Here is a 461,373-nt window from a genome sequence, read left to right as displayed (position 1 = left end):
AACAATTCCGCTTTGCTTTCTTCATCTATACACTCATCGCTTAAATCGCGGGTGTAAACAGCATATTGATTAATAACCCGGACCAGGATATCCAACGCACCCAGCATGGACGTCACCATTGCCCGTTTTCCATCATCTGCTTCCGCTAAATCAACCGATTGTAACTCCTCGCGAAGTCCGGGAATTCCTTTTTGTAATAACTTTGAATAATCCGGATTGATGCCGTTTATGCGGTAGTATGGCTCAATAACACCGTGATTCCGGAAACGCCTGATTTTATCAGGAGTATACTTTACTTCAGCCTGCCGTTGTGCCGATTTAATTTTAGCAACCGAATTTTCGCCCTGCCAGAAAGCCTCCAGTGTTCTGAGGCGTAATTCAAGCTTAAAAGTTAGTTGCGGATGTTCCAGCAAGGTATTCATCCTCGCTTCATCATAAAAATATCCCAAAGAACCTTCATAAATGGAAATACCTATTGGCAATGGTTCAATCCGTCCTACAAACCGATCGGTTTTACCAACAGGCTGCAATATGGCCGGAAACAATGCCTCCAGACAACGCAACTCCCTAACCGAAGGGCCAGCTGTCCGAAATTCCTGATACACCCGGGTAAACTTTTCCATTATGCAAATCTTCCGGCGGAGACTTTTCATATCAAATCAGTTTCGTTTACCGGAAATAAGAATGTAGCTTTCCGTTTCCAATGATATTCGTTATTCTATCTGTTCAACAAAACAAGTACCTGCCAATTTACTCAAAAATCTATGCGATGCTTCACATTTTTCGAAAGCACCTGCCAAACAGCACGTTAAAATATGTTAATTAATCTTTATCGGAAGAATTGAATTCAACCTTTCTTTATCATTCCTATCTTAGGCATGTAATTAATTACTTAATTTCGTTCAGATGAAAACATGACTGTCTTGTTCTGAAACAGTTTGACAAAAAAAAGAGGGCATCCGTTTTCGGGCACCCTCTTTTTAATGTTGTTTTTGAAGATAACTAACCTTCAACCAAATCTTTGTATTCATCTTCCGATAACAGGTCATCCAATTCAGATGGGGCACTCATGGCAATCTTAATCATCCATCCTTTTCCGTACGGATCTTTGTTCACCAGTTCAGGTGCATCCTCCAGTTCAGTATTGAACGCCTCAACCGTTCCGGAAACAGGCATAAACAAATCGGAAACAGTTTTAACGGCTTCAACCGTTCCAAATACTTCTTCTTTTGCTAGTTCTTCTCCTTCGGTCTCAATTTCAAGGAAAACAATATCACCTAACTCACCCTGAGCAAAATCGGTGATACCAACAACTACTTTGTCACCTTCCACACGGACCCATTCATGGTCTTTCGTGTATTTTAAATCAGCAGGAATATTCATAAGATAAAACGTTTTAAAAAGTTTCAGATCCTTCCCCAAAAGTACAACAAATTTTCATTTAAACCCTGTGATAAAATCAGCCCCAAAGCAGAACCCTAATGCCAAAACGACTCGCTGAAATTTTTAACCCACTGTTTTTATTAAATCCATAAATTGATTAAAATTGAGAAACAAAAACTGACGCTGAAAATGTTTAAGGCTGAGATACATTCTCTGGAGGAAATCAACCATATTGCACAGCGATTTATCGCCGCGCACCCTGCTGACAGAGTGTTTGCATTTTACGGGAAGATGGGAGCTGGTAAAACAACGTTTATCAAGGCGTTATGCGAAGAGATGCAAGTGACTGACTACGTCACGTCCCCAACCTTTGCCCTGATTAATGAGTACCAAACGTCGACCGATGATAAAATTTTCCACTTCGATTTTTACCGGATAAAAACGCTGGAGGAAGCATTCGATTTTGGTTACGAAGACTATTTCTTCAGCGGAAAACACTGCTTTATCGAGTGGCCAGAAAAAATAGAGAGCCTCCTGCCAGAAAATACGGTGAAAGTTTATATCACAGAAATGAATGATGGGTTGAGGACCATCGAGTCGAAAAACTAACCTGACACACCATGATTCAACGGAAATCCGAAAGAATGAGTTCGCTTGCCAATCCACAGTTGCTACCAAAGGAACAGCTGCTGGTCCCGCAGAAAAAGAGCATGAAACTGAGCATTGGCATCCCGAATGTTGTTCCGGAGATAGAATTCCGTATCCCGTTGACACCACAAGCCGTCGAACTTTTGGTATCGAATGGCCATGACATCTTTATCGAGAAAGGTGCGGGCGAAGGTTCGAGTTATTCCGACCATGCTTACGCTGAATCCGGTGCTGTTATCTGCGAAACCAAAGCTGAAATTTTTCAATCGGACGTGATTGTTAAAATGTCGGCTTTCACCCACGAGGAAGTAAAATTACTGAAGGGAAACCAGCTCCTGATGTCACCATTGTACATCACCTATCAAAGCCAGGAAACGGTCCGTAAAATGATGCAAAAAAGGGTGACCGCCATCGGGTTTGAATACATGAAAGATGAACATGACATTTTCCCGGTTACCCGGATTTTAAGTGAGATAATGGGGAACGCGGCTATTTTTGTGGCCAGTGAATACCTTAGCACTTACCGACACGGTAAAGGAGTCATCCTTGGCGGTATTACCGGAATATCCCCTACAGAAGTGGTCATCATTGGTTCAGGAACTGCCGCCGAATTTGCAGCCCGTAATGCATTGGGGTTGGGAGCTGTAGTAAAGGTCTTTGACGACAGTATTCACAAACTGATGCGATTCCAAGAACGCCTGGGGCAGCGGGTGTTCACCTCGGTTTTCCATCCAAAAGCACTCAAGAAAGCACTGAAATCGGCTGATGTGGCTATCGGGGCACTATCGATGAATGAAGTACCGAAAATTATTGTGCCGGAAATGATGGTGGAAAACATGAAGAACGGATCCGTCATCATCGATTTGAATATTATCCAGGGAGGCTGCTTCGAGACATCCCGGCTTACCAACCTGAAAAACCCGGTATTCACCACACATGGCGTTATTCATTACTGTGTACCGAATATATCTTCCAGGATGGCGCGAACAACGTCCATTTCTGTCAGCAATATTATTGCTCCCATCCTGCTCAACATGGGACGTTCCGGAAGTCTGAAACAATACATCAGGGTCAACCAGGGATTCTGCGAAGGAATTTACATCTTCAACGGTATTTTAACGAACCACGATCTGGGCAACATTCTCGATATTCCTGTAAAGGATATTAATCTGTTGCTGGCTGCATTTTAATCTTCGGCAACCAAAATCATCATCGAAGTTGGATGAATACGTACTTTCCCGGTAGTCATCCGCCCCATTCCGTCAGGATTAATCTCGCTATCTTCAGCAATGACCAGCCAATTGGCTTCGGGAACGTCCAGTTCAACCGAATAGTTATTACCATTGAACAGCATCTGTATGCTTTTCCAAGAATCGCCATTGGCATGCTCACCCAGTTCGTATCGAATAATACCTGGAATATATTTCCCGGCAAACCGCAATTTCTCGTTAATCATTTTTGCGGAACTCATCCTGAATGCAGGGTGTTGTCGGCGTAGTTCAATACATTTTTGGGTAAAGACAAATAAGTCATGAAATTCACTCTTCCGATTCCAGTCGATCTGGTTCAGCACATCAGGCAAACGGTACGAATCGTGATGACCGCCTTTTGTCCGCATCATTTCGGAACCGGCATGAAGAAAGGGAACCCCCTGCGAAGTAATGACAATACCCAACGCCAGTCGGACCATTCGTTCAATTTGAGCTTTGGAAGCCTCGGGACAGGAATATTGCAACTTATCGAACAGCGTATAATTGTCGTGGCACGACACATAGTTGATGCACTGCGCAGCTTCGTTTGCCCAGGGTTCTTTAGAAGATTCAACAAATTCATACGCTATCTGTCCGTGCTTCACTGCACCAACCATTGAAAACTTTAGCCGCTCTTCCTGGAGTGTATGGCCACTGATAAAACCGGTGCTAAACTGGTCAAAGGCGCTTCCTTTCAACCCGTCACGCATATCGTCGCTAAAGCTGGCTATCCGGTCCAGTTTCAACGTATGTCTTTTTAGGGCACGTTTCTTTTTCTCCAAAGGGCTTTTACCGGCAGCCCAGCCTTCGCCATAAAGAAAAATATTCGGGTTGACGGAATCCATACTCTTCCGAATGGCATTCATCGTATCGATATCCAACACGCCCATTAGATCGAACCGGAAACCGTCGATATGATATTCGGAAGCCCAATACATCAGCGAATCGATGATGTACTTCCGCACCATTGCCCGCTCCGAAGCAAGCTCATTTCCACAGCCACTGGCATCGGAGAAACTTCCGTCGTCGTTTTGCCGGTAGAAATACCCCGGAACCGTCTGGTTAAAGTACGACTCATTAATCAGGCCGGTATGGTTATAAACAACATCCAGAATTACGCCAATTCCCTGGTCATGGAGAGCTTTCACCAATTGCTTCAGTTCCCTGATTCGAACTCGGCCATCGTTCGGATTTGTGGAGTACCAACCTTCCGGAGTATTGTAATTCAACGGATCGTACCCCCAGTTGTACTGAGGTGTCTCCTTATTTTCGTCAACGGTATAAAAATCGGCAACCGGCAACAAATGAACGTGAGTAACTCCCAGTTCATCAAGATGATCCAATCCAGTTTTTTCTCCGTTGGGTGATTTTGTCCCGCCCTCGGTAAATCCCAGGTATTTCCCTTTATGTTGTATACCCGAATCAGGCGACATGGAAAAATCGCGGATATGCGTTTCGTAAATGATCATGTCGGTAGGAGAAGCCGGCACAACGTGCCCGTCAGCTGTCCATCCTTCAGGATTAGTCCCCGCCGGATTGAAAATCATTCCACGCCGGCCGTTGATACCGGTGCTTCGTGCATAGATATCGGGACCTTCGAGAAGCCAGCCCAGGTTATCACGCACCTGAAGAGTATAATACCAACCATTCCAGTCACCGGCCAATTCCAGCAGCCAAAGGCCGTTTTCACTTTTTTGCAAATCGTGTTCAGATTCAGCATCTCCACCAACCCCTTCCCGGTACAACCGGAAAAAAATGCGAGTAGCCGAAGGGGCCCAAACCTTCACCAAGGCCTTTTCCGCAAACCAGAAAACCCCTAAATCACTACCTTCGTAAACAGGGTATTTATCAAATTCAACAGGATTAAATTTCCAGCTTCTCACAGTTTATATCCATTTTAAACGTACAAACCGGCTTCTCAGCCGCTCACTCCCCCGCACCTCCTCTACTTCCATCCTCACTCTTGTTGCAGTCCTCAAAATGGGCTCCTGCCTGTAAAAAGGTTCGAGCTGAATGGTAAGTTCATGCGATTGATTGTGATCAAGCAGCAGCGGATAAATTTCCGATTCATTTACCTTTCGTATTCGGAATTTCCGTGAACTCCGCCATCGCTTAAACACAATTACCGGCGCCTTGATATCCATTATCCGGCCTGAATGGTTTGTCATTTTGAGATACAAAACAATGGGCCTGGATTCCGGTTCACCATTCAGCGAAATTGATAATTCTGAATTCCCAAATCGTTGCTCTCCCGTTGTATTAACCCGGAATAACTTACTCCAAAGAATCTTCTTCCACAAAAGGTACACGATTAGTGGCGCAAGTAAAGCAGCCAACGCCCGGAGGATTTTATATCCTTCGGGCGCAACATCATGTAATTCCGATAAATTATCCACCGTAAGTGTAACACATGCAATCATCCTCTGGTGCAGGATTTAATCACACAAAAAAAGGGAATTCCGTGGATATTCCATCATAAAAATGAGCTGATTGCAAAAATATTTTCGAGAACAAATTAAAGGAAAGCGAATAATCGTTGAAATCATGTTTATATCTTGTTGACAAACCCAGGCGGATAGTTCAGACGAAAGTTGAAAACAAGTTAATCTCTCTTGAAATCCAGTGGAAAAAATATGAATAAAATGAAATCCAACGTGAATAACCGGTTAGACTCCGGTTAAAGAATAGTTGATAAGGACGGGTGTTATTCACATTTTATCAACAGAAGATATCAAAAACTCAGGCGCTCCCTTAGATTGCGGTAACCCGACTTACTGACCTTTAGTTTTTCGCCTCCATTCAACCTCAATATCCACGACTATTTTTCGTATTGTTGAATTTCGTTGATTTGAGATGCATTCACCAGGTAAGAACGATGAATACGGATAAATTGATCAAATGCAGGGTAAAAAATAATTTCCGGAGGGGCCTGTCAGGTGTCCTGAAGCATCGTGTCAATACCCTGTGAAACCTTTATATGCACATGGAATGTATTCAGCCGCTTCTCCACATCCAGTAATCCACTGCGCCCGTACATTACCCTAAGCCAATTGTGCAACTCCTGGTTTAATTAGCCACCAGCGTAGTTTCGCGGCCTCCAAGAATCGCTACTCCATCAAAATCACCTTTAGGGAAACGCTGATTACGATCTGACATCATGATATTAATTTTTATTCCTTCCTGATTGCTCAATCATCCTGCCCACTGTGTGATTAAAGCTATCGGAATGCAATAGATCCTCCATTTTCAGATGCATCCTGTATCGCCAGTAGTAATAGGTTATTCCCGGAATGTTAATTCGTTCATTCCATATTTTCCCCCACCGCAATTCACCATCCATGGCCAGCAAATCCTGTAAAGGGAATATGGCCCACATAGCCGGCGACCACAAATGCTGACTGATAATGTCGCGTGCAATCCATGGCTCCATGAAGTGAGGGACCTCACCTGCATGACCTAACATGGTATGGTAAAATCGCTTACTGCGCTCATAGTCTTCTTCCCACCAGCCGCGGAGGGTTGTCATATCGTGGGTGGAAGTAGTGCAAACGGATAAGTAAGGCGCATCGGACGGGTGACCAAACTCCACCTCTGTATGGTGGGGCCGGCGCTGTACCTCAAGGGTCAAAATACCCAGCTCTTTGAGTATCCGCTGAACACAACCGGGATTCATCCCAAAATCATCGCCAAAGGCCATCATGTCCGAAGCACGTAATAATGCGGGAAGTTTTATCATGGCATTGTCGCACCACAAATCTTCGTGCCGCTTATAAAAGTATTCGATATAAAGCTGTTCAAAATTGTGGCGTGTCGCCTCATCAAGGTTGATAAACGAGTAGGTATCCTGAAGGCGAATCCTCGGATGGAATTTATAATTATCATACGGATCGCGTAAAAATAAAACCTCACTCACAAGAGAATTCAGGCCCTCCATAATTCGGTTTTCTTTATCCGGAAGGCTGCCATCTTTCTTGAACTGTTCAAAATGAACCGTAATCTTTCGTTGCGTATCCACTTCCGGTTTCAGATTATATTTTCCGGAACCATACTCTTCCAGATACTTATTCTTCACCTCATCGGTATAATCGCCAAACAAATCCCACAGAAAATATTCACGGATAAACGGCCGTGTCATCCGCTCTTCCACAAAATGAATTCCGGCATCGATGATCTCATCACGCGTAAGCGGAAGCGAAGGAACAAAACAGCCCATTTCCGCATTAGTCTGTGACGACGGAATCGCCCAGGTGCGGAAGAAGCCAACAACGTGAGCCAAACGGTAGGCATCAAACCACGATCCCAGTTTCAGCAAACGCTTACGCCACCAATCGTAACCGTCGTATGCCATTCGTTCCCAGTTATAAGTCGGATATCCCCAGTTTTGGCCCATATCATCGTCTTCATCTGGTGGTGAGCCTATTTGTTCTTCCAGGTTAAACAACTCGGGATGTGTCCAGGTCTCTACGCTATCGGGGCTAACACCTATCGGGATATCGATTTTCAACACAACTCCGTTTTCCCGGGCATAGTTCGAAGCGTCGCGCAGTTGCCGGTCGAGATGGTACTGAATAAAATAATGAACAGCAATATCGGGATAGTGTTTCTGCGACGGATCGCAAAGTTTCTGTATCTCTTCCGGATGATAGATGGCATGGTTCTTCCACATTCGGTGAGCAGCCGTTTTGTTCTGATCGCGCAAATAACAGAATGCGGCATACGGCACCAACCATTCTTTATTTTCTTCGAAGAAAAGAAGAAAATCCCGGTCGTTTAGAAATGCTTCCATCTCCTGGTCAAAAAGCAGCTTAAAGTAACGCGACTTTACACGGTGAACTTCTTCGTAAGGAACCGATTCCATCTGGTTCAGTTCGTAAAGCTGATCGCGAAAATCCTGCATGGCCTGTTCATCCTTCAACGTACCCATCAGTTCGATGCTGGCATAAACCGGATGCAGGGCCATGGCCGAAACCACCTTATATGGATACGAATCGAGCCAACTTTGCGTAGCAACCGTTTCGTTTACCGGAAGAAGCTGGATCAACTTCAAACCAGTTTTCTTCGCCCAATCGACTACCATTCTCAAATCAGGAAACTCTCCTATCCCACCACTTTTTTCCGTCCGGATAGAAAAAACGGGTAAGGCAATGCCTGCTCCCCTCCAAACCCCAATCGGGAAACGAAACTTCTCATCAGTATGTACTTTCAGGCTATTATCCTCCTGGCAGACGAAATCACGAATTATCCGGTTATTACCATCTTCCCACAAAATTACTTTTCGTTCCCGCTCGTCATAAACTACATACTTAAATTCCAGAGGAAACTTCAATTGAGAAGCGTCAATGTCAACCGACCAAAGCGGGAAACGGGAGTCATCCATCACCAGCGCATCCCGCTCTTTCCATGCCCCCAACCCGGGACGGTTACCCAGTAAGGCTATCGAATATCGATGATTTACGCGGGGAACATGTACCTGCACCCGTAAAACACGACCAGTATGTAGCTGCTTTTGATGTTTACCGGATGGTTTCCGAAGCATCAGCACACGGGTAAATGCAGAATGAAAGAGAGCATTTTCCACATCTTGCGATGTTCTCCAAAAGTCGCGAATGCGAATTTCATCGAACTGACCGTTTGAAAGATCGACGTGCCGGTTACCGCCCCATTCCCATAGAACGCCACCTTCGCCATCTTTCACAAGATATTTGTAATCCCACGATTTAACATGTTCTATATCGATAACCAATTCCCATTCGCCCGGATAGATATTCTCCATCTCAAGGGCCCGGCCCGGATTCCACTCCCCTAATTCAGGCCGGGAGCCCAGGACACACAGCCGTTGTCCCCAAACCGTTTGATAATCTATCTTAAACGAAACTTTCATAAGTTATCCTCCGAAAATGTAGGTGAACAAAGCTTTGGGGGCGTTATTTACAATTTACAACTTAAAAACGTGCCATAAAATGATACACTACAAAAAATAAATTGTTGGAGTGTCTGTATTCGCAAGTACTTTGTCAATCTTTGCATCAGGAAATTGTAAAACAGTAGAATAACCTTACATGAACAGCCAATCTAATTTTACCACTGCACCACTACCGGGATTGATAAAAAAATTGGCGGTACCGGCCAGTGTCGGTTTTATTTTCAACACGCTGTTTAATGTAGCCGATACCTGGTATGGCGGGTTAATATCGACCAAAGTACTGGCAGCTCTGTCGCTTTCGCTTCCGGTTTTCTTTATCATTCTGTCCCTTGGTACCGGCCTGGGAACCGGAACAACCGCTCTCATATCTCAGGCCCTGGGAGCAGGTAAATTAAAGGAGGCCCGGTTATATGGCATTCAAGCCATCTCTTTTGCTATCGCAAACTCGATACTACTTACCATTATCGGTTTTTTTATCGCTCCGGTTCTTTTCCGCATCATGGGTGCCGAAGGAGAATACCTCGATACCGCTCTTGTTTATATGCGCTTGATATTGTTAGGAACCGTTTTCTTCCTGATGAATAATATCTTCAACGCTTTTCTTACATCGAGAGGAGATACCCGAACCTATCGTAATTTCCTGATAGCCGGATTTTTTTTGAATCTCGGATTCGATCCATGGTTTATGTTTGGAGGATTGGGAATGCCCGCTTTGGGCATAGGCGGTATTGCCTTATCCACAGTTATGATTCAAGCTATTGGCATGTTTTATCTCCTGTATGTCGTTCGGCGCCAAGGTATCCTGCTACATTTGAATTACCGCGAACTGTTCCCCCGGAAGTCATTTTTTGCCAATCTGTTTAAGCAAGGATTTCCGGCCAGCTTAAATATGACGATGATCGCTTTGGGGATTTTCATCATTACCGCTTTCGCTGGAAGATTCGGATCGAAAACCGTCGCAGCATTTGGAATCGCCGTCCGGATAGAACAGATGGCCCTTCTTCCGGCCATTGGACTAAATATTGCCACGCTGGCGCTGACAGGTCAGAATATGGGTGCTTTTCTGTTACACCGCGTTTATCAAACCTGGAAATTGAGCCAGGCTTACGGCATTGCGATCATTTTGGTCGGTTCAGCCCTTGTTTACTTTTTTGCTGCGCAGTTGGTTGGTTTTTTCACTGTAGATACCGAGGTTATACAGACTGGTGTTGAGTACCTGCACGTGGGAGCATTTTATTTTCTCTCGTACATTCTATTAAATATATCGGTGTCCACTTTACAAGGAATGAAAAAACCCATGTATGCCATATGGATAGGCCTCTACCGGCGATTAATTGTCCCACTGCCGCTATTCTATTTTCTTGCCGTAACATTAAATTGGGGCACAAAAGGAATCTGGTGGGGCCTTTTTATCGTAAACTGGAGTGCTGCCATTTATACTTTTTTCTATACCCGGAAAAAAATTCGTAAGGTTGCACAATCTTATACGTCTAAAACTTAGTTGAACCCTAAAATTGAATACATATGAGCTCACTCATTTGCCCCGTTTCGACTGAAAAAGTCGATGAGAAAGCCGTACGAGGTGCCGCTTTGCTCAGTTTTATTATAGCCATTCTGTTCACCCTGAAGCCGAACCTGTATGCGGCCGGGTTTCTGGCTATTGATTTTTATTCGCGCGCTTTTGGAATGAAGAATACCAGCATCCTGGCCTGTTCCGGCGCCGGACTCACACAGTTCGTCCCGTTCAAATCGAAACAAATTGACAAAGCGCCCAAAATATTTGCTGCCCGGGTTGGTTTCCTCTTTTCGGTCACCGCGTTCCTGCTGATGCTCCCTCATTACATTCTGGCTGCACAGATTGTCATGGGCGTTTTAACATTGTTTGCCTTTCTGGAATGGAGCGTTGGATTTTGCATGGGATGCTATGTGTACTCCTATGTTGTATTACCTTTCTTCGGAAAAAATGAAAATGGTTCCCCGAAATTCCCCATCACCCCAATGAAGTAGGCCACCGCCAGCCGGCGGGACCAAAAACGTACGCGGTTTTTCATGCCGCCAGCCAGCGGGACTAAAAAACGTACGCAATTTTTCATGCCGCCAGTCAGCGGGACCAAAAACGTATGCGGTTTTTCACGCCGCCAGTCAGCGGTACCAAAAACGTACGCGGTTTTTCATGCCGCCAGTCAGCGGGACCAAAAACGTACGCGGTTTTTCATGCCGCCAGCCGGCGGGACCAAAAACGTACGCGATTTTTCACGCCGCCAGTCAGCGGGACCAAAAACGTACGCGATTTTTCACGCCGCCAGTCAGCGGGACCAAAAACGTACGCAATTTTTCATGCCGCCAGTCAGCGGGACCAAAAACGTATGCGGTTTTTTTCGGACCCTGGAAGTGTGGCAAGCCAGGCATACAATAAAAAAGCTGTCTCCCGGCGAACCGGGATACAGCTTTCATATATATCTCTTCTGCCTTTAAGGCTACTGCGTTTTCTTCCAGGTTTCCCGGAGTGGAACGGTGCGATTAAAACGCATATGCTCCGGGGTTGAATCCGGATCGAGGTTGAAATAACCAACACGCTCAAACTGGAAATGATCAAGCGGCTGAGCGTCCTTCACGAACGGTTCAACATAACATTCCGAAAGGATAGTCAAGGAATCGGGATTCAGGAATTCTTTGAAATCAACATCCTTGTGTCCAGCTGGATCGGGATCGTTGAACAACCTATCGTATAGCCGCACCTCGGCTTTCACTGCATGTTTTGCTGAAACCCAGTGGAGCGTTGCTTTCACTTTCCGTCCATCGGGGGCATTCCCGCCCTTAGTCTCCGGATCGTAAGTACATCTCAACTCAACAACTTCGCCATTTTCATCTTTCATTACCTCGTTACAGGTAATAAAATAAGCATAGCGCAAACGGACTTCGCGGCCGGGCGCCAGACGGAAAAACTTACGAGGCGGATCTTCCATAAAGTCATCCCGCTCAATATACAGCACTCGCGAGAAAGGCACATTGCGTTTGCCCATGCCCTCATTCTCGGGATTATTTACCGCCTGGGTCATCTCCTCTTTGCCTTCGGGGTAATTGGTGATAACCACCTTCAGCGGGTTCAGAACGCCCATTACCCGCTGAGCACGCCTGTTTAAATCTTCACGGACAGCGTATTCCAAAAGTGCTACGTCAGTTACTCCATCCACCTTGGTAACACCAACCCGTTCGGAGAAATTCCGAATCGATTCAGGCGTATACCCTCTTCGGCGAAGGCCGGAAATCGTAGGCATTCGTGGATCGTCCCATCCACTTACATACTTCTTCTGGACCAGTTCGAGCAGGCGACGCTTGCTCATAACGGTATAACTCAGATTCAAGCGAGAGAATTCAATCTGGCGCGGACGGTAATCATCCGTTTTCAGCTCATCAACAAACCAGTCATACAACGGGCGATGAACCTCGAATTCCAGCGTACAAACCGAATGGGTAATTCCTTCCCAGTAATCACTCTGTCCATGGGCAAAATCGTACATCGGATAGATGCACCACTTGTCACCTGTCCGGTGATGTGTTTTTTTCAGAACGCGGTACATCAGCGGATCGCGCATGTGCATATTAGGCGATGCCATATCAACTTTGGCACGCAATACACAATGGCCTTCATCGTATTCTCCGTTCCGCATTTTTTCGAAATGCATCAGGTTTTCTTCCGGCGAAGTATTCCGGTAAGGGCTTTCGGTTCCCGGACGTTGCGGGGTCCCCCGTTGCTGGCTAATAATTTCCTGCGACTGGAAATCGACATAAGCAAGTCCGCGATTGATTAACATCACGGCGAACTCGTACAGTTTGTCGAAATAATCAGAGGTATAATATTCCCGATCACCCCAGTCAAAACCGAGCCAGCGAACATCGGCCTTAATGGAATCGACATATTCCGTCTCTTCTTTGATCGGATTGGTGTCGTCGAAACGTAAATTGGTCAATCCATTATACTTTTCAGCGATACCGAAATTCAAACAGATTGATTTGGCATGACCAATATGCAGATAACCATTAGGCTCCGGGGGAAAACGGGTATGCACACGTCCACCATTCTTCCCTTCGGCTAAATCAGCGTCAATCTGTTGATGTATAAAATTCTTGGGGGCTTTCTTTTCAGCTCCTTCTGTTACGTTTTTCTTTTCCGTCATATGCAATGAGTTACTTCGCGGAATTGTTGTCAAAATGTTCCCACAAAAGTAAGAAGAGTTTCCCCATTCGAGGTAATAATCAATCGTAAAAATAGGTTTTCATAAAATACTCGTAATTTTGAGGGAACAAACACCGGAAGGAAAGATTCATTTCAACCGAAAAGGAAATCGTCAAACACCGAAACGACATGGGACTGATTGAAATTGAGGACATGGAATTTTATGCCTATCACGGGCATTTTAAAGAAGAACAGGTAGTGGGTAACCGTTTTTTAGTGAATGTTGCAATACGCACCAACTGCCAGTCGGCATCGAAAAGCGATAAACTCGAAGATGCGTTAAATTATCAGCGGGCCTACCAGGCCATCAAGGAGGAGATGGAAGAAAAATCTCATCTACTGGAGCATATTGGCGGACGGATACTGGATCGGTTGTATGCCACTTTTCCCGAAATACACTGGGCCAAAGTGAAAATCTCGAAAATGAATCCTCCGATGGGGGGACAGATCGAACGCGTGAGTGTGACGCTCGAACGGTAGCATCCGGGATTTTTAAAAAGAGAGTTGCAAGGGATAAATAAATTTGCATATATTTGCATCCGCATCGAAAAATAAGGCTATTGGCGACTAAAACGCCCGGTCTGGCACATGATTTTCGATGGCGATAATGGTCGGTTGGCCGAGTGGCTAGGCAGCGGTCTGCAAAACCGCGTACGGCGGTTCGAATCCGCCACCGACCTCCACCTATTGTAGGCCTCTTGAAATTCAAGGGGCCTTTTTTTTATGTTCTCCGGGTATTGGGTCTCCAGGACGACTTCCTCAAGCTGGCAGCCGATGATGAGTTGGCCGGAAATTACAGGATCTAAAGCTAATCAAGAAGAAATGGACACCATCCTTGACGAGATAAAATCATTCTGTATCCAACTGGCAAAAATAGCAAACCACATAGAAATACCACGAAGTGAGCAAACACTGATAATATCGGCATTTAAAGTATAGAAAATTTAATAGTCCCTGTTGTATTTATTGGAAAAAATATTCGCCTTATCTTTGAGAAAAATCATAAAATGAATATTCACCAAATCGTTATTACACAGAAAAAAAAACTGGCAGATCAACTCAACAGGCAGGAGTTAGCCCTTGGGGAGATAATTTTTAACAACGGTCAGTGTCAAATATTGTCTCAGTCAGCTTCTCGCTACGAACTAATTATCACCGATGAATACAGAAATGATGTGGCTGAAGTTACTTTGGAAATCGAGGAAACGGGAACGATCATCCCCAAAATCAAAAACGATGAAGATGCCGGGTGGAACAAAACCTCGTTTGCCTGCCTTTTACAAGTTGAAAGTGAAATGCACTTGCTGGATCCAAAGGAGCAGACGGAGCATAAAAAATATACAAGGGAAGGTATGGTTAAACGGGTGTTGAAAGAACGTCAACAGAAAGCGGAAAAGGCCGGTTACCATATCCGGTGGGCGGACAATATTTACGGAGACCACATCCTGACCAACGAGCGGGGGATCAAATACAAAGTTTTCCTGCGCGATTTTGAAACCGAAACAGGCTACAGCAACAGCATGGACTCGCGCCTAAACAAGCTGGGAACCACCAAGCACATTATGTTTGCCTTTAATGCGTTGAAAGAAAACAAGGCATTTTTCAACAAGCTGGATAAGACCTTTCCGTTTGTAGAAATCTATTGCGACCCGTTAAACGATTATAAAATAAGCTGGTATTACCCCAACAAAATACCGGTTGAGGAACAATTGCTAATCTCACGCTATTTTAAAAACTCAAATTTTATTGAGGACAACAAAATTACGGGATTGCTGAATTTTTTGGATGAGGCTAGTCAGAAGCCGCACATTTGTGTCCGTCCGGAAGTAGCAGAAAAGATAGAGGCTGCTTTTGAAAAAAAAGTGCTGGAAGACCTTCAGGAAACATATACTCCTGATTTCAGTAAGATAAAAGCCGACCTGTACGATTACCAAAAGGAAGGGATACAATTTGCCCTTTTCCGGAAAACATCAATTATTGCTGATGAAATGGGGCTTGGTAAAACCATACAGGCCATCGGGACCGCCATGCAAAAAAAGGAGTTATTCGGGTTTAGCAAAACATTGGTAGTTTGTCCCGCTTCGCTGAAAGAACAATGGAAAAAAGAAGTGGAAAGATTTTCCGACCAAAAAGCACTGGTTATACAGGGGACGCCTGACGAACGCGCACAACAGTACAAAGACCGCAGTTGCTTTTTCTTTATCGTCAATTACGAAACCGTTCTGCGCGACCAAATCGCGATTAATAAAGCCGGTATGGATTTTCTGATCCTCGACGAAGCCCAGCGGGCAAAGAACTACGAAACCAAAACAGCTGCCTCGCTAAAACAGATCAACTCCAAACACAAACTGGCCATTACCGGGACCCCCATCGAGAACAAACTGATCGACATCTTTTCAATTATGAGCATCCTCGATCCGGAATTCTTCGGTCCCTTGTGGGAATTCTCTTACCAGCACTGCCTGTTCGATCCTGAAAAACAAAACAAGATAAACGGCTATTACAACCTCCAGAAACTAAACAAACAATTGGAAAAGGTTTTGATCAGGCGTGAAAAGCGGAAAGTAATTGACCAGCTGCCGAACCTCCGTCAGATTGACATCCCGGTCGAACTTTCACCTTTGCAGGCAGATTACCATGCGTCCTATGCCAGGGGACTGGCACAGATCATCCACAAAAAATTCCTCACCCCTTATGACCTTCACCGCATGCAACTGCTCCTGGCCAATATGCGCATGGCGTGCGACTCAACTTACCTGATTGACGACGAAACCAACGAGTCGCCCAAGTTAAATGAACTAAAACATATTTTGCTCGACGAACTTGATGTTTCTAATAAAAACACGAAGATCATCATTTTTTCTGAATGGGTGAAGGTACACAAGCTGATCGGACAACTATTGCGGGAAAATAATATCGGTTTTGTAGAACTGAACGGAAAGATACCAGTCCGGTCACGCGGCGAACTGATCCGTAAATTTGAGTCGAACCCGCAGTACAAAGTGTTTTTATCTACCGAAGCAGGAGGCTCGGGCCTTAACTTGCAAGTGGCTGACACACTGATCAACTTCGAGCTTCCGTGGAACCCGGCCAAAAAGAACCAGCGCATCGGACGTATCGACCGGATTGGGCAAAAAAGCAACAAACTCACAATTTTCAACTTCATCACCCGCAATTCTATTGAGACTCAAATCGCCGCTGGCCTACTGGTCAAACAAAGCCTGTTCGACGGGGTGCTGGGCGACGATGCCCGGACCAATTTCGTGGATTTTACCACCAAAGGCCGTTCGCAGTTTATTCAGCAGTTGGAAGAATTTATCAGCGAAACCGAAAGAAAAGGACAGGAAGAAGAATTGGCCGTCGAACCGCTCGGGGAAGAGGCGATTACTGAAACTGAACCGGAAAAACGTCCGGCAGATGAAATCGACTTTTCTGGTGATGACACGGAACAACAGGAGGAATTGACTGAAACCCACGCCGGCAATGGGGCAAAACATCCGGCTCAGACAGCCGGGCTGGAGACCGTAATGAACAGCGGAATGCAGTTTCTGTCCGGCTTGTTTAAAATGACCACCGGAAAGGAAATGGACGTTGAAAATCAAACTATTGAAGTGAACAAGGAAACCGGGGAAGTGACGATGAAATTTAAACTGCCAATCGGAAAATAAAGCATAAACGATAGCACCATTCAACAAAGGAGCAAGTTTAGGCCATGGATTTTAAAACGTTGCATGAGAAATACCAGCAATTGCTTCTTGAAAACAACCGCCTGAAAGAAGAAATAAAAAGGCTGAAGACTCAGCTTGGCATCGGCGCAAGCCATGAAGAGCCAGAGGGTGCCGACAACAAAATTTCTGAATATTTTGCCGCACCAGAGCCAAAATTATTTGATCGGCAAATAGAAACCAAACCTTCAACAACTTCTGAAACCCTAAATAAACGATCTGATTCCGGCGAAAAGATTAGACTTTTCCAATCATTGTTCAGGGGAAGGGACGATGTGTATGCCAAAAGATGGGAAAACAAAGTAAAAGAAACTGCCGGCTATGCGCCTGCCTGTGGCAATGAATGGAAACCGGGTATTTGTCAAAAGCCAAAAATAAAATGCTCAGCTTGTAAAAATCAGGATTTTCTTCCTTTGAATGAGACGGCAATAGATGCGCATTTACGGGGCAGGCAAAATCTGGTTGCCGGACTCTATCCTTTGCTGTCAGATGAAACCTGCTGGTTTCTGGCAATTGACTTTGACGATGAAGGATGGCAAAACGATATATTGACACTCAGGAGGGTATGCTCCCGGTTTGCAGTTCCCATTGCAGTTGAAAGGTCACGGTCTGGAAATGGAGCTCATGCCTGGTTTTTCTTTGAACATCCTGTTCCTGCTTCTTTAGCAAGAAAGTTTGGAAGTGCTTTGCTAACCTATGCCATGGGCCAGCGGCACGAAATCACATTTAGATCTTATGACCGTTTCTTCCCCAATCAGGATATTATGCCGAAAGGCGGTTTTGGTAATTTAATCGCCCTGCCCCTGCAAAAGGCAGCAAGAAAAGATAATAACAGTACCTTCATTGATGAACATTTTCACCCGATAGAAGATCAGTGGGCTTTCCTGGCATCCCGTACAAGGATTTCCGAAAAGAATCTGGTTGAATTGACTTCAAAGTTATGCCCGGGGGATGAACTCGGTACACTGAAAGTAGACGATGAAGAAGCACCCAAACCTTGGGAAAGGGTAAAGAAAACGGCAATCAGCAAAAATGATTTTCCCAATAAAATCGAAGTTGTAAAAGCCAATATGTTATTCATCCCAAAAGCCGGATTTTCCCAAAAAGCATTAAACCGCCTGAAACGGCTGGCTGCTTTCAAAAATCCTGAATTTTACAAAGCCCAGGCCATGCGCTTACCAACCTTCGATAAACCAAGGATTATCTCTTGCTCGGATGAAACGGCTGAATACCTGTGCTTACCAAGAGGATGTGAAACAGATATAAAATTGCTGTTTGAGGAAATGAAAACGAAAGTGTTGTGGACCGACAAAACCAATCACGGCAAAACGATAGATGTTGTGTTTAACGGTAGTCTGAGGGATGATCAACCTCTCGCTGTTGAAAAACTACTGGAACATGATAATGGAATTTTGTGCGGAACAACGGCTTTCGGGAAAACAGTCGCAGCCATAAAACTGATCGCCGAAAGAAAGGTCAATACCCTGATTCTGGTTGACAGGATCAGCCTGGTATCGCAGTGGAAAGAAAAACTTTCAGCCTTTCTGACAATCAAAGAACCACTTCTGGTTACTGATAGTCCCGGAGCCAGAAAAAAAAAAAAAAATAAAAGCATTATCGGACAGATGGGAGCCGGGAAACAAGCATTGAACGGTGTCATTGATATTGCGGTTATGCAATCGCTGAACAGGATGGGAGAAGTTAAGGAATGTGTGAAAGATTATGGCATGGTGATCGTTGACGAGTGTCATCATGTTTCTGCTTTCAGTTTTGAAATGATATTGAAAAATGTGAACGCTAAATATGTTTACGGCTTAACAGCTACTCCGGCCAGAAAGGATGGACACCATCCCATTATTTTTATGCAATGTGGTCCAATCCGGTACAGGGACGATGCAAAAAAGCAAGCGGAGAAAAGGCCTTTCGACCATTTCATCATACCCCGGTTCACTTCTTTCAATACACCGTTGGATAAGGAAGAGAAAGATATCCCAATCCATGAACTGTACGCCGCGATCATCGAAAATGAAATGAGAAATCAGTTAATCGTCGATGATGTCATTCAATGTAACCAAAATGGCAGAAATTGCCTGATCCTGACAGAAAGGACAACTCACGTTGAGTCGCTTGCCAACGAACTCAGTCAGGGGATTCCGGATGTCATCTCACTAATGGGCGGTATGGGGATAAAGGAAACAAGGGAAACCAGGACCCGGATTTCAGAAACCCCCGGGGACAAGCCACTGACTTTAGTTGCAACGGGCCGCTATATTGGCGAAGGCTTTGATGAACCAAGGCTTGACACCCTGTTCCTGGCGATGCCTATATCGTGGAAAGGAACCTTACAGCAATATGCGGGGAGACTTCACCGATTATTTGAAGGGAAAAAGGAAGTGCTGATTTATGATTACGTGGATATCCGGGTACGAATGCTTGAAAAAATGTACAATAAACGGCTTGCCGGATATGCGTCTATCGGCTATAAAGCAAAAGGTGAAAATATTACGGCAGAAAATACAGACATCATTTTTAATAAAAGCAATTTTTTACCGGTATATTCCGGTGATATTGTCAATGCCTCCAGGGAAATAACGATTGTAAGCCCGTTTGTGACAAGGCGGCGCACCTTACAGATGATGCAAAATCTTAAGGCCGCACTGGTAAAGGGTGTAAAAGTGGTTGTTGTAGCCCGGCCTGCAGGGGATTTCAAAGACAAAGATTTGACTTCCTGGCAAACGACAATTGAACTGTTAAAAAGTTCCGGGGTAGTGGTTGTCTTTAAGTCAAATATCCATCAGAAATTTGCTGTTATGGATGAAAAGATTGTTTGGTACGGGAGCATCAACCTGCTAAGTTATGGCAGCGCCGAAGAAAGTATCATGCGGCTCGAAAGTTCGAATATCGCCAATGAACTGATTCGAAGCATAACGAAAGGGACTGAATGGTCTGCTGATTAATCGAACGCTTATGCAAATTTAAGCCCCGGGATGAAACCAGCCAAAAGCTTACGGCCTAAAGCCATCCATCTTCAGTAAAGAAAAAGGCCTGCAAGTAATTACTTTCAGGCCTTAGTAGCGAGAGCCGGGCTTGAACCGGCGACCTCATGATTATGAATCATGCGCTCTAACCAGCTGAGCTACCTCGCCATTTTTTCGCGATTGCGGGTGCAAATATAATATGTTTCCGTCACCTGTCAACTGCTTTGCTCAAATTTTTGACGTTTTTTTCAGCCAACAGATCCCGCTGGTGATTGCCAAACTGGAATAATTTACTACTTTGCAGTAAAATGTTATCCCACTTGATAACTTTACTTACGTTCAATAAAACCACAATGAAGAAACTTCAGCTCGAATATAATTTCAAATCATCTCCTTCCGTTTTATTTAGCCGATTAAGTACCGCTTCGGGATTATCAGAATGGTTTGCCGATAATGTGACTGTGCGAGGGAAAACATACACATTTGTTTGGGACAGTACCGAGCAGGAAGCCGAAATGATTGGCAGCCGGCAAAATGATATGGTCCGGTTCCGCTGGACAGACTGTGATGAAGATTGCTACTTTGAATTCAAAGTTGCCCGCGATGAACTAACGGGTGATGTTTCGTTGGTTATTACTGATTTTGTTGAAGAAGACGAAATCGACGATGCCAAAGATCTCTGGAACTCCCAAATTACTGAGCTGAAACATGCACTCGGCTCCTAATATCATTTGTTCAAAATCCCAAAAATACATTAGCTTTGTGAAGGTTTCAGATTATGACTTATAACGTTCATGAAGCAACTTTATAAATATATGATAAACCGGTTCATCGGACCGTTTTTCATGACTTTTTTTATCACGGTTTTCGTCCTCCTCATGCAATTTTTGTGGACGTACCTGGACGAATTTGTAGGTAAAGGATTGGATGGCGAGGTCATTGCCGAATTAATGCTTTATGCCATCTCCAGTCTGATTCCATTGGCCTTACCTCTTTCCATGCTCCTCGCTTCGATTATGACTTTTGGGAATTTAGGTGAGAATAACGAGTTGCTTGCGATGAAAGCAGCGGGTATTTCACTGACCCGCATTATGAGACCACTGATATTTTTGAGCGTTTTTGTCAGCCTCTTTGCGTTCTATTTTGCCAATGATATTATGCCGGTCACCAACCGCAAATTTGCTGCGTTGCTGCTCAGCATTCGTTACCAGAAACCCGAGTTGATTGTCAAAGACGGCGTATTCTCAAACGAAATAGATGGTTACTCCATTAAAGTCGGCCGAAAATCAAAAAAAACTGACAAGCTCTACAATATCATGATCTACGATCACACAAAAAATGAAGGAAATACCTCCGTCACCGTGGCAGATTCAGGTGTCATGAAGATGAGTGAAGACAAGAAATTTATGGTGCTGACGCTTTTCTCAGGCGAAGCATATACCGACCAGGAACCGAATTCGCGCCGCCGCAATAACGAATATCCATTTCGGCGGGACAAATTCAGCAAAGAAGTTCTGATAACTCCTATAAAAGGAATGGATTTCAAGCGAAAAGACGAAAGCTCGGTTGGCAATTTCTACAAGGCCCTTAGTTTGCGCCAACTGTCGTCAAGTGCCGATTCCATGGCAAAGGATCTGGACAAACGAAGGACTGATTTCTCTGTTAAGCTAAACTATTTACCGCCGCTTACCCGCGAAGTGGTTTCGTATGCGCGAACCGACAGTTCCGTCACGTCCAGGTTAAAGATGGACGAATATGTTGACGTCGACAGCATGCTGAACCACATGAACAGGAACGTAAAAATGGACATTGTTAGCCAGGCACTCCGAAATGCCCGTTCCAACAAACGTTCACTTCAGCAGGCCAAAGATGACCTGGATCTTCGTACCAAATGGTTGAATAAATATTGGGTCGAATGGCATCGGAAGTTCACGCTTTCGCTGGCATGTCTCATCTTCTTCTTTATTGGAGCTCCATTGGGAGCGATTATCCGGAAAGGCGGACTGGGAATGCCGCTCGTTATCTCCATCGTCCTCTTCATTTTCTATTACATCATCTCCATGACCGGTGAAAAGATGTCGCGCGAAGGTGTTGGACATATTTGGGAAGGCATGTGGTTCTCATCGCTGTTGTTTCTGCCTGCCGGCATTTTTCTTACTTATAAAGCTGCCAATGACTCTGTCATTCTCAATATAAATGCTTATGCTGAAATCTTCCGGAAACTGAATCCGTTCAAAAAAAAGAAAAAAAAGGATGACGGGGAAGAGCCTAAACAACATGAAAATCCTCTCGCTGGCCAATAAAGTACCATTCCCAAGAAAAGATGGTGGAGCCATCGGTATTTTGAATATCCTGGAAGGTTATGCGGATAACGGACACCAGGTTACCCTACTGGCCATGAATACCCCAAAACACCACATTCACGAAAGCGAACTGCCACCTGCTCTTACATCAAAAATTAAATTTAAATTAGTGGATGCCAACACCAATATTAGAATACCCCAACTGGCTATTAATTGGTTATTCTCGACAAAAGCATACATCCTTGAGCGCTTCGTTTCGTCAATTTTCAAAAAACAATTAATCACTATCTTACAGGAAGAATCCTTCGATTTCATCCAACTTGAGGGGCTTTATCTCTGTCCTTACATCCCGGTAATCCGGAAATATTCACGGGCCCAAATCATTCTCCGGGCCCACAATGTGGAGCATGAAATTTGGGAACGGACAGCTGAGGTTGAAAAAGGATTCAAGCGGTTCTACCTGAAAAATATGGCCCTCCGGTTGCGCAAAGCTGAAATCGGTTTCCTGAATCAGTATGACATCCTTTCCACGGTAACGGAACGAGACAAGGAAAAACTCAACGAATTGGGCAATCAAAAACCGGCAATTGTTATGCAGCCTGGTTTTACTATCGAAGAAAAACCAGCTGGTGAACTGACCCTCCCATTATCGATTGGCTTTCTTGGCGCTCTCGATTGGATCCCCAACCAAATTGGATTGAAGTGGTTTGTAGAAAATTGCTGGCCACAAATTCATTCCAACCATCCGAAGAGCCAATTTTGGGTAGGTGGGCGAAACGCGCCTGCCGGATTCAGCAAATACCTGAACCATCCGGGCATTCAATTCCCGGGTGAGATTGAAAATGCGCATGAATTTATTTCGAACCGAAGCATCCTCATCGTACCGCTACTTTCGGGAAGTGGCGTCCGCGTGAAAATCCTGGAAGGCCTGACAATGGGAAAAGCAATTGTAACCACCAGCATCGGAGCCGAGGGAATTCCGGTACAACCGGGGAATGAATTGCTCATAGCCGATACCCCGGAGAATTTTGCCAATTCGGTGATGCAATTACTCGACTCTTCCGGTCGCATCCAACAATTGGGGAATGAAGCGTTCAGATTTGCTTCCGAACACTACCGATACGACAAAACAGTTGTCCCATTTCTCCAATTTCTGGATAAACAAAAGGAGGTGCACCATGTCTGATGTCGCCGTTCTTGTATTCTGTTTCTGTGCATTCATTATTTTCTATTCATTTGGCGGATACGGCATTTTCCTTTGGATGATCCTGGAAATTCGACAATTATTTAACAAAAAAGAAAAGTTTTCATATTCAGAGAGCGATTCTCCGGATCCGGATGTCTGTCTTTTTGTCACCGCTTATAATGAGCGTACTCACGTAAGACAAAAAATAGAAAACTCGCTGGCGCTTGATTATCCCAATGAGAAGTTACGGTTGATTTGGGTAACGGATGGCTCGACCGACGACACACCTGACATCGCAGCCACCTATCCGCAAGTAGAAGTATTTCATGAACCGGAACGTAAGGGAAAAGCAGATGCTCTCAACCGGGGAATAGCATTTGTCAAAGCCCCGATTGTTGTGTTTACCGACTGCAATACCCTTTTATCCAAAGGAACGGTTCGGGCCATTGTCCGTGAATTCCGTCATCCAAAAGTTGGTTGTGTTGCCGGCGAAAAAAGAATTGCAAATGATAACTCCTCTACGCCGGTTGCAGCCGGAGAAGGCTTGTACTGGCGAATCGAATCGTGGCTAAAGAAACTCGACAGCCGGTTTTACAGCACGATTGGCGCTGCCGGCGAAATTTTTGCCCTCAGAACCGAGCTTTATTCCGAGCTCGAGAAAGATACTTTATTGGATGATTTCATCCTGTCCATGCGAACCGCGATGAAGGGTTACCGGATTGCTTACGCACAAGATGCCCAGGCTACCGAGTTTGCATCCTCCAATGCCCGGGAAGAGATGAAACGCAAAGTGAGAATTGCTGCCGGAGCTTACCAGTCCATTGCCCGGTTACCGGAACTTTTAAATCCATTCAGGTATGGCAGGCTCTCTTTCCAGTACTTTTCTCATAAAGTTCTTCGCTGGACCCTGGCTCCTGTTTCATTACCACTTCTCTTTTTTTCCGGTTTGTATCTGTCAATACAACCGTCGGTTGCCGGACTTTCCGTTTATCAGGCCGCAACTATTTTGCAAGTTATTTTTTACTTGTTCGCACTCTTTGGATACCTATTGCAAAGAAATAATATTCGGTCAGGCTGGTTCTTCGCTCCGTATTATTTCACGCTAATGAATTTCGCCTATTTTCCCGGTTTTATCAGGTATTTATTGGGTAAGCAGACGGTATTATGGGAAAAGGCCCAACGCTCAGGCTCATTCCACGAAGGATTTTCTTAATTTTGCGCTCGAAAGTATTTCTGGCTTTCGAAAAAATAAAAAAATGACAGACATTAAACTCAATTCCATCGACGAAGCAATACACGATATCCGTAACGGAAAATTTGTGATTGTGGTAGATGATGAAGATCGTGAAAATGAAGGTGACTTTATTGCTGCCGCAGAAAAAATAACGCCTGAAATGGTCAACTTCATGGCCACTGAGGGACGAGGACTCATTTGTGCTCCCATTACAGAAGAGCGATGCAATGAATTGGAACTGGGAATGATGGTTGGGAAAAATACTTCTCTGCACGAAACACCCTTTACGGTATCGGTTGATGCTGTTGTTCCAGGTGTAACGACCGGAATTTCAGCTCATGACCGGGCAGCAACCATTCGTTTGCTGGCCGATCCAAATACCCGCCCCGAAGATTTAGGGCGTCCCGGGCACATCTTTCCGCTGAAAGCGAAAAACCGTGGTGTATTACGCCGTTCCGGACATACTGAAGCAGCTGTTGATCTGGCCCGAATGGCAGGCTTGCAGTCAGCTGGGGTGTTGGTCGAAATCATGAACGAAGATGGCACCATGGCGCGTCTTCCTCAGTTAATGAAAATCGCGGCAAAATTCGATCTGAAGATCATCAGTATCGCCGACCTGATTGCCTACCGGCTTCAAACCGAGAGTCTCATCGAACGAGGTGAAGAAGTGCATCTGCCCACCGCATTTGGCGATTTCAGGCTTATTCCCTTCCGGCAGAAATCAAATGGAGTGGAACATATGGCCTTGCTAAAAGGAAAATGGAAACCCGGTGAACCCGTTATGGTGCGGGTACATTCTTCTTGTGCCACAGGTGATATTTTCGGTTCGCTTCGTTGCGAGTGCGGCGACCAGTTGCACAAGTCAATGGAGCTCATCGAAAAGGAAGGCCAGGGAGCCATTGTATATATCCAACAAGAAGGCCGCGGCATTGGCCTGATGAATAAAATCAAAGCCTACAAACTGCAGGAAGAAGGCCTCGATACCGTTGATGCCAATGTTCATTTAGGCTTCGATCCGGATGAACGTGATTACGGTGTCGGCGCACAAATCATCCGCAGCTTAGGCATTGAAAAAATGCGGCTAATAACAAACAATCCCGTAAAACGTGTCGGATTAGAAGGCTATGGATTGAAAGTTGTGGATACCGTTCCGATTGAAGTAAAACCGAATCAGTTTAACGAGTTTTATATGAAAACCAAACGGGATCGCATGGGGCATTCTCTGAAGCGTTTCAATTACGGTGATCATACCAAAGAATAACAATATGTAAAAGGAGGTTAAGCCTCCTTTTTTATCTCATCCGGGTCCTTTCTGCCGCTCGTTTCTGTTTTTATAAACATATTATTAAAAATCAACAAAACAGGGATGAATGGGATGCGCAACGTACCTTTTGACAATTGTTTGTTCTATATAATATTTGACAAGGGAAAATAATCGGGGTAACTTTATTAATGAGGATTTAGGTTGGTTTAGGTTTAGTTTAGACCTAATTTTTCTGTCTTTTTAAGGTTTCCCTGAAAATTTTCTCCCATCTTTCAGGGAAACTTTTTTGCATACTTTTGAAGCAACATGATGTGGGATGATATAGAATACAGCGATAATTTACAGGACGGTGAAGATTACTATCTAACCAAAGAAGGTTACCGGGTAATGACGGAAAAATACCTGAGAGAACGTGGTTACTGCTGCGGTAACGGATGCAGGCATTGTCCCTATTTTCCAAAAGCCCAAAAAGGAAATCGCAGTTTAAGGGAATAGACTCATTTTCTGTCCTGAAAAAGAGTCAAATAATAATAAACATACAAACAGAAGATTATGCAAGGTAAAGACATTCGTATTGTTTTTATGGGCACACCCGATTTTGCCGTTGAGAGTTTAAAGGCGCTTGTAGAAAACGGTTACAATGTTATTGGTGTTATTACCACTCAGGATAAGCCTTCGGGCCGGGGACGAAAAATGCATATGTCCGCGGTAAAACAGTACGCTATGTCTCAAAATTTACCGGTATTGCAACCCGGAAAACTAAAGGGCCCGGTTTTTATTGAAGAACTTAAATCATGGAAGGCCGATTTGCAGGTAGTCGTTGCTTTTCGGATGCTTCCCGAGATCGTATGGAGCATGCCTCCCATGGGAACCTTTAACCTACATGCATCGCTATTACCACAATATCGGGGAGCTGCTCCTTTAAACTGGGCGGTTATTAACGGCGAAACGGAGAGCGGAGTTTCCACCTTCCTGCTCAAACACGAAATTGATACCGGCAATATTCTTTTCCAGGAAAAAGTTCCCATTGGCCCCGACGAAACGGTGGGTGATTTACACGATAAACTAATGGGGGCCGGTGCCCGGTTAGTCCTAAAAACAGTTGATGCAATAGCAGAAGGTACAGCCAAAGGCATTGCCCAGGATGTCCTTATTGCACGCGGAACAGCAGTAAAACCTGCTCCCAAAATTTTTAAAGACGATTGCCATATCGACTGGTGTAAGCCCGGAGCACAAATTCACAATCTCATCCGGGGGCTCAGCCCGTACCCGGCTTCATGGACCGTTTTCCGGGAAAATGGCCGAAAGAAGGAAATCCAGATTAAAATTTATCGGGCACGTTTTGAGAAAGATGACAATGCCGGAGCTCCGGGTACGGTCATCGTACCCAATCGAACGGAATTAAAAATTGCCTGCCAGGATGGTTTTATCTGCATTACTGAATTACAAATGGCCGGGAAAAAACGCATGAAGGTGGAAGACTTTCTCCGCGGCTTCCAAAATGCAGAACATTTCCACGCTATCTAAAAGCAACCATTAACGCCTGCGGGGCTTTTTCTTCCTCAACCAGATTTGTTGTCCTGGCTTCGGTTCATCGCCTTGTTTCATCCGGTTTTTGCGGTACAACGATTTCAGACGGATGCCATATTGCTGCGAAATCTGCCACATGGTTTCACCAGCCAGTGCGATATGATAATTATTTCCTCTGGCTGCACGACCGGATTTCATTTCAAGATAGACAATCGATGACCCGGCAGGTTCGTGCCCTTTCCCGGTATCGTTGTAATGGAAGATTTCCCATTCTTTCAAACCATATTCCGCGGCCAGCTCTTCATACGTGTCACCTTTACGGGCTCGAATCGATTTAGCGCCGTTACGCTCAACAGCCGACTGACTATCTGACAAATCAATGGAGAAATGATCGATGCGGTTATTCCCCTTACCAGGTGTCCGATCGCTGTAACCAGGTTGCTCATTTCCGGATGTTGCGACAGCCTCATTTTTCCCATCATAGTTTTTATCCAAATCATAAAGCCGGTACTGTTCGATGATTCGGATCAACCGCTCGGGATAACGCGGATCTGTAGCGTATCCTGCCTTCCTCAATCCTCTCGCCCATCCTTTATAATCGGTAATATTCAGTTTGAACAATGACGCATAACGCACATTGTTCCGGAGGAAAAGCGAATGATCGCGATAAGATTCCCACGCCGATTTGTATTTTCTAAAGCACTCCCTCCGCGAATCATCATCGTGCCTCACTCTTTTCCCGATCCAACCGTTATTGCATTTTATGCCAAAGTGATTGTTTGCATCACGCGCTAACGAAGAATTTCCATCCCCCGATTCAAGGCACCCCTGCGCCATCGTTATACTGGCCGGAATATGAAACCGATTCATTTCTGCAATTGCCACCTTCGCATAACGATTAATATATTGTTGCCGCGTCATTCGGTGCGCTTCGTCGCCCCGGGCTGCAATGCCGGCCAATAACATGATAAAAGCAATGAAGAGGGAGCGTATCTGGGGTCTCATATTTTCGATTTTATCCCAAAAATAAAAAAAAAGAGGTTCCACCGCAGGAGAATGATAGCATTCGCGCAGAAATTGTAAATTTGAACCAAACATGGTATACCAATTACGGAGCTCCTGCTTTTAACTGCAAATACAGGTGGGGCCTTCCGGTTCACGTTACCAGCATAATTATTTTTTCGTGAAAGAGATCGTTTTCAGAATTGCACTGACCGAATATTCCGGTATTGAAGAATTGCCGGCTACCGAACAGGAGCTTTTACAAAAAGCTCGCGAAGCTTCCAAAAACGCTTATTCTCCGTATTCCGGTTTTAAAGTTGGTGCTGCTGTTTTGTTGGAAAATGGCCAAACCGTCACCGGAAACAACCAGGAGAATGCAGCCTATCCGTCCGGATTGTGTGCCGAACGAACCGCACTCTTTTATGCCAGTGCCCAGTTCCCGAATGTTCCCGTTAGCATGATAGCCATATCGGCACTGAAACAGGAACTTTTGGTTGACAACACCGTCAAACCATGCGGGAGTTGCCGCCAGGTAATGGCTGAGTTCGAGGACCGGTTTGAAAAACCGATCCGCATTATTCTCGACGGACACGACCGAATTGAAGTGCTTAACGGAATAGATAATCTGTTACCGCTGAGATTCCGGAAAGAAGCCCTGGATTAATCGCTACAATTTAGAAAAACAGGCCCAAACAGCGTCACGGGGAGGGGGCGCTGTTATTGATATTTTTTCCTGGCTTACCGGATGGGGCAATTCAATGCTCCGGGCATGCAAATGGATACCTGCGTCTTTATTCGAGCGCGGGAAACCGTATTTCAAATCACCTTTGATGTGCAGGCCCACCGCAGCCAGTTGCGCCCTGATTTGGTGGTGGCGCCCGGTGTGTAGCGCTATTTCCAGTAAATGGTACCGATCGGACGAGGCCAGATAGCGATAGCTTAGCGAGGCTGCTTTGCCGTTAACACGACGACTGCTATAGGCCACCGACTTGTTTTTTTCGGGATATCGCACTAACCAATGCTCCAATGTATCCTCGTCGTTGGCGGGCCGCTTGTCGACTACCGCCCAATATGTTTTCCGGATTTCTCCTTTATTGCTGAATAGTTTATTCAGCCGGGCCAGCGCTTTGGAGGTACGCGCAAACAGCACAATCCCACTGGTTGGACGATCGAGGCGATGTGTTACGCCCAGAAACACATCACCTGGTTTATTGTATTTCTTCTTCAGATAAGCCTTCACATCGTCACCCAGTGTCGGATCACCGGTTTTGTCGCCTTGTACAATATCTCCGCAGCGCTTGTTCACGGCAATAATGTGGTTGTCCTCGTATAAAACCTCCATATCTGAGTATTGTGAAAAGGCAAAAACGCAGATCAGCGAACGCTCACTGACCTGTGCTGAAATATATCAATATTGTTCTTTGTCGTTCGGGAAATCCCGCGATTTTACGTCCTGGATGTAATTCCCCACAGCGCCTTTTATCTCGGTGGCCAGGTTGTGGTAGCGACGCAAAAAGCGGGGAGAAAATTCCTGTGTAATGCCCAGCATGTCGTGGATAACCAAAACCTGCCCGTCAACACCGCCGCCGGCACCAATTCCGATAACCGGAATCTTAAGCTCTTTGGCAACACGTTCGCCCAGGGCAGCCGGAATTTTTTCGAGCACAATAGCAAAACAACCGGCTTCTTCCAACAAACGGGCATCTTCAATTAGTTTCTCAGCTTCGGCATCCTGCTTGGCGCGAACGGTGTAGGTACCATATTTATGAATCGATTGCGGCATCAACCCCAGATGTCCCATCACCGGGATACCTGCCGAAAGAATGCGCTCTACCGATTGAATCACCTCCTTGCCGCCTTCCATTTTCACCGCGTCGGCATGCGTTTCCTTCATGATACGGATAGAAGAAATCAACGCCCCTTTCGAGTCGCCCTGGTACGTACCGAAAGGCAAATCGACCACCACCAAAGCACGGTTCACCGCTTTCACCACTGATTTACCGTGATAAATCATCTGATCAAGCGTAATGGGCAGAGTGGTTTCGTTTCCGGCCATCACATTCGAGGCCGAGTCGCCTACCAAAATCACATCCAGACCAGCTTCATCCACCAGGCGGGCCATACTATAATCGTACGCAGTAAGCATCGAAATCTTCTCCCCCCGCAGCTTCATCTCCGACAGGACATGGGTTGTTACCCGTTTTACTTCTTTATGTACTGACATGATCACTCAAGATTGATTTGTAGCCTACAAAATTACCAAAAAGCTTTGGCTCCGTCACCTTATTGCCTCCATAAATCGGGAAATATCACCGCTAACCATTCCGGCGAATCCCGGGACATCGTAAGAAGTTATCCAAAAACCAGTTTTCGAATATCAGGCTTCCGGCCTATGGCAGCCAACCCATTGCCGGTTGACAACCGGAACCGCCGGTAGGGATTAAAAAAACGTTTCGGATGATAACTTAAATCTCCGGGGAATGACCTCGACCCTATGCTTGACAGGGATCAATTCATAATTGGGGTGGATTTTTTAGATTACGCATAAATCTTAGCCACTCTGAAAAGGAAAAATTCAATATCGACAACTCCTCTTTGAGTTGCACGGAAAGCTTTAAGTTTGGCATTAAATGATTCAGCAGAAGCATTAGTGCTTCGGTTGTCAAAGAAGTTTAATATTTCAGGATAATGCGCATAGAATGTAGCAGATATGGTATTGAAAGATTTAAAACCGGATTCAGTAACATCGTTGAACCACCTGGCCATTTTAGTATAAGCTACTTTCTTGTCCGTGTTTTTCAAAAATATCATTCTTAATGAATGTGTCAGGGAATATGCTTCTTTAATGTCGGGATAAAGCTCAAACAATACAGCAGCTCTTTTCTTTTGCTTGTCAGTCCATTTATCCCCTGATTTAAACAATAAATACCGGCTACGGGCCAGAAGTTGTTTTTTAGTGTCTCCATTGCTTAAAACTTCAGGGATATATTTTACGCCATCAGCTTTTGCATTTTCAATTGCATTGGTTTCTTCATTAATGGCATCCCAACGGTGTTTGATACGTATCTCCTGCAATGCATCATAGGCCAGTTTCTGGACATGAAAGCGGTCAATAACCCGGCTGGCTTTTGGAAAACAACTTTTTACTATTTTTCGCATGGAACTGGCCATATCCAGTGTTACCTCTTCAACTGCATTTCTTTCTTCTTCTGATATCTTATCTAAAACTTCAATAACTTTCCCTGCCTCTGTCCCTTCTATCATGGCCACTAAAGAGCCCTTTTTCCCTTTCCCTGCCTTATTGGTCACCACGGTGTAAAGTTCTCCATTGGTAAGTGCTGTTTCATCGATACTCAATCGTGTCCCTATATTCCCTGGAAAAAGGATCCAATCCTTTGAATGGGACTTCTGTTCCCATTCATGAAAATCGCTCAAATGATCCTTGTATTGTTGCCCAAAATAATCTCCGTTGATATAATAATGTTTCTCTAAGCTATTCGAACTTATCGGGTATTTGTCCAAGTAACCCTTTTAAAAAAGCAGCAAACTCTTTGGTGTAGCTGGTGCCTTTGGCTATTAAATCCCATCGGGAACTATAGATCTTTCCTGTGTGCTTGTCCTTCCATTTTCGTCGCCTGACGACAAAATAGACTGTCTTGTCCCTTAACGGAAAATCTTGGATACGGACAGGCTCGTCGAATCCATTTGAAACCAGCTCTTTATCAGCGTGCTCCAAGGGCTTAATTGACTTTTCATTTAAATGTAGCTCTAATTGTCCACCTTCTACTTCCTTGAAATCAATCAAATCAAAGTATTCAAATATTTCCTGGGGCAATAAGTAACGTAGTAAGCTTTCTATTTCCATGACATAAAAGTAGAATTTTTTGTTGCCCACCCTAATATTGAAGTGAGCCTGACAGGGATCAAACTTTATGTAAAGGCACGGCAAACCCGCAACGACAACGACCAGACGCCTCCGCCGGACGCCTCATCGGACGAATAATATTTTTTTACATGGGGGAATAATTTTTATTGGTCGAAAGAAAAAGGGGACGCTTTTTTATCAGAAGCCCCCTTTTTTCGCATTCGTATTACCAACCAACGAATTTAAACCCTCAGGAATATTTTCCGCTTGTACAGGAAATACAAAAACGCCCACTCGAAGGCAATGCCGCCAATGGTGAGGATGACCATGCCAAAATCGCCGGCCGGATTGGCCAACCAACCCAGGACGAATTTCGAAACATCGAGTATGCCGTTGCCAAAAATCCGGACAAACAGGTAAATGGTAATGGAGTTCAGGCCAATAACCTGAAAAAATAAAATCCATCCCCGCCATTTCTTCACATCAACGATGTAATAAAACAACGACAGCAAAAGAAAACTAACGCCGGCCGTCAGAAAATCGAACGGAACCGTCCACATGGCTTTGATTATCGGATAAAAGGTAGAAAGCAACAGTGCCACAACGACTAAAGCAGCGCCGGTGATAACCAGGAGACCGGCTTTACGGCTGTTGGCCGCTTTTCCATCACGCAGAATCGTTCCGGCCAGTGAGCCCATCAAGGTAACAGCAGAGGCAGAGACAATACACAATAATCCTTCGGGATCAAATGTTCCACCGTACAATTTTCCCGGTAGGAAATGCTGATCAATCCATGAGTTGATGCTACCAACTTTGGTCATCTCACCAGCACCAAATCCCGGAACCGGAACCACCAATTGCAGCAAAGCAATCACCAGTAAAATGCCACCCAGCCAAAACAGGCGGGTTTGCACGCGGTTCGTATTCATCACGATTAAAGCCGCAAAAAAGTAAGCCAGACCAATTTGTCCCAATACACTGGCATAGCGCAAATTACTGAAACCATTCTCAAAGGCGCCATTGTACAGCAAACCGAAAATAACCAGCGTGAGCATTCGCTTGGTCACCTTGTTAACTAATTCTCTTTTCGGGGTACCTTTTTCCAGTTTCCCGGTAATGGCATAGGGTATAGCCACACCAGAAATGAACATGAACAAAGGAAAGATGAGATCGTAAAAATGGAAGCCGGCCCAGGGAACATGTTCCATCTGCCCGGCAATGGCGTTCAGCCAGCCCCAGTCGGTGGCTTTCGCCAGAGAAATAACCAGCAGCCCACCGCCGGTAATCCATAACATATCAAATCCGCGTAAAGTATCCAACGACACCAAACGCTCGTTAATCCGGTTCGGATTGTGTTCAGCATTCATAAGACTTAAATTTAGTTTGCAGGCAGAAATTTAACCATAATCTTTTGACAAACAAATTAACCTACTGCATTTCAATGTTTACGAATTGCATTGCTGTACCACCACAATAAAAGTCTTTTATTGACACTGCCTTCATTGTAATGTCCGTCCGAAGCAGAAAAGCGTTAACCCTGTCGTTTTGTCACGAAAGATGACATTCGTCCCAGGGAAAACCAGTTACCGGTGTCAATATTTCACAAAAAACCGGTGAAAATGGATTGGCACAACGATTGAGTACAACACGACGAAATTGAAACGAAACAAACAGACGTATAAATTAAAATATTTATCAGTAATGGGAAAAATTATTGGAATTGACTTAGGAACAACAAACTCCTGCGTCTCGGTAATGGAAGGAAATGAGCCGGTCGTTATACCGAACAGCGAAGGGAAAAGGACCACGCCATCCATTGTAGCTTTTGTTGAAAATGGTGAACGTAAAATTGGTGACCCGGCCAAACGTCAGGCCATCACCAATCCTCATAAAACCGTATTCTCCATCAAACGCTTCATGGGAGAAACGTTTGATCAGGTTCAAAAAGAAGTGAAGCGTGTTTCTTATGAAGTTATTAAAGGAGATAACAATACCCCGCGCGTAAAAATCGACGACCGAATGTATTCTCCTCAGGAAATTTCAGCCATGGTTCTTCAGAAAATGAAGAAAACCGCTGAAGATTACCTGGGACAGGAAGTTACTGAAGCCGTTATTACGGTTCCGGCTTACTTCAACGACTCGCAGCGTCAGGCAACTAAAGAGGCTGGTGAAATCGCCGGATTGAAAGTTCGTCGTATCATCAATGAACCTACTGCTGCTTCGTTGGCATATGGCCTTGATAAGCGTGACCGCGATATGAAAATCGCCGTATTCGACCTCGGTGGTGGTACCTTCGATATTTCGATACTGGAACTGGGCGACGGCGTATTTGAAGTAAAATCAACCGATGGTGATACTCACCTGGGTGGTGATGACTTCGACCAGGTTGTTATCGACTGGCTGGCTGACAGCTTTAAAGAAGAAGAAGGTGTTGATTTACGTCAGGACCCGATGGCTCTTCAGCGTTTGAAAGAAGCTGCAGAGAAAGCAAAAATCGAGTTGTCGAGCTCAACTTCAACTGAAATCAACCTGCCGTATATTATGCCGGTGAATGGTATTCCGAAACACCTGGTGAAAACCCTGTCACGCGCACAGTTTGAAAGTCTGGCTGATTCGCTGATTACAGCAACAGTAGAGCCTTGCCGTCGTGCGATGAAAAATGCAGGCGTTTCGGCTGCTGACATTGATGAGGTAATTCTCGTAGGTGGTTCAACCCGTATCCCTGCCGTACAGGAAAAAGTGAAAGAGCTGTTTGGCAGGAATCCTTCGAAAGGGGTTAACCCCGACGAGGTTGTTGCCATTGGTGCAGCTATCCAGGGTGGTGTACTGACCGGTGAAGTAAAAGACGTGCTGTTGCTCGACGTAACTCCGCTGTCACTCGGTATCGAAACCATGGGTGGTGTGATGACCAAACTGATTGAGGCCAATACTACCATCCCGACGAAGAAAACGGAAACCTTTACCACGGCAGCCGACAATCAGCCGTCAGTTGAAATCCATGTACTGCAGGGTGAACGTCCAATGGCTACCGGAAACAAATCCATCGGGCGTTTCCACCTCGACGGACTGCCACCGGCACCGCGCGGCGTACCACAGATTGAAGTAACCTTCGATATCGACGCCAACGGTATTTTGCACGTAATGGCAAAAGATAAAGCGACCGGCAAAGAGCAATCGATTCGTATCGAAGCCTCGTCTGGTCTGAGCGATGACGAAATCAAACGGATGAAGCAGGAGGCTGAAGCCAATGCTGAAGCTGACAAACAAGCCCGTGAAAAAATCGACAAGCTGAACCAGGCGGATGGTCTGATTTTCCAGACGGAAAAACAGATGAAAGAGTTCGGCGACAAATTGCCGGCTGACAAAAAGGCTCCGATTGAAGAAGCATTGAAGAAACTGAAAGAAGCACACAAAAACCAGGATTTGGCAGCTATCGATACCGCGACTGCCGAATTGAACCAGGTTTTCCAGGCTGCTTCACAGGAGATGTACAATGCAACCAATGCTGAAGCCAATGCCCAGGCTAACCCACAGGACGGACAAGCCGGTGCCCAACAGGCCGGAGGCCAGCAAAAAGGCGGTGACGACGACGAAGTAACGGATGTAGATTTCGAGGAAGTCAAATAAGCACTCAATATATATTCCACATTTAAGCCCGTTCCCAGGTTTGGGGGCGGGTTTTTTGTATGCCAGATGTCTATATTTTTGCTATGTTTGCTTTCATCAGATAGTTTAAAAGATACTCTTCGGCTTAACAGCGAACCATGCAGCAAATCCGGGACATCAAACCAACAAAGCTTCTCATAATGGAAGGAATGCTGATGTCATTGGCACTTGTCCTGCCTTTCTCCGAAGCACTGGTCAGTATTATCACCGTTCTGATTTTTGTTTTTTCATGGCTGATTATTTCTCCTAACGAAAAATTTAACCTGTTTCGTAAAAATCCACTCCCTGTTTTCCCGTCCGGCATTTTCCTTCTATACCTAATCTGGGCGATAGGTACTCATCATCCGGCCAATGCCATCGACGAAATCAGGCGCAATGTTTTTTGGTTCCTGATCCCGGCAGCCGTTGCCTACCTTCCAATAAGCCGAGAACAACTAAACCGCATTCTTTACGCGCTCGTTCTAGGTGTCGTTATAAGTTCGCTGGTCGCTTTTGTACGATGGAATTTTCGCGAAAGCATCGGAATAACAGACATAAGAGACGCTACACTCAATCCGCACATTGCCCATTCGTTGCTGGTTAACTTTGCCCTGTTTTTCCTGTTTCAGCAAATTTTCCGTTACCGGGCAAACAATTGGTATGCACGTCAAATTTTACGACTTGCCGGAGTCCTGTTTTTATTGTTTTTCAACTTCTGGCTACACTCGTTACTCGGATTACTGACGCTCTTTGCGGCGTTAATTTTGCTTCCGTTCTCCACCTACCGGGAAATTCCGGTAAGGTTGCGAAAATACGTTTGGAGTGGAGCTGTCGTACTTATCATTATTCCTATGGCGCCAATTGGTCGCGAACTATACCGACAGTTTCACACTTCCATGCCCGCCCCTAATCAGGTTGCCCAATTCACCCTAAACGGGAACCGATATCAAAACGATTTCAGTAAAACCTTACGGGAAAACGGCCATTTCATTTACCTCAATATTTGTCTTCCGGAACTGCAGAAGGAATGGAACCACCGAAGTTCGCTGAAATTTTCCGGCTTGGATGCCAATGGCTTTCCGGTAAAAAGCACCTTGATCCGATATTTGACCTCTAAAGGACTTACCAAAGATTCAGCAGGAGTCAGCCATCTTACGAATAAGGATATTCAATCCGTCAACGAAGGTTTTGCCAACTACCGTTACGTCCCCGGACGCATGGACCTTTCGGCCCGCATCTATCAAACCATTTGGGAACTGGATGCCTTCCGGTCGAACGGCAATCCCAACAACAAATCGTTGGTGCAACGCTGGGCTTATACGCGCGCCGCCTTATCCATTATTGCAGAGCATCCGTTTGTGGGGGTTGGTACCGGCAACGAAAAAGCAGCATTCAACGAAACGCTTATGCGGCAAACCCCGAAGCTTCGACCAGCCAATTTCAGCCATGCGCACAATCAGTACCTGAACTATTTGGTTACATTCGGAATCCCGGGATTCGCTATCCTGTTGTTTCTGCTGATTTACCCACCGTTCCGCGTTGGCAAACTATCGGTTATTACCATCTTCTTCCTGCTAACCATCGGCATTGCCAACCTGGGAGATGACAATTTACAAACCCATACCATACGCACCTTTTTTGTTCTTTTTTATTCACTGCTTGTTTTCGGCCCACCGCTTAACACGAAAGAATCGACCGGCAGTTTTGTCTTAAATAATGAGCATCAATGAAACTGAAAATCCTTGTTATTCAGCAAAAGCGAATCGGTGATGTTCTCCTGGGAACAGTCATCTGCAACCAACTGCGGAGAATGTATCCCGAAGCCCAAATCGATTACATGGTTTATGCTTTTACCCGCGAGATGGCGGAGAACAACCCCAACATCGACAACATCATCGTTTTTAATGACTCCGACCGGAAAGTCGGCAATTTGCTAAAGTTTGCCTGGAAAATCCGAAAAGCCAAATACGACATTGTCATCGATGCCTACACCAAGATGGACAGTTGGGTGACCACCCGCTTGTCGGGGGCGAAAAAGCGGATTTCGTATAAAAAGTTGGGGCGCGGACTTTACTACAATATCCTGGTCGACAAGAATAGCCGCCCTGCCTCGATAGCAGGCCCCGTAATTGAACAACGTCTGGCTTTGCTGGAGCCTCTGAAAAAAGATAACATCGAGTACGATCCCCATCCCCGCCTCTATTTAACCGATGAAGAAAAAGAGGAAGGCAAGCAACTTCTCCAGAAAGCAGGAGTTGATTTGACGAAGAAAGTGATTGTCGCAGGCATTTATGGCAGTGTGGAAAATAAAACCTATCCGGAAGATTACATGCTGAAGGTCATGAAGTATTTAATGTCCGAATACCCGGTACAAATCATCCTCAATTATTTCCCCAATCAAAAAGACGCTGCAAATGCATTTGCGGAAAAGCTGGGGTACGCCGATCGTGTTTTCACCGGTTTAACCGGAAAGAGTCTTCGTGAACTGGCCCGGATTGTCACGCATGCCGATGCCTATATCGGGAACGACTGCGGACACACCAATCTGGCCAAAGCGCTTGAAATTTCAACGTTCACCATCTTCTCTCCTTTCATCTCCCGCGAAAGCTGGGGCATTTTCGACGACGGAAAAAAGAATCTTTCGGTCCATCTGAATGACTTCAAGCCGGAACTTATACAAGGAAAATCCTATAAGTTACTGAAACAAGAATCGTCAGCCCTCTATCGCTATTTCCTTCCGGAATACGTCATCAGTAAACTGAAACCTTACCTGAATGGTCTTAATATTTCTTAATTGATATCATTTGGAAACAGAAAAGTATGTTTCCAAAACAATTCTTTCACTACTTTTGTGGCGGAAAATTTCTATATGATGAAAAAATTAACTCTGCTTACACTGTTTGTGGGACTGCTGTTTATGGCAGGATGTGCCCCAAAAACACAGAAATATGTATACAACGAAGGCACCGTTTTCACCACCATTTATCATTTTATCTATTCGAGTCCTGACGGAATAAATCTGAAAGATTCTATCGAAAAGAAAATGAATGAGTTTGGAAACTCGCTTTCTACGTTTATTCCTACTTCAACCATTTCACGCATCAACAAGAATGACCCAACGGTGAAAGTGGATCCGTATTTCCGTAAATGTTTCCTGAAAGCTGAAGAGGTTTCGAAAAAAACCAACGGTGCTTTTGATATGACTGTTGCCCCCTTGGTCAATGCCTGGGGATTTGGTTTTACCAAGAAAGACAGCATTTCGAAGGAACTAATCGACAGTTTGATGCAAACAGTCGGCTACCAGAAAGTAAAACTGGTGGGCGATAAAATCATTAAAGAAAACGCCAACACCATGCTCGACGCCAGCGCCATTTCCAAAGGAGAAGCAGTTGACATGGCCTGCGATTATCTGGCTTCGCAAGGCTGCAATAATTATATGGTAGAAATCGGAGGAGAAGTCAGGGCGCATGGCGTAAATGCCAAAGGAGAAGTCTGGCGAATCGGGATAAATAAGCCCAACAATAAGGGATTGTACGATGATAATGATTTGCAGGATGTGATTCACCTAAACGACAAAGCGCTGGCCACTTCCGGTAACTATCGGAATTTCTATATAAAAAATGGTAAACGATACGCACATACTATCGATCCCCACACGGGTTATCCTGTTCAGCACAGCCTGCTTAGCTCCAGTGTGTTGACCAATAACTGTATGACGGCTGATGCTTATGCTACAGCTTTCATGGTTATGGGAGTGGAGAAAGCCAAAAAGATTGTGGAAAACGACCCGAACCTGGAAGCATACTTCATTTATGCGGGCGACAACAACATGAATATGGTTTGGTATTCCAAAGGTTTTAAAAACCTCATCATAAAATAACTATCGAATATCATTCGAAAAAGAAATCCCGTAACAATCTTAATGTTACGGGATTTTTTATGTCATCAGTTTTTCAGAACCTTCGCCACCTTTGGCGGCTGATTTTGCTGCCACACTTTCAGCAGGTAAATTCCCCTGGAAAGCTTCGGGAGAGATATACTGAGATGGCCTTGCCCATCACCTCCGGGCGTTCGTTCACCCAAGGACACCATTTGCCCCTGAGGGGACCACAGCTCAATCTGCATCGGACTCCTGCCAACTATTTCAACAGAAAGATGAATTTGATCGGTAAATGGATTTGGATAAACATGAATGCCGGAACCAGCCAATACTGGTTTATCGTCAATTCCGGCCTCAAGCAACCACTGAGTATCCATCCAGTTGAGCTGGTCCTGCAACCATCCCTTCAAATAATTGATTTCGGCAATATACGATGACCCGTCCAATCCAAAATGGGTATAAACCCATTGCTCGGTAGCCTGGAAGTCCGGAGCGTAATCCACATTGCCATAAGCCAGGTTACTGTTGGTTCAGACGCGCCAATAAAATAGTGCCAGGTATCGTGTGCATATACAACAGGTTCCTTTAGCGATCCACCACGGATGTATTTCAAATCTGTCAGGTGAACCTGCATAAAAGACACTTTTCCATAGCCCAGATAGTTTGGATTCGTTCATATCCTCATCCTTCCTGACAGACAGAAGACTGGCATTAAATACAACAGAAAATTGCTGCTGTTTTATACTGAACTTTCTTCATATAAATTGCATATCCCCCTTGACTTCTTAGAGGTTTCGCCTTATTTTTATCTACAATTAATCCCCCCTCCCGGAGTTCACAATTTACTGGTGAAACGTTGTACTTATGAAGTATTTTTACCTTGTTACTTTTCTGCTTTTTACCAATACACTAATAGCCAACTCTCTGCCACGACCGGTTGAATTATCCAATCCTGTACTTGTCAAAGACTGGCAGAACGGAAGAGCAGTGAATATTACATTGGAAGTTGATACCATCTCTCCTTCGCATTTTTACCTGGAAATTGCCAAAATCAACGGACAATTGCTACGCCAGGTACGATTTTCTGGCCCTGGTGAAAAGGTTTCCCTCAACAACCTCTCGCAAAAGTTGAATAAGAAGAAAGTATTGGAGGACGGTATTTTCAAACAATGGTACCAAAACGGGAACCTTTATTCAACAGAAACTTTTAAAATGGGTGTTCCGGCAGGAGAAAAAATTGTATACCATCCTAATGGACAAAAAGAGTTCTACTGCGTTTACGATCCACCTGGGTTCATTTCCGAACTCCACTCCTATACCAGAACCGGTAAGGAGGTAAACGTCAATAAATACCTCGCCAACAAAATCTACAACAAAGTAGACAGAATGCCCCATTTCCCAAAAGGTGAAACCGCCTTGCGCCTGTACATTAAGCAGAATATTAACTACCCCAAAGAAGCACTCCAGAAAGGAATTGTCGGCGAAGTCGTTGTAGGATTTGTTGTAGATGAAAATGGGAAAGTCATCGACCCTGAAATTGAAAAATCCCCCAGCCCGCTTCTTTCGCAGGAAGCAATACGGATGGTAAATCAAATGCCACTATGGCAGCCGGGATTTCTTGCCGGATATCCGGTCAAATCACGAACCTATGTTTCAATTATGTTCAGGGCTTTCTAACCTTTCCCCACTTATTTCACCATCGTTACCGTCTGTGTGATCTTAAGTTTAAACCAAACCGGTTTCATCATTATTTCTTGTTAAAATTCTAAAATAAACGAACATTCATTTATATTTGCGTTATGCGCCTCAAGGATGAAGACAAGATTATTCGTATTTACCAGGCGGCTGTTAAGTTAATTAACATCGAGGGTTTTCAGGGAACTTCTGTTTCCAAAATTGCCCGCGAAGCCAACCTGGCGCCAGCTACTCTCTACCTTTATTTCGAGAATAAGGAAGATATGCTGAACAAACTCTATCTTCATCTTGAGAGAAAGAAAAGTATGGCTTATATTCCAACCGAGGCACATCTTGAGCCAACCAAGGAAACATTCCAGACTATATGGAAACGGCATTGTCAGTTCATCAGAGATTATCCACTGGAATTCCGCTTCCTGGAAAACTTTTCGAATTGCCCTCTAATCGAGAAAATTAACCAGGAAGAGGGAGTGCGTGCCCATCAGCCACTATTCGACCTTTTTGAAGCCGCCCGGCAAAAAGACATTCTAAGAAACCTGTCCAATCAGCTAATTTACACGCTGTTTTTCGCGCCGGTAACTCATACCGTCAAGCAAGCGTTGAACCGAAAGGAAGAACCAGATGTTCATATCCTGAACGAAATATTCGAAGCGGCCTGGCGTTCCGTTGCCGTTTAAAATTTTTTATATACAGAATAAACGAACGTTCATTTATTATTATCAACCATTTCCCATTATTGGGATAAAATAAAAACCAACATATTGATGCAGAATAGACAGATTATACTGAAATCACGTCCGGCAGGTCGCCCAACTCAAGACAATTTTGAAATCAGACCAATAGAAGTCCCGGTTCCTGGAGACGGCGAATTATTATTGAAATCCTTATACATTTCGGTCGATCCGTATATGCGTGGACGGATGAGTGACGCCAAATCGTATGTCGAACCATTTCAGGTAGGCGAACCAATGAGTGGCGGCGCAGTAGCAGAAGTGACAGAGAGCCGTCATCCCGATTTTTCTGCCGGTGACGTGGTTGTTTCTCGTCCGTTAGCCTGGCAGGAATACCAAACGGTACCAGCAACATCGGTCCAAAAAGTCGATAAAAACCCGGTACCATTGAGTTATTACCTGGGAATACTTGGAATGACAGGACTTACCGCCTATTTCGGTTTCCTGGATATTGGCCAGCCGAAAAAGGGTGAAACCGTTGTGGTTTCCGGAGCAGCCGGAGCAGTAGGAACGGCAGTTGGACAAATTGCCAAAATCTATGGTTGTAGCGTTGTCGGAATTGCAGGAAGTGACGAGAAACTTCGCTACCTGAAAGATGAGCTTCACTTCGACGAGGTCATCAACTATCATACAGAAAAGGACATGGAACAAGCCATTGCCCGCGCATGCCCCGATGGTGTTGATATTTATTTTGATAACGTAGGTGGTGCCATTTCAGATGCGGTATTGGCAAACATCAATAAATTTGCACGCATCGCGGTGTGTGGACAGATCGCACTCTATAATGCCACAGAGGTACCGGCCGGTCCGCGCATACAACCACTCATTCTGAAGAAAAGCGCTTTGATGCAAGGGTTTATTATCGGCAACTATGCCAACCGTTTACCGGAAGGTTTGGCCAGGCTCACCGACTGGGTGAAAAAGGGTAAACTAAAACATCGGGAAACGGTTATCAAAGGATTTGAGAAGTTGCCGGAAGCTTTCATCGGATTATTTGATGGAGTGAATACAGGAAAACTAATTGTCGAAACGAAGTAAAATTGATAATCATGTTAAAAAGAAAAATAGGAAACAGTGATTTGGAAGTTTTTCCCATTGGACTTGGGGCCATGGGAATGTCAGAATTTTATGGAAACCCGGAGGACCAGGAATCAATAAAAACGTTACATGCCGCACTTGAGCATGGAATCAATTTCATTGATACCGCCGACATGTATGGAATTGGCCGCAACGAATTGTTGCTGAACAAAGCTTTGCATGATCGATGGGATAAAGTGGTTCTGGCCAGCAAATTCGGTATTGTACGCGACGAAAAAGAAGGTCGCGGGCTTAACGGTAAACCGGAGTACGTGAAACAGGCCTGTGAAGCCAGTCTCAAGCGGCTGGGCCGTGAGGCCATCGATTTGTATTATCTCCACCGTGTCGATCCTCAAACGCCCATCGAAGAAACGGTTGGCGCCATGGCTGAATTGGTAAAAGAAGGAAAAGTTCGTTACCTGGGACTCTCTGAAGTATCAGGCGATACGTTAAAACGGGCCAATGCGGTTCATCCCATCACTGCAGTCCAAAGCGAATATTCACTCTGGAGTCAGGATGTGGAAGGGACCACTCTCCCAACCTGTCGGGAATTGGGTGTTGGTTTTGTGGCTTACAGTCCGTTGGGAAGAGGATTTTTGACCGGTCGCTTCAAAAGCATCGATGATTTGGAGCCGAACGATCACCGGCGCTTTTCGCCCCGCTTCCAGGGTAACAACTTTGCCAAAAATCTGGAGTTAGTCAAACTCATCGGGAAGCTCGCTGAGAAAAAAGGCTGTCAACCATCACAGCTGGCATTAGCCTGGTTACTCCATCAGGGTGAGGATATCTTCCCCATTCCTGGAACCACCAAGCAGAAACACTTGCTTTCGAATATCCAGGCAGTCAACATCAAATTATCTGCTGAAGATGTAAAAGAAATCAACAGTATTATGACCAACATTCATGGTGACCGCTATGACGAAACGGGCATGAAACAGATCAATGCATAAATCATTTACTCATTCATGCCTTCCCGGAAGGTATGAATGAAAACAATAAAAATTCTTATATGAACCCCAAATATGCTTCACTCTGGGAACCATTCCGTTTGCCGGTTTCAGGGATTGAATTGAAAAACCGGATCATGATGGCCCCGATGACAACCTGGTCCGGTAACCTCGACGGTACCGTTTCAGATGCTGAACTGAATTATTATAAAAAACGCTCGGGCGGTGTGGGTGTAGTAGCTACCGCTTGTGCCTTCATCATGCCGGAAGGCAAAGGATTTTCCGGCCAAATCGGGGCCCACTCCGATGCAATGCTGCCAAGCCTGAAACGTTTGGCCGAGACGATTCAGCAAGAAGGCGCCAAAGCCATTCTGCAAATCTATCATGGCGGAAGAATGTGCCCTCCGAATGAGGTGCCTGGAGGTCAACCCCTCAGTGCAAGTGCCGTTGCAGCAGAACGCGAAGGAGCTGCCGTTCCGCGGGCTATGGCGGAAGAAGAGATTCTGTCCACCATTAAAGCTTATGGAAATGCCACACACCTCGCTATTCTTGCCGGTTTCGACGGGGTGGAAATCCATGGCGCCAACACGTACCTGGTTCAGCAATTCTTCTCACCACACTCCAACCGCCGAACCGACGTATGGGGTGGTACTTTGGAGAAGCGCATGAAATTCCCGCTGGCGGTAGTAGATGAAGTTCTGCAAAACGTTAAACAATATGCAAAATCGCCTTTTGCGGTTGGTTATCGGCTTTCGCCTGAAGAAATGGAAGAACCGGGAATTACAATGGAAGACACCCTACAACTGGTAGATGCTTTGGCCAAAAAGCCGCTGGATTATCTCCACATCTCCACCATGAATTTATGGGATGGTTCGATGCGCGATGCCTCGGATAAACGCTCCAGAACGTTATTGATCCAGGAACGGGTTGGAAATAAAATTCCGGTTATCGGGGTTGGTTCGCTACATACACCGGATGATGTACTGAAAGTTGTCGAAGAAGGGAATTTACCGCTTGTCGCCCTGGGACGAGAGTTACTGATGGAACCGGAATGGGTACAGAAAGCTCAAAACGGTTCAGTAGACAAAATACGGACCACACTTTCGGTCCACGATCAAAATGAATTGGTGATTCCGGATAACCTCTGGCACGGGCTTATTTCCCGCAAAGGCTGGTTACCGGTTATTGAGAATGAATGATATTGAATTGAGGGAGAACAAATGTTTTCCCTCTCTTTATTTTCGATTATTGACCGACCGGGGACTTAGCCATGTTCCCCGAAAGGGCACTAAAAAATAGTAAGCTAACAAACGGCGGTACAAATGTGTGTACTGGTTCAACCGTCGGATGAAAAAGAAAAGTAGCCCGAAAAGGGCAGGGAGCAACGTCCCCAACAAAACACTTATCATTACTACCACATGCAATCCTGCTGCCGATAGACCGCTATAGTGACGGGACAGATAAACGTGTCTCGAAATAACGACCTCCGATTTGGTCAGTGCTGTGACCCGCGGGTTGGTACGAGTGGTCCCACCATGGTTGTGAATAATCGAAATCCGGTTATGCAAAGCCACTGTCCCGCCCATGTCGGTTGCTCGTTTACACAAATCAACGTCTTCGTAATACAACCAGTAATCTTCATTCCATCCTCCCAATTCATCAAATTTATGCTTCGAAATCATTACCACCGATCCGGAAACCCAATCAGGATATATGATTTCCTTTCCAGGCGAAAAGCATCCTTCCAGTTCCTTCTTTTTCGCCTTCTGGCAGATGGCCCGTAACAGACCACTTAGCGTGAATAAGGCGGGGAAAAAACCATACGGACTTTCTTCATTGCCCCGACAGTTCTTCTGCGAGCACGAAAGAATAGTTATGTCCGGATTGCTCCGAATAACATTCAAAAGACCAGAAACAGACTCTTCTGAGGCAATCGTGTCCGGATTTAAAAAGAGAAAATACTCTCCCTCTGAAATTTTGGCTCCCAGGTTACAGCCATTGGAAAATCCATTGTTACCGCCATTCAGGTGAAAACGGAATTTTGGGAACCGCAGTTGAAAACCTTCCAACTTTCCGTCGTTCGAGCAGTTATCGACCACATTCACCTCGAAAGAGAATTGCTCCCCCCCAAAGTTTTTCAGGGCATCCAAACAATTCTCCAAATGTTTCCACCCCCGGTAATTGACAATAATTATGGATAAATCAACCAAAGCACAGCAATTTGTTTGCGTCACTAAAATATAAATTAAAGTCATTGAAGCAGATCAGAATCACTTTTAATGGTAATTTTCAGCTCAGGGGGCAAATATTCTTCCCTTTAGTAGCTATTGATTATCCACTACTACCACCCAAATCACATGTAATACTTTCGGGAATTAAAGCGACATATTGATTCTTTGATTAAATTACACCGAATTTAGACATTGCTGAGAAAGGTGTATCGCAGACTAAGTGCGCTATTGACCGTAAGCTTTTTACTCATTTTATTTGATGCAGGTACCGCCTGGGGTAAAATAAACAATACGGTTCACCCGGAAAAAGAACTTTATTCCGGAACGATTTCTTGCACCTATACCCCATCTATTGTTTTCGAAAACGGTGTTGCCGATTTTCCAGATAGCGAAAGTCAATCGCTACCGGTAATGGTGCGGCTTGCCGGAAACACAAAATCATCTTTTAACTTTCAAATTTTCTCCAATGCACTTCGCCAGCCTTTCACTAACAGGAAAAGGCCCATATACCTAATGGTGAGGTGCTTTCGAAATTAGCGCAATCACGTCGAGAATAATTGACAACTATTTCCGGAAGACAATCATCCGGAAACAAGGATTGATGTGTAGTTAATTTTAAACATAGAAAATGGAAAATAAAGAAATACAACAGGCACATAATGAGGAAAACGGCAAGAAACATTTTAACAAGGACATTATGCTGATGATTGCCGCTATTGCCGGATTGATTATTGTTTTACTCGTCATCAAGCACCTGATGGGACTCCAGTAAACCAACCCCGGTTTCCGAATAAAACAAAAGGCGCCAGCATTCGGGCTGGCGCCTTTCTCTTTATGATTATTTCATTTATCTCTTTTCGTAAGGTGCATGTGCTGGCTTCCCTTTGTAATCTTTCAACGCGCCATTCACCCATTCAATGGCCCGGTCAAGTTGAGGGTCGATTCCCTTCGCCTCTTCGGTCAGGTTCTCCTTCACTAAAATATCGGGATCAACACCGTGAGCTTCTTTGAACCACGAACCATCCGGATTGTACATACGAAAAGTAGGTACGGATACAAACCCGCCGTCAATCAGTTCGGGTGCACCGGTAATCCCGATCAAACCTCCCCATGTCCGGGTACCAATGAGCGGACCTAATCCAGCCTTACGGAAGAAATCGGGGAAAGCATCACCCCCGGAACCACTCCAGCCATTAATCAACATCGCCTTCGGACCGAAGTTTCCTTTGGGTGGCCACGACCAGTCTTTACCGTCACGAACAGCCCAGTAAGCCAGATTCTTCCTGTTAAGCAATTCGATGAAACGATCCGGAATCTGTCCGCCGCTGTTAAAGCGCTCGTCAATAATAAGTCCTTCCTTCTTCCACTGAGCCATATATTGACGTACCAAGTCATTCTGGCCATCGATTCCGGTACTTCGAACATAGATGTAACCAACCTTTCCATTGGTGGCTTTATCGACATGTTCGCGCATAGATTCTATCCATGCCAGATTCCTGAGCCGTCCCTCACTTTCAAGTGTTTTGACCACAATTTTACGGGCCGTTTGCATATCCGGTTTGCTGTTTACCATCAGCTCAACCGTTTTACCTGCCAGCCCCTGGAATGCTTCATAAGGTTCTTTATTGGTAGTAATGGGACGTCCATTCACACTAAAAACATAATCTCCGGCATGAACTTTTAAGTCAGTAGCTGAAAGTGGCGAACGAACTTCCGAATCCCACGGGCCTCCATTAATGATTTTCCTGATTCGATAATATTTGCCCTCAGCTTCCCAATTTATACCCAAATAACCCGTATTAGTCTTTTGGGCATTGGCTAAATCACCACCACCACGATAAGTATGCGATGAATTCAACTCACCAATTAATTCACCCAATACATAATTGACATCCCAACGGGTAACGGCATCGTCAAGCAACTTGCCATACTTCACCCGCTGCGCATTCCAGTCAACACCATGCATGTGCTTATCGTAGAAAAAATCACGCTCGAACCGCCAAACATCATTGAAAATCTGCTTCCATTCCGCACGAGGATCAACAGTCATCACCATTTGATCTGTCGGCAATGCCTTTTCCAATTTCTGTTCCGGCTCAGGTTTAATGATGTACAGGTTATCCTTTTGTAAGACCAGCATCTTCTTACCATTTGCTGAAAGACGATAACCATCGGCATCTTCAACTACGGTTTTTTCTTCCCGTTTCTTCAAATCGTAATACTTTACCGGATGCTCTGTTTCCTTGCCGGCATCCACTTCGGCCTGATAGAATATTTTTCCGTCATCTGCACTCAACCCGCTATAATCATTGGCAACCGGAGGTAGAATAGCCAACCGCTCTTCGAAATTGTCAAAATCAATATTCACCGGTTTTACCTCTTTCTTGGCATCCTCCTTCTTTTCCTTTTCTTCGTCGTCGCTATTTTCTTTTTTCGATGGATCGACAACATCATTCCGAGGAGCTACAGCCGATGGCACATCTTTCCGCAATGGAATAGCAGCCAGTTCGGTTGTTTTCGGATAGATGAACGAGTTATCCAAATCGCTGTACTGAGGCTTGAATGAGCGGCCAGTAAACAGGAACAAATATTTACCATCGGGACCAAAAACCGGGTTATGGTCGTCATAATAACCACTGGTTACCTGGCGCTTATCCTTATTCTGGGTATCATAGATAAAGATGGCATCATTGCGGTTGTCAAGTCCCCGGTCATATGTAAGCCAACGGCTGTCGGGCGACCAGCTGCAAGAAAAGTTGTCAAGTGCCCCCTGGTACATCCAGAGTCCTTTGTCAACCGAAACCACTTTGTTTGCAGGAATATCGAAATAGGAAATATTCATTGCCTGATCGATAAATGCAATCTTCTTGCCATCGGGTGACCAGTAAAGGTGATAGCGGTATCCGGATGTAAAATCTGTCACTTTTTTCGCCTGACCGGTTTCCACATTTTTCAACATCAGATTGTATTCGCCTGAAGCATCGCTCCAATAGGCAATGGTTTTGCCATCGGGCGACCAGGCTCCATACCGCTCGGCGGAGCCGGAAGACTGGGTTAAATCGGAAACTACACCATGTTCGGACGGAACGGAGAACAAATCACCGCGCGCCATGACCAAAGCCCGCTTTCCATCGGGTGAAATATCGGCTGATTGCATCAGCTCTTCCACATTCTCCTGCTTTTGCATCAATGCCGGTTCATCGGTAACAACTTCAACCTTTACTTCATGGTATTGGTCGTTATCAAGCCCCATCAGATAGAGTTTTCCGTCTGCTTCAAAAACAATATCATCAGGACCAACGGACGGGAAATGCACATCGTAATCCGTAAAATGAGTCAACTGGGTTGATTTATCGGTAGCAATGTCGTATACCCAAATGTTGTAACGTTCTGCTTCACCCCGGTCCGACAAGTAATAAACCTTATTGCCGTGCCACATGGGAAACTCGTCGCTGGCATCATCGCGGGTAATGTTCTTCGAGCTGAAGTCTTTCAAATCGAAAATATAAATATCGGGGGCCCAGCCTCCTCTGTATCTCTTCCAGTTGCGGAAAACCCGCGATTTATAATTCAACGCAATCTTACCTCCATCGGGGGAATACGAAGCAAAATCGCCGTAAGGCATTGGCAATTTGGCTGCTTCACCACCCGTGGCTGCAATCGTGTATAATTGGTTAAACCGCTGTCGTCCGCTTTCGCGGGAAGAGGCAAACAGGACACTTTTCCCGTCCGGCGTCCAGCTAACGGTCCGATCGTTGCCACTATCGAAAGTTAAACGTTTAGGAAGCCCTCCCATGGCAGGTATGACATAAACATCGTTGTTGCCATTATAGCTTGCTGAATAAGCTATTTCACTGCCATCGGGCGAAAATTTGGCAAACAATTCTTCTCCCTTAGGAGAACTCAGCCGATGGGCCACTCCGCCCTCTTTTGCTACAACCCATAAATCGCCTGCATAGGAGAAAACAATAGTTTTCGCAGAGACATCGGGGAACCGAAACATTCGCGCATTTACCTGCGCATTGGATTGAAACACTGTGCCACAAAGCAATAGCACCGTGCTAATGAACGTGAATAATCTCATATTTTAACTATTTGGGTTATTAGACATTGGCTGAAGCAAATCATTACAAGATTTTGTAATTGATGTATATGAAGTGGGGGGAAACATCGCATCACACTTCTCATCAAACAATAAAAAGGCGTTCCGGTTTGATGTCGGATGTCAAATATGTATGTAAAACATTTTTTAAGCGATAGGAGGATTTCATTCATCCTCCTGTTATTCCGTTGGTTTTTTCAATTCAGAATATATTCCGACAAATCAGATTTTAAGATTCGGGTAAGCTCATCCATCTGATCGCTCCGTGTTTGTGCAAATACAAACCCGAATAACGGATAGCTCCGGTAATCCACTTTTCTTAGCTCCAACGGCTTTTCGAAATTCCTCATCAACCGGTCATAGTCAAATTCCGGAATCTGTTTTCCTTCTCTTCCGGTACTGTTATCCAGAACGACGACACTAAAAACCTGACCATCCTTATTCGCCAAAAGTTGGTTCCAATCGGGTTCTTTTTGCGATAGAAAATATTCGTAGATATTAAAACCATGCGCGTACCATGCCAAATCAGGCGTAGTACACCATCCGCCAAAGCGCATCGGGTTCACTTCAATCGGAACAATATGGCCGTCGTCATTGATCCGAACTTCAACGTGCGCGGCAAAATTCTTTACACCGGCAGATACTCCCATCTCTTTGAGAAAATCGCCCATCGAATCCAGGTTCGATAAAATAATTTCCTTCGACGTGATATATACCCGGTCACTCATATCCTTATCCGAAGAGAAGAGGTGCTTCATAATGTTCAGAATAACCGGTTTCCCATCGGCATTGTAATAACAATCAATGGCATACTCCGTTCCATCAATGCACTCTTCCGCAATAAATTCGGTTGAATCAAAAACCTCTTTAGGATACAGATTCTGCACCTTAGCCACTTCTTCAGTTATTCTTGCCACAATATCGGGCCACTCTTCCGGCTTGTCAACTTTGTAAACTCCCATGCTGAAAAAACCGACTGCCGGTTTAATGATAAACGGGAAAGTAAAACCGGATACATCGGTCGTGGACAGCTCATGGAACGGAATTCCCTTAAAGAAATATTCGGGATATTTATCCCGCAACAACTTTCGAAACCGAACCTTATTCTTGAACATATTAATCTTTTCGGGAAAACCGGAGAATGGAAGATTTTGCTCAACCCAATGTATCGAATTTTCAGAATTGGTATAAATTAATTGCTCTGGATTTCGCTCAACCCGTTTAACAGCGTCTGCTGTGGAAATAAGTTGGTGTTCTTTCTCATCAAGGATTTTCGCCGAAAAGGAAGTATAAACCACCGGTATCCGGTAATTTTTAATTGTCTGTTTTAGAAAATCTGAAACGTAAGGGCCTTCGAGTAAGATCATATAAGATTATGATTTTGTAAGTTCACACACAAATTCGTTTTTACAATAAACGAATGTAGGTTTTTCGCGGGAAATGCAATGTGCCTAAAATTACAGCCGTGAAAAATCATTTCAAACTTTTTGGAGTCTCCGATATGTTATTTTCCTGAAAAATAAAAACAGATTATCCACACTTACTTATTTTAGATTGATTCCAATCTTTAAATATCCAATTCGGATACATAAGTCTTTATATTGCTGAAACATACACCCTCGTTGCGCCTGATTTATAAAGGAATACAAAAGCTTATCAAACCGAACAATATTTCGGTATATATAGCTTTGTCTATATATGCTTCTAAACATTTGGATGTTTTAGTATTTATACATCTTGATGTAAGTATAAGTTTGTATTTTTCAGCACTCTAAACATTAAATCATTAGGAAATGAAAAATCGTCTATCGACAAGTCTGGTTATAGGGCTTGTACTTATGTTAGGCAGTAGCATGGCGTTTGCCACGGATGGTTATTTTAGCCCTGGATACGGAACCATCAGTAGCGGCTTTGCCGGCGCCGGAACTGCATTTTACGAAACAGCATTAATTGGAGGTAACCCTGCCGGAAACGTATTTAACTCAAGTGAATTCAGTTTTGGTATTGGTTTGTTCAATCCAAACCGTCAATATACCATTACCGGAAACCCTTCTGGGGCCCCATATTTTGGATTAGCCCCCGGAACCGTAAAAAGTGATTCAAAACTTTTCGTGATGCCGAACATCGGTAAAAACTGGAAGTTGAATGACAACAATGCTCTGACACTGTCGATTTACGGAAACGGTGGTATGAACACCAATTATCCGACGCAAACATTCTACGATCAGTCTGCCGATCATACAGGCGTCAACCTGATGCAGATGTATGTGGATTTGGCTTATTCATTTAAACTGGCGGAAAAGCACAGTTTGGGTATTTCAGCCCTCTTGGGTGCACAGTCTTTCGAGGCAAAAGGATTAAAAACTTTTGGTGATTACGGATTTTCATCAGACCCCACCAAACTCACCGGAAACGGTACGGATTATTCAGCCGGCGTAGGTTTCAAAGTTGGTTACATGGGTGAACTGTTCAACGGTTTCTGGCTGGGTGCCAAATACCAGTCCAAAATTTATACGGGTGCATTCAAAGATTACGCCGGCTTGTACGCAGAGCAGGGAAAATTTGAAATTCCTTCGAACTGGAGCGTAGGTGTTGCTTACCATATTTCCAGCGATTTTACCGTATTGGCCGATGTGAAACAAATTAATTATTCAGGTACTAAATCGATTTCCAACCCGATGTTTACAGCGTCAGGAACAATGAACCCGCTGGGCTCCGATAATGGTGCCGGTTTTGGCTGGAAAGACATGACCATCTATAAAATCGGTTTCAATTATACCGGTATTGACACATGGACACTGCGTGCAGGTTATTCTTACGGAAAACAGCCGATTCCTGCCAGCGAAGTGATGTTCAACATTCTGGCCCCGGCCGTTAACGAAAGCCACATTGCCCTTGGATTTTCAAAGAAGATTAACGAGAAAGGCAATGCACTAAACTTTGCTTTCAATTATGCTTTGAACAATAAAGTTTCTGGACCGAACCCAATGGATCCAGCGCAAACAATTGAACTAGAAATGAATCAACTCTATTTCGAAATTGGTTTTACCTTTTAATGCCTACTTAACTACAGTAACAAAAGCGGATTAGACACCGCACCAAAAAACCCCGGATTACATCACCTACGTAATCCGGGGTTTGTTTTTTCCAATCAGAATATCCTATTCTCCACTGGGTTGGGAATGGTGTTTCCGGCCCCATAGTCCTTCCATTTCCTCCAATGTTCTTCCTTTGGTTTCAGGAACCACTTTCCACATAAACACTGCGGCCAAAATTCCCATGATTCCATAAATCCAATAGGCGAATCCGTGATGGAATATATTGGTTAGAGCCGTCGAATCATTCATCACAGGGAAAGTCCACGAAACAATCAGGTTTGCTACCCATTGTGCTGCTACCGCTATGGACATGGCACCCCGAATGGAGTTCGGGAAAATCTCCGAAAGCATTACCCATGCAACCGGTCCCCACGAAACTGCAAACGAGGCAGTATACAGCAACATGAAGAATAATGCGTATTGAGAATGGATTCTACAATTCCTCGCTTCTTAAGCTCAGCATACGCTTTGATAACCTATGTAAACAAACTGATTGACTCAATCGTTCCTAATACACATCTTACTGTTGGTTTAACCTTAATATCCTACTCAAAACCTTCAATCATGAAAAAGAAATTGATTATTCTCACGATTTTAATAAGCGCTCATTTGACCGGAGTAGCACAGGAAAATAAAGCCGATGGAAAACAGCCGGTATTTGTTACAGGCGTTGTTTTTGACAGGAAAGAGATGAAACCACTCCCGGAAACAGTCTTTCTGCTCAATCACCAGCACGAAGCAACCACCGATGCAGATGGGAAATTTTCATTCTGGGGTTCGCCAGGCGATACCATCACCGCAAGGTATGTTGGTTACAGGGAAGTAGATATGGTGGTTCCGGATACGCTTTCCGCTTCGGAATACCTGATGGGGGTTTTTATGTCGCCTGATACCGTACAGATAAAGGAAGTGGTTATTTTCCCACGGAATTACAACCTGATGAGCGAAATAAAGCAACTACCGGTAGATGAAAGAATGCTTCAGAATGCACAACAAAATGTGGATATGGGTACCGTTCAGGGCTTAACACAATCGCCCAAAACGTATGATGCCGAAATGAATGCCCGCAATGCCATGCGAAATTATCAGATGAAAGCGGAATACAAGGGAATGAAAGTGAATCCGGAAAACAGCGTAGGAATCTCAATCTCAACCGGGACCATTACTCCTTCGAACTTCCTGTACGGGAAACCGATTCTTCATAAAGGTAAACTAAAGAATCAGGTTATTTCGACCAATGAAAAAGATGTAGTTATTGGCAGATACCAGGCGTACCTCGCCAAAAAATGGATGAAGTATGATGAGAGAAAAAAAGAAAAACAGGAAGAGGTAGCCCCATAATTAATCGCTTCCAAATTTAGTTGCATAAAAAACCGCCTGGATATCGGGCGGTTTTCTGTTTTTGGAAAACTTATTTTATCAACCTCTGACAAAAAGAGCCTTTACAATCAACCAGGTCATATTCGGATTTTCCTTCAGACGACGAGTTGAATAGTTAAACCATTGTACTCCGTAAGGTACGTAAACACGCATACGATGGCCTGCACTAATAATGCGGCTTCGTAAATCGGGTGTTACACCATACAGCATCTGAAACTCATACTTATCTTTGGGCGTTTTATACTTTTCCAATAACTCCAATGACCTATCGACCAAGTATTTATCATGCGTTGCGACACCAACATAAATCCCATTTTGCAACATATATTCCAGGTCTTCCAGGTAGTGATCGCGAACTTCCTGGTACTTTTTAAATGCCACTTCAGCCGGCTCAACATAAATTCCCTTACACAGCCTGAAATTTAAAGGAGCTTCCTCTGAATGCATATCCATCAATTCACGCACATCACTTAATGTACGCCGCATATAAGATTGGACAACCAGTCCCACGCGTGTAGGGAATTCTGCTTTCAAACGACGGAAAATTTCAACCTCCGCATCGGTACAGGTGGAATCTTCCATGTCAACGCGGATAAAGGAATCGCACTCATCCGCGACAGCGACGATTTCGCGGATATTCTGGTAACAACTCTCCTTATCGAGCAATAACCCGAACATCGATGGTTTTACCGAGAAATTACCATCAATCTTCTCGTCGGTAAATCGCTTGATTAGCTCGATATACTGTTTCTTATTCTCGGTGGCTTCTGATAATTCTTTAATGTATTCTCCCAGAATATCGACGGTCACCATGGTCTGTTCAGCATTCAGTTTTCTCGATTCGCGAAGCGCATCTTCAATATTTTCCCCGGCAATGTAGCGTTTGGAGAAAATCCAGACCAGTTTTTTGGGCATATAAGGCAAAACCCATGATATCATTTTATTGAACATAGTCGTAATAGTACTAGTTAGATATTTTTACCCTTCTTCATCGAGAGGTAAAAGTAGTAAACACAAAAAGCCGGATTTATGACGTTTATCAAGAGTAGAGGCTAATTTACTTAATGAATGATAAAAAAGTAGTTTTCTCCGCCAACAAATTTTAAGCCGCATCCTTTGTGCATTCCGCAATTCGGTTATATTTGTCATTCCTAATTCCATTCAAACAATCATCATTCGATTCATATGAAAAATAACTCTACATTCATTCATGTTATTTTGGCACTGGCGGTTATTGGCCTCTATGTATTATACTTTACAGGGAATAAAAAAGATCAGTCAAACCAAACGGGCACTAAAGATCAAGACACAAATGCCCCGGTTAAAGTGGCATTTGTGAAGTTGGATTCCGTGCTGGCGAATTACGACTTAGCGAAGAAATTAAACGACGATTTCAATAGAAAACAAGATTCTTACACGAAAGAGTATGGTCAAAAACGCATCGATTTCGAGAAACAGGCCAACGCTTTCCAGGAAAAACTGAAGCGGGGCGGTTTCCTCACACAGGAAAGGGCCATGCAGGAACGCAATCGCCTTATCGGCATGCAGCAGGAAATTCAAAAACTGGACAACGACCTTTCCGGCAAATTGCAATCCATGCAACAAAAAATCAATCAGCAAATAATTGACAGTATTTCCAATTATGTGAAGGTTTATAATGTTGATAAGAAATATGACCTGATTTTCAGCAATGCTAATTTACTGGAAGGTTCCGATCAGCATAACATTACCCGCGAAGTGACTTCTGAGCTGAACAAGCGTTACCACAGTTCGAAAAAGTAAGGCCCAATTACGATATAACTTAAAAGCCCTGCGAAACCAGGGCTTTTTTCGGCACGATGCATAGCTTCGATTCCTATCTGAAAAAACATGCCGGTTTCCCACCATTCATGAACGAAAAGCCGGAAGACAACCTCTCGTGTTGTGTGGTAATTCCGTGCTACCGCGAACCGGAATTATTCAGAACCCTCGAATCGTTGTTGTCGGCCACACCTCCTTCTCTCCCAACCGAAGTCATTGCGGTGGTTAACTCTCCCGAAGAGGCTCCTTCTGAAGCCTTGGAAGTTAACCAACAAACCCTCAATCAATTTCATTCCTGGAGGATGAATCTTCCTTCCGGGAAAGTCTCTTTTCACCTGATACATGTTTCGGAACTGAAAAAAAAATGGGCAGGTGCGGGCTGGGCGCGTAAAATTGGCATGGATGAGGCCATTCACCGATTCAACCTTGCGGGAAATGAAAACGGAATCATTGTTTCGCTGGACGCAGACTGCCGCGTATCGCCCAACTTCTTTGTGGCTATTGAGGAGGCGTTTCAAGGCTGCCAAAAATGCCAGCTCCTCACCATCGGATTCGAACACGACCTGCAGGAGCCAGGTCTGGATTCCGGCCTCCGCGAAGGAATTACCCGGTACGAATTATACATGCGTTACTACCGGCATGCCATGCAAATAACCGGCTATCCCAATGCGATTTATACAGTGGGCTCTGCTTTTTCTGTCCGTGCCGGAGCTTACGTAAAACAGGGAGGAATGAACCGCAAAAAGGCAGGCGAAGATTTCTATTTTCTACATAAAGTCGTCCAACTGGGAACCTTTGGCGAAATTAATGAACCACTGGTCTTTCCGGGAATCCGAACATCCGACCGGGTGCCGTTTGGAACCGGCCCAAAGCTGGCCCAGTTCCTTTCGGGTGAAGATTCTTTGGAGACTACTTATTCATTTCAGGCTTTCAGTGACCTGCGGCCGTTTTTCCGAAAAGTAAACAAACTTTACACCCTGAACGAACAACAACTTGCCGAAACAATTGAAGATTTCACCTTGCCTCTTCGTCAGTTTTTGCATCAATCAAAATCCATTGACGCGATTCTTGAACTACAGGCCAATTGTTCCAGCGAGACAACTTTTGTCAAGCGCTTCGTCCATCGCTTCAACGCCTTCTGGATTCTTAAATATCTCAATTTTGTACATGAGAAGGATTACTCCACGGAATCATTGTTGAAAGCCGCGCAGCAACTATTGCAGGCGAAGGGCATCGAAACTACAGCATCCTCCGATTATTCTACACTTCTTCAAATTTTCAGAAATATAGATTACCCGAATCATATTTGAACTATCTTTGCGGCAGAGAAAAGAGAAGTTATGGGATTAATAAAGGTAATTTTACTGGCTATTGCTCTTGTTTCCCTGGCAATCTTCGGATTAGCCATTCAAATTGTTCTTAAAAAGAATGGGAAATTTCCCGATACACATGTAGGCCACAACCGCGAAATGAAAAAACGCGGTATTGTTTGTGCCCAAACATTCGATCGGGTAGAGCAGGTCAAAGTAAAAAAAGAACAGAAGCTTAAAAATCTGAAACTCGCAAAGTAAGAAGATGCCCGCTTCGGGATAATCACACCGAAAATATCGGGTGGTTATTTTACCTTAATTTAAGACCTTTTTATCTTATTTATTACTACTTTTACAGCACAAAACGTTAATGCTATGTTGAAATTATTTTTACTTGTTTTGGGCATGATGAGCTTCGTATTTTTTGCTTTGGGATTGCGTTTTCTCAAAACAAAAAAAGAAGTCACCGACCCGACGCTTCGTGACCTGAGAACAGGTACCGGTTGCGGTTGTGGTGGCGGAAGCTGCGGCATCGGCACCGGTTCATCGTGCCATACCGATTTATAATAATCAACGACTTTAATCAATAAAGCCGGACTACTTATCGTAGTGCCGGCTTTTTTACGACCATTAAATTCTTCTGATTAGAAACGCGATTCTACGACGCCCCAATCCAAAACTTTCCAAAATTCTTCGATGTACGCAGGACGAAGATTCTGCTTATCAAGATAGTAAGCATGCTCCCACACATCGCAAGTCAACAACGGTGTTTTGCCATCGCGTAGCGGGTTGCCGGCATTGGCCGTCTGGAGGATTTCCAGTTTTCCGTCCGCATTTTTCACCAACCATGCCCAACCCGATCCGAAAAGAGTAGCAGCAGCATTGCTGAATTTCTCCTTGAAGTTATCCAATGAACCAAAATCACCCTCAATAGCTGATTTTAGCGCTCCTTCCGGTGCTGTTTTAGGTGAGCCCGAGAGTTGAAAAAAGTAGAAAGTGTGGTTCCAAACCTGTGCCCCGTTATTAAAAATGCCTCCGTCGCTCTTTTTAATAATTTCTTCCAGATCTGCTTTCTCAAAAGGGCTTCCCGGAATTAATCCGTTCAGTTTGGTTACATACCCCTGGTGATGTTTTCCGTAATGAAATTCAAGTGTTTTCTTACTGATGTGAGGTTCAAGCGCATCAAGCGCATAAGGCAACTTGGGTAGTTCGAATGCCATGATAAATCTATTTTAAAGGTTAATGATGATTTTGCAGTTAGAACGAACAGCAAGCTAAATTTGTTCGATCTTTTCTTGGCAAACTACCCTTAGGCAATTGAGAGGTCAGGAAATAAAATACTTGTAGTATACGCCTGCATTCAAGTATTTATGGGTACTCCTCTTCGGTCGAAATCCAAAGCTGTGGTCCTAAAATTGCCGTTCGTAAATAGGCGATAATACCTGGTGGATGGCTTGCTGGATAAAGCCGCCTACTACCGTGGACTTGCACCACTTAGCTATTTACCATGCACAGCACACCAAAAAAGGTAAAGAGTATCAACTCTTTACCTTCCGTATATCGTACTCGAAAATAATGTTCATTATCTCTTGTGACGCGGCTCGTCTGAGACAGAAAGTTTTTTACGACCTTTCGCGCGACGAGCTTTAAGAACTTTGCGACCGTTTACAGTCGACATTCTTTCACGGAAACCATGTTTGTTTTTCCTTTTCCTGTTATGCGGCTGAAATGTTCTTTTCATCTCTGCAAAATATTTTTACTGTTTAATATCCTTTTGTACTTCTTTGCCAATTCGGATTGCAAAATTAACTGTTTTTTTCTTTGTGCCAAACGAATTCAGCTTTTTATAGCTTTTTTTCAGGCATTAACCGGACTTGTGGATTATGATCAGGAGCTCATCCAATCGAAACGAAAAGCTGCCGATTGCCTTTACGCTCATGGCAACAAGCTAATGCAAAACAGTGGTAAGAAATCCATCCGCCAAGCTTATGACGAATTCACGAAAGTGAAAGATGAAAGAGGATACCGGCGATTACACCGACATTAACCAAAAATTGCCGATGCCCTTGAGCGCGGAATGAGGCGTGTTTTGGTACAGGCTATCACCAAAATATTGAGAAGTAACACGAGTAATATTTATAAACCGGAAAAATTACAGCGAAAGACAAAGCACTTTTTTGGTTTCGAAGAAAGGTTCGCTGAAAAAATCAGCAATCGGATAAATTTCCACATCCCGGCGGAATGGTTTAATTTCACCGGCAAAGTCACCACCCTTAAGATAAATGATTCCGTTGGGACGTGCGTTTTTTTGCTCTTTGGCAACGTTTTTCCGGACCATCGCCACGAACTTGGGGAAAGCAGTCACAGCACGGCTTACAACAAAGTCGAATGGTTCCTTTACCTGCTGTACCCTCATATGAACACCTTTTACATTCGTCAAGCCCAGCGCACCAGCCACCTCATTTACCACTTTTATTTTCTTCCCTATGGAATCGACCAACAGAAATTCCGTTTCCGGGAAAAAAATGGCTAAGGGAATTCCAGGGAAACCGCCGCCGGTTCCCACATCCATGATACGTGTCCCCGGTACAAACCGAATCACTTTCGCAATGGCCAACGAATGCAATACATGATGAACGGGTAGTTGATCGATATCCTTCCGGGAAATCACGTTGATTTTTTCGTTCCATTCGCGGTAAAGCGGTTCAAGACGGGCAAAACGGCCGTATTGCTCCGGTGTCAGATCGGGAAAATATGGTTGAATCATATCCATTGCCATGCTCATTTGCCCTTTTCGTCGGAACCCATTTCTGTCTTCTTCAACAGGTTAAACAACATTTCACGGGCACGAAAAAGCTGCACTTTTACAGTTCCAAGGGGCAAATTTAATTCTTTTGCTATTTCATCGTACGAATACTCCTTGAAATATCGGAGCTCAACCAACATACGATAACGGGGCTTCAACCGGCCCACCATCCGGCGAAGAATGTTGGCCCGCTGCTGGCGAATATATTTTTCTTCCGGCGAAAGCGTTTCTGATTTAAAATTGGAATTGTATTCCGAATCGTTGCGGTCGGTATCCGGATTCTCCAGCGGAACGGTATTGGTCCTTCGCTTGCGCAGAAAATCAATACCGTTATTCGAGGCGATGCGGAACAACCAGGTACTAAAAGCAAATTTGGGCGAATATTGATGAAGGTTGGTAAAAGCCTTTCCAAAAGCTTCGATGGTCAAGTCCTCGGCATCGGCCCGGTTATTAACCATCTTTAGCAACATAAAATAAATAGCATCTTTATAGCGGTTCATCAGCCGCGCAAAAGCATGCCCGTCCCCTTCCCTTGCCAGCCTTACCAGCTCAAGGTCCCTCCGCGCATTCTCAGATAAATTGGGGTTTATTTCCATTTCTTCCTCTCCGCCGCAATGTGCTGTCTCCAACTCATCCAACCATTAATTAGCGGCAGGCAGGTCCTATACAAAAAGCTTCGAAAAACTAATCCTTTGTCACCCAACTGTTTCGAGGCAGCTATCATTAACAGGAATTCCACAAAAAACCGGAATGCCCAAATGCCCAGAATCCAAAACCGATAAGGCGATATAACCATAAGAACCAGCAAGGCAACATCTGTCAGAATCCTGCTTACCGTATCAAGCGATAAATATAAACGCTGAGATACAGAAAATTTTCTTCTTAATAACAAATGTTTCTTTTTTAAGTTCATCCAGTCGTAGTACATCAACGGACCGGAAATACCCACGGAAGTAGCCGAATCAAAGGCAATAACAGAATTGTTTTTCCGCGATAATTTGTTGACAAACATTTCGTTTTCACCGAAAGGGGTATCCAGTTGGGCAGCAAAACCCCTTTTTTCAAGGAAGTACTTCCGGCGATAAGCCAGGTTAATGTTCGAAATAGGCATTGGTAACCCGAAAAACCAGGCCGGACCATAACGAAGCATCAACGTAAAGTTTTCAATACGTGTCCACGATTTTCCATAACCGGAAGTATGCGAGTAATTAACGTATCCGAACACAATGTCTTTCCCCGGTTCCAAATAAGCTGAATAGGCATCGAGCCAACCCGGGCCGGGCACCACGACCTGTGGATCGAGGAAAATTAACCAATCGTTGGTGGCAGCCCGGATGCCAACGGTTAACGCAAGTGCATTGGCAAAATCCGTTTCCTGTTTGACAATGGTTGTTTTCAAATGTGGATACTTGTGTTTCATTACCCTCAGTACACTATCCGTGTGATCGGTTGAGCAATCATCGACCACTACAACCTCATAATCCGGGTAATTTTGCTCAAGCAACAACGCAAGGCCCTCTCTCAGTTCTTCGGCATAATTCCGCGAGGTAATAATTATTGAAACAGAAGGTTTCCCGGTTGAGACCCCTGGCTTCTTTCGGAAAATAAGCGAGGTGAGCGAAATCAGATAAACCAACTGAATAAGCGTTCCCATTGCAAAAACAGCCATTCCGATAAGTTCAACCAAACTAAATGTAAGAGTATCTGTCAGCATTATTCTATTGGATTTCTGAGTCTCTCAAAAATATATAATGACGGAGTATAATACCTACATATCGTTAATTTTTTTTCACATATCGCGATCATAAGCTCTCCGGGGATATTACACCATAATAACTATCTTTGTGCGTCAAAATTTTGGTAATGAAATTCGAACTACAATATACACTGCAGGGCACCAAGGCCCGTGCAGGAAAACTTCAGACTGCTCATGGTGAAATTGAAACACCAATTTTTATGCCTGTCGGGACGGTGGGCTCTGTAAAAGGTGTCCATTTTCGTGATTTAAAAGAGGATGTAAAAGCCCAGATTATCCTGGGAAACACCTACCATTTATACCTTCGTCCGGGTATGGACACCATTGAGCAGGCAGGAGGTTTGCATAAATTCAACGGCTGGGATGGCCCGATCCTCACCGACAGCGGCGGTTTCCAGGTTTTCTCGTTGGGCGATATCCGCAAATTGTCGGAAGAAGGAGCCAAATTTCAATCGCATATCGATGGTTCGCAACATATGTTTACTCCCGAAAAAGTCATCGATATTCAGCGAATCATTGGAGCCGATATCATCATGGCTTTCGATGAATGCCCTCCAGGCGATTCGAATTTCGATTACGCAAAAAAATCACTGGAACTGACCCAGCGCTGGCTGGAACGTTGCGTCAAACGCTTCGATGAAACGGGACCGAAGTATGGTTACGACCAAACGCTCTTCCCCATCGTTCAGGGCGGCGTTTATCCGGAACTGAGAAGGAAAGCAGCTGAGCACGTCACCTCTTTCGAACGCGACGGTTATGCCATTGGCGGTCTTTCGGTGGGAGAAAAAGAGGAAGATATGTATTCGACCATTGAGGTGGTGAACGAAATTCTTCCGGAAGATAAACCCCGTTACCTGATGGGTGTAGGAACTCCTATCAATATTTTGAAAGCCATCGACAGAGGTGTAGATATGTTTGACTGTGTGATGCCCACCCGAAACGGCCGTAACGGGATGCTGTTTACCAGCGAAGGCATTATCAATATCAAGAATAAAAAGTGGGAGAACGATTTTTCTCCTGTCGACCCGAATGGCACTTCGTTTGTTGATCATCATTATACCCGTGCTTACTTGCGCCATTTGTTCCGGTCGAAAGAAATGCTGGGAGCGCAAATCGGAAGTCTCCACAACCTGGCCTTTTATTTATGGCTGGTTAGTGAAGCCCGGGAGCAGATCAAGGCAGGAACTTTCAACCAATGGAAGAATGTTATGATTGAAAAACTGGGACGCCGTCTATAGTTTCAAATAAATTCGCCGAAAATTACGCTTATTCGCATGCTGCTGTCAAAACCATTTCTGAAAAAGATTGACATATACATCATCAAAAAGTTTCTGGGAACCTTTTTCCTGGCTATCGCCCTGATTATTGGTATCTCGATTGTTTTTGACATTTCCGAGCACATCGACGAATTTATCAGTCGCCATGCTCCGCTGCAGGCCATTATTTTTGATTTTTACCTGAACTTCATCCCTTATTTCGCCAATCTGTTTAGTAGTCTGTTCACCTTTATTGCGGTAATTTATTTTACCTCGAAGATGGCCTACAACTCCGAAATTATTGCCATCCTCGCCAGTGGCGTGACATACAAACGACTAATGCGCCCCTATATGATCGGTGCCGGAATTATTGCGACGATGTCGTGGGTGCTGGGAAATTTTGTCATCCCGCCGGCCAATACCATTCGTATCAACTTTACCAACACGTATCTCAAAGGTGAGTATAACAATAATGACCGGAACATCCACCGACAACTGGAACCCGGCCTGTATATCTACATGCGTAACTACAACAACAAAAACGACGTTGGGTACAAATTTTCTATCGAAAAATTCAAAGATCACAAACTTGAATCAAAGCTGATTTCGGACTACGTAAAATGGGACCGCGACAAAAAGAAATGGGTGATTCATAATTACTACATACGCGATCTAAGTGGTCCGGACGAAAAAATTACCTCCGGTGCTGTAATCGATACCACCCTTCGGATGAAGCCGGAAGATTTTGACCGCCAAAAGAACCTCGAAGAAACCATGAACTACTGGGAGCTGAACCATTACATCGAGGATTTGAAATTGCGCGGCGTAGACAATGTGGTGCAGTACGAGATCGAAAAACACAAACGAACTTCAGGTCCTTTTTCCACATTTATTCTTTCGATCATCGGTGCCGCACTGGCTTCGCGTAAAATCAGGGGAGGAATGGGCCTTCACCTGGGTATCGGGCTGTTACTCAGCTTCTCCTTTATCATGTTCCTACAAGTATCGACAGTTTTTGCCACAAAGGGAGGGATGGATCCCTTACTGGCAGTTTGGATACCCAACTTCCTGTATGCCATTATAGCTATCTTTTTATACCGGTGGGCCTCCAAATAATCGACCATTAAATACTGTTATTCAATTTTTTGATATCTAAATAGATAGAGATATCATTTAATGCCGGGGCATGCTCTTTCCCGGCATTTTTTTTATAATTTTGGCCCCTGAAGTAGACAAACTTTATAGGTGATCGGCCTGATTTTTCAGGAAGATCTTGAATTTAAATCGTAACCTATGTCATTAAAAAGAAACATCCTGGACCTCCGTAAACGTAAGCAGGAGGTACAGTTGGGGGGTGGTGAAAAAGCCATCGAAAAACAAGTGGCCATGGGTAAAAAGACGGCCCGTGAGAGAATCATGTCTATTCTTGACGAAGATTCTTTCCACGAGTACGATCTTTTTGTAGAGCACACAGCTCGTGATTTCGACATGGACAAAAAGGTGTTGCACGGCGACGGTGTTATCATCGGGACAGGTACCATTTACAATCAACCTGTTTGTATCTATGCACAGGACTTCACCGTAGCCGGTGGTTCGCTCGGTTTGATGCATGCCCGCAAAATCACCAAAATCATGGACCACGCCCTGAAAATGCGCGTTCCGCTTATCGGTATTAACGATTCCGGTGGGGCCCGCATCCAGGAAGGTGTTAATTCCCTAGCTGGTTATGGTGAAATTTTCTACCGGAACACCAAAGCTTCCGGTGTTATTCCGCAGATTTCAGTTATCCTCGGCCCCTGTGCCGGCGGGGCCGTTTATTCTCCCGCTTTAACCGATTTCGTTTTCGTAGTGGAAAATATCTCCAAGATGTTTATCACCGGACCAAATGTTATTAAAACCGTACTGGGCGAAGAAATTAGTATGGAAGAACTGGGTGGAGCCCGCGTACACAGCGAGATTACCGGTAATGCCCATTTCTACGCCGAAAGCGAGGACGAATGTTTTGATCAGATCAAGAGTCTTATTTCATTTATTCCATGGAATAATACCCAAAAAGCACGCAAATTTCCACCGCAGGAACCAACCTCTTCTCTCAATATTGAAGAGATTGTTCCTTCAGACCCGCGTCGTCCATACGACATCCGCGACATTATTCGCGCGGTGACCGACAGCAGCGAGTTCTTCGAAATTATGGAGTACTTTGCCAGGAACATCGTTATCGGCTTTGGACGCCTAAAGGGCGACACGGTCGGTTTTGTGGCAAACCAGCCTAAATACCTGGCCGGTGTGCTCGATTGCGACAGCTCGGATAAAGCAGCTCGTTTCATCCGTTATTGCGACGCGTTCAACATCCCGATTGTGACCCTCGAGGATATGCCGGGTTACCTGCCTGGCGTTGACCAGGAACATGCCGGTGTGATTCGCCACGGAGCCAAATTGCTGTATGCTTACAGCGAAGCAACCGTACCGAAAATCACCGTTATTCTGCGCAAAGCATACGGTGGAGGATATATTGCCATGAACTCGCGCCACCTGGGTGCTGACTTTGTATTTGCATGGCCTACCGCCGAAATCGCTGTGATGGGACCGGAAGGTGCTGCCAACATTGTCTTCCGTAAGGAGATTGCTGAAGCAGAAAATCCGGATGAAGTCCGGAAACAGAAAATTGAGGAATACAAAGAGAAATTTGCCAACCCGTATGTAGCCGCTGCGAAAGGATACATTGACGAGGTAATTGAACCGGCTGAAACCCGCTCCCTGTTGATTCACTCGCTGACGCTGTCGGACAACAAAGTGGATGCCCGCCCGGCGAAAAAACACGGTATCCCTCCGTTCTAAATCAAGACTTTCTGTTAACCAAATCCTTTCAAAATGGAAGAAAGTACACCAAAATACCAAACCTTTGTAGTGAACAGCGCCAAATACAAAACACTGTATACAAAGAAGTTTGAAATGCGAAAAAAATGGGAACGTCCTGATATGAATGAGGTTCGTTCCTATATTCCGGGTACCGTTCTGAAACTGATGGTCAAACCAGGCCAGAAAGTGAAAGAGGGCGAATGCCTGCTAATTCTTGAAGCCATGAAAATGGAGAACAAGATTGAAATGCCCTTCGATGGAAAAATCAAAGAGGTCCACGTCAAAGAAGGCATCAGAATTCCGAAAGATGTACTGATGATCACTATCGAATAAACAACAAAAGCTGCCTCATCCCGGGGCAGCTTTTGTTATCTTTTCCCTGTTTTTTCCGAGAGGGAAAGAGTAAATTCTTCCTGAAAAAGATTAAAAGATCTCCGACCAGATGAAACTGCCTTCCGGGAAATCGCTGTCGCGCCAAATCGGTTCGTTGCGGAAAAGACCGAAAACAGACGAGCCACTTCCCGACATGGAAACATAAACTGCTCCCCGCTCAATCAGTTTCTCTTTGATGGCTTTAATTTCGGGAAACCGTTGAAAAATTCCCGTCTCGAAATCATTGACGACATTCCCCTGCCAGTTATTTACCGACAACCGAATGGCTTCTTTTAATCCCACATTTGGCTTCCCTGGCAGAACACCGGCATATGCTTCTTTAGTACCCACCACAACCGGCGGTTTTACCAGCAACAGATGCCATCCGGCCAAACTTAGCGGAAGTGGTTCAAGCTTCTCCCCGGCTCCGGACGCAAATAAGGGTGTATTTTTGAGGAAAAATGCGCAATCGGCACCCAGCCTTGCAGCGGAAGATAAAAGCTTTTGTTCGGGGATGTTCAGGCCAAAAAAGTCATTTAGCCCCTTCAACATAAAAGCGGCATCAGAAGAACCACCGCCCAAACCAGCCCCAAATGGAATAACCTTATGCAAATGAATGTCTACTCCGGGCAGCGTATAATCAGCAGCCAGCATTCGGTATGCTTTTACCACCAGGTTATCTTCCGGTCTTCCACCTACCTCGATTCCACTATTGCTGAAACGCACTTCCCCCGTCCGGTTTTCAATGAATTCCAGACCGTCCCGTAACTTCAGCGGATAGAAAACAGTTTCCAGCTCATGGTAACCGTCATCCCGCTTTCGCAGAATATGCAGGCCAATGTTAATTTTGGCGTTAGGAAATACAATCATCGGTTGGTAAAATAAAGAGGGTGTCCGAAAAGTCCAAAGAGCATTTTCAGAACTATCAAATTGTAAGTACAGCTTAAGTTATTTACCCCTTAATTAAATACAGCCTGAAGGGGGACTTTTAGCCTCACCTTTAAGGAGTCCCGATGGACACCGGGAGGAGGGGTAAATCCAGGATTGCTTTCAATTTGAAAGTTAACACTGTTTCAATTCAACTTTTCGGACGCCCTCTTCATGAGGTTATTTGTCCATATAACTTTCCAGTGGTTCACAAGTACAAATCAGGTTCCGATCACCATAGGCATCATCAACGCGGCTGACGGGTACCCAGAATTTGTTATCACGGAGCCAACCGAGCGCATAGGCTGCTTTTTCGCGGGAGTAACTGTGCTTCCAGTCGTCAGTCATCAAAACTTCGGCTGTATGCGGTGCATTCTTCAGAACGTTATCATTCGCATCGGCTTTGCCTTCTTCAATCTCTTTAATCTCGCTGAAGATGCTGTTCATGGCTTCCACAAACCGGTCGAGCTCTTCTTTCGATTCACTTTCGGTTGGCTCCACCATCAGTGTTCCGTGTACCGGGAATGAAAGAGTCGGAGCATGAAAACCGTAATCCATCAATCGCTTGGCAATATCGGCTTCGGTTACACCAGCCGAAGCTTTCAGGTGACGGCATTCCAAAATCATCTCGTGTGCTACCCGTCCTTTCTCCCCGGTATAGAGAATACCGTAATTATCCTTCAACAACGAAGCAATATAGTTGGCGTTGAGAATAGCAATCCGGGATGCTTGCGTTAAACCATCGGCCCCCAGCATTTTGATGTATCCGTAGGTAATGGGCAATACCGAAGCACTTCCCCACGGAGCGGCTGATACAGCGTGTAAGCCCACGTGCCCGTTATTCATTACCGGATGCGAAGGAAGAAATTCCACCAGGTGTTTTGCCACGCCAATCGGGCCAACACCCGGGCCACCTCCGCCGTGCGGTATGGCAAATGTTTTATGCAGGTTCAGGTGACAAATATCGGCTCCAATTCGCTTCGGATTCGTCAGTCCCACCTGTGCATTCATATTGGCACCATCCATGTACACCTGGCCACCATTTTTGTGAATGACGCCGCACATTTCGACGATAGCCGATTCGAACACTCCGTGCGTTGACGGGTAAGTAACCATGAAGGCCGACAAGTTATCCTTGTGTTCTTCGGCTTTCGCCCGAAGCGCACCAACATCAATATTTCCGCGTTCGTCGCAAGGTACGACCACCACTTTCATGCCGGCCATAACAGCACTGGCCGGGTTAGTCCCGTGTGCCGATGAAGGAATCAAAACGACATTCCGGTTTCCTTCGCCACGGCTTTTGTGGTATTCCCGGATCACCATCAAACCGGTGTATTCGCCTGCAGCTCCTGAATTAGGCATAAGGGAAATATCGTCGAAGCCGGTAATTTCGGCCAAATCGCGACGCAGTTCTTCCATCATTTCGTGGTAACCCATGGCCTGATTTTTCGGCACAAAAGGATGAATTCCACTGAACTCAATCCAACTGAGCGGAATCATCTCGGTAGCAGCGTTCAGCTTCATGGTGCACGATCCCAACGAAATCATTGAATGCACCAACGAAATATCTTTTTTCTCCAACCGCTTGATGTAACGGGCCATTTCGGTCTCGGAGCGGTACTTATTGAAAACCTCCTGGGTCAGATACGCTGATTTGCGGCCGTATCTTTTGTCGATGATGGAGTTCTCCGGAATCTCAGAGATGACCGGAATACGTTTGTTGGCCGCTTTCGCAAATACTTCCAGAATCCAGTTGATGTCTTCCAGGTTCGTCGTCTCGTCGATGCTGAGCCCTACCTCACCCGTTTCGAAGTAGCGGAAGTTCATTTCCAAATCGAGTGACAGCCACTCAATATCCTCTTTCTTTACGTGGCGTGGTAACGAAATACGGATGGTATCGAAGAAATTGGCATTCTCTTGCCTGTAGCCGAGTTTTGTAATCTCGTCGCCCAATAAAACACCAATGCTATGTACCCTGTCAGCAATTCCCTGGATACCTTCCGGCCCGTGATAAACGGCATACATTCCGGACATGGTAGCCAGAAGCGCCTGAGCTGTACAAATATTGGAGGTTGCCCGTTCGCGTTTGATATGCTGCTCGCGGGTTTGTAATGCCATGCGCAGTGCCGGTTTCCCCGTGGCATCTTTTGTCACACCGATGATTCGACCGGGCATAAAGCGTTTGTCGTCTTCCCTGATAGCAAAGAATGCAGCAGAAGGGCCGCCATATCCCATCGGTACCCCGAAACGCTGAGCAGAACCGAAAACCACATCAGCGCCCCATTCTCCCGGAGGGATAATAAGCGCCAGTGCCAGCAAATCGGTCGCTACCGAAATCTTACAATCGTTATCGTGCAGACGACTGGTGAAGTTGCTATAATCTTCTACCTCACCTTTCAGGTTGGGATACTGGACTATTGCGCCAAACCAGTTTTCTTCAATCTTGTCGCGCGAAAAATCACCTGCCTTCAACTCAATTCCCAACGGTTCGGCACGGGTTTGCAACACGTCAAGCGTCTGCGGCCAAACGTTCTCATCCACGAAACAAACATTCGCCCCGGCTTTCTGTTTTCCGCGACTGCGGGTCGCATACATTAGCGACATCGCTTCGGCTGCAGCGGTGGCTTCATCGAGCAATGAAGCATTGGCCAGGTCCATAGCAGTCATTTCGCAAACCATGGTCTGGAAATTCAGCAATGCCTCCAAACGTCCCTGGGAAACTTCCGCCTGGTAAGGCGTGTAGGAAGTATACCACACCGGGTTTTCGAGAATATTACGCTGAATAACTGCGGGGGTGATGGTGTCATAATACCCCATACCAATGTAAGTATTGAAGACCTTATTTTTGGCAGCCAGTTTCCTGATTTGTTTGAAATAGGTCCGTTCGGTTAAACCATTGGGTAAATTCAGTGGTTTTTCCAAACGAATATTGGACGGAACCGTCTGATCAATCAGTTCGTCCATTGATTTTACGCCGATAACCCGCTGCATTTCTTCTAAGTCACGCTCCCGGGGGCCTATATGGCGGTTGACAAATTTATCGATTGCCATCGCTAGTCATTTTAGTTTATTATATGCCGACACAATTTTAAGGTCTTCTGCAATAGGAAAACATGATATTTTTCCTTTATCCAAACCGTTTTACTGAAGAAACGGATTATTCTTTATTTCGTCTCCGATTGTGGTCTCCGGGCCATGGCCGGAAAATACTTTGGTTGCCGGATCCAAGACGATTAATTTGGATTTTATCCCATTGATTAACGATTCGTGATCGCCTCCGGGTAAATCAGTTCGTCCGATGGAACCATAAAAAAGGATATCACCTGCGATCAACACTTTTTCTTTCGCATTGTGGAAAGCGACACCGCCAGGAGAATGTCCGGGAACATGAATTACTTTCAAAGTCGAATTTCCGAACGTGATTTCATCACCTTCGTTAAAGAATTTCCCCGGCTTCGGAGGTTGGTGCATCGCAATGCCAAACATTCCTCCTTGCTCTTTTGCATTCGAAACCAACGCATCATCACCCTGATGCATTTCCACTTCCAAATCCCACTTCCGTGCAGCGAAACCGTTACCAATCACATGATCGAAATGGCCATGAGTATTCAGCAGTTTGACCGGTTTTAATCCCTTTTCTTCAATAAAACCAGCCAGCGCTTCTTCTTCCGAAGGATTTGAGCACCCTGCATCGATTATGGCACACTCGCCTGTTTCATCCCATATCACGTAAGTATTTACTGCTACCGGATTAAATGTAAACTTTCGAATTTCCATCATAGCGTTCTTGTATTATTCTGATTTTCCGCCAACAAGCGGGACAAAAATAAAACCACCTCTATCTTCTGTTCGATATTCCGTTTCCGACTCCCTGATAACCAGCTTCATTTCCTGCCGGTGTTGCGGGCCTACCGGAATTACCAAACGTCCGCCTACCTTCAATTGTTCCAGAAGTGATCCGGGAATGTAAAGCGCTCCGGCCGTGACAATTATTTTATCAAAAGGTCCGTATGTAGGAAGACCTGCATAACCGTCTCCGTGAAAGAACATCGGTTCATAACCAATGGATGGCAATAATGCCCTTGCCTTATCGTATAGTTCACGATGACGTTCGATGGTAAAAACGGTGGCGCCCATTTCACAAAGTACCGCAGACTGATAACCTGAACCTGTTCCAACTTCCAGTACTTTGTCAAACTTTTTTACTTCGAGCAGTTGGGTCTGAAAAGCAACGGTGTAAGGTTGAGAGATCGTTTGTCCTTGCCCAATCGGGAAGGCTTTATCCCGGTAGGCAAACTGAACAAAGCTACTATCCATAAAAAGATGACGGGGCACCTTCCCAATGGCTTCCAGTACATTTTCATCCGTTATCCCTTTCGCCTGAATCTCGCTAACCAGCTTTCGCCGCAGGCCACGATGTCGGTAGTTATCTTCCAATCGCCGTTCATTTTTCTATTTCGCCAACAAAAATACCTTTCAATTGTGGGTTTTTCAACAAAAATGGTTGATAAATAAGCAAGTTAATAGATTCTTCTGTACACTTAGCCTATGTACATTTGTGTATATGCTTAAACCCGGAATCATTTTACCTCCCCGCCCAAAATATGACCTTATCGGGAAATTGCCTGGTAAAGGGAAATTGCACTGGTATGTTTTTAATAATCATAAAAAGTGGAATTTAACCGCACATGCACATTTTAGCATTTATGAAAGCGGTGTTATTCCATTGATTTCGGATATCCTGTTTGTTCTCGACCGGGATTTTTGCCGTTTTGAGTATTTAACGTTGGCTATCCGGAATTCGTGCCATCTATTTATCGACACGGTTAAGCTGCTCTCAATATCACAACAAGAGCAATTAATCGAACTGGCGCACGAAGCAGGTACGCAGATTGCCGTAAGGGCCGACCAACTATATGAACCCTTGACACGGCAATTACTTCAAGCAAACCAGTATCCGCGCATTGTGAAGGGTGAACATGCATCGACAAAATTCCAGGGAGATTTATTTGATCACATTACCGGATTCTTCCGGATTCTTCTAAAACTAAATCGAACAGAAATAACAGAAACGGCAGTGGCCGGCGGTAGTTTTTTATCTGATGCTACTGATTTCATCGATATCCATCTGGATTTTGCTGACGGAATGGTTGCCTCACTCTCTTTCAGCAGTCTAAACACTTCTGATTCATCCCGCTTATTCATATACCGGAATGGTGGCCTGCTGGATGTCAACTTTAGGGCAAACAGGCTGACGCTAATACCGGAAAATAGGACCATCCCATTTTCCGAAACAGCTGTTCATGAAACCCTGATTCGCCAGATGGATGACTTCCTGTTAAGCGTCAATAACCTGGAGTATTCTATTCATTCACTGGAAGATGAGAAAGAAGTTTTTCTTTTGGTGAACCGAATAAAAGAGCAACTTCGGGTAAAATCCATTTCCATCTAACCAAATTTTGTATTCATTTGTATAAGTTTTTTAAAAGCCCGGGCGTTTTGTAAATCATAAAGCGCCAATTTTAAACGGGATCAATAAAACCTAACCTCGTCGTTCAGATGAAAAGGAGAGCTTTCCTGATTAGTTACCTTGTTTCAGATTATTTAGCCGCTATGTGCGCCTGGATACTATTTTATCTGTACCGAAAACATTATGCTGAAGCTTTGATTTTTGGACACAACCATACCATCGAATTTACGCAGCAGTTTTATCTCGGTATAGTACTGATTCCGCTCTTTTGGCTTAGCTTGTACGCGATTTCCGGATTTTACAATGATGTTCTTCGAAAGTCACGCTTGCTGGAGTTGGGACAAACGATTTTCTCGGCCGTGCTGGGTTCGCTTTTTATCTTCTTCATGTTCCTTCTCGATGACTATATTCCTGACTACACATACTACGACAAACATGCATTGGCCCTACTGGTTTTTCAGTTCGTTTTAACCTACATACCCCGTCTGGCCATTTCATCCATCATGGTTCATCAGTTCAAAACGGGGCGAATTGGATTCCCCACTCTGATTATCGGGACGAATGAAATGGCTGTTCACATTACCCAGGAGTTGGAAACGCAGGCGGTGCCTACCGGGAATAAAGTGATTGGATATGTTGCATTAGATGAGTGTGAGAAAGAAACGGAAGTTCCCCACCAACAAGTGTTGGGGCAATTAAATGATATACCTGGGATCATCAACAAGTACAATGTTGAAGAGGTAATTATTGCCTCTGAATCATCGGATCATAAAAAGCTGAACGACATTATTAACCGACTGGCCGGGCGGAACATCATCATACGCGGTATCCCCGATATTTATGCCATCCTTTCGGGTGCTGTAAAAATGACCACCGTCTATTCAAGCCCGCTAATTCAGATTTCAAACGGCATCATGCCGGCATGGCAACAAAACATCAAGCGACTGCTTGACATATTTATTTCAATTATGGGCCTGATTATTTTGTCCCCTCTCTCCTTCGTTTGCATTATTGGCGTGCGGCTGTCTTCACCCGGCCCCATTCTTTATCGGCAAGTTCGTATCGGACGTTACGGAAAACCGTTTACCATGTACAAATTCAGAAGCATGTACAATGATGCTGAAAAAAATGGTCCCGATTTGTCCAGCCAAAACGACCAGCGTATTACCCCATTCGGACGGTTTCTCCGGAAATCGCATTCCGATGAAATACCACAATTCATCAATGTGCTGAAAGGTGAAATGTCAGTGGTCGGGCCCCGGCCTGAGCGGGCTTTTTATATTGAAAAAATTGAAAAAGCTGCACCCCATTACCGGCATTTGCTCCGAATTCGCCCGGGAATTACCAGTTGGGGACAAGTAAAATATGGTTATGCCGAAAATGTGACACAGATGATTGAAAGGCTTCAGTATGACCTCATCTATCTTCGAAATATGAGTTTGTATGTGGATTTTAAAATCATCATCTACACGGCGATCAACATCCTGCAGGGACGAGGAAAATAAAACAACAATTAGGCACCAAGGGAAAACTTCTGAATAGGACGGTAAAACGGACCTGCTGGTTTTAGGATACTTTCGTAGAAAACCGTCTCTTTTATCATCATACGTTGGAACGTTACCTCACGGTAATCTTCAAGTTTCTTTTTTAAATTATCAGCTTCTTTGAGCCATTTAACACGCCCCAATGTCAAATGCGGACGGAATATCCTGTCTTCACTTTCAAAACCTACACTCTGAACCAATGATTCAACTTCACGGGCAAGCCCGGATAACGCTTCGTTTTCTTCGAATCCAATCCAAAAGATTTTAGGATTTTGCACTGAACCAAACTTTCCGGATCCTTTCATCTCAATTTCAAAAGGTTTATACCGGTTGAATAAACCTGGCGCTTCATTCAAAATTTGTCCAATTTGTTCCTTCGTAGTGCTTCCTAAAAACCGCAATGTCAGGTGCATGGTAGCCGGATTTACCCAGTTAATGTGGCTACGCCCTAATTCTCGCTGCAATTCGTGAATAAATGCTAGCAGCTTCTCTTCCGGTTTGATATTTACGGCAATGAAAGTGCGTTTGCTCATATTGCCCCCTGATCGATTTGCTGTACAATATTTTCAATCATCCAGTCTTCACCGTAAGGGTTGTAACGGACCTTTAAATCGTTTCCAAACAGACGGGCAACCGTTTGCCAGAAGAACGCTGTAAACCCGCCCCGGAACTCCTTGATAATCGCATACGACGAATGCCCGGTTTCCCGGTCAATCAACTTCATTAGCACTCTTCCTTCAGAGATTTTCATGTGCTTTATCTCGTCGCCATATTCATTCATCAAGTCTTCCTGTATCTGTTTGATATACTTTTTACGCTGCCGTTCCGTCTTCAGCGTCAAATAAACTTTGTTGTATTCCTCCAGTTTTTTTGCAGCTAATTTGGCCATTGGGTACACCTTATTAACAATCGATACAAGCCGGGAATAACGGCGTTGCTTCCTCCGGTAATACCTTCGGCTATGGGGCTTTACCTGAATAGGCTGAAGTTCGACATGAGGAATGGAATCGCCCCTCCCGGCCAGTGAATCAGGTAATTCAGGAGGAATAAGAACCACCTGCCCACCTGCTGATACCGCAAGGAATAAAAAAAACAAAATGTATACCCACTTTTTCAACTCATCCTCCTTCTTTACCGTATAAAAATAACAATTGACAAAAGAAAATGATACAATAAAAGACATTGCTAAACATATCTCCCGCAAAATTCAGTCCACCCATATTTAACTATATTTGCCTCACATTAACACAAATGACACAACAACATTATTATAGCATCAATGAAAAAGTTTAATGTAAATGTCAGATCTGAAATCGGACAATTAGAGGGAGTTATTTTACATACTCCCGGGCAGGAAGTGGAGAATATGACGCCTCAAAATGCTGAGCGTGCCCTTTATAGTGACATACTTAATCTGTCAGTTGCCAGGCAGGAATATACCCAGTTAAAAGGTGTTTTGGAGAAAGTTGCCAATACCTTTGAAGTTAAAGATTTACTAACGCAAACCCTCCAGGATTCGCATGCAAAAGAGCGCATTATCAACCGCATCTGCGAACGTGAAGAAGCCTTTTGCGAAATAAGTGCCCTACACGATCTCCCTGAAGATGAATTAGCGCGACAATTGATCGAAGGCTCCATTTTAAAGCGTGATAACCTCACAAAATTCCTGAGTAAAGAGCGTTTTGCCCTCCGTCCTTTACACAACATCTTATTCACACGCGATGCCTCTATGACGGTGTATGATGAGGTGTTGATAGGGAAAATGGCCAGGCCGGTACGCGACCGGGAGGCACTGATTATGGCGGCTATTTTTAAAGACCATCCTATATTTGGGGTCAAAACCATTGATCCGATGATACCCATTAAAAACATACCGTCAAGCCAACATACAAGCATTGAAGGAGGCGATGTGGAAATCGCGCGCGATGATGTCATCCTGATTGGGACAGGCGTTCGCACGACTTCACAGGGAATTGATTACCTGATTGAATCTATCAAAGAGAAGAAAGCACCTACGAAACACATTATTGTACAGGAATTGCCGCATACACCTGAATCGTTCATCCACCTCGATATGACCTTTACCTTCCTGAACAAGGATGAAGTAATGATTTATGCTCCGTTGATTCTGGGAAACAATAAATACCAGACCATTCACATTACCATTGATAACGGCGAGGTAACCAGTATCAAACTCCGAGAAGATCTGCTACAAGCCCTGAAAGAAGTGGGTATGGATATGAGACCGATCCAGTGTGGAGGGACCAAAGACGACTGGACCATGGAACGCGAACAATGGCACAGTGGAGCGAACTTTTTCTCTATTGCTCCTGGAAAAGTAATTGGTTACGAAAGAAATAATTATACCATTGAGGAAATGAGTAAAAATGGTTACGACATTATTAAGGCTCAGGACATTATTGAAAACAAGGCCGATATTCGTGCGTCGAAGAAAGCCGTTATTACCATCGCCGGATCAGAACTTAGCCGGGGAGGTGGAGGCGCCCGCTGTATGACGATGCCAATAGGACGGAAAAAAGTAGATTGGTAGATGACAAGAAAACTGAAAACCAGCGAACTGGAAAGATTATCCATCAATGAATTTAAAGAGGCGGAAAAACTCCCGGTAACTGTTGTTTTAGACAATATCAGAAGCGGGAACAATGTTGGATCGGTATTCCGTACATCGGATGCCCTTCGCATCGAAAAAATCATCCTGTGTGGAATTACAGCTACTCCGCCCAACAAGGAAATTCATAAAACAGCTATCGGTGCAGAAAAATCAATTGATTGGGAGTACTGCAAAGGCACCGACGAAGTAGTCAAAAAACTAAGAAGCGAAGGATACAAAATTGTGGGAGTAGAGCAAGTAGCCAATAGCACCTTACTAACTGACTTCAATGCCACTAAAGAAGATAAAGTTGCCTTGATTTTCGGTAATGAAGTGAAAGGTGTGCAACAAAGAATTATCGATCTCTGTGATGAAAACATAGAAATCCCACAATACGGAACCAAACACTCATTCAATATTTCAGTGAGTGCGGGTATCGTATTATGGGATATCAGCAATAAAATGCGCCGGTAATTACTCCGGACATTACACATTCCAACAATCTTAAGGTGGATTCATTGTGTCCTTACACGATAATCCACCTTTTTTCTTTGAAAGAAATAAAGGTTTTACCAGGGTAGATGTAAAATACAGGTATAGAAATCTTATTCCGGAGTAGTAAACACTACTCCGGAATAGCTTCTGAACATATTTTCAATTGAGTATTACTCTACGATTGACTTGAACTGCTCGTCGTTGAAGTACTTCGCAAATTCCAGATCAACCTTTGCAATATCTTTATACTTGGCATCTTTGTTCACTGCAGCCTCCAGGCTATCGTACAAGAGGGTTGTCTTGGCAGTACGCGCACCGATGATGGCTTTCAGGTAATCACCCAGTGCAGATTCTTCTTCCAGGTTGTTCAATGTGCGGAGTGCACCGTTATTATCGCCGGTAAGCATCTGAGCAAGAGCTTTGTTGACAAAAGTTCCGTCACCAAAATATTTAACGGCTGCATCGTAGTCACCCTTCAAGATACTTACAGTACCCAGGTTGTAATTCACTTCCTGTCCGGCACCACTGGCTGCACTGAAAAGTTCCTGTGCTTTATCCAGATCCCCGTTCACCAAAGCTACACCTCCTAAGTTATTCTGAACGATTGCATTTTTCGGATCCAGTTTGTCAGCTTTCTCGAAGTTAGATTCAGCGTCGCCAGTATTACCCTGCATCATTTCAACAACACCCAGGTCGTTGTAGCCACGCCAATCTTCAGGGAACTGCCGAGTGAAACTGGTATAAATTGCTTTTTGCTTATTCAGGTCTTCAGTAAGTGAAGCAGCATAAATCAATTCTGCCTGGTTGAGCTTAGAAGGATCGGTGTCAGCCAAATTAGCTATTTCTTCATCGGTCTTACCAATCAAATCAACGCTGGCAATAATTTTTGAACGGCGCAGTTTCGGAAGAATTGTTTTTGCAATTTCCTGGAATGGGCCACTCAGATTTTTAATTTCACGCTCGCGAACTTCAGGATCCTGATACATCGAGAGTACACGCAGGATCATTTCTTTGTCCTGGATGTTGGATTTCTCCATCAGTTCTTTAAAACCTTCCCAGTCTTCAGGAGTGTACTTACCTTCAACTTCGGTTTCAACTTTATCTTTTTTCAGTTTTCGGTCAACAACCGTTGTTGCAGAACCTTCACGTTTCTCGGCCAACTTGGTGTTGAAACTTTCAGGACCGTCAGGAGAAGCATATGCTGAAACCATCACGCCTTTCAGATCTTTACGATCGGCTTCGAACGCATCTTTGATGTATTCATTCAGCTTATCCATATCTTCCTTCTTCAGCTGAGAGCCACGAACATATGCGCTATTGATGAGGTACATCAAATCAGCTTTATATTCATCAGGTACAACGCGCTGAAATTTATCAATTGCCGGATCATAAACACCAGTGGTATTTTTTCCTTTCTCAATACCTACAATTGATGCGGGTTTGTCTTCAACCAATGTTGAGGTCGCAATTACACCATCAGCAATCTTAACCGGATCGAAATCCAAAGATTGGTCTCCTTGTGAAGCGGTAATACGCACAACCAAGTCTGACTTACGCATTCCATCTACATAAGGTACACTCCCTTTATATGAGAAAGTTCCGCCATCGGTATAGCTAATCACCTTGTTGTTAGCTTCTACCTTCTCTCCCTGTAGTTTGTAAGGAGCATACGCTTTTTCTTCACCTTCGTAAGTCAGAACGGGAGTAGCCGTAATAGTAGCTTTCTTGTTAAAGAATTTTTCAGGAATGCGCCCCTGAATCTCAACGTCAACATTACCACCCTTTGTGACAAGCACTTCCGGGGTAACCGTGTAGTTGATTTTATCGGCATTCTTCTTCATTTTCTGCAGACTGGCACAGCTTGACAGCGTCATCGCGCCAACGAAGAATACGGCAACAGCCTTAAAATTGATTTTCTTCATGATGAACCTTTATTAATTTTCAAAACCAATTGTTCGACACTTTTCACAAAAGTAAAATCTTTTGTTAATTAAGAAAAGCTTTAGAACGTTTTTTTATTAATGAATCTAATTATAAAATTACTCTGTTTACCCCAAAATTATAGGACTTATGAAAAATAACGTCAATTAATTTTTCATAATCTGCCTGACTTTCCACGAAATCAATATTTCGGGTATCTATTATAACAATCGGGAAGCCATTTTGCTGACGAAAAAAGCGAAAATATCCTTCACTGATTTTTTTCAGGTATTTTTCATCAATTTCCTGTTCGTATTCCCGTCCTCTCTTCCTGATATTTTCAATCAGACGATTCTCAGGAAGATGAAGATAGACATACAAATCTGGCTTGGGGTGTTTATCATATATGATTTCAAAGAACTTACGATACAACTGATACTCATCTTCAGCGAGTGTATTCTGAGCAAAAATCAGCGATTTCATAAAAAAGTAATCAGCCACCGTCAACTGGTGAAAAAGATCGCGATCAGAAAGTTCCCGCTTCAACTGATTATATCGTTCGGCCAGGAAGGACAATTCAAGGGGGAAAGAATACCGCTCCGGATCTTGATAGAATTTCGGCAAAAACGGATTATCCGCAAATTTCTCAAGAATCAGTTTAGCCTGAAAATCCTGACTTATCCGACTTGACAATGAGGTTTTCCCTGACCCGATATTACCTTCTATAACCAAAAAATTTATATTCATACAAACCCGGGGTAAAAATTCCGGGAAAGATATCCAATAATTTGCGAAGGGTCAATTAAATTTTGGCCCGACCCCCATTTCATAAAGCACAAATGACCAGATATCGGTATACTCATCTATTATCTTTGACGTTGGTTTTCCACCTCCGTGTCCAGCCTTTGTTTCGATACGCACCAACGTCGGATTTTTGCCATCGTTATAATCCTGCATCCGGGCCATATACTTAAAGGTATGTGCGGGAACCACGCGATCGTCATGATCTGCCGTCAACGCAAGAATGGCCGGATAGTGACCGTCTTTTTTAATATTGTGATAAGGAGAATAGGCATAAAGGTACTTAAACATCTCCTCACTATCACCGCTGGTTCCATAATCACCAGCCCACGACCAACCAATGGTGAACTTATTATAACGAAGCATGTCCATCACTCCCACCTGCGGAATCGCTAAGCGGAATAAATCTGGTCGCTGATTGATGACAGCGCCTACCAGTAAGCCGCCGTTCGAGCCGCCCATCAATGCCAGATGATTGGTATCGGTATATTTCTTTTCGACCAGGTATTCCGCTGCCGCAATACAATCGTCGAAAACATTTTGCTTATGCATTTTGGTCCCTGCTTCATGCCAGGCTTCACCATATTCGCCACCTCCGCGTAGGTTAGCTACAGCGTAAACACCTCCCTGCTCGAGGAAAACCATTCGCGCTGGTGAAAAGTAGGGTGTCAGGCTAATATTGAAGCCGCCGTATCCATACAAAAGAGCCGGATTCATCCCGTCCAGTTTAGTCCCCTTCTTCATGAAAATGAACATCGGAACTTTGGTGCCGTCCTTGCTGACATAAAACACCTGCCTTGTTTCAAAATCATTTGGATTAAATTTCAACTCAGGTTGTCTGAATACTTTCGATTGTCCGGTTGCCACGTCATATTGATAAATGGTGTTCGGCATAGTCCAGGACTCAAAGGTGTAAAATGCTTCATTATCATTTTTATCTCCAATCAAAATGGAAGCGCTCCCCATTTCCGGGAGTTCAATATTTCCGATCAATTTGCCGTCGGCCTGGAACAGCTGTAATACGGTGTGTGCATCTTTCATATAGGAAGCACAGATTTTACCGCCAACAACCGATGCATCACTCAAGACGTCATCCGATTCAGGAATTGTTTCCAACCAGTTGGCTTCTTCCGGATGCCCTGGATCGATACTGACTAGCCGGTATCGCGGAGCCTTATAATTGGTCATTACCAGTAATCGTCCATCAACATCATCAATTACCTGAAACTCTTTGTCAAAAGCAGTATAAACAGGTTTCCATTCCGTCTTCTTATCGTTATTCGCCCTCACATAAAGCGAGTTGCCGATAGATGCCTCGTATTCGGTCAGATACTGAATTTTCTCATCCCTGGTTACGCTAATATCTGACATCCGCTTAGGATGATCTGGTGTATCATACACCATTTTATCGTCGGACTGCGAAGTTCCAACCCGGTGAAAATATACCCTGTGATATTCATTTGACTGACTCAACGCATTCCCGCCCTCTGGCTTTGGATACCTGGAATAATAAAAACCATCACCATCCCATCCAATACCGGAGAATTTAATCCACCGCAAATGGTCGGGTAATTTTTCTCCGGTTTTAATATCTAAAACATATCCTTCATTCCAATCGGATCCTGAACGGGCTATAAAATAAACCAGGTACTTTCCGTCGTTCGAAACCCGCGCCGCGCTTAATGCCACGGTTCCATCATCGGAAAGTTTATTGGGGTCAAGTAATGCTCTTGGTTCAGCATTTAGGTTATCCTGAACATACAGGACACTTTGGTTTTGCAATCCACTGTTCCTATAATAGAAGTACTTGCCTGCCCTTTTGAAAGGGGCTGAATATTTCGGATAATCCCAGAGGCCGGTCAGTTGTTTTCGAATATTATCCCGGTAGGGAATTTGGCCCAGAAAAGCATTGGTCACTTTGTTCTCTGCTTTCACCCATTTGGCCGTTTCTTCGGAGTTATCATCTTCCAGCCAGCGATATGGATCGTTTACTTTATGACCGAAGTAATCATCAACAACATTGTCTTTATGCGCCACAGGATATTTGATTTTCTGATTATTGGTACAGGAAATGGCGAAAAATGCCAGACCTGCAAGTAGTATGGGCCCTTTCACAAGTTCGGTATTAGATTATTTATTAAACAATTTAATTCTGTCTGGTATAAGCCAACAGCACATAATATACGCAAAGGTTTAATTCTTTGCAACTTAAACGAATAAAAAAGTTCAGTTATCTGTTAATTTCCGAAAATGAAGGCTTACAATAGCTTCTTCTTAGCTCTCATTTCATTGTCTTTACGACCGCCAAGCACATAACCAATCAGCATTCCAATCATCGTCCCACCAACAATGAAACCCCATTTCTGTCCGTGAAACAGCGCCAAATCGATTAACGCACCGACCAAAGCACCTGCAGGTAAACCAAGTGCCGACCACCGGTATGTATAATAATACGGCGGAAGGAAACCGTGTTCCTCCGTCATATGTGATGCAAGTGTTGACAATGCACGATCGAACTTTCGCCTCCTTTTTCCCGGATGTTTTACTGCGTCATTCATTCCGGCAATAGTTTCCCTTATTTCTGCATGCATTTCACGGCAAACCGGGCAACTAGCAGAGAATTCATCAAGCCGTTGAATATTGCGCCAAAACTCTTCAAGTCGGTAAAATCGTACATCTTTTCCCGATATACCTTTCAGGTTCTCACGAAAAAGATCCTCTGTCTCATTCAGCCATACTGATTCTTTCGCTTCCATATTGTATAAAAGATTGATTAAATATAGAAAAACTGGCAGAGATAAAAAAAGCCCGGTCATCCGGGCTCTTAAATATATTTTGAATTAAAGTTATCTGTCGTTGTCACGACGCGGGGGACGACGATCTCCACGGTTGCGGTCACGACCACCCCGATCTCCTCTGTCACCACGATCATTCTCGTTTCCGGTTCTCTCCGGACGAGGTAATAACGCTTTTCTCGACAGCTTCAATTTACCGGTACGCTGGTCGACCTCAAGTAGTTTGACTTCTACTTCTTCGCCTTCTTTCAGTACATCGGCAGGATTTTCAACACGTTTCCAATCAAATTCCGAAACGTGCAGCAAACCTTCCTTACCTGGCATAATCTCAACAAAGGCTCCAAATGAAACGATAGACTTCACTTTTCCCTTGTATACCTCACCGACTTCGGGTACGGCAACAATCGCACGTACACGCTCTAATGCAGCATCAATTGCTTCGCGGTTAGGAGCGCTGATTTCAACATATCCCAGATCATCCTTCTCTTCAATGGCAATCGTTGATTGCGTATCTTCCTGAATTTGCTGAATGATTTTTCCTCCAGGACCAATAACCGGACCAATCATTTCTTTTGGAATGGTGATGGTCACAATTCGCGGAACATTCGGTTTGTAATCTTCACGAGGCTCGTCAATCACTTCGAGAATTTTACCCAAAATGTGTTCACGTCCCTCTTTAGCCTGCTGTAAAGCCTGGGCCATTACATCGTAAGAAAGTCCGTCAACCTTGATATCCATTTGAGTAGCGGTAATTCCCTTCTCAGTTCCGGTCACTTTGAAGTCCATATCTCCCAGGTGATCTTCATCTCCCAGAATATCGGAAAGTATAGCAAATTTATCTGAATCCTTATCGGTAATCAGTCCCATTGCAATTCCGGAAACAGGACGTTTCATATGTATACCGGCATCCATCATGGCCATTGTTCCGGCACAAACCGTTGCCATTGATGACGAACCGTTAGATTCCAAAATATCAGATACAATACGCAGGATATACGGAAAATCATCCGGAATCATTCCTTTTAATGCACGGTGAGCCAAATTACCATGACCAATTTCACGGCGCGAAACGCCTCTTGGCGTACGGGGTTCACCAACTGAAAAGGGTGGGAAGTTATAATGCAACAAGAAACGCTCACGTCCCTGGACTGTTACATTATCAATAATCTTCTCATCCATCTTGGTACCGAGAGTCAAACTGGTCAGCGACTGAGTTTCACCACGAGTAAAAATTGCAGAACCGTGCGCTCCGGGCAGGTAGTTAACTTCACCCCAGATAGGCCGAATTTCGTTTGTTTTCCGACCGTCAAGGCGAATCTGCTCATCCAGAATCATCCGGCGTACAGCTTCTTTTTCCACATCGTGGAAATAACGGCCAATCAGGGTCAGCGGAATTTCTTCCTCCTTTTTCCCTTCACTGTATTGCTCAATGAATTCTTCCTTTACCTTGCCAAAGGCATCGTAGCGTTCCTGCTTATTTTGTATTGTTGCCCGGGCTACATCATATACTTTCTGGTAAGTCTCCTTTTTAACCAGTTCACGCAGCTCTTCATCATTTGTTTCGTGTGAATATTCACGTTTAACGACCCCAAGTTCAGCAGCTAACTCATCCTGAACTTTGCAATGCTGCTTAATGGCTTCGTGCGCAAATTTGATGGCTTCGAGCATTTCGTCTTCCGAGACCTCATCCATCTCGCCTTCCACCATCATAATGTTGTCATATGATGCCCCCACCATAATGTCGATATCGGCATTTTCCAACTGCTCTAATGAAGGATTAATGACAAGTTTTCCATCAACACGGCCGACACGAACCTCTGAGATAGCGCACTCAAACGGCACATCCGAAACAGCAATTGCTGCTGATGCTGCCAATCCGGCCAATGAGTCCGGCATTTCATCTTTCCCGGTTGAAATCAAGGAAATCATCATCGCTGTTTCAGCGTGATAGTCTTCCGGGAACAAAGGACGCAGAGCACGGTCAACCAGGCGGGCGACCAAAATTTCATCATCCGACGGACGGCCTTCCCTTTTCAGGAAACCACCGGGGAAACGGCCAGCAGCAGTGAATTTTTCACGATAGTCAACCGACAGGGGCATGAAATCAACGTCTTCTTTAGCTTCCTTTGCCGAAACAACAGTAGCCAACAACATTGTATCACCCATTTTAACCACAACCGATCCGTCTGCTTGTTTTGCTAATTTTCCGGTTTCTATGGTGATGGACCTTCCATCGCCAAGATCGATTGTCTTCTCAATAGCTTTATACATAAATCTCTTCTTCAAACAATTAATAAGTTTAAAACAAATGGGTGGGCCTTTTTAAAAATACCTTGAAAGGCAATTTGAAAATTGCCTTTCAAGGTCGTTCGTTTATCTACGAAGATTAAGTTCTTTCAGAATTGCACGATAACGCTCAATATCTTTTCTTTTCAGATAATCGAGTAATGAACGGCGTTTACCTACCAAACGAATCAGTGCACGCTGAGTACTGTAATCTTTGCGGTTCTTTTTCAGGTGCTCGGTCAAGTGGCTGATGCGATATGAGAATAACGCAATCTGACCTTCCGTTGAACCGGTGTTGGTAACACTTTTGCCGTGCTTTTCAAAAATCTCTTGTTTCTTTTCTGATGTTAAATACATTTTCTATAGATAAATAGTGTGATACAATCATTACACCGCAGTATTCGCGCCCGATAACAACCGTGTAACATTATTTGCAAAATCAGCCCCAAAAGTAAATAAAAATATTGAAAACTGGTAATCTTTGATTGTGAATATTATATTTAAACCATTTGACTGACAACCGCTAAAGCGACCCGGTTTTTTGTTCCAAAAACTCCTGCAATCCTGCTACCTGGCCGTGTGATCCGAGAACGAATAATTTGTCGCCCCGATTTAATATATGTCCAGGCCCCGGATTGAACACATATTTGCCTTCGAAGTTCTTCAATCCCACGATAGTAGCTCCGGTAATATTTCCCATTCGTAAATCACCAATGGTCCTTCCCTCATACTCTTCGGCCATCCGGCTACACGGAACTTCCGTCAGGCTTACGGATCGATTTCGCTGAAGCAGCACATATTCCACAAACTCCACGACATCAGGTTGGGTCACCAAACGGGCCATACGTTGTCCTCCCATTCGCTCAGGCATGATAATGTTCGTCGCTCCGGCCCGGCGAAGTTTCATATCTGATCCAATTTCCGAAGCACGACTAATAATGAGCAAATTCGGGTTCATACTTCGGGCGGTCAACACCACAAAAACATTGTCTGCATCGTTTGGCGTGGTGGCTATCAAAGCTCTTGCATGATCGATACGTGCCAATCGGAGATCATCCTCATGGGTGGCATCTCCCCTCACGTACAAAAGGTTGGGATCTTCCCGAATGCGCCCTATCACATTATCGCGCTTTTCAATTATAACAAAATGTTGATTATGGTCCATAAGTTCCAAAGCCGCCTGTTCGCCATTCCGCCCGAAGCCACAAATAATCACATGATCGGTCAGTTTCTCAATTTTCTTGTTCACACGATTCGTCTTTAAATAATTAATAAACTCACCATCCAGAAAAAAACGCACCAAACTGGACCCCACATAGGCAATATTACCCAGGGAAAAGATAATCAAAATCGAGACAAATATTTTACCGGCGGATGATAAAGGCTTCACCACTTCGAACCCCACTGTTGAAACGGAGATAATGGTCATATAAAACGCATCAACAAAGTTGAGATCTTCGATGGACATAAACCCAAGGATGCCGAAAATTATCAACCCCAACATGAGGACAATTCCTATGCGTAATGTTCTGTAAGTTTCTTCCTCAAAGAGGTTCATGCAAGATTATTTTATGCCCGATTCCGCAACTAAGACATTGCTTTAACGCGCAATACCGGCTTTTTAAATGCAATAATGCCTGTGATTCCAATGCATTGTCAGCTTCAATTCCGGCCAACTTCCATTTTCGTATCACCATATTGTCTTCTGCCGGCAAGTCTTCCAGCAGTTGCAGTGCCCTGTTTTTCAAATATAGTTTATTTTGGTGTTCTCCATATAGAAAATAAAAGGGAACCAATACATTTATCACCAACAACCGAAAAGATTGTTCTCCCAGCTTTTTCTCCCGAACAGGAGATTCCCGGTTAAAATGATAATGCATGTCCCAGTATGGCGAAGCAACTACCTGAAACCAGCCTCGTATTTCATCAATATTTCTTGCCTCCAGTAACTTCCCGAGCAATCCTTGTGAATTATAAATCAACCGGGCAAACTGAGCTAACCGGATCGTTGGAAAATTGACCGGCCTCATTCGCATGAATTTCCAAAGATGCCCTGCAATGGGTTTTAATGAATATTTCGTTGCCAGGAACCGGTATTCCTTTCTCAACGAAAGATAATAATCATCCGCAAACAGTTCTTCCCCTAACAGTCCGGACTGACCAAAGAGTAATGCTTCGGTTTGCTGTAACGAATCATGATGGTGAGCCAGGATCTTCTGCGGTAACGAACGGGCCAGCATTTCAAAGGGCTGAGCATTTTCCTTAAATCCGAAACCACGGGCCAGCATCCGGTAGAATGTTTCTCCCCAGTCGCCATTTGTATCCCGAAGTATCTCATTAACCATTTCTGATTTCTCTTTCAGACGTTCAATCATTACACCGTTTAGAAAAAACTTCACCCGAAAGGGATCGACCCGGAATAACCGGGAAGCACAAGCCACCCAATCCTTGCTTTCCGTAAGTTCATGATAATTCTCCTCAATGGCACCGGCCCATTTCAGAATAAGAGTAGGAAGTTCGACATCCAGCGTATTTATAACAGGCTCATCATACTCAGCAACTACGTGTAGTATGACATTGTTATAGGCTTGATCCTTGTCATGGCCATGACGTTTCCAATCGGAAGATTTACGGTGAAGTTCAACGCTGCCAACCCATAAAGTACCATCGATACGGATACGTGCATCAGAGAAATCAGGGCCCGCATGTAGATTATGGATTCCAGGTTGAAGGATTTCAATTGGTTCCCCGTTAATCGTTTTTAGCTGGCGTGACTGATAAAGACGGTGTTTCCAAATAAAATGAAGAAACTCTTCTTTCATATGGCTGGTGGATAATATTCCTCAAATTACAAAATTCCAGCCATATTAACCAAGCATAATAATTTTCAAAGCTTGTATTTGCGGATTTTATTGTAGAGCGTTTGGCGGGTAATTCCCAACTGGGCAGCAGCAGCGCTGTGATTATTTTTATGCCGTTCCAGCGCCTTTTTAATCATCGATTTTTCCATCTCCTCAATGGTATCCGGGATCTTAAACAATTGCGATTGTGCCACAGGCCTAAACCTGAAGTCTTCAGGGCGCAAAACTTCTTCTTCACACAGAATAACCCCTTTTTCGATGGTAAGCTTTAGTTCGGATATATTTCCCGGCCACTGATTAAGTTTCAATTCTTCAAGCGTACGAGCACTCATTCGGAGTGGCCCTTTATGGTATTTGGCACACGACTGTGAAATAAAAAAGTTGGCTATATCTTCAATATCTTCCACCCGATGCCGTAACGCCGGAATTTCGATTGCTTTGGATGAAAGACGACGATATAGCTCCTCATGAAAAACACCTTCTTCTACCAATGATTTTAAATCCTCAGCTGTTCCGAGCAATAATTTTACATTTACCGGAACGGATCTGGATGCTCCAACCGGCTCTACCACAGCTTTTTCCATGTAGCGTAAAAATTGATCCTGTACAGAGAGAGGTATTTTTGCAACTTCCGGAATATAAAGTGTACCGCCTTCTGCAAGTTGGAATTTCCCGGGAAGATCCGGGTCTGCGGTCGGATAGTTCCGTTTCTTCACACCAAAGAGATAACCACCCAGTTCGGTTTCTCTTTCGAGCAAATGGTTTGCTTCGAGAAATAATTCATTCCGACGGGATGATTGATTGTGAATATAACGCGCGACCGTTTTCTTTCCACTTCCAGTCTCTCCCTGCAGTAAGATAGCATCGGGAGTGTCGATTACACCTGTTATGGCGTACATCATCCGATTGTAGGGAACGGAACTTCCCTGGATGACCGGTTTGGATTGCAGTAGCTCTTTCCTTATCCCGTCAAAACGCGATTCAACCAGTTCGCAGCGCTCTTTCATCAGCTTAAGCTGCACGATAGAGCGAAGAGAAGCAACAAGTTCCCGTGTATTTACCCGCTTGAAAGCAAAGTTGGCCGCTCCCTCCTCAATAGCCCGCTCGCCCAACATTACATCCTCTTCTTCCAACAGAATAACCACCTCAATTCGCGGATTAATCCGTTTAATTTCACGCAACCAGTAAAGGCCACGTTCCTCCCCTTCTCTGACTCCCGAAAAATCAACGTCTAAGATCGCCACATCGGCTTTTTCGGTCTTTAAATAAAACGGAAGCAGGTTCGGATTTGAAAAGGATTTAACCGATTCAAAATCCATCCTGAGCGCCATCTCCAATGCACCGCCCGGACCTTTACCGTCATCAATGATTAATATTCGACCTACAGACATTTAATTATCTATTTCTAACAAAGATACATCCACTTAGGCCTGGGAGCAACCTATTCTGTAAATTTTTTTTACACCTTTATGGGTTTTGTTCCTAACTATACTACTTATCTTACAGTATGTTAATTTCGTCATTATGAAATAGATCAACTTAACCATCGAGCCAATAGTTGTTCTATTAGGAGTTTGTTTATTTTTCTCCTGTTCTTCATCCAAAATGGACAAGCTCAATACCAGTTCTATGCAGAAAAAGCCGGAAAGTGAATTAAATACAATTAAAAATTATAAGGACGGGAAAATATCTTAAAATATAACGGATTGCACGTAGTAGGTACCTGCTCCAGCTAAATATCCCAGTAACGCGATCCAGGAAATCTTACGGGCATACCAACCGAAATGAATCTGTTCCATACCCATCGCTGCGACACCGGCGGCCGAACCAATAATTAGCATGGAACCCCCTGTACCGGCACAATACGCAAGGAATGTCCAGAACTGACCATCCTGTACGAAATCTGCCAGATAACCTTCAGCACCGGTAGGAGCAATACCATACATTCCCATGGCTCCCGCAACCAGCGGCACGTTATCAACAATGGATGAAAGCGCTCCGATAAATAAATTAATGCCAAAGATATTTCCTACATGAACATCAAGGAACCTGGATACAATATCGAGATGACCTGCAGACGACAAGCTGGCTACTGCAGTCAGAATACCTGCAAAGAATAGAATGGTCGGAGCATCGAGGTTACGAACAATCCGGCTCACGCTCAGCATACGTTTATCCTCGTGAGAACGATTCTTCAACATTAAATCAGTAATCAACCAGATTACCCCTAAACCAAGCAACATCCCCAGGTATGGAGGCAGATGGGTGATGGTTTTAAACACCGGCACGAATAACAGCGCACCTACTCCCAGAAAGAAAATAAACTTCCGTTCTCCTGGCGAGGTAAATTCCCTCGTGTCTTCGTCTGTCAATTCCGGCCGTTCTGTCTCACCCTTCATAAAGATCGAAGCAATAATGAGTGGCACCAGCATACTGACCAAGCTGGGCAAGAATACTGATTTAACAATATGTCCTGTTGTAATCTGTTCACCAATCCACAACATTATTGTTGTTACGTCACCAATAGGCGACCAGGCGCCTCCGGCATTAGCCGCAATAACAATCATACTGGCAAAAATCCACCGGTTTTCGGGCTTTCGCAGAATTTTCCTGGTAAGGGTAATCATTACGATGGTGGTCGTCAGGTTATCCAACACGGCCGACATGAAGAAGGACAGAATAGTGATTAACCACATCAGCTTAACACGATCGCGGGTCGTAATCTGATCGGTAATTACACGGAATCCCTGAAAACGGTCTACCACCTCGACAATCCCCATGGCACCAAGCAGAAACAACACGATGGATGAGATTTCGGAGAGGTGATCGAACAGTTCGTGTTCGGTAACAAACTCTCTCACAACCTCCGGAGAGGTGGATTCGGGGTGTTGTGAAATAAACTCGTGCCAACTGTGACTGTAACCTAACGAAAGAATATCAGGCCCACCGATGGCATACACGGCCCACATAAGCGAGCCAATGATTAAGGCTGTGCCTGCTTTATTTATTCGTATCTCGTGCTCAAAAATAATTCCAGCATATCCCACGAGAAAAATAATTGCCATTAATTCAAACATTCTGCAAAAGTTTAGTTTAGTAACAACTTATTATACATGGTAAAAGTTTGAACATTACTCAGAAATAAAACGTTTCAAGGTGGTATACATTATTTCCGGCACTCTTTTTTCTTCCTTGCCAGCGACGGGAGATAACACTGCGACCCTCTATATTTAGTGTTTTATTTCACTAAAGTCCGAAATAAAAAAGTGCGGCTCCCGCCAAATAACCCAGAAATGCCAAGCCTGACATTCGTTTAAAATACCATCCAAAACTGATATTTTCCATACTCATGGCAGCTACCCCGGCAGCTGAACCAATAATCAACATCGACCCTCCGGTCCCCGCTGTGTAAGCCAGGAATGTCCAGAAATCACCATTTACTATAAACGTTGAAAGATAACCGGTTGCACCCGGCGAAGCAATGTCATACATTCCCATGGAAGCCGCAACAAGTGAAGCATTGTCGATTAACGAGGACAACATCCCGATTAACATATCAATACCATAAATGTTTCCTACGCCACTATCCATTTTCATGGCGACCAGGTCAAGTAAACCTGATGAAGACAAAGCTGCAACCGTAGTCAAAATACCTGCGTAGTAAAGAATTGTCGGTGCGTCGAGCTGACGAACAATTCGGCTTACACTCAGGATTCTTTTATCCTCGTGCGGATGGGCCCGCAACATGATATCCGTTGTAATCCACAATACTCCCAGCCCCAACATCATTCCCAAATAGGGTGGTAAGTGAGTAAAAGTTTTAAATACAGGAACAAATACCAATGCTGCCACGCCCAGCGCCAGGATAAACCTTCTTTCCCACGGAGCTGTAAATTCCTTTGATTCTACTCCTGTATCTTCGGGCCCTTCATCCGAACCTTTTACAAAAAATGAAACAATAATCAACGGAACCAGGATGTTTGCCAAACTGGGCAAAAAGATGGCTTTAATGATATAGGCTGCCGTGATCTGTCCGCCAATCCAGAGCAGGATGGTGGTCACATCACCAATCGGAGACCACGCTCCACCTGCGTTAGCTGCAATCACCACAATACTGGCAAATATCCACCGATCCTCGGCTTTGTTTATCAGCTTCCGGATGAGTGAAATCATGACAATGGTAGTGGTCAGGTTGTCGAGCACTGCTGACAGGAAGAATCCCAACAGGCCAAGTACCCAAAGCAGTTTTACCTTGTCCCTGGTTCTAATTTGCTCGGTCAAAACTCTGAACCCCTGGAAACGGTCGATGATCTCAACAATTCCCATGGCTCCGAGCAGGAAGAGCAAAATACTCGCCGTATCGGACAAATGGGGCAACAACTCATGATTGACAATAAAGTTATTGAGTACCTCTTGGGTTATCGGACCATTAAATTCGGAAAGATAATTATGCCACGAGTGACTGTACCCCACCGAAAGGATTTGGTCGCCTCCTGCCACATAAACAATCCAAATTATAACACTCATTATGAGTGCCGAAGCCGCCTTGTTCACTTTGATTTCATTCTCAAGGATAATTCCGGAATATCCAATGAGAAAAACCAATGTCATCACAATCACCATTACCATATCAAACGAGTCAGTTTGCAGCCCTATAAATCGCTCAGTTTAAGTTAACGTTTATATCAGCTTGTGTAGTTTTAGTATTTCTTTCATTTCAGCCGCTACTTTCAGTGCGTTTTCCCTTGCCTTTTCTGCAAAATCCTCGCCATCCGAAGCGTATATAATTGCCCTTGATAAATTCACCAGCAATCCACATCGCCCGTTCATTCCGTATTTTGAAACCTCTGCCAGGCTTCCACCCTGAGCCCCAACACCCGGTACCAGTAAAAAATGATTTGGGATAATTTGACGTATTCCGGCCAGTTCTTCTGCTTTGGTGGCACCTACCACATACATCATGTTTTCGTTGGTCCCCCATTGACTGGAAGTATTCAAAACCTTTTCGAATAATTTCTCCCCGGTCTCCTTATCTTCCATAAACTGGAAATCAAAGGCCCCTTTGTTGGAAGTAAGCGCCAGCAAAACGACCCAACGATCGAGGTAAGTCAAAAATGGTTTTACTGAATCTTCACCCATGTAAGGAGCTACCGTAACAGCGTCAAAATCGAGGTGGTCAAAAAAGGCCCGGGCATACATCGAGGCAGTATTGCCAATATCCCCCCGTTTGGCATCGGCAATGATAAAAATATCAGGATAATTATGCCGAATGTAGTTGGCCGTTTTTCCCAGACTGCTCCAGCCCTGCACTCCCAGCATTTCATAAAAAGCTAAATTCGGCTTGTAGGCGACTGCCACATCAGCTGTGGCATCAATAATTTCTTTGTTGAAAGCAAATACCGGATCAGTTGCGTCAAGTAAGTATCGTGGAATTTTTCGGATGTCAGTATCCAGTCCTACACACAAGTATGAACCTTTTCGTTTGATGTTTTCAAATAATTGTTCGGTATTCATTCCCTGAAATTTTAGCGCGAAGTTAATTTTATTTAGAATTAATCTACTTTCTAATTTTAAGTATCTACAAAAAGATTGCAACTGATATCTTACAGCTCGCTCTCCTTCAATCTTTGTGCATTTTCTTCAACGCGCAGCTTATCGATTACTTCCTCAATATCGCCATCCATAATGGCGGAGAGATTATAAAGTGTTAAACCAATTCGATGGTCGGTAACACGTCCCTGGGGGTAGTTGTAGGTACGTATTTTTGCTGAACGATCTCCAGTCGAAACCATGGTTTTTCTTCGTGATGCCACATCATCGAGATACTTCTGGTATTCCATGTTGTAAATCCGGGAACGCAATTCCGTCATGGCTTTGTCCAGGTTCTTCAACTGCGATTTTTCATCCTGACAAGTTACCACAATGCCGGTAGGAATATGGGTTAAACGAATGGCTGAATAGGTAGTGTTCACACTCTGCCCGCCCGGACCTGAAGAACAGTAAGTATCTTTCCGAATGTCGCTTTCCTTCACCTCCACATCAAACTCTTCTGCTTCGGGAAGAACGGCCACGGTCGCTGCAGATGTATGAACACGTCCCTGCGTTTCGGTTTGTGGAACGCGTTGAACGCGATGCACCCCGGACTCATATTTCAACACTCCATATACACCTTCACCGGAAACCCTGGCCACAATTTCCTTGTAACCGCCCGATGTACCTTCGGTGTAGTGCGTAATTTCAACTCTCCAACCCTTTGCATCGCAATATTTGGAGTACATGCGGAATAGGTCGCCGGCAAAAATGGCAGCTTCGTCTCCCCCGGTTCCACCACGAATTTCCAGGATGGCATTTTTACTGTCTTCCGGATCAGCCGGAACCAAAAGCAACTTGATGTTTTCTTCCATCTCATCCACTTTAGCCTCGTTGCTTTCCAATTCTTCACGGGCCATTTCCCGAACATCTTCGTCACTTTCTTCGGCCAACATTTCGCGGGCATCCTTAATGTTCTGAAGTACCTTTTTGTATTCTGAAAATGCGTTTACCAGCGAATCAAGCTGTTTGTATTCCTGATTCAGCTTGACGTACCGTTTCATATCCTTCATCACGTCCGGGTCGGTAATTTGCTTACCAACTTCTTCAAAACGTATTTGGATACTTTCAAATTTATCTAAAAGTTTGTTATATGACATAGTTTGTAGCGTTTTGGCATTTTTCCCCATTAAAATAATCTCATTGTAATAAATTAATCATGGGTAACTAATGGTATGCAAAAGTGCCAAATGCCGATTGAATGGTTAGTTTCTTGCCTTCATGTTTTCCAACACGCCCAACAATTTGCGCATCAATATTAAATTCTTTGGCTATCGCGATAATGCTTTCAGCAACATCAGGCCCTACATACAGCTCGAAACGATGCCCCATATTAAATACCTTGTACATCTCCTGCCACTCGGTTCCGCTTTGTTCTTTGATGAGCTTAAACAGCGGAGGGACCGGAAACATGTTGTCCTTTACCACATGCACATTATCGACAAAATGCAGTACCTTGGTTTGTGCCCCGCCCGAACAATGAATCATCCCGAAAACCCGGCTTCTGTATTTCTCCAGTACTTTGCGAATAACCGGTGCATAGGTACGCGTTGGTGAAAGCACAAGCTTGCCGGCATCCAGGCCTACATTTTCGATGGCATCCGTTAATCGGCATCCGCCAGAATAAACCAAATCGTCCGGAACAGAAGGATCGAAACTTTCGGGATATTTTTCGGCCAGGTAATGGGCAAAAACATCGTGGCGGGCTGATGTCAATCCGTTGCTGCCCATTCCTCCGTTGTATTCTTTCTCGTAAATGGCTTGCCCTGAAGAAGACAACCCGACAATTACATTACCCGGACGGATGTTATCGGCTGAAATCACATCTTCGCGTCTCATCCGGCAGGTAACCGTAGAGTCGACGATAATGGTACGGACCAAATCGCCCACATCGGCTGTTTCACCACCAGTCGGATAAATGGAAATTCCTTGTTCGCGCAGTTCTGCACATAATTCTTCCGTTCCTTTAATAATAGCCGAAATCACTTCGCCGGGAACATTGTTCCTGTTACGCCCGATGGTGGATGAGAGCAGGATATTGTCGGTAGCTCCCACACAGAGCAGATCATCCAGGTTCATGATAATGGCATCCTGTGCAATGCCTTTCCAAACCGACAAGTCACCGGTTTCTTTCCAATAAAGGTAGGCCAGTGATGATTTGGTCCCTGCCCCATCAGCATGCATAATGTTGCAATAATCGGGATCGCCGCTCAGGTAGTCCGGAACTATTTTGCAGAATGCTTTCGGGAAAAGTCCCTTATCGATGTGCTTGATGGCGTTGTGCACATCTTCTTTCGATGCCGAAACACCACGCCGGTTGTATCTGGTATCGCTGCCCATAGCTGAAAAATAGATTTTGCCAAAGGGCCAACGCCCTCCGGATGAAAAACAGCCGCAAAATTAATATCTTTTTAGACTTTCACCTTTAACAAATTGTTACTCCTTGGGTGACGGTGCAAATTTCTCACGATAATCCGTCGAAAGCACCCTGAATTCGGTGCGACGATTAATTTGATGGCAGCTTTCCTGCTCTTCTTCGGTTGGTAATTGGTTAATGAAATCGCAGGTTAGTTCATCTCCTCTTTTCAGGAAACTGTATTTCTCAGCCAATTTCCGGGTAACCGTTTTGGGTGCCGTTTCCCCATAACCTTTGGCAAGCAGCCTGACTGGAGAGATACCGTTTGCCACCAGGTAATTCACAACTGATTCTGCCCTCTTCTGCGAAAGCTCGAAATTGAATTGTGCCTCACCGCGGCAATCGGTATGCGCCATTAATTCGATAGTAACTGTCGGGTTTTGTACCAGGATTTGTACCAAACTGTCAAGCGCATTTTTCGATTCAGGCAACAGATCCCATTTTCCGAAATCGAAGTAGATATTGTCGACCCTAATCGGGGCACCGGTTGGAGTGAGTGCCAGGCTAACATCAAACGTTTTGCTGTCCTTCAAGCCAATGGTTGTTTCATTGGCTTTGGCATTGAGGTAGCCTTTCTTGAAAGCAGCCACCACATATTCTGTTTCCGGATTAAGTCTGAATTTGAACTTTCCGTTATCGGCATTTAACCGCAACATGGTCCCATCAGTACCGATCAAGCGAATGGTCGCGTTCCTCAGCCGATTGCCGGTTTCCTTGTCAACCACATCTCCATCGATTTCAAAAATCTTCGGCGGAAGCACAAACGAGAAAATATCATCACCACGGGTACCTTTCCTATTGGTCGAAAACAGCCCCCTGTCCTCTCCGGGAATAAAATAGATGGCAAAATCGTCGCCTGGTGAGTTGATGGGCGCTTTCATATTCTCAACTTTCCATTGCCCTTTGTCATCCTTCACGGCTTTAAAAATATCGAGCCCACCCATTCCCACACGGTAATCGGAAGAGAAATACAATTCCCCGTTATCGCGGATAAACGGAAACATTTCATTCCCGGGCGTATTGATGGCCGGTCCCATGTTTTCGGGTTTTCCCCAGGCTCCGGGAGTTCCTTTTGCTTTCCAAATATCTTTACCGCCCATACCTCCAGGCATATCCGAAACGAAATAAAGCGTCCTCCGATCAGCTGACAAGGACGGATGAGCAATCAACAAGGTATCGCCTACCAGTTCAACCCTAACCGGCTCCGACCATGTTCCTCCGGTCTCGGAACTGGTGTATATTTCCGCTCCCATCGACTTGGTTTTGTCGTAGCGACAGCGGGTAAAAAACATGGTTGTCCCACGCGAACCGAAAGATGCTGCTCCTTCGTCATCACCTGTATCAACAGTCAGATTCTCATCAACCAGCGCTGGCTTTTCCCAACGACCTTTTTGCTTGTCGTAATAGGAGTGAAAAATGTCACCGTAAAGGTGTCCGGTAATCGGGCTATCACGACGTCCGGTTGCGCCTTTGCGCGAAGAGGTGAACACAACCTGGTTTTCATGGCCTCCGGGATATACTCCGGCATAATCGCTGGACTTTGAATTCAATGATTTTAAATCTTCTATCTGAAAACGAGTTGGATTTTCCAGCCACCTGGGCGTCCTGTCACACGATGCAATCCCGTTCAATGCATGTTGATCGCCGGGCTGCGACTTAAGATACAACTGATAATTGGCAATTGCCTCATCATATTCCTCATTGGCCCTCAACACATCGGCATAATGAAGAATTGCAATGGGATCGGAATAACCACGGATAATTGCTGTTTTGTAAAAACCGGCGGCTCGTTTATACTCCCCAATGTATTTATAGGCTTCAGCAATATGAAACTGAATCTCGGCCTTTACTGCCCGGTTTTTGGTCTTTCGATAGGTTTTCCGGTACTGCTCAATGGATCGATAATACTCCCCTATTTCATAGGATTTATTTGATTTTGACAATTTCCGGGAGGCCTTGCATCCACCTAACACAATCGTCAACATCAATACCGATAAAAAAACAAACAAAGAGGAATTAAATTTCATCGATCAGGAATTATGAGCCGTAAATTTATACCTTTTCCGGTTAACGTAAAACCCTTACGGCTATTTGACAACATCTCAAGCAAAAGAAAGCCGTCTTCCAACAGGAAAACGGCTTTCAAATCTAATCTGGATGGAATTTGTCCTTGGAATTATCTTGCAAAAAGTAATTCACGATACTTAGGCAATGGCCATAATTCGTCATCAACAATCAGTTCCAATTTGTCGATGTGGTAGCGAATATCATCAAGGAACGGACGTACCGTTTTGTCATAAGCGTAAGCTTTTTCACGCTCATTCTCGATAGCATTGGCTACTTTACGTGTTTCAATCAATTCAGACACCTTCGCTTTAATGTTGGAAACATGTCCGGAAATGGTACGAATCATATCCAAACGGGCGCCAGCCAGCTTCTCAAACTCACTTTCAGGGAAGAGATTTTTCAGTCCCTGAACATTCTCAATCAAGTTCGTCTGATAATGGATGGCAGTCGGCACAATGTGATTAATAGCCAAATCACCTAACACACGAGCTTCAATCTGGATTTTCTTGGTGAATTTCTCAAATTCAACCTCGGTACGGCCCTCCAGCTCTTTGGGTGTATAAATGCCCATTTCACCGAAAAGGTTTACAACCTTATCTGTCAGGTAAGCATCCAGCGCTTCCGGTACGTTTCTTACGTTGGTCAAACCACGGCGGGCTGCTTCTTCTACCCAGTCTTCGCTATAACCATTACCGTCGAAACGGATATTTTTACATTCAACGATGTACTTTTTCAGTACCTGGAAGATAGCTTCGTCTTTCTTTACCCCGCTTTCAATAATCACATCCACATCCTTCCTGAACACAGTCAGCTGTTTTGCCAAAGCCGTGTTCAATGCAATCATCGCTGATGCGCAGTTTGCGGAAGAACCTACCGCGCGAAACTCGAAACGGTTTCCGGTGAAGGCGAATGGTGAAGTACGGTTACGGTCGGTGTTGTCCAAAAGAATTTCGGGAATGCGACCGATATCTAATTTCAATGCTGTTTTTTCATCCGGAGTCATCTTCCGGTCAACGACCGCTTCTTCCAGATAATCGAGCATCTTGTTTACTTCCGTTCCCAGAAAAGCAGAGATAATGGCGGGCGGAGCTTCGTTGGCACCCAAACGGTGGGCATTACCTGCAGTCAAAATCGATGCGCGGAGCAAATCCTGGTTATCATGCAACGTTTTCAACGTGTTGACCACGAAGGTCAGGAACTGCATATTCGTTTTTGGATTTTTCCCGGGAGAATAGAGGTTCACGCCGGTATCTGTTGAAAGCGACCAGTTATTATGTTTTCCGGAACCGTTAATTCCGGCAAATGGTTTTTCATGAAGAAGTACACGGAAACCGTGATGACGGGCAATCCGGCCCATGGTGTCCATGATTAGCTGGTTGTGATCGTTGGCCAGGTTAACCTCCTCAAAAATCGGAGCTATCTCGAACTGGTTCGGAGCCACCTCGTTGTGACGGGTTTTTACCGGAATACCCAGTTTATATGCTTCATTTTCCAGATCGCGCATAAAATAAGATACCCTTTCCGGAATAGAACCGAAATAGTGGTCATCCAGCTGCTGATCTTTCGACGATGAGTGTCCCATTAATGTACGGCCAGTCAAAATCAGGTCGGGACGCGCATTGAACAGCGCTTCATCAACAAGGAAATATTCCTGTTCCCATCCGAGGTTAACCTGTACTTTCGATACATTCTTATCGTAATACTGACAAACCGCAACGGCTGCTTTATCAACGGCATTGATGGCTTTCAACAAAGGAGCTTTATAGTCGAGGGCTTCTCCGGTGTACGAAATAAATACAGTAGGAACACAAAGGGTAGTCCCAACAATAAATGCAGGAGAAGAAACATCCCATGCCGTATAACCACGTGCTTCAAACGTATTTCTCAAACCACCACTTGGGAAGGACGACGCATCAGGTTCCTGCTGAGCCAGTAATTTTCCTGAGAAATTCTCAACAACGCCACCCAATTCCGAATACTCAATAAAGGCATCGTGTTTCTCTGCGGTACCATCAGTCAACGGATGGAACCAGTGCGTGTAGTGTGTTGCACCATTTTCAAGCGCCCATGCTTTCATGCCTACAGCTACCAAATCGGCCGATTTACGATCAATGGTTGTTCCTTTATCAATCGCGTCGGTTACGGCTTTGTAGCCTTCTTTCGACAAGTACTTTTTCATCTTCTCCCGATTGAAAACTAATTTTCCGTAATAATCGGAAGTGAGATTTGCTTCACGGGGGACACAAACGGGTTTTCTTTCCAGAAGTGTCCCGAGGGCTTTAAATCTAAATATTGCCATAGTTATTCAGGGATATTTGTGAATGATTTCCTTTAATTTTAAAATCAAAAGTAGTTTTTTTACCATATATACCTACTTTTTGCGATACTTTCGCACTTCATTTTCACAATTTCTTAATACTACCCATCGTTTTTTGACGCATATCTGCAATTTTTGCCGTTTTTTAATCGAAAAGCTTATTTTTTTATTCCCATACACTGAAATTCATTTTAAAATTATCACACTTCCAATGTTTTCTGTAAACATATGTCACCATTTAATCTTTTTTGCCGATAATTTTTGCGGCATTTCAAAAAGAAAGGGGAATACAAAGATTGCATCCCCCTTTTGGCTAACTATCTGAATAGAGTTATATCATCATTTTTTATTTTTCACCTTCGGCGAAATATTTATAGAAAAGCGGAATCGTCCTAATCCCATTATAGAAGTTTTCCAGCGGAAAGTTTTCGTTGGGAGAATGAATTGCGTCTGATTCCAATCCAAATCCCATCAGAATGGCCTTAATTCCCAAAATTTCCTCAAATGTGGAAATGATGGGTATACTTCCCCCACTGCGAACCGGAACAGGGGTCCGGCCAAACACATCTTCACAGGCTTTTTCTGCAGCACGGTATGCAGGCAGATCAATTGGACAAACGTACGCTTTACCTCCATGCAAAGGAGTTACCTCAACGGTTACTGTATCGGGAGCGATGGATTCGAAATATTCCTTGAACACCACAGCCATTTTCTCATGATCCTGGTCCGGGACCAGGCGACTGCTGATTTTTGCAAAAGCTTTGGACGGCAATACCGTTTTGGCTCCCTCGCCCATGTAACCGCCCCAAATTCCACATAAATCAAACGAAGGACGAATTCCTGTCCGTTCGTGGGTTGAAAATCCCTTCTCCCCATCAAGCACCTTCACGCCAATGGCTTGTTTGTATTCTTCTTCATCGAACGGAGCTTCAGCCAGCTTGGCACGTTCTTCCGCAGAAACCTCCAACACATCGTCATAAAAACCGGGGATAGTCACGCGATTATTTTCATCAACCATGCCGGCAATCATCTGACTCAATACATTAATTGGATTGGCTACGGCTCCGCCAAACAATCCGGAGTGCAAATCACGATTTGGGCCGGTGACTTCAACCTGCCAGTATGCCAAGCCGCGCAAACCAGTTGTAATCGAAGGAATATCACGGGCAATCATACTGGTATCCGAAACCAGAATGATATCCGCTTGCAGCATTTCTTTATGCTCTTCGCAGAATTTACCCAGATTGGGAGAACCAACTTCTTCTTCCCCCTCAATCATAAACTTCACATTACAAGGAAGTGTATTGTTCTTTACCATCAACTCGAAAGCTTTGGCATGCATGAACGATTGTCCTTTGTTGTCTTCAGCCCCACGGGCCCAGATTTTCCCTTCTTTAACCTCAGCCTTAAATGGTTCCGTGTTCCACTTCTCGATCGGATCGACCGGCATCACATCCATGTGACCATATACCAATACCGTCGGCTTAGCCGGATCGATAATTTTCTCACCGTAGGTTACCGGATTGCCATCCGTTTCGTAAACATCTGCTTTATCGGCACCGGCATCGAGCATCAGTTTCTTCCAGTACCCGGCTGCTTTGTACATGTCCGGCTTGTGCTGAGCAATGGAACTGATGGACGGAATACTTATCAGTTCAAACAACTCCTCGAGGAACCGCTCTTTGTTCTCTTCAATATATTTATTAATGTAATCCATGATGTAAATTTATTTTTAAATGCCTAAGGTACATTTTTTCCCTCTTACGGACAGAATCCGCTTCCCGGATAACCCCCTGCAATGCGACATTGAATCACTGGAAGCAAAAACAAACCCGCCTCCGAGATGACCAGACAGTCCATCGCATGCTTGATGGAAAGTCGTATTTTACTTGTAGTAAACATTGGGTTACCAGCAGCATATTTATCGCTTCCACCACGGATTGACGAAAAAGAAAATGAAGCCTACCATGTGTCATGGTTAAAAAAAGAAAGGGAGCCGGACGCTTCCACTCTCCCCCTCTAAACGTTTAAATGTCTAAAAGCCTAAATTAAGGCAAAAGCCAAATCAGGTAAAGATGATTTGGGTATTTTCGCCACCAGCCATTTCATAGACCTGGCCGATGGTAATGATGTCTTTCACCTCTTCGCTCAAATCTTCCTTCTTGAGTTTGAACATGTCAACAGCCAGTTTACAGGCAAATACTTCACCCCCGCCAGCAGTAATCATCTCCAAAAACTCATCCACCGGGGGCATATCCAGATCATCCATTCCTTTACGCATCATGGACGATACGCCACTCTCCACTCCGGGAATGATACCCAGCAGCGACGGAAACTGCATTCCTCCCGGCATCCGCATAGCTGGATTTCCCAATGTAGCGGTATGCAGTTTATTCATTCGCTTTTTGGTAATTCCATCAAGGCCGAAGAAAGTAAAGAACAATTTTGTTTCAATGCCTTCCATCACGGCTCCATTGGCCATTACCAATGCAGCATATACATCTTCCAATGCTCCTTTAGCACATATAATCAGTACCTTTTTCAGGGGTGTTTCTGTATGTTCACTCATCATTCAAGGAATTAATTGGTTAAACGCAACTGGTGGGTTTCGGTATACCGGCCAGTTTCGATGAAATTTTCAACGGACCTCCGGGAAAGAGCTGATAAAGCCCCTTAATGTCGACAATACCTGATTTACCAACCTTACGAATGGTCAGCGCTTCCCCGGTTTCAAATTGCTTACGCAGATAATTCAATACTTCAAAATGTTTATCTGTCAGTTCAATTCCAGCTTCTTTTGCCATCTCTTTTGCCATCTCTTCAGTCCAGTCAGCCGGATTTGTCAAATAGCCTTCGTCAGTCACTTCAACTGTCTTGCCTGCATAGTTCTTTTCTGCCATTGTTCTATCGTTTTAAAGTTGATTTATTAATTAGGATTGTTGGTTGAAAAATTATTCATCAGTGTTACGATAAACCCAAGTGCCTTTTTCATCTCAGGTTTATTTAGTTCGCGTATCATGCGGAATACAGAAACTTCGGGGACCTTCTGTCTACTGGTTTCGGCCAAAGCCTGAGTAGCATTCTTCATTCGCTGCATCACTTCGGGGCGTCCCAACGCTTTCAGCATATCCAGCATCGGATCGATATTCTCCGCCAACTGCTTCAAATCATCCGCCGAAACTTTGGTAATAATTTTATCCAATACGTTTCCGCTTTCGCGTAGAAATTCGAAATAACCTTTCTGGTCAAACTCATTCAGTTTATCCGTGAAATCCATGATGGTTTCATTCACGATGGGCGTGACATCCTTGACCAAATCAGCCATACTCTCGAACGTGATTAGTAAATCCCGGAAATTACCAATATTTCGCAATACCCTCAGGACTAACCCCTTCAATTGATCTGGATCTAATTCTACCTGCCGGTTTTCCAATTCCACCACGGCTGTATCGTACACGTCCTTGCCCACGATGGAAATATCGGATACCAAATCTTCCATCTGATTGGTTTTAAGCCGCTGCTCATTCACATGCTCCAGCAACAGATCAACCTTCGCATTCAGTTCCGAAATCTGAACTTGTAGCGCTTTATCACCCATGCCTCTCCTTATTTTATCATTTTCTTACCTGCCATCGTCATTAACGGATCGATGGGTAACTCTTTCCCCCGAAGGAGAATATGCCAGTACATCCAGCGGAACATCACTTTTCCGTAGTGATTGATTTTGGTATTTTTCAGCAAACCAAACGGACCGATTCCCGGCAAGGGGAACGTACCCGGAAGTGGTTCGGTATCGTAGTTGAAATCGATAAGGGCACCTTTTCCGAACCCTGTTTCGATGTAACAGTTGGCGTGTCCGTCGAATTTGGCCATCAGCGGACGACCTTCGATTGCGCTCATCAGGTTCTCGAAAAGAATGTCAGCCGCAAAGTGAGCGACACTACCGGCTTTGGATGTAGGTAGGTCGGCTGCATCACCCAATACAAATATGTTCTCGTATTTTTCCGAACGCAATGTATGCTTATCGGTAGGCACATAATTCATATCATCGCCCAGTCCGCTTCGCTCGATAACTGAATTTCCCATGTTCATGGGAACGATGGTTAACACATCGAACGGAATCTCCTGCTCGTCGTATGAAACAATGGCTTTCTTCTCGTTATCGACTTTCTCCAGATAAAAATCCGGAACAACCTTGATATTCTTTTCTGCCAATAATTCGCTCAGCATCTTAGTGGCAATCGGCTTCGTAAATGCTCCTGCCAGCGGAGTAACGAAGGTTATATCAACCTTATCGCGAATTCCCTTTTCCGTGAAGTATGCATCAGCCAAACAGACAAACTCGATTGGCGCAACCGGACATTTATAAGGCAGTTCTGTAATAGCCAATACCAATTTGCCGCCTTCCCACTGTTTGAAGAATTTTTGCAATTCAACAGCACCATCAACGGTATAGAAATCGAAAATTTCTTTACCCCACAATTTACCAGTCAAGCCAGGAGTTTCGTCAGGACGGGTTTCCGTACCGGTTGCAATAATCAGGTAGTCATACAATAAAACGCTTCCGTCTGCCAGGCAAACCTTGCTTTCTTCGGCCTCGATGCGGTCAACTTCCGAAAAAACCACTTTTACGCCCGTCGGAATAAAATCGGCTTTGGGTTTGATTACATCCTGCTTATTGTATATCCCGAAAGGAATAAACAAAAAACCTGGTTGGTAATAGTGAGTACGGTGCTTATCAACGATGGTAATCTCCCACTCATCCCTGTCAAGGACTTTTCTCAACTTATTGGCCATCATCGTGCCAGCAGTACCCGCTCCTAATATTAATATGCGTTTCATCGTTACTGGATTTAGAACATCATTAAAAATCTCAGAGATAAAAATACTTCCCCTCAACATGCGATCAGAAAAATGTCGTGTGACAATTATCATCAGCTAATATTTATCATATCTTTTTAATACCTTACACTCCTAAATAACCAGGGGATATAGATATGGACACCTTTGAATGCACCTGTGAACGATGCCACCTAAGAACCCTGTTCTTCAGGCATATCTCAAAAAATGAGATTCGTTCAATCTGCACTCAGAAAGTAGAGCACAACTATGAAAAAGGCGATGTGATTCTTCGAGAGGGAGATCCCATCAAAAACTTTCTTTATCTGAAAGAAGGCCTGGTTAAGCTTTCAAGAACAACCGGTGATGATAAAGAACAGATTATCAGCTTTGCCAAGCCGTTTGATTTTGTCAGCCTGCTGAGTGTTTTCTCTTCAGACAGCTTCCATTACACAGTTACAGCCATCGAAGATTCGACAACTTGCGAACTGGATCTGGGGCAGGTGAAGGAAATCGCCCGCGAAAATGGTGTTTTTACCCTCGATTTAATGACACGCGTCAGCGAAGCAACTGACCGAATTATCCTGGACAACCTGGAGATCAAACAAAAACATCTTCACGGGCGTGTCGCTTACGTATTACTATTCTTTGCAGACAAGGTTTACAATCGTGATGATTTCGAATTACCCATTTCCCGCAAGGAGATTGCTGAATACATTGGCATGACGACCGAGAATGTGATTCGCACCCTCTCAGAGTTTAAAAAGGACAAGATTATTCGGATTTTTGGGAAAGAAATCGATATCACCGACCGGGAGCGGCTGGTGAGTATCTCCCTTCACGGATAGGAAATTGCAACTCTTTTTTCGCAGGTAATTCAACGCCTCATACTGGATTTGTTGTACCTTCAGGTGATTTTAAATCCTGCAGAAATGAAAGAAGCGGAGCATGACAATCAAGTGTTTGACGGTATCGATTACAGCCGGCAGACCATCGGCGGGGAAGAGTATTACGATTGTACTTTCAGGAACTGTAATCTTTCCGAAGCCAATCTTTCAAATAGTGATTTCAATGACTGCATATTTGAAAACTGTAATCTGGGCCTGGTCAAATTAACCAATACCGGCCTGAAAAATGTTTCCTTTAAAAATTGCAAACTAATCGGCATTGATTTCAATACCTGCAATCCTTTTCTTCTTTACGTAAAATTTTTAAAATGCCGGCTCGATTATGCCGGCCTTTACCACATGAAACTCAAAGAGACGACGTTTGAAGAGTGTTCGCTCGTTGAAGCCAATTTTTCGGAAAGCGATTTAACAAACGCTTCCTTCCGGGAATGTAATTTAACCAACGCGATTTTTGATTTTACGGATCTGACCCATGCTGATTTCCGGAACGCTCACCATTATACCATCGATCCGGAACGAAATAAAATGAAACAGGCAAAATTCTCTCATTCCGGACTTGCCGGCTTACTTGGAAAATATAACCTGCGCATTGAATAGTGCATTACAACATGAAGCAGCTCAACGGTCTTCCGTCCCCTGCTGACAAGTGAATAAAAAAGATTGTATTTTTGTGGACAAAAATTAAAAGATTATGACAAAACGTGCTGAGATTCATACCGCGAAAGGGGTAATGAAAGTGAACTTTTACGAAGAGGATGCCCCGAATACCGTAGAAAACTTCATGAAGTTATCGAAAGAGGGATTTTACGACGGGTTGACTTTTCACCGTGTAATTCCGGATTTCGTCATTCAGGGTGGTTGCCCTAAAGGCGATGGGACCGGTGGCCCGGGTTACAAAATCAAATGCGAACTGGATGGCAACAATCAATATCATGATCGCGGTGTGCTATCGATGGCCCACGCTGGCCGCGACACCGGAGGTTCGCAGTTCTTCATTTGCCACAATCGGCAAAACACAGCTCACCTTGATCGTAAACGTACCTGTTTTGGTAAAGTTTACGAAGGCCTGGATGTTATTGACGAAATTCGCCCCGGCGATGAAATCGAAAAGATTGTCATCATCGAAGACTAAGTGGTTTGCATATTAAAAGGAAGCCCGGGTAAAAAAATAAGGCACCAGATACGCCGTCAGTGCTGCTGTTCCAGCCGGACGAATCAATATTAGACTAGTCCGTCTCTATTGCGTTTGATCCTTTTACTATTTTAACCATAAAACCGGATATCAGAGGTTTTCAACCAGAAACCGGGTTCTTTTCCTGTAGAGGGTCCAGGACCCGGTTTTTTCTATAAAGATATATGCTTTGTATACCTTTATTTTATGGCTTCCCGGATAATCTCTTCCATACTTAGTTCACCTTCCGAAATTGTTATGGCCGATTCAATCATGGCCATGTGGGAATAAGCCTGCGGAAAATTTCCCAACATCCGTTTTGTTTTAAAATCCAGATCTTCGCTAAAAAGTCCTAAATGATTGGAATACAACAACAGCTGATTAAACCTTTCGCGTGCTTCTTCTTTGTAGCCCGACTTGTAAAGACTGTTTACCAACCAGAATGAGCAGATAGTAAATGCCGACTGCGGTTCGCCAAAATCATCCGCATTTTTATAACGATACATCAATCCGTTGTACTCCAACTCTCGTTGTACGGCAAGTACCGTACTTTTAAACCGTGGATCGGAAGCCTGAACAAATCCGTATGATTCCATCAAAAGTACCGATGCATCCAAATCCTCACTTCCATATGACTGCGTAAACGACTGTTTCTCTTCCGACCATGCATTTTTTAAAATACTATCGCGAATGCGGTCTCTCAGCCGTTCCCAGTCCGTGAAAAGCTCTTCCTGCTTGAGCAAATTACCAATTTTCACTGCACGATCGATAGCCACCCAACAAAGCACTTTACTAAAGGTGAAATGTCTGCTCTCGTTGCGGAACTCCCATATTCCCTTGTCGGGTTTCTGCCAGTTGCGTTCTACCATTTTTACGACATTCCGAACCAGCGTCCACAACTCTTCGCTGTATTCCAAACTGGCCGGGAAAAGTTTGAATTGCTGGTAAACCACATCGACTAAAATACCGTAAATATCGTTCTGCTTCTGCTTGTACGCCGCATTTCCGATTCGCACCGGGCATGAACCTTCGTATCCTTTCAGGTGCTTCAAAACCTTCTCCGAGAGTTTCTTTTCACCGTTGATACCATACATGATTTGAATGCGCTCATCTTTTTCGGGCAGCAAACTGATAATGAAGTCAAGGTAATGCTTCGTCAGGCTCAGGTGGCCAAGTCCCGTCATAATACGAACCACCATGGATGCATCGCGAATCCAACAGAAACGGTAATCCCAGTTTCGCTCTTCCCCAATTGTTTCCGGTAACGAAGTGGTTAATGCGGCCAGCACGGCACCGGTTTTCTCGTAACTGAGCAGCTTCAGCGTAAGTGCGCTCCGGTTAATCTCATCATTGTATTCCTTGAACCGCGTGGTCCGCTCCGACCAGTTCAACCAGTAGACCTGCGTCCGCATCAACTTCAGGTAAGCCCTTTTCACATCCTGTTTCAACAGCTTCTGGTTGTAACTTACCAAGATGAACTGATCTTCCGGAAGGTGAAGCACTTCACCAGCTACCAGCTTCTGCTTGTCGAAACTGGTGTACATATAAAGCGAATCGTAAGGGCCTTTGTTGGTATTGGATTTTACATAATGCTCGTTGACGACTGTCTTCGTTTCAAATTCGGCATATTCGAGCCGCGGATCGTAAACAATACGGAAGGAGGGATTGCCGGTAATGTGCCTGAAGTAGCGAATGATATCGGGCGGAGAATAATATTTCTCCTTCTGATTCTCATATCGTGGCATAAAGTCATGCACCTCGAAAATACCGTCTTCACACTCAAACCGGGTACAAAGGATATTGGTCCTCGGGAGGTAAAATTGTTTCGATTCGCTTAATTTCTCAGGCAGGATGGCCATGTGTCCCCCCTTTTCATCATCCAACAAGCGTCCAAAGACTGACGATGAATCAAATTTGGGCAGACATAACCAATCGAGTGAGCCATCTTTGGATACCAATGCCGCGCTTTTGCAGTTCCCTACTATTCCATAATTCAAGTTATCCATTCTTCCGTTTTTATTTCTGCCAAATTTGTTTAATCGCCAAAAAAGGGCTATTATCAGTAAAAATCCAAAAAAAATACCCTAATTATATGAGCAAAATTCATATTGTTTCCAACCGGCTACCGTACAGCATCAAAGATACGGAAAACGGTTTTTCTCTGAAACCGAGCGTTGGAGGACTGGCCACCGGGATGAAATCAATTTACAAAGATTACCATGGCTCATGGATTGGTTGGCCCGGAGTGGCCAAAGAAGACCACTCAACAAAGGAACTTGAACAAATTGATGCCTTACTGAAAAAAGAAAATTGTGTCCCGGTACATTTAAGCCACGAAGAGATCAATCTTTATTACGAAGGCTTTAGCAACCGGACCATTTGGCCCCTCTTTCACTACTTCACACAGTTTGCCGACTTTAATGCTGAAACCTGGGAAGCTTATAAAGCTGTCAACCAAAAAATGGCTGATGCCACCATTTCGATTATAGAGGACGGCGATTCTGTTTGGGTACACGACTATCAATTGCTACTGGTACCCGAAATGATTAAATCGAAGAAGCCCAACGTGACGATTGGCTTTTTCCTCCACATTCCTTTCCCTTCATTCGAGGTTTTCAGGACGCTTCCATGGCGTAAAGAGCTCGTCAAGGGAATGCTGGGAGCCGATTTGGTCGGTTTTCATGTGTATGATTACGAACGACACTTTTTCAGTACGGTGCGCCGGCTGTTTGGGTACGAAATATCGTTCAACCAAATTCACGTCGAAGATCGGATTATCCTCGCCGATGCTTTTCCGATGGGAATCGATTACGACAAATTCCACGACGCGGCATTGGCCACGCACCAAAAGCCATTACAGGAGAAATCGAGATTGCATCAGGAACTTGAAAAGTATTTTCTCACCTCGCCTGACCGTCGTTTGATTCTTTCCATCGACCGCCTCGATTACACCAAAGGAATCCCCAACCGGTTGAAAGCGTTTGCCCGTTTTCTGGAAAAATATACGGAATTTCGTTACAAAGTAACGCTGGTCATGTTGGCCGTCCCTTCCCGCGGACAGGTTGATCATTACCAGCAGCTGAAGAAAGAGGTGGACGAATTGGTTGGTAGTATCAACGGACTTTACGGGAGTATCAACTATACACCTGTTTGGTATTTCTATCGCTCGCTGCCATTTGAGAACCTTATCGAACTTTACAGCTCCTGCGATGTGGCGCTGATTACTCCGGTTCGCGATGGCATGAACCTGGTGGCGAAGGAATATGTAGCCTCCCGGACCAACAAGAGCGGCGTTATCATTCTTAGTGAAATGGCCGGCGTTGCCAAAGAGATGGGCGAAGCCATCATTATTAACCCGAACGACGAGAACGATATGGCCGAAAGCATTTACCAGGCCCTCACCATGCCGCTGGACGAGCAGCGCGAGCGAATGAGCTACCTGCAGGATCGCATAAAACGATACGATATTTTCAAATGGGCCCATGAATTCGTAAAATCGCTGAACATTGCCAGGGACATTCAATCCGACTTTTTGGCAAAACGAATTAATCCAAAAATCCAGGAACAGCTGGTTGCCGATTATGCGAAAGCACAGAATCGGGCCATCTTCCTCGACTACGATGGCACCCTGACCAGTTTCCGGAAAAATCCGCAGGATGCTTCACCCGATGAAGAACTGCACAAATTGCTCAAGCAGTTGGAAAAAGATGAACACAACGACGTCACCCTAATCAGCGGCCGCGATCGTGCGACGCTGGAGAAATGGATGGATGGACACAAAGTCAATCTCATCTGTGAGCATGGCGTTTGGGTAAAAAATTTCGGCGGTACATGGGAAACGCTGACCAACATCAGTAACTCGTGGATGGATATGGTCCGCCCGATATTGGAAAACTTTGTTGACAGGACACCCGGCTCATTCATCGAAGAGAAAAATTATTCCCTCGTATGGCATTATCGCAAAGCTGAACAGGAACAAGGTGAGTTGCGTGCCAACGAACTAAAAGACGAGCTGACCAACCTGGTTTCGAATCACAATCTCGAAATCATGGAAGGGAACAAAGTGATCGAAGTGAAAAACGGTGGTATCAATAAGGGAGTGGCTGCACTCGATTTCCTTCACAATAAGAATTATGATTATGTATTGGCCATGGGAGACGACTGGACTGATGAATACATGTTCCGGGAACTTCCGCGCGATGCTATAACTATCAAAGTTGGATTAAAACACACCAGCGCTACCTACAATCTCGAATCGGTTAAAACGGTAAGAGCGTTTCTTGCGAGCCTGGCAAAAATATAGAAATTATTAGAAGATTTTAAAAGTGGGGAGAACAAAAGCTTCCCACTTTTTTCGTCGTACAAGTTTCTTTATCAGGAATAAAGAAAGCGCTTGATTTTTTGCGTTGGCGTACGCTCGAAGGGTGCCGGATGGACCAAGACCAGTTGAACCTGTGAAAATTTGCTTACACGGGAATTGACATATGCCTGCAGTTCCTTCAAGGTTTCATCCACCTTTTCGTCGACATACTTCTCGGCCTGATCGCGCATCATTTGGTACTTCTCTTCAATCTCCTCAATGTTCAGATGAACCAGGGCGACTAATTTTCCCTTTCGTTGAACAACCAGCGATTCAACCACATTCCGAAAGTTATTAATGACCGACTCAATCTCTTCCGGATAAATATTCTCGCCGGAAGCTCCCAAAATCATATTTTTAATTCGTCCCTTCATGTACAGGTTCCCATTCCGATCGAATATACCTAAATCACCGGTCCTAAACCAGCCATCTTCGCTCAGCACTTCGCGCGTCAGTTCCGGCTCTTTGAAATACCCTTTCATCACATTCGGGCCTTTGGCCAGGATTTCGCCTTCTCCGGTTTTGGGATCCGGATTTTCCAGTTTCAATTTTACTCCTTCGAGCACGGGTCCGATTCCCTGTAATCGCGTACCACTTGCGCCGGTTCCAGCCAGCAATGGGGACGTTTCAGTTAAGCCATAGCCGATTGCGTACGGAAACTTTGCTTCGCGCAGAAAAATTTCAACCTGCCTGTCGAGTTTAGCGCCCCCAATACCGAAAAATACCAATTCTCCACCAAATGTTTCCATCAGCTTCTTCCCGGCAATCGCGTTTAATTTTTTCCGGATGACCGGAATGCGATACAATGTCCGAATGAAACCATTCTTTCGAAACTTCGGTAATATTTGTTGTTTGTATATCTTCTCAATAATCAGCGGTACAGAGAGCATCAATGTTGGTTTTACTTCCTGAAGGGCTGGTAGCAATACTCTTGCTGTAGGCGGCTTTTTCAAATAATGCACCGAGGCTCCGTACATAATCGGCAACAACAACCCAAGTGTGTTCTCAAATGTATGCGATAAAGGCAATATGGACAGAAACCGATCGGTCGTCAATACCCGCTGAATGCTATAACTCTGACGGGCGTTCCAAACCAGATTGCGATGTGTCAGCATGACACCTTTTGATTTTCCAGTTGTTCCTGATGTGTAAATAATTGACGCCAATGCGTCTTCCTCAACAGCTGCAGAATCAGTCAAATAATATTCGTCAGATAAAGTCGATGGCAAACTAAAAATCTGCTCTCCGGATGTGCCTTTCGGGATGACAGCAAATGTTTCCATCAGGATGACCGAGGAGAGTTCAATAGCTTCAGACTCTTCTACCTTATTATATAAATTCCCGGAAACAAACATTGCACGTGTTTCCGAATGCTTGCAAATATTTCCAATTTCATCTGGCGAAAAATCGGGTAATACGGGTACAGCAACGGCACCAATCATCGAAACAGCAAAAAATGCGATTCCCCAATTAGGCATATTACTACTCAATATCCCAATTTTGTCGCCTTCTTTTAGCCCCAATTGCCGTAGCAGTCCGGCAACTTTCCTAACTTCAGTTTCAAGCTCGGCATATGTGCGGTGTTCTTCACCGGCAAACACCAGCGATTCCTTATCTTTAAATTCGGAAAAACTACTCCGAAGCATTTCCGGAATAGTTAGTTTATTAAGTTTTCTCATGCTTTCTTCCCCAACCCCAAAAATAGTATTTCTACATACGCAACAATTTCCGTTCCACGATTTTTCGTGCCACACATCCCCGATTTCGTTTTACTTTAGGTGTAAATTGTTCATTGAAAAGCAGTTCACGTTTATTTGAACGAATTATAAATTGCAACGGCACAAATATATGATATTTGTCTAAATATCAATAACTTCAGTATTTTTCAAACATTTAGGTCAAATGATCGGCAATAATATGTATTTTCCCAATGAATACAATCCGAATTTCTTATAATCGTTGATGTAATGAATTACCACGATAAAAAACAGATCATCAGGCAGACTGAAGATTTTATCCGGGCGCGCTTCACCGGCGACAGTTCGGGGCACGATTGGTGGCACATTCATCGCGTACGGAATTTGGCGCTGAAACTGGCCAAAAGAGAAAATGCCGAAGAATTTATCGTGGAAATGGCCGCTTTACTACATGATTTAGATGACTGGAAAATGGCCCCTGCCGGCAACCAGGTAAAAAATTGGTTGGATACGCTACGACTTTCGGAAGATGAAAACGTCCACATTTTAAAAATTACTTCTGCTAAAAGACAGAATGCAAACCAAAAGCGGTTCAGATATGGCAATACACCGCCACCGTATTATGGAAAACTTTCTTGATGAGTTTTTTAACGAATGGGATGGACGAAAATAACAACCTGTACCACTGCACGATACAAACCAACATTTTCCCATTTTTCATTTTCATTCTTTCGACTAACAGTGTCATTTAGTAGTCAACTTCGACACACGCAATAATTATGTTCTTAAATACCTACCGGATTTCTCCTGCTTTTCAATGTTTTTTTATTTCCTAATCCGTAAATTTATATTAATAGAAAACCAAAACTACCTAAGGACTAACCGGTCCTCCGCTTACTTCTGAAGAACATTTTTCGTTCTGTACCTGATTCTAGTTTGAAAATCTTTTAAATATCCGTGTCATGAAAAGTACATTGCGTTATTTCATTCTTTTCATCGGATTGATATTGGCTGGTTGCTCGAGCGATAAAGTAAAGGTTGGTTTGCTGATACACAGTCTGGACAAAGAACGTTGGGAGAATGACCAAAAATATTTTATTGAATCCGTAAACGAGCTGGGAGGGAAAGTATTGGTTGCCGTTGCCGATAACGATGAGCAAAAACAAATTCAACAGGCCCAGGACCTGTTGAAAAGAAAGATTCAAGCCCTTGTTGTTATTCCTGTTAACCAGTATAGTGCTGCCAGCATTGTCGATTTGGCCCATAACCGATCAGTCCCGGTTATTTCGTATGACCGTCTCATCAACAATAGCCGGGTTGACTATTATGTATCAACTGACAACATTAAAATTGGCGAAATGCAAGCCCGGTATATGATGAACCGGGTACCCGAGGGCAATTATGCTCTAATTGGAGGCTCAGAATATGACAATAATAGCCGAATGCTTTATCTCGGTCAGATAAATATTCTGCAGCCTTATATTGAGCGGGGTGATATTTTTCTGGTCTACCGAAAGTTCTCCAAGTTCTGGTCGGAGGATGAAGGTTACCAAATGGCTACGGAATGTCTGGATCAGAACAATAACCAGGTGGATGCTATAATTGCAGGGAACGACGCTATTGCATACGGGGTCTTACGTGTGCTGAAAGAACGAGGCCTTGAGAAAAAAATAGCAGTCGCCGGAATGGATGCTGACCTGCGAAATGTCCGCGAAATCGTAAAAGGCAATCAGTCCATGACCGTTTACAAACCAATTAAAACCATGGCTTCCACAGCTGCCCAAATTTCGGTTAAGTTAATCCGGGGAGAAAAAATCGAAGACTGCAACAGTCGTGTGAGCAATGGTTCCTGGCTGGTCCCATCAGTGTTGCTTGATGCTCTGCCAGTTTACAAAGACAATATTAGACAAACTGTTATTGCTGAAGGCTACCTTACGGAAAAGGAAATTTACCAATAAAACCCTGTCAAGAAAAGAGGCAATTCCCAGTGATTTGTTATTGACGGGAGTTGCCTCTTTTTATCTATTTACCTGTTGATAAATTAATCACGTGGAATATTTTCAGCTGCATATTGCAACTCTTCGTACCACTCTTTACCGTATTTCCTGATTAAGGGCTCTTTCAAAAACTTCCACAAAGGTAACTGCTCTTTTTTGCCACAGGCCTTTCCGGGTTTACAGATATCCAGTTCCTGGTAATTCACGGCATCAAACCGCTTGTATTCGGTTATCCGAATAGGGAAAAGATGACAAGACACCGGTTTCCGGAAATCGGTTTTCCCATTGAGATAAGCCCGTTCGATACCGCACTTGACGGTCCCGGCGTCATCCCGGTACGTATAAACACACTCCTTGTTGCCGATAATGGGCGTCACCAAATCGCCATCGGAATCAATCATGGAAAAGCCTTGTCTTTTTACTTCGGCCCGGTTCCGCGCTGACAGGTAGGGTTCAACTTCAGGGTAAACCGCTTCAATAATCTTCGCCTCTTCAACGGTTAATGGTGCACCGCTGTCTCCCTCCACGCAACAGGCTCCCTTGCATTTCGACAAGTCGCAAAGAAACTGTTGATCCAAAATGTCAAAACTGACCAATGCTTTCCCTATCTCAATCACTTGTTTACTATTTAGTTGTTAATCACCAACAGGCCCCAATTTGTCCCGAAGGTGAATGTCGGCAAAAATAAAAAAAGAACCGGGAAAGAATCAATCTCCCGGTTCGATAATTTATTGGGATAAGAATAATTTATGCATTCTCAATCAGAACTTTTCCCGTCATATCCTTCGGAACCTCAACCCCCATAATGGTTAACAGTGTGGGAGCAACATCGGCAAGAATACCATTTGTCAACTTCTTGTCCTTGTTTTCGGTTACCCAGATGCAGGGAACCGGATTGAGGGAGTGAGCTGTGTTTTCACTACCATCTTCATTCAGCGCATTATCTGCGTTACCGTGATCGGCAATGATAACGACGTCATAATCGTTAGCACGGGCTGCTTCAACCACTTCCTTCACACAGGAATCGACCGCTTTCACCGCAGCCTGAATGGCTGAATAAACACCGGTGTGCCCCACCATGTCGCCATTGGCAAAATTGAGGCAAACAAAGTCGGCCGACTTGTCATTCAATTCCTTCACAATAGCGTCTTTCACTTTCGGAGCCGACATTTCGGGTTGCATATCATACGTAGGAACTTTAGGCGACGGAATCAGGATACGCTTCTCTCCGTCGAACTCCTGTTCGCGTCCGCCGGAAAAGAAGAAAGTTACGTGTGCATATTTTTCGGTTTCGGCAATCCTGATTTGCTTTAATCCCGCATTCGCAACCACCTCTCCCATGGTATTGGCCACATTGTCTTTGTCGAACAATACGTTCACACCTTTGAAGCTGGCGTTGTAATTGGTCATGGTATACCATTCGACTGGCATGGTGTGCAAGCCCGCTTCCGGATGTTCTTCCTGGGTAAATGCCATGGTGAGTTGACGCAGGCGATCGGTACGGTAGTTGAAACAAATCGCTACATCGCCTTCCTGGACCGTAGCCAACGGAGCGCCATTCCCGTCTACCATCACTACCGGCTTGATAAACTCATCGGTTACCCCTTCGTCATAAGATTCCTGAATGGATTTGAGAATATTGTTGCTTTTTTTGCCTTCGCCTTTCACCAACAGATCGTAAGCCAACTTGATGCGATCCCAGTTTTTATCACGGTCCATACCGTAGTAACGACCAACCAGGGATGCAAACCTGGCATTGGTTTTTTCCAATCGCTTCAGGTCGCGTTCCACAAATCCGTAACCAGAACGCGGATCGGTATCACGGCCATCGGTCAACCCGTGAACAAACACCTTTTCCAGTCCCTTCTCAGTAGCTATCTCTGCCAGGGCAATCATGTGGTCACTCAAGGCATGCACTCCACCGGCGCCAATCAAACCAATCAAGTGTACCTTCTTGTTGTTAGCTTTTGCATAGTCATAAGCTTTAAGCAATTCAGGATTGCTCCATAAGGATTTGTTCTTAACTGCTTTGTTGATTTTCACCAAATCCTGATAAACAACACGGCCGGCGCCAATATTGAGGTGCCCGACCTCCGAGTTTCCCATTTGACCATCGGGTAAACCAACATTTTCGCCAGAGGTTAATAATTCGCTGTGAGGATAATTATTCCAAAGCTCATCGATAAATGGTGTGGGTGTACTATAAATTACATCGCTTTTCGATTTGTCACCAATCCCCCATCCGTCGAGGATCATGAGCATAGTCTTTTTAACATTTGCCATCTTAAATTCTACTTGTTTAATTAACGACTTTAACCGTCGTAAAAGTATGATTTTCAAGCGAAGAATAAAACCTGGAAGAAACGGTTTTGAGCAAATTAAAGATTTTTTTATGGAGTAGGGCCAAGCCTGGTTGGGGCAAAAATTGCTTCCTGCCGAAAGTCTTCGGTCACATGCCGAGCCTAGACCATAAACAGCAAAAGCAGGCGTGATTTTGAGAAAACTGTTGCCTGTTAATGAGAACTCATCCCATCAACATGGGTAAAAAAACAAAAGAGGGAAAGATCTTCATCTTCCCCTCTTTGTGGTGCCACCTGGAATTGAACCAGGGACACACGGATTTTCAGTCCGTTGCTCTACCAACTGAGCTATGGCACCTTAATTTTGTTAAGTGCGGAGCAAAAATAACGATTTTTTAGAAATCCCAAACTTTTGCCTCAACCGATTTCTTCAATAAACCCGTTAAAATAAAACCTTTCTAAATAACTATCCAACCCTAATAAAAATGACATTTTCAGAAAAATACCGGAGCATTTATGCTTCAGTATTTCATCTGGTGGTGCCACCTGGCCCCGAAGCATCGGAGGAACCGGGGACACACTATTCAAAAAGAGGGAAAGATCTTCATCTTCCCCTCTTTGTGGTGCCACCTGGAATTGAACCAGGGACACACGGATTTTCAGTCCGTTGCTCTACCAACTGAGCTATGGCACCTTAATTTTGTTAAGCGCGGAGCAAAAGTAACGATTAATTTCTATGTGCCAAATTTCAGCTTAAAAATTTTTAACCCCGCTGTGACCGCCACTTTCAGCTAATGATCAGAAATAAACCCGATACAAGATAGTTGGCACAAATCCCAATTGATACTGCTGCTCAATAGCCCCCGATTCCGGGTTGAAATATTTTCTCAGCAAAATCTTTTCCCCCGTAAGGTTACGAAGACTTAAAAACAAATCATGACTCATCCAACGCATTGACCATTTCAGGCTAACATGAGCATCGACCCTAAACCAATCAGGTTCCCGATTAACGTACTGTGACAACTCGTCATACACGGTATAACCTGCCAAAACAGAGGTACTGTAATCAATTCCCGGCATGGGCGGGCCTCCCGAGTAAATGGCATGCAAACCAATATCTAAGAGCCCGTTTTTGGAAAAAGGAAACTTGGTCCCCAGTACCAAATCAGATTTATAGTTGCCATTAAAAGCGGTATTCCTCGTGGCGCCGTCACTTGCCTTATATTTTGAGTCGTACAGCGAACCGGACAGACGGAAATAGTAACCATGCGACAAATATTTATGAAGCTGCAACTCCAAACCTTTATTTTGCCCCGTTCCCCGATTTACCAGCGGATAGATAGAATAATCCCTGAAACCAGCCCCATAATTTACCATTGAATAACTGCTCACATGTTGTTCTACCGGCACCTTCATCAATTGCTGAAAATAAACTTCGGCATGAAGCCGCAGGCCGCCACGAAAATTCTTATCAACAGCTCCCACCAACTGGTGCATCCGGGTTGGACCAAGATTCCGGTTGCCTTCTGTTATGACCGTACCGGTATTGTTGGCTTTGGTTTTCATGAAATAGAGAAACATGGGTTGAAACTGACTTTGAAGGCCGTAACCGATGGAAACAAAAGTATTATCGTTATACGCATGTTTTATGCTTAGCCGCGGTTCAACAGACGCCACCTGATTAAACGTAAAATAGTTAGCATTCACTCCCACATAAACCGCTGTCGTGTTACCGAATTTGTGCTGCCAGCCGGCATCTGCCTGAACCTGCACTAACCCTTTTCCATTTGCATCGAGCAGCATATAATAGGTTTTCGGATAGACCTGCGTGACATTTCCCGTGAGGGTACTGTCGGAAAAATTCACCTGGCGGATACGTGCTGAAACTCCGGCAACAATGTAATTGGAAGCCGATGGTTTATGCTGAAAGCGGGATGATAAGAACAGTTCCTGCTCTTTGTTATCACTCCCGGCGTCAATTAGACGAATCGTGGCGCTACGGTACTTTTCCATCCGGGAAGTTTGCTCATACCCCGAAATTCCAACTATTGTTTTGATGGAACTGATTCCCCGTTTCAAATAAATTTTGTGGGAAAATCCACCCGTATAAAGCGTCTCGTCCAGGTAATTGTCGGTATTCGGCAAGCTTCCGTAAACATAAAAGTTTTCGGGATGAGCGCTGATCCCCTGAAGCATCTCCACCTTGTTCTTCCCACCTGTAACGAATATGGAAAAGGTTCCGGCAAAACGGGTTGGGACATTTACATTGACCGCTGCCTGTTGCCTGTCGGGAAAAATTCCCGGCACAGCTTCAACTCCGCTTCCATCCAACACCGATGGAAGGGAATTGCGGTAGTAAACCAGATAGGAAGATGAAGGCTTGCGCCCAATAGGCCCTTCTGCTGATATCGCCGCTCCAAATGAGCCCATTTCCAGGGAATACCGACGATCGACCCGGTTTCCGTTGCGGAACCGGAGTTTGAACTTACCCGCCAAAGCATCGACGGGTCCGGCGGGATAAGGGCCATAATCGACTTCCGATTTTCCCATCACGGCATTGGGAAGCAAAGGGTAAGTTCCTCCCGGCAGCCCAATTTCGTGACTGAAATTAGGTGCCACAACCGGAATATCATCGATTTGCCAAACCAGGCCTGTTGGCGAATTTCCCCGGACACTCAGGTCGTTCCTCCCATCCATTATTTGCCTGAAAGCGGGAAGTTCAGCAGCCATTTGAGCCGGGCCTTCCTTTACATTATCCGAAACCTGAACATTTTCCCGGTTAAACGAAAAGGCACTGACCGTCGTCGTTGCATTCCTGGCAATTCCGGGTTTATATGGCCGGATATCGATGTCCTTCTTGTTATCCCTTATCTTTTGATCCAGTTCAATCAACCGAAATGCTTCTTTTCCGGTAACCACTTCCACGTTCCGGAGCAGCAGATTTTTGTAATCCTTTAACTCAACCACGATATCGTGAAGTCCGATCGGTACATTTTCAATTTCGAACCACCCGTTAAAATCGGACGAAGTCGTATAAAAGCGGCTTGTTCCCCGGATAGTAACAGTGGCTCCGGGCAACGGGGCTTTGGTTTGATGGTCGAGTACCACTCCTCTGAATGTTTCAACATGCTGTGCTGAGACAAGATCATTCAACAATAAAAGTATAAAAATGAGCAAGATGAGCCGAAGCAAGTTTTTTATACCATACATAATCTGCCGGGAAAATGATTAACAATTTCTCAATAAAAACGAATAAAAGCGCAATCTGTTATTTGATTCGCGGAAAATAGCTGAATAGCGCGATGAACTATTTCAGGATAAAACGGTACAAATAATTATTTTCCATACTTTTGCATCCTGATTAAGAGAGAATATGAACTACTTCACATATACATTGCCCAACGGTATCCGGCTGATTCATCAGTATGTCGATTCGCCGGTAGCCCATTGCGGCGTAATTTTTAATACCGGGTCACGGGACGAAAAACCGGAAGAGCAGGGAATGGCCCATTTTATTGAGCACACCATTTTTAAAGGGACCCGCAAACGGAAAGCTTATCATATACTTAGTCGCCTGGAAGATGTGGGCGGCGAGCTAAATGCCTACACCACAAAGGAAGAAACCGCGTTGTATGCTTCGTTCCTGAATGAATATTACAACCGGACCATTGAGCTGTTTAGCGACATTCTCATTGACAGCACCTTTCCCGAAAAGGAGTTAAAAAAAGAGAAAGAGGTCATCATCGAGGAGATCAACTCGTATAACGACAGCCCTTCGGAACTGATTTTCGATGAATTTGAAGATCTGGTATATGATGGCCACCCCATTGGGAGAAATATTCTGGGAACGCCCGAAAACATTAAGCGCTTTAACCGGAACGATGTGAAACGGTTCATCCGGGAGAATTACAATACCGACGAAATGGTGATTTGTTCGGTTGGGAAAACGACTCCGAAGAAGCTTCAGAAACTGGTGGAGCGGCATTTCTCCCATGTCCCGGAAAATCCAAGAAAACATAATCGGACGAAATTCATCGGATACAAACCGGAAACGCGACTAATACACAAGGACACATTTCAGGCGCATTGCATTGTCGGAAACGAAGCTTATGACAGCAAGCATCCACAACGCGTAGCCATGATTTTACTGAATAACATTTTGGGCGGTCAATCAATGAACTCGCGTCTCAACCTTTCGCTTCGCGAACGAAATGGCATGGCATACAATGTCGAGTCGAGTTATACCGCTTACACCGATACCGGCATCCTCAATATTTACTTCGGTACCGACAAGGAAAATCTCGACCGGGCCATTACGCTCGTTTACCGGGAAATCAAAAAACTGCAATCCCAGGAAATGGGAAGTTTGCAATTGATCAAAGCGAAAAAGCAATTGGTCGGTCAGTTGGCCATGGCTCAGGAAAATCGTGAAGACCTGATGTTGACCCTGGGAAAAAGCTTTCTGCTATATAACCGCGTTGACAGTCTTGAAAAAGTTAATGCCAAAATCGAAAAGGTCACCGCCAGCGAGTTAATGGCAATTGCCAATGAGGTTCTCGACAAGGAAAAACTTTCGGCGCTCATTTTTAAATAGCCAGTTATGCATCTTTCAATCGATCTCGAAAATTACATTCTGGAACACATTGAAGAAGAAAGCCCGGTTTTGGCTCAGCTAAACCGCGATACCCATGCCAAACAGCTTTATGCCCGTATGTGCTCCGGCCATTTGCAAGGCTCCATATTAACGCTGTTAAGTAAACTGGTCCAACCAAGGCGAATCCTGGAACTGGGAACTTTCACGGGATATTCGGCACTCTGTTTGGCCAAAGGATTGCAGGCTGACGGTGTTTTACACACCATCGAGATCAATGATGAGCTAGAAGATTTTGCTGCTCATTATTTCAAACTGGCCGGAATGCGGGAACGGATTGTGCAGCATATTGGTGATGCGTTGACAATTCTGCCCACATTCGAAGAACAGTTCGATCTGATTTTTATGGATGCAGACAAACGTTCTTACCCTGAATATTATAAAATAATCATCCCGCTGTTGCGGGAAGGCGGCATCCTAATCGCCGACAATACGCTTTGGGACGAAAAAGTGCTCAACGAAGAAATGACAGACGAACAAACAAACGGGATTCTGCAATTCAACGATCTGGTAAAAAACGATTCGCGGGTGGAAACCTACCTCTTTCCCGTAAGGGACGGCCTGACCATATTACGCAAAAAAGGCACCGGGAAACATTAAATCCGGTACCTTTTTCTATAGTTTTCAACCCTAATAATTATTCAATCCCACAAACTGTGGCATGAGCAACCACCCATATTGTTCCGCCATTTAATCCAGTTTTCGTTTCGGTCCATGTACTTCCTGTTAAGCCTTCAGCAACAAATTCGTACTCTCCGGGCGCAACGGTATACACCAATTCACCATTATTATTCTTATAATAATATGGGATTTGCGGATCGGGATCAGCTCCGGCCTCTCCTTCAGCAACCCACAAATGCGCTTCAGCGAGTTGATAGCCATCGTCAAGTTGGTAGGTCACCGTAGCTGTGCTCCCATAATAATTGACGGTTACAGTCCCCACGTTGGTTCCTTTTGAAAGATCACACTGAGCCGCCCCGGCATACAAATCGAAGGTGTAAGTACCATCAGCCGATAATGGTCCGTTGGTCCAACCCCATCGATTTGATGGGATACCCAAGTATCCAAATTTGGAAAAACAAGTACTGTAGGTATCATTATAATAGGCAAAAGCAGTTTCGCAATTATCTCCCGGATCATTCGGATCTTCCAGGCAATTCAAATATTCCAGATGAATAAATCGCTGATTTGTCACATTGGGATCGGGATCATTCGCCTCATCGACTTTGACTGTAATTCCCCGGGCTTCATCAATTAATATGGGATCACCTACATACGATGTCAAGCCAAGATATTCAAGAATGATGGCTTGAGGAATGGTTACGGTAAAAACGTCCGAATAAATAACCTGGCCATCCTCCAACTTTCCGAAAGCAGGACGAATCTCCAATGTAAGACCATCGGTCATTTCGAGCGCAGGAGCATACAATGGGAAACAAACAGGGAAAACTCCCTTAATCGAGTTATTTTCGACCGTATAGTTCGGGCCGATGTCCCAATAAGCTGTTCCTCCATCCACCTCTGTGGGCATCCAGGCCTTCAGATAAGACGGATATACCTGGTGGTAATATTCCGGATCATTTTCATCGATACAGTTTATGAACACACATACTTCATCTCCCTCCACAATGTTGTAATCGAACCATCCAAAACCAAATGCAGGCGCAACCTGCTGATTAAAACAGAGTAGCTCCAGCACAATACGGTTCTTCTCATATTGGCCGACCGAAAATTCCAATGGCAACGGTTGGCTAACATAATCCATAAAAGCAGAATCGTTCTCAGGGGTGCCCATCAGGATTTTGACATTGTCAGCCGTCCAATCGCCGTTGTGATCGTCTTTTTCCACCAAAGCAAAACGTACAATTGAGTATGTGGCATCCGCATTCAGCTGAATCAGTTCAGAAGCGACTCCCTCTCCTACAGCACTAAATGTCAAAAAATAAGTCTTGTCAAAAGCATTTGGCCCAGTTAAACGTACCATTAACCGGTAATCGCCATTCGCGACAAAATCCGGTACGTCACCGCAATCCAAACCAGCCAAAATTACATCAAAATCACTATTTGCGCTCTTGAGTACCGTTTTCGACTTTTCTGCAAAGAAGCTAACGTCTGCCTTTTGTTGATTACTGATCCCGTCATCATTCCGGGAACAACTCCACACCAAAGCCAGAAGCATAATCACTCCCGCAACAGCTGCTATCCATTTATTTTTCATAATTTATTCCATTTTTATTGGGTTTCTTATGATACCGGACAGGGAATCTCATCCAGGTAATAGCCTTCGCCCGTATTGACCGCATCGTTTTGCAGTTCCTCCAGGATTTGCTTCACTTCTGCGTCCGTAATAATAAAATCCTTCTCCAAGCCTTCATCATAAATAATATGAACCCCGACTCCATAAGTTGTCGCACCGCTCCATAACGGGAAACAGATCCATCCTTCGCTTGAACTGCCAGATGAGACATAAACCTCACCAAAGGTGTCCGCGTCTGTCATCGTATATAAAGTGACTGAATAATCGGCAGGGTCCCACGTCTCTGTCCCATTACCGCTTCATTCCCTCACGTACAGACACATTTCGTTCATCGATTTTGATTTCCCCGGATAACGGGGAACTTATTCCCTTTGAACCTGATGCCTGTTCGAAAGCAGGCAATTTCAATCAGCCGGAAAACCATACCATGTAAAAAACATGATACGATCCCCCGGCTCTCTAAAAATTATCAGTTGTTAGGTAAATCTAAAACGAATGGCGAAGCCAAATCGCCATAAACATAAGTAAAGCCACCCACCGGGGTAAAAGTTCCCAGCATTGACAAACTGGTATCCCACTCTTTCAATCCGACTCCTAGCTGACCGGTAATGATGTTGCCATTCTCATACACCATAGCTCCAAATACACCTGCCAGATCGGAAGTTGATGATGCCATTTGGGTTACTGTTTTACTCGTCAAATCGATTTGATAGACGATACCGCCACCGTTCGATTTGTTAAAGCTTAGCAAGTTGCCGTCGGTTGTGGCAATCAGGTCCCCACCGGAAAAATCGAAATCATCTCCGGATAAGGGAACCGTTTCGTAGTCCGTATAAACCATGCCGTCCGTATCTAATTGATAGAACAATAATTGATCGTTATCCATATCGGCTGCCAGCAGTTTATCACCCATATACACCAACTGGGTAATCTTGGCAGGAGCGTTTGATGCTGTATACGTTTGAAAACTCATGGTATAGAGATCGTATACCAGGACCATCGCACTTACATCCGAGTTCACGACATACAACTGGCGACGGTTCGGAGCAACAGCAATATGGGGATCTCTTCCAATTTCAGTATCGTTGGCATTATCGAGTATCTTTGTCATGGTAATGTCATTCCCGTTGAATAACAACGTATAAATGGCTGAGTTACCATTATCGTCATTATGCGACTCGAAGTAGGCTGGTTTATTGCAATCCGGTAGTGTGATGTGAATATACCTTGGGTTCTCGGCCCCGGATCCTTCCACTTTCTCAACTTTAACCGTGATACCAGTTGCAGGATCGGTTTCTTCCAGTCCCTGGTAGTCTTCGATGGGCATTAAATAATCCAAAATGATATCGCGGGATATGTGAACCCACACATCATCTCCATAAATAAAATCACCATCCGACGTTCTGCCAAATACCGGCTTCAACTGAAGAATCACACCATTCTCCATATCATCCAATAACGCATACAGCGGGAAACACATGGGATCCACTGAACCGACAACCTGGTCAACATTTTCAGCATCTGGAACAAGCGTGTAATTGGAGCCAATCTCCCAATAGGGCGCTTCGCCTGCCCGCACAACAGTTTCACCATCAAGTGTTGTCTTCCATGCATACATGTCGGCGGCAAATACCTGGTGGTAGTAATCGCGATCATTTTCGTTGATACAGTTAACAAACACACAGATTTCATCGCCTTCCACAATGTTGTAATCAAACCATTCGAAACCAAATGCCGGAGCCGCCTGTTGATTAAAACAAAGTACATCAAACACTTTCCGGTTCTTTTCATACTCCTGGATATTAATCTGTGCCGGCAGTGTTTCTGAAACATATTCCTGAAATGCGGAACCATCCATTGGTGTGGCCAACAATATTTTACTATTGGCTTCCGACCACGGTTGTTCTGAATTTATTTTCTCAACAATTTCAAAGCGGGTGACTTCATAGTCCCCGGGGGTCAATTGCACCAAATCTGTTGCAATACCGTCTTCAATATTTGTGCCTAACGCCGTATAGTTCAAGTAATAGTCGTTGCCACCTCCAGACAATTGACTACCTGTAATCCGTACGTGTACCGTTCAGTAATCGGCCCATTTGCAATCGAGGTCTGCCAACAATGCATCGTAATCAAGATTGCCCGATTTGAGCATGGGCTTTGTCAAGTTGGCTTGAAAAACCAAATCGACTTTCTTTTGGGTGTCACCTCCCAAATCATCCTTCTTGCTGCAAGAGGAAAAAAGCATCAAAAAAGGCACTGCCATAAGCAGCATTCGAAAAAGTAGATTTTTTCTCATTTCGATAGAATTTAAGTTAAACATTAATATATCACTAGTCGCATCCAATTTCGAGATGGACAAAGTCAATTTCGCCATTTACATACTTTTCTATTTCTACTTTTGTTATCGGAATAATCAAAACTGAATTCTCTTCACCAATGGGCTGTACCTGAAGAACAATTCCATTGGTGTAGTCAGCGGGTAAGGAAATGTACACGGGTTCAGGGTGTCCCTGTGAATTCAGGTTATTCCCGCTGGATATCTCCGTTACCGGATTTTGTTCTCCATCAGACGTGTAAGCCGTAAAATTATAGGAAAGGACTTCATGAAAGTTTTCCCGATTCCCGTCATTACAACGGTTAATAAAAAGGTAGAATCCGGAAACCTCCGCAGCTTGAGCAACCTCCCCGGAGCCGCTTTCAGCGTGCGTTCCCAAGTATGAAAGACTCAGACAACTCACACTTAAAAGTGTACGCCCTACTGCAGACGTATGGAAAGTGCAGTTCTTCGTGCTATTAATCGGGTAGGTGACCGCAAAGTGGGGCGCGGGAATCAATCGCACTTTTCCCATCCGGCGAACAGTAAACTTGGTCAACCGGTAATCTGCCGGAGGAATGGGGATCAACCGGGAAATGTAGCGTCCATCCTGAAAAGTCATGAAAATAGGATAGTTCAGAGCAGTGACGGCTCCGTCGGAACGCACCAGCGTAATCTCGGCATCAAAATCAGCTTTGGGAGGATAAACCTCAAGACTATTGAACGCATCTTTTAGGAACACCTGAATATATAGTCCGTTCTCCAGCTTCAGGAGGCCTTCTTCCTGGTTATTACAGGAAATCCCAGCTAAAACAAGTACCAGAACTATAATGAGGCCAGTTAGCTTATTTTTCATAATATTAAAATTACAGATGTACTGCCTAATTATCAGAGCGTAAAATACCTTCCCGACAAGAGCTACTATTTATAGGTATCGCATAACTATCCTTCTCAGGAAATTATCCTTTTAATCCAACAGAAGAAATAAACACTGAAGAGTTCAGTCTGGAAGTGAAATGGGGAGATTGTTAATCAATCTACAACAGCATTAATACCGCTGTTATACGACCCTTTAGTTACATGGTTGGACTGGTTTCAGCATTAACATAATAGGTTTTAGTTATTGTTCTACATAGGTGCAATTGTTATCAACTTACCGTGGTTAGGCCAGAAAACCGGAAGAACCCTACATCCCCGGTTTGACTGAAATTGATGCACTTTCAATAATTCTACTTTTAAAGGTGCAGCCAAAGGCAGTCGAACTGCCTTTACTTAAACAAGTTGCAGACTACACCTCTGAGTTTCGCACCATCAATCTTTCAGTGAATGACGGCGAAGGAGTTTTTCATTCAAGGATAATAAAAATCCCTGGCAAGAACAGGTCACTTAGTTTTCAATAGTAAAGATAAATTTACGGCATTCAGAAAGTAAACACAAGACATTGGTTTAAAAAAAAGAGACAAAATACTAAACACTTATACTACAATCTATTAATAAATTAAAATCAACTTTAACATATTCTCAAACACCTATAAAGAGGTGAAAAACAGCAATCATAATAATAACACTGTTAGCTTTATCTATTCGAAAAAAAGAGCTAACCCGGGACCGATAAGATTGAAGAAAAAAAGCCCCCGAAAATCGGAGGCTTTGAGCGGGAAACGAGACTCGAACTCGCGACCCTAACCTTGGCAAGGTTATGCTCTACCAACTGAGCTATTCCCGCAAAAAACGGGGCAATCAAAAAATAATTGCTCCGTTACCTAATGTACCCAGAGCGGGACTTGAACCCGCACGGCCGTAATGGCCATTGGATTTTAAGTCCAACGTGTCTACCATTCCACCACCTGGGCATCCTTTCGAGCGGGAAACGAGACTCGAACTCGCGACCCTAACCTTGGCAAGGTTATGCTCTACCAACTGAGCTATTCCCGCATTTTCAGGATGTTTTGACAAAAAATACCAAAAGAACCAGTCGTTCAATATTTCTGTCGTTCAATATGAAATGAACATTTTTGCAAAGCTGAGCGGGAAACGAGACTCGAACTCGCGACCCTAACCTTGGCAAGGTTATGCTCTGCCAACTGAGCTATTCCCGCATGTTGCTTCCGCCTATACCCTGCGATAGCGGACGCAAATATAAAAACATTTTTCCTTACGCTGAAAAATCAAATTGATTTTATGTCCGATTTTTCGTTAAACAGCGTTCCTTTCTGCAGAAAGTTATTGTCCGGCAATTTTTTTGATCTCGTTCAGCTTGTTCAATGCCTCCATCGGCGTCAGATTATTAATGTCCAGACTGGCAATTTCGTCACGAATCTGTTTGAGCACCGGATCATCTAACTGGAAGAAACTAAGCTGTAAACCTTCGCGGTTCCCCGCGATTTCGCCAACAGGTTTGGCCGGATACTCTTTCCGGTTGTTTTCCTCCAGCTGCTTCAGAATATCGTCGGCACGCTTCACCACACTTGGCGGCATACCAGCCATCCGGGCCACATGAATACCAAAACTGTGGTTGCTCCCGCCCCTTATCAGCTTGCGCAGAAAGATAACCTTATTCCCGACTTCCTTCACCGTAACGTTAAAATTTCGTACCCGGTTGAACGATTTTTCCATTTCGTTCAATTCATGGTAATGCGTAGCAAACAGGGTCTTGGCACGTGCCTTTGGATGTTCATGAATATATTCCACAATGGACCAGGCTATGGAAATTCCATCGTAAGTACTGGTACCCCGTCCCAACTCGTCAAGCAGAATAAGGCTCCGCTCCGAAAGGTTGTTCAGGATACTGGCCGCTTCATTCATTTCAACCATGAAGGTTGATTCGCCCAGCGAAAGATTGTCCGACGCTCCGACTCGTGTAAAAATTTTGTCCACAAACCCGATTTTGGCGGCTTCCGCCGGAACAAAACTTCCCATCTGGGACATCAGTACAATCAATGCAGTTTGCCTTAATAAAGCCGACTTACCGGCCATATTCGGCCCCGTGATGATGATGATCTGCTGTTCGTCGTTATCCAGATAAACGTCGTTGGTAATGTAGGCCTCCCCTACCGGAAGTTGCTGTTCAATCACCGGATGACGCCCGCCCTTGATATCGATGATGGTCGAATCATTTACTTCCGGCCGTTTATAGTTGTTTCCTTCCGCAATGGTGGCAAATGAGAGCAAACAATCGATTCGTGCCAGAATGACTGCGTCGAGCTGAATGGCTTGGATATAATCGGAAATGGAAAAGACCAGATCGGAAAAAAGTTTCGATTCCAGTTCCAGTATTCGTTCTTCTGCTCCCATAATTTTTGTTTCATACTCTTTCAGTTCCTCGGTAATGTACCGCTCTGCACTAACCAGCGTTTGTTTGCGAATCCACTCCGGCGGGACCTTGTCTTTATGTGTATTTCGAACTTCGATGTAATAGCCGAATACGTTATTGAAACCAATCTTCAACGACGTAATACCTGTACGCGCAATTTCTCTATCTACAATTTTCTTCAGGTAATCTTTCCCCGAAAAAGCGATTCCTCTCAGTTCATCCAGCTCTTCTGAAATACCGTCAGCAAGTACCCGCCCTTTCCCAATCTGCGTAGGAGGTTCCGGCACCAGTTCTTTGTCAATGCGTTCCTTAATTGACGTACATGGGTTCAACTGTTCGGCATACCTTTGCAAACTATCGTTGCCGGATTGATTACAGGCATTCCTGATGGGCTCAATTGCCGCCAGCGAACTCTTCAACTGAACTACCTCACGTGGATTGATTCGACCGGTGGCTACTTTGGAAATGATCCGTTCCAGATCACCAATTTGCCGCAGCGAATCTTCCAGCTCCTCCTTCAAGCCCGGATGAGAAACGAAATGCTCCACTACATCAAGCCGCTCATTAATGCGTTTGATTTCTTTCAGCGGAAGCGCCACCCAACGTTTTAGTAAACGGGCACCCATCGGCGAAATCGTCCGATCGATGACTTGTACCAGCGTTTTTGCACCTTCGTTAATGGTCGAAAAAAGCTCCAGGTTCCGAATGGTAAACCGGTCGAGCCAAACATACCGGTCCTCATCAATGCGCGATAAGCTGGTGATGTGCTTTAACTGGTTATGTTGCGTCAAGTCGAGGTACTGCAAAATAGCGCCCGAGGCAATGATTCCCAGTTGCAAGCCATGAACACCAAACCCTTTCAGCGTTTTGGTTTCAAAATGTCGCGTCAGCCTGTCAAAGGCTGTATCTTCAGTATAAACCCAATCGTCTAGCGTGTAGGTATAGAATTTATGTCCGAACGCTTCCGTGAACAGCTTTTCCTTTCCCTTTTGGAATAACACCTCTTTAGGTTGGAAACTATTCAGTAGCTTGTCTATATATTCAAAATTCCCTTCAGCGGTCATGAATTCACCGGTGGAAATATCGAGAAACGCCACGCCCGCCATCTGCTTGTCGATGTGCAGCGAGGCCAGAAAATTATTTTCGCGGTGCTCCAGAATGTTGTCATTGATGGAAACACCAGGTGTTACCAATTCGGTAATTCCCCGCTTAACAATTTTCTTCGTGGTTTTCGGGTCTTCAAGTTGCTCGCAAATGGCCACCCGTTGCCCGGCCCTGACAAGCTTAGGCAAGTATGTATCCAGCGCGTGATATGGAAATCCGGCCAGTTCTACATAACTCGCTGAGCCATTAGCCCGACGGGTTAAAGTAATACCCAAAATTCCGGCCGCTTTAATGGCGTCTTCACCGAATGTTTCGTAAAAGTCGCCCACACGAAACAGCAATACAGCGTCGGGATGTTTTGACTTGACGCTGTAATATTGCTTCATCAGCGGGGTTTCGACGTATTTTTTTATGCTTTTTGCCAAAGGAATTTAGGTTTTAACAATCTGCGAAAACAAATATAGGAACAATCCAACGGCCGGGAAAGCGTCCTGTTTTCCTGTAACCAGAAGTTTTCAACAAGCCGCACTATTCACTTGTTTGGCCTGCCCAAAAATAATTACCTGGCCTGTGCATTTTCCCGTAAACGGAGATCATCCAGCACATGTTTCCCCGAACGCAACAATAACATCAGCGAAAGCGGGATGACCAGCCAGTGAAACGTTTGCGGCAACAATGGCATACTTAGCAGGAAAAGTACCAGCAGGCCGGCTGTAAACCAGTGATATCCCTTTAATTTTTCACGCATTGGCTTTATCAGCAATACAAAGGCAAACAAGAAATGTGTTGGTAACGCCCAAACGAGGTTCAGGTTCCAACCCGTTGCCGGATGTGTGGAAACAAATGTCAGGAAGACCAAAACAAATCCGGCAACTCCAAAGAGAAGATAGATAATAAAGTCCAGCCATATCCCGGCTTTCCGTTTCCGGTATTGCCAAACGGTGAATATGAGTACGAGAATAAAAAAGGCCCAAATAACATTGACCGGCGACCAAAGTTCCGGTTTGAATTCTTGGGGAGGCGCATTATAAACAGTGGTACGCGGTAAACACAACTGAGCATCAACCGAATCTCTGGAGACTTTTGCTTCCGAAAAGTCCTTCGAGAGGTAGTCGGGCAGGAACATCTTCTGATAATACGTAATCTGTTTATCAGCCGGAATGCCTAGCGCCATTTTTATTCCCACCCCAGCCCATGTGTTTCCGGGTACGTAGCGGTCGAGCATGTCACGAAAAGTAACCGGTTTTTCGGTCTCCTGTGCCCAAATAATTTTATTATGCAACACCTCTTCCACCCTGTCGCGAATACGTGTTGCGCAATTATCGAAAAAGAAATTGTACCGGTAGACCCGATTTTCCGGCTTGGCATTTTCAACCAGCAAATCGAAAAGGCGCTGCCTTTCATCCGGCGTCAAATCAATTTCCTGTTCATGCACACTTCGTTTATAATAAATGTACTCCTGCATAAAGTCGGAAAAATATTGCACCGCCAACATGTAATCGGTCTCCCCTTTCGCAAAGCGATAAACGAAATTCGGTGCATCGAAACTGAAAACACCATAGTTGAACACCAGGTCAATTTTGTTTCCCGGATCGTGTAGCCGCAAGGCTGTATGGCCAAAATAGGAATAGATTTCGTTTCCGGGTTCGCAGGTCAAGAGCGAAATACGGGCAGTTGGAGATAACTGTAGGGCACGCGATGACTGAACAGACAGCGTAAACAACAACAGGAGAAGCAATAACTTTCGACTCATAATCCAGGGATGAAAATATTTTTGATAGCTAAAAATAAAAAACAGCCGGAGAATTGTCCGGTATTTCCTTTTTTAAAGTTTTAAATAATAGTCTTTTGTCAGCATACGATACGCCTCGCTGTAATTTCCATCCACATCACGAAGGCGCAATTCGCTTACCTGCCGGTCGTCAGGCTTTTTGCTGAATTCCAGCAAAACACGATTGGCTGGTTTACTTTCGCGGGGAACCACATTGACCACTTTTACCAAATAGAAGCCGTTCAAACGAGCGGTTTCACGAAATTCATCATATGCAGCGAATGGTATAATAACACAAAAGCGGCCTTCCGGCGAAAGCTTTTTAGTTGCGCCTTCAATCAATTCAGAATAGGATAAATACTGATCGTGACGGGCGACAGTGCGGTTCTTATCGGGTGATGCAAGCGAATTGGCAAAATAGGGCGGATTGCTCACAATCAAATCATACTGGTCGGGCATCCCTTCCGTGAATTCCTGGAATGAAGAGTGAAAGACCGTTACCCGGGCAGCCCAGGGTGAGGCAACCACATTCTGATTGGCTTCGCAAAATGCCACTGGTTCAATCTCCACCGCATCAACGATGGCTTCCGAACGCTGTGCCAACATGAGCGCCACCAACCCCGTTCCGGCTCCCACATCCAGGATGGCTTTAGCCCCGGTTACGTCGGCCCATGCACCGAGTAGAACGCCGTCGGTTCCGACCTTCATGGCGGCCTTTTCTTGTTTGATCTCAAACTGTTTAAAGGCAAATGACTCCGATTCCATTGGCTTAGAATTTCTCAAAAACACCCAGTCCGAACAGGGCGAAATCGTATTTAACCGGATCTTCTGAATCAAAATCCCGGAGACGGGAAGTTAATTCATCAACCGCTTTCCAATCATTCTGTTTTCGCTTCAGCAATCCCAACTTTCGCGCCACATTGCCTGAGTGGACATCCAAAGGCATCATCAGCGCCGAAGCCGGAATATCTTTCCACAATCCAAAATCGACACCCGTGCGATTATCCCGCACCATCCAACGCAAAAACATGTTGATACGCTTGGCTGACGAACCTTTCAACGGATTGGCTACGTGCTTTTGCGTGCGGATTTCGGGCGCGTAACTCAAAAACTTTTCCCGGAAATGGATAATTCCCGACATTATACTTCCACCATGCTGAAACCCTTCTACAAATAAAGCCTCCAAACCATCCTCCTCTCGATAAATTTCCCGTAAAGCGTGAAGAAAATAGCGGCAATCAATTCCATTAAAAGTCCGGTGCACAAAATCTCCAAAACGATCAAAATGTTCCACATTACTCTGTGTGATAAAGTCAAACGGGCGATGTTCCATCCAATCCATCAATTTATTTGCATTGCGAATAATGGTTGGCCGCTGCCCCCATGCAATGGTCGCAGCCAGAAATCCGGCTATTTCAATGTCCTCCTTGCGGGAAAAAAGTCGCGGAACGGAGATGGGATCGGTTTCAATGAACCGGAGCTGGTTATATAAAAGATATTTTTCGTCGAGAAAGCTTTTTAGTTCCTGGCCGGTCATGCGTTCTAATTCTCAATCACACCATCGCGAATGCGCAACATCCGGTCGGTGGTTTTGGCAAAATGTTCGTCGTGGGTAACAATAATGAAAGTCTGCTGAAATTTCTCCTTCAGCTTAAAAAACAGGGAGAACAGATATTCCTGGTTACGCGAGTCGAGGTTCCCGGAAGGTTCGTCGGCCAAAATCACCGATGGATCGTTGATCAATGCACGGGCAACCGCCACACGCTGCTTTTCGCCTCCCGATAATTCCGATGGCTTATGATGAAACCGATCTCTCAGATCGAGACTTTCGAGCAGTTCCTGCGCCTTTGCTTCCACCTCTTTCCTGTCGCGCTTTGAAATATACCCGGGAATACACACATTTTCGAAGGCGGTAAATTCCGGCAGCAAATGATGGAACTGAAAGACAAAACCAATTTCACTATTCCGGAAACGGGAAAGTTCCCGCTCTCCCATTTTAAATACTTCCTTTTTATTGATCTGAACCTTGCCGCTGTCAGGCTTTCCCAACGTTCCCAGGATTTGCAGCAAGGTTGTTTTTCCGGCACCACTGGCGCCAACTATCGATACAACTTCACCCTGGTAGACTTCCAGCGATACACTTTTCAATACCTGCAAATCGCCAAACGACTTAGTGATATTGCTTGCCTGTAATATGATATTCTTTTTACTCATTTTTGTTTACGGTCACGACCATTTCAGGTCACCTAAAAATACCGAAAAAATAAATGCCGCTCTAATTTCCTATCGGAAACTCAAATGATGGAAACGATATAAACAATGTAAAATACGAAGAGTAAAAACCCCTCGATACGTAACAACTCTCCTCCGTACGGATTCCGCAGCACAGAAAATTTATGCCAGCCCGACTCGCGCAGAGCTATCAAATTCTTCCGTAAAGGAATAATAAACAAGAATAAAGCAAGGGCAAATCCCAGCATCCAAATGGTATCAAACCGGAATGCCGTAAAATCTACCGGAATGGGATGAATGGCCGCAGTGAGCCCAATGACACCAAACAGATTGAAAATATTGGATCCGATGATGTTACCGATAGAAATATCGGCTTCTTTTTTTATCGCGGCCATAACCGATGCGGCAAGCTCCGGAAGACTGGTCCCAAATGCAACGATCGTTATGGAAATAATTCGTTCGGTAATTCCCAGGCTTCGGGCAATGGTTGAGGCACCGTCAATCAGAATACGTGAGCCAAATGCCAAAGCTCCAATCGAAAGGGCAATAATAAAGAAACCAACCGGAATCGAGTAACGCGGTGGAAGTATTTCATGAGCTTCTTTCTGTCGCCGTGAACGCTGGAAACTTTTCCAAATAAACCAAAGCAAAGCGATAAAGAAGACGATTCCTTCAACCCGTTCCACCTTTGCATCCATGATAAAAAGATAAAACAGGATACTGGCAGCAAACATGACCGGCCAGGCAAAACGTATCGTCTCCCGTTTAACCGGCATCGCCATCAACGTGGCAGTCAATCCAAGTACCAGAGCGATATTGGCAATATTGGATCCCACCACATTTCCGATAGAAATTTCGGGGTGTCCCGAAATCGCAGCGTCCAGACTCACAATGAACTCAGGGGCCGACGTTCCGAAGGCAACAACCGTGATTCCAATAACGAGGGTCGAAACTTTAAAATGCCGGGCAAGACCTACCCCTCCCCGCACCAGCAAATCGCCGCCGACAAGTAAAAGAATTAAGCCGCCTAGTAATTTCAGATATTCCACAAAGGGTAAGTTAACGGTAATCGTTCGTTCCAATTCCTTTCTACAAAAGAAAAACCTCCTTTCACCTCGTGGCGAAAAGAGATCCATATATTTTAAACACAACAAATGTCGACGGTTTACCCGTGTGCCGCATCATTGTTTTTTTCCTCAAGCTCTTCCTCAATCTTTCTGCTCAGTTTATTGGATTCGCTGTTTACTGAATCGGTAAAATTATTGACATCTTTTTTCAAGTCTGAGGTATGATTTTCAAATTCTTTCTGGATATCACTCGTCGCTTTTTTAAATTCGCGCATCCCTTTACCCAGCGTCCGGGCAATTTCAGGAATACTGTTCGCCCCGAAAAACAGCAGCGCCAGTAATAAGACCAGAACCAACTCTGAACCACTCACAAAGAGCAACACATTCCCCATGGTAATTGATTTTGAACAAATATAACATTCATCCGGCAATTGTCATCGTCCCACATCAGATTTTAGAGTGACACCATTAAAAATGCCCGATCGCTTAGCGCAACCGGGCATATCCATTCAGAAAATATCTTTGTTATTCAGATTATTTCTTCTTCCTGGTAATTCTCTCCTTCACTTTACTGACGGTATCGTAAACAATCGGTGTTGCGATGAATATCGAAGAATAGGTACCTACAACTACACCCATCATCAACGCGAAGGTGAATCCTTTAATAGATGTTCCACCGAACAGGAATATGGCCAGCAATACCACGAAAGTTGAAAGTGACGTACTGAATGTACGACGTAATGTGCTGTTGATGGCTGCATTCATCACGTCCTTCCGGTCTTGCTTTGGATGCAAATGGAGGTACTCGCGGATACGGTCGAATACAACCACCGTATCGTTTATGGAGTAACCAAGTACCGTTAGAATGGCCGCAATAAACGCCTGGTCGACCTCCAGCGAGAATGATAACCAACCATCTAATAAGGCAAACATTCCGACAACGATAAAGGTGTCGTGTGCAAGTGCCACAATAGCCCCAAGAGAGTATTGCCACTGCCGGAACCGAATCAAAATATAAAGGAAGATGATAACCAGTGCAAAGAGTATGGATATCAATGCATCTTTCCGGATATCATCCGAAATGGTCGGTCCCACTTTTTGCGAACTCATCCGGTAATTAGAAAGAAACTCCTCTTCAGATGTATTGGCCGGTAGGTACTGTTTTATCCCATCGTACAATTTGTCTTCGATATCGGAATCCACATTGTTTCCATCCTCATCAATACGATAATCGGTTGTAATACGTAACTGGTTATCGCCACCGAAGGTTTTCACTTCAGGCGCTGAACCAAACTCAGGTGTCAGTGAATTCATCACTTTCTGTACCGGGACCGGTTGCTCAAAACGAACAACATAAGTACGGCCTCCTTTGAAGTCGATACCATAATTCAGCCCTTTGAATATCAATGCAAACAGTGCAATGGCAATCATCGTTCCGGAAACACCGTAGAAAACCTTCCGCTTGTTGAGGAATTTAATTGTCGGATTCCTGAGCCATTCGGCGGTCCCCGATGCAACGAATTTGATTTTACGATCTTTTGCTAACCATCTTTCAAATACCAGACGGGTAATAAAAATGGCGGTAAACATGGAAGTCAGAATACCAATGATAAGCGTAGTAGCAAAACCTTTAATCGGACCAGAACCAAACATGAACAGAACTACACCGGTAAGCAACGTAGTTACCTGTCCATCAATGATGGCCGAATAAGCATTCCGGTAACCATCCTGGATGGCCAGCTTCATACCCTTGCCAGCTTTTAACTCTTCCTGAATACGCTCATAAATCAGCACGTTCGCATCCACCGACATACCGATCGTCAGAACGATACCCGCAATTCCCGGTAGGGTAAGCACTGCTCCCAATGACGCCAAAATACCAATAATATAGAAGAGGTTCGTTACCAGCGCCAGGTTGGCAACCAGACCAGCACTTCCACTGTAGAAGAACAACATATAAATAAGGATGAGCACGAAGGCAATAGCAAACGACCACATACCATTGCGAATCGATTCCTTACCCAGTGTCGGTCCTACAATTTCTTCCTGAACGATGTGAGCCGGAGCAGGCATTTTACCTGACTTCAGCATGTTTGCAAGGTCTTTTGCCTCATTTACCGTGAAGTTGCCGGTAATGGATGAACGGCCTCCGGTAATTTCACCCTGTACAGTCGGGAACGACTGGACCAGGCCATCAAGAACAATGGCAATGGATTTACCTACATTTTCACGGGTCAGACGAGCCCAGGTTTTGGCCCCTTCACTGTTCATGGTCATGGATACCTCGCTGGTTGCACGGTTTTGACCGAACTCCTGACGTGCATCTGTAATCACATCACCGGTGAGTGGCGCTTTACCATCACGGTTGGTTACCTTCAACGCAATCAACTGATAGTAATCGCCTTTCTTATCCATCGGCTTGGATGTCCAGCGGAATATCATGTTACGCGGAAAGATGGAACGAATCTGCGGCATCTTCAGATATTGGTCAACCCGGGCCGTATCTTTAAAATGCGCGTAGCCAACCACCGGCCCCCGGAACAATTGTCCGTCGCGGGAAGTATTGGGCGGCAATACCGAGAAGAGCGGGAAGTTTTTAGCAATATCGGCAGCCGAACCAGCCGAAAGCGAATCTTTGGTTTGTGCTTTATCCAACTCATCCAACAGACTGGTACCGGTGGTATCTTTCTTTGCTTCGGCTTTTTTGCCTTCCGGTTTTACCTCAGGTGTTTCTGTTGTTTTTTCAGCAATCTGATCAACCGTGTTCTCTCCGGTTTCGTTCATTTCACGCAAACGCTGGTTTGCTTTCAGCAGATAAGGATAAACATCACCGTTTTCCCATGTTTCCCAGAACTCTAACTTGGCAGTTCCTTCCAACAGCTTCCGGACACGGTCAGCGTCTTTTACGCCCGGCAACTCGATAAGGATACGACCTTTGGTTTGCAATTGCTGAATGTTGGGCTGAGCCACACCAAAACGGTCGATACGACTACGAAGAATATTAAAGGCATTATCGATGGCGCCATCTGTCTCTTTTCTGATAACCTGCAATACCTGTGCGTTGGTCGAATTGTAATTCACTTTATCGCGCAGGTCAACCGTATTAAATACGGCAGCCAGACGACCGTTTGGATCAATTTGCTCGAAAGCCTGTCCAAACAGGGTTACAAAATTCTCCTGGCTGCTCTTCTGACGTTCAGTCGCCAGATTCAGCGCAGCGTTAAATGTTGAATCCTTACTGTTATTAGCCAAAGAGCGAATCAGATCCGGCACCGAAATTTCCAGGGTTACGTTCATACCACCTTTCAGGTCAAGACCGAGGTTCATCTCGTACTCTTTCACTTCACGGTAAGTATATTTACGAATTCCCAGGAAATTAAATACGGGCTGTCCGGCAACTGAATCGAGATAATACGTTTCACGTTGAGGATTCCCGTTTGCGTACTCCAGAGCATCCTTTTCGACCTGTTTGGCCTTGAAAGTAAAGGTTAGCTGGTAAACACAAATTAAGGCTAGCAGGATTGCAAAAAGCCTTATCAATCCTTTATTCTGCATTGGGATATCAGTTTAATTTTCCTATGTAATTTGACAATTTTATACGTTTTCAGCTTAGCACGCAAAGATATTTATTTTTTTCTGAATACAATGGTTTTCAACGGAGCAATGCCCGTTATGTCAGATGGCCCACAATACATGGAAGCAAATGTTATGCAAACCCCTCCATGCCGGGTAATTTTAAAACCAGTTGCTGCTGACCATAATCAATGACTGCCTTGTACCGAATCAGAAAGTCCGAGCCCAATAATCCGACAATCTGCTTATCGGAGAAACGGGCATATTCCTGATTAATGTGCGCCAGATCAATTAATACAATCGTCAGCAAGCCAAAATTGAACTGTCCCAGCCATAATTCACCGATTTCACCCGAAGCGGTTTCCACTAAATCCTTGCCAAGGCCAGTTGCCTGTTTTACGGGGTTTTCATCGGGTTGATAATGCTCAGCCAGGCTTTTGTCGAAAACCGATTTCGATGCACCGGAATCGATCACCCACCAGCCGACATACTCGTTTCCGAACCGGGCTTTAACCAATGGATGGTAAGTTCCGGCTTCCAGTTCACACAGCTCAATCGGGATAATAATTTCCATATTAAAGGCAAAAAAAGGGGAACCTGTTTCAGTTCCCCTTCTATTTATGATGAAGTATTGTTTACTTGCTGTTCAATTTATCGAGCACGCTCATTACTTCGCGAACATGGCCTTCACTCTCTTTCAGCATCGCCATTTCATCTTCGTTCAATTCAAGTTCGATTACCTTTTCGATACCGTTTTTACCCAAAATAACCGGTACTCCCAGGTAGCAATTATCGATGCCGTACTCGCCTTCCAGGTTCACACAAACCGGGAATACACGACGCTGATCTTTCACAATGGCCTCAACCATTTGTGCTGCGGCAGCACCCGGGGCATACCATGCCGATGTGCCCATCAGTTTAACCAACTCTCCACCACCGGTTTTTGTACGCGATACAATGGCTTCCAGTTTTTCACTGTCAATCAATTCGGTAACCGGAATACCAGCAACCGTAGTATAACGTGGCAGCGGAACCATGGTATCGCCATGGCCGCCCATCAATACTGCCTGAATATCCTTTGGCGAAACATTCAATGCTTCAGCCAGGAACGCACGGTAACGGGCAGTATCCAGAATACCAGCCATTCCCATAACCCTCGAGCGTGGGAATTTTGAAGTCAGGTGTGCCTGATATGTCATTACATCCAGCGGGTTGGACACAATAATAACAACGGCTTCCGGTGAATACTTAACCACATTCTCGGTAACCGATTTCACGATACCTGCGTTAGTCTCAATCAGGTCATCGCGGCTCATTCCCGGTTTACGCGGAAGCCCGGATGTAATCACCACAACATCCGAACCGGCTGTTTTTGAATAATCGTTCGATACGCCTACGGTGCGGGTATCATATACATTGATGGGAGCTTTTTCCCAAATATCAAGGGCTTTGCCTTCTGCCAAACCCTCTTTAATGTCAACCAGAATTACTTCGTTTACCACTTCGCGGTAAGCTAATACATCGGCGCAAGTAGCGCCAACATTTCCTGCACCTACTACAGTAACTTTCATAAACCTTGCAATTAAGAATTCAATTATCAATCAGTTTCTATACTTTTTTCTAAAAAGCAAACAAATATAACCAGAATAGGATGTAATCAAAAGGATTTTTGCAAGGATTTCGAAACCCCGAAGGGTTGTAACATGGCTGCATAACAGGAAAATCCACATATTTCATTCATCCCTGAGATTGTCTTTATTCATTTGAAAAAAAGAAGGGCCCCCCTTTGGAACTTTTATAAAAAGAAGAAGACGGTGCCCCTGTTATGTGAAAACCACTTTGTCTATAGATGAGATAAAACTGAAGTGGTTAGTTGTTCACTATCGCTTTTATTTCACCGATAATTTTCGCTGCCAGCGCTTCGGCTTTTTCCATGCTTTTACCTTCGGAATAAATACGAATGATGGGTTCGGTATTCGATTTTCTCAAATGCACCCATTCGTCAGCAAAATCAATCTTCACACCATCCACATCGTTCACTTGCTCATGCTGATATTTTTCCTTCATGGCAACCAAAACGGCATCTACATCAATTTCCGGAGTCAGTTCAATTTTATTCTTCGAAATAAAATAATTGGGATATTGCGCCCGCAATTCCGAACATTTTTTGCCTGATTTAGCCAGATGGGTCAGGAACAAACCAATTCCCACCAACGAATCGCGCCCATAATGACTGGCCGGATAGATTACTCCACCGTTTCCTTCGCCGCCAATTACTGCGCCGGTCTCTTTCATCAGGGTCGTTACGTTCACTTCTCCCACTGCTGAAGGGGCATAGGTCCCACCATGTTTTTCGGTGATATCCCGCAGTGCCCGGGAAGAAGATAAGTTAGAAACGGTATTGCCAGGCGTCTGACTCAACACATAATCGGCAACAGCCACCAGGGTATATTCCTCATTGAACATGGTGCCATCTTCGTTGATGATGGCCAGCCGATCAACATCCGGATCAACGACAAAGCCAACATCCACACCTTTGTCACGAATAATCGCCGACGTTTCCTGCAGGTTTTCCGGAATGGGCTCCGGCGTGTGCGCGAAATGTCCGTGCGGTTCACAGTTGATTTCCACTACCTCTGATACGCCGAGCGCTTTTAACATGGCAGGAACAGCCACACCTCCCACTGAATTAACTGCATCAACAGCCACCTTAAACTTAGCAGCCCGGATGGCTTCCACATCTACCAGGTCAAGGTCAAGCACATGCTGAACATGGTAGTTGGTGTAATCTTTCTCCGTTTCCACTCCCAAATCATCCACTTCGGCAAAATAAAAATCTTCTTTTTCAGCAATTGCCAGCACCGTCTTTCCATCTGCACCGTTTAGAAATTCGCCTTTGTTATTCAACAATTTCAGCGCATTCCACTGCTTAGGGTTATGGCTGGCAGTTAAAATAATACCGCCGTCGGCATTCTCTGTTGTCACCGCGATTTCGGTGGTTGGCGTTGTTGCCAAACCGATATTAATTACATCGGCCCCCATTCCCATCAAGGTGCCGGATACCAAAGCGTTGACCATTTTTCCCGAAATCCGGGCATCGCGACCGACCACGATACGCAGTTTCCCTTCGCTGGTTTGATTATTCTTCGCCCAGGTGCAATAGGCTGCGGTAAATTTGACCACATCGAGCGGGCTTAACCCCTCGCCGGGCACTCCACCAATGGTGCCCCGTATTCCTGAAATGGATTTTATTAGTGTCATAAAGTGGATCGTTTTGTTTTGGATTGAATGAGCAAAATTGCCGAAAAAGGGTTTCATTTCAAAGAAAAAACCTGTGGACCCATTTCTCCTCATCCATCACCTCTAAAATACCGCCTGACGTTCCCAACGCTGTCAACTCCAACCATTCAAAACCTAACTAACTGAATGACTTTCTGTTTTAGCCCATTATTATTTTCATGTTAAATGCATCGAATCTCATAAAATCATAATACTATATTCATTTTTTTGCGAACTTTGCGGCGATTAAATTAGTTTACAGAATATATTGAAATGATGAAAAAAGGAAGAGGACAGGACCGCCCACAAAAGCGGACCGTCGGAGGAAGAAGCAGCAGCCGTGTGGGCACGAACAAAACCACTGAGCGGGTTGGAAAGCGCAAACGGATTGCAGGGGCAACAGGCTCAACAAACAGCAACAGGCCGGGACGATTCTCCGGCCCGCGAGATACGGAAAGAAGTGAAAGGCCCAGTCATTACTCAAGGCCGGGAAGCACAGAAAGAAGCGAAAGGACCAGCCGGCATTCTGGAACTGAAGGTTCGGAAAGAAGAGGAAATCCAAAACATTTTTCAAGAACTGAGCGCCCCGAGAGAGGCGATCGCCCCAATCGTTTCAACCGAAATGAAGGAACTGACAGGAGAGAATATTCCGATAGAAAAGATTCTCGCTCCGGCCGCGATAACCATCGCCCAGACAATCCGGCTTACCGTAAAAACAATCGTTTTTCAGGGAAAAATGAAGAGCGGGGCGACCGCCGCCAGGAACTAAATACACGAAGAAATGCGGACAAACCCGATTCGGACCGCTACATGAACAAGGATGGAAAAGTCATCCGTGGCCGGTTTGGTGAGAAAAATCTGCGCGATAAACGTGTCGGTAGCACTGAACGCATACAGCGTGTTAAGCGGGAAGATGACGGAACCATACGCCTCAATCGTTTCATTGCCAATGCAGGCATTTGCTCCCGTAGAGAAGCTGATACGTTCATTGCTTCGGGTGTGGTAACTGTCAACGGGGAACCGGTAACCGAAATGGGTATCCGGGTAAAACCCGGTGATGACGTACGTTTTAATGGTCAGCGTATTTCTGCTGAGCGCAAAGTATACGTATTGCTGAATAAACCGAAGGGGTTTGTCACTACCGTGGAAGATCCACACGCCGATCGCACGGTGATGGAGTTAATCAGCAATGCCTGTCCTGAACGGATTTATCCGGTAGGACGGCTCGATAGAACGACTACAGGACTGTTGCTTTTCACCAACGATGGTGAAATGACCAAACGTCTCACCCATCCGAAATACAACCGTAAGAAGATTTATCACGTTCATCTCGACAAAAATGTCAGCAAGAACGACCTGCAGCAGATCGTCAATGGAATTACGCTGGAGGATGGTTTAGTGGCAGCTGATTCGGTTAGCTATGTAGATCCGGAAGACAAAAAACAGGTGGGAATCGAAATCCATTCCGGTAAAAATCGCGTGGTACGCCGTATCTTCGCGCACCTTGGCTACAAGGTCCAGAAGCTCGACCGCGTATATTTTTGCGGGTTGACAAAGAAAAACCTGCCTCGCGGCAGATGGCGTTTCCTTTCCGAAGACGAAGTGAGTTTCCTAAAAATGGGTTCATTTTAGGGAAGATTTTCAATTTTCGTCTATCTTAGTGTAATTCAAACTTCACAGGTAAGACTTATACTTTAGCAAATTGGATCGGGAATTTCTACGAAAAATATCTGAAAACCAAGGGATCATTCATAAGGTCACAGGCATTTACTGTGATAATCCCGAGGATCGAAAAGATCTTTTTCAGGAAATTCTGATTCAGCTATGGAAGTCGTACGAATCCTTCCGAAACGAATCGAAATTTTCCACATGGATGTATCGCGTTGCTCTTAATACGGCCATTACCGCTTTTAAAAAGGCATCGCGACATCCGTTGAATAATCAGATTGATCTGGTCAGTTTTCAACTAACTGCGGAAGAGTACGACTACGAGTTTGAAGAAAATCTGAAGTTGCTCCATAAAGCGATTGAACAATTGACAGGGGTGGAAAAATCAATCATTTTGCTTTACATGGAGGATAAAAAATACGAAGAGATAGCTAAAATTACGGGGATTACTCAAAATTACGTCAGGGTGAAAATGAACCGTATCAAGAAAAAACTGAAAGCGATTTTAAACGTGGATGCCTGATGGAATTATCCGAACTGAAAACAGCATGGAAGAAAGTGGCCGATCGTTCGGCCGATGAAAACAGGCTCGAAGAAGACCAGCTCAGGGAGATTTTGACGAACCGTGGCGAGGGCATTATTTCCCGGCTCGACCGAAATGTGAAAATCGGGTTTGGCCTGTTGGCCCTGTTCATTCTGCTTACGTTCATCGATAAATTGTTGCCCAACTCGATACTGAATAACGGCCTGTTCGAAGAAGTGCCACAACCACCGGAGTGGCTGCTGTTCTCGGGATGGATCGTCAGTATTTTAATCGCATCTACTTTTATTTCATTTGCATGGAAATATTACCGGTTACGCGTACCGCATCTGGCTGCCGAACATTTACCCACAGCACTCAATAAATTACTAATGGTGCTGGCCACTTTCAAAAAGCAGTTCTACCTGGCGCTTTTCCTGTTTATTTTCGAGGCAGGCCTCTCCTTTTCTATCGGGATGTATCACGGATATACTTCAGTGAGTAATACTTTAGGCGATTCGTTCCTGCTTGTCGCCCTGGTTATCAGTATCATGCTTTTCTTCCTCGGTATTTTCGTCGCTATTCTTACCTTTATTTTTCACCTGGGATTCAAAAACCTTTACGGGAAATATCACCAACAACTGAAGGACACCCTTCATGAGCTCAACGAACTCGAAGATTAACAACATTATCAAATTATTCATCACCGGATGGGCATTGTTCTTTGCCTTGCCGGCACATGCCCAAAGTATTTCCGGGCGGGTGCTAGACGAAAGGACCGGTGATCCACTTCCGTTCGTCAACATTGTGTATAATGCCAACCAGGAAGGAACAGTCACCAACCTAGATGGTTACTTCACCATTCCTTCGGCGAAAGCGGAATACCTGCGGGTGAGTTATATGGGCTACCGGACACAATACCTCGACAAGCAACATCTCCTGCAAAAACCGTTGCTCATCCGGTTATTGCCAACCGAAATCCAACTGGAAGCCGTGAATGTCTTTCCGGGAAAAAATCCGGCTGAAACCATCATGGTAAAAGTTCTTCGTAACCGGAAGAAGAACGATCCGGACGAGCTGAATGGATATTGCTATACAGCTTATCACCGATTCTGGATTACGGCCGAAAGAACAAACAGACCGCTGCTGCCTTCCGATACAACGGCCACCAGGTTATTGAAACGCTCGCAAAAACAACATCTTTTCTTAATCGAAACCGTTAGCCGGAAAAATGCCGAAAAGCCCGACCGGGAACATGAAGAGATTTTACAATCGCGCGTATCCGGGATTCAAAATCCCTCGTTCATGGTGTTGGCCACGCAACTGCAATCCTTTTCCGTTTACCGGAATCAGTTCCAATTGTTGGACCAGGAATTTCTTTCGCCAATCAGCAGAAATGCTATTCGTAATTACCTTTTCCTGTTGCGCGACACTCTTTATACCCCGGAAGGCGATTCGCTATTTGTGATTTCCTTCCAGCCACGAAAAAACCGGAACTTCAACGGAATGACGGGAACATTGCACATCAACAGCAACGGTTATGCCGTAGAAACCTTCCTGTCGAAACCAGCGCAAGTTCAAAAGGGCAAACCGGAAATTAACATCCGGCAAAAATACAACCGCTTACCTGACGGACAATGGTTCCCGCTCGAATTGGACACCGAACTGAAGTTTCATCTGAATAAGCTGCCCGGTTCCAAATCGTCAGACAGCACCCTGGACAAACTACTACTGGTGGGAAAAAGCCGTACCTACCTGATGCAGCGGGAAGCGAATCCGGAGTTTACAAGAAAGGACTTCCCTAAAAATGCCGTTACTTATTCAGGGGTAAAACAATCGCTTCCTGCCAATGTAAAGCAATTCAGGGAAAGCCATGCCAGCCCGCTCGATGCTGAGACCTACCGGATTATTGATAGTTTGGGGCGAGCCAGTCATCTGGAAGAAAAGCTGCAAAACTTCAAGTCGCTAATTGACGGACAGGTTCCGTTGGGACCTATCAACTGGGACTGGAAACGATTGGTAAACTATAACGATTACGAAGGATTCAAACCCGGACTCGGGCTGGAAACCAATTCAAAACTGTCGCGCTACTTCAGCGTTGGGGGATATGCTACCTACGGTTTTCAGGATAAAAAAATCCGGCACGGCGAATGGCTTAATCTATTTCCATCAGGCTACCGCGATTTACGATTTCAATTAGGCTACCACGATGAAAACCGGGAAACAGGAGGCAATGATTTTCTCGAAAAAAGAGACCTGTTGCAACCGGAATTTTTCCGCGATCTGCTTATCCGGCACATGTATGCATCGAAACGTTATTCGGCCCGTTTCCTGTTCCGTCCGTTGCAAACACTGAAGATCCAGCTGGTTTCCGACGCCTCTGATAATCGCTTCAGTACCATTGCATCCGATTCCATTCAAAAATACAAACTCAGCCGTGTTGGCGTTCAGCTTCGATTTGCACCCGGCGAAAAAATATACAAAGCTCCCGACGGTCTCTATACCTTTAAACCGGCCTCCAGCGAGTGGTTCCTGAATGCTTACAGGGGAATTCCCTGGCTCGGCGGAAAATATACGTTTAACAAACTGGAACTGAAAGGCCGGATGAAATTCATGCTAACCCCTTCGGGGCCCACACGTGTAATAGTCAAAGCGGGAAATGTAACCGGTGATGTGCCGTATCCGGAATTGTTCAACGGCAACGGTAGTTATACGTCGTCGCTCACCCTGTTGGCGCCCTACTCCTTTGCCACTATGCGCATGAACGAATTCACAGCAAACCAGTATGCATCCATCTTCATTAGGCAAAGCCTGGGAAAACTGTTCATGCACGGCAGCACCAGCTTTCATCCGGAAATTATGGTCGTTCAACACGCAGGTGTTGGAAAACTGGACGACAAATACCCAAATGCGTATCAACTGTCAGCGGGTGATTTCCGGAAAGGTTATTTCGAGTCCGGCTTCGAACTGGACAATTTATTGCCAACTGGTTTGCTAAGTTATGGCCTGGGCGTTTATTACCGCTACGGACCGTATGCCCTGCCGGCCGAGCGGGATAACTGGGCTTTTAAAATCGGGATGTTTCTGAATTTCCAAAAACGGTAATCGTCGATATGATTAAAACAACATGAATATAACTCCGGCTTCGGATTACCGATGCCGGGATAAAGCGATATTATTATCTTTGTACCAAAATATTAAGAACAACAAACGTATGGGACATAAATCCGGATTTGTCAACATTATCGGAAATCCGAATGTGGGAAAATCAACCCTGATGAACGCGATGGTAGGGGAAAAACTATCTATCATCACATCCAAAATGCAGACAACCCGTCATCGCATTAAAGGGATTGTGAACGGCGAGGATTTTCAGATTATTTACTCCGACACGCCGGGTATCCTGAAACCGAACTACAAGTTGCAGGAATCGATGATGAAGTTTGTGTCGACGGCTCTCGTCGATGCCGATATCATTCTATATGTGACTGATGTGGTTGAAGATTTTGAAAAAAATATTGAATACATCGACAAAATTCGCCAAAACGATATTCCAATTCTGGTTTTATTAAATAAAATCGATCGTTCGAATCAGGAAGAGGTGGAAAAAAAGATGACCCGCTGGCGCGAATTACTGCCCATCGCTGAAGTCTTTCCAATTTCCGCGACTGAAAATTTCAACATCGATGTGGTGTTCAACCGAATCCTGGCATTACTGCCGGAAGGAGCTCCCTTCTTCCCGAAAGACGAGCTGACTGACCGAAACGAGCGTTTCTTCGCACAGGAGCTTATCCGTGAGAAAATTCTGCTGAACTACCAGAAAGAGGTGCCTTACTCGGTTGAGGTCGAAGTAGAGTCGTTCATTGACGAAGAAAGAATTCTCCGTATTGACGCCGTAATTTATGTGGCGCGTGACAGCCAAAAAGGAATCATCATCGGACACCAGGGAAAAGCCCTGAAAAAGGTGGGTACCGAAGCCCGCAAGGATATGGAAGAATTCTTCGGGAAAAAAGTATTTTTGCAGCTTTATGTGAAAGTCGCCAAAGAGTGGCGCGATAAAGAAAACATGCTGAGAAACTTCGGATACGAGTTTCAATAAATTTAGAAGACCGGTAAATGAGCAATATAGTAGCGATAGTTGGACGGCCCAACGTAGGTAAATCGACCCTTTTTAACCGATTGACCGAATCACGGAAGGCCATTGTGGACGATGAACCGGGCGTAACCCGCGATCGGCTCTACGGCAAAGTGCTGTGGAATGGTATGGAGTTTTCGCTTATCGATACCGGGGGCTACGTTTCCGGATCGGGCGATATTTTTGAGAAGGGCATTCGCCAGCAGGTGCATGTGGCCATCGAAGAGGCCGATGTAATTATGTTTGTGGTAGATGTGGAAAGTGGCATCACCGATTTGGACCAGTCAGTGGCCCAAATGCTCCGCCGCGTGAGCAAAAAAGTGGTTGTGGTAGCAAACAAGGTGGATAACCATCAGCGCGCACTGGACGCTGTTGAATTTTATTCACTGGGACTGGATGAAGTGTACACCGTTTCGTCTGTTAACGGTTCCGGTACCGGCGACCTGCTTGACGCTGTCGTAAACATTCTGCCAAAGGATACTGAAGAGGAAGAAGAGGAAAGCATCCCCAAGATTGCCATTGTGGGACGGCCCAACGTGGGAAAATCGTCGACCATCAATACCCTTGTCGGGGAAGATCGGCACATTGTAACCGATATTGCCGGCACCACCCGCGATTCGGTTTCACAACGTTACAACAAATTCGGATATGATTTTATCCTGATTGATACGGCCGGGTTGCGGAAGAAGAAAAACGTCAGGGAAGATCTGGAGTTCTATTCGGTTCTGCGCTCGGTTCGCACCATCGAAAATGCCGATGTATGTTTGCTGCTTATCGATGCGACCATTGGTGTAGAAGCCCAGGATGTGAATATCTTCAACCTGATTGCACGGAACCGAAAAGGCGTGGTCGTGGTGGTGAACAAGTGGGATTTGGTTGAAAAAGACAACCACACCATGGAACAGTTCCGCCGGAAAATTATGGAACGGTTTGAACCCTTTACCGATATTCCGGTTGTTTTCACATCGGCACTGACCAAACAACGTATCTTCAAAGCGCTGGAGGAGGCTCTGCATGTTTACGCCAACCGGACGCAACGTATCCCTACATCGAAAGTAAACGAGGTGATGCAGAAAGTCATAGAGGCTTATCCACCACCAGCATACAAAGGAAAATACATCCGTATCAAATATGTCACTCAGCTTCCGACACATACCCCGGCATTTGCTTTTTACTGTAACCTGCCGCAATATGTTCGCGAACCGTACAAACGTTACCTGGAAAACAAAATCAGGGAAAACTTCGATTTCACCGGGGTTCCCATTCAGATATTTATGCGGAAAAAATAGCATGTAATCACGATCAAAAACTTTTTATATCCATAACCTGTTATCATCATTTTCTATAATACATATTAATGCCCCCAATCTCTCTTAATTGTTATGATTTATCCTATTGCCTAACATGAATGGCAATTCATTCCTATTTAATGAAAAATCGTCGTACATTTGCCCGACTTTTCCCGATAGGTTGGAAAAGCGTTAATGATTTGTGGCAGACTTGGTTTAACGGTTCGATTAAAGCGGGAAGGCCCAATTAAAATTTTCACATGATACAATTTGAAGAAATGGGCCTGGATCCGAGGATTATCAAAGGGATCCACGAACTGGGATTTAAAGAACCCTCTCCGATTCAGGAGAAAATTATCCCACAATATTTGCAATCACCCGGCGACTTGGTCGGTCTGGCACAAACAGGAACCGGTAAAACGGCGGCTTTCGGGTTGCCGATACTGCAAAGCATTGATACCAATAAAAAAGTACCACAGGTACTGATTTTAAGCCCAACCCGTGAGTTGTGCGTACAAACTGCACACGAAATGGAACTTTACGCTAAGTTTCTCCCTAACGTAGATATCCTTTCGGTATATGGTGGCGCAGCCATTGAGCCGCAAATTCGGGCGCTGAAAAAAGGTCCGCAAATTATTACGGCTACCCCCGGACGTATGCACGACATGGTCCGCCGGAGAAAAGCCGACCTCTCCAACATCGAAATCCTGGTACTTGATGAGGCGGACGAAATGCTGAACATGGGCTTCCAGGAAGATTTGGACGCCATTTTGGCCGGAACACCGAAGACCAAACACACATTGCTCTTCTCGGCTACCATGCCAAAAGAGGTGGCCACCATCTCAAAAAAGTATATGACTTCGCCGGTGGAAATTACCGTAGGTAAGAAAAATGCCGGCGCTGATAATGTAAGTCACATCTACCACATGGTACATGCCCGCGACCGTTATGCAGCGCTCAAGCGGGTTATGGATTTTCATCCCGACATTTATGGTATTGTTTTTTGCCGTACCCGGATGGAAACAAAAGATGTGGCTGCTAGGTTAATTCAGGACGGTTATAATGCCGAGGCCCTGCATGGTGACTTGTCACAGTCACAACGCGACTTTGTAATGGATAAATTCCGTACCCGCGGGGTACAGATGCTGGTAGCTACCGATGTGGCTGCCCGTGGACTGGATGTGAACCACCTGACCCACATTATCAACTTTAACCTGCCCGACGATACCGAAAACTATACGCACCGAAGTGGCCGTACCGGCCGCGCCGGACGCTCCGGGACTTCCATCTCCATCATTCACATGAAGGAGCAGGGAAGAATCAGGATGATTGAAAAGAGCATCGGCAAAAAATTTGAAAAGATGCCTGTCCCGGCTGGTGAAGCCATTTGCGAACGGCAACTGCTTCATTATATCGATCGCCTCGGTGAAACGGAGGTTGATGATTCTCAGATTGAAACCTACATGCCGGCCATTTACGAAAAACTGGAAGGATTAACCCGCGAAGAGCTTATCAAGCATTTCGTATCGATGGAGTTTAACCAGTTGTTGAAATACTACCGTGAAACGGAAGATCTGAATACGGTAGAAGCTCCGACAGGAAGAGAAGGCAGAGACGGAAGACCGCGGAACAGCAAACGGGAGGGCCACAACGAGAAGGGTATCCCGATGACCCGCTTCCACATCAATATCGGCAGCAAAAAAGGATTAAGTCCCAAAGAACTAATTTCCATCGCCGTAAAAGCCACGGGAAAACGCAACCTGGAGGTAGGACGCATCGACCTTCTGCGCAATTTCTCATTTGTTGAAATCGATAGTTCACAGGCAGGTTCATTCGTTCAACAGGCGAAAAAGCTGATGTTCGACGGTATCCCAATTGTGGCGACCGAATCAAACGAACGTCCACCGCAACAAAAGCCGCGCTTCAATGGCAACAACAGCGGCAAGAGACATAGTGGTGGTGGTGATTTCCGCCGGAACAACGATAGGAAAAAACGACGCTAAGTCAGTTCTTTCATCATACAAAACCCGGAAATAACTTCCGGGTTTCTTTTTCTAAATAGCTTTCTTTTTATGGACTCCCTCCCTATCGGGAAATGCAGCAAGTTAGAATTTGCGAATCGCTCATTTAAGGTACAAAGCCTTGAAATATTTGATATGTCCATAAAATGGTATAAATAACCGACGCAAATCGTAACCTTTGTATCCTTTGGCTCTTAATCTAAAATAGTCGGTCAATCCACGATAAATGGTTGCATAGAATAACAATGCAATAACAAAAGTCAGGATATACGGACTAAAAACCAACCAAACCAAAGGAATAAAAGGAAGTAGGATCACCAAATAGTAGATAAAAATATTTTTCATCACCTATTAATTTTTCAATTTAAATTATTTCCAATACACGCTCCTGCAACAGCGACAGCCGTAACCGGTAAAAATGCAGTTTGCACCCAAGCCCAAACGGAAAGGTAACCATGATTTGTATAAACGTCAGTAATACAGTCCATTGCTGCCTGTCCTGATTTCAATCCGAAATATCGGGAAGTATTGTTCTCAAGATCAAACTGAATCATAAATAATGGATTAAAATCCATATCAAGATATGTTATTTCATACAACTTCTACGTAAGTTTTTCCGATTTCACAATCATTACATCCTTAATCTCATCTCCATCTGGAAAGAATCCAATCCCAAAATGTATTTTATTGTCTGGATCATACCCGATTTCATTTGCAAATACGGCAGATGAGGATGCTTCATTTGCTAATGAAACGAGTTTCAAATTGTTAAAATCAAAACTGACCATTGAACTTGATTTTAAAAAAGCATCACTATTACTATTTTGCCATTCAGTGACTGCATTTATAAGTTGCTCATTTTGTAATGGCACACTTTTTACAAGTTCATTCTTATCCTTTTTTGGTTGATCAGGATAATTTAAGTCCTGGGTACAGGAAAAAAGACTAAATAATAGAACTAAGGCGGTAATAATTCTCATCTTTTTCATAATGTAAGGTTTAAGTTAAAGAATAAACATTATTAGATAGTAACTATTTGTTAATACTTAAAAGGAGTTTCAGGTAACCCGATATTCTCATTTTTTTGATGAACGTATGGATCTGGTATGCGAACGATCAATTTTATGTTTACTTAGACACCAACAATACCGCCCAACCAGGTAACCTGGTGCGTAAAACGCTTCCGCTGAATAATCCGTTCGCGCATTTCTATTGCATTCGTAATTCTTTCAGCAAAAAATCGCATCTACCGGATCATCCAGTCCTTCAAAGAACGGACGATTGATTTCCAACGCTTCCGGCAAATCCCGGTTTTCCCGGAAAAAGTCCCGAAGCTCCTGCTCTTCCTCTAAGGTGCTTTGACCTTCAAAGAACTTTTCCAGTAATATTTCTACTCTTCGGGTTTCCATGGTCCATTCGTTTAATCATTTCATCACGCACTTTTTTTCGTGCCCTCGACAGATTTGTCCTAACTGCACTGTTTTGCATATCCAGTACCCGGGCAATTTCATTCAGTTCATAGTGTTCGATATCCCGCAGGTGAATCACGGCTCGCTGCTGTTCGGGCAACGCACCGATGATTTCTTTTGCCAACCGGGCGGTATCTTGTTGCTCAGCCAACTCGTCGGCCTGCTTCATATTCGATATCCATTCGTTCCGGTCCTTCAACTGTTCCATCGGAATCGTCCGATGCTTCTGTATCTCGTCGATGCACAGATTCCTTGTCATCCGCATCGCGTAAACCTCCAGGTTATCGACTCCTGCCAGGTCCCTCCGGCGGCTCCATAATTTCATGAATACCTCCTGAACCACATCTCTCGCCTGCTCATCGTCGCGGAGAAACCGGACGGCGAACCGGAGCAACTTACCGGACATCGGAACGACTTCAACTTTAAATGTTTTGGAATCCATTGCTTACGAACGATTCGATTCGTTTGGTTCTGTCAGTATCATGACTCCCCTGCCGGGAAATCGTTACATCGCTTAGTTCATTTTTTCACCTTCGTGCTGTCAAGCCGGCTCAATTCATTCATCCCGCCCATGTGGAGCGAGCGATCGAGATCGGCAATCTTCTTGATATCCATCCGCCCGATAATCGAAACCAGCGTATTTTCCTGGCCTCCCACAATGATGATTAACTCGCGGATGTAATTCATTTTATCCATTCGGGCAAAAATGTGAACGCGATCACCATGGTCATTCGTTTCCAAAAGCAAATCGTATTTTTCCTTTAACTGATCGAGAGCGCCACTGGCCCTTAGCTCGGTGTAAAAATCAGTGCGGTTATTCAGCTCTTTGTCTTCAATGTTCAGCACATGTACCGAATTGACCTGACTGAGAATTTCTTTGGCATCCTGGTCCTCATCGTCTACAAACCAACGGGCAAACCAGATGAGCAGATGTGGAACATTCACACTTTCCACCCCTTCGCGGCCCGCATATTTATCGAACAGGTAATCGGTGGGGTTGCTTTGCGCCATCGATGCAAATGGCAGCAAAAGGAACAAAAGGATAACAAGCTTTTTCATATGATTGATTCTTAATCTGGTTAAACTGAGCAAACTACTCTTTTATGAGCTCCTTTTTCACGGTAGTAATGTAACCGTTTTATCAAGAAAACCCTATCGAAGAAAATATGTTACACCTGCTGTGGCATTTTTTTCATAAAATAAATAAAAACAAAAAAAGCCCCTCCATTTCCGGAGAGGCCGTTGGTCTGACTGTAAATTGACCGACAATATAACAGTGCCGATTGGCCAGGTCTGAATAAAAAAAGGATTTTATTTCTTGTTTCGTATCAGGAACAACAGGAATGACTTTTACTCACCTGTTGAACCGGATGATGACAGGCTTTGGCACCGGCCATGTTCTTCAGATCGCAACCACTGCATCCGGCACATCCTCCCGACGCACCTTTCGAGCGCAAACTCTTGACAATGCTGTATACCATATAGGCAAACGCTGAAAAGACAATGATATACACCAATATAATTTGTACCATCGCGTGTGAATTTTTCGGGTTAAACAAACAAACTTCCAATCTGGTATGTGGCAAAGGCCACCACCCAGGCAATCGCCGTGGTATACACCATACTAAAAACGGCCCACTTCCAGTTCGATTCCTTCTTAATGGCTGCAATTACTGCCACACACGGAAAGTAAATCAATATGAACAACATAAAACCAAAGGCAACCAACGGTGTAAACACCCTCTCTCCTTTAAGTTTTCCTGAAGTATGTTTCTGTTGCTGCAGCTTCTTTACCAATGTCCCGAAATCATTAGTGCCCTGTGCGTGATAAAGAATTCCCATAGTACTCACCACAATTTCTTTGGCGGCCAGTCCGGTAAGGATACTCACCCCAATTTTCCAGTCAAAACCCAACGGCTTCAACACGGGAGCCAGGGCATGGCCCATCCGGCCGATGTACGATTGCTCCTGGCGCTCGGAAGCTTTGGCCATTTCCAGCTGCGATACCTGATGCTGCTTTTGCGCTTCGCCCAACGAAGTACTGTTTTCCACCTGGGCAATGCTCGCATCATAGTTCTCCGAGTAGTCGACGTCCCGGGGGAAATAACTCAGCGCCCAAATCAAAATAGAAGCAACCAGGATGACGCCGCCCATTTTTTTCAGGTACTGAACACCTTTGTGCCACATGTGAATGGACGTATTCCGCAAGGTTGGCATCCGGTAGGGCGGCAGCTCCATAACGAACGGAACGACTGCTTTGCGGAAGACCGTATTCTTCAGCACCAGCGCGACCACAATGGCCATGATAATACCAATCATGTAGATGGCAAAGAGCACCAGTCCCTGGTTTTTCGGGAAGAAGGCAGAAATAATCAATACATACACCGGCAGCCGTGCACTGCACGACATGAACGGCGTAATCATCATCGTCAGGATACGATCCTTCCGGTTTTCAAGGGTGCGGGTAGCCATCACCGCCGGTACATTACAGCCGAAACCCATGATGAGCGGAATGAATGATTTTCCGTGCAACCCGATTTTGTGCATCAGGCGGTCCATGATGAACGAAACGCGTGCCATGTAACCGGTATCTTCCATAAAGGAGATGAAGAAGAACAGAATCAGGATATTGGGAAGGAAGACAATTACACCGCCCACGCCGCCAATCACGCCGTCGACCAACAGGTCCTTCAACGGTCCGGCCACCATGTGGCTGCCCACAAAATCGCCGATATGGCCTACGCCCGCATTAATCCATTCCATCGGGTAATTGCCCAGGGTAAACGTGGCCTGAAACATCAGCCACATGACAAAGATGAAAATGGGAAAGCCGAGTAACCGATTCGTAATAAATGAGTCAATCTCTTTGCTGCGTTGCCGTTTCTTCTCGCGGCTTTCAATATAAGTCTCGCTCAATGCGCCTGCCACAAAACCATATTTCGCATCGGTAATGACCGTTTCGGATGATTCGCCGAAAGCCTTTTCCAGTTTGGCAATCTCGCGGTCAGTCAGCTCGTTGATGCGGGCAAAATTATCGTACTTCTTCAGCATCGAACGGGTCATCCGGTCGTTTTCCAGCAATTTCACCGCCAGGTAACGCGACGAATATTTATCAATCAGCCGTTCATCCTTGTCCATCTCCTTCCGGAGAATATCGATGGATTTTTCAATATCGTGTCCATAATTGATGTTCACATACCGCACAACCGGGTCACGGTCTTCGTACACATCAATCACTTTCCGCATCAGGTTTTTAATGCCCTGCCCCTTCACGGCAACGGTTGGAATAATCGGGATACCGAGCATGCCACCCAGTTCGCGATATTTCAGACGGGCATCTTTTTTCTCCAGTTCATCGTACATGTTCAGGGCAATCACCACCTTGATGTTCATGTCGATGAGCTGCGTGGTAAGAAAGAGGTTTCGTTCCAGGTTCGAGGCATCTACCACGTTGACGACCACATCGGGCATGCGCTCCATGATGTGCGACCGAACGTATAACTCTTCCGGCGTATATTCAGTAATCGAGTAGGTTCCCGGAAGGTCGGTAATGTTAATCAGGTAACCATCCTGCCGCATGCGGGCCATCTTCGCGTCGATGGTGACACCGCCATAGTTTCCAACCCGCTCATGCGAACCGGAAGCCTGGTTAAAGAACGAGGTCTTTCCACAGTTCGGGTTACCTACCAATGCTACATTGATGGTCTTGCTCTTTTCGCGGGCGGTTACTTTTAGTATGTTGTCGGAAATGATACCATTGAAGCCGCTCAGCTTCTGGCTGTCGGCTTCGGCGCCCGACAAAACATCAATCAAGTTGGCTTCGCTGCGGCGCAACGACACATTGTAACCCATGATTTCATACTCCACCGGATCCTGCAACGGAGCATTCTTAATGACACGGACCATCTTCCCTTTCACAAATCCCATTTCGGTAATCCGTTTACGGAAGGCGCCGTGCCCAAGTACTTTCGTGATAACGCCCGCTTCGCCGGTTCTCAGGTTCGCTAACCGGTCGACGTTTAATTCTGTTGTCTCCATATTCCGTCCCGCTCTTAAAAAGTAATTCCCAGCCTGAGTAACCCAACTTTCGCTGCCGGCAGCTCTGTACCGGTTCCGTCCGGATGTACGATATACTGAAAATCGGGTTGCAGGTATATATTATTGGTTACATTGCATTTATAAGTCAATTCAATGGCGGTTTCGTCCAGCATGATGACACCCATGTGCGCATGAGCGATAGCCAGTCCCAACACATCGTCGCCATCCTTATCGAAAACCCCGTAGTAGTTGATTCCGGCACCGATGTAAAACGACACCGGGTTGTCCTTCGTTGGGGCTATCCCCAGTTGCGTGAAGAATCCCAGCGAACGGTTATGCCCTTCCACCTGGTAAATCGTTTGGTCGCCCAGGAAGTAGTAGCCAATGCTTTTCGATTGCTGTGCCGGGCTATTTCCGTTTCCGGAAGAAGGGAAATAACGATAGAATCCCATCTTGCAGGTTCCGTCCAAATCTCCCGACAGGGTAACCGGTAACTGCACTTCCGAAATGGCAAGCAAGCCTTCCTTGTTGTCCAGGTTCCATTTCAGGTTATGGGGATTGGCATCGAAGCCGGTGGAACAACCTTCGTACAAAGCGGCCATTATTGTAAACTTATCATTGGCCGACCATTTGACCGATGCTCCAACTGCCGTCAGCGGAAAAATGGGAGCTGGCAGGTTACACGAAATGGTTGGTGGAATTCCAAACGAGCTGTTCAGGTATTCGCCGGCATATTGGGTATTGGCGTACTCTACGTTCAGGTCCTGTAATCCGGCAGTTATTTCAAATTGTCCTAACTTCTGCGAAAACCAGAATTCCTGGAAAAAAGTATGATTGCCCGCTTCAATGTTCGAGGCTACCTGAACATCGCCAATCAACTCAGCCGAAGGAGAATCGCCGTGCGTAGAAGTCGCATGCAGATAAAAAGTCCCGCCGTCCCACCATCCGTTTTTTTCAGTATCGAATTCCAGGCAAAACTGCGCCATGCCCAGGTAGGCATAGCCACTTTCGATGCCTCCGTTAAAATTATATGTGTTATCAGCGGTGTAATTCGCTTCCAATTTAAATACTTCCTCTCTTTTGCGTTCCACTTCTTTTGCTATTCCGGTAAACGGAAAACAAAAAATGCAATTCGATAACAGGAACGTACGCCACCGTAAACTCATCTTTATCCGGTATTTTAAATCAACAATACAAAAATACCAGGCACAAGCCGCCCGTGGAATACCTACTTATAAGGATATCCCGGCCTCAGGTCACCACATATAATGAGCCTATTCGGAAAGATAGTCGAGCGAAACGAGTTTTTTCACCACGGCGTAGATGGTGAGGCCCGATACCGATTTGATGCCGGTTTTCTGGGTGATGTTCTTCCGGTGGGTAATCACGGTGTTGATGCTGATATTGAGTTTTTCAGCAATTTCTTTGTTGGTTAGTCCGGTGGCCAGTAATTTCAATACATCAGTTTCGCGTTCACTGAGAACTTCTTCGTTAGCGGTTTCCCTGTTTCCGGTACTGGCATTTTGTTTTACCAACTGAATAACCGATTCGGGCGAATCGGATATGGAGATACTGCCATCAAAAAGCGAAATCAACCGTTGGTCGAAAAAGGCATATACCAGCGCCACCCAACTGGTAGCCGGATAGCTGGCACGAAGCGAGTGGAACCCTTTTTCGTTATTCTGCACATACAATGGGTTGACAATCGCCACATTGACCTTCTTGCTGAGAATGCATTGCTCGATGGCATCGAAATTTTCGGCACGGTACATCCGCAACCGAAGGCCTCCTCCCGATAAAATGCAGTTGAACCCTTCGTAGATAATTGATGAAGGTTCGACAATCAGAACATTGATATAGGAAGTTGAATTCACGTCGTCTTGCGGCTTAAATAGTTCTCCATCTGTTGTACTAACGGGATGAGTATCTGATCTTCAATTTTGGAATGAATGGTCAAATCGTAATCGAGTTCGAACAGCGTAAACAGTAATTTCCGTCGTACCTGCGGCTCATCATTATTGGGAAGATATTTCACCAACAGGTTCGTCAGATCGGTAAGCTTCTCCTCGATGTCGTCGTGATGCTCCTGGTAATCGGCCACCGAATATGTATCGGGCAGGTTCACATGTCCGCGTTCTTCGATTTTCTGGTACAACCTGGTGATGTACGGAAAAACCGTTTCGTTCTCGTAATCGAGATGTTCACGCACCTCATTGAAATAGTTATTAAAAAACTTCTCCACCATCGCCTGTTCCGGCTGGCTCTTATCCTGAAACATCTCCTGAATCAGTTTCAGGATGTTGGGATAAATTTCAACCAGGTAATAGCTATGGCTGTTATTCAGGTAATTGATGATGGACCGTACTTCCCGGTAGGTAAACCGCCCGGACGGTTTGTAATCCACTCCGTTGTAAAGGTGTGCAAACGTGAGGAAAACCTCGGGATGTAGCTTGTGCTCGTCGCAGATTTCCCGAATGGTCTTCTCCTGCAACGGCGCACTGATGCCAAAGTGTTCGAGCAACAACATGAGATACGGGTTGTTGAGCACAACCTCTGCCATCTTCATGTCGGGTGACAGGTACAGATTTGCCGTTTGATACATGTTTTTCCGGTTAATGAATATGGTTTTTCCAAACAAACAGTAATTGGGGGGAATTGTTTTCGGAGTGCGCCATCCCTGACAGGGTTCGAAACCCTGTCAGGGACTTTTCTGAAAGTTGTCCATGACGACGTTGTCAGCGTTAGGGCGACAGCCAAATCCAGAGGGTTTGCATATTGTTAGAAAGAAACACGACGGAAAGAAGATGCGATCCTGTCCGAATAAAAATACCCAAACCCCTGAAGGGGCTTTGAGGGCAGTGGAAGCATTTAGCTGTAAGGCATTAAAGTTGATGGGATTATCAGTTGTTGATAATTTGCAGCCTTCATCGAAGCGATTAAGTCCCCTTCAGGGCTCCGATACTTCGGAGTAGGGGTAAAGGACCGCGAGTTGCGAATTTGCTTGTGCTATTAACAGGAAGCCTTAGCCCAAATCACCCCGGCGGGATGACATATTGTTAGAAGTCATCACAACAAAAAGGAGTGCGACCCCATCCGGGCTGAAAGCCCAATTTAATTCAGCCCGGTGGCAACGCCCCGGGTTAGATGCATTGATTGAAGCAGCCAGCGGTCGCGCGATGGCTTTGATTGAAACAGGTGGTTGTTTCGACCGCAAGAGAGTTGAGGTAGAAAATAGAAGCTGTTTTTAATCGCCGTTTGCCCGTGCGGCGCAGGAACGTTTCTGTTTCAATCATGGCTGGAATGTGCGCCTTGGGTTCGTCGCAACATCCTGTCCCGGAGTGGCGAAACCTCCCGGTTTCTTACCCCGGGCTGTTGCTTTTCAGCCCTTCAGGCTGAGGTCGGGCCACAACACGGCACATAAACGCTTATGCGAAACCGGTCACGATGTATCGTGCCCCTACCTATGTCTTGCTAATCCCATCATTCTTCTCATTGTTCATTTTTCATTTCTAATTGCTCATTGTTTATTGCTTACAATTTATAACTGCCACTCCTGCTGTATAACATATTGACTAACGAAATTTCAACTGAACGTTCAATTTTATATGCCGAATGGTTCAAATTCCATGGTGAATGTAAGTTACGATTTGTTACCACCTCCATCTTCAAAGCCTGTTTTTCATCTATTTTTTTTTGCATTTTGGTTAGCATAAGTTAACTTAGGGATATCGATAGATAAAATCAGCACTCATTCAATACATCATTTGACCGCGATTGATAAAATATACGAACAAAAAATCATGGAAAATCCATGTACTTATAATTTAAAATAAAAATCAACACAAAATGCCAAACGACGATCTAATTAAGGTGGTCTATTCGCCCGAGGAGACGGATGCCATCAACCAGGGATTGCAGGCTATTCTCGCAGTGATTGATGCCAAAGCACCGGTATTAACCAACGAGGAGCGCCGGAAGTTCGGTTCGGTAGCCGATCAAAACAAACTGGTCATTAACAAGGCGAAGGCCTATATGCAGCAATTCCCGCAGTTTAAGCCGGCAAAGCTGGACGAAACGGAATTCAACAACGATTATGAAACCCGTGCCACCCACGAGTCATTTCTATTAACCCTGGCCGACATCAAGCGAAAACTGACCGACATCAAGATTATGCTCGACCACGACAACTACCAGGCCGCCCTGGCATTTTACCGTTCGGTGCGATACCATGCACAGGAGAAGGAGCCCAGCGCCATCCCTATCTATAATGACCTGAAGCAGTACTTCACGCATTCCGAATCGGATGAAAAGGACGAAGAAGCTGAATAATGGCCTACCAACACAACCCTGCCAGGTTTTGATAATCTGGCAGGGTTTTTTGTTCATTGAAATTCATCCATCCCGCTTGTATAAAAGGTTTCAACAGGCGCCTTTGGGGGGTCCGATAACCCCGTTTACCCCGTCGGACAACCCCGTTTACCCCGTCCCTGTACCCCCTCGACGGGGTGATTTACGGCGTCGGCGGGGTCTTTTACCGCACTGACGGTTTAATTCACCGCGACAACGGGGTGATTTATCGCGCCGACGAGGAAATTCACCCCGATGACGCACTAATTTACTGCATGCCCCCGGTACAGTTGAGCGGCAACGGAGTAAGGTGGTGCGTGGGCGGGGAAGGAAATCGGGATGGTTGGGGAACTTGGGGCGGAGGAGGTGATGGATAATATAAAATCTATGAAAACGAACTAAATACTAACACAAAATGGACAATCACATTTGTAAGAAAGAACATCGTAATGATAAACAGTTTTCGGATCTCCCTGAAGATCAGGGAGGAATCGGTAGGCACAAATGCGCCGGATGTGCTTATGAATTAGGTTACCAAGATGGATTGGCAAGAGAACCTTTACGAAATATTGACCTAGCAAAGCTTCCGGAAAGTCAGGCCAAGGTCGTCAGACACAAAAGTCCCTATGCAGCCTATGCAAAAGGATATTATGATGCTAGTCTCGAAATTGACTGAATACATCAAGCATCAACTCAATGTATTCAGTCAATAAAAGAATGAAAAAGGCTGAATCTAAAAAGATGCATCCCTTTCGATTAGCCAACTTTTGTCCATTTTGTACCATTACATTTTGGACATGGTGGAAGGGTATCAGAATTGTCATCCAATTTGATTACCTCTCCACGTCTTACGCATTTGTAGCGACCCTTTCCGGGCTTTTCACCTGTAGTGTGCATACTTCAGAATTTAAATGGTTATTAATTGCGCTTTTGGGTCGGACCGACTTTGATTTTCTCTGTAACTGTTGTAGCCGGTCTCTTAGCGGCTTCTTTGCTCGGTACAAATTTCCCTGTACCTGCATCTCGAACTCTTGTTGAAGTCTTACTCATAACTATAAATTTTAAATTGATTACACCCTTTACTTACCGGAGAAGAAAAATTTTCGTCAGTGACGAAAAAACATCATTCCCGGTAATTAACTATTGAAAAACGATAAATATGGATAGTGACAGTGAAATCCTTAAACGACTACATGCAATACCTGAAAAAGAATGGGTAGATGTCGTTGATAAACTTACGGTATATGTCCACTTTAAACTTAAAGGAAGGACAATATTCGGAGCTCACTCCGAACAGTATTTGGGAATCGATCCCATTAACTATTACATAGGCGAAGCCATTGGAAAATTATTTAGCCTGGAGTGGCAGTGGCAGTTTGAAAAGTATTCTCTTCTTGACCAGTTGAAAAAAATCGTATGGAGCTTAATGTCAACGAATGTAGACAAGTATAAAGTATCGCAGAAAACAAAGAAGGCTTTTGAAGAAATTCGCAAACCTGAGCTTGAAGTTGATGATGAAGATCATGATGACGAAAATTACAAACTATTCCGTAATGCTTTAGACGAATGCTCAAAAGATGACGAAGATTTACAGCTATATGTAATGGCTTTAGACGAATGTAGGTCTTTTGACGAGATGGTTAAAGCTCTCGGATTTGACAAGAAGAAGCTTTATGCACTTCAAAAGAAGATGACGAGAAGAGTTACGAGTTATATAGAAACCAAAAAAAACTGGTGAAATGAAAAAAAGAGCTGCTAAAATTGATGAATTTGTCGAGTTATCCATTGAAGCTTTTGAATCAGATAATGAATCAGTTTACGAAGAATTAGGTGTTTCGAAAGACGAATATCTGAAAGACAAGCTGAATATGATCAAGCGATTAAAGATGAAATCTCTTGCTCAATTAAATAAGACAAAGAACGAAGAAATGCTTGAAATAGCCTTACAAAAGGTTCAAAGCATTATTGCATCTGCAAGTGACAAATTGAAAGAGGGGTTGGAAGGATTAATTCGTACTCAATCACCGCAATTTCAATTCAGAAATATCGAGAAGCTTGATAAAGACGATTTAAAAGAGCTTTTAAGCGATTTAGATGTAATTGAAATAATTGAAGACTTAGATAAACTAGAAGATGCCGATAAATAAAGGAGCAGTTACTGCACGCAGAATGTTGTCCGAGTTTGGAATAGAAAAGCCAGACGACTTTTCTATTGAAGAACTAATTCATGCAAGAGATATAATTCTTGAAGAGAAGAAAATCTCAAATTCAGATGGTCGAATTGTTTTTGGCAAATCAAAAACCAAAATCACTATTAATTCAGACATTAAATATTTGGGTAGGCGCAGATTTACATTAGCGCATGAGCTTGGGCATTTTGCGATGCATCATAATGTAGATACTCACCTTGAGGACAATGCTCTAACACTGGATTATTTCAAAAATGGCGGACAGGAATATGAGGCTAATCAGTTTGCAACAGAACTATTAATGCCAAGTAAATACTTTGTGGAATACACGCAAGGAAAACCATTTTCTCCCGATCTACTCCGGAACATTGCTGACCATTTTCAGACAAGTATAACTTCTGCTGCATTTAGATATCTGGAACTTGGACAACATCCAATATTCCTGTTCTATTGTAAAGACAAAAGGGTAATATATTGGAAGAACTCAGAGAATTTCTATAGAAAAGTCAAGGATATTACCAAGTTGCATCCACCAGAAGATTCTGTTGCCATGGAATTTTTTAATGATGGAACTATCTATAAAAAAGAAGGGTCTGCTCAGTCGATTTATAAATCAACATGGTTTGAAACTGGTAGTGATGATGAGCTAGATGAATATTTTGAATATGCAATCGTCACTAAGGATTATAATACCGTACTGAGTATAATATGGGAAAGATAATTTGAGAAGAAATAAACGTAAATTAATATTTATAACGATGATAAAACTTTTTAACGAAAAAAGAATTGAAGATGCTTTTGCATTAGTTTTGATGAATGCTTTTCATCGAGTTGCTGATATATTTGAATATCGTATTCTCAATGAGGAGCTCGAAGCTCTTGTAACAGAAGTTACAGAACCACTAAGGATGAAAAAATTAGATGTGGATTTTGAGGATAGAAATGTTGGCGTAGACCTCATAGAAGTTTCTGGGGACAGTTTTCCCGCTAGTTATGATGTTCAAAGAGGAAGATATTACCCTCGGGCTCGAGTTTTTTATACTTTCAAAATAAAATCAGGAAATAATGAACTGCTTAGCGTGAAACCAAAAACAGATTCAGTTCATGAAAAAATATATGCGAGCGTAACAGACAGAAGCTTTACAATTTACTATCACACTGATTATGCGAGAAAAGAGTTAAGCGAAGAGGTAAAAAAAGACGTCAAGGATTGGGCAGAAAGAGTCATTCCATCAATTAAGAAAATGATTCAAGTTATTAATGATGAGGTAGAAAATTTCAATGATACAACCCTCGTAAATAAGATAACTGACTTAATTGCAGAAAGAAAAGACGAATTAAATAAAAGAGATTCTCAAAACGACGATTTAAATGATTTAGACATTTAACGACATTTACCATGAAAAACTTCGTATACAGCAGCCTGGTGAGCATCGGGAAGGAGACACCCCAAACCCCTGAAGGGGCTTTAGGACAGTGAGTAGATGTTTCAACAGTGCTTTTGTTGGTTGATACGAAACCTAAACAAACGAACTTGCAGCACCTTAAATCGAAGCGTTTTAGTCCCCGTCAGGGGATTAGGGGTGTAAAACCGAAAGCAAACTAACTAAATCATTTCGCAATGGGTATCAGCAACAAAGTCTCCTTGTTTTATAATGCTCCCCCTATCATATTTGAAAGAGCGAAACGGTTACGAGAGAACATGACCGAGGCAGAATTAAAACTGTGGGAGTGCCTTAAAGAGAAGAAATTGCTTAACCTACGATTCAGACCGCAACACCCTATCAATATATTTATTGCTGATTTCTATTGTCACCCCCTGAAACTGATTGTTGAAATCGATGGAGGAATTCATTTGTCTCAAACGAATAAATCATATGATATCGGAAGAGAAGCAGAATTAGAACGATGGGGACTCAAAGTGGTACGCTTCACGAATCAAGATGTCTTGAATAACCTTAACCAGGTACTCGAGAAGCTTGAGGAGATTTGTATAGAAAGACAAAAGAAACTTCACACCCAAAACCCCTGAAGGGGCTTTGAGGACAGTGGATGCTTGTTTTGATAGTGTCTTAATTGAACGGTTAATAGGTACACCAGACGCGTCTGGCCTACTGTGCCCAAAATCGAAGTGGTTAAGTCCCCTTCAGGGGATTTAGGGGTGTAAGACTGAAAACGACTAATTATCATTGTCAAAAAAACAGAGCCACTTCAGCGTCTCGAGGAATCCGGATAAGGATGTAAAGACAAAAAACCTGACAAGCCTCTAAGGCCCGTCAGGTTTTTGGAAAGCTATACCCTGGACGAGGTAAAGATTGCTATTTTAACGTAGCAAGGCGTTCTTCCAGGAGTTTGATTTTCTCCTCGGCGTCGGCCTGCTTTTTACGTTCGGTGGCGACCACCTGCTCGGGGGCGCTGTTTACAAAGCGCTCGTTGCCCAACTTCTTCATCACCGAAGTGAGGAACCCGCGGGTGTATTTCAGCTCTTCCTCAATTTTGGCTATCTCCTCTTCCTCATCCACCAGGTCGCCCAACGGAACATAATATTCGGTCGATTTCACGCGGAACGACAACGCGCCGTCCACTTTCTCATTCACCACTTCCAGCTCACTGAGGTTCCCCATTTTCCGGAGCACCGCATCGAACACCGGTGAATATCCTTTTTCGCCCGGCAACACCGCTACATGGAGCGCGTCCTTGTTGGCAATATTCTTTTCCTTGCGGACGTTACGGATACCGGTCACCGCATCTTCAACGTTGGTGAACAGTTCCACCAGCGAAGCATTGGCTTTGGAAACAGTTGGCCAGGCCGCCATCATGATGGACTCACCTTCTTTTCGCTCGCCCAACAGCTGCCAGATTTCTTCCGTGATAAACGGCATGAACGGGTGCAACAGGCGCAGCATCTTGTCGAACAGCGAGACCAATTCGTCATACGTCTGCTTGTCGATAGGTTGCTGGTACGCCGGTTTCACTATTTCGAGCAACCAACCCGAGAAGTCGTCGCGCATAGCCGTGTAGATGGTCATCAGCGCATCGCTCAGGCGGTATTTGCTGAAATGATCGTCCATGGTGGCAATTACTTCGTTCAGGCGGGCGTTGAACCAGTTAAGGCCCAGGTGCGCATGCTGAGGCTGTGGCAATGACGCATCTACTTTCCAGCCATGTACCAGGCGGAAGGAATTCCAGATTTTCGAGCTGAAGTTCCTTCCCTGCCCGGTCAACGACTCATCAAACAAAATGTCGTTTCCGGCCGGCGAACAGAGCAACATGCCTACGCGTACACCGTCGGCGCCGTACCTGGTTATCAGTTCCAACGGGTCGGGCGAGTTCCCCAGCGACTTCGACATCTTGCGGCGCAGCTTGTCGCGCACGATACCGGTGAAATATACATTCTTGAACGGGAACGTCCCGCGATATTCGTACCCGGCAATGATCATCCGCGCTACCCAAAAGAAGATAATTTCCGGGGCGGTCACCAAATCGTTGGTCGGATAATAGTAATTAATCTCATTGTTATCGGGGTCGTTGATACCGTCGAATACGGCAATCGGCCAAAGCCACGACGAAGCCCAGGTGTCGAGCACATCCTCGTCCTGGTGCAGGTCGTCCATGGTCAAATCCATGCGACCAGTGGTTTCGCGGGCCAGTTGCAATGCCTTCTCATCGGTCTCCGCCACCACAAAGCTGTCATCGGCCAGGTAATACACCGGGATGCGGTGTCCCCACCACAACTGGCGCGAGATACACCAGTCCTTGATGTTTCCCATCCAGTGACGGTACAGGTTTTTGAACTTGGGCGGGAAGAACTGCACATCGTCATTCTCCACAGCATCCAGTGCCGGTTTAGCCAGCTCTTCCATTTTCAGGAACCACTGTGCTGAGAGTTTCGGTTCAATCACCACATCGGTGCGCTCGGAGTAACCTACCTTGTTGGTGTAGTCTTCCACCTTTACCAGGTTACCGGCCTCTTTCAGTAACGGGATAATCTGCTTCCGCGCTTCAAAGCGGTCAACTCCTACCAGGAAGCCGGCTTCTTTGCTCAGCGTACCGTCGTCGTTGAAAGTATCAATTACTTCGAGGTTGTGGCGCAACCCGATTTCGTAGTCATTTACATCGTGGGCCGGCGTAATCTTCAGGCAACCGGTACCAAATTCCATATCCACATATTCATCCTGAATAATCGGTACACTACGGTTCACCAGCGGCACCAACACGCGTTTTCCGACCAGGTGCCTGAAGCGGCCATCGTTCGGGTTCACACACACCGCCGTATCGCCCAAAATGGTTTCGGGACGGGTGGTCGCTACCGTGACAAACTCGCCAGGGGCCTCTTCGATTTTATAGCGAACGTAATAGAGTTTCGATTGCTCTTCCTTGTGGATTACCTCTTCGTCGGAAAGGGCAGTTTTAGCAGCCGGATCCCAGTTGACCATTCGCACACCGCGGTAGATGTAGCCTTTGTTGTAGAGATCGACAAATACCTTGATAACCGACTTAGAACGTTTTTCGTCCATGGTGAAAGCCGTACGCTCCCAGTCGCAGGATGCACCCAGTTTTTTCAACTGCTCGAGGATTATACCACCATGTTTGTGTGTCCACTCCCAGGCATGTTCGAGAAAGGCGTCGCGGGTGAGGTCATCCTTCCTGATGCCCTCTTCGCGCAATTTGCCTACCACCTTCGCTTCCGTAGCGATGGAGGCGTGGTCGGTACCCGGCACCCAGCAAGCGTTATATCCCTGCATCCGCGCACGGCGCACCAGGATATCCTGTATCGTATTGTTCAGCATGTGGCCCATGTGCAGCACGCCCGTCACGTTAGGCGGCGGGATGACGATGGTGTAAGGTTCCCGGTCGTCGGGCTCCGAATGGAAAAAACCTTGTTCCATCCAGTACTGGTACCACTTGTCTTCAATTTCTACAGGATTGTACTTGCTTGGGATTTCCATGGTATATATATCCTTTTTTAAATGTCTTTTTATAATGGACCGGCTTTCGCCGGAAGCTGGTTTCGCACATGGCGAATTCACTGAATATGATTTTAAAGGGTACAAAAATAGGAAAAACGTCGCTTGTTTCCGTTGGATTGGAGGGGAAATTCATTGGACAATCAGAACGGTTGGCGTTATCCTGCCCATCCTGGCGGCTGTTTTCGTGCCCACCAGTTTGGTTAGCGTCAGCCCGCTGTATTCACCTTTCCTGGAAAGGAACGGAGAAGAATAAAAAGAACCTGGTATTTCCATATGTCCGGTTTTACCTGTAGCTACCCAGCCAATTATAAAAAAGCCTGACTCAAGGCCAGGCTTTTCTCATTATTTAACTTCACTATCTATAACGGAATGTTTCCGTGCTTTTTTGGCGGATTGGTTTCGCTCTTGTTTTTGGTCATCTCTAATGCAGAAATCAACTTCTTACGCGTATCCTTCGGCATAATCACCTCGTCCACATAACCCAGCTCAGCTGCGCGATAGGGATTGGCGAAATTGTCACGGTAGTCATCTACTCGTTTTGCTTTCGACTCGGCATCTTTATCATTACGGAAAATGATATTTACTGCACCTTCTGGTCCCATCACCGCAATTTCGGCAGTAGGCCATGCCATGTTCACGTCTGCCATCAAGTGCTTGCTGGCCATCACGTCATAGGCTCCACCGTAAGCTTTGCGGGTAATCACGGTAATCTTCGGAACGGTGGCTTCGGCATAAGCGTAAAGCAACTTAGCACCGTGGCGAATGATACCGCCAAACTCCTGGGTCGTTCCCGGAAGGAATCCCGGAACATCCACAAAAGTGACCAACGGAATATTGAACGAGTCGCAGAAGCGAACAAAACGGGCGCCTTTCACCGATGAATCAATGTCGAGCACACCGGCCAGGTGATCGGGCTGATTGGCCACAATCCCTACGGAGCGGCCACCCATGCGGGCAAATCCTACCGTGATGTTCGGTGCAAAGTGTGGCATCACTTCAAAGAAATGGTCATTGTCAACTACCGAACGAATGATGATGTGCATATCGTACGGCTTGTTCGGATCCGGCGGAACAATGGTCTGTAGTTGCCCATCCTCCCGTTCAACATCATCAGTGCACGGGATAGCCGGCGGATCTTCCATATTGTTCGATGGCAGGTAGCTAAGCAGTTCCCGAATCATCATCAGGGTTTGCTCATCATCCTGTCCAAGGAAATGGGCTACACCACTTTTGGCGTTGTGCGTCATCGCGCCCCCCAGCTGCTCTTTGGTCACCTCTTCGTGGGTCACCGTTTTCACCACTTCAGGACCGGTTACAAACATGTAGCTGGTATTTTTTACCATGAAGATAAAATCGGTGAGTGCCGGCGAATACACGGCTCCTCCCGCACACGGGCCCATAATGGCTGAAATCTGGGGAACAACACCCGAAGCTTTCACATTCAGCCAGAAAATATCGGCATAACCCGCCAGGCTGCGAACACCTTCCTGGATACGGGCGCCACCCGAGTCGTTCAGACCGATAAGCGGGGCCCCCATTTTCAGGGCCAGCTTGGTCACTTTAACAATCTTATCGGCATTGGTACGGCTCAGTGAACCTCCGAAAACGGTAAAATCCTGTGCAAACACGTACACCAGGCGTCCGTCCACTTTTCCGTAACCGGTAACCACACCATCACCGGGGATTTTGTTTTCGTCCATCCCAAAATTGGTACTGCTGTGAACCACCATTTTATCCAATTCGACAAACGTCCCTTTGTCGAGAAAAACATCGATACGTTCGCGGGCCGTCAGTTTGCCACCGTCGTGTTGTTTGGTAATCCGGGCCTCACCGCCACCGGCTTCGGCCGCTTTATTTTTGTCTTCAAAAATCCGGTACTTATCTTCAAGTTTCTGCATGAAATCTTAATTTAAAGGTCAATCCACGAGAGGTTCCAGTTCAACAAGCGGCTGATGTCCCTCAATGGTATCTCCTTCGTTTACCAAAATCTTTTTAACGGTCCCACGGAAAGCACTTTTGTATTCGCTTTCCATTTTCATGGCCGATATAGTGATAACTGTCTGGCCGGCTTCCACCAGTTCACCCTCTGAAACAGGAATACGGACCACTTTACCAGGCATGGGAGTCGCAATGACATTCCCGGCCGGAGCCAGATCGCCTTTGGTGTTGTTCCTGTAACGGGTGAAAGCATCAATCACCTCTACCTCGTATTGGTTAGTAAGGGTTTTGACACTGTAATGGTTAGGTTTGCCGACCTCGATCATTTCCATATCGGTCGACTTCCCGTGGTAAAGTATGGAATAAATACCCGGTTCAACACGAACCACGTCAAATTCATATTCGCTATCGTCGATGCGGGCCCGGTACTTACTTCCTTCCTTTCCCAACAGCTCCACCTTTGCCATACGCGAATTGATTCTTACTTCGTTCTGCATAATAAATGATTAATTAAAATCGGAGTACACTTTTGCGTCGTGCAAATTCTTTCCAGGGAGATGAACTACCAGTGCCGGCTTCGGTTGGTTCCGAAACCAGCTTCTTCATCTTCTCTGTGTAGTCGAGATAGGCAATGAATAATGCCAAATCTTCACACTCCTGGTTACAATCGGATAGAATTTCCAGTACTTCCGGGTTCTTTTCGATGAAATGAGTATCGTAATGCCCGGACACAAAATCTTCTGCTTCCATTATTCGTTTCAGGAACGGAATGGTGTTTTTTACACCGCTGATTTTGTATTCGTACAACGCCCGTTTCATCCGCTCGATGGCCTCACCGCGGGTTTGCGCCCACACGATCAGCTTCGAGATCATCGGATCATAATAAATCGGGATTTCATAACCTTCGTAGACATAACCATCGGTACGTACGCCCAATCCTAGCGGCTCGGTGATGTGTTTCACCAAACCGGGGCTCGGCATGAAATTATTGTTCGGATCTTCAGCATAAATCCGGCATTCGATGGCATGTCCTGTCTGGGAAAGTTCTTCCTGTTTCAAAGGCAGCTTCTCGCCATTGGCGACCATGATCTGCATTTTCACCAAGTCAACTCCGGTTACCCTTTCGGTGATGGGGTGTTCTACCTGCAAACGGGTATTCATTTCGAGGAAGTAGAAATTCAGGTCACTATCAACCAGAAACTCCACCGTACCAGCTCCCACATAGTTCACCGACTGCGCTGCAGCAATGGCCTGTTCGCCCATCTTTGCACGCAACTCAGGCGTCATCAGTGGCGATGGTGTCTCTTCGATAACCTTCTGGTGACGGCGCTGTACCGAACATTCACGCTCGAACAGGTGTACCATATTACCATGGGCATCGGCCATCACCTGGAACTCGATATGGTGAGGCGACTCAATGTACTTCTCCATATAAACCACATCGTTGCCAAAGGCGCTGCCAGCTTCGGAACGGGCACGCCGGTACGAACTAACCAGTTCACTTTCCGACCTCACCAGGCGCATTCCTTTGCCGCCACCACCAGCCGATGCTTTGATCATGATTGGGTACCCAATCGAATCAGCTGTTTCTGTTAGTTTGTCTTCGTCTTCAATAAGATCCCGGGTTCCGGGTACAACCGAAACGCCAGCATCCATCATGATTTTCCGTGCAGTCAGCTTATCACCCATTGCCAGAATGGCTTCCGGTGAAGGACCGATAAATATCAGTCCGGCTTCTGCTACCCGACGCGCAAATTCCGCATTCTCGGAAAGAAATCCGTAACCCGGATGAATTGCGTCAGCTCCTGATTTCAGTGCCGCGTCCATAATCTTGTCGATATTCAAGTAACTTTCAGACGATGGAGACGGTCCGATAAAACAGGCTTCGTCGGCATAGCGAACATGCATGGCACTGCGGTCGGCCTCTGAAAATACTGCCACACTCTGGATTCCCATCTCGCGACAGGAACGCATCACCCGCACCGCAATTTCGCCACGGTTCGCAACCAAAATTTTTCGGATCATAAGGACTTTTGATTAATAAATTCGGACTAAATTATAGTTTGCCATTGAGTTTTCAAAATATGTTAATAAATTAATATTTTCGAACATTTTGTTATAACATCTGAATTTCCTATTGACAAATCTTAACAGATAACAACCAAAACCGAAAAATGCTTAAAAGAATTTTTCAGGCTAAAACGAAAAAACCCCGCAATGACCTTGCGGGGTTTTGATTTCGTTAAAATCAGTCTATTCTAAAACAAAGGAGTTTTCCTGTACATCATCGGAGTTGGTCCCGACAAATACTTTGAATTCTCCCGCTTCTGCTTTTTTCTTCAAACCGGCTCCGTAGAAAGCCAAATCGTCGGGCGTTAAAGTGAACGTCACTTTCTTCGACTCTCCCGTTTTCAGCAATATTTTCCGGAAACCTTTCAGTTCTTTCACCGGACGGGATACACTGCCAACCAAATCACGAATATATAATTGTACAACTTCTTCACCGGCTACCTTCCCGGTATTCTGAACGTTCACCGATACTTCGATTTTTCCGTCCATGCTCATTTCATGTGAGCTAAGTTCAACCGGCAAATATTTAAATGTAGTGTAACTCAAACCGTAACCAAACGGGAACAGCGGGGTTTTCTTTTGGTCGGTATAATGTGACCAGAAAACTGTTCCGGTCGGATTGGGACGGCCGGTACTTTTGTGGTTATAATAGATAGGAAGCTGTCCAACGGCACGCGGGAATGAAACCGGTAACTTACCAGACGGATTGTAATTGCCAAAGAGAACGTCAGCAATCGCGTTTCCGGCTTCCGAGCCCAAATGCCAGGCTTCGACAATCGCGGGTACATTTTCTGCCATCCAGTCAATCACCAACGGACGACCATTCATCAGAACAACCACCACATTTTTATTAGCGGCATAAACAGCTTTCATCAGCTGCTCCTGCAAACCTTTCATCTTAATCTCGGTCTGACTGCGACCTTCGCCGGTCTGAAAACAATCTTCGCCAACCGCCAAAACAACCACATCAGCGCTTGCTGCTATTTTGCGGGCTGCATCAAAGCCGGAACTGTCGGTGGTATTGAATTTCAATTCCTGTGTAAAGCTTCTGGGACCAACGGTAAGTGGAGTTCCTTCGGCATACTTCACGCTGTTCTTGTCAGCCACGGCAGCTTTTACTCCTTCGAGCAACGAAACAGCTGAACCGGTAACGGCCTGTGCACGCCAGCTTCCCAGCGGAACGTCTTTATCAGCTGCCAACGGACCAATCAAGGCGATGGTTTGTCCTTCCTTTTTCAGCGGAAGCAGATGGTTATCGTTTTTCAACAGAACAATGGAATGGCGGGCCACTTTCCGGGCTGCCGCCAAATGTTCCGGAGTAAGAATTTCGGTTTTCTCCCGATTCTCATTACTATATTTATATGGATCGTCGAACAGTCCCAATTCAAATTTTACGCGCAGGATACGACGAACCGCATCGTCAATCAGCGATTCATCCACTTTCCCTTCTTCTACCAATTTTTTCAGGGAAGTAATGTAGCAGTGGCCCTCCATGTCCATGTCGCTACCGGCTTTAATCGCCAGCTCGGCGGCTTCAGCTTTATTGGCTGCCACACCGTGAGGAATCAGTTCACCGATCGAATTCCAGTCGGAAACTACAAAACCATTGAATCCCCATTCGCCTTTTAGGATGTCACGCTGCAGATGAGCATTAGATGTTGATGGTGTTCCGCCAATTTCGTTGAAAGAATTCATTACCGTGGCAACTCCTGCCTTGACGGCTGCTTCGAACGGTGGCAGCACAATATTTCTTAAGGTGTGTTCACTAATGTCAACCGTGTTATATTCGAGGCCGGATTCAACAAAGCCATAAGCGGCAAAGTGCTTGGCACAGGCGGCAATGGTACTGTCTTCCGACAAATCGTCTCCCTGGAAACCATGAACGCGGGCAGCAGCAAATTGCGCTCCCAGGTACGGGTCTTCGCCCGAACCTTCCGTGATACGTCCCCAACGGGCGTCGCGGCCAATGTCCATCATCGGGGCAAAGGTCCACTGCAAACCGGCAGCCGATGCTTCCACCGCAGCTACATGTGCCGAAAGTTTTGCCAGTTCCGGTTCCCAGCTGGCAGCTTCGCCTAACGGAATTGGGAACATGGTTTTAAAGCCGTGAATAACGTCATAACCGAAAATCAACGGAATGTGCAGCCTGGAATTTTTCATTGCCAGCTCCTGCGTTTTGCGTGTCGCTTCGGCCCCCACTACATTCAACATCGAACCAACAGCGCCGGATTTAATTTCCTGTAACTGTTCCTGTGCGGATGCTCCCTGCGGTGCAGGACCGGTCATTTCCCATTGACTGGTGTACTGATTTAACTGACCAATCTTTTCATCCAGCGTCATTTTACGGAGAAGCTCATTTACTTTCTTCTCGATGGCTTCATCGTTTGCTTTTGGCTTCAATGCATACAAGTTATTGCCCAGGGGTAGAAATAATAATAGCAGAATTGCAGACCACTTCATGTTAATTTGTTTTAGTTGTGTTTTAGCTGACAGGTTGATACAATGAATTTAATCCGAAACAAAGGAAAGACTTTTCTGCAAAAAACAGAAGTAATTGTACGAGAAACAATATCGGCTTTAACAAGAAAAATACACTTAATTCAATCCTCTTATCCTGAAAGAATAAGAAAGGGAAAAGAGTCACCGACATTGGACGGTATTAAAAATACCAATTTAAACGATATTTAATCATACATCGTTAAGGTGGCACCCAACAGTTTTTTAATACTTAGATTCAATGCCGGCAAACACACATTGTAGATAAAAATGATGTTTAGTTTAAACATACAGCCCGTCTAACATTGCTCGATGAACCATGAAGACGAAATCAAGACTGCTACTTATTTTTCGAAAACAAAGTAGATAACGGAGCAATGAGTTTTTCAAGTAAGGGTTGTTCTCCAACAACAATTCTTGCATTTCCTTTCATGTTTGGGTAAAAAGGTATCCTTTTCATTTGTGTTGTAGCCATTCCATTATCCAACCTAATCGTTACTTTAAAAAATTCCATACCTCTCATTGTTACAGGAACACGAGACATCTTTATCAATTTACCTCTAAGCAAACCATAACGACTTTTATCATAGCCTTCCATCTCAATGAGAGCGCTTTGATGTTGTTGAATTTTCGTAATAAACCGGTAAGGCAAAGTGACCTGAACGTAATAATTTGACGAAGAGTCAACGTGCGACAATAAAACTGCCTCACCCTGCACCGTTTCCGGGTAACGAAAAAAATAACTCCCGACTAAGACGACCGAAACAATAACAAAAAGGACAGATATACCTATACGCACAATGCGCGGTGGAATCTTCCCTATGATGTTTCTGACTTTCTCACTTCGAAGTTCTATATTATCCTTATCCATTGCCATACGTTACATGATTAACCATGACTACACTCCTAATTCCAGTTGATTTTTTACCAATTCGTAATAGTAATTTCTCTTTTGCGTGAGTTCTGCATGTGTTCCCAGCTCGACGATTTCACCTTGGTCAAGAACAACGATTTGATCCGCATTTTTGACCGTGCTCAAACGGTGCGCAACAATAACAACTGTTTTACCCTGATAAAACCTATCCAGATTTTCACTGATTTCCTTCTCATTCCTCGCATCCAAGGCATTAGTCGCTTCGTCTAAAAACAAAAAATCCGGGTTCTTGTACACTGCCCTCGATATTAATATCCGCTGCCGTTGTCCCTGGCTGATCCCCTGCCCTTCCTGACCAACTTCGGTATTATATGCCAGCGGTAATTCACTAATGAATGAATGTATATTAGCCATTTTTGCTGCTTGCAGTAGTTTTTGTTTATCAATTTCATCGTCCGACACCGCTATATTCCTGGCTATAGATTCGGAAAAAATAAAGCCATCTTGCATCACTGCACCACATTGATTTCTCCACCACCGTATATCGTATTCCGATAACTCATGCCCATCGATTTTAATAAGCCCTTCAGTTGGTGTATAATATCCAAGGAGTAATTTCACCAATGTTGTTTTTCCACTGCCACTTGCACCGACAATTGCCGTCACCTTTCCTTGCGGAATAATTAAATCAATATTCTGAAGCACCTTTGGAGAATGTGGCCCTTCATACTGAAAGCACAGATTTTCTATTTCTATACTCCGATTTCCCCTTAAAATACCTCGTAGTTTAGCTTCCGGCTCTACTTCCTCATCTTCCTTGCGATGAATTTCAGCCAACCGGTCAAGACTAATTTTAACATCCTGCATATTGTGAATGAATTCTACCAACTGTTCCAAAGGACTGTTCAATTGCCCAATGATATACTGTATTGCCAACATCATACCCAGGGTAAGCGTCCCGTTGATTACTGCTGTTGCAGCCAAAACGGTAATTAAAATATTTTTTAGTTCATTGATGAATACCGTACCGCCATTCTGCCATTGCTCCAGTGATAGAGAAGCAACATTCACGTAAAATAAATCAGCCTGTACATCCTCCCATTCCCAGCGCTTCCGTTTTTCACAATTTTGTAGCTTTATTTCCTGCATTCCATTAATTAGCTGATATATTTTGCTCTGGTTAATGGCCTCTTGCTCAAATTGCTTATAATCCAGCATACGACGTTTCTTTAGGAACAGAAAAATCCACGCTGTATAAAAGATGCTACCCGCTAGAAATATTACAAATATCTTCAAACTGTAAATCAGTAATACTATCCCGAAAATAATGAAGTTAAAAAACGAAAAAACAACCCCAAGCGATTGTGCAGTGAGGAATCGCTCTATTCTACGATGATCCTCCATACGCTGCAAAATATCGCCAACCAGTTTTGTATCGAAAAAACTCATCGGCAGTTTCATCAACTTGATCAGGAAGTCAGAAATAAGCGACACGTTGATGCGGGTACTAATATGCAGTAATATCCATCTTCTGATAAAATCGACCACCGCTCGGCTCAGGAACAACACCATTTGTGCCAGCAGCACCAAATAAATAAACCCGATATTCTGGTTGGAGATACCAACCATTAGTAGTAGCAGTATTAGTAAATGGGATATTTGCATTGTCACATAATTGAATCGCGTACTTACTAATATCGACAATCACCTTCTCGAAGTACATAAATGGCTCTCCACCAAACCATTCAATATGAAGAGAGCTAATATGTTCCTCTCGAATCATATATTCCAGATGGTTTTTAACCTTCTCAATTACTACATCTTTCATTAATGATTCTTTGTGATCCTGAACACCAACAATTAAAATTACAATTTAAGGTAGGTATCAAAATTAAAAAATAATCCTTGCTTTTCTTGACTTAATTGTCTCATTACGAATGATTTCAATTTCATCAACCTCATCATCTACAATAAATTGGTTAGCACATAGCTTTTCGTAAAAAGACGGCGATAAGTCCTTTAGAATATTCAAATTGTTTCTAATTTTCTCGCTGAGGTCCTTCTTTAATGTAAAGAACTTATGAGATATTCCATTGAACCAAAGCACATCACCCTTATAGTCCAAATAATAATTATATTTGCTCTCTTTCATTTTTTAATATTTTGATGAGAGGTATGTCCTCACATAAAGTGAGAACATACCACAATTACTTAGCTAGAACATGCACAACCTGATACACAATTACCAGTTTGACCAGTTTGACACTGGTACAGATTTGAACCACATGCATACTGATCTTGTTTTATTTTTTCGTTACCTCCTCTAATACGGAGTGCCTCAAGAGATGTAAGCTCCTCTCCTGAAAACAGTTCAATATTCACATTAGAATGTCTTTCCTCGATCTGTTCGATTTTGAAAGACTGACCTTTTTTATTTTTCATAAAAATAATTTTTAATTATAATATCACCCTTTCCTCTCACTATTGCAAGATTCACCTCTATTGAGTAGCTTTGCTTTTACATACTGGTAGCTTTTGCTACTTGGCCGCCTCCTGTAGAGGATGGATTAATTTCATCTTTAGTCTGGAGGCGGCTATTTTGCCAAGTTGTTCTTCCCTAAATCTTGGATCGTTAAAATCTTCATATCCCTGAAACATAAATTTCTGAATTAATAAAAAAGCCTTCCTGTGGATATCTACTGTGATGTCTTATTGTCTACCTGTCAAAAAACAATACTATAAAACCACAATCTCAAAAACTGACAGCGATCATTATTTATATCGATTGCAAATTATCATTCACAATTTTTCATAGCCAATCTTAAACTCTTCAGCACAACAAAAACAGTATGAAGTTTTAGTTGTGTTGAATCGAATCTCGGCTCCCAGATCTTTCAAATCATTCAGAAGCCGGAACAGACTACTTTCTGATACGCCAATTTTTCGGGCAAACTCCTTCGAACTCCCCGTCGCCCGTAACCGAATCAACTGGTCCATCTGCTCCAATTTGTTCAATCGTTCGATAAAAGTCATTTTAGGTTTAGTTTATTTGGTTCTACATTATTTGCCCCCCAATCCCCCAGCCGGAAGACTTCAGGCCGCCAACCCCAATCAACAACTCAGGCTAACTCCTCTCCCCGCTTGGGGAGAGGCCGGGTGTGGGGCTCAACTAACTCACCACAATGAGTAACTACGTCGTCAGTATTGGCTCCTAACTTGTCGGAATGAGCTTCTAACTCGCAAGTATTGGCTCCTAACTCGTCGGTACGTCCTTCTAACTTCCCGGAATCAGTAACTACGTTTAGGATATTCACTTCTAAGTCATCAGAATGCTTAACTACGTTTGATGTATTTGCTTCTATCTTACCAAGATTGGCAACTATGTACGAAGTATTACTTTCGAGCTTGCCGGAATGAGTAACTATGTCCGGAGTACGTCCTTCTAACTCGTTGGAACGGGCAACTAAATGCCCGGTACTTCCTGCGGAGTAAAACAGATGGTTATTACGCTCACCAATCAGGCCTCCGGGCTGTTGCTTTCGTCCGATTCGGAACTGCTGCTGCCTTTGCTTCCCTGCATCCTTACCAGCTTGCTAAAGACAAACAGGTCGCGTTTGGCCTTATCGTTTTTAAACAGCTGCTTACCAATGGCACCAATATCCATGGCCTGTGCGTAAACCGCATTCAGTTTGGTCACCAGCTGTACCGTATCCAGCCTGGTACTTCCCTTCAGGCTCTCCTGGGTAACGTTGGCCTGGTTCAGGGTATCGGCATAACCAATTATCCGGTCGAGGCGGTCGGCGTTCACACCATGGGCTTCCATATCGGTGCGCAGCTCTTCGGTGAGGTTGTTGCGGAAGGTGATCACTAAATCAATGCCCTCGGATTGATTGAGATGGGCAGCGGGCCACAAGTCGGCGTAGCCAAGCCACTTCAGCAAATCTTCGCGCCCGCCGGGATCGGTGCGGTATCCTCTCTCAATCTGGGTTTTGATCATCACCAAATCATCGCGGGCGTCAACCAATAGCTGGTTCACCTGCGTGGTGGCATTTCGTAAATTCTTCCGGGTATTAATACCGTGAACAGTGGTGAGTATCTGTTGAATGTTTTCGCGGAAAGAGGCAATAAACGGGTCGGCCCATAAGGGCTGTTCGGCTACCAAAGCTTCTTTTTCCTGTTCAAAATGGCCGGTTAGCGTTAGGGCGGCTACCAACATCGACAAATCGCTGTAATTGAATTTTCGGTTCATCGTTTGTATTTTAACGATTAACATATTATAGTTGTATGAAAACAAGCCTGACTCATATATACAAATGTTGAAATGTAAACAGTCAGTCATTTTCAAATCCTAAAAAATATTCCCTTCAGAATACACGCTATGCTAAACAGAAGCAGAACTGAGAACCCCAAAATATCTGTCCTGGCTTTCGGTTGTTAATACCCTATTTCCCGAAAAGGTTACCCCTTTTTTTCGAAAAAAAAATAAAACCATTTGAATTTTCGCTGTTCATAACCGGCTTTGATTAATACCAGAATACTAAACATAAACCACTTACGTATGTTAATAACATAACACTAACAAAAACGAAGTTGATGCAATATGATAATCAGTTAAACTAAAAAGAGGCCGTCAGTAAACTGACGGCCTCCCGGTTTATTATCGTTAAGCAACTGCTTACAGAATGCTGTCTACATCGTAATAAGTGAGCCCAAACGCTTCGGCAACGCCTTTGTAAACTACTTTGCCATCGATCACGTTCAATCCTTTTTTTAGGGAGTTGTCTTCGCGGCAAGCCTGCTTCCAGCCTTTCTCAGCCAAATCGATGGCGTGAGGCAGGGTGGCATTGGTCAACGCCAGTGTAGAGGTACGTGGAACGGCACCCGGCATGTTGGCAACTGAATAGTGGATTACATCGTCAATCACGAAAGTGGGATCGTCGTGTGTCGTTGGATGGGTTGTTTCGATACAACCGCCCTGGTCGATAGCTACGTCAACCAGCACGGTTCCCGGCTTCATGGTTTTCAGCATGTCGCGGGTAATCAGGTTCGGAGCTTTTGCACCCGGAATTAATACGGCACCAATAATCAAATCGTGATCCTGAACCATTTGGCGAATATTGAATTCATTCGACATCATGGTTTTTACGTTAGCTGGCATGATATCATCGAGGTAACGCATACGTCTCAGGCTTACGTCCATGATGGTTACATCAGCACCCAACCCGGCAGCCATTTTAGCCGCTTCGGTGCCTACAATACCGCCGCCGATAATCAGCACTTTGGCAGGATGGACCCCGGGAACACCCCCCAATAGCATTCCGCGTCCACCGTAGGTTTTTTCGAGGTATTTGGCGCCTTCCTGTACCGACATACGGCCGGCTACTTCGGACATGGGAACCAGCAATGGCAATGAACGGTCGGGCAACTCAACGGTTTCGTAAGCCAAACATACCGACTTGTTACGGAGCATGGCGTTAGTCAACGCTTCTGATGAAGCAAAGTGAAAGTATGTGTAGAGCAACTGGCCTTCGCGAATCAGTTCATATTCAGGCTCGATAGGCTCTTTTACTTTGATAATCATTTCGGCCTTGCCATATACATCTTCGATAGTCGGGAGCATTTGTGCACCGGCGGAAACATATTCCTCATCGGCGAAACCACTTCCCATACCTGCTGTAGCCTGAACATATACTTCGTGACCACGCTTAACTAACTCTGCAGCGCCGGCAGGCGTTAACGCAACCCGGTTTTCGTTGTTTTTAATTTCCTTTGGAACTCCTATTATCATGACTAATTTATTTTTTGGGTATTTCCCAAAATTAGAGGAAATAATCACACGTTAATATGACGAACCCCCATAATTTTCAACTATTCAGCTTAAATTAACATATCACTCGTATGACCAATTGAAAAGTTCGTTTTTTATAACTGTTTAATACTTTTTTCAATATTAATATTACAATAATTAAACATCTGCCCCATTTGACTGACAGTTTATAATATTACCTTTGCCAATTCCAACTTGAAAGTATAAGATTGCAGGATGCCTAAAATTTCAACCCGCGGGGATTTATTGCCCGAATCATCGATACGGAAGCTGGTACCTTACGCAGAGAAGGCCAGGGCGCAGGGAAAGAAGGTTATACAATTAAATATTGGTCAGCCCGATATCAAGACCCCTCCACATGCGATTGAGCGTATCCGGAATTTCAATTTCGAACTGATTCCTTACGGACAATCGTACGGCAACGATTCGTACCGGAAAAAATTGGCCCAATACTACCGTAACCGGAAAATCGATGTGGAATACACCGACATCCTGATTACTACCGGCGGGTCCGAAGCCATATCGTTTACCTTTATGATTTGCTTTAACCCGGGCGACGAAATCATCATTCCCGAGCCTTTTTATGCCAACTACCGTTCGTTCGCCGTTGGTACCGACGTGGTTATCAAGCCCATTGCATCACATATCGAAGACGGTTTCCAATTGCCATCCATTCCGGAATTTGAAAAGGTAATCACTTCCAAAACAAAGGGCATCTTTATTTGCAATCCCAATAACCCGACCGGATATCTCTACTCTAAGGAAGAATTGGGACAATTGCGTGAGCTCGTGCTAAAGCACGACCTGTACCTGATTGCCGACGAGGTTTATAAGGAGTTTGTATACGACGGATTTCAACACCATTCGGTGATGGAGCTTGAAAAAACGGACGATCATGTTATTATGATCGATTCCGTTTCGAAACGGTTCAGCGCCTGCGGTATTCGCATTGGGTCGGTTGTATCGCGTAACAAAAAGCTCATCTCATCGATACTGAAACTGGGTATGGCACGGCTTTGTCCTCCTATTCTTGGACAGGAAGTAGCTGAAGCTGCTGTCGACAGTCCGCCCGAATACATGGAAGAGGTATATAACGAATATCTTCGCCGCCGGAATTATTTCATCAATGCCTTGAACGAAATTCCCGGGGTTTATTCCCCCATGCCGAGAGGCGCCTTCTACTCCATGGTCAGGCTACCGGTTGAAGACAGCGGCCATTTCTGCCAATGGATACTGGAAGAGTTTGAATACAATGGCTCTACGGTAATGCTGGCCCCTGCTTCCGGCTTCTATAGCTCCGACGATAGCGGAAAAAATGAGGTGCGCGTGGCTTATGTCCTCAACGTGGATGACCTGAAGGAGGCAGTGGCCTGCATACGTGAAGCGCTGAAAGTTTACCCGCACCGGACGCCGGAAGCAGAAGGTTGATAACCTATTCGGCCAATTCGTTTACCGGACGTTGATAAAACTGGCGGTAAGCCAACCAACTGCTTAGCGCCAGGAGCACGGCCAACGTCACCAGCGAAGCATTCGGCCCGAAGGAACCCCCGGTCAGGTTTTCATTACCATGAAGCCACATGAGGAATAGACCGTGGGTACGCGGGCTTCCACTTACGGAAAACCCGAAAACCGGTCCCTGCACAAAGTTCCACAAGAAGTGTAGTCCTATTGGTGCCCAGAGATTTCTTCCGCGAATGCGCAATAAACCAAGAACAACACCTAACAGGATGACATTAATCAACGCAATGGCGTTAAAACTTCTGTTAGCCATATGCATCAATGCGAAAACCACCGCCGTTAGAATTACTGCCAGATATACAGGCATTTGTTTGGTATAATAACCAAGCAGATAACCCCGATATAAAAACTCTTCGTACAGCGATACAAAAAGGTAATACAGCAGCAGGTAAAGCATACTTTGCATATGAAAATTACCTTTTCCCAGGCCCACCTGGTCCATCGATATCAAAACAAAAGTGACCAGAATAATCAGTGCCGCACCCAGCAAACTTCCGTACACAAATTGGTTCAGGTTGAACCGGATTTTCAGCATGTCGGACAGCGAACGCTTATCGATAAAACGCACCAGTAACATAATGGTCAAAAAGGCGGCCATGAATGTCACTATGGCCATTATAAGTTGATTATGGGGGATTTCTGCATATGAACGGGGTACAAACCCGGTACCTTCAATCTCCCCTCTTAGGAGGTAATATATGCCGGTAAGCCCCAGCAGTAGCACAACAAATACCGCATGCAATAATATAGTCCTGAGGAGAACAAATAAGACTTTCTTCATTAGTTGGTTGGTTAGTTTACCGTTTTAACGGCCAGTTTATAGGTTTAAAAAAAGAGGGCCTGCCATCAGGCTCTCTTTATACGTTAGTTTATGGTTGTTTGCGATTAGTTTCCCATCTCACTCAGGAATTTGATCCGGACCAGCCGGACCTCCTCCTCACTATACTCTTCGCCCAGTTCGGCCATCGCCTCTTCCAGCGAATCGCTCTCGGCATCTTCCCGGAAGTAAGCAAAAATGTCACCTACCTGATCCTCATCGAGTACATCGTTTAGGTAATAGTCGATATTTAGTTTTGTACCCGAATGGACGATGGCTTCGATTTCACTTAATAAATCGGTCATCGACTGATCTTTCGAAGAAGCGATCTCATCTAACGGGATTTTCCGATCGATACCCTGGATGATGAATACCTTATTTTTCGATTTGTTGGCTACCGAGCGGTACACCATGTCCTGCGCCCGCTCAATACCTTTTTCGTCCACATATTTGGCAATCAAATCAACAAACTCTTTCCCGTACCGGCGTGCTTTTCCCTGTCCTACCCCGGCAATTCCCTGAAGCTCATCAAGATTTGTCGGATACTGGACAGACATATCGGAAAGTGACGGATCCTGGAAGATGACGAATGGTGGCAGATTAAGTTTCTGAGACATTTCCCTGCGTAACTTTTTCAGCATGTTAAAGAGCTCCGGATCACCGGCTGAAGTTCCCTGCGGGGCAGCTGGTTCTTCGTCCGCAGCCTCATAGTTATGATTTTTTACAACCAAAAACGAATGCGGATTTTTCAGGTAGTTACGGCCTTCGTCCGTCAGTTTCAATACACCGTAATTTTCAATATCCTTGCGGAGAAAACCAGAGATAATACACTGCCGGAATACTGCATTCCACAGCCTCACATCGTACTCTTTCCCCGAACCGAAAACAGATATCTCGTGATGCCTGAATGATTTTACAGCGGCGGTATCGTTTCCGATCAGGATATTGACAATATGTTCTCCCTTGAACTGCTCTTTCACCCCGGTTACAGCGTTCAGTGCCAAGACAACCATCTCTTTGCCCTCAATCTGCTCCTTCGGGTTCATGCAGTTGTCACAAGACCCGCAATTTTCAACTTCGTAATGCTCGCCAAAATAGTTCAGTAAAATGGTGCGCCGGCACAAAGCCGATTCAGCATAAGCTACTGTATCGAGCAACAGCTGCTGCCCAATCTCCTGTTCAGCAACCGGCTTACCTTGCATGAATTTCTCCAGTTTCTGAATATCCTTATAGCTGTACATTGTAATACAATGCCCCTCGCCTCCATCGCGCCCGGCCCGGCCCGTTTCCTGATAATAACCTTCGAGCGACTTGGGAATGTCGTAATGAATCACAAAACGGACATCGGGTTTGTCGATTCCCATCCCAAAAGCAATCGTGGCCACAATCACATCCACCTCCTCCATCAGGAATTTGTCCTGATTTCCGGAACGGGTGGCCGAGTCCATACCGGCATGATATGCAAGGGCACGAATACCGTTGACCTGCAATGTGGCTGCCAGCTCTTCTACTTTTTTCCGGCTGAGACAATATATAATACCCGATTTCCCGGCATTGTCCTTGATATATTTGATGATTTGCTCAACAGGCTTAACCTTTGGCCTGACTTCGTAAAAAAGGTTGGGCCGATTAAACGACGACTTAAAGACCCTGGCATCGAGCATCCCCAGGTTCTTCTGGATATCGTGCTGGACCTTTGGGGTAGCCGTAGCAGTTAGCGCGATAATGGGCGCATGTCCTATTTCGTTTACAATGGGACGTATCCGACGGTATTCCGGCCGGAAATCATGTCCCCACTCCGAAATACAGTGCGCCTCGTCGATGGCATAAAACGAAATATTAACGTTTTTCAGGAATTCAATGTTTTCCTCCTTGGTCAGCGATTCAGGGGCTACATACAACAGTTTTGTACGCTGTGCCAGCACGTCGTCCCTTACCTTTTGAATTGCTGATTTAGTCAATGATGAGTTAAGAAAGTGGGCCACACCTTCTTCTGTACTGAAACTCCGGATGGCATCCACCTGGTTCTTCATCAACGCGATTAGGGGGGATATGACAATGGCTGTTCCTTCCTGCAACAAGGCTGGCAACTGGTAGCACAACGATTTTCCACCACCAGTGGGCATTAATACAAAGGTATCGTTCCCTTCCAGCACGCTTTCAATAATCTCCTCCTGCTGCCCCTTAAACCGGTCGAAACCGAAATATTTCTGCAATTGGGCAGAAAGAGAAACACCTTTATTCATAGTCTAATCTCCTTTAACTCTTAAGGCCGCTCCGGCGTCGCCTTCACTAAGATATCTAAATAATATTAGTAGTACAAATTTGCTCCGGCCAGCAGAAATTCAGGCAAAATACGGTTTTCGATTTCAGCGCCCAAACCTAAAAAAAAAGGCCAAAGATTGTATATTTGTCAGGAATTTATTGGAGCAACATTCTCCACATTAAACCCAAACATGCTAATTTGAATCTGATGGCTGAACAGGAAAAATTACCTGGCGGAAAATCAACGAACGAAAATAGGAAAAAAAAAGAAGAAGAAATGTCTTTCCTTGAACATCTGGAAGTTCTTAGGTGGCATCTGGTCCGTGCAGTAGTCGCCGTGGTGATTTTCGCTATCCTCGCTTTTGCCAACTACCACTTCATTTTCGATACGTTGATATTGGAACCCAAAACGCCGGCGTTTCCCACCAACCAGTTTTTTAACTGGATTTCGCAAGTGCTGAATATCCCGGCGTTGGCGATTAATAACAAACCGTTGCAGATTATCAATATTAATATGGCCGGACAGTTCGCTACCCACATCAAGGTTTCTTTGCTGGGAGGTGTCATTCTCGGATTTCCGTATCTCTTCTGGGAGTTTTGGCGATTCATCAAGCCGGCTTTGTACGAAAAAGAGCAAAAATATGCCACAGGAGCCGTAGTTTACAGCTCACTACTTTTTATTATCGGCATCCTGTTTGGTTACTACCTGATTGTTCCACTATCGGTAAATTTTCTTGGCTCGTACGACATCAGCGACCAGGTTACCAACCAAATCAACCTGAGCAGCTACATCAGTACCATCAGTTCCATTGTCCTCGCCGGAGGTATAGTGTTTGAACTTCCGGTAGCCATTTATTTTTTAAGTAAAGTAGGACTGGTTACCCCCAATTTCATGCGGAGGTACCGAAGGCATTCCTACATCGTCCTGCTGCTGCTTTCAGCCATTATCACGCCGCCCGATGTTTTCAGCCAAATAATGGTCTGTTTCCCATTGATTTTCCTTTATGAAATCGGAATTGTGATTTCGAAACGGGTGGCCAAAAAGCGTGAAGAAGATTTGCTGGAAGCTTAACATGTCCCTGTCTGTTCATTATTTTTATCTTTGCAATTCAATCCATTGAATTATGAAGCTTAGGGCTGAAAATATTGTTAAAAAATATCGGAAACGCACCGTAGTAAAAGGAGTGTCGATTGATGTGCAGCAGGGAGAGATTGTCGGACTGCTGGGACCAAACGGTGCCGGAAAAACCACTTCATTTTACATGATTGTAGGCCTGATTCGTGCCAATGGTGGCCGTATTTTTCTGGACGAAAAAGATATTACTTCATACCCGGTTTACCGAAGAGCGCAGCTTGGCATTGGGTATTTGGCCCAGGAAGCTTCGGTCTTCCGCCAGTTAAGTGTGGAAGACAATATCAAGGCTGTTTTGGAGATGACCAAGTTCCCGAAGGAATACCAAAAAGAACAACTGGAATCGTTGTTGGATGAGTTTGGCTTGCAACGTATCCGGAAAAGTAAAGGGATACAACTTTCGGGAGGTGAACGCCGCCGAACAGAGATTGCCCGTGCTCTTGCCATCAAGCCGGCTTTTATCCTTCTTGATGAACCATTTGCCGGAGTCGACCCCATTGCGGTGGAAGATATTCAGCAAATTGTTTATCGCCTGAAGGACAAAAATATTGGCATCCTGATTACCGATCATAACGTACACGAAACCCTCTCGATTACCGACCGCTCGTACCTGTTGTTTGACGGTAATATTCTGAAAAGCGGAACGGCAGAGGAATTGGCGGCAGACGAAGATGTGCGCAAGGTTTATCTCGGCAAAAACTTCGAACTAAGAAAAGGAAAACGGAAAAGTAAGCCTGAGTAGATGCTCATTCGCGTCATTCCAAAACACTTAATTAATCGCTTACAATTTAGTTGTTTTAAAAAATTACACTATATTTGCACCGCCAAAAAAAGCGGACGTGGCGTAATTGGTAGCCGCGCCAGACTTAGGATCTGGTGCCGTAAGGCGTGTGGGTTCGAGTCCCTCCGTCCGCACCATTACCTTAACCGCTTTCGCTTCCGGGTGCCGGATTGCCGAGGCGGTTTTTTAAATGGATGTTTTTAGCAGGAAGGGACGCCCGCCGGACTCTTCCCTCAGGCATTTAAAATCACTCAAGAAAAACGTTATGAACATCACCAGAGAAAACATCGATGATTTGAATGCTGTTGTCACACTGACCGTTGAAAAAAACGATTATGAGGCAACGGTAAACGAAACACTGAAGGATTACCGTAAGAAAGCTAATATGCCTGGCTTCCGTCAAGGGAAGGTTCCTGCCGGGCTAATCAAAAAAATGTACGGAAAATCGCTCCTGGCCGAAGAAGTGAACAAGATTCTCAGTCGCGAGCTCATGAAATATATCAGCGAGGAAAAACTCGATATTCTGGGCGAACCGCTTCCGGACGAAGAGAAGCAGCCGACGATTGACTGGGACAAAGACGAAAACTTCGAATTTGTTTTCGATATTGCCATGTCACCGGAAATCAACGTTACCCTCGACAAGCGTCGTAAACTTCCCTACTATGTCATCCAGGTTGATGACGACCTGATCGACAAACAGGTAGAAGGTTACACCAACCGTTTCGGAACCAACGTGCCCGCTGAAGAGGTAGGCGAAAAAGAAACCGTACGCGGTGATTTTGCTGAGCTGGATGCTGACGGAAACATAAAAGAAGGCGGTATCATGGCTAACGATGTCCTGGTTTCGATTGACCTGATCAAAAACGAGGATATCAAAAAACAGTTCATTGGAGCCAAAGTTGGTGATGTGATTCGTTTTGATCCGAAAGTTGCTTTTGAGAATGACCACGAAGTAGGCCACATGCTGAACCTGGATCATGATGCTTCTCATGCCCTGAACGCTGAATTCAACTATACTATTAATGTTATCAATACTTTCGTCCCGGCTGAAGTCAACGAAGAGATGGTAACTAAGATTTATGGCGAAGATTCGGAAGTGAAGACCGTAGAAGACATGAGGAATAAAATTGCTGAGGATCTGAAAGAAAACCTGGTATATTCAAGCAACTACCGCTTCCTGGTTGATGCGAAGGAAGTACTGACCAAGAGCGCTAACATTGAATTGCCTGAAGCATTCCTGAAACGCTGGTTGGTGGCTACCAACGAGAATCTGACCGCAGAACAAGTTGATACGGACTTTGAAAACTTCCGTACCGATCTTGAATGGCAGCTGATAAAGAACAAGCTGGGCAAAGAAAACGAACTGAGTGTGGAAGAAGCTGAAATTCGTGACATGGCCCGCGAAATGGCACTCATGCAGTTCCGCCAGTATGGTATGATGACCGTACCGGACGAGCACCTCGACCAGTTTGCCAACTCTATTCTTCAGAACGAAGAAGAGCGTCGCAGAATGGTAGAGAAAAAGCTCGAAGACAAAATCCTGGAAGTTATCAAAGAAAAAGTAAATATTGAAGAAAAAGAGGTGAGCCAGGAAGAGTTCGACAAGCTCTTTGAAAAATAAACAGGCCAACCACCTTTAATACCATATTTTTATAACTTTGTGGAGCGGGCGGTTCTCCGTGCAATTAAAGCACCGAGAATCGCCCGGCAGCACAAAGTTTTCTTATTTAAATCAATCCAGTATGAATTCAAATAGTGACGAGTTTCGTAAATATGCGACCAAGCACATGGGGATCAGCAGTCTGACCCTCGATCGCTATAATTCTGTTTACGCTAATTATATTTCCCCGACCATTATTGAGGAACGTCAAATGAACGTTGCCTCGATGGACGTGTTCTCCCGTCTGATGATGGACCGCATTATCTTCCTCGGCGTGCCGATTGATGATTATGTAGCCAACATCATTCAGGCACAGTTGCTTTTCCTCGAATCATCCGACCCGGGAAAAGATATCCAGATTTATTTCAATTCTCCCGGAGGTGCTGTTCACGCTGGTTTAGGAATTTACGATACCATGCAATACATTAGCTGCGATGTGGCAACCATCTGTACCGGAATGGCGGCATCAATGGCAGCTGTATTGATGGCTGCCGGAACGGATGGGAAACGTTCGGCGCTTCCACATTCCCGCATCATGATTCATCAGCCCATGGGTGGTGCACAGGGACAGGCTTCCGATATCGAAATTACGGCCCGTGAAATCATGAAACTGAAAAAGGAACTGTACGAGATTATTGCTTTTCACAGTAAGCAACCTTTTGAACAAGTGGAAAAGGATTCGGACCGCGACTACTGGTTAACTGCCCAGGAAGCCAAGGATTACGGAATGATTGACGATATTCTGACAAGAGAAAAAGATAAAGTAAAGAAGTAACACAAAAACGATTTCCTGAAAATAGAAAAAGGGGCGAAGAACCAACAAATTTTCATCTCCTTTTTTCGATAATATAGCATATGGATAGATGTTCATTTTGTGGCAGAGAGAAGAAAGATGTCAATCTTTTGATTGCCGGTATGGAGGGTCACATTTGTGACAGCTGTATCGAGCAGGCTCATGCCATTATTGAAGAGGAATTCAAAAAGAGCGACGGATTTGACCTGAGCGGTATTGAGTTGAAGAAACCCAGGGAGATTAAAGAATTTCTTGACCAATACGTTATCGGGCAGGACGACGCCAAAAAGATTCTTTCAGTGGCCGTTTACAACCACTACAAAAGGTTGAACCAGAAGGTAGAGGATGACGGGACCGAGATTGAAAAATCAAACATCATCCTGGTTGGTCCTACCGGGACAGGTAAAACATTGCTGGCCAAAACCATCGCCCGGATGCTGCATGTGCCGTTCACGATAGTGGATGCCACAGTTTTGACCGAAGCCGGTTATGTGGGCGAAGACATTGAAAGTTTGCTTACCCGTTTGCTCCAGGCAGCCGATTATAACGTCGAAGCTGCTGAGCGCGGCATTGTTTTCGTTGATGAGATTGACAAAATTGCCCGCAAAGGCGATAATCCATCCATCACCCGCGATGTATCAGGCGAAGGTGTTCAGCAAGGTTTACTGAAACTGCTGGAAGGTGCGGTAGTGAATGTTCCGCCGCAAGGTGGCCGGAAACACCCGGAACAAAAAATGATCCCGGTGGACACCAAAAATATTTTGTTCATCTGTGGAGGTGCCTTCGAAGGCATCGACCGGAAAATTGGTCAACGTCTGAACACCAAAGTAGTTGGTTACAACGCCAGCAAGGATACTGAACAAGTCGATCGGGAAAACCTGCTACAGTATGTATCACCACAGGACCTTCGCTCATACGGGCTTATTCCTGAAATTATCGGTCGTCTGCCTGTCCTGACTTACCTCAGGCAACTCGATCGGGAAGCCTTGCGCCGTATTTTAATCGAACCCAAAAACTCCATCATCAAACAGTACATCAAACTGTTTCAAATGGATAACATCAAACTCGAATTTGCCGATGATACCCTTGATTACATTGTTGACAAGGCCATCGAGTTTAAGCTGGGCGCCCGCGGTTTACGTTCCATCTGTGAAACCATTATGATTGATGCCATGTATGATATGCCATCAACAGAAAAAGGTGAAGTAGAAATCGTTATCGAGAAAGGATTTGCCAGCGAGAAAATTAATCGCCTGAGTGCAACCCGCCTCAAAGCAAGCTAAGCTATTTTCGAAAACGACATAAAAAGGGTGCCCGAAACGGGCACCCTTTTTATTCGGGCAATGCTTCGTCCGTTATAAATTTATCGGGTATTTCCTTTTGTGCCTTGGCGCCAAGTACCCTGATTTTTTCAGCTGTCCGCACCAGGTTGCCACGACCGGTATGCAACTTGTTCATCGCTTTGTCGTAATTGTCACGGGCACTATCCAGCCCCTTCCCAATTTTCTCCAGATCATTGATGAAATTGACAAATTTATCATACAATGATCCACTCTGCTGGGCAATTTCCAGCGCGTTCCGCGTCTGGTTCTCCTGCCGCCAGATGGAAGCAATGGTACGAAGCGAGGCCAGTAAAGTAGAAGGACTTACAATCACCACCTTATTGTCCCATGCATAGCCAAACAAATCCTGATCCTGCTGAACAGCAACACTAAAGGAAGACTCGATGGGCAAAAAGAGCAACACAAAATCCGGGACATTCAGGTTTTTGGCAGACGGATAGTGTTTTTCACTCAACGTTTTCACATGCGTGCGAAGCGACAGCAGATGTTCCTTCATCGCTTTTTCCCGATCTTCATCAGTTGCTGCGTTTACCAAACGCTCATAAGCGACCAGCGAAACCTTGGAATCAATAATCAAATGCTTCTTGTCGGGAAGATGTACGATCACGTCGGGACGAATGACTTTCCCTTCCATGTTGGTATCCACCACTTCCCGCTCAAACTCCTGCCCTTCCGTCAGCCCTGAACGCTCCAACACACGCTCCAGTACAATCTCGCCCCAGTTTCCCTGCTTCTTCACGTCACCTTTCAAGGCGTTAGTCAGATTTTGTGCATCGGTTGAAATCTTCACGTTCAAATCCTGCAGCTTTTTTAATTCAGCTTTCAGGTCGGTCTGGTCCTTCAAACCTTTTTCATAGGTGTCTTCCACCTTCTTTTCGAATAACTGGATCTTCTCCTTCAGCGGATTGAGAATATCCGATATATTTTTCTGGTTGACCGTCGTAAACTCCTTCGAATTTTCTTTCAGTATTTTCCCGGCAATATTTTCGAACTCGGTCGTAAATTTCTTCTGGACCTGTTCCAGCTCCTTAGCTTGATTCTCCAACTTCTCCTGCATGTTTCGCAAGTCCGTTTGCGTTTCAGCCAAATGCCGGTTCAGGATTTCATTTTTCTCCCGTTCCGCATTCAATACCTTTTTCAGCTCATCCAGCTCCGGTTTAAGCGAGTTGGCCTGTTGTTCCGCCAACGATTTCTCTTTATCGGCGACAGCCAGTTGGGCCATAAATTCCTGCTTCGCTTTAGCCAGATTTTGTGCCCCGGCCATTTCGGCGGCCCTTGCTTTGGAACGTTGAATAAGCCAGCCAATTGCCACACCAACAACGACACCGATAACTAAAAAAACAATTTCCATTTTGTGTTGAGATTTCAGGTTTGCTTAAAGGTATAAAAAAGCGCACACATCGTTTCAACCGATGGCGCGCCGAATATTTCGTTTTAACTATTTTCAGGGAATCCGGTAAACGATGGAATTGATAATCATACCGGCCCCAACCGAAGTGAGAACAATGTTGTCACCTGAGCTGAAGGCATGATCCTCCATTTTTCCTTTACTGATTAAATCGTACAGCGTAGGAATAGTTGCCGAAGAGGAGTTACCAAATTTCCGGATGGTCATTGGCATCAAATCCTTCGGATAACTGCGCTTACCATAGAGCTTGAACAAACGTCCAAGAATGGCATCATCCATTTTCTCATTGGCCTGATGAATCAATACTTTACTTACATCCCCAAGCCCAAGCCCTACAGCGTCCAGACTTTGTTTCACAACTCCGGGAACATTGGATAATGCATAAACATACACCTTATTACCCATCATCCTAATAAACAACTCGTTTCCTTCGTAAGCCGGATTGATTGATTGTGCCATCTTCAGCCATTCGCCCCCGTCAATAGCATCAGAACGGCTGGCGTACGACAATATGCCTACCGGGACATCGCTCTCGCGACCTTCCACGATGACCGCACCTGCTCCGTCGGAAAAGATCATGGAATCACGATCGTGCGGATCACGGATCCTCGAATTGACATCCGAACCAATCACCAAACCACGTTTGAAATTACCGCTCCGAATATACGAATCGGCTACAATCATGGCAGTTGTCCATCCGGGACAACCCGCTACTACATCATGACACATACACGCCGGGTTCTTGATGTCCAGCATCCTTTTCACCCGCGTAGAAATGGGTGGCATGATGTCGGCGCGCGGGTTATTGATGTCCATGTCGCCAAAATTATTGGCCACAATCAGGAAATCGAACGATTCCGCGTCGTACCCGGAAGATTCGATGGCATCTTTCGCTGCAAAAGTTGCCAGATCACTCGTTTTGTGTTCCGGCTTTGCATAACGACGTTCTTCAATATTTGTAATTTCGTTGAATTTTTGAATGATCTCGGCATTTGGCCGAGTAATCTTCTCTCCGGTTGCCGGGTCGTAAAAATCCCAATCAAGGAAATGGTCGTTCCGTATTACTATTGGAGGAATATACGAACCACTACCTACAATTACGGTATAAAGCTTCTTATCCATGCAATTTAATTTTTCCCCATTGGGGGAGTATTATGAATTCTTTCCAGTCTAAAATCAGTGCCGTCATACACACCGTAAGAATACTCCCTGATCCATTCTCCCAACAAAAATAATTTACTCTCGTCATTCAGGTTGTATTCGAGTGCCAGATGGCGGTGCCCAAAAACAAAGTAATCAATGTGTTTCCCCTCGTTAATCATTTTCCGGGCAAACGAAACCTGCTCCTCTCTTTCTTCTCCCATAAATTTTGCTCCTTCAACGCCGTTGGACAACCGGCTGTGTTTCGACCATCGATGCGCCAGGCCAAAAGCAAAATTGGGGTGAAGTCTGGAAAATAACCACTGAGCTGTGCGATTATGAAAGAGAGCTTTGATAAACAGGTAGCCTTTATCGGAAGGATTCAGCCCATCGCCATGCGCCAGGAAAAATCGTTTTCCTTTTATCTCGGTTTCAAACGGCTCCCGGTGGACAATAACACCGGTTTCGGACGGTAAATAATCAAACACCCATACGTCGTGGTTTCCTGTAAAGAAATGCACAGGAATGCCTTTATCAGTTATCTCTGCTATTTTCCCCAGTACCCTGACAAATCCCCGGGGGGCAACTCTTTTGTACTCAAACCAAAAGTCGAAAATATCCCCCATCAGGAAAATCATCTCGGCATCGCGACTGATCTCCTCAAGCCATGAGACAAACAGCTTTTCCCGTTCACGATTGTTCCTTAAAGCCGGCGCCCCAAGATGCACATCCGACACGAAATATATTTTTTTGCGAGACGTCACCCTATTACCTGTATACGAATCTATTTCTCATTTCAAAATCACTGCAAATATAGATGTAAAAACGAAGAATTCAAGTGCAAAAATGCTTTGCAGCACTGCTTTCATCCGGTATAAAAAGGGAAAGACCAACTCATGGCTGGTCTTTCCCCGGATTATTTCGAATGAAATATCACTTCAAATATTTTTCCAACGCATTGTTCAGCGCCGGCCCCATCAGGTTCTTAGCCAGAATGGAACCATCCTTGCCCAACAGGTAGTTGGAAGGAATGGATTGGATGTTGTAATTTCTTACAGCCTGAACACTTCCCTTCATATCGCCAACATTGGTCCAGTTGAGATGATCTGCCTTAATTGCATTTGTCCATGCCGTACGGCTGGTATCTATGCTGACCTGGTAAATATCGAATCCTTTCGGATGATATTTTTGGTAATTGGCCACCAAAACCGGATTCATAACGCGTGAATCGCGATCCTGTCCGGCCCAGAACTGAACCAAAACATATTTCCCACGCATTGACGAAAGCGAAACTTCCTTTCCATCAGTGTCGGGCAGCGTGATGTCAGGACTATTCTGACCTGCATCCTTAATCAACCGTGTCATTTTGCGACTGTTTTCCTGACGCATAATTTGCAGCGTATTCGAATGCAATGCTTTTACCTGGCTGCTGTTCGGAAACATGGCCGACAATGCCGATGCTGCTACTTTCATTGTATGTAAATCCTGAACAATGAAATTGCCATCGTCCCATTTTTGGTAAAGCGCCATCACACTCGCCAACGAAAACGGATGGTCCATTACGAATTTCCTGAGGTATTCCGCGTGCTTGTTTTTCAACGCTACATACTCGTCATTCCACTTTTCCCGCTCACTTTCGTAATTGGCATCCTGTTTATGCATATTGAACAAATCGCTGAGAGAATCGAGTTGGCGCTCTACATTGGTATAGTGCATATTCAGTTCCCTGACCAGTTTTGAACCTAAAGACCCCTTCACCGAATAATCCGTCGGAAGGTTTTGATAGCTTCCGGTTACGGTTGCCTGCTCCGTTGAATCGAGCAACAGGGTCACGAAGTTATGATCATTGAATTTCAACAGATAGAACGTTGGCTCAGCCGCATTGCCTTTGAGCTCGAACTGTCCTTTATTGTCCACTTTCATCGAATCAACCGGAATCTGTGAACTCACTTTCAACTCATTCAGGTATAGCATTTTTCCGCCGGCGCCGTCGATGGTTCCCGAAACCGAAAAATTAGTTTTTTCGCTGCATGAATAAAGCAGAAAAAGAATGGCTACTGCAAAAAACAATTTTTTCATATGTTGTCTTTTCTTCAAAGGTTAAGGTGCCTTCTCTTTTCAGTAAATCGAAAAGGTTTATCTCACCTATGGTTTTAGTCTGACGCAAACTCCTGACGATTGTCATCCTGATTTTGCGTGCCGGTTTGCATCGCCGTATTCACAAAATACAACAGCTATGCAGGGAGCAAAAATATAAATTCCACGGATAACTTAACATCTCCCGAAAGGTTTGTAAAACATTTCCCGCCGATTAGCTGTTTTTCTGAACCTCCGGCATACTTATTTTTCTTTACTTTTGTCACGAATAAAATTTACCACAAGTGGAGATTCATAACGGACTTGAACATTTTAATGCCGGTAAACCGGTGATTACCATAGGAACATTCGACGGAGTGCACCTGGGACACCGACAGGTTATTTCCCGGTTAAAGGAAATTGCCGGTTCGGTCAATGGGGAGTCAGTCGTTTTTACGTTCTATCCACACCCCCGGTTAATCGTTAGTCCTGAGGAAAATAACCTGCGCTTACTGACAACCCGGGACGAAAAAATTGAATTATTAAAGGAAATTGGCATCGACCATTTGGTTGTTTTTCCGTTTACAAACGAATTTTCCAAGCTCTCATATGAAGATTTTGTCCGGCAGGTTTTGGTGGAGAAAATGAACATCAGCCACCTGGTGGTTGGGTACGATCACAAACTGGGAAGGAACCGGGAAGGAAACTATACCGCACTGAAAGAACTTTCGAAAGAACTCCATTTTACCATTGAACAGCTTGATGTACTGCTTATGGAAGATGTCAACGTCAGTTCGACGAAAATACGGCAGTCGCTGGAAACTGGGGACGTGGCCCGGGCCAATCGTTACCTGGGATACAATTATACCTTAACAGGAAAAGTCATTGCCGGCAATCAACTGGGACGTAAATTGGGATTTCCAACGGCCAACATCGAAACGCTTGATGAGCACAAACTTATTCCGCATGACGGGGTTTATGCTGTAAGAGTAAAACTTGACGATGCCTGTTATACGGGGATGCTCAATATCGGAACGCGTCCGACAATAAGCCATAATGCCGATCATCGCAGCATTGAGGTGCATATTTTTGATTTCAATCAGGATGTCTATTTGCATGAACTAACACTTTACTTTGTGGGGAAAATCCGCAACGAGCATAAATTCGACTCAGTGGATGCATTACGCGAACAGCTGGAAAAGGACAAAGAGAGTGCGAAAAAAATCCTTTCACGGATGTAAGCTTTCCGCCATATGCTATGGTTGATTATCAGCCTTCGGGTTCGTTCTATTTTTGTTAATTTTGTGTGATTATTAATATCGTTTAAATATGAATGTTGTAACTGATACCAAAACAAATTATAAAGTGAGAGATATTTCTCTTGCTGAGTTTGGAAGAAAAGAGATTGAGATTGCCGAGAAGGAAATGCCCGGACTGATGTCTATTCGTGCCAAATACGAAAAAGAAAAGCCGCTGGCTGGTGCCCGTATTATGGGGTCTTTGCACATGACCATCCAAACTGCCGTTTTAATTGAAACATTGGTAGAACTGGGCGCCGAAGTCCGTTGGGCTTCCTGTAATATTTTCTCCACGCAGGATCACGCTGCCGCTGCCATCGCTGCGACCAACGTACCTGTTTTCGCCTGGAAAGGTGAAACCCTGGAAGAGTACTGGTGGTGTGCCGAACGCGCGCTGGATTTTGGCGATGGAAAAGGCCCGCACCTGATTGTTGATGACGGTGGCGATGCTACATTGATGGTGCACCTGGGCTACAAAGCTGAAAAAGATGCTTCGGTCCTGGAGAAAGAAGCGGAAGGTGAGGATGAAGTTGAACTGCAGAAAACATTGAAACGCATCCTGGCTGAAACTCCGAATCGTTGGAAAAATGCAGTTAAAGAACTGAAAGGTGTTTCGGAAGAAACCACTACCGGTGTTCACCGTCTTTACCAGATGATGGAACGCGGCGAATTGCTTTTCCCGGCCATTAACGTTAACGATTCGGTTACCAAATCGAAATTCGATAATACCTACGGTTGCCGCGAGTCGTTGGCTGACGGTATCAAGCGCGCTACCGACGTAATGATTGCCGGTAAAGTAGTCGTGGTTTGTGGTTATGGCGACGTTGGCAAAGGATGCGCCCGCTCCATGCGTGGTTACGGCGCCCGTGTGGTCGTTACCGAGATTGACCCGATTTGCGCCCTCCAGGCCGCCATGGAAGGTTTCGAAGTAAAAACAGTGGAAGATGCACTGAGCGAAGGGAATATCTACGTGACCACCACCGGAAACAAAGATATCATCACCGCCGAGCACATGGCCAATATGAAAGACCAGGCCATTGTCTGCAACATCGGTCATTTCGATAATGAAATACAAGTGTCGAAACTGGAATCATGGCCGGGAATCAATAAAAAGAATATCAAGCCACAGGTTGACAAATACGAATATCCTGACGGGCATTCCATCTTCCTGCTGGCCGAGGGACGTCTGGTGAATTTGGGATGTGCTACTGGTCACCCGTCGTTCGTGATGAGTAACTCGTTCACCAACCAAACACTCGCTCAGCTCGACCTCTGGAATAATAATTACAAAACAGATGTTTACCGTCTTCCCAAACACCTTGACGAAGAGGTTGCCCGTCTGCACCTGGAACAGTTGGGTGTGAAAATGACCAAATTAACGAAAGAACAAGCTGAATACCTCGGTGTCCCGGAAAACGGACCGTTCAAACCCGAACATTACCGCTATTAATTAACAACCGGAAACAAATAAAAAAAGGGATGGCCATCGAGTAACCACCCCTTTTTTCTTTTTACACAGAAAGGATTTAATTGTGTACCCAAAGTCGACCGCCTGTAGACGTGACCTGGTACATATGAAGATTCCGGGTAGATGGCCCTTCGATAGGGTAGCCGCCACCGAAAAGGCTGTATTGTGAACCACAACATGAACAGGTGGCAATGCCGCTGTCATCGGGTGTTACCGTGCAACTTGCTTTCGCTTCGTACGGACAACAAGTGTCGAAAGCATAGAACCCGTTGCCATTATTCATCACAATAACCCCGGTATAACCTCGCGGAAAAACCTGGTAATTGCCCGGAACCGATAAATCATTATTGGTTGCCAGGTTGATATAAAAATCCACCGGCACATAAGGAATAAACTGTTGCTGATCCTTCTGGCAACTATTGGCCGTTAACAGAAAAAAAACAAGCAAACTAAATTGCAGCCACCGCTTCGATAATCCCTTCAACATTTTTAGTATATTTAGCAACACAGCAGCAAATTTAAAAAAATGCCAGGCAACATGGTTTTACTTACTGAAATAAATACCGCCGGATTTGGTGACTATATCTTCCTGATACTGGTAATTGTAGCTACCATAGTGCAGGCTATTGTTCAACAGCGCAAAAAGCAACGGCTGAAACAACAGAAAGATAATGGTGAACAATATAGGCAGGAAGAGCCCCGACGGCGACGCGAGGTTTACAATCCAATGGATGAACAACGTAACGATCCATTCGGAACGCTATTCGACCGTATGGAAGATATGTTTGATCCGGTACAATATCCTTCCAACGGGCCTGAACCGGAAATGGAACCCTCATATGATGTGGGCAAACCGGAAATCGATCAGAAAAAAGTTGAAGAAATTCTGAAGAAAGCACAAGCGACGAAAATGCCGGGGGACATTACGGCTCCATCGGTCTATCATAAAAAGAAAAAGGAACCGCTCAAGAAAAGTATCCGACGGGATTTTGACCCGCAAAAAGCAGTTATCTATTCCGAGATAATTAACCGTAAGTATTGAAAATGGAATAGTTGCGTTTTGCGTGAAAAAACATTTTTTACAACATCCTTCGTGGAATATTCAGGAAAAACCTTAAATTTGTGGTTCAACAAAAGGAAGAGTTCCGTTTTTTTTTCGGGATTCTTCTTGTTTTTTTAGTGTGTTAACGAAAAATCAAAAGATAAATGGCAAAGGTTACATATATAACTGCTGAAGGTTTAAAAAAATTGAAAGCTGATCTGGAACGACTGATATCGGTTGAACGGCCGGCAATCTCAAAGCAGATAGGCGAAGCCATTGAAAAAGGCGATATTTCGGAGAATGCTGAGTATGATGCCGCCAAAGATGCACAGGGTATGCTCGAGGCGAAAATTGCCAAACTTCAGGAACAGGTAGCCAACGCCCGCATTATCGACCAATCGAAAATTGATTGCTCATCCGTTCAAATTCTGAACAAGGTGACCATCAAGAATAAGAAGAATAATGCCGTAATGGCTTATACCATTGTGTCAGAAACTGAAGCCGACCTGAAAGCCGGTAAAATCAGCGTCAATACTCCCATTGCACAAGGCTTGCTTGGAAAGAAAATTGGCGACGAGGTAGAGATACAAGTTCCTTCGGGTGTTATTCCATTCGAGGTAGTAAATATTGAAATGGGTGTTTAGTACCAATAAAACATAAGTTTATGGCAAGCATTTTCACGAAAATAGTTGAAGGCGAAATTCCGGCGTATAAAGTAGCCGAAGATGATAATTACCTGGCCTTCCTCGATATTCTTCCCCTGGCCAAAGGGCACGTACTGGTTATTCCTAAAAAAGAAGTGGATTATCTTTTCGACCTGGATGATGAGTTGTATGCCGGTTTGCAGTTGTTTGCCAAACGGGTGGCCGTGGCTCTGAAGAAAGCCATTCCATGTAAAAAAGTGGGTGTTGCTGTATTGGGGCTGGAAGTGCCCCATGCCCACATTCATCTGGTGCCCATGCAAAATGAGAAAGACATTAATTTTTCCAATCCGAAGTTGAAACCATCGGAAGAAGAATTCAAAGAAATTACAAAAAAGATTAAAAAGGAATTATAATACAGCTTATTATCGGCCTGTTACAACAAAAGGGATTGCATTTGCAGTCCCTTTTACTTTTAACTGGAAACGATTTCATTTGATTCTGTCCGGATTTTTCCGGATAAACTCCTCCCAGCTATTATCCGATTTTCCCTTGGCGGGATTTTTCCCCTGCAGGTAGTGACACACCGCTGCTGCCAAACCATCAGTGGCGTCCAACTCTTTCGGGCGAATGTCCATGTTGAACATCTGCTTCAGAAAATAGGCCACCTGCTCTTTCGATGCGGAACCACTTCCGGTGATGGCCTGTTTGATTTTCAGCGGAGCATATTCAAATATCGGGACACCACGAAAAAGCGCCGCTGCCATGGCCACCCCTTGCGCCCGCCCCAGCTTCAGCATCGACTGCACATTCTTTCCGTAAAACGGGGCTTCCAAGGCGGCTTCATCCGGCTGAAAAGCGTCTACCAAATAGAGGGTCCGCTCAAAAATGTGACGAAGTTTTTGATAGTGATCGCCAAACCCGGAGGTTTTTACCACGCCCAGCGTAACAATCTGAGCTTTTGTACCAACAACTTTTATTACACCGTACCCCATCACGTTCGAACCAGGGTCTATTCCTAATATGGTTTTTTCTTTTTCCAATACAATTGAATTTCGTTTCGAATTTACCGGTTTTATCAGCAAAAAGGAGTGTGAATTGTATAAATTAAAAAAACGAATCCGTTCATTCACCACTCGGATCGGTACGCGAAGAAGAAGAAGAATCGTCGCCTTTTCTCCAACTTACTTCTCCCTGAGTGCCCGGAATCTTTTTCGTGCCTCTTCGATGTAAATACTCCCGGGATGATTCAAAACAATGTCTTTATAGATAGCTTCGGCCTTATCGGGAAGATTTAACTTCTCTTGATATAACTGCCCCAACCTGAAACGGGCTTCCTCGCAATCTCTTCCTTCGGGATACTTTGCCAATAAATCACGGTACACTTTTGCTGCCCCGGAATATTTCTGAAGCGTCACCAAAATTTCTGCCTTCCGGGATAATACCTCCTCCGCCAAATCGCTGTAAGGAAACTTCTGTTTTAGCGAATCGAGCACCGAAAGTGCCTGCTCCATGCGATTGCAAAACAAATTCAAGTCCGCACGGGCCAGCATTTGCAAATCACTGTTCAGTGAATCGGGTGACTCATGATTTTCAATAAGCAAAGAAAGCTCCAACGCATCGTTGGCTGTTAGCTTGGCTGTACTTCCTTTTAAAATATCCATTTGGGCCTTTACCCAATTAAAATCGCCCATGTAGTAAGCCAATTTCGCCCGTTTGAATTTCGCCTCATCGGCCAGGGCTGTTCCCCTCATTGCTTTGTCTGCCTGAGCATACAACAAAACCGCTTCCCAATAATCGCCGGCACACACATTACAATCGGCCAGCTCCACCTTCAGCGCTCCTCTTTGTGCCTGATCCAGTCCCTGCATCTTTTCAGCTTTCGCAAGCAAATTGATGGCTTTTTCGGGTTGATAACGGTAGAATGCCAGAAACCGGGCATAGTCTTCCATTAAAAACAGGGTGTAACGGCCTTCTCCCAGTTGACGGAATGTTTCCTGGAATAATTGCTCCAAACTATCGACAGCTGCTTTTCGCGAAGGATGGCCGGCCAGAAAATGTTGGTAGGCAACTTGTGTTTGCCGCAGTTGTGCTTCTTCCCGGTAGGGATTGTCCCCTTTTCGGTTTTTCAGGTAGTCATATGCCCGAAGAGCTTCAGCGTAAGCTCCGCCTTTGGCTGCCAATTGAGCCAGATTTAACAGAGTAGAAGCTTCGTTTCCGGTTCTCCGGTCGAGAGCCAGCGCCTGACTTAACGCAGCAGAATAATTCTTTTGCTGAATGAGAAACCATACATACAATTTGCTGTACACCACATTACCGGGCTGTGCCTGCAAACGAGCCAAAATTGTCTTCTGCATTTCACTCTTTAGCTCCCCATCGATATCGTAATAGAATGCCGTCATTAACCGGCCCTCAACGGTGGTCAATGCCTTAGGCTGCGATTTCAGTAAATCAAGGTAAGCGTTCAGCATCAACGGATAATTCCGGGTACGGAAATAAATTTGTGCCAACTCGTAATGAAATTCCTGCGATGGAAATTTCTTTTGCGCTGCCTGGTAAACCCTGCCCGCCCAATCCATTTCGCCCAACGTATAAAAAGCATTTCCCAGCTCAACAATACGTGAACGTTCCGGCTGAAGACCGTCGATAGCCTGTTGATAACTCTCCTGCGCACGCTTATTATCTCCTTCGCGACGATACACGTATCCCTGCCAAACGAGGTATTTTAGCCGTTTACTCTCCCTGTGTTTCTGACGAATGGCTTTTAAGGCCGTCTTATAATCACCCGATTCGACCAAACATCGCAGGTAATATTCGAAATAGGCATCGGCGCCGGTATCATTGTAAAGGGATATGAAAAGCCCGGCTGCCTTATCATATTTCTGCTCCTGGTAATAGCGATTGGCCTGTTCACGTATCATCACCTTGGCATCCTTCTGCTGGGCGACAACGTGAGGTGTAACCATGAAGAAGAAAATGATTGTCAGGAAGCAATAGTATATCGTAAAGGAAGTTTGTCCACTTCTCATTTTAAATCGAGGTTAGAAAATTCTTCAGTCTCACCGGCTGAAAATCGTTTATCCCTCTTTCGGGCGTTGGCTATACTCACATTCAATTCAAATCCCACCATCAAAATTACTGCATTGAAATAAATCCAAATCATGACCACCAGCAAGGTCCCAATGGAACCATACAATTTGTTGTACCGTCCAAAATTGTTGATGTAAAATGAAAACCCCAGTGAAGTAATCAGCGAAAGAATAGCTGCCAGGCTCACCCCGGCTGAAATGAAACGAAACTTGGATTTTCGGGCAGGCGCATAATAGAATAAAAACGCGTAGGTAAAAAAGAACATCGCACAAATGACCAGCCACTTACCTACCTGCAATAAATAGTAAGTAAAGTCTTTTACCAAAATATGCTTATCGACCAGGAAATTAAGTGCCACCTGTCCGAAGGTGATCAACGCAATTCCAACCGTCATCAATAATGTGAGGATGATAACCAGGGCCAACGAAACCACCCGCTGGTTCCACCATGAGCGGGTATCCATTTCGTGTACGGTGGCATTGAATGCTGAAATCAGCGAATCAACCCCGTTAGTAGCAAAAATGAGGGCGAAAAAGAACCCGAAAGACAACAATCCACCATGTGGTTGCGTAACGATATCTTCCACCGTGCTGCTAAGGGCTTCAAAAGCATTCCGGGGAAGAATACTTTCAATCAATCCCAGCAATTCCGATTGAAAATTCTCAATGGGAACGTAGGGTATTAAAGTAAAGATGAAAATAATGCCCGGGAATATGGCCAGGATAATATTAAAAGCAATAGCTGAAGCCCTTGTGGTGATGGAACCGTTTACAATTCCTTTCCAGAAAAACAAACCAACATCGTAAAGGGGTACATCTTCAAAAATTGGGAATGAAATCTTCTTTGCCCACTCCCGAATGTGTTCCAGCCGCTTGTGGACATATTCTTTCAGTTCTGTCACAGCCATAAGCAGGCAATTGCGTAATTTTGGTTACTCTTTTTCGATGCGAAGTTGATGGATCAATGGTTTATTATCCTTATTCTTTAATAAGAAATACACCCTGAACGTTTCCTTATCAGTTTCCAGGCTACCAATGGCATAGCGGGCATCTTCCTTTCCGCCCTGGTGGATCACCCGAAATTGTTTGGGTTTATTTTTAGTAAAGAAATCCTTCAAAATCTGTTCAGCCTGAGCCTGGGAACATACGTTTTCCCTGTTCAGTATAACAAGCTCAACATTATCGTTAAAATAAGCAGCGAGCATTTTCGCGTTCCCTGAGCTTAACCCGATAATAATTTGGTCCGGCATTTGTGCATACAGAACCGTGGCCGGAAGGATAAACAGGAACAAAGCAATTAAAGTTTTTCCTGCTTTTTTCTTCATATCGCTATATTTAGTTACCGAAACTGTTATGCAACAATCATGCAAAACATCAAGCAAGATACAAAAATATTGTAATTAGAACGGACCGAACAACGCCGCTCCTTTTAAATCATTAAATTTAACCTTTACAAAGCAACTCGGGAAAAACGAAACATGAAAGTAACTCTGGTAGTCATCGGTAAAACGGATAAGGATTATTTGAAGAAAGGAATCGATATATACAGTAAACGACTGTTTCATTATCTGCCATTTGAGATAAAAACTATCCCGGATATTAAGAGCAGTAAAAATTTGACCACCGTACAACAGAAAGAAAAAGAAGGCGTCCTGATTTTAAATCAGGTTAACGTCATGGATCAACTCATTCTGCTTGATGAGAAGGGAGAAGAACTGAGTTCAGTCGATTTTTCGAAATGGATGGAGAAGCGCATTGTAGCCGGGACAAAACACCTGGTTTTTGTCATTGGCGGCCCTTATGGTTTTTCTCCGGCGGTTAAGGAACGGGCAAACGGAAAATTATCACTGTCGAAGATGACCTTTTCGCACCAAATGGCCCGATTGATTTTCATTGAACAACTGTATCGTGCCATGAGCATCTTAAATGGCGAACCTTATCATCACGAATAAATCCTATGCGAAAAATCTGGCTTCAACACCGGTTATTGCTTTTCTCCATTATTTTTCTGGGCATTGCCTGGTTTTGGGAACACCTTCTTCTCAACAATTCCACACTTCATCGCGAGGTAGCTCACGTTGCCCATGTGGTGGAGGAAAAAGAATCAGTGCTCAATGGGGTTTTGGAAGATGTGGCACTTCATCCTGTTGCCGTTTCCTCCGACCGGTATTCGTTAAATGTTGCCAACCACTGGGATAAACTGTCAAAAGAAGGAATCTCATTCAATATTTATCGGGGTGATTCGCTGATATTCTGGACGTCATCCGAAACTGCGTTCGACGATCCACTACCGCTCATTTCAGCCAATGAGCCAGTTCAAAAACTACCAACAGGATGGTATATGGCCAAACAGGTAAAAGCGGACAGTCTTACATTGGTCGGTTACATTCTAATCAAACAGGTTTACCCTTATCACAACAAATATCTTCGCGATCATTTCCCGGACGATTTCCGGTTACCGCCAGACTTTTTAATTCACAAAAGCCCTTCGGACAACCCGGTTTACAATGTAAACGACAGCAATGGAAAATTTCATTTCTCGCTGGAACCTACCGGAGAATTAGTCTCTCCGGAGTATGCTCTTTATTTCCCATCCGGCTTGTATTTTATTTCATTGCTCTTTCTATTAATCTATACCGTTCAGATACTAAAGCTGCGAACCCCGATAAGGGGATCAGTAAAAATCATTTTTAGTTTGCTGATTGCCGTCGGGATTTATTACCTCGTTAACCAACTGGACAGCCCGGCCATTTTCGAATACCTGCGGCTGTTTTCACCCGTGTACTTTGCTGCCGGCTCATGGCTGCCTTCACTGGGCGAATTTTTCCTGCTCTCCTTGTTATTACTTTATGTGGCGCTGGTATTTTTCCGCTCATTGGATGTCAAAGATTTTCATCACCCCAAATGGGGCCGTTTTTCGCTGGTACTCCCGTTTCTTTTTGCCGCATTCTATTTTACATTCACCATTTTTCTGTTTCAGGTGCTCATCCTGAACTCTTCAATCGATTTTGAGTTTTACCAGGAAATGCGAATCTCCCTTCCCAATGTTTTGGGATTCATCTCGCTGGTACTTCAGTGCCTGGGTTTCCTGCTCATCGTCCTTCGCCTGCGATTTATTGCCGGAAATATTCTTAACCTGAAGCAATATCTTCTATATGCAGTTGCCTCAGCCATATTGGCGCTTATCATTTTCATGATGGGTGGACAAGCAGTCAACTGGTTTCCATTTTCTTTTTACATCATTGTTATTACGGCGCTCTATTTTATCCGCTACGATGCCTTACTGAAATACCGGACAACATTCCTTGTCGTTTATTCCCTCCTGGCAGCTTTGCTTTTCGACCATATGCTATTTGTGCAGGTACAGGAGCGTAATACCGCTATTCAGAAAGTATTGGCCGTTAACCTGGCATCGGAACGTGATCCGGCAGCCGAGCTATTTCTTTCCGATTTGGAACCACGCCTTCATAGCGATACGCTTCTTCAGACGCTTTTGGTCCCGCCATACGATGTGCTGGAGCAATACCTGAGGAAAAATTATTTCACCGGTTTTTGGCGCGATTACGATCTGCAGGTAACCGTGTGCGGTGACCAGGATAGTGTGCTGGTGAAACCCGACAACGACTTGCATCCGTGTCACGCTTTCTTCGAGAATATGGTTTCGCAAAGCGGTGTGGAAATACCGGGCAGCGATTTTTATTTCATGGATAAACTCAACGGACGTATCTCTTACTTTGGACAAATGGGGTTCAAAAGCGCGGTCGATGGAAGGCCCCTTACCGTTTTTGTGGAATTGAATTCCCGGTTAATCCCGGAAGGGCAAGGTTACCCCGAGCTTTTGCTCGACGAACGCGCCGCCCGCAAAAACCGTCGCGATGGTTTCTGCTACGCGAAATATTACAATAATCAATTGGCCGATCGCAGCGGCAAATTTGCATATACCTTGTCTATCAAGGAATACCTTCACGGGAACGGGGAGTTTTACTTCTACGATCTGGATGGCTATTCACATTGTGCCTACCACATCAGTGATGACAATTATACGGTCGTTAGTTATCCGAAAATGTCTTTTGTAAAACGACTGGCATCGTTTCCATACCTATTCTTACTTACTTACCTTGCCGGGCTCCTGGTCATCGGGCTAAATAATCCGAAAGGCTGGTATTTTTTCAGGCTACATTGGGACTTCCGCCGAAAGATCCAGTTCTCCCTCATTTCTATTTTGCTGGGAACTCTGCTGATCATCGGGTTTGGGATTATTGCCTACAACTATACACAATTCAAGACATCTATTCAGGAAAACCTGAACGAAAAAATCAGAACGGTATCGGCCGAACTGGAAATGCGGTTGGGGCGGGAAGAGCGAATTTCGCCCGACATGGAAAATTACCTGGATTATGAATTGATTCAACTTTCCGATATTTCCTGGGTCGATGTAAATCTCTTTGATACTACCGGGACACTGATTGCCACTTCGCGCGACGAAATTTACGAACGCGGACTGACTGCCCCCAGGATGAACCCGCGGGCATTTTATGCCATGTCGGTAGAGCACCGGACCAATTACCTGCATCGGGAAAAGCTGGGAAACATGACGTTCTATTCGTCGTATGTCCCCGTTTTCAACAACAACAATGAACTGTTAGGCTACCTGAACATTCCCTACCTCAGCAAACAAAACGAGCTGATGCAGCAAATTTCGGGTTTTATTGTGGCCTTCCTCAATATTTACATCTTTCTTACCCTCATCAGTGTGATGGTGGCGGTATTCATTAGCAGCCGCATCACGGCGCCATTACGGACCATCGAAGAGAACCTGCGCGGTATCCAACTGGGAAAAGCGAACGACAAAATTGACTACCGTGCCAACGACGAAATCGGCCGGTTGGTAAAAGAATACAACCTCAAGGTGGACGATCTGGCCGAAAGCGCCGATTTGCTGGCGCGTTCGGAGCGCGAAAGTGCCTGGCGGGAGATGGCAAGACAAATTGCTCACGAGATAAAAAACCCGCTCACCCCGATGAAGCTGAGTATTCAATACCTCCAACGTGCCCGTCAACAGGAAAAAGAAAATTTCGATGAATACTTCCGGCAAGTAACCAAAACACTCATTGAGCAGATAGAAACACTATCAGCTATTGCATCGGCCTTTTCCAACTTTGCCCGAATGCCCAAAGCTCACTACGAGAAACTGGATTTATGTGACCGGCTTCAGAAAGTCGCTAACCTATTCGACAATAATCCACAAGCCTCGGTCCATTTCGAACAACCGTCCGGTTGCCCGGTATTTGTCCTGGCTGATAAAGAACAGCTTGGCCGCGCATTTATCAACCTGGTGAAGAATGGCTTGCAAGCTGTTCCCAGGGACCGGAAAGGTTCGATTGAAATCAGGCTGGATGCGGAAGCAGAATACGCACAGGTGGAAATATCGGACAATGGAATTGGTGTTGCCAAAGAGCTTCGAAGCAAGTTATTCGAGCCAAACTTCACGACCAAAACCAGTGGTATGGGACTGGGGCTGGCCATTACCAAAAATATTATCGAAAACCTGAGTGGAAAAATCTGGTTCGAAACATCACCCAGGGAGGGTACCCGTTTCTTCATCAGGTTACCACTATATAACAAAGAGCTCCATGAAAATCACGATTCTGAATGACAATACGGCCGGCAAAGTCTGCGCCGCCGAACACGGCCTCTCCTTCCTGGTAGAATCCGGTCAAACCATCCTGTTCGATACCGGGCCGTCGGACATCATCATCCGCAACGCCCGCATGTTGGGTATCGACCTGGATACGATTGATGCCATCGTGCTGAGCCACGGCCACTGGGACCACGCCAACGGACTGATGCATCTCGGCCGCAAGCCTCTTATATTGCATCCCGATGCGTTTCTTTCCCGTTTCCGGAAAGCCGGCCACTCCCCGCTGGGCATGCCGGCCAGCCGCGAAGAAATCGCAAACCGGTTCGATATTATCGAAAGCCGCGAACCCTACCCTATTTCTGATGGGCTTTGGTTCCTGGGGGAAATCCCTCGTGTCACCGATTTCGAAGCAAAAGAAACACCCTTCGAACTGGAAGATGGCAGCGATGATTTTGTTCCCGACGATTCGGGGATGGCGGCACTGACTGACCATGGACTCGTTGTAATTTCAGGATGTGCCCATTCGGGCATTTGTAACATGGTATTGCATGCACAGAAGGTGATTCCCGGTTTTCCGGTGTATGCCGTTATCGGAGGCTTTCACCTGACCAGCGAAACCGAACGCATCGGGAAAACCATTGCCTTCATGAAAGAGCACAACGTAACGCGTGTTATCCCCTCGCACTGCACCGGTCTGCCGGCATTGGCGCGTTTCTACCAGGAATTTCCGTTTATGCAGGTGCGAACCGGCAACATCATCGAGTTGTAATTTATTCCTGCCGGGAAAACCAGACTGTCAACGCGCCGGTAGAATGTGCCCTTTTAGCAAAAAACCATCCATTTGACAGGAAAACAACTTCCTGTTATGCAATTTGCTCGTCCTGTTGGTTTTTTACTGTCCCCTGTTAAGGAAAATCACTTCCTGTCGAATAATTTGTCATCCCTGTTGCATCATTCACTCTTCCTGTAACCTTTTGAACTGCCCTGTGGGTATTTTACCCTTTCCTGTTACCTCTTCATGGCATCCTGTAGCTTCCCGGGCCTTCGCTGTTAAGTTTTTGGCGCCCCTGTACCCATAACTGCCCGCCCTGTTCCCTTTTAGCAGCATCCTGTTGAACCGGGAAGGCCAAAACCTGCGCCGGACCACCTTCCTGCCTAACAGGAATAACGATATAAGTTACCCGGAAAGGATGAAAACAAACTGGTATCCTACCCGGGAAGAATGGAAATACAAACGTTGACGCTGTCAGGTGAAGGGAAACAGGCTGAAAGCCTGAAATTCCATAGCTGGGGGCATCGCCCCGGGAAAAAGGCCAAGATGAACATAGAAGCCTGAAGGGCTTCAACAATCTCCCCCGACCAGAGAAAAACAAGGTGCCAGCCTTACAGCTGGGGGCTTATCAGACGCGCCCCATATACCTGGAGTGATACCTTCGAGGATTCGAAACAACATTTTCTACCCATCCCAACCCTTCTCTAATCATAGAGAAGGACTCACGCCGCTGCATATTCGAAAGGCATCAAGTCCAAAAACAACCTGCCACCCTACCGGGAAAAAATATGAAATACAAACGTTGATGCCAGCTGGAAAAACAGGCTGAAAGCCTGAAATTCCATAGCTGGGGGCATCGCCCCCAGTCAAAGGACAACAAAAATGAGGGAAGCCTGAAGGGCTTCAACAATCTCCCCCGACCAGATAAAAACATGTTCCAGCCTTACAGCTGGGGGCTTATCAGACGCGCCCCATATACCTGGAGTGATACCTTCGAGGATTCGAAACAACGTCTTCTACTCATCCCAACCCTTCTCTAATCATAGAGAAGGACTCGCGCCGCTGCCTATTCGAAAGGCATCAGGTCCAAAAACAACCTGCCACCCTACCGGGAAAATCGAATTACAACCGTTGATGCCAGCTGGAAAAATAGGCTGAAGGCCTGATATTCCATAGCCCGGTGGCAACGCCCCGGGAAAAAGACCAAGATGAACATAGAAGCCTGAAGGGCTTCAACAATCTCCCCCGACCAGAGAAAAACAAGGTGCCAGCCTTACAGGCTGGGGGCTTATCAGACCCGACCCATATACTTGGGGTGATACCCCAAGCTTCGGGATTAGAGCCTTTCAGGCTCGGATGACATCCACCAATGCTTCCGAAAATTCGGGACCGCCCCACAAAAGACACAAAAAGGCCGGTCATTTCCATAACATACATGGAAAAAACCGGCCTTTCGGGGTATATTTTTTTAATTGATAATCTCTGTTCCCATGTAAGGTACCAGTACTTTCGGTACGCGAATACCGTCGGCGGTTTGGTAATTCTCCAGAATAGCTGCAACAATTCGCGGTAACGCCAGTGCGCTACCGTTGAGCGTATGTGCCATTTGCAGCTTCTTCTGACCGTCTTCGCGGTAGCGCAATTTTAACCGGTTGGCCTGGAAGGACTCGAAATTGGAAACCGATGAAACTTCCAGCCAGCGCTCCTGTGCGGCCGACCACACTTCAAAATCGTACGTAAGCGCTGAAGTGAAGCTAATGTCACCACCGCAAAGACGCAGGATGCGGAACGGCAGTTCGAGTTTTTCGACCAGCGATTTTACATAGCCCACCATCTCATCCAATACTTCGTACGATTTATCGGGATGCGCTATCTGCACTACTTCCACTTTGTCGAACTGGTGCAACCGGTTCAAACCGCGTACATCTTTCCCGTACGAACCAGCCTCGCGACGGAAACAAGCCGAATAGGCGGTGTATTTGATAGGAAACTCTTTGGCATCGACAATCACATCGCGGAAAATGTTGGTCACCGGAACCTCTGCCGTTGGAATCAGGTAAAGATTGTCGGTGGTGGCGTGGTACATCTGACCTTCCTTGTCGGGAAGCTGTCCGGTACCAAAACCCGACGCTTCGTTCACCACATAAGGCGGTTGTACTTCGATATAACCGTTTTCGCGTGCCTGGTCGAGGAAAAAGTTGATGAGCGCACGCTGCAAACGGGCCCCCCAACCTTTGTAAACCGGGAAACCAGCGCCGGTAATTTTCACACCCAACTCAAAATTAATGAGGTCGTACTGCTCGGCCAGTTCCCAGTGTGGCTTTGCATTTTTACCCAAATCAGGTTTCACGCCCCCTTCTTCCACCACCAGGTTATCTTCGTCTGTTTTCCCGGCAGGAACCAGCGGCGAAGGAATATTTGGCAGCTGTACCTGCAGTTTCATCAACTCATCATCTATCTGGTCAAACTCCTGACCCATCTCCTTAATCGACTCTTTCAATTCAGCGGTACGGGCTTTGGCAGCATTGGCTTCTTCAGTTTTTCCCGATTTAAACAACATGCCGATCTCCTTCGAGAGTTTATTCATTTCCGCTTTGCGCGAATCCACTTCGTTTTGGGTTTCGTTACGCCTGCGGTACAAGTCAAGTACCTGGCCGACAATCTCACGCGCGTCGAACTGCTTTACAGCCAATCGTTCGACAACCAAATCGGGGTTTTCCTGGATAAATTTCAGACTTAACATGGTCGGTATGTTATTTTCTATAATTAACTGTTAACCGCAAATAGTTGACAAATTTAAGCATAAAAAAATCTCCTGCCTCATTACCGGAGTAACAAAAACAGGAGATAAATATCGTTGAGCTGAATACGGTCGTTTATTCAGCATCTTCTACATACGGTTCTACCGTTACGTAGGATCTGTTGTTCCGTTTTTTCTGGAATTTTACGGTCCCGTCAATCAGCGCAAACAAGGTGTGGTCTTTACCCATACCTACGTTAGCTCCCGGATGATGAGCGGTACCACGCTGACGTACCAAAATGTTACCAGCTTTGGCAACCTGGCCGCCATAAATTTTCACTCCCAGTCGTTTACTTTCCGATTCGCGACCGTTTTTGGAACTACCTACTCCTTTTTTATGTGCCATGGTAAAATGTTTTTAACGTTTACGCAACTACTTCAGCAATTTGAATTTGAGTAAAAGACTGACGGTGCCCGTTTTTTACCCGGTAACCTTTCCGGCGCTTTTTCTTGAAAACAATTACTTTGTCACCTTTTACGTGTGCAAGCACCTTGGCAGTAACCTTAGCCCCTTCCACTGCGGGAGTTCCAACTTTTACTTCGCCTTCGTTGTCAACCAGCAATACTTTGTCGAATTCTACGTCAGCGCCTTCTTCATTCTGGAGACGATGTACGAAAAGCTTCTGGTCTTTTTCAACCTTAAACTGCTGTCCGGCGATTTCTACAATAGCGTACATTTCTGTTCTTTTAACTGTTATGTCCGGAAGGCGGATATATAATAAATATACATCACTTGAAGAGCCAACTCGGATTTATTTGGATTGCAAAAGTATGCATTCTGGTTTTGATTACCAAAGTATTAACCAAAATATTTTTGACTTTACCCACGCTATACATCAACCCGGTATGGTGGTTTCATCGCTTTATCCCTTAAAATCCCTAAACTATTTTTATATTTGTTCTCATAGTCTTTATGATACCATTAAGACCTGATGAGAAAAATAAAACTTAATATTCTTGGATTATCCTACAGTCAAACCCAGTCGGGGGCTTATGCTCTTGTGCTGTCGGAAGAAGATGGTAACAGGAGAATTCCAATCATAATCGGCGCCGTAGAGGCGCAGGCAATTGCGATTCAACTTGAAGGCTTAAAACCTCCCCGACCTTTAACCCACGATCTGTTTTTAAACACGGCGTTGGCCTTTCATATCAATGTCGTTGAAGTTTTTATCCATAAGCTGGAAGAAGGCATCTTTTATGCAGAACTTGTCTGCCAACAAAACGGGAATAAAATAACTGTCGATTCCCGCACTTCGGATGCTGTCGCCCTTGCCCTCCGTTTTGAATGCCCTATTTATACCACGGAGGATATTCTGGATAAAGCTGGCATTATCCTCGATTTCGAGGAAGAGGAAAGCTCCGGAGAAGAGAACCCGGATCCAGAGAAAGAAATGGTTGGGCCCGAAGAGGACGAAGATTCTGACTATTCTGTTTATTCTACCGAAGAGCTCAACACCATGCTCGACAAAGCTGTCTCGGAAGAGGATTACGAAAAAGCCTCAGAAATCAGGGACGAAATCCAAAGAAGAAAAAGGAAGAAGTAATCATTTTTTAGACTTTTCACTATGAAGAAGTTGTTGGTGTGGAGCGTCCCCGGAATACTGTTGCTCCTCCCCGGACGCCTTGAGGCAGCCATTAACATTAGTGCGCTCCATACGAACGCCTTTATCGCCAGCCTTAACACCTCCCTCGTTTCAGGACAGGCCGGCGGCACAGGCAATGCACCCGATATTACCCAAATTCTTTCCCATACCCGTGGGATTTCTATGGAATCGTTTCTTCGTGGCATTTTGGGAATGTTTACATTACTCCTCATCGGCTGGCTTTTCAGTAAAAACCGGAGGGCCATCGACTGGAAAGGCGTAAGTATCGGACTGGCTATACAAATAGGCCTCGCTGTTGGTGTACTCTACGTTCCATTTATCCAGGGATTTTTTGAATTCTTTGGAAAAATATTTGTCAAAATTCTCGACTTCACCCGCGATGGCAGCACCTTCCTCCTGGGCGATTTGATGAACACCAGCTCATATGGTTACATCTTCGCTTTCCAGGTATTGCCCACCATTATTTTCTTCTCGGCACTCACCAGTTTACTTTTTTACCTGGGCGTGATTCAAAAGGTTGTTTACGGTTTAGCCTGGGTAATGACCAAAGCCCTGAAAATATCAGGTGCCGAGAGCCTTTCCGTTGCCGGGAATATTTTCCTCGGGCAAACGGAGTCGCCACTGATGATTAAAGAGTACCTCGGTAAGATGAACCGATCGGAGGTTTTCCTGGTCATGGTGGGGGGAATGGCCACATTGGCCGGCGGTGTTTTGGCGGCTTACATCGATTTCCTGGGCGGGAATGATCCGCAGATGCGATTACTCTTCGCCAAACATTTGCTTTCCGCTTCGGTGATGGCTGCTCCGGGTGCTGTGGTGATTTCCAAAATATTGGTTCCGCAAACCGAAGAAATTAACTCCGACGTCAATATTCCCAAAGAGAAAGTGGGCGCCAACATGCTCGACGCCATCTCAAATGGTACAGCACAGGGATTAAAGCTTGCTCTTAACGTTGCCGGTATGCTGCTGGTATTCATTGCATTCATGGCGTTTGTCAATTACATCCTCGACGGTTTCATCGGGCGATATACCGGATTAAACCACTGGGTCGACAACGTTACTAACGGCCAATACACGGGATTTAACCTCCAGTTTATTCTGGGCTACCTGTTCTCTCCGCTGATGTGGCTCATTGGTGTTGCGAAAGATGACATTACCCTGGTGGGACAGTTATTAGGTGAAAAAGTGATCATCAACGAATTTATCGGATATACCAGCCTAGCCAAAATGGATGCCGCGTCGGCTTTTGCCGATCCCAAATCCATCATCATGGCCACGTACATGTTGTGTGGTTTTGCCAATTTTAGTTCCATCGGAATTCAGATTGGCGGAATTGGTTCGCTGGCGCCATCACGCAGGGTATGGCTATCCGAATTTGGTTTCCGTGCGCTGCTGGCCGGTACACTGGCATCATTGATGTCAGCGACCATCATCGGTACCATTATGGGATAGGTGAAATATTTTGCATTTTTGCAAAAAGCAGCATATTTTACACCAAACCGGAAATGTTTATTCCGGGCTATCGAATAGCCCGGAATAAACACTTTCTTAAATTAAACACCCGTGAAACAGTACCTCGATTTACTTCAACATGTTCTCGATACCGGCGCTCCGCGCGAAGACCGCACCGGGACCGGTACGTTAAGTGTTTTCGGTCACCAGATGCGTTTTGATTTGTCGGAGGGTTTTCCGGCATTGACTACAAAAAAGCTGCACCTGAAGTCGATTATTCACGAACTACTTTGGTTCCTGAAAGGTGAAACCAACGTAAAGTATTTACAGGAAAACGGCGTACGAATCTGGAATGAATGGGCTGACGGGAATGGCGAACTGGGACCGATTTATGGTTACCAGTGGCGCTCGTGGCCCACACCGAAAGGGGAACACATCGACCAAATTTCACGGGCCATCGACCAGATAAAAAATAATCCTCTGTCGCGCCGCATCATTGTGAGCGCCTGGAATGTGGGCCAGCTCGAGGAAATGAATTTGCCGCCGTGCCATATCCTCTTTCAGTTTTATGTGAACGATGGCAAACTTTCTTGTCAATTATACCAGCGTAGTGCTGATATTTTCCTGGGCGTACCGTTCAACATTGCCTCTTATGCTTTGCTGACCATGATGATGGCGCAGGTAACCGGATTGAAACCGGGCGACTTTGTGCATACCTTAGGTGATGCGCATATCTATAATAGCCACCTTGAGCAGGTAAAACTGCAATTGACGCGTGAACCTTACCCGCTGCCGCAGATGAAAATCAATCCGGAAGTAAACAGCATTTCCGATTTCAAATATGAGGACTTCGAGCTGGTGAACTACCACGCCCATCCGCACATTAAAGGAAAAGTTTCGGTATGATTCATCAGAATATCTCTATCATTGTAGCCATTGCCAAAAACTATGCAATTGGTAGCAACAATAATCTGCTGTTTTATTTACCTGATGATCTGAAACGATTCAAGCAGATTACAACCGGCCATCCTATTATCATGGGAAAAAATACGTTGCTGTCTCTCCCAAATGGTGCGCTTCCCAACCGAAGAAATATTGTTATTTCACAATCCCTGGATTCATTCGAAGGTGTTGAAATTGTTCGGAGTATTGAAGAAGCCGTTGAAAAGGTAAAAAACGAAGAGGAAGCATTTGTTATCGGCGGAGGTATGATTTACGAACAATTCTATCCTATTGCCGGAAAACTCTACCTAACGCTGGTACACGAGAAGTTTGATGCCGATACTTTTTTCCCTGAGATAGACTATACCGAATGGGAAGAACTGGAACGGGAAGAGCATCACAACAAAAAGAATAATTTCGATTACACTTACCTCACGCTTCAGCGTTAAGCTACAGGCAATTTGAAAAATAATACCCGAAAAAAGTGAGCGGGTGGTGACATATAAAAAACCGGGAACCACCCCTGGCAAGAGAGGCTGTGTGAAAAGCGCCTTTCAAGGCTATTTTCACACGGCTTGTTTGATCCGGGGAACTATCTTTTTAATCGTCGAGCGACAAAAGTTTGCCTAAGTTTTCAAATCGCTGACTGTAATCTGAAATAGAACGTTTGATGACTTCCATCGCCTCATCATGTTCATAGATATGCGTAATCTCCGAATTACGGACTTCATCCGGGATATCCTTATAGGTAAGGAAATAATGTTTCAACCGGATGATGATGTTTTCGGGAACATCTTTCAGCGAAGTAAAATGGCCGTAAACAAAGTCATTGTCCAGAACAGCAATGATTTTATCATCCGCTTCGTTCTTATCAATCATCCGAAAACCTCCAATGGGACGGGCCGATACCAGTATATCACCATGATGAATGGCTTTCTCAGTCAATACAACAATGTCAATCGGATCGCCATCGCCTTTAATATTGGCCCGGCCGGTTTTATCACTACAAAAGGCACCAACCTGCTTACCACAATAGGTCTGCGGAATAAATCCGTACAGCGCAGGAACCACATTGGAATATCGCTGGGGGCGGTCGATCTTCAGATAGCCTGTATCTTTGTCTACCTCATATTTAACGGTATCTGTCGGAACCACCTCAATATAGGCGGTCACTTTTTCCGGGGCTTCACTTCCGATATGTACACCATGCCAGGGGTGCGATTTGTAGCGCAAGCCCATCAGCCGGCCTATCGGATCCGAAAATTTATCAGCCATAGTTCATTTATTTTAAGACACAAAACTAAACAAAAGATTGAAGGACTGGTTCATCCCTGCGATGTTTTCAACAGGTCAACATCTTAATCCATCGGCGCGATTATATATTTCCAAATCCACTATTTGTTTCTCCCGGCCACTATCACAATCGTCTTTTCCAATTCATTTCCCTGGTCATCAATCAAAGTGATTAGATGTTTTCCCACAGAAGGACTAACCGGTACCTGGTGTTTCCCGGTTGTTTCTCCGAGATATTTATCATCGAGGTGCCAGTAAATCACCGCATAAGGATTAGAATGAGCGGCTTCGAGAATGACTTTCCCCGGCGTACCATCCAGCTGTATTGGCACAAAAACCTGGTTGTTCTCACGCGGATAGATCATTTCCATCACTTTCGACGCAGGCGTTTCGGCACAATCGGGGCGGAAGGGCGGCAATGATTTGTACAGCGGATTTCTCCTCTTATAGTACCACTCCATTACCGGGGGCAACACAAGCCACGAGCGGTGAATCATCTGGTCCACCGGCACACACTCACTGGTAACCTGCCATTTCCCGGTAGGATCGAGATGCACCAGCCGGTGAAACGGACAGGCTTTTGTGTTCAATCCTTTTGGCATAATCCAGGTCGTATCCGGATGCACACAATACGGTCCCATCCGGTATCCGCTTTCGCGACACAGAGGAACAGCGACCATTTCATCTGCCGGCTGCATGAACCATTTCCCGGCAGGAAGCGAATGAAAAATATCGAACAGGATGGGGGCAGCTGCTGTCGTTCCGGTCAGGCCGGGACGGCCTTCGCCATCGGCATTGCCACACCAAACAGCCACCAGGTAATTCCGGTCCAGCCCAACAGCCCAGCCATCACGAAAGCCAAAGCTGGTCCCGGTCTTCCAGGCAACCTTCCGGGAAGAGGCAAATGATTCCCAGCCGGCTTCTTCCGACGGACGGTGCACTTTCACCAACGCTTCAAAAGTCAACCACGCGGCTCCGGCCGAAATCGGAATATTTTTCGCTTCCAGTTTCGAATAGCTCTTTTCCTGATAAGACGGTTCCCTGAAATCATTCGCTAACGCTTTGCCGTCCATCGTTTCGTTGTGTATCAGGATGCGCCCCAATGAGGAATAAGCTCCGGCCAAATTCCACAAATCCACTTCGCCTCCGCCCAAAATCAGCGAAAGTCCGTAATGCCCCGCAGGTTGGTTTAGTGTGGAAAAGTGCAATCGCTTCAGTAATGAATGAAAACGGTCGACGCCGAAATCACGCAACATACGGACGGCCGGAATATTTAGCGATTTGGACAATGCCATGGAAGCAGGAACAGCACCTTCGAATTTCAGGTCAAAATTTTGCGGACTGAAACCGCCGATATTCGTCGGAATATCCGGAATCAGCGTATTGGGCAGGATCAAACCATCATCCTGCATAGCTGCATAAAGAAACGGTTTCAGGATACTCCCCGAACTTCGCGGTGCGGTTACCACATCCACATCTTCTCCGTGGTCGCCGCCACTTCGGTCCGGATCGTTCCCGACATAAGCCAGCACCTCCCCGTTCTCCACATTCATCACCAGAGCCGCCGCATTGAAAACGCCGTTGGCTTTTAGCGATACCAAATGCTGCCGGACCACATCGTTCACATGCTGCTGCAGATTACGGCCTACAGTCGTTTTAATGCGTTCTCCTGAATGTTCTTTCAAAACCCGGTTCAGCAACTGTGGGGCGGTTCGCGGAATGGCATATATTTTCTGCGGAAGCTCCTCCTGTTTGGCCAGCCGGCAGGTCATCGAGTCAATTTTTCCCTGTTGCTGCAGCCGGTCAAGCAACCGGTTTCGTTTCGCCAGCAACAGCTTGTTTTTCCTGCCGGGATACATCAGCGAAGGTGCGTTGGGCAAAACGGCCAGCGTCGCGGCTTCACTCCACGACAATTGGTCAGGGCTGCGACCGTAGTACCGCCAGGCCGCTGCGTCCAGCCCGACAACATTTCCCCCGAAAGGGGCATGGGAAGCATATAAACGCAGAATTTCATCTTTGGAATAACGGACCTCGGCACGGACAGCCAGCGCCATTTCCACCAGTTTTTGCCAAAGGTTACGCTGTTTTCCCTTCCGGGAAAGGCGAATGAGTTGCATGGTAATGGTGCTTCCCCCACTGACAATCCGCCCGTTCCGGATATTCTGAATCATCGCACGCCCCAGTGCCAGCGGATTGACCCCGGGATGCCGGTAAAAATGCTCATCCTCAAAAGCGAGGACCGCGGTTTTGTACTTTCCCGGCAGCGATTTGATTTCGGGGAAACGCCATTGCCCGTCTTCCGCGATGTGTGCTCCAAGCAGCGCTCCATCCCTGCTTTCGATAACGGTAGAGCAAGGGTCCGAAAAAAGCGGATCGGGCAGGCTAAACCACCAAAGCACAAAAAGAGCCAGCAGTCCACCGCCAACATAAATCTTCCACTTTTTCCGCCCCCTCAACTTCTTCATTGTCATTCGTCCACCTTCCGGGAAAACTATTTAACCACCTCAACCCACTGGCCCGGGCGCCGTGCACTGATGCGGTTATCATACATTGCCTGGCAGAGGGCCGAAGGCAGGTAGAACTTCCCTTCGTAAGATGCATTCAGCATCACCCGGAAAGTTTTTCGCTCATTCGGTTTCAATTCAAAATAAGTATTCACCCGGTCATCGCGAATATCCTGGTAATCGAACGCGTCGTTTTGCAACGGGTTCGGCACATCGTTCAGTCGCTGATTGATAATTTCCCAACCTGACGGGAAAATGGTAGTGAGTGCCATTTCACGATAGATTCCGCGCTGTCCGGGATTTTGAACCGTGACTACCGCCACAAAATCAGTCCCCTGCTCCAACTTCGACGGATCGATTTTGTGTCCCTGCATATCGGTGTACCGAACATCCATAAACAAATTGCTTTGTACCGACGTGGTGTCGCCCGTTACGGGGATGCCTTGTGTGGCGAGGCGGGCATACATGATGTCAGCGGTTTCATTTTTCACGCTTAACTCTGCCGACTTGTTATTAGTCAAAGCGACCGGTTGCTGCCACAACGGCTTGTTGGTCGATACCGCTTCCGCAGAAGAATGCCCAACAGTTACATTCGCTTTCAACATCTTCTCGGTCAGCTTTTGTTTCCCGGCAAATTCGGCGATGGCAATTAAGGAATAAGCCGTGGTTTGCGTACTCATCCAATCGTCTGTCGAAAGCTGGTGCGCCAACTCGGTTACCAACGGGAAGGCCTCTGTTTTCCGGTTCATCAACGAAAGCGTTTCCAGAATCATCGCTTCATCGCGCCAGTTGGAGCCATACGTTCCGTACAATTCCCGGTAGGGTTTTACTTCCCGGCTGAGTCCACTGATAATTTTCGATGCCACTTCCGGCTGACCGGCAACGACATAAGCGGACGCCAAGCGCCATTTCGCTATTGTGCTTACATTTTGTTCCTCCCGCAAACGGTTCATTGAGCCCATGTCGGGGTGCCGGGCCAATGCGAGTGTGTATAACCGATAGGCCTGAATAAGTGCCGATCGCTCATATCGGCCCGGACCATTTTGCCAGTTGCGCGCCATGTCCTGCTGATAGTCCAGCCATTTGCTCTTCATGCCGTAAGGCAATGTATAACCAGCCTCTTCTGCCCTGAGCATAAAATGCCCGGCATAGTTACTTCCCCAGGGCGAGACATACGCCGAACCCGGCCAGTAACCAAATCCGCCATTGCTTAACTGGAAAGTGGCCAACTTATTCAACGCCGCCCGGATGTTATCTTCTATTTCCTGCTCTTTGCCCGATGGAATTTCAATCAAACGATTCAGCAACAATTGCGGGAAAACGGCCGAGGTTACCTGCTCGATGCAGCCATGCGGATAGTGAATCAGGTAATCCAACCGGCGGCTCAAATCGAGCGGCGGAATGCCCGATAGCTCCAGGCTGGCCGTATTGGTCCCTTCCATTCCCGGAGCTGTCACGCTGGTTTTCCAGGTTTGCCCGGGCTGAATGATTTGCTCAGAAACGTTGGTCACCCGAGGATTCGATGGACGAACTTCCAGTTTGATTTCGTAGCTGGCCATATATTTTCCACTTTTCGCGGTGATTTTTACTTCTCCAATTCCGGTCTTATCAGCCACTTTTAGGTTGAAACCGGCCAGTTGATCGCCAATTTCATCGAAATGAATTTGCTGTGTACTACCACCGATGGGCGTGAAAAGGCCGTTCGTCTCAATCTTCACCGTCACATCTTTCACATCGGGCTTCATGGCAAATATGTTAACCGGAAGTTTTACCTCTTCTCCCGGTCCCAACACGCGGGGCAAAGTTCCCAGCAACATCAGCGGCTTGATGACCTTCACCGACTTATCGGATTTCCCGTAAGCGCCTTCACTCCCGGCGACGGCCATCACGCGAACGGCTCCCACATAATTGGGCATGTTCAGCGTATGCGTCTGCGTTTTATTTTTTTCTAACGTGAAAGGACCGATAAACTGCGCCACCGGTTCAAAGCGGTTGACCTTTTTCCGTTTCGAAGCAGCCAGGTTTTGGTCGCCACCCACAGCAAAAGCTTTTTCGAGACGAGCACCGTAAGCGCCAATCACATTATCGTAAAAATCCCAGGTTTTCACGCCAAGCGCTTCCCGCGCGTAAAAGACCGGCCACGGATTGGGCGTTTGGAAACGTGTCAGATCGAGCAGACCTTCGTCCACCACAGCCAGCGTGTAAGTCATTTTGCGTCCGTTCTTTTCCGACACTTTCACCTCGTATGGTTTTTCCGGCGCCAGTTCATCCGGCATTTCAATCTGAGGCTGGAGGTGCGTTTCCGGATCTTCCACCATGACCGGGATGGCTCCGTACAATCGTACCGGTGCGTCATTGTCGGTTTGCTCGTGTGGTTGAATGAGGGAAATGTGAATAAAAATGTTCGGCGCCATGTCGGGCGTTACATCAAACTGAAAGACGGTGTTTTTCTCCTTCGTTTCGACCCAGAACATTTTCAGCACCTTCGAGCCGTTCTCCAGGCTGACCAGCGCCCGTCCGTTTTTCCCGGAAGGGATGGTCACCGCCACTTTGTCGCCAACCTTGTACTTGTCTTTGTCGGCTTTGAATGCCAGCATGGTGGCCATTCCCTGCATGCCGTCGGTAGCCCATCCGCCCCACTTCGAGAAATAAGCGGTTATTCCGGTATTGTGTCCGCTTACCGGATCGGTCACGTAAATCAGGTAACGGCCGTTATCTTCCCAGTTTTTATACGGAATTTTCAGTGAAGCCTTCGCTTTTCCATCCACCGTATTGACGGTTCCCTGCAGAACCGGCCGGCGATAATGCCCGGTCACGTAACGCGCCAGGTGATCCTCTCCGGAATCCCACCACCAACGCCAGTCCACCTTGTACACACTGATTTTTAATCCCTTCCGGGAAACCGGCCCCCCTTCCGGGTTTACCGTGACAATATTCAGCGGATAAGTCGTTTCAGTTTTGTACCATCCCGATTCGGAATCCGGCAGTTTGATTCCCACAAAGGAACCGTAAGGCGCATATTGAATTTTCTGCACATCGATGCTAAAGTCGCCGGTTTCTTCGAAAACACGGGTTGTGAAAAAGGTGTTCAACATTCCGGGTGCCGAAGTCAGTTTCGGTAACTTAAAACCGACTCCGGCCTCTCCTTTTTCGTTCAATTTGCCATCAAAAATATTTTGCTCTTCCGAGACCAAATCCTTGGACGGATCGTCGAAATGATAGTTGGCGTATTTCGGAAATGCCGTTTTAACCGCTGAGAAGTTGACTGCTATACGGGCTTTCAGGTTTTTGACAACACCGCCATGCAGCCAGGTTGCTTTCAACGTGCCGTGCAATGGTTCGGAGGAATAAACCAACTGTTTCGCATGAAAGTCGAGATTGATTTTTAACCGGTTTGGTTTCACCGTCTCTACCTTGATGCGTTTCGTGAAGGTTTGTCCACCAACTTTTAGCACTGCCTGCCAATTCCCGGTAGGAGCATCTGCATCGGTTTTTGCGGTGAAACAGTAAAATCCGTTTTCACCTTCTGTTTTCACTTGCCGGCTAACCGTTTGGCCTTTCGGATTGACCAATTCAAAAATCACCGGATGCTGTTCCGGCAACTTATGGTTTTTATCTTCCAGGATGATGGTCAGGTAGATGCGATCGCCAGGGCGCCAAACGCCACGCTCACCATAGATGTATCCTTTGATTCCCTTCTGAACGACGCCCCCGGTGATATCGAAATTACTAAGCGACAGGGATGAACCATCGTCCAGGCGAAGGTAGGCGTATTGACCATCCTTTTCGGCCACCAGCAAGAAGGGCTTATTTTTTAGCTGAACATTCGCAAAACCATCCGCATCGGTGGTCAGCGTTTCCATTAGCTGATCCTGGTAACTGTATATTTTCAGGGTTACGCCCGATTCCGGTTTTGTCGTTTTCAGATTCGTGACTGCAAAATTCATCGACTGGTCATTGCCGCCTTTGGCGATAATTCCCAAATTCGTGGCAAACAGATTTCGCTCAACAAACCGATTGGAGTTAAAATAAGAGACGTCCTCCGGATTATCGCGCTGCGACCAATCATATCCATCCGGATAATAGTAGTCGCTGTACCAACCCGGTTCGTCCCATTGCTCCATCTCTTTTTCATGCTTGCGCGAAGCTTCCAGCTTGTCAATGGCCGACGCCTGATTGTCGGGCAGTTGGCTTAAGCCGTAAACCGAAAAATCTTTATGAAACCGAATCTGAACGCGGTAAATCGCTCCCGGCTCAATCTTTATCAGCTTAGCTAAATCGATTTTGTAAGTATTCCAGTTCTTCAACTTCGAAAACGAGGAAACATTCAGATTGATTTGCTTTTGCAGGACAAGCCGGCCAACCCGTTTGATATCGGAATTCCCGTCGTATTGATTCTTCTGAAAGAACTGATGAATATTATTGGTATAAATTTTTATTACCCGCAAATCAATCGCTCTCAAATTAACAGCCTCGAATGGCAGAATTAATCCGTCGGATGAGGGCATAATGGTCCCTTTCCCAATGAACTTCACTGCCGGCTTCAAATCCTCGAAACGAACCAGCATATTGGAACTTTTCCCCAGCTTGTACCCCAGGGCATTCCGGATTCCTCCGGAGATATAGATTTGGTGCTCCCCGGTGAGAGGTGAAGGCGTGAAGACCTGTAACGTATTATTATTGACCAGAAAGCGCAGGTCCTTACTGCTCTTATCGATGGTTACCAACCCTTCAAGGTTCTGTTCCTTGCCTAACGGATCAGAAAAACGGAGCACGAGATATTGTTGCGGCTGTTGCACCACGCGGACATCGGTTACCTTGAATTCGTCAAGGGCCGGCAACTCAACCTTTTGTTCGCCCTCACTATTCACGTTTAACGGCTTGCCATTCCAACTGACGGTCAATTCCTGCGCTGCATTGGTCCGCTCCAGACTATCGGTCGTAAACGTGTGATTCCTGCCATCACCACTGTGTTCCCAAATCAGCGGTACCGAATGATTGTTCAGGGTAACCTTTACCAGCGACTCCACGTTCTTATCCAAAGCCACATCAGCTGTACGAACCATTCCTGACAAATACTGCCACTTCAAATCCTGATTATCAAATGCTTTTATGGCCAAGTCGTTTACCGTAAATGATTGCCGGATCATTTTCACCGGAAACTTCATTACTTTGTACTTGTCCGGGACATCGAGCAGCTTACCCAGGGCAAGCTTCACCTCGTATTTGGTGTCGGACTTCATCGGTTCCGAGGGCGTAAAAGCCAACGTTCGGGCATCCATCCATTGAACCGTTCCTTTCACGGAAGGAGACAGTGTTATCAACCTTCCATCTACTTCTGTTCCGGGTCGTTTCGGATTTTTGGGATCCTGGTTCAGCTCGACTATAATCGGCGCTTTTACCGAGATAACGCCACTGGTATAACGACTAACATATTGTCCGAATCCGCTATCCGGAGCAGATGCTTGTTTTTTCCCTTTATCATTACATGATACAAGAATGGATAGTGCAACAATAATTGTTACCAATCGAAAGGCAAGTCTCATTTCTCAGGTTTGTTTTTAAAAACTTTTGTTTTAAATGGAATATCGACTCAAGATAAACATCTTTAAGGAGTGTTGCGAATAAGTTCACGTCACTTTTTTGATAAATTATCTCCTGCTTCCTGAAGTTGCCATCCCAAAATTCTGTGCCCGGGAGTGGTTCATCCGAACGCGAAACTACCGGTTTATCGCTTGAAAACCGTGAAAATAGATGTGTTTCGGCTTTCCTAAAATGGGGAGGTATTGCCGACAAGTAGATTCATGTTTTCCCACTTCCGGGAAATGCTGCCGCAAACCTGATTCACGGTTTCCCAAAGCCGGGAAACAAAAGAAAAACGAAATTGAAACCATAAATAAAACGCCGGATCTGAAACCGGGCTTTTATTTATCAATTCAAATTCTCCTTACCGTTAATAAGTTGATTAAAGGATACTGCATTTGATTTAACTAACCTAAAATCTGAATAGTTGCAAGCCTGTAGGGGCTCAATAAATTGCGGTCACGTTCCCCAGTTTTCCTTATCGAGACTGCGATACTGGATGGCTTCCCCCAAATGATCGGCCTGAATCTTTTCAGAACCTTCCAGATCGGCAATGGTGCGTGAAACCTTTAAAATCCGGTCGTAAGCACGGGCCGAAAGTCCCATCTTTTCCATGGCATTTTTCAGCAACTGGTTGCCGGCTTCATCCGGATTGCAGTATTTACGGAGCATACGCGAACTCATTTGCGCATTGGCATGTATTTCGGTTCCCCGGAAACGTTCCGCCTGAATATTCCGTGCCCGTATCACCCGTTCACGTATTTTTTCGCTGGGCTCGCCGGCCCGCAGTTCTGAAAGCTTATTGAAAGGAACCGGAACCACTTCCAGATGAATATCAATCCGGTCGAGCAACGGCCCGGAAATCCGGTTCAGGTATTTTTGTACCATGCCGGGCGCACAGACGCAAGGACGGGTAGGATGATTGTAATATCCACATGGACATGGGTTCATGGAAGCCACCAGCATAAAGCTTGCGGGATATTCTACCGCAAACCGCGCCCTCGAAATGCTGATGACCCGATCTTCCAGTGGCTGCCGCATCACTTCCAACACTGCCCGTTTAAATTCCGGCAATTCATCAAGAAAAAGGACGCCGTTATGCGCCAGAGATATTTCGCCGGGCTGCGGGAAAGTACCTCCGCCAACGAGTGCCACATCAGATATGGTATGGTGTGGTGACCGAAATGGCCGCTGGGTCATCAACGAAGTTTCCGTGTCAATCTTCCCGGCAACGGAATGTATCTTGGTCGTTTCGAGCGCTTCTTTCAGGGTAAATGGTGGCAGTATTGTCGGAATTCGTTTGGCGAGCATGGTCTTACCGGCGCCGGGAGGGCCTATCATCAGGAGATTATGACTGCCGGCCGCAGCTATCTCCAATGCCCTCTTTACATTTTCCTGCCCTTTCACATCGGAGAAATCAAAATCGCTGTGATTAATGTTGGCAAAAAACTCATCGCGGGTATTCACAACCGTCTCTTCCAATGTTCCATTACCATTGAAAAAAGCAATTACCTCACTGATGTTTTCTACGCCATAAACTTTCAGATCGTCGACGACAGCCGCTTCACGGGCATTCTCTTTGGGAACGATGAATCCCTGAAAGCCTTCTTCACGCGCTTTGATGGCAATCGGAAGAATCCCTTTCGCCGGTTGTAAGCCGCCATCAAGCGAAAGCTCTCCAATCATGACATAATGTTCCAGCTCTGCATCGTTGATCTGATTAGACGCAGCCAATATTCCCATGGCAATGGGCAAATCATAAGCAGAGCCTTCCTTCCGGATATCGGCCGGGGCCATATTTATTACTATCTTCTTGCCCGGAACCTGAAATCCGTTAATGCGTAAGGCTGATTCTATGCGTTGCTGACTTTCTTTTACGGCATTATCGGGGAGGCCAACCAGGAAAAAACGAAGGCCAATGGTAACATCTGTTTCGATGGTAATCGTAGTGGCATCAATTCCGTGAACGGCACTGCCATAAGTTTTCACTAGCATGACTCGGTTGTTTTTAGGTCTTGTCCTGCTTAAGTTACTACTTTTTGTTAACTATTTTGTAAAACAGTTCCATTTTTCTTTCGCCGGTTCACCTGATTATTCCCCTTGGATTAAGCTATTTTATTGGTTCTTGGGCAAACAGCCCCGCCATGTCATGACAGAACGAAAATTACCGTTATCTTTGTATTTTGAACCAAAAATTATGTGGTTATGGGAATGAAGTTCTTCCATGTGCCCCGGAGCAAAGATTTTTATATGCCATACCGTTTCTACGATCCACGCAAGGAGGAAATGGCAGACAGGGAAGCTCGTATCAAGGCAGAACTGGGCATTAAGGAGGAAGGGGGCCAAGACAAAGTTACACCGGGGACCTACAAAACGTCGATAAAGGGATCATTCAGGCAAGGCCTCAGCCGGGGCCTGTATGCCCGGCAACAGCGACGTAAATCCAATATCCGGGTGATTGTTATATTAGTCCTTCTGGCCTTACTGGCCTTTTATATGTTGAAATAACAAACTGATTATTAGTGTCAGACATTATCCAGCTCTTACCCGACTCGGTGGCAAATCAAATTGCTGCCGGAGAGGTTATCCAACGTCCTGCATCTGTTGTTAAGGAATTGGTGGAAAATGCAATTGATGCAGGCGCCAATCAAATAAAAATAAATCTGAAAGATGCCGGTCGCACCTTGATCCAGGTAACCGACAACGGGAAAGGTATGTCTCCGAGCGACGCAAGGCTGGCCTTCGAACGTCATGCCACGTCGAAAATCAAATCGGCGTCCGACCTGTTTTCCATCCGAACAATGGGATTCAGGGGCGAAGCGCTGGCTTCCATTGCCGCTGTCGCCGATGTGACGTTACGAACCAAACAGGAAGGCGATGAGCTGGGAACGCGATTGCACATCGTAGGGTCGGAAGTAAAATCGCAGGAAGCAGACAATTGTCCTGAAGGTTCCAACTTCGCTATCAAAAACCTTTTTTTCAATGTCCCGGCCAGGCGTAAATTTCTGAAAGCGAACAGTACCGAGCTGAAACACATCATCACCGAGGTACAGCGCGTGGCATTGGCCAACCCGGAACTGAGTTTTTCCCTTATCCACAACGATTCTATTATTTACGATTTACCATCCGAAAATCAGCGCAAGCGAATTGTTAATATTTTCGGCAAAAATATTAACCAGCGTCTCGTGCCTGTGCAAACGGACACGACCATCATCCGCATCTCCGGTTATATCGGACAGCCCCGGTTTGCCCGGAAAACCTTAGGGGAACAATTCTTTTTTGTGAATGGCCGGTTTATTCGCCATCCTTACTATCACAAGGCCGTGCTACAAGCGTATGAAAAAATACTGCCACCCGAAACCGTTCCGGCTTACTTTCTTTACTTCGAAGTCGATCCGGACACCATCGACATCAACATTCACCCCACCAAAACCGAGGTGAAATTTGAAGATGAACGGTCGGCCTGGCATATTATTCATGCCTGCGTTCGCGAAGCGCTGGGGAAATTCAGTGTTATGCCATCCATCGAATTCGATCAGGCCGGCGCTATCGATATTCCCATTGCACCAACCCCCGGGACCGTTATCCCTGAGCCTGGAATTCAGGTAAATCCGGCATACAACCCATTTGAAGAAGAAAAGAAAGCCCCGGTTAACCCATTTCAACAAACTCCAAACTGGACGAAGGATCCGAATCTGAAAAGTTGGGATAAACTTTACCAGGGATTTGAACGCGCCAACGATATTCCGGATAAAGACGGGGAAATTTTCTCAGATGAGGCGGAAGAAGTAAGTAAACAACCGTCTCAGCAAAGCTTTAACGAAGAGACCGAAAAAGGGCAGCGTAACCACAACTTTCTTCAGATAAAAAACAAATACATCATTTCGCCTGTTAAATCAGGCCTGATGGTCATTGACCAGCGGAGAGCTCACGAGCGGGTGTTGTTTGAGCATTTCATGGCAGTGTTGGAGAAAAATCCGGGCATTAGTCAGCGACAACTTTTCCCGCCAAGGCTTGAATTGCATGCTGCCGATGCCGAAGTACTCGACAGTATCCTGGACGAACTGAAAAAGCTGGGGTTTGAAATCCGCAAAGCGGACGAACAAGCTTTCTTTGTAGAGGGTGTCCCCAGCATGCTTAGTCACCTGGATGCACGTGAATTGGTGGAGAAATTGCTGGAAGACGTGAAAAACCGGCCGGTCGATGTGAAAGAAGAAATTAAGACAAATCTGGCACAGGCACTGGCACGGGCTTCGGCCATCAATTATGGTTCAGTATTAAAAACAGAAGAGATAAGCGAATTATTCGACAACCTATTCGCATGTAAAACACCCAACTACTCCCCTACCGGGAAGAAGATCATTACCATTATTTCGTTGGGGGAATTCGAAAAATTGTTGAAATAAAGTAACAGTTTACCCTACAGGAATGGTTATTTTTAACACTTCAAAGCAGTACTTATGACACAGTTCAGACCGCCTTCATATAACGCAATTCCCCCAGTGGTGAAAAACCTCATTATGCTGAACGTGCTGATGTTGGTTGCCACCTGGGCGCTGAAAAGTTTTGGCATTGACCTGACCGAAAAGCTGGCTCTTTATTATCCCGCGTCGCCGCATTTTCAGCCATACCAGTTTGTAACGCACATGTTTATGCATGGTGGTTTTATGCACCTGTTCTTTAATATGTTCGCCCTTTATATGTTCGGACGGGTACTGGAAATGGTTTGGGGGCCTAAGCGCTTCCTGATTTTCTATTTCGTTACCGGACTGGGTGCTGCCGCATTTTATACGCTGGTTAACTACATCGAACTCTCATCGCTGAGGGATTCTGTAGCAGCGTTTATCAATACGCCTTCGCCGGAGCTTCTTTCCACATTCGTGAAAGAACACCTGAAGAATGCCAGTCCGTGGGTTTACGATCTCATCAACAACTGGATGGATGCCCCCAATAATCCGGCATACATCAACCAGGGAACCGAACTGGTACAGCGAATACTCGAGATGAAAATGAATATCCCGGTAGTTGGAGCGTCCGGGGCCATTTTCGGGGTTTTGCTGGCATTCGGGATGTTGTTCCCCAATACTCAATTGATGCTGTTATTTCCGCCAATCCCAATTAAAGCCAAGTATTTTGTGATTGGTTATGGTGTAATTGAGTTATTTTTAGGTGTCAGAAACCCGGGGAGCGATGTGGCACATTTTGCACATCTGGGTGGTATGATTTTTGGTTTTATCCTGATTAAATTCTGGAATCGGAATTCCAACAGTTTTTATTGATAAAAGATGGGAATTTTAGAGGAAATAAAATTATCGTTTAAACACGGCTCATATTTAACGCGGCTGATTTATCTGAACGTTGGTGTTTGGGTGATCGTCCGCCTGATTTATGTTATCCTGTTTTTGTCAGGAGCACAAAATACGCCGCTGCTGAGTTGGCTTTCATTGCCTTCCTCATTCGCCGTATTTCTGACCCGCCCGTGGACGATCATTACTTATATGTTCCTCCATTTCCAATTCTTACATATTCTCTTTAATATTTTATGGCTCTATTGGTTCGGGCGTATTTTTCTCGAATATCACAACCAGCGAAAACTTCTCGGATTATACCTGATTGGTGGAGTTGCCGGTGGTTTGGTATACATGCTGGCCTACAATTTCCTTCCCCCTTTCCAGGGAAAACCGTCTGAACTGCTGGGTGCGTCAGCTGCTGTTATTGCTATTGTAGTAGCCATTTCTGTTTATGTGCCCAATCACGTTATCCATCTGATGTTTATCGGGCCGGTAAAAATCAAATGGATTGCTGTCGTTTCTATTATCATGTACATTATTGGCCTTGGCGGAAACAATGCCGGCGGCGACTTTGCCCATCTTGGCGGAGCACTGTGGGGCTGGTTTTACATGTCGCAACTAATTAAAGGGCGTGACATTACGCGAGGCTTTGAACGAGTCATGGATGCAGTCTTTACCTGGTTCAAACCCCGAAAAAAACTGCGGGTAGAACATCGTGGTGAGGCTGTTAACATTGACTACGAGTACAACCATAAGAAGAAGGAAAAACAGGAGTACATCAATGAAATCCTGGAAAAAATCGGTAAGTCGGGTTACGACAGCCTGACAAAAGAGGAAAAGGAAACACTATTCCGAATGGGAAATAAAAAATAACCAAAAGAGCTACCTTGAAGAGCTTCATTCTCAAAATAGCATTCTTTCTCAACATCATCTTTGCCCTGGCGTTAGGCGTATCTTATCTCTCGGTGCATATTCCGCCCGACAGGTTCTGGTATCCCGCGTTCCCGGGGATGGCTTATCCATACCTGCTCCTCGTCAACATCATTTTCATATTCTTCTGGCTTTGCTTCAAACTGCGCCGCATCTGGCTTTCCCTGCTGGTATTCATCCTGGGGATCAATCATTTCAACGATTATTTTCAACTTCTTCCCGAAAAGGAATTTAAAGGAAATGGCTATAAGATACTAAGTTACAATGTTCATCACTTCACCTACGACCTGGGTAAAAAGAAGAGTAACTCACCGGAATTATTGGCGTTTCTAAAAGCTGAAGCCCCTGATATCATTTGTCTGCAAGAGGCCCGTTTGTTAAAACGGGGAAAACTAAGCCCGGCTTCCATTTGTGGCCTTATTCCATCAATTCATTATTACCAATTGGCGCATACCACAACTTATGCCGGTCCGCTGACTTTTTCGCGTTTTCCTATTGTCAGCCTTGGAGAAATCCGGTTTAAGAACTCTTACAACATGGTCCTTTTCTCGGATGTTGTCTTTCCGGGAAATGATACGGTGAGGGTCTATAACTGTCACTTACAATCCAACCGTATCCATCCGGATGAGTATGGAGTCGTTGATTCGCTGGCAGCCGGAAATGACCCCAAACTCAAAGAGACCAGGCTCGTTTTAGGAAAATTGAAAAGAGCATTTGTTGTCAGGGCGAACCAAGCCCGGATTTTATCGGCCCATATTAAAAAGTCACCTCATCCGGTTATTGTTTGCGGCGACTTTAATGACACACCCGTTTCGTTCGCCTACCGGGAAGTAAGAGGAAAATTAAAAGATGCTTTCGTTGAATCGGGTTTCGGAACCGGCAATTCCTACAATGGCCAGCTGCCTTCGTTCCGGATCGATTACATTTTACACAGCAGCCTGTTTGAAGCACATAACTTTAAACGAATAAAAGTCGGGTATTCCGATCACTACCCGGTGACGACTACCTTGACTGTTCGGGATAGCGCTTCCGAATCAGAATAACTTTTTACGCTTGACCAGGTAAGACCACAAAACATCGTGAAAATCTTCACGAATATCCGCCTCAACCAAATCAATATTAAATTGCCCACATCTCAGCTTCAACTCGGTGAAGGCCTTTTCCTGTGCGTCCCGGTACATTTTTCGGTAATCCGCCGGGTTCATATTGACATGTTCGCCGGTTTCGATGTCGACAAAGCGATGGGGACGGTTGCTGTAACCCAGCCCTTTCTCCAGCCGATGATCAGTCACATGAAAGAGGATAACTTCGTGTTTGTTATAACGCAAATGCTGCAATGCCTGAAAAAGCCCTTCAGGTTCTGAGCCGGAAATCATATCGCTAAAAATGATGACCAGCGAACGCTTCGGCATACTCTCGGCCAGCCGGTGTAACACATCGGCCGCCCGCGTTCCATGATTGATTTCCGGGGAACCGTTATGTATTAATTCAGCCAGCTTACCGTAAATCATTTCGGAATGAACAGATGACAAACGTGCTTCGCTGTGAAAATTCAGTTCTTCATCGAATAACGAGAGGCCGATGGCATCCCGCTGGCGCCGCATCAGATACGTAAGTGCTGCCGCGCTGTACACCGAAAAGGCCAGCTTACTCTTCAGCACTTCCTTTCCTCTTCTCCGGTAGGGAAACAACATCGACGAACTGGTATCGACCACCAGCTGGCAACGAAGGTTCGTCTCTTCTTCGTATTGCTTAACAAATAGGCGCTCCGTCCGCGCATAGAGCTTCCAATCGATGTGCTTGGTCGGTTCGCCGGTATTGTAAAGCCGATGTTCGGCAAACTCTACCGAGAAACCATGAAACGGACTCCGGTGCAAACCGGTAATGAACCCCTCCACGACTTCGCGGGCAATCAGTTCCAGGTTATCGAACTGCTGAAAGGCTTCTATGTCAAACAGATTTTTCAACGGAAGTGCAATAAAAAAGGCATAAGAAAGAAATCTTATGCCTTATAATTATACTCAAAATTTTCTTACAAGAGAGCATCTAATTTCGAAGAAAGAATTGTTTTCGGTACTGCCCCAACCTGCTTGTCTGCAACATCTCCACCTTTAAAGAAAAGGATGGTAGGAATATTGCGGATGCCAAATTTAGCCGCCGTCCCGGGATTGCTGTCCACATCCATTTTGGTAACGACCACTTTCCCTTCATAATCATGGGCCAACTCTTCCACCAGTGGACCGACCATACGGCACGGACCACACCATTCGGCCCAGAAATCGACTAATACAGGTTTGTCTGACTGCAATACAACCTCCTCGAAATTAGCATCAGTAACTTCAATTGCCATGTCAATATTTTTTATAGTTATTAGAATTTTCTTTGGAACGCCCAAAGTTACAAATTAATTAATTGCAAACGCAATATCCGGATTATTTTGAAAATACTCCACCAACTCATCTGTCAGTTCAATACGTTTGTTCCGTGAAAACATCTGAACACGGATATTGTTTTTCACATCGAAAACAGCAAATTTCAATAGGGTATTGCCACTATTTCCATTGAGGCGTTCACCCAACTCTTGAATGAATTCATTAGTAACCGTTTCCGAAGGAATCTCCAGGATTACACTTTGCACCTGACTGCGCAGTTCGCTCAACAAGTCAATCTTGTTTACCTTAAATTCCCAGTCGTTGCTATCGCGCCACCTGGGTTGAACTTTTCCTTTTACCAGAAGGAACAATCCCTGACGGCAAAATTTCCCAAAGTTAACGTAGTCGTTACCAAAGAAATATATCTTATGCGATTCGCTGTAGTCCGTCAGGGTCATCGTCGAGAACGGCTTTCCGTTTTTCGAAATGCCTTCGTGTGCTTCGGTCACCATTCCGGCAAACGTTAAATCGCGGTTGCGGAAAGCATCGATATTTTCTTTCAGCTGAGCTAAATTGATTCCTTTGGTACAGAAACTCTCGATCTCCAGTTTATAATCGTCAAGCGGATGGGCCGACAAATAAATTCCAATTAAGTTTTTCTCTTTATCGAGTAAAACGATGCGTGGCCATTCCGGAACATTCGGAACATCGGGCCTTTTCACCTCAACCGCATTCTCACCGCCAAACAGTGAGGCCATCGCATTTTGCTTCTCACCCTGCATCCGGCTTCCATACCGGACCAGCGCCTCGATAAACGAAACACCTTCGCTGTTTTCGGCAAAAAACTGTGCCCGTTTCATTCCGCCTAGATTATCGAATGCGCCGGCCATGGCTAATGATTCCATGTTTTTCTTGTTAACGGTTTGCAAATTCACCCGTTCAACGAAATCAAAAATATCGGTAAACTCACCGTTTTCTTCCCGTTCACGGATAATTTCATCGACAGCGCCATTTCCTACACCTTTTATCGCTGCCATTCCGAAACGCAGATCCCCTTTTTTGTTCACAAAAAACTTGGCCCTCGATTCGTTCACATCGGGCCCAAGAACAGGCAGCCCCATGTGGTTCGATTCATCCATGAAAATGGAAATCTTATCGGCATTAGACAGGTTCCGACTTAACACGGCAGCCATAAACTCGGCCGGGTAATGTGCTTTGAGATAACCTGTTTGATAAGCTATGTAAGCATAACAAACCGAGTGTGACTTGTTGAAAGCATACGAAGCAAATGCTTCCCAGTCTTTCCAGATTTTATCAATCAGGACTTCCGGTTTCTTGCCTAATTCCTTACATCCTTCTATAAACTTTTCGTTGCTGAGGCAACCATCATGGAATTTCACCTTCAGTTTGGCCATCAGGTCGAACTTTTTCTTACCCATGGCTTTCCGCAACGTATCCGATTCGCCACGGGTGAACTGTCCCAGCGCACGTGACTGCAACATCACCTGCTCCTGGAAGACCGTAATACCGTACGTATCGTTCAGGAAAGGTTCCATCATGGGATGGTCGTACACAATCTCTTCGTAACCGTGTTTCCGGTTAACAAAATTGGGAATGTACTCCATTGGTCCCGGACGGTACAACGCATTCATCGCAACCAAATCTTCAAAACGGTTTGGTTTCAGCTTACGCAGCCATTTTTTCATCCCTGGCGACTCAAACTGGAAGATGGCGGTTGTATCACCTCGTCCGAACAATTCGAAGGTTTCCTGATCGTCGGGTGGCAATTGGTCGATATCAATCTCAATGCCCCGGGAAAGCTTAATATTATCGAGACACTCCTTGATGATCGACAAGGTTTTCAATCCCAGGAAGTCCATCTTCAGCAATCCGATGGCTTCGACAAATCGCCCGTCATACTGGGTGGTAAGCAGCTCCTCCTCTTTGGTAGGCATCACCGGCAGATGCTGGTCTAATGGATTTTTACCAATAAGGACACCACAGGCATGTACACCCGTTTGCCTTACCGAGCCTTCCAACGTTTCGGCTAACCGGAGCGTCTTCGCAACCAACAGGTTCTCCGACTGTTTCTCCATCTCCAGTTGCGGATTCTCCTTGTAGGCTTTTTGCAACGTCATCTTGGGCGCTTCGGGCACCATCTTCGCCAACCGGTCGGCTTCCGGCAGGGGAAGTTTCAGTACCCGGGCCACATCGCGCAGAGCCAGTTTGGCAGCCATGGTTCCAAAGGTACAGATGTGCGCCACCTTATCGTGACCATACTTCCTGGTTACCCAATCCAAAACCAACTGCCGGCCATCATCATCAAAGTCGATATCAATATCAGGCATCGACACACGGTCGGGATTCAGGAAACGTTCGAACAGCAAATCGTACTTAATCGGGTCAACGTTGGTAATCCCCGTACAATAAGCTACGACTGAGCCCGCTGCCGAACCACGTCCGGGACCAACAATTACGCCCATTTCACGTGCCGCGTTAATAAAGTCCTGTACGATAAGGAAATATCCCGGGAAACCCATTGTCTTAATGGTTTCCAACTCAAAGTCGATACGTTCTTTATTATCGCCCGAAAATGCTTTGCCATAACGCCATTCAGCTCCTTTATAAACTAAATGTTTTAAATAATCCGCTTCGAATTTCACGCGGATTACTTTATCATAGCCTCCCATTCGATCGTAAGCTTCACCAAATTCCTCTTTTAACGCCTTCTCACCAAACTTGTCCCGAAACTCTTCAAGCGTACCAAAGCTTTCCGGTATCGGGAATTCCGGCATAATCGGGCTTGAATCGAGATCGAAAAATTCGACCTTGTCAACAATTTCCTGTGTGTTGGCCAAAGCTTCCGGCACATCAGAAAACAATTCATTCATCTCGACCGTGGTTTTGAACCACTCCTGCCGGGTATAGCGCATCCGGTTGGGATCGTCAATGTCTTTACCCGTATTCAGGCAAATCAGCAAATCATGCGCTTCAGCGTCTTCTTCATTAATAAAGTGTACGTCGTTGGCGGCAATCAATTTAACATTGTTCTTTTGCGCTAAATCCATCAGCACCTCATTCACCATCACCTGCTTGTCGTACACATCCATCTTCATCTGCGGGTCATCGGTACGATGACGTTGAAGCTCCAGGTAATAATCGTTGCCAAATACGCTTTTATACCATTCGATGGCTTTTTCAGCACCGGAAATATCGCCCCGCATGATAAGCTGAGGTATCTCGCCCCCCAAACAAGCAGATGAAACAATAATCCCCTCGTGGTACTTTTCCAACATCGACTTATCAATTCGGGGCTTGTAATACATCCCACGTATATTGGCAATCGAAACCAGTTTCAACAAATTTCGGTAGCCTTTCTCGTTCTTGGCCAGCAAAATCAGGTGATTTCCCGAACGGTCAACTTTATCCGACTTGTCATCAAGGCTTCGGGCAGCGACATACGTTTCACAGCCGAGTATCGGTTTTAATCCTTTTGCCTTACAGGTTTCATGAAACTCTTTCACCCCAAACATGGAGCCATGGTCGGTCAGGGCAACTGCCTTCATGCCATCATTTTTGGCTTTTTCGACCAAACCGGGTACACTGGCGGCCCCATCCAAAATGGAATACTGACTGTGGACGTGTAAATGGGTAAATGGGATCATATGGTATATTTTTCGTTTCTCTGCTCAATACGTTCCCCTGCCGGAATAGGTTTCCGGGAGGCTGCTTTTTTCATCACTAATGATAGAACATTGACATCGGCAAATGAACTTTACTTTTCAACACCCTGCCTGGAATATGGTTTTGCAGGGCCCCAAAATTACATCAACAATTCAACAAAGGGAATAACCGTGCCAAAAAAAGGGAGAGCCGCCTGGCCCTCCTTTCCCGCATATAATATTAACCTGCTATTTAATTAACGGAAACATTCCGGCTTGCGGTGGAAATTGTCTGAATATTGGTATATGCAGATGTTTCAAATTTCAAGGCAATAACTTCAAAGCGAAGGGTACCCGGAAGGTAATTACTGTATTTAGATGTAGAAATCGTCAATTCCACTGTATCTTTAGATGTACCTGCAGCAAAAGGTTGAATTCCATCAATCACATTATCCCCACTATAAATCTTTAGCTGGTAACCGTCAGCATCAGCTACTTTATCCCATTTCAGATAAACCTGACTCTGATCCGCCTGGTATTCAGCCGTGATGATATGTGGTGGATACAGGAAGTCTGATGTCAAATCGTTCGTATCGGTGGCTGTCATCCCATCACTAAAGCTGATGGAGAAAGTATAGGTCCCCGCAACCGGAATAGTCGAAGTCATCAACGAATCAGGCGTTTGCTTATAGAACGAATAACTGCTTCCCTGGTAGCTGTCAAGCGGGACCGTCTGTCCGTCGGGCGTTTGCACCTCCACGCTGGCTGCCTGTGCCAGCGTAATTAATGAATACACAATTCCGTGAACCGTATCGTTGTTATATACCGTGGTATGCGAAAATACATCAATAGTAGTAGTATAATCCGGGCTGGATTGTTTGTTACATGACACTAACCCAGTCAGTATCAGTCCTACACCTAGTAACACGTGCAATTTTTTCATAAATATTTATTTAATTTTACTGTTATATCCTTGAATAAGATGAGATTTGGTAAAAAACGTTGCATTAAAATTACTCTTTTTATCAGAGATTCTGCCCAAATGGCCCCTGAACCTGACTTCAAATTCATTCTAATCTAATCATTTAAAATCCACAGGACGGGTATTTCAGAATTAAAATATTGTTGTAACTTTGCCGAGCATTTAAAATTTTCAAATATTAATGTAATTTCTTATGCCAGTAAAGATTCGTTTAGCAAGGCATGGTCGTAAGAGACATGCTTACTACCACATTGTGGTAGCAAATAGCAGGGCGCCACGGGATGGTCGATACATCGAAAGGATTGGTTCTTACAATCCAAATACAAATCCTGCTACCATTGAGCTTGATTTTGACAAAGCTCTGGACTGGCTACAAAAAGGCGCCCAACCAACTGATACGGCACGTGCGATTCTTTCGTACCGCGGTGTATTGATGAAAAAACACCTCCTGGAAGGTGCGAAAAAGGGTGCTTTCGACGAAGCAGAAGCTGAAAAACGTTTTGAGGCATGGATGGCGGAGAAAGAATCCAAAATCCAGGCTAAAGTTACCCGGTTAGCTGCTGAATCTGACGAAGTATACAAAGCAAGGCTGGAAGCTGAAGCAAAAGTTAATGAGGCCCGTGCTGCTGAGATCGCCAAGCGCAATGCAGACCTGGCTGCCAAAGCTGAAGCCGCCAACACTGAAGAAACTGCAGAGGAAGCACCTGAAGAAGCAGAAGAAACAGCTGCCGACAACAGTACCGAAGAGAACACTGAAGCATAACGTGTTCACTCCTTTGCCCCGGCTTCGACGTTGGGGAAAAGAAATACAAAGCGATGGCCTTATAAGGACGTCGCTTTTTTTGTAACTTATCCATACATCTAACTGGTCGGACCAATGATGAGGGCTATCATTAAAGACGATTGTACACCAATTGGCTATTTGCAAAAAACACATGGACTCGACGGAAGTTTTTCCATGCATTTTGAAGAACAGCTTGATTTAACGCTGGAAGAAGCGGAATATCTCTTCCTGGAAATTGACGGAGGGTTGGTTCCTTTCTTTATCAGCGACGAAGGTTTTCGCTTTCGTGGCAATGACGGGGCCATCATCCGTTTCGATGAAATTGAATCACAGGGACAGGCCCGGGAATTTACCGGGTGCCCTGTTTGGATATTCACCGACGAAATTATTGAACCGGAGGAAGACAATACCCCGCCCTTGCTGATAGGTTATGATGTAGTCGACCAAAAACACGGCCTGCTTGGCAAAGTAACAAACGTCGATGATTATTCAGGAAACCTGGTTATTACCGTTATCTTCCGCGAAAACGAAGTGTTGATTCCTCTTTCCGAGGATGTGCTTACAGAGATGGATGAAACCAACCGCCAATTAAAACTCATTTGTCCGGACGGCCTGATTGAACTCTATCTCGAATAATTCATATTTTTTTCAACAGGTGTGCAACTTTAGCCAGATTTTAACGTCAATATTTATATAACCAAAAAAGGAAGATCAAATGAAACGAACATGAACTTTTTTAATCAAAAGTTCGCCAAAGGCAATGATTAAAAAAAGTTCATGTGAGAGCGAAGCGGTTCCATCCGTTCTCAAATTTAGAATTAAATTATGTACCATACATTATAAATTTTAAACGTATGAAATCAAAGATTTTTTCGCTTATGGTTGTTCTGGCTTTTGCCTGGAACTTTAGCGCCAAAGCACAGGAAACGGATAAACGCACGCTACCGCCTTTTACGGAAATATCACTAAGAATCAACGGTGATATCCATCTTACGCAGGGTGATGGCCAATCAGTGGAAATTAAGGCCAAATCTTCCACCATTAATAAACTCATTACCGAAGTGAAAGACCGTAAACTGGTGATCCGATTCAGCGCCACCGATTCGTGGTTCAAAAACTGGAACCCCGGCAAAGTGGATATTTTCATTACGATCCCGCAGATCGACGCACTCTCAGTTTCCGGTTCCGGATCCATTCTTTCGGACGATGAAATTAGTTCGCGTATTCTGGATCTGGCTGTCAGTGGCAGCGGCGATATCAGACTGACTGACTTAAGTACGGAAAAAGTATCTGCTGCCATCTCCGGCTCCGGTGATATTTACCTGGAAGGTAGCGACACGGCCGATGCTCTTGATGCGGCTATTTCCGGTTCGGGCGACATCAAAGCTTCCGGGTTGAAAGCAAAGAATGTGAACGTGAAAATCTCCGGTTCGGGCGACTGCGATGTTTATGCTGTCGATCAACTCAAGGTTAGAGTTATCGGTTCCGGAACGGTCCGTTATGATGGAAATCCGCAAATTGACTCCAATGTTAGCGGTTCCGGCGGATTTAAGAAAAGACATTAAAGCAAGCAACGAGCAAATGTGCGTGGGCTGTCCAACTCTCAGGGAAGCCATTCACAAATGTGCGTGGGCTGTCTAACTCTCAGGGAAGCCATTCACAAATGTGCGTGGGCTGTCTAACTCTCAGGGAAGCCATTCACAAACGTGCGTGGGCCGTCCAACTCCCGGGGGAAGCCATTCACAAACGTGCGTGGGCTGTCCAACTCCCAGGGAGGCCATTCACAAACGTGCGTGGGCCGTCCAATTCCCGGGAAAGCCGTGCACGAATGTGCGTAGTTCATTCTAAACACGGAGAAGCACCAAAAGAGACTATTGTACAAGCTCTTTTGGTGCTTCTCCGTGTTATTTCCTATTTCCGCAATATCTGAATTTCACCGTTCACTCCCAACTTAATGATGCCGGAAGGTAATGCAGGGGTCCGATCGTCCTGCCGGTACCGGACTACATAATCTACCCCATCAATGATTTCCCGGCTTATTTCATCGAAGAATGCCGGTGCGGGTTCACTACTGATATTCGCCGAAGTAGAGACAATCGGCCTGCGGAAGCGCTGTATTAATTGCTGCGTAAACGGCTCACCCGAAATACGGATACCAATACTACCATCTTCTGCAATAAGATTACCAGCCAGGTTTTTGGCCCCGGGATAAACAATGGTCAGCGGTTTATCTGCCACATCAACTAATTCCCAGGCTACTTCCGGAACCTCCCCGATGTATGAATTCAGCAAATTGGGATTCTCCATCAGCACCAACATACTCCTGGAGTTTTCCCGTTTTTTCAATTGGTAAATCCGGGCAACTGCCTCAGCGTTGGCCGCATCGCAGCCTATTCCCCAAATGGTATCAGTCGGATAGAGAATAATACCCCCCTTCTTTAATACCTCAACAGCTTGTCTAATATCTTCCCGAAAATCGGATTCCATCATTTTAAATTTATCAATTAAACAGAAACACCATACTCCCGAAGAGCATCGTTGAGTGATGTTTTCAAGTCGGTAGAAGGCTTACGTTTCCCGATGATCAATGCACAGGGAACGCCGTATTCCCCGGCAGGGAATTTTTTCATCCGGGTACCCGGAATAACTACTGAATTGGCCGGAATATAACCTTTGTATTCCACTTCCCCTTCTCCTGTCACATCGTAAATTTTGGTCGACCTGGTGAGCACAACGTTTGCACCGAGGACTGCCCCCTCCTCCACATGCACGCCTTCAACTACGATACAACGGGAACCAACGAAACAATTATCTTCGATTATAACGGGCCTCGCTCCAACGGGCTCCAGCACGCCGCCAATACCGACACCTCCGGAAAGGTGAACGTTAGAACCGATCTGCGCACAACTACCAACCGTTGCCCAGGTATCAACCATGGTATTACTGCCGACCCATGCACCAATGTTCACATACGATGGCATTAGGATAACTCCCTTTGAAAGGAACGCGCCATAACGGGCCACAGCGTGCGGGACAACCCGAACACCCAATTCCTTGTAATTTTTCTTGGTCGCAATTTTGTCGTGAAACTCCAGCGGCCCAACTTCAATGGTTTCCATTCCCTGGATCGGGAAATAGAGAATCACCGCTTTTTTCACCCACTGGTTTACTGTCCATTCGCTGCCGTTTTTCACGGCTACCCGAACTTTGCCTTTATCGAGCATCTCAATTACTTCACGGATGCAACTTTGCGTATCTTCATTTTGCAGAAGGGAACGATCTTCCCAGGCTGCTTCGATCGTTTCAATGTATTTATCCCACATAATATTCGGTTTTAAGTCACAAAAATACATATTCCGGTCCCGTAAAAAAACCAACTTCCCGGACGATTTGGTTTTGGCAACTTTCAAATCGTAACCAACGTTTTGTATCTTGTCGGCATCTATTGGTTGTAACCAATTTGATGTACCATATTCCTACCACCGCAAAAAGCTGTGTTTGGGACTTATGACAAAGCCATATTATGCACAAGGCAAGATCAAGTTATCATACTGAAAATCCATACACACGAACGTTGCAACGATTCATTTTGTTCTTTGCATTGGCATTGATTTCTATCATACAAGCCAATGCACAACCCTATTTCCCGGAAGACATGATCGAGGTTTCCGGGAAATTAATTGATACAGAAACAGGCGATATTGTGCCGTATGCACACATCGTCAACCAGCGGGTCCATGGGGGAACTATTTCTGACAAGGAGGGCGTTTTCTCGGTTCAGGCCGATCCGGCCGACACCCTTACGGTGAATGCAATGGGATTCAAAACCATGAAAATCATTGTAGCCGATTATCTCAAAAAGAACAAGACGATCGTCATTTATAAAATGGCCCCCATCAGGTACCTGGTTGGCGAAGTGAAAGTAACCGGTAAGAACAAGAAACTGGACCTGTACGGTGTTCCGCAAGGGAATGAATCAAAAGTGCCGGTAGAGTTACGAAGCGATGATTTTAATAAAAAGCCCCACTGGACTTCGGCCATTTTTTCGCCACTCTCTTTCCTTCACTATAAACTGAATAAACACGAGAAGAGCAAGCGAAAAGCAATGGCGGCTATTATCACCGAATCGCAGTGGGACAAATTTAAGCTGGTGTACAACAAAGATATCTTACACCGGATAACCGGCCTGGAAGGTGACACGCTTGACGATTTCATGATTTACTGTAACATCCACATGAATTTGTATTACAGCGCCACCAGCCTCGAAGTTGACCAGCGGGTACGGGAACTATTCAAACAATACGAGGCCGATAAGATGCCCGGCGGCTCCATCACGAATTAATTTGTGAAGTTTGCCTTAAAGTCGTTTTGGTAACCGGAATGGATTCCTATTTTTATTAAAAAATCCGTTCACCTATGATTCTTCCAACTTTTAACGATGTAAAGGAGGCGCATCAGCGCATTCGGCCTTACATTCACCGCACACCTGTACTCACCAGCCAAAGCGTCAATCATCTGCTTGGCGCAGAATTATTTTTCAAATGTGAGAATTTCCAGAAGGTAGGCGCCTTCAAGTTTAGGGGCGCCTGTAATGCTGTTTTTTCCCTTACGGAAAAAGAAGCATCAAAAGGTGTCGGAACACATTCATCGGGAAATCATGCTGCAGCGGTAGCACTGGCTTCACGCTTGCGCGGAATTCAAGCCCGGATTGTGATGCCGGTAACAGCCCCCGACATCAAGAAAAAAGCGGTGGCAGGTTACGGGGCCGAAATCACCTATTGTGCGCCTACGCTCGAAGCACGGGAAACAATGCTCCGACAACTCATCGACAAACATGGTATTACCGAAATTCATCCGTACAATAATTTCTTTGTGATTTCCGGACAGGGAACGGCTGCCAAAGAGTTGATTGAAGATGTTGGGGATTTGGATATCATGATGACACCCGTTGGCGGTGGCGGATTGCTGTCCGGGACGGCCCTTTCCGCGAAAGCGTTGTTACCCAATTGCCGGATTATTGCTGCCGAACCGGCCGGCGCCGACGATGCCTGTCGTTCCTTTCATGCCGGACACATTATACCTTCTACCCAACCTAAAACCATCGCCGACGGATTGTTAACGTCGCTGGGCGAAATGAATTTTGCGATTATCCAACATTCAGTTGACGACATTGTAACTGTTTCAGAAGAGGCTATCATCAAAGCCATGCGGATGATATGGGAACGAATGAAAATCATTATCGAACCATCGTCCGCTGTTCCGGTGGCAGCATTACTGGAAAAGAAAATTCAGCCGAAAGGACAAAAAATTGGGATCATTCTTTCGGGCGGAAATGTCGATTTAGGGAACCTGCCTTTTTAATAGATTTTCAGGTTACGCGGTTGTTCCTTGTCGAAATGCAGACCAGCCCGCTTGGTAAAACAGTCGAGATACTGCGCACCACAGCCGAAAATATCGCCAAATTCAATGATAATGGAGACTTCATGGGCCCCACCACCAAAGCCGGCCAAATCGGAGGTTTGGATGTCGTAACTATAACCAAAACGAAATGAACCGGTCACCAGCGCCGCACTCAACACAATGGCATCGTTGTCGAGGTAGTGCGCCCCCAGGCCCTCGTTTTTAAAAACCGGAATGCCACGCCACCATACCCCCAGTTCAAGCGCCCTGCTGTACCAGTAAGCACCAAAATCGAGCTGATTGAAATTATGCTGACGTTCATAGCGGTAGCAAAGCGCTGCCCGCCTGGGTTCTTCAATGCGGCCCACTCGTTCTTTCCAGAGGTTCATACCACCAAAGACCACCATTTTCATAGGCGTTTTGGCCTGTTCATCCAAAAAGGAATAACTGGGCTGCATCATGTGTTCCACCGTTGTCCCAATCCAGTATTTCCTTGAATAAAGAAAAAGTGAGGTATTAAAATCGAGGTAATTTGCCTTCGTATCCGCCAAATAAGCATCGCCACTCGACTGCCCGCCATTTACCAATCCATCAGGAAAAATCAGCTTGTTCCTGTTCAAACTTAATTGTCCCAACGTAAATTGAAGTCCGGGAATGAATTGGAGGTTTTCCCCCAATTGCACACGATACGAGTATTGCAAGCCAAGATTGGTAGTATTGTAATCGGCAGAGCCGGCCTGATCGGTTACCATGATGGCGCCAAACCCACTGTGAAATTTATTCACATACATGTCGGCGGCAACAGCATAAGTATGGTACGCCTGCGAAATGCCCGGCCACTGGTTACGATAGTTGGTTACCAAACGCACTCCCCCGGTCGATCCGGCCAGTGACGGGCTCATGAAAGTCGGCGCTGCATAGAACTGAGAAAAATGCGGATCCTGTGCATATGACTTTGTTCCAAACAGAAACACCTGCAGCAGCAATATGAATGTAAAACGTTTTATCATGCTTCTCGTACCAAGGACTACTGCAATAATGTAACATCACCCGCTTTAACTATTTGCGTACCATCTTTAAACGTACATTTTATACGCCAAATATAAACCCCGGGTGAGGCAAGTTCTCCATTATAGTATCCATCCCAGCCCGTATCGATATCATTGGTCAGGAACATGAGGTTACCCCACCGGTTAAAAACCTGCAACTGATACTTGTCAATATCCCCCTTAGCTACAACCGGATAGAACACATGATTGTACCGATCACCCGGCGTATATTTACCTCCGTTGGGGCCATCCTTAGCAGGCATAAAGGCGTTCGGGACCTGGATTTTTGCTTCGCTGTAAGCCTCAACTCCCTGCGCCAGGATAAATGTATCGGTACAGCTCTTTAGAGAGGTGGCCATCAAGGAAACTGGAAATACGCCGACTTTCTGGTATTCATGCCCGGGTTCAAAGACCGTTGATGTATCACCATCACCAAAGTCCCACAAATAGTTATCGGCATTCTCAGAGAAGTTGGAGAAGCTCACTTTTTCTCCCGGAATTTTCACCCTGCTCGGGAAAAGATTGAAATAGGCCCGCACTGCCGGATAAACAACGATCTGTTTGTCCGATTCAGCAACATCACCAACCTGATTAAATACCTGCAAATGCACATTGTAGGCCCCTTCGGCAAAGAAGGTATGTTCGGGCGCTTTTTGCGTTGAGTAGTTTCCGTCGCCGAAATCCCATACGTAACGGTAACCATTCTTCGACTGATTCCGGAACTGCACCTTTAGCGGCGGACATCCCGCAGTATCCGGATCGAATACCGATGACGGCGGCCCGGCCAAAACCGATACCCGCTGAACAGCTTTTTGCGAACAGAAATCGCTACTTGCTGCCAGGGTAATATCATAATTCCCCGGAGTTTCAAAGTCATGAGATGTTACATCCCCATTTACTTCCTGCGTCATGTCACCGAAGTTCCAAACGTAATTCCACGGTCCTCCCGGTGTTTGATTGGTAATCCGGATAGTCTTATCCGGGAACGTCTGAACCTGCGGATCTACAATGAAAGCGGCCTGTGGCGTCGGGTGTACCAGTATGGTTTTACTAATGGTATCGGTACAATGATTGAGTGAAGTCGCCACTAACTGTACCATAAACGTAGAATCTTTCGATGTCGTGTTCACGAATGGATGTCTTGGCTGGAATTCACTGGAATACATTTGATCATTAAAATCCCAGTAATAGGTTTCACCACCAGACGAAAGATTAGAGAAGTTAACACTTAACGGACTACAACCTTCGCTTTTATCAGGTTGGAAATCGGCAGTAACCATCGGGTGCACCTCAATATTGGCAGTATATGACGACTTACAGCCAATTTCATTTTCCACCTGCAAAGTCACCGGATAGACGGTTGTCTGTCCGGTATTAAGATAATCATGCGTAAAGTTCTCTTGAGCACCGGTTGAGGAAGTACCATCACCAAACTTCCAGAGATAACTTTCAGCACCAACTGATTGATCTGTGATTTCCAAAGTGTAAGGCGCACATCCGCCCAGCGAATTGACGCTGAAACTTGCCATCGGTGATGGATAAACCCGAATACCCATCACTGCCGTGTCCGAACAACCATATCTCGACATGGCAACAAGCATCACATGGAATATGGTATCTTTCTGCGAAGTATTGACAAACGTATGACCCGGATTGGTGGAACGATATACCCCGGAACTATCGCCGAAGTACCATTCATAAGAATAGGCACCTTCCGACAAGTTCTTAAAATCTAGTGTCAATGGCGAACAACCTACAGTATCGGCAGAGAAAGCTGCCTTGACAAATGGATTCACCTGGACACTTTCGTATGCATCATCCGAACAACCAAAGTTATTGGATGCTTTTACCCAGATGTGGTAACTCTGGACCATTGGTTTTGTATTCTCATAAGTATGGGTAACCAACGTATCTGAACTCGTAGAGGTTGTTCCATCACCAAAGTCCCATGCAAAATTATCAGCTCCGGTTGTATGATTCGAGAACATGGCATCAAACGGCGTACAATCTTCAACATCGACGGCTGAAATATCGGCATTGGGTGTTGGATGCACCGTAATATCTTTCATGGTCGAATCCACGCATCCGTATGGTGAATAGGCCAAAAGCTTTACATTGTATATCGTATCTGCAAGAGAAGAGTTATCAAACAGGTGATACGGACTGGTAAAGTTCTCTACTGGCGAGCCATCGCCAAAATTCCATTCATAAGCAGCCGCACCATTCGACTCATTGTTAAAGCGGATTCCCAACGGTGCACAGCCAATCGAACCACTGCTAAAGACTGCGTTCAATTCAGGCAGTACCTCAATGCGGGTTTCCATCGAATCCACACATCCAGTGGCGCTTTCAACAATCACCCGCAATGAGTAACTAATTGCCTGACTGGTTGTATCGTGATACATATGATTTACCGTAGCTCCTTCGGCTATGTTTTCCTCTGCTCCATCACCGTACTTAACGGTATAAGTAATTCCTCCAACGGATTGATTTTCCAATTGGACATCCAACGGACCGCAGCCCGTGGTTTTGTCAACGGTGAATTCAGCATGCGGCGCAGCCAAAACCGTAACATCCTGGTAAGTGGAATCCTCACATCCGTAGAATGATTTGCCCACCAATTTTACTGTGTACATGGTGTCATCGGCCGTCGACATATTCACAAATGTATGTGACGGATTGTATTCAGTTGACGTGGGAGTACCATCACCGTAATCCCAGAAGAACAGCTGTGCGCCTGTAGTGAGGTTCTGGAGGGTTGTGAACAACGGAGAGCAATCGATAGTATCAAGTACCATCGCTGTCTTCACTTCCGGCAGTACCGTGATACGACGGATTACTGAGTCGCGGCATCCATTCAGTGTTTCCACAACGAGCTTCAAATCATAATATCCCGGCGTTACACCTGTGTTCTCGTAGATGTGAGTAGCCGATTCGCCGGCCGATTTGTATTCATCATCGTTATCACCGTAAATCCAATGGAACGTATATCCCAAATACGAATTATTAGTCACGTTCACGGTAAACGGAGCACAACCTTCTGCTGACGAGACGGTGATATCGGCAACCGGTGAGGGAGACACAGTAATAGTTTGCCAGGTTGTATCGGAACAATCATAATTATTGGACGCTATCAGTTGAACTGTATTGATGGAGTCGTTGGGTGTTGTATTCTCAAAAACGCGCAACGGATTTTCAGTGTAATCCACATCGAGCGTGTCGCCATTAAATGTCCACTCGTAACTGAACGCCCCCTGTGATGTGTTCTGAAACCGAACCGGAAGCGGCGAGCAGCCTTGTGTATCGCTAACAAAACCAGCCGTTACAGTTGGGAATACATGGATCCGCTTCACGATTGAATCAGTACAGCCATACGGGTTGTCGCCAAGAATCACCATCTTGTAAAATTGTTCATCCCCATGTGAAGAAGTATAAGTGTGGAAAACATGACCTCCACTGTTTATTGTATCTATCGTCCCATCTCCATACTTCACCCGATAAATCTGCCCCGAGAAGGAGAGATTCTCAACACGCACATTCAATGGCCCACATCCTACTGAATCACTAACACTTACATCAATCCGGGGTGAAGGATGGACCGTTACATCCTGTTGCAATGTATCCGCGCAATTATTCACCGATGTAGCAATTTGCGTTACCGTGAAGGTCGTGTCATTGAGCCCACTGTTCACAAATCGATGCGTCGGATTCGCCGCTGTCGTGTCGGTAACACCATCGTTAAAGTCCCAGCCGAGGTAAGCAGCGCCACTGGATGTATTGGTAAACCAGACATCAAGGGGCGAGCATCCACTGGCCGGATTCATATTAAAACCGGCTGTCACTTGCGGGTATACAATAAAAACGTGTTCAGTGGCCGACTCACAGACGTGCGGCGACTTGGCTGTCACCTTCATCCTAGGACTGATTGTTTCTAGAGTCGGATTGGTGTTGTAATAAATATGTGATACGTTGGCCGGAGCTGTAGTAGTATCGATTGGCGAACCATCGCCCCAATCCCATGTCAGGGTCGTTCCGGGAGTTGAATTATCGGTAATTTCAACATTGAAAGGAGCACATCCATTTGTTGCCGAATAAGTCAGATCAATTTTTGGCGTTCCATAGACCGTAATGTCCTCAGTGAGGCTATCCTTACAACCATCCGGAGTGTATGCCAATAATTTAACCGTATACATCGTGTCTCTGTCAGTCGGATTGTAAAAGGGATGGCTTGGGTTCATTTGTGAAGACGAACTACCATCGCCAAAATTCCATAAATAATAATAAGCTCCAACTGAATTGTTCGTGAACTGAACTTTCAACGGGCTACAACCATCCGTTGCCGAAGTAAAAGCAGCTTGCACACCCGGTGTCGCCAGCACGCTGCCATTGGCTTTACTTTCACAGCCATTGGCACTGCTAGCAGTCAAAGTCACCTGGTAACTTTCAGGATATGTTGTTCCGTTCACATAGGTGTGCGATAATGTAGCCGGACTTGAGTAAGTCGTATTCTTGATGCTATCTCCAAAATCCCAATTGTATGTGGTGCCTCCTGTCGAAGTATTCTCAAACAGGGCATCGAATGGTGAACATCCCGAAACAATCGGAATATTGAAACTGGCTTGCGGATTGGCATAAACCGTCACCGTATGCGAAGTCGAATCTTTTTTCCCGTAAGGGGTAACACCAATCAACCATACCGTGTACGTTGAATCGGCTGTCCCATTATTCTCAAACGTGTGCACCGGATTGGTCAGGTGCACATCGGGCGTACCATCACCGAACTTCCAGGTATAAGAAGTTGCGTAAGTTGAAGTATTTCTGAACTGAACCACAACCGGGCTACAGCCCGCTGTATCCGGATAGAATGTTATATCCGGCGGATTATCGGTATCGAGCACCTGGGTTACAGCATCGGTACAACCAGAGGCTGAGGTTGCTGTCAGCGTAATGCTATAACTAGTCGTCGCATCTGGTGAGACAAAATCATGGGTAACAGTCGTCCAGCTTCCCAACGTAACAGAGTTGCCATCCCCGTAATTCAGAACGTAACTTACTGCACCATCGGAGAGATTGGTAAATTCCACAGTCGTAGTCGTACCCGACACATTGGTGACCAACATGGAGTAGTTAGCCTGTGGGCTTCCCAATACGTGTACATTCCTGGTAATTGAATCAACACAGCCATAATAGGATTTGGAGATTAATTTAACCGTATTGTCAGCATCAACACCTGGCGCCGTTTCGTAAGGATGCGAAGGATCGGCTGTATAGTTGGCGGCACCATCGCCAAAGTCCCATTCAAATTGCTGTGCATTCGTTGATAAGTTCTGAAACTGAACATCCAATATGGAACATCCGGTTGTATCCGGTGCAAAATCCGCCGTTACTTTGGGAAGCACCCGTATAGATACCGTAAGAGAATCGCTACAACCAAGAGAATTAACGGCCTTCAGCTTCAGGTTGCGGGTAACCGGGGTTGATGTGCTGTTCGTATATAAATGTGATATATTGCCCAGGCTGTTGGTTGTTTGTGTTGCGCCGTCACCAAAATCCCAGTAATAAGTGGTTGCTCCTGTCGATACGTTTGTTGCATCGAAAGTAAAAGGCGAACATCCTGTATAATTTGGGGCATTGAAATCGGCGTACGGCGCCGGGACCACCAGGAATGCCTGGTGCGCCGTGTCGGAACAACTGTACAAAGAAGTAGCGGCTAACGAAACATTATATATTGTATCGCTCAGTCCGTAGTTGTTAAATATCCTCACCGGGTCTTTCACATATTCATTGGCCCCGCCATCACCGAAATCCCACTCGTAAGAGAATGCTCCCGTTGACGTATTGGTGAAATCGACAACAAATGGGGCACATCCGGCAGTATCGGCTGTGAACGAGGCAGTAACGCTTGGATAAACCACAATGCTCTTCACCACAGAATCCTGACATCCAAATGAGTTGTTCGATTTCACTACCAGGTTGTAGGTTTGTGGCGATGTCCCGGTATTCAGATATTGGTGTGTCAGGCCGGTTGCCGTAGTCAACGTTTCGGTGGCAGTACTATCGCCATAATCCACTTCATACGAAACACCATCCGGCGAAGTATTGAGCAGTGTTGTATTCAGTGGTGTACAACCGGTTGTATCGCTGATATTAAAGTACACTTTATCAACAGGATAGACATGCATGGTAGCGTAGGCCGTATCACTACATTCAGCAACAGATGACCGCACAATCTGCATGACTGTAAACAGATTTTCAGCATTGCCGATAGCATTGTAAATATGCTGCGGATTAAAGTTGGTATCGTCAAAAGTTCCATCACCAAAATCCCAGTGCATCGCGTAGGCACCTGTGGCTGTGTTGATAAAGTCGGCCACCAGCGGGGAACACCCAACGGTGTCGACACTGAAACCTGCTGTTACCCCGGGTAATACCTGAATTGGGTAAGTTACTGAGTCACGGCATCCTTCAGCCGACTCAACGACAAGTTTCAGGTTGTATGCTACCGTAGTCAAATTCGGATTGGTGTACGTAATACTATAGTTGGCTGCATAACCAGTTGTATCTTTTCTATCATCTCCATAATCCCAATAAAAATAGTCACCGTTTAGTGAATTATCCTGAATATCAACGACTAAAGGCTCACAACCATAGTTGTCCGACAACGTGATATCCGCCTTCACTTCCGGTTTAACCAGCATCTGGCGAGTTGTCGAGTCCTTACAACCGTAGAAGGAGGAACTGTTCAATTTAACAGTATAAACTGAATCTGTCCCGGCTGAATTGGTATACGTGTGAGATGCCAGGTATCTATTGCTTGGATTCACCGTTCCGTCACCAAAATCCCATGTGTACGTATATGCTCCCGGATCAGCCACCATAATAACATCCGCCGGAGAACATGCTGTATCGGGTAGAATACTAAAATCGAAATGCTGAGTCGGGTAAACCGTTACTTCACGCATCAGGCTGTTAGTACAACCATAAGTGTTTTCTGCCGTAAGGCGTACCCGGAAATATCGGATGTAGGTAGAGTCGTTAATAAAATCATGTGTTGTATTGATTTCGGTACTGGTTTGTCCATCATCAAAATCCCACAGATAACTAACAGCTCCGGTAGTCTTGTTCGTGAATGTGGCCGGTACCGGGCTACATCCCGGTAAGTAGCTCATATCGAAGCTGGTTTTCGGGACCGGATGAACCAGGATATTCTGATAAGTTGTATCCGAACAACTACTACTGTTGGTAGCAATCAACCGGACCCTGAAAGATGCATCCACATCCGAACCATTTGAAAATGTATGGGTAGTATCGGTTGCAACACTGCTCATGCCATCGTTAAAATCCCATAAATAGATGGAAGCATGTTCCGACTGATTGGTAAAGTTTACATCCAGCGGGTTACAGCCAACACTATCGGAAACAGCGAATTTGGCAACAGAACGTTGATAAACGGTTACCGTATTATTAACCGTATCGACACATCCGAAGGATGACTGGGCCGTCAACTGCACAACATAAGTTGTATCATTCCCGGTAGTATTATTAAATGTATGTGGCGGGCTCCGAAGATCGCTGGTCGGAGAACCATCACCAAAATCCCATTTCCACCAGGTTGCTCCGGGATTCGCATTAACAAATTCAAAAGTTGACGGGTTACATCCTTCAAAGTGTACTGGTGTCCCTGCCGAGAAATCTGGTTTTACTGTAATTTCCTGCTGGGTTACTGTCTCACAGGTACCGTTTTGAATGGTCAGGGTAATCACACGCTTCATAACCTTGGTATCGGTGTTATGATATGTATGTGTCACCGGATCGGCTGTATACACGGTGTCACGCGTACCATCGCCATAATCCCATACGTAAGTGGCCCCACCGATAGTCCCACCATCTGACATTTGCAAAGTATAGGGTGAACAACCGGAGGTATCAGGAACTGATATAACGGGGTCAGGATAAGCAACAAAGTCAATGGTCACATCGTCGTAAGCCGAACAGCCGTTACCGTTGTCGTCTGTCCAACGGAAAACATAACTTCCTTGTTGATCGACATCCACCAGGGTACTATTTTGATCGGAAAACTCGAACGTTGCGGGTCCGGGTCCGGAAACCTTTGTCCAGAATCCGTTGCCAAGAGCTGCACTCCCCGAAAGATTGTACTGCAATCCACAAACGGAATCATCGTCTCCGGCGTCGGGTGCCGGTGTCTGAATAAAATCAACCACGACTGTGTCAACAGCCTCGCAGGTCTCATTCGTAACAACCCAGCCAAACTCGTATGTGCCGTATGCATAAACCTCTACTCCGGCTGCCGGGTCTGAGGTATTGGTAAAGGTTGCTGTGTCCGGTCCGGAAATCTGTACCCAGTGCGCCGGATAGGTGGATGACTGGTTCGCATGCAAATCTGCCACCAATCCGCAAGTATCCTGATCGGCCCCGGCGTTGGATGCAGGCATTTTTAAAATATGAACGACTGTCGAATCATTATCGCTACAACCCGCGTCATCTGAAACAGAATAATCAAGATGATAATCTCCCGGCGTTCCGACCTGAAAGTTCGGATTCTGTAAATTGGCATTGTCCAAATAGGTCGCACCATCACCTGTCCATGAGTGACTTATATAATTACCTGAACCACCAGTGATTACCGGTTGCATCTCCAAAGGTTCGCCAGTACATCCAAATACAGGATCTGGCAGCGTTACATTTACATTGGCAACTTCCAGGTGAAAATCAACCGTATCGGCACAGACTTTGGTACTAACAATGTAACGCACATTAAAGAGCCCCGCACCAGTCCCATCGAAATGGACGACGGAACCTTTGGGAGACTTCTCTTGAAGATACTGGGTATCTCCGCTCCAGTCGTGTTTCAATCCACTTATCGCGGTATTGGGATGACCATCCAATTCTACAGTTGATCCCAAACACAAATTGATTGGATCGCCCAGCGTACTGTGTGCTCCAAGATTGGGATAAACAATAATATCCAAATAAGCTGTATCCCTGCATTCGTATAGTGATTCTGTAATCAAACGGACCGTTACGGTATCATTTTCTCCTGTCGTATTATCAAAGGTCCAATTAGGATTTGTATGTGTTGATTCGTTAACCCCATCTTCATTAAAATCCCAATATCGATTATGGGTATCGGTGCTGACGGTATCACTTCCTCCACCTACAGCCCAAAACTTTATTTTCTGTGGAGCACAAATGGTACTATCTGATGCTTTTATTCCAATTTGTTGTGTGTCGTGAACCAGGACAGAATCACTCATTGTCGAGATACATCCGTTATTATTCACTCCGGTTAATGTAATAACGAATGGCTCATCTGAGTTTCCAAAGGTATAAATATTATTGACCGGCTCGTTGGTTGTTGTTGTATCGCTTGTTCCATCTCCATAATCCCAGTAATACGTATCAGTATTAGTGGAATTATTCTTCATGTAAACCACTAACGGTTCACAACCTTCGGTATCCGACAAAGAAAAATTAAGATTCGGGGACTGTTTTACTGTAATATAAGTTGTATCAGTACCCTCACAACCAGCCCCGTTTACTTCGGTGTAAATAATCTGGTTGGTTCCAATATTGGCTTTGGACGGGTCAAAATGTCCGGTACTGCTGACTCCCGGGCCCGACCAGGTACCTGCTCCTGTCACATTCCGGCCTGTGACGACCATACTAAACGGTGCATCTGCACTACAAACCGGACTTACCGGCGTAATTTTCGGCCAGGGCTTGTCGATAATAATAATACGGGCAGTATTCCATACGGGAGCATTATCAGGATATGGATTACAAAAATTCCAATTATCCAGTCTGATTTCAAACACTTTGCCTACATCCGTTGAATCTGTTACCGGCACATGAATTGCCCATGAACGGTTTTTCGGATCGTAAGGTCCTTCAGCTATATAACCATAGTGTGTGGTATCACCGGCAACGGTTCCATTCCCAATGTGGATAATTGAACCATCCGGTTGATTTAACTCAATCCCCGGAATACGATTCGCTGGATCATCTATACCATATGTGAATTGGGTGATTCGGTCCTGATAGTTAGGTTTATCAACTGCCGGAGCGGTACAGTTCCAGGTACTCTGATCGTGAAACATAATGGTTGTATCCTCACCTACACAAACCTGTACCTCATAGGGATAGATACTAATATTCCCCCCGTTGGAATCATCTTTATCCCAAACGGTAACAATCTGCGGCACCATGGAGTCAGTACAACGGACTCCGTCAACAATTAATGTTGAACTGGCATTGTAGGTACAACTACCGTTTACCTGGGAAGGATAACTATAATTGTCAGTAGCGCTGATGACCGGGAAAGAACCTGAAGTATCAACGGTAGCATCCACTAAATCAACCGTTCCATCTCCCCAATCAAACTCGACCTGGAAAGAAGAGGCACCACTAATACTAACGACTGTGTATTTCGCGTCGAAGGCATAAACATCTACCGGCGCACAAATTCCATTCACCTTGATATTGCTACCCTTCTCAAAGATCAAATCGCAAACCTGTGCGTTTGCGCTTGTACTTCCGAAAAGCATTAACGAAATAAGCAGTAGAAAAAAGGTGTACTTACCCTTGTGAGATTTCATTTGTCCCGATCCCATGAATTTGCCCTGACTTTAATTACTCCTTTTGAACTAGCGCTCCTACTGCTTCTTCTAATCGAAGTAATAACTTTACCTACCGCAGGCCATACCAGGCTAAGTGGCCGCTTGTCATTTTCAGCGGCCCGCGACCGGGAAAGCCAATTTCACTTCGATTGCTCCATTTTTTTTCTCAATGTTCTGTCCAGAAGAAATATTTAAAATGCTTACCTGTTATTAACCTCCTCTGTGCCGGAACATTAGATAGTTGATTATTGAAAACCAGCTCCAACCTTTGTAGTTATTTATACCTTAATAACGCAAAAGGGAACCCGTTTAGTCTATAATTTTTACATTTTTTTCTTTTAAGGGAGAGAATAAAGTGTAAACATTTCAACCACAGGATCAAGTGATTATCTATTATTTTTTTTAGACCATATTTTTAACATATTCCCGCTTATTTAACCAACATGCACAAACTTTTATGCTTCTTTTACAACCGCACCCATTGCATGGGCTCATTTTCTGAAAGTTAAACGGCCCCATTCTTGCATCCTGGCACGATTTTGGCAAATTTTTTTGCGCAGGAAATATTTATATGTACAAAAGACAGGAGGCAATCATGAAACGATCCATGACAAAGGCCAGCGACACACAGGCAAATGTTTATTGGCGAGTTCCATTGCCTGCTGAAAATAAAATATAAACACATGAAACAATTAATGTTTTTAGTACTGGTCGTTCTTGTGGCATCATGTGCCGCCCCAAAAGACAGTACGAACAGCCTGGCGCTTAAAGCCGAAAATGACACAGCACAAAAGGACACCACCGAAGTCATTGCTTTGGATCCCGGATTTGAAAGCTGGTATGCCATGCACAACAACAAAGCCAACTACCGAAGCAAGCAATACTACCACAATTGGAATGTACGTTATGTAAGGGATTGGAACCTGAAAGCTTCGACTTATCCTCATTCCCAACTTTTCAACGGGCAGATTAATTACGATTTCCCGGAAGATTACCCGCTTGAAGCCGAGCACAAACTATTCATGTACTTTCAGTTCGTGGAACACAAATTGGGAATTCCGATACTAACAAGCGGAGCCCGGCCGCAAGCAGCTTATTAGATATTTCTGAAAAGCAGTATCCGGCTGCCGTCCAGTTCATCTTCTTTCATCAGTTTACCCGGTATTTTCGGTGCAGGGACACCGTTCCGGAATAACCGGTCCCCAACAAATACGCGCGCTTCGTCCCACTGGTTTCGCTCCATGAAACTATCCAGCAATTTGCGGCCTCCCTCTACAATTAACGATTGTACCTCCCGCCGGTACAATTCATCCAACATTTGTTGCACCGCGTCGTATTTTGGATCCAGTTTTACAAATTCCAGATTGGGCCCGCCTTCTTCAGGCTTTTCGGTAAATACCAATGTCGGTGTCGATTGGTCAAACAAAGCCAGCTCCCGGCTTAAACGCCGTTTCCGATCGAGAACAATGCGTAGCGGGTGACATCCGTGCCACTCCCTGACCGTCAATGAAGGATTGTCTTTTTCGGCTGTGTTGGTACCAACCATAATCGCGGCCTCGTCGGTGCGCATTTTATGCACCGCGGTTTTCGATAATTGGTTAGTTATCCACGTAGATTGCCCATAATGCTCCGGCGATCGGTCAATATCAATAAATCCGTCCAGGGTTTGCGCCCATTTCAAAATAATGTATGGCCGTTTCTTTTCATGAAATGTGAAAAAACGCCTGTTCTGTTCCTGGCATTCCTCCCTCATGACCCCCGGCACAACACGACAACCGGCAGACTTTAATTTTTCGATTCCTTTCCCGGCTACCCGGGCAAATGGATCGATTGTACCAATAATCACACGGGGAATTTTTTTCGATACGATTAAATCGGAACAAGGCGGTGTTTTTCCATGATGGGCACAAGGCTCCAACGTCACGTAAAGTGTCGAATCTTTTAACAATTCTTTTTTCTCCACCGAATTGATGGCGTTCACCTCTGCATGCGGTCCGCCGTACTTTTGATGGAAACCCTCACCAATTATTTTATCCTGATGAACGATGACGCACCCCACCATGGGATTGGGTGCCACGTTGCTCATGCCCAAACGGGCCAGTTCGATGGCCCGTTCCATATATTTCTTATCGTAACTGAATGACTGATTCATTTCCGGCTTTCTTTATCTTTGCACGATGAAACGACTATTCGATCATATCCGCGAAAAACTTTCATCCCGCTACGGACCGTCCGAAAGTGAAAGCATTTCCTTTCTGATTTTCGAGCACGTTCTCGGATATAGTCGCCTTCAGGTTCACCTGAAAAAGGATGAAACCATTCCGGATGCTAAGATAACGGAAATTGAAGAAATTCTGAACCGCCTTGTTGACGGGGAGCCCATCCAATACATTTTAGAAAAAGCTGATTTCTACGGTCTGACTTTTTTTGTCAACTCTCATGTACTGATTCCACGACAGGAAACGGAAGAACTGGTGGACTGGATTATCAAAGACGATAAACCTCCGGCACCGGAAATTCTGGACATTGGAACCGGAAGCGGCTGTATTTCTGTTTCCTTAGCCAAGAACATTCCGGATGCAAAAGTTTCAGCTTACGATATTTCAGCGGAAGCAATCAGCATTGCGAATCAGAATGCAAAAAACAACGCCGTCGGCATTTGCACACGACAGGTCGATATTCTTCAATGGGAAGCCGTACCGGTTGACAAAACTTTTGACATCATTGTCAGCAATCCGCCCTATGTAAAAGAAGAGGAAAAATCATTGATATTGGATCACGTTGTTAGCCAGGAGCCTCATCTGGCGCTTTTTGTTTCCAACGACGGCCCATTGATTTTTTACCGGCGAATTGCCGAATTTGCGCAACAACGTCTTTCCCCGGAAGGGAAGCTCTATTTTGAGATAAATGAAGCCTTGGGAAGTGAAACCGTCTCGCTTATGAAAGAAAAAGGATTCCCGAAAGTGACGCTAAGAAAAGATATCAACGGGAAAGACCGGATGGTTTGTGCCACCCGGTAATCAATGCCCATCAATTCCGCCCAACATCAGAAAGGCATGGTTGAGGATCCGGAAGATCTCCGTGCAATATTCATACACTGCTTTCGGGCTTCCCGGCAAGGTAAAAACCAGCGTTTTGCCCATCATCCCGGCAACTCCCCTACTCAGCAATGCGTTGGGCTTTTCAGCACCATATTTCAACCGTATCATTTCCATAATGCCGGGCAACTCCTTGTCCAGCATTTGCGAAACAACATCCGGCGTAATATCGCGCGGACCTATTCCGGTGCCGCCGGTTGTAAAAACCAAATCGACACCTGTTTCCCGCGCCTCCTGTAAACGATATTGCAAAACCGGTCCTTCATCGGGAATGACGATGGCTTCCACCTCCAGCTTCCGGTTTTCATTTGTAAAGAAATCAGTCAGCAATTTTGCCAGCAACGGACCACTCTTGTCTTCATACTCTCCTTTAGAGGCTCTGTCACTAAGTGTTATAATCAGTGCACGAAAAATGCGCGGATGATAAGTCAGTACATCACCGTCCTGTACGTGCCCGCCTTTCAACACACGGGCGAAAATACCTTCCTTAGGCATCACGCAATTGCCCACTTCGCGGAAGATGGAGCAGTTATCGCCGTGGCACTTTTTCCCGATCTGCGTTACTTCCAACTCCACGTGCTCTCCAACCAACCGATCGAATGGACGCATCTCGTACAGCAAGGCTCCTTCGGTGGTAATATTTTCCGCAAATTCGCCAAAAGTAATCGTCCTTCCGGCATCTTCCGAAAACTTATCGATGCTCTCCGTTCCCAGTAAACTAACCTGCCGGTGCCAGCTGCCGGCATGCGCATCGCCCTGTACGCCATGAAAATCCAGCTTTATCCGGTCGACCGGAAGTTTTATGGTTCCCTTCTTCCCGGAAATATTGACTGATTTTACGACAATCTGTTCCATCTCTTTACACTTTGGTCTTTTCGTTCAACCGGATACCCTGCATAATCATTTGTTTATCGACTGCTTTGCACATGTCGTAAACCGTTAGTAAAGCTACCTGGACGGCTGTTAATGCTTCCATTTCCACACCCGTTTGTCCGCTGCAAACCACTTCACCGATAGCCTCGATTCCTTCATCCATGAGCGTACAGGCCACTTTCACTTTACTGAGCTGCAACGGGTGACACAGCGGAATGAGCTCGTGGGCCCGTTTGGCCGCCTGGATACCGGCAATTTCGGCTACCGTGATGACATCGCCCTTTTTCATTTGGTTTTCCTTCACCAACCGTATGGTTTCGGGTTGCAGCAAAATCTTACCTGAGGCAACCGCTCTTCTTTTTTGAACCGGCTTATCCGAGACATCGACCATTCGGGCGCGTCCCTCCTCATCGGTATGTGATAATTTTCTGTTTTTCATGTCTTCTTTTCTGATTAAGTTAAGCTGCTACTTGCTTCCTCCTCCATCTATCCTATACTTAAGCCTTACCCCTAACCTCCAATTTTGTAAAATGCGCCTGTTAGGTTTTTAGTTCCGGCTTTGGGTTTATTCTCCACTGCCAGCTGCAAAGCTTCGTCAAACCCGTATTGCCGCACATTGAACCCTTTCGGATTGAACAAGCAGGGCTTCACACAGCCGTTGGCCATCAGCCGGATGCGGTTGCATGATCTGCAGTTGCCGCCTTCTCCGTTTTTTACTTGCGAAAAACTTCCGGTTTCCAGATCCATCTGGTGGATGTATTGTCCTTTAAGCCCTTTCGTTTTAGCAAATTCAGTGACCAATTGTGCATCCTCTTCGTCTTCTGAATTTCGAATAACACAGTTCAGTTTCACCGGTGTCAATCCATATTCCAAAGCCGCATCGATACCACGAAAAACCGCATCAATATCTCCGCCACGTGTGATGTAGCTGTATTTTTCCGGATCGGTCGTATCAAGACTGATATTCACCCGGCTCAACCCGGCTTCTTTCAGCTTAGGAGCAAATTTTTCAAGCAAAATGCCGTTTGTCGTCATTGCCACCTCTTCGATGCCATCAATTTGCGCCAGCATATGTACGAGGCCAACAATTCCCTTTCGAACCAACGGCTCACCGCCTGTAAGGCGCACTTTCGTAATTCCCTGTGCGGCACCGAGTCGAACAAATTCGGCAATCTCCTCGAATGAAAGCACCTCTTCATGGCACATCATTTCCACGCCATCTTCGGGCATGCAGTAGCGGCACCGCAGGTTGCACCGGTCGGTGACCGAAATGCGCAGGTACGTTATTTCGCGGTTATAACGGTCGAACATAAACGCTTTCTCCTTTATCTATTTCATTCACTCCTACCGGGATTTCCATCAAAGCGTTGGCGCCGGTAAGCGCATGAATATGAGCCGAGCCATGATACAGAAGCAATTCCACTTCCCCGGATGGGGAAATAATCACCGGCAGGAACTCATATCGATTACTTTTCTTTCTTCTAAAATCAACAGCTAAGCGGCCTTTGATCCGGAAAGGTGAGAAAGAAGTTCCCATCAGCCGATAGAGCAATTCTTTTCCAACCACCTCCAGTTGAACATATGAAGAAACCGGATTTCCGGGCAAACCGAGCACATATTGTTTGCCCTTTCGGGCGAATAACGTATGCTTACCAGGCTTGGCCGCCATAACCGTGGTTAGAATGGTGAAACCGAGAGCCTTCAAAACTTCCGGAACGAAATCATAATCGCCGACCGATACCCCCCCGGAAAGAAGAATGACATCATTTTCCTGCAACGCTTTTTGAATAGCCAATTTTGTTGCTTCCGGTGTATCCTCAACAATGCCTAAATACTGAACCGGCAAATTCATAGACTGAAGCTGTGCCACCATTTGTGGTCCATTGCTGTTGCGGATTTGTCCGGCCGTCGGCACCTCACCGGGCTCGACCAGTTCGCTTCCGGTTGTCATGACTGCCACCTTCGGCCTGCGGTAAACTTTGACCGTTGTTTTTCCGACACCAGCCAAAACAGCGATGTGTTCCGGACGGACCAATATGCCGGCGCTCAATACCTTGTCACCTTTTTGGACATCTTCCCCCAACAGACAAATATTGCTGGAACCGCCGTTTTTGGTGTAACGAATATGGTTATTGTCCAAAATCTCTACAAACTCCTTCATGATCACGGTGTCAGCGCTCGCCGGAACCGGCGCACCGGTCATGATTTTGACACACTCTCCCTCACCGATAGTAAAAGTCTGAAAACTACCGGCAGGGATTTCGCCCAGCACTTTCAATGGTCCCGGAAGGTCTTCTTTGCGACAGGCAAAGCCATCCATCGCCGATTTATTGAACGGCGGCATATTCACATCCGAAAATACGTCTTCGGCCAAAACACGCCCGGCCGCTTCCGGCATCCCTACACTTTCAATGCCCGGCACTTCGGCATTATCCTGCACGATTTGCAGTGCTTCGTCAATCGATATCATCTTTTCTGCCATCTGTTTACATTCCATTTAAACGGTATCCGGACTTCAGAAGGTTCATTTTCCGTGATTCGTTGATAGTTGAAGGGCCAATCCACTTTTTTGTCGCTGTTTCCGTTACAAATCAACGCTGCAGCTCCGGGACGGATGTATCTTCCCAGGCCGCCTGATTCAATGATGACCGGCTGATCGGCATTGAATTTTTCAGCTAACCATTTCACCAAAACCGGAAGACTTTCCTCACGAGCCTGTACATAATACACCTTCGATGCACCAGCGGCCAGGTAACGCGAACTGTCTTTTCCTGATAAGGCGCCGGTTTCTTCAGCGATCATTAGTTTGTCCTCAGAGGCCAGTACGTTCAGAGAATCTGTCAGCACATGAAAATGCGATGAAATTTTGACAACATAAACGGGAGTCTTCAGCGAAAGCTCTTTAACCAAAGTACAACCGGCTGAGGTTTTACCGACATCCCTTCCGCAGCCGCCAATTAGCAAAGCATTTTTCAATGTTATCAACTCCTTCATCGTAGCAACCTTCTGTAAAAAAATTTGCCTGACCTCCCACATGGAAAATCAGGCAAATATCGCACAGTACCGCCCAGGGTCCTTTGCGCTATCTCCTTTCCAAGTCGGGAATCCCGGATTCCGTCGGGAGGCCAAACCGTTTCCGGATTGACCCGCGTCCTGTTCTCCATGGCTTTCGCTTTAGGAGAACAGGCTCGGAGTTCAAAATCAAACCAATTATATGTTTTACGTCACCCGGACGTGTTCACTGTTCAATTAACAACCACCAGCAGCCCGTTTCTTCTTTGGGCGCCTGGGAACCGGTGCCGGAGCCGGTGCAGGCACCTTGTTATCGGCTGGGGCAATAGCTCCGCCACCTAATACACCGCCGGCAGCTTTCCGGAAATTGTACCTGGCAATTTCATCATCCGGGCTGGTTGAAGCCGGCTTCTCCGGATTCATGATGGTCTCGGCCCAGTAGTTCATTCCGCCCTGCATCACATAGTTACTCTTGTATCCTTTCTGACGCAGCAACATCCATGCTTCGGTGGCTTTGCTATTGCCATTGGAATACAGCACATTCATTTTTGCCAGTTGATCGAAATAACCAGCCCACTCGTCGGCCAGGATATTGTCAATCGGGATATTGACAGCACCGGGAATGTGGTACGCGTCAAACTCACCTTTGCTACGTACATCAATCAGTACCATGCCCGGATCTTTCTGAATCAGCATATCTGCCACAGCATCGGTCGTGATGAGATGAGAATTGGTTCGCACCTCGCTCAGGATTTTATCAGGGCCGGACTTCACAGCCTTGGTTTTTGATTCGGGAACGGCAGCAATGAACAATCCCAGGGGAATGAACACCATCGCCAGTTTTATTCTCATGTTCATTTTCATGTGTTTTTCAGTTTTTTATCAGATCCTTAGATTAGTATTCATCTCGCGGGAATTTACGCTCCGACCATTCTCCCAGCCAGAACATTCCAAATGCAGCAATGATCATAATAGCTGCAAATACGCCCCGTGACATGCCGAGCGCATCGTATACAAACGGTGCTCCCATGAATTCGGCCTTGTAGATTCCTTCGAAAACGGGATAAGCTTCCGTAAAAAGAAATACACCAATGAATAGTCCGCCAATAAAGGCCAGTGCATCAAGTTTACCAATGGACAACGCGCAGAAGGCGGTTCCGGGGCAAAAGCCGCCCAGGATGAACCCGGCCCCCATTACTGCGCCACCCAAAATGGCTGACCACAGGTAAGTAGGATTGATATAGATGACGCTCAAATCGAGCCAACCGAGAAGAGCGAAGATGAGTGTGCCAACCATGGCCGTGATGGCTGCAGTGAAGAATACTTTCAAAACAGTAGTGTCGTAGCCATAGAACATGCCGGCCAGTTTCCGTGATGAAGAAAATCCACTGCTTTCGAGCACAAAGCCAAAACCGATGCCAATGATAAACGCTAACACTAAGTTAGTATTAGCTGATATGATTTCATATACCGTTAATGGTCCCATAATTTCTTTTTTCTTAAATCCAGAGTTTACGTGCAAAATAGGCCAGCGCGAAAGCTGTCCCGAAAATAAATATCATGGTAATGAAGCCGCCCAGGCTCAGTACCGCCATGCCACTTAGCGCGGCCCCACTGGTACATCCACGGCCAAGCTGCGAGCCCAGACCGAAGAATATTCCGCCCAACAGAGCAAAGATGATACGCTTGCGACTGGTAATTTTCGGACTGTGTTCCACTTTGAACTTCAGCCTACCGGCAAATGCTCCGGAGAGAAAACCTCCCACTACGAGGCCCAGCATTTCAAATACCAACCACGATTTCATTGGGTTGCCCGAATGGGAAGCAAAATAGTCCTTATAAAAAGGAGTGTTTTCAACATGCGAAGGGGCAACGGCTTCCATGCCGGTTACGAGCACACTCTTCACGGCACCGCTGGCTCCAAGTCCACGTCCGGCTGTATAGATGGCAGCCAGCAGGACCAAACCGAGCATTACGCCTCCGAGGTAAGGATTCCAATACTTTTTACTTTTATCCAGATTCATCATTTTTTGGTTTAAGATATTCTCTGATTCATTAATTCATTACCCAATGGCTCATCTGTCCGGCATGCGCCAGAATAAAACGAAGGATGAGGCCACCAATCAATACAAGGACAGGGGCCGCCGTGTACGGAACTTTCTTATCTCGCATCTCCAAAATTTCCAGTACCGCAGGGATAACAAGTCCCAAACCAACTACCAGCACCCAGAATGCCGCGGTGAAATCGCCTCCCATGAAGAGATCGGCAGCATTGATTTTCGTTTGCGTACCGGCATTGAAGCCCATGAACATGTGGATGATCAAGAACAGTTCAACGGCAATCAGGCCCAAGTCAATCCGGGCAAACATGTGCCTTTCCGTTTTCACTTTGGAAAACAGGACAATAGACGCCGCACCGGTCGACAATCCGGAAATCAGGAACAACGGCCCAAGAATGGAAGTATTCCACAAGGGACGTGCATTGAAAGCGGAGAACAGAATACCGGTATAAACGCCCAGAATCAAAGCGAGGGCCATCATCGCCCAGGCCATCCCCTTTTTGTATTTATTCAGCCAGCTAACCCCATCCTTCACCCATTGAAATTTCCAGTCCCAATTGGGAAAGAATTCCCGGATATGCAGCCCGGCCCAGATAATGGACAGCGGAGTGATGGCCATCAACGTCCAGGCTCCCCAGCTCATGGGTGATTCCAGTTTGAGGGTTGTATACAATCTCCAGAAATAGAGTTTGTGTTTCAGGTCGAGGAAGAGAAACAGCAGTCCTAATACCAGAATGAAGGGCGCCAGAACAGGCGCTTTTCTGACAGCAGTCGGATATTGCCCCTCTTTATTCCAGACCGTGAACAGCCCGGCAAAGAACAGGATTCCGGCAGCCAAACCACCCAGGAAAAGATAACTGGGGATTTGCCACTCCCAAACACCAAGATGCGGGTCGATTAGCGGATTCATCCGTCCACTGACAATGAGATCTTCGTTCATTGTTATATGATTTTTTAGGTTTAGACTAAGATGTACAATTGCGGATCGGTTCCCGCTTCCGGAATCAATGTTTTGTATTTTCGTACGCGAAGAAGTGTTGACATTTCGGAATTCGGATCATCCAGATCACCGAAATAGAGACACCTGGTCGGACAGACCGCCACACACGCCGGATCTTCGCCATCTTTCACCCGGTGATCGCAGAAGGTACATTTGTCGACATACCCTTTCGGGTGAATATACCGGGCATCGTAAGGGCACGAAATGATGCAGGCACTACACCCGATACATTTCTCTTTAGCGACCTTCACAATACCGCCTTCGGCGTAATGACTTGCCCCGGTCGGACAACTTCGTACACATGGCGCATTATTACAGTGGTTACAGCGCTCCGAACGCAATTCGGTGTGTAAGTCAGGGTAAATACCGTGGTTGATTTCGCGCACCCAGTCACGGGCATAGCCGATGGGTACATTATTTTCAGTCTGACAAGCAACTACGCAGTCGCTACACCCCACGCATTTTTTGCTGTCAACAGCCATTGCATATCTCATAATCAGGCCTCCTCTCCTTTCGTAAATCTAAAGGTTACAAAGTTTCCACGCATTCCGGTTCCACCCATAATCGGGTCGACCATCACATTGGTAATCAACTCAGCATCGCTGGCGCCGCGTCCGTTAGCCCTGGACAACTTCTTGTTGGCATGTCCAAAACCGTGGACCATGTAAACCGAATCCCAGCGGATGCGTTCGGTTACCCGGACTTTAACCGGGAAACTGGAAATTACGTTGTCCTGATTTTGCAAATACACTTCCTGACCATTCCTCAGTCCCCATTCGCGGGCGACATTCGGGTTTACCCAAACCGAATTCTCGGACATCAGGTCAGTCAGGTTCGGATTATTCGCTGTGCGCGTGAAAGTATGCATCGGTGCCCGTCCGTAAATCAGGCGGTAATAGCCCTGCGGCGGCCCGGGATGCGCTGTATAGGTCGGAAGCGGATCGAAACCGGCTTCAGCGAAAGCAGTTGAATAGAGCTCAATTTTTCCGGTATTGGTAAAGAATTCTACTGCTTCGCCATCCTTGAAATAAATGTCATCGTAAGCACGCTTCCATTTTTTCACACCCACCTGCTGCATTTCGGCCAGGGAAGTACCCATCTGTTTCAACTCATGGTCCAACTCTTCTTCCAGCGTATCGAAGGGGAAGTACTGTTCCAGTCCCATGTAGCGGCTCAGATTTTTAGCCATCCACCAGGCACTTCGGCTTTCGTATTTCGGTTGAGCGGCCGGCATACGCAAGGCAATCGTCGGTTCACGATGCTGCGAATCACGAATGGAATCGTACCGCTCGAGATAGGTACATTCCGGCAGTACCACATCTGCCCAGCCGGTAATCTCCATCGGCATGGTGTCGACCACGACCATCAGATCCAGATTTTGAATGGCTGCCAGTGTTTTTCTACGATCAGGCAACGTCTCAATCAGATTCGTCCCGTTGACAATCCAACCTTTAATGGAGCGATTCATAGCCGAAGTTGGGATAGTCGCATCACACATCCCGTTGGCTAAAGCCAGGTCAGCCAACTGATATTTTCCGTCCATGGCGTCACGCCAGGTAAATTCGGGCTTGGGGAACGATGGAAGTTTGGCATGCGGAACATTTACCTTATCAGGCATGTAAAATCCACCCCGACGGCCCCATGAACCCAGCAATGCATTCAGAATTGCCACGGCACGCAGACGTTGTGTATCGTCACCATACCAGGTTACATGCCTTCCGGGATGGACAAGAGTTGCCGGAGCCGCCTTCGCCATTTCCCTTGCTGTTTCGCGAATCACATCCGGTTTAATGGTGGTAATGCCATAGGCCCACTCAGGAGTCGTGCTCTGAACGTGCGCCTTCAACTGTTCGAAACCATAGGCATACTGCCCAATATATTTCTTGTCGTAAAGTTCTTCGTTAATAATTACATGAATCCAGGCCAACAGCAAAGCAATGTCAGTCGCCGGTTTAATGGGCAACCAATATTTCGATTTGCTGGCTGCAGTTGAAAAACGAGGATCCACTGTAATAATGGTTGCACCCTTGTCAATGGCATCGGACATTTCCTGCACATGACCGTTATGCATATTTTCACCGATGTGCGAGCCAATCAGCACCATGCAACGCGTATCGCGGATGTCGGTATTCTCGGGAGAATTGATTCCCTGACCGAAGGTAGCAACGAAAGCCACTTCTCTCGGACCGCGGCATTGTGCGTAGGACGGCGCAGCAACATTTGCCGAGCCAAAACCCTTCATCAGGTTGGTGAAATACTTACCTCCCGAACCATGAGTAAACAGGGCTGTAGCTTCGGGGCCATGCTCCTCTTTGATCTTGCCCATCTTATCAGCGATGTACTTAAAGGCCTCATCCCATGACGCCCGACGAAAGGCTTGCTTACCCCGATCTTCGGTCCGGATAAGCGGATACTTCAACCGATCTTCATCGTAATACATGCCGACGCCTCCTGTACCCCGCGGACAGAATCGTCCGTTACTGTTCGGATCCAAATCGTTACCGGTGATTTTCTTTATCTGACCGTCCTCATCCTTATGAACCCATCCCGCACATTTCCAAAAACAAACTTCGCAATACGTGGGAGTACGTTTTAAATCAGAGGGCAGCTTATAATCGCTATCCTGCTTTTCGGAGCCGGCAACCGATGTTGTAGCCTTAACAACCTGATTCCCGACAAACAAACCAGCAGAACTTAACGCGGAGATTTTAATAAAATCCCTTCTGCTCTTTACCATTAAGTTAGACTTTTACACATTTATATACGAAAATATACAATTATTAACATGCCAACACATGAAAAAATCACTCGAAGCTGGAAATCCACATAACTACCTGTTTTACAGGCATGTGTTTTTTAACACGAGAGTGTAATTATATTTGGTTTTAATCCAAATAACTTATTTACAGATTGATTCTTAGGTACTTTGCAGGAAAGCCAGGAAAGATGGGCAATACAATACCATAATCATTTATGACCCTTCATATTACAAAGAATAAGACTACAGATTCAGACACTAAAGATGATGCATTTGTAAAGCTGGCAAGGATGTTATGCTTATTAAGATAGAATAAATATAAAATACAACTATCCTTCTATCTACAGGTCATCCGGAGCATTCAGATTATCAAACAAGCGGGGATTCTTGTCCAATATATCCTGAAAAGATAGCAAGTGGATATCGGCAGATTTAATGATTTCCTGAAGACGATACTGGTTCAGTAGCAGATTTTGCTCAAAAACCAGGTGCATGGAATGATGATATATGGCCACCAGGGGTTCAAGGCCACCGTCGTGATAAGGTACCGTTCCTTTACCGGCGCGTGCCTCAATCAGTCGGGAAAGTACCTCGCGGGTAACAAACGGAACATCGCAACTTAACACCAGATTCCACTCATGCGTCGAAGCTTTCAGGGCCGTATGCAATCCCCCGGCCGGGCCACAATATATGTATTCATCTTCTACCACCGGGTAACCAAGTTCCCGATAGGCATCGTGATTGGCGCTTATGATGATATCCGGACAAAAATATTTCAGCAACGACAGCGAATATTGGACCAGCGGTTTCCCCTGAAAAGGAACAAATCCTTTGTCGGTCCCCATACGGGTACTTTTGCCGCCGGAAAGTACAATCCCGCCTATATCCGGTGTCCGTTTTTCTTGATTCATACGACTAAATGTAGGCAGAAATCCAAAACAGAACAAGTTATCTTTTAACCGTTCATTTTATTCTTCTTCCCAAGGCCTCATAGCTATTTTCATTACCTTTAAATTCCTGAAAAAAGTAATTTATGAACCCAATCCTGAATTATAGGGAAGCAATAAGCAAAGCAGCCGCTCTCTGCAGTAAATCAGAAAAATGCAGCGGCGATATCCGGAAGAAGTTGCTCGATTGGGGTGTTTCTCCCGAAGAAACGGAAAAAGCCATCGCCTGGCTCCAAAAGGAAAAGTTTTTGGATGACGAACGGTTTGCCGGCTTTTTTGCCCGCGATAAGTTCCGGTTCAATGGCTGGGGGAGAATCAAAATACGTTATGCCTTGCAGCAGAAAGGGGTGAATTCATCAATTATAGAGGAATCGGTAACAGCTCTTGATGAAAATGAATACCGGCGCCTCCTGGCGGAACTTATTCAGGCGAAAGCCGGAAAGATAAAAGCCAAATCGACATACGAGAAAAAAGCCAGGCTGGTCCGCTATGCCCAGGGAAGAGGTTTCGAACCCGAACTAATTTTCAACGCTGTTGACGATGTGCTGGCACAGGAATGAAGGGCTTATATTCCGGGCTTCCGCCAAACTATTAATTTTCTTACCTTTGCACGACAGAATAAAAACTGAAATACCATGATACAAAAGGAGCAGATCAGAGATCTTGCTGAGCGCCGGGATGCGCTGAGGAGGTATCTTTGACGTCGATCAGAAATTGACCCAAATTGAAGAAGAAGAATTAAAGACTCAGGACCCTGGTTTTTGGGACAATCCCAAAGAGGCTGAACAACAGATGAGGGTCATTCGTGGCTTGAAACAATGGACCGATGCTTTCCGGGAAGTTAACCAGCTAATTGAAGACCTTCTGGTACTTTTCGAGTTCCAGGAAGCTGGTGAAGCCACGGACGAAGAGGTTGAAGAACAGTATTCCAATGCATTGGAGGCTGTCGAAAACCTCGAAACCAAAAACATGCTGCGGCGTGAAGAGGATAAGCTGGGCGCCGTGATGAAAATAAATGCAGGCGCCGGTGGTACAGAGGCCAACGACTGGGCTGAAATGCTGATGCGCATGTATATTCGATGGGCGGAACAGCATAACTACAAAGTCCGTGAATCGAGCCTTGTGCCCGGCGAGGATGCCGGTGTAAAAAACGTCACCCTGGAAATTGAAGGCGATTATGCTTACGGTTACCTGAAAAGTGAAAACGGGGTTCACCGGTTGGTTCGTATTTCACCGTTCAATGCACAGGGTAAAAGACAAACTTCGTTTACTTCGGTATTTGTTGCTCCCCTGGTTGACGACACGATTGAGATTGACATCAATCCGTCGGATATAACCTGGGAAACATTCCGCTCAGGCGGAGCTGGCGGACAGAACGTTAACAAGGTAGAGACCGGGGTTCGATTACGGCACGGACCGAGTGGCATAGTTATCGATAACACCGAGTCGCGTTCACAATTGCAGAATAAGGAAAATGCCATGCGCTTACTGAAATCTCAGTTGTATGAAATTGAGATACGGAAACGCCGCGAGGCAGAGATGAAGCTGGAAGCATCCAAGAAGAAAATTGAATGGGGTTCGCAAATCCGGTCGTACGTGATGCAACCTTATAAAATGGTGAAGGATACGCGTACCAATCACGAAACCTCCAACGTTCAGGGAGTGATGGACGGCGATTTGGATGGCTTTATCAAAGCTTTCCTAATGGAATTTTCATCGGAAGAGGCCTGATAACATTAAATGATATGATAAGAGCCCGAAGACATTCAATCCGAATGATTCGGGCTTTTGTTATTTTGAAGAATCCCAACCAACTCGTTCGGCGAATCGGCTAACCAGCCGGGATTTAGCTCCATCAAACGCTGCCGGGTATTCATCCCCCAGGTAACCGCGACCACCGGCACCGCCACCTGGTGACAAGCCTCAACGTCGCGGACTTCATCGCCCACGTAAACCACATCATCAGCCGATAGCGATTCACTTTTTAACAGACGCTGCAATGCTTTACCCTTCCCGAAAAGGGGAATATTACACTCCATTCGGTCGAAATATTCCAGCCGGTTTCGTTTCAAAAATGCCTGCACTACCTCAAACTTATTACTGGTAAGCACCAGCAATCGCTTATCCCGGTCCAAAGCATCCAACATCTCTTTAATGCCGTCAAAAGGCTGTACTGATGCCATCCTGCTCCTGAACATTCGTTTCATGTCGCGCATGAAAAAGGGCAACCGATACCACGAAATTCCTGATTCACGCAAAAGCTCTTTGGCACTTTTATTCCGGTTTTTGTGCCAATCACCGGTCTTCGGGTAACGATACTTCTCCGCCAGTTCATTGGCACAGTCAACCATCACCGGCGCCGAATCGGCCAGTGTTCCGTCAAAATCAAATATGATAACATCCGCGTTCATGCGTCCTCATTATTTGCTGGTGTCTGCCGTGAATACACGGCCCGAAAGATACTTTTTTTTCTTAAACTGAATGCCCGGCTACGGTTCATGAATGATGAATGATAACAATATTTTAATTCACTGAACGATGATGGCCATTTATCGCATTCCACGCTGCGCCCAATCGCGTGCCGGCCTTAAGTACCTCGAAGAAAACAACATCGAACACGAAGCACGTCTCTATTTGAAGGACAACCTCCCGGTAAGTTTTTTTCACGAAAACAGATGAAATTTCAGTTGATAGAGTAATTTGGTGATAACATATTACAACATTCACATATTATCATTCTTATAATTATACTCTATCTTCCTTTTCTGACGAGCTATTTTTTTCAAACAGAAATATCTTTTTACATAAAGCGTCACTCTACCCCATCCGAGCCCATGATTATTATCAAATTCAATAAAAAAGCGTAGTTTTTTTAGAAACAACTAGTATAAAACCTGTAACTTTGGCCTCGATTTTTCTAAACAGTTACATTGTTATGGCAGAGAAGGATATTAACCTGTTTCAAGATTTTCCACCTGTATCAACCGATGAATGGGTTGAGAAAATCAAAACCGACCTGAAGGGGAAGGATTATGAACGGACCCTCGTTTGGCGCACCAACGAAGGGTTTAACGTACAACCGTTTTACCGTCAGGAAAACCTTGAGGGGAAAAATTACCTCGACGTGCTCCCCGGCAGCTACCCATACGTGCGCGGAAACAAGAAACAAAATAACGACTGGTCCATTCGGCAGGATATCCAGGTAACCGGCCTGGCTGCAGCCAATGCCAAAGCTTTGACAATCCTGAACAAAGGAGTGACTTCGCTCGGATTTGTGATTGCCGGGGGTAAAGCCATCTCTGATTCTGACTTGGATGTTTTACTGAAAGATATTTGCCTGGAAGCAGCCGAAATCAACTTTGTTGTTTCCGGCAATGTCGCTCAATTAGCTGAAGCATTCATCGGGCATACCCAAAAACGAGGCTATGACCTGAAGAAAGTAAACGCTTCCATCAACTATGATCCACTCAGCGAGCTGGCGCTGAAAGGTAAAATGCCGGCTTCGGACACTGACACATTCACTACCGTGAAGAACGCAGTGGAAGCAGCTGCAGAAATGCCGAATTTGCAAGTCATTTCCATCGACGGAAAAAACTACAATAACGCAGGTTCTTCCAGCGTTCAGGAGTTAGCCTTTTCGCTGGCCATGGGCGCTGAATACCTGAGCCAACTGACTGATCTGGGAATGAACGCCGGAATAGCCGCCCCAAAAATCCGCTTCAACCTTGGAATTGGGGGCAATTATTTCATTGAGCTGGCGAAACTGCGTGCCGGCCGTCTGCTTTGGGCTCACATTGTCTCGGCTTACCAGCCCGAATGCCATTGCGACGAAACCTGCGAGTGCGGGGAAGAATGCAACGATAGCATTTGCCGTTGTGCAGGAAAAATGAAGATACACTCCGAAACTTCTATCTGGAACAAGACGGTTTACGATGCATATGTGAACATGTTACGGACCCAGACCGAGGCGATGTCGGCTGCATTGGGCGGAACAGATTCGATGACCGTTCTTCCGTTTAACTCGTTCTTCGAGGAAACCAGCGAGTTCTCCGAACGGATTGCCCGCAACCAGCAAATTCTCTTAAAAGAAGAATCACACCTTGATAAAATTGTTGATCCGGGCGCCGGTTCTTATTATATCGAGTTGCTCACCGACTCCATTGCTGAAGAAGCCTGGAAGCTCTTCCTGGAAGTTCAGGAAAAAGGTGGGTTCCTGGCAGCCTTCCGCGCCGGATTTGTTCAGGCAAAGGTGAACGAAATGGCCGATAAACGACGCAAAGCGATTGCTATTCGTAAAGAAAGCCTCCTGGGTGTTAACCAATTCCCCAATTTTAGCGAGCAAGCGAAAATCGAGTTTGAAAAACACTTCTTCGAGCCTGTATTACAGAAGGTTGACAATGCCGAAACAGAACCAATCTGTCTGTTCCGCGGCGCTGAAGAATTCGAAAAACTACGTTATGCAACCGATACCTTTGCGAAAGCGAATAAACGGACGAAGGCATTTATGCTCACCATCGGTAACCTGGCGATGCGCAAAGCCCGTGCTCAGTTCTCTTCCAATTTCTTCGCCATTGCTGGTTACGAAGTAGTCGACAACAACGGCTTTGCCAGTGTTGAAGCCGGTGTAAAAGCTGCTAAAAAAGCCAATGCCGATATCATTGTGCTCTGCTCGTCGGATGATGAATACACCGAATTCGGACCTCAGGCACACAAGTTGATTGAAAATGACGCGATTTTGGTGATTGCAGGAGCGCCGGCATGCGCCGATGAGTTGAAAGCGAAAGGCATCGAAAATTTTGTTCACGTGAAAACCAACTTGCTGGAGGCACTAAAGGAATACAATAAAAAACTGGGAATTAAATAAGGGATGAAGATGATTCCCGGTTTCCCGGAAGGCAATTATGATTCATCACGAATAAACACTCAAGCAATGAAACCAAATTTTAAAGAGATCAATATAAACGGTTCGAAAGCCGATCGCCCTTGCAATGAAAAAGAGTGGGCTGAAAAGAACCACATTTCAAAAGATTGGATAACACCGGAGCAGATTCCGGTGAAACCGGTTTACACCAAAGCCGACCTGGAAGGCATGGACCACCTAAACTACGCTGCTGGTCTGCCGCCATTTTTACGGGGCCCCTACTCGGCCATGTACGCCATGCGCCCGTGGACCATCCGCCAGTATGCCGGATTCTCTACGGCAGAAGAATCGAACGCGTTCTATCGCCGTAACCTGGCAGCCGGCCAAAAAGGTTTGTCGGTAGCATTCGACCTGGCAACACACCGTGGTTACGACTCCGATCACCCGCGTGTAGTTGGCGATGTTGGTAAAGCCGGAGTAGCCATCGACTCGATTCTGGATATGAAAATCCTTTTCGATGAAATTCCCCTCGACAAAATGTCTGTTTCGATGACCATGAATGGCGCCGTACTTCCGATTATGGCCTTCTACATTGTTACCGGGCTGGAACAGGGTGCTACACTGGAGCAGCTTTCCGGAACCATCCAGAACGATATTCTGAAGGAATTCATGGTAAGGAACACCTACATCTATCCGCCGGAATTCTCGATGAAAATTATCGCCGATATTTTCGAGTTCACCTCGCAAAAAATGCCCAGGTTCAACTCCATTTCCATTTCGGGGTACCACATGCAGGAAGCCGGCGCTACCGCTGACATCGAAATGGCATACACCCTGGCTGACGGATTGGATTATATCCGTACCGGGATGAAAGCTGGTTTGGATGTGGATGCATTTGCGCCCCGACTCTCCTTCTTCTGGGCCATCGGCATGAACCACTTCATGGAAATCGCCAAAATGCGTGCAGCTCGTATGCTCTGGGCCAAAATCGTGAAGAAATTCGGTCCGAAGAACCCAAAATCGATGGCACTGCGGACGCACTCGCAAACATCCGGATGGTCGTTAACCGAGCAGGATCCGTTTAACAATGTGGGACGTACTGCTATCGAAGCCATGGCTGCCGCACTGGGACACACCCAGTCGCTGCACACCAACGCCCTTGATGAAGCAATCGCCCTGCCAACCGATTTCTCTGCCCGTATTGCCCGCAACACACAGCTCTACATTCAGCAGGAAACCGAAATCTGCCGTTCGCTCGATCCATGGGCCGGTTCCTATTACGTTGAATCGCTGACCAAAGAATTGGCTGAGAAGGCCTGGAAACTGATTGAAGAGGTAGAAGAACTTGGTGGCATGTCGAAAGCCATCGAAACCGGTGTACCCAAAATGCGCATCGAAGAGGCTGCCGCCCGCACACAAGGTCGTATCGACTCGGGTACCCAAACCATTGTTGGTGTCAACCGCTACAAACTCGACAAGCAAGATCCAATTGATATCCTGGAAATTGATAATCCCGCTGTACGGAAATCTCAGATTGCCCGTTTGGAGAAACTGCGCGCCGAAAGGGATGAAGCTGATGTAAAAGCTTCATTGGAAGCCATTACCCGTTGTGCGGAAACCGGAAAAGGAAACTTGCTGGAACTAGCCATCGATGCAGCGAAAAAACGTGCTACATTAGGAGAAATTTCCTATGCCTGTGAAAAAGTTGTCGGACGGTATAAAGCAGTAATCAGAACCATTTCAGGAGTGTATTCATCAGAAGCGAAAAATGATAACGAGTTCAAAGAGGCCCGTGCCCTCGTCGAAAAATTCTCAGAGAAAGAGGGGCGCCAACCGCGTATCATGATTGCCAAAATGGGACAGGACGGCCACGACCGTGGCGCCAAAGTGGTAGCTACCGGTTATGCCGACCTCGGTTTCGATGTGGATATGGGACCACTGTTCCAGACCCCCGAAGAGGCCGCTAAGCAGGCTGTTGAAAATGACGTGCATGTGCTGGGCGTTTCCTCCCTCGCCGCAGGTCATAAAACATTGATACCTTCGGTTATCGAAGAACTGAAAAAACTGGGGCGCGAAGACATCATGGTCATTGCCGGTGGTGTGATTCCGTCGCAGGATTACCAGTATCTCTATGATCTCGGTGTAGTTGCCATTTTTGGCCCGGGAACTTCTGTTACCACCGCCGGTAAAAAAATCATGGAGATTCTGCTGGCTGCCCAGGAATAGAATTTCTTTTTTATCCTGATAAAAGAGAGAAGAATCATTTCACTCTATGCAGATAATTACTTGTCAATAACAATAAAAGGAAATTTACTATGGAATTTTATTGGGCAAAAACATTAACTGATAGATCATTTGAGGTTGCATTAGACAAAGTTACATCAGTGTTGAAAGATCATAGTAATCTACAAATAGCTAAGTCTTTCCACGAAAAAAGGCCGCGATTTGCGGCCTTTTATTATTTCAGTTTACTGAATACCTATCGCATCAGGATTTCCATCCGGGTCGCCGGAAACAACGCCATCAGCCACTGGTTTTCCGCCCGTCATTAACAAAATCCCGGCCATATGGGGCGCGGCCATTGATGTTCCACTCATCGTGGTATAACCTCCTCCCTTATACGTTGAGAAAATGTTTACACCCGGCTCACAATAATCAACATGTGTTCCGTAGTTGGAAAAATAAGCCCATGCATCCTGGTCATCGCATGCTGAAATTGTAAACAGGTTGACACCCTCCGCACGTGCAGGCGAGTGATATTCCGCATCATCAGATTCGTTTCCAGCCGCCAAGGCAACGTAAACTCCACTGGCGCCCAGCGCCTCAACCGCCAAATCGATCGGCTCATAGATGGAACCTCCCAAACTTAAGTTAGCAGCATCGCCGGGTGAGGCAATACTGGTTACATAATCGATCCCTGCAATAATCTGGGAATACGCTCCGGAACCCCGTCTGTTAAGTACTTTGACAGGGACAACAGTTGCACCTGCTGCCACGCCAACAACGCCAATATCGTTGTTCAATGCTGCAATAATTCCGGCACAGTGAGTACCATGGCCGTTATCGTCATCAGCTGTTGAAGTCCTAACTACAAAGGTTTTAGCTTTTGTTGCATCCACCAACAAGTCGGGGTGACCATAATCAATACCCGTATCAATTACCCAGGCTGTTTTCCCGGTACCATCACCCGTTCCCACTCGGGCAATCCCGTAAGGAACTGTTTGTGCAGGAGGAGTAGGATCGACCACAGGTGGCTTTCCCCGCAATATAAACATCCGGTCCGGGTAAATCCGATCGACATTGGAATTGTTACGTAGTTTGGTCAACTCCGAATCATCCAGATCAGCTGCAAAGCCTTTTACAGCTGTACCATAAACCTGCAAAAATGGCCGGGCATTTAAATCTCTTTCCGGAAGGAAGGTTTTTGCCGATTCTTTAACTGCAGCCTTGCGACCTTCATAAGTTAAAGATGCAGTTTTCAAATCAACGACTCCGGACTTAAGGACAACGATATATTGTCCCGGAATTACTTGTCCGCTTTGAATTGTTTCATTGTTTTCCGGGGAGAGTGAGCTTTCATTTTTCTCACAACTAACCCAAAGTAATACCAGCAATGCTGATACAATTAATTCCTTCATTTTCATACAGTAAAAGTTTTAATGTTAATTAATCCAGCAGAGTCATTCTTGGTCAACACGATAAATATAATAAATTTAAATTAAAAGCAGGCAGCGTTTTCGGCTTAATGGGGTTAGGATTAGCTCAGTTCAAGCAAAGTCTGCTTCCGTTGCAGAAGTAAAAAATAAATCGTTGTATATCATCTACGGCCTCTTCGACCTCCGCCTTTTGAGCTTTCAGCACCCGTTGTTGCTCCTGGACCGGAATCATCTGTAGCCAATTCCTATATCCCCTTTTACGACATCTTGAAATTCGACAGAATGAGGCAACGAATAACGCTGCAGCCCCCGGCAATCCTCACCTACTTGTTATCGTTTGGCCTTTCAATTTATGCACTGCCCTTCAATATTGTAGTTATCACATTTGTATATGTTTTAAAATTACGGCCCTAGCCTGATAAAGGTCCTGGTCCGATCCATCCGCCAGTGATGGACTTTCGCGAATTCCCTGGGAAAAAAACGGGCTACGGCAATAATTTAAACCGTAACCCGTTTTTATTCCGTAAAGGAGCCCATTCCCCTATGCTCCTAACCCCAACTAGCACGTAACAGGAAATGGGCTTTCTAACCTCCCCCCAGAGGTACCTTATACTTAAGTTCCGAGTGATGGGACTTAAGTTGTTTTCTCAAAAATCTCCTTCAATAATCCTCAAACCTTACTTCTGAAATCTGAAGCCAAAAAAATTCTATCAATCAAACTAATAATGTTCTCTCTTAACGAGAACAAAAAAACCATTACAATAACCAACTGCTTTTAAATCATTTATCCCTCCACCATGACGCCCTATATTTGCGCTTCCACATACTGCTGATGTCAGATGATGAACCACTGTACGGGAGAGACGTTAAGAAAGTCATACACGTTAAGGGGTTTAACCATTCTAATAGTTAAATTGATTATAAATTTACGAACTAATCGCTCTTAATGTCAATTAAATTTCAACTTTTTTATCAAAATGTTTAAAATTCAGGTTTTTCAGCATTTCCACGGCTTTCAAGCCAAATTATTTTACAAGGCAGTGTTAAACAATTCGACAACATTATTTACATAATATTTTTAAAAATGGCATTTACAGAAGGCTATTTTTGAAAAACACCGTTTTGGCTTCTACCGGAGTGCCATTACCGGGACTGCCTGGTGCCCTGAATCGCGTCGCTCCTTTGCACAGACTATTCTCATCCAACGGATAATGTTTACTCCACAAAACCTTCGGGACAACCCCAAACAAGGCGCCACCGTCAGCCATAAAATAACCTGCATGAATTGGATAAAGCTTCAGGTACTGAAATTTTGTGATTCGGATTTTGTTACTTTTAACCGCAAAATTGGCAAGAATTTACCAAAACCATGAATATTCATTTCATCGCAATAGGCGGAGCCGCCATGCACAACCTGGCAATTACCCTAAAACAAAAAGGCTACCGGGTAACCGGATCGGATGACGAAATAGTTGAGCCCTCGAAAAGCCGTTTAGAACAGCACGGTTTATTGCCCGGTTCATTTGGGTGGGATGTTAACAGAATAACATCTGGCTTAGATGCCGTCATCCTGGGAATGCACGCCCGAGAAGACAACCCGGAACTGGCAAAAGCCAGGGACCTAGGCATAAAAATATATTCGTACCCGGAATTTCTTTACGAACAGACCAAGCACAAAACCCGCATCGTCATCGGCGGAAGCCACGGAAAAACCACCATTACGTCGATGATTATGCACGTGCTGAAAGAGAATAACGTCGATTTTGATTACATGGTAGGTGCCCAAATCGAAGGTTTCGATACGATGGTCCGGCTCAGTGATTCGGCAAAAATCGCCATATTCGAAGGCGATGAATACCTGTCATCGCCCATCGACCGGCGTCCCAAGTTTCATTTGTATCAACCGCAAATCGGCCTCCTTTCGGGAATTGCCTGGGATCACATCAATGTCTTCCCCACTTTTGACAATTATGTAGAACAGTTCAGGGAATTTGCCCGGCTGATGCCCGATAAGGCGCACCTGATTTATTTTGATGGCGATGAAAACCTGAGGAAAATTGCCAGTGAAAATGCCCCGCGTTTGAAGGTAACAGGTTACAACGAACATGCAGCCGATGTTACGGATGGACGAACTCAACTGATTACGGCTAATGGTCAACACATCGGTCTGACGATTTTTGGCCGGCACAATCTGCAGAACATTAGTGGCGCACATGTTATTTGTCAACAACTGGGAATTACAGACGAAGATTTCTATCGGAGTATTTCCACTTTCAGCGGCGCTTCCCGCCGTCTGGAGAAATTGGCGGAAACAAACAACATGACCGTTTTCCGCGATTTTGCCCATTCACCATCAAAATTAAAAGCGACAGTGGAAGCTGTTAAACAACAATTTCCCGGTAGGCAATTGACCGCTGTCATGGAATTACACACGTTCAGCAGCCTGAAAAAGGAGTTTCTTCCGCTTTACAAAGATTCCATGGAGAAGGCGGATCGGGCATTTGTATACTTCAGCCCACACACCATTGAGCATAAAAAACTTGAGCCCATCACGACAGACCAGGTAAAAGAGGCTTTCGGGCGCGATGACCTACAGGTATTTACCGACCCGGATGCACTTTTTTCGGCATTGGAGAATGTGCCACACAACAACCAAAACCTGTTGTTAATGAGTTCCGGGACCTTTTCGGGAAAGGATTTGCCCGCTTTTGCCAAGTCGTTGACGGAAGAATAAAAAAACGGGGAATTTTCATTCCCTGTCTCTATATTAGTTGGTTTCTTTCACTCTTGCCTCCAGCGACTTTATCTTCTTATCTAATTTATTCTTCGCCTTCAGCAACAGCGATAAATCGTATGCATTTTTGACAGCTTCCTTATCAAATGTTTCCAGTACGATGTAGTAATACCGCTTCCCAAGAAAGACAGCTTTAAGTTTCAGATCGGTATGTCCGGCAATGAACTTAATCACATCGTCACTTTTCCCATCCTTGTATGAAACCTGCTCCCACTTCTTATCCAGAAATTCACTGTGATGATTGTTGACATCGTTCAAAGGAACAGTGTCGGTTCGAGCACTTAACTTTCCGTCATAAACCCGGACTGCTACGTGATTAAGCCATTTATCACCGTAGTAATTACTCGACAGGTAAATCCGGCCACTGGCGTCCAAATGCACCTGGATAAATGAACGGGCCCAGCTACGATTAACGGTTTGCCTCTTCGGAATATATTGAGTGTACTCGTCAAACTCGTCCTTCTTCGTTGTGAAATTCTTTGACACCTTCTGAATCTTGTCATCCAGTGAATCGCGATTTGCCCGAAGTGTGATTAGCTCGGCAACGAAAACGCGCTTTTTCATCTCATCGGCCTGCTTTATCTGGGCAACGGCTTCCGGGTACATTGTCGCGATTGAATCCAGGCTCCTAACAGCTTTCACCGTATCGCCCTGCGAAAGAAGCATCCCGGCCCTGTTGATTTGTTGAGCCGCTTTCTCGGAAGGTGACGGACCACACGAGACAAATAACATCGACATCAACCAAATGAAAAATACCCCACTGCTATATCCTCGTTTCATATCCTGAAATTTTTCCTAAAAATACAATTTCTGGCCGACCCAAACGAAATATCCCAAAAGCAATGCACCAGGCTCAGATATTTCTGGTTACATTTGAAATCAGTAAGAACTGGTTACGAATATCTGTTTGCCACGGTTGCATATCATAACCGGTCCTGGTAAAAAATGCCCCGAAATGAAAAAGATTATTGTACTGGCAACGATTGCAATAACATTGTTTTCATGTCATCCCAGCCGTCAGCGAGACGGTCAGATTTCGTTCCGTTTAAAAGATATTCACCAGCAGGATTATTACTACAAGGTACACATTGCCTTTCCACTGATTGAAAGCTATTGGTCGAACTGCCGGTTTAAAGACACTTTTAATCGCGAAATGACCAGCTTTGCCGACAGCACCATGGCTGAATTCGAAGGCAAACAACTGGCTGAAAAGAAACAAGCCGTCGATCAGGTGCGTGGGGAAAGTCCAAATACCCGTTCAGATTACCGCTACGAAATGTCGCTTACACATCAATGGTTTAATATTTACAACGGGATGCTCAGCCTTCGTTTTAAGAAATACGAATATGCATTAGGCGCCCACGGAAATACCTGGTTTATTTGCTACAACTTTTCAGCATCCGCTAATCGTTTTCTCACCACCGATGATATCATTAATCGCTCTACTCCGGAAAAAATGCAGGAGCTGGCAGAAGTAATTTCCCAATACCTTGACAATCGGGGCGACTGTTTTACGGTTACAGCCGATGAATTGGGCAATGACTTTCAGAATGTCAATTTCACCAATGACGACATCGTTTTCTCGTTTGCCAATTACCAGATTGGCCCTTACGCGTGTGGGACCGCTGTTGTTTATATTCCAATCGACGTACTGAAGGAAAAGGATTTGATACAACCAGACTTTTTAAAAATCTTGCACCCTTAAGATTAACGTAACAACTCCGTTTTCACAACGCCACCTGATTTCATCATCAGAAGCTTCATCTCCACATCATAAAGGTTTATTACCTTGCGGAGAAAATTTTTCCCTGATCATGGTAACACTAACTCAACTCGAATACATTGTAGCTGTTGATACGTATCGTCATTTTGCCACAGCCGCTGAAAAAAAGTTCATTACCCAGCCTACGCTGAGTATGCAAATAAAGAAAATGGAAGATGAGCTGGGTGTCATCATTTTCGACCGAAGCAAACAACCCATTATTCCGACCGATGTCGGACGTAAAATTATTGAACAGGCCCGGCAGGTTTTATTCGAGGCAAATAAAATTCACCGCATTATAGATGACTTTCAAGGCGAGGTAAGTGGAACCCTCAAGATCGGTATCATTCCTACATTAACACCATATGTCCTGCCCCTTTTCATCGGTGAATTCTCGAAAAAATATCCCAACATCGATATCTATGTGGAAGAATATTATACACATATCATCGAGGAGAAGCTGAAAAAAGACCAGCTGGACGTGGGCATTGTCGTTACGCCGCTTAAGGATAAGAATATCCACGAAGACCCGCTTTTTTACGAAGAGATGAAAATTTTCTCGCACCGCGGACATCCCATTGCCAGGAAACAGACCATTTCAGTAAAAGACATTGCTTCCCCGGACATCTGGCTACTTGACGATGGCCATTGTTTCCGCACGCAGGTTATCAACCTCTGCCGGATGAAAAGCCAGGTGCAGTCTAAACTCCCCTTCCATTTTGATGGAGGTTCGCTCGAAACCATCATGAAAATTGTTGAGCGGGAAGGTGGTTATACGCTGATTCCGGAACTGGCAGCAGGATTTGTTCCCCTTACAGCCCCGGTAATTGTCCGAAATTTCTCTGACTTGACTCCTTTGCGGGAAGTCAGCCTGATTTATGCCCGCAATTTTGCCAAACATAAATTGATCAGCGTTCTTCGGGAAGAGATTATTCAGCAAGTGCCAAAATCACTCAAAAACAAAGCGCGCGGGACCATCGTGGAGTGGCGCTAATTTTTTTGATCTTTTTATTTGTTGTTTGAGAAATATGTTATTTCTTTGCATCGCTCAAAACATAAGGGCTATTGAGCCATTCAGTATTTTGAATGGTTAAACTGGCCCTCAGGTTGGAGCTTACAAAAACTATTTATTTTTGCAGCGCCAAACAAAAGGCAAGCATCAGGAGGCCCGTTCGTCTAGGGGTTAGGACGCCAGGTTTTCATCCTGGTAACAGGGGTTCGATTCCCCTACGGGCTACAACAGGAAGCCATTTCCGGAAAAACCGGATGAATGCTTTCCAAATCAGGAAAAAACATTATTTTTACAGTCCCAATTTAAGGGACATTGAATCAAGGAGGCCCGTTCGTCTAGGGGTTAGGACGCCAGGTTTTCATCCTGGTAACAGGGGTTCGATTCCCCTACGGGCTACTTTTAAAGACAAAATTATTTAGGGAAAATGGCAAATCATAAATCAGCAGCAAAAAGAGCAAGACAATCAGAAAAGCGTCGTTTGGAAAATCGTTATTATTCTAAAACGATGCGTAATGCAGTTCGTAACCTGCGTTCAACCAGCGAAAAAGAAGCCGCATCGGACATGTTACCGAAAGTAGCTGCGATGCTCGACAAACTGGCGAAGAAAAATGTCATTCACAAAAACAAAGCGGCTAACCTGAAATCAAGCCTGTCTTTGCACGTGAACAGCTTGTAAGATATTTCTAATCTATATTTCAGCTCATCCTTCAAAAAGGGTGGGCTTTTTTTGTTTTGACCGCTTACTCCGTTCTCCGTTTAGATTACATTTTGTAAATTAGTTTAAAGCTAAACCCGAATGGAAGAATATCGTAAACTTAGTATCAAGGATTGGGCGGTCGAAGATCGGCCCCGCGAAAAACTCCTTTATCGCGGAATTGCCTCCCTTTCCGATGCCGAATTAATTGCCATCCTTATTGGATCGGGCAACAACGAAGAAACTGCCGTTGAATTATCACGCCGTATTTTAGGTACCGTAAAAAATAACCTGAATGCACTGGGAAAGCTTGATGTTGAAGCTTTGAAGAAATTCAAGGGAATTGGTGAAGCAAAGGCTATTGCCGTGATCGCTGCGTTGGAACTCGGGCGACGTCGGAACCAGTCGGGAGCACTGAAAATGCAACAAATTACCTCGAGCCGTGATGCCGCCAACTTTTTACAGCCTGTAATGGGCGATTTACCTCACGAAGAGTTCTGGGTCCTTCACCTCAACCGTCATAATAAGATTATTCACTATGAGCGAATCAGCCAGGGTGGCCTGACCGGCACCGTAATCGATGTGCGTGTCATTCTGAAAAAGGCCCTCGAGAAACTGGCTACCTCCATTATTATCGCCCACAACCATCCGTCGGGAAATTTGCAGGCCAGCGATTCCGACCGTAAAATAACCACACAACTTAGAGACGCCGCTAAGCTGATGGAAATTCCATTGCTCGATCACCTCATCATTACACAAACCGGCTATTACAGCTTCGCCGATGATGGAATCCTCTAAAACATCGTAGTATTTTTTTACATTTGTGATAAACTGAGACTTTGACCGTGATTCTCATCTACAGCCATAACCTAAGTCCCCGCCTGAACTATACTGTCAGGTATATTTTCAATGACCTCATCCCGACGACTTTTCATCTGACTGATGATCCGGGGTTAATTACCCGGTTTTACGGTCCCATCATCAACTATTCAGACAACGACGAGTTGCCGGGATTGCACATCCTTCCTCACGGCTTACTCTTCTCCGGCAAACTTGTAGACTTTGTTCCGCAAATCGATAATTCCGGTGAAATCCCATTACTTTTCCCTGTTTCAACCAGCGAAAAAAGTGAGCTGGCATTCGACGTATTCTCTGCTATTTTCTGGTTGGTTTCCCGGTACGAGGAATATTTTCCCAAAGGAAAAACGGATATTCACGGACGTTTCCCTGCCGAAATTTCTTTCGCTTGCCAGCATCGTTTTTTGCAACGCCCGGTTGTCGATCTTTGGGCAGAATCACTGGCCAACACAATTTCTGCCAGATGGGGCAAATGGGAAAAACCGGTACGCCGCTTTCGTTATATCTCAACTATTGATGTGGACAATGCATACGCCATTCTTCACAAAAGAATGTTACGCAAGATGACAGCCTCATTTCGTTCGATTATGAATCCCGGAAAAAACAGGCCGATTTCTGTCCGTAAAGAGGTATTGAAAGGTCAAAAGCCGGACCCTTACGACACCTATGCTGAGCTGGAAACGTTGCATGAAGCCTACAACGTGGAAGCTGTTTTCTTTTTTCTGTTAGGCGATTACGGGAAGTTTGATAAGAATCTTTCCTATCGGAATGTTAATTACAGAGCACTTATCCGGGATACTTCCAAAAAAGTCCCGGTAGGCATTCATCCGTCGTACAAGGCTTCGGGATCGCTAAAGAAATTGCAGACCGAAATCACGCGGCTCAGAAAGATTATCGGGGAACCTCCTTTCCGCAGCCGTTTTCATTATCTCCGGCTTACCTTCCCTCAATCCTATCAATGGCTTATTAATACCGGGATCAAAGAAGATTATACCCTAACCTACCCTTCCCATGCTGGATTCAGGGCCGGCACCTGTACGCCTTTCCACTATTACGATTTATCATCGGAAACCGAAACCAATTTGAAAATATTCCCGACAACGGTAATGGAAGTTTCACTAAAACAGTACCAGGACCAAACGCCCGAACAGGCAACCGAAACAATCAACCGATTAATGATGGAGGTAAAAAAAGTGAATGGTACCTTTGTTTCACTGTTCCACAATGAATCATTGAGTGATTCGGGCGAATGGAAAGGGTGGAAAAACGTTTTCAAATCGATGTTGAAAAAGGCCGGCGAACTTCGTGATGAATAAAAGTCAAACAATCGACTATATTCCGTATGACAAATTAGATGTCAAAAAATGGGACACGTGCATTGATAATGCGGTGAACGGAATTATCTATGCCTATTCGTGGTACCTCGATATTGTTGCCGGGAAATGGGATGCATTGGTCATGGGAGATTATGAATATGTGATGCCACTGATTCCGCGCCGTAAATTTGGGATAGACTATTTATATCAACCTTACTTCACGCAGCAATCCGGCATTTTTTCTTCCAACCTGTTGAACGCTGAAGTGGTCAATAAATTTCTCCTGGCAATTCCCTCCAGATACCGTTTAATCGAAATCTCTCTCAACACTTTCAATATGCACAATCATCTCGCTCATTTCGAGACCGAACGTCGTGCAACTTACCAACTGGATCTTATTCAACCGTATCAACAGTTGTGTGCCGCCTATAAAATTAACACCATCCGCAATATCCGGAAGGCACAACGTAACAATGTCTTTATTGACGAAAATATCGATATGGGGCTCTTCATGCGGTTTACAAGGGAGCACCTTCAAAAAAAAGCGCCGGAATTGAAACATGCCGATTTCCTTCGGTTACAGAAACTGGCCAGCTACTCCATTCGTTATGGAAGAGGAAAGATCAGTGCCGCTTACTCCGGCCACAATGAACTGCTGGCCACCGTCTTTTTTGTGTGGTCACATCACAAACCCATTTTACTGGTTTCCGCCAGTTCTGACGAAGGGAAAAGACAAAGCGCCATGTTCATGATGATTGATCAGTTTATCCGGAAATATGCAGGTAGTCCATATACACTGGATTTTGAAGGATCAACTATCGAATCGGTAGCCCGCTTTTATTCCGGCTTTGGGGCTACTCCAACCGAATATTCATTTATCCGCCGGAACCGGCTTCCTCTTTTTTTGAAATGGTTTAAACAGTGAGCCCGGTCCACCCGGAAGATCTTTTTTTATTATTTTCGCATAAAAATTCCATGATCCACTTACTTGGCAAGAGCAATTCCCTGTTCAACCAGTTCATCTCCGAAATCAGGGACGAGGTTGTACAGAAAGATTCATTAAGGTTCCGCCGTAACCTCGAACGTGTAGGAGAGATTTTTGCCTACGAAATCAGTAAGCACCTCGATTACAAAACTCAAGATATAACCACTCCTCTCGGTGTGGCCAAAGTCCCAACAATGGTGCAGCAACCCGTTTTGGCCACCATTCTGCGTGCCGGGCTCCCTCTTCACCAGGGATTACTCAATTTTTTCGACCAGGGCGAAAACTGCTTTATTTCGGCTTATCGCAAATACGACGATGACGGAGAATTCCATATCGAGTTCGAATACATTTCGTCTCCATCAGTCGACGACAAAATCGTTATACTTTCTGACCCGATGCTGGCAACCGGCGCTTCCATGGAAATAGGTTACCGTGCATTACGGGAAAAGGGCACGCCTAAACATGTGCACATGGTTTCAGTAATTGCCAGCCAGGAAGGGGTTGATTACCTGGTTAAAAAAATGCCGCACAATAATTATACACTTTGGATTGGTGCCATCGATCAGGAAATGACTCCAAAATCGTATATCGTTCCCGGATTAGGCGATGCCGGCGATCTGGCTTACGGAATTAAAATCGATTCGAAAAAGACACACAACCGGTAATTATTTCTGCACCGGAACAATTCATACAGCAACCATTATATCTGACGGATTGATTAGACATAGCGGTTTTTTCATGAAAGCTTCTCCACCCCCGAGCTGTCCGGACATTCCAAAAGCATCTGGCTGATGGGTTTCCCCGTAACCGGATGATTTCGATTTGGATAGAGCTCATTCAATGGCTCCAAAACAAAACGCCTCTCTGCCATCCGGGGATGTGGGACAATTAGATCCGGTTCATTAATTACTTGATCTTCTACGAAAAGAATGTCCAAATCAAGCGTTCGGGCTGAATAACCACTGCCTTTACGTTCGCGGCCAAAGGATGTCTCAATCGAAAGAAGCCTTTGCAACAATTCCTGCGGAAGCAGCGTAGTTTCTAAAGTGATAACCTGGTTAAAAAAAAGATCTGAGTCGAAACCCCAGGCTTCGGTCCGGTAAAGCGACGATTCCTCTGTAACCCCACCCGCTTTTTCGACCATCTGCATCTTTGCTTTACGAAATATTTCCGGCGTGTTACCAACATTCCCGCCCAAAAGTACATCAACCTGAAGCATTCCCTTTAAATTTTTGTAATGAAAAGCTGCACAATAATACTTATTTTATAATGATTAATCTTATTTTCAATTTTCGGTTAAGGCAAATTCAGGTTCAATCGATATCTGATGTTTCATTGTCACCGGAAACATTTCTCATTGAAGCAATTACTATACACCTAAATTCAGTAATATGAATAGTTTTTGGAAAATTTTCCTTGCCTCTTTACTGGCAATATTTGTTGGAATTATCCTCTTCTTTTTCGTTTCTATTGGCTTTCTGTCATCGCTGGCTTCATTCGCCGGTCCCTCGGTGCAGGTCGCCGATAACTCCGTATTGACCTTAAAACTGGATAACCGCATTGTCGACCGCAAGTCGAATAATCCGTTTGAGGACATGGATATTCCATTTCCCGGAATAAGTACAACTTCCACGACCGGGCTCAACCAGATATTGCGTTCCATCAAAAAGGCCAAAACAGATGGCCACATCAAAGGTATCTACCTGAATCTGTCGGATATTGGCGCTGGCTACGCTACCATTGAAGAAATCCGCGATGCCCTGGAAGATTTCAAATCATCTGACAAATTTATTTACGCTTACTCTGATAATATTTCCCAGAAAGCGTATTACCTCGCCACAGTTGCCGACAGTGTTATCATGAATCCCCGTGGCATGTTCGATTTCAGGGGACTCAGTGCGCAACGGACTTTTTACAAAAAAGCCATGGATAAGTTCGGCGTCGATATGCAGATCATTCGTGGCCGGAACAATAAGTTTAAATCGGCGGTGGAACCCTTCATGTACGAAAAAATGAGTGAAGCCAACCGCGAACAAACCATGGTCTACCTGAACAGCATCTGGAGCCACCTTCTCCAGGGGATCTCCGACGCTCGTAAAATCCCGGATGATTCGCTTCAGGCATATGCCAACGAAGTACAGACATTCCGCATGCCGCAAAAAGCTTTAAGCAAAGGATTTTTCGATAATCTAAAATACAAAGATCAGGTATTGGATGATTTACGCACGCTGACCGGAGTCGGTAAAGACAAAGACATTCCAAGTATCAGTCCCGTCAAATACGACAAGGTCCCCAAAAAACTGGATGGTAAAGGACTGGCGAAAAATAAAATTGCCGTGGTTTATGCGCAGGGGGAAATCGACCCGGGAAGCGATGGTCCATACTATATCGATTCCAGGAAAATATCAGAAACAATTCGGAAAGCCCGTCGTGACTCAACCATTAAAGCCGTCGTCTTAAGGGTAAACTCTCCAGGAGGAAGCGCTTATGGCTCTGAAGTTATCTGGCGCGAAGTGGAGCTGACACAAAAAGTGAAACCGGTTGTTGTTTCTATGGGTGATTTAGCTGCTTCAGGTGGTTACTACATCTCCTGTGCTGCCGGTACCATTATAGCGGAGCCAACCACTATCACCGGTTCCATTGGTATTTTCGGAATGATCCCCAACTTCCACGATCTGTTATCAAACAAAATTGGAATTACCTTCGATGAAGTAAACACCAACGCACACTCGGGTATGCCGACCGTTAGCCGGGCTATGACTCCTTTCGAGCACGACCTGATGCAAAATTATGTAGAGAAAGGGTATGAACTGTTCCTGAAAAGAGTTGCAGCCGGACGTGACACCACCAGTCATTACATCGATGGCATTGGCCAGGGCCGCGTTTGGACCGGTGAGAACGGAAAACAAATTGGTTTAGTCGATAAGTTCGGTGGTTTGAATGATGCCATCAAACTGGCCGCCAGCCAGGCAGGCGTTGAAAATTATCGCATTAAAGAGTTACCAAAAGAGAAAGACCCGTTTGAGGAGCTGCTGAAAAACTTCACGGCTGCGGCTAAAGTGAAAATGTCTGAATATGTGTTGGGTAACTCATACAAAACATGGGAAAACATTAACCGTGTTTCGAACATGAACGGTTTATACACAATGTTGCCCTACACGCTTGAAATCCGATAAAAATTCAATTAATTTTGTCATACAAAAAGGAGGGCACGGGTTGTTCTCCTTTTTTTCTGTCTTGATAAAATAGTAACTTAGGCTTCTTCGCGAAACGTTTATTCGCGACTGAACGTAACTGGTTACGTCGGATACAAAATACGCGTGAAAAAACTGATACTCATACTGCTCTCCTGGTTGTATGGCCTTGTTGTCGCCATCAGGAACCGACTCTTCGAAATGGAAATCCTCCATTCAAAGGAGTTTTCCATACCCACTATTTCGGTTGGAAATATTGCGGTGGGCGGAACGGGAAAGACACCACACACCGAATACCTGGTCAGGTTGCTTTACCAGGAATTCAAAGTGGCTACCCTTAGCCGGGGATACAAACGAAAAACCAAGAGTTTTCACATTGTGCAAGTCGATTCTACCGTGAGTGAAGTAGGTGACGAACCGCTGCAAATCAAACAGAAGTTTCCTGAGATAACCGTTGCTGTCGACGAAAAGAGGGTACACGGAGTGGAAGAGTTACTCAAATCGGAAAAACATCACCGTCCGGAAGTTGTCCTGCTCGACGACGCTTTTCAGCACCGCTACATCAACCCGGGAGTTAATATTCTTTTGACCGAATACAATCGTTTGGTTACACAGGATCATCTGTTACCTTACGGAAGGCTGCGGGAGCGAGCGTCGAACCGCATACGTGCCAACATGATTATCGTAACCAAATGCCCGGGTGAACTCAAACCCATCGACGAGCGCATCATCACGAAAGAACTGGAAATAAAACCTTTTCAGAATCTTTATTTCACAACCCTGGAATACGGTGCCCCCGTTCCGGTTTTTCCTGGTAAGGTAAAAGAGGCTTATTCTCATATCGGTTCGGCCGTGTTGCTGGTAACCGGAATTGCCAATCCTAAACCGCTAAAAGATTATTTGCGGCATCATACCATCGAAATTCACGAGCTCACATTTAGCGACCACCATAATTTCACCAATAAAGACATGGAACGGGTGGAGGAAGGCTTCCTTGAAATTCAGTCGCCGCGAAAAATCATCATCACCACCGAGAAGGATATGATTCGGATTGAAAGGTTGAACCATGTCCCCGACATTGTCAAAGAGAGTTTACACTATATTCCACTGGAAATTAAATTCCTGAATGACGGCAAAAAGAATTTTGACCGAAAAATACTAAACTATGTTAGAGAAAATAAAAACAACTTCGACCTTTATACAAGAGCAAACCGGTTTTGATGCTGAAGTAGGAATCATCCTGGGAACCGGGCTGGGAGGCCTGTCCAAAGAAATCGATATTGAGCATTCGCTGAACTATACCGATATCCCCAACTTCCCGGTATCAACCGTAGAAGGGCATGCCGGGCGACTGATTTTTGGCCGCCTTGGCGGGAAGAAAATTATCGCCATGCAGGGACGCTTCCACTTTTACGAAGGCTATTCGCTGCAGGAGGTCACCTTCCCGGTACGCGTATTACAGACGCTCGGCGTACGCAAACTCATCGTATCCAATGCCAGCGGAGGATTAAATCCCGAATACAAAGTGGGCGACATCATGATGCTCACCGATCACATCAACATGTTTCCGGGCAACCCGCTGATTGGCCCCAACCAGGAAGAACTCGGACCGCGTTTCCCCGATATGAGCGAAGCTTACAACCTGCACCTGCGCAACCTGGCGCGGAAAATTGCCCTGAAGAATGACATCAGCCTGGAAGAGGGAGTGTACGTGGGGGTAGCCGGCCCAACCTTCGAAACACCCGCTGAATACAAGATGTTCCGCGTGTTGGGAGGCGACGCCGTAGGTATGTCGACCGTGCCGGAAGTGATTGTCGCCCGCCACATGGACATGGATGTTTTCGGAATTTCCATTGTCACCGATAGCGGCGTGCCAGGCGAAATCGTCGAAATATCGCACGAGGAAGTCCAGGAAGTAGCCATGAAAGCCGAACCCAAACTTTCCCTCATCATCCGCGAGCTGATACGCCAAATGTAGCTATCCTTCCGGGAAACCGGTAAGGGGAAAATTATACAAACAACCACACAAACTTATCCGGGGGTAAGCGCCTTCGGATATTTTTTTGCTTACCTTTTGTTATTCTAATGCTGATTAAAACTAAAAATAATCATGATTAGAATTAGGAAAGATAAGTACATCTAACATAAGATGTGCAGATGTTTTCGGCAGAAGATCAGCTCCCGAGTAGCAAAAGAAGGATACCAGCGAGGATCCCGAACAGCAGAACGAATTTTTGGCGTATGTTTTTCTCACGGAAAAGGACTGCCCCCAGGGCAAATGTGATGAGGACCCCGCCCCTTCGCAAAGCGGAAATGACCGAGATTAAGGAGCCATCGAGCGAAAGCGCATAGAAATAGAGAAAATCGGCGGTAACGAGGAACAACCCGATGAACGGAATGCTCCAACGCCACCGGAACGGAGTGTTCTTTTTCCGGCGCGGATACCAGAGGAACAGCAGTACCGGCAACAACAGCGCCACCTGGTAAATGGAGAACCAGGCTTGTACGGCCATCCGGTCGAAATGGCGAATGAGGAATTTATCGTACAAACCGCTCACCGCCCCCAGCAATGTTCCGGCAATAATGAACAATACCCACTTGTTGGTACGGAAGTGAATTCCCTCAGTCTTCCCCGCCAGGGAAAAAAGGTAGAAGAAAATGAGTGTAACCGACAGCCCCACCCACTGCAGGGGCGAAAGATGCTCCGAATAGATAACGATGGCGCCAACCAGTGTCCAAACCGGGCCAGTGGCACGAATGGGCGTCACAATGGTGATGGGCAGGTTTTTCATGGCAAAGTAGGCAAACAGCCACGATGACGTTACAATCATTGCCTTCAGGAAAATAAACCCATGCTGCTCAATCGGTATCGACGGCACGAAAAAAAGTGAATGACCAAACGTACCGGGTGCAAAGTGCGACAGCAACAACAGCGGCACAAACAGCAGTGCCGACGTAACGGTCGAGAAGAAGAGCACCGGAATCACCGCGTTGCCCCTCAGCGACCACTTCTTCAACACATCATACGTACCCAGGAAAAGCGACGATATCGCGCCAAAGATTGCCCACATAAACGGTTTGTTTCGAAGCAACAAAAATAGTGGGCCCCGCTCAGTCAACCGCCAACGGGACTTTATGGAATGGTTAATAAAAAAGGAGGCCTCATCTGTGCCCCCCTGTCGATAAAAGACTTATCATTTTTACTTAGAAAGGGAATTCACCCGCCTTCAAATCCGATTTTGCTTTTTCGGTTTCGGGCTTCTTCGCTTCAAGGTGTACCGGGTTTCCATCGACATAAATGGCCCTGTGCGGCGTAACCGGACAAGCATGCTCGCAGGCACCGCATCCAACACAAATATCCTCGGTTACTTCGGGGATAACCAAATCACCGTAAGGAACCATATGCACCGCCTTCGTCGGACAATGTTCCGAACAGGCACCGCAATCGGTCCCGTCGGTTTCCACAATGCAGTTCGCCTTAATGAAATGTGCTTTGCCAACCTGGGTCACATGTTTCTGTTCCATGGTCAGCGGTTTGATGGCACCGGTCGGACAAATTTCACCGCACGTGGTGCAATCAAAGTTGCACAATCCCGCGTGGAAATCCATATGCGGCTGCAGCATTCCGGCCAGGCCGTATTCCAGAAACGAAGGCTGCAATACCTTGCTGGGGCAGGCGCTCACACATAATGAACATCCGGTGCAAATGTCATTGAACCGTTCAATGCTTTCAGAGCCGGGAGGAGAAACAGCATAATTTTTGTCTTCCGGAATCTTTCCTCCGTTGCTGGAATGGATGGTTGAGCCTTGCTGGGCAGTGGCAGCCGCCTGTACCTTCTTCACCGAAGCAACACCGGCCAGGGCAGCCATTCCGGCCCCGGCCGTAAACAGAAAACTCCGCTTATTCATTTGCGGTCCTTTCGGTTGAGCCACCATCACATTCGCTGGCTTCAGGTCAACCGTCTTCTCTTTTTTCCCTTTCCGGGAAATCCGGTAAACAGCTGCGTCTTCCGGACAGGTATCAATGCAATTGTAACAAGCCACACAGCGGCTGTAGTCAATCGTCTGGTGTTTGATATTGATGCATTCGGCCTTGCAAACCCGCATGCACTTTCCGCATTGCGTGCAAGTATCATGATCCAGCTCAATCTTGAACAGGGAGTATTTCGAGAGAAACCCAAGTACCGTTCCCACCGGGCAAATGCTGTTGCAATAAAGACGTCCCCGGTTGAACGCCATAACAATGATGAGAATGAAAAACAATATGGTGGTTCCCAGAACGGCCCATTGCACCGGCGCCAGGTCGTACTGATACAGGATTGAATACACATCGGCCGATGAAAGCGCTGTCGCTCCCAGGTTGTTTACCCAAACCACAACCGGTTTGAAAAGGTAGGAAGCGATTCGTCCGAATAAACTATACGGGTCGAGTACCGTTAGCAAGGTGATACCGCCTAACAGCACAACCAGCAACAACAAGCCCAGAATGGTGTATCGTGTAATAGTCCAGGCCTTACGAAATTTGTAACGGTGTTTCTTCTTCACCTTCCGGGAAACCCAGGAAACCACATCCTGCATAATGCCCAACGGACAAATGGCAGAGCAGTAAACACGTCCGAACAAGAGGGTGAGCAGCAGCACAGCTATCAATCCCCAGGCAACCACACCGGCTACCGTAATGGTTTTCATCAAAGCCGGCACAAATTGTAGTGAAACAGCCCACTGATAAAATGCATCGCCAAAGGTGCCCCGGAAATCAATAAATACAGCCGAGAGCAACAGAAAAAAGAACAGGGCCAGTACGACCCTGATTTTTTTTAATATGGATAATTTCATGTACTTATTTATCAAAAAATTTCAGCAGCGAAAGTCTTACACGACAATCCGTTTTATCTTGAGCTTGCTCAGGTCCATAGTGCCAAATCCGGCTTCGCTAGCAAGCTTGATGTGATTGATTTCGGATGGATCCATGCCGACAAACTTGGCGGCTGCCGCATCAATCGCCACAATATCTGTGGAGATGAGCTGGCTCTTCATGGTTACCAAATCATCCAGCGAAACACCTACCGGGCCGTTCTGCGTCATCACACGGTAAGCGTCCACCACGTTCAGGTCGGGTTTGCGGAAATGCAGGAAGTCGGCAATACACTGGTGCAAATCGTTCTTATGGTAGTAACCACGATCCCATACGCATCCCATGAGGTTTTTCATGGCAATGGTCATCTTGGCCGAATTGTGATTCTTCAGAACAGGAACATTAATGAATACATCGGTATTGAGCATCAATTCGTGTACATCGGTCTCTTTCAGTTTCACACCACCTTTCACATCCACATGCTTATAATATCTTTCGCTGTTGCCGGGAACAATTTTACCGCCGGCTTCAGCAACAGCCTGCTCTATTCCTGAATGTTGGTAGCACTTGGTCCACTCGTGACAGGTATGATCGAATACCAGGACATCTTTTGCACCGGCATCCAGGCAGTGTTCAATAATTCGCCTTACCAGTTTTGGGTTGGTATCGCCCGCTCTTTCAGGTGTCCGGTCCCAGCCAATATTCGGTTTTACCAGCACGCGTTGTCCGGGCTTCACAAATCGGGACATTCCTCCCAGTGCAGCAATTCCCTTGTCGAACATTACTTCAGGCTCTCCTCCGCGAATGGCCACAAGGTCAAAATCTGTCTCAGCCTCAGCCCCCAGTAAACTGTTGGCCCCGCCTAAACTCAGGGCAGCTCCGGTTGCTACGCCGGCACCCACACTTGATCGAATGAAATCTCTGCGCTTCATAGTTTTGATCGGTTTAATTCAGTCTTAAAACTAATGAAAATGTTCATGTCCAACATACATTAAGCACTGATTTAGAACGAGTTTAAATATATATAAAGGTCCATAAATATCATTCGATGCGATCGGTTAGTACACAGGCCTTTCGGAAGGATTTGGTTTGACCCGATGTATTGAAGGCCTCAATGGCAATAATATATATCCCAAGTTCAGCCAATTGGTGGTTCTCTTTTCGTCCGTCCCACACCAATTGACTGGCTGAAGCCAATAGTTCATTATTGCTCAGCCGGCGAATTTCCCGGCCAGCCGTATCAAATATCCGGATATTGGCGGTCCAGCCCGGTTCCCCGGGAGAAAGGTGAATGATTAACCGGTCATGATAACCATCATCGTTCGGTGAGAAAATTTTCGATTCAATCTGCAACCATTCGGCAACCGACTCCTCCTCCGTCATCGTCGAATTGGCATATCCGGGAGTTGCAAAACCATGTGTGGCAGCCGCTGAATGCCAGTTATTCTGTTCGTTTACCTCCCATGAAAAACTCTTCCGCTCCAGCGAAACTCCCGATTCATTTGCCACTAACGGATGATGCATCGAATGATTATAGCTGAATTCCTCCAAAACTTCCATTCTGCGGTTCAGCAAAACCACTTTTCCGGCATCATCCGGCAATGAGGGAAATTTATCCATTTGGACAAAACATTCTGTGCATTCGGTAAAATACTGACTTATTATTGATTCTTTGTCGACCGACAGAACCACATATTCCCCTGCATCAAGAACTCGCGGAACGTCGGAAATTAACGAAACCTGTTTCAGCGCCAATGAACCATCCCGGGCCGCAAGATAAAGTCCCCCAAGATCAATTGCATCAGGACCGGGGTTGAAAAGCTCCACAAAGTCGACTCCGTCAGGGTATGGATTGAACAGCACCTCGCTCAATTTCAACTCGCCCGGCCGCAGAAACCTGTACGTAAAATCGTAATCACCACCTTCCGCCTGATTGCCGCATTCATCCGCGAAAGCGGAAAGATGAAGCCTATAAGATGCGCCTTCCTGAAATGTTCCTTCCGGGAAGAATAGATCGATCTGGTTATTATTTGAAACGTTCGTGCTGTCAGCTTGAAAATCACTTTTGGGAAAGGAAATATCTGGCACGGCCGAAATTGACTCGCTGAACCAAATGGACAATTGTTGGCCCGATTCTACCCGGATGCCCAACGCCTGAGGCGGAATTTCATCCGGATTAGCATACTGATTAGGATTAGCCGTTCCCGGTGTTCCGCCGGATAATGCCACCGAAGCCATCCAGTTTCCGGAAGGACCGCATAACCGATAGGGGTCGATTCTTTCCAACGACCAACCACCTTCCTGTTTTTCTGCATTAAATAAATCGTTATGGTAATGCATCGAATCCATTAGTTCACCTTCCAAGAATTGAAGTGAGAGCCCGAACTCACTGTTTCGCAACGAAAGCCCGGGAATTTCATACACGGCTCCATAATCACTCAACAGTGTGCTGTCTCCGGTTCCGACCAATAAAATATAGCTTCCGGGAGCTATGATGAGTGCAGGCAATTCCTTTTCCGGACCATCAATATGAAGCTTCCAACCATTCAGCGTTACGGGGCAACCATTATTATTAAACAGTTCGATATACTCGGCATCGGGCAAACCCTGCGACGGAGACGGATCGGCCATCACTTCGGTGAGAACCACATCACCAATCCGGGCAGGCAATGCAAACTGGAATGTGATGGTTGTATCATTAGAAAGAGAGCCTTGTTCATCAGGAATTGAGTTAACTGCCAGTTTTAGATCCCAATCCGTTATTGGTCCCGTTTCCAGGGAAACAGCTGCCGGATAATCTTCCTTCTTCCCGATATTCTTTATATCGATTGCTTCACCCTGACGATTTGTTAATCGATACTTTTCAGCGAGAAGTGCTTCATTGGTCATCGTTTCCGAGAACTGAACGTTGATTTCATTCGGCGACAAGCCAGCAACACTCCGGACAAACGGAAGCGTATTCTCAAAATCAATCACCATATCATCCAGCCAGAATTGTCCACTGTGTGCCGCGGTAAACCGGAAATAAGCGCCAGTAGTATGCACCATTAATGAGGGAGTTTCTTCTTCTGTCTCGTATTGTGCTGACCAGCTACTCCTGCTTTTGTCCCGGTAGGAAAAATGCCAGATGCCATCCGGTGAGTGAGAAAGCTGTAGCATTACCGTTTTCCCTTCATCCCAGGTCATTTGGGTTTTCAATATTTCCTCAACCGGCTTTCCGTTTTGAAACCGGACCAACGTCAGCCGATTATCATTCTTCATCAGGTTGATCCCAGCTGCATATCCTGACGCAGCAGACAAATCTGTTGTATCGGCACAAAGCCAAAAACCAAATGCATCGTCTTCGGCAGGTGCCCAGTCTCCGTTGGAAAGGGTTACCCGCCAACTAAAGGTGCCGGCATTCAAATCGATTTCGTCAATGGAGTGACTGATATAACTTTCTCCACCTTTTCCAAATACAAAATGACGCAGCGAGTAATTTCCGGTCAGGACTTCCCGGCTATCCAAAGCCCACGACTGATAAGTATTCCAGCTATCAAGCTGCCCTTTTTCGAAGTCTTCGTAGAATAATGTCGCAGAGAATAGGTTCGTTAGCTTACAAATTGTAAGTAAAATAATCGTAAACGTTGATCGCATGGCAAGGTTCGCGTTAGGAAAAAGATTAATTTTGACATTGCATCTATGTCTCGAACAAGTAAATCAGACAATGTTATATTCAAGTTAGTAAATTCAGTAGTATTATGAAAGTAGCAATTGTTGGTGCTAGTGGCGCTGTTGGACAGGAGTTCCTGCGGGTGCTTGCCGAACGGAATTTCCCAATGGATGAACTGGTATTATTTGGCTCTGCCCGGAGTGCAGGCCGGACATACGAGTTCAACGGCAAGAAACTGGTCGTTAAGGAACTGAAGGAAGGCGACGATTTTAAAGACATCGATATTGCGCTGGCATCTGCCGGAGCAGGCACGTCCAAGGCTTTCGCCGAAACGATTACCAAACACGGAGCGGTAATGATTGACAACTCCAGCGCTTTCCGTATGGATGAGAACGTCCCGCTGGTCGTTCCGGAAGTGAACCCGGAAGATTGCAAAAATATGCCGCTACACATTATTGCCAACCCGAACTGTACAACCATCCAGATGGTAGTTGCACTGAAAGCGGTTGAAAAGCTTTCGCACATCACCCGGGTACACATTGCCACGTACCAGAGCGCCAGCGGAGCCGGTGCATCGGGCATGGCGGAACTGGAAGAGCAAACCAAAGAGGTGGCCAACAAACAGGAAGCAACCGTCGAGAAGTTTCAGTACCAACTGGTGAATAACGTGATTCCGCACATTGATGTGTTCCTCGATAACGACTATACCAAGGAAGAGATGAAGATGTACAACGAAACCCGGAAGATCATGCACTCCGATGTACAGGTTAGCGCTACGGCTGTTCGTGTTCCGGTCATGCGCTCTCACTCCGAAGCTATCTGGGTAGAAACCGAACAGGAGATTTCTGTCGATGCCGCGCACAGGGCCTTCGAAGAAGCAGAAGGTATTGTTGTTATTGACAACCCGGCAGAAAAAAAATACCCGATGCCTTTTTACCTTTCGGGAAAAAATGAAGTATTTGTCGGCCGTATCCGGAAAGATATCAGCAATCCGAAAGGACTGACCTTCTGGACCGTTTCGGACCAGATTCTGAAAGGAGCTGCACTCAATGCCGTGCAAATCGCCGAATATCTTATCAAAGAAGGAGTTGTCAAGTAATGTAATCTTCAACGAATAATTATATTCAAAATAAAGCCATCTTCCACAGGATTTTTATTCTTTGGACATATTCCGCCTGCACTGGCTGTGCACAATGATATCTTCGTAGCACTGACAGATTCCGATATCCATGCCACCAGCGTTGACCCGGGTTATACCGATGCAGCCAACGGTGGCTTCACCATCAGCAATCAAACATTAATGGACAACCAGGTAGGTGACCCACGTTGGCTTCCTGCTCAATAAATATCCCAACGTGGAAGTTTACCTCAACAGCCTGGTGGCCGATATCATGCAAAATGAAGGAAGCGTGACAACTGCTGTAGGTGAGCTAAAAAAATATCGCCCCGCTGAAGGTTATTTACAACCAACGGACCCAAAAGCTGAATATCCGGCACACCCACACGATTGTCAAAACAATGCCCGGCAATACTTCACAAATTGTCACATCGAAGGTACCACCGATTTCATTTTTGGTTCGTCCACCGCTGTATTCAATGATTGTGATATCCTATGTAAAAAGCAATCCTCCATTACAGCAGCCAGGACACCAAAAGGCCAGCCATTCGGGTATGTTTTTATGAATTGCAAAATCAACGCAGACCCCGAAATCAGTCAGGTTTACCTGGACCGTCCGTGGCGGGCCTATGCGAAGGTAGTTTTCATGAATTGCGAACTCGGACGTTTTATCAATCCTGAAGGATGGAGCAACTGGCATGATACCGATCGATACAAAACGGCTTTCTACACTGAATTTCACAACACCGGGACCGGTGCCAATACAACGCAACGCGTTTCGTGGCCGCATCAGTTAACCAATAAACAGGAGCAGAAATATACCGTGGAAAATATCCTCGGATTAAACAGCCGGAAAAGGATTGATTGATCCCTCTCCGCTCTGGGATGACGACGACAATGCTTACCTGGTTTACGCCTTTGCAGGAAGTCGTGCCGGCGTGAAAAGTGTGTTAATGGTCAGCCGGATGAAATCCGACTGCCCCGGATTATGACGAATGGGCTTTATGCTTAGTTTTAGTTAGTAAAGGAGGATAACTTACCCCAACAGCCGGGGCAAGATTATCCTCCTTCTTATATTGTTATTTCAGCTGCTTACCCCCCTTCCGGGTAGTAATCGTACAAAAAATCATTGTATGGGAAGCGGGTCACATGAATCTTCTTCACCTCATCGTAAATCAGTTTCTTAAACTCCTCCACATTTTCCCGCTCTTTGGCCGAAATAAAGATCGATGGCCCCTGATCCTTTGCCATCCACGAATGCTGCCAATCCTCCAATGTCAGGTTTTCGCGGGTAACCGGGCTCAAATCATCCTCTTCTTTTTCAACGTAAGAAAAAGCATCGATTTTATTGAAGACATAAAATTTAGTTTTGTCCGCAGCGCCAATCTCCGCCAAAGTCTCGTCCACTACTTCGATCTGTTCTTCAAAGCCAGGATGCGAAATGTCGACTACATGCAAAAGAATATCTGCTTCCCGGGTCTCGTCCAACGTCGATTTAAACGACTCGACCAGATTATGCGGCAACTTTCGGATAAAACCAACCGTATCGGCAAGCAAAAATGGAAGGTTCCCTACCACCACCTTACGCACAGTCGTATCGAGCGTTGCAAAAAGTTTATTCTCGGCAAATACATCCGATTTGCTCAGCATATTCATGATGGTCGACTTCCCGACATTGGTGTATCCGACTAACGCCACCCGAACCATCTTACCACGATTTTTGCGCTGGGTAGCTTTTTGCTTGTCGATTCGTTCCAGCTGGGCTTTCAGCCGGGCAATTTTATCCAGGATAATACGACGGTCTGTTTCAATCTGCGTTTCCCCCGGGCCACGTAACCCAATACCTCCGCGTTGCCGTTCCAGGTGTGTCCACATCCGGGTCAACCGGGGTAACATATACTGATATTGTGCCAGCTCCACCTGTGTTTTTGCATGGGCAGTCTGAGCTCTTCGGGCAAAAATGTCCAAAATCAAATTGGTCCGATCCAGAATTTTCAGGTTCAATGCCCGTTCAATATTTCGTAACTGGGTTGGCGACAGCTCATCATCAAAAATAACCACATCGATATCGTGAACCTTCACAAAGTCGATGATCTCCTGCAATTTGCCCGGTCCTACAAACGTAGCTGGGTTGGGCACTTCCAAACGCTGAAAAAACTTTCCCTGGACTTCTGCTCCAGCTGTATCAGCCAGAAAATCCAGTTCATCAAGATACTCTTTCGCCTGCCGTTCATCCTGTTTTGAGTGAATCAGACCGACGAGCACAGCCTTTTCTTTTTCCTGTGCTGTGTTATAGGATTCTGCCATAGTGCAAAAGTACATATTTCGAGCATAAAAAAATCCCGGCATAACAGCCGGGATTTTTTTATTTCGTTTGCAAATAATTCTCTACTGCAATACAAAGTTGATCGGTACAGTAAATGAAACGCGAACCGGCTTACCACGTTGCTTACCCGGCTTCCATTTCGGAAGTGAGTTAATCACGCGCAATGCTTCTTTGTCAAGCGACGGGTCAACACCACGAGCAATTTTCGCGTCGGTTACTGAACCATCAGTGTTCACAACAAAGTTCACATACACTTTACCCTGAATACCGTTTTCCTGTGCGATAACCGGATACTTGATAGCATTGGCAATGTACTTACGCAGTGCCAAATCACCACCCGGGAATTCAGGCATGTCTTCTACAATGAAGAACACCGGTTGTTCTTTGGTTTTCTCTTCTTTCTGCTGTTGAATCGGAGCTACATTAACCACGGTATTGTCATCGGCCTCAGTATCTTCGATCTTCAGTTCGTCGTCAATATCCGTGTTATTATCCACAATGTTAAGTACCTCTACAACCTGTGGTGGTGGAGGTGGTGGCGGCGGTTTAACTTCTTCCGGCCGCGTGATGGGGATCATCTCGTCTTCTACATCCTGTGCCTGTACTTGTCCGAGGTTAGTGGCCTCCTTAATCTGACTGTTCCAATTGAAAGCCAGGAGTACCAAACCCAGTGAAACTACCAGCCCAAGTTGAACGAAGATACCCCTCTTGTTCTCAAGATCCGCTTTGGGTGATTTCTTCGGTTCCATAGTTTTAAGTTATTTCCGAGTTAAATTATTCTTCTTTTTTCGAGGGTTTAAAGATAAAAAATAATCTTCAATTCAAAGTTTTTTAATGCCTATTTTGAAATGTTTCATACACCTCCTTATTCCCGTTAAACACATTGTTCTATCTATTTTTTTCGAAACAAACGAGAAAAAGTTCCAATTCCAACTCATAATATTTGTTTCTTTTAAAAAAATTGTATTTTTGCTCCGCGAGAAAAGGGGGCGTAGCTCAGTTGGCTAGAGCGTTTGACTGGCAGTCAAGAGGTCGCGGGTTCGAGCCCCGCCGTCTCCACCCAAAAAGCCTGGTTCAGTGAGCCAGGCTTTTTTGTTTTCCCCCAACTTGCTACCTATTTGATCTTCGATAAATAAAGTTTCTGAAGATCCTCCAGGTAGTTTAGGTCCAATTTCTTTGAGTAAATCCGCACCATTTCGCGCAACTTAAATTTATAGTAAAACGCTCCTTTGGCCGAGTCGAACTTACTGCCAAACCAGTTGTAAATAACCTGTTGGTTATACTCGTTAAACTCTTCCGGTGTCATGTATTTAGGTAAGAGAATATAGGCATGGTAATCTTCCGAACAGTCCATAAATATTCCTTTCGCTACTTTCTGGATACAGAATGTTTTCTTTAGTTTAATGATGCCCTCTTCCTGTTTCCATTTACCGGAAATTGTTTTTGGTTTAATTCCCAGTTCGGCAAATGCCTCCTGGATCGGTTTAATGTCGTCGTAGCTGTCGAGGTGACGCAAACGCAACGTATGAAACGTTTTGGCATAAATCTTTACAGATGCACAAGCAGCTTCAAAATTCCATCCCTTCGTCTTTCTAATATGTTGAAATGCTCTTGATACTTCGAAGACTTCGTAGTCTTTCTCCAGTCCGATGTAAAGGTACACAGGTTTGACTTCGTTTGGAACTTCGTTGTAGTAGCCGGGAAAAGGTTGGAATGACTCAAAAACCAGCGTTCCTGGAATCGTTTTGTCGGAGATGGTAAATAAAGTTTCACTCTTCGACAACGTTCCGAAAACTTCAATTGTCTTATTTTTGCCCATATTTTTGAAGGTTATTGCAGGTTATAAAATATAATCCTGTATTCCTAAACAATAATTTAGAGCTTTTGTTAGTAAAAACCTACTTTATGCCCTTATTTTATTTAACATTTTACCCTTTCCAAAACTAAATCCTCACCTGGCATTTCATGAGAAAAGAGCAACATAAAATATTAAAAGAGGTTCATCCAGCGAGAGTTATCCTACCGCTCATTATTAGTGTGGCTGTGGGAATTTACATCGTAGCAGTGGAAGAAACGCCTCCCTCATTATCTGATTTACATTTCAATCGTCAAATGGCCGGTTGGTTGTTTGCCGTTCTGGCTATGGTCCTGATGCGGGACATCGGTTACATTATCCGCCTACGCATTCTTTCCGACAAGCAACTTTCTCTTCTTCAGTCCGTACGCATCACTTTCCTATGGGAGTTTGCGTCATCGGTAACCCCTTCGGCCATTGGCGGAACATCGGTTGCTTTACTGTTTTTATATAAAGAGGGCCTTTCGATTGGGAAAGGCTCGGCTATTGTACTGGCCACTTTTTTCCTCGATGAGCTCTATTTCATCCTGATGTTTCCTCTCGTTATCTGGCTGGGTGGTTGGCAGCAATTGTTCGAAGTAACGCCGGGGGATCCTGCTTCAATTTTTCGCAACCAGTTTTTTTGGTTTGCCATTGCCGGATACGGAGTCAAACTAACCATCATCTCACTGGTTAGTTACGGATTGTTCATCAATCCAAAAGCCATTAAAAAGCTTATTGCGGTTGTTTTCCGTTTACCGTTTCTGAAACGTTGGCAACAAGGTGCCCTGGATTCCGGAGATGAAATTGCCATGGCTTCAAAAGAGTTGACAGCTAAACCCCTTTCCTTCTGGTTAAAAAGTTTTACGGCTACCTTTTTCTCCTGGACTTCCCGTTACTGGGTGGCTAACTTTCTCATTCTCGCCCTGTTCTTCGGACTGAAAGGACAATTGAATCAGGATATTGTATCCATCGGCCAACAAATTCACATCTTTGCCCGTCAGCTCATCATGTGGATTATGATGATGGTGATGCCAACTCCCGGCGGAACCGGCTTCTCCGAAGTGGTTTTCCTGCAATACATGGATGTCTTCATTCCCACAGGTTTCGCCAGCTTGATGGCCATCATCTGGCGGTTTGTGAGCTATTATCCGTATCTTTTTATCGGTGCAGTGATTCTGCCCGGCTGGATCCGGAAAAGCTTTAAACGCCATCACGCGCCGACAAAAATAAAGGATTAGAAAATACTTGCATGAAAGAGAAATGGATTTCGGTTGAAGACATCGGGCAGGTCAAACTGGTCAAGAATAAACGCTCAAAACAACTGCGCATTACCGTTAAACCTTCCGGTGAAGTGCGGGTCAGCATGCCCTGGTATGCCTCTTACGAATCGGGGATTTCCTTCTTGATGAAGCGGAAAGAGTGGGTTCTGGATACGCTGGCCCACTACCAAAATCATCCTCTGCGACAAAATTCGTTTCAACCCGGCGTATTGTTCCAAACGCGATACAAGACCTATGAACTGGCCGTGTCGAAAAGGACCGGCAACCGGTTGATTATCTCTTTTCCGGAAAATCGCTGTGTCCTGGAGTTCCCGGAAAATCGATCGCCCGATAGCCAGGGATTGCAGGAGGCTATTACAAATGTACTAACCGAACTATTACGCAAGGAGGCCAGGCTATATTTACCCAAACGCACCAAAGAATTGGCGGAACAACTGCATTTCCGGTACAACCGGGTTTTCATTAAAAACAACAAAAGCAACTGGGGAAGCTGTTCGAGTTTAGGCAATATCAACCTGAACCTGCACCTGATGCGCCTCCCCGATCCGTTTATCGATTTTGTAATTGTGCATGAATTGGTACATACCGTCATTCCCAATCACGGCCAGGAATTCAAAGCAGCCATGCAACGCTTTTTCCCCGAAGCAAAAACAATGGAGAAGGAGCTGAAAAACTATCACCCCCGATTTTTCACCAATTGATTGTAGGGTTTCAAAAAAAAACAGAGAACTTTAACGTCTTAATTTTAAACAGCCAGCAAAATGATGCAGTGGGATCAGTTACTTTCGGCCAAACGGCTGGGACTTGAGGAAAGGCACACCAATGAAATTCACGATGCCCGTTCGCAATTTCAGCGCGACTACGACCGCATTATCTTCTCATCCCCTTTTCGCCGTCTCCAGGATAAAACACAGGTTTTTCCCTTACCGGGAAGTATCTTTGTTCACAACCGTCTGACGCATTCGCTGGAAGTAGCCAGCGTTGGACGCTCGCTGGGAAATATGGTAGCCACCGAACTCGAAAAACGCCCGGACATCGAACATAGGGAGCTGCTTCCTGAAATTGGTCCCATCGTATCATCGGCTTGCCTGGCGCACGACTTAGGCAACCCGCCTTTCGGCCATTCGGGCGAATCAGCTATTGCCAATTATTTTACGGATGGGCAAGGCCAAAACTACCGTGAAAAAATGACAACGGAAGAATGGGCCGACCTGACCCTTTTCGAAGGAAACGCCAATGCTTTTCGCATTCTCAGCCACCAGTTTAAAGGCCGGCGTGCCGGAGGGTTTGCGCTCACCTATACTACGCTGGCGTCCATTATCAAATATCCATTCCCGTCGTATCTGGCTGGCGGGAAACAGAAATTCGGTTATTTCCAGAGTGAAAAGGAGACTTTTCAACGCATCATTTCTGATTTGGGATTACCCGAAAATAAGGATGAGCCGGGAAAATTTGCCCGCCATCCGCTGGTGTACCTGGTGGAGGCAGCTGACGATATCTGCTACCAGGTGATGGATGTGGAAGATGCACACAAACTAAAGATTCTGACTTACGAGGAGACAGAAGATTTACTCATGGCATTTTTTTCTTCCGAAGAAGATAAAAAGACACGGAAACCCATTCTACGGAACTTCAAAACGGTGACCGACCGCAACGAAAGAATAGCATACCTTCGCGCAACAGTCATCGGACAATTGGTCCGGGAATGTGCCACTATTTTCATGGAAAACCACGACAACATTTTGTCCGGAAATTTTGACGGTTCGCTTTTCAAACGCCTGGCCGGCACTTCCGCAAAAGCGATGGACCATATCAAGAAGGTATCGGTGAGCCGGATTTACAGTGAGCGCTCTGTCGTTCAGATTGAAATTGCCGGTTATAAAATCCTGGGAACATTAATGGACGAATTCACCCAGGCCATTATGCACGAAAAGAATCCACTGTCGAAAAAATTGCTCTCCATCATTCCTGAACAATACCGGAATGACGAGCACTCGACCTACGGGAAAATCCAATCGGTTATTGACTTCGTTTCCGGGATGACCGACCCGTTTGCGCTTGACCTGTACCGGAAGATTACCGGCATCAGTTTGCCGCAAATCGGATAATAACAGAAGCCCCTCGACAAAAAGGGCATCATTTTTTTCCGGTTAACCGGGAATATTATTTCGTTAGTTCGCTTTTCAACAACTTCACATTGTTGTGCAACTTCTTCAACTCGGCATCCTTCTTATCTATCTCACTTTGCATCGAAGCTATCTCCGACTGAGCTTTTTTCAATTCAGCCTTGGTTTCATTCAACTGGTTCCGGATAACCTCTATCCGGTTCACCTTCGCCTGTGTTGCGTCTTTCTGCTTACTTAAATCAAACCGCAGATCACCCAACTCTTTATTCAACTCTTTAATTTGTGATTCGCCAGCCTTGATTTGGTTATTCAAATCGTTAATCTGTTGGTCACGCTCCTCGATGGCAGCCTTCAACTGCCGTTTCTCGGTCTCGAAAACGTAAATCTTATCCGACATGTCGGCATTAGCCCTGGCCACATTCGATGATAAGCTATTGATTATCACGCTCAACGAGTCGATATAGGTGTCTTTCACGGCATTGCTCTGCCGCAACTCATTCTGCATTTTATTAAATTCGGAACGGATGTTGGCGGTCAAATGATTGAGCGAATCAACGGTGGTAGTTAAAGCAACCACCCGGCGGGAAGCCCTGATTTTTCCCTGTTCCATTTCGAGGTACTTTTTTTTCGACACACACGATTGGCCCAGAAGTAAAACGGCAATCAGGCTGAAAAGGTAAAGACGTTGGCGATATTTCATATGCTTATTGTTTTTCGCTGATAAAACAGAGACGCTGTTAGCCCGAACAGGCTGGTTTCTGGTTCCTGGTTTTTCTTTTTTGACTTAACAAATATAGGAAATTAAAGCTGCCTTTGTTTCCAAAATTAAACCGGAAGCATACCGAAATGTTTATCTTTACGGGATGTGATGCGACCAGCCGGAATCATCTTAACGTGGAAATATATAAGCTGATAAGCATCGAAAGAAAAAGAAGTGCGTTTTACACCAGCAAAATTTCAGAAAAAACCGATAGTATGAATTACAAAATAACCGCCGTCATTATTGCCCTTTTCCTTCCGGGAATATTAGTTGCCCAGGATACCAATATGAACACCATCAAAGGCATTGTCGTTGATAATGCCACCGGCAAACCGGTTCAGTATGCCAATATCGGTATTGAAGGGACCTTTCTGGGCTCGGCCAGTAATGCCTCGGGGCAGTTCGAATTTAAAGTACCCGCATCGGAGAAAAATGGATACCTGTATGCATCGGCAGTGGGTTACCAAACAATAAAAAAAGCGGTTACCGCGATTAATTCAGGGAATGCAATTGTTCTCCGGATGGAACCGCAATCATACAAAATCGAAGATGTCGACATCAGCGCTCAGTCGCTCGTCCTCTACCGGATTCTTCGCGAAGCCTCAAAGAAAATTAAAAATAATTATTTGCAGGGACCTTTAAGTTCCCAGGCGTATTACCGGAACGACATCACCGAAGACGGGAACCTGATTCATCATCGCGAAGCTGCGGTTGAAATTTCCGACAAAACAGGTTATGTGCGCGAAACACCGGCTCAAGAGCAGGAGGATATCAACTACCGGTTCATGGAAGTACGGACCAACACTCCGTTTTCCTCGCTGGCCGACGGAATGACCCAGATGGACGAATTGCTGAGTTACGATATCGTCAGAACCCGTTCGGGAGTATTGAACGCCAAATTCCTCCACGACTATGATTTGACGCTCGACCAAATGACGGGATTCAACGGCGATTCCGTTTGGGTGGTTAATTATACCCTGAACCATCCTGACATCAGCCACACAGGCGATTTTTATGCAACATCATACAAGGGGAGAATTTATATCAGTAAGTCGAATTATGCTGTAGTGAAAAATGAAACCTGGATTACAGCTTCCAACTATAGCCGCCAGGGACGCTCGTTTGCCGCAACCGGAAACGCTAATTTAAAACCAGTCGAAATTCATTATAATTTTACAACCACCTATCGGAAGAACAAGAATAAGTTCACCCTGGGATTCACCAAAGCTACGCGCCAAAATGTCTGGTTAAATCCAAAAACGGGGAATAAGGAAACGATTGTATATCAAACTTATTTACTCCCGTCGGTTATCGAAACGGCTCATCCGAAGATGCTTTCCGAACGGGAATATTTTGTTGATAAACCCTACAACAAGGCTTTTTGGGATTCTTTCAACGCGATGGTTCGTTAACATATAGTTTGCAAAATCCCACTCGCCTATTTGATCAAAAGGTAATTCTAAGCAAACTTTATTCGTTTCGATACCTAATATTCCAAATTATCCATTTACTTTGCCCCGATTTTTAAGGATGAAACTAATCATAACGTAAATCAAACAGTTAGCCTCAACGGCACCTGAAAATTCCTGACATCCTATCTGCCTAAGAACAAGTGGTTTGAATCAAAGCCTTCGGATATCTTGGAAAGATTTGTAAACCTTTGGTTAATCAATTTCGTCTAAAAGAAAATAGGTGTGCTATTCGAATGAAAAAAATACTTGCATATATATCGCTGCTTCCCGGCGCCATTCTTCTATTGATGATGGGAAGTTGTACCATGAATGACAATGAACTGCTGTCAAACTCACCCAACAACACTTCACTCATTGTATCGGAGGAGTTATATCCCAACATGGATGCCCTTCTTCCTAAAGAAGTAATTGCCTACGAATACGACAATCAGGGATACCTGGACAAGAAATTGTATTACGATGCAAAAACAGGCATGTTGGCCAGAGAAACCGTTTTCCAAAATGATGGGGAAGGACGAACATTAAAAGCACTCAAATATCAACATGATACCATCAATCCTTCCGGGGTCCAACTAGTCTCAACCCGCGAATTTGAATATGCAGACAATAAGCTTCAGTCTGAGTACATTGTTCTTCCAGGTGGAGAACGTTTGCTGGATGTGAAATACATTTATGGACGAGACCAGCTTGAACGAAAGGTATTTTACCGGGCAGGCGAAGTGCTTTATTACGATGCCTACGAATACAAAAGGGACGGCAACCTCGATAATGTAACCCGTTTTACCCCGTCGGAGTACGTCATGTCGTGGATTGAATATAAGTATGACAGCAACCAACGCAAGTCGGTGATGAAGTACTCCGATCATACGGGTGCGGTGTACAAACAGGAGTTCTTTCATTATAACTCCGACGGTGAGTTACGCCTGGTGGAACATCAGAACGGTTTGTTGTCCGGAAACCACACATCGACGGTTACACGCTATTCCTATATGTAAACCTTTGGTTTTTATTCATCCTGCTACTTGTTGATGTAAGGATTTGGTCTTTTTAGTATGGAAACAATTCCCAAAAACAGGTAACTTATGCTACTTAACCAACACAACACGCTCACCGAAAATGATCATCTCCATCACATTCCCCATACATCATAAAAAAAGGGCTTGCCTGAAAGCATCCCTTGGATGTTGCCCTGTCAGGTCTCGAACCTGAACTCTTCTGAACCAGAATCAGACGTGTTGCCAATTACACCACAGGGCAATAATTGTTGACCCGCCAGGGCTCGAACCTGGACTCTTCTGAACCAAAATCAGATGTGTTGCCAATTACACCACGGGTCAATCATTCATTATCCTATCTTTTTAGGACGGGTGCAAAATTATAAAGATTTTTCTTTCTACAAATGTTTTCATTTAAATTTTTGCTCCCGAAAAGCTTATATTTACGGCAAAGCAAATAGACAACATGTCCGATTTTCATAAAAAAAACATTGTACTGGGCTGGATTATATTTGGTTTGTCCGCCACAGTATACCTTCTCACATTAGCGCCCACCGTTAGTTTTTGGGATTGTGGCGAATTCCTGGCCGCCTCGTATAAATTACAAATCGGCCACCCGCCGGGAGCACCTCTTTATCTGATGGTTGCACGTATTTTTTCGTTGTTGGCATCCGGCCCGGACGAAGTTGCTCATGTTGTCAACAGCTTTTCAGGACTCGTCAGCGGGGCAACCATCATGTTCCTCTTTTGGACCATTACCCACCTGGCACGTATGCTGATGCCCAATCCGAAGGAGCTAAAAAGCAATGAACAGATTTTAGTGCTTGGCTCAGGACTTGTTGGAGCGCTGGCCTACGCTTTCACCGATACATTTTGGTTTTCGGCGGTCGAAGCCGAGGTTTATGCCTTTTCTTCCTTTTTTACAGCCATTGTTTTCTGGGCCATCCTCAAGTGGGAAGAAGAAGCAGACCAGCCGCGTGCCAACCGTTGGATTGTGCTAATTGCCTACCTGATGGGACTGTCTATTGGTGTGCATTTGCTGAACCTGCTGGCGATTCCGGCGATGGTCTTCATCTTCTATTTCAGAAAATACCAAACTTCCCGAAAAGGATTCATCATTACCCTGCTGGTGGCGATGGCTATCTTGGGGACCATTATGTGGGGAATTATTCCCGGGGTACCGAAAATAGCTGGTTGGCTCGAGCTGGTAACCGTTAACGGCATGAATCTGCCCTACAATTCCGGATTATTGATTTTCGTTGCGATAATCGTTGCCGGCCTGGCATATGGTATTTACTATACCTACCGGGGAAAGAAATTTCTGGCCAACACCATTTTACTGAGCGTACTCATGCTCATCATTGGCTACTCATCATACTCACTGATTATCATTCGCTCAGGCGCTAACCCACCGATGGACGAGAATAATCCGGATAACGTATTTTCACTGGAAAGTTACCTTAACCGGACACAATATGGAGAACGTCCGCTGCTATATGGCCGCTATTATAATGCTCCGGTAGTAGATGAACGGGAAGGCAAGACCGAAACCATACAGGAAAATGGTAAATACAAAGAAGTAATCCCTTTCCCTGCCTACGAATACGACCGCCGTTTTAAGACTGTCTTTCCACGCATGTACAGCAATGTGCCCACCCATATTCAGGCGTACCAAACCTGGGGAGGCACCGACGGAACAGCATTGCCCGTTAACAATAACGGACAAACACAAATGCGCAAAAAACCTTCATTCGGTGATAACCTGCGCTTCTTTTTCAGCTATCAGACGGGCTTCATGTATTTCCGCTACTTCATGTGGAATTTTGTAGGCCGTCAAAACGATATTCAGGGTTACGGAGGCGTTGTCCATGGGAATTGGATTAGTGGCATCAATTTCCTGGATGATATGCGTCTGGGGCCACAGGATGATCTCCCTTCCGATTTGAAAAACAACAAGGCACGAAACCGATATTACTTTTTACCGCTCTTGTTAGGATTACTTGGTTTTATTTTCCAGTATTCACACAACAAGCGTGGCCGGCAGGACTGGTGGGTTGTCTTCCTGCTATTCATCTTTACCGGACTGGCCATTGTGGTTTACCTCAACCAGACACCGTTCCAGCCGCGTGAACGGGATTATGCCTACGTGGGATCGTTTTACGCCTTCGCAATTTGGATAGGAATTGGCGTGATCGGGCTCTATGACTTACTGTCACGGCGCCTCCGGATGAAAGGTTTACCTTGGTTGGTAACGGCGGTAGCCATGGTTGTGCCCGTGATTCTGATTGCTCAGAATTACAATGACCACGATCGCTCCAACCGATATATGGCCCGCGATTACGCCCGCGATTACCTCGAATCGTGTGCTCCAAACGCCATCTTGTTTACCTATGGCGACAACGATACGTTCCCCTTATGGTATGTGCAGGATGTAGAAGGTGTTCGTCCCGATGTACGGATTTGCAACCTGAGCCTGTTGGGAATGAACTGGTACATTACTGAAATGAAATCGAAGGCTTATGATTCCGCCCCGCTGCCCATTTCGTTAAAAGATGATACCTATCGGATGGGCAAGCGGGATTATATTCCGGTAGTTCCCAAAATTGATAAACCGGTTTTGCTGAAAGATGCAATTGATTTCATCGCCAGCGATAATCCACGCTCACAGCTTTCCATGCAAAATGGCAATAAACTCGATTTCCTCCCGGGAAATAGGCTTTATATGCCCATCAATAAGCAAAAGGTACTTAAGAATGGCACGGTAGCCCCGGAAGATGCTTCGGATATTGCCGACACCGTTACCTTTCACATAGGTGCCAGTAGTTTATCCAAAAGTGACTTTGCTGTCATGGATATGATTGCCACCGGTAACTGGAGCTGCCCAATTTATTTTGATCTCAGTGCCGTCCAGTCGCTCAAGTTGGGACTTCAGGATTATCTGCAACTGGAAGGATTGGCTTACCGGCTTGTGCCTATCAAAACACTTTCTGACGGAATTTCTCTTGGCCGTGCCAACAGTCGTATTTTATACCATAATCTGATGGGGAAATTCACTTGGGGAAATATCAGTGATACAACCATCTGGGTGGATGACAATAACGTGAAAGAAGTAAAAATCATCGATGCCAAACCTACTTTTAACAGGCTGGCCCAGGCATTATTGGCCGAGGGAAAACGAGATTCGGCCATTAACGTACTTGACCGGTGCGTGGCTACTTTCCCCAACCGGAATATTCCATACGGTTACGAAGACTTTGATCTTGCGAAGACCTATTACAAAGCAAATGCTCCGGCAAAAGCGAATGCCATCATCAGGAAACTGGCGCATCTGACACTCGAACGCCTGAACTATTACGTCAACCTCCCGAGTTATCTTTCCGATGGGCTTGACCGGGAAAGGCAACGCCAACTGGCCATTCTGTCCAACTGTGTACACATTGCCAAACAATACAAACAGGATGATTTGAGCAAAGAACTCGATGACCGGTTGAATGAACTGATTAATCGTTACAGCCTTTCCATGAAATAAAAAAACCTTTTCCAGGGAAGTCTTATCCCAACTTATCATCTTACTATCATAAAATTCTGTATCCCAGCCGGATGCCGTTACGTTTTTCACATTTCGGTTAGTGTATTGTAAATTGTTCAGATGGTGTTTCCATCTTTCCCTGAAAGAGCGGTACGGATAAAATAAATGCTCCCCCCTGTTTGGGTTTCACAGGGTTTTTAACCCAGGTTATACCCAGTTGGATTAAATTTATTCGTGAACATGTTTCAATATATGATGTTTATATTTATTAAGAGAACGGACTATGTTGAAAATTGGAATTATAACAGGAACCACCCGTTCCGGCTGCAATCCAGAAGCTGCGGCAAAAAGCAGGACAAAGTTACCTGTATCTTTTATCCCTCTTTAAGGTGGCCCAAAATGTAAAACTTCATAATCAATTGATAAATCTCCTTCAAAATTACCACAAATGAAAAAGATTTTAGTGACATATAAAGCCAACGAAAAAGAAAAAGAATTTTACAGGAACTTCTTCCAGGAACATGTGATTTCTTTTTTAGATGATTATACAGAAACAGCTAAAAAAGAAAAAATATTATTGGAAAGTGACATAATCATTGCGTGGAACCCGACAAAAGAATTAGAAAAGTTTAATAAAAGCCTGTTCCGTAATTTTCATCTTATTCAACTATTGTCTGCCGGTTATGATCACCTGGAATTCGATATGTTTCCGGACAAATGTTTAATTGCAGCGAACCAGGGCGCTTATGCAACACCGATGGCTGAACATACGGTTGCAATGATTCTTACACTGGCAAAAAAATTGCGCTTGTATCATAACCGCATGGCAGAAGGAAAATTTGAACAACTGAAAAGTATTACCAGGCAGGTTAAGGGAGCAACGCTCGGAATTATCGGCTTCGGTTCAATTGGAAAAGAAGTTGCAAAATTGATGCGTGGTTTTGATGTGAAAGTAATGGCATTAAACACAAGCGGAAATACAACTGAAAATGTTGATTTTATTGGCACATTAGACGATTTGGATCACCTCTTAATTCATTCCGATTTTGTGGTCATTTCCATTCCCCTGACAGACGAAACAGAAGGATTAATCGGGAAAAGGGAATTAGAGCTGATGAAAAATGATGCCATATTGATTAATGTTGCCAGGGGGCCGGTTATTAAAGAAAAAGATTTATATGAACATTTGAAGGGCCACCCCGATTTTTCAGCCGGAATTGATGCGTGGTGGATCGAGCCGTTTAAGTTTGGACAGTTCAAAATCAATTATCCCTTTTTTGAATTGCCCAATCTCATCGGATCACCCCACAATTCAGCTATTGCCGAAAATATTATGATTGAAGGGGCAGGAAAAGCAGCAGAAAATGTGAAGAGATTCCTGAATAATGAGGAAATAAAAGGAGTCGTTAAAAGAACATTATAAAATAAGGAAAAAATTAAGTACAGAAACACATTTCAAAAAATAAAACAAACGCCAAGGAGTATAAATATGAAAAAAACAATGAAAGCAGCACGCTTATATGAATTGGGGAAACCTCTTGTAATAGAAGAGGTTCAGATACCGGAATTATCGGATGACGATGTGTTGGTAGAAGTGAAAGCTACGTTTGTAGCGCCATCAATGAATGATATTCTAAATCCGGGCGGAAATTTTATCCGCCCTGCCTTACCGGCTATTTTTGGTTCCGATGCTGTTGGAATCATTTCTAAATTAGGAAACAAGGTAAGAGGATTAAAAGAAGGTCAGAAAGTATGGGTCAATTCGATCCTTTATGATAAGACGGATGAATACGCATTAATGGGCCGGGAAGGATTGAGTGATTCGATGGCTTTCCAGGGCATGTTCACTTTTGATCCGAACAACGTCCGTCTTTTAGATGAATATCAAGGCGGCTTTGCTCAATATGTAAAAGCGCCCTCGACAAATGTGGCAATCTTACCGGATAATTTTCCTCTTGAACAGGCAGTCCGTATTGGTTACCTGGGAACAGCCTATCAGGCTTTGAAAACTGCAAATGTTCATTACGGCTCAACCGTTTTGATCAACGGCGCTACCGGAACCGTCGGTACAAGCGCTGTGCTGCTTGCTTTAGCTATGGGTGCGGTAAAAATAATTGCTGTAGCCAATAAAAAAGAGAGGTTGGAAAAAATCAGGCAGATTAACCCGTCGGTTATTTCCACCTTGTCACTCCTGGATGGGGAAGTGACCGGCAAGATAAGAGAATTGACAAACGGGAAAGGTGCCGGGTCATTTGTTGATTGCCTTCAATACGTTGATACGCAGTCGACTCATCAATGCTTATATGCAGTTAAAAAAGGAGGGACTGCTGTATTTGTTGGCGGGGCAACCGGAAATATCAATATTCCTTACGGTTTTCTTTTAGGAACTGAAATAAAGTTAACCGGGTCATTATGGTTTCATAATTTTGAAGCAAACGAAATGGTTAGCCTGGCTCAATCCGGTTTGCTGAATTTAAATTTGTTTGATGTAAAAACCTTTTCACTGGACGAGATAAACGAAGCTGTTGCCCTTGCAGGATCAAGATTAGGAGGATTAACAACAGTGATGGTAAAAATTTAACAAAGTAATTAAAAGGTAAAAAAATGGCAACAATGAAAGCAATGCAGGTAAAAAAAGCCGGTGGTGATTTTCAATTGGTTGAAATTCCGGTACCGGCACCGAAAGAAAATGAGGTACTGATAAAAGTAGAAGCCTGTGGAATTTGTCACAGCGATGCAATGGTAAAAGAAGGATGGGTCCCAAATCTACCATATCCTTTAGTCCCGGGCCATGAAGTAATCGGAACAATAACAGAAGCCGGGAAAAATGTAAAGTCATGGCAAACAGGTCAAAGGGTAGGCGTGGGCTGGCATGGCGGGCATTGTTTTGAATGCGAACCTTGTCGTCGGGGCGACTTCATTAATTGTGTCAATGGGAAGGTCCCCGGAATTAACTACAACGGCGGTTATGCTGAATATATGTGCGCACCGCAGGATGCACTGGCTTCAGTTCCCAAAGAATTGAATTCGGAAGAAGCCGCCCCTCTTCTTTGTGCCGGTATCACTACATATAATGCGTTAAGAAACAGCGGAGCTAAACCGGGTGATACGGTTGCAATACAAGGCATTGGGGGTTTGGGACATTTGGGAGTACAATTCGCGAATGCTGCCGGTTACCGGACAGTGGCAATTTCTAACGGAAGTGAAAAAAGAGAATTGGCATTGAAACTCGGTGCACACATATACATAGATGCAAGTAACACTAATGCGGCCGAAGAGCTGCAAAAAATGGGAGGAGCTGACATTATTTTGGCCACCGCGCCTAACAGCAAAGTGATTTCGGAAATAACAAACGGCCTGAAACAACGAGGTAAATTAATCATTGTTGCTGCGGCGAGCGAGCCCATGGAGGTTATCCCGTTCACGCTTATTTCCGGTAAAACAATTCAGGGATGGCCCTCGGGTGATGCAAAAGATTCTGAAGATACGATGAATTTTTCGGTCTTGAAAAATGTTCGCCCTCAAATTGAAGTTTTCCCTCTTGAGAAAGCGAACGAGGCATATAACAAAATGATTACCAACAAAGTAAGATTTAGGGCTGTGTTAAAAATGCAATAAATCCCGGCTCTTGAACAAAACATACATTTAAACCGTTTTTTCAACAAATTAATTAAAGGAGGTTGGTATGAATATCAAAAATTATTTAAAAGGTTTCGACAGTAAATTCCTTGTCGTCAGTTTGCTATTGATATCAATAGCGACTACTGCTGACGGATACGGAAGGAACCAGGGAAAAAACAGAAAGCACAGACAGAAAAAAAAGAACGAACAAAATATCGTGCGTAAAGAGATTGATTATAAGGCAGGAAAGACACCATTAAAAGGGTATCTTTTTTACGATGAGAATAAAACGAAGAAAAGCCCCGGAATCATTGTTGTGCACGAATGGTGGGGCAATAATGCTTACACCCAAAAGCGGGCCAGGATGTTGGCAGAATTAGGTTACACAGCATTTGCTGCCGACATGTACGGCAATGGCCTTATCGTTGATAATCCGGAAGATGCACAAAAAAATGCAGGTGCTATTTATTCTGATGTGAATTTATTGAAAGAAAGAATGACAGCAGCTTACGATGTTTTAGTAAACAGCGGTTTTGCAGATCCGGAACGTATTGCAGCAATAGGTTATTGCTTCGGTGGTACGGTGGTCTTAACCGCTGCCAGTTTAGATATCCCGCTTGATGCAGTTGTAAGCTTTCACGGTGGGCTTGCAGGTTTCAAAGCGGACCCGGCAATTAAAAACACGCATGTTCTCGTCTGCAACGGGGCAGCAGATAAATTTGTTTCCCAGGAAGATAAGGATAATTTTAAAAATCAGATGAATGCTGTTGGCGCTGCCTATGAATTTAAAGAATATGAAGGAGCCTTGCATGCTTTCACAAATCCCGAATCAACTGAAGCAGGCAAGAAATTTAACATGCCCATTGCTTATAATGCGGCGGCAGATTCAGCCTCGTGGAATGATATGAAGGAATTTTTCTCAAAGTATTTTCCTGTTAATTGAATAAACGTCAGGCCATAACACCTTAGCCCAACTTGTTTCCCAATTGATATAAAATGTTGAATATCAGTCACATGTTGTGATATTATTTATAATTCGGGTACTACGGATTTTTTCATGTGATGAGGAGCGGTTTTTTTACGGCTTTCAAAAATATTGCAATTGATTATCCGGTAGTTATAAACGAAATTTGTGCATTTTTTTTGATTGTGGATGGGGTATTTTTAACAAGTTGGGTTATGCTGTTTCCCGGGAAAAGGTTCACTATTTTATTTTTCAACGAATTTTATTCCGATTTACGCCGCCAGTAGTCTGATTTTGACTTACTATCTAGCCGAGCATAAATATTGGCCAGGTAAGCCGCATACCTTTTTGAGGGATGAGCAGCATACAGCTTTTCAAAATAATTGCGGGCGGTGCGATAATCAGCTGAAATTCCTTTCAGCGCTTTCAGCAATTTACTGTACTGACTGCGGGTATGATTTTTCTCGTAAGCATCCATTTCATTTTTGTACCGCTTCCCTACCGCATCATATAGTGTCCGTGCTTTTCTGAACAACGCATCTTCATTGGCCGGATCGAGTTTCAGCAACATTTCCTGCGCGTTGTTCAATTCCGGCCCGCGGTTTAACGACTGACAAACCTCGAAGTACATCTCAACGTAATTTTTGTTGCTTTTCACATCGCTTTCGATGTATGGCCACTCTTTGAAAGCCTGCTCGTAGTTCTCACTTTCCACAAGCGCCTCAAAGTAACGTTCCCGGGCCTTCATTGCGTCAGTATCTTTTACATCAAATGAGAAATAATACCCAAGTGCATCCAGTTCTTTCGACAGGTTATCAATTTTGTGGAAATGGCGGGCCAGATACAACCATAACTCAGGAGAGCTTTGTCCTTTCAACCTTGCCGTATTGTACCACTGAAACGCCAGTTTATCATTACCCGCTTTAACAGCGGCTTTAGCTGCTTTTAGATAATTTTCCGCCGTAAAAACGGAGCCAACCTTTCCATAATCAGCAATAATCTGCTGCCAGGCAGCAGTTGCTTTTGCATATTCACCTTTGTTGTAATACGATTCGGCGTTGTTGGTTAACGCGGTGAAGTTTTTGGAAACGGAGCAGGAAGCCATCAAAAGGGCGCTTAGTCCGATAAAAATATATCCCTTCAATCTCACATCTACAGTTTTTGAATTTAAGAACATCAAAGGTAACTCATTTTGTTTCACCAACCCAAACCGGTATTAGTAAAACGATTTTCTTAAAAATTGTAAATATTTGATACATATCCGGCTGCAACTTCTATTTTTGTTAAATTAGATTGATCAAAAAAAGCATTGTACCAGATAAATTAAGCATTACGTTTCGAGTTGTCCTGTGAAGGAAGGTTTTATATCTTCGCACTTCCATGAAAGAACAAGACAGTTAGCGAATCAACGTGACAAACATGAAAAAATACAATCTTTACAACAACATTACCGGTTGGGTGGTATTTATTGTGGCCGCCACAACATACCTGCTGACAATGGAGCCCACTGCAAGTTATTGGGACTGTCCTGAATTTATCACAACAGCCTACCGGATGGAAATCGGGCACCCGCCCGGAGCGCCTTTTTTTATGCTCATCCAGCGTTTCTTCTCGCTTTTTGCCAGTTCGCCTTCCCATGTGGCTATCATGATGAATGCGTGGTCGGCTTTGGCCAGCGGATTGACCATTCTCTTTCTCTTCTGGACTATTTCGCACCTGGCGCGTAAAATTATACTGAAAAATGACGAAGGACCAACCACTGCGCAACTAATTTCCATTTTGGGTGCAAGCGCAGTCGGTGCGTTAGCGTATACTTTCTCCGATACATTCTGGTTTTCGGCAGTGGAAGCGGAAGTTTACGGGACGTCGTCGCTGTTTACCGCCCTTGTTTTCTGGGCTATCCTGAAGTGGGAAAACGAAGCCGACTCGCCGGGAGCCACCCGCTGGTTGATTTTTATTGCCTATATGATTGGCTTATCCATTGGTGTTCACTTGCTGAACCTGCTGGCAATTCCGGCCATCGTGTTCGTGTATTACTTCAGGAAATACAAAGTCACTAAGCCGGGGCTCGCCATTGCTATGATTATTGCCGTGATCCTTCTGGCGTTCATTATGTATGGCGTTATTCCGGGCGTAGTGAAAGTAGCTTCGTGGTTCGAATTGCTTTTCGTTAACTCCTTTGGTGCACCATACAATACAGGAGTTATTGTTTATGCTGTGTTGTTCATCTCTGCTGTTATCTGGGGATTGCGATATACCATCAAAAAGAAAAAAACACTGGCTAACACCATCTTACTCGCATTTACCGTCATTGTTATCGGATATTCTTCGTACGCGATAGTGGTGATCCGCTCATCGGCCGACCCGCCAATGGACCAGAATAATCCGGACAACGTTTTCGGTTTATTGGGCTATCTGAACCGTGACCAATATGGCGATCGCCCCCTGATATACGGTCAGTACTATGATGCCCCGGTCGATCGGCAAGATCCTTATTCGCAGGGAAAACCGCATTACGTGGAAGATCATGGGAAATACATCATATCCAATTACAAACAGCATGCAAATTACGATAGCCGTTTCGAGACGTTCTTCCCCCGCATGTACAGCTCTGATCCGCAACACATAGCTGATTACAAATCGTGGGTGCATATTACCGGGACCAAAATAAGAACGACAGACCAGAATGGTAATCCAACGATCATTGTCAAACCGACCTTTGCCGATAACCTTGCTTTCTTTTTCCGTTACCAGGTTGGATGGATGTATTGGCGTTATTTCATGTGGAACTTCTCCGGAAGGCAAAACGATATTCAGGGCCATGGTGATATTCTCCGTGGAAACTGGATCACCGGTATTAAATTCCTCGATGCGGCACGACTGGGAAATCAGGATAATATTCCCAACGTTTATGCAAACAATAAAGGCCGCAATACTTACTTCCTGTTGCCCTTCCTCCTCGGATTATTGGGTATTTTCTTCCAACTGACATCCGGGAAACGAGGGAAACGGGATTTCTGGGTGGTGTTCCTCCTCTTTTTCATGACAGGAATTGCCATTACAATTTATCTGAACCAAACGCCGCACCAGCCCCGTGAACGTGATTATGCCTTTGCCGGTTCATTCTATGCTTTCGCGATTTGGATCGGCCTGGGTGTACTGGGGCTTATCGATATGCTGAAGAAATTTACGCCTCCGGTATTGGGCCCTATCCTGGCGACAGTTATCAGCCTGGTCGCAGTTCCCGTATTGATGGCCAGCCAAAACTGGGACGATCATGACCGTTCGAACCGGTATACAGCGCGAGACTTTGGCCGAAACTACCTGGAATCATGCGCACCTAACGCCATTCTTTTCACCAATGGTGATAACGATACCTTCCCGCTTTGGTACGCACAGGAAATAGAAGGAATCCGCCCGGATGTGCGGGTTTGTAACCTGAGCTATTTACAAACCGATTGGTATGTTGATCAAATGCGGCGCAAAGCATACACGTCGGATCCGCTTCCGATAAACTTTACGCACGATCAGTACCTGGAAGGGACCAGGGACCTGATCTATGTGATCAATCAATTGAAACGTCCTGTCAATCTGAAAGAAGCCATCGATTTTGTTCGTTCGGACGATCCTCGTACAAAACTGCGACAGGCGGACAATTCATCCTACATTCCGACAAATGAACTATTTTATCCGGTTGATTCGTCCGATGTGATGAAAAATCATGTGATTACGGCCGAGCAGGCCAAACACATGGTGAAACAACTCAACATCAAACTGAAAGGCCACTACATCACCAAGGATGAATTGATGATCCTGGACATGATTGCCAATAACGCCTGGAAACGGCCATTGTACTTCGCCATCACGGTAGGAAGCGATAAATATCTCGGCCTGCAGAATTATTTTATGTCCGAAGGATTTGCCTATCGGGTCGTTCCGATTGAGTTCAAGTCGGAAAACGGTCAAACTGGCGGTGTGGATGCCGACACCATGTACAACAACATGATGCACAAGTTCAGGTGGGGTAACATGAACGATCCGAAGGTATACCTCGACGAGAACAATACCCGCATGGCCATGAATGTGCGTAACAACTTCGTCCGCCTGGCGGATGCCTTACTGGCGAAAGGCCGAAAAGACTCGGCCATTACCGTGCTCGACAAATGCGCCGAAATTGTGCCCAACAGCAAAGTAGAGTATAACTACTTTAATTTGCTGATGGCTGAAGATTACTTTAAAGCAGGGGCAAACGATAAAGCAAAGGAAGTGATGAACACCATGTTTAGCAATTACGAGGATGAATTGAATTATTTCTTCTCATTGCAACCGAAGTTCCGGAAAACCATTCAGGATGATATTCAACGACCACTCTTTATTATCCGCGAAATGGCACGAACTGCTGATAAGTTTGGTGAAAAAGATCTGGCAAAAACATTAAGCAATAAGTTTACTACATATGTTCAGATCTATTCATCAACTAATTGATAAATAAAGGCTACAGGTAAAATAATTTATGCTAAATTTGTTTATCCGGCAAAAATTATTTTACCTTTGCGCCGTATTAAGGTGTAGCGATAGCGCCACCTTTAATCTAACAAAATGAGACTAAAACCTCAGGTACACTTACCTCGACATATTACAAAATGGTTCCCGGCAGCCATCTGGCGCATTCCGCAAGAGGACAAAAAAGTTGTTTATCTGACCTTTGATGACGGCCCGATTCCTGGTGTCACTCCCTGGGTATTGAAATTCCTGAAGGAAAATGACATCAAAGCTACGTTCTTTTGTGTTGGGGAAAATGTATTCCGGTATCCCGAAATCTTCGAGCAGATAGTAGAAGACGGCCACGCAGTTGGAAATCATACGTATCATCACATTCAGGGATTGAAAAGCGAAAATGTTTCTTATTTCAAAGACATCGAGCAAGCAAACCACCTGATCGGATCCAACCTTTTCCGTCCGCCACACGGCTGGCTGAAACGCTCACAATACCACTTCATTTCGCAGAAATACAGAATCATTATGTGGGATGTGATTTCGTGTGACTATAACCGGAATATTCCTAAAGAAGAGGTCCTGAAAAATGTATTGAAGTATTCACGTCCAGGAAGTATTATCACTTTCCATGATTCGCTGAAAGGAGAAAGCCATCTTCGCTATGCCTTGCCAAAGGCTATTGCCGAACTAAAAGAGCGTGGATACGAATTCCGCAAGATTGAATTCCCGAAAGAACGCCCATTGTTCAATCCTGTGTACCGCCAGCGTTTGCAAAAACTCAGGCAAACCATCCGCCAGGTACACCGCTGGGCATAATCCCCTTTCCCCACAATCTGCATGCCGGGTTTATTTGTCATCGTCTTCATCACGGCTGACGCTGGATAACTGTGCCCCACCTTGCCGATTTGTTTCGCTACCGTTCATTAATTGAGTATATTTGCCGGCAACTGAAAGAGCACAGTCGTCCTGAACAAAAAAGAAACCAATCGCATGAAGATTTTACTCGTTGGCTCCGGAGGCCGGGAGCACGCCCTCGCCTGGAAAATCAAACAAAGCCACAAAGTTGACCAACTGTTTATTGCCCCCGGAAATGCCGGAACGGCTGAAACCGGGACCAACCTGAATATTGGTGTTAGCGACTTTATTGGCTTACGCGACGCCGTTACCGGACACAACATCGACATGGTGATCGTAGGCCCCGAAGTTCCGCTGGTAGAAGGAATCGTTGACTTTTTCGCAGCCAACGAGCAGGTTAAAAATATCCCGGTGATTGGTCCCGATAAGGAAGGCGCCCGTCTGGAAGGCAGTAAGGATTTTGCCAAAGATTTCATGGCCCGCCACGATATCCCAACGGCCAGGTATCTTTCGGTTACCACCGAAAACCTGGAAGAAGGTATCGGTTTCCTGAAAACACTAAAAGCTCCTTTCGTATTAAAAGCCGATGGCCTTGCGGCCGGAAAAGGGGTTCTCATCGTCGACTCGCTGAAAGAAGCGGAAACTTCGTTGCGTGAAATGCTGGGGGGCAAATTCGGCGAAGCCAGCTCCCGCGTGGTGATTGAGGAGTTTCTGAAAGGCGTGGAATGCTCGGTATTCGTGCTCACCGACGGAAAAAGCTACAAAATTCTGCCCGAAGCAAAAGATTACAAGCGAATTGGTGAAGGTGACACCGGCCTCAACACCGGAGGAATGGGAGCGATTTCTCCTGTCCCGTTTGCCGACGAATCCTTCATGAAAAGGGTGGAAGATCGCATTATCCGGCCAACAGTTGAAGGTTTGCAAAAAGACGATATCAACTATCGCGGCTTCATCTTCCTGGGACTGATGAATGTGGACGGCAAGCCTTTTGTGATTGAATACAACGTTCGCATGGGCGATCCGGAAACAGAAGCAGTTATGCTGCGAGTAAAATCCGATTTTGTCGATTTGCTCGAAGGCATGGCCGAAGGAAACCTGGCTGAAAAGCAACTCGATATAGATGAACGGGCTGCAGTAACGGTTATGCTGGTTTCGGGCGGCTATCCCGAAGCTTACGAGAAAGGCAAAGTCATTTCTAACCTGGAGAAGGTACAGGATAGTATCGTCTTTCATGCCGGCACAAAATTCGTCAACGGCCAGGTGGTAACCAATGGCGGACGGGTTATTTCGGTTAGTTCCTATGGAAAAGACCGTCGCGAAGCGCTCGACCGGTCGTATAAAAATGCCGCCATCATCGATTTTGAGAAAAAATATTACCGCCGCGATTTAGGATTCGACCTTTAAATTATTGCCTGTATGGTCTTGCGATTTTTAAAAACCAATCAGATTGCCCATCTGGTGCTTATTCCGTTAGCCGGAATTTTACTTTGGCTACCCGGTTTAATCCATCCCAATACGTTCAACTTTTTTGCAGGAGAGGCCGATATGCCCCTCTACAGGATTACTGGCGCCTATCTGATTAAATTTCCTTTTTGGTCGGCTTTCACCGGATTAGTTACCGTGGTTATCAGCGCTTTTCTTATTAATCAAATCAGCACTCGCTTTCAGTTTTTGCGGTCACGTTCCGGTTTGCCCGGAATCATCTACCTGCTAACGGTTTCAGCCTTTCCGTCGATGCATACATTGCATCCGGTGCACCTTGCGTCTCTTTTTGTCTTCCTGGCGCTCATCAGCATCTTCGACACGTACCATCATTCCAATACCATCCCCGATACATTTAATGCAGCGTTTTTCCTTTCGGCCGGTTCGCTGTTTTATTTCCCGACCATCTTTCTTTTTCCCATTACCTGGATAAGTATTGCGGTGTTACAAAAGGGCAATAACTGGCGCTTCCTTTTCATTCCGCTGGTGGGATTTGCCGTTCCGTGGTTCATCGCCGGTTTTGTCTACTATCTGAATGACCTGTTGCCACAGCTTTTCAGCGTCGTCCAGGAAAATATTCATACGGCCAACATAAACATTATCAACACTTTTCCCTTCCAGCTCTTATCAGGGTTCTTCATCTTTTTAGCTGTGCTCGGAAGTAGTTCCATCCTCACCCGGTACGATGTCAAGAAAATCAGCTCACGGAAATACTTCATCATCTTTTACTGGATGGTCGCCTTTCTGGTTGCCGCCATTCTCTTCAGCCGTTCGGTCGGCATCGAGGCGATTATTCTGCTGGCCATCCCGTTTGCTTACTTCATCGCCCACTTTTTCATTTTTGCCAAAAACCGCTTCTGGCCCGAACTGCTATTCTATCTTTTCCTCGGGATCATTGCTACGGTCATGATAATTGGTTAATCCAATGGATTCGTCAAAACCGACACTGGCGATATATGGCATCCAGGACCGAATGGAACCGGACCATCCGGGTTATGTCCACGACCATAACATGGCACTCATGTCGGGTGGAAAAGTGATCAAACTTTTACAGCTCGAACGGACCACCCGCCGGAAACGGGATAATCATCTGCATCAACAGCTCACCGTAATCCTGCGAAAAGAAAAACTGCTCTCCCCTGCCGATTATGATCTCGTTTTCGTGGATAATGTGGTAGGACGGGCCTTCATCTCGACCGATGGGCAAGCCCGGTTCGAAGCGCCGTTAAATCAAAAACTTGTCGCTTCCGCTGAAAAAGGCCGATGCTGGTGGTACGGCAAAGAGCATGATGCATGGGTGGTCAACCACGAACTGGCCCATGTTTTCTCTACCCTCCCGTTCACCGGAGGAATAAAACACAACAGCCTGCTCGTCCATTTTGATGGTGGCGCCAGTTTGTCCAATTTTTCGGGCTGGATCTACCGGGACAAACAGCTAACGCCCCTGGAATACAACTGGGACTTAAAATACCTGACCACACTGTTTAATGCCAATGCCCTGGCCTTCGGAATTATCGGTGCGAAAATGGACGATCAGAATTCCGTTCCCGGAAAAATGATGGGCTATGCCTCATACGGGAGCCACTCACCTGAACTGGAACAGTGGCTCAGCGAACATCAGTTTTTTGAAGACATCTGGGGAAAACGTTCGGTTTTCTTCCAACAGGCGCGTACAGATTGGAACTGGCAGGGTAATTCATTTGACCAAAAAGACCCGTTCCTTCAGGATATCATTGCCACCATGCAGCACATTTTTCAGCGTGATTTCCTGAAAAAGTTAAGAGAATTGCGCGAACAAACCGGTTGCAAAAACCTGTACTACTCCGGTGGTTGTGCCCTGAATATTGTCACCAATTCGCGCATTGTAAATGAAGATTTGTTCGACTTTGTATCCATTCCGCCTTGCTGTGAAGATTCAGGATTGGCTTTGGGTGCTGCCGCTTACATCGAGTGGCTCAAACATGGAAAAATCGAAAGGCATTCCCCCTATCTCAATAATTGGGGACTTCTTCCCGAAAAGGTAAACTACACCAAAGAGACGCTGGAGCAAATCGCCACCGATCTAATAGATAACCGTGTCATCGGGATTGCAAATGGTGCCGGAGAATCGGGACCGCGTGCGTTGGGAAACCGGAGCATCATCGCCCGGGCTGACTCCGCTCCGCTGGCCCGAAAAGTGAGTATGGAACACAAAGGCCGGGAATGGTACCGCCCGGTAGCCCCCATTATGCTGGAGCGAAACACCAAAACAGTAACCGGTCTTGACGAAATCCATCCGCTATCGCGATACATGCTGCTGGATTTTGCTATCCTTCCCGAAAAGAGAAAAGAGATGGAAGGAGTGGTCCATGTAGATGGCACGTCGAGGATTCAGACCATTTTCCAACGCGGGGATAATCCTTTTCTCTTCGATTTACTGGAACTGCTCGATGAAAAATACGGATTGAAAGCTCTTATCAACACTTCATTTAACCAACGCGGCAAACCAATCGTCCATACACCGGAAGATGCCTTGGCATCGGCCAAAGCGATGCAACTTGACGGTGTGGTTCTTAACGGGAAGTATTCCAGGCTATAAATTCTATTGAGGCAACGATTTATCCGACTGGCGGCCCCAGGTATTTTCCACATCTGAAAGTGAAACCCCATAAACTGACTGGAAATCCGCGGCAAAATGAACTCTCCGCCCTTCGGTAAACAACTTACGGTACTTCTCCATTCCAAAGCCATGAATAATGTAACCGGAAAATGAACCGGAAACCGGATAGGAGATATTGGTATCGAACTGCCCGAAGTCGCTGGCCAGGCTTTCAATGTCCGGCAAACCGCCATGGACAGCTAACGCAGCAACAATCATTTGCGAGCTGTCGTAATTTGCTTCGCTGTCATACGTGACGTGCTCCATGTACACCGCAATCCCTTCGCTTAAGATACGTAAATCGGTCGGCCCCCAGGCATTAAAAGTAATGATATGTGCTACTTCGTGCGCCGAAATACCTCGTTTGCCGATGGTATAACCATCTGAACCATAAATCACTTCAATTGTATTCAAAATGGGGAAAGCCTGCCCGGTTTTATCGGTAAACCCGGCATCCGCCAAATCGTTAAAAATATAGACGTGAATTTTTTGATTGTAACTCGTCCCCAGGATTTCATTTAACTGGACGAAAACGCGTTCCTGCTCTGCCTCAATTTTATCGATATCCGCGGCAGCAGCCGAATTAGGGCGGTAATAATATACATAGTTTTCCGACTCGGCCTGTAACCAGGTACCATGGGAATCCATTTCGCCGGAATCAGGAATCAGCGAACATGCTTGCAAAAGCAGCACCAAAATGGCTATCAGATAATTCCTATTTCTCATGGAACGGCATAAACTTTATTGAGACCGACCACCTCTGTTCCCATAGTATCAAACTATAGCGCTTATTATAATCGCGGCCATACAAATACGACCACTGAGGACAAATCCGGATATGATCATTCAGGTTGAAATATGCCCGTGCTGTTAAGCCCAGATCAAAACCACTTTCCACTCCCTTACTGTTCGAATAATACCCGGGCGTACTCGAATAAAAACCTACTGTTCCTTTGGCATTCGCCTGAATGTCCAATCCTGCTACGGGCAAAATTTTCACCATGCTGCCAACGACTATTCCTCCACTGACATTCGTCCAATGGTACATTAAATCCGTCCCACCATCGTAACTAAGATTCCATTTGCGGTATCCTATGTCAGCTTCCGGGCCGGCATATAACCGGAACAATGAATTCGGTTGCCTTGTCAGATATCGATATTGCTCCCAGGCCACCATTAATTTCATCATTTTTTGCTCCGGCGCCGATTCGTTGCTATCATTGTATTTCCAGTTATTAAAATTCCACATGGCAAACTGAAAAATATTTTCACGTCGCCCACTTGTCAAAAACAAATTGAACTTCGGGTAGAACGAATTGCCATAGAAACCAGCCGGACCGGACTGTCGTTCGTGAGAATAATTGAAATGCGAGTAACCCCCGCCAACACTCCATCCCCAGTCTTTTGCCCCGGCTCCCCAAGGCAACATCAACAGAAAGACCGATACAAAAAACAGTTTTCGTTTCAATAGGCAATGATTAAATATCCAATAATCCGGTCAGGTTTCCCATTCATTCGAAAACCAGGGCTTCTTAACTTTTTGCCGGGAGTATAGAGGTTACGGTACGTATTCGGATATCCGCTAAAAGCATTAAAGATAATAAGATTTTAAGCAAAACAGGGTGATTGACCGATAGATTCATTTCCGGAACAAATAAGAAGTAATAAATTCCAGCCAAACAAACCTTCTTTGCGCCCAAAATCGTACACTCCCGGTTCGAAACCGTACAATTTCTTTACAGCACACAAATTTATGGAAATCCACTTATGCCTCATTTTGTGGTAATTATACCGTTTGGCATATCTATTGGTAAACCATTTTCGGGATGGAACGTAAAACGCGGAATATTTTCCATCATTTGTTGTAACTATTTCGCCCGGTAGTTAGTCTAACCTTCCGGGGTTAACAATTTTTAGGAATGATTTTTCCGCACAAAAGTTCCCATCCGAACACAAAATCTTGAACAATGATACAGATCAACAACTTACATAAGTCGTATGTAACGGGGAATAACAGCCTGCACGTCCTGAAGGGCCTGAACCTGGACATCAAGGAGGGAGAATTCGTTTCCATCATGGGGTCTTCAGGTTCCGGTAAGTCGACTTTGTTGAATATCCTCGGCATTCTCGATAATTATGACGAAGGATCTTACTCCCTTGACGGTCTTCTAATGCAAGACATGAATGAGACTCAGGCAGCCCGGACGCGCAACAAAATGATTGGATTCATCTTTCAGTCATTCAACCTGATATCGTTTAAGAATGCGATGGAGAATGTTGCTTTACCGCTCTATTACAAAGGCATTTCGCGTAAGAAACGGAACCAGATGGCCATGGAATTCCTGGAAAAACTGGGCCTGAAGGAATGGGCACATCATATGCCGAATGAACTTTCCGGAGGACAACGCCAACGGGTGGCCATTGCCCGTGCACTGATCGCCAAACCACGTATCATTCTGGCGGACGAACCTACCGGCGCACTCGATACACAAACCTCGTACGAAGTGATGGAAATGCTGAAGCAAGTCAATGAGGAAGGGATTACTGTCATTATTGTTACCCACGAATATGATATTGCTGCTATGACCCGGAAAATCATCCACCTGAAAGACGGTGTGATTGAAGAGATAATTAAAAACGGCGACCTGAAGTCCTTCCAGGCACAATATAACCGGAACATTAATAAACCAACGCATCATGTTTGATATCGATGTTTGGCAGGAAATATTCAGCACTATCCGGAAGAACAAGCTCCGTACTTTTCTTACCGGTTTCTCGGTAGCGTGGGGTATTTTCATGTTAATGATACTGCTCGGGTCGGGAAACGGGTTGCAGAACGGTGTTAAAAAACAGTTTGCCGGTAACGCAGTTAATGCCATGTGGATATGGACCGGCGAAACCAGTATGCCGTATAAAGGAATGAAAACCGGACGGCCTATTCATTTCACCAACCAGGATTATACCTTCCTGACCAACAAGGTGAAAGGACTGGATGAAGTCTCTTCCCGCTTCTACTTGCCCGGTGATACCAATTATGCATATGGTAATGAATACGGCTCATTCACGACCGTCACCTGCCATCCGGCCCTTCAGGATGTTGAAAATATTAAGCTGGGCAAAGGCCGCTTCATCAACCACAAGGATATTACCGACTATCGCAAGTCCATTGTTATCGGAAAAGATATTGCCAAGGCCCTTTTCAAAAAAGAAGACCCCATTGGAAAATATCTCAAAGTAAACGATGTGCCTTTTGAGGTGGTCGGTGTTTGTCACGATCCGAACAATAGTAACGACCGTACGGCCTACATGCCGGTATCTACCGCTCAACGTATTTTCAACGGAGGTAACCGGGTTCACAGTTTTGCCGTTACCACGAAAATGGTCACCTCAACAAAACAGGCTGAAACCATTACCAAAAAAGTTCGTGAAGCGCTTGCCCGGCGTCACAAATTCAATCCAGACGATAACCGTGCTATGGGCGCTTTCAACATGCTAACAGAGTATCTGCGTACCATGAAGATTTTCCAGGGTATCAAAATATTTGTCTGGATTATTGGTATCGGAACCCTGATTGCCGGTATCGTAGGGGTAAGCAACATCATGCTGATCCTGGTAAAAGAACGGACCCGTGAAATCGGTGTCCGGAAAGCGCTGGGCGCATCACCCCGCTCTGTTATCGGCCTTATCCTGATGGAATCGATCCTGATAACCACCGTTGCGGGATACATTGGACTGACCCTGGGCGTCGGCATCATGGAAGTAGTGAATTATGTACTCGAACAGATGTTTGCCTCCGGCGGAGGTGACAGAATATTCTTCCGTAACCCAACCGTCAACTTCGGAACAGCCATTTCAGCCACGGTAATCCTGGTTTTATCAGGCGCTATTGCCGGATACATTCCTGCGAAAAAAGCGGCCAACGTAAAACCCATTGAAGCCCTTCGTGATGAATAAGCAAAGGGAAAATTCAAAATCAATAACCTGTTTAAAATCCTGATCATGTTTGACATCGAACGCTGGAACGAAATATGGAACGCCCTGACAAAAAACAAGCTCAGGAGCTTTCTCACCGCCTTCGGGGTTTTCTGGGGAATCTTCATGCTGGTCGTCATGACCGGCGCCGGAAACGGGTTGAAACACGGCATTTACGACGGTGTATCCAGGTTTGCTGTTAATTCTGCCTTTATGTGGACACAGCGGACCGGCGAGCCTTACAAAGGTTTTAAACGCGGCCGTTTCTGGAATATGAATACATCCGACATCACCTACATCGAAGACCACGTACAGGGCATTAAATACCTGGCCCCAATGCTTTTTGGCTGGAAGGAACGCGGCGGCGAAAACACCGTTCGCGATAACCGGACCGGCGCCTATAATATTGCGGGAGATTACCCGGTGTATACCAAAATCGACCCGGTTTCCATGGTAAAAGGCCGTTGGATCAATGAAATAGATATGCGCAATAAGAGAAAAGTGTGTGTGATTGGTGAGAAAGTAGAGGAAAGTATGTTCGATAAAAACGAAAATCCTATCGGGAAATACCTCAAAGTATCGGGCGTATATTTCCAGGTCATCGGGGTACTGAAACCCGAAACACGCGTCAATTTTAACGGACGTAAGGAAGAGACCATCTTTCTTCCATTCACCACCATGCAACAAGCCTATAATTACGGCAACGAAGTTCACCTGATTGCTGTCACTTCAAAAAAAGGTGTATCCGTCAGTAGCCTGGAAGGCCAGATACTCACCATCATTAAAAAGCGGCATTCAATCGCTCCGACAGACGAACAGGCAATCAGAAGCGTCAATATCGAAAAACAGTTCCAACAGATGAACGGCCTTTTCCTTGGCATCAGTATCCTGACCTGGATTGTGGGAATCGGAACATTACTGGCCGGGGTGATTGGTGTTAGTAACATCATGCTGGTGATTGTGAAAGAGCGTACCCGCGAAATTGGGATACAACGCGCTCTTGGGGCGACCCCCGGAATCATTATTTCACAAATTGTACTCGAAAGTGTGGCCCTGACGACCCTGGCCGGCTATATCGGACTGTCATTGGGCGTCGGGCTCCTGGAACTTGTCAGCAACGTCCTGGCGAAAATGAACAGCGGAGGTGACGGTGTCTTCTATAAAGATCCGACGATTGATCTTCCGGTAGCACTCGTTGCACTGGCCGTGTTGATACTGGCCGGGCTGTTTGCCGGTTCCATTCCGGCGAAGCGGGCGCTGCAAATAAAACCCATCGACGCATTACGCGACGAATAAACAACGCATGAAAGAGTTAATTAATAAATTTTAAACGAATGAAAAAGTTTTTCAAAATCTCCGGGTTCGTTGTACTGGGGTTAGTATTCCTCGGAACGCTGGGCTTCCTGTATCAAAAGTCGAAGGCAAAGCCAAATGTATTTAAAGATGAAACTCCGCTTACTACGAACATAATTCAAAAGACGGTTGCTACCGGTTCGGTCGTCCCACGTAAAGAAGTGGAAGTAAAACCACAGGTTTCCGGCATCATTCAGGAGTTATATGTACAAGCCGGCGATACCGTTAAAGAAGGCGATTTCCTGGCCAAGGTAAAAATCATTCCGGATATGGTGAACCTGAATGCCGCCGAGGCCCGGGTAACCAAAGCTAAAATCAGCTTCGAAGACGCCAAACTTGACTACGACCGTCAATCTAAGCTTTTCGGGAAGCAGGTCGTTTCGCGTGAAGAATACCAGAAAGCGAAACTTGCGTACGACGGGGCAAAAGCCGAAGTGGAAGCTGCAGAAAACAACCTGGATTTGATTCGCAAGGGGGTGACCAAAACCTCGCAGAAGACCACCAATACGCTCATCCGTGCAACCATCGACGGTATGGTGCTCGACGTGCCCGTAAAGGTGGGAAATTCGGTTATCCAGTCGAATACATTCAACGACGGAACCACTATTGCCACGCTGGCCGATATGAATGACATGATTTTCGACGGGAAGGTAGATGAGACCGAAGTCGGAAAAATTAAAGAGGGCATGCCCATCGAGCTGACCATTGGCGCCATCGAGCATGAGAAATTTGATGCAACATTGGAATATATTTCACCGAAAGGTGAGGAAGATAATGGTGCCATTCAGTTTGAAATCAAGGCGAATGTCAACCTAAAAAAGGACCAGTTTATCCGTGCAGGATACAGTGCAAATGCCGATATTGTCCTGTCCCGTCGCGACAGCGTGCTGGCTGTTCCGGAAGGTTTGCTCCAGTTTGATAACGATTCGGCTTACGTAGAAGTAGAAACACAGCCGCAACAGTACGAAAAACGCTATGTGAAAACCGGATTATCCGATGGTATCAACATCGAAATCTTGAATGGAATTACCAAGAATGACCATCTGAAAGGCGCCAAAGTGGAACCAGGTGCACAGGACAGTTAAAAATATATCGCCCCGAAAAGGGTAACACCCCAAACGAATAAGTAAATTAGCATAACGTCGAAATAAAAAATTATAATCCATGAGCCGACTATTCTATGCCATCGCCTTTTTAATCCTGGTAAGCATTAGCAACATCCTGAAAGCACAGGACACACCCGGTGCCTGGTCGTTAAAAGAATGTATTGACTATGCCATTCAAAACAATATCCAGGTTAAACAAGGCGAGTTAAGCACACAATACCAGAAAAATTTATTGCGCAAAGCCAAAACCGACCGCCTTCCCAACCTGAATGCCCAGGCTTCGCAAAACCAGAACTACGGACGTTCGCTGACCTACAATAACACCTACGAGAATATCAACTCCTCGGAAAGCGACCTGAACCTGAATACAAATGTCCCGATTTTTCAGGGGTTTCAACTCAACAACAACATCAAAAAGGGCCAGTTTGATCTGAAGGCTTCGATGGAGGATTTGCAAAAGGCGAAAGATGACATTACCATGAATATCGCCTCTGCTTACCTCGAAATCTTGTTCTCGCAAGAGTTGGTCAAGGTATCGGAGGAACAATTGGCAGTTACGAAACAGCAGATTCAGCAAACCCAGGAGAAGGTTGATGCCGGAGCCCTGGCCAAAGGCAGTTTGCTGGATATCCAGGCCCAGGCAGCCAAAGAGGAACTCACATTGGTGGACAACCAGAACCAGTTGAAACTGAATAATCTGAAACTGGCGCAGCTGCTGGAGCTGGATTCTTACAAAAACTTCAATATCCGGAAGCCTGAATTGCCCGAAATCAAAGCAGAGGCTTCCCTGGTTTCAGCAACTGAAATTTACAAAAGAGCACTGGCATTGTGGCCGGACGTTAAATCGTCAGAATACAAACTGCAGAGCTCACAATATCAACTGAAGGCTGCCAAAGGAGCTAATTATCCGACCATTTCGGCGTATGGCTTCTATTATAACTCATACAACAACAAATACACCGATTTGAAGGGTGATAAGATTCCGTTCAGCGAGCAGCTGAGCAACAACCAGCGAAAGGGTTTTGGCCTCCAGATGAACATACCGATTTTCAACCGTCTGCAGAACAAGACCCAAATTGACAATGCCAAAATCGACGTGCTCAGTAAACAACTCGATCTAGAAAACTCCAGGAAAGTTCTCCGGAAAGACATTGAAACGGCCGAAACCAACGCGATTGCAGCGCTGAACCGGTACACATCGAACCAGAAAGCAGTGGCTGCCATGCAGGAAGCATTCCGCTATTCGGAAGAAAAATACAATGTTGGTTTGGTGAATGCACTGGAGTACAACCAGGCCAAAAATAACCTGGCCAAAGCACAATCGGATTTGCTGCAAGCCAAGTACGAGTTCATTTTCCGCACCAAAATCCTCGATTTCTACCGCGGAATACCCATTGAATTGTAACTTTAAGGAACGTTATTTTCGTTTTGTGGTCAACCATGTAGTCATAATACCGTAACCCGTATGAAGAAGAAAAAAAGGAGTTTCCGTCTGCCCATCATCGTTGTCTTTGCAGTTATCATTCTGCTTATTGTAGGTAAACAAGCCGGCTGGTTCGGAAAAGAATTTGCTACCCGGGTAGCTGTTGAAAAAGCCGGGAAGAAAGATATTACCGAGCTCATTACGGCAAACGGAAAGATTGAGCCGCAAACGGAAGTAAAAATCAGCCCGGAAGTTCCGGGTGAGATTATTGAACTTCCCGTGAAGGAGGGCGATGAAGTAAAGGAAGGCGACTTACTGGCTATCATTAAGCCCGATATTTACATTTCCAATCTCAACCGTTTGCGCGCCACCCTGAATACCCAAAAAGCGCGATTGGCACAGTCAGAAGCGCAATTGACCGAGAAAAAACTGAATTTCGACCGGTCGAAACAACTTTATAAACAGCAGACCATCTCCCAAGCCGATTATCAGTCAGCCGAAGCAGCCTATAAAGTTGCTGTTTCCGACGTCGAGGCAGCGCGATACATGGTGAAAAGTGCGGAATCGAGTGTGCAGGAATCCCAGGAAAACCTGACCAAAACAAAAATCTACGCTCCTATTACGGGAACGATCTCGAAACTGAATGTAGAGAAAGGCGAACGGGTCGTTGGGACCAACCAGTTTGCCGGTACCGAGCTGATGACCGTGGCCAACCTCAATAGCATGGAAGTGAAGGTAGAAGTGAACGAAAACGATATTGTAAAAGTGCAGTCAGGCGATACGGCACTGGTGGAGATTGACGCATATATGAACCGAAAATTCAAAGGTATTGTGACCGAAATTGCCAGCTCGGCCAATGTGACCGGCTCCTCAACCGACCAGGTCACCAACTTCGATGTAAAGATTTTACTGCTGCAGAGTTCCTATAATGATTTGCTAAAAAACCCATCGGATCGTTATCCTTTCCTACCGGGAATGTCAGCCACTGTCGATATCCGGACCAATACCCGCAACGGTGTGATTACGGTTCCCATCCAGGCTGTTACCACCCGCAGCGGAAAAGGTGAAGCCAGGGATGAAACAACTGGTTTACAACAGGAAAACAGTGGGGAAACCGATGAAACAACAACCGTCAAACCTAAACCTGAAGCCAAACAGCATGAAGTTGTCTTTGTGTATAATGACGGTGTCGTTCGTGAAAAACGGGTCAAAACCGGTATTCAGGATAATGTCAACATCGAAATTGAAAATGGGCTGAAAGATGGTGAAGAAGTGGTTGTAGCTCCTTACGGACTTATTTCACGTACGCTGAAAGACTCCATGACGGTAGAGGTTGTTCCGATAGATGAGCTGTATAAAACGAAGAAGTAAGGTCAGGTTTGCGGGGAATAAACAGAAGGTTCCACGCAGAGAACGCAAAGATTGAACACGCGGAGTTCGCAGGGATTTATTGTCCTGGGCTTGGTGGTCCTTAGCGCCCTTTGCGGGGAATAAACAGATGGGTCCACGCAGAGAACGCAAAGATTGAACACGCGGAGACCGCAGGGATTTATTGTCATGGCCTTGGTGGTCCTTAGCGCTCTTTGCGAGGAATTAAAAAAAATCCTGCAGGCTTTACGTGGAATTAAATTAATGCTCCATAAAGAACCGAAAAACAGGTAAACAACACAAAAACAAACCTTATGACAGAAAATGAAATTTCACACAAAATTATAGGAACAGCTATTAGTATTCATAGGACAATTGGTCCCGGCTTACTGGAATCTGCTTATGAAAATGCACTTGCTTATGATTTAAGATTGGCTGGCCTAAATGTCAAACAGCAAGTTCCAATGCCTTTTATTTATAAAGGAGTAAAGCAGGATGTCGGCTACCGGGTTGACCTCTTAGTTGAAAACAAAGTTATTATTGAAATTAAAGCCGTTGAGTCATTAGCTCCGGTTCATTTTGCACAAGTATTGACTTATTTGAAGTTGTCCGACGTAAAGCTTGGGTTACTTTTGAACTTCAATAGCAAGATTCTGAAAGAAAACATACACCGGATAGTGAATGGACTTGGAGATTATTAATCATAAATCTTCTGCGTACTTTGGGGTTCTTTGCGTGGAACGAATTGAAGGCACCACGCAGAGGCCGCTAAGATTGAATACGCGGAGACCGCAAAGATAAAGAGAGGCCTACTTTAGCTTTATATTAATCAATCCCTTTCAAATAAAATTGCCGACATAACATGCAATCTTCTGCGGCCTTTGTGGTTCCTTAGCGCCCTTTGCGGGGAATAAACAGAAGGTTCCACGCAGAGGCCGCTAAGATTGAATACGCGAAGACCGCAAAGATTTATTGTCCTGGCCTTTGTGGTCCTTAGCGTTCTTTGCGGGGAATGAATAGAGGCACCACGCGAAGACCGCAAAGATTTATTGTCCTGGCCTTTGTGGTCCTTAGCGTTCTTTGCGGGGAACGAATTGAAGGCACCACGCGGAGACCGCAAAGATTTATTGTCATGGCCTTGGGCGCTGCCGGTTTATTTCTTAGCGGGCTTTGTGGTCCTTTGCGCTCTTTGCGTGGAATAAACAGAAGGCACCACGCGGAGACCGCAAAGATTTATTGTCATGGCCTTGGGCGCTGCCGGTTTGTTACTTAGCGGGCTTTGTGATCCTTAGCGTTCTTTGCGAGGAACGAATTGAAGGCACCACGCAGAGGCCGCAAAGATTTATCGTCCTGGCCTTGGTGGTCCTTAGCGTTCTTTGCGAGGAATTATTAATTGCTGAGAAAAGCTTTCTGTTTAGAAATACCGCGGGCCTATGCGGCGGCGGCGGCGGCCAAGGTCGAAATCGTAGCTTACCATGAATTCATGTGTACCGGCATTGTAGTGCGCCTCCGGCATGGTTGTCATGTCATAGGCATAACCGATTTTTAACTGAGGGTTAACATAAAACTGCAACAAGCCTCCAAAAGAGTTTTGATACCGATAGGTGGCGCCCACCCAAACTTTGTCACTAATCAGGAATTGTGCTGAGACATCGGCAGAGATAGGTGCATTCTGGGCATACCGGACCAAAAACGAAGGTTTAAATTTCAGGGTACCGTAACGTGATACATTGAAAACCTCAGCTCCCATCAGGTAGAAGTGAAGTACTTCGGTCTGGCTCAAATTCGTCGTCTCTTTCTGAATGGCGCTTTTGAGAATTTTAGGTACCGATAATCCCAGGAAGAAGCGATCGCCATGCCACAGCACCCCGACTCCGAAATTGGGCAGAAATTTGTAGTTGATATCCTGGGCAAACACCGGATCGTTCGGATCGTTAATCTGAAGCCCCGTCAACCGGGCCTCGTACAGGTTGAAACCGGCCTCCAAACCAAAGGATATATACTGCCGGCGATTGTAACGACTGGCGCGAACACGGTAGGCATAATCGAAATAGATACCATTTTGCTTGACCGGTCCCCAACTATCGTTGTAAATCGACATGCCGAGACCGACGTTGTAGGAGTTCAGCGGGGCTTGTACGGTAACTGTATTCGTCGACGGAGCGCCATCGAACCCCACCCACTGCTGCCGCGAAAGTGCCGTCACATTCAGGGTACCCTGACTTCCTGCATAGGCGGGTTGCACTGTCAGTACGTTGTTCAGGTACTGCGTAAAAACCGGGTCCTGCTGCGCTTTCCCCGCAAAGGGAAGTAACATCAGCAAAACAATCAATCCTAAAAGATTGCTACGTTTTAATATGTAGTTTCGTTTTATCAAGTTAAATTATTTCAATCATTTCGTTTCAAACGGGATAAGGATTAGGGTATAGGGTGTAAGGGGTTCCTATGCTCCTATTCCGGATTCCGTTCTGTTTTGTCATTTTTCAAATATCATTTATCAGCGTTGGCGCACTTGCGGTCGAAACAGCGTTGGCTTTTCAAATTCACGGGGTGTACCCAACATAACCCCGGATGCAATCCGGGGCTACTGCTTCAACCCCCTTCAGGGTTTATGAACGCTTTTATTTACTATTTATTCTACAATAATCGATGCCTTACGGGCAAATGGTCGCCATTTATCAACCACCGGTGTTCGCGGGCTGTCCTCCTCTGGAGGAGGTGGCCGCAGGCCGGAGGAGGATAGGGCCGGTAGAAGGCAATATCTACGCCGCTGCACTTGCGGTCGAAACAGCGTTGGCTTTCCAAATTCACGGGGTGTACCCAACATAACCCCGGATGCAATCCGGGGCTACTGCTTCAACCCCCTTCAGGGTTTATGAACGCTTTTATTTACTATTTATTCTACAATACTGTTTGCCCTACGGGCAACCGGTTCCCATTTATCAACCACCGGTGTTCGCGGGCTGTCCTCCTCTGGAGGAGGTGGCCGCAGGCCGGAGGAGGATAGGGCCGGTAGAAGGCAATATCTACGCCGCTGCACTTGCGGTCGAAACAGCGTTGGCTTTCCAAATTCACGGGGTGTACCCAACATAACCCCGGATGCAATCCGGGGCTACTGCTTCAACCCCCTTCAGGGTTTATGAACGCTTTTATTTACTATTTATTCTACAATACTGTTTGCCCTACGGGCAACCGGTTCCCATTTATCAACCACCGGTGTTCGCGGGCTGTCCTCCTCTGGAGGAGGTGGCCGCAGGCCGGAGGAGGATAGGGCCGGTAGAAGGCAACATCTACGCCGCTGCACTCGCGGTCGAAACAGCGTTAGCTTTTCAAACCGCTGCACCGCGCGACCGTCTTGCCGACCGTTTTTTACACCGGGTTACACCCGGCATTATTAAGCTTCAACCCCTGCCGGGATTGTGAACGCTTTTCTTCTTAATATCGTGCCAGCTCCGTTTCTTAAAACTTAAAACTCTTCATCTACCTTCTATCTAAATGCGTGCCGTAATCATTTCAATCCCCCGGATGCTCCCGAAGCCTCGGGACGGGGCTACTTCTAGTATGCTATATAGACGAACCCTTTGTACGTTTTGTGTGTACTGCCCAGCATTATCACATAATAGTAGGTTCCCACGGGCAACAAACTGTTACCTGACATCAGTCCGGTATTACACTTACCGTCCCAGTCGTTTTTGTAATCCTTACTCATATACACCTTGCTTTGCCAACGGTTATATACCGATAGTTGTGTGCCCGGGTATTGCTCAATACCCAGAATTTCGAAGGTGTCGTTAAAGCCGTCCTGGTTCGGAGAGAAGGCCTCCGGAATCACAAACGGCCCCCTGCTGACATCAATGAACACTATAGCCGAATCACACAAATTAGTCAGGTCACAAACCTGGTAGGTAAACTGGTCCTTACCCTGGTAAGGCTGCGTTGGTATATAGTTGACGGTTCCGTCAGGTAATACGGTTACATCACCATAACCAGGGTTCAGCAATATGATAACCGAGCTGGTATCCAAATCATTGTCGATATCCACATCGTTCGTCAATACCGAGATATTGATTGGTTCCTGTGCCGAAGTAGCGGCAAAATCATCGTAGGCTACCGGAGCATGCTCAACCCCCTGTACGACAACAGTATCTGGAGCTGAACACCCTAATGAATCTGTAACATCAAGAGTATACGTACCGGGTGAACTAATCTCCAATTTCGGTTCATCGGACACCCCTTCAATGGTTCCATCGGATGTACTCCAGTGGTATGTTAAAGGATCGATACCGGTCGTTCCGGAAGCGTCTAAGATAGCACTCATTCCCGATTCTAGCGTTTCCGGCGCATCCATCACGATTTCCGGCAACGGTAATACAGTTACCACACACGTATCCGATTGACTCAATCCGGCACTATTGGTTACCGTCAAAATCAATTCATGCTGTCCCGGACCATCCGGAACATAGTTGGTTACCTGGGCAGAAGGATCATCAAATGTTCCCTTAGTTGAAGTCCACGCGTAGCGTAAATACAGCCCCTGCGAACCGGAGGCATCAGCGACATAGGTATAACAACCACTAACGGTTGTATCGTTACCCGCATTAGCAATCAGGTCGGCCATCACGTACACATAGGCGGTCGCATAAGTCTGGTGCGTCCCGTCGTTCAGTTCGTACACAAAATGGTCGGCACCAATGTAACCGGGATTCGGCACATAGGTGAAATCACCGGTCTTTTTGTTCCAGGCCGTAACAGCGCCGTGCACCGGTTGACCACTGGCATCGTTCACCTGCAAATAACTCACGGTTTGCGATGCATCTACCGGAAGGTCGTTGTTAGCAACCGAACCGGAAACAGATTTCATGAACGACATGAAGAGATCATCGCCGCCGAACGGTGGATTATTCTTCTGTGTATTATCGTACAAATAGAGTTTCACAGTAGCTGTTACCCGAGTATGGTCATCGGTCACTTCGTAGGTAAACTCATCCTTAACCAGCCCCTGTTTGGATGGTGTATACGTATAGGTTCCGTCGGAATTCAATACCAGTGTACCATTCGACGGGCCTTTCGCAGGCGTCGTCTTCACCTTCAGGAGATCACCGTTCAGGTCAATATCGTTGTTCAGTACCGTCGACTTGATTTGCATACCGGCAGGAGCCCGAACCTCATCGTTAAAGGCGACCGGCGGATACTGCTTCGACGGATTGGTTCCCAGTACTTCAAACTGCACACTCGAAGTCATGGTAATGCCGTTATAATCGACTTGATACGTAAAGGAATCATTTCCCGAATAACCGGGGTAAGGCGTATAGGAATAGGTCCCATCGTGGGTTCCAATAGCCACATCCCCATGTTGCGGCACCACCTTCACGCTCATGTTCAGGTTCGACTGCCCGCTCAAATTATCAAGCGGTAATGCTTTTGTATCCGACTTAGCCGTCGATAACATAAAGTCGTTGGTAAATACACTTCCGTTAATCGCCGGGACATTCATGGCGCTGATGTTGTGGTCATCGACCAGCTGGAAGTTATTGAGCTGGACAATGACAACGATGGCCTTGGTATTGGTACAGCCGTCGGCATTGGTTTCCGTTGCCGTTACGTAGTAAGTACCGGTTTTGGCCCAGGTCACATCGATGGAAGCCTGGTTGTTCCCTGACGGGAAACTAATTTCCGAAGATTTTGCAGCTTTGGTGGTAAATGTTTGTTCGTTGTAAATCACCCAGGAGTAGCTACTCCCGGGATGATTTTCAACAAAAAGGTTGCGTGTTTGCCCTTCCGACACCACAAACGCATCCTGTGCCGTGGCAGAAGCCACGGCCAGGAGTACCCATCCAACGATGAGCAGCAGGCGTTTATAGGTACGGGTTGAGAACACTAAATGCTATTTATCATTAATTGAAACCAATAACAGATGTTCCTGGACGAGCTTTAACCGTTTGCGTTTGAACAGGAGAACTTGTAATATCATTGCTAGCAGCATCTGTTATTTCAGTTACAGCATGACTACCATCATCGACAATATTGCTAATTGACATCGTTACATTTTGAACTGTAGTTCCGTCTACGAATGTACCAGTAACAGTTCCTGTATTATCCTGAACAGCTTGACCATTAGCAATCGTAACTTTTACAATCACTGATTTATCGCCAGCAATACCTGTAATTGCGGCTGGAGCCGCAGGAGTGCTGAAAGAGACTCCATTGTCAGTACTATAGGAAATCAATCCGGTAGCATTACCCAAAGTCAAGGTTGGCGTAAATGACCACGTTGCAGCGGAACCTAATCCTGTTGGGATAAGTTTAAATTCAAAGTCTCCTGAACCATAATCATATGTAATTGTAGTTCCCAAAGCCGAAGCTGTAACTGCAGGGGCACAATCCGGAGTATTTGCATTCAGCAAGTTCGTTCCATCCCAAATAGCATACTGGAGTTTGAATGTGTTTGCAGGCTGAATAGCAACTGCTTTCAGATTTAAACAGCCACTTGCATCTTTTTCCTCAACGACCAAATAGTATGTGTTTCCCTCAGAAGAAGAATTCCATGTAAGAGACATCTTATAACCATTAGATGTCTCATCAGTTGGTGTATTATACGCAGAACCGCTCGCTGAATTAACTGTAAAATCAGCATAAGCAGCGTCACCACTTGTCTTTGCATTCAGAAGATTGGTACCATCAGTACTAATCCACCATTTATATGTATTTCCAGTATGACCTGTTACATCCTGAGAAGTACCGTCACTGGAGTTCACGTAATATAAATGTGTTGTACCAATACTCGGGGTAACACCTGAGTCTTGCGCAAACACTTTTGCACTACTCAGTGCAAAGAATGCGATTAAAGAGAGAATGAGTAATTTTTTCATGATTTTAATAATTGATTGTGAGTTAGTATTTTGAGTATTATTAATTCGCAGTGATTGTTGATGTTGCAGGTAGTTCATATATAGTCTGCGTTGCATCGTTATCTGACGGTGTAGAGTCCGGCGTATGATAATCCAGTTCTTCACCTTGAGTGATCGACAATGCTACTGTATTCTCAGTATTCACATCACCAACGACAGTAACAACGATATTCACGGTACTTGCTCCGTTGGTTGTTCCTGTAATGGTAGGACTTGTATACTCACCTGCAGCCGGTGCCAAACTTGTTGAGTTAATAGAAACATCAGATATACTAGAAATACCCGCTGAAGGAGTGAGTGTAAACTTGAAGTTCCAATCCGGATTCCATGTTGTTACATTAGTATTCATTGAAACCGTAAAGGTGATCTGGGTAGCTTGATCTCCTGTCACATTTGCTGCAGTTGCATCATGACATTCACCTGAAGGATCGGATGTTGAAACAACAAAGTCGTTAGTAATCACAGAAATTGGCAACGATCTCAGAGCGACACAGGAACCCGTTGCTGCTGATGTCTCCCTGAATTCTACCGTATAACTTCCTGCGGTCAACCATTTAATTTCAACTGATTGCCCATCCGTTGCAGTAGTAAAAGAATAATCTGTACCAACAGTACCACCTGTTACCGTCCAAGCCAAACCATTGTTTGTGGCATCTTCAGCTGTTACAGAATAAGTATGTGTTGAATTAACAAATGGTTTTTCTCCGTCTCCATTTGTTGGTTGTGCCCAAGCTCCGATGCTGACGAACATCAGGGCGAGCATTGCGATTGATTTTAAGATTGACTTTCTCATGATTTTAAAGGTTATGTGTTTCTTTGAGTATTTTGTTTTTGATATTATTTAGTTTGCTATTATAATTCCAGGGTTAGGTTTGTGATCGATTGTTACGGTAAAAGACAGGGTATTCGTATTTCCATTGCCATCATCCAGTGTGTATGTAACCGTGGAAAGGCCTTCGTTGAACGTGACATTTACGGTAGGACCAGTTACCACAGTTGAATTGACCGTTGTATTTCCAGTCACACTGTACGATAAAGTAGGTGTTCCGCAGTTGTCTGTATTAGCAACCGGAAGATCGAGCGTTAGCGTTGCCTGCTGCGATAATTCATCTGTGGCACATTCTGTCAGGTTTCCATAAGTAAAGGATGGATCAAAAGTTGGGGGCTCATTATCTATAACGGTAACTTTCCGCGAAGCCATTGTAGGCCCATTACATCCTGAAGCTTCTACCTTAATATTCACGGTCCCTGAAAATCCTTGAGCCCAGGTCATCTCCCCAGTTGATGAATCGATAGAACCAGCGGATAAGTTATCAATGCTCCAGACCAGCCCTGTACTATTGGTTGCGGTTGTAGAATAAGTTGTTGTCAGGGTCCCATCCTCAGGCGGACACGCGGGTTCTGAACCAGCCGAAACAGTGATCAGGGTTGGAACTCCAACCGACGGAGTTGTAGTAACTGTATGTGTAGCTGTTTTAGGACCACCACAACCTTCAGCACTTACTGTAATAACCGAGGTTCCACTCCAGGTATCAGCATATGTTACTTCTCCGGTACTCGCGTCAATCGAGTTGCCATTGGTTAAACTTGTTGCATCCAGCGAATAGGTGATTGCCGTGGAATTTGCTGCCGTTGCCGAATAAGTTACCGTACCTGCCCCTTGACAACGGGCGGAAGTTGTACCTTCGGTAAAAACAGGAGTCGACACTTCAGGATTTACAGTGATTTCTGCAATATCTGAAACACTGGTCGCGACTGTTGTCGTTGACATGCCCGGATTTGTACGCGATATAGTGAGGATTCTTTGATAATACGTTTTACCCGCAACAGTTGTCTGCGGAGTATAATCTTTTGAGCTTGCTCCAGAAATATCCGTGAAAGTTGTCCCATCGGTACTCTCCTGCCACTGATAAGTTACAGTGTATTCTGTATTGCTTGAGATTGGACTATCAGTAAATGCATCATTACCAACTATTTTATGGGCTGCGGTATTAATGCATACACTCTGCGTTGTTCCCGAAGCAAGTTTATCTGTTACTTTTTGCAGATTACCAAACGAAATCCGATTTGCCCCGGTATTTTCGTAAAAATCCAATAACAGATGATTATCTCCATTGACACTGAAAAGAATTCCCGCATCGGTTGCATAAGCCCGGTCACTCCAATGGGTATAAACCAAATTATTGTCAACATACAAGCGGGCACCATCATCACTGCCGATATCCACTAAGTAAATACCATCCAGCGTCGTCGTGTGCATTCTATAATGGACTGAAAAAGTCTCCGTATAAATTGAGCCACCTCCTGAGCTATTGGAGAAATCATAACATGTATAGTTTCCTCCAAATCCTTCGTCGAAAAGCTGCAGCTCCGTTACTTGACCATAGTAGTCTTGAAAATTGGTTCCATTGTATATATGGCCAATCCATGAATTGTCTCCCTCGGTGGTTTGATCATCACCGGAAATAATCCCATTTGACGTTACTGTTACATCTTGAGTATCCGTAGCTGTATTACCTGATTTATCTGTCACGGTCCAGGTAACCGTTGTTGTTCCTTCCGAAAAACTTGTCGGGGCATCATTCGTCACACTCTTCACGCCACAGTTATCAGAAGTGGCAGGCGTTCCCAAATCTACGTTGGTTGCATAACAGGAGCCGGCATCAGCAAATGCGCTTACATCTGCAGGTACAGTAATTGTGGGAGGTTCAGACTCAGTTACATTAATGTCAAAAGTACATATGGAAGTATTACCGGATGCATCAGTCGCAGTAAACCGCATGTGATGTATTCCCGTTGAAAATGTACTTCCCGGTGCCGGAGCCTGTTGCCAAGCCGTTTCACCTTCGTTTTGCATCTCACCGATCACGCGTGGCCCATCAAACTCGAGAAAGAAGTAACGGGTATCGGTATCAAACTGGTCGTTCCAACTCCCGGCTTCATGCTCGGAAGTAGTAGTTCCATACATCTCAGCCCAGTTTTCATTGCTGTTAGTGTTATTGGGCTCGTCTGAATTCCAATTTGTGTAAAGGGTAGAATCCTCGCCTGTTACCCATCGCCACTGTCCTTCCTGTCCCGCATCAGTAAAGCCAAACCAAACATCCTGCCCCAGAGCTTCCGCAAAAGTCTTTAGAAAATTATTCTCTTCAGCCGACGTGATGGTTGCCAGATGACCACCATTATCAAAGACTTTAACGTGGGTATCCTTAGATAGCTCAATATCAGTTGATAAATAATAGGAGTGGCCACCGTGATCACCTAAGTAACTAAATCCGGGCAAAGCGCTCGCATATGCACCTCCGTTGTCAGTAGCCGTGGGAATATTGTACCAAACTTTGGCGGTACAGGTAGTTGGATCCGCAATCACGGTTGTATCATTGGAACAATTGGTGAACTGTGGCGCCTGTGTATCTGGCTTCTCATTTACATCCACAGTACTTGAAGCAGAACAACCGGAAGCATCCTCAACTGTTATGGTATAAGTTCCCGGAGAAAGATTGGTAAAATCCCCTGAAGCCTGATACGGACCCGAATCGAGACTAAACTGATAGGGAGTCAGCCCTCCTGATGCTGTTGCTGATATTGAGCCATTCGTTTGTCCAAAATCTGCATCTGTTGGAGTTGCTGTTAATGTTGGTGGCGTATTTACGGTAATGGAAACCGGTGACGACGTTGATGAACAACTATTGGGGTCGGATGTCGTTGCCGTATAATTTAATACTCCTGTGCTTGCTGGAGTTACAGTAGCTGTTGCGATTGAATTATTCGCACCTGAATAAGTTATTGGGCCAATGTTTCCAGGTCCACTAAAATAAGTAGTATAAACTCCACCGTTATTTATTGTTAACGACCAATTGTTTAACACACCAGAATCGCTGTTAGCATTATCAGAAACCGACAAAGTCCATGTCCCGGCAATATCTGCAATGGGAAAATTAAGTCCCGAAAAATTATTTGCGTTTCCGGTATTGTCACTTGGCTTATAAGTTCCAGTAGGTATTTCTCCAAATGCGGAATACACCTCCGGTAATACGGTCGCTCCACTTGTCGAAAAGACATAGTCGCCACTACTGATAAAATCGTCACTGTTTCCCCAAGTACTTTGCGGATACCCTACTCTATCAAACAAAGTAGTTGTCCCAATACTGCCGGGACCTTTTAATGTTACAACCAAATCGCCAACCCAGGTATGACTTATATTCAAGTGAATTTCCAGTTCAGAAGCAGAACTGAGTGTTCCGCTAGGCATGACGATAGAGCGATTAATTGTTTGGTAGTCATTTATATTACCTGGAGATGTATTGCTTCCCGTTAGATTAGGAATTCCACCTGAACTTGTGGCTGTTAGAGTTATGCTTCCCCCCGAACATCCAGTTGAAGAAGAAGCTGCCAATGAAACTGAAGGCAAAGGATTGACCGTTAAACTTACTGCGTCACTATAAACAGTTCCAACACCATCTGAGATAACACAATCGTAAACAGCCTCATCACTGCTGGTCGCATTACTGATGGATAGCGTACTGGAAGTAGCGCTCGAAATATCGACTGAATTTTTTCTCCACTGATAACTGGTTGCTCCACTGGCAACAACCGTAAACGTCGCTGTGGAACCTTCGCATACCTCCTGCGCTACCGGCTGTTCGGTGATACTAATTGAAGAATTCGCAGTAAGTGTGTTTCCCGGTGTAACATTAAATGTTGCAGGTGGCACCACATTCATACTATTGTTTACTATCACGTCGATATCAGAGGTAACCTGCGCTCCATTATTAGCAGTAAGGTTGTAAAAGGTAATATCTTTAACCCCACCTGAACCGGTAATCAACTGTGTTCCCCCGGAAAAAATAATCGTACTGGTTCCCGGATTAAAGTTGCTTCCGCCACTCATATCCCAGGTAGAACCATCCATAGTGATGGTACTGTTTTGTGCATTGATCGTTCCGCTACCTGTCGACATGGTCAAGTTCCCATTGACGGACAATTGCCCCCCAACAGTCACATTGCCTCCATTTGTATCGAAAGTAGCGCTATTCCCTATGGTTACATTTCCTGAGATAGTAACATTTACTCCCGAAGCAACCGTCAATGTATTGGGATTACTATTCATTGTTAAACTGGCCATCGAAGCATCTGCATCAATAATCGGCTGATATACAAAACCAGAAAGCCATGGAATGGTAACATCATCACCAGCTCCAGGAACTCCATTATTCCAGTTTGCCGGATCAGTCCATGAGCTACTAGAAGTGTCTGTCCATTGAGTGGATTTTCCGAAAGCAAATCCGGAACCCAGCACGAACAAAAGTGCAGCAATGACTAAAACCTTAACTGATTGGTGATTTATATTGGTAGGTAAACAATTTTTTGAAGCCGGGACGACCTCGGTTGTTGATTGGGAGGCAAGGGATCAATTCATAATTGGGGTGGATTTTTTAGATTACGCATAAATCTTAGCCACTCTGAAAAGGAAAAATTCAATATCGACAACTCCTCTTTGAGTTGCACGGAAAGCTTTAAGTTTGGCATTAAATGATTCAGCAGAAGCATTAGTGCTTCGGTTGTCAAAGAAGTTTAATATTTCAGGATAATGCGCATAGAATGTAGCAGATATGGTATTGAAAGATTTAAAACCGGATTCAGTAACATCGTTGAACCACCTGGCCATTTTAGTATAAGCTACTTTCTTGTCCGTGTTTTTCAAAAATATCATTCTTAATGAATGTGTCAGGGAATATGCTTCTTTAATGTCGGGATAAAGCTCAAACAATACAGCAGCTCTTTTCTTTTGCTTGTCAGTCCATTTATCCCCTGATTTAAACAATAAATACCGGCTACGGGCCAGAAGTTGTTTTTTAGTGTCTCCATTGCTTAAAACTTCAGGGATATATTTTACGCCATCAGCTTTTGCATTTTCAATTGCATTGGTTTCTTCATTAATGGCATCCCAACGGTGTTTGATACGTATCTCCTGCAATGCATCATAGGCCAGTTTCTGGACATGAAAGCGGTCAATAACCCGGCTGGCTTTTGGAAAACAACTTTTTACTATTTTTCGCATGGAACTGGCCATATCCAGTGTTACCTCTTCAACTGCATTTCTTTCTTCTTCTGATATCTTATCTAAAACTTCAATAACTTTCCCTGCCTCTGTCCCTTCTATCATGGCCACTAAAGAGCCCTTTTTCCCTTTCCCTGCCTTATTGGTCACCACGGTGTAAAGTTCTCCATTGGTAAGTGCTGTTTCATCGATACTCAATCGTGTCCCTATATTCCCTGGAAAAAGGATCCAATCCTTTGAATGGGACTTCTGTTCCCATTCATGAAAATCGCTCAAATGATCCTTGTATTGTTGCCCAAAATAATCTCCGTTGATATAATAATGTTTCTCTAAGCTATTCGAACTTATCGGGTATTTGTCCAAGTAACCCTTTTAAAAAAGCAGCAAACTCTTTGGTGTAGCTGGTGCCTTTGGCTATTAAATCCCATCGGGAACTATAGATCTTTCCTGTGTGCTTGTCCTTCCATTTTCGTCGCCTGACGACAAAATAGACTGTCTTGTCCCTTAACGGAAAATCTTGGATACGGACAGGCTCGTCGAATCCATTTGAAACCAGCTCTTTATCAGCGTGCTCCAAGGGCTTAATTGACTTTTCATTTAAATGTAGCTCTAATTGTCCACCTTCTACTTCCTTGAAATCAATCAAATCAAAGTATTCAAATATTTCCTGGGGCAATAAGTAACGTAGTAAGCTTTCTATTTCCATGACATAAAAGTAGAATTTTTTGTTGCCCACCCTAATATTGAAGTGAGCCGAGGCAAGCATTGAATCCTGTTGAACACTCACAGTAGGACTGTTTGTGCGACAGCATACGAATCTCCTTACCGATATGTCAATCAGTTGATGTAACAAGTGCTCCTAATTTTTGCCTTTTTATTCCTAATCCATTTCGTAAACCCAGGCTCCTCAACCACCACACTGGTTTACGCAAATGTTTAATTTGTTCAATGTCCGAAAATCAGACATTTTTTTCAACAAACTTCAAACAGCATTAAACACCTTAAAACGTGACAACTAATGCCACTGCCCTCTTTACTCCGCTGCAAAATTATTAAAATTTGTTAAACAAAATAGTAGCCGTGATATAATAATCGACAATTACTGCCGTTGTGCGGCCACATATACACCTTATGCAATTGATTATCTACACATTGAATACTTTTCACCACTGTATATTTTTTTTACATTCCAGCTTTCATTCGTTCGGTTTTCGCGTAATTATACTTATCATATAAATATCGATGGACGACAGACGGGCCATCATTGAATGCCCCCTACATTATGTTTGGGTGGTTACCCAACCGTTCAGCCCTTTCCCGGCATACGGAGTTTCTACCTGACAGATGATAATTACCCGGGAATGTCTACTGCCTCTCAACGACCTTCCCGTCTCATTTAACGTCTTATTAACCAGTATTAAAATAACGGCGCCACTTCATAAATATTTTGCATGAGCATTTATTTAAGCCAGAAAAATTCTCTTTTCAGTTTTCATCTGGTTATCAGAACACTTCAGCCCGAAACCAACAGTTGCCTAACCACCTCATACCAATCGCATTATAGGGTAAGCCCATTCACAATTTGATAACTTTTTTACAATCCGTTTATTTCAATTCCCGGTGACTTTTTTATTTGTTATGTTAACATACTCATGGTGAAACAATTATTTTCAAACCAGGCCACTTTCCGATTTCAGGTAACGGACCAGGTTTGCCTGGTCAAACAACCAGTTACGATGAATAAGACAGAAGGCATACTGAGTCATTCAATTTCCCAATCCCATCAGGGAGCGCACCCCAACTTTTCCAAAGTTTAAAACTTTGGAAAAGTTAATGACTCACAGCAACCGTCTGCATTCAGGACATGCATAACCATGCTTAAATGTTTTTGAATTGTTTGCCCGTAGGGCATTACAGTATTGTAGAAATAAAATACGCGGAAACGCCCATACTCCGTAGGAGTTATACCATCCTCCTCCGGCCTGCGGCCACCTCCTCCAGAGGAGGACAGTTCGCGAATGGCAGAGGCCTGGGAAACGGTAATTGGTGGCTTTAGACGGAAGAAGTTTAAAGTGTTAGGTTTTAAGAAACGGAGCTGGCACGATATTAAGAATAAACGCGTTCATAACCCCGGCAGGGGTTGAAGCTTAATAACGCCGGGTGTAACCCGTTGTAAAAAACGGTCGGCAAGGCGGTCGCGCGGTGCAGCCGTTTGAAAAGCCAACGCTGTTTCGACCGCAACGTGCAGCGGCGTAGATATTGCCTTTTACCGGCCTATCCTCCTCCGGCCTGCGGCCACCTCCTCCAGAGGAGGACAGCCCGCGAATGGCAGAGGCTTGGGAAACGGTAACCGTTTGCCTGTAGGGCATACAGTATGGTAGCAGATAGCGCCTCGCGTCCAACATACTCCGTAAGAGTTACACCTATAAAGGCTCCACGCAAAACACGCAAAGATCCTCGCCAGGAGCGCAAAGAAATCGCGCAGATTTGGCTATTCCTCACGGTCCACGTCGGAGCTTATCAGTGTTCATCAATGAATGCAATCCGTGTCAATCGGTGGATCTTTTTGCTCTCATCTTTCAGAGCCGGTTATGCAGCAGCCGGTTCAGGAGTTCATCCTTATATTTGGCGGAAACCTTCAACATTTCGCCACTATTCATTTCGATCATACCTCCTCCCGTTTTCAGGTAACGGACTACATTTTTCAGGTTGATTAAATGACTGCGGTGGATCCGGCAAAAGCCATGACATGCCAGGAGATTTTCGAACTCCATCAGTGTCCGGCTCACCAGTGTTTCGGTCCCGTCTTTGAAGAATATACGCGAATAGTTGCGTTCTCCCTCGCACCGTTCAATGTCGTCAATTTTCACAATGGAGAAGCCATTCAACTCCGGTAAGGCAATCGTAGCGTTGGCATCTTCGGACGAACCAAACAAATTATCACGCATGGCCCTTACCCTTGGTAAAGTCGATGCCGATGACACCTGGTTAATCCGGTTCAGCGATGCCTTAATATCGTCGGGAACAATGGGTTTAACAATGTAGTCGAATGCTGAATACTTAAAGGCCTTGATGGCATACCCGCTATAAGCGGTTGTGAAAATTAGTTTGAAGTCGGTGTTCCCGAGCTTCTCAATTAAATCAAAACCGGTACCGTCAGGAAGCTTAATATCGAGAAAAACCAAATTCGGGTGCACCCGGTTGATCAATTCCAATCCGGATGCTACCGAATTGGCCTCTCCTTCGAGTATGACGTTCTCAAAACATTTCTCAAATGTTTTCTTCAAAATGCTCCTCGAAAGTTGATCGTCATCAATAATTACTGTACGCAACATTATTTTACCCCTGATGTATGAAAATCACTCACAAACCTCGTGAAACTATAAAAACTCACTATACCAACACCGCAACGGGGGCGAAAGTTTTATGAAATTATGTTTGCCATGGGACGGCTTGCCCCATTGCCCTATACCGCACGGCCACGATGTATCGCACCCCTCCTGCGGGCTCTGCGTGGGGCCTTCTATTCATTCCCCGCAAAGGGCGCTAAGGACCACAAAGGCCAGGACAATAAATCCCTGCAGTCTCCGCGTGTCCAATCTTTGCAGCCTCCGCGTGGGGCCTTCGGTTTATTCCTCGCAAAGGGCGCTAAGGACCACAAAGGCCATGACAATAAATCCCTGCAGTCTCCGCGTATCCAATCTTTGCAGCCTCTGCGTGGGGCCTTCTGTTTATTCCTCGCAAAGAACGCAAAGGACCACAAAGGCCAGGACAATAAATCTTTGCGCTCTCTGCGTATTCAACCTTTGCGGGCTTTGCGTGGAGCCTTCTGTTTATTCCTCGCAAAGAACGCAAAGGATCACAAAGGCCAGGACAATAAATCCCTGCAGTCTCCGCGTATTCAATCTTTGCGGTCTCTGCGTGGGGCCTCTATTCATTCCCCGCAAAGAACCCTAAGGACCACCAAGGCCAGGACAATAAATCTTTGCGCTCTCTGCGTATCCAATCTTTGCGGCCTCTGCGTGGTGCCTTCTATTCATTCCCCGCAAAGGGCGCTGATTAAACCATCGAAGAAGTACAAACGTTACTGGCATGCCGGAAACGATACCGACATGAAAAATTTACCATCTTTGCACAAAATTTATAGCATGCCATTAATTCTGAATTTGGAGTCGTCGACTGAAGTCTGTTCTGTGTCCGTAGCAAAAGACGGCAATGTACTCGCCTTTCGTGAAAACAGCGATGGTATGAATCATGCTAAGCTGTTGACGTTGTATGCGGAAGAAGTTTTAAATGAATTAAAATTAAATGCTGCCGATTTGGATGCCGTTGCCGTATCAGGCGGTCCCGGTTCCTATACCGGCTTACGGATCGGCGTTTCAGCGGCAAAAGGTATTTGTTATGCGGCAGGACTTCCGCTAATTGCGATATCGTCCCTGGAATCGATGGCTGCGCATGTGGCTTTGCACCTTCAGGAGAATGGACTTCCAACCAACGAACCACTGCTTCTGTGCCCCATGATTGATGCACGGCGAATGGAAGTTTATTCTGCCCTTTTTTCCACGAATGGAGAACAGGTGCGGGATATCACTGCCGATGTCATCGACCACCATTCCTTTGAGGATTACCTGCAAAAAGGACCCGTGGCTTTTTTCGGTAATGGAGCCGATAAATGCAAAAGGGCGATTCAGCATCCCAATGCCCTCTTCCCGAAAGGCATTACGGCTTCATCTAAACACATGACTGCTCTTGCCGAAAAGGCTTTCAGTGAGAAAAACTTTGTTGATGTGGCTTATTATGAACCTTTTTACTTGAAGGATTTCGTTGCCACCGTTCCGCGGAAAAATATTTTTGGAAACCAGAAATAAAATGAGGACTTACTGACTAATTTCCTTTGCGGCCTCTGCGTGGGGCCTCTATTTATTCCCCGCAAAGAACGCCAAGGATCACAAAGGCCATGACAATAAATCTTTGCGCTCTCTGCGTATTCAATCTTTGCGGCCTCTGCGTGGAGCCTTCTATTCATTCCTCGCAAAGAGCGCAAAGGACCACAAAGGCCATGACAATAAATCCCTGCAGTCTCCGCGTGCCCAATCTTTGCGGCCTCTGCGTGGGGCCTTCTGTTTATTCCCCGCAAAGGACGCTAAGGACCACAAAGCCCGCTAAGTAACAAACCGGCAGCGCCCAAGGCCATGACAATAAATCTTTGCGGTCTCCGCGTGGTGCCTTCAATTCGTTCCTCGCAAAGAACGCTAAGGATCACAAAGCCCGCAGAAGATCTGCATGTTATGTCGGCAATTTTCTTTGAAAGGGATTGATTAATATAAAGCTAAAGTAGACCTCTCTTTATCTTTGCGCTCTCTGCGTGTCCAACCTTTGCGGGCTCTGCGTGGGGCCTTCTGTTTATTCCTCGCAAAGAGCGCTAAGGACCACAAAGCACGCAGAAGATCTGCATGTTATGTCGGCAATTTTCTTTGAAAGGGATTGATTAATATAAAGCTAAAGTAGACCTCTCTTTATCTTTGCGCTCTCTGCGTATTCAATCTTTGCGGCCTCTGCGTGGAGCCTTTTGTTTATTCCCCGCAAAGGGCGCTAAGGATCACAAAGACCAGGACAATAAATCCCTGCGGGCTCCGCGTGCCCAATCTTTGCGGTCTCTGCGTGGGGCCTTCTGTTTATTCCTCGCAAAGGGCGCTAAGGATCACAAAGGCCAGGACAATAAATCCCTGCGGGCTCCGCGTGGAGCCTCTATTTATTCCTCGCAAAGAGCGCTAAGGACCACAAAGCACGCAGAAGATCTGCATGTTATGTCGGCAATTTTCTTTGAAAGGGATTGATTAATATAAAGCTAAAGTAGACCTCTCTTTATCTTTGCGCTCTCTGCGTATTCAACCTTTGCGGGCTTTGCGTGGAGCCTTCTATTCATTCCTCGCAAAGGGCGCTAAGGACCACAAAGGCCATGACAATAAATCTTTGCGGCCTCTGCGCGGGGCCTTCTATTCATTCCACGCAAAGGGCGCAAAGGCTACAAAAGTACTGTCTCGTCCTTAAAAACGTTGACTAATCCTCGCTCAACGCACGCAATATGAAACACTTCCTTGCCCCCCCTCATGTTTCTTTGGAAAGTTTCATTAAATTTGCCGCCGGACAAGATCCCCGGAAATCTGGGGAAGTAAGTAATAATCATTTATTTAAATACATTATAATGGCATCTACTGCAGATTTCCGAAACGGATTGTGCATTGAGTTCAACGATCAGTTGTTCCAGATTGTGCAGTTTCAGCACGTCAAACCAGGGAAAGGTTCCGCTTTTGTTCGTACCAAACTCAAAAACCTGAAAACCGGCCGCGTGATTGAGAATACATTCAACTCCGGGGTGAAAGTTACCCTTGCCCGCATTGAACGCCGCCCTTATCAGTTCCTGTATAAAGATGATTTGGGTTTTAATTTCATGCATACCGAGACTTTTGAGCAAGTCATCATCTCACCTGATTTGATGGAAAATGCTGACTTGTTGAAAGATGGAATGATACTCGAAATTGTGTTCCATGCTGAAACTGAAACGGCACTGAGTGTTGAATTACCTCCGTTTGTTGAACTGGAAGTGGTTTACACCGAACCAGGTGAAAAAGGCAATACGGCTTCTTCTACCGCATTGAAACCGGCCGAAATGGAAACCGGCGCCACCATCATGGTCCCGATTTTTGTGAACCAGGGCGACATCATTAAAGTAGATACACGCGACCGCTCCTACTCGGAACGTGTGAAGAAATAAGGAAATTCGTTTGAAACGATATTTGAATCCCGTTCGACATCAGTTGTCCGGGATTTTTTTATGATGAACAACTGGCTGTAAACGGATTATTCGTTAAATTGCCCAATAATTAGACAATCGCTGATCATTCATCTCGCTTAAACCATCTCCAATGAAAAACCGGATGCTGAAATATACCCTTACATTCTTCCTGAGTTTCATTTCGTTTGTTGCTTTTTCTAAAACTTATACCTCTAAAGACAATCACACAGGATATTGGGCAGAAAAAAATACCTGGGATGTTAATGAGATTCCCGACCTAAGTAAAAATGGAACTATTGACATTTATGGTTTTGTGACACTTCAGGGTTCTGCATTGACTACAACCTTCAATATGGCTACAACAATAACCATACACGATACCTTAGTTGTTGAGGGTTCATTAGATTTAAAAAAAGATGCAACTTTAAATATTGAAACAGGAGGCGTGCTAATTATACTGGGCAATTTGACAACTGCTAAAGACCTAATTGCTAACATCAACAGCTACCTAGTCGTTGCCGGTGAATTTTCGACGAAGCAAGATGCTTCCATTAGTATTACAGATCCAAGCCAAGTGTTTTTATTTGGCGGGGTAGATACAAATCCGCCACTTGATGGAAGTAAATATCAGGATTATCCACCACCACCAAGCACGGATATTGGTTCGTTATATTGTGGGGTTCAAAATATTTCGGGAGGAGCAATAATCGATTGTTCTAATAATTTACTGCCAATAAATGAATGTACACCCGTTAATTCAATATCCTTTATGATGCCGAATATTACCGGATCCCTTACGTGTAATTCTGGAGAAATTTTTTGGACTTTATATGACAGCAATAACCAAATTTACGATGGACAATCAGGTAAAGCTGCCGCTAACTCAACTGTGACTGTCAATACATCCCTATTGTCAGGCTCCTATTATATCAAATTTCAGTTTGGGAATAGTTTTTGCTCACAAGACATAATAATCAGCAATCCACCCACAACCGGTACGATAACGAAGTAGAACGTATCCGGAGCGGTATGATTGCTTAATTTATGGTACTCGCTGGATAATACCCGTAGTCGGAGGCGAGGAAATTTCCAACATCGAATGATTGATGCTATACCAATAAACGATTCCCAACAGGTAACCTTCCCCCTCTATATCTCCTCCATTATAGGATTTGTCAAGAATCCATGTTGCTCCCATTGAACTAAACCCACAAACCTTGTCAACCAAAACAATATCCGCCATACCGGATTTTCTAACAAGAATGCGGAATGAAAGAAACGTGGAGGTTGAATATCCACACGTTGACTAACTTCTAATCCTATTGGAGTCTTTAATGTCCAGCACCACAATCAGTGCAAAACTCATCCAGAACGGGATGGCCGCATTGTTCATGTCGAGGAAGTTATTCAGAAAACTGTGAACGAAATAGGTAATGAGGGATATGACCGCGGCTAACGACAGAAGTCGCGTCCGGGAATCTTTGGTGCGCGAATACAACCGGATGCCGGTGTATAGAATCGAGACAATCAAGGCCAGGAAAGCGAGTAACCCTACTAATCCGGAGGAGGCCAACGCCCCCAGGTACTCGCTGTGTGCATTTCCCCAATCGCCGGAATTCGTGCTGATAATCGTTCGGAATTCGCGCATCTGAAACGGGGCATATTTGAACTGATAGGTGTTCGGCCCCCATCCGAAAACCGGCTTTTCCTTAAACATTTCCAACGCACAGTACCAGCGGTTCAGCCGTTCCACATTCGAGGCATCCGAAGTAATATTCGTCATCGACTCCACATGCTTCATCATGTTACTCGACGAATCGGTTTTGTTGGTCTCCAGTTTCAGCAAAATCTGTGTCCAAAATGTAAACAAGATGACCACAATGGTTACGCCGGTAAAAAGGAGATGTGTAAACCGAATGCGCAATTTCATAATAATCCAGGCCACTGCGGCAATGGCGACACTCAACCAGCTGGCCCGTGAATAGGAGAAAACCAATCCGGCAAGGAAAACCGGAAGCAACAAAACAAACAGCAGACGGATTTTCAGCTTACTTCCCTTATCGGAAGCAAATGCTATCACATAGGGAACCATCATGGCAATAACGGCGCCATAAACGGTATGATCGTTAAAAAATGGCCGGGGAACCTTGTAAGCAATCTGCTTGTTCCACAAACCATACCCAATGTGCTTCCGGATAGTGAGGACGATCACGATGACCATGGCCACTATAAAGAGTAGCCACAATTGCCGGATGGATGCAAATCCCCGCTTCAGGTATTGCGTTGCCATGAAATAGGCCACACTAATGAACCAGGCTGCAGCCAGAAAAGCTTTCAGGGAGACCAATGGCATCGTCGAGGTCAAACTGGTCAGTAACATCCACCCCAGGTAGATTCCGACGAAACAGGTTACAGGATGACGCCACACTCTGCGGTCAAAATCATTCGCCATTAAGAGCCGCAGCACAAATATGCCCAGCAAACCAAACAGGATGGGTTCCGATGGCAGGCTCATATTGATGGTTGAATCCGGATAAAATGTGGTTAACGGGATGGAAAGCGGTGTCAAAAATATGACCAAACGAAACAACACATCGAGACGGTACAAAGCCAACAGCGCCACACCCAAAGCCATTGGCAACAGGAGCAGTACGCGGCTCTCCTTTACAACCAACAGGTAGATATTGGCCGCAATAAAAAGAAGCGATACAATGTAAAACAGGGCAAGTTTTATGTGGCTGGTACGTTCCACCTGGCGCTACGAATTTTTACGATCGACGAACGCGATAACGACTGTTCCAATCGACAAGGCAAACAAAACACTTAACAAAACAATCAGGGTCCGCTTTGGCCGGTATTTCCGGTCAGCGGGGAAAGGTTTCTGCACGACACGCGCAAATTTGGCCTCTTTGTTGGCCTGAGAAAGCGCCCAATGATGATAAGTCCTCAGCGAATCGATTTCCATGTTGCGGCCTTCCAACTCTTCGCTCATCTGCCAGAACGGAATACCGTTTTGCCCTAAACGCTCCAAATCTTTCTTAACCTCTCGGGATGAAGGAGATGACACGCCTCCTTTGACAACCGCTTCCATATAACCCCGGGCTGCCTCCTTCACCTGCTCCGGATAGTCAAGTAAACCGGTCCTTTCGCTGTAGTGTGTCAAATCTTTTACCAACGAGTCGCGTTGGGCCATCAGATTTTTGAGCTCCATGCCGCTGGTTTTCGCGTATTCTCTATACCTCTGGCGATACACGTGCAACATTTTACTGTCGCAAAACGATATCAGCGAATCCGCCATATCGGAGGCTCGCAGCGGCTCTTCGTCGAGAACACTGATTTGTACAGCCTGATATTCGGTCTTCCGTATGTCTACATTTTTGTCATATCGATCGAGCACGGTGGACCAGAAATAAGGGTAACTTTTCGATACCCGGTAAACCTCGCCCAGGTCAAACGTCTCCACCATCCGGCGCTTCAAATCAGTCGACTTAAAAAACTCCAGCATCTGCTCGGTTTCCGATTCATCGCTAAAAGTCCGGACATCCAACATGGGATAAACTTTGGCTGTTGAACGGAATTTGGGATGGATAAATGCCGGACCTGTAAAAATGGCGGCCAACACTGCGGCTACAACAGCAATAATCCCCAAATGGAGCTTCCATTTCAGGAGCAGTTGCAACAGCCGGCGATTGTCAAAATAATTTTCCATGGTTAGTTAACTGAAAGTAAAACAGGCCTTGTGATTCACAAAGGAAACGAACAAGACCCGTTAAAAATTATCCAACATCATGCTGTTCAGCAGAAAATGGCAATTATCCTGCAATGATCAGGAAGTAATGCTTTTTCCCTTTCTGCACCAGCAAATATTTTTCACCAATCAGCGAGGCAGCATTCACCACCGCATCATCGGCCGTCACTTTCGATTTATTAATACTCAAACCACCTCCTTTGATGGTCCGGCGCAGCTCTCCTTTCGACGGGAACACTTCGGTTTGTTCGGCCAGCAAATCAATCACGCCAACCCCCTCGTCAAACAATTTCCGGCCGACCGGGAATTGTGGGACCCCTTCGAAAACCGAAAGGAACGTATCTTCGTCCAGTTTGCGCAACTGCTCTTCCGTTCCTTTACCAAACAGAATCTGCGAAGCCTCAACGGCTGCGTCATAATCGGCTTCCGAGTGGACCATGCTGGTCACTTCTTTGGCCAGCGTTTTCTGCAGGATGCGCGTATGCGGCGCCTCCTGATGTTCTGCTACCAGTTTTTCAATCTCCTCTTTCCGCAACAGCGTAAATATCCTGATGTAACGTTCCGCATCTTCATCGGAGGTATTCAGCCAGAACTGGTAAAATGTATAGGGTGAAGTACGTTTCGGATCGAGCCAAACGTTGCCCGATTCGGTTTTTCCAAACTTCTTCCCGTCGGCTTTGGTAATCAGCGGACAAGTCAATGCGAAGGCCTCTCCTCCCAGCTTTCGCCGGATGAGTTCGGTCCCCGTTGTAATGTTTCCCCATTGATCGGAGCCGCCCATCTGCAGTTTGCAGTTTTTGGTTTCGTACAAATGAAGGAAATCGGTTCCCTGAACCAGCTGATAGGTGAATTCGGTAAACGATAATCCGGTTTTGCTGCTTCCATCGAGGCGCTTTTTCACCGAATCCTTCGACATCATGTAGTTCACGGTGATGTGTTTCCCGATATCCCGGATGAAACCCAGAAAACTGAATTCCTTCATCCAGTCGTAATTGTTCACCATTTCGGCACCGTTTTCTACTTCCGGACTGAAGTCAAGGAACCTGGACAGCTGTTCTTTCAGGCAATCCTGGTTGTGGCGCAATGTCTCTTCATCCAACAGGTTCCGCTCCTGTGATTTCCCCGATGGATCGCCAATCATTCCGGTAGCGCCGCCCACCAACACAATGGGTTTGTGGCCGGCCACCTGGAAATGTTTCAGCATCATTACCCCGACCAGGTGCCCGATGTGGAGCGAATCGGCCGTCGGGTCGATTCCCACGTAGGCGGTGGTCATCTCTTTCTCCAATTGTTCTTGCGTACCGGGCATCATGTCGTGAATCATGCCCCGCCAGGTTAGCTCATTTACAAAATTCACTGGTATATTTTTTAGTCCGTTAAATGTTCGTTTTTTATATCATTTCAACCTTCCGGGAAACCGGGAAAAGGTCTGTATGGCTGAAATTTCGCGCTAAGATACAAAATTTTAACGCTCTCAATAAATCACCGGGCAGCTTCACCGGGTGTTCATACGAAAAGTATAATCTCATTAAACTTTCATTCACTCAACTAACCGTTTTATGATGAATCATCCTGCCAACCATCATCTTTCCGCCCGCTTGAAACGGATACTTTCTTTCGTTCAGATTTTCCTGCTTTCAACCAGTGCGTTTCCCGCAAATGGAAGCGCGCACCCAATCGTTGGCTACATTGAAAATGCACGTGCGTTGGTGAAAGACGGTTGATCGATATTCCATGAACAGGGAACACTTTAAATTCGTGTGGAGTTAACTATCTCAAAAGCATATTGAATGCTTAAAACTTGATGTTTCCCTGCCGGGGGCGTTCATCTTTGCCTTAACACAAAGACGCATAGTCTTGATTTTTACAAAGTATTTTGGAAAGACTTTTCCCGGAAGGTGGCAGAAAGCGAAAAGTAAGAAGACGGCTTACAACGTTACTTCCCGGAATCCCTCTTTTAACTCCTGGCGTGCCTGGTCGAAATGAAAAAAGGGCAGAATGCCGGGCGCAAAATTCCGTAGTGGTTTATAAAGGATCGAACGATTAGCCCGTTCCTTCGGTATCAGGTTGAATGTATCCTTGCCCACCATTTCGATAAGGATCAGCAAAACGCTAATGATAAACGCCGTTTTCAGCACGCCAACAACCATCCCCGCCAGCCTGGTAAATAACCCAAGCGCCACAGCCTTGAAGAGTGTATCTGCCAGCCGGGCTACCAAATGAACGGCTACCACAACCAAAATAAAGGTGACAATAAAGGCAATAAGCCCCATATGGCCAGAATTCCAGTTGAAAACCGAATGCAGGTAATAAGCCGTAAAACCGGAAAATTCAACCGCGCCCCAAATCCCCAGCAACAACGCGGCAATGGAGGCCAGTTCGATAAAAAACCCTTTTTGGAATCCCCTGACAGCAGCAAATACCAAAAGCCCGCCAAAAATGATATCAAGTAAGTTCATGGTCCCGGATTGGTTCGAGAAGGTAAAAATATCAAAAAATGATACAGAAAAGGGGTAGCCCGAAAAAATTATGTATTTTGGCTTTCGGGTGTTAAAAACTTAATACTCTGGCCTTGAACCAACTTAATTCGAAAAAGAACGAATGGCACTGCTGAATTCCATCATCAAATGGGTTAATTACAAACGCATCTACCAGATTGAACTCTACCGGAACCATGCCGAGGAGATTCAGGAGGAGATGCTGTTTAATTTATTGAATGAGGCAAAAAATACCGAATGGGGCAAAAAATACGACTACCGCTCCATTAAATCGGTGGAACAATTTGCCGATCGCATTCCGATCAGTACCTACGAACAAATGGAACCGCACATCTTGCGGATGATTGATGGGGAGCGCAATGTGCTTTGGCCCGGCGAAATAAAATGGTTTGCCAAATCATCAGGGACCACCAATGCGAAGAGTAAATTCATCCCGGTTTCCACTGATTCCCTGGAAGATTGCCACTTTCGCGGAGGGAAAGATGTATTGGCCATTTATCACCGCAACTATCCCGATGCCAAAGCCCTCACGGGAAAAAGCCTGACATTGGGCGGCAGCCATCGCGTTAGCAACCTGAGCAATAAATCGTACTACGGCGACCTTTCGGCCATCATGATCGAGAACCTGCCATTCTGGACCGATCTGAACCGGACACCTCCTACAGAAATAGCGTTGATCGAGGAATTCGAGCGGAAAGTGGACGAAATTACCAAAACTTCTATCCACGAAAATGTGACTTCGTTTGCCGGCGTTCCGTCGTGGTACCTGGTGTTGCTTCGCCACGTGCTCGATTATACCGGGAAAAATAATATGCTGGAAGTATGGCCCAACCTGGAAGTGTTTATTCACGGCGGCATCAACTTCGAGCCTTACCGCGAACAGTACCGTAAGCTGATTCCGTCGGATGAAATGCGTTACCTCGAAACCTATAATGCCTCGGAAGGCTTTTTTGCGATTCAGGACGATCCTTCCCGGGATGATTTACTGCTGATGCTCGATTATGGCATCTTTTATGAGTTCATCCCCATGTCGGAATACGGAAAAGAAAATCCGAAAACCATCCCATTATGGGACGTGGAAACCGGTATCAATTACGCGATGGTTATTTCGACCAATGGCGGATTATGGCGTTACCTGATTGGCGACACGGTGGTCTTTACTTCGAAAAATCCATACAAAATAAAAATCACCGGGCGGACGAAGCACTTCATCAACGCATTTGGTGAAGAGGTCATCATCGATAATGCAGAAAAAGCATTAAAGCAGGCTTGTGACGAAACCGGGGCCACCATTCGTGACTACACTGCCGGGCCCATTTTTATGGGCGACAACGCCAAAGGCGCTCACGAATGGCTCATTGAATTTGAAACGCCTCCGGCTGATCTTTCGCGTTTTACGGAGATATTGGATAAAACACTGCAGAGTGTCAACTCGGATTATGAAGCCAAGCGGTATAAAAATACGACCCTTAACGCACCGAAGATCGTCGCTGCCGCCCGGGGAACTTTTTATCACTGGATGAAAGAAAAAGGAAAAGTAGGTGGACAAAATAAAGTCCCGCGCCTCTCTAACAACCGTGATTACCTGGAGCAATTGCTTCCGTTCCATCATGAACTTTCGCGGTAGAGCCGACATTATCGATGGTTTTATTATTTTCGTACGATTTTGAAAAACACTGGACAATGCACATTGCCATAGCTGGAAACATCGGTGCCGGAAAGACTACTCTAACCGGACTGTTATCAAAACATTACGGCTGGGAAGCCCATTATGAAAGCACTGATGATAATCCATACCTCGACGACTTTTACCACGACATGCAGCGTTGGTCGTTCAATCTTCAGGTGTATTTCCTGAACAATCGATTCAGTCAAATACTCGACATTCGTAAAATGGGGAAAACGGTCATTCAGGACCGGACCATCTACGAAGATGCTGAGATTTTTGCCCCGAACCTGCATGACATGAATTTGATGAGCACCCGCGATTTTAACAACTATCGCTCGCTCTTCGACCTGATGGCCCGCCTGATCGAACCGCCTGATTTGCTCATCTACCTGCGCGCTACCATCCCAACACTTGTCAACCAGATTCAGAAGCGCGGGCGCGATTACGAAAATTCCATCCGGCTCGATTACCTGAAACAGCTGAATCAGCGTTACGAAGCCTGGATTTCGAAATACGCCAAAGGGAAAATGCTCATCATTAATGTGGATGAAATCAACTTTGCCGAAAACCCTGAAGACCTCAGCAAAGTAATCGACCGCATCGACGCCCAGATAAATGGATTGTTTTAAACAACTCCGTCAGAAGATATTAAGAAAGCCATTGAAACAATTCAGTGGCTTTTTTTTCCTAATTGAATTTTCCACTACATAGCAACGATAAAATCGAACCACTACATCCGTAATTATCATTCCGAACGCTTACTCGCCACACAACCTTTTCTCACTGACTAACTGAGTGTTAACAACATCTTGATTTAATGGTACGCGTTTTGCATTCCTTTTTACCAGAAACAGTTCATCTAAAGCCTTCAGCTATGAAAAAAATAATCATCATATCCATCCTTGCAATCCTTACTTCAATGGCAGGCATTGCAACAGCAAGTGATTATCCGGATGAGTACCTGGGTTTGCCGGGTGACAACCTGAATCTCTATGCTACCATGAAATTATTCCAGGAGTCAGAAACACTGGAAGGGTTTGAAAGAAGCGTGAATGACCCAAATTTACATATCAATAATCTCGACCTGAATGGAGACAACCTGGTTGATTACATTTCGGTTGTCGATTATGTTGACGGAAATGTTCATACCATCGTTTTAAGAACTCAACTCAACAGGAATGAAACACAAGACATAGCCGTTTTCACCGTTCAACGCTTCGACGACGGGACAGCCCGGATACAACTGATTGGTGACGAAGCGCTCTACGGCAAAAACTACATCGTTGAACCTATTTATGCAGATAGTCATGAAACGCCCAATCCGGGTTACATGGGAGGTTCCGTAGTCATAGACAGCCCATCGCCGGTTGTAGTGACAACCTACGAAGTTGCAGCCTGGCCAATCATCCGGTTTATCTATCGTCCCGGCTATGTTTGCTGGCATTCCATCTGGGGATGGGGACATTATCCTTCCTATTGGAATCCGTGGCGCCCTTATTACTGGCATACTTACTACGGTTATCATAGTCACTTTGACCACTACTATTATGCCCATTACCGCCATTGGAATCATCCGCGGTACCATCGGTACCACGATTTCTATTACCGTCATGTGCGGGCATATTCTCCTAAAGTCAACGCCAGAATCAGAACAGGAAACTATAGAACAACCTACTCACGCCCGGACCTGAGAAGAAGAGGTGACGATATTTACAGGCAAACGGCCGGAAGAAGCACGGAATATCGAACTGACAACTCAAATCCCGGAAGAACGAACAGTAGTCGACAGTTTGTAAGAAACAGAACAACCGAAACCCCTAATTTATATTCCGGAAGAAGAACGGTTTCGGGAGCCCCGTCGCGTACACGGACAAATTCCTCGGTCAACAGGGGGGCAGTAGACACACGAAGGTCATCAACGATACAATCCGGAAGATCCACTGCAAATCCTTCCCGGGGAAGTAAAAATACTGTATTACAAAGACGAAGCGGCAGCAGTTCGTCTTACGGAACCGGCACGCGTTCTTCGGTAAGCATACAAAGACAGTCGCCACAAAAAACAACAATAAACAATAGCAGATTGTCGGGGTCATCTACTATCGGGCAGAGTTACAGGCAGCCAAAGCAATCACACGCTACTTATTCAAGCAGGTCATCTTCCAAACCAAGGGTGTCAACCACGTCATCAGGTTCAAGAAGTTCATACCGGCAGCCCAAGGTGTCATCCCGAAGGCAGAACTCAAGCAGTCGAAGTCCAAGCGTTACAAATAGTAGTAGTCGCAGCTCCAGCAACAGAAGTCCAAGCGTTAAAAGAAGCCGCAGCTCGAACAGTCGAAGTTCAAAAGCGACCACTAAGAGCAGTCATTCCCGATCATCTTCCGGCAGAAGATCAGGCCGCAGGTAGTAAAAAGACACAAAAAGCCGATCAAAAATGACCGGCTTTTTTCAGTTCCCCAGGTATCTTAATTTCTTTCGCAATATTTATAACCGAGCTTCTGCCGCTTTAATTTCACTCCAGGCTTCAGCATCCAGTTGTGCTCCTACCACACCAATAATTCGGCCGGCTAAAAGGGCTCCAAGTTGTCCAGCCTTCTCCAGTTCGTAGCCTTTGGAAACTCCGGCCAACATTCCGGCAGCAAAGAAATCACCGGCACCGGTCGTATCAACTACTTTACTTCCTTTAGCAGGAATGTGCCATTTACTGGTTCCTTGTTTGATGAAAGCACCTTTGCTACCCACTTTTACAACGGCAATATCGCAGCGTGATGCAATCGCATCTAATGCATCTTCCGGTTCTTTCCCGGTAAAAGCTTTTGCTTCTTCTTCGTTAGCGAACAAAATGTCAACGTAGTTATCCACGAGATCATTCAATACCTCAAGATTTGCCTCCACTACATTGTAGCTGGCCAAATCGACTGCCACTTTCAAACCCGAAGCTTTAGCCTTTCTGGCTGCTTCCAGAATTAAGGCGTAATTCTGTACCAAATAACCTTCTATCAGGAAATAACTGAACCCTTCGAAAACATTGGGATCGATGTCATCAGCTCCCATATCAACCGCTGCTCCCAGGTAGGTTCCAAAGGTGCGTTCTCCATCCGGGGTAATCAGGGCCACAGCCCGTCCGGTGCGGGTATCCATTTTCTTCAGAAACGGCTCAATCCCGTTTTCTTCAAGCTTCGATTCAAAGAAACGTCCTATGTCGTCTTCGGCAACCGAGCCAACAAATCCACAGGGAACGCCCAGGTTAGCCACACCGTTCATGGCATTCGCCACAGAACCACCAGTCGTTATCTTTTTTTCAAAACCATTTGTCTTTTCCTGCATCTTCTCTGAGAGTTCGCGATCGACCAGGGTCATGCTTCCTTTGGGAAGTCCAAATTCCTGCAGAATGGATTCATCACGGAGAAGAGTCATAATGTCTACCAGGGCATTACCTATACCCAGGATTTTCGGATAATCAACGTTATGCATTTTGTGCTGTTTTTTTGACTTTAAAATTTTTACAAATATATTTTAGTTTTTAGGAAAACCTGTTATTTTTGTAACGCCTTTGACGAAAACGTTGAAGGAACGTTCTTAAAAAATCCGGTAAAAACAATAGTTTGCGAGGCCAAAACAACTATCTTTGCACTGCAAACATTGGTTAAAAACCGATAAAAAAATTCCCTGGTAGCTCAGTTGGTTAGAGCGGTCCCGATGGACTTCGGGATTAATCCCCAGGTCGTAGGTTCATTCTGAAAACCGGGATTCATTAGAGAAGGTAGAGTAAAAAAAACATATTCCCTAGTAGCTCAGTTGGTTAGAGCGGTCCCGATGGACTTCGGGATTAATCCCCAAGTCGTAGGTTCATTCTGAAAACCGGGATTCATTAGAGAAGGTAGAGTAAAAAAACATATTCCCTAGTAGCTCAGTTGGTTAGAGCGGCGGACTGTTAATCCGTAGGTCGTAGGTTCAAGTCCTACCTGGGGAGCTGAAAAAAGCCGGTCATTTCTGACCGGCTTTTTTTGTACCTTAATATTTTCAATGCGTTAAAGTGAAAATGTTTTACGTATACATTTTGTATTCTCCATCCTCAGATATCTACTATGTTGGTTCTACTGATAATGTGGAGCGTAGATTAGAAGAACACAATTACCTGTCAGAAAATAGTTATACCAGCAGATATCGCCCCTGGGACCTTAAAGTTGCCTTTGATGTTAGTCATTCCCGAACGGTCGCCCTCAAGATTGAGAAACATATTAAAAGACAGAAAAGCAGAAAATATATTGAAGACATTATTGAACGAAATTCAATCGAACGGTTGATTACGAAGTTTAGTTCAGTTGGTTAGAGCGGTCCCGATGTCCATCGGGATTAATCCGTAGGCCGTAGGTTCTCCCGATGGACATCGGGACTACCTGGGGAGCTGAAAAAAGCCGGTCATTTCTGACCGGCTTTTTTTGTACCTTAATATTTTCAATGCGTTAAAGTGAAAATGTTTTACGTATACATTTTGTATTCTCCATCCTCAGATATCTACTATGTTGGTTCTACTGATAATGTGGAGCGTAGATTAGAAGAACACAATTACCTGTCAGAAAATAGTTATACCAGCAGATATCGCCCCTGGGACCTTAAAGTTGCCTTTGATGTTAGTCATTCCCGAACGGTCGCCCTCAAGATTGAGAAACATATTAAAAGACAGAAAAGCAGAAAATATATTGAAGACATTATTGAACGAAATTCAATCGAACGGTTGATTACGAAGTTTAGTTCAGTTGGTTAGAGCGGTCCCGATGTCCATCGGGATTAATCCGTAGGCCGTAGGTTCTCCCGATGGACATCGGGACTACCTGGGGAGCTGAAAAAAGCCGGTCATTTCTGACCGGCTTTTTTTGTACCTTAATATTTTCAATGCGTTAAAGTGAAAATGTTTTACGTATACATTTTGTATTCTCCATCCTCAGATATTTACTATGTCGGTTCAACAGATGATGTGGAGCGAAGACTCGAAGAGCACAATTATCTGTCTGAAAATAGTTTTACCAGCAGATATCGCCCCTGGGACCTTAAAGTTGCCTTTGATGTTAGTCATTCCCGAACGGTCGCCCTCAAGATTGAGAAACATATTAAAAGACAGAAAAGCAGAAAATATATTGAAGACATTATTGAACGAAATTCAATCGAACGGTTGATTACGAAGTTTAGTTCAGTTGGTTAGAGCGGTCCCGATGTCCATCGGGACTACCTGGGGAGCTGAAAAAAGCCGGTCATTTCTGACCGGCTTTTTTTGTACCTTAATATTTTCAATGCGTTAAAGTGAAAATGTTTTACCTCTACATCCTGCATTCTCCCTCCTCAGATATCTTTTATGTCGGTTCTGCAGATAATGTGGAGCGTAGATTAGAAGAACACAATTACCTGTCAGAAAATAGTTATACCAGCAGATATCGCCCCTGGGACCTTAAAGTTGCCTTTGATGTTAGTCATTCCCGAACGGTCGCCCTCAAGATTGAGAAACATATTAAAAGACAGAAAAGCAGAAAATATATTGAAGACATTATTGAACGAAATTCAATCGAACGGTTGATTACGAAGTTTAGTTCAGTTGGTTAGAGCGGTCCCGATGGACATCGGGATTAATCCGTAGGTCGTAGGTTCTCCCGATGGACATCGGGACTACCTGGGGAGCTGAAAAAAGCCGGTCATTTCTGACCGGCTTTTTTTGTACCTTAATATTTTCAATGCGTTAAAGTGAAAATGTTTTACGTATACATTTTGTATTCTCCATCCTCAGATATTTACTATGTCGGTTCAACAGATGATGTGGAGCGAAGACTCGAAGAGCACAATCATCTGTCTGAAAATAGTTTTACCAGCAAACATCGCCCCTGGGACCTTAAAGTTGCCTTTGATGTTAGTCATTCCCGAACGGTCGCCCTCAAGATTGAGAAACATATTAAAAGACAGAAAAGCAGAAAATATATTGAAGACATTATTGAACGAAATTCAATCGAACGGTTGATTACGAAGTTTAGTTCAGTTGGTTAGAGCGGTCCCGATGTCCATCGGGATTAATCCGTAGGCCGTAGGTTCTCCCGATGGGCATCGGGACTACCTGGGGAGCTGAAAAAAGCCGGTCATTTCTGACCGGCTTTTTTTGTACCTTAATATTTTCAATGCGTTAAAGTGAAAATGTTTTACGTATACATTTTGTATTCTCCATCCTCAGATATTTACTATGTCGGTTCAACAGATGATGTGGAGCGAAGACTCGAAGAGCACAATCATCTGTCTGAAAATAGTTTTACCAGCAAACATCGCCCCTGGGACCTTAAAGTTGCCTTTGATGTTAGTCATTCCCGAACGGTCGCCCTCAAGATTGAGAAACATATTAAAAGACAGAAAAGCAGAAAATATATTGAAGACATTATTGAACGAAATTCAATCGAACGGTTGATTACGAAGTTTAGTTCAGTTGGTTAGAGCGGTCCCGATGGACATCGGGATTAATCCGTAGGTCGTAGGTTCTCCCGATGGACATCGGGACTACCTGGGGAGCTGAAAAAGCTGGTCAGAGACGACCGGCTTTTTTTGTACCTTAATATTTTCAATGCGTTAAAGTGAAAATGTTTTACGTATACATTTTGTATTCTCCATCCTCAGATATTTACTATGTCGGTTCAACAGATGATGTGGAGCGAAGACTCGAAGAGCACAATCATCTGTCTGAAAATAGTTTTACCAGCAAACATCGCCCCTGGGACCTTAAAGTTGCCTTTGATGTTAGTCATTCCCGAACGGTCGCCCTCAAGATTGAGAAACATATTAAAAGACAGAAAAGCAGAAAATATATTGAAGACATTATTGAACGAAATTCAATCGAACGGTTGATTACGAAGTTTAGTTCAGTTGGTTAGAGCGGTCCCGATGTCCATCGGGATTAATCCGTAGGCCGTAGGTTCTCCCGATGGACATCGGGACTACCTGGGGAGCTGAAAAAGCTGGTCAGAGACGGCCAGCTTTTTTTATCCACATAACCGATTTTGGAAAAAAAAAGGGTGCTCCATCGGCACCCTTTCTTTTTCTTAATACTATTAACGCTTTATTCCTGCTTATTCACTGCCTCCAAATAAGCGTCGAGATATTGCTTATCCAGTTTGTCGGAATCACCGTATTTCTGGCGCAATTCGGTTAACCGTCCGTGCATCATTTTCTGCACATCGGCATAAGCCGGATCGCCATACACATTGTGCATTTCGTGTGGATCTTTCTCTAAGTCATAGAGCTCCCATTCATCAATATCGTAATAGAAATGCATCAGTTTATACTGGTTGGTCCGTACACCATAATGCCGTTTCACCATGTGAATCGACGGATATTCATAATACGTGTAATAAATCGCGTCGCGCCATTCGGAGCTTTGCCCATCCACCAACTTACGGAATGACATGCCCTGCATATCCTTCGGGACTTTTACCCCCGCATAATCGAGGAACGTCGGGGCAAAATCGAGGTTCTGCACCAGCTGGTCGATCGTTGTTCCGGGCTTAATCTCTTCCGGATAACGCATCAACAGCGGCGTACGGAACGATTCCTCGTACATGAACCGTTTGTCGAACCACCCGTGCTCACCGAGGTACATTCCCTGGTCGGAGGTATACACCACGATAGTATTATCGGCCAGGCCGTTCTTATCAAGGTAGTCAAGCAGCTCGCCTACCGCATCATCTACCGAGGCAATGCACGCCAGGTAATCCTGCAGGTAGCGTTCGTAGCGCCAGTGCGCCAGTTGCCCCTCTGTCATGTTTGGATAGGCTTCCTCGAATGCCTCGTTCATGGGCCGGTACACCGAATCCCAGGCAGCCTTTTGTACCGAATCCATCCGGCCAACGTTGTGCTGAAAGGCATTGCGCCCCCACGTAGTCGGATCTTTCAGCCCCAGCTTATCCATCACACCCGGATAGAGTTTGTCGTCGCCCGACCAGTTCTGATCGCGGTAAACCCGCATCTCTGCAGCATGGGCAGCCGTTCCCCGTCCGCTGTAATCATCATGATAGGTAGCTGGCTCCGGAAACTCTTTCTTCGTGTATTCCTTGTAATACTTTTCTTCCGGCATCCACTCACGGTGCGGCGCCTTTTCGTGGAACAGCAAACAGAATGGCTTGCCGGTATCCCGATGTTTCAGCCAGTCGAGCGCCAAACGGGTCGTAATTTTCGTTACATAGCCCGGAATCCGTTCCTCCTTCCCGTTGATAATAAAATCGGGATTGTAATAATGCCCCTGGCCTGGAAGTACCGCCGAGTAGTCAAAGCCCTGCGGGGTTCCGTCAAGGTGGATTTTCCCCACCAGTGCCGTTTGGTAACCTGATTGCCGCAGCAACTTCGGAAAGCTTTCCTGGTCCCAGTTGAAACGCTGGACATTGTCCACTTTCCCGTTGATGAAACTGTGCTTACCGGTCAGCATCACCGCGCGGCTGGGCGCACAAAGTGAATTGGTAACAAAGGCGTGGGAAAAAATAACCCCTTCGTTTCCAATCCGGTCGATGTTGGGGGTTTTAACCAAGGCCGAACCATACGCGCTGATGGCCTGGTACGCATGATCGTCGCTCATGATGTAGATGATGTTGGGGTGTTGTGGTTTGGGCGCCTTCTGCGTGCAGGCTGTTGCAGCCGCCCCCATTGTCAGCAGGGCGAGTGCGTGTGCCAGGTTGTTGCTCATTTGGAATCTTTTAGGTTTGTGCCGTTCGATTTAATTGTTGCCTTCGCGGCCCGCCGGAAACGGTTTACTATTTCCTCTGAAACCGTTTCCTGATAAACAAATATAACCATCTTCGCTACTGCAAACCTAATGTCACCCGCTTTTTTATCATCGGCGCTTCCCGAAGGGGCCTATCACTGTCCTTTCCGGGACGCACATGCACAACCAACTACCTGACTATGATTTATGGCACCTTTCATCCCCGATATTCCCGTTCTTCCGGGTACGGAATACGGAATGATTGGCGTGGTAATAATAACTGCCGTTACCGACGAGCGCATAAAGCTTTACAACTCCATCTGGGACAAGCTGGTTAAAATTAACACCGCTGCCAAAATCCTTTTCCCCGATGACCCTGCCCGATTGGCAATTTATCAGCTTTACGAAACTTCAGCGGAAGAGGCTGAAAACGAAACGCCGGCCGGCGAGGAAGACACAAACGAATAATTCTTAAGCCATTATTATGCTAAAAGTCCGAATACAGAACCTATCCGGACTTTTTTTATTTAACTGCTACTTTCAGCTTTTCCAAAGTCCCAAACTTTGGAAAAATTAAAAACACGGGCTCAATCCCCTAAAAACTATCGCCAAGAAACGTTTATTAGGGTTTTATTAAATTTTTTAACAAAAGTTAAATAAAGTTAGTCTTATACTTAGCCTCCGAATAATACATCACCTAAAAAAACATTGGAGGATTCTTTTATGTCTACCCGCACTAAATGGTTAAGTTTATCATTAACTCTTCTGTTTCAATTGGTTTTCATCGGAACCTATGCCGCCGGAACCGGCGTCGAATTGTACACCCCTTACACCCGGATATCCGTTCCGCCAGGAGAAACCATCAATTACAACATTGAGGTTATCAACAACACAAGTCAGATTCAAACCATGCCCATTTCGGTGGCAGGAATGCCGCGTGGATGGGACAGCGAATTGAAATCGGGCGGTTGGAAAATCAGCCAGATCTCAGTCCTTCCGGGAAAAACGGAGAAACTGACCCTGAAAGTGGATGTGCCTTTGAAGATTAATAAAGGCAGTTACCATTTTAAAGTACTGGCCGGAGGATACGCTTCGCTTCCGCTGAGTGTGGTGGTTTCGAAACGCGGAACCTATCAAACCGGGTTCACCACCGACCAACCCAACATGAAAGGGAACTCGAAGGCATCGTTTACCTTTAAAGCCAAACTGAAAAACAGTACGGACGACAACCAGCTTTACGCCCTCAAAGCCGACGCGCCCCGCGGCTGGGACGTCACCATCAAAGCCAGCTACAAAGAAGTGGCATCGGTGAACATCGCCCCCAACGCCACCAAAGACATTACCATCCAAATAAAACCACCGACAGGAGTAAAAGCCGGAACTTACCGCATCCCGGTAACGGCTTCCTCGGGAACGACCTCAGCCGAGATTGCCCTCGAAGTTGTGATTACCGGAACATTTAACATGGACCTCACAACGCCCACCGGACTGCTCAGCACCGACATTACCGCAGGCGACCAGAAACAGGTTGAATTCGTGGTACGCAATACCGGCTCGTCCGACCTGAAAAACATCAACTTCGATGTAACGAAACCTACCAACTGGAAAGTTTCGTTCGACCCAAAAACAATTGTCGACCTCCAGGCAGGCCATGCCACCAAAGTAATGGCTACCATCCAGGCTTCCCAAAAAGCCATCGCCGGCGATTATGTCACCAAAATCGAAGCCAAAACTCCCGAAGTCGGTACCAAAGCCGAATTACGTGTAACGGTCAAAACCTCCATGCTATTGGGATGGATTGGCGTTATCATTATCCTCTTAGCGCTCGGAAGCGTATTTTATCTGTTCCGCAAATACGGAAGGAGGTAATGCATGGCTAAAAACATTATTGAGATGGTCGAACTGACCAAAAATTACGGATCGTTCACAGCAGTCAACCGGTTAAACCTTTCGGTGAAAAAAGGCGAGGTGTTTGGTTTGCTCGGGCCCAATGGCGCGGGAAAATCGACCACCATCCTGATGATGCTGGGCCTTACCGAACCCACTTCGGGCTCGGTGAAGGTTTGCGGTATCAATTCCACCGAAAACCCGATTGAGGTGAAACGGCGTGCCGGTTACCTTCCGGAAGATGTGGGCTTCTACCCCGACCTCACCGGGATGGAGAACCTGAAGTACATCGCCCGGCTGAATGGCATACCGGGAAAAGATGTCGATACGAAAGCCCGGGAAATGTTAACCCGTGTCGGACTCGCCGACCAGGCCGGGAAGAAAACCGGAAAATACTCGCGCGGAATGCGGCAACGGCTCGGCCTGGCCGAAGTGCTCATCAAAACGCCCGAAGTCATCATCCTCGACGAGCCAACCTCGGGCATCGACCCGACCGGGATCCGCGAGTTCCTGGAGCTGATTGTGCGGCTGAGCAAGGAAGAGGGCATCACCGTCCTGTTTTCATCGCACAACCTGCACCAGGTGCAGCAGGTTTGCGACCGCGTGGGACTGTTTGTCAGCGGTAAGCTGATTGCCGAAGGTGATATCGAGTCGCTTTCGCGGAAACTGTTTTCCAACGAATCGTTCATTGTGGAAGCGGGGCTTGCTTCTTCCGGAAACGGAAACAATGGAAATGGCCTGGCCGAAAGCCTGAAAACCATTGACGGTGTTACTTCTGTTTCGCAGGAAGAACTAAAATTCTACGTTGGATGTTCGCACGATGCCACGGCTGACATTGCCAGGGAAATTGTCTCATCGGGCGCCGAATTGGCTTACCTGCACAAGAAGGAGTACGGCCTCGATGACATTTATAACCGCTATTTCGAGGGAGGTGAAGTTCATGAGTGATATAGCAAAACAGATAAAACACTCCGGAAAATCGTGGTTCGGCAAGCTGGCCCATTCGCCGGGACTTGCATCACGCCGGGAGGTGGCCATGCATCCCTTCCGGGTGATTGTCGACAAAGAGATATCGGATTTAGTGCGTAGCTGGCGTTTCAAAATTCTGATTGGCATTATCGTGCTGACATGTGTCGGGTCGCTGTACACGGCATTGACCAACATCAGTCACGCGGTCAAACCCGGCGACCCGGACAATGCATTTTTCTTTCTGAAACTGTTCACTATTTCCGACGGAACACTGCCACCGTTCTTTGTTTTCATCAGCTTCCTGGGGCCGCTTTTGGGCATCAGCCTCGGGTTCGACGCCATCAATTCGGAGCAGAACAGGGGAACGCTGAGCCGCGTTATGGCACAACCCATTCACCGCGATTACCTGATCAACGCCAAGTTCATGGCCTCGATAACGGTCATCAGTGTGATGTTCTTTGCACTGGGATTCCTCGTTATGGGGCTTGGCATGGTCATCATCGGTATCCCGCCCACACCCGAAGAGTTTCTCCGCATCGTGTTTTTTATCGTGCTCAGCATTTTCTATGTGGCCTTGTGGCTGAATTTGTCGATCCTGTTTTCGATCCGGTTCCGGCAGGCTGCTACTTCCGCTTTGGCGGGAATTTCGGTCTGGCTCTTCTTCAGCATTTTCTACAACCTGATTGTAAAGCTGATTGCCCGGGCGACCATGCCCCCGGGAATGGCGCCGGAGCGATACGTGGTCGCTCACCGGAATTTCATTCTCGATTTGATGCGCCTGTCACCAAGCCAACTGTTCAGTGAAGCCACCACAACATTATTGATGCCATCGGTGCGCAGCCTTGGACCACTCACCATGGAACAGGTACACGGAACCATACCGGGGCCGCTTCCGTTGGGACAAAGCCTGCTGCTGGTATGGCCGCAGCTGACAGCCATTATCGCCATCACGGTAGTTTGTTTCGCACTTTCATACGTTTTCTTTATGCGAAAAGAAATTCGTTCCAGATAGTTAAGTTCCGCTAGTATCCTCTTCCTGCCGGGAAGAAGATACGCCCCAAGGCAAGTCGTCCGGTCCCGGATCGGGCAGCTTGCCTTTTCTCTTTTCCTGCGAAGTATCCATCACCGTGCATTTCACCACATTTTACCCGTGTACCTCCGTTAAATTTTTATCTTTGAAAACGTAACCAAATTTCAGAGAATCGTGAAGAAAATTATTTTTAGTCTGCTGCTGGCTGCAGGTTTGCTTGGGCAAACAACCGTCAGTACGGCACAAAATGTGCCCCCGGGTGATAACCTGGTCAAGTATGTCAGTCCCCTGCTGGGAACCGAGTCGGATTTCTCGTTGTCGAACGGAAACACTTATCCGGCCATTGCCGTTCCGTGGGGAATGAATTTCTGGACGCCGCAAACCGGGAAAATGGGCGACGGCTGGAGCTACACGTACCAGGCCAAGAAAATCCGGGGCTTCAGGCAAACGCACCAACCAAGTCCGTGGATTAACGATTACGCGGCTTTCTCCATCTTCCCGGAAACGGGAAAAGTGATCATCGACGGGGCCAAACGTGCATCGTGGTTTTCCCACAAGGCGGAAATCGCCCGCCCTGATTATTACCGGGCCTATTTGGCCGACTACGACGTGGTGGCCGAAATCACACCAACCGATCGGGCTGCCCGTTTTCGTTTTACGTTCCCGCAATCCGACTCGTCGCGCGTGCTGATTGACGCCTTCGACATGGGCTCGATGGTGAAGATTATTCCGCAAGAGCGGAAAATCATCGGCTATTGCCGGAATAACCACGGCAGCGTACCGGATAATTTCCACAACTATTTCGTGATTTATTTCGACAAACCGTTTACCGTAGCCGGAACATGGAAAGACAATACGAAGCTTTCGTCGGGCTCAACCGAAGCCGAAGGGAAACATGTGGGCGCTGTTATTACGTTTAAAACGACAAAAGGCGAACAGGTAAACGCCAAAGTAGCTTCGAGTTTCATCAGCCCGGAACAGGCCGAACTGAATCTGAAACGGGAAATTGGTAACGATTCGTTCGACCAGGTAAAAGAAAAAGCCTACCAAACCTGGAACAAACAACTGAACCGCATCCGCGTGGAAGGCGGCACGGTTGACCAGTACCGCACGTTTTACACGGCGCTGTACCGGACCATGTTGTTCCCGCGCAAGTTTTTCGAGCTGAATGCCAACAACGAGATTGTGCATTACAGTCCGTACAACGGAAAAGTAGAGAAAGGCTACATGTTCACCGACAACGGATTCTGGGATACCTTCCGGGCCGTTTTCCCATTCTTCACCCTGATGTTTCCGGAACATGATTCGCAGGTAATGCAGGGCCTGGTCAATACTTACAAAGAAAGTGGCTGGCTACCCGAATGGGCCAGTCCGGGGCACCGTGATTGTATGATTGGTTCCAATTCGGCTTCGATTATCGCGGATGCATACATGAAGGGTATTCGGGGATTCGACATCAACACACTGTATGATGCCATCCTGAAAAACACGAAAGGGGTTGGACCGGTACATTCGGTTGGTCGCTACGGCGCCGATTATTACAACAAACTGGGCTATATTCCTTACAATGTCGGCATCAATGAAAATGCTGCCCGCACACTGGAGTATGCTTACGACGACTGGTGTATCTGGCGCCTTGCCAATGCGCTTGACCGTCCGAAGAAGGAGATAAAGCTGTTTGCTCAGCGGGCCATGAACTATAAAAACGTATTCGACCCGTCGGTGGATTTCATGCGGGGCCGGAACGAAGACGGAACATTCCAGTCGCCTTTCCGTCCCGATAAATGGGGCGATGCCTTTACCGAAGGATGCAGCTGGCATTACACCTGGTCGGTGTTCCAGGACCCGGCCGGTTTGGCAAAACTCTTTGGTAGCCGCGACAAGATGGCCAAACGCCTGGATGAAGTATTCACTACACGGCCAACGTTCGATGATTCGTATTACGGTATTCAGATTCACGAAATCACCGAAATGCTGATTGCCAATATGGGCCAGTATGCACACGGAAACCAGCCCATCCAGCATGCCATTTACCTGTACAACTACCTGGGACAACCGTGGAAAGCGCAAATGCACGTGCGCGATGTGATGGACAAGCTTTACACACCCAATCCCGACGGTTTGTGCGGTGATGAGGACAACGGGCAGACATCGGCGTGGTATGTATTTTCGGCCATTGGATTTTATCCGGTAGCGCCGGGAAGCAACCAGTATGTGCTCGGTTCGCCGCTATTTAAGAAGGTAACCCTGAAACTGGAAAACGGGAACACCTTCACGGTAGTGGCCGATAACAACAATCACAAGAATGTTTACATCGAAAAAGCATCGCTGAATGGCAAAACGTATGATAAAAATTACGTGACCCACGAAGCGATTGAAAAAGGCGGGGAACTCCGATTTGAAATGGGAAATCAGCCCAATAAAACACGGGGGACACAACCTGAATCGTTTCCCTATTCTTTTTCAGATGAGAAATAATATTAGACTTTAGATAAAAAATAAAAAGAGAATGCCGTAACTGACATCCTCTTTTTATTTGCTTTTAAATATCTATTTTCGATCAAATGATCAACATGGCATCTCCATAAGTCCCGAAGCGATATTTCTCTTTAATGGCCACCTGATAGGCATTCATCACCGTATCGTAACCACCGAATGCAGCTACCATCATTAACAAGGTGGAAAGCGGCAGATGAAAATTCGAAACCATCGAATCGGCAACACTAAATTCGTAAGGCGGAAAGATGAACTTGTTCGTCCAACCTTCGAACGGTTTCAAGGTACCCATGGTCGACACCGAGCTTTCGAGTGTCCGCATCACAGTCGTACCTACGGCACAAACCCGGTGCTTCGATTTTTTCGCACCATTCACCTGTTTCGTTGCTTTATCGTTGATCCAAATTTGCTCTGAATCCATTTTGTGCTTGGTCAAATCTTCCACATCGACGCTACGGAAGTTACCCAAACCTACATGCAGTGTAATCTCGGCAAAATCGACACCTTTAATCTCCAGCCGCTTCAGCAATTCACGACTGAAGTGCAGGCCGGCAGTTGGTGCGGCAACAGCTCCTTCGTGCTTGGCAAAGATGGTTTGATACCGTTCGGCATCAGCCTCTTCAACCGGCCGGTCGATGAACTTGGGAAGCGGCGTTTGACCCAAACTGTAAAGGGTCTTTTTAAACTCTTCGTACGGACCGTCGAACAGAAAGCGGAGGGTACGCCCGCGGGAAGTGGTATTGTCAATAACTTCGGCCACCAACAGGTCGTCATCGCCAAAATACAATTTGTTCCCGATACGGATTTTACGTGCCGGGTCAACCAGCACATCCCATAAACGCTGCTCACGGTTCAGTTCGCGAAGCAAAAATACTTCGATTTTCGCGCCTGTCTTCTCTTTATTACCATACAACCTTGCCGGGAAAACCTTGGTATTGTTGAATACCATTACATCTTCATTTTCGAAATAATCGATAATATCTTTGAAAGTTTTATGCTCGATCTCTCCGGTTTCACGATGCAGAACCATCATCCGAGATTCATCACGGTTTGGCGCCGGATGCAATGCAATCAGATTTTCAGGAAGATTGTACTTAAATTTTGATAACTTCATGGAAGATTACAATTTATGTGGAATTTGATGAACCTTTTTCCAGTTCTACTCTTCGGCTATTGCCATATCTTTCAACGATTCGAGGAACTCGTCAATTTGTTTCGCGTTTCCCAGCTTAAAATCACCCACGCGGGTACGCTGTAAGCCGGTCAGGTAAGCCCCGCAGTTCAGTGCCTGACCAATATCCCTCGCCAGCGCCCTGATGTACGTACCTTTTCCGCATACAATGCGAAGTTTGGCTTCGGGCATAGCAAACTGCAATACGTCGATCTCCTTTACAACAAGAATTTTCGGTTTCAGTTCAACCGTTTGTCCTTTCCTCGCCAACTCGTAAGCCCGCTGACCTTCAACTTTTACTGCCGAGTATTCAGGTGGGACCTGTGCTATGGTCCCGATAAACTTCTGCACGGTTTCCCTGAATAATTCTTCCGTAATGTGCCCGGTATCAAACGTGGCATCTTCATTTGTTTCCCGATCGAACGAAGGGGTAGTGGCCCCCAGCTTCAGCGTTGCAATGTACTCCTTCTCCCCCGCCTGCAGCTCTTCAATTCTTTTGGTGGCCTTTCCGGTACATAGCACCATAACTCCCGTTGCCATGGGATCAAGCGTTCCGGCATGCCCCACTTTCAACTTTTTTATATGCATTTTCCGGCAAAGGTTATTCCTGACTTTTTGCACCAAATCGAACGATGTCCATTCGAGTGGTTTATCAAAAACAAGAATTTCTCCCCCCTTAAAATCAAATACTTTCGCCTCTTCAGCCATGTTCGGTTTACTTCACAAAAAACGCCGGACTTAACAATAATTTACTGAATATCAGCCGACAAAAATAGCAATTATCTCAAAAACTGCATAATCGCATGCAAAATAAAGTTATAAATGCGAAATCGCGATACCTTAACGCGCTTTGCCGACAGTTATATCTATTGAAAAAACTTCCGGCAATACCCGTTTACACAAAAGTGTTTTCGGGATATTTACCGGAACCAGCGAAAAAAGGCAGCAACGAACAGCAATAACCCCCGCTTCTGCCTTATAAATATGATTAAGCCTCTTCTTCGGTTTTCGACTTCTTCATGATGGCATAAATTTCAAAAAGAAATCCAAAGAGCGCCACCATGGGAGCGAGTGTTATCCGGCGAAAGCTGAATATCTGGTCGGGATTGAACACGTTGGGATCGTCGCTCTTCCCACCGACCATCAGGACAAATCCCATCATGATGATCAGAAAACCTATGACAAGCAGGCGATAGTTTTGTCGTCCCAAGGCAAAGCCCTGATTCTTTAATTTTTCCGAATTGTTGGCCATTGTATCGAATTTTACTAAAAGGCAAAAGTAATATCAATAAAAAAGTTCATCAAATTTCAACCGTAAAAATTTGTTAACGGCAAAAAAAGTTGATACCCCCGAAATCAGAATACCCAGCACGAACACAAGTCCCAACAGGATGCCCATGGTTTCCATGTTCTGAAAATCAATCACCGCTTTTAATTCTTTCTGGTACGAGAATACCAATCCCAACAACATGATAGAAGCGATAATGGCGCCATAAATGCCATGCAAAACACCTTTCGACATGAAGGGCCTTCGGATAAATCCGCGCGTGGCCCCGATAAGTTGCATGGTATTGATAAGAAACCTCCGGGAGTAGATCGACAACCGAATGGCATTGTTAATGAGCGCCACAAAAATGACCAACATCAGCAGGCTGAGCACGGCAAGCATGACACTTAATTTATTCACGTTCCGGTTGAGCTGTCTCACCAAATTTCGCTGGTAATGCACCTCGTTCACCTCGGGATATTCCAGAAATTTCTTTTCGAGCAAGGCCAGGCTGTCGGGATTGGCATAACTGGCATACACTTTCACATCAATGGACGAAAGCAACGGATTGTATCCCAAAAAGTCGACAAAATCTTCGCCCAGCTCTTTCTTCAGCTCTTTTGCCGCCGTGGCTTTATCAACAAAACGTGTCGATTTGATGTAATCGGTCGCATCGAGTTTTTTCTGAAGACGAATCACATCCACGTCACGTGCATTGTCATTCAAAATCAGGGTTACCCCGATATTTTCCTTTACATAATCGGACAACCGTTTAGCATTCAACAACAACAGTCCCATTAGTCCAAACAGAAAAAGGACTATGGCAATACTCAATGTTGTGGTAAAATACGAACTGAATAATCGCCGTTTAAGTCTTTTGGGCTTTCTTTTTGACATACTCTATCCCCCTGCTCAAAATTATTTTATGCGTTTGCCTGCTTTCTCCGGACGAATTCTCTCACTCCCATACCTAACAACAAAAGAAGGAGAATGGCTGAACTGGCCATCGAAATAGTGTTACCCAAACGATAGGAAACCGGCTGGAATTTGAATTGAATATCATAATCACCTGCAGGCAATACCATTCCTCTTAAAACATAATCGGTGCGGAAATAGGGCACTTTCTTACCATCGATGTAAACATTCCACCCTTTGGGGTAATAAATTTCAGAGAAAACCGCCATCTGATTTCCTTGTCCTTTGTAGTGATAATCTATCTCATTGGGTGAATAGGAAGTTAACTTCAGCTGCGCATTTGGATCATATTGTATCTGAACATTCTTCACTTCCGGTGCAAACCGTTTGTCGATGACTGCCTGGTCAGCCGGATTGATCATATTTAAAGCCGCAATCTCCTGATCGGCATTATTCACCATACGGAAACCTTTTACCAGCCACGCGTCCCCAAGCGCCAATGGGTTTCTAAGTGGCGCGCCATTCGGATTGACAATCACATATCTGGTATTCATCATGTTAATGGAATTCAAGCCCACGAATAACGAATCCATGTCATTGTTGCTTTTCATCGCTTTCAGTCGGCTGCCCAATGTTTGCATTTCGTGCTGAAGATGGTATTCAATCAGTTCCTGGTAACGGCGCATTTTGGCCCCGTGATAACCTCCAATGGATTTAAAATAATACGAGGTAGTGGCATCATTGAAGGTGCTCACCGTCATATTCAGTACCCGGTAATCCGGATCTTTGTCTTTGAGAATTGCTTTATCGGCTGTTGTTTCAGTAAACTGTTGTTTCGCCTGACGAGGGGTCACAAAATTATCCTTGTTCAGGTAACGGCGATCGACGCCCCAGAAATCGACCAGAATAAGAACGCCCATCAGTACCAGGCCATTTCGCCTGGTTATTTTCTTCTCATAGGTTCCCCAAAGCACGGCAGCAAAAAGTACAATAAAAATCAATGACCGAAAGGCATCACTGCGCAGCATGGCTCGCCGATCCTCCTGAAGCGACTCCAGTAACCAACCTGGCAGTTGTGCATCCTGCGGTCCTGTGAAGGTCCCGGCCAGACCGGGAATTAAAGCAAACAGCAGGGAAAATCCGGCTGTGATGCCGAAGGCCCATTTGACAGCGTAGAGCCACTCTTTTTTGCTCACGTCTCCGCTCAACAACTTCTTCAACGCCAAAAATCCGAGCAACGGAATCGTGAAACCGGCAATCACTAAAATCATCGACACGGTCCGGAACTTATTGTAACCGGGAACATGGTCCAGGAAGAAATCGGTCAGCGGCATGAAATTCTTTCCCCAGGCCAGGGTAATCGAGAGAACAGTCGCCACAACCAGCCACCATTTCAGCGGCCCTTTTACCAAAATTAAACCGAGAACGAAGAGGAAACAGATAATGGCCCCGACATAGACCGGCCCGGAAGTAAACGGTTGCGGGCCCCAGTAACCGGGAAGCTGTTTTACAATTTGCCGGGAATTGGGGACATTGTTCTCCCGCAATGTTTGATAGGTCTTCGAGTTCGTATCGAAACCTCCGGTCGACGAGCCTCCGTTGAAATTCGGAATCATCAGGGTAAAGGTCTCGGCCTTTCCGTAACTCCACGCGGTGGCATAATCCTTATCCAACCCGGATGTTTTATTATGCTGATCATTCGTTAATTCCGATTTCCCACGGATGGAAAATTTTCCATACTCATAGGTCGTCCATAAACGGGTCATATTGGCACCAACAGCCAGCAAGGCAAGGAATGCAAGCACCCCGGCCGTTTTGGCAAACGGAACGAGCTGCTTCCTCCGAATAGCCATAACTAATCCGGTAATACCAAACACCAGGACGAGTAATAGCGTGTAATAGGTTATCTGTAAGTGACTGGCAAAGATTTGCAGTCCGAGAAAAATTGCCATAATCAGGCCCCCGCCCCAACGGTTCTTTCGAAAAGCATAGTATAAACCGCCAATAATCGGCGCCATATAACCGATGGCAATGGCCTTACTGTTATGCCCCGCCGCTATGATGATGATGTCGTACGAGGAAAATCCGAAGGCAATGGCCCCAATTATTCCAAGCCATGGATCAACGCCAAATAGCAAGAGAGCAATGTAAAATCCGACAAAATAGAGAAAAAGGAAATAGAACGGATTCAGATTAAAAAGCGTCACTACTTTATGCAATGGCGAGAAAATAGTTTTCGTGATGGGCAGGGCAACCAAATAGGAAGGCATTCCTCCAAACATACTGTTCGTCCATAGAGCCACATCATCGTGCGAACGGTTATAATCCCTGATTTCTTTTGACATTCCCTTGTAGGTGAAATTGTCGTGCTGGGCAAGCTTTTGGCCTTCGATTGCCGGCGAAAAATAAATCAGAGACAGAACAAAAAATAACAGAATTGCGACCACGTAGGGTAATCCTGCTTTACGGGAAATTTTCTTCATCAGTTTTGCGTGTTACCGTTTCACATATACACAAAAGTATATTTTTTTAACAAACGCTCCGTTCAACTCACTTTTATTAAATATTTTTGACATAAATCTAATTTCCGTGGGAATAATCATCAAACAAACCATTCGAGGTTCCATCTGGTCGTACGCCGGCGTTTTGCTCGGTTTTTTGAACCTGGCCATCTTATCTCCCAAAATTTTTTCGGCGGAAGAAATTGGACTGACGCAGGTGCTGATTGCCATATCCACCATTCTGGCGCAGTTCTCCGGACTGGGTTTTCAGGATGTCACCAACCGGTTGTTCCCCTTTTTCCGAAATAATAAACAACATCACAATGGCTATCTATTTCTTGTGATGGCTGTTTCGGCTACCGGGTTTATCCTGGTTTCGATTTTCTTGTACTTCTTCACTCCTTACCTAGTCACGCAAAACCTGAATAAATCACCTTTACTTTCAGAGTATGCTTTTTATATCTGGCCCCTGGTTTTCTTTTTCCTGTTCTTCGCAGTATTCGACAATTACAACAAAGTCCTTTACAATATCGTTCTGGGTACCTTCCTCAAGGATTTCCTGCTAAGATTACTCAACCTTGGCATCATTTTGTTGTACTATTTCGATGTTGTTGATTTTGCCAGATATGTGTTGTTGTTTGTGATTATTCAATCTGTGCCGCCACTGGTTCTTAGTTTATACCTAATCCGTAAAAAGAAATTCAATCTTCGTCCACAGCTCCATTTTATCACGCCGGAACTGAAAAAACAAATTCTGTTGCTCTGCGTTTTCGGAATCATTTCGGGTCTCAGCAGCTTTGCCCTGATCAACATCGACAAGTACATGGTGAATGCCTACATCGATTTGAAAGCTGCCGGAATTTATTCGGTTACCTTCTATTTCGGAACGTTGATTATGATTCCTTCGCGGGTGATGAACAAGGCGGTGGTACCAATCATCTCCGAGTCATGGAAAGCCAACAACATGGCAAAAATCGACGACGTGCTGGTAAAAAGCAGTATCAACCAGTTTCTTTTCGGATTATTACTATTTGCAGGAATTTGGGGAAACCTGCATAATATTTTTCGCATCCTGCCGGAGAATTATGAGAACGGCCAGTGGGTCATCTTTTTTATTAGCATGGCTAATTTGATCACAGTTTCGACCGGTAGCAGTATAATGGTCCTCAACACATCGCACTATTACAGGTTCCAGGCTTATTTTATGTTTCTGCTCATAACGCTCGTCGTGATTTCCAATATCCTGCTAATCCCTGTGCTGGGAATAACGGGTGCAGCATTAGCATCGATGATATCGACACTCATCTATTCAGCGGTTCGTCTGATTTTCCTAAAAATAAAATTTGGACTATGGCCGTGGAAACTACAGCATCTGTCGGGCATTGCTATTGCCGTTATCAGCTACGGTGCCGGAACGCTAATCCCTTCGAACTCTAATCTCTTCGCCGACATTCTTGTTCGCAGTCTGGTTATTCTGGTTGTTTATATTGTGCTGGTTTATTTCCTGAAATTGAGTACCGATTTCAACCACATCATCAATAAACAACTGGGTAAAAGCAGGGAATAGCATTATCTCGAAGCCATCAGTTCCCGGAACCTTTCAATGGCTTGATTAACTCCTTCTTTACCCAAAATCTTTTCCACGAATTCACGGAAGACTCCGTCGCCTCCTTTTTTGCTCAATTCGATAGAAGTATACTCCTTTACGTATTCAGGAGCATCGGAAGGGGCAGCACTGAATCCGGCATCTTTTAACACATCGATATCGTTGATGTCATCGCCAATGTACGCCAAGTCGTCCCATTCGAGATTCAACTTACCTAATAACTCCTCAACAATCCGGCGCTTATTTCTCACCCCTTTGAACAGGTAATCGATTTTCAGCTTTTCGGCCCGACGCTCAACCAAACGAGTATCTTCTCCCGTTACAATACCTACCGGAATATCGAGCATCCGACAAAAAATGATACCAGCACTGTCGCTGGTATTGAATTTCTTCAGCTCATCGCCATTCTCGGTGTAATACATTCCTCCATCGGTCCAAACGCCATCAATATCGGTTAGAATCAGTTTGGGTAGTCGTCGGCTAGCGCACATAGTCAGGGTATATTATTTCATTACCGGAAATATCCTTGGTCAGTGTTTTCCCAATCACCTCGTCTCTTTCGCTCCAGCGAAAACCATCACCAGGTGAAAGAAGATGAATATCCTTTTCCCCTACTATCTCACCAGCCTTCATTGCCCGACGTGTCGCCAGCGAACGTTCGAGTTTATTCTTGGCTCCAATCACCGATTCAGGCACGACAATATCTTCTACTCCCATTGCTTTCTCCATGTTACGGATATCACGAACCATGCGATGAATGCCGTCCGGTGCGAGGGAACCTTCCTGATCAGTTCCTTTCATCTTCCGATCGAGGGTGATATGCTTCTCGATTACCTTGGCTCCCATTGCAACAGCGGCAATCGGTGCTGCTATTCCAATGGTATGGTCGGAGTAACCAATGGTGTATTCAGAATAGTGTTTTTGAAGATAATGAATGGTGCGCAGGTTCACATTCTCATACGCTGTAGGATATTCCGAAACACAGTGCAGAATGGAAATATTGCTGTGGTACCGGGTTATCGTCTCCAGGGCTTCATCAAGCTCTTTCTTGCCCGTCATTCCTGTCGATAAAACAATCGGCAGTTTCGTTTCCGCCATCGCTGCCAACAATGGCAGATTGGTCAAATCGCGCGAAGCCACTTTTAACCGATCCGGCGAAAACAGCTTTAGCAAGCTCATCGCGCCAATGGCACAAATGGTTTCTACAAATTCAAGTCCCGATTGCCTGGCGTATTGATAGATTTCGTAATGCTGCTCATCCGAAAGTTCCAGATGAGCCCGGTGCTCTCCGTAGGTCTTCCCAAAAGAATGCGGAGAATCATAGGGCCGGTTCATCTGCGATTCCGAAAGTTCTTCTGCCAAATCACGTTTAGTCAACTTGATGGCATCAATGGGTTTTAGTGTTGCCTGAAAACGTTCATCAACTACCGGCCGTACAACTGTGTCGATCATTAGCTTGGCAATGTCGACCGAGCCGTTATGGTTTTGTCCGATTTCCCCTATTATGTATGTCATTTTGTATTGGCTTTTATATTCTTTTTCATTCCAGCAAGAAACTCAGGATGATTATCCAGCCAGACAACCAATTCGTCCATCGATTCCCAGTTTTGTTCTATTTTCAGTTGATATAGTTCCTGCATCGTTCTGAAATCCTCCTCTGTATCAACCGTCATACGGATATCGTTGCGATGACGCAGGAAATCAGGCATGTGTAACCAATGTAGCGAAAACATGTCCGGATGTTCGTACACAAAGTTAGTGACATGCTCCAGATACAATGGATCTTTGGTCACAGAAAGGACTTTCTCCAATGCCGAGATGCGAACCATTTCTGCAAAAAATCCAAAGTGCGTCTTCATCGCCGGATGGCCAAATCCATCCCGGTGACAGACATAGTCCAAACTATCTTCCCATGCACTTCCCAGCTCTTTCATATACGAAACCGAAAGAAATGGATTATCGGCACAAACACGGTAAACGACGTCATAATCTTCCGTCCGTGCAGCTTTCACAAATCGGTTGAGTACATTTTCTTCGCTACCGCGAAAACAAGAAACCTTTTCTTTTTGACAAAGCTGTTCCACTTCATCATCGATCTCGTGTGTTGTGGTAGCAACAATCAACGGCAATTCCAGCTTTTTCACTTCACGAATAAGAATCTCCAGAATTCCTTTTTCCTGAAAAAAGGGTTTGACGATCTTATTCGGCAACCTTTGCGAGCCTTTCCGGGCTTGTATAATGACGGCTGTTTTCATTTCAGGATTCTTCACTCTGCATTATTCAATATCTGAGAAACTGCTTCCTCCATCTTTTCCGCGGCATTCGATACAAAATAATAATTCAAATCGACTGTAGTCTGCTCACCTGAAAGCTGCTTTTCCAAAGCGTCGCTTAATTCATCGGTATTGTAAACCCCAACTGCTCCGCCTTTTCCGATTAGGTCGTCCATGTATCCTGCACCATAAAGCTTGGAAAGCACAACGGGTTGCAAACCAAAAGCCAGTGCTTCGAAAAGTGATGTGCTGTAAACTCCGACCACTGCTGATGCCTTTCGCAACTCCTCATATAAATCACTTTTGTATTCTACCGTGATATTCATTCCATTAAAATAGCTCCTGTAATCCTGAGCCTTAGCAATCTCAGACGGATGCAATTTAAAAACAACTGACCACTCGGGATGTTTTAACGAAAGCTCCCTTGCATATGTTCGAATCTGTTCCCCGATGGTCGCCTGCGAAATGAATAAGACATCATATTGATTTTCTCCGGAAAGGTCGCCAACATTTTTTTCCATGAAAGGAAAACCTGTAACATAACAGTTTTCCTTCGGAATAGGAACAGCCGATGTATCTCGCCAGAAATTTCCCCATATTAACTCAAACCGGGGAAAGAAGTTGTATTCACCGGAAGGATAATTATATCCAATGTGACGGCTCCCCATCGTTCCATGTTGAATCTCGATAGTTATAATTCCAATTTCATTGGCAGCTTGAATTAACGGCATATTTTCCGTTGAATAGGCATTGACCACCACCACCGAATGAGGTTTCTTTTCCTGTAAAAACTTTTTCCAGTAATTCCTGAAAAAGCGATAATACAAAAAGCGTTTGTATATAAAGCGTGCGTAATATTCTTTCTTATCAGCTATATCAAATGTTTCGCAAAACCGTTCCGCCAACTCGTTACTCTGCTGTTCCGCTATAGAATTTTTCTGCCTTGATCCCTTTATTTCCTGCCATTTCCCGGCAAAGAGCAAACGGTCTGTATAAAAGGTTGACGATTCGAAATGGGAAGGTTCCAAGTGCGGGGTATCTCCAAACAGCAATGGAGGTTCAATGGTTGCAATCCTCAATTTTGATTGGCTGGTCCACAGGTAGGAATATTTACAACCATACTGTTCTCCAAAGAGCACTTTTCGCGGCTGATTGACCAGCAATACATCCACCCCTTCAGGAAATTTTCCCGGATGCCGAAACATTTTTCCGGACCGGATCATCGACCAGGCTCTCTTCAGCTGACGCTTAATGAGGACCAGTTTACTGGTCGAAACCCCCATTTCCCGTCCGATAAAACCTTTAGCATTCAGCAAATCATGGTAAACAGCAAACCGACAATTAGCCCACAATGGGATTCCATCGACCTGATACTTTTCAAGCAATTTCATTTCATCCTCGAAGGCCAAGAATTGTCTGAATAGTTGATCGGTTTGTGCAATATTATCCATGCGAAAAGTTTGCGCGGAATTTATTTCTGAAACGGATGCTTTGTCAACTCTTTGGCGGCAAACGGATGGTAATCACCTTTCAGGCCAATGGGTGTTTGCTCCCTGATTTGGTGTACCGTTTCAATAGCCTGGCGGGCATCCGTAATCGTGTAGCCGTTCCCTTTCAGGATTTCCTCGTAACTGCGGGTATGCAAATCGGTGAAACCAGCGCTAAATTCCAGTTCCTCACCTTCGATGGTAATCGAACGATAGGTGCGCTGTCCCTTCGCTTTAATGGCCTCGGGCAAGGTTTCCTCGTTGATGCTGAGGAACCACCGAACACGCGCCCTTTTTAGCTGCAGAAAACCGGCAGCCCGGTCGTGGGTGTGGATGTGAACGGTATTTTGCTCAATATCGCCGAAAATCCAGGCCAGCATGTCAAAAAAGTGCACACCGATATTGGTCGCAATTCCACCTGATTTGGTCACATCGCCTTTCCAGGAAGTGTAGTACCAGTAACCACGTGAGGTTATGTAGGTGAGGTCGATGTCAAATATTTTGTCCTTCGGCGCCTCTTCCACCCGTTTCTTCAAACCGATGATGGTCTGGTGCAGACGCAGCTGCAGGATGGTGTTAATTTTCTTTCCGGTCTCTTCCGATAACCGTTCCAATGCATCGATGTTCCAGGGGTTCAATACCAGCGGTTTTTCGCAAATAGCGTCTGCACCACGGCGCAGAGCAACCCGGATGTGTGCATCGTGCAGGTAATTGGGCGAAGCGATACTGATGTAATCGAGCGGGACTTGCTCCTCGTATTTCAATTTCTCCAGGTACCGGTCGAAACGCTCGAACTCCACAAAAAACCGGGCCGACGGGAAATAACTGTCCATTATTCCCACACCGTCATACGGGTCGTATGCAGCCAGCAAATGGTTGCCGGTATCCTTAATCGCTTTCATGTGCCTTGGAGCAATGTAACCAGCTGCTCCTATCAGTGCAAAATTCTTCATCTCAAATTCGTTTTACCTGGTTATTATCCAGACTGTATTTTTGACCACTTTCAGGACAGACAGCCTCTCCTGTTTCCGAAAACTCCAACCGATGGCCATATTCACTCACCCAACCAACCTGACGTCCCGGGTTTCCAACGATCAACGCAAAAGGCGCCACATTTTTTGTCACAACTGCACCAGCACCGATTAGCGCAAATTCACCGATTTCGATGCCGCAAATGATCGTTGCATTCGCGCCGATGGAAGCACCTTTTCGTACCAGCGTTTGCCGGAATTCTTCCTTGCGGTTGATGAAACTGCGCGGGTTGACGACATTGGTGAAAACCATGGAAGGCCCGAGAAAAACATCGTCCTCACAAATGACGCCGGTGTACACCGAAACGTTGTTCTGCACCTTTACATTATTGCCCAGCACCACATTGGGTGAAATGACAACATTCTGCCCGAGATTGCAATTCTTACCCAATGCTGAATTAGACATCACATGGCTGAAATGCCAGATTTTCGTCCCCTCACCGATGACACAATCATCATCGATAACGGCGGTTGAATGTGCAAAATAGTTGGCCATTTTATTGTATGATTTCTTTCAACTTCAAAACAATCTGCTCTTGCTCACCGCGCTGCAACTCGGTATGGATCGGCAGCGCCAATACCTGGTTACAAAGTTTTTCCGCTACCGGAAAATCTCCTTCGCGGTAGCCCAGGTAAGCAAATGCTTTCTGCAAATGCAATGGCGACGGGTAGTAAACCATCGACGGTATACCTGCTTCCTTCAATGCCTCTTTTACTTCATCACGCGGTTTTCCGGTTACCCGGATAACATATTGATGAAAAACATGCGTCGAAAAATTGCTACGTGAAGGAATTACGATTCCTTTTATGTTACCAAGCAACTCATCGTATACCGCTGCGGCTTCCTGCCGGAAACGGTTCCATTCATCCATCCTTTTCAGCTTCACCCGAAGAATCGCCGCCTGCACAGTGTCGAGGCGCGAATTCAACCCGATTCTTTCAAAGGTATATTTTTCCCCCTGACCGTGGCGCGCAATCATCCGGGAAACCGTTGCCAACTCTTGATTATTGGTAAAAATGGCGCCTCCATCACCATAACATCCCAATGTCTTGGTCGGGAAAAATGATGTGGTTCCGATATTGCCCATAACGCCGGCTTTGTGCTGCGTCCCATCCGGGAACGTATAAACCGCTCCCAATGCCTGGGCATTGTCTTCAATTACTTTCAGCTGATGTTTACGCGCCAGCGAAAGAACCGGTTCCATGTCGGCTGATTGCCCGAACAGGTGCACAACAACAATCGCCTTGGTTTTTGATGTGATAACCTTTTCTAACTGGTTGACATTGATATTGTACGTATCGGGGTGTACATCGGCGAAAACCGGCTTTAAGCGTAGCAACGCAGCTGCTTCGGCGGAAGCCACGTAATTGAACGCCGGCATAATAACCTCATCACCCGGCTCCAAACCGAGTGCCATGTAGGCCACTTGCAACGCTTCGGTGCCATTGGCACAGGGAATAACAAATTTGCTTCCCATATATTCAGCTAATTCACCAGCAAATTCTTTAACCGGTTGCCCATTTATGAAAGCAGAGGAATCGATTACATTCTGTATGGCCTGATCAATTTCGGGCTTCATTTTCAGGTATTGCCCGTGCAAATCGACCATTTGTATTGATTTGCCCATTTTAATTATTGACTTTCAAAGTTGAGCCCAATTATCGGGGCACTCTACAAAGTTGCTAAAAAGTCGGCAATTACTTTCGATGCTTCGCCATCTCCGTAAAGATTGACCGAAAAATCGGATTGCTTAGCCGACATGGCCTGGTAAGCATCTAATATCCGGTTGCAGTCACTCCCGGACAGCTTGTTGAAACCTCCTTCCACCAATTCCGTCCATTCGGTTTCTTCCCGCAGAGTGACACAATGCTTTGCAAAGAAAAAGGCTTCTTTCTGCAAACCGCCACTGTCGGTAAAAACCAACTGACAGTTTTTCAGCAACTGCAACATATCGAAATAACCCACCGGGCCGATCACCCGAAAGGCAGGTCCGATACCCAGGTTTTTGATGATCTGACGTGTGCGGGGATGCAAAGGCATGACAACCGTTTTATCCTGATGAACCGCATTCAGACTGTTAAAAATCGCCTGAACCCGTTCCGGATTGTCGGTATTTTCCTGCCGGTGAACGGTAGCCAAAACGAAAGCCTTTCCTTCTAAATCCAGTTTTTTCAAAATGGTAGAACGGCCATCCGATTTTTCGGCGTAAAAAAGCGCTGCATCCTGCATCACATCGCCGCTCTTTACTATCTGGCAATCGAAGTTATCAAATCCTTCCTTTTTCAAATTCCCTACCGCGACATCGGTGGGACAAAACAGCACCGATGAAATACGGTCGGTGAGAATGCGGTTGATCTCTTCGGGCATTTGGTTGTTGAACGAACGGAGGCCAGCCTCAACATGCGCAACGGGAATGTTCAGTTTGGCAGCGGCTAACGCTCCGGCCAGTGTCGAGTTGGTATCGCCGAAAACCATCACCCCGTCGGGCTTTTCTTTTAAAAGCACATCTTCAATCGATTCCATCATGCGCCCGGTCATGGCTCCGTGGCTCAATCCCTGAATTCCCAGGTTGTAATCGGGGTGCGGAATCTCCATCTCTTCGAAGAAAACCTCCGACATATTTTTATCGAAATGCTGCCCGGTATGGACGATGATTTCGCTAAATCCCTTTGTCTTTAACGCACGGCTCACCATAGCAGCTTTGATAAACTGCGGCCGGGCGCCTACGATGGTAACTATTTTTTTCATGAGGTTATTTTATTGAGATGTCCTGCTAATGTGGATGTCAAATTTTCCCGTGAATACTGATGAATGCCTTCCGAGCTAACCGAGAGTTTTCCTTTCCGGAAACGGTTGAAAAACGTCAAAATATTTTTCTTCAGCCCTTCTTCATCGGTAAAGTCCGAAATCAAACCGGCCTGAACAGTATTCAAAATATTGGCTACATCGCCATCTGTCGGTCCAATAGCCAGCACCGGACGGCATGCTGCCAGGTATTCGAAGAATTTCCCGGTAAGGATACCTTTGGCATTGGGCGTTTGATTGATAGCCAGCAGCAGAACCTGCGCCTGCTGCAGCATTTTCATGACCGCATCGTGCGGAACGTATTCGACGAGCTCGAGGTAAGGCTCCAGCTGATGGTCCCGGATATCTTCGAGCACCGAAACATCGACCTTGCCCACCAGTTTAATTTGCAGTGAGCCGGCCAGCTCCGGCGTGGCAGCCACCAGTTCCTGTAACCCCTTCCACAAAATCCGCGGATTCCGGTTGGGTGGCAACGAACCTGCATGAATAATACTGAATTTCTCATCGGTTTCGGGAACCTCTCCACTTACATCCGCGTCATCGAACCCGTTGGTGATGACGTGAATATTTTTTCCGCCCAGCGCTTCGAATTCGGTTTTCATCTGCCGGCTCACCACCACCATCTCATCACACGAAGTGATGACTTTCCGCTCCAGTTTCCGGTGTTTGGCGTCCGCCATCGGAGTAAGGTTCAGGTCGGGATAAAAATCGATATTGGTCCACGGATCGCGAAAATCAGCCAGCCACGGAATGTTTAATTTCTTTTTCAGCGCCAGGGCAATGAGGTGCATGCTGTGCGGCGGGCCGGTTGAAACAATTGCGTCCACCGGATGTTCTTCCAGGTATTTTTTTAGAAAACGAATTGATGGACGGATCCAAAACCGACGGGAGTCGGGAATAAAAAAATTGCCGCGAATCCATACAGAGAGCTTCTCTTTTAACCCGGGCTTTTGATTTTCAGACAGAAAAGCGGCATTCACGCGCTCACCTTTTTTCTGACCAATGAATTTCTTGTAAGCCGAATACGGCTCAACGATAGGCTGTTTGATAACCGCCAGGCCCGGGCGCACATCTTCCAGCAAACTGGGATCATCAACCGGCACTTCCGGATTTTCCGGGGTATAAATCACCGGCTCCCAATCAAAACCGGGCAGGTATTTCGAAAATTTGAGCCAACGCTGAACTCCGGCCCCTCCGCTGGGCGGCCAGTAATAGGTAATGATTAAAACCCTTTTTTTCATTCCAAATTCCTGATCAATTTCCGAAACGAAGGGGGAACGGTTTCGGAATTTCGTTAAGGGCCTAAAATTAAAGGCTCCAGTATTTAAATCCGGTTATCTTCCGGCGATAAATCCCACGAATATCGATAAATACGGGCCGTTCGGTTGCCAGCGAATCAAAATACTCCTGACTTAGATTGATATAATCGCGATGCGATACGGCCAAAATGATTGCCTGGTATCTTCCTTCCGGTTGTTCGGCCAGGCGGATCCGGCATTCCTCTTCCAGGTGGGCGGGATCCGCCAGCGGATCCAACACGTCCACCTCCACACCGAAATCCTGCAGGTGGTGAACCACCTCTGCTACTTTCGAATTCCGGAAGTCACTCACATCTTCTTTGAAGGTAATTCCGAATACCAGCGCCCGGGCGCCTTTCACCTCGTGGCCGGCCTGAATCAGCATTTTTACCGTATTCATCGCCACATGCGAACTCATCGAATCGTTGATGATGCGGCCGCTGTCCATCATCATGGGATGAAAACCGAGCGAACGGGCTTTGTGTGTCAGGTAATACGGATCAACACCGATGCAATGGCCACCAACCAAACCCGGATAAAACTTCAGGAAGTTCCATTTGGTGCCCGCTGCTTCCAGCACGTCGTATGTGTTGACGTTCATCAAATCCATGATTTTCGACAACTCGTTCACCAACCCGATGTTGATGTCGCGCTGTGTATTTTCGAAAACCTTGGCAGCTTCGGCTACTTTTATCTGCGGCGCCCGGTGAACCCCCGGACGAACCACCATTTCGTATACTTTGGCAATCTCATCGAGCGCCTGTTGGTTGTTCCCCGAAACAATCTTGATGGTTTCTTCCACCGTGTGTACTTTGTCACCCGGATTAATTCGTTCCGGCGAATAGCCGTATGAAAAATCGGCGTCAGCCTTCAAACCGGAGCCTTTTTCCAAAATCGGAAGGCAGACCTCTTCTGTCGTTCCCGGGTAAACCGTCGATTCATATACCACGTAATTTCCTTTTTTCAGTGCGGAAGCAACGGTTTCTGTTGCACTTTTCAACGGACTCAAATCGGGAATTTTGTACTGATCAACCGGAGTAGGTACAGTGACAACATAGAATGAAGCATTTTCAAGCACCGATTTGTCGCTGGTAAACTGGATATCGCAACCATCGAACGCTTCACTTTCCAGCTCCCCGGAAGGATCAATATTATTGTTCAGCAGCTTTAATCGCTGCTCGTCAATATCAAAGCCAATTACCTTAATTTTTCCGGCGAAAGCCAAAGCCAGCGGCAGTCCCACGTAGCCCAGGCCGACAACAGCCAGCGATGTCTCTTTTTTTTCCAGCTTCGATGCTATCATATCTTGTTTTTACCGGGTTGTTCGTTACGAGCACCCCAAATTTACATTAAAATCTAAATCATGAAGGAAGAATATCCGGCTAATCAACCGGAGCTTCATCACCTGTCTGTCCTATGTGGAAAAATGCTCAAACACATTCGCCCGGCAATTTTCTATTTAGGAAAACGCCCAAACATTTTCGCCCGGCAATTTTCTATTTAGGAAAACGCCCAAACATTTTCGCTCAGCAATTTTCTATTTAGGAAAACGCCCAAACATTTTCGCTCAGCAATTTTCTATTTAGGAAAACACCCAAACATTTTCGCCCGGTAATTTTCTATTTAGGAAAAAGGCCGGTAACAGCTTAGCCTATTTTCTCGAAAAGGTTTTTGTAGCTTACCTGATCGTGAATGATGTTTTGTAAATCGCTAATCGCCACTCGTTCCTGTGCCATGGTATCACGGTAGCGAACAGTAACCGTATTGTCTTCAACGGTCTGGTGATCGACCGTGATACAGAATGGCGTTCCAATGGCGTCCTGGCGGCGATACCGTTTCCCGATAGAGTCTTTTTCGTCGTACTGGCAATTAAATTCAAACTTCAGTGTATCGATGATGGCGCGGGCTTTTTCGGGCAGGCCATCTTTTTTAACCAGCGGCATTACGGCAAGTTTGACCGGAGCCAAAGCAGGCGGAAATTTCATCACTACGCGGGTATCCTTCTTGCCATTCGCTCCTTCAATTTCTTCCTCGCTATAGGCTGCTGAAATGATCTGAAGGAACATGCGATCGACACCAATGGACGTTTCAATTACATAAGGAACGTATGATTCGTTGATTTCGGGATCGTAGTACTGAATTTTTTTACCCGAAAATTCCTGGTGCTTGCTGAGGTCGAAATTGGTCCGGGAATGGATTCCCTCCACTTCCTTGAAACCAAAGGGGAATTTGTACTCGACATCCACTGCCGCGTTGGCATAGTGGGCCAGTTTTTCGTGCTCGTGAAAACGATAATTGTTTTCGTCGAAGCCCAGGGCTTTGTGCCAGGCCATACGGGTAGCCTTCCATTTTTCGAACCACTCCATTTCGCTGCCGGGGCGCACGAAGTACTGCATCTCCATCTGCTCGAATTCGCGCATGCGGAAGATGAACTGGCGGGCCACAATCTCGTTACGGAACGCTTTACCAATCTGCGCAATCCCGAAAGGGACCTTCATGCGACCGGTTTTTTGCACGTTCAGGTAATTCACAAAAATACCCTGCGCCGTTTCGGGGCGTAAATAAATTTTGGACGCGCCATCAGCCATTGAGCCCATCTCGGTAGAAAACATCAGGTTAAACTGACGGACATCGGTCCAGTTGGCAGTACCGGAAATGGGGCAAACAATTTTATAATCGATGATAATCTGCTTCAGCTCTGCCAAATCCATATCGTTCATGGCCTTGCTGAAACGCCCGTGCAGTTCCTTCCATTTATCCAGATTCGCTAATACACGCGGGTTGGTTTCGCGGAATTTGGCCTCATCGAAACTGTCGCCAAATTTCTTCTTCGCCTTTTCAATCTCTTTATCAATTTTCGCTTCGTACCTGGCCAACTGATCTTCAATCAGCACGTCGGCACGGTAGCGTTTCTTGGAGTCTTTGTTGTCAATCAACGGGTCGTTGAACGCGTCGACATGGCCGGAAGCTTTCCATGTTGTGGGGTGCATGAAAATAGCAGAATCGAGCCCCACTACATTTTCGTGAAGCAATACCATGGAATCCCACCAGTATTTCTTGATGTTGTTCTTCAATTCAACACCATACTGTCCGTAATCGTAAACAGCCGCCAGGCCGTCGTAGATTTCACTCGACGGGAATACAAACCCGTATTCTTTACAGTGGGCGATTAGCTTCTTAAACAAATCTTCCTGAGCCATAAATTATGATTTAAATTTTCAGTAAACGTTTCCTGATGTTTTGGGGGAATATTTTTGGGATGAGAATCAATCGTCTTTGTCCACCTCTTCGAAGTCGATGTATTCACCATCGGAACGGTTGTATTTCTTTTCGTGCCGTTCAGAATGTTCAATGGTTACTTCACCTTCTTTCTTCTCCTCTTTTCCGGTCCTGCCCGACTTCTGCTTCATATCGTTATACAATTTTTGTGCTGCCTTGTCGACCACCTTCGGCGCCAGCCATCGCATCAAAAACCGAATGCCGTAGTAAACGGCCAGGATGATGAATAGTGTTTTCAGGAAACCAACAAAATATAACAGTACAAATAGTTGCATATAACTCCCTCATTAAAAAGCAAAGGTCAAAAATATAAATTATTTTCGACCTTTGCCTGTTGATAGAATCAACTTATGTGGAGCTTCTGTTAAATCGGCCCGCGATGCTTCTCTTTATTGTAGCCGATTAAAAAGTTGAGCCCGAAACCCAGGTTTAAACTGGAGGCATCGGCCGGATTGACCGCCGTTAGCACATTATCGGTTACCATGTAGAATTGTACCGGTCCGCCCCTTAATCCAAACCCCAAACCTAAATTTGCATACGAACCTTCGATAATGGAATAACTGGCCGACACATTAAAGAAGTTCCCCCAATAGGCGTTTCCGGAAGCCGTCAACGACAGGCTCGCCTGGCTGTTGTAAATGCGGGCGCGTGCCAAACCTCCTACTTCGATATTCGGGTTTACCTGGTAACTACCGCCAATATAAACCTTTACGGGAATTGCTGTATGGAACTTGTTGTTGGTATTATCGATGCTGAACGCGTGTTTGATGGAATCGCCCAAATCGCTGAATGCATCGCCCGGCGACTTGTAGTTGGGATCGTTTTTATTCAATGAATTGTCAATATTCACCCCCTGATAGTTAAACTGTCCGTTCAGTGCCAGGTTGGTGACATCGGTTTTCCAGCTGATACTTCCCAGGTCGATGATGCTGGCCGAAAGGGTCACATCTTCGCTTGGCTTGAATACAGCGCCGAGGTCGATGGCCATTCCCATGTTGCCCGCGTTGGTCAGGTAACTTCCGTCGAAATGCGTGTCGACCGAATCGACCAAGCCATCGGGACTGGTATAGAATGAAAACGGTCCGGAAACATTCAACTGGCCGGCGCCTTCCACATTCACATACGAAGCGTCGCCCGGGGCCTGCACCGACATGTTGATGTCCTTGCTTTGCGCCGCGCCCATTCCGAACAGAATTTTGGCGGTCATGCCAAGGGTTACTTTCTTGTTCAAATCGTAGGCATATCCCAGCGCCAGTTCACGGTAGTGGATTCCATTCAATCCAAAGGTCCCCGTGTTGAAAGATGATCCGAGGTAAGGGGCATTTCCGTTTTTCACCAAGGCCACCAGGTTATTGCCAAAGAAGGTGTTGGCAAATTCCTTTTCGGTGACAGCCACGTTGAATACGTGCCTCCCTGTTCGGAAACCAAGCGTGAAGAACGAATAGTTGGTTTTCTCGAACATGATGTTGGAGTCATCCAGCTTGTTGTAGAACTTGTCCAGGTCGACAATTAGCGAGTCGGCATACTGCCCGGTTCCCTGATGGATCAAATCGGAGTATTTCCACCCGTTGGTGTTCATCTTCAGGTCGGCACCGGAGAAGCCAGGCATGCTAAAATGCCAGCCACTCTCAATTCCGGTATTGGCCGGGTTCATTTCCCATGTCTGCGAAATATTCTTCATGTAATACATCGTATTCGGCTGAGCATGGATATTTCCCGCCACCAATCCGAACACGGACAGCAACACCAGGAATCTTATATTGCTTTTCAGATACTTCATTTTTTCTCAGTTGTTACTTACAGAATCAAACAACATCACTTTCTTCTTTTCCCGGAAGTTGAACCGGGACACCTAATTATTTGGGGCCGCTTTTACTTTTACTCCCAGGCTCACATCAAAGGGCGAATCGGAATAAATGCGTGCAGGTATCAATCCCTGGCTTGGACTGACCAGGTGAACCTTCAATGCAATTCCGTTTGATTGATTCAAATCATCGATTTGGCCGGGCGACAACTCAATTTCAGTTTGTGTTATCGTTTGCTCCTGATAGTTACCCTGGGGGTCTGTTTTAGCTGCAGCAATTGTTTCCGACTGAATCGGGTTGCCGTATTGTGTTCCCGAAAGGGTATCGATAAACATCATCTCAAACTGAGCATAGAGCGGGATACCATTGGTAATGTTCATCACCAGAGTAACACTGTCGACGTGATCGATATTGTCCATATCCACATCCAGTGTGTCGTTAACGTCGAATCCCTGCGACTGAATTTCCAGCGGCAAATCCGCCATCAACCCAACAGTCAGTTTCGACTGGTCGGTAATGAAATTCGGCGTAGCCGGATCAGCTGATCCATTCGGATTGAAAGAGACACTGCCGGAATATTCGATTTTATCATCTGGTGGGAGAGAAATGAAATTCACAATATCGGAGTTCTTATTGTCGTAAGTTATTGTATCGATACGGGTTCCTTCGGCACGTGACGTCGGACGTGGGACATCCATCGGTGAAGGATTCAAATCAGCGGTTTGCCCATCGGTATTGTAGCCTTTGAAATTAGCATTCAGCATAGCCGGAACGCCAATGGAACTGGTAACCTCCAGACTAATTTTGGGATTGGGAAGCTGAATGTCACCGTTTAACTGACTAAGGCCGCCAATGTCGAATTTGAATGATCCCGGGTCGATATTGATCGATTCCTGCCCTAAATCACCTTCGATATATCCTACCTTCACGTTATTCATGTCAGCAGAGAATGACACCTGGTCACTCGGACTAATGGTTACGTATCCGGTTGATTTGAATAAATGAACCGTGCTGGTGTAGGGCAATACATTGTAATTTTGATTGGTACCTTGCGTCAGGTCAACCGTGTATCCTGAAAGATCAAATTCCTGATAATAGGTCGTCTGTGTTCCGTCGGTTAAAATATTAAAAACTGCCGGCTGGCCATTTTTTGTCGCTGTCGGTAACTCAATCCGTACTCTTCCTGCTGCACCAACGGTACTGTTAACTGTTACAGCCAGTACACCCGATTTTACTTCGGTGTTGAATACCTTCACCGGCTGGTTGTTCAGCCCGTCAATATTAAAGGTGTATTCTCCAGAAGTACTGTTAACATCCTGATCCGGAATCATAACCGATCCTTGCGAAATAACGGCATTGGTAATTTGGAAATTCAGCGCCAGCTCATCAGCTAACCGGATGGGAACTGCTGTCGATGAACCCGGGGTAGAGAAACTTGTCAAATCGAAACGGAGATTATCCGACAAACTTACATTGGACAGAGAAACCGACTGCATCTGCTGTCCGCCGGAAGGCACGTTGCTGAAAACAAACTGCAATGAAGTTGTTGGATTATTTACATCGACCAGGTTAAAGGTCGCTGAAACCTCGACCGGATAATTATTGACCATCGTTAACGAAAGTGTCCCGTTTTGGAAAGTAACCTGCTGAAAACTATTCAGCCCGGTAGGATAATAACTCCCGGCGTTGGATACACTTGCTGAAGGGAACTGAGCGCTTTGTCCATCATAAATGCGTAGCGCCAGGAGAGCTGGATTACCTGACTTATGAGTCAAATCATCCAGCGTCACTGCACTGGTAAAGCCAGCATTAGCCAGCTGCACTGAATCAACCGTTACTGCATCGGAATTAATGTTTTGATTGGCCGGAAAATTCACCATGCTGGCCGCATCAAACTGATAGATAGAATCTTCAGTGTAAATAATATGCAGCAGATTATTTGAATCGCTCTGCAACAGTGAGTCCGGATCGTCAATCTTATCCACAAAGTCCTTAACGGTGTAACTACCGTGTGCCAGCGGAAGATAAAGCGCAGGCTTCCAGTTTACCGGCCCCGCCATTTTGTCAAAATTGAATTCGTTGGTATTGCACGAATTCAAAAGTGCCGTTCCCAATAATATTAAAAGGAACCACAATTTCTTTTCCGTAAACATATGCTTCAAGTTAAATTTTCACTTAAGAGCCTATTAACCATTGTATTACCTTTATTATCATCTGTCATACGAAAAGTGTAAATCTGTAGGTATGCGCACAAAAAGACACTCCTCATTTTTATAACGAAGAAATTCGAAAAAAATTCTCTTGAAACCTACTTAAGGATTCATTGTACGTAGTAGTTGTACAGAAATCCGTCGGCCGAACCGACCACCAAATTAAAGTGTTCACTTCCTGACGTGAAGAACCCTATACTGAACCGGGAGTTTCCAGCCATGGGAAAACCGTTGTACACGCTCCCGTCTTTATTAAACAGGTAAATCAGGTTTTCCTTCGGGTTGACCACCCCAATTTTCTTGTTGTTGGCCGAAAACGTATAAATCTGAGGAGCGCGGTCAGGCGCTTCTTTAAAGTGATGACTAAACATTTTCTTGCCATCCGAATCATAAACAGTTAAATCCTTGCCGTCCAGGTAAACGAAATCGTTCTTTCCGTCAGCGTTCATATCATCGTACATGAAGTAATGCGACGGACTGAAATTCTCAATCTCTTTTGTTTCGTAATCGCCATTAAAATAGAGGAAATACACCTTACCATGCTCGTCTGTTCCGACAAGTCGTGCAGCATGCCTCCCATCACCGTTTTCGAGGACAAAATTGTTATTCATCGAGTGAACATACTGCGCTTTACTTTGTACGCGGTTGTTTCCTTTCCTATCCTCGATGTACGTTCTGTTTTTATCGAAGAAGACAATGTAATCGCGATTTCCCACCCTGAAATGCCCTACGGGCTGGGTTACTTCATGTTCGGTTTTTCCAAATGTCCAGCCCGGAACCAGTTTTCCCCGTTTGTCATAGAGATAAACATGATGATCGGCACAGGCAATAAAGAACCGGTAATTCTTATTTTGGTCATAATTAAATACAGCCACGCCATTTGTCGCTTTCGACCGGAGCTTCACCGGATAATTTTCGACATAGTTGCCGTTCCTGTCGATGAGATGCAATTCGCCCGGCGTGTTGAAAAGGTATTGCAGCTTTCCGTTCTTGTAATAATCAACCTGGTAGACGTCTCCCATAATTGGGCCCGGAAGTTTGATTTTCCAAAGAACCCGCCCTTCCTTATTGATCAGATAGAAGTTATTGTTGGTATCCTGCACAACCACTTCCCGGTTGGCCCGGTCGTAGTGATTGATGACGAATTGTGGTTTAAACTGAATATCCGTTTCCAGATGGCTGGACCAGACGGTTTGCGGACGTTCACGCAGGTTCGGATTGTATCGCAACAAAGCGCTGTTGTATATCATCCCATTCTCGGGACCAAACTCCCATCCAAAAGCTTCGAGCCTCAACAGATGCTCCAACTTCGGTTCCAGTTTCTGGTTGATTTCCTGATGAATAATATCCTTAAAAAACGGCAATGCCCTTCCGGGAGAAAACCACATATAGAAATTGCAGCGCTGCGAAAGCCGGTCACTAAATTCCTGGTAACGGATATTATTCTTTAAAACTTCCTGCAACACGTAATCTTTGATGAAACCGGAAAGAGAACGATACGAATCGCCCATTACCATGTAGTTTCCGACAAATGAGACATATCTTGTAGGAACAGGCCGGAAAATCGGGCCAAAAACCCGTTCACCAAAGTTATCTACCGGCATGTTGTAAACGGGATATGCCGTTTGCTTATCAACATGGTATGTTCGAACATAGTCGTTCAACGATTTGCCGTTGGCCCTGGCCCAATACCCAACCATCTCCCGGATGGTTTTCTCTGTCTGGCTTTTACTATGTGTCCGCATTACCAGGAACCGGTTCTCGTCAGGTTGCGACGGATTGCCACGGGTATACACCATCGCAATTTCGCGGTCCATCAGCTTTTTCACCACCTCTTGGGGATTAACGCCGGTGGATTGCTTTACTGCACTCAGTTTATTCTCATAGGCATAATACTTTCCACCCCGATCGAGGTATTTTTCGTAATCCTTTAAAAAGACCGACGGATTACTCAAATTAAAACTTAACAGAAAGCTTGTCTCAGCAGGAAGCACTTCTTCCATCCGGAACTTCTGCGGTTGTTGGTGAAGAAAAATATTCTGGTAATTATTCACCGAATCATCCGAATAAGTAAATCCATTGAACAGGATTTCGTCCTGCTTCATCTCCATATCAATTTCCGACCATGTGGCAAAATTATTGAAGCCGCGTATGGCATGTGCCACTGGTTCGCTGGTGCAAAGCGATAACAACCGGGGAAAAGTCTGGTAGTTGATATAGTAGTTCATGTCGACATTGACGCCGGCTGTTTTATATACTTTCTGAAAATGCGGTTTATCAAGCAGCGAGGAAGTATTGAGTTGCCGAATGGCTTCTTCCACTTTTACCGGATTTTCTCCGGCAATGAAAATTCCTTTATGGAAGGCATACACCAACTTATGCCGTTTCCCCTTCTGGTTCCAAACATATTCGGAAACCTGAACGTGATCGTACTTTCGATGAGTGAATTGTGCATTATCCGGCGCCAATACATTCCGGATAAACTGATTGATAATATTTTTTTCCGAAATATCATCCAGTTGAACCAGGTAGAGCTGATTAAAACTATCATTCCCCTCAAAGCCGAGGGCCATTACCAGCGGTTTGTTTCTGAACAGCTCCCTGGCTTCGCGATTGGCCGAAAACAGCGAATCAACATAGGTAATTTCGCTCTGTATATCTGAAAAACCGGGTAACTCAGAAAGATCTTCCCACATCGGGTTTTCCTGAATATCTCCTGTAAAGGCAAAAATATTCCGGGCCTCGATAATCAACGGAGAATTGACAGGAACAGCCCTGAGTGCAGATGTACCAATATAGCGCGACTCGCTGCTGAAATAGTACCACCCGGCGAATATTCCCACAATGATTAATCCCGTAACGATTCCCAGACCTTTTTTACCCATAAATTGAACGTTAACTGATTCCTTCTTAAGAAAGTTATGTAAAAATAAATACAATAACCTACAACGTCAACAATTCAGGGAATGATCCGAAGAAGGTTACTGTAAAATAACTTTAAAGGTAACCGGGGCCCGATTGGCGATTTTCAATTTCAGAAGATAAATACCGGCAGGCAATTTTCCTGTCGGAATATCGACAATGGTACCTCTTGACGGATAAACCATACCGCTTTTCACCGTATTGCCCGAAATGGAGAACAACTGGTAACCGAACTTCGGCAATTGAGCCTGTACCTCCAGTTTGATGATATCGGAAACCGGATTTCCCAATAGCCTAACACCTGTATCGGCAATATCGTTTATTCCGGTCGCCGCTTGATCCACGATTAATTGCATGGTAACCGGAAGATGGTCGGAGTTATTATACAAAGCAGTAACCAAATCCTGCGGATAATCGGCGTTGGAGCCATCAATCAACGATTTATTGAAATGCTGCCCGTCCTGCCCAATAGTTCTGTAGCTTCCTTCTTTGTATGAAAGGTTATTGGTATTATTCAGTAAATCCTCCTGAACGAGAATGAAATCGAAACGGTCATCCATACCTCCTCCCGATGCACAACCCGTGGTCGACGTATGCGTTGACTGCGTGTGAATATCAGCAAAAGTTGAGTTATTGTGCCAGTTCCCTTCACGCCCCGGCGGGTCGTAGAAACTATAGGAAACATCCGATGGAGCCACTAAATTCCGGAACGCCTGCTCGTCGCTGTTGTACAGGTTGCAGTCGCCCGAGAAAATGACGTTTCCGTTCCATCCCATTCGTTCCAACTCAGCCATGATATTTTGCGCTTCTGTTGCACGGGTGCTAATATCAGCCGTTTCACTGCCAGCCTTTAGGTGTACAACCACATAGTTAATGAAAACGGTATCAGCCCCGCCGGCCAAATCGGGCGATTTGTAATAAAGGCGGTAGTAATTTGCATCCCTTTCGTTAGTGCCTAAGACCAAATGATCCTGCCATTTCAGTGCCAACTTATCGGTATTGTAATACAACATGTTGATTAGGTAGCTTCCCGAATATTCGGCTTGGGCAAACTGTGTGCGTCCGTCAGCATTCAAAGCATTATCCAGCAAATACTTCACATCAGCTTCGTCGCCATCCATTTCGTTTACCGTGAAAATATCCGGCTCATAATAGCCAAACAATATTTTCAGATAACCATTTTTGTCATCACGGTTATTGGTTTGCTGGTCACACGAATAAACATCTTTACCGTAATTAAGCAGGTTGTACTGCATTACACGGAGGGTATCCTGCGCCTTTAACGGATCAAGGAAGACAATGGACAGAAAAAAAAGAAGGTTTAGTTTTTTCAGGTTATGCATAATTTACTATTTCGATCGCCCGGATTTCACCTCCGAAGCATCCACAATTTTATACAGTTTGTCAGATCGCCTGATTTTCACCTCCAGTGGCATGGAAAAATATTCACCTTTACGGGTTTCTTCCACCGGTTTTTCGTCTACCCTGATTTCCGGAACGGTCATCTGCACCACTCCGGTTGTCGGGCCGGTGATAAGAATTTCGTCACCAACGTTCAGGCTCTGAGTTTCCATCTTGAACTCAGCTACTTCCAGCTTACTAAAATAGTTGGTTCCTTTGCCAATGTACATCCTTTTTTTGGTCGCCCGCGAGCCATAATTGTGGCTCCATTCCCCTAAACGTTGTCCAAGATAATAACCATCCCAGAATCCACGGTTGAAAACCGTGCTTAACCGGACGTTCCAGTTGTCAATCTTTTCCTTCCCAAATGTACCATCGAAATATGCGTCTACCGCTTCGCGGTAACATTCGGCTACCGTTTTCACATATTCAGCACTTCGGGCACGTCCTTCAATCTTCAATACTGAAACCCCGGAATCGAGTATCTTATTCAGGAAATGAATGGTCTTCAAATCCTTTGGCGACATGATGTACTCATTGTCGATCTCCAACTCATGTCCGGTTTCTTTATCGGTAACAATATACGCACGGCGACAGGTTTGCATGCACGCACCACGATTGGCCGATGAACCCGTTTCATGTAACGAGAGATAACATTTCCCGGAAATAGCCATGCACAACGCTCCGTGAACAAACATTTCCAAGCGGACGCGTTTCCCGGAAGGGCCTTTCAGATCGTCCCGTTCTATTCGTTTGGTGATTTCAGCAACACGATCGAGGGTCATTTCGCGGGCCAGCACCATCACATCGGCAAACTGCGAATAAAACTTTACTTCGGCATAATTAGTAATGTTTACTTGCGTCGACATATGCACTTCCACTCCCTGCTCACGGCACATTTGTATCACGCCCATGTCGGAAGCTATCACGGCCGATACTCCACTCTCTTTGGCAGCCACAATAATCTCCCTGATTTTATCCAACTCATCGTCGAAAATCCCGGTATTCACCGTCAGGTAAGTTTTCACCCCCACTTTATCGGACCGCAAAACAATCTCCTTCAAATCGTCGAGGGTAAAATTGTGCGATGACCGGGCCCGCATATTCAGTTTTTCCACCCCAAAATATACCGATCCGGCCCCGGCCTGAATGGCTGCCACTAATGACTCATACGATCCGACCGGGGCCATAATTTCCACATCTTTTCTCTCCATAACCGTTTTAAGAAACTGATGCAAAGGTACAATTCCCGTATTGATCAGCAAGATGTTTTATATACGGCTATCGCTTGATTACCTTCCGGGAAATCTGCTTGCCACCCACTTCGATGTTGACCAGATATATTCCCGAAGGGTACGAAGAAAAATCGAGTTGTTCGGTCAACCGACCATCGACCGGGTAAACCTGCCGGTTATATATTCTCTGTCCCAGATAGTTGTAAACAACAATATTCCCGGGTCCAGCCGGTTTTTCCAGGTCCAATTCCAGCTGCATCCAGCCGCGCACCGGGTTCGGATATAACCTCAAATCACCCGGAGAAAGCGGAATGGTTGCCACATCGACGTTATCGCCAATCAACAGGTTGTCGATGCACCATCCCCAGGCCCACGCATAAGGATCGGAATAAAGCCGGAAGCGAACAAGAATTGTATCACCGGGTGAGAAATCAGAAGATGAGGTCATATTAAGTACCCGACGTTTGAACATATCCTTGCTTCCTTCGGTCAGCGAGTTTCCATTTTGTATATCCTGGTTATAGGCAGTGAGCCACGTACCACTGGAAGATGAATCCCATCCGGGAGCAATAGCTTTCCAGATATGTCCATCATCCTTTGACCCTTCAACAACCACGTAATCGAAAAAATCGGCACTTCCATAAGTTGCTCCGTCTGCACCCGGTTCAACCAGTACAACCTCATCAAAAGCTATTTCTGTGTTTTCATTCAAAATTATGGGAACACGCAATACCGAATTATAATTGATATAAGGCGCTGCATCCCCTGGGCTGTCGTAAGGATGGGGAGAATGGAGCGCATCGTCATCAAATTGGGATGTTTTGGTTACCGTAAAGTCGCTTCCGGCAAAATCGGTGGTTGCTGTATTGAAATCACTTTCGTAATAGGTAGCAGCTGGCAAAACCGGCACAATCGATACGGTGTAGTAATTCTTTGCCGGTGACGTTGATTGATTACTGTTAGGCGAACTGTCGGTAGCCACAATCCGGTATTCCAGTATATCATTGGATGTCAAACCTGAGGGAAGTGGCACATTTGCTGCATAGGTCGAGTCAGCAACCAACGGAAGATCGAACGTTCCCGCATTTGAGCTATTCAACCTCAACTCTGCCTTGACGGAAGCCACTCCAATATTGTCCGTTGCGGTGGCCTCGATGTAAACGGAGTCAGCAGATGAAAAAATCATTTTTACCGGCACATGCGAAAGCGAAGGTGGTGTTATATCTGAACCTACATAAAACGAATAATAGTTAGTTGGAGCATGTTCCGGTTTAGTAAAGTTTCGTTGTCTCAAATCAGTGACCGCAATATAGTAATCGGTAGTGGTGCCCATTCCCGGAATGGTAATACCAGCAGAGTACTCATCAGGATTTCCCGTGCTGGGCATTGTATCCACAGTTTCTGTTTGCCAGTTATCAAACGAATAGTGCAACACAACCGAAGACGTGTCAATACCATAATCACCGTAAACTTTCGCTATAACCGGCACCTCCGATGGAAGTTGATAGTAATCCGATACGGGAGTATGGACTATGTAAGTGTATTTCCATCCCATTTCCGCCAGCATCCCTTCCAACAAAGGTCCCGGATTATGATTGGCTTCTCCATACGCCAAAGCATGTGTCATTAATGCATTGTCCGAACCAGCTGGATACGTTGCATCATCAAGATGGTAAAAACTGGAGCCATCATTCCAGATTGAAGGTGCATACAACCTGGGATTGGTTCCGTTGTAATCTTCACGGGCTAAACGGCTGTCGAATTGAAGCGCATTTCCGGTAAATTCACTATATAAGTCGGACGAGGGATTGGCGAAATAGTTGGTGTCAACTAACTGTTCTCCCTGAAGGTTCTGCACATACACATCGTAAATGCCAGGAAAAAGGTTCGTATCATCTCCAATTTTCCCTTTCAGGCCAGTTACCGAGGCAAATCCTATTATTCCTAATCCGTGACCAATTTCATGGATAACGATTGATACAAAATCATATTTATCGACCGGTGTGTTCCCATCGGTTCCAAAATACCAGTCGGTGTTATCGGAGTTAAAACGGGCGACCATATCGGGAGATGTACTGCCGGAAATATCCTGTCCTGATATTTTATCAGCGAGAGCTACGGGATAATAAGTGTTTTCACGAAGCGCCCCATCGAAATCCCGGTAATAGGTTGATGGTCCACATGAACCAAGAACATCCTTGTCGAGCGGGGTCCAGGTTGCACGTAAGCGAAGGGGGACAGGACTATCTAAAATGGATTCCCAAACACCTACAGCATAGCGAAACGCATCTGCTGCTTCCTGACTGAAACCTATCAGTTCCAAATCAAATGAAGAATTTGCCGTTGCAGATTTGAGAAAAGCATTGGGTGGGGGAACAAAACTCTTGCGAATAGAATCGCTTTTATAACATAAAACATACCTTCCGGGAAGGCTCCGGTTATAATTCTTAGAATAAGCCTTATTTCCCGCTATAAAAAAAAAGGCCAGTACAATTAGTAAAGTAAGACGTCTTAGCATTAGCCCGGATTTTAGGTTAATTAATTAGAATCAGGCTCCTAATTTAATACAAATCTTGACCCCATTTCCTGCGTCATCGATTCAATCTGAATTTGTAGTGTTAAAAAGTTAATCAGGTTACGCTCGAAATGCCCGGGCAATTGCTCATCGATGAAGCTGAACTTTTGATTGGCGGGTATTTTCAACCGGGCTGCCAGCTCAAAAATATTTTCATCAACTATAGGTTGTGGTTCCTCTCCTTCTTCGCGCATCAGCATAAAACGATGAAATAATAACAACAATCGCGGGCCGGGCTTTGTGTTTTTGAAATGCAGCAGCTCCACGTTTCCTTCCATATATAACTTGGAGGGAGAACTGCTCCGCGTAAGGAAATTCACCAGCTCAACAACTTTCACCACAATATCCATCTCCCCGTTGCTTTTCCTGTTCTTCACCTCTTCGATACGTAACAAACAACCTCGATCCTGTGTTTCCCCGTTCAGCACATAAGGGATACCAAACATCTGATGTGATTCCATCACGTCGTTCACCAAATGTTTATACCGCTCCTCAAAAATGTGAAGGCCGAACTCCTCTCCTGGGAATGCAAATACATTCAACGGGAAAATGGGATATGTCTGAATATCGTTCATGGCAAATGTGGTTCTTCGTTTTTATAAACAAAATGACACTGCAAAGGTTGACTGACTCAATCTTCACTGCTTGTCTATTACCTCATTTGTGTTGTATAAAAACGTAATATCCCCTTCAAAATTGTAGTGGAGCTTAAATTACACTTGTGCCTTAACAGAATCGAATTACTACTTCTTTTTTGTACAAAAAAATGCCGGAACATGTATATTTGCCAAAACCGGAAATTTTCCGGAAGCATTTCCACTCCTAATTTGATACAAATGACAAAGTTCATTAGCATTTGCGCATTAGTTACCAGCATCTTATTGTTAACTTCCGGAAGGCCGGTAAAAACTTACTCCGAATTGTACCGGCCACAGTTTCATTTTTCCCCTGAAAAAAACTGGATGAACGATCCCGACGGTTTGGTTTACTACGAAGGTGAATATCACCTGTTTTACCAGTACAATCCCAAGGGTAATGAGTGGGGCTACATGCATTGGGGGCATGCGGTCAGCACCGACCTGGTTCACTGGAAAAATCTTCCCATAGCCATTTACCCCGACAATAATTCGACGGATAAGGTGAAATGCACCGCATGGTCGGGTTCAGCCATTGTCGATAAAAACAATGTAACCGGACTGCAGGAAGGCAGCTACAAAACCTTGCTGGCGTTCTACACCAGCCGGGGATGCGGTCAGCGGTTAGCCTACAGCAACGACAAAGGCCGTACATGGAAAAAATATGCTGGCAATCCAATTATTCCCGAAGCACCCGGAGAGGAAACCCGTGACCCGAAAGTATTCTGGTATAAACCTGGAAACCATTGGGTAATGGTACTTTACCGCATGCCTGGCGGCGATAAAGCGAAAGAAGGAATCTCAATCTACAGTTCTACAGACCTGGCACACTGGACTTTCGAAAGCCACATAACCGGTTACTACGAATGCCCCGACCTTTTCACACTTCCACTTGATGGTGACAGCGCCAAAATGAAATGGGCGCTGCTGGGTGGAGATGGTTCCTATATGTTAGGAGATTTTGATGGAAAACACTTTACGCCTGAATCCGGGAAAAAAGTTCTCGATTACGGACAGAATTTTTATGCAGCCCAAACCTGGTCTAATGCACCTGATGGCAAACGGATTCAAATTGCCTGGATGAGAGAAAGTAAATATCCCGGTATGCCGTTCACCGGTCAAATGTCCTTCCCAACAGAACTCTCGTTGAAATCGACTCCTGATGGACCCCGCATTTTCAGAACTCCGGTCAGTGAGATTTCCTCCCTTTACGGGAAGAAAATGGATAAAACCGATAAGAATATTATCCCTGGCCTGAAGAATTATAATCTTCTCAAGGGAATTCACAACGAATGTGTCCGCATCACTGGTGTGTTTGATGTCAAATCCTCCAATATGTTCGGAATTACGGTCCGAAAATCGAGAAAAGAAGCCGGAACAGAAATCAGTTATGACGTAAAAAAACAATTACTGACTTGTATTGGCTCCCAAATGCCATTGGCTCCGGTTAACAATAAAATTAAGCTGGACATTTTGGTTGATCGGGCATCGATTGAGATTTTTGCCAATAATGGTGAAAAAGTTATCACCGACAATTTTACGCCCGCTGAACAGGCTGATGATATGGAGCTCTGGACGCACGGTGGCGAACTCATGGTCGACTCGCTGGAAGTACACGAAATCAAATCCATCTGGAGAGAATAACCTAATCTTAACGTGGTGCAGAGCCGCTTCGACTATCATATGCACACTCGCTTGTCCGATGGCAAAAACAGCCATGAGGAAATGGTGGAAGCAGCCATTAAAAAAGGTTTCAACGAAATTGCGGGAGAACCAGAGCAATATCCGTTTTGATTATGTTATCGGTTCGGTTCATTTTCCGGATAACTGGAACCACGACTCCGATCGCAGCCGGTACATCGAGTTCAGTAATGATTATCTCTACCAATGGTATTTTGCCGAAGCACAAACCATGCTAAAACAATTGGGCACCGAAATTCAGTCCGCTACCAGAAACATGAAAAAATTAGGGAGCCACTATAAGTCACAAAAAAGCCCCGGCAAAAACCGGGACTTTTTTAATCTCTTTTGTTAATTCGACAATAACTTATACAGCTCCGTTAAATCAGGTGTCAGGATAATTTCCGTACGCCGGTTTTTCTGACGGGATTCAGGTGTTTTGCGCGGATCGACCGGCAAATACTTACTCCGACCAGCTGCAGTTATCCGCTTCGGATTGATGTTGGCATCCTGCAACAAAATCCTGGTAACTGCCGTAGCCCGCATCACACTCAGGTCCCAGTTATCTTTTATTGCCCCGGTTCCCCGCAACGGAACATCGTCGGTGTGTCCTTCCACCAGCACATTAATATCGGGATTGGCAGCCAGAACCTGCGCAATCTTTTTCAAAGCTTGCCGACCTTGCTGACCAACAGCATATTTCCCTGACTGAAACAACAACTTCTCGGCCATCGAGACATACACCTGTCCGTTTTTCTCAGTTACATTAATACCCAGATTTTTATAACCAGTTAACGCATTCAGCATCTTCTGCTTCAACTCTTTTACGGCCTTATCTTTCCTTGCCAGCAAATTTTCGAGCTGTTGCAACCGTTGATTTTTCTCCGCCAGTTTCTTTTCACGTGCGTCCAAATCAGCTTGTGCCGAATCCAGGTTAGTCAGCAACCGCGAAATTTCCTCGCTGCTTCCCGACTTCACTGCTGAAATCTGTTTTTCTAAATCAGCATTGGTAGCTTTCAGCCGCTTTACTTCCCGAGCAAGGTTGTCCCGCTCATCTTCCATGGAACGTTTATCGGCCTTCATCTTTTTCATCTCAGCTTCCATCTGATCGGCCTTTGCACCGGCCTCATTTGCTTTGGCTTCCATATCCTGAAGCTTCTGCTTTAACAGCAACTGGCTGTCTTCGCATTCATTCAATTTGCCTTTCACCCGGTTAAACTCACTGGTTGAAACACATGCCGGCAACATGAAAATCATTAGTAATGTGCCCAGAAGCATAACTCGAAATTTTCTCATATCTATCCTTGTCATATATTTGTATTATTAAATCATCGAAGTAAAAATAATGAAAGACCACCCACTTCACAAACACGTAGTGCATCTGCTTCGTAGATCCCCAATAGAGATTAATTTATAACTTTGTCCCATTGGAAAATCATATAACGATAGTGTCTCAGTTCATGGCAGAAGCGCAAACTCAGCTTCTGGAAAAAATTGAATATCCCACAGATCTGCGTAAACTCAGTGAGAAGGAACTCCCCGATGTTTGCACAGAACTGCGTAATTATATTATCCGGGAAGTTTCATCCAATCCCGGACACTTTGGAGCCAGCCTCGGTGTGATTGAGTTGACAGTGGCTCTTCATTACGTATACCAAACACCTTACGACCAACTTGTTTGGGACGTAGGCCATCAGGCTTATGCCCATAAAATCCTAACGGGAAGAAGGAAAAAATTCCATACAAATCGGAGAATGGGAGGCATCAGCGGTTTTCCGAAAATTGCTGAAAGTGAATTCGATTCTTTTGGTGTAGGCCATTCATCTACTTCCATCTCAGCAGCATTGGGTTTAATGCTGGCAGCGAAAATCAAAGGAGAAACCGACCGGAAAGTAGTCGCCATAATCGGTGATGGTGCCATGACCGGCGGAATGGCTTTCGAAGGGCTGAACAACGCAGCTACCAGCAACTCGGATATTCTGGTTATTTTGAACGATAACAACATGGCCATCGATCCGGCTGTTGGCGGACTGAATAATTACCTCGTTCAAATGCAGACTTCACCGGCTTATAACCGGCTGAAGAGTGATGTCTGGAAGATCCTGGGAAAACTGAACAAAGTTGGCCCCAAAGCCCGCCAGGTGTTGCAGCAACACCAGCATGCGCTGAAATCGGTTTTGTTAAGAAACAGCAACCTTTTTGAATCGTTCGGGTTCCGTTATTTCGGACCGGTCGATGGCCATGATGTGAACGCGATGGTGAAAATACTGGGTGATCTACGCAACATCGAAGGGCCCAAGCTCCTGCATGTTATCACTAAAAAAGGGAAAGGTTTTGCTCCGGCCGAACAGAACGCCACCAAATGGCACGCTGCCCCCGGAAAATTCGATATCCATACCGGCGAGGTGCTTATTGATTTACCGCTAAAGCCATCGCCACCGAAATACCAGGATGTTTTCGGTAAGACCATTTTGGAACTGGCCGGGAAGAATGAAAAAATTACCGCCATCACACCAGCGATGCCTACCGGCTGTTCGTTGAACCTGATGATGCAAAAAATGCCGGAACGCACGTTTGATGTAGGCATTGCTGAACAACACGCTGTAACCTTTGCGGCTGGTTTGGCAGCCAACAACCTCGTTCCGTTCTGCAATATTTACTCTTCGTTCATGCAGCGCTCGTATGATCAGATTATTCATGATGTTGCGTTGCAGAACCTGAATGTGGTTCTATGCCTCGATCGGGCCGGCCTGGTTGGCGCCGATGGTGCGACCCACCACGGAGTGTTCGATTTGGCTTTCCTCCGAAATATTCCGAACATGACCGTTTCTGCTCCAATGGACGAAATTGATTTGCGAAACCTGATGTATACCGCACAACTACCTGATATGGGCCCTTTCTCTATCCGTTATCCGCGGGGAAAAGGTGTTCATGTGGAATGGGATGTTCCGTTTAACGAAATCCCGGTAGGGAAGGGAAAAGAGATTACACAAGGTACAGACGTTGTAGTGTTGAGCATCGGACATCCGGGCAATTTTGTCAAAGAGGCTACCGAAATGCTAATGAAAAAAGATATTTCCGTTCAGCATTACGACATGCGATTTGTCAAACCTCTCGACACCGAAATACTGGATTCAGTATTGGCCAAATTCGATAAAGTTATTACAGTTGAGGACGGTGTAATTAACGGCGGGTTCGGCAGCGCCGTAATGGAATACCTGCTGGAAAGCGGCTATCATGGCAGGTTTAAAAGGCTGGGAATCCCCGATCGGTTCATCGAGCAGGGAACACCTGAAGAACTCTATCGCGAATGTGGTTTCGACAGTGACGGCATTTACCGGGAAATTCGCGACATGCTAAAAGGATAATTGCTTTTACGATACCCTTCCCGATGCAATTTCCCGGATTTTCTTTTCGGTTGAAAAAACGATTCTTATCAGGAAATTTCTATCTTCGGAACACACTGTAAAACGAACACCTTGTTTCAATTTTTCAGCAACCGGAATTTTAAAGGAATATTACTGGCTTTTGCTTTTCTTATTAGCATTGGCACGTTTATCTATACCAAAACACTGGTCAATAAGCTAAAGCAGGAGGAACACCGGAAAGTAGAACTATGGGCACAGGCAACACACCGTCTGGCAGAATCAGGTAATACTACCGGTAAAGAACTGGCCTTTACTTTCGATGTGGTGGAAAACAATCACACGGTTCCCATTATTGTTACCGATCAGAATGACAGCATCCTCTACGATCGGAACCTGGAAATTGCTGACGGCCCGGGCAAGCAAGAAGAACTCCGGCAGATACTTATGAACATGAAGAAACAATATCCGCCCATTGTTATTCCTATTTCATCTCATAAAAAAAACCTTGTTTATTACAGCAACTCCAATTTATTGAATAAACTCCGTTACTACCCGCTGCTTCAGCTTCTGATCCTGACCCTGTTTACCCTGGTCGCATACGTCGCATTTAGTGCATCCCGGGTGTCGGAACAAAACCGCGTTTGGGTAGGAATGGCTAAAGAAACCGCTCACCAGTTGGGAACGCCCATCTCCTCGCTAATGGCCTGGGTCGAACTGTTGCGCATGCAAAATGTGGATGAGTCGATTGTTACTGAGATTGCCAAGGATACCGAGCGGCTCAACCGCATTACCGAACGCTTTTCGAAAATCGGATCAGCACCCGAACTCGTCGAAACTAATGTGGTTTCGGTATTGGCAAATACCATCGAATACCTGGAAAAAAGAAACCCGAAGCGAATTCTCTTTACATCGAATTTCAATCCTTTCCAGGAAATCATGATCCCGCTAAATGTTTCCCTTTTCTCCTGGGTTATCGAAAATCTTTGCAAAAATGCCATCGATGCCATCGAAGGAAAAGGTGAAATCAACGTTTCGCTATATGTGGCCCCGGAGGAACTTTATATTGACGTAAGCGACTCCGGCAAGGGAATTCCGAAAAGCAGTTTCAGGGAAGTGTTCCGTCCGGGTTACACCACGAAGAAGCGAGGCTGGGGGTTAGGACTATCACTGGCTAAACGAATTATCGAAAATTACCACAACGGGCACATATCTGTCAAACACTCGGAAATAAACAAGGGGACCACATTCCGCATCGTCTTGCACTCCGAGGAAAACCTGACCGAGAAAATCACTCAACCCGTTTAATTTTAAGAATTTCAAAATTCTCAGGTTTTTTTCTGTTGTATATTAAAAATTTATACTTTTGCAAAGCTAAAAAAGGAAGGTTGTGAAATACCTGAAAAACTATATCATTCCGTTCTCCGGACTGAAGGAGGGAAAACATCAGTTCCGGTTCGAAGCTGGCGAGCGCTTTTTCAGGGAGTTTGAAGAGTCGGAGATTGAAAGAGGTGATGTAAACATCGAGGTCGAACTCGAAAAACGGACAACCTACTTATCACTTGGCTTTAAATTGACTGGAAGCGTTCAGTTAATTTGTGACCGATGCCTGGACAATTATGACCAGCCATTCGATAACGCTTATAAACTCTACGTGAAGTTCAGCGAAGAACCGCAGGTAGATGATGACGAAGTGATGTACCTCCACCCAAATGATCACCAGGTAGAGGTAGGTCATTTGATATATGAATTTATTGTTCTGAGCTTACCGGCACGGCATGTTCATCCGGATGACGAAAATGGCAAAAGCGCATGCGACCCGGATATGTTGGATAAGCTTGATGAATACGATCATCCCGGTGACGACGATGAACCGATTGATCCGAGATGGAATGATTTGAAAAAGATTATTGGTAACTAAGTAAAGTTGATTTAAAATGGCACATCCAAAACACAGAACGTCGAAAACGAGAAGGGATAAGCGCAGAACGCATTATAAAGCGACTCCTGCTACCATGGCAACTTGTTCGAACTGCGGTGCTACTGTAAAGTATCACACCGTATGTAATGAATGCGGCCACTACAGGGGTAAACTCGTTATTGAAAAAGAAATTACTGTTTGATTTCCATAGCAGAAAGAATTTTCTTCCTGTCTATTTGGTTTTTACATGGCTTTAGAAAGGCTTTCCTGTGCTCAGGAAGGCCTTTCTGTTTTAGCCCGTTTCATCCTTTTCCGAGTCCCTACCCTTCTTAATTTATTGATAAGTATATACCTTCCATTTACTATTTTAAAAGAATACGGTTGATGAACAGTTTCAAAACTTGTTGGCTTTTATTATCTTCATCGGCTAAAGTCAAGACAAGTTGTTTACGTTAAAACCGAAAAAAATGGCAAAACCCATCATCCAAAACGAAGTGAAAGCACTGAACACGATTGCAAAAGATACCATGATTAAAGGGGATATCAAATCGGATGGTGATATTCGAATCGACGGTGCACTGGAGGGGAACCTGGAATGCAAAGGACGCGTAGTACTCGGTCCCGAAGCCAGGGTAAAAGGAACTGTCCGTTGCCGGTTAGCCGACATTATGGGGAATCTTGAAGGGGAAATCTTTGCTTCTGAACTGATGACACTGAAAAACACCGCCGTTATCAATGGCGACCTGACCATGGGCAAATTATCGGTTGAGCCGGGAGCTCAGTTTACCGGTAAATGTTCGATGGGCAGTGCTGGCCCTGAATCAGCTCCGAAAACTCAGCCTGCCCCGGTCCAACCGGAAGCCAAGCTGAAAGAAAACAAGTAAAGGCTGCTTTCACAAAGCAATTGAATCCCTGGAATTATTTCCGGGGATTTTTATTTTTCAGAGGTCGGCGCTTACCGATTCGAGCGATTCAGAAACGTTGATGACATAATCAGCCAATCGCTCACATTCGTTGAAAATATCGTTGTAAATACTGCCTTTCTGGTAATTGTACATTCCCTTTTCCAGGTTTTCCAAATGCTCCGTTTTCAGAATGTCCCTAAATACATTAATTTCTTCCTCCTTTTTCCGGGCCACCGAAGCATCTACCCGATCTTCCGTCTTCAGGTTGAGTTCCATAATTTGAGTGGTATCCGCCACCAGGCTGAACAAAATTTCCAGGTTTTCCATCGGTTTTCCCGAAAAGGTTATTCCCTGTTCATGCGCCCGGTTAAATGCCCGGGCAATATTGTAACACGAATCGCCGATGCTTTCAATATTATCGATCAATTTGAACATGGACGAAAGCACTCGTGAATTTTGCACACTCAACCGCGTTTCCCCCACTTTGGTCAGATAATTGGCAATTTCAATCTCGATACGATCGCACACCTTTTCCTCCGTCTCCATCTTTTCGAACCGTTGGTCAAATTTCTTATCAGGAATTTCGGCCAACAGCCCCTGAACATCTTTAAACATTTTCGAAACCCGCTGCCCAAACAGGGAAATCTCTTCACGTGCCAGGTAAAGCGATGCTTCCGGTGTTGACAAGAGCCCGATTTTTATGTGCTGTAAGGAAAAAGCGCTTTCCGCCTCTGCTTTTCGTTCAGGGACCAAACGGGTAACAATCCGGGCCAGCGTTTTCGTGAAACCTATCAGCAGCAACATATTCAACACATTAAACAACGTATGAAACAGCGCCAGCGCTACCGGAATTGCATTACTCGATTCAAACGGATCGCCGCCTCCCATCTCTTTCATCAGGAAAGCAACTCCCGAAAGGAAAAATGGGAACACAATAATCATCCAGATGACGCCCGCCAGATTAAATATCAGGTGCGCGCGTGCAGCCCGTCTTGCATTGGTATTAGCCACCAATGCTGCAACGTTTGCTGTAATAGTTGTACCCAGGTTTTCTCCCAGGACCATCGCTGCTGCCATGTCGAAATTAATCCAGCCATTGTTGCACATCACCAGCGTTAATGCCATGGTGGCACTGGAAGACTGAATAAGAGTAGTTAATAAAGCACCAATAAGCATGAACAAAATGTATCCCGGGTAGCCCATATGGGCATATTGCGATAACCAACCCAATACTTCCGGATTACCACTGACATCGGGGACCGACATTTTCAGAAATTCGAGCCCAAGGAAAAGTAAGCCAAAGCCCATCACCAATTCACCCCACGATTTCCTGGAACGGACCCTTGAAAATAGCACCGGCAAAGCCAAACCAACCATTGGCAAGGCAATTTGCGTAATATTGAACTTGAACCCGAAAAGAGAGATGATCCAGGCCGTAACGGTTGTGCCAATATTCGCTCCCATCACTACACTGATGGATTCGAGCAGTGAAAGCAGTCCTGCATTCACAAAACTGACAATCATTACAATGGTTGCCGAAGAAGATTGAATAAGGGTGGTAATAAAAACCCCTGTGAAAACTCCGCGCATCCGGTTCGCTGTCATCGATGCCAAAATAGCCCGCAGTTTGTTACCCGCTACTTTTTGCAGCGATTCACTCATTAGCTTCATCCCGAAAAGGAAAACAGCCAACGAGCCCAGAAACCTCAGAAATTCAACAAATCCGTAATCCATTATTCTTAAAGGGGGTTAGGTTGTGCCGAATTTAAATGTTTTTGACACAAAACTGAAAAGTGAATGAAACAAATTTTACCAACGGCAAAGAAATAGTTTCACCATCATCATTTCCCTCAAAATCTACCGGTTCAATTTCTTATCATGTAAAATCCTGGCATGTAGCCTAACCCGCTCAGCAGCATGACAAGTAAAATGGCATATTCTTTTCAATTCAGTCAATTAAACACTAATTTCGCGGGGATTTCATTTTATTATTATGTGGAGAAGGATAGCACGCTTCATTTTATCTTACCGGATTGCCCTCTCGGTTATTTTGTTGGGAATTACCATTTACATGGGATTTAAAGCGCCTCAGGTTCAGCTTTCGTACGAATATGCCCCGTTGTTACCTAAAAAGGACACGATCTATCAGGAAAATCAGGATTTCATCAAAAAATTTGGCGCCGGTTCCGATGTGATTGTTATCGGCGTGCAGGATTCCAATTTCTTCAACATCGACCATTTTAACCAATGGGATGAGATGGCTGCCCAACTGAAAAAAATCGACGGTGTGGAGGGCATGTTGTCGGTAGCCAACGCCTTTGACATTTATAAGGATCGGAAAGCGCATAAATTCAAGTTCGACAGCATTTTCCCGTCAAGGGCCCAATCGCAGGAGCAACTCGACACCCTGGTCGGGAAACTACATAATCTGCCATTCTACAAAGGGCAGCTTTACAACGAAAAAACACATACCTACATGATGGCCATTACCGTAAGTAAAGCCTTGATGGCGACGCCGAAACGGGAAAAAATGGTCAACCAGATTGAAAAAGCAGGTAACCGGTTTGAAGCAGATACCGGTGTGAAAGTTCATTATTCCGGAATGCCTTTTATCCGGGTAGTCACCTCGCAAAAGATTAAGCGCGAGTTCCTGATGTTTATTCTGGCTGCACTGGCGGTCGTTATTATCATCCTGTTCTCATTCTTCCGCTCATTTAAGGCCGTTATCCTTCCGGTAACGGTGGTATTAATCGGGGTTATCTGGACGTTAGGACTGATGGCCATACTTGGTTACAAAATCACGCTGCTAACCGGGATGATCCCTCCGTTGCTAATTGTTATCGGGGTTCCCAATTGTATTTTCCTTGTCAATAAGTACCACTACGAATACAAAGGGCACGGCAACAAAATCAAAGCCCTTCAACGTACCATCATGAAAATCGGGAACGCCACGTTCCTGACGAACCTGACTACTGCTTCGGGGTTTGCCACTTTCTTAGTGACCAGCAGTTCCATCCTGCGTCAATTCGGTTTGATTGCCTCGGTGAACATCATGGCGGTTTTCATTACTTCGCTCATTATTATCCCGACAGCTTTTACCATTCTCGATCCGCCGGCCGACAAAGATATGCGCTACCTCGATAATAATTTCATCGGAAAGATTATCGACAAGTTTGTGTACGTTACACAAAACCACAGGAAAGGCATTTATATTACGTTTGGTATCATTCTGCTGCTAAGTATTGTTGGAATTACCCGAATTAAAAGTACCGGCTACATGGTAGATGATTTACCGAAAAACGATCCCATCTACCTTGACCTAAAGTTTTTTGAAAAAAATTTCGATGGATTGATGCCACTGGAAATTACCGTTGACACGGAACGTCCAAACGGAGTTTTGCGTACTTCTAACCTGAAAAAAATTGATGAGTTCAGTACTGCTTTATCAAAATACAAAGATTTATCGCCTTCACTTTCGTTGGTAAATGTGTTGAAGTTTGCCAAACAGGCTTTTTATAATGGAAAGGAAAAATATTATTCACTGCCGGGTTATCGCGAACAGTCGTTTATTTTCTCCTACGTTGGAAAATCGGAAGGAAAAATTGGCGACCTAAAGTCTTTTATCGACAGCACCAAACAGGAAACACGAATCAGTTTCCGGATGAAGGACGTCGGGACAACCCGGATGGAAGATTTGTTAAGCCGTATCCGGAAAGAAGCCGCGAAGATATTTCCACCCGATAAATACCACGTATCCGTTACCGGCGCGTCGGTCGTTTTTGTAAAAGGAACCCAGTACCTGGTGAAGAGTTTGTTCCAGAGCCTCGGTTTGGCCGTTTTACTGATTGCCACCTTTATGGCCCTGATGTTCAACTCACGAAGGATGGTATTCCTGTCGCTGATCCCCAACATAATTCCACTTCTGTTTACAGCCGGAATCATGGGGTTTACCGGCATTCCGATTAAGGCTTCTACCATCCTGGTTTTCTCTATCGCTTTCGGAATATCGGTCGACAATACCATTCACTTTCTGGCAAAATACCGGCAGGAACTCCGGCTCACGAATTGGGATATCGGCAAGTCCGTGGTACTCGCCCTGCGCGAAACCGGCTTCAGCATGATTTATACATCATTTGTACTTTTCTTCGGATTTGGTATCTTCAGCCTTTCGAGTTTTGGAGGGACTGTAGCCTTAGGCATTCTGGTATCATTAACATTGCTCGTGGCCCTGATATCGAACCTGATACTGTTGCCGGCATTACTCCTGGCATTACAACGTCGTGCCACTACCCGCTATTTCGAAGAACCTTTCCTCGAAATTTTTAATGAGGAAGAAGATATTGAACAGGATGAACTTCGGATTGAAGGCAGGGATAAAAATGGAAACCGTATCTCCGAAACTACCGATAAAAAGGATAAAACGACCGATGAATGAAAAGCCAGCAGGAACTCTTTGACCTCTTTCTTCGTGAACTGAAAAAGGAGCAGGAAAAAATTGATAATGCCTCACCTGGCGGTTTGTATAAACCAGTTTCGTACACCCTCGACATGGGTGGAAAACGACTGAGGCCTTTGTTGGTTTTGTTATCAACCAACCTGTTTTCCGAAAAAGTGGAAGAAGCATTGCCTGCCGCAATAGCCATCGAAGTTTTCCACAATTTCACCCTGCTGCACGACGATTTGATGGACAACGCTTCGGTCCGCCGGGGCAAACCAACCGTTCACCTGAAATTTAATCCTAACGCGGCCATTCTCAGTGGCGATGCCATGATGATTCTCGCTAACGAATACCTGGCCAATTCACCTGCGGAAAAATTACCTGGATTGCTGAAGCTTTTCTCCCGGACTGCACTCGAAGTTTGTGAAGGGCAGCAGTACGATATGGATTTTGAAAGCCGCATGGATGTTACAGTAGATGAATACATCGAAATGATTCGGATGAAAACAGCCGTGTTAATTGCCGGTGCGTTAAAACTGGGCGCTATTATTGGCAATGCGCCGGAAAATCAGGCCAATCTGTTGTACGATTTCGGCATCAACATTGGACTGGCGTTTCAGTTGCAGGACGACTGGCTGGATGTATACGGAGATCAAAATATTTTCGGAAAGAAAATTGGCGGCGATATCCTGAGTAACAAAAAAACGTTCCTGTTGCTCAAAGCACAGGAAAAGTTGCAGGGTGAGAGGAAAACTCAATTACGCTCCTGGATTACCAGAGAAACTTTTCTCCCGGAAGAAAAAATTGAAGCGGTTACACTACTATATAATAATGCATCGGTAAGTGAAGAGGCGCAACAACTTATGCACTATTATCATGAAGAAGCCCTGAAATGCCTGGCCAAACTCGAAGTGGAAGATGCGAATAAGAAGAATTTAATCGAACTGGCCGATCAGGTCATGTCGAGGATTAGTTAGTCCAATCCCCGACATGTTATTTTAAAGTACTCTTAACGCTTTCTCGATGCGTTCCAAACCTTCCTGCAAGGTAGAACGCGGACAGCCAATATTCATCCGGAAATAACCCTCGCCGCCGGTCCCAAACGTGCTGCCTACATTCATCGCCACACCCGCTTTATTTACCAGCACCTCTTTCATCTCTTTTTCATTTAAACCATAATCGCGAAAATCGAGCCACACCAGGAATGTCGATTCAGGCTGCATCACTTTGATTTTGGGCAAATGCCTGGCCATAAACTCATTCAGATAGTTCAGGTTGCCCTGAAGATATTCCAGTAGTTCGCCCAGCCATTCTTCTCCATGTGCGTAACCCGCTTCGGTGGCAACCGTACCAAAAATATTGCCTCCTTGCACATGTAGCACATTCAACAACCTTTCGTAACGCACCCGCATTTTCTTTTGCGGAATAACCAGGAATGCAGAAGATAATCCGGCAATATTAAAAGTCTTGTTTGGCGCCATGCAGACTACCGTGATTTCGGCCAGTTCTTCAGATATGGAAGGCAACGGAACATGCTTGTGTCCCGGATAAACCAAGTCGGAATGAATTTCATCGGAAACGATGATCACACCTTTCTCCTTGCAGATGCTCCCAAGTTCAGTCAACTCTTCTTTTGTCCAAACCATGCCCCCCGGGTTATGCGGACTGGAAAGCAGAAGCATCTTCGTTTTATCATCAATCTTGGCTTTTAAATCTTCGAAATCGAAATAATACCGTCCGTTCTCCAGCTTCAGCGGATTTTCTACCATTTTTCGCCCCGAACCTTTCACGCATGTGAAAAAGGGAAAGTAAACCGGCGGCTGTACAATCACTTTATCATCCGGTTCGGTAAGCGCCATGATCAAGATCGTAATTGCCGGTACAACACCCGGACTAAATGAAATCCACTCCCGTTCAATATCCCAGCCGTGCCGCTTCTTCATCCAGTCAACAATGGATTGGTGATAACTTTCGGGCCGGAATGAATAAGCCAATACTTCATGTTCGGCCCGCTCGCGAATGGCACTCATAATAAAATCGGGTACCCGGAAATCGGTGTCTGCTACCCACATGGGCAACGCATCGGCATTACCGCAATACTGTTCCAACCGGTCATATTTTACACAGTTGGTCCCACTGCGCTCAATTACTTCATCAAAATTATAGGCCATATGATTAAGGTTTACGATTATTTTCCAATTCAAACATTCCTGAATCAATCCGGTTCAGATAAAGGATACCATTCTTTCCCTCCAATCGCAGAATGAAATCGAAGCAAGCAAACGAAAGGCACAAATCAAAATCGGTAGCCGGCGAACGGTATCGAATGTATTCAACAATGGCGGCAGCATTCACAAAACTACCGGTGATGATTTCATCAGCGTCAACGGCATTTACAATTCCCTGGGTACCGGAACCACTTCGAGAACCCTACCATTCATTAGGAAGTCAAAATAAACTGAAATAAGGGGCTTGTCCCGAAAGGGCTTATTAAAATATTTATCAAACCCGAATTATTCATCTCGAGTACAATAAAATGGGTGCAAAGTGTTATCTTTAAGTAGATTAAACGAAACAACAACACTTTTAAACGCACCCATTTATGAGCAATAAAGATACCGTTTTTTACCGAGGCAGGACAGCAATAAACATGGATTTTTCAGCAGATGCAGTCAGTTCTGACGGGGCCGTACTACTGCTGGAAAAACTCGAAAGGAAACATCGCATATTGCACTATTTTAGCCAGGTGGTTCCCGATTGTCGTGATCCATTTCGTATAGTCCACCCCATTGATAAGCTTTTAAAGCAGCGCGTGTTCACCATGGTACAGGGCTACGAAGATGCCAACGATGTCCAGTACCTGAAAAACGACCCGCTGTTAAAGGACATCCTTGAAGGGGGACTGGCCTCACAGCCCACCATGTCAAGGTTCGAGAACGGTTTTGACAAGCATTCCGTATTTGCTTTGTGCAATGCGTGGGTTGACCGCTATGTACTCACACTGGCGGGCAGGGAACAACTTGTGATCGATATTGACGGCACCGACGACCCCACCCATGGCGAACAGCAACTGTCGATGTTCAATGGCTATTACGGCCAGTTCATGTACAACGAACTGTTTTTCCACGATGGCGACACGGGGCAGATCATCCTCCCGGTACTACGCCCGGGTAACAGCCACTCCAACAAATGGTACGTTGCCATTTTAAAGCGGATATTGAAAAAGATAAGGGCCGCCTATCCCGGACTGAAGATCATTGTGCGGGCCGACAGCGGCTTCAGTTGCCCCGCTTTTTACCAACTGGCCGATGATTTTGGCCTCAAGTTCGCCGTTGGCATCGCCGCAAACGAAACACTGAAGAAAAAAACCGCAAGGGCGGAGAAAGCCGTGCGCCATTTGTTCGTTTCCAACAACACCAAGCACCAACATTTTATAAGCTATACCTATCAAGCAGGCACCTGGCACAAACCACAACAATGCTACTCGAAGATAGAAAGCACGGGAAAGGGGCTGAACGTCAGGCATATTGTCAGCAATATGGAAGAAGCCGATGCCCGGTCCATCTATTTTGGGTTTTACGTAAAACGGGGCGAGGCCAGCGAAAACCGGATCAAAGAGGTAAAAAACATGTGTTTTTCGGACAGGTTGTCCGACCATGGCTTTTGGCCAAACTTTTTTCGGTTGTTCCTCAGCAGCTTGTCCTACGAAATATTTTTACTTGTGAAAGAAGCAATAAAGAAAACAGGCTTCGAAGCGGCCAAAAAATGGCAGGTTGATACTATTAGGGCATCATTGTTGAAAATTGGGGCAACAATAAAAACGACAAAGCGAAAGGTGTACTACCGCTTTTCCAAGGCGTTCGTACACCAGGAACTGTTCAGGCAACTGGTCTTTCAATAAAATAAACAGCAGCGAACAACCAAGCAGGGCACAATGATGGGATTGCTATGCCCTGTTGTCAAAAAATGAGAGTTTTGGGACAAGAACAGCCGGACACGGCATCGGTTGTCCCCAATATTTATATCGCCCGACCGGAATTTAGTGTAGTTTTCATCAAGCCCAGCTTTCAAAAATATGAACGCTATAGTTTTATGCACAATTCTCCGGCTGATGAATAATGCGGGTTAAGTTTCACCATCATGTATGCAGGAAATACTATCTGGTCGGCGGCCGTTTTGTTGTTTTTGCTTATGGACCCCATTGCCATTCCGATGATAGCTGGTCCATCCGTCCTGTCGATGTTGATCCTGATGACGCAGGGGAGTCCTGCGAACCCTTTCAGTTTAGTCCTTTCGCTGGTGATTGCCTGGATTATGTCTTTTATTATCCTGCTGGTAGCGCCCGTCCTCATCAAAGTGTTGAAACAGCGTGGTTTGATTGCGTTAGAGCGTTAATGGATAATCATAAACTATCATCAAAAATTAAAGTCCCCGAAACCCCGAAGACTTTAATTTTCAATTCTCAATTTATTTTTGGTCTTCCATCCTATATTCCTGTTGCTCCTTCTGGTCTTTCACCATGTCTTCTGGATTGTCCAGTTCTGGTGAATTTTTCAGCGCAGCCCAGTCGAAGTTTTCATCCAGCGGGTCAAGTGCTTTCTTCGGATCGAAAATGCGTTTGTCCACGGGAACTGCTCCGTACGGCGTAAAGTCGGGCTTGTCGGTGAACATATCCGACAGGTCGGTAGCGCCGGCGTCGTACTGATTCAGGTAGGGCAGTCCCAGCACATTCCAGAACGTTTTGAAGATGCTGCCAAAGCTGTAGTGCATATGGCCTACATAATGGTGTTTGGCGTAGGGTGAAATCACCATCAGCACACTGCGGTGCGCATCCACGTGGTCTACGCCGTTCTGGGCGTCATCCTCGGTAATCACAATGGCCATGTTTTTCCAGTACGGCGTGTGCGACAGGAACTCCACGATGCGCCCTACGGCCAGGTCGTTGTCGGCCATGTAGCTTTCGCGGAAAGGATAACCTTCGGTTGGCCGCTCGCCGGCGCCGTGGTCGTTGGGAATGATGACCGTCATCACGCTGGGCATTGTATCCTTAGTGTTAATCCATTTCTGATTGAATTCCTTGATGAACTGGTTGATGCGGAACTGGTCGGGGATGTTCATGTTGAACGTGGGGTACGCCTTCGATGAACGGGTGAAGATAGGCTGTGGCACCGGGAAGTTGGCAAATTGCGCAATGCCGGTGTACTTATACGACTTGTCGTAGAATGCCGGCTCGAACATCACGCTAAAACCGAAGTTATAAAAGTCGATTTTGTTGCGCTCCAGGTGATCCCACAGGGAACCAGCCTCGTTGTAATCCTCGGGATAGATGGCACCCGCTGCGCCATTCATGGCCAACGCACCCGGTGCTGTCGATTCGGGATCATAGTGCCGGTTACCTCCATAGCTGGCCGGTGTGCAGGTTTCCACCCACTCGTTGGGATAGGTATTCACCAGCCAGCGGTGTCCGTCAGCCGATACATCCGAATCCACATAGAAGTTATCGCCAAAACCGAATTGCCGGGCCAGTCTCAGGTGGTTGGGCATTACGGCAGCATGCCCCACTTTCATGGTAGCTTCGTGGTTGGTAAAGCTCACATCGCTTCCGTAGCGCGCAATGGTCGGGTCGCCGTTGGCGTTCTTCAACTGACCAAAAATTTCGTCATAGGTACGGTTCTCTTTCGAGATGAAGACGATATGCTTGATGGGCGACTCTTTCTGTCCGCCAAAGAGCGGAATGGGATTATTTTCGCGGCCTTTCATGGCCTCTTTTACGGTCTGGATTTTAAAGTTGTTGCTGATAACCTTTTGCGTCAGGGCAGCCAATTCCCGGTCGTCCGGAATATTCATCACCGTCACGGTTCCGTTCATCAGGTTACCAATGTACGTTCCTTCGGGGCCTTCCTTAAAGTCTTTCCCGCCATTGGGACCAGCGCCATAACCTTTGGCATTGGCTACAATTAGTTTTTTCCCGTCAGGCTTTACCCTTAGTTTTGAAGGAAACCAGCCTACCGGGATGTGCCCAAGTACCTTCAATGTTGAGATATCAATAACGCCCACCGCATTGATGCCCGATTCGGCCACGTATAATCTTTTCTGTTTAGGAGAAACCGCTAATCCAAACGGGATAACCCCGCGGAAATGTTTCAGCGGATCGGCTGGTTTCAGGTAAATTTCCTTGATGATGGTATCCTTCTGCGCATCGATAACCGAAATGTTGTCGTTATTTCCGTTGCTCACAAAAACGTATTGGTCGGTTGCCACCACCGAGTTGGGGCTCGAGCCGCCCACGGCCGGAACGCCCTCCACTTTGGCACCGACCAGCGATCCGGTTTTGATTCTGGCCGTTACATGCGGCGTCTCTTTCAGCGATACGGCCCAAACAGAGAATGACTCAGGCACATTGGGATCGCCCAGGCCGGGCACCTTCATGCTGTCGATGACGGTTCCATCCTTCATCTCCTTCGAGCCATAGGCAAAAGCGGGAAATTTCAGTGCCTTGTCAATCTCATGTTTCGACTCGATGCCGTCAATCTTCTTGTACTCGAACATGCCCACGTTGGCCACGTACGCCTTGCTTCCGTCGGGCGAGAGGGTTACCCCGAAAGGATATCTTCCGGTAGGGACCGAATACAACAACTTTTTTGTCTTCGTATCCGCGATGACGAGGCGGAAGTTCATCTGGTCGACGGCGTAAAGGGTTTTGCCATCCTTGCTCAGCGCCATATCGCCGATGTAGCCGTAAGGCGTTTTTTGGCCATCGGCCATCACGTTGCAGTCGATGGAATCGAGTTTTTCTCCGGTGTTGATGTCGAACAAATAAATCTGGTTGGTCTGTCCGCCGGCTACGTAAACTACCTGGTTATCCGGTGAAATGGCCAGTCCCATGAAAACCGAAGCCAGCACGCCGCGGTCGGTCGCCGCCCCCGGAGGCACCTGCCGGATGTCCGGCTTTTTAGAGGTGATGTTTTTTAAAATGGAGATGGAAAGCGGCGACGTGCCTGAATTGGCGGTGACGGCTACCTTTCCATCGTGGCTCAGGGTTAACCCAAACGGGTGCGGGGCCACGGTAAATGTTTTCCCGTAAGGTGTAATGATTCTGCCATTGGGAAGTACCGTTTCGCCGTCCTTCACGATCTTCGTGGGACGGTCACCGGCCGGAGCGGTTAGCACTGCGGCCTCTTTCTTTTGCCGTTGACAGGACCATAGAATCAGTCCGAAAGAGAGCACCGCAAAAGCAATGAAAAGCTTTTTCATAGTATTACGAATTGTCAGTTGTCGTTGTCAAGTCTGTTTTGGACCATTCCAAGTTATGTATTTGGAGAAGGATATCCAACGGGTTGCAAAAGCGTTTTCGGAGGATTATCAAAAACTCTACTTATATAACCCCAAAACAGTGAGATGGATAGCTTTTCTGCGTTTCGCAGATGTCGCGGTTTTGCAACAGAAAAATCACGAAAGGTTAATGGAAGAGAGAAAGGGAGAAATGGCGATTGGGAGAAAAAGAAATTTTGAATGATGAATTATAGATGTTGAATTGGAGGCGCGAAAGTGAGTCGATTGTGCTCTGAGGAACACTGAAGCTTATTGATAAATGAAAAAGGAGAATTAAGCCAATTGGAGCTTCATTGTTTTGAGCTGCGAGCATTGCCCCGAAGGGGTATAATCTTCATGGGCCGGGGTAAGGAGTGAAAACAAGGCTAAAGTAAGAAGGCAAAGGCAAAAGTAAAAAGAGAATCCACAGATTGGCACAAATGAAATTCACAGATGAATTGTTAACCTGTAATTAACTAATCCACGCAAAGACCTCTGAAATTTTTCACTGAACGCAAAGAAGCTCCTCATCAAATCTAATTCAACATTCAGCATTCAAAATTTATAATTTTATTAGCGCAACCAAACAACCTAAAACCTGCAATTTCTTTTGTCTGGTGTCTGGAATCTTGGGCCTGGCGTCCCTCCTTAAAAAAAAACTCCTTCGCATATGTCTGCACATAGGAAGGAGTTTTTCCCCGAAAGGGTTATAAAGGTGGAAGTTACTTTTTCTTGTAAAATAATTTTCCGGTAATCAGCAGGCCTGCAAAGACGAAGATGCCAAAAACCAGGCTGCTGACGGCCAGCTGCATTCCACCCGAAAGAATGTGCCCGCTGGTACAACCTCCGGCCATACGTGCTCCGAAGATGAGGATAAATCCACCGATGAAAGCAGTCACTAATCGTTTGCTAACCGATTTGCCTTTGTAGTGCTCCCAGCGACTATGGATGGCCGTAATCTTGAATTCTTTTGACAGGAGTGAGAAAACCAGTCCGGCAACCATGGCGCCCAGAAGGAAGACCATTTCCCAATGGCCGGGTGTGGCAATTTTGCCAAAATAGTCGTTGCTGGTCATGCCAGTCAGCTGGTCAGCCAGGTAAGGGTAACTGGTTGAGGCGCCAATGGGACGGTTAGAAGTCACCTTCAGGAACACCATGGCATTGAGAACTGCTAAAGCCAGGCCGGCAAACAGCCAGCGGTAATTGGGGGCTTTGTGTTTCTTGTCGAAGTAAAACGCCAGCAGAATAAATCCGGCACCCAGCAACATCGTGATAAAATAGAAAAGAAAGGTTGTTTGACCTCCCATGATGGTGTAGAGGGAAATTTTCCCCCAATCGGGCCCAAGAATAGGACTGATGGCTGGCAGAACAGCTGTAAACACAACGCCGCCCAGCAATCCGCCAATGATGCCGACTAAAGCATCGATTGAGCCTTCTCCCAGCGAGACCGCCATGGTTCCAGGACAGTAACCCAGAATGGCCATACCTGATCCGAAAATCAATCCGCCCAACATGATTCCGCCGGCGATGAACGGTTTCACATGGCAGAGCGCCTGGCCGGTCCCGATTTCGAAATTGATGAGCATAGCGCCCAACCCGATGGCGACGAGAATGGCTTTAGCCACGGTGTAATCTTCCAGGGTGGCCATCCCGCTGATGGTGTTGTACTTGTTCAGCCTGGCCCGCTGAAGAATGGCCCCGAAGAGGAACCCAAATACTAAAATCTGAAGGTTCATAGTTGTCTTATTTAATCGTTTCGGTTATGTTTTTCCCGATAGGAAAAACAGATGATTTGCAATTCTTTTGGAAAGGAAAATTTATAGGGTAAAATAAAGGATAACCAATAGATTGTGCAAATGCAATTCGATTATACTCAATAATTTTACGTTATTGAAGTCGACAAAGTGGATAGTTTGAATGACCGTTTCTGACTACTGGTCCTTCCTGTAAAAGAGTTGGATCAAGCCTGTATCGAATCGTTTTGTTTCGTTCAATTTCCAATGGCTGCGCCTGTTTATTAACTGGAACAACGATTTTCCGTTGCCGATGAATAGCGGATGAACAGCTAGCTGCATTTCGTCTACCAAACCCAAATCGATGCATTGGCCGGCGATGTCGGCACCGCCAAATAACCAGATATCTTTGCCAGGCTGAATTTTTAGTTGTGTTACTGTATGTTTCAGGTTTCCCTGGTGAAGTTGTGCAGGAGGTTGGAGATTTCTGAGTCTTCTGGAAAAAACAATCATTTCTTTACCAGGGAAAGGATCCGTGGAAGCAGTTGTTAAGATTTCGTAGCTTTTCCTTCCCATCAACAAGGTGTCGATCTGATTCATGAATTCGGTCATCCCATAGTCCTGATCGGTGAAACACCAATCGAATTCACCGTTCGGGCCTTCAATACAACCATCGAGGCTTAAGGCAATATTAAGAATGAGCTTTCGCATGGGCTCATTGGCGTAGGGTTAATAATCGGGGTTATTACAAATTCATTTCCGTATAAAAAAATATAACCATTTAGGCAACAGTTGGTTCAGCGATGACAATTTTTTTGAAGTGTCAAATCACTAAATCAGTGGCATATCCCCAAACGGTGTAACGGGCAAGTTTACCAAATGTCATAAAAATGAAACTCCAGAAAGGGGCAATGCGGAAAAAGCCGAGCCCCAGAATGATAACATTTCCAAGTCCGGGGACGAACGAAAGCGTAGCAGCGGCCGGCCCGTAACGGTTGAGTTGGGGTTTTATATCCACCAGTTTTTCATGTTTTACCTTACCATATTTTCCCAGCCACTCCGGTTTCCCGATGTGCCCCATGTAGTAGGTCACCAGTCCGCCCAGGGTATTACCAAGAGTAGCAACGATTAGCGCTGGAGTCAAATCGGCACCGGCGATCAGAACGGCACTCAGCACGATTTCCGAGTTAAAAGGAATGAGCGTACCCGCTATAAAGGCCGCGATAAACAAGCCAATTAAACCATATGTTGCCAGTGCTTCCATTCGCAATTTCTATGTTTAAACATAAAGGGTTGGTGAAGTCGTCAACCAGAGATATAACAACAAAGAACGGAAAATTCCGTCTCTGTTTTAAAGAGAAGGTTCGACGTTGAGTCAGATGATTTATTCGTGATGAATTTCGATGTTGAAGGAATACTTGTATGCATTGTAAGAACTGAGGGTATATTCCACCGGTTGGTTTTTGGAATCATAAACATAGCGTTCGCGGGCCAACACCGGATCGATGGTGGTTATTCCCAGCCGTTTTGCCGTGATGGTGGAAGCAGTCTTAGCCTCTACCTTTTCCTGCGAACGCGATGGGACTATCGGTAAATAAATGAATTGGAGGATATCTTCGGAATTCTGAAAAACGAATTTGACGTCACTCACGATTAATAAATGCTTCAGACTGTATGTCGGAACATATAAATATACGGTGATTCGGCGAAAAGGCAATGCTCAAGTGAAAAACGCAACGAAAACTTTTCATAAATGAAGTGGGGTGATTTGGCGATCGACTATCTTCCGGCATAATTATTTACCTTTGCGCCTAAAATCTGACATATGAATCCCGCGAAGTCTGTTTAGGTGGTTGAAATGATCTCACATTTGCGGGCGTATGTTTATTAGCTAAAAAGAAAAAAGACAGAAATGAAAGAATACAGTACCCGTCAGAACAAAATTGGCCGGTTGATACAGAAGGAACTGAGCGAATTGTTCCGTCGCGAAAGCCAGATGCTTTTCCGGGGAAAAATGATTACCGTAACGGTTGTAAGGGTGACCCGCGATATGTCGCTGGCCCGCTGCTACCTCAGTATCTTCCCGTCCGAAAATGCGCAGGAAATTCTGGATAACATCAATGACCGGAAAGGCCACCTGCGTGGCGAACTGGGACGGATTGTTCGTCACCAGTTGCGGGTTATCCCCGATTTGGAATTCCTTCTTGACGACAGTCTCGACTACATCGAAAATATCGACAACCTGTTGAAATAAAATACATTTTCTCCATTTTTAAACGATATCAGGCACATGCAATACGATCCGATCAAACGCGTTCTGGGAAAAGCTTTCAACCGGACGCCTTTTCTGCGCAAAGTTTTCTATTCCCTGCTCGATATGCTCTTACTGCGTGCCTGGCACGTGAGCCGTGAGCTAAAGAAATGGGGCAGATCACATTCCGGCAAAGAACTGAAAATCCTTGATGCCGGTTCCGGTTTTGGCCAGTATACTTATCGCATGAGCCGTCTTTTTCCGCTTTCGCAGATAAAAGGAGTAGATGTAAAGCAGGATCAGATCGCCGATTGTAACCATTTTTTCAGCCGCATAGGGAAGGGAGAGCAGGTGCATTTTGAGGAAGCCGATCTGACGAGATTTAGCGAACCGGAGAATTATGATTTGATTTTGTCGGTAGATGTGATGGAGCACATCCTGGATGACGAACAGGTGTTTCTGAATTTTAGTGCTTCCTTGAAGCCGGGTGGCGTGCTGTTCATTTCCACTCCTTCCGATCAGGGAGGTTCCGATAGCCACGATCACGACCATGAAGAAGATGTCCATGGTTTTATCGACGAGCACGTGCGCGACGGTTACGGTGTGACAGATATTCGCGAAAAGCTGGAAAGAGCCGGGTTTTCGAACATCGATGTTCGTTACACATACGGGAAACCGGGGAAAATCTCCTGGCGCCTTTCCATGAAGTATCCGATTCAGATGCTGGGTGTTTCGAAAATATTCTTCGTGTTACTGCCGTTTTATTACCTGGTTGCCTACCCTGTTTCAGCTTTGCTGAATTACTTCGATGTACACGGGAAGCATGAAACCGGAACCGGATTGATGGTGAGAGCCGAAAAGCCATCGAAATAAATAGGGAAAGCAATGAATCTGCCGTTATACATAGCCAAACGTTATCTGCTTTCGCGGAAGAAGACCAACATCATCAACATCATTTCCGGAATTTCCATTGTCGGAATGTCCGTGGGAACGATGGCGCTGGTGGTAGTATTGTCGGTGTTCAACGGCTTCGACGGCTTGATCAAATCGCTCTTTTCATCGTTCGATCCCGATTTGAAAATTACGGTGGCTGAAGGGAAAAGTTTTCAGGACAGCACTGCCGTCTTTCAACAATTGCGCCACCTTCCTGAGGTGGCCGATTATGCCCAAATCATCGAGGAGAACGCACTGCTTCGATACAGCAATCAGCAATACATTGCTACCATTATGGGTGTCAGTCCATCATTTCAGCAAATGAGCGGCATCGATACCATGTTGGTGGACGGCGACTTTAAACTGGAGGACGCCAATAACTATTACGCCGTGATTGGGCAGGGAGTAGCTTATTACCTGTCAGTCGGGCTTAATTTCATCAATCCCATCCAGGTGTATGTGCCGCAACGTGGGCGAACCTCAGGGTTGGGACTGGTAGGGAATTTCAATCATGATATTATTTTTCCTACCGGAATATTCAGTATTCAGCAGGAAATTGATTCAAAATATGTAATCGTGCCCATGGCATTTGCGCGTCGTTTGTTCGAAATGCCGACGGGTGTGAGCGCCATCGAATTGAAGCTAAAGAAAGATGCTTCGGTTAAGGAAGTACAGCAAAAAATCCAAACGATGCTGGGCGATAAGTTTGTGGTGAAAAACCGGTACCAGCAACATGATTACCTGTACAAAATCATGAAAAGCGAGAAATGGGCTGTTTATCTCATTCTGGTCTTTATTTTGCTCATTGCATCATTCAATATTGTAGGGTCGCTGACCATGCTGATCCTCGATAAGAAGGAAGACATCAACATTCTGAAAAGTATGGGCGCCAATCACAGTCTTATTCGTAAAATCTTCCTCTTCGAAGGATGGTCTATTTCCATCATTGGAGCTGTTGTCGGGACTATCCTCGGTCTGGCTGTCAGCTGGATCCAGCAGCAATATGGCTTGCTGAAGCTCACAGGCGGAAGTTCCTTTATTGTTGATGCCTATCCTGTCAAAATCATCTCCATGGATGTAACTGCTATTTTCCTCTCTGTACTGTTCATTGGGTTTTTTGCAGCCTGGTTTCCGGTTCGCTTTATTTCAGGTAAATACCTTACCAACGGATCACACTGATCGTACTTTTTCTGAAATTTCTTTTTCCTGTTTCGGGGAAACGGATGTACGACATCAGGCGGGTGTATTTTTCAGCAAGGGTGTAATGAAATGATAAGCAACTGGTAAAATATTCTTATATTCGTTTTACATATTCCTATTCTTAATTTAGCGCTTATGAAAATTCTGAGAGCCCTCTTTATATTTAGTCTGGCATTTGTGTTCGGTTGTCAAACCCAACACTTGATGCCGGAAGCTACTACTCCCGAACAAATAAAAGAACCGGAAACCGCCAAGATTGACAATGCACCGAAGATTGTGGTGAAAGAAGAACGCGTCAGTGTTCCTGCAGGGGAAGAAAAATCGCTCGCTAGCAAACGTTTTTATGTGATCCTTGGAAGTTTTGGTGTGTATCAGAATGCACAGAAGTTTAAAAGTGAGTTGATGCACGAAGGTTTTTATCCGGGAATTCTGGTCAACGAAAACGGGTTGTACCGGGTTTGTGTCGATAGTTACGATGATGAAAATACGGCCCGGAGTAAAGTTTCGGATATACGGAACAAGTATAGTGATGTCTGGTTACTGATTAAAAAGGAAGATTAAGAACATATTGGGAGAGCCTGAGCGATCTCTTTTTTTCATACCTTTCCCCCGCAAAATTTGCAATGATTTGAAAAGGGGTAATGCGGTTAATTATCTTTCTGGTTGTATTTTCTTTCCTTTCTAATACCGTTGACGGGCAGGGTTCGTTATGGGAAAAACTGAACTCACCTCCCGATAGCAGTTTTGTTGCTTCCTACCGGAACGATCTCATCGTTAGGTTATATACCTCCCGTAAATATATGGGGCAACAGTTCCTCGATGGTTCTGCATCAAAAAGTCTTAATTATCAACCCAGTAATAATTACCTGGTTGGCTTCGGTATTAATTACAAGCTGTTGGGCATTAATGCCGGGTTTAGCCTTCCATCGATGAGAAAATCAATGGACAAGTACGGGAAAACATCTTTCTTCGACTTACAGTCCCATGTTTACTTGCGGCGGATTACCTTCGATCTGTTTTCTCATGTCTTTTGGGGACAGTACCTGTCTAACAGTTCAAATATATTAACCACCCCCCCCGAAAGAGGCTTTTACTACGCCCGTCCGGATATTCGCTCCTATGCTGTGAACGCCGAAGTGAATTACAATTTCAATTACTCCCGGTATAGTCTCCGGGCGCCTTTTCTTCAGGACGAATGGCAGAAGAGGAACGCAGGAAGTTTTTTCGCAGGTGGCGGAATCTACTGGGACGGCTCGGATGCTGATTCCTCATTCGTCCCATCGGGGATTACTGTGCCGGATTTTTATGGTGGAGTGGATTTTAAATGCTGGGAGTTGCTGGCTTTAGCGGCAACTGGTGGCTATGCGTATACTTTTGTAATTGATAAACGATTCTTTGTCGTGCTCTCCGCTGTTGGCGGAATTGGAGTAGGACGGAGTATGCTTGCCGATATGGAAGGTCGCGATTATCGCACGTACACACCATTTTATAAGTTGACTGAACGTTTTGGATTTGGCTATCAGTATGGACGAATGTATGTTGGAGCTACATGTGTGAACATGGATATGCTGTTCAATTCACCGCTCGACAATGCAAGAATTCATTATCGCTCGGGAAATATCAGGGTCAATATTGCTTATCGGTTTAGTTTGAAAAAGAAAATAAAGATCTTGCCTGGTATGAAATAAGAAAGCGGAACGGATGTCCGTTCCGCTTTCCGGTAGTTTTATTTCGAGGCATAATGTGCCGGATTTAAGGCATCCGGACCCCAGTTCTTCAGAAAACCGGCTACTTTTTTGATGCTGTAGCCTCCGTCTTCTTCCAGATAGGCCGAATTCTGTGTGTGTATACGTTCCCCTTTGTCATTCAGGATAACCAATACCGGGAAACCAAAACGCTGCGGATAACCTAATTCGGCAAGCACGTCCAGATTTTTGTTTTCCTTGCTGTAGTTCACCATTACCCTGACATAGTCTTTTTCCATCAATTGATGAATCTCCGGGGTATTATCGCAAAATCCGTGGAATTTCACACACCAGGGGCACCAGTTACCGCCAATTTGCAGAAAAACGCTTTTCCCTTCAGCATGGGCTTTTTTTACAGCCTCAGCGATTTGTTCGGTGGCATTGGCTTGCGGGTCGTAGATATGTACCCCCTGTGCAAAAATCGGGTCAACGGATAGTCCGAGGACAAAGAGGAGTGCGAAAACAAGTCTTTTCATACGTAAATTTGATTTTATGAATTTAAAAAGCGCTATTCAAAACGATGAATCGGCTTTGAATGACCAGCTGATTTGACTGGCAATAATATGTCAAAGTTTAACGTAATATGCAATGGTAAGTTTCATGGTACTCATATTCCATGAATATTATTTCCGGAGAGTGCGAAGATTGTTCGTTGATGGGAATTAAATTTTTGATTTAAGCGAATTGTAAATGATGGCTAATTTATGTGGGGAGCGGAGTGCGAAGAAGGTGTATTATTATGTATGAACATATACTATTCGGAGAGCGGAAGTTATGTAAATATAATTTACAGTTACCGTTGTAAGTTGTTAAAAAAGAGTGGGAAGGTTATTGATTGGTTTCGATATTTACATTACGAATATTTCATCGATGAACCCCTGCAGAAGTGGAAAGTTCTTAACAAAAAACAGTTGAAAACTATCATCTGAAGTTGTCAATTATGGTACAAGCGGTACCTGGTTCTTGTAAAATTCTATTTGATGCGCCGGAGTGCGTGGGTTTTATTTTTATCTTTCGTTGTACATTTCCTGAGGTCATTTGAATATGAAAAGCAAACGCGAATCTTTAGCTAAAACCCGAAAAAGTGAAATTATCGTTTAAACGAAAAGCCATTATTGGAATGGTGCACCTGGGCGCATTGCCGGGCACACCCCAACATAAAATGAGCATGACCGAGATTATTACTACGGCAGTAAAAGAAGCTTTGATTTATAACAGTCACGAGCTGGATGCGGTCATGATTGAGAACATGCATGATGTGCCCTACATGAACCGGAAGGTTGGGCCGGAAATTATTGCAGCCATGACGGCTGTTGCGCTGGCTGTTAAGCAGGAAATTGAAATACCGGTAGGAATCCAGGTTTTGGCAGGGGCTAACACCGATGCTGTAGCTATTGCGAAAGCGGCCGGCCTTGATTTTATCAGGGCAGAGGGCTATGTGTTCGGTCATGTGGCGGACGAAGGTTATATGGATTCAGACGCTGCCTTTTTGATGCGCTACCGGAAATTAATAGGAGCAGATGACGTGGGCATTTTTACCGACATCCGGAAGAAACATGCTTCGCACAATATCACCGCGGACGTGGATCTGGAAGAAATGATCCAGGCTGCCGAATTTTTCCTTTCCGAAGGAATTATTATCACGGGTGCAGCGACGGGTAAAAAAGCCGCTATTGAGGACGTAAAGACAGCTAGACGAGCATCTAAGCTTCCGGTCCTGATCGGGTCCGGCATATCGGAGGGAAATATCGGAGCATACTGGCCGTTTGCCGATGGTTTTATTATCGGTTCATCGTTGAAGGAAGAAGGATCCTGGATGAATACGGTTGATAAAAACCGGGTCGGTTCGCTGATGAAAAAGGTAAAGTACCTCAGGGAAAATTGAGAGAAAAGCACAAAAAATAAGGCTGCAATCAAATTCACTGCAGCCTTTATATTTTAGGTTTCATGGGTTAATTATACCGTCATGATTTCCTGTTCTTTATTCTCGATCCCTGTATCAACATCTTTGATGTATGCATCGGTAATGATCTGGATCTCGTCAACGGCATTCTTCTCCATATCTTCCGAAATCTCCTTCTCTTTCAATAATTTCTTCAGGTAATCGTTGGCGTCTTTTCGCGCCGTACGAATACTAACCTTGGCATTTTCACCTTCGCGGTGTGTGTCTTTTACCAGTGCTTTACGTCGTTCTTCGGTCAACGGTGGTACATTAATGCGGATGATGTCGCCATTGTTATCAGGGTTAAAACCAAGATTGGCATTGATAATGGCTTTTTCAATTTCGGGGATCAATTTCTTTTCCCAGGGCTGAATAGCGATGGTACGGGCATCCGGGGTGCTGACGTTGGAAACCTGGTTCAGCGGAGTTTTCGAACCATAATAATCAACCATCAGACCATCCAGCATACGCGGATTGGCTTTTCCGGCACGAATGTGTGCCAATTCTTTTTCGAGATGCTCAAGCGCCTGTTCCATCCGGGTACGGGCGTCATCCAATATCATTTGAATTTCTTCGTTCATAGAGCGGTTATTTTTCCAAGATGTTGATATAAACAAATTTAGAAAAAATTGAAAGATATCAAAGTATTAAATGCGTATACTACAGATAATCAGTTGTTTTAATTGTGCACTAACGTGCCGATTTTCTCACCTTTCAATAATTTCAGCAGGTTACCGGGCGTATCCATATCGAAAACCACGATAGGAAGATTATTTTCCTTACACATGGTTGTGGCCGTTAAATCCATAATTTTTAATCCCCGATTGTATACTTCATCATAAGTAATCTCATCGAATTTGGTGGCTGTTGGATCTTTTTCCGGGTCGGCCGAATAGATTCCATCTACCCTGGTACCTTTCAGCATGACATCCGCTTCGATTTCGATACCCCTAAGGGATGAGCCCGTATCGGTAGTGAAGTAGGGGTTTCCGGTTCCTGCCGATAAGATGATTACTTCACCTTTCTCCAATGATTCAATAGCCTTTTCCCTGCCATAAAATTCACCAACGGGTTCCATACGAATGGCGGTCAGAACGCGTGTTTTAACGCCTGCGGCCTGCAAGGCAGAGCTAAGCGCGAGACTATTGATTACGGTTGCCAGCATACCCATCTGGTCGCCTTTTACACGGTCGAAACCGTTAGCAGCACCGCTCAGTCCACGGAAAATATTCCCGCCACCGATAACAATACCGATTTCGATTCCCAGGTCGACGGCTTCATTAATTTCATTAGCGTAATCAGTCAGGCGTTCCCTGTCGATACCATATTGCTGGCTGCCCATCAGCGATTCACCGGACAGTTTCAACAATACACGTTTAAATTTTCCCATGAGTGCGTCGGATTTTATTTCGGTAAATATACGATGAACCATAAAAACCGCCGAGTTTTCAAAATGCTTTTTCTCCGGTTTCGGTTATATTCTTCTGAAATAGGGGTTTTCAAAGCGATAGACATAAAAAAAGCTGCCTCGTTCGAAGCAGCTTTTCAGTATATTCGTTACCTTAATCAGGCATTCAGGGTGTAACGCTTGAAATCAGTTACGTTCAATTCTTTGTCGTTAGACGCGAGGAATTCGCGGATGGTCATTTTTCCATCTTTTACGTAAACCTGGTTTAACAGGGTATTTTCCTTGAAGAATTTATTCAAAGCACCCTGTGCGATTTTGTCAAGCATGTTTTCTGGTTTGCCTTCCTGACGGAATTTTTCTTTGGCAATTTTGAGCTCCTGTTCAACAATTTCAGCAGGAACATCATCTTTGTCAACAGCCACCGGGGCCATTGCAGCAACTTGCATCGCAATGTCTTTAGCGACTTGCCCGTCGGCAACTTCTTTCGAGAAGCCAACAATAGCTGCCAGTTTATTACCCGGGTGGATATAAGCGATGGTATCTTCAGCCCGAACAGTTTCATAAGCTGAGAGTTCCAGTTTTTCGCCAATGATACCGGTTTGTTCGGTAACATGGGCTTCAACTGGGCGGCCATCCATATCGAGAGCTTTCAGTGCGTCGAGATCGGCCGGTTTGTTGGCAATAGCCAAATCCAGGATCTTTTTGGTGAAAGCAACAAAGCCTTCATTTTTCGCAACGAAGTCGGTTTCGCAATTCAGGACAACCAGAGCGGCGAATTTTTTATCGTCCGATACTTTAGCGAGAGCAGCGCCTTCGGTTGCATCGCGGTCGGCACGCTTGTTAGCCACCAGTTTACCTCTTTCGCGAATGATTTCAATAGCGCGGTCGAAATCACCGTCGGCTTCGCCGAGGGCTTTTTTACAGTCCATCATACCGGCGCCGGTTGCTTTACGCAACTTCATTACATCAGCAGCAGAAATAGCCATGTTGAAATGATTTATTTAATTTTTTGAATGCGATTAATTTTCAGCTTCTTCGTCTTTTTTCTCTTTGGCAACAGGGGCTTCTTTAGCTTCTTCCTTTACGGGCCCTGCTTTAGGAGCTTCTTCTTTCACCGGCTCAGCTTTGGGAGCTTCTTCCTTTACAGGCTCAGCTTCTTTAGCTTCTTCCTTTACAGGTTCAGCTTCTTTAGCTTCTTCCTTTACAGGCCCTGCTTTAGGAGCTTCTTCTTTCACCGGTTCAGCTTTAGGAGCTTCTTCTTTTACGGGTTCAGCTTCTTTAGCGGCAGCTTTACGGCTTCCACGTTTTTGTCTGGCCGGTTGTTGTTTTTGTTGTTTTTCATCGCCACCTTCTTTTTCACGCTCAATTTTGCGCTCTGAAAGACCCTCTTTGACGGCTTCGGCCATTACACCGATAATGAGATCAATTGACTGAGAAGCATCGTCGTTTGCCGGGATAACAAACTCGATTCCTTGCGGATTTGAGTTAGTATCGACCATCGCGAAAACAGGAATATTCAGGCGCTGAGCTTCACGAACGGCGATTTTCTCTTTCATTACGTCAACGACAAACAGGGCAGCAGGCAAACGGCTCAGGTCGGCGATAGAGCCGAGTACTTTGTCCAGCTTGGCACGCTGACGGGTAATCTGCAGTTTTTCACGTTTTGAGAGGTTATCCCAGCTCGTGTCCTTCATCATTTTATCGATGGAGGTCATTTTCTTAACGGCCTTACGAATGGTTGGGAAGTTGGTGAGTGTACCAGCGGACCAACGCTCAGTAATGTAAGGCATATTGGTTTCCTTGATGTGCTCAGAAACGATTGTTTTAGCCTGTTTTTTCGTTGCAACGAAAAGAACTTTTCGTCCTGATTTGGCAATGGATTTCAACGCTGCCGCCGCTTCGTCGATTTTTACAATGGTTTTCTGAAGATCAATAATGTGGATTCCGTTTTTCTCCATGAAGATGTACGGAGCCATGTTCGGGTTCCACTTACGTTTCAGGTGTCCAAAGTGAACACCGGCATCGAGCAATTGCTTGAATTCTGTTCTAGGCATAAAAATGTTTTTGTTTACGTTCTGTTCAGGCAACCATCCGGTAGTCGGGCATTCCGAGTCCGGACAGTTTAGATGCTAAACAAAATCTGTTAATGATTCGGCAAATAAGATTAACGTTTCGAGAACTGGAAGCGTTTGCGCGCTTTCGGACGACCTGGCTTCTTACGTTCCACTTCGCGTGGGTCACGCGTCAGGAATCCGGCAGCTTTCAGCTTCGGACGGCTCTCTTCATCGATTTTGATCAATGCACGTGAAATACCAAGACGAAGCGCTTCGGCCTGTCCTTTCACTCCGCCACCGTCAAGGTTCACTTTGATGTCGTACTGGCCAGCTACTTCGAGCAGGTTGAGCGGTTGTTTTACGATATACTGCATTGTATCAACCGGGAAATATTCTGCCAAATCCCGTTTGTTGATAGTGATATTCCCCTTACCCTCGGTGACGTAAACACGGGCAACAGCGGCTTTTCTCCTACCGATTGCGTTAATGATTTCCATGTTTTTTATTTAATGTTATCAATGTTAATTACTTTCGGGTTTTGAGCTTGTTTGTCATGCCCGCTACCCACAAATACATACAGGTTTGTAAAGAGTTTGCGTCCCAAACGGTTTTTCGGGAGCATACCTTTTACAGCTTTTTCAACCAGTCTTTCCGGATGTTTGGCCAGAATATCTTTGGCAGTCTGCGTACGCTGGCCACCCGGATATCCGGTGTAGCGGATGTATTCTTTGGCATTCCACTTGTTTCCGGTAAGACGGATTTTCTCTGCATTGATAACAATTACATTGTCACCGCAATCAACGTGGGGGGTGAAGTTTGGTTTGTTCTTTCCCCTGATGATCTTGGCAACTTTGCTGGCAAACCGACCAAGGGCCTGATCAGTGGCGTCAACCACAATCCATTCTTTATTTACCGTAGCGCTATTTGCCGAAACGGTTTTGTAACTCAAAGTATCCACTTGCTTCTTTAATTTAATGAATGAAACAACATATTAACACACATGCATTTTCCCGGATTTTCAACAGCAGGTTGCCGGTTGTCCGGCACTGTTGCTAAGGCAGTTTCGCTGTCGTCCTCCATGCATGTTTGCAAGTACGGATGATAATCGGGACTGCAAAAGTATTTGTTATTTTTTAATTATACAACTGGGGTGGGAAAAATAACTACTACAAAATCAATACAAAAGATCATTTTATTCCGTAATGAACAGTAGAAAATCATTACGTCCTGAAGTTTTGCCTGAATTTGACAGCGGGAAACACCTCCCTTTCGTTGAAAGGCTTGATTATTGTAGCGTTTTTCGGGGAACTACACCAAAATTTACAACAAGATATAAACCCGCAGCATTCATCGATTTTTTTTCGATGGTGTCGTAATACAAATCGAACATGAATCCCAGGTGGGTTTGCGGGGTTATGAGTTTGTCGAAATGGTATTTCAGGTTGACCAGTTCGCGGTTCTCAACCGATGTGCCGGGATAACGGGCCGATACGTTCTGGTACAGTATTCCGCCGAAAGGCACATAAAAATGATGAGCCCGCCAATAAGCCGCCGTAATATTTCCTAAACGTGTGTTGACGTATCCGGAAAGCAATACGGCACTTCCCTTCGAAAAAGGAGAGATGGTATCGTCTTTCGGGCCGGTGGTGATAAACAGGTTGTCGTTGGTACCGATGTCTGTCAAAAATTGGCCGCCGGTTTTGTGGTTAAACATCACTCCGGGCGAAACGCTGATGTATGTCCGAACGCGTGAAGGCCCTGAATTGATCTGACCGCCGGAATGGGTACCGAAAAAACTCAGTGGGACAGATACCTGGTTGGTGTTGTTCTCCAATAGAGTCCATTTATTCATGGCCCCGAACGAGAACTTTTCCTGAAACGGGTCACCGGGCAAAATCATTTGTCGCCAGTTGATCCACATGTCGGCGTACCATTTTACCGTTTCGTATTTCACCTGGATCCCACCTTGTGGTTTATCGGTGTAAAACCGTTGCGGGTCGTAAACCGGTTCGGGCAGCATATGGTTCTCATCCTGATCGAGGTTTCCCATAATAAGAGTAATCGCTGAAGTGGGGTGATAACGGACCGTAAACCAGGGACTGATATTTTCGTAATCGGTGCGGCCGGTGTATTTTAGTATATGTACACCCAGCTCGAGGCGAAGTTGTTTCGAGGGATAATAAACTGCTTTGGGGCGAAACCACGCACCCAGGATGGTGGCACCCGTAGCTATTGTTCCCCTGTATTCGTTATTCTTAAAGAAGTTGGTATTGTCGAGCGCGAAATAGATGTTGCCGGTGGTATCGGGCAGGTAAGGCTCGGTGTACTGGAAAAAGGAATAATCATTCTGAGCGGAAGCCTGCTGAGGATCAATAAACAACATCAGGAGGAAAATTATCCCGGTAAAAATAATCAAGTGGGATAGCCAGGATCGAAGTGTCTGTTTCATATAATGCGTCGCAATTAAAAGCTTCTGCCAGAAGTCTACTATGTTTTTTGTCCGGCTGAAAATACATTTATTTTTCCTGCCCTGAAAGTTTTTCGCGGTAGCGGATAAATAAAAAACCCGGAACAGGAAAGGAAAATTCCAATGTTCCGGTTAAATTCGTTTTATATCGCAGGGTTATTGTTTTTTCAGTATGATCCGATCATAAAGGAACAGCAGAATCGTTGCGCCTAATCCGATTCCGAATATCACCATCCAAATATGAGATGGATGATATTTGTCCCAAAGGAACATCTGGAATTCGTGCATGTTCATATTCAGTTTGTGGGCTGCAGCTTCCAGAAAATCGTTTTGGGTAAACTTATGACTGATGGCCGGTAGATGAATGCCCCGGGCGACCATCTCGTTCCTGGCCAATTGCACTTTATCGGACATTTGTTGGTAAACGTTGCCGGAAATGATACCGGCGAAAAAGTTTCCGGCGGCTACCGGTAGAAACGAGGTGCCCATGTATAGTGCTGTTTTGTCGGGCGGGGCAATATGTCCGATGTATTCGGTAATTTTTGGTGAGCTCGACATTTCGCCAATGGAAAATATGAAAAGGGCAAGGACCACAAACATTCCGCTATGGGTCATCATCGACAAACCGATACCAATCGAAGCCACGAAGATTCCGGTTATCATGGCATTCAGCGGACGCAGTCGCATCACGATAGCAGAGATAATAATCTGGAACAGAATAATGGAGCCTGCATCCACATTAACCAAATATTCAGCCGGAATAGTTCCCTGTTCGGTCCCAAGTTTTTGTGCCAGCCAAGGCCATACGTTGGCCAGAAAATCATAAACAGGGGTGGTGTCGACCCACTGATCGATGAATACCGGTAGCGTGAAGAACAACTGGTTATACATGGTCCAGAACCCGGCAATAATGATAAGGAAGATGACGAATTTGACGTCGCTCAGTGCCACGCCGATATTTTTAAATGCTCCAACGATATTTTTCCCAAGAGGTTCTTTTACTTTTTCAGGTTCATCGTCGTGCCGGGGCTCTTTGTAGAAGAAGGTCAGCAAAACAAAATTGAAGGCGATAACCAGTGCCGAGGAGACGAATACATAATCCCAGGAAATTTCCCTGAAGTGACCAGTGACAAACGGACCAACAAAAGCCCCGATATTCACCATCATGTAAAAAATACCAAAACCAATGGAGGAAGTGGTTTTGTCGGTAGTTTTTGCTACAGTTGCCGAAACAATGGGTTTGAACAGGGCGGCGCCAAGTGCGAGATACAGGAAAATAGCAAATACGGAAATAAAAGAGTGGAAGAATGGCATAGCCAGGAATGCGGTCGTATAGACCGTATATGCAATATACAAGGTCTTTTTGTAACCAATTTTATCGGAAATGGCCCCGGTAATAACCGGGAGGAAATACAATATGGCTGTCCCGACCCCCATGATCCAACCTTTCTGGACCTGGGTGAATCCTAATGCTCCTTCATCCGTAGATTTGGTAAGGTAAAGTGCAAACATTATATAGAAACCATACCACGCCCAACGCTCAAATAACTCCATCGAGTTCGCAACCCAAAATGTGCGTGGAAATTTTTTAAAAACCTGAAGTGCCTTCATTTGTTTTGTATTTTTTGAGAGAACAATGGAGCCAAAATTATAAAAATATGCCAGATAAGTACGAAAAGGTGCTTTGTTGTAAAATGCTTATCTTGCGCAACTTTTAAAAAAGTAAATTCGCTATGGAGACTAGAAGAAAGCCCGATTGGCTGAAGATTAAGGTGCCGATTGGGACGAATTACCGTCACGTAAAAGGTGTCGTTCGTGATCACCATCTACATACCATTTGTACCAGCGGACAGTGCCCGAACATGGGGGAGTGCTGGGGAGCCGGAACCGCTACCTTCATGATTCTGGGGGAAATATGCACCCGTTCGTGTAAGTTTTGCGCCACCAAAACCGGTCGCCCGAAACCCCTGGACCCGAATGAGCCCGCCAATGTGGCCCGTTCGGTGAAGTTGATGAATCTAAAACACGCCGTGATTACCTCGGTTGACCGTGATGACCTGCCGGATGGAGGTGCCGCTCACTGGGTGGAAACCATCAACAAGATTAAGGAAGTGAATCCGGATACCACCATGGAAGTACTGATTCCTGATTTTGATGGAAAGCCGGAACTGGTGAAACAAATCATCGATGCGAAGCCCGATATCATTTCGCATAACCTCGAAACCATCGAGCGTTTGACTCCGCAGGTGCGGAGTAAGGCGGAATATAATATCAGCCTGAAAGTGATTAAGACGATTTCCGAATCGGGAACGGTTTCCAAATCCGGATTAATGCTCGGCCTGGGCGAAACCCTTGATGAGATTTATAAAGCAATGGATGACCTGGTGGCCAATGGCTGCGAAATCCTCACCATGGGACAGTACCTGCAGCCTACCAAAATCCATCTTCCGGTAGAGGAATACGTTCATCCTGATAAATTCCGTGCGTTGAAAGAAGAAGGATTGCGCCGCGGCTTCCGGATTGTGGAGAGCGGACCGCTCGTTCGTTCATCATATCATGCCGAACGTCATATCAGGCCCCGGGTGAATTAATTAATTTTACCGTACAATAGGTCGCTTATTATTTGACCGGATTATTACCCCTAAATCCCTGAAGGGGGCTTAAGCCTCCCCTTCAGGGAGGTTGGAGGGGAGAATTTTATTGGCCCGAATTTAGGAGTATAACCAAAATGAATCATAAAGTTCAGTATCTCGATTTCGGTGTAGCCGAATATAAACATACCTGGGATCGTCAGGAGGAGTTGATGGGGGAAACCATCCGGATGAAACTGGATAATAAAAATGCAGGGCCCTCTTCCCGGAAGGAAACCCCTAATTATTTGATTTTTGTCGAACATCCCCATGTGTACACGCTGGGGAAAAGCGGCGACGAACACAATCTACTGCTTAATTATATCCAGCTACAGGCAAAGGATGCCGCATTCTTCCGTACGAACCGCGGCGGCGATATTACCTATCATGGTCCCGGGCAAATTGTGGGCTATCCCATCATCGACCTGGAGAATTTCGATATCGGTTTGCGTCAGTATATCTATAACCTGGAAGAAACCATCATCAAAACCATTGCTGAATTTGGACTGGAAGGTTCGCGCGACGAAAGCGCCACCGGAGTCTGGCTGGATGTGGGCAAACCTACTGAGCGGAAAATTTGCGCCATCGGGGTGAAGAGCTCACGCCACGTCACCATGCACGGGTTCGCCTTCAATGTGAATACCAACCTCGATTATTTTCAGTACATTAATCCGTGTGGATTTGTCGACAAGGGAGTGACTTCACTGCAAAAAGAACTGGGCCAAGAGCAGGATTTCGAAGCCATTAAAGCGCTCGCCCGGCAGAAATTTGCCGAGGTGTTTGGTGCCGAATTAGTGTGAGAATTATTTGGCGTTCAATAACGGCTCGATATATTTACCCAGTTTTTTCGGCTGAAAGTGAGGGGCGAAACGTTTCACCGGTTTTCCGTTCCGGTCGACCAGGAATTTGGTGAAGTTCCATTTGATTCGTCTTCCGGGGAAACCGGGTTTTTCTTTTTTCAGGAATTCGTATAAAGGATGGGCGTTCGTCCCGTTCACCTCAATCTTGGAAAACATCGGGAAGGTAACGCCGTAATTTACCCGGCACGTCTGTTCAATACTCTCTTTGCCCCCGGGCTCCTGGTTGGCAAATTGGTTGCAAGGAAAACCGAGGATGACCAGGCCATCATCTTTATATTGCCCGTAAATTTTTTCCAGTCCCTCGTATTGAGGGGTAAAGCCGCACTTGCTGGCCGTGTTCACAATCAACACCACTTTCCCGCGGTAAGCGTCAAGTGTTACTTTCTCCCTTTCCAGTGTTTCGGCTTCAAAGCTGTAGATATCATTCATCGCGTCACATTTTTCTGTGAATTCAAAAACGCAGTAGGGCCATCAAAGTTCAATTGCCTGTTTGTTAGGGTAAATGGCTTATTCAGAAATAGAACAGATAAATTATTATCTCTTGCTGACAATGCTTTAATATGCAGTTGACTGCGAGGTGTATATGGGTTTTTAGTTCAAAACAGGATATTTTTAAAACCGGACATCGAATTGATTCCAGGATGAAAAATGAGCATCTTTGAAATCTTCAAACCGAAACAGAATACGCATAATGGCAATTGAAGTGGTCGAAGTCAGGACAACTAACGAATTGAAAGAATTTGTTGAACTTCCTTTTGATCTGTATCGTGATAGTCCTTATTGGGTCCCTCCCGTCAAAAGCGGGGAGCGAAATGCTTTGTTGCCACAGAAGAACCCGGCTATGCGCGATTGCGATACAATCTTGTGGCTGGCCCGTAAAGACGGCAAATGTGTGGGAAGGCTTGCCGGAATCATTCATCACAAGCACAACGAAAAAACCGGGGAGAAGATGGTTCGTTTTTCCCGCGCCGAGTTTGTCGATAATGCCGAAGTGGTCGATGGACTTTTCGCGAAAGCCGAACAATGGGCGAAAGAACAAGGTGCGAACGGCATTCATGGGCCGCTTGGTTTTTCCAATCTCGATCACCAGGGCATGCTCGTCGAAGGGTTCGACCATATTCCATCAGTGGTTTCCGAATATCATTTACCCTATTACCAGGAGCACATGGAACGGATGGGTTACAGCAAGGAGATGGACTGGATTGAGTTTAGGCTTTCGTTGGCCGGTTTTACGCTGCCCGAAAAAGCGGTTCGCATCAACGACATGGTGAAGCGTCGCTACGGCCTCAAAGTCATCAATTTCACATCGAGGAAAGAGCTCCACGAATGTGGCCAGCGGGTTTTCGAAATTTTAAACTCCGCTTTTCGCGATCTCTTCAGTGTGGTCGAATTAAACCAGGAAACCAGTAGTTATTATCTGAATAAATACATCCCGCTGCTTAACCCGAAATTTGTGAAAATGATTAAAGATGGTGAAGGCAACATCGCCGGGTTCATTATCGCGTTACCATCGCTCTCCAAAGCTTTGCAAAAAGCCAACGGCAAGATTTTCCCCTTCGGTTTTTACCACATCCGCAAAGCCCTGAAAAATCCGACCGGGTGCGATTTGTTGCTTACAGGTGTTCACCCCGACTGGCAGGGGAAGGGCATGGTCTCACTGCTCTTCTCCGAATTGTTACAGGAGCTCATTGGCAGCGGCGTGCAGCACCTCGAAACCACCGGCATGCTCGAAACCAACCACAAAGCCATCCAAAACTGGAAAAATTTCGACCATATCCAGCACAAGCGCAAACGCTGTTATCGTAAAAATTTAGCTTAGGGCGGCTTCACGGTCTGCGGCCTTTAGCGTACTTGCGTGGCCGTGGCCACCCCGGGTTTTCGTTCCCCCAGCACCCGGCCCATTGTTCAACGCCCCGCCGTTCGCGCCCGGACCCCTCCCCCGGCTGGGGAGGTTGGGAGGGGCAAAGCGAGTATGAAGGTTTCCGGTTACGCTTCGCCGTTTCTGTTAGCCTTCCCTGAAGACGCATTTTCTGATGCTGTCAGGTGAGGCCGCATCCCGGAATAGAGAAACAATTATTCAAGCCGGGAGTTAAGTAGAGTAGAGGCCAAAAAAGCAAGTTGAATGAAATATTTCGTAAAAATAAACGATGTAAGATCGACCGGTGAGCTGGAAGGAGCCTGGAACAACAACGACTCTATAAGGAGTTGCTGGCAAGATTTGAGTGCCCCGATGCGGGACCATTAAAACCAACCGAAATAAAGGGCAAAGACAATGTTCCGGTAGCGAGGTGCAGAAAAATTTATTCAAAAAAAAACAAACGATGGAAAAGGACAAAAATTTGGAACCTGGAAAGAAAAAGAAAAATTTTCAGGATAAAGCAGGGCAATGGATCGATAAAGCGGAAGAGTTTATTGATGATACCGGAGATAAAATACATGAGAGCGAAACGTACCGGAAAGCCGATAAATCGATTGAAAAAGCAACAATAAAAGTATTCCGGAAAGCCGGAAAATGGTGGGGAAAAGCAGAGCATTATATAAAAAACAGGGATACAAAATAATACTCATTGGACATATGTTTTTTAGTAAAAGCGCATCATACTACAAGCATAGTGTCTCGGGGCTATTTGTTTTAAAGTTTCAAATTTATTTGTCGTTAAACACGACCAGTAGCTTACCCTTTGCGCATTGATTAATATAAGGACAATGTTACGCTTCGCTGTTGTTGTGGTTCCTATCGTTTCTTTCGTTAAAAACGTTTTTGTCATTGTCAGCCTGAAGGGCTGAAAGTTCACAGCCCGGGGCAAGGCATCGCCGACGTATGTCGGGATGACGCCACCCCGGGATAAGATAACGGCGATGAACCCAAGGCGCACATTCCTGCCATCATTGAAACAGAAACGTTCCTGCGCCGCACGGGCAAACGTCGATTAAAAACAGCTTCTATTTGCCCCATCGCCCTGGCGGTCGAAACAACCACCGGTTCCAATTCAAACTACCGCGTGGCCGCGTCTGCATCGAGGAGTCTGCATTGAGGAGGCCTTATATTCCCAAGGCGTTGCCATTGGGCTGAAATAATTTGGCCCTTCAGGCCGAAGAGAAATATCCCGAAAGATTTCAAAATTTTCGATCAGTCCGTCAGGCAGTTGAATATTCAGGTGAAAAAAGAAAGGAAAAAGGTTTGGAGTAATAGGAAAAAATACGCTTTCTTTGCACCCGCTTTCCGAAAGGGGGGCAGCGTTCAGCCGGTAGTGAAAAGGGGAAGCAGTGAGCCGGAATAGTCCGGTTTAGCAGGGCCGGAATCCGCCGAAAAAAAATCTTGAGAAGTATTTGGAAAGCCGGGAAAAAAGGGTTTATCTTTGCGGCCACGTTTTTAGCGAAAAGCGGGTGTTAATTTCCGGTACAGAAGCCTAAAGAAAAAAGGCAAAAAAAGATTTGGAGTTAACGCAAAAGATTACCTATCTTTGCAACGCTTTTTTTCGGCCCGTCCGACGGCAACTGAGGGTTGGGCAGTAAGGGGCGAAAGTCAAGGGAAGAGATACAAGTTCATTGAAAATATTGAAAAGGAAAGAAGATAAGCACCAGGAGTTCAATTTTCTTTTAGAGGAAAACCAATCGTGCCAGGCAAATAGACATTTAAACTTTTTAATTACAACGAAGAGTTTGATCCTGGCTCAGGATGAACGCTAGCGGGAGGCTTAACACATGCAAGTCGAACGGTAAGGCCCTTTCGGGGGCACACGAGTGGCGCACGGGTGAGTAACGCGTATGCAACCTGCCCTGTACAGGGGGATAGCCCGGAGAAATCCGGATTAATACCCCATAGTTTTTGGAAGTCGCATGGCTTATAAAATAAAGCTTCGGCGGTACAGGATGGGCATGCGTGGCATTAGCTAGTTGGTAAGGTAACGGCTTACCAAGGCGACGATGCCTAGGGGTTCTGAGAGGATGATCCCCCACACTGGGACTGAGACACGGCCCAGACTCCTACGGGAGGCAGCAGTGAGGAATATTGGTCAATGGGCGAGGGCCTGAACCAGCCATCCCGCGTGCAGGAAGACGGCCCTACGGGTTGTAAACTGCTTTTCTGCACCAAGAATAGGCGCTACGTGTAGCGTTATGACGGTAGTGCAGGAATAAGCACCGGCTAACTCCGTGCCAGCAGCCGCGGTAATACGGAGGGTGCAAGCGTTATCCGGATTCATTGGGTTTAAAGGGTGCGTAGGCGGCCCTGTAAGTCAGTGGTGAAATGCTGCAGCTCAACTGTAGGACTGCCATTGAAACTGTGGGGCTTGAGTGCGCCTGAGGTAGGCGGAATGAGTAGTGTAGCGGTGAAATGCTTAGATATTACTCAGAACACCGATTGCGAAGGCAGCTTACTAAAGCGTAACTGACGCTGATGCACGAAAGCGTGGGGAGCGAACAGGATTAGATACCCTGGTAGTCCACGCCGTAAACGATGATAACTCGCTGTTGGCGATACACAGTCAGCGGCAAAGCGAAAGCATTAAGTTATCCACCTGGGGAGTACGATCGCAAGGTTGAAACTCAAAGGAATTGACGGGGGCCCGCACAAGCGGAGGAACATGTGGTTTAATTCGATGATACGCGAGGAACCTTACCTGGGCTTAAATGTGGATTGACCGTTGCTGAAAAGTGACTTCCCTTCGGGGCAATTTACAAGGTGCTGCATGGTTGTCGTCAGCTCGTGCCGTGAGGTGTCGGGTTAAGTCCCATAACGAGCGCAACCCCTATCGTCAGTTGCTAACAGGTCAAGCTGAGGACTCTGGCGAGACTGCCAC

General features: G+C 45.4%; 390 protein-coding genes, 15 tRNA genes, 1 rRNA gene and 1 riboswitch (2 of these 407 cut by a window edge). Of the genes, 189 read left to right on the top strand and 217 right to left on the bottom strand.

The window, feature by feature from the left end; all coding sequences use genetic code 11:
* Together GJU82_RS16090 and gcvH are read right to left on the bottom strand one after the other, a co-directional pair.
* Positions 1 to 653, bottom strand: the beginning of a protein-coding gene (locus GJU82_RS16090) for a pyruvate formate lyase family protein (RefSeq protein ID WP_153633084.1). It extends 1,561 nt beyond the left edge of the window; the window shows 653 of its 2,214 coding nt (coding positions 1-653); its start codon is at positions 651 to 653; its stop codon lies off the left edge, out of view.
* A 349-nt stretch (positions 654 to 1,002) separates the two neighbouring features.
* Positions 1,003 to 1,383, bottom strand: a complete 381-nt coding sequence (gcvH, locus tag GJU82_RS16085; RefSeq protein WP_153633083.1) for a glycine cleavage system protein GcvH — start codon at positions 1,381 to 1,383, stop codon at positions 1,003 to 1,005.
* A 153-nt stretch (positions 1,384 to 1,536) separates the two neighbouring features.
* Here gcvH and tsaE point away from each other — a divergent pair, with 153 nt between their 5' ends.
* On the top strand, positions 1,537 to 1,992 hold the full coding sequence (gene tsaE / locus GJU82_RS16080; RefSeq protein WP_228488740.1) for a tRNA (adenosine(37)-N6)-threonylcarbamoyltransferase complex ATPase subunit type 1 TsaE: 456 nt from the start codon (positions 1,537 to 1,539) through the stop codon (positions 1,990 to 1,992).
* An 11-nt stretch (positions 1,993 to 2,003) separates the two neighbouring features.
* Positions 2,004 to 3,221: an alanine dehydrogenase gene (locus tag GJU82_RS16075; RefSeq protein WP_228488739.1), complete on the top strand. Its 1,218-nt coding sequence runs from the start codon at positions 2,004 to 2,006 to the stop codon at positions 3,219 to 3,221.
* Here GJU82_RS16075 and pulA read toward each other — a convergent pair.
* The 4 genes from pulA to GJU82_RS16055 all read right to left on the bottom strand — a co-directional run bounded on the left by pulA (position 3,218) and on the right by GJU82_RS16055 (position 9,162).
* Complete coding sequence (gene pulA, locus GJU82_RS16070; protein WP_153633082.1) at positions 3,218 to 5,164, bottom strand: type I pullulanase; 1,947 nt, start codon at positions 5,162 to 5,164, stop codon at positions 3,218 to 3,220. The two genes, GJU82_RS16075 and pulA, sit on opposite strands and share 4 nt — an antisense overlap.
* A 3-nt stretch (positions 5,165 to 5,167) precedes the next feature.
* Positions 5,168 to 5,701: a hypothetical protein gene (locus tag GJU82_RS16065; protein WP_153633081.1), complete on the bottom strand. Its 534-nt coding sequence runs from the start codon at positions 5,699 to 5,701 to the stop codon at positions 5,168 to 5,170.
* Between the two features lie 398 nt (positions 5,702 to 6,099).
* Positions 6,100 to 6,195: a LytTR family transcriptional regulator DNA-binding domain-containing protein gene (locus GJU82_RS18000; protein WP_373921465.1), complete on the bottom strand. Its 96-nt coding sequence runs from the start codon at positions 6,193 to 6,195 to the stop codon at positions 6,100 to 6,102.
* 249 nt (positions 6,196 to 6,444) lie between these two features.
* Entirely contained in the window at positions 6,445 to 9,162 is a 2,718-nt protein-coding gene (locus tag GJU82_RS16055; RefSeq protein ID WP_153633080.1) for a 4-alpha-glucanotransferase, read from the bottom strand.
* A 178-nt stretch (positions 9,163 to 9,340) separates the two neighbouring features.
* Here GJU82_RS16055 and GJU82_RS16050 point away from each other — a divergent pair, with 178 nt between their 5' ends.
* Together GJU82_RS16050 and GJU82_RS16045 are read left to right on the top strand one after the other, a co-directional pair.
* The gene (locus tag GJU82_RS16050) at positions 9,341 to 10,705 is read left to right on the top strand and encodes an MATE family efflux transporter (protein ID WP_153633079.1); all 1,365 of its coding nucleotides are present in this window, start codon (positions 9,341 to 9,343) and stop codon (positions 10,703 to 10,705) included.
* A gap of 23 nt (positions 10,706 to 10,728) precedes the next feature.
* Positions 10,729 to 11,211 carry a DUF4395 domain-containing protein gene (locus GJU82_RS16045; RefSeq protein ID WP_153633078.1) on the top strand — a complete coding sequence of 161 codons (483 nt, stop codon included), beginning with the start codon at positions 10,729 to 10,731 and terminating at the stop codon, positions 11,209 to 11,211.
* A 470-nt stretch (positions 11,212 to 11,681) separates the two neighbouring features.
* On the opposite strand, the gene GJU82_RS16040 is transcribed toward GJU82_RS16045, so the two are convergent.
* On the bottom strand, positions 11,682 to 13,382 hold the full coding sequence (locus GJU82_RS16040) for a glutamine--tRNA ligase/YqeY domain fusion protein (RefSeq protein ID WP_153633077.1): 1,701 nt from the start codon (positions 13,380 to 13,382) through the stop codon (positions 11,682 to 11,684).
* Positions 13,383 to 13,570: 188 nt separating this feature from the next.
* Between GJU82_RS16040 and folB the strand changes: the two genes are divergently transcribed.
* The 4 genes from folB to GJU82_RS16020 all read left to right on the top strand — a co-directional run bounded on the left by folB (position 13,571) and on the right by GJU82_RS16020 (position 20,123).
* Entirely contained in the window at positions 13,571 to 13,921 is a 351-nt protein-coding gene (gene folB / locus GJU82_RS16035) for a dihydroneopterin aldolase (RefSeq protein ID WP_153633076.1), read from the top strand.
* A gap of 129 nt (positions 13,922 to 14,050) precedes the next feature.
* Positions 14,051 to 14,124: transfer RNA gene (locus GJU82_RS16030), tRNA-Cys, on the top strand.
* A gap of 324 nt (positions 14,125 to 14,448) precedes the next feature.
* Positions 14,449 to 17,109 (top strand): DEAD/DEAH box helicase, encoded by a 2,661-nt coding sequence (locus GJU82_RS16025; RefSeq protein WP_153633075.1) that lies wholly within the window; start codon positions 14,449 to 14,451, stop codon positions 17,107 to 17,109.
* Between the two features lie 44 nt (positions 17,110 to 17,153).
* Positions 17,154 to 20,123, top strand: a complete 2,970-nt coding sequence (locus GJU82_RS16020; protein ID WP_153633074.1) for a DEAD/DEAH box helicase family protein — start codon at positions 17,154 to 17,156, stop codon at positions 20,121 to 20,123.
* Between the two features lie 115 nt (positions 20,124 to 20,238).
* On the opposite strand, the gene GJU82_RS16015 is transcribed toward GJU82_RS16020, so the two are convergent.
* Positions 20,239 to 20,312: transfer RNA gene (locus GJU82_RS16015), tRNA-Met, on the bottom strand.
* A gap of 185 nt (positions 20,313 to 20,497) precedes the next feature.
* On the opposite strand from GJU82_RS16015, the gene GJU82_RS16010 reads away from it, so the two are divergent.
* From GJU82_RS16010 to fmt, 7 genes are all read left to right on the top strand, one after another.
* Positions 20,498 to 20,869 (top strand): START-like domain-containing protein, encoded by a 372-nt coding sequence (locus GJU82_RS16010; RefSeq protein ID WP_153633073.1) that lies wholly within the window; start codon positions 20,498 to 20,500, stop codon positions 20,867 to 20,869.
* Positions 20,870 to 20,938: 69 nt separating this feature from the next.
* On the top strand, positions 20,939 to 22,447 hold the full coding sequence (locus GJU82_RS16005) for an LptF/LptG family permease (protein WP_153633072.1): 1,509 nt from the start codon (positions 20,939 to 20,941) through the stop codon (positions 22,445 to 22,447).
* Positions 22,422 to 23,633: a glycosyltransferase family 4 protein gene (locus GJU82_RS16000; RefSeq protein WP_194831082.1), complete on the top strand. Its 1,212-nt coding sequence runs from the start codon at positions 22,422 to 22,424 to the stop codon at positions 23,631 to 23,633. The genes GJU82_RS16005 and GJU82_RS16000 overlap by 26 nt, the downstream gene beginning before the upstream one ends.
* Positions 23,626 to 24,846 carry a glycosyltransferase family 2 protein gene (locus GJU82_RS15995; RefSeq protein WP_153633070.1) on the top strand — a complete coding sequence of 407 codons (1,221 nt, stop codon included), beginning with the start codon at positions 23,626 to 23,628 and terminating at the stop codon, positions 24,844 to 24,846. Before GJU82_RS16000 ends, GJU82_RS15995 begins: the two co-directional genes overlap by 8 nt.
* Positions 24,847 to 24,889: 43 nt before the next feature.
* A complete protein-coding gene (locus GJU82_RS15990) occupies positions 24,890 to 26,128 on the top strand; it encodes a bifunctional 3,4-dihydroxy-2-butanone-4-phosphate synthase/GTP cyclohydrolase II (protein WP_153633069.1) in 1,239 nt (412 codons plus the stop codon).
* A gap of 309 nt (positions 26,129 to 26,437) precedes the next feature.
* Complete coding sequence (locus tag GJU82_RS15985) at positions 26,438 to 26,626, top strand: DUF5522 domain-containing protein (protein ID WP_228488738.1); 189 nt, start codon at positions 26,438 to 26,440, stop codon at positions 26,624 to 26,626.
* A 57-nt stretch (positions 26,627 to 26,683) separates the two neighbouring features.
* The gene (gene fmt, locus GJU82_RS15980; RefSeq protein WP_153633068.1) at positions 26,684 to 27,658 is read left to right on the top strand and encodes a methionyl-tRNA formyltransferase; all 975 of its coding nucleotides are present in this window, start codon (positions 26,684 to 26,686) and stop codon (positions 27,656 to 27,658) included.
* A gap of 9 nt (positions 27,659 to 27,667) precedes the next feature.
* Here fmt and GJU82_RS15975 read toward each other — a convergent pair whose 3' ends face one another.
* On the bottom strand, positions 27,668 to 28,666 hold the full coding sequence (locus GJU82_RS15975) for a glucosaminidase domain-containing protein (protein WP_228488737.1): 999 nt from the start codon (positions 28,664 to 28,666) through the stop codon (positions 27,668 to 27,670).
* 178 nt (positions 28,667 to 28,844) lie between these two features.
* Between GJU82_RS15975 and cdd the strand changes: the two genes are divergently transcribed.
* Complete coding sequence (gene cdd / locus GJU82_RS15970) at positions 28,845 to 29,327, top strand: cytidine deaminase (RefSeq protein WP_153633066.1); 483 nt, start codon at positions 28,845 to 28,847, stop codon at positions 29,325 to 29,327.
* Between the two features lie 3 nt (positions 29,328 to 29,330).
* Here the strand turns inward: cdd and GJU82_RS15965 are convergent, their stop codons facing one another.
* The 5 genes from GJU82_RS15965 to GJU82_RS15945 all read right to left on the bottom strand — a co-directional run bounded on the left by GJU82_RS15965 (position 29,331) and on the right by GJU82_RS15945 (position 33,895).
* Positions 29,331 to 30,005 (bottom strand): RluA family pseudouridine synthase, encoded by a 675-nt coding sequence (locus tag GJU82_RS15965; RefSeq protein ID WP_153633065.1) that lies wholly within the window; start codon positions 30,003 to 30,005, stop codon positions 29,331 to 29,333.
* 66 nt (positions 30,006 to 30,071) lie between these two features.
* Entirely contained in the window at positions 30,072 to 30,887 is an 816-nt protein-coding gene (gene panB, locus GJU82_RS15960; protein ID WP_153633064.1) for a 3-methyl-2-oxobutanoate hydroxymethyltransferase, read from the bottom strand.
* 314 nt (positions 30,888 to 31,201) lie between these two features.
* Entirely contained in the window at positions 31,202 to 32,020 is an 819-nt protein-coding gene (locus GJU82_RS15955; RefSeq protein WP_228488599.1) for a transposase, read from the bottom strand.
* Positions 32,021 to 32,156: 136 nt separating this feature from the next.
* Entirely contained in the window at positions 32,157 to 32,528 is a 372-nt protein-coding gene (locus GJU82_RS15950) for a transposase (RefSeq protein WP_153631442.1), read from the bottom strand.
* A 242-nt stretch (positions 32,529 to 32,770) separates the two neighbouring features.
* Entirely contained in the window at positions 32,771 to 33,895 is a 1,125-nt protein-coding gene (locus GJU82_RS15945) for an acyltransferase family protein (RefSeq protein ID WP_153633063.1), read from the bottom strand.
* Positions 33,896 to 34,229: 334 nt separating this feature from the next.
* On the opposite strand from GJU82_RS15945, the gene dnaK reads away from it, so the two are divergent.
* The 4 genes from dnaK to GJU82_RS15925 all read left to right on the top strand — a co-directional run bounded on the left by dnaK (position 34,230) and on the right by GJU82_RS15925 (position 40,053).
* Positions 34,230 to 36,155 carry a molecular chaperone DnaK gene (dnaK, locus tag GJU82_RS15940; protein ID WP_153633062.1) on the top strand — a complete coding sequence of 642 codons (1,926 nt, stop codon included), beginning with the start codon at positions 34,230 to 34,232 and terminating at the stop codon, positions 36,153 to 36,155.
* Between the two features lie 137 nt (positions 36,156 to 36,292).
* Complete coding sequence (locus GJU82_RS15935; protein WP_153633061.1) at positions 36,293 to 37,903, top strand: O-antigen ligase; 1,611 nt, start codon at positions 36,293 to 36,295, stop codon at positions 37,901 to 37,903.
* Positions 37,900 to 38,967, top strand: coding sequence for a glycosyltransferase family 9 protein (locus GJU82_RS15930; RefSeq protein WP_153633060.1), 1,068 nt, complete (start codon positions 37,900 to 37,902; stop codon positions 38,965 to 38,967). Before GJU82_RS15935 ends, GJU82_RS15930 begins: the two co-directional genes overlap by 4 nt.
* Positions 38,968 to 39,045: 78 nt before the next feature.
* Positions 39,046 to 40,053: an FAD:protein FMN transferase gene (locus tag GJU82_RS15925; protein WP_228488736.1), complete on the top strand. Its 1,008-nt coding sequence runs from the start codon at positions 39,046 to 39,048 to the stop codon at positions 40,051 to 40,053.
* Positions 40,054 to 40,118: 65 nt separating this feature from the next.
* Here the strand turns inward: GJU82_RS15925 and GJU82_RS15920 are convergent, their stop codons facing one another.
* Complete coding sequence (locus GJU82_RS15920; RefSeq protein WP_153633058.1) at positions 40,119 to 40,556, bottom strand: T9SS type A sorting domain-containing protein; 438 nt, start codon at positions 40,554 to 40,556, stop codon at positions 40,119 to 40,121.
* Positions 40,557 to 40,917: 361 nt separating this feature from the next.
* On the opposite strand from GJU82_RS15920, the gene GJU82_RS15915 reads away from it, so the two are divergent.
* The 5 genes from GJU82_RS15915 to GJU82_RS15895 all read left to right on the top strand — a co-directional run bounded on the left by GJU82_RS15915 (position 40,918) and on the right by GJU82_RS15895 (position 45,702).
* Positions 40,918 to 41,730, top strand: coding sequence for a TonB family protein (locus tag GJU82_RS15915; protein WP_153633057.1), 813 nt, complete (start codon positions 40,918 to 40,920; stop codon positions 41,728 to 41,730).
* Positions 41,731 to 41,852: 122 nt separating this feature from the next.
* Positions 41,853 to 42,425 carry a TetR/AcrR family transcriptional regulator gene (locus GJU82_RS15910; protein WP_153633056.1) on the top strand — a complete coding sequence of 191 codons (573 nt, stop codon included), beginning with the start codon at positions 41,853 to 41,855 and terminating at the stop codon, positions 42,423 to 42,425.
* Positions 42,426 to 42,512: 87 nt separating this feature from the next.
* On the top strand, positions 42,513 to 43,517 hold the full coding sequence (locus GJU82_RS15905) for an NADP-dependent oxidoreductase (RefSeq protein ID WP_153633055.1): 1,005 nt from the start codon (positions 42,513 to 42,515) through the stop codon (positions 43,515 to 43,517).
* An 11-nt stretch (positions 43,518 to 43,528) separates the two neighbouring features.
* Positions 43,529 to 44,506: an aldo/keto reductase gene (locus GJU82_RS15900; RefSeq protein ID WP_153633054.1), complete on the top strand. Its 978-nt coding sequence runs from the start codon at positions 43,529 to 43,531 to the stop codon at positions 44,504 to 44,506.
* A gap of 59 nt (positions 44,507 to 44,565) precedes the next feature.
* On the top strand, positions 44,566 to 45,702 hold the full coding sequence (locus tag GJU82_RS15895) for an NADH-dependent flavin oxidoreductase (protein WP_153633053.1): 1,137 nt from the start codon (positions 44,566 to 44,568) through the stop codon (positions 45,700 to 45,702).
* Positions 45,703 to 45,738: 36 nt separating this feature from the next.
* On the opposite strand, the gene GJU82_RS15890 is transcribed toward GJU82_RS15895, so the two are convergent.
* Positions 45,739 to 46,737 (bottom strand): glycosyltransferase, encoded by a 999-nt coding sequence (locus GJU82_RS15890; protein WP_194831081.1) that lies wholly within the window; start codon positions 46,735 to 46,737, stop codon positions 45,739 to 45,741.
* A gap of 625 nt (positions 46,738 to 47,362) precedes the next feature.
* Here GJU82_RS15890 and GJU82_RS15885 point away from each other — a divergent pair.
* A complete protein-coding gene (locus GJU82_RS15885; protein ID WP_153633051.1) occupies positions 47,363 to 47,506 on the top strand; it encodes a hypothetical protein in 144 nt (47 codons plus the stop codon).
* A gap of 75 nt (positions 47,507 to 47,581) precedes the next feature.
* On the opposite strand, the gene GJU82_RS15880 is transcribed toward GJU82_RS15885, so the two are convergent.
* The gene (locus tag GJU82_RS15880) at positions 47,582 to 50,818 is read right to left on the bottom strand and encodes a S41 family peptidase (protein WP_153633050.1); all 3,237 of its coding nucleotides are present in this window, start codon (positions 50,816 to 50,818) and stop codon (positions 47,582 to 47,584) included.
* 215 nt (positions 50,819 to 51,033) lie between these two features.
* Complete coding sequence (locus GJU82_RS15875; protein ID WP_153633049.1) at positions 51,034 to 52,203, bottom strand: ATP-grasp domain-containing protein; 1,170 nt, start codon at positions 52,201 to 52,203, stop codon at positions 51,034 to 51,036.
* 426 nt (positions 52,204 to 52,629) lie between these two features.
* Between GJU82_RS15875 and GJU82_RS15870 the strand changes: the two genes are divergently transcribed.
* A complete protein-coding gene (locus GJU82_RS15870) occupies positions 52,630 to 53,892 on the top strand; it encodes an OmpP1/FadL family transporter (RefSeq protein WP_153633048.1) in 1,263 nt (420 codons plus the stop codon).
* Positions 53,893 to 53,997: 105 nt separating this feature from the next.
* On the opposite strand, the gene GJU82_RS15865 is transcribed toward GJU82_RS15870, so the two are convergent.
* Positions 53,998 to 54,366: an MFS transporter gene (locus tag GJU82_RS15865; RefSeq protein ID WP_228488793.1), complete on the bottom strand. Its 369-nt coding sequence runs from the start codon at positions 54,364 to 54,366 to the stop codon at positions 53,998 to 54,000.
* A gap of 132 nt (positions 54,367 to 54,498) precedes the next feature.
* Here GJU82_RS15865 and GJU82_RS15860 point away from each other — a divergent pair, with 132 nt between their 5' ends.
* Positions 54,499 to 55,275 (top strand): carboxypeptidase-like regulatory domain-containing protein, encoded by a 777-nt coding sequence (locus GJU82_RS15860; RefSeq protein ID WP_194831080.1) that lies wholly within the window; start codon positions 54,499 to 54,501, stop codon positions 55,273 to 55,275.
* Positions 55,276 to 55,353: 78 nt separating this feature from the next.
* Here the strand turns inward: GJU82_RS15860 and GJU82_RS15855 are convergent, their stop codons facing one another.
* Positions 55,354 to 56,253: a proline dehydrogenase family protein gene (locus tag GJU82_RS15855; protein ID WP_228488735.1), complete on the bottom strand. Its 900-nt coding sequence runs from the start codon at positions 56,251 to 56,253 to the stop codon at positions 55,354 to 55,356.
* A gap of 246 nt (positions 56,254 to 56,499) precedes the next feature.
* Between GJU82_RS15855 and GJU82_RS15850 the strand changes: the two genes are divergently transcribed.
* The 4 genes from GJU82_RS15850 to GJU82_RS15835 all read left to right on the top strand — a co-directional run bounded on the left by GJU82_RS15850 (position 56,500) and on the right by GJU82_RS15835 (position 58,991).
* Positions 56,500 to 57,096 carry an OmpH family outer membrane protein gene (locus GJU82_RS15850; RefSeq protein ID WP_153633044.1) on the top strand — a complete coding sequence of 199 codons (597 nt, stop codon included), beginning with the start codon at positions 56,500 to 56,502 and terminating at the stop codon, positions 57,094 to 57,096.
* 56 nt (positions 57,097 to 57,152) lie between these two features.
* Complete coding sequence (locus GJU82_RS15845; protein ID WP_153633043.1) at positions 57,153 to 58,424, top strand: glycosyltransferase family 2 protein; 1,272 nt, start codon at positions 57,153 to 57,155, stop codon at positions 58,422 to 58,424.
* A gap of 30 nt (positions 58,425 to 58,454) precedes the next feature.
* Positions 58,455 to 58,685, top strand: a complete 231-nt coding sequence (locus GJU82_RS15840; protein WP_153633042.1) for a hypothetical protein — start codon at positions 58,455 to 58,457, stop codon at positions 58,683 to 58,685.
* Positions 58,686 to 58,799: 114 nt separating this feature from the next.
* A complete protein-coding gene (locus tag GJU82_RS15835; RefSeq protein WP_153633041.1) occupies positions 58,800 to 58,991 on the top strand; it encodes a hypothetical protein in 192 nt (63 codons plus the stop codon).
* A gap of 77 nt (positions 58,992 to 59,068) precedes the next feature.
* Here the strand turns inward: GJU82_RS15835 and GJU82_RS15830 are convergent, their stop codons facing one another.
* Positions 59,069 to 59,644, bottom strand: coding sequence for a superoxide dismutase (locus tag GJU82_RS15830; protein WP_153633040.1), 576 nt, complete (start codon positions 59,642 to 59,644; stop codon positions 59,069 to 59,071).
* Between the two features lie 229 nt (positions 59,645 to 59,873).
* On the opposite strand from GJU82_RS15830, the gene GJU82_RS17220 reads away from it, so the two are divergent.
* The gene (locus tag GJU82_RS17220) at positions 59,874 to 60,074 is read left to right on the top strand and encodes a hypothetical protein (protein ID WP_194831114.1); all 201 of its coding nucleotides are present in this window, start codon (positions 59,874 to 59,876) and stop codon (positions 60,072 to 60,074) included.
* On the opposite strand, the gene rpmH is transcribed toward GJU82_RS17220, so the two are convergent.
* Positions 60,007 to 60,165 (bottom strand): 50S ribosomal protein L34, encoded by a 159-nt coding sequence (gene rpmH, locus GJU82_RS15825; protein ID WP_081782350.1) that lies wholly within the window; start codon positions 60,163 to 60,165, stop codon positions 60,007 to 60,009. The genes GJU82_RS17220 and rpmH overlap by 68 nt on opposite strands.
* Before the next feature lie 135 nt (positions 60,166 to 60,300).
* Between rpmH and GJU82_RS15820 the strand changes: the two genes are divergently transcribed.
* Positions 60,301 to 60,471: a hypothetical protein gene (locus GJU82_RS15820; protein WP_153633039.1), complete on the top strand. Its 171-nt coding sequence runs from the start codon at positions 60,301 to 60,303 to the stop codon at positions 60,469 to 60,471.
* A 105-nt stretch (positions 60,472 to 60,576) separates the two neighbouring features.
* Here GJU82_RS15820 and rsmG read toward each other — a convergent pair whose 3' ends face one another.
* From rsmG to GJU82_RS15805, 3 genes are read right to left on the bottom strand one after another with little or no spacing between them, the layout of a single operon-like run.
* The gene (gene rsmG, locus GJU82_RS15815; RefSeq protein WP_228488734.1) at positions 60,577 to 61,197 is read right to left on the bottom strand and encodes a 16S rRNA (guanine(527)-N(7))-methyltransferase RsmG; all 621 of its coding nucleotides are present in this window, start codon (positions 61,195 to 61,197) and stop codon (positions 60,577 to 60,579) included.
* A gap of 8 nt (positions 61,198 to 61,205) precedes the next feature.
* Positions 61,206 to 61,859: an RNA polymerase sigma factor gene (locus GJU82_RS15810; protein ID WP_228488733.1), complete on the bottom strand. Its 654-nt coding sequence runs from the start codon at positions 61,857 to 61,859 to the stop codon at positions 61,206 to 61,208.
* On the bottom strand, positions 61,817 to 62,944 hold the full coding sequence (locus GJU82_RS15805; protein ID WP_153633037.1) for a glycosyltransferase family 2 protein: 1,128 nt from the start codon (positions 62,942 to 62,944) through the stop codon (positions 61,817 to 61,819). The genes GJU82_RS15810 and GJU82_RS15805 overlap by 43 nt, the downstream gene beginning before the upstream one ends.
* A 149-nt stretch (positions 62,945 to 63,093) precedes the next feature.
* Between GJU82_RS15805 and tgt the strand changes: the two genes are divergently transcribed.
* From tgt to GJU82_RS15785, 4 genes are all read left to right on the top strand, one after another.
* Complete coding sequence (tgt, locus tag GJU82_RS15800) at positions 63,094 to 64,224, top strand: tRNA guanosine(34) transglycosylase Tgt (RefSeq protein WP_153633036.1); 1,131 nt, start codon at positions 63,094 to 63,096, stop codon at positions 64,222 to 64,224.
* Between the two features lie 36 nt (positions 64,225 to 64,260).
* The gene (locus tag GJU82_RS15795; RefSeq protein ID WP_228488732.1) at positions 64,261 to 65,358 is read left to right on the top strand and encodes an LptF/LptG family permease; all 1,098 of its coding nucleotides are present in this window, start codon (positions 64,261 to 64,263) and stop codon (positions 65,356 to 65,358) included.
* A 177-nt stretch (positions 65,359 to 65,535) separates the two neighbouring features.
* A complete protein-coding gene (locus tag GJU82_RS15790; RefSeq protein ID WP_153633035.1) occupies positions 65,536 to 67,080 on the top strand; it encodes an acyl-CoA carboxylase subunit beta in 1,545 nt (514 codons plus the stop codon).
* Between the two features lie 33 nt (positions 67,081 to 67,113).
* Positions 67,114 to 67,434, top strand: a complete 321-nt coding sequence (locus GJU82_RS15785) for a biotin/lipoyl-containing protein (protein WP_153633034.1) — start codon at positions 67,114 to 67,116, stop codon at positions 67,432 to 67,434.
* Between the two features lie 90 nt (positions 67,435 to 67,524).
* On the opposite strand, the gene ispE is transcribed toward GJU82_RS15785, so the two are convergent.
* From ispE to GJU82_RS15765, 4 genes are all read right to left on the bottom strand, one after another.
* Entirely contained in the window at positions 67,525 to 68,343 is an 819-nt protein-coding gene (gene ispE, locus GJU82_RS15780) for a 4-(cytidine 5'-diphospho)-2-C-methyl-D-erythritol kinase (RefSeq protein ID WP_153633033.1), read from the bottom strand.
* Positions 68,344 to 68,580: 237 nt separating this feature from the next.
* The gene (gcvP, locus tag GJU82_RS15775; RefSeq protein ID WP_153633032.1) at positions 68,581 to 71,451 is read right to left on the bottom strand and encodes an aminomethyl-transferring glycine dehydrogenase; all 2,871 of its coding nucleotides are present in this window, start codon (positions 71,449 to 71,451) and stop codon (positions 68,581 to 68,583) included.
* Positions 71,452 to 71,541: 90 nt separating this feature from the next.
* Entirely contained in the window at positions 71,542 to 72,180 is a 639-nt protein-coding gene (locus tag GJU82_RS15770) for an MBL fold metallo-hydrolase (RefSeq protein ID WP_153633031.1), read from the bottom strand.
* A 12-nt stretch (positions 72,181 to 72,192) separates the two neighbouring features.
* The gene (locus GJU82_RS15765) at positions 72,193 to 72,837 is read right to left on the bottom strand and encodes a protein-L-isoaspartate(D-aspartate) O-methyltransferase (protein WP_153633030.1); all 645 of its coding nucleotides are present in this window, start codon (positions 72,835 to 72,837) and stop codon (positions 72,193 to 72,195) included.
* 127 nt (positions 72,838 to 72,964) lie between these two features.
* On the opposite strand from GJU82_RS15765, the gene GJU82_RS15760 reads away from it, so the two are divergent.
* On the top strand, positions 72,965 to 73,852 hold the full coding sequence (locus tag GJU82_RS15760; RefSeq protein ID WP_153633029.1) for a hypothetical protein: 888 nt from the start codon (positions 72,965 to 72,967) through the stop codon (positions 73,850 to 73,852).
* A gap of 107 nt (positions 73,853 to 73,959) precedes the next feature.
* Complete coding sequence (locus GJU82_RS15755; RefSeq protein ID WP_153633028.1) at positions 73,960 to 75,375, top strand: sugar transferase; 1,416 nt, start codon at positions 73,960 to 73,962, stop codon at positions 75,373 to 75,375.
* 8 nt (positions 75,376 to 75,383) lie between these two features.
* On the opposite strand, the gene thpR is transcribed toward GJU82_RS15755, so the two are convergent.
* The gene (thpR, locus tag GJU82_RS15750) at positions 75,384 to 75,947 is read right to left on the bottom strand and encodes an RNA 2',3'-cyclic phosphodiesterase (RefSeq protein WP_153633027.1); all 564 of its coding nucleotides are present in this window, start codon (positions 75,945 to 75,947) and stop codon (positions 75,384 to 75,386) included.
* Positions 75,944 to 76,597: a DUF4294 domain-containing protein gene (locus GJU82_RS15745; protein ID WP_153633026.1), complete on the bottom strand. Its 654-nt coding sequence runs from the start codon at positions 76,595 to 76,597 to the stop codon at positions 75,944 to 75,946. Before GJU82_RS15745 ends, thpR begins: the two co-directional genes overlap by 4 nt.
* Before the next feature lie 96 nt (positions 76,598 to 76,693).
* Between GJU82_RS15745 and GJU82_RS15740 the strand changes: the two genes are divergently transcribed.
* Together GJU82_RS15740 and GJU82_RS15735 are read left to right on the top strand one after the other, a co-directional pair.
* The gene (locus GJU82_RS15740; RefSeq protein ID WP_153633025.1) at positions 76,694 to 77,965 is read left to right on the top strand and encodes an arginine deiminase family protein; all 1,272 of its coding nucleotides are present in this window, start codon (positions 76,694 to 76,696) and stop codon (positions 77,963 to 77,965) included.
* Complete coding sequence (locus GJU82_RS15735) at positions 77,966 to 78,499, top strand: RNA methyltransferase (protein WP_153633024.1); 534 nt, start codon at positions 77,966 to 77,968, stop codon at positions 78,497 to 78,499. It abuts the gene before it with no gap.
* A gap of 191 nt (positions 78,500 to 78,690) precedes the next feature.
* Here GJU82_RS15735 and GJU82_RS15730 read toward each other — a convergent pair whose 3' ends face one another.
* The 21 genes from GJU82_RS15730 to GJU82_RS15630 form a co-directional block, all read right to left on the bottom strand.
* On the bottom strand, positions 78,691 to 80,442 hold the full coding sequence (locus tag GJU82_RS15730) for a tetratricopeptide repeat protein (RefSeq protein WP_153633023.1): 1,752 nt from the start codon (positions 80,440 to 80,442) through the stop codon (positions 78,691 to 78,693).
* A 109-nt stretch (positions 80,443 to 80,551) separates the two neighbouring features.
* Positions 80,552 to 81,187 (bottom strand): deoxynucleoside kinase, encoded by a 636-nt coding sequence (locus GJU82_RS15725; RefSeq protein WP_153633022.1) that lies wholly within the window; start codon positions 81,185 to 81,187, stop codon positions 80,552 to 80,554.
* Positions 81,188 to 81,238: 51 nt separating this feature from the next.
* Positions 81,239 to 83,356, bottom strand: a complete 2,118-nt coding sequence (locus tag GJU82_RS15720) for a prolyl oligopeptidase family protein (protein WP_153633021.1) — start codon at positions 83,354 to 83,356, stop codon at positions 81,239 to 81,241.
* Between the two features lie 143 nt (positions 83,357 to 83,499).
* Positions 83,500 to 83,997, bottom strand: a complete 498-nt coding sequence (locus tag GJU82_RS15715) for a hypothetical protein (protein ID WP_153633020.1) — start codon at positions 83,995 to 83,997, stop codon at positions 83,500 to 83,502.
* A 90-nt stretch (positions 83,998 to 84,087) separates the two neighbouring features.
* Positions 84,088 to 86,322 (bottom strand): polyribonucleotide nucleotidyltransferase, encoded by a 2,235-nt coding sequence (pnp, locus tag GJU82_RS15710; protein WP_228488731.1) that lies wholly within the window; start codon positions 86,320 to 86,322, stop codon positions 84,088 to 84,090.
* Between the two features lie 87 nt (positions 86,323 to 86,409).
* Positions 86,410 to 86,679 (bottom strand): 30S ribosomal protein S15, encoded by a 270-nt coding sequence (rpsO, locus tag GJU82_RS15705; RefSeq protein ID WP_153633019.1) that lies wholly within the window; start codon positions 86,677 to 86,679, stop codon positions 86,410 to 86,412.
* A 166-nt stretch (positions 86,680 to 86,845) separates the two neighbouring features.
* Positions 86,846 to 87,880, bottom strand: coding sequence for a TrkA family potassium uptake protein (locus GJU82_RS15700; RefSeq protein ID WP_153633018.1), 1,035 nt, complete (start codon positions 87,878 to 87,880; stop codon positions 86,846 to 86,848).
* Entirely contained in the window at positions 87,867 to 89,144 is a 1,278-nt protein-coding gene (locus GJU82_RS15695; protein WP_153633017.1) for a DUF2851 family protein, read from the bottom strand. The genes GJU82_RS15700 and GJU82_RS15695 overlap by 14 nt, the downstream gene beginning before the upstream one ends.
* Before the next feature lie 65 nt (positions 89,145 to 89,209).
* The gene (locus tag GJU82_RS15690) at positions 89,210 to 90,574 is read right to left on the bottom strand and encodes a sigma-54 dependent transcriptional regulator (RefSeq protein ID WP_153633016.1); all 1,365 of its coding nucleotides are present in this window, start codon (positions 90,572 to 90,574) and stop codon (positions 89,210 to 89,212) included.
* Positions 90,575 to 90,874: 300 nt separating this feature from the next.
* Positions 90,875 to 92,260, bottom strand: a complete 1,386-nt coding sequence (nhaD, locus tag GJU82_RS15685; RefSeq protein ID WP_153633015.1) for a sodium:proton antiporter NhaD — start codon at positions 92,258 to 92,260, stop codon at positions 90,875 to 90,877.
* A gap of 169 nt (positions 92,261 to 92,429) precedes the next feature.
* Positions 92,430 to 93,812 carry a sodium:proton antiporter NhaD gene (gene nhaD / locus GJU82_RS15680; protein WP_228488730.1) on the bottom strand — a complete coding sequence of 461 codons (1,383 nt, stop codon included), beginning with the start codon at positions 93,810 to 93,812 and terminating at the stop codon, positions 92,430 to 92,432.
* Positions 93,813 to 93,863: 51 nt separating this feature from the next.
* Positions 93,864 to 94,697, bottom strand: a complete 834-nt coding sequence (pyrF, locus tag GJU82_RS15675) for an orotidine-5'-phosphate decarboxylase (protein WP_153633014.1) — start codon at positions 94,695 to 94,697, stop codon at positions 93,864 to 93,866.
* A gap of 89 nt (positions 94,698 to 94,786) precedes the next feature.
* On the bottom strand, positions 94,787 to 95,872 hold the full coding sequence (gene prfA / locus GJU82_RS15670; RefSeq protein WP_153633013.1) for a peptide chain release factor 1: 1,086 nt from the start codon (positions 95,870 to 95,872) through the stop codon (positions 94,787 to 94,789).
* A gap of 67 nt (positions 95,873 to 95,939) precedes the next feature.
* Complete coding sequence (locus tag GJU82_RS15665) at positions 95,940 to 97,112, bottom strand: AIR synthase related protein (RefSeq protein ID WP_153633012.1); 1,173 nt, start codon at positions 97,110 to 97,112, stop codon at positions 95,940 to 95,942.
* A gap of 96 nt (positions 97,113 to 97,208) precedes the next feature.
* Positions 97,209 to 99,215: an OmpA family protein gene (locus tag GJU82_RS15660; RefSeq protein ID WP_153633011.1), complete on the bottom strand. Its 2,007-nt coding sequence runs from the start codon at positions 99,213 to 99,215 to the stop codon at positions 97,209 to 97,211.
* A gap of 149 nt (positions 99,216 to 99,364) precedes the next feature.
* Positions 99,365 to 101,554, bottom strand: a complete 2,190-nt coding sequence (locus GJU82_RS15655; protein ID WP_153633010.1) for a glutamine synthetase III — start codon at positions 101,552 to 101,554, stop codon at positions 99,365 to 99,367.
* Between the two features lie 364 nt (positions 101,555 to 101,918).
* Positions 101,919 to 103,289 carry a dipeptidase gene (locus GJU82_RS15650; protein ID WP_153633009.1) on the bottom strand — a complete coding sequence of 457 codons (1,371 nt, stop codon included), beginning with the start codon at positions 103,287 to 103,289 and terminating at the stop codon, positions 101,919 to 101,921.
* A 348-nt stretch (positions 103,290 to 103,637) separates the two neighbouring features.
* Positions 103,638 to 104,141, bottom strand: a complete 504-nt coding sequence (locus GJU82_RS15645; RefSeq protein WP_153633008.1) for a DsrE/DsrF/DrsH-like family protein — start codon at positions 104,139 to 104,141, stop codon at positions 103,638 to 103,640.
* A gap of 19 nt (positions 104,142 to 104,160) precedes the next feature.
* A complete protein-coding gene (locus GJU82_RS15640) occupies positions 104,161 to 104,472 on the bottom strand; it encodes a TusE/DsrC/DsvC family sulfur relay protein (RefSeq protein ID WP_153633007.1) in 312 nt (103 codons plus the stop codon).
* Positions 104,473 to 104,498: 26 nt separating this feature from the next.
* Positions 104,499 to 105,170, bottom strand: coding sequence for a hypothetical protein (locus GJU82_RS15635; RefSeq protein ID WP_153633006.1), 672 nt, complete (start codon positions 105,168 to 105,170; stop codon positions 104,499 to 104,501).
* An 8-nt stretch (positions 105,171 to 105,178) separates the two neighbouring features.
* A complete protein-coding gene (locus GJU82_RS15630) occupies positions 105,179 to 106,414 on the bottom strand; it encodes an NAD(P)/FAD-dependent oxidoreductase (protein ID WP_153633005.1) in 1,236 nt (411 codons plus the stop codon).
* A gap of 155 nt (positions 106,415 to 106,569) precedes the next feature.
* Between GJU82_RS15630 and GJU82_RS15625 the strand changes: the two genes are divergently transcribed.
* From GJU82_RS15625 to GJU82_RS15615, 3 genes are all read left to right on the top strand, one after another.
* A complete protein-coding gene (locus tag GJU82_RS15625; protein ID WP_153633004.1) occupies positions 106,570 to 107,259 on the top strand; it encodes a Crp/Fnr family transcriptional regulator in 690 nt (229 codons plus the stop codon).
* An 84-nt stretch (positions 107,260 to 107,343) separates the two neighbouring features.
* Positions 107,344 to 107,916: a pentapeptide repeat-containing protein gene (locus tag GJU82_RS15620; RefSeq protein WP_153633003.1), complete on the top strand. Its 573-nt coding sequence runs from the start codon at positions 107,344 to 107,346 to the stop codon at positions 107,914 to 107,916.
* Positions 107,917 to 108,010: 94 nt separating this feature from the next.
* A complete protein-coding gene (locus tag GJU82_RS15615; RefSeq protein WP_153633002.1) occupies positions 108,011 to 108,451 on the top strand; it encodes a peptidylprolyl isomerase in 441 nt (146 codons plus the stop codon).
* A 239-nt stretch (positions 108,452 to 108,690) separates the two neighbouring features.
* Here GJU82_RS15615 and GJU82_RS15610 read toward each other — a convergent pair whose 3' ends face one another.
* Complete coding sequence (locus tag GJU82_RS15610; protein ID WP_153633001.1) at positions 108,691 to 110,496, bottom strand: glycoside hydrolase family 15 protein; 1,806 nt, start codon at positions 110,494 to 110,496, stop codon at positions 108,691 to 108,693.
* Between the two features lie 86 nt (positions 110,497 to 110,582).
* Here GJU82_RS15610 and GJU82_RS15605 point away from each other — a divergent pair, with 86 nt between their 5' ends.
* Positions 110,583 to 112,793 carry a bifunctional alpha,alpha-trehalose-phosphate synthase (UDP-forming)/trehalose-phosphatase gene (locus GJU82_RS15605; protein WP_153633000.1) on the top strand — a complete coding sequence of 737 codons (2,211 nt, stop codon included), beginning with the start codon at positions 110,583 to 110,585 and terminating at the stop codon, positions 112,791 to 112,793.
* A gap of 71 nt (positions 112,794 to 112,864) precedes the next feature.
* Here GJU82_RS15605 and GJU82_RS15600 read toward each other — a convergent pair whose 3' ends face one another.
* Positions 112,865 to 114,529: an AMP-binding protein gene (locus GJU82_RS15600; protein WP_153632999.1), complete on the bottom strand. Its 1,665-nt coding sequence runs from the start codon at positions 114,527 to 114,529 to the stop codon at positions 112,865 to 112,867.
* A 288-nt stretch (positions 114,530 to 114,817) separates the two neighbouring features.
* Between GJU82_RS15600 and GJU82_RS15595 the strand changes: the two genes are divergently transcribed.
* Both GJU82_RS15595 and GJU82_RS15590 read left to right on the top strand, forming a co-directional pair.
* A complete protein-coding gene (locus tag GJU82_RS15595) occupies positions 114,818 to 115,186 on the top strand; it encodes a hypothetical protein (protein ID WP_228488729.1) in 369 nt (122 codons plus the stop codon).
* A gap of 323 nt (positions 115,187 to 115,509) precedes the next feature.
* Positions 115,510 to 116,505 (top strand): substrate-binding domain-containing protein, encoded by a 996-nt coding sequence (locus tag GJU82_RS15590; RefSeq protein WP_153632998.1) that lies wholly within the window; start codon positions 115,510 to 115,512, stop codon positions 116,503 to 116,505.
* Between the two features lie 83 nt (positions 116,506 to 116,588).
* Here GJU82_RS15590 and GJU82_RS15585 read toward each other — a convergent pair whose 3' ends face one another.
* The 5 genes from GJU82_RS15585 to GJU82_RS15565 all read right to left on the bottom strand — a co-directional run bounded on the left by GJU82_RS15585 (position 116,589) and on the right by GJU82_RS15565 (position 121,997).
* The gene (locus GJU82_RS15585) at positions 116,589 to 117,161 is read right to left on the bottom strand and encodes a DUF3109 family protein (protein WP_153632997.1); all 573 of its coding nucleotides are present in this window, start codon (positions 117,159 to 117,161) and stop codon (positions 116,589 to 116,591) included.
* A gap of 130 nt (positions 117,162 to 117,291) precedes the next feature.
* Positions 117,292 to 118,827: a 2,3-bisphosphoglycerate-independent phosphoglycerate mutase gene (gpmI, locus tag GJU82_RS15580; protein ID WP_153632996.1), complete on the bottom strand. Its 1,536-nt coding sequence runs from the start codon at positions 118,825 to 118,827 to the stop codon at positions 117,292 to 117,294.
* A gap of 302 nt (positions 118,828 to 119,129) precedes the next feature.
* A tRNA-Phe gene (locus GJU82_RS15575) sits at positions 119,130 to 119,202 on the bottom strand.
* Between the two features lie 263 nt (positions 119,203 to 119,465).
* Positions 119,466 to 119,538, bottom strand: a tRNA-Phe gene (locus GJU82_RS15570).
* 104 nt (positions 119,539 to 119,642) lie between these two features.
* Positions 119,643 to 121,997 (bottom strand): TonB-dependent receptor, encoded by a 2,355-nt coding sequence (locus GJU82_RS15565; protein WP_194831078.1) that lies wholly within the window; start codon positions 121,995 to 121,997, stop codon positions 119,643 to 119,645.
* Positions 121,998 to 122,217: 220 nt separating this feature from the next.
* On the opposite strand from GJU82_RS15565, the gene GJU82_RS15560 reads away from it, so the two are divergent.
* Entirely contained in the window at positions 122,218 to 123,438 is a 1,221-nt protein-coding gene (locus GJU82_RS15560) for a pitrilysin family protein (protein ID WP_153632994.1), read from the top strand.
* Between the two features lie 6 nt (positions 123,439 to 123,444).
* Entirely contained in the window at positions 123,445 to 124,095 is a 651-nt protein-coding gene (locus GJU82_RS15555; protein ID WP_228488728.1) for an O-methyltransferase, read from the top strand.
* A gap of 37 nt (positions 124,096 to 124,132) precedes the next feature.
* Here GJU82_RS15555 and GJU82_RS15550 read toward each other — a convergent pair whose 3' ends face one another.
* From GJU82_RS15550 to glmM, 20 genes are all read right to left on the bottom strand, one after another.
* Positions 124,133 to 125,713 carry a hypothetical protein gene (locus GJU82_RS15550; protein ID WP_153632993.1) on the bottom strand — a complete coding sequence of 527 codons (1,581 nt, stop codon included), beginning with the start codon at positions 125,711 to 125,713 and terminating at the stop codon, positions 124,133 to 124,135.
* 26 nt (positions 125,714 to 125,739) lie between these two features.
* Complete coding sequence (locus GJU82_RS15545) at positions 125,740 to 125,994, bottom strand: hypothetical protein (protein WP_153632992.1); 255 nt, start codon at positions 125,992 to 125,994, stop codon at positions 125,740 to 125,742.
* Between the two features lie 227 nt (positions 125,995 to 126,221).
* Positions 126,222 to 127,775 carry a hypothetical protein gene (locus tag GJU82_RS15540; RefSeq protein ID WP_153632991.1) on the bottom strand — a complete coding sequence of 518 codons (1,554 nt, stop codon included), beginning with the start codon at positions 127,773 to 127,775 and terminating at the stop codon, positions 126,222 to 126,224.
* A 57-nt stretch (positions 127,776 to 127,832) separates the two neighbouring features.
* Positions 127,833 to 128,048, bottom strand: coding sequence for a hypothetical protein (locus GJU82_RS15535; protein ID WP_153632990.1), 216 nt, complete (start codon positions 128,046 to 128,048; stop codon positions 127,833 to 127,835).
* A gap of 34 nt (positions 128,049 to 128,082) precedes the next feature.
* The gene (locus tag GJU82_RS15530) at positions 128,083 to 128,922 is read right to left on the bottom strand and encodes a hypothetical protein (RefSeq protein ID WP_153632989.1); all 840 of its coding nucleotides are present in this window, start codon (positions 128,920 to 128,922) and stop codon (positions 128,083 to 128,085) included.
* A 797-nt stretch (positions 128,923 to 129,719) separates the two neighbouring features.
* Positions 129,720 to 129,792: transfer RNA gene (locus tag GJU82_RS15525), tRNA-Gly, on the bottom strand.
* Between the two features lie 43 nt (positions 129,793 to 129,835).
* Positions 129,836 to 129,919: transfer RNA gene (locus GJU82_RS15520), tRNA-Leu, on the bottom strand.
* Positions 129,920 to 129,928: 9 nt separating this feature from the next.
* Positions 129,929 to 130,001 (bottom strand) — tRNA-Gly (locus tag GJU82_RS15515).
* Positions 130,002 to 130,092: 91 nt separating this feature from the next.
* Positions 130,093 to 130,165 (bottom strand) — tRNA-Gly (locus GJU82_RS15510).
* 124 nt (positions 130,166 to 130,289) lie between these two features.
* Positions 130,290 to 132,908: a DNA mismatch repair protein MutS gene (mutS, locus tag GJU82_RS15505; protein WP_228488727.1), complete on the bottom strand. Its 2,619-nt coding sequence runs from the start codon at positions 132,906 to 132,908 to the stop codon at positions 130,290 to 130,292.
* A 134-nt stretch (positions 132,909 to 133,042) separates the two neighbouring features.
* Positions 133,043 to 134,236 (bottom strand): DUF4105 domain-containing protein, encoded by a 1,194-nt coding sequence (locus GJU82_RS15500; protein WP_153632988.1) that lies wholly within the window; start codon positions 134,234 to 134,236, stop codon positions 133,043 to 133,045.
* A 72-nt stretch (positions 134,237 to 134,308) separates the two neighbouring features.
* Entirely contained in the window at positions 134,309 to 134,962 is a 654-nt protein-coding gene (locus tag GJU82_RS15495) for a tRNA1(Val) (adenine(37)-N6)-methyltransferase (RefSeq protein WP_194831077.1), read from the bottom strand.
* Between the two features lie 61 nt (positions 134,963 to 135,023).
* Positions 135,024 to 135,791 carry a TIGR02757 family protein gene (locus GJU82_RS15490; protein WP_153632986.1) on the bottom strand — a complete coding sequence of 256 codons (768 nt, stop codon included), beginning with the start codon at positions 135,789 to 135,791 and terminating at the stop codon, positions 135,024 to 135,026.
* Positions 135,792 to 135,796: 5 nt separating this feature from the next.
* A complete protein-coding gene (locus GJU82_RS15485; protein ID WP_153633431.1) occupies positions 135,797 to 136,450 on the bottom strand; it encodes an ABC transporter ATP-binding protein in 654 nt (217 codons plus the stop codon).
* Positions 136,451 to 136,548: 98 nt separating this feature from the next.
* A complete protein-coding gene (locus GJU82_RS15480; protein ID WP_194831076.1) occupies positions 136,549 to 137,535 on the bottom strand; it encodes a calcium/sodium antiporter in 987 nt (328 codons plus the stop codon).
* Between the two features lie 116 nt (positions 137,536 to 137,651).
* On the bottom strand, positions 137,652 to 137,945 hold the full coding sequence (gene tatA, locus GJU82_RS15475) for a twin-arginine translocase TatA/TatE family subunit (RefSeq protein WP_153632984.1): 294 nt from the start codon (positions 137,943 to 137,945) through the stop codon (positions 137,652 to 137,654).
* Positions 137,946 to 138,087: 142 nt separating this feature from the next.
* Entirely contained in the window at positions 138,088 to 141,108 is a 3,021-nt protein-coding gene (gene secDF / locus GJU82_RS15470; RefSeq protein WP_153632983.1) for a protein translocase subunit SecDF, read from the bottom strand.
* A 151-nt stretch (positions 141,109 to 141,259) separates the two neighbouring features.
* The gene (locus GJU82_RS15465) at positions 141,260 to 141,700 is read right to left on the bottom strand and encodes a retropepsin-like aspartic protease (RefSeq protein WP_153632982.1); all 441 of its coding nucleotides are present in this window, start codon (positions 141,698 to 141,700) and stop codon (positions 141,260 to 141,262) included.
* Between the two features lie 61 nt (positions 141,701 to 141,761).
* Entirely contained in the window at positions 141,762 to 142,697 is a 936-nt protein-coding gene (gene mdh / locus GJU82_RS15460) for a malate dehydrogenase (protein ID WP_153632981.1), read from the bottom strand.
* Positions 142,698 to 142,995: 298 nt separating this feature from the next.
* Positions 142,996 to 144,387: a phosphoglucosamine mutase gene (glmM, locus tag GJU82_RS15455; protein WP_153632980.1), complete on the bottom strand. Its 1,392-nt coding sequence runs from the start codon at positions 144,385 to 144,387 to the stop codon at positions 142,996 to 142,998.
* A gap of 388 nt (positions 144,388 to 144,775) precedes the next feature.
* Here glmM and GJU82_RS17580 point away from each other — a divergent pair, with 388 nt between their 5' ends.
* The 8 genes from GJU82_RS17580 (at position 144,776) to GJU82_RS15420 (ending at position 154,020) form a co-directional block, all read left to right on the top strand.
* Positions 144,776 to 145,174, top strand: a complete 399-nt coding sequence (locus GJU82_RS17580) for a hypothetical protein (RefSeq protein WP_228488725.1) — start codon at positions 144,776 to 144,778, stop codon at positions 145,172 to 145,174.
* A gap of 41 nt (positions 145,175 to 145,215) precedes the next feature.
* Entirely contained in the window at positions 145,216 to 146,037 is an 822-nt protein-coding gene (locus GJU82_RS17575; protein WP_228488724.1) for a pseudouridine synthase, read from the top strand.
* Between the two features lie 70 nt (positions 146,038 to 146,107).
* Positions 146,108 to 146,596: an RNA polymerase sigma factor gene (locus GJU82_RS15445; RefSeq protein ID WP_153632978.1), complete on the top strand. Its 489-nt coding sequence runs from the start codon at positions 146,108 to 146,110 to the stop codon at positions 146,594 to 146,596.
* Complete coding sequence (locus tag GJU82_RS15440; protein ID WP_153632977.1) at positions 146,596 to 147,276, top strand: hypothetical protein; 681 nt, start codon at positions 146,596 to 146,598, stop codon at positions 147,274 to 147,276. The genes GJU82_RS15445 and GJU82_RS15440 overlap by 1 nt, the downstream gene beginning before the upstream one ends.
* Positions 147,251 to 149,698, top strand: a complete 2,448-nt coding sequence (locus GJU82_RS15435) for a DUF5686 and carboxypeptidase-like regulatory domain-containing protein (RefSeq protein ID WP_153632976.1) — start codon at positions 147,251 to 147,253, stop codon at positions 149,696 to 149,698. The genes GJU82_RS15440 and GJU82_RS15435 overlap by 26 nt, the downstream gene beginning before the upstream one ends.
* Positions 149,699 to 149,807: 109 nt before the next feature.
* Entirely contained in the window at positions 149,808 to 150,692 is an 885-nt protein-coding gene (gene era, locus GJU82_RS15430) for a GTPase Era (protein WP_153632975.1), read from the top strand.
* Between the two features lie 17 nt (positions 150,693 to 150,709).
* Positions 150,710 to 152,017: a ribosome biogenesis GTPase Der gene (der, locus tag GJU82_RS15425; RefSeq protein ID WP_153632974.1), complete on the top strand. Its 1,308-nt coding sequence runs from the start codon at positions 150,710 to 150,712 to the stop codon at positions 152,015 to 152,017.
* Positions 152,018 to 152,277: 260 nt separating this feature from the next.
* Positions 152,278 to 154,020, top strand: a complete 1,743-nt coding sequence (locus GJU82_RS15420; protein WP_153632973.1) for a DEAD/DEAH box helicase — start codon at positions 152,278 to 152,280, stop codon at positions 154,018 to 154,020.
* 120 nt (positions 154,021 to 154,140) lie between these two features.
* Here GJU82_RS15420 and GJU82_RS15415 read toward each other — a convergent pair whose 3' ends face one another.
* The 11 genes from GJU82_RS15415 to GJU82_RS15365 all read right to left on the bottom strand — a co-directional run bounded on the left by GJU82_RS15415 (position 154,141) and on the right by GJU82_RS15365 (position 162,147).
* Entirely contained in the window at positions 154,141 to 154,383 is a 243-nt protein-coding gene (locus GJU82_RS15415) for a hypothetical protein (RefSeq protein WP_153632972.1), read from the bottom strand.
* Positions 154,384 to 154,397: 14 nt separating this feature from the next.
* Complete coding sequence (locus tag GJU82_RS15410; protein ID WP_153632971.1) at positions 154,398 to 154,613, bottom strand: hypothetical protein; 216 nt, start codon at positions 154,611 to 154,613, stop codon at positions 154,398 to 154,400.
* A 27-nt stretch (positions 154,614 to 154,640) separates the two neighbouring features.
* Positions 154,641 to 155,027, bottom strand: a complete 387-nt coding sequence (locus tag GJU82_RS15405) for a hypothetical protein (protein WP_153632970.1) — start codon at positions 155,025 to 155,027, stop codon at positions 154,641 to 154,643.
* Positions 155,028 to 155,267: 240 nt separating this feature from the next.
* A complete protein-coding gene (locus tag GJU82_RS15400; protein ID WP_153632969.1) occupies positions 155,268 to 155,447 on the bottom strand; it encodes a hypothetical protein in 180 nt (59 codons plus the stop codon).
* Positions 155,404 to 155,949, bottom strand: a complete 546-nt coding sequence (locus GJU82_RS15395) for an RNA polymerase sigma factor (RefSeq protein ID WP_153632968.1) — start codon at positions 155,947 to 155,949, stop codon at positions 155,404 to 155,406. The genes GJU82_RS15400 and GJU82_RS15395 overlap by 44 nt, the downstream gene beginning before the upstream one ends.
* A 77-nt stretch (positions 155,950 to 156,026) precedes the next feature.
* Entirely contained in the window at positions 156,027 to 156,566 is a 540-nt protein-coding gene (locus GJU82_RS15390) for a DUF4252 domain-containing protein (protein WP_153632967.1), read from the bottom strand.
* 269 nt (positions 156,567 to 156,835) lie between these two features.
* On the bottom strand, positions 156,836 to 157,039 hold the full coding sequence (locus tag GJU82_RS15385; RefSeq protein ID WP_153632966.1) for a FeoB-associated Cys-rich membrane protein: 204 nt from the start codon (positions 157,037 to 157,039) through the stop codon (positions 156,836 to 156,838).
* A 19-nt stretch (positions 157,040 to 157,058) separates the two neighbouring features.
* Complete coding sequence (gene feoB, locus GJU82_RS15380; protein WP_153632965.1) at positions 157,059 to 159,545, bottom strand: ferrous iron transport protein B; 2,487 nt, start codon at positions 159,543 to 159,545, stop codon at positions 157,059 to 157,061.
* Positions 159,546 to 159,559: 14 nt separating this feature from the next.
* Entirely contained in the window at positions 159,560 to 160,711 is a 1,152-nt protein-coding gene (locus tag GJU82_RS15375) for a carbohydrate porin (RefSeq protein ID WP_153632964.1), read from the bottom strand.
* Positions 160,712 to 160,819: 108 nt separating this feature from the next.
* On the bottom strand, positions 160,820 to 161,419 hold the full coding sequence (locus tag GJU82_RS15370; protein WP_153632963.1) for a response regulator transcription factor: 600 nt from the start codon (positions 161,417 to 161,419) through the stop codon (positions 160,820 to 160,822).
* Positions 161,416 to 162,147 carry a hemerythrin domain-containing protein gene (locus tag GJU82_RS15365; protein ID WP_153632962.1) on the bottom strand — a complete coding sequence of 244 codons (732 nt, stop codon included), beginning with the start codon at positions 162,145 to 162,147 and terminating at the stop codon, positions 161,416 to 161,418. Before GJU82_RS15365 ends, GJU82_RS15370 begins: the two co-directional genes overlap by 4 nt.
* 1,244 nt (positions 162,148 to 163,391) lie before the next feature.
* Here GJU82_RS15365 and GJU82_RS15360 point away from each other — a divergent pair.
* The 3 genes from GJU82_RS15360 to GJU82_RS15355 all read left to right on the top strand — a co-directional run bounded on the left by GJU82_RS15360 (position 163,392) and on the right by GJU82_RS15355 (position 164,568).
* Positions 163,392 to 163,874 (top strand): hypothetical protein, encoded by a 483-nt coding sequence (locus GJU82_RS15360; RefSeq protein WP_153632961.1) that lies wholly within the window; start codon positions 163,392 to 163,394, stop codon positions 163,872 to 163,874.
* A 176-nt stretch (positions 163,875 to 164,050) separates the two neighbouring features.
* Positions 164,051 to 164,269: a hypothetical protein gene (locus GJU82_RS17215; protein ID WP_194831075.1), complete on the top strand. Its 219-nt coding sequence runs from the start codon at positions 164,051 to 164,053 to the stop codon at positions 164,267 to 164,269.
* Positions 164,270 to 164,307: 38 nt separating this feature from the next.
* Positions 164,308 to 164,568, top strand: coding sequence for a hypothetical protein (locus tag GJU82_RS15355; RefSeq protein WP_153632960.1), 261 nt, complete (start codon positions 164,308 to 164,310; stop codon positions 164,566 to 164,568).
* 80 nt (positions 164,569 to 164,648) lie between these two features.
* On the opposite strand, the gene GJU82_RS17995 is transcribed toward GJU82_RS15355, so the two are convergent.
* Complete coding sequence (locus GJU82_RS17995; RefSeq protein WP_373921441.1) at positions 164,649 to 164,789, bottom strand: hypothetical protein; 141 nt, start codon at positions 164,787 to 164,789, stop codon at positions 164,649 to 164,651.
* A gap of 262 nt (positions 164,790 to 165,051) precedes the next feature.
* Between GJU82_RS17995 and GJU82_RS15350 the strand changes: the two genes are divergently transcribed.
* From GJU82_RS15350 to GJU82_RS15330, 5 genes are all read left to right on the top strand, one after another.
* Positions 165,052 to 165,630 carry a hypothetical protein gene (locus GJU82_RS15350; protein ID WP_153632959.1) on the top strand — a complete coding sequence of 193 codons (579 nt, stop codon included), beginning with the start codon at positions 165,052 to 165,054 and terminating at the stop codon, positions 165,628 to 165,630.
* 1 nt (position 165,631) lies between these two features.
* Entirely contained in the window at positions 165,632 to 166,039 is a 408-nt protein-coding gene (locus tag GJU82_RS15345; protein ID WP_153632958.1) for a hypothetical protein, read from the top strand.
* Entirely contained in the window at positions 166,026 to 166,802 is a 777-nt protein-coding gene (locus tag GJU82_RS15340; RefSeq protein WP_153632957.1) for an ImmA/IrrE family metallo-endopeptidase, read from the top strand. The genes GJU82_RS15345 and GJU82_RS15340 overlap by 14 nt, the downstream gene beginning before the upstream one ends.
* 37 nt (positions 166,803 to 166,839) lie before the next feature.
* A complete protein-coding gene (locus GJU82_RS15335) occupies positions 166,840 to 167,469 on the top strand; it encodes a hypothetical protein (protein WP_153632956.1) in 630 nt (209 codons plus the stop codon).
* 233 nt (positions 167,470 to 167,702) lie between these two features.
* Positions 167,703 to 168,113: an endonuclease domain-containing protein gene (locus GJU82_RS15330; protein ID WP_153632955.1), complete on the top strand. Its 411-nt coding sequence runs from the start codon at positions 167,703 to 167,705 to the stop codon at positions 168,111 to 168,113.
* Between the two features lie 286 nt (positions 168,114 to 168,399).
* Here the strand turns inward: GJU82_RS15330 and GJU82_RS15325 are convergent, their stop codons facing one another.
* Positions 168,400 to 171,030 carry a valine--tRNA ligase gene (locus GJU82_RS15325; RefSeq protein ID WP_153632954.1) on the bottom strand — a complete coding sequence of 877 codons (2,631 nt, stop codon included), beginning with the start codon at positions 171,028 to 171,030 and terminating at the stop codon, positions 168,400 to 168,402.
* A gap of 34 nt (positions 171,031 to 171,064) precedes the next feature.
* On the opposite strand from GJU82_RS15325, the gene GJU82_RS15320 reads away from it, so the two are divergent.
* Positions 171,065 to 171,304: a hypothetical protein gene (locus tag GJU82_RS15320; protein WP_153632953.1), complete on the top strand. Its 240-nt coding sequence runs from the start codon at positions 171,065 to 171,067 to the stop codon at positions 171,302 to 171,304.
* Between the two features lie 106 nt (positions 171,305 to 171,410).
* Here the strand turns inward: GJU82_RS15320 and GJU82_RS15315 are convergent, their stop codons facing one another.
* The 13 genes from GJU82_RS15315 to ald form a co-directional block, all read right to left on the bottom strand.
* Positions 171,411 to 172,949 carry an acyl-CoA carboxylase subunit beta gene (locus GJU82_RS15315; RefSeq protein WP_153632952.1) on the bottom strand — a complete coding sequence of 513 codons (1,539 nt, stop codon included), beginning with the start codon at positions 172,947 to 172,949 and terminating at the stop codon, positions 171,411 to 171,413.
* An 18-nt stretch (positions 172,950 to 172,967) separates the two neighbouring features.
* Positions 172,968 to 173,486 (bottom strand): biotin/lipoyl-containing protein, encoded by a 519-nt coding sequence (locus GJU82_RS15310; protein WP_153632951.1) that lies wholly within the window; start codon positions 173,484 to 173,486, stop codon positions 172,968 to 172,970.
* A 13-nt stretch (positions 173,487 to 173,499) separates the two neighbouring features.
* On the bottom strand, positions 173,500 to 175,014 hold the full coding sequence (gene accC / locus GJU82_RS15305; RefSeq protein ID WP_153632950.1) for an acetyl-CoA carboxylase biotin carboxylase subunit: 1,515 nt from the start codon (positions 175,012 to 175,014) through the stop codon (positions 173,500 to 173,502).
* Between the two features lie 228 nt (positions 175,015 to 175,242).
* Positions 175,243 to 177,519: a beta-glucosidase BglX gene (bglX, locus tag GJU82_RS15300; RefSeq protein WP_153632949.1), complete on the bottom strand. Its 2,277-nt coding sequence runs from the start codon at positions 177,517 to 177,519 to the stop codon at positions 175,243 to 175,245.
* Positions 177,520 to 177,895: 376 nt separating this feature from the next.
* Positions 177,896 to 178,432: a hypothetical protein gene (locus tag GJU82_RS15295; RefSeq protein WP_153632948.1), complete on the bottom strand. Its 537-nt coding sequence runs from the start codon at positions 178,430 to 178,432 to the stop codon at positions 177,896 to 177,898.
* Between the two features lie 21 nt (positions 178,433 to 178,453).
* Positions 178,454 to 180,049, bottom strand: coding sequence for a peptidase domain-containing ABC transporter (locus GJU82_RS15290; RefSeq protein ID WP_373921464.1), 1,596 nt, complete (start codon positions 180,047 to 180,049; stop codon positions 178,454 to 178,456).
* Positions 179,937 to 180,257, bottom strand: coding sequence for a hypothetical protein (locus tag GJU82_RS17990; protein WP_373921466.1), 321 nt, complete (start codon positions 180,255 to 180,257; stop codon positions 179,937 to 179,939). Before GJU82_RS17990 ends, GJU82_RS15290 begins: the two co-directional genes overlap by 113 nt.
* Positions 180,258 to 180,320: 63 nt before the next feature.
* On the bottom strand, positions 180,321 to 180,581 hold the full coding sequence (locus GJU82_RS15285) for a hypothetical protein (protein WP_153632946.1): 261 nt from the start codon (positions 180,579 to 180,581) through the stop codon (positions 180,321 to 180,323).
* A 59-nt stretch (positions 180,582 to 180,640) separates the two neighbouring features.
* Complete coding sequence (locus tag GJU82_RS15280) at positions 180,641 to 180,871, bottom strand: hypothetical protein (RefSeq protein WP_153632945.1); 231 nt, start codon at positions 180,869 to 180,871, stop codon at positions 180,641 to 180,643.
* A gap of 357 nt (positions 180,872 to 181,228) precedes the next feature.
* Complete coding sequence (locus GJU82_RS15275; RefSeq protein ID WP_153632944.1) at positions 181,229 to 181,462, bottom strand: hypothetical protein; 234 nt, start codon at positions 181,460 to 181,462, stop codon at positions 181,229 to 181,231.
* Between the two features lie 86 nt (positions 181,463 to 181,548).
* A complete protein-coding gene (locus GJU82_RS15270) occupies positions 181,549 to 181,743 on the bottom strand; it encodes a hypothetical protein (RefSeq protein WP_153632943.1) in 195 nt (64 codons plus the stop codon).
* A gap of 203 nt (positions 181,744 to 181,946) precedes the next feature.
* A complete protein-coding gene (locus tag GJU82_RS15265) occupies positions 181,947 to 182,678 on the bottom strand; it encodes a hypothetical protein (RefSeq protein WP_153632942.1) in 732 nt (243 codons plus the stop codon).
* 426 nt (positions 182,679 to 183,104) lie between these two features.
* Positions 183,105 to 184,217, bottom strand: coding sequence for an alanine dehydrogenase (gene ald / locus GJU82_RS15260; RefSeq protein ID WP_153632941.1), 1,113 nt, complete (start codon positions 184,215 to 184,217; stop codon positions 183,105 to 183,107).
* A 255-nt stretch (positions 184,218 to 184,472) separates the two neighbouring features.
* Between ald and GJU82_RS15255 the strand changes: the two genes are divergently transcribed.
* The gene (locus tag GJU82_RS15255; protein WP_153632940.1) at positions 184,473 to 185,684 is read left to right on the top strand and encodes a pyridoxal phosphate-dependent aminotransferase; all 1,212 of its coding nucleotides are present in this window, start codon (positions 184,473 to 184,475) and stop codon (positions 185,682 to 185,684) included.
* A 4-nt stretch (positions 185,685 to 185,688) separates the two neighbouring features.
* On the opposite strand, the gene GJU82_RS15250 is transcribed toward GJU82_RS15255, so the two are convergent.
* Both GJU82_RS15250 and recQ read right to left on the bottom strand, forming a co-directional pair.
* Positions 185,689 to 186,555, bottom strand: a complete 867-nt coding sequence (locus GJU82_RS15250) for a CPBP family intramembrane glutamic endopeptidase (protein ID WP_153632939.1) — start codon at positions 186,553 to 186,555, stop codon at positions 185,689 to 185,691.
* Positions 186,556 to 186,659: 104 nt separating this feature from the next.
* Positions 186,660 to 188,837 (bottom strand): DNA helicase RecQ, encoded by a 2,178-nt coding sequence (gene recQ, locus GJU82_RS15245; protein ID WP_153632938.1) that lies wholly within the window; start codon positions 188,835 to 188,837, stop codon positions 186,660 to 186,662.
* A 227-nt stretch (positions 188,838 to 189,064) separates the two neighbouring features.
* On the opposite strand from recQ, the gene tatC reads away from it, so the two are divergent.
* The 6 genes from tatC to clpX all read left to right on the top strand — a co-directional run bounded on the left by tatC (position 189,065) and on the right by clpX (position 194,505).
* Positions 189,065 to 189,928, top strand: a complete 864-nt coding sequence (tatC, locus tag GJU82_RS15240) for a twin-arginine translocase subunit TatC (protein ID WP_153632937.1) — start codon at positions 189,065 to 189,067, stop codon at positions 189,926 to 189,928.
* Positions 189,929 to 189,980: 52 nt separating this feature from the next.
* Complete coding sequence (gene lptB, locus GJU82_RS15235) at positions 189,981 to 190,730, top strand: LPS export ABC transporter ATP-binding protein (protein ID WP_153632936.1); 750 nt, start codon at positions 189,981 to 189,983, stop codon at positions 190,728 to 190,730.
* A 91-nt stretch (positions 190,731 to 190,821) separates the two neighbouring features.
* Positions 190,822 to 190,906 (top strand) — tRNA-Leu (locus tag GJU82_RS15230).
* A gap of 128 nt (positions 190,907 to 191,034) precedes the next feature.
* Positions 191,035 to 192,390, top strand: coding sequence for a trigger factor (gene tig / locus GJU82_RS15225; protein ID WP_153632935.1), 1,356 nt, complete (start codon positions 191,035 to 191,037; stop codon positions 192,388 to 192,390).
* Between the two features lie 121 nt (positions 192,391 to 192,511).
* Positions 192,512 to 193,204: an ATP-dependent Clp endopeptidase proteolytic subunit ClpP gene (clpP, locus tag GJU82_RS15220; protein WP_153632934.1), complete on the top strand. Its 693-nt coding sequence runs from the start codon at positions 192,512 to 192,514 to the stop codon at positions 193,202 to 193,204.
* A gap of 80 nt (positions 193,205 to 193,284) precedes the next feature.
* Positions 193,285 to 194,505, top strand: a complete 1,221-nt coding sequence (clpX, locus tag GJU82_RS15215) for an ATP-dependent Clp protease ATP-binding subunit ClpX (protein ID WP_153632933.1) — start codon at positions 193,285 to 193,287, stop codon at positions 194,503 to 194,505.
* 49 nt (positions 194,506 to 194,554) lie between these two features.
* Here clpX and rmuC read toward each other — a convergent pair whose 3' ends face one another.
* The 4 genes from rmuC to GJU82_RS15195 form a co-directional block, all read right to left on the bottom strand.
* Positions 194,555 to 195,916 (bottom strand): DNA recombination protein RmuC, encoded by a 1,362-nt coding sequence (rmuC, locus tag GJU82_RS15210; RefSeq protein WP_153632932.1) that lies wholly within the window; start codon positions 195,914 to 195,916, stop codon positions 194,555 to 194,557.
* Between the two features lie 93 nt (positions 195,917 to 196,009).
* Positions 196,010 to 197,095 (bottom strand): 3-oxoacyl-ACP synthase III family protein, encoded by a 1,086-nt coding sequence (locus GJU82_RS15205; RefSeq protein ID WP_153632931.1) that lies wholly within the window; start codon positions 197,093 to 197,095, stop codon positions 196,010 to 196,012.
* Positions 197,096 to 197,100: 5 nt separating this feature from the next.
* The gene (locus GJU82_RS15200) at positions 197,101 to 197,850 is read right to left on the bottom strand and encodes a UDP-2,3-diacylglucosamine diphosphatase (RefSeq protein WP_228488722.1); all 750 of its coding nucleotides are present in this window, start codon (positions 197,848 to 197,850) and stop codon (positions 197,101 to 197,103) included.
* 196 nt (positions 197,851 to 198,046) lie between these two features.
* Positions 198,047 to 199,192, bottom strand: coding sequence for a TlpA disulfide reductase family protein (locus tag GJU82_RS15195; RefSeq protein ID WP_153632929.1), 1,146 nt, complete (start codon positions 199,190 to 199,192; stop codon positions 198,047 to 198,049).
* 302 nt (positions 199,193 to 199,494) lie between these two features.
* On the opposite strand from GJU82_RS15195, the gene GJU82_RS15190 reads away from it, so the two are divergent.
* Both GJU82_RS15190 and ahcY read left to right on the top strand, forming a co-directional pair.
* Complete coding sequence (locus GJU82_RS15190; protein ID WP_153632928.1) at positions 199,495 to 200,430, top strand: bifunctional riboflavin kinase/FAD synthetase; 936 nt, start codon at positions 199,495 to 199,497, stop codon at positions 200,428 to 200,430.
* 88 nt (positions 200,431 to 200,518) lie between these two features.
* Complete coding sequence (ahcY, locus tag GJU82_RS15185) at positions 200,519 to 201,937, top strand: adenosylhomocysteinase (RefSeq protein ID WP_153632927.1); 1,419 nt, start codon at positions 200,519 to 200,521, stop codon at positions 201,935 to 201,937.
* A gap of 76 nt (positions 201,938 to 202,013) precedes the next feature.
* Here ahcY and GJU82_RS15180 read toward each other — a convergent pair whose 3' ends face one another.
* On the bottom strand, positions 202,014 to 202,442 hold the full coding sequence (locus GJU82_RS15180; protein WP_153632926.1) for a Rieske 2Fe-2S domain-containing protein: 429 nt from the start codon (positions 202,440 to 202,442) through the stop codon (positions 202,014 to 202,016).
* A gap of 51 nt (positions 202,443 to 202,493) precedes the next feature.
* Here GJU82_RS15180 and GJU82_RS15175 point away from each other — a divergent pair, with 51 nt between their 5' ends.
* From GJU82_RS15175 to GJU82_RS15165, 3 genes are all read left to right on the top strand, one after another.
* Positions 202,494 to 202,997, top strand: a complete 504-nt coding sequence (locus GJU82_RS15175; protein ID WP_153632925.1) for a hypothetical protein — start codon at positions 202,494 to 202,496, stop codon at positions 202,995 to 202,997.
* A 164-nt stretch (positions 202,998 to 203,161) separates the two neighbouring features.
* Positions 203,162 to 203,641 (top strand): transcription elongation factor GreA, encoded by a 480-nt coding sequence (gene greA, locus GJU82_RS15170; protein ID WP_153632924.1) that lies wholly within the window; start codon positions 203,162 to 203,164, stop codon positions 203,639 to 203,641.
* Between the two features lie 20 nt (positions 203,642 to 203,661).
* Positions 203,662 to 204,054, top strand: a complete 393-nt coding sequence (locus GJU82_RS15165; protein ID WP_153632923.1) for an HIT family protein — start codon at positions 203,662 to 203,664, stop codon at positions 204,052 to 204,054.
* 75 nt (positions 204,055 to 204,129) lie between these two features.
* On the opposite strand, the gene ruvC is transcribed toward GJU82_RS15165, so the two are convergent.
* From ruvC to GJU82_RS15145, 4 genes are all read right to left on the bottom strand, one after another.
* Positions 204,130 to 204,681 (bottom strand): crossover junction endodeoxyribonuclease RuvC, encoded by a 552-nt coding sequence (gene ruvC / locus GJU82_RS15160; RefSeq protein WP_153632922.1) that lies wholly within the window; start codon positions 204,679 to 204,681, stop codon positions 204,130 to 204,132.
* Positions 204,682 to 204,822: 141 nt separating this feature from the next.
* Positions 204,823 to 206,667, bottom strand: a complete 1,845-nt coding sequence (locus GJU82_RS15155) for a tetratricopeptide repeat protein (protein WP_153632921.1) — start codon at positions 206,665 to 206,667, stop codon at positions 204,823 to 204,825.
* Positions 206,664 to 207,635 carry a YihY/virulence factor BrkB family protein gene (locus GJU82_RS15150; RefSeq protein WP_153632920.1) on the bottom strand — a complete coding sequence of 324 codons (972 nt, stop codon included), beginning with the start codon at positions 207,633 to 207,635 and terminating at the stop codon, positions 206,664 to 206,666. The genes GJU82_RS15155 and GJU82_RS15150 overlap by 4 nt, the downstream gene beginning before the upstream one ends.
* A 24-nt stretch (positions 207,636 to 207,659) precedes the next feature.
* Positions 207,660 to 208,052 (bottom strand): DUF4783 domain-containing protein, encoded by a 393-nt coding sequence (locus tag GJU82_RS15145; RefSeq protein ID WP_153632919.1) that lies wholly within the window; start codon positions 208,050 to 208,052, stop codon positions 207,660 to 207,662.
* Positions 208,053 to 208,205: 153 nt separating this feature from the next.
* On the opposite strand from GJU82_RS15145, the gene rlmH reads away from it, so the two are divergent.
* Genes rlmH through GJU82_RS15130 form a run of 3 tightly spaced genes read left to right on the top strand, consistent with a single transcriptional unit; the run spans position 208,206 to position 213,137 of the window.
* On the top strand, positions 208,206 to 208,679 hold the full coding sequence (gene rlmH, locus GJU82_RS15140; RefSeq protein ID WP_153632918.1) for a 23S rRNA (pseudouridine(1915)-N(3))-methyltransferase RlmH: 474 nt from the start codon (positions 208,206 to 208,208) through the stop codon (positions 208,677 to 208,679).
* Positions 208,680 to 208,684: 5 nt separating this feature from the next.
* Complete coding sequence (locus GJU82_RS15135; protein WP_153632917.1) at positions 208,685 to 212,383, top strand: ATP-binding protein; 3,699 nt, start codon at positions 208,685 to 208,687, stop codon at positions 212,381 to 212,383.
* Positions 212,361 to 213,137 (top strand): MBL fold metallo-hydrolase, encoded by a 777-nt coding sequence (locus tag GJU82_RS15130; RefSeq protein ID WP_153632916.1) that lies wholly within the window; start codon positions 212,361 to 212,363, stop codon positions 213,135 to 213,137. Before GJU82_RS15135 ends, GJU82_RS15130 begins: the two co-directional genes overlap by 23 nt.
* Positions 213,138 to 214,608: 1,471 nt before the next feature.
* On the opposite strand, the gene serS is transcribed toward GJU82_RS15130, so the two are convergent.
* From serS to rplU, 3 genes are all read right to left on the bottom strand, one after another.
* Positions 214,609 to 215,883, bottom strand: a complete 1,275-nt coding sequence (gene serS / locus GJU82_RS15125; RefSeq protein WP_153632915.1) for a serine--tRNA ligase — start codon at positions 215,881 to 215,883, stop codon at positions 214,609 to 214,611.
* Between the two features lie 133 nt (positions 215,884 to 216,016).
* Entirely contained in the window at positions 216,017 to 216,286 is a 270-nt protein-coding gene (gene rpmA / locus GJU82_RS15120; protein ID WP_153632914.1) for a 50S ribosomal protein L27, read from the bottom strand.
* Between the two features lie 19 nt (positions 216,287 to 216,305).
* A complete protein-coding gene (gene rplU, locus GJU82_RS15115; RefSeq protein ID WP_153632913.1) occupies positions 216,306 to 216,617 on the bottom strand; it encodes a 50S ribosomal protein L21 in 312 nt (103 codons plus the stop codon).
* Between the two features lie 255 nt (positions 216,618 to 216,872).
* Here rplU and GJU82_RS15110 point away from each other — a divergent pair, with 255 nt between their 5' ends.
* The 4 genes from GJU82_RS15110 to GJU82_RS15095 all read left to right on the top strand — a co-directional run bounded on the left by GJU82_RS15110 (position 216,873) and on the right by GJU82_RS15095 (position 220,387).
* Entirely contained in the window at positions 216,873 to 217,484 is a 612-nt protein-coding gene (locus GJU82_RS15110; protein ID WP_153632912.1) for a bifunctional nuclease family protein, read from the top strand.
* 21 nt (positions 217,485 to 217,505) lie between these two features.
* A complete protein-coding gene (locus GJU82_RS15105) occupies positions 217,506 to 218,996 on the top strand; it encodes a NupC/NupG family nucleoside CNT transporter (protein WP_153632911.1) in 1,491 nt (496 codons plus the stop codon).
* Positions 218,997 to 219,107: 111 nt separating this feature from the next.
* Positions 219,108 to 219,902, top strand: coding sequence for a thymidylate synthase (locus GJU82_RS15100; protein ID WP_153632910.1), 795 nt, complete (start codon positions 219,108 to 219,110; stop codon positions 219,900 to 219,902).
* Positions 219,899 to 220,387, top strand: a complete 489-nt coding sequence (locus GJU82_RS15095; protein ID WP_153632909.1) for a dihydrofolate reductase — start codon at positions 219,899 to 219,901, stop codon at positions 220,385 to 220,387. Before GJU82_RS15100 ends, GJU82_RS15095 begins: the two co-directional genes overlap by 4 nt.
* Before the next feature lie 151 nt (positions 220,388 to 220,538).
* Here the strand turns inward: GJU82_RS15095 and GJU82_RS15090 are convergent, their stop codons facing one another.
* From GJU82_RS15090 to GJU82_RS15075, 4 genes are all read right to left on the bottom strand, one after another.
* The gene (locus GJU82_RS15090) at positions 220,539 to 221,213 is read right to left on the bottom strand and encodes an inorganic pyrophosphatase (RefSeq protein ID WP_153632908.1); all 675 of its coding nucleotides are present in this window, start codon (positions 221,211 to 221,213) and stop codon (positions 220,539 to 220,541) included.
* 119 nt (positions 221,214 to 221,332) lie between these two features.
* Complete coding sequence (gene pbpC / locus GJU82_RS15085) at positions 221,333 to 223,702, bottom strand: penicillin-binding protein 1C (protein WP_228488721.1); 2,370 nt, start codon at positions 223,700 to 223,702, stop codon at positions 221,333 to 221,335.
* A 20-nt stretch (positions 223,703 to 223,722) separates the two neighbouring features.
* The gene (locus tag GJU82_RS15080) at positions 223,723 to 229,281 is read right to left on the bottom strand and encodes an alpha-2-macroglobulin (RefSeq protein WP_153632907.1); all 5,559 of its coding nucleotides are present in this window, start codon (positions 229,279 to 229,281) and stop codon (positions 223,723 to 223,725) included.
* A gap of 496 nt (positions 229,282 to 229,777) precedes the next feature.
* The gene (locus GJU82_RS15075) at positions 229,778 to 231,313 is read right to left on the bottom strand and encodes a YifB family Mg chelatase-like AAA ATPase (RefSeq protein ID WP_153632906.1); all 1,536 of its coding nucleotides are present in this window, start codon (positions 231,311 to 231,313) and stop codon (positions 229,778 to 229,780) included.
* Positions 231,314 to 231,523: 210 nt separating this feature from the next.
* On the opposite strand from GJU82_RS15075, the gene GJU82_RS15070 reads away from it, so the two are divergent.
* From GJU82_RS15070 to GJU82_RS15050, 5 genes are read left to right on the top strand one after another with little or no spacing between them, the layout of a single operon-like run.
* Complete coding sequence (locus GJU82_RS15070; RefSeq protein WP_153632905.1) at positions 231,524 to 231,826, top strand: hypothetical protein; 303 nt, start codon at positions 231,524 to 231,526, stop codon at positions 231,824 to 231,826.
* Positions 231,827 to 231,840: 14 nt separating this feature from the next.
* The gene (gene mutL / locus GJU82_RS15065; protein ID WP_153632904.1) at positions 231,841 to 233,724 is read left to right on the top strand and encodes a DNA mismatch repair endonuclease MutL; all 1,884 of its coding nucleotides are present in this window, start codon (positions 231,841 to 231,843) and stop codon (positions 233,722 to 233,724) included.
* Positions 233,725 to 233,778: 54 nt separating this feature from the next.
* A complete protein-coding gene (locus GJU82_RS15060; protein WP_153632903.1) occupies positions 233,779 to 234,597 on the top strand; it encodes a rhomboid family intramembrane serine protease in 819 nt (272 codons plus the stop codon).
* A 6-nt stretch (positions 234,598 to 234,603) separates the two neighbouring features.
* Positions 234,604 to 235,482: a rhomboid family intramembrane serine protease gene (locus tag GJU82_RS15055; protein ID WP_153632902.1), complete on the top strand. Its 879-nt coding sequence runs from the start codon at positions 234,604 to 234,606 to the stop codon at positions 235,480 to 235,482.
* A 14-nt stretch (positions 235,483 to 235,496) separates the two neighbouring features.
* A complete protein-coding gene (locus GJU82_RS15050; RefSeq protein WP_153632901.1) occupies positions 235,497 to 236,582 on the top strand; it encodes an endonuclease/exonuclease/phosphatase family protein in 1,086 nt (361 codons plus the stop codon).
* Here GJU82_RS15050 and GJU82_RS15045 read toward each other — a convergent pair.
* From GJU82_RS15045 to GJU82_RS15030, 4 genes are all read right to left on the bottom strand, one after another.
* Positions 236,574 to 237,506, bottom strand: coding sequence for a DUF58 domain-containing protein (locus tag GJU82_RS15045; RefSeq protein ID WP_228488720.1), 933 nt, complete (start codon positions 237,504 to 237,506; stop codon positions 236,574 to 236,576). The genes GJU82_RS15050 and GJU82_RS15045 overlap by 9 nt on opposite strands.
* A gap of 65 nt (positions 237,507 to 237,571) precedes the next feature.
* Positions 237,572 to 237,889 (bottom strand): thioredoxin, encoded by a 318-nt coding sequence (gene trxA / locus GJU82_RS15040; protein ID WP_153632900.1) that lies wholly within the window; start codon positions 237,887 to 237,889, stop codon positions 237,572 to 237,574.
* Positions 237,890 to 237,943: 54 nt separating this feature from the next.
* Positions 237,944 to 241,576 (bottom strand): DNA polymerase III subunit alpha, encoded by a 3,633-nt coding sequence (gene dnaE / locus GJU82_RS15035; protein WP_153632899.1) that lies wholly within the window; start codon positions 241,574 to 241,576, stop codon positions 237,944 to 237,946.
* Between the two features lie 250 nt (positions 241,577 to 241,826).
* Entirely contained in the window at positions 241,827 to 242,516 is a 690-nt protein-coding gene (locus GJU82_RS15030; RefSeq protein WP_153632898.1) for a hypothetical protein, read from the bottom strand.
* Positions 242,517 to 242,748: 232 nt separating this feature from the next.
* Between GJU82_RS15030 and GJU82_RS15025 the strand changes: the two genes are divergently transcribed.
* The 3 genes from GJU82_RS15025 (at position 242,749) to GJU82_RS15015 (ending at position 244,904) form a co-directional block, all read left to right on the top strand.
* Positions 242,749 to 243,318: a 30S ribosomal protein S16 gene (locus GJU82_RS15025; RefSeq protein WP_153632897.1), complete on the top strand. Its 570-nt coding sequence runs from the start codon at positions 242,749 to 242,751 to the stop codon at positions 243,316 to 243,318.
* 114 nt (positions 243,319 to 243,432) lie between these two features.
* A complete protein-coding gene (locus tag GJU82_RS15020) occupies positions 243,433 to 243,975 on the top strand; it encodes a ribosome maturation factor RimM (RefSeq protein ID WP_153632896.1) in 543 nt (180 codons plus the stop codon).
* Between the two features lie 218 nt (positions 243,976 to 244,193).
* Complete coding sequence (locus GJU82_RS15015; protein ID WP_153632895.1) at positions 244,194 to 244,904, top strand: head GIN domain-containing protein; 711 nt, start codon at positions 244,194 to 244,196, stop codon at positions 244,902 to 244,904.
* Between the two features lie 346 nt (positions 244,905 to 245,250).
* Here GJU82_RS15015 and GJU82_RS15010 read toward each other — a convergent pair whose 3' ends face one another.
* Positions 245,251 to 245,829 carry an L-threonylcarbamoyladenylate synthase gene (locus GJU82_RS15010; protein WP_228488719.1) on the bottom strand — a complete coding sequence of 193 codons (579 nt, stop codon included), beginning with the start codon at positions 245,827 to 245,829 and terminating at the stop codon, positions 245,251 to 245,253.
* A gap of 14 nt (positions 245,830 to 245,843) precedes the next feature.
* Positions 245,844 to 246,662: a 2,3,4,5-tetrahydropyridine-2,6-dicarboxylate N-succinyltransferase gene (locus tag GJU82_RS15005; protein WP_153632894.1), complete on the bottom strand. Its 819-nt coding sequence runs from the start codon at positions 246,660 to 246,662 to the stop codon at positions 245,844 to 245,846.
* A 200-nt stretch (positions 246,663 to 246,862) separates the two neighbouring features.
* Here GJU82_RS15005 and GJU82_RS15000 point away from each other — a divergent pair, with 200 nt between their 5' ends.
* Both GJU82_RS15000 and GJU82_RS14995 read left to right on the top strand, forming a co-directional pair.
* Positions 246,863 to 247,681, top strand: coding sequence for a carboxypeptidase-like regulatory domain-containing protein (locus GJU82_RS15000; RefSeq protein WP_153632893.1), 819 nt, complete (start codon positions 246,863 to 246,865; stop codon positions 247,679 to 247,681).
* 74 nt (positions 247,682 to 247,755) lie between these two features.
* Positions 247,756 to 248,700: a pyridoxal-phosphate dependent enzyme gene (locus GJU82_RS14995; RefSeq protein ID WP_153632892.1), complete on the top strand. Its 945-nt coding sequence runs from the start codon at positions 247,756 to 247,758 to the stop codon at positions 248,698 to 248,700.
* On the opposite strand, the gene GJU82_RS14990 is transcribed toward GJU82_RS14995, so the two are convergent.
* Complete coding sequence (locus GJU82_RS14990) at positions 248,697 to 249,749, bottom strand: PorP/SprF family type IX secretion system membrane protein (protein ID WP_153632891.1); 1,053 nt, start codon at positions 249,747 to 249,749, stop codon at positions 248,697 to 248,699. The two genes, GJU82_RS14995 and GJU82_RS14990, sit on opposite strands and share 4 nt — an antisense overlap.
* A 17-nt stretch (positions 249,750 to 249,766) precedes the next feature.
* Positions 249,767 to 260,419 (bottom strand): PKD domain-containing protein, encoded by a 10,653-nt coding sequence (locus GJU82_RS14985; protein WP_153632890.1) that lies wholly within the window; start codon positions 260,417 to 260,419, stop codon positions 249,767 to 249,769.
* 689 nt (positions 260,420 to 261,108) lie between these two features.
* On the opposite strand from GJU82_RS14985, the gene GJU82_RS14980 reads away from it, so the two are divergent.
* On the top strand, positions 261,109 to 261,525 hold the full coding sequence (locus GJU82_RS14980) for a DUF6146 family protein (RefSeq protein WP_153632889.1): 417 nt from the start codon (positions 261,109 to 261,111) through the stop codon (positions 261,523 to 261,525).
* Here the strand turns inward: GJU82_RS14980 and ribD are convergent.
* Positions 261,522 to 262,577, bottom strand: coding sequence for a bifunctional diaminohydroxyphosphoribosylaminopyrimidine deaminase/5-amino-6-(5-phosphoribosylamino)uracil reductase RibD (gene ribD, locus GJU82_RS14975; protein ID WP_228488718.1), 1,056 nt, complete (start codon positions 262,575 to 262,577; stop codon positions 261,522 to 261,524). The two genes, GJU82_RS14980 and ribD, sit on opposite strands and share 4 nt — an antisense overlap.
* 25 nt (positions 262,578 to 262,602) lie before the next feature.
* Between ribD and prmC the strand changes: the two genes are divergently transcribed.
* Positions 262,603 to 263,445, top strand: a complete 843-nt coding sequence (gene prmC, locus GJU82_RS14970) for a peptide chain release factor N(5)-glutamine methyltransferase (protein WP_153632888.1) — start codon at positions 262,603 to 262,605, stop codon at positions 263,443 to 263,445.
* Here prmC and GJU82_RS14965 read toward each other — a convergent pair whose 3' ends face one another.
* The 12 genes from GJU82_RS14965 to GJU82_RS14910 all read right to left on the bottom strand — a co-directional run bounded on the left by GJU82_RS14965 (position 263,446) and on the right by GJU82_RS14910 (position 274,137).
* Positions 263,446 to 264,378, bottom strand: coding sequence for an MOSC domain-containing protein (locus GJU82_RS14965; protein ID WP_153632887.1), 933 nt, complete (start codon positions 264,376 to 264,378; stop codon positions 263,446 to 263,448).
* A gap of 4 nt (positions 264,379 to 264,382) precedes the next feature.
* Positions 264,383 to 264,835, bottom strand: coding sequence for a cyclic pyranopterin monophosphate synthase MoaC (gene moaC, locus GJU82_RS14960; RefSeq protein ID WP_153632886.1), 453 nt, complete (start codon positions 264,833 to 264,835; stop codon positions 264,383 to 264,385).
* A 71-nt stretch (positions 264,836 to 264,906) separates the two neighbouring features.
* A complete protein-coding gene (locus tag GJU82_RS14955) occupies positions 264,907 to 265,707 on the bottom strand; it encodes a GTP 3',8-cyclase MoaA (RefSeq protein WP_153632885.1) in 801 nt (266 codons plus the stop codon).
* Positions 265,691 to 266,878, bottom strand: coding sequence for a gephyrin-like molybdotransferase Glp (gene glp / locus GJU82_RS14950; RefSeq protein WP_194831074.1), 1,188 nt, complete (start codon positions 266,876 to 266,878; stop codon positions 265,691 to 265,693). Before glp ends, GJU82_RS14955 begins: the two co-directional genes overlap by 17 nt.
* The gene (locus GJU82_RS14945) at positions 266,863 to 267,390 is read right to left on the bottom strand and encodes a hypothetical protein (RefSeq protein ID WP_153632883.1); all 528 of its coding nucleotides are present in this window, start codon (positions 267,388 to 267,390) and stop codon (positions 266,863 to 266,865) included. The genes glp and GJU82_RS14945 overlap by 16 nt, the downstream gene beginning before the upstream one ends.
* Before the next feature lie 76 nt (positions 267,391 to 267,466).
* Positions 267,467 to 267,602: riboswitch (molybdenum cofactor riboswitch) on the bottom strand.
* 43 nt (positions 267,603 to 267,645) lie between these two features.
* A complete protein-coding gene (locus GJU82_RS14940; RefSeq protein WP_194831073.1) occupies positions 267,646 to 268,266 on the bottom strand; it encodes a rhodanese-like domain-containing protein in 621 nt (206 codons plus the stop codon).
* Positions 268,267 to 268,303: 37 nt separating this feature from the next.
* Positions 268,304 to 268,894 carry a YeeE/YedE thiosulfate transporter family protein gene (locus GJU82_RS14935; RefSeq protein WP_153632881.1) on the bottom strand — a complete coding sequence of 197 codons (591 nt, stop codon included), beginning with the start codon at positions 268,892 to 268,894 and terminating at the stop codon, positions 268,304 to 268,306.
* Positions 268,895 to 268,907: 13 nt separating this feature from the next.
* Positions 268,908 to 269,435: a YeeE/YedE thiosulfate transporter family protein gene (locus tag GJU82_RS14930; protein WP_228488717.1), complete on the bottom strand. Its 528-nt coding sequence runs from the start codon at positions 269,433 to 269,435 to the stop codon at positions 268,908 to 268,910.
* A gap of 28 nt (positions 269,436 to 269,463) precedes the next feature.
* Positions 269,464 to 270,408 carry an NrfD/PsrC family molybdoenzyme membrane anchor subunit gene (gene nrfD / locus GJU82_RS14925; RefSeq protein WP_153632880.1) on the bottom strand — a complete coding sequence of 315 codons (945 nt, stop codon included), beginning with the start codon at positions 270,406 to 270,408 and terminating at the stop codon, positions 269,464 to 269,466.
* Between the two features lie 20 nt (positions 270,409 to 270,428).
* Positions 270,429 to 270,962 carry a 4Fe-4S dicluster domain-containing protein gene (locus tag GJU82_RS14920; RefSeq protein ID WP_194831072.1) on the bottom strand — a complete coding sequence of 178 codons (534 nt, stop codon included), beginning with the start codon at positions 270,960 to 270,962 and terminating at the stop codon, positions 270,429 to 270,431.
* A 2-nt stretch (positions 270,963 to 270,964) separates the two neighbouring features.
* Positions 270,965 to 273,205 carry a molybdopterin-dependent oxidoreductase gene (locus GJU82_RS14915; protein WP_153632878.1) on the bottom strand — a complete coding sequence of 747 codons (2,241 nt, stop codon included), beginning with the start codon at positions 273,203 to 273,205 and terminating at the stop codon, positions 270,965 to 270,967.
* Between the two features lie 362 nt (positions 273,206 to 273,567).
* Positions 273,568 to 274,137: a molybdenum cofactor guanylyltransferase gene (locus GJU82_RS14910; RefSeq protein ID WP_153632877.1), complete on the bottom strand. Its 570-nt coding sequence runs from the start codon at positions 274,135 to 274,137 to the stop codon at positions 273,568 to 273,570.
* Between the two features lie 122 nt (positions 274,138 to 274,259).
* On the opposite strand from GJU82_RS14910, the gene GJU82_RS14905 reads away from it, so the two are divergent.
* The gene (locus GJU82_RS14905) at positions 274,260 to 274,733 is read left to right on the top strand and encodes a regulatory protein RecX (RefSeq protein WP_153632876.1); all 474 of its coding nucleotides are present in this window, start codon (positions 274,260 to 274,262) and stop codon (positions 274,731 to 274,733) included.
* A 75-nt stretch (positions 274,734 to 274,808) separates the two neighbouring features.
* A protein-coding gene (gene prfB, locus GJU82_RS14900) for a peptide chain release factor 2 (RefSeq protein ID WP_153632875.1) occupies positions 274,809 to 275,904 on the top strand; the annotation gives its coding sequence in 2 pieces (ribosomal slippage) (positions 274,809 to 274,871 and positions 274,873 to 275,904; 1,095 coding nt in all).
* A gap of 35 nt (positions 275,905 to 275,939) precedes the next feature.
* On the opposite strand, the gene GJU82_RS14895 is transcribed toward prfB, so the two are convergent.
* Entirely contained in the window at positions 275,940 to 276,584 is a 645-nt protein-coding gene (locus GJU82_RS14895) for an HAD hydrolase-like protein (RefSeq protein ID WP_153632874.1), read from the bottom strand.
* Positions 276,585 to 276,711: 127 nt separating this feature from the next.
* Between GJU82_RS14895 and GJU82_RS14890 the strand changes: the two genes are divergently transcribed.
* The 3 genes from GJU82_RS14890 to scpA all read left to right on the top strand — a co-directional run bounded on the left by GJU82_RS14890 (position 276,712) and on the right by scpA (position 281,260).
* Positions 276,712 to 276,852 (top strand): arsenate reductase family protein, encoded by a 141-nt coding sequence (locus GJU82_RS14890; protein WP_153632873.1) that lies wholly within the window; start codon positions 276,712 to 276,714, stop codon positions 276,850 to 276,852.
* Between the two features lie 256 nt (positions 276,853 to 277,108).
* Positions 277,109 to 279,037 carry a methylmalonyl-CoA mutase family protein gene (locus GJU82_RS14885; protein ID WP_153632872.1) on the top strand — a complete coding sequence of 643 codons (1,929 nt, stop codon included), beginning with the start codon at positions 277,109 to 277,111 and terminating at the stop codon, positions 279,035 to 279,037.
* Positions 279,038 to 279,103: 66 nt separating this feature from the next.
* Complete coding sequence (gene scpA, locus GJU82_RS14880) at positions 279,104 to 281,260, top strand: methylmalonyl-CoA mutase (RefSeq protein ID WP_153632871.1); 2,157 nt, start codon at positions 279,104 to 279,106, stop codon at positions 281,258 to 281,260.
* A gap of 242 nt (positions 281,261 to 281,502) precedes the next feature.
* Here scpA and GJU82_RS14875 read toward each other — a convergent pair whose 3' ends face one another.
* Entirely contained in the window at positions 281,503 to 282,678 is a 1,176-nt protein-coding gene (locus GJU82_RS14875) for a S8 family serine peptidase (RefSeq protein ID WP_153632870.1), read from the bottom strand.
* A 1,381-nt stretch (positions 282,679 to 284,059) separates the two neighbouring features.
* On the opposite strand from GJU82_RS14875, the gene murC reads away from it, so the two are divergent.
* A complete protein-coding gene (murC, locus tag GJU82_RS14870) occupies positions 284,060 to 285,424 on the top strand; it encodes a UDP-N-acetylmuramate--L-alanine ligase (protein WP_153632869.1) in 1,365 nt (454 codons plus the stop codon).
* A gap of 33 nt (positions 285,425 to 285,457) precedes the next feature.
* On the opposite strand, the gene GJU82_RS14865 is transcribed toward murC, so the two are convergent.
* Complete coding sequence (locus tag GJU82_RS14865) at positions 285,458 to 286,264, bottom strand: hypothetical protein (protein WP_153632868.1); 807 nt, start codon at positions 286,262 to 286,264, stop codon at positions 285,458 to 285,460.
* A gap of 175 nt (positions 286,265 to 286,439) precedes the next feature.
* Between GJU82_RS14865 and GJU82_RS14860 the strand changes: the two genes are divergently transcribed.
* The 9 genes from GJU82_RS14860 to upp all read left to right on the top strand — a co-directional run bounded on the left by GJU82_RS14860 (position 286,440) and on the right by upp (position 292,776).
* Positions 286,440 to 287,189, top strand: a complete 750-nt coding sequence (locus GJU82_RS14860; protein WP_153632867.1) for a DUF3298 and DUF4163 domain-containing protein — start codon at positions 286,440 to 286,442, stop codon at positions 287,187 to 287,189.
* Positions 287,190 to 287,298: 109 nt separating this feature from the next.
* Entirely contained in the window at positions 287,299 to 288,240 is a 942-nt protein-coding gene (locus tag GJU82_RS14855) for a hydrogen peroxide-inducible genes activator (RefSeq protein WP_153632866.1), read from the top strand.
* A gap of 171 nt (positions 288,241 to 288,411) precedes the next feature.
* Positions 288,412 to 288,483, top strand: a tRNA-Glu gene (locus tag GJU82_RS14850).
* Between the two features lie 99 nt (positions 288,484 to 288,582).
* Positions 288,583 to 288,654 (top strand) — tRNA-Glu (locus tag GJU82_RS14845).
* Positions 288,655 to 288,682: 28 nt separating this feature from the next.
* Positions 288,683 to 288,934, top strand: a complete 252-nt coding sequence (rpsT, locus tag GJU82_RS14840) for a 30S ribosomal protein S20 (protein WP_153632865.1) — start codon at positions 288,683 to 288,685, stop codon at positions 288,932 to 288,934.
* A 120-nt stretch (positions 288,935 to 289,054) separates the two neighbouring features.
* Positions 289,055 to 289,750 (top strand): DNA repair protein RadC, encoded by a 696-nt coding sequence (radC, locus tag GJU82_RS14835; RefSeq protein ID WP_153632864.1) that lies wholly within the window; start codon positions 289,055 to 289,057, stop codon positions 289,748 to 289,750.
* 47 nt (positions 289,751 to 289,797) lie between these two features.
* Positions 289,798 to 291,126 (top strand): polysaccharide deacetylase family protein, encoded by a 1,329-nt coding sequence (locus GJU82_RS14830; RefSeq protein ID WP_153632863.1) that lies wholly within the window; start codon positions 289,798 to 289,800, stop codon positions 291,124 to 291,126.
* Complete coding sequence (locus GJU82_RS14825; RefSeq protein ID WP_153632862.1) at positions 291,116 to 292,051, top strand: hypothetical protein; 936 nt, start codon at positions 291,116 to 291,118, stop codon at positions 292,049 to 292,051. Before GJU82_RS14830 ends, GJU82_RS14825 begins: the two co-directional genes overlap by 11 nt.
* A gap of 50 nt (positions 292,052 to 292,101) precedes the next feature.
* On the top strand, positions 292,102 to 292,776 hold the full coding sequence (gene upp / locus GJU82_RS14820) for a uracil phosphoribosyltransferase (protein WP_153632861.1): 675 nt from the start codon (positions 292,102 to 292,104) through the stop codon (positions 292,774 to 292,776).
* A gap of 71 nt (positions 292,777 to 292,847) precedes the next feature.
* Here the strand turns inward: upp and folK are convergent, their stop codons facing one another.
* Entirely contained in the window at positions 292,848 to 293,330 is a 483-nt protein-coding gene (gene folK / locus GJU82_RS14815; RefSeq protein ID WP_153632860.1) for a 2-amino-4-hydroxy-6-hydroxymethyldihydropteridine diphosphokinase, read from the bottom strand.
* A 172-nt stretch (positions 293,331 to 293,502) separates the two neighbouring features.
* Between folK and sppA the strand changes: the two genes are divergently transcribed.
* The 3 genes from sppA (at position 293,503) to GJU82_RS14800 (ending at position 297,283) form a co-directional block, all read left to right on the top strand.
* Entirely contained in the window at positions 293,503 to 295,287 is a 1,785-nt protein-coding gene (gene sppA / locus GJU82_RS14810) for a signal peptide peptidase SppA (protein WP_153632859.1), read from the top strand.
* A 144-nt stretch (positions 295,288 to 295,431) separates the two neighbouring features.
* Positions 295,432 to 296,526, top strand: a complete 1,095-nt coding sequence (lpxK, locus tag GJU82_RS14805; protein WP_228488716.1) for a tetraacyldisaccharide 4'-kinase — start codon at positions 295,432 to 295,434, stop codon at positions 296,524 to 296,526.
* Positions 296,471 to 297,283, top strand: coding sequence for a purine-nucleoside phosphorylase (locus GJU82_RS14800; protein WP_153632857.1), 813 nt, complete (start codon positions 296,471 to 296,473; stop codon positions 297,281 to 297,283). Before lpxK ends, GJU82_RS14800 begins: the two co-directional genes overlap by 56 nt.
* 196 nt (positions 297,284 to 297,479) lie before the next feature.
* Here GJU82_RS14800 and GJU82_RS14795 read toward each other — a convergent pair whose 3' ends face one another.
* From GJU82_RS14795 to GJU82_RS14780, 4 genes are all read right to left on the bottom strand, one after another.
* Entirely contained in the window at positions 297,480 to 298,376 is an 897-nt protein-coding gene (locus GJU82_RS14795; protein ID WP_153632856.1) for an EamA family transporter, read from the bottom strand.
* Positions 298,377 to 298,509: 133 nt separating this feature from the next.
* On the bottom strand, positions 298,510 to 300,141 hold the full coding sequence (locus tag GJU82_RS17790) for a 4Fe-4S binding protein (RefSeq protein WP_153632855.1): 1,632 nt from the start codon (positions 300,139 to 300,141) through the stop codon (positions 298,510 to 298,512).
* Between the two features lie 36 nt (positions 300,142 to 300,177).
* A complete protein-coding gene (locus GJU82_RS14785; RefSeq protein ID WP_153632854.1) occupies positions 300,178 to 301,092 on the bottom strand; it encodes a DUF362 domain-containing protein in 915 nt (304 codons plus the stop codon).
* A gap of 109 nt (positions 301,093 to 301,201) precedes the next feature.
* A complete protein-coding gene (locus GJU82_RS14780) occupies positions 301,202 to 303,796 on the bottom strand; it encodes a lamin tail domain-containing protein (RefSeq protein WP_153632853.1) in 2,595 nt (864 codons plus the stop codon).
* Positions 303,797 to 303,900: 104 nt separating this feature from the next.
* Here GJU82_RS14780 and GJU82_RS14775 point away from each other — a divergent pair, with 104 nt between their 5' ends.
* From GJU82_RS14775 to GJU82_RS17715, 4 genes are all read left to right on the top strand, one after another.
* Entirely contained in the window at positions 303,901 to 304,911 is a 1,011-nt protein-coding gene (locus tag GJU82_RS14775) for an aspartate-semialdehyde dehydrogenase (RefSeq protein WP_153632852.1), read from the top strand.
* An 87-nt stretch (positions 304,912 to 304,998) separates the two neighbouring features.
* Positions 304,999 to 305,157, top strand: a complete 159-nt coding sequence (locus GJU82_RS14770; RefSeq protein ID WP_228488715.1) for a DUF5123 domain-containing protein — start codon at positions 304,999 to 305,001, stop codon at positions 305,155 to 305,157.
* A 10-nt stretch (positions 305,158 to 305,167) separates the two neighbouring features.
* Positions 305,168 to 305,797, top strand: a complete 630-nt coding sequence (locus tag GJU82_RS14765; protein WP_153632850.1) for a pectinesterase family protein — start codon at positions 305,168 to 305,170, stop codon at positions 305,795 to 305,797.
* The gene (locus GJU82_RS17715) at positions 305,790 to 305,921 is read left to right on the top strand and encodes a hypothetical protein (RefSeq protein WP_255473991.1); all 132 of its coding nucleotides are present in this window, start codon (positions 305,790 to 305,792) and stop codon (positions 305,919 to 305,921) included. The genes GJU82_RS14765 and GJU82_RS17715 overlap by 8 nt, the downstream gene beginning before the upstream one ends.
* 100 nt (positions 305,922 to 306,021) lie before the next feature.
* Here GJU82_RS17715 and hflX read toward each other — a convergent pair whose 3' ends face one another.
* Together hflX and GJU82_RS14755 are read right to left on the bottom strand one after the other, a co-directional pair.
* Positions 306,022 to 307,236 carry a GTPase HflX gene (gene hflX / locus GJU82_RS14760; RefSeq protein ID WP_153632849.1) on the bottom strand — a complete coding sequence of 405 codons (1,215 nt, stop codon included), beginning with the start codon at positions 307,234 to 307,236 and terminating at the stop codon, positions 306,022 to 306,024.
* 81 nt (positions 307,237 to 307,317) lie between these two features.
* A complete protein-coding gene (locus GJU82_RS14755; protein ID WP_153632848.1) occupies positions 307,318 to 308,004 on the bottom strand; it encodes an energy transducer TonB in 687 nt (228 codons plus the stop codon).
* Between the two features lie 236 nt (positions 308,005 to 308,240).
* On the opposite strand from GJU82_RS14755, the gene GJU82_RS14750 reads away from it, so the two are divergent.
* A tRNA-Ala gene (locus GJU82_RS14750) sits at positions 308,241 to 308,314 on the top strand.
* A 55-nt stretch (positions 308,315 to 308,369) separates the two neighbouring features.
* On the opposite strand, the gene GJU82_RS14745 is transcribed toward GJU82_RS14750, so the two are convergent.
* A complete protein-coding gene (locus GJU82_RS14745; protein ID WP_153632847.1) occupies positions 308,370 to 309,074 on the bottom strand; it encodes a hypothetical protein in 705 nt (234 codons plus the stop codon).
* Between the two features lie 146 nt (positions 309,075 to 309,220).
* Between GJU82_RS14745 and GJU82_RS14740 the strand changes: the two genes are divergently transcribed.
* Genes GJU82_RS14740 through GJU82_RS14730 form a run of 3 tightly spaced genes read left to right on the top strand, consistent with a single transcriptional unit; the run spans position 309,221 to position 312,480 of the window.
* A complete protein-coding gene (locus GJU82_RS14740; protein ID WP_153632846.1) occupies positions 309,221 to 310,330 on the top strand; it encodes a lysylphosphatidylglycerol synthase transmembrane domain-containing protein in 1,110 nt (369 codons plus the stop codon).
* 11 nt (positions 310,331 to 310,341) lie between these two features.
* Positions 310,342 to 311,073, top strand: a complete 732-nt coding sequence (locus tag GJU82_RS14735; protein WP_153632845.1) for a M48 family metallopeptidase — start codon at positions 310,342 to 310,344, stop codon at positions 311,071 to 311,073.
* A 60-nt stretch (positions 311,074 to 311,133) separates the two neighbouring features.
* Positions 311,134 to 312,480, top strand: coding sequence for a deoxyguanosinetriphosphate triphosphohydrolase (locus GJU82_RS14730; RefSeq protein ID WP_153632844.1), 1,347 nt, complete (start codon positions 311,134 to 311,136; stop codon positions 312,478 to 312,480).
* Between the two features lie 55 nt (positions 312,481 to 312,535).
* Here GJU82_RS14730 and GJU82_RS14725 read toward each other — a convergent pair whose 3' ends face one another.
* Positions 312,536 to 313,198 (bottom strand): hypothetical protein, encoded by a 663-nt coding sequence (locus GJU82_RS14725; protein ID WP_153632843.1) that lies wholly within the window; start codon positions 313,196 to 313,198, stop codon positions 312,536 to 312,538.
* 275 nt (positions 313,199 to 313,473) lie between these two features.
* On the opposite strand from GJU82_RS14725, the gene GJU82_RS14720 reads away from it, so the two are divergent.
* Positions 313,474 to 314,670 (top strand): carboxypeptidase-like regulatory domain-containing protein, encoded by a 1,197-nt coding sequence (locus GJU82_RS14720; RefSeq protein ID WP_194831070.1) that lies wholly within the window; start codon positions 313,474 to 313,476, stop codon positions 314,668 to 314,670.
* A gap of 293 nt (positions 314,671 to 314,963) precedes the next feature.
* A complete protein-coding gene (locus GJU82_RS14715; protein ID WP_153632841.1) occupies positions 314,964 to 315,725 on the top strand; it encodes a hypothetical protein in 762 nt (253 codons plus the stop codon).
* Between the two features lie 189 nt (positions 315,726 to 315,914).
* Here GJU82_RS14715 and GJU82_RS14710 read toward each other — a convergent pair.
* Positions 315,915 to 315,987, bottom strand: a tRNA-Gln gene (locus GJU82_RS14710).
* 7 nt (positions 315,988 to 315,994) lie between these two features.
* A tRNA-Gln gene (locus tag GJU82_RS14705) sits at positions 315,995 to 316,067 on the bottom strand.
* A 124-nt stretch (positions 316,068 to 316,191) separates the two neighbouring features.
* Between GJU82_RS14705 and GJU82_RS14700 the strand changes: the two genes are divergently transcribed.
* The 5 genes from GJU82_RS14700 (at position 316,192) to GJU82_RS14680 (ending at position 323,818) form a co-directional block, all read left to right on the top strand.
* A complete protein-coding gene (locus GJU82_RS14700) occupies positions 316,192 to 319,254 on the top strand; it encodes a DUF2723 domain-containing protein (protein WP_153632840.1) in 3,063 nt (1,020 codons plus the stop codon).
* A gap of 448 nt (positions 319,255 to 319,702) precedes the next feature.
* Positions 319,703 to 320,677, top strand: a complete 975-nt coding sequence (locus tag GJU82_RS14695; RefSeq protein WP_153632839.1) for a 2-hydroxyacid dehydrogenase — start codon at positions 319,703 to 319,705, stop codon at positions 320,675 to 320,677.
* Positions 320,678 to 320,743: 66 nt separating this feature from the next.
* On the top strand, positions 320,744 to 321,835 hold the full coding sequence (locus GJU82_RS14690) for an alcohol dehydrogenase catalytic domain-containing protein (protein WP_153632838.1): 1,092 nt from the start codon (positions 320,744 to 320,746) through the stop codon (positions 321,833 to 321,835).
* A gap of 23 nt (positions 321,836 to 321,858) precedes the next feature.
* A complete protein-coding gene (locus GJU82_RS14685) occupies positions 321,859 to 322,872 on the top strand; it encodes an alcohol dehydrogenase (RefSeq protein WP_153632837.1) in 1,014 nt (337 codons plus the stop codon).
* 67 nt (positions 322,873 to 322,939) lie between these two features.
* On the top strand, positions 322,940 to 323,818 hold the full coding sequence (locus tag GJU82_RS14680) for a dienelactone hydrolase family protein (protein WP_153632836.1): 879 nt from the start codon (positions 322,940 to 322,942) through the stop codon (positions 323,816 to 323,818).
* Positions 323,819 to 324,101: 283 nt separating this feature from the next.
* On the opposite strand, the gene GJU82_RS14675 is transcribed toward GJU82_RS14680, so the two are convergent.
* Positions 324,102 to 324,989 carry a lipopolysaccharide assembly protein LapB gene (locus GJU82_RS14675; protein WP_153632835.1) on the bottom strand — a complete coding sequence of 296 codons (888 nt, stop codon included), beginning with the start codon at positions 324,987 to 324,989 and terminating at the stop codon, positions 324,102 to 324,104.
* Between the two features lie 269 nt (positions 324,990 to 325,258).
* Between GJU82_RS14675 and GJU82_RS14670 the strand changes: the two genes are divergently transcribed.
* The 5 genes from GJU82_RS14670 to GJU82_RS14650 all read left to right on the top strand — a co-directional run bounded on the left by GJU82_RS14670 (position 325,259) and on the right by GJU82_RS14650 (position 333,251).
* Complete coding sequence (locus tag GJU82_RS14670) at positions 325,259 to 328,324, top strand: DUF2723 domain-containing protein (protein WP_153632834.1); 3,066 nt, start codon at positions 325,259 to 325,261, stop codon at positions 328,322 to 328,324.
* Positions 328,325 to 328,438: 114 nt separating this feature from the next.
* Complete coding sequence (locus tag GJU82_RS14665; protein WP_153632833.1) at positions 328,439 to 329,152, top strand: polysaccharide deacetylase family protein; 714 nt, start codon at positions 328,439 to 328,441, stop codon at positions 329,150 to 329,152.
* A 174-nt stretch (positions 329,153 to 329,326) separates the two neighbouring features.
* Positions 329,327 to 330,595 (top strand): phosphoribosylamine--glycine ligase, encoded by a 1,269-nt coding sequence (gene purD / locus GJU82_RS14660; protein WP_153632832.1) that lies wholly within the window; start codon positions 329,327 to 329,329, stop codon positions 330,593 to 330,595.
* 12 nt (positions 330,596 to 330,607) lie between these two features.
* Positions 330,608 to 331,594 (top strand): DUF6427 family protein, encoded by a 987-nt coding sequence (locus GJU82_RS14655; RefSeq protein ID WP_153632831.1) that lies wholly within the window; start codon positions 330,608 to 330,610, stop codon positions 331,592 to 331,594.
* Between the two features lie 4 nt (positions 331,595 to 331,598).
* Positions 331,599 to 333,251 carry a carbamoyltransferase C-terminal domain-containing protein gene (locus GJU82_RS14650; RefSeq protein WP_153632830.1) on the top strand — a complete coding sequence of 551 codons (1,653 nt, stop codon included), beginning with the start codon at positions 331,599 to 331,601 and terminating at the stop codon, positions 333,249 to 333,251.
* 3 nt (positions 333,252 to 333,254) lie between these two features.
* Here the strand turns inward: GJU82_RS14650 and GJU82_RS14645 are convergent, their stop codons facing one another.
* Positions 333,255 to 334,037 carry a peptidase MA family metallohydrolase gene (locus GJU82_RS14645; protein ID WP_153632829.1) on the bottom strand — a complete coding sequence of 261 codons (783 nt, stop codon included), beginning with the start codon at positions 334,035 to 334,037 and terminating at the stop codon, positions 333,255 to 333,257.
* Positions 334,027 to 334,779, bottom strand: a complete 753-nt coding sequence (locus GJU82_RS14640) for a hypothetical protein (protein ID WP_153632828.1) — start codon at positions 334,777 to 334,779, stop codon at positions 334,027 to 334,029. Before GJU82_RS14640 ends, GJU82_RS14645 begins: the two co-directional genes overlap by 11 nt.
* Positions 334,780 to 335,278: 499 nt before the next feature.
* On the opposite strand from GJU82_RS14640, the gene GJU82_RS14635 reads away from it, so the two are divergent.
* The 7 genes from GJU82_RS14635 to GJU82_RS14605 all read left to right on the top strand — a co-directional run bounded on the left by GJU82_RS14635 (position 335,279) and on the right by GJU82_RS14605 (position 343,234).
* Positions 335,279 to 336,016 (top strand): ABC transporter ATP-binding protein, encoded by a 738-nt coding sequence (locus GJU82_RS14635; protein WP_153632827.1) that lies wholly within the window; start codon positions 335,279 to 335,281, stop codon positions 336,014 to 336,016.
* A complete protein-coding gene (locus tag GJU82_RS14630) occupies positions 336,009 to 337,265 on the top strand; it encodes an ABC transporter permease (RefSeq protein ID WP_153632826.1) in 1,257 nt (418 codons plus the stop codon). Before GJU82_RS14635 ends, GJU82_RS14630 begins: the two co-directional genes overlap by 8 nt.
* A gap of 45 nt (positions 337,266 to 337,310) precedes the next feature.
* Positions 337,311 to 338,579: an ABC transporter permease gene (locus GJU82_RS14625; protein WP_153632825.1), complete on the top strand. Its 1,269-nt coding sequence runs from the start codon at positions 337,311 to 337,313 to the stop codon at positions 338,577 to 338,579.
* Positions 338,580 to 338,617: 38 nt separating this feature from the next.
* On the top strand, positions 338,618 to 339,721 hold the full coding sequence (locus GJU82_RS14620; protein WP_153632824.1) for an efflux RND transporter periplasmic adaptor subunit: 1,104 nt from the start codon (positions 338,618 to 338,620) through the stop codon (positions 339,719 to 339,721).
* 79 nt (positions 339,722 to 339,800) lie between these two features.
* Complete coding sequence (locus GJU82_RS14615) at positions 339,801 to 341,147, top strand: TolC family protein (protein WP_153632823.1); 1,347 nt, start codon at positions 339,801 to 339,803, stop codon at positions 341,145 to 341,147.
* A 60-nt stretch (positions 341,148 to 341,207) separates the two neighbouring features.
* A complete protein-coding gene (locus GJU82_RS14610) occupies positions 341,208 to 342,536 on the top strand; it encodes an efflux RND transporter periplasmic adaptor subunit (RefSeq protein ID WP_153632822.1) in 1,329 nt (442 codons plus the stop codon).
* Between the two features lie 311 nt (positions 342,537 to 342,847).
* A complete protein-coding gene (locus tag GJU82_RS14605; protein WP_153632821.1) occupies positions 342,848 to 343,234 on the top strand; it encodes a GxxExxY protein in 387 nt (128 codons plus the stop codon).
* Between the two features lie 713 nt (positions 343,235 to 343,947).
* On the opposite strand, the gene GJU82_RS14600 is transcribed toward GJU82_RS14605, so the two are convergent.
* The 8 genes from GJU82_RS14600 to GJU82_RS14565 form a co-directional block, all read right to left on the bottom strand.
* Positions 343,948 to 344,910 carry a type IX secretion system membrane protein PorP/SprF gene (locus GJU82_RS14600; RefSeq protein WP_153632820.1) on the bottom strand — a complete coding sequence of 321 codons (963 nt, stop codon included), beginning with the start codon at positions 344,908 to 344,910 and terminating at the stop codon, positions 343,948 to 343,950.
* A 1,179-nt stretch (positions 344,911 to 346,089) separates the two neighbouring features.
* Positions 346,090 to 348,411, bottom strand: coding sequence for an Ig-like domain-containing protein (locus GJU82_RS14595; protein ID WP_153632819.1), 2,322 nt, complete (start codon positions 348,409 to 348,411; stop codon positions 346,090 to 346,092).
* A gap of 16 nt (positions 348,412 to 348,427) precedes the next feature.
* Complete coding sequence (locus GJU82_RS14590) at positions 348,428 to 349,402, bottom strand: hypothetical protein (RefSeq protein WP_153632818.1); 975 nt, start codon at positions 349,400 to 349,402, stop codon at positions 348,428 to 348,430.
* A gap of 40 nt (positions 349,403 to 349,442) precedes the next feature.
* Positions 349,443 to 350,234: a hypothetical protein gene (locus tag GJU82_RS14585; RefSeq protein WP_153632817.1), complete on the bottom strand. Its 792-nt coding sequence runs from the start codon at positions 350,232 to 350,234 to the stop codon at positions 349,443 to 349,445.
* Positions 350,235 to 350,282: 48 nt separating this feature from the next.
* Positions 350,283 to 354,737, bottom strand: a complete 4,455-nt coding sequence (locus GJU82_RS14580; protein ID WP_228488791.1) for an HYR domain-containing protein — start codon at positions 354,735 to 354,737, stop codon at positions 350,283 to 350,285.
* A 141-nt stretch (positions 354,738 to 354,878) separates the two neighbouring features.
* A complete protein-coding gene (locus GJU82_RS14575) occupies positions 354,879 to 355,697 on the bottom strand; it encodes a transposase (protein ID WP_228488599.1) in 819 nt (272 codons plus the stop codon).
* Positions 355,698 to 355,833: 136 nt separating this feature from the next.
* Positions 355,834 to 356,205, bottom strand: a complete 372-nt coding sequence (locus GJU82_RS14570) for a transposase (RefSeq protein WP_153631442.1) — start codon at positions 356,203 to 356,205, stop codon at positions 355,834 to 355,836.
* A 1,873-nt stretch (positions 356,206 to 358,078) separates the two neighbouring features.
* The gene (locus GJU82_RS14565; protein WP_153632815.1) at positions 358,079 to 358,834 is read right to left on the bottom strand and encodes a LytTR family DNA-binding domain-containing protein; all 756 of its coding nucleotides are present in this window, start codon (positions 358,832 to 358,834) and stop codon (positions 358,079 to 358,081) included.
* A gap of 687 nt (positions 358,835 to 359,521) precedes the next feature.
* On the opposite strand from GJU82_RS14565, the gene tsaB reads away from it, so the two are divergent.
* The 3 genes from tsaB to GJU82_RS14550 all read left to right on the top strand — a co-directional run bounded on the left by tsaB (position 359,522) and on the right by GJU82_RS14550 (position 363,307).
* Positions 359,522 to 360,367 (top strand): tRNA (adenosine(37)-N6)-threonylcarbamoyltransferase complex dimerization subunit type 1 TsaB, encoded by an 846-nt coding sequence (gene tsaB / locus GJU82_RS14560; RefSeq protein ID WP_228488714.1) that lies wholly within the window; start codon positions 359,522 to 359,524, stop codon positions 360,365 to 360,367.
* 1,337 nt (positions 360,368 to 361,704) lie between these two features.
* Positions 361,705 to 362,274, top strand: coding sequence for an elongation factor P (gene efp / locus GJU82_RS14555; RefSeq protein ID WP_153632813.1), 570 nt, complete (start codon positions 361,705 to 361,707; stop codon positions 362,272 to 362,274).
* Between the two features lie 151 nt (positions 362,275 to 362,425).
* Positions 362,426 to 363,307 (top strand): hypothetical protein, encoded by an 882-nt coding sequence (locus tag GJU82_RS14550; RefSeq protein ID WP_153632812.1) that lies wholly within the window; start codon positions 362,426 to 362,428, stop codon positions 363,305 to 363,307.
* 294 nt (positions 363,308 to 363,601) lie between these two features.
* Here the strand turns inward: GJU82_RS14550 and GJU82_RS14545 are convergent, their stop codons facing one another.
* From GJU82_RS14545 to tyrS, 3 genes are all read right to left on the bottom strand, one after another.
* Positions 363,602 to 365,047 carry an O-antigen ligase gene (locus GJU82_RS14545; RefSeq protein WP_153632811.1) on the bottom strand — a complete coding sequence of 482 codons (1,446 nt, stop codon included), beginning with the start codon at positions 365,045 to 365,047 and terminating at the stop codon, positions 363,602 to 363,604.
* Positions 365,048 to 365,053: 6 nt separating this feature from the next.
* Positions 365,054 to 366,004 carry a hypothetical protein gene (locus GJU82_RS14540; RefSeq protein WP_153632810.1) on the bottom strand — a complete coding sequence of 317 codons (951 nt, stop codon included), beginning with the start codon at positions 366,002 to 366,004 and terminating at the stop codon, positions 365,054 to 365,056.
* A 103-nt stretch (positions 366,005 to 366,107) separates the two neighbouring features.
* Positions 366,108 to 367,400, bottom strand: a complete 1,293-nt coding sequence (gene tyrS / locus GJU82_RS14535) for a tyrosine--tRNA ligase (protein ID WP_153632809.1) — start codon at positions 367,398 to 367,400, stop codon at positions 366,108 to 366,110.
* A 202-nt stretch (positions 367,401 to 367,602) separates the two neighbouring features.
* Here tyrS and GJU82_RS14530 point away from each other — a divergent pair, with 202 nt between their 5' ends.
* Positions 367,603 to 367,767, top strand: a complete 165-nt coding sequence (locus GJU82_RS14530) for a hypothetical protein (RefSeq protein ID WP_153632808.1) — start codon at positions 367,603 to 367,605, stop codon at positions 367,765 to 367,767.
* A gap of 204 nt (positions 367,768 to 367,971) precedes the next feature.
* Here the strand turns inward: GJU82_RS14530 and GJU82_RS14525 are convergent, their stop codons facing one another.
* Positions 367,972 to 368,502: a CvpA family protein gene (locus tag GJU82_RS14525; RefSeq protein ID WP_153632807.1), complete on the bottom strand. Its 531-nt coding sequence runs from the start codon at positions 368,500 to 368,502 to the stop codon at positions 367,972 to 367,974.
* Positions 368,503 to 368,644: 142 nt separating this feature from the next.
* Between GJU82_RS14525 and GJU82_RS14520 the strand changes: the two genes are divergently transcribed.
* The 3 genes from GJU82_RS14520 (at position 368,645) to GJU82_RS14510 (ending at position 372,614) form a co-directional block, all read left to right on the top strand.
* Positions 368,645 to 370,168 (top strand): GH3 auxin-responsive promoter family protein, encoded by a 1,524-nt coding sequence (locus GJU82_RS14520; protein WP_153632806.1) that lies wholly within the window; start codon positions 368,645 to 368,647, stop codon positions 370,166 to 370,168.
* A 56-nt stretch (positions 370,169 to 370,224) separates the two neighbouring features.
* Positions 370,225 to 370,839, top strand: coding sequence for a deoxynucleoside kinase (locus GJU82_RS14515; protein WP_153632805.1), 615 nt, complete (start codon positions 370,225 to 370,227; stop codon positions 370,837 to 370,839).
* 245 nt (positions 370,840 to 371,084) lie between these two features.
* The gene (locus GJU82_RS14510) at positions 371,085 to 372,614 is read left to right on the top strand and encodes a hypothetical protein (protein ID WP_153632804.1); all 1,530 of its coding nucleotides are present in this window, start codon (positions 371,085 to 371,087) and stop codon (positions 372,612 to 372,614) included.
* Between the two features lie 77 nt (positions 372,615 to 372,691).
* On the opposite strand, the gene GJU82_RS14505 is transcribed toward GJU82_RS14510, so the two are convergent.
* Positions 372,692 to 373,681, bottom strand: coding sequence for an adenosine kinase (locus GJU82_RS14505; RefSeq protein WP_153632803.1), 990 nt, complete (start codon positions 373,679 to 373,681; stop codon positions 372,692 to 372,694).
* A gap of 425 nt (positions 373,682 to 374,106) precedes the next feature.
* Between GJU82_RS14505 and GJU82_RS14500 the strand changes: the two genes are divergently transcribed.
* The 8 genes from GJU82_RS14500 (at position 374,107) to GJU82_RS14465 (ending at position 377,109) form a co-directional block, all read left to right on the top strand.
* Positions 374,107 to 374,180: transfer RNA gene (locus GJU82_RS14500), tRNA-Asn, on the top strand.
* 69 nt (positions 374,181 to 374,249) lie between these two features.
* Positions 374,250 to 374,540, top strand: a complete 291-nt coding sequence (locus GJU82_RS14495; RefSeq protein WP_153632802.1) for a GIY-YIG nuclease family protein — start codon at positions 374,250 to 374,252, stop codon at positions 374,538 to 374,540.
* 144 nt (positions 374,541 to 374,684) lie between these two features.
* On the top strand, positions 374,685 to 374,975 hold the full coding sequence (locus GJU82_RS14490) for a GIY-YIG nuclease family protein (RefSeq protein WP_153632802.1): 291 nt from the start codon (positions 374,685 to 374,687) through the stop codon (positions 374,973 to 374,975).
* Positions 374,976 to 375,119: 144 nt separating this feature from the next.
* Positions 375,120 to 375,410 carry a GIY-YIG nuclease family protein gene (locus GJU82_RS14485; RefSeq protein WP_153632801.1) on the top strand — a complete coding sequence of 97 codons (291 nt, stop codon included), beginning with the start codon at positions 375,120 to 375,122 and terminating at the stop codon, positions 375,408 to 375,410.
* A gap of 104 nt (positions 375,411 to 375,514) precedes the next feature.
* Positions 375,515 to 375,805 carry a GIY-YIG nuclease family protein gene (locus tag GJU82_RS14480; RefSeq protein WP_153632800.1) on the top strand — a complete coding sequence of 97 codons (291 nt, stop codon included), beginning with the start codon at positions 375,515 to 375,517 and terminating at the stop codon, positions 375,803 to 375,805.
* A 144-nt stretch (positions 375,806 to 375,949) separates the two neighbouring features.
* Complete coding sequence (locus GJU82_RS14475; RefSeq protein WP_153632799.1) at positions 375,950 to 376,240, top strand: GIY-YIG nuclease family protein; 291 nt, start codon at positions 375,950 to 375,952, stop codon at positions 376,238 to 376,240.
* A gap of 144 nt (positions 376,241 to 376,384) precedes the next feature.
* Positions 376,385 to 376,675, top strand: coding sequence for a GIY-YIG nuclease family protein (locus tag GJU82_RS14470; protein WP_153632799.1), 291 nt, complete (start codon positions 376,385 to 376,387; stop codon positions 376,673 to 376,675).
* 143 nt (positions 376,676 to 376,818) lie between these two features.
* Positions 376,819 to 377,109, top strand: coding sequence for a GIY-YIG nuclease family protein (locus GJU82_RS14465; RefSeq protein WP_153632799.1), 291 nt, complete (start codon positions 376,819 to 376,821; stop codon positions 377,107 to 377,109).
* Positions 377,110 to 377,294: 185 nt separating this feature from the next.
* Here the strand turns inward: GJU82_RS14465 and GJU82_RS14460 are convergent, their stop codons facing one another.
* Complete coding sequence (locus GJU82_RS14460; protein WP_153632798.1) at positions 377,295 to 378,911, bottom strand: sulfatase; 1,617 nt, start codon at positions 378,909 to 378,911, stop codon at positions 377,295 to 377,297.
* Positions 378,912 to 379,136: 225 nt separating this feature from the next.
* Here GJU82_RS14460 and GJU82_RS14455 point away from each other — a divergent pair, with 225 nt between their 5' ends.
* From GJU82_RS14455 to GJU82_RS14435, 5 genes are all read left to right on the top strand, one after another.
* Positions 379,137 to 379,397, top strand: coding sequence for a hypothetical protein (locus GJU82_RS14455; protein WP_153632797.1), 261 nt, complete (start codon positions 379,137 to 379,139; stop codon positions 379,395 to 379,397).
* Positions 379,398 to 379,652: 255 nt separating this feature from the next.
* Positions 379,653 to 380,798 (top strand): NEW3 domain-containing protein, encoded by a 1,146-nt coding sequence (locus GJU82_RS14450; protein ID WP_153632796.1) that lies wholly within the window; start codon positions 379,653 to 379,655, stop codon positions 380,796 to 380,798.
* 3 nt (positions 380,799 to 380,801) lie between these two features.
* Complete coding sequence (locus GJU82_RS14445; RefSeq protein ID WP_153632795.1) at positions 380,802 to 381,764, top strand: ABC transporter ATP-binding protein; 963 nt, start codon at positions 380,802 to 380,804, stop codon at positions 381,762 to 381,764.
* The gene (locus GJU82_RS14440; RefSeq protein ID WP_228488713.1) at positions 381,718 to 382,797 is read left to right on the top strand and encodes an ABC transporter permease; all 1,080 of its coding nucleotides are present in this window, start codon (positions 381,718 to 381,720) and stop codon (positions 382,795 to 382,797) included. The genes GJU82_RS14445 and GJU82_RS14440 overlap by 47 nt, the downstream gene beginning before the upstream one ends.
* A 192-nt stretch (positions 382,798 to 382,989) precedes the next feature.
* The gene (locus GJU82_RS14435) at positions 382,990 to 385,293 is read left to right on the top strand and encodes a GH92 family glycosyl hydrolase (RefSeq protein WP_153632794.1); all 2,304 of its coding nucleotides are present in this window, start codon (positions 382,990 to 382,992) and stop codon (positions 385,291 to 385,293) included.
* A gap of 82 nt (positions 385,294 to 385,375) precedes the next feature.
* Here GJU82_RS14435 and queA read toward each other — a convergent pair whose 3' ends face one another.
* The 5 genes from queA to GJU82_RS14410 form a co-directional block, all read right to left on the bottom strand.
* The gene (gene queA, locus GJU82_RS14430; protein WP_153632793.1) at positions 385,376 to 386,425 is read right to left on the bottom strand and encodes a tRNA preQ1(34) S-adenosylmethionine ribosyltransferase-isomerase QueA; all 1,050 of its coding nucleotides are present in this window, start codon (positions 386,423 to 386,425) and stop codon (positions 385,376 to 385,378) included.
* A 45-nt stretch (positions 386,426 to 386,470) separates the two neighbouring features.
* Positions 386,471 to 387,190 (bottom strand): tRNA pseudouridine(55) synthase TruB, encoded by a 720-nt coding sequence (gene truB, locus GJU82_RS14425; protein ID WP_153632792.1) that lies wholly within the window; start codon positions 387,188 to 387,190, stop codon positions 386,471 to 386,473.
* 280 nt (positions 387,191 to 387,470) lie between these two features.
* Positions 387,471 to 387,734 carry a DUF3098 domain-containing protein gene (locus tag GJU82_RS14420; protein ID WP_153632791.1) on the bottom strand — a complete coding sequence of 88 codons (264 nt, stop codon included), beginning with the start codon at positions 387,732 to 387,734 and terminating at the stop codon, positions 387,471 to 387,473.
* A gap of 33 nt (positions 387,735 to 387,767) precedes the next feature.
* Entirely contained in the window at positions 387,768 to 388,646 is an 879-nt protein-coding gene (locus GJU82_RS14415; protein WP_153632790.1) for an ABC transporter permease, read from the bottom strand.
* Positions 388,647 to 388,672: 26 nt separating this feature from the next.
* A complete protein-coding gene (locus GJU82_RS14410) occupies positions 388,673 to 391,147 on the bottom strand; it encodes a YfhO family protein (RefSeq protein ID WP_153632789.1) in 2,475 nt (824 codons plus the stop codon).
* Between the two features lie 106 nt (positions 391,148 to 391,253).
* Between GJU82_RS14410 and GJU82_RS14405 the strand changes: the two genes are divergently transcribed.
* The gene (locus GJU82_RS14405) at positions 391,254 to 392,732 is read left to right on the top strand and encodes a lipopolysaccharide biosynthesis protein (protein ID WP_153632788.1); all 1,479 of its coding nucleotides are present in this window, start codon (positions 391,254 to 391,256) and stop codon (positions 392,730 to 392,732) included.
* Positions 392,733 to 392,734: 2 nt separating this feature from the next.
* Here the strand turns inward: GJU82_RS14405 and GJU82_RS14400 are convergent, their stop codons facing one another.
* The 10 genes from GJU82_RS14400 to GJU82_RS14355 form a co-directional block, all read right to left on the bottom strand.
* Positions 392,735 to 393,262, bottom strand: coding sequence for an HAD family hydrolase (locus tag GJU82_RS14400; RefSeq protein ID WP_153632787.1), 528 nt, complete (start codon positions 393,260 to 393,262; stop codon positions 392,735 to 392,737).
* Positions 393,252 to 394,286 (bottom strand): N-acetylneuraminate synthase family protein, encoded by a 1,035-nt coding sequence (locus tag GJU82_RS14395; protein WP_153632786.1) that lies wholly within the window; start codon positions 394,284 to 394,286, stop codon positions 393,252 to 393,254. Before GJU82_RS14395 ends, GJU82_RS14400 begins: the two co-directional genes overlap by 11 nt.
* The gene (locus GJU82_RS14390; protein ID WP_153632785.1) at positions 394,283 to 395,041 is read right to left on the bottom strand and encodes a cytidylyltransferase domain-containing protein; all 759 of its coding nucleotides are present in this window, start codon (positions 395,039 to 395,041) and stop codon (positions 394,283 to 394,285) included. The genes GJU82_RS14395 and GJU82_RS14390 overlap by 4 nt, the downstream gene beginning before the upstream one ends.
* Positions 395,038 to 396,495, bottom strand: coding sequence for a hypothetical protein (locus tag GJU82_RS14385; protein WP_153632784.1), 1,458 nt, complete (start codon positions 396,493 to 396,495; stop codon positions 395,038 to 395,040). Before GJU82_RS14385 ends, GJU82_RS14390 begins: the two co-directional genes overlap by 4 nt.
* A gap of 20 nt (positions 396,496 to 396,515) precedes the next feature.
* Positions 396,516 to 397,484: a Gfo/Idh/MocA family protein gene (locus GJU82_RS14380; RefSeq protein WP_153632783.1), complete on the bottom strand. Its 969-nt coding sequence runs from the start codon at positions 397,482 to 397,484 to the stop codon at positions 396,516 to 396,518.
* A gap of 1 nt (position 397,485) precedes the next feature.
* Positions 397,486 to 398,058: an acyltransferase gene (locus GJU82_RS14375; RefSeq protein WP_153632782.1), complete on the bottom strand. Its 573-nt coding sequence runs from the start codon at positions 398,056 to 398,058 to the stop codon at positions 397,486 to 397,488.
* A 1-nt stretch (position 398,059) separates the two neighbouring features.
* Positions 398,060 to 399,190 carry a DegT/DnrJ/EryC1/StrS aminotransferase family protein gene (locus GJU82_RS14370; protein WP_153632781.1) on the bottom strand — a complete coding sequence of 377 codons (1,131 nt, stop codon included), beginning with the start codon at positions 399,188 to 399,190 and terminating at the stop codon, positions 398,060 to 398,062.
* A gap of 44 nt (positions 399,191 to 399,234) precedes the next feature.
* Positions 399,235 to 400,311 (bottom strand): non-hydrolyzing UDP-N-acetylglucosamine 2-epimerase, encoded by a 1,077-nt coding sequence (gene wecB, locus GJU82_RS14365; RefSeq protein ID WP_153632780.1) that lies wholly within the window; start codon positions 400,309 to 400,311, stop codon positions 399,235 to 399,237.
* Positions 400,308 to 401,609 (bottom strand): glycosyltransferase family 4 protein, encoded by a 1,302-nt coding sequence (locus tag GJU82_RS14360; protein WP_153632779.1) that lies wholly within the window; start codon positions 401,607 to 401,609, stop codon positions 400,308 to 400,310. Before GJU82_RS14360 ends, wecB begins: the two co-directional genes overlap by 4 nt.
* A 67-nt stretch (positions 401,610 to 401,676) precedes the next feature.
* Complete coding sequence (locus GJU82_RS14355; RefSeq protein ID WP_228488712.1) at positions 401,677 to 402,969, bottom strand: nucleotide sugar dehydrogenase; 1,293 nt, start codon at positions 402,967 to 402,969, stop codon at positions 401,677 to 401,679.
* Positions 402,970 to 403,029: 60 nt separating this feature from the next.
* On the opposite strand from GJU82_RS14355, the gene GJU82_RS14350 reads away from it, so the two are divergent.
* Positions 403,030 to 403,170, top strand: coding sequence for a hypothetical protein (locus GJU82_RS14350; RefSeq protein WP_153632778.1), 141 nt, complete (start codon positions 403,030 to 403,032; stop codon positions 403,168 to 403,170).
* 142 nt (positions 403,171 to 403,312) lie between these two features.
* On the opposite strand, the gene GJU82_RS14345 is transcribed toward GJU82_RS14350, so the two are convergent.
* The 9 genes from GJU82_RS14345 to GJU82_RS14305 form a co-directional block, all read right to left on the bottom strand.
* Positions 403,313 to 404,866 carry a glycine--tRNA ligase gene (locus GJU82_RS14345; RefSeq protein WP_153632777.1) on the bottom strand — a complete coding sequence of 518 codons (1,554 nt, stop codon included), beginning with the start codon at positions 404,864 to 404,866 and terminating at the stop codon, positions 403,313 to 403,315.
* 66 nt (positions 404,867 to 404,932) lie between these two features.
* Positions 404,933 to 405,220 (bottom strand): DUF4834 family protein, encoded by a 288-nt coding sequence (locus tag GJU82_RS14340; RefSeq protein ID WP_153632776.1) that lies wholly within the window; start codon positions 405,218 to 405,220, stop codon positions 404,933 to 404,935.
* 89 nt (positions 405,221 to 405,309) lie between these two features.
* Complete coding sequence (locus GJU82_RS14335; protein ID WP_153632775.1) at positions 405,310 to 406,725, bottom strand: DUF5723 family protein; 1,416 nt, start codon at positions 406,723 to 406,725, stop codon at positions 405,310 to 405,312.
* Positions 406,726 to 406,797: 72 nt separating this feature from the next.
* A complete protein-coding gene (locus tag GJU82_RS14330; RefSeq protein WP_153632774.1) occupies positions 406,798 to 408,903 on the bottom strand; it encodes a hypothetical protein in 2,106 nt (701 codons plus the stop codon).
* A gap of 167 nt (positions 408,904 to 409,070) precedes the next feature.
* Positions 409,071 to 411,845, bottom strand: coding sequence for a WD40 repeat domain-containing protein (locus GJU82_RS14325; RefSeq protein WP_153632773.1), 2,775 nt, complete (start codon positions 411,843 to 411,845; stop codon positions 409,071 to 409,073).
* 96 nt (positions 411,846 to 411,941) lie between these two features.
* Positions 411,942 to 413,225 (bottom strand): hypothetical protein, encoded by a 1,284-nt coding sequence (locus GJU82_RS14320; RefSeq protein WP_153632772.1) that lies wholly within the window; start codon positions 413,223 to 413,225, stop codon positions 411,942 to 411,944.
* Between the two features lie 6 nt (positions 413,226 to 413,231).
* Entirely contained in the window at positions 413,232 to 414,497 is a 1,266-nt protein-coding gene (locus GJU82_RS14315) for a peptidase U32 family protein (protein ID WP_153632771.1), read from the bottom strand.
* A 67-nt stretch (positions 414,498 to 414,564) separates the two neighbouring features.
* Positions 414,565 to 416,841 (bottom strand): T9SS type A sorting domain-containing protein, encoded by a 2,277-nt coding sequence (locus GJU82_RS14310; RefSeq protein WP_194831069.1) that lies wholly within the window; start codon positions 416,839 to 416,841, stop codon positions 414,565 to 414,567.
* Between the two features lie 233 nt (positions 416,842 to 417,074).
* A complete protein-coding gene (locus GJU82_RS14305) occupies positions 417,075 to 417,668 on the bottom strand; it encodes an LON peptidase substrate-binding domain-containing protein (protein WP_153632769.1) in 594 nt (197 codons plus the stop codon).
* Positions 417,669 to 417,929: 261 nt separating this feature from the next.
* Between GJU82_RS14305 and GJU82_RS14300 the strand changes: the two genes are divergently transcribed.
* The 3 genes from GJU82_RS14300 to GJU82_RS14295 are packed head-to-tail and all read left to right on the top strand — an operon-like array spanning position 417,930 to position 419,763.
* The gene (locus GJU82_RS14300; RefSeq protein WP_194831068.1) at positions 417,930 to 419,372 is read left to right on the top strand and encodes a glycoside hydrolase family 32 protein; all 1,443 of its coding nucleotides are present in this window, start codon (positions 417,930 to 417,932) and stop codon (positions 419,370 to 419,372) included.
* 39 nt (positions 419,373 to 419,411) lie between these two features.
* Positions 419,412 to 419,522 (top strand): hypothetical protein, encoded by a 111-nt coding sequence (locus tag GJU82_RS17985; protein WP_373921463.1) that lies wholly within the window; start codon positions 419,412 to 419,414, stop codon positions 419,520 to 419,522.
* Positions 419,491 to 419,763 carry a hypothetical protein gene (locus GJU82_RS14295; RefSeq protein ID WP_373921439.1) on the top strand — a complete coding sequence of 91 codons (273 nt, stop codon included), beginning with the start codon at positions 419,491 to 419,493 and terminating at the stop codon, positions 419,761 to 419,763. The genes GJU82_RS17985 and GJU82_RS14295 overlap by 32 nt, the downstream gene beginning before the upstream one ends.
* Here GJU82_RS14295 and GJU82_RS14290 read toward each other — a convergent pair.
* On the bottom strand, positions 419,760 to 420,704 hold the full coding sequence (locus GJU82_RS14290; protein ID WP_194831067.1) for an OmpA family protein: 945 nt from the start codon (positions 420,702 to 420,704) through the stop codon (positions 419,760 to 419,762). The genes GJU82_RS14295 and GJU82_RS14290 overlap by 4 nt on opposite strands.
* Positions 420,705 to 420,835: 131 nt before the next feature.
* Between GJU82_RS14290 and dxs the strand changes: the two genes are divergently transcribed.
* The 5 genes from dxs to GJU82_RS14265 all read left to right on the top strand — a co-directional run bounded on the left by dxs (position 420,836) and on the right by GJU82_RS14265 (position 425,578).
* Positions 420,836 to 422,776, top strand: a complete 1,941-nt coding sequence (gene dxs, locus GJU82_RS14285; RefSeq protein ID WP_228488711.1) for a 1-deoxy-D-xylulose-5-phosphate synthase — start codon at positions 420,836 to 420,838, stop codon at positions 422,774 to 422,776.
* A 111-nt stretch (positions 422,777 to 422,887) separates the two neighbouring features.
* Positions 422,888 to 424,081, top strand: a complete 1,194-nt coding sequence (locus GJU82_RS14280) for a PAS domain-containing sensor histidine kinase (protein WP_153632765.1) — start codon at positions 422,888 to 422,890, stop codon at positions 424,079 to 424,081.
* An 82-nt stretch (positions 424,082 to 424,163) separates the two neighbouring features.
* A complete protein-coding gene (locus GJU82_RS14275; protein ID WP_153632764.1) occupies positions 424,164 to 424,694 on the top strand; it encodes a DUF177 domain-containing protein in 531 nt (176 codons plus the stop codon).
* Between the two features lie 16 nt (positions 424,695 to 424,710).
* A complete protein-coding gene (gene rpmF, locus GJU82_RS14270) occupies positions 424,711 to 424,896 on the top strand; it encodes a 50S ribosomal protein L32 (protein WP_081782514.1) in 186 nt (61 codons plus the stop codon).
* Positions 424,897 to 425,161: 265 nt separating this feature from the next.
* Positions 425,162 to 425,578 (top strand): polymer-forming cytoskeletal protein, encoded by a 417-nt coding sequence (locus GJU82_RS14265; RefSeq protein WP_153632763.1) that lies wholly within the window; start codon positions 425,162 to 425,164, stop codon positions 425,576 to 425,578.
* Positions 425,579 to 425,635: 57 nt separating this feature from the next.
* Here GJU82_RS14265 and GJU82_RS14260 read toward each other — a convergent pair whose 3' ends face one another.
* Positions 425,636 to 427,333, bottom strand: a complete 1,698-nt coding sequence (locus GJU82_RS14260) for a Na/Pi cotransporter family protein (RefSeq protein ID WP_153632762.1) — start codon at positions 427,331 to 427,333, stop codon at positions 425,636 to 425,638.
* A gap of 259 nt (positions 427,334 to 427,592) precedes the next feature.
* On the opposite strand from GJU82_RS14260, the gene GJU82_RS14255 reads away from it, so the two are divergent.
* The gene (locus GJU82_RS14255) at positions 427,593 to 430,034 is read left to right on the top strand and encodes an RND family transporter (protein ID WP_153632761.1); all 2,442 of its coding nucleotides are present in this window, start codon (positions 427,593 to 427,595) and stop codon (positions 430,032 to 430,034) included.
* On the top strand, positions 430,031 to 431,014 hold the full coding sequence (locus GJU82_RS14250; RefSeq protein ID WP_153632760.1) for a polyprenyl synthetase family protein: 984 nt from the start codon (positions 430,031 to 430,033) through the stop codon (positions 431,012 to 431,014). The genes GJU82_RS14255 and GJU82_RS14250 overlap by 4 nt, the downstream gene beginning before the upstream one ends.
* Positions 431,015 to 431,035: 21 nt before the next feature.
* Here GJU82_RS14250 and GJU82_RS14245 read toward each other — a convergent pair whose 3' ends face one another.
* Positions 431,036 to 432,208, bottom strand: a complete 1,173-nt coding sequence (locus GJU82_RS14245; protein ID WP_153632759.1) for a MalY/PatB family protein — start codon at positions 432,206 to 432,208, stop codon at positions 431,036 to 431,038.
* A 431-nt stretch (positions 432,209 to 432,639) separates the two neighbouring features.
* On the opposite strand from GJU82_RS14245, the gene GJU82_RS14240 reads away from it, so the two are divergent.
* Together GJU82_RS14240 and GJU82_RS14230 are read left to right on the top strand one after the other, a co-directional pair.
* Positions 432,640 to 433,938, top strand: a complete 1,299-nt coding sequence (locus tag GJU82_RS14240) for an IS1380 family transposase (protein ID WP_153632758.1) — start codon at positions 432,640 to 432,642, stop codon at positions 433,936 to 433,938.
* A gap of 239 nt (positions 433,939 to 434,177) precedes the next feature.
* On the top strand, positions 434,178 to 434,432 hold the full coding sequence (locus tag GJU82_RS14230) for a MarC family protein (RefSeq protein ID WP_153632757.1): 255 nt from the start codon (positions 434,178 to 434,180) through the stop codon (positions 434,430 to 434,432).
* Positions 434,433 to 434,504: 72 nt separating this feature from the next.
* Here the strand turns inward: GJU82_RS14230 and GJU82_RS14225 are convergent, their stop codons facing one another.
* Positions 434,505 to 437,291 (bottom strand): hypothetical protein, encoded by a 2,787-nt coding sequence (locus GJU82_RS14225; protein ID WP_153632756.1) that lies wholly within the window; start codon positions 437,289 to 437,291, stop codon positions 434,505 to 434,507.
* Positions 437,292 to 437,352: 61 nt separating this feature from the next.
* Here GJU82_RS14225 and GJU82_RS17210 point away from each other — a divergent pair, with 61 nt between their 5' ends.
* Positions 437,353 to 437,553: a hypothetical protein gene (locus GJU82_RS17210; RefSeq protein ID WP_194831066.1), complete on the top strand. Its 201-nt coding sequence runs from the start codon at positions 437,353 to 437,355 to the stop codon at positions 437,551 to 437,553.
* Positions 437,554 to 438,070: 517 nt separating this feature from the next.
* Here GJU82_RS17210 and GJU82_RS14220 read toward each other — a convergent pair.
* The 4 genes from GJU82_RS14220 to GJU82_RS14205 all read right to left on the bottom strand — a co-directional run bounded on the left by GJU82_RS14220 (position 438,071) and on the right by GJU82_RS14205 (position 440,732).
* Positions 438,071 to 439,084: a YeeE/YedE thiosulfate transporter family protein gene (locus GJU82_RS14220; RefSeq protein WP_153632755.1), complete on the bottom strand. Its 1,014-nt coding sequence runs from the start codon at positions 439,082 to 439,084 to the stop codon at positions 438,071 to 438,073.
* A 195-nt stretch (positions 439,085 to 439,279) separates the two neighbouring features.
* Positions 439,280 to 439,792, bottom strand: a complete 513-nt coding sequence (locus GJU82_RS14215; RefSeq protein WP_153632754.1) for a dihydrofolate reductase family protein — start codon at positions 439,790 to 439,792, stop codon at positions 439,280 to 439,282.
* Between the two features lie 112 nt (positions 439,793 to 439,904).
* Positions 439,905 to 440,345, bottom strand: coding sequence for a YqaA family protein (locus GJU82_RS14210; protein WP_153632753.1), 441 nt, complete (start codon positions 440,343 to 440,345; stop codon positions 439,905 to 439,907).
* Between the two features lie 120 nt (positions 440,346 to 440,465).
* Positions 440,466 to 440,732, bottom strand: a complete 267-nt coding sequence (locus tag GJU82_RS14205; protein ID WP_194831065.1) for a UTRA domain-containing protein — start codon at positions 440,730 to 440,732, stop codon at positions 440,466 to 440,468.
* 261 nt (positions 440,733 to 440,993) lie between these two features.
* Between GJU82_RS14205 and rbfA the strand changes: the two genes are divergently transcribed.
* From rbfA to GJU82_RS14180, 5 genes are all read left to right on the top strand, one after another.
* Positions 440,994 to 441,335 (top strand): 30S ribosome-binding factor RbfA, encoded by a 342-nt coding sequence (gene rbfA / locus GJU82_RS14200; RefSeq protein ID WP_153632751.1) that lies wholly within the window; start codon positions 440,994 to 440,996, stop codon positions 441,333 to 441,335.
* Between the two features lie 36 nt (positions 441,336 to 441,371).
* Complete coding sequence (locus GJU82_RS14195) at positions 441,372 to 442,205, top strand: bifunctional 2-polyprenyl-6-hydroxyphenol methylase/3-demethylubiquinol 3-O-methyltransferase UbiG (protein ID WP_153632750.1); 834 nt, start codon at positions 441,372 to 441,374, stop codon at positions 442,203 to 442,205.
* 12 nt (positions 442,206 to 442,217) lie between these two features.
* On the top strand, positions 442,218 to 443,444 hold the full coding sequence (locus GJU82_RS14190; RefSeq protein ID WP_153632749.1) for an ABC transporter permease: 1,227 nt from the start codon (positions 442,218 to 442,220) through the stop codon (positions 443,442 to 443,444).
* Between the two features lie 156 nt (positions 443,445 to 443,600).
* Positions 443,601 to 444,026 (top strand): SPOR domain-containing protein, encoded by a 426-nt coding sequence (locus tag GJU82_RS14185; protein WP_153632748.1) that lies wholly within the window; start codon positions 443,601 to 443,603, stop codon positions 444,024 to 444,026.
* An 80-nt stretch (positions 444,027 to 444,106) separates the two neighbouring features.
* Positions 444,107 to 445,153 (top strand): DUF4421 family protein, encoded by a 1,047-nt coding sequence (locus tag GJU82_RS14180; RefSeq protein ID WP_153632747.1) that lies wholly within the window; start codon positions 444,107 to 444,109, stop codon positions 445,151 to 445,153.
* A 38-nt stretch (positions 445,154 to 445,191) separates the two neighbouring features.
* Here GJU82_RS14180 and GJU82_RS14175 read toward each other — a convergent pair whose 3' ends face one another.
* Positions 445,192 to 445,686: a thioredoxin family protein gene (locus GJU82_RS14175; RefSeq protein WP_153632746.1), complete on the bottom strand. Its 495-nt coding sequence runs from the start codon at positions 445,684 to 445,686 to the stop codon at positions 445,192 to 445,194.
* Positions 445,687 to 446,294: 608 nt separating this feature from the next.
* Between GJU82_RS14175 and GJU82_RS14170 the strand changes: the two genes are divergently transcribed.
* Entirely contained in the window at positions 446,295 to 447,095 is an 801-nt protein-coding gene (locus tag GJU82_RS14170; protein ID WP_153632745.1) for a BtpA/SgcQ family protein, read from the top strand.
* Between the two features lie 71 nt (positions 447,096 to 447,166).
* Here the strand turns inward: GJU82_RS14170 and frr are convergent, their stop codons facing one another.
* The 8 genes from frr to GJU82_RS14130 form a co-directional block, all read right to left on the bottom strand.
* Positions 447,167 to 447,733, bottom strand: coding sequence for a ribosome recycling factor (gene frr, locus GJU82_RS14165; RefSeq protein WP_153632744.1), 567 nt, complete (start codon positions 447,731 to 447,733; stop codon positions 447,167 to 447,169).
* Between the two features lie 98 nt (positions 447,734 to 447,831).
* Complete coding sequence (gene pyrH / locus GJU82_RS14160; RefSeq protein WP_153632743.1) at positions 447,832 to 448,542, bottom strand: UMP kinase; 711 nt, start codon at positions 448,540 to 448,542, stop codon at positions 447,832 to 447,834.
* Positions 448,543 to 448,718: 176 nt separating this feature from the next.
* On the bottom strand, positions 448,719 to 449,546 hold the full coding sequence (gene tsf / locus GJU82_RS14155; RefSeq protein WP_153632742.1) for a translation elongation factor Ts: 828 nt from the start codon (positions 449,544 to 449,546) through the stop codon (positions 448,719 to 448,721).
* A 33-nt stretch (positions 449,547 to 449,579) separates the two neighbouring features.
* Positions 449,580 to 450,614 carry a 30S ribosomal protein S2 gene (gene rpsB, locus GJU82_RS14150; protein ID WP_153632741.1) on the bottom strand — a complete coding sequence of 345 codons (1,035 nt, stop codon included), beginning with the start codon at positions 450,612 to 450,614 and terminating at the stop codon, positions 449,580 to 449,582.
* Between the two features lie 110 nt (positions 450,615 to 450,724).
* Positions 450,725 to 451,111: a 30S ribosomal protein S9 gene (gene rpsI / locus GJU82_RS14145; protein ID WP_025862475.1), complete on the bottom strand. Its 387-nt coding sequence runs from the start codon at positions 451,109 to 451,111 to the stop codon at positions 450,725 to 450,727.
* Between the two features lie 5 nt (positions 451,112 to 451,116).
* Positions 451,117 to 451,572 carry a 50S ribosomal protein L13 gene (gene rplM / locus GJU82_RS14140; protein WP_153632740.1) on the bottom strand — a complete coding sequence of 152 codons (456 nt, stop codon included), beginning with the start codon at positions 451,570 to 451,572 and terminating at the stop codon, positions 451,117 to 451,119.
* A gap of 327 nt (positions 451,573 to 451,899) precedes the next feature.
* A complete protein-coding gene (locus tag GJU82_RS14135; RefSeq protein WP_153632739.1) occupies positions 451,900 to 453,063 on the bottom strand; it encodes a hypothetical protein in 1,164 nt (387 codons plus the stop codon).
* 174 nt (positions 453,064 to 453,237) lie between these two features.
* A complete protein-coding gene (locus GJU82_RS14130) occupies positions 453,238 to 454,692 on the bottom strand; it encodes an MFS transporter (RefSeq protein ID WP_153632738.1) in 1,455 nt (484 codons plus the stop codon).
* Between the two features lie 122 nt (positions 454,693 to 454,814).
* Between GJU82_RS14130 and lipA the strand changes: the two genes are divergently transcribed.
* Complete coding sequence (gene lipA, locus GJU82_RS14125) at positions 454,815 to 455,672, top strand: lipoyl synthase (protein ID WP_153632737.1); 858 nt, start codon at positions 454,815 to 454,817, stop codon at positions 455,670 to 455,672.
* Between the two features lie 128 nt (positions 455,673 to 455,800).
* Positions 455,801 to 456,511: a lipoyl(octanoyl) transferase LipB gene (gene lipB / locus GJU82_RS14120; RefSeq protein ID WP_255474016.1), complete on the top strand. Its 711-nt coding sequence runs from the start codon at positions 455,801 to 455,803 to the stop codon at positions 456,509 to 456,511.
* Between the two features lie 3 nt (positions 456,512 to 456,514).
* Here lipB and GJU82_RS14115 read toward each other — a convergent pair whose 3' ends face one another.
* Positions 456,515 to 457,000 carry a glutathione peroxidase gene (locus tag GJU82_RS14115; protein WP_153632735.1) on the bottom strand — a complete coding sequence of 162 codons (486 nt, stop codon included), beginning with the start codon at positions 456,998 to 457,000 and terminating at the stop codon, positions 456,515 to 456,517.
* A 262-nt stretch (positions 457,001 to 457,262) separates the two neighbouring features.
* Here GJU82_RS14115 and GJU82_RS14110 point away from each other — a divergent pair, with 262 nt between their 5' ends.
* From GJU82_RS14110 to GJU82_RS14100, 3 genes are all read left to right on the top strand, one after another.
* A complete protein-coding gene (locus tag GJU82_RS14110; protein WP_153632734.1) occupies positions 457,263 to 458,390 on the top strand; it encodes a hypothetical protein in 1,128 nt (375 codons plus the stop codon).
* 502 nt (positions 458,391 to 458,892) lie between these two features.
* A complete protein-coding gene (locus tag GJU82_RS14105) occupies positions 458,893 to 459,132 on the top strand; it encodes a hypothetical protein (protein WP_153632733.1) in 240 nt (79 codons plus the stop codon).
* Between the two features lie 1,090 nt (positions 459,133 to 460,222).
* Positions 460,223 to 461,373 (top strand): 16S ribosomal RNA (locus GJU82_RS14100) (it continues 369 nt past the right edge of the window).

This window comes from Prolixibacter sp. SD074 (genome assembly GCF_009617895.1).
GTDB lineage: Bacteria > Bacteroidota > Bacteroidia > Bacteroidales > Prolixibacteraceae > Prolixibacter.
Note: the sequence above shows the minus strand (reverse complement) of the source record. Positions and strands in the feature narration are given on the sequence as shown.

Coding starts and splice junctions, on each gene's coding strand:
- GJU82_RS14605 (WP_153632821.1), top strand. CDS start 342,848: ATGACAGAAAATGAAATTTCACACAAAATTATAGGAACAGCTATTAGT.
- fmt (WP_153633068.1), top strand. CDS start 26,684: ATGCAAGGTAAAGACATTCGTATTGTTTTTATGGGCACACCCGATTTT.
- GJU82_RS17790 (WP_153632855.1), bottom strand. CDS start 300,141: ATGAAATTATCCATATTAAAAAAAATCAGGGTCGTACTGGCCCTGTTC.
- GJU82_RS16020 (WP_153633074.1), top strand. CDS start 17,154: ATGGATTTTAAAACGTTGCATGAGAAATACCAGCAATTGCTTCTTGAA.
- GJU82_RS14230 (WP_153632757.1), top strand. CDS start 434,178: ATGTATGCAGGAAATACTATCTGGTCGGCGGCCGTTTTGTTGTTTTTG.
- nhaD (WP_153633015.1), bottom strand. CDS start 92,260: ATGTTTGAATTAATGGCAATTATTTTTCTCGTGGGATATGCTGGAATT.
- GJU82_RS15730 (WP_153633023.1), bottom strand. CDS start 80,442: ATGAAGAAAATCAATTTTAAGGCTGTTGCCGTATTCTTCGTTGGCGCG.
- GJU82_RS15345 (WP_153632958.1), top strand. CDS start 165,632: ATGAAAAAAAGAGCTGCTAAAATTGATGAATTTGTCGAGTTATCCATT.
- GJU82_RS15025 (WP_153632897.1), top strand. CDS start 242,749: ATGCCAGTAAAGATTCGTTTAGCAAGGCATGGTCGTAAGAGACATGCT.
- GJU82_RS15155 (WP_153632921.1), bottom strand. CDS start 206,667: ATGAGAAGTGGACAAACTTCCTTTACGATATACTATTGCTTCCTGACA.
- GJU82_RS14455 (WP_153632797.1), top strand. CDS start 379,137: ATGGCACCTTTCATCCCCGATATTCCCGTTCTTCCGGGTACGGAATAC.
- GJU82_RS14415 (WP_153632790.1), bottom strand. CDS start 388,646: ATGTCAAAAAGAAAGCCCAAAAGACTTAAACGGCGATTATTCAGTTCG.
- rpsI (WP_025862475.1), bottom strand. CDS start 451,111: ATGGAAATCATTAACGCAATCGGTAGGAGAAAAGCCGCTGTTGCCCGT.
- GJU82_RS14300 (WP_194831068.1), top strand. CDS start 417,930: ATGACAAAGTTCATTAGCATTTGCGCATTAGTTACCAGCATCTTATTG.
- GJU82_RS14180 (WP_153632747.1), top strand. CDS start 444,107: ATGCGGTTAATTATCTTTCTGGTTGTATTTTCTTTCCTTTCTAATACC.
- GJU82_RS15745 (WP_153633026.1), bottom strand. CDS start 76,597: ATGTCTTTTATTGTATCATTTTCTTTTGTCAATTGTTATTTTTATACG.
- GJU82_RS15280 (WP_153632945.1), bottom strand. CDS start 180,871: ATGAAAAATAAAAAAGGTCAGTCTTTCAAAATCGAACAGATCGAGGAA.
- GJU82_RS15895 (WP_153633053.1), top strand. CDS start 44,566: ATGAACCCCAAATATGCTTCACTCTGGGAACCATTCCGTTTGCCGGTT.
- thpR (WP_153633027.1), bottom strand. CDS start 75,947: ATGAGCAAACGCACTTTCATTGCCGTAAATATCAAACCGGAAGAGAAG.
- GJU82_RS15410 (WP_153632971.1), bottom strand. CDS start 154,613: ATGGATTTTAATCCATTATTTATGATTCAGTTTGATCTTGAGAACAAT.
- clpP (WP_153632934.1), top strand. CDS start 192,512: ATGAATTCAAATAGTGACGAGTTTCGTAAATATGCGACCAAGCACATG.
- gcvH (WP_153633083.1), bottom strand. CDS start 1,383: ATGAATATTCCTGCTGATTTAAAATACACGAAAGACCATGAATGGGTC.
- GJU82_RS14690 (WP_153632838.1), top strand. CDS start 320,744: ATGAAAAAAACAATGAAAGCAGCACGCTTATATGAATTGGGGAAACCT.
- rpmF (WP_081782514.1), top strand. CDS start 424,711: ATGGCACATCCAAAACACAGAACGTCGAAAACGAGAAGGGATAAGCGC.
- nhaD (WP_228488730.1), bottom strand. CDS start 93,812: ATGGTAATGGTGATTGTGATGACATTGGTTTTTCTCATTGGATATTCC.
- GJU82_RS14875 (WP_153632870.1), bottom strand. CDS start 282,678: ATGAAAATGAAGGAATTAATTGTATCAGCATTGCTGGTATTACTTTGG.
- GJU82_RS15795 (WP_228488732.1), top strand. CDS start 64,261: ATGCTGCTGTCAAAACCATTTCTGAAAAAGATTGACATATACATCATC.
- GJU82_RS15770 (WP_153633031.1), bottom strand. CDS start 72,180: ATGATGGAAATTCGAAAGTTTACATTTAATCCGGTAGCAGTAAATACT.
- GJU82_RS15545 (WP_153632992.1), bottom strand. CDS start 125,994: ATGACAGACGCGGACACCTTTGGTGAGGTTTATGTCTCATCTGGCAGT.
- purD (WP_153632832.1), top strand. CDS start 329,327: ATGAAGATTTTACTCGTTGGCTCCGGAGGCCGGGAGCACGCCCTCGCC.
- GJU82_RS14590 (WP_153632818.1), bottom strand. CDS start 349,402: ATGAAAAAATTACTCATTCTCTCTTTAATCGCATTCTTTGCACTGAGT.
- GJU82_RS15975 (WP_228488737.1), bottom strand. CDS start 28,666: ATGAGACCCCAGATACGCTCCCTCTTCATTGCTTTTATCATGTTATTG.
- GJU82_RS15610 (WP_153633001.1), bottom strand. CDS start 110,496: ATGGATAACTTGAATTATGGAATAGTAGGGAACTGCAAAAGCGCGGCA.
- GJU82_RS15355 (WP_153632960.1), top strand. CDS start 164,308: ATGGACAATCACATTTGTAAGAAAGAACATCGTAATGATAAACAGTTT.
- feoB (WP_153632965.1), bottom strand. CDS start 159,545: ATGGAGACAACAGAATTAAACGTCGACCGGTTAGCGAACCTGAGAACC.
- rpmA (WP_153632914.1), bottom strand. CDS start 216,286: ATGGCACATAAAAAAGGAGTAGGTAGTTCCAAAAACGGTCGCGAATCG.
- upp (WP_153632861.1), top strand. CDS start 292,102: ATGATCCACTTACTTGGCAAGAGCAATTCCCTGTTCAACCAGTTCATC.
- GJU82_RS14585 (WP_153632817.1), bottom strand. CDS start 350,234: ATGAGAAAGTCAATCTTAAAATCAATCGCAATGCTCGCCCTGATGTTC.
- GJU82_RS14610 (WP_153632822.1), top strand. CDS start 341,208: ATGAAGAAGAAAAAAAGGAGTTTCCGTCTGCCCATCATCGTTGTCTTT.
- GJU82_RS14510 (WP_153632804.1), top strand. CDS start 371,085: ATGAAAAAAATAATCATCATATCCATCCTTGCAATCCTTACTTCAATG.
- GJU82_RS14460 (WP_153632798.1), bottom strand. CDS start 378,911: ATGAGCAACAACCTGGCACACGCACTCGCCCTGCTGACAATGGGGGCG.
- rmuC (WP_153632932.1), bottom strand. CDS start 195,916: ATGGAAATTGTTTTTTTAGTTATCGGTGTCGTTGTTGGTGTGGCAATT.
- GJU82_RS14755 (WP_153632848.1), bottom strand. CDS start 308,004: ATGGAACCGAAGAAATCACCCAAAGCGGATCTTGAGAACAAGAGGGGT.
- GJU82_RS15590 (WP_153632998.1), top strand. CDS start 115,510: ATGAAAAGTACATTGCGTTATTTCATTCTTTTCATCGGATTGATATTG.
- der (WP_153632974.1), top strand. CDS start 150,710: ATGAGCAATATAGTAGCGATAGTTGGACGGCCCAACGTAGGTAAATCG.
- GJU82_RS14185 (WP_153632748.1), top strand. CDS start 443,601: ATGAAAATTCTGAGAGCCCTCTTTATATTTAGTCTGGCATTTGTGTTC.
- GJU82_RS15250 (WP_153632939.1), bottom strand. CDS start 186,555: ATGAAGAAAGTCTTATTTGTTCTCCTCAGGACTATATTATTGCATGCG.
- GJU82_RS15885 (WP_153633051.1), top strand. CDS start 47,363: ATGGAAAATAAAGAAATACAACAGGCACATAATGAGGAAAACGGCAAG.
- GJU82_RS17985 (WP_373921463.1), top strand. CDS start 419,412: ATGCACACTCGCTTGTCCGATGGCAAAAACAGCCATGAGGAAATGGTG.
- GJU82_RS14630 (WP_153632826.1), top strand. CDS start 336,009: ATGTTTGATATCGATGTTTGGCAGGAAATATTCAGCACTATCCGGAAG.
- GJU82_RS14730 (WP_153632844.1), top strand. CDS start 311,134: ATGATGCAGTGGGATCAGTTACTTTCGGCCAAACGGCTGGGACTTGAG.
- GJU82_RS15405 (WP_153632970.1), bottom strand. CDS start 155,027: ATGAAAAAGATGAGAATTATTACCGCCTTAGTTCTATTATTTAGTCTT.
- GJU82_RS15935 (WP_153633061.1), top strand. CDS start 36,293: ATGCAGCAAATCCGGGACATCAAACCAACAAAGCTTCTCATAATGGAA.
- truB (WP_153632792.1), bottom strand. CDS start 387,190: ATGGCTGAAGAGGCGAAAGTATTTGATTTTAAGGGGGGAGAAATTCTT.
- GJU82_RS14345 (WP_153632777.1), bottom strand. CDS start 404,866: ATGGCTCAGGAAGATTTGTTTAAGAAGCTAATCGCCCACTGTAAAGAA.
- GJU82_RS15360 (WP_153632961.1), top strand. CDS start 163,392: ATGCCAAACGACGATCTAATTAAGGTGGTCTATTCGCCCGAGGAGACG.
- GJU82_RS14795 (WP_153632856.1), bottom strand. CDS start 298,376: ATGTGGGCAATCTTTGGCGCGATATCGTCGCTTTTCCTGGGTACGTAT.
- GJU82_RS14190 (WP_153632749.1), top strand. CDS start 442,218: ATGAATCTGCCGTTATACATAGCCAAACGTTATCTGCTTTCGCGGAAG.
- GJU82_RS15735 (WP_153633024.1), top strand. CDS start 77,966: ATGACAAGAAAACTGAAAACCAGCGAACTGGAAAGATTATCCATCAAT.
- GJU82_RS14305 (WP_153632769.1), bottom strand. CDS start 417,668: ATGAACGATATTCAGACATATCCCATTTTCCCGTTGAATGTATTTGCA.
- GJU82_RS15440 (WP_153632977.1), top strand. CDS start 146,596: ATGGAATTATCCGAACTGAAAACAGCATGGAAGAAAGTGGCCGATCGT.
- GJU82_RS17995 (WP_373921441.1), bottom strand. CDS start 164,789: ATGCACACTACAGGTGAAAAGCCCGGAAAGGGTCGCTACAAATGCGTA.
- GJU82_RS14550 (WP_153632812.1), top strand. CDS start 362,426: ATGAAAAACCGGATGCTGAAATATACCCTTACATTCTTCCTGAGTTTC.
- GJU82_RS15715 (WP_153633020.1), bottom strand. CDS start 83,997: ATGGAAGCGAAAGAATCAGTATGGCTGAATGAGACAGAGGATCTTTTT.
- ispE (WP_153633033.1), bottom strand. CDS start 68,343: ATGATTGTATTTCCTAACGCCAAAATTAACATTGGCCTGCATATTCTG.
- trxA (WP_153632900.1), bottom strand. CDS start 237,889: ATGGCAATTGAAGTTACTGATGCTAATTTCGAGGAGGTTGTATTGCAG.
- GJU82_RS15435 (WP_153632976.1), top strand. CDS start 147,251: ATGAGCTCAACGAACTCGAAGATTAACAACATTATCAAATTATTCATC.
- GJU82_RS14400 (WP_153632787.1), bottom strand. CDS start 393,262: ATGTGCGCTAGCCGACGACTACCCAAACTGATTCTAACCGATATTGAT.
- GJU82_RS15840 (WP_153633042.1), top strand. CDS start 58,455: ATGGGATTAATAAAGGTAATTTTACTGGCTATTGCTCTTGTTTCCCTG.
- GJU82_RS15650 (WP_153633009.1), bottom strand. CDS start 103,289: ATGGATTACATTAATAAATATATTGAAGAGAACAAAGAGCGGTTCCTC.
- GJU82_RS14470 (WP_153632799.1), top strand. CDS start 376,385: ATGTTTTACGTATACATTTTGTATTCTCCATCCTCAGATATTTACTAT.
- rlmH (WP_153632918.1), top strand. CDS start 208,206: ATGAAAGTAACTCTGGTAGTCATCGGTAAAACGGATAAGGATTATTTG.
- GJU82_RS15600 (WP_153632999.1), bottom strand. CDS start 114,529: ATGAGAAAACTTAATAAACTAACTATTCCGGAAATGCTTCGGAGTAGT.
- GJU82_RS17220 (WP_194831114.1), top strand. CDS start 59,874: ATGGCTTGCTGGATAAAGCCGCCTACTACCGTGGACTTGCACCACTTA.
- GJU82_RS15560 (WP_153632994.1), top strand. CDS start 122,218: ATGAACTACTTCACATATACATTGCCCAACGGTATCCGGCTGATTCAT.
- rbfA (WP_153632751.1), top strand. CDS start 440,994: ATGAAAGAATACAGTACCCGTCAGAACAAAATTGGCCGGTTGATACAG.
- GJU82_RS15755 (WP_153633028.1), top strand. CDS start 73,960: ATGAAAAGGAGAGCTTTCCTGATTAGTTACCTTGTTTCAGATTATTTA.
- GJU82_RS14620 (WP_153632824.1), top strand. CDS start 338,618: ATGAAAAAGTTTTTCAAAATCTCCGGGTTCGTTGTACTGGGGTTAGTA.
- GJU82_RS15105 (WP_153632911.1), top strand. CDS start 217,506: ATGAAGAAGTTGTTGGTGTGGAGCGTCCCCGGAATACTGTTGCTCCTC.
- GJU82_RS14220 (WP_153632755.1), bottom strand. CDS start 439,084: ATGAACCTTCAGATTTTAGTATTTGGGTTCCTCTTCGGGGCCATTCTT.
- GJU82_RS15285 (WP_153632946.1), bottom strand. CDS start 180,581: ATGAAAGAGAGCAAATATAATTATTATTTGGACTATAAGGGTGATGTG.
- GJU82_RS15625 (WP_153633004.1), top strand. CDS start 106,570: ATGGACACCTTTGAATGCACCTGTGAACGATGCCACCTAAGAACCCTG.
- GJU82_RS15995 (WP_153633070.1), top strand. CDS start 23,626: ATGTCTGATGTCGCCGTTCTTGTATTCTGTTTCTGTGCATTCATTATT.
- GJU82_RS14625 (WP_153632825.1), top strand. CDS start 337,311: ATGTTTGACATCGAACGCTGGAACGAAATATGGAACGCCCTGACAAAA.
- GJU82_RS15310 (WP_153632951.1), bottom strand. CDS start 173,486: ATGCAGAACGAAGTAAGAATCAATTCGCGTATGGCAAAGGTGGAGCTG.
- GJU82_RS15150 (WP_153632920.1), bottom strand. CDS start 207,635: ATGGCTGTGACAGAACTGAAAGAATATGTCCACAAGCGGCTGGAACAC.
- GJU82_RS15945 (WP_153633063.1), bottom strand. CDS start 33,895: ATGAATGCTGAACACAATCCGAACCGGATTAACGAGCGTTTGGTGTCG.
- GJU82_RS14335 (WP_153632775.1), bottom strand. CDS start 406,725: ATGAAGTATCTGAAAAGCAATATAAGATTCCTGGTGTTGCTGTCCGTG.
- GJU82_RS16055 (WP_153633080.1), bottom strand. CDS start 9,162: ATGAAAGTTTCGTTTAAGATAGATTATCAAACGGTTTGGGGACAACGG.
- GJU82_RS15500 (WP_153632988.1), bottom strand. CDS start 134,236: ATGAGTCGAAAGTTATTGCTTCTCCTGTTGTTGTTTACGCTGTCTGTT.
- GJU82_RS15760 (WP_153633029.1), top strand. CDS start 72,965: ATGCTTAAACCCGGAATCATTTTACCTCCCCGCCCAAAATATGACCTT.
- tatC (WP_153632937.1), top strand. CDS start 189,065: ATGGCTGAACAGGAAAAATTACCTGGCGGAAAATCAACGAACGAAAAT.
- GJU82_RS15615 (WP_153633002.1), top strand. CDS start 108,011: ATGACAAAACGTGCTGAGATTCATACCGCGAAAGGGGTAATGAAAGTG.
- GJU82_RS15095 (WP_153632909.1), top strand. CDS start 219,899: ATGATTCATCAGAATATCTCTATCATTGTAGCCATTGCCAAAAACTAT.
- GJU82_RS14385 (WP_153632784.1), bottom strand. CDS start 396,495: ATGGATAATATTGCACAAACCGATCAACTATTCAGACAATTCTTGGCC.
- GJU82_RS14450 (WP_153632796.1), top strand. CDS start 379,653: ATGTCTACCCGCACTAAATGGTTAAGTTTATCATTAACTCTTCTGTTT.
- GJU82_RS14775 (WP_153632852.1), top strand. CDS start 303,901: ATGAAAGTAGCAATTGTTGGTGCTAGTGGCGCTGTTGGACAGGAGTTC.
- GJU82_RS15490 (WP_153632986.1), bottom strand. CDS start 135,791: ATGACCGGCCAGGAACTAAAAAGCTTTCTCGACGAAAAATATCTTTTA.
- GJU82_RS14935 (WP_153632881.1), bottom strand. CDS start 268,894: ATGGGACCATTAACGGTATATGAAATCATATCAGCTAATACTAACTTA.
- GJU82_RS14375 (WP_153632782.1), bottom strand. CDS start 398,058: ATGGCCAACTATTTTGCACATTCAACCGCCGTTATCGATGATGATTGT.
- GJU82_RS15315 (WP_153632952.1), bottom strand. CDS start 172,949: ATGCAGAAACTTGAAGATAAGTACCGGATTTTTGAAGACAAAAATAAA.
- GJU82_RS16000 (WP_194831082.1), top strand. CDS start 22,422: ATGAAAATCCTCTCGCTGGCCAATAAAGTACCATTCCCAAGAAAAGAT.
- GJU82_RS14955 (WP_153632885.1), bottom strand. CDS start 265,707: ATGTTCGACCGTTATAACCGCGAAATAACGTACCTGCGCATTTCGGTC.
- GJU82_RS16005 (WP_153633072.1), top strand. CDS start 20,939: ATGAAGCAACTTTATAAATATATGATAAACCGGTTCATCGGACCGTTT.
- GJU82_RS15020 (WP_153632896.1), top strand. CDS start 243,433: ATGATGAGGGCTATCATTAAAGACGATTGTACACCAATTGGCTATTTG.
- GJU82_RS15640 (WP_153633007.1), bottom strand. CDS start 104,472: ATGGCAGAAAAGAACTATGCAGGCAAGACAGTTGAAGTGACTGACGAA.
- glmM (WP_153632980.1), bottom strand. CDS start 144,387: ATGACACTAATAAAATCCATTTCAGGAATACGGGGCACCATTGGTGGA.
- GJU82_RS14380 (WP_153632783.1), bottom strand. CDS start 397,484: ATGAAGAATTTTGCACTGATAGGAGCAGCTGGTTACATTGCTCCAAGG.
- GJU82_RS14530 (WP_153632808.1), top strand. CDS start 367,603: ATGATGAATCATCCTGCCAACCATCATCTTTCCGCCCGCTTGAAACGG.
- GJU82_RS14885 (WP_153632872.1), top strand. CDS start 277,109: ATGGCAGAGAAGGATATTAACCTGTTTCAAGATTTTCCACCTGTATCA.
- GJU82_RS14920 (WP_194831072.1), bottom strand. CDS start 270,962: ATGAGATATGCAATGGCTGTTGACAGCAAAAAATGCGTGGGGTGTAGC.
- greA (WP_153632924.1), top strand. CDS start 203,162: ATGGCAAAGGTTACATATATAACTGCTGAAGGTTTAAAAAAATTGAAA.
- GJU82_RS15555 (WP_228488728.1), top strand. CDS start 123,445: ATGCATCTTTCAATCGATCTCGAAAATTACATTCTGGAACACATTGAA.
- GJU82_RS14260 (WP_153632762.1), bottom strand. CDS start 427,333: ATGGATTACGGATTTGTTGAATTTCTGAGGTTTCTGGGCTCGTTGGCT.
- GJU82_RS15630 (WP_153633005.1), bottom strand. CDS start 106,414: ATGAAACGCATATTAATATTAGGAGCGGGTACTGCTGGCACGATGATG.
- GJU82_RS15850 (WP_153633044.1), top strand. CDS start 56,500: ATGAAAAATAACTCTACATTCATTCATGTTATTTTGGCACTGGCGGTT.
- GJU82_RS15740 (WP_153633025.1), top strand. CDS start 76,694: ATGAAAAAGTTTAATGTAAATGTCAGATCTGAAATCGGACAATTAGAG.
- GJU82_RS15255 (WP_153632940.1), top strand. CDS start 184,473: ATGCCTAAAATTTCAACCCGCGGGGATTTATTGCCCGAATCATCGATA.
- GJU82_RS14785 (WP_153632854.1), bottom strand. CDS start 301,092: ATGAAGCGCAGAGATTTCATTCGATCAAGTGTGGGTGCCGGCGTAGCA.
- GJU82_RS15165 (WP_153632923.1), top strand. CDS start 203,662: ATGGCAAGCATTTTCACGAAAATAGTTGAAGGCGAAATTCCGGCGTAT.
- GJU82_RS14215 (WP_153632754.1), bottom strand. CDS start 439,792: ATGCGAAAGCTCATTCTTAATATTGCCTTAAGCCTCGATGGTTGTATT.
- GJU82_RS15660 (WP_153633011.1), bottom strand. CDS start 99,215: ATGAAATTTAATTCCTCTTTGTTTGTTTTTTTATCGGTATTGATGTTG.
- rpsO (WP_153633019.1), bottom strand. CDS start 86,679: ATGTATTTAACATCAGAAAAGAAACAAGAGATTTTTGAAAAGCACGGC.
- GJU82_RS14615 (WP_153632823.1), top strand. CDS start 339,801: ATGAGCCGACTATTCTATGCCATCGCCTTTTTAATCCTGGTAAGCATT.
- GJU82_RS15665 (WP_153633012.1), bottom strand. CDS start 97,112: ATGGGCAGCGATACCAGATACAACCGGCGTGGTGTTTCGGCATCGAAA.
- GJU82_RS15415 (WP_153632972.1), bottom strand. CDS start 154,383: ATGAAAAATATTTTTATCTACTATTTGGTGATCCTACTTCCTTTTATT.
- panB (WP_153633064.1), bottom strand. CDS start 30,887: ATGTCAGTACATAAAGAAGTAAAACGGGTAACAACCCATGTCCTGTCG.
- GJU82_RS15950 (WP_153631442.1), bottom strand. CDS start 32,528: ATGGAAATAGAAAGCTTACTACGTTACTTATTGCCCCAGGAAATATTT.
- serS (WP_153632915.1), bottom strand. CDS start 215,883: ATGTTAAGTCTGAAATTTATCCAGGAAAACCCCGATTTGGTTGTCGAA.
- GJU82_RS14505 (WP_153632803.1), bottom strand. CDS start 373,681: ATGCATAACGTTGATTATCCGAAAATCCTGGGTATAGGTAATGCCCTG.
- GJU82_RS15635 (WP_153633006.1), bottom strand. CDS start 105,170: ATGGGTGATAAAGCGCTACAAGTTCAGATTTCGGAACTGAATGCGAAG.
- GJU82_RS15015 (WP_153632895.1), top strand. CDS start 244,194: ATGAAATCAAAGATTTTTTCGCTTATGGTTGTTCTGGCTTTTGCCTGG.
- GJU82_RS14645 (WP_153632829.1), bottom strand. CDS start 334,037: ATGAGAAATAGGAATTATCTGATAGCCATTTTGGTGCTGCTTTTGCAA.
- GJU82_RS15030 (WP_153632898.1), bottom strand. CDS start 242,516: ATGAAAAAATTGCACGTGTTACTAGGTGTAGGACTGATACTGACTGGG.
- GJU82_RS15320 (WP_153632953.1), top strand. CDS start 171,065: ATGGACCGGCTTTCGCCGGAAGCTGGTTTCGCACATGGCGAATTCACT.
- GJU82_RS14720 (WP_194831070.1), top strand. CDS start 313,474: ATGAATTACAAAATAACCGCCGTCATTATTGCCCTTTTCCTTCCGGGA.
- GJU82_RS14420 (WP_153632791.1), bottom strand. CDS start 387,734: ATGGCCAACAATTCGGAAAAATTAAAGAATCAGGGCTTTGCCTTGGGA.
- GJU82_RS15985 (WP_228488738.1), top strand. CDS start 26,438: ATGATGTGGGATGATATAGAATACAGCGATAATTTACAGGACGGTGAA.
- gpmI (WP_153632996.1), bottom strand. CDS start 118,827: ATGGCAAATGTTAAAAAGACTATGCTCATGATCCTCGACGGATGGGGG.
- prmC (WP_153632888.1), top strand. CDS start 262,603: ATGAAACGACTATTCGATCATATCCGCGAAAAACTTTCATCCCGCTAC.
- GJU82_RS17575 (WP_228488724.1), top strand. CDS start 145,216: ATGAACAAGGATGGAAAAGTCATCCGTGGCCGGTTTGGTGAGAAAAAT.
- dnaE (WP_153632899.1), bottom strand. CDS start 241,576: ATGATCCCATTTACCCATTTACACGTCCACAGTCAGTATTCCATTTTG.
- GJU82_RS14485 (WP_153632801.1), top strand. CDS start 375,120: ATGTTTTACGTATACATTTTGTATTCTCCATCCTCAGATATTTACTAT.
- GJU82_RS15205 (WP_153632931.1), bottom strand. CDS start 197,095: ATGGATAAGAAGCTTTATACCGTAATTGTAGGTAGTGGTTCGTATATT.
- GJU82_RS15530 (WP_153632989.1), bottom strand. CDS start 128,922: ATGAAAAATAAGCTAACTGGCCTCATTATAGTTCTGGTACTTGTTTTA.
- pbpC (WP_228488721.1), bottom strand. CDS start 223,702: ATGACAATGAAGAAGTTGAGGGGGCGGAAAAAGTGGAAGATTTATGTT.
- GJU82_RS14325 (WP_153632773.1), bottom strand. CDS start 411,845: ATGGGTAAAAAAGGTCTGGGAATCGTTACGGGATTAATCATTGTGGGA.
- GJU82_RS16065 (WP_153633081.1), bottom strand. CDS start 5,701: ATGATTGCATGTGTTACACTTACGGTGGATAATTTATCGGAATTACAT.
- GJU82_RS15595 (WP_228488729.1), top strand. CDS start 114,818: ATGAATTACCACGATAAAAAACAGATCATCAGGCAGACTGAAGATTTT.
- GJU82_RS15550 (WP_153632993.1), bottom strand. CDS start 125,713: ATGAAAAATAAATGGATAGCAGCTGTTGCGGGAGTGATTATGCTTCTG.
- GJU82_RS15700 (WP_153633018.1), bottom strand. CDS start 87,880: ATGAACCTCTTTGAGGAAGAAACTTACAGAACATTACGCATAGGAATT.
- GJU82_RS15395 (WP_153632968.1), bottom strand. CDS start 155,949: ATGGATTCCAAAACATTTAAAGTTGAAGTCGTTCCGATGTCCGGTAAG.
- GJU82_RS14115 (WP_153632735.1), bottom strand. CDS start 457,000: ATGAATGATATCTACAGCTTTGAAGCCGAAACACTGGAAAGGGAGAAA.
- ribD (WP_228488718.1), bottom strand. CDS start 262,577: ATGAATCAGTCATTCAGTTACGATAAGAAATATATGGAACGGGCCATC.
- dnaK (WP_153633062.1), top strand. CDS start 34,230: ATGGGAAAAATTATTGGAATTGACTTAGGAACAACAAACTCCTGCGTC.
- GJU82_RS14465 (WP_153632799.1), top strand. CDS start 376,819: ATGTTTTACGTATACATTTTGTATTCTCCATCCTCAGATATTTACTAT.
- wecB (WP_153632780.1), bottom strand. CDS start 400,311: ATGAAAAAAATAGTTACCATCGTAGGCGCCCGGCCGCAGTTTATCAAA.
- tsf (WP_153632742.1), bottom strand. CDS start 449,546: ATGGCTATTTCTGCTGCTGATGTAATGAAGTTGCGTAAAGCAACCGGC.
- GJU82_RS14495 (WP_153632802.1), top strand. CDS start 374,250: ATGTTTTACGTATACATTTTGTATTCTCCATCCTCAGATATCTACTAT.
- rsmG (WP_228488734.1), bottom strand. CDS start 61,197: ATGGATATGATTCAACCATATTTTCCCGATCTGACACCGGAGCAATAC.
- GJU82_RS14940 (WP_194831073.1), bottom strand. CDS start 268,266: ATGAACATGAGAATAAAACTGGCGATGGTGTTCATTCCCCTGGGATTG.
- rpsB (WP_153632741.1), bottom strand. CDS start 450,614: ATGCCTAGAACAGAATTCAAGCAATTGCTCGATGCCGGTGTTCACTTT.
- radC (WP_153632864.1), top strand. CDS start 289,055: ATGGAAGAATATCGTAAACTTAGTATCAAGGATTGGGCGGTCGAAGAT.
- queA (WP_153632793.1), bottom strand. CDS start 386,425: ATGAAGTTATCAAAATTTAAGTACAATCTTCCTGAAAATCTGATTGCA.
- clpX (WP_153632933.1), top strand. CDS start 193,285: ATGGATAGATGTTCATTTTGTGGCAGAGAGAAGAAAGATGTCAATCTT.
- GJU82_RS14440 (WP_228488713.1), top strand. CDS start 381,718: ATGACATTTATAACCGCTATTTCGAGGGAGGTGAAGTTCATGAGTGAT.
- folB (WP_153633076.1), top strand. CDS start 13,571: ATGGGACTGATTGAAATTGAGGACATGGAATTTTATGCCTATCACGGG.
- GJU82_RS14480 (WP_153632800.1), top strand. CDS start 375,515: ATGTTTTACCTCTACATCCTGCATTCTCCCTCCTCAGATATCTTTTAT.
- GJU82_RS14685 (WP_153632837.1), top strand. CDS start 321,859: ATGGCAACAATGAAAGCAATGCAGGTAAAAAAAGCCGGTGGTGATTTT.
- pyrH (WP_153632743.1), bottom strand. CDS start 448,542: ATGGGAAAATTTAAACGTGTATTGTTGAAACTGTCCGGTGAATCGCTG.
- GJU82_RS15070 (WP_153632905.1), top strand. CDS start 231,524: ATGGGAATGAAGTTCTTCCATGTGCCCCGGAGCAAAGATTTTTATATG.
- rpmH (WP_081782350.1), bottom strand. CDS start 60,165: ATGAAAAGAACATTTCAGCCGCATAACAGGAAAAGGAAAAACAAACAT.
- GJU82_RS14965 (WP_153632887.1), bottom strand. CDS start 264,378: ATGGAACAGATTGTCGTAAAATCAGTCAATATTTCCGGGAAGAAGGGA.
- secDF (WP_153632983.1), bottom strand. CDS start 141,108: ATGCAGAATAAAGGATTGATAAGGCTTTTTGCAATCCTGCTAGCCTTA.
- GJU82_RS15110 (WP_153632912.1), top strand. CDS start 216,873: ATGAGAAAAATAAAACTTAATATTCTTGGATTATCCTACAGTCAAACC.
- GJU82_RS15175 (WP_153632925.1), top strand. CDS start 202,494: ATGGTTTTACTTACTGAAATAAATACCGCCGGATTTGGTGACTATATC.
- GJU82_RS15695 (WP_153633017.1), bottom strand. CDS start 89,144: ATGAAAGAAGAGTTTCTTCATTTTATTTGGAAACACCGTCTTTATCAG.
- GJU82_RS15830 (WP_153633040.1), bottom strand. CDS start 59,644: ATGGCATTCGAACTACCCAAGTTGCCTTATGCGCTTGATGCGCTTGAA.
- GJU82_RS14525 (WP_153632807.1), bottom strand. CDS start 368,502: ATGAACTTACTTGATATCATTTTTGGCGGGCTTTTGGTATTTGCTGCT.
- GJU82_RS14910 (WP_153632877.1), bottom strand. CDS start 274,137: ATGAATCAAGAAAAACGGACACCGGATATAGGCGGGATTGTACTTTCC.
- era (WP_153632975.1), top strand. CDS start 149,808: ATGGGACATAAATCCGGATTTGTCAACATTATCGGAAATCCGAATGTG.
- pyrF (WP_153633014.1), bottom strand. CDS start 94,697: ATGAATACCGAACAATTATTTGAAAACATCAAACGAAAAGGTTCATAC.
- GJU82_RS15335 (WP_153632956.1), top strand. CDS start 166,840: ATGATAAAACTTTTTAACGAAAAAAGAATTGAAGATGCTTTTGCATTA.
- GJU82_RS14680 (WP_153632836.1), top strand. CDS start 322,940: ATGAATATCAAAAATTATTTAAAAGGTTTCGACAGTAAATTCCTTGTC.
- GJU82_RS14320 (WP_153632772.1), bottom strand. CDS start 413,225: ATGCATAACCTGAAAAAACTAAACCTTCTTTTTTTTCTGTCCATTGTC.
- rplU (WP_153632913.1), bottom strand. CDS start 216,617: ATGTACGCTATTGTAGAAATCGCCGGACAGCAGTTTAAGGTTGAAAAA.
- GJU82_RS15690 (WP_153633016.1), bottom strand. CDS start 90,574: ATGTCTGTAGGTCGAATATTAATCATTGATGACGGTAAAGGTCCGGGC.
- rpsT (WP_153632865.1), top strand. CDS start 288,683: ATGGCAAATCATAAATCAGCAGCAAAAAGAGCAAGACAATCAGAAAAG.
- GJU82_RS15930 (WP_153633060.1), top strand. CDS start 37,900: ATGAAACTGAAAATCCTTGTTATTCAGCAAAAGCGAATCGGTGATGTT.
- GJU82_RS14985 (WP_153632890.1), bottom strand. CDS start 260,419: ATGGGATCGGGACAAATGAAATCTCACAAGGGTAAGTACACCTTTTTT.
- GJU82_RS15375 (WP_153632964.1), bottom strand. CDS start 160,711: ATGAGTTTACGGTGGCGTACGTTCCTGTTATCGAATTGCATTTTTTGT.
- GJU82_RS15905 (WP_153633055.1), top strand. CDS start 42,513: ATGCAGAATAGACAGATTATACTGAAATCACGTCCGGCAGGTCGCCCA.
- GJU82_RS15390 (WP_153632967.1), bottom strand. CDS start 156,566: ATGAAAAAGCTTGTTATCCTTTTGTTCCTTTTGCTGCCATTTGCATCG.
- GJU82_RS15620 (WP_153633003.1), top strand. CDS start 107,344: ATGAAAGAAGCGGAGCATGACAATCAAGTGTTTGACGGTATCGATTAC.
- accC (WP_153632950.1), bottom strand. CDS start 175,014: ATGATCCGAAAAATTTTGGTTGCGAACCGTGGCGAAATTGCGGTGCGG.
- GJU82_RS14670 (WP_153632834.1), top strand. CDS start 325,259: ATGAAAAAATACAATCTTTACAACAACATTACCGGTTGGGTGGTATTT.
- GJU82_RS14515 (WP_153632805.1), top strand. CDS start 370,225: ATGCACATTGCCATAGCTGGAAACATCGGTGCCGGAAAGACTACTCTA.
- GJU82_RS15875 (WP_153633049.1), bottom strand. CDS start 52,203: ATGATCTTACTCGAAGGCCCTTACGTTTCAGATTTTCTAAAACAGACA.
- GJU82_RS15495 (WP_194831077.1), bottom strand. CDS start 134,962: ATGAAGGTCGGAACCGACGGCGTTCTACTCGGTGCATGGGCCGACGTA.
- GJU82_RS14905 (WP_153632876.1), top strand. CDS start 274,260: ATGAACCCAATCCTGAATTATAGGGAAGCAATAAGCAAAGCAGCCGCT.
- sppA (WP_153632859.1), top strand. CDS start 293,503: ATGAATAGTTTTTGGAAAATTTTCCTTGCCTCTTTACTGGCAATATTT.
- GJU82_RS15275 (WP_153632944.1), bottom strand. CDS start 181,462: ATGACTTTTATCGAACGATTGAACAAATTGGAGCAGATGGACCAGTTG.
- GJU82_RS14930 (WP_228488717.1), bottom strand. CDS start 269,435: ATGATGAATCTGGATAAAAGTAAAAAGTATTGGAATCCTTACCTCGGA.
- GJU82_RS16050 (WP_153633079.1), top strand. CDS start 9,341: ATGAACAGCCAATCTAATTTTACCACTGCACCACTACCGGGATTGATA.
- GJU82_RS15785 (WP_153633034.1), top strand. CDS start 67,114: ATGGAAGAAAGTACACCAAAATACCAAACCTTTGTAGTGAACAGCGCC.
- GJU82_RS15295 (WP_153632948.1), bottom strand. CDS start 178,432: ATGGCAATGGATAAGGATAATATAGAACTTCGAAGTGAGAAAGTCAGA.
- efp (WP_153632813.1), top strand. CDS start 361,705: ATGGCATCTACTGCAGATTTCCGAAACGGATTGTGCATTGAGTTCAAC.
- gcvP (WP_153633032.1), bottom strand. CDS start 71,451: ATGGCAATCGATAAATTTGTCAACCGCCATATAGGCCCCCGGGAGCGT.
- GJU82_RS14635 (WP_153632827.1), top strand. CDS start 335,279: ATGATACAGATCAACAACTTACATAAGTCGTATGTAACGGGGAATAAC.
- GJU82_RS15060 (WP_153632903.1), top strand. CDS start 233,779: ATGACACAGTTCAGACCGCCTTCATATAACGCAATTCCCCCAGTGGTG.
- GJU82_RS14695 (WP_153632839.1), top strand. CDS start 319,703: ATGAAAAAGATTTTAGTGACATATAAAGCCAACGAAAAAGAAAAAGAA.
- tatA (WP_153632984.1), bottom strand. CDS start 137,945: ATGGGGAATGTGTTGCTCTTTGTGAGTGGTTCAGAGTTGGTTCTGGTC.
- GJU82_RS14540 (WP_153632810.1), bottom strand. CDS start 366,004: ATGGAAAATTATTTTGACAATCGCCGGCTGTTGCAACTGCTCCTGAAA.
- GJU82_RS16025 (WP_153633075.1), top strand. CDS start 14,449: ATGAATATTCACCAAATCGTTATTACACAGAAAAAAAAACTGGCAGAT.
- GJU82_RS15420 (WP_153632973.1), top strand. CDS start 152,278: ATGATACAATTTGAAGAAATGGGCCTGGATCCGAGGATTATCAAAGGG.
- GJU82_RS14740 (WP_153632846.1), top strand. CDS start 309,221: ATGAGAAAAGAGCAACATAAAATATTAAAAGAGGTTCATCCAGCGAGA.
- GJU82_RS15080 (WP_153632907.1), bottom strand. CDS start 229,281: ATGAGACTTGCCTTTCGATTGGTAACAATTATTGTTGCACTATCCATT.
- GJU82_RS15725 (WP_153633022.1), bottom strand. CDS start 81,187: ATGAATATAAATTTTTTGGTTATAGAAGGTAATATCGGGTCAGGGAAA.
- GJU82_RS15340 (WP_153632957.1), top strand. CDS start 166,026: ATGCCGATAAATAAAGGAGCAGTTACTGCACGCAGAATGTTGTCCGAG.
- nrfD (WP_153632880.1), bottom strand. CDS start 270,408: ATGAACGAAGATCTCATTGTCAGTGGACGGATGAATCCGCTAATCGAC.
- GJU82_RS14475 (WP_153632799.1), top strand. CDS start 375,950: ATGTTTTACGTATACATTTTGTATTCTCCATCCTCAGATATTTACTAT.
- GJU82_RS15845 (WP_153633043.1), top strand. CDS start 57,153: ATGCATAGCTTCGATTCCTATCTGAAAAAACATGCCGGTTTCCCACCA.
- GJU82_RS15180 (WP_153632926.1), bottom strand. CDS start 202,442: ATGTTGAAGGGATTATCGAAGCGGTGGCTGCAATTTAGTTTGCTTGTT.
- GJU82_RS15090 (WP_153632908.1), bottom strand. CDS start 221,213: ATGGCTGATAAATTTTCGGATCCGATAGGCCGGCTGATGGGCTTGCGC.
- GJU82_RS14315 (WP_153632771.1), bottom strand. CDS start 414,497: ATGGAGAGAAAAGATGTGGAAATTATGGCCCCGGTCGGATCGTATGAG.
- hflX (WP_153632849.1), bottom strand. CDS start 307,236: ATGGCAGAATCCTATAACACAGCACAGGAAAAAGAAAAGGCTGTGCTC.
- GJU82_RS14225 (WP_153632756.1), bottom strand. CDS start 437,291: ATGAAAAAGCTTTTCATTGCTTTTGCGGTGCTCTCTTTCGGACTGATT.
- GJU82_RS14865 (WP_153632868.1), bottom strand. CDS start 286,264: ATGAAACGAGGATATAGCAGTGGGGTATTTTTCATTTGGTTGATGTCG.
- GJU82_RS15010 (WP_228488719.1), bottom strand. CDS start 245,829: ATGATGGAATCCGATTTTCGGGAAGATATTAGACAAGCTGTTGAGGTA.
- GJU82_RS15910 (WP_153633056.1), top strand. CDS start 41,853: ATGCGCCTCAAGGATGAAGACAAGATTATTCGTATTTACCAGGCGGCT.
- GJU82_RS14355 (WP_228488712.1), bottom strand. CDS start 402,969: ATGATAGCATCGAAGCTGGAAAAAAAAGAGACATCGCTGGCTGTTGTC.
- GJU82_RS17990 (WP_373921466.1), bottom strand. CDS start 180,257: ATGAAAGATGTAGTAATTGAGAAGGTTAAAAACCATCTGGAATATATG.
- GJU82_RS14445 (WP_153632795.1), top strand. CDS start 380,802: ATGGCTAAAAACATTATTGAGATGGTCGAACTGACCAAAAATTACGGA.
- GJU82_RS14360 (WP_153632779.1), bottom strand. CDS start 401,609: ATGAAAAAAAGGGTTTTAATCATTACCTATTACTGGCCGCCCAGCGGA.
- GJU82_RS15855 (WP_228488735.1), bottom strand. CDS start 56,253: ATGATATCATGGGTTTTGCCTTATATGCCCAAAAAACTGGTCTGGATT.
- GJU82_RS14655 (WP_153632831.1), top strand. CDS start 330,608: ATGGTCTTGCGATTTTTAAAAACCAATCAGATTGCCCATCTGGTGCTT.
- GJU82_RS15145 (WP_153632919.1), bottom strand. CDS start 208,052: ATGAAGAAAAAAGCAGGAAAAACTTTAATTGCTTTGTTCCTGTTTATC.
- bglX (WP_153632949.1), bottom strand. CDS start 177,519: ATGAAGTGGTCTGCAATTCTGCTATTATTATTTCTACCCCTGGGCAAT.
- GJU82_RS15135 (WP_153632917.1), top strand. CDS start 208,685: ATGCGAAAAATCTGGCTTCAACACCGGTTATTGCTTTTCTCCATTATT.
- GJU82_RS16040 (WP_153633077.1), bottom strand. CDS start 13,382: ATGACGGAAAAGAAAAACGTAACAGAAGGAGCTGAAAAGAAAGCCCCC.
- GJU82_RS14665 (WP_153632833.1), top strand. CDS start 328,439: ATGAGACTAAAACCTCAGGTACACTTACCTCGACATATTACAAAATGG.
- GJU82_RS14370 (WP_153632781.1), bottom strand. CDS start 399,190: ATGGGCAAATCAATACAAATGGTCGATTTGCACGGGCAATACCTGAAA.
- GJU82_RS14265 (WP_153632763.1), top strand. CDS start 425,162: ATGGCAAAACCCATCATCCAAAACGAAGTGAAAGCACTGAACACGATT.
- GJU82_RS14395 (WP_153632786.1), bottom strand. CDS start 394,286: ATGACATACATAATAGGGGAAATCGGACAAAACCATAACGGCTCGGTC.
- tgt (WP_153633036.1), top strand. CDS start 63,094: ATGAAATTCGAACTACAATATACACTGCAGGGCACCAAGGCCCGTGCA.
- GJU82_RS14735 (WP_153632845.1), top strand. CDS start 310,342: ATGAAAGAGAAATGGATTTCGGTTGAAGACATCGGGCAGGTCAAACTG.
- ald (WP_153632941.1), bottom strand. CDS start 184,217: ATGATAATAGGAGTTCCAAAGGAAATTAAAAACAACGAAAACCGGGTT.
- GJU82_RS15465 (WP_153632982.1), bottom strand. CDS start 141,700: ATGGAAATTATTATCCCGATTGAGCTGTGTGAACTGGAAGCCGGAACT.
- GJU82_RS14250 (WP_153632760.1), top strand. CDS start 430,031: ATGAAAAGCCAGCAGGAACTCTTTGACCTCTTTCTTCGTGAACTGAAA.
- GJU82_RS16075 (WP_228488739.1), top strand. CDS start 2,004: ATGATTCAACGGAAATCCGAAAGAATGAGTTCGCTTGCCAATCCACAG.
- glp (WP_194831074.1), bottom strand. CDS start 266,878: ATGGCAGAAAAGATGATATCGATTGACGAAGCACTGCAAATCGTGCAG.
- recQ (WP_153632938.1), bottom strand. CDS start 188,837: ATGAATAAAGGTGTTTCTCTTTCTGCCCAATTGCAGAAATATTTCGGT.
- GJU82_RS14915 (WP_153632878.1), bottom strand. CDS start 273,205: ATGGTAAAGAGCAGAAGGGATTTTATTAAAATCTCCGCGTTAAGTTCT.
- GJU82_RS15880 (WP_153633050.1), bottom strand. CDS start 50,818: ATGAGATTATTCACGTTCATTAGCACGGTGCTATTGCTTTGTGGCACA.
- GJU82_RS14700 (WP_153632840.1), top strand. CDS start 316,192: ATGTCCGATTTTCATAAAAAAAACATTGTACTGGGCTGGATTATATTT.
- lptB (WP_153632936.1), top strand. CDS start 189,981: ATGAAGCTTAGGGCTGAAAATATTGTTAAAAAATATCGGAAACGCACC.
- GJU82_RS14240 (WP_153632758.1), top strand. CDS start 432,640: ATGAGCAATAAAGATACCGTTTTTTACCGAGGCAGGACAGCAATAAAC.
- GJU82_RS14195 (WP_153632750.1), top strand. CDS start 441,372: ATGCAATACGATCCGATCAAACGCGTTCTGGGAAAAGCTTTCAACCGG.
- GJU82_RS14945 (WP_153632883.1), bottom strand. CDS start 267,390: ATGAAGGAGTTGATAACATTGAAAAATGCTTTGCTAATTGGCGGCTGC.
- GJU82_RS14490 (WP_153632802.1), top strand. CDS start 374,685: ATGTTTTACGTATACATTTTGTATTCTCCATCCTCAGATATCTACTAT.
- GJU82_RS14650 (WP_153632830.1), top strand. CDS start 331,599: ATGGATTCGTCAAAACCGACACTGGCGATATATGGCATCCAGGACCGA.
- GJU82_RS15005 (WP_153632894.1), bottom strand. CDS start 246,662: ATGTGGGATAAATACATTGAAACGATCGAAGCAGCCTGGGAAGATCGT.
- GJU82_RS15325 (WP_153632954.1), bottom strand. CDS start 171,030: ATGGAAATCCCAAGCAAGTACAATCCTGTAGAAATTGAAGACAAGTGG.
- murC (WP_153632869.1), top strand. CDS start 284,060: ATGAATATTCATTTCATCGCAATAGGCGGAGCCGCCATGCACAACCTG.
- lipA (WP_153632737.1), top strand. CDS start 454,815: ATGGAGACTAGAAGAAAGCCCGATTGGCTGAAGATTAAGGTGCCGATT.
- GJU82_RS14995 (WP_153632892.1), top strand. CDS start 247,756: ATGATTCTTCCAACTTTTAACGATGTAAAGGAGGCGCATCAGCGCATT.
- GJU82_RS15350 (WP_153632959.1), top strand. CDS start 165,052: ATGGATAGTGACAGTGAAATCCTTAAACGACTACATGCAATACCTGAA.
- ahcY (WP_153632927.1), top strand. CDS start 200,519: ATGAATGTTGTAACTGATACCAAAACAAATTATAAAGTGAGAGATATT.
- GJU82_RS15925 (WP_228488736.1), top strand. CDS start 39,046: ATGAAAAAATTAACTCTGCTTACACTGTTTGTGGGACTGCTGTTTATG.
- GJU82_RS15365 (WP_153632962.1), bottom strand. CDS start 162,147: ATGTATCAAACGGCAAATCTGTACCTGTCACCCGACATGAAGATGGCA.
- GJU82_RS14780 (WP_153632853.1), bottom strand. CDS start 303,796: ATGCGATCAACGTTTACGATTATTTTACTTACAATTTGTAAGCTAACG.
- GJU82_RS14565 (WP_153632815.1), bottom strand. CDS start 358,834: ATGTTGCGTACAGTAATTATTGATGACGATCAACTTTCGAGGAGCATT.
- GJU82_RS14895 (WP_153632874.1), bottom strand. CDS start 276,584: ATGAACGCGGATGTTATCATATTTGATTTTGACGGAACACTGGCCGAT.
- GJU82_RS15805 (WP_153633037.1), bottom strand. CDS start 62,944: ATGCTGACAGATACTCTTACATTTAGTTTGGTTGAACTTATCGGAATG.
- GJU82_RS15055 (WP_153632902.1), top strand. CDS start 234,604: ATGGGAATTTTAGAGGAAATAAAATTATCGTTTAAACACGGCTCATAT.
- GJU82_RS14980 (WP_153632889.1), top strand. CDS start 261,109: ATGAAACAATTAATGTTTTTAGTACTGGTCGTTCTTGTGGCATCATGT.
- GJU82_RS14255 (WP_153632761.1), top strand. CDS start 427,593: ATGTGGAGAAGGATAGCACGCTTCATTTTATCTTACCGGATTGCCCTC.
- GJU82_RS14715 (WP_153632841.1), top strand. CDS start 314,964: ATGAAAAAAATACTTGCATATATATCGCTGCTTCCCGGCGCCATTCTT.
- folK (WP_153632860.1), bottom strand. CDS start 293,330: ATGCTTCAGGTTGATGTACTTTTGGGCGGGAATGTTGGTAACACGCCG.
- GJU82_RS14105 (WP_153632733.1), top strand. CDS start 458,893: ATGGAAAAGGACAAAAATTTGGAACCTGGAAAGAAAAAGAAAAATTTT.
- GJU82_RS14890 (WP_153632873.1), top strand. CDS start 276,712: ATGATGGCCATTTATCGCATTCCACGCTGCGCCCAATCGCGTGCCGGC.
- GJU82_RS14245 (WP_153632759.1), bottom strand. CDS start 432,208: ATGGCCTATAATTTTGATGAAGTAATTGAGCGCAGTGGGACCAACTGT.
- scpA (WP_153632871.1), top strand. CDS start 279,104: ATGAAACCAAATTTTAAAGAGATCAATATAAACGGTTCGAAAGCCGAT.
- GJU82_RS15990 (WP_153633069.1), top strand. CDS start 24,890: ATGACAGACATTAAACTCAATTCCATCGACGAAGCAATACACGATATC.
- GJU82_RS14130 (WP_153632738.1), bottom strand. CDS start 454,692: ATGAAGGCACTTCAGGTTTTTAAAAAATTTCCACGCACATTTTGGGTT.
- GJU82_RS14350 (WP_153632778.1), top strand. CDS start 403,030: ATGAAGGAAGAATATCCGGCTAATCAACCGGAGCTTCATCACCTGTCT.
- frr (WP_153632744.1), bottom strand. CDS start 447,733: ATGAACGAAGAAATTCAAATGATATTGGATGACGCCCGTACCCGGATG.
- moaC (WP_153632886.1), bottom strand. CDS start 264,835: ATGAAAAACAGAAAATTATCACATACCGATGAGGAGGGACGCGCCCGA.
- GJU82_RS15655 (WP_153633010.1), bottom strand. CDS start 101,554: ATGGCAATATTTAGATTTAAAGCCCTCGGGACACTTCTGGAAAGAAAA.
- GJU82_RS14290 (WP_194831067.1), bottom strand. CDS start 420,704: ATGAGAAAATTTCGAGTTATGCTTCTGGGCACATTACTAATGATTTTC.
- GJU82_RS15900 (WP_153633054.1), top strand. CDS start 43,529: ATGTTAAAAAGAAAAATAGGAAACAGTGATTTGGAAGTTTTTCCCATT.
- GJU82_RS15870 (WP_153633048.1), top strand. CDS start 52,630: ATGAAAAATCGTCTATCGACAAGTCTGGTTATAGGGCTTGTACTTATG.
- GJU82_RS15790 (WP_153633035.1), top strand. CDS start 65,536: ATGTCATTAAAAAGAAACATCCTGGACCTCCGTAAACGTAAGCAGGAG.
- GJU82_RS14725 (WP_153632843.1), bottom strand. CDS start 313,198: ATGAAATATCGCCAACGTCTTTACCTTTTCAGCCTGATTGCCGTTTTA.
- GJU82_RS14210 (WP_153632753.1), bottom strand. CDS start 440,345: ATGGAAGCACTGGCAACATATGGTTTAATTGGCTTGTTTATCGCGGCC.
- GJU82_RS14330 (WP_153632774.1), bottom strand. CDS start 408,903: ATGTTTACGGAAAAGAAATTGTGGTTCCTTTTAATATTATTGGGAACG.
- GJU82_RS14860 (WP_153632867.1), top strand. CDS start 286,440: ATGAAAAAGATTATTGTACTGGCAACGATTGCAATAACATTGTTTTCA.
- GJU82_RS15330 (WP_153632955.1), top strand. CDS start 167,703: ATGGGTATCAGCAACAAAGTCTCCTTGTTTTATAATGCTCCCCCTATC.
- prfA (WP_153633013.1), bottom strand. CDS start 95,872: ATGTCATATAACAAACTTTTAGATAAATTTGAAAGTATCCAAATACGT.
- GJU82_RS14570 (WP_153631442.1), bottom strand. CDS start 356,205: ATGGAAATAGAAAGCTTACTACGTTACTTATTGCCCCAGGAAATATTT.
- GJU82_RS16045 (WP_153633078.1), top strand. CDS start 10,729: ATGAGCTCACTCATTTGCCCCGTTTCGACTGAAAAAGTCGATGAGAAA.
- GJU82_RS16010 (WP_153633073.1), top strand. CDS start 20,498: ATGAAGAAACTTCAGCTCGAATATAATTTCAAATCATCTCCTTCCGTT.
- GJU82_RS14175 (WP_153632746.1), bottom strand. CDS start 445,686: ATGAAAAGACTTGTTTTCGCACTCCTCTTTGTCCTCGGACTATCCGTT.
- tig (WP_153632935.1), top strand. CDS start 191,035: ATGAACATCACCAGAGAAAACATCGATGATTTGAATGCTGTTGTCACA.
- GJU82_RS14745 (WP_153632847.1), bottom strand. CDS start 309,074: ATGGGCAAAAATAAGACAATTGAAGTTTTCGGAACGTTGTCGAAGAGT.
- GJU82_RS14520 (WP_153632806.1), top strand. CDS start 368,645: ATGGCACTGCTGAATTCCATCATCAAATGGGTTAATTACAAACGCATC.
- GJU82_RS15130 (WP_153632916.1), top strand. CDS start 212,361: ATGAAAATCACGATTCTGAATGACAATACGGCCGGCAAAGTCTGCGCC.
- GJU82_RS15535 (WP_153632990.1), bottom strand. CDS start 128,048: ATGAGAAAAAATCTACTTTTTCGAATGCTGCTTATGGCAGTGCCTTTT.
- GJU82_RS14110 (WP_153632734.1), top strand. CDS start 457,263: ATGGCAATTGAAGTGGTCGAAGTCAGGACAACTAACGAATTGAAAGAA.
- GJU82_RS15965 (WP_153633065.1), bottom strand. CDS start 30,005: ATGGAGGTTTTATACGAGGACAACCACATTATTGCCGTGAACAAGCGC.
- GJU82_RS15915 (WP_153633057.1), top strand. CDS start 40,918: ATGAAGTATTTTTACCTTGTTACTTTTCTGCTTTTTACCAATACACTA.
- GJU82_RS15835 (WP_153633041.1), top strand. CDS start 58,800: ATGTTGAAATTATTTTTACTTGTTTTGGGCATGATGAGCTTCGTATTT.
- GJU82_RS15400 (WP_153632969.1), bottom strand. CDS start 155,447: ATGGAAACCCGAAGAGTAGAAATATTACTGGAAAAGTTCTTTGAAGGT.
- GJU82_RS15195 (WP_153632929.1), bottom strand. CDS start 199,192: ATGAAAAAATTGTTTTTTGCAGTAGCCATTCTTTTTCTGCTTTATTCA.
- GJU82_RS15645 (WP_153633008.1), bottom strand. CDS start 104,141: ATGAGTGAACATACAGAAACACCCCTGAAAAAGGTACTGATTATATGT.
- GJU82_RS15385 (WP_153632966.1), bottom strand. CDS start 157,039: ATGGTACAAATTATATTGGTGTATATCATTGTCTTTTCAGCGTTTGCC.
- mdh (WP_153632981.1), bottom strand. CDS start 142,697: ATGAAAGTTACTGTAGTAGGTGCAGGAAATGTTGGCGCTACTTGCGCC.
- GJU82_RS15265 (WP_153632942.1), bottom strand. CDS start 182,678: ATGAACCGAAAATTCAATTACAGCGATTTGTCGATGTTGGTAGCCGCC.
- GJU82_RS14410 (WP_153632789.1), bottom strand. CDS start 391,147: ATGAAGAAAATTTCCCGTAAAGCAGGATTACCCTACGTGGTCGCAATT.
- GJU82_RS15605 (WP_153633000.1), top strand. CDS start 110,583: ATGAGCAAAATTCATATTGTTTCCAACCGGCTACCGTACAGCATCAAA.
- GJU82_RS14340 (WP_153632776.1), bottom strand. CDS start 405,220: ATGCAACTATTTGTACTGTTATATTTTGTTGGTTTCCTGAAAACACTA.
- GJU82_RS15075 (WP_153632906.1), bottom strand. CDS start 231,313: ATGCTAGTGAAAACTTATGGCAGTGCCGTTCACGGAATTGATGCCACT.
- GJU82_RS15860 (WP_194831080.1), top strand. CDS start 54,499: ATGAAAAAGAAATTGATTATTCTCACGATTTTAATAAGCGCTCATTTG.
- GJU82_RS14990 (WP_153632891.1), bottom strand. CDS start 249,749: ATGATAAAACGTTTTACATTCATATTGCTGCTGCAGGTGTTTCTGTTT.
- GJU82_RS14800 (WP_153632857.1), top strand. CDS start 296,471: ATGTTAGAGAAAATAAAAACAACTTCGACCTTTATACAAGAGCAAACC.
- GJU82_RS14855 (WP_153632866.1), top strand. CDS start 287,299: ATGGTAACACTAACTCAACTCGAATACATTGTAGCTGTTGATACGTAT.
- GJU82_RS15000 (WP_153632893.1), top strand. CDS start 246,863: ATGCACAAGGCAAGATCAAGTTATCATACTGAAAATCCATACACACGA.
- GJU82_RS14135 (WP_153632739.1), bottom strand. CDS start 453,063: ATGAAACAGACACTTCGATCCTGGCTATCCCACTTGATTATTTTTACC.